General features: G+C 66.4%; 348 protein-coding genes, 2 pseudogenes and 1 riboswitch (1 of these 351 only partly in view). Of the genes and pseudogenes, 184 read left to right on the plus strand and 166 right to left on the minus strand.

The features are described 5' to 3' along the window. Positions 1-837: the 5' portion of an MFS transporter gene (locus BLR29_RS10940; RefSeq protein ID WP_092136991.1), read on the minus strand. Its footprint begins 381 nt before the window's first position; the window shows 837 of its 1,218 coding nt (coding positions 1-837); it begins with the start codon at positions 835-837; its stop codon lies beyond the left edge, outside the window. 129 nt (positions 838-966) lie between these two features. On the opposite strand from BLR29_RS10940, the gene BLR29_RS10945 reads away from it, so the two are divergent. Both BLR29_RS10945 and BLR29_RS10950 read left to right on the plus strand, forming a co-directional pair. After that, positions 967-1,872 carry a LysR family transcriptional regulator gene (locus BLR29_RS10945; protein ID WP_092136992.1) on the plus strand — a complete coding sequence of 302 codons (906 nt, stop codon included), beginning with the start codon at positions 967-969 and terminating at the stop codon, positions 1,870-1,872. 46 nt (positions 1,873-1,918) lie between these two features. After that, complete coding sequence (locus BLR29_RS10950) at positions 1,919-2,839, plus strand: serine/threonine dehydratase family protein (RefSeq protein ID WP_092136993.1); 921 nt, start codon at positions 1,919-1,921, stop codon at positions 2,837-2,839. Between the two features lie 41 nt (positions 2,840-2,880). Here the strand turns inward: BLR29_RS10950 and BLR29_RS10955 are convergent, their stop codons facing one another. Then, entirely contained in the window at positions 2,881-3,993 is a 1,113-nt protein-coding gene (locus BLR29_RS10955; RefSeq protein ID WP_369804581.1) for a D-cysteine desulfhydrase family protein, read from the minus strand. 488 nt (positions 3,994-4,481) lie between these two features. On the opposite strand from BLR29_RS10955, the gene BLR29_RS10960 reads away from it, so the two are divergent. The 3 genes from BLR29_RS10960 to BLR29_RS10970 are packed head-to-tail and all read left to right on the plus strand — an operon-like array spanning position 4,482 to position 8,061. Next, on the plus strand, positions 4,482-5,123 hold the full coding sequence (locus BLR29_RS10960; protein ID WP_092136994.1) for a cysteine hydrolase family protein: 642 nt from the start codon (positions 4,482-4,484) through the stop codon (positions 5,121-5,123). Next, positions 5,120-6,697, plus strand: a complete 1,578-nt coding sequence (locus tag BLR29_RS10965; protein ID WP_092136995.1) for an aldehyde dehydrogenase (NADP(+)) — start codon at positions 5,120-5,122, stop codon at positions 6,695-6,697. Before BLR29_RS10960 ends, BLR29_RS10965 begins: the two co-directional genes overlap by 4 nt. A gap of 44 nt (positions 6,698-6,741) precedes the next feature. After that, positions 6,742-8,061, plus strand: a complete 1,320-nt coding sequence (locus BLR29_RS10970; protein ID WP_092136996.1) for an epoxide hydrolase family protein — start codon at positions 6,742-6,744, stop codon at positions 8,059-8,061. 28 nt (positions 8,062-8,089) lie between these two features. Here the strand turns inward: BLR29_RS10970 and BLR29_RS10975 are convergent, their stop codons facing one another. Continuing rightward, positions 8,090-9,007, minus strand: coding sequence for a LysR family transcriptional regulator (locus tag BLR29_RS10975; protein WP_092136997.1), 918 nt, complete (start codon positions 9,005-9,007; stop codon positions 8,090-8,092). 91 nt (positions 9,008-9,098) lie between these two features. Here BLR29_RS10975 and BLR29_RS10980 point away from each other — a divergent pair, with 91 nt between their 5' ends. From BLR29_RS10980 to BLR29_RS10995, 4 genes are all read left to right on the plus strand, one after another. Beyond that, a complete protein-coding gene (locus BLR29_RS10980; RefSeq protein ID WP_092136998.1) occupies positions 9,099-10,076 on the plus strand; it encodes a Bug family tripartite tricarboxylate transporter substrate binding protein in 978 nt (325 codons plus the stop codon). A 14-nt stretch (positions 10,077-10,090) separates the two neighbouring features. Beyond that, positions 10,091-11,062 (plus strand): hydroxyacid dehydrogenase, encoded by a 972-nt coding sequence (locus BLR29_RS10985; RefSeq protein WP_092136999.1) that lies wholly within the window; start codon positions 10,091-10,093, stop codon positions 11,060-11,062. 46 nt (positions 11,063-11,108) lie between these two features. Continuing rightward, on the plus strand, positions 11,109-11,816 hold the full coding sequence (locus BLR29_RS10990; protein ID WP_092137000.1) for an RraA family protein: 708 nt from the start codon (positions 11,109-11,111) through the stop codon (positions 11,814-11,816). Positions 11,817-12,618: 802 nt separating this feature from the next. Further along, the gene (locus tag BLR29_RS10995) at positions 12,619-13,476 is read left to right on the plus strand and encodes a toll/interleukin-1 receptor domain-containing protein (RefSeq protein ID WP_092137001.1); all 858 of its coding nucleotides are present in this window, start codon (positions 12,619-12,621) and stop codon (positions 13,474-13,476) included. Between the two features lie 121 nt (positions 13,477-13,597). On the opposite strand, the gene BLR29_RS11000 is transcribed toward BLR29_RS10995, so the two are convergent. From BLR29_RS11000 to BLR29_RS11015, 4 genes are all read right to left on the minus strand, one after another. Then, positions 13,598-14,266, minus strand: a complete 669-nt coding sequence (locus tag BLR29_RS11000; protein WP_092137002.1) for a hypothetical protein — start codon at positions 14,264-14,266, stop codon at positions 13,598-13,600. Positions 14,267-14,461: 195 nt separating this feature from the next. Continuing rightward, entirely contained in the window at positions 14,462-15,799 is a 1,338-nt protein-coding gene (locus BLR29_RS11005) for a GGDEF domain-containing protein (RefSeq protein WP_176860923.1), read from the minus strand. A gap of 72 nt (positions 15,800-15,871) precedes the next feature. Next, complete coding sequence (locus BLR29_RS11010) at positions 15,872-16,582, minus strand: type 2 periplasmic-binding domain-containing protein (RefSeq protein ID WP_143018444.1); 711 nt, start codon at positions 16,580-16,582, stop codon at positions 15,872-15,874. A 297-nt stretch (positions 16,583-16,879) separates the two neighbouring features. After that, positions 16,880-17,326 carry an Ohr family peroxiredoxin gene (locus tag BLR29_RS11015; protein ID WP_092137005.1) on the minus strand — a complete coding sequence of 149 codons (447 nt, stop codon included), beginning with the start codon at positions 17,324-17,326 and terminating at the stop codon, positions 16,880-16,882. A 277-nt stretch (positions 17,327-17,603) separates the two neighbouring features. Between BLR29_RS11015 and BLR29_RS11020 the strand changes: the two genes are divergently transcribed. The 11 genes from BLR29_RS11020 to gcvA all read left to right on the plus strand — a co-directional run bounded on the left by BLR29_RS11020 (position 17,604) and on the right by gcvA (position 27,597). After that, positions 17,604-18,026, plus strand: a complete 423-nt coding sequence (locus BLR29_RS11020; protein ID WP_092137006.1) for an Lrp/AsnC family transcriptional regulator — start codon at positions 17,604-17,606, stop codon at positions 18,024-18,026. 392 nt (positions 18,027-18,418) lie between these two features. After that, a complete protein-coding gene (locus BLR29_RS11025; protein ID WP_092137007.1) occupies positions 18,419-19,390 on the plus strand; it encodes a Bug family tripartite tricarboxylate transporter substrate binding protein in 972 nt (323 codons plus the stop codon). A gap of 51 nt (positions 19,391-19,441) precedes the next feature. Further along, positions 19,442-20,812, plus strand: coding sequence for an MmgE/PrpD family protein (locus BLR29_RS11030; RefSeq protein WP_092137008.1), 1,371 nt, complete (start codon positions 19,442-19,444; stop codon positions 20,810-20,812). Between the two features lie 2 nt (positions 20,813-20,814). Next, the gene (locus tag BLR29_RS11035) at positions 20,815-21,792 is read left to right on the plus strand and encodes a D-2-hydroxyacid dehydrogenase family protein (protein ID WP_092137009.1); all 978 of its coding nucleotides are present in this window, start codon (positions 20,815-20,817) and stop codon (positions 21,790-21,792) included. A gap of 23 nt (positions 21,793-21,815) precedes the next feature. Further along, positions 21,816-23,318, plus strand: a complete 1,503-nt coding sequence (locus BLR29_RS11040) for an MmgE/PrpD family protein (RefSeq protein WP_092137010.1) — start codon at positions 21,816-21,818, stop codon at positions 23,316-23,318. A 165-nt stretch (positions 23,319-23,483) separates the two neighbouring features. Next, entirely contained in the window at positions 23,484-24,359 is an 876-nt protein-coding gene (locus BLR29_RS11045) for a metal-dependent hydrolase (protein ID WP_092137011.1), read from the plus strand. Next, entirely contained in the window at positions 24,359-25,186 is an 828-nt protein-coding gene (locus BLR29_RS11050) for an ABC transporter substrate-binding protein (RefSeq protein ID WP_092137012.1), read from the plus strand. The genes BLR29_RS11045 and BLR29_RS11050 overlap by 1 nt, the downstream gene beginning before the upstream one ends. Positions 25,187-25,617: 431 nt before the next feature. After that, entirely contained in the window at positions 25,618-25,890 is a 273-nt protein-coding gene (locus BLR29_RS11055; RefSeq protein WP_092137013.1) for an isochorismatase, read from the plus strand. Beyond that, positions 25,883-26,104: a translation initiation factor IF-1 gene (gene infA / locus BLR29_RS11060; RefSeq protein WP_092137014.1), complete on the plus strand. Its 222-nt coding sequence runs from the start codon at positions 25,883-25,885 to the stop codon at positions 26,102-26,104. The genes BLR29_RS11055 and infA overlap by 8 nt, the downstream gene beginning before the upstream one ends. A gap of 101 nt (positions 26,105-26,205) precedes the next feature. After that, positions 26,206-26,460 (plus strand): translation initiation factor 1, encoded by a 255-nt coding sequence (locus tag BLR29_RS11065; RefSeq protein WP_092137015.1) that lies wholly within the window; start codon positions 26,206-26,208, stop codon positions 26,458-26,460. A 249-nt stretch (positions 26,461-26,709) separates the two neighbouring features. Continuing rightward, positions 26,710-27,597, plus strand: a complete 888-nt coding sequence (gcvA, locus tag BLR29_RS11070; protein WP_092137016.1) for a transcriptional regulator GcvA — start codon at positions 26,710-26,712, stop codon at positions 27,595-27,597. Here gcvA and BLR29_RS11075 read toward each other — a convergent pair. From BLR29_RS11075 to BLR29_RS11110, 8 genes are all read right to left on the minus strand, one after another. After that, entirely contained in the window at positions 27,594-28,334 is a 741-nt protein-coding gene (locus BLR29_RS11075) for a nitroreductase (protein WP_092137017.1), read from the minus strand. The genes gcvA and BLR29_RS11075 overlap by 4 nt on opposite strands. Next, positions 28,331-29,575 carry a CaiB/BaiF CoA transferase family protein gene (locus BLR29_RS11080; RefSeq protein WP_092137018.1) on the minus strand — a complete coding sequence of 415 codons (1,245 nt, stop codon included), beginning with the start codon at positions 29,573-29,575 and terminating at the stop codon, positions 28,331-28,333. Before BLR29_RS11080 ends, BLR29_RS11075 begins: the two co-directional genes overlap by 4 nt. A gap of 2 nt (positions 29,576-29,577) precedes the next feature. Next, positions 29,578-29,976 (minus strand): PaaI family thioesterase, encoded by a 399-nt coding sequence (locus BLR29_RS11085; RefSeq protein WP_092137019.1) that lies wholly within the window; start codon positions 29,974-29,976, stop codon positions 29,578-29,580. Further along, positions 29,973-30,965, minus strand: coding sequence for a Bug family tripartite tricarboxylate transporter substrate binding protein (locus tag BLR29_RS11090; protein ID WP_092137020.1), 993 nt, complete (start codon positions 30,963-30,965; stop codon positions 29,973-29,975). Before BLR29_RS11090 ends, BLR29_RS11085 begins: the two co-directional genes overlap by 4 nt. A gap of 64 nt (positions 30,966-31,029) precedes the next feature. Next, positions 31,030-31,833: an enoyl-CoA hydratase/isomerase family protein gene (locus tag BLR29_RS11095; RefSeq protein WP_092137021.1), complete on the minus strand. Its 804-nt coding sequence runs from the start codon at positions 31,831-31,833 to the stop codon at positions 31,030-31,032. A gap of 9 nt (positions 31,834-31,842) precedes the next feature. Continuing rightward, positions 31,843-32,640 (minus strand): SDR family NAD(P)-dependent oxidoreductase, encoded by a 798-nt coding sequence (locus tag BLR29_RS11100; protein ID WP_092137022.1) that lies wholly within the window; start codon positions 32,638-32,640, stop codon positions 31,843-31,845. Position 32,641: 1 nt separating this feature from the next. Continuing rightward, on the minus strand, positions 32,642-33,787 hold the full coding sequence (locus BLR29_RS11105; protein ID WP_092137023.1) for a thiolase family protein: 1,146 nt from the start codon (positions 33,785-33,787) through the stop codon (positions 32,642-32,644). A 12-nt stretch (positions 33,788-33,799) separates the two neighbouring features. Next, the gene (locus BLR29_RS11110; protein WP_092137024.1) at positions 33,800-34,147 is read right to left on the minus strand and encodes a Zn-ribbon domain-containing OB-fold protein; all 348 of its coding nucleotides are present in this window, start codon (positions 34,145-34,147) and stop codon (positions 33,800-33,802) included. A 229-nt stretch (positions 34,148-34,376) separates the two neighbouring features. Between BLR29_RS11110 and BLR29_RS11115 the strand changes: the two genes are divergently transcribed. After that, positions 34,377-36,101 (plus strand): FAD-dependent oxidoreductase, encoded by a 1,725-nt coding sequence (locus tag BLR29_RS11115; RefSeq protein WP_092137025.1) that lies wholly within the window; start codon positions 34,377-34,379, stop codon positions 36,099-36,101. 43 nt (positions 36,102-36,144) lie between these two features. Here BLR29_RS11115 and BLR29_RS11120 read toward each other — a convergent pair whose 3' ends face one another. Both BLR29_RS11120 and BLR29_RS11125 read right to left on the minus strand, forming a co-directional pair. Beyond that, positions 36,145-36,651: a DUF2938 domain-containing protein gene (locus BLR29_RS11120; protein WP_092137026.1), complete on the minus strand. Its 507-nt coding sequence runs from the start codon at positions 36,649-36,651 to the stop codon at positions 36,145-36,147. Next, the gene (locus BLR29_RS11125) at positions 36,644-37,522 is read right to left on the minus strand and encodes a class I SAM-dependent methyltransferase (RefSeq protein ID WP_092137027.1); all 879 of its coding nucleotides are present in this window, start codon (positions 37,520-37,522) and stop codon (positions 36,644-36,646) included. The genes BLR29_RS11120 and BLR29_RS11125 overlap by 8 nt, the downstream gene beginning before the upstream one ends. An 82-nt stretch (positions 37,523-37,604) precedes the next feature. On the opposite strand from BLR29_RS11125, the gene BLR29_RS11130 reads away from it, so the two are divergent. Continuing rightward, the gene (locus BLR29_RS11130) at positions 37,605-38,042 is read left to right on the plus strand and encodes a helix-turn-helix domain-containing protein (RefSeq protein WP_092137304.1); all 438 of its coding nucleotides are present in this window, start codon (positions 37,605-37,607) and stop codon (positions 38,040-38,042) included. Positions 38,043-38,067: 25 nt separating this feature from the next. Here BLR29_RS11130 and BLR29_RS11135 read toward each other — a convergent pair whose 3' ends face one another. Together BLR29_RS11135 and BLR29_RS11140 are read right to left on the minus strand one after the other, a co-directional pair. Beyond that, positions 38,068-38,463 carry a nuclear transport factor 2 family protein gene (locus BLR29_RS11135; protein WP_092137028.1) on the minus strand — a complete coding sequence of 132 codons (396 nt, stop codon included), beginning with the start codon at positions 38,461-38,463 and terminating at the stop codon, positions 38,068-38,070. Positions 38,464-38,561: 98 nt separating this feature from the next. Next, positions 38,562-39,212, minus strand: a complete 651-nt coding sequence (locus BLR29_RS11140) for a DsbA family protein (protein WP_092137029.1) — start codon at positions 39,210-39,212, stop codon at positions 38,562-38,564. Between the two features lie 152 nt (positions 39,213-39,364). On the opposite strand from BLR29_RS11140, the gene BLR29_RS11145 reads away from it, so the two are divergent. After that, the gene (locus tag BLR29_RS11145) at positions 39,365-40,276 is read left to right on the plus strand and encodes a LysR family transcriptional regulator (protein ID WP_092137030.1); all 912 of its coding nucleotides are present in this window, start codon (positions 39,365-39,367) and stop codon (positions 40,274-40,276) included. 1 nt (position 40,277) lies between these two features. On the opposite strand, the gene BLR29_RS11150 is transcribed toward BLR29_RS11145, so the two are convergent. Next, complete coding sequence (locus BLR29_RS11150; RefSeq protein WP_218132683.1) at positions 40,278-40,793, minus strand: cupin domain-containing protein; 516 nt, start codon at positions 40,791-40,793, stop codon at positions 40,278-40,280. Positions 40,794-40,822: 29 nt separating this feature from the next. Next, the gene (locus tag BLR29_RS11155) at positions 40,823-41,314 is read right to left on the minus strand and encodes a RidA family protein (protein WP_092137031.1); all 492 of its coding nucleotides are present in this window, start codon (positions 41,312-41,314) and stop codon (positions 40,823-40,825) included. Positions 41,315-41,610: 296 nt separating this feature from the next. Between BLR29_RS11155 and BLR29_RS11160 the strand changes: the two genes are divergently transcribed. The 3 genes from BLR29_RS11160 (at position 41,611) to BLR29_RS11170 (ending at position 45,761) form a co-directional block, all read left to right on the plus strand. Further along, on the plus strand, positions 41,611-42,714 hold the full coding sequence (locus BLR29_RS11160; RefSeq protein ID WP_092137032.1) for a mandelate racemase/muconate lactonizing enzyme family protein: 1,104 nt from the start codon (positions 41,611-41,613) through the stop codon (positions 42,712-42,714). A 113-nt stretch (positions 42,715-42,827) separates the two neighbouring features. Next, entirely contained in the window at positions 42,828-43,850 is a 1,023-nt protein-coding gene (locus BLR29_RS11165; protein ID WP_369804582.1) for a TRAP transporter substrate-binding protein, read from the plus strand. Positions 43,851-43,883: 33 nt separating this feature from the next. Continuing rightward, on the plus strand, positions 43,884-45,761 hold the full coding sequence (locus BLR29_RS11170; protein WP_092137033.1) for a TRAP transporter large permease: 1,878 nt from the start codon (positions 43,884-43,886) through the stop codon (positions 45,759-45,761). A gap of 48 nt (positions 45,762-45,809) precedes the next feature. Here BLR29_RS11170 and BLR29_RS11175 read toward each other — a convergent pair whose 3' ends face one another. Further along, positions 45,810-46,283 carry a MarR family winged helix-turn-helix transcriptional regulator gene (locus tag BLR29_RS11175; protein WP_092137034.1) on the minus strand — a complete coding sequence of 158 codons (474 nt, stop codon included), beginning with the start codon at positions 46,281-46,283 and terminating at the stop codon, positions 45,810-45,812. A 232-nt stretch (positions 46,284-46,515) separates the two neighbouring features. On the opposite strand from BLR29_RS11175, the gene BLR29_RS11180 reads away from it, so the two are divergent. From BLR29_RS11180 to BLR29_RS11215, 8 genes are all read left to right on the plus strand, one after another. Continuing rightward, positions 46,516-46,791: a BufA1 family periplasmic bufferin-type metallophore gene (locus BLR29_RS11180; RefSeq protein ID WP_092137307.1), complete on the plus strand. Its 276-nt coding sequence runs from the start codon at positions 46,516-46,518 to the stop codon at positions 46,789-46,791. Between the two features lie 89 nt (positions 46,792-46,880). Further along, positions 46,881-47,270, plus strand: a complete 390-nt coding sequence (locus BLR29_RS11185; RefSeq protein WP_092137308.1) for a DoxX family protein — start codon at positions 46,881-46,883, stop codon at positions 47,268-47,270. Between the two features lie 94 nt (positions 47,271-47,364). Then, positions 47,365-48,126 carry an alpha/beta fold hydrolase gene (locus BLR29_RS11190; protein ID WP_092137035.1) on the plus strand — a complete coding sequence of 254 codons (762 nt, stop codon included), beginning with the start codon at positions 47,365-47,367 and terminating at the stop codon, positions 48,124-48,126. An 82-nt stretch (positions 48,127-48,208) separates the two neighbouring features. Beyond that, positions 48,209-48,478: a BufA2 family periplasmic bufferin-type metallophore gene (locus BLR29_RS11195; protein ID WP_092137036.1), complete on the plus strand. Its 270-nt coding sequence runs from the start codon at positions 48,209-48,211 to the stop codon at positions 48,476-48,478. Positions 48,479-48,561: 83 nt separating this feature from the next. Beyond that, on the plus strand, positions 48,562-49,422 hold the full coding sequence (locus BLR29_RS11200; RefSeq protein ID WP_092137037.1) for an MNIO family bufferin maturase: 861 nt from the start codon (positions 48,562-48,564) through the stop codon (positions 49,420-49,422). Next, entirely contained in the window at positions 49,419-50,171 is a 753-nt protein-coding gene (locus tag BLR29_RS11205; protein ID WP_092137038.1) for an HvfC/BufC family peptide modification chaperone, read from the plus strand. The genes BLR29_RS11200 and BLR29_RS11205 overlap by 4 nt, the downstream gene beginning before the upstream one ends. Positions 50,172-50,267: 96 nt before the next feature. Beyond that, positions 50,268-51,302 carry an alpha/beta fold hydrolase gene (locus BLR29_RS11210; protein ID WP_369804595.1) on the plus strand — a complete coding sequence of 345 codons (1,035 nt, stop codon included), beginning with the start codon at positions 50,268-50,270 and terminating at the stop codon, positions 51,300-51,302. A 132-nt stretch (positions 51,303-51,434) separates the two neighbouring features. Next, a complete protein-coding gene (locus tag BLR29_RS11215) occupies positions 51,435-52,769 on the plus strand; it encodes an acetamidase/formamidase family protein (protein ID WP_092137040.1) in 1,335 nt (444 codons plus the stop codon). Between the two features lie 64 nt (positions 52,770-52,833). Here BLR29_RS11215 and BLR29_RS11220 read toward each other — a convergent pair whose 3' ends face one another. Beyond that, the gene (locus BLR29_RS11220; RefSeq protein WP_092137041.1) at positions 52,834-53,721 is read right to left on the minus strand and encodes a LysR family transcriptional regulator; all 888 of its coding nucleotides are present in this window, start codon (positions 53,719-53,721) and stop codon (positions 52,834-52,836) included. Between the two features lie 577 nt (positions 53,722-54,298). Beyond that, positions 54,299-55,009, minus strand: a complete 711-nt coding sequence (locus BLR29_RS11225; protein WP_092137042.1) for an SDR family NAD(P)-dependent oxidoreductase — start codon at positions 55,007-55,009, stop codon at positions 54,299-54,301. A 316-nt stretch (positions 55,010-55,325) separates the two neighbouring features. Between BLR29_RS11225 and BLR29_RS32810 the strand changes: the two genes are divergently transcribed. The 8 genes from BLR29_RS32810 to BLR29_RS11260 all read left to right on the plus strand — a co-directional run bounded on the left by BLR29_RS32810 (position 55,326) and on the right by BLR29_RS11260 (position 61,243). Further along, positions 55,326-56,021, plus strand: coding sequence for an MmgE/PrpD family protein (locus BLR29_RS32810; RefSeq protein ID WP_255371182.1), 696 nt, complete (start codon positions 55,326-55,328; stop codon positions 56,019-56,021). After that, positions 56,008-56,736, plus strand: coding sequence for an MmgE/PrpD family protein (locus BLR29_RS32815; RefSeq protein ID WP_255371183.1), 729 nt, complete (start codon positions 56,008-56,010; stop codon positions 56,734-56,736). The genes BLR29_RS32810 and BLR29_RS32815 overlap by 14 nt, the downstream gene beginning before the upstream one ends. A gap of 25 nt (positions 56,737-56,761) precedes the next feature. Further along, positions 56,762-56,992, plus strand: coding sequence for a tautomerase family protein (locus tag BLR29_RS11235; protein WP_092137043.1), 231 nt, complete (start codon positions 56,762-56,764; stop codon positions 56,990-56,992). 30 nt (positions 56,993-57,022) lie between these two features. Continuing rightward, the gene (locus tag BLR29_RS11240; protein WP_092137044.1) at positions 57,023-57,223 is read left to right on the plus strand and encodes a tautomerase family protein; all 201 of its coding nucleotides are present in this window, start codon (positions 57,023-57,025) and stop codon (positions 57,221-57,223) included. Between the two features lie 476 nt (positions 57,224-57,699). Beyond that, positions 57,700-58,014 carry a DUF485 domain-containing protein gene (locus BLR29_RS11245; protein WP_092137045.1) on the plus strand — a complete coding sequence of 105 codons (315 nt, stop codon included), beginning with the start codon at positions 57,700-57,702 and terminating at the stop codon, positions 58,012-58,014. After that, the gene (gene actP / locus BLR29_RS11250) at positions 58,011-59,684 is read left to right on the plus strand and encodes a cation/acetate symporter ActP (RefSeq protein ID WP_092137046.1); all 1,674 of its coding nucleotides are present in this window, start codon (positions 58,011-58,013) and stop codon (positions 59,682-59,684) included. The genes BLR29_RS11245 and actP overlap by 4 nt, the downstream gene beginning before the upstream one ends. Positions 59,685-59,712: 28 nt before the next feature. Beyond that, positions 59,713-60,264 (plus strand): cytochrome b, encoded by a 552-nt coding sequence (locus tag BLR29_RS11255; protein WP_092137047.1) that lies wholly within the window; start codon positions 59,713-59,715, stop codon positions 60,262-60,264. A gap of 4 nt (positions 60,265-60,268) precedes the next feature. After that, the gene (locus BLR29_RS11260) at positions 60,269-61,243 is read left to right on the plus strand and encodes an NAD(P)H-dependent flavin oxidoreductase (RefSeq protein WP_092137048.1); all 975 of its coding nucleotides are present in this window, start codon (positions 60,269-60,271) and stop codon (positions 61,241-61,243) included. A 94-nt stretch (positions 61,244-61,337) separates the two neighbouring features. Here BLR29_RS11260 and BLR29_RS11265 read toward each other — a convergent pair whose 3' ends face one another. After that, on the minus strand, positions 61,338-62,231 hold the full coding sequence (locus BLR29_RS11265; RefSeq protein ID WP_092137049.1) for a LysR family transcriptional regulator: 894 nt from the start codon (positions 62,229-62,231) through the stop codon (positions 61,338-61,340). 161 nt (positions 62,232-62,392) lie between these two features. Between BLR29_RS11265 and BLR29_RS11270 the strand changes: the two genes are divergently transcribed. Beyond that, a complete protein-coding gene (locus BLR29_RS11270) occupies positions 62,393-63,076 on the plus strand; it encodes an MOSC domain-containing protein (protein WP_092137050.1) in 684 nt (227 codons plus the stop codon). Positions 63,077-63,213: 137 nt separating this feature from the next. Here BLR29_RS11270 and BLR29_RS11275 read toward each other — a convergent pair whose 3' ends face one another. Then, the gene (locus BLR29_RS11275) at positions 63,214-64,725 is read right to left on the minus strand and encodes a CoA-acylating methylmalonate-semialdehyde dehydrogenase (protein WP_092137051.1); all 1,512 of its coding nucleotides are present in this window, start codon (positions 64,723-64,725) and stop codon (positions 63,214-63,216) included. 111 nt (positions 64,726-64,836) lie between these two features. Between BLR29_RS11275 and BLR29_RS11280 the strand changes: the two genes are divergently transcribed. From BLR29_RS11280 to BLR29_RS11290, 3 genes are all read left to right on the plus strand, one after another. After that, positions 64,837-65,790: a LysR family transcriptional regulator gene (locus BLR29_RS11280; RefSeq protein WP_092137052.1), complete on the plus strand. Its 954-nt coding sequence runs from the start codon at positions 64,837-64,839 to the stop codon at positions 65,788-65,790. Between the two features lie 421 nt (positions 65,791-66,211). Beyond that, positions 66,212-67,189, plus strand: a complete 978-nt coding sequence (locus tag BLR29_RS11285; RefSeq protein ID WP_092137053.1) for an LLM class oxidoreductase — start codon at positions 66,212-66,214, stop codon at positions 67,187-67,189. A gap of 24 nt (positions 67,190-67,213) precedes the next feature. Further along, positions 67,214-68,383 (plus strand): YbfB/YjiJ family MFS transporter, encoded by a 1,170-nt coding sequence (locus tag BLR29_RS11290; protein ID WP_255371184.1) that lies wholly within the window; start codon positions 67,214-67,216, stop codon positions 68,381-68,383. Positions 68,384-68,476: 93 nt separating this feature from the next. Here the strand turns inward: BLR29_RS11290 and BLR29_RS11295 are convergent, their stop codons facing one another. From BLR29_RS11295 to BLR29_RS11320, 5 genes are all read right to left on the minus strand, one after another. After that, positions 68,477-69,097, minus strand: a complete 621-nt coding sequence (locus BLR29_RS11295; protein ID WP_092137055.1) for a flavodoxin family protein — start codon at positions 69,095-69,097, stop codon at positions 68,477-68,479. 502 nt (positions 69,098-69,599) lie between these two features. After that, positions 69,600-69,914 (minus strand): non-heme iron oxygenase ferredoxin subunit, encoded by a 315-nt coding sequence (locus BLR29_RS11305; RefSeq protein ID WP_092137057.1) that lies wholly within the window; start codon positions 69,912-69,914, stop codon positions 69,600-69,602. 8 nt (positions 69,915-69,922) lie between these two features. Continuing rightward, positions 69,923-70,417, minus strand: coding sequence for an aromatic-ring-hydroxylating dioxygenase subunit beta (locus tag BLR29_RS11310; RefSeq protein ID WP_092137058.1), 495 nt, complete (start codon positions 70,415-70,417; stop codon positions 69,923-69,925). Position 70,418: 1 nt separating this feature from the next. Then, positions 70,419-71,675: an aromatic ring-hydroxylating dioxygenase subunit alpha gene (locus BLR29_RS11315; RefSeq protein WP_092137059.1), complete on the minus strand. Its 1,257-nt coding sequence runs from the start codon at positions 71,673-71,675 to the stop codon at positions 70,419-70,421. Positions 71,676-71,711: 36 nt separating this feature from the next. After that, positions 71,712-72,725, minus strand: coding sequence for a 2Fe-2S iron-sulfur cluster-binding protein (locus tag BLR29_RS11320; RefSeq protein ID WP_092137060.1), 1,014 nt, complete (start codon positions 72,723-72,725; stop codon positions 71,712-71,714). 166 nt (positions 72,726-72,891) lie between these two features. Between BLR29_RS11320 and BLR29_RS11325 the strand changes: the two genes are divergently transcribed. The 7 genes from BLR29_RS11325 to BLR29_RS11355 all read left to right on the plus strand — a co-directional run bounded on the left by BLR29_RS11325 (position 72,892) and on the right by BLR29_RS11355 (position 80,288). Then, positions 72,892-73,794: a LysR family transcriptional regulator gene (locus BLR29_RS11325; protein WP_092137061.1), complete on the plus strand. Its 903-nt coding sequence runs from the start codon at positions 72,892-72,894 to the stop codon at positions 73,792-73,794. A 364-nt stretch (positions 73,795-74,158) separates the two neighbouring features. Beyond that, positions 74,159-75,571 (plus strand): extracellular catalytic domain type 1 short-chain-length polyhydroxyalkanoate depolymerase, encoded by a 1,413-nt coding sequence (locus BLR29_RS11330; RefSeq protein ID WP_255371214.1) that lies wholly within the window; start codon positions 74,159-74,161, stop codon positions 75,569-75,571. A gap of 198 nt (positions 75,572-75,769) precedes the next feature. Next, positions 75,770-76,738 carry a Bug family tripartite tricarboxylate transporter substrate binding protein gene (locus BLR29_RS11335; protein ID WP_092137063.1) on the plus strand — a complete coding sequence of 323 codons (969 nt, stop codon included), beginning with the start codon at positions 75,770-75,772 and terminating at the stop codon, positions 76,736-76,738. Further along, entirely contained in the window at positions 76,735-78,009 is a 1,275-nt protein-coding gene (locus BLR29_RS11340) for a 3-isopropylmalate dehydratase large subunit (protein WP_092137064.1), read from the plus strand. The genes BLR29_RS11335 and BLR29_RS11340 overlap by 4 nt, the downstream gene beginning before the upstream one ends. After that, positions 78,006-78,527 (plus strand): LeuD/DmdB family oxidoreductase small subunit, encoded by a 522-nt coding sequence (locus BLR29_RS11345; RefSeq protein ID WP_092137065.1) that lies wholly within the window; start codon positions 78,006-78,008, stop codon positions 78,525-78,527. Before BLR29_RS11340 ends, BLR29_RS11345 begins: the two co-directional genes overlap by 4 nt. After that, entirely contained in the window at positions 78,524-79,378 is an 855-nt protein-coding gene (locus BLR29_RS11350; protein ID WP_092137066.1) for an isocitrate lyase/PEP mutase family protein, read from the plus strand. The genes BLR29_RS11345 and BLR29_RS11350 overlap by 4 nt, the downstream gene beginning before the upstream one ends. Positions 79,379-79,487: 109 nt before the next feature. After that, positions 79,488-80,288: a GntR family transcriptional regulator gene (locus BLR29_RS11355; RefSeq protein ID WP_092137067.1), complete on the plus strand. Its 801-nt coding sequence runs from the start codon at positions 79,488-79,490 to the stop codon at positions 80,286-80,288. A 75-nt stretch (positions 80,289-80,363) separates the two neighbouring features. On the opposite strand, the gene fetB is transcribed toward BLR29_RS11355, so the two are convergent. Together fetB and BLR29_RS11365 are read right to left on the minus strand one after the other, a co-directional pair. Continuing rightward, complete coding sequence (gene fetB / locus BLR29_RS11360; RefSeq protein WP_092137068.1) at positions 80,364-81,161, minus strand: ABC transporter permease; 798 nt, start codon at positions 81,159-81,161, stop codon at positions 80,364-80,366. Beyond that, positions 81,158-81,763, minus strand: coding sequence for an ABC transporter ATP-binding protein (locus BLR29_RS11365; RefSeq protein ID WP_092137069.1), 606 nt, complete (start codon positions 81,761-81,763; stop codon positions 81,158-81,160). The genes fetB and BLR29_RS11365 overlap by 4 nt, the downstream gene beginning before the upstream one ends. Positions 81,764-82,111: 348 nt before the next feature. Between BLR29_RS11365 and BLR29_RS11370 the strand changes: the two genes are divergently transcribed. Together BLR29_RS11370 and BLR29_RS11375 are read left to right on the plus strand one after the other, a co-directional pair. Continuing rightward, complete coding sequence (locus tag BLR29_RS11370; protein ID WP_092137070.1) at positions 82,112-82,297, plus strand: CsbD family protein; 186 nt, start codon at positions 82,112-82,114, stop codon at positions 82,295-82,297. Positions 82,298-82,478: 181 nt separating this feature from the next. Next, complete coding sequence (locus tag BLR29_RS11375) at positions 82,479-83,681, plus strand: MFS transporter (protein ID WP_255371185.1); 1,203 nt, start codon at positions 82,479-82,481, stop codon at positions 83,679-83,681. Between the two features lie 141 nt (positions 83,682-83,822). Here BLR29_RS11375 and BLR29_RS11380 read toward each other — a convergent pair whose 3' ends face one another. The 5 genes from BLR29_RS11380 to BLR29_RS11400 are packed head-to-tail and all read right to left on the minus strand — an operon-like array spanning position 83,823 to position 90,231. Continuing rightward, positions 83,823-85,268 (minus strand): FAD-binding oxidoreductase, encoded by a 1,446-nt coding sequence (locus tag BLR29_RS11380; protein WP_092137071.1) that lies wholly within the window; start codon positions 85,266-85,268, stop codon positions 83,823-83,825. Positions 85,269-85,277: 9 nt separating this feature from the next. Next, a complete protein-coding gene (gene hpaI, locus BLR29_RS11385) occupies positions 85,278-86,096 on the minus strand; it encodes a 4-hydroxy-2-oxoheptanedioate aldolase (protein ID WP_092137072.1) in 819 nt (272 codons plus the stop codon). 53 nt (positions 86,097-86,149) lie between these two features. After that, complete coding sequence (locus BLR29_RS11390; protein ID WP_092137073.1) at positions 86,150-87,625, minus strand: NAD-dependent succinate-semialdehyde dehydrogenase; 1,476 nt, start codon at positions 87,623-87,625, stop codon at positions 86,150-86,152. 37 nt (positions 87,626-87,662) lie between these two features. After that, positions 87,663-89,186 (minus strand): UxaA family hydrolase, encoded by a 1,524-nt coding sequence (locus BLR29_RS11395; protein ID WP_092137074.1) that lies wholly within the window; start codon positions 89,184-89,186, stop codon positions 87,663-87,665. Between the two features lie 19 nt (positions 89,187-89,205). Beyond that, entirely contained in the window at positions 89,206-90,231 is a 1,026-nt protein-coding gene (locus BLR29_RS11400; protein ID WP_092137075.1) for a tripartite tricarboxylate transporter substrate binding protein, read from the minus strand. A gap of 137 nt (positions 90,232-90,368) precedes the next feature. Here BLR29_RS11400 and BLR29_RS11405 point away from each other — a divergent pair, with 137 nt between their 5' ends. Beyond that, entirely contained in the window at positions 90,369-91,340 is a 972-nt protein-coding gene (locus tag BLR29_RS11405; RefSeq protein ID WP_092137076.1) for a LysR substrate-binding domain-containing protein, read from the plus strand. A gap of 64 nt (positions 91,341-91,404) precedes the next feature. Next, entirely contained in the window at positions 91,405-91,947 is a 543-nt protein-coding gene (locus tag BLR29_RS11410) for a GNAT family N-acetyltransferase (protein ID WP_092137077.1), read from the plus strand. Here the strand turns inward: BLR29_RS11410 and BLR29_RS31920 are convergent. From BLR29_RS31920 to BLR29_RS11425, 4 genes are all read right to left on the minus strand, one after another. Further along, positions 91,936-92,091, minus strand: coding sequence for a hypothetical protein (locus tag BLR29_RS31920; protein ID WP_369804583.1), 156 nt, complete (start codon positions 92,089-92,091; stop codon positions 91,936-91,938). The genes BLR29_RS11410 and BLR29_RS31920 overlap by 12 nt on opposite strands. An 18-nt stretch (positions 92,092-92,109) precedes the next feature. Beyond that, the gene (locus BLR29_RS11415) at positions 92,110-92,895 is read right to left on the minus strand and encodes an anti-sigma factor family protein (protein WP_092137078.1); all 786 of its coding nucleotides are present in this window, start codon (positions 92,893-92,895) and stop codon (positions 92,110-92,112) included. Then, on the minus strand, positions 92,895-93,434 hold the full coding sequence (locus BLR29_RS11420; protein WP_092137079.1) for a sigma-70 family RNA polymerase sigma factor: 540 nt from the start codon (positions 93,432-93,434) through the stop codon (positions 92,895-92,897). Before BLR29_RS11420 ends, BLR29_RS11415 begins: the two co-directional genes overlap by 1 nt. A gap of 190 nt (positions 93,435-93,624) precedes the next feature. Continuing rightward, entirely contained in the window at positions 93,625-93,969 is a 345-nt protein-coding gene (locus BLR29_RS11425; protein ID WP_255371186.1) for a DUF4148 domain-containing protein, read from the minus strand. 350 nt (positions 93,970-94,319) lie between these two features. Here BLR29_RS11425 and BLR29_RS11430 point away from each other — a divergent pair, with 350 nt between their 5' ends. Beyond that, positions 94,320-94,547, plus strand: a complete 228-nt coding sequence (locus tag BLR29_RS11430; RefSeq protein WP_092137081.1) for a hypothetical protein — start codon at positions 94,320-94,322, stop codon at positions 94,545-94,547. 226 nt (positions 94,548-94,773) lie between these two features. Further along, positions 94,774-96,471 (plus strand): adenylate/guanylate cyclase domain-containing protein, encoded by a 1,698-nt coding sequence (locus BLR29_RS11435; protein ID WP_255371187.1) that lies wholly within the window; start codon positions 94,774-94,776, stop codon positions 96,469-96,471. Between the two features lie 265 nt (positions 96,472-96,736). Here BLR29_RS11435 and BLR29_RS11440 read toward each other — a convergent pair whose 3' ends face one another. Both BLR29_RS11440 and BLR29_RS11445 read right to left on the minus strand, forming a co-directional pair. After that, positions 96,737-98,263, minus strand: a complete 1,527-nt coding sequence (locus tag BLR29_RS11440) for an amidase (RefSeq protein WP_092137082.1) — start codon at positions 98,261-98,263, stop codon at positions 96,737-96,739. 18 nt (positions 98,264-98,281) lie between these two features. Next, the gene (locus tag BLR29_RS11445) at positions 98,282-99,289 is read right to left on the minus strand and encodes a Bug family tripartite tricarboxylate transporter substrate binding protein (RefSeq protein WP_092137083.1); all 1,008 of its coding nucleotides are present in this window, start codon (positions 99,287-99,289) and stop codon (positions 98,282-98,284) included. 217 nt (positions 99,290-99,506) lie between these two features. Here BLR29_RS11445 and BLR29_RS11450 point away from each other — a divergent pair, with 217 nt between their 5' ends. The 4 genes from BLR29_RS11450 to BLR29_RS11465 all read left to right on the plus strand — a co-directional run bounded on the left by BLR29_RS11450 (position 99,507) and on the right by BLR29_RS11465 (position 103,752). Beyond that, positions 99,507-100,430 (plus strand): LysR family transcriptional regulator, encoded by a 924-nt coding sequence (locus BLR29_RS11450; RefSeq protein WP_092137084.1) that lies wholly within the window; start codon positions 99,507-99,509, stop codon positions 100,428-100,430. A 130-nt stretch (positions 100,431-100,560) separates the two neighbouring features. Next, positions 100,561-101,832, plus strand: coding sequence for an NAD(P)/FAD-dependent oxidoreductase (locus BLR29_RS11455; protein WP_092137085.1), 1,272 nt, complete (start codon positions 100,561-100,563; stop codon positions 101,830-101,832). 250 nt (positions 101,833-102,082) lie between these two features. Next, entirely contained in the window at positions 102,083-102,994 is a 912-nt protein-coding gene (locus tag BLR29_RS11460) for a sensor histidine kinase (protein ID WP_255371188.1), read from the plus strand. After that, positions 102,991-103,752, plus strand: coding sequence for a LytR/AlgR family response regulator transcription factor (locus tag BLR29_RS11465; RefSeq protein ID WP_092137086.1), 762 nt, complete (start codon positions 102,991-102,993; stop codon positions 103,750-103,752). Before BLR29_RS11460 ends, BLR29_RS11465 begins: the two co-directional genes overlap by 4 nt. Positions 103,753-103,766: 14 nt before the next feature. On the opposite strand, the gene BLR29_RS11470 is transcribed toward BLR29_RS11465, so the two are convergent. The 8 genes from BLR29_RS11470 to BLR29_RS11505 all read right to left on the minus strand — a co-directional run bounded on the left by BLR29_RS11470 (position 103,767) and on the right by BLR29_RS11505 (position 113,436). Beyond that, positions 103,767-104,102: a 2TM domain-containing protein gene (locus BLR29_RS11470; protein WP_092137087.1), complete on the minus strand. Its 336-nt coding sequence runs from the start codon at positions 104,100-104,102 to the stop codon at positions 103,767-103,769. A gap of 195 nt (positions 104,103-104,297) precedes the next feature. After that, complete coding sequence (locus BLR29_RS11475; protein ID WP_092137088.1) at positions 104,298-106,547, minus strand: molybdopterin-dependent oxidoreductase; 2,250 nt, start codon at positions 106,545-106,547, stop codon at positions 104,298-104,300. Between the two features lie 3 nt (positions 106,548-106,550). Next, positions 106,551-107,540, minus strand: coding sequence for a Bug family tripartite tricarboxylate transporter substrate binding protein (locus BLR29_RS11480; RefSeq protein WP_092137089.1), 990 nt, complete (start codon positions 107,538-107,540; stop codon positions 106,551-106,553). A 46-nt stretch (positions 107,541-107,586) separates the two neighbouring features. Then, complete coding sequence (locus tag BLR29_RS11485) at positions 107,587-108,603, minus strand: M14 family metallopeptidase (RefSeq protein ID WP_092137090.1); 1,017 nt, start codon at positions 108,601-108,603, stop codon at positions 107,587-107,589. Continuing rightward, positions 108,587-109,801, minus strand: coding sequence for a cystathionine beta-lyase (metC, locus tag BLR29_RS11490; protein ID WP_092137091.1), 1,215 nt, complete (start codon positions 109,799-109,801; stop codon positions 108,587-108,589). Before metC ends, BLR29_RS11485 begins: the two co-directional genes overlap by 17 nt. Positions 109,802-110,080: 279 nt before the next feature. Then, positions 110,081-111,079: a Bug family tripartite tricarboxylate transporter substrate binding protein gene (locus BLR29_RS11495; RefSeq protein WP_092137092.1), complete on the minus strand. Its 999-nt coding sequence runs from the start codon at positions 111,077-111,079 to the stop codon at positions 110,081-110,083. Between the two features lie 54 nt (positions 111,080-111,133). Beyond that, entirely contained in the window at positions 111,134-112,747 is a 1,614-nt protein-coding gene (locus tag BLR29_RS11500; RefSeq protein ID WP_092137093.1) for a rhodanese-like domain-containing protein, read from the minus strand. A gap of 101 nt (positions 112,748-112,848) precedes the next feature. Continuing rightward, complete coding sequence (locus tag BLR29_RS11505; RefSeq protein ID WP_092137094.1) at positions 112,849-113,436, minus strand: cysteine dioxygenase family protein; 588 nt, start codon at positions 113,434-113,436, stop codon at positions 112,849-112,851. 125 nt (positions 113,437-113,561) lie between these two features. Here BLR29_RS11505 and BLR29_RS11510 point away from each other — a divergent pair, with 125 nt between their 5' ends. The 6 genes from BLR29_RS11510 to surE all read left to right on the plus strand — a co-directional run bounded on the left by BLR29_RS11510 (position 113,562) and on the right by surE (position 119,932). Next, positions 113,562-114,428: a LysR substrate-binding domain-containing protein gene (locus BLR29_RS11510; RefSeq protein WP_092137095.1), complete on the plus strand. Its 867-nt coding sequence runs from the start codon at positions 113,562-113,564 to the stop codon at positions 114,426-114,428. 242 nt (positions 114,429-114,670) lie between these two features. Next, positions 114,671-115,690: a cytochrome-c peroxidase gene (locus BLR29_RS11515; RefSeq protein WP_092137096.1), complete on the plus strand. Its 1,020-nt coding sequence runs from the start codon at positions 114,671-114,673 to the stop codon at positions 115,688-115,690. 138 nt (positions 115,691-115,828) lie between these two features. Beyond that, positions 115,829-117,253, plus strand: a complete 1,425-nt coding sequence (locus BLR29_RS11520; RefSeq protein WP_092137097.1) for an amidase — start codon at positions 115,829-115,831, stop codon at positions 117,251-117,253. Between the two features lie 133 nt (positions 117,254-117,386). Then, positions 117,387-118,304 carry a Bug family tripartite tricarboxylate transporter substrate binding protein gene (locus tag BLR29_RS11525; protein ID WP_255371216.1) on the plus strand — a complete coding sequence of 306 codons (918 nt, stop codon included), beginning with the start codon at positions 117,387-117,389 and terminating at the stop codon, positions 118,302-118,304. Between the two features lie 257 nt (positions 118,305-118,561). Next, positions 118,562-118,963 (plus strand): hypothetical protein, encoded by a 402-nt coding sequence (locus BLR29_RS11530; protein WP_092137099.1) that lies wholly within the window; start codon positions 118,562-118,564, stop codon positions 118,961-118,963. Between the two features lie 189 nt (positions 118,964-119,152). Continuing rightward, positions 119,153-119,932, plus strand: coding sequence for a 5'/3'-nucleotidase SurE (surE, locus tag BLR29_RS11535; RefSeq protein WP_092137100.1), 780 nt, complete (start codon positions 119,153-119,155; stop codon positions 119,930-119,932). A 9-nt stretch (positions 119,933-119,941) separates the two neighbouring features. Here surE and BLR29_RS11540 read toward each other — a convergent pair whose 3' ends face one another. From BLR29_RS11540 to BLR29_RS11555, 4 genes are all read right to left on the minus strand, one after another. Next, complete coding sequence (locus tag BLR29_RS11540) at positions 119,942-120,679, minus strand: hypothetical protein (protein WP_369804596.1); 738 nt, start codon at positions 120,677-120,679, stop codon at positions 119,942-119,944. 15 nt (positions 120,680-120,694) lie between these two features. Then, positions 120,695-123,184, minus strand: a complete 2,490-nt coding sequence (locus tag BLR29_RS11545) for a TonB-dependent siderophore receptor (protein ID WP_092137102.1) — start codon at positions 123,182-123,184, stop codon at positions 120,695-120,697. A gap of 90 nt (positions 123,185-123,274) precedes the next feature. Next, the gene (locus tag BLR29_RS11550; protein WP_092137103.1) at positions 123,275-124,255 is read right to left on the minus strand and encodes a FecR domain-containing protein; all 981 of its coding nucleotides are present in this window, start codon (positions 124,253-124,255) and stop codon (positions 123,275-123,277) included. After that, on the minus strand, positions 124,252-124,761 hold the full coding sequence (locus BLR29_RS11555; protein ID WP_092137104.1) for a sigma-70 family RNA polymerase sigma factor: 510 nt from the start codon (positions 124,759-124,761) through the stop codon (positions 124,252-124,254). Before BLR29_RS11555 ends, BLR29_RS11550 begins: the two co-directional genes overlap by 4 nt. Before the next feature lie 367 nt (positions 124,762-125,128). On the opposite strand from BLR29_RS11555, the gene BLR29_RS11560 reads away from it, so the two are divergent. The 8 genes from BLR29_RS11560 to BLR29_RS11595 all read left to right on the plus strand — a co-directional run bounded on the left by BLR29_RS11560 (position 125,129) and on the right by BLR29_RS11595 (position 132,623). Next, complete coding sequence (locus tag BLR29_RS11560) at positions 125,129-125,965, plus strand: universal stress protein (RefSeq protein ID WP_092137105.1); 837 nt, start codon at positions 125,129-125,131, stop codon at positions 125,963-125,965. A 34-nt stretch (positions 125,966-125,999) separates the two neighbouring features. Further along, positions 126,000-126,836, plus strand: a complete 837-nt coding sequence (locus BLR29_RS11565; protein ID WP_092137106.1) for a universal stress protein — start codon at positions 126,000-126,002, stop codon at positions 126,834-126,836. A 64-nt stretch (positions 126,837-126,900) separates the two neighbouring features. Beyond that, complete coding sequence (locus tag BLR29_RS11570) at positions 126,901-127,737, plus strand: universal stress protein (protein ID WP_143018446.1); 837 nt, start codon at positions 126,901-126,903, stop codon at positions 127,735-127,737. 239 nt (positions 127,738-127,976) lie between these two features. Then, positions 127,977-128,282, plus strand: a complete 306-nt coding sequence (locus BLR29_RS11575; RefSeq protein ID WP_092137108.1) for a DUF485 domain-containing protein — start codon at positions 127,977-127,979, stop codon at positions 128,280-128,282. Then, positions 128,279-129,940, plus strand: coding sequence for a cation acetate symporter (locus tag BLR29_RS11580; RefSeq protein ID WP_092137109.1), 1,662 nt, complete (start codon positions 128,279-128,281; stop codon positions 129,938-129,940). The genes BLR29_RS11575 and BLR29_RS11580 overlap by 4 nt, the downstream gene beginning before the upstream one ends. A 194-nt stretch (positions 129,941-130,134) precedes the next feature. After that, positions 130,135-130,749, plus strand: a complete 615-nt coding sequence (locus BLR29_RS11585; RefSeq protein ID WP_092137110.1) for a glutathione S-transferase family protein — start codon at positions 130,135-130,137, stop codon at positions 130,747-130,749. Positions 130,750-131,081: 332 nt separating this feature from the next. Then, positions 131,082-131,654 (plus strand): TetR/AcrR family transcriptional regulator, encoded by a 573-nt coding sequence (locus BLR29_RS11590; protein ID WP_092137111.1) that lies wholly within the window; start codon positions 131,082-131,084, stop codon positions 131,652-131,654. A gap of 87 nt (positions 131,655-131,741) precedes the next feature. Beyond that, entirely contained in the window at positions 131,742-132,623 is an 882-nt protein-coding gene (locus BLR29_RS11595) for an NmrA family NAD(P)-binding protein (protein WP_092137112.1), read from the plus strand. A 75-nt stretch (positions 132,624-132,698) separates the two neighbouring features. On the opposite strand, the gene BLR29_RS11600 is transcribed toward BLR29_RS11595, so the two are convergent. Both BLR29_RS11600 and BLR29_RS11605 read right to left on the minus strand, forming a co-directional pair. After that, positions 132,699-133,340 carry an HD domain-containing protein gene (locus BLR29_RS11600; protein ID WP_092137113.1) on the minus strand — a complete coding sequence of 214 codons (642 nt, stop codon included), beginning with the start codon at positions 133,338-133,340 and terminating at the stop codon, positions 132,699-132,701. Positions 133,341-133,553: 213 nt separating this feature from the next. After that, positions 133,554-134,552, minus strand: coding sequence for a GlxA family transcriptional regulator (locus BLR29_RS11605; protein WP_092137114.1), 999 nt, complete (start codon positions 134,550-134,552; stop codon positions 133,554-133,556). Between the two features lie 396 nt (positions 134,553-134,948). Between BLR29_RS11605 and BLR29_RS11610 the strand changes: the two genes are divergently transcribed. From BLR29_RS11610 to BLR29_RS11625, 4 genes are all read left to right on the plus strand, one after another. Further along, a complete protein-coding gene (locus BLR29_RS11610) occupies positions 134,949-135,620 on the plus strand; it encodes a DUF1326 domain-containing protein (RefSeq protein ID WP_218132684.1) in 672 nt (223 codons plus the stop codon). Continuing rightward, entirely contained in the window at positions 135,617-136,447 is an 831-nt protein-coding gene (locus BLR29_RS11615) for a DUF2182 domain-containing protein (protein ID WP_176860924.1), read from the plus strand. Before BLR29_RS11610 ends, BLR29_RS11615 begins: the two co-directional genes overlap by 4 nt. A gap of 154 nt (positions 136,448-136,601) precedes the next feature. Beyond that, a complete protein-coding gene (locus tag BLR29_RS11620) occupies positions 136,602-137,582 on the plus strand; it encodes a GlxA family transcriptional regulator (protein WP_092137115.1) in 981 nt (326 codons plus the stop codon). 155 nt (positions 137,583-137,737) lie between these two features. Continuing rightward, positions 137,738-138,334, plus strand: a complete 597-nt coding sequence (locus BLR29_RS11625) for a carbonic anhydrase (RefSeq protein WP_092137116.1) — start codon at positions 137,738-137,740, stop codon at positions 138,332-138,334. 92 nt (positions 138,335-138,426) lie between these two features. Here the strand turns inward: BLR29_RS11625 and BLR29_RS11630 are convergent, their stop codons facing one another. Together BLR29_RS11630 and purB are read right to left on the minus strand one after the other, a co-directional pair. Continuing rightward, the gene (locus BLR29_RS11630; protein WP_092137117.1) at positions 138,427-139,431 is read right to left on the minus strand and encodes a Bug family tripartite tricarboxylate transporter substrate binding protein; all 1,005 of its coding nucleotides are present in this window, start codon (positions 139,429-139,431) and stop codon (positions 138,427-138,429) included. A gap of 39 nt (positions 139,432-139,470) precedes the next feature. Further along, positions 139,471-140,835, minus strand: a complete 1,365-nt coding sequence (purB, locus tag BLR29_RS11635) for an adenylosuccinate lyase (RefSeq protein ID WP_092137118.1) — start codon at positions 140,833-140,835, stop codon at positions 139,471-139,473. A 106-nt stretch (positions 140,836-140,941) separates the two neighbouring features. Between purB and BLR29_RS11640 the strand changes: the two genes are divergently transcribed. Together BLR29_RS11640 and BLR29_RS11645 are read left to right on the plus strand one after the other, a co-directional pair. Then, positions 140,942-141,847: a LysR substrate-binding domain-containing protein gene (locus tag BLR29_RS11640; RefSeq protein ID WP_092137119.1), complete on the plus strand. Its 906-nt coding sequence runs from the start codon at positions 140,942-140,944 to the stop codon at positions 141,845-141,847. 114 nt (positions 141,848-141,961) lie between these two features. Continuing rightward, positions 141,962-142,429, plus strand: coding sequence for an MEKHLA domain-containing protein (locus BLR29_RS11645; RefSeq protein WP_092137120.1), 468 nt, complete (start codon positions 141,962-141,964; stop codon positions 142,427-142,429). A gap of 27 nt (positions 142,430-142,456) precedes the next feature. Here the strand turns inward: BLR29_RS11645 and BLR29_RS11650 are convergent, their stop codons facing one another. Further along, entirely contained in the window at positions 142,457-143,305 is an 849-nt protein-coding gene (locus BLR29_RS11650; protein ID WP_092137121.1) for a LysR substrate-binding domain-containing protein, read from the minus strand. Between the two features lie 103 nt (positions 143,306-143,408). Here BLR29_RS11650 and BLR29_RS11655 point away from each other — a divergent pair, with 103 nt between their 5' ends. After that, positions 143,409-144,056, plus strand: coding sequence for a LysE family translocator (locus BLR29_RS11655; RefSeq protein ID WP_092137122.1), 648 nt, complete (start codon positions 143,409-143,411; stop codon positions 144,054-144,056). A gap of 75 nt (positions 144,057-144,131) precedes the next feature. On the opposite strand, the gene BLR29_RS11660 is transcribed toward BLR29_RS11655, so the two are convergent. After that, positions 144,132-144,884, minus strand: coding sequence for a MetQ/NlpA family ABC transporter substrate-binding protein (locus BLR29_RS11660; RefSeq protein ID WP_255371217.1), 753 nt, complete (start codon positions 144,882-144,884; stop codon positions 144,132-144,134). Positions 144,885-144,970: 86 nt separating this feature from the next. After that, positions 144,971-145,783, minus strand: coding sequence for a MetQ/NlpA family ABC transporter substrate-binding protein (locus tag BLR29_RS11665; protein WP_092137124.1), 813 nt, complete (start codon positions 145,781-145,783; stop codon positions 144,971-144,973). A 269-nt stretch (positions 145,784-146,052) separates the two neighbouring features. Between BLR29_RS11665 and BLR29_RS11670 the strand changes: the two genes are divergently transcribed. From BLR29_RS11670 to BLR29_RS11695, 6 genes are all read left to right on the plus strand, one after another. Beyond that, positions 146,053-147,042 (plus strand): fatty acid desaturase, encoded by a 990-nt coding sequence (locus BLR29_RS11670; RefSeq protein WP_092137125.1) that lies wholly within the window; start codon positions 146,053-146,055, stop codon positions 147,040-147,042. Beyond that, positions 147,029-147,856 carry a phosphate/phosphite/phosphonate ABC transporter substrate-binding protein gene (locus tag BLR29_RS11675; RefSeq protein WP_255371189.1) on the plus strand — a complete coding sequence of 276 codons (828 nt, stop codon included), beginning with the start codon at positions 147,029-147,031 and terminating at the stop codon, positions 147,854-147,856. Before BLR29_RS11670 ends, BLR29_RS11675 begins: the two co-directional genes overlap by 14 nt. 120 nt (positions 147,857-147,976) lie before the next feature. Beyond that, the gene (locus BLR29_RS11680; protein ID WP_092137314.1) at positions 147,977-149,071 is read left to right on the plus strand and encodes an ABC transporter substrate-binding protein; all 1,095 of its coding nucleotides are present in this window, start codon (positions 147,977-147,979) and stop codon (positions 149,069-149,071) included. A 7-nt stretch (positions 149,072-149,078) separates the two neighbouring features. Continuing rightward, the gene (locus BLR29_RS11685; protein WP_092137127.1) at positions 149,079-149,954 is read left to right on the plus strand and encodes an ABC transporter ATP-binding protein; all 876 of its coding nucleotides are present in this window, start codon (positions 149,079-149,081) and stop codon (positions 149,952-149,954) included. Continuing rightward, positions 149,951-150,724 carry an ABC transporter permease gene (locus BLR29_RS11690; RefSeq protein WP_092137128.1) on the plus strand — a complete coding sequence of 258 codons (774 nt, stop codon included), beginning with the start codon at positions 149,951-149,953 and terminating at the stop codon, positions 150,722-150,724. Before BLR29_RS11685 ends, BLR29_RS11690 begins: the two co-directional genes overlap by 4 nt. Next, positions 150,717-151,700 (plus strand): type 2 periplasmic-binding domain-containing protein, encoded by a 984-nt coding sequence (locus BLR29_RS11695; RefSeq protein WP_092137129.1) that lies wholly within the window; start codon positions 150,717-150,719, stop codon positions 151,698-151,700. Before BLR29_RS11690 ends, BLR29_RS11695 begins: the two co-directional genes overlap by 8 nt. On the opposite strand, the gene BLR29_RS32820 is transcribed toward BLR29_RS11695, so the two are convergent. Further along, positions 151,691-151,819, minus strand: coding sequence for a hypothetical protein (locus tag BLR29_RS32820; RefSeq protein WP_255371190.1), 129 nt, complete (start codon positions 151,817-151,819; stop codon positions 151,691-151,693). The two genes, BLR29_RS11695 and BLR29_RS32820, sit on opposite strands and share 10 nt — an antisense overlap. Before the next feature lie 173 nt (positions 151,820-151,992). On the opposite strand from BLR29_RS32820, the gene BLR29_RS11700 reads away from it, so the two are divergent. The 6 genes from BLR29_RS11700 to BLR29_RS11725 are packed head-to-tail and all read left to right on the plus strand — an operon-like array spanning position 151,993 to position 158,476. After that, the gene (locus BLR29_RS11700; protein ID WP_092137315.1) at positions 151,993-153,234 is read left to right on the plus strand and encodes an SfnB family sulfur acquisition oxidoreductase; all 1,242 of its coding nucleotides are present in this window, start codon (positions 151,993-151,995) and stop codon (positions 153,232-153,234) included. Position 153,235: 1 nt separating this feature from the next. After that, positions 153,236-154,495, plus strand: a complete 1,260-nt coding sequence (locus BLR29_RS11705; RefSeq protein ID WP_092137130.1) for an SfnB family sulfur acquisition oxidoreductase — start codon at positions 153,236-153,238, stop codon at positions 154,493-154,495. Further along, positions 154,495-155,850, plus strand: a complete 1,356-nt coding sequence (locus BLR29_RS11710) for an LLM class flavin-dependent oxidoreductase (protein WP_092137131.1) — start codon at positions 154,495-154,497, stop codon at positions 155,848-155,850. The genes BLR29_RS11705 and BLR29_RS11710 overlap by 1 nt, the downstream gene beginning before the upstream one ends. Positions 155,851-155,872: 22 nt before the next feature. Next, positions 155,873-156,682 carry a MetQ/NlpA family ABC transporter substrate-binding protein gene (locus tag BLR29_RS11715; RefSeq protein ID WP_092137316.1) on the plus strand — a complete coding sequence of 270 codons (810 nt, stop codon included), beginning with the start codon at positions 155,873-155,875 and terminating at the stop codon, positions 156,680-156,682. Further along, positions 156,667-157,842, plus strand: a complete 1,176-nt coding sequence (locus BLR29_RS11720) for a methionine ABC transporter ATP-binding protein (protein WP_255371191.1) — start codon at positions 156,667-156,669, stop codon at positions 157,840-157,842. The genes BLR29_RS11715 and BLR29_RS11720 overlap by 16 nt, the downstream gene beginning before the upstream one ends. Continuing rightward, complete coding sequence (locus BLR29_RS11725) at positions 157,823-158,476, plus strand: methionine ABC transporter permease (protein ID WP_092137133.1); 654 nt, start codon at positions 157,823-157,825, stop codon at positions 158,474-158,476. Before BLR29_RS11720 ends, BLR29_RS11725 begins: the two co-directional genes overlap by 20 nt. 90 nt (positions 158,477-158,566) lie before the next feature. Here the strand turns inward: BLR29_RS11725 and BLR29_RS11730 are convergent, their stop codons facing one another. From BLR29_RS11730 to BLR29_RS11740, 3 genes are all read right to left on the minus strand, one after another. Further along, entirely contained in the window at positions 158,567-158,851 is a 285-nt protein-coding gene (locus BLR29_RS11730; protein ID WP_092137134.1) for a hypothetical protein, read from the minus strand. A gap of 164 nt (positions 158,852-159,015) precedes the next feature. After that, the gene (locus BLR29_RS11735; RefSeq protein ID WP_092137135.1) at positions 159,016-159,906 is read right to left on the minus strand and encodes a LysR family transcriptional regulator; all 891 of its coding nucleotides are present in this window, start codon (positions 159,904-159,906) and stop codon (positions 159,016-159,018) included. Between the two features lie 76 nt (positions 159,907-159,982). After that, positions 159,983-160,441, minus strand: coding sequence for a MarR family winged helix-turn-helix transcriptional regulator (locus BLR29_RS11740; protein ID WP_255371192.1), 459 nt, complete (start codon positions 160,439-160,441; stop codon positions 159,983-159,985). Positions 160,442-160,599: 158 nt separating this feature from the next. On the opposite strand from BLR29_RS11740, the gene BLR29_RS11745 reads away from it, so the two are divergent. Continuing rightward, complete coding sequence (locus tag BLR29_RS11745; RefSeq protein ID WP_092137136.1) at positions 160,600-162,117, plus strand: patatin-like phospholipase family protein; 1,518 nt, start codon at positions 160,600-160,602, stop codon at positions 162,115-162,117. A gap of 39 nt (positions 162,118-162,156) precedes the next feature. Here the strand turns inward: BLR29_RS11745 and BLR29_RS11750 are convergent, their stop codons facing one another. From BLR29_RS11750 to BLR29_RS11760, 3 genes are all read right to left on the minus strand, one after another. Continuing rightward, positions 162,157-162,792: an MliC family protein gene (locus BLR29_RS11750; RefSeq protein ID WP_092137137.1), complete on the minus strand. Its 636-nt coding sequence runs from the start codon at positions 162,790-162,792 to the stop codon at positions 162,157-162,159. A gap of 23 nt (positions 162,793-162,815) precedes the next feature. After that, positions 162,816-163,199 (minus strand): cupin domain-containing protein, encoded by a 384-nt coding sequence (locus BLR29_RS11755; RefSeq protein ID WP_255371193.1) that lies wholly within the window; start codon positions 163,197-163,199, stop codon positions 162,816-162,818. 100 nt (positions 163,200-163,299) lie between these two features. Further along, positions 163,300-163,557 (minus strand): high-potential iron-sulfur protein, encoded by a 258-nt coding sequence (locus tag BLR29_RS11760; protein WP_369804597.1) that lies wholly within the window; start codon positions 163,555-163,557, stop codon positions 163,300-163,302. Between the two features lie 285 nt (positions 163,558-163,842). Between BLR29_RS11760 and BLR29_RS11765 the strand changes: the two genes are divergently transcribed. Continuing rightward, a complete protein-coding gene (locus tag BLR29_RS11765) occupies positions 163,843-164,613 on the plus strand; it encodes an AraC family transcriptional regulator (protein ID WP_092137319.1) in 771 nt (256 codons plus the stop codon). Positions 164,614-164,645: 32 nt separating this feature from the next. Here the strand turns inward: BLR29_RS11765 and BLR29_RS11770 are convergent, their stop codons facing one another. The 8 genes from BLR29_RS11770 to BLR29_RS11805 all read right to left on the minus strand — a co-directional run bounded on the left by BLR29_RS11770 (position 164,646) and on the right by BLR29_RS11805 (position 173,397). Continuing rightward, positions 164,646-165,131 (minus strand): RidA family protein, encoded by a 486-nt coding sequence (locus BLR29_RS11770; RefSeq protein WP_092137139.1) that lies wholly within the window; start codon positions 165,129-165,131, stop codon positions 164,646-164,648. Beyond that, positions 165,128-166,006: a PhzF family phenazine biosynthesis protein gene (locus BLR29_RS11775; RefSeq protein WP_092137320.1), complete on the minus strand. Its 879-nt coding sequence runs from the start codon at positions 166,004-166,006 to the stop codon at positions 165,128-165,130. Before BLR29_RS11775 ends, BLR29_RS11770 begins: the two co-directional genes overlap by 4 nt. Positions 166,007-166,058: 52 nt before the next feature. Next, positions 166,059-167,048, minus strand: a complete 990-nt coding sequence (locus tag BLR29_RS11780; RefSeq protein WP_092137140.1) for a Bug family tripartite tricarboxylate transporter substrate binding protein — start codon at positions 167,046-167,048, stop codon at positions 166,059-166,061. 163 nt (positions 167,049-167,211) lie between these two features. Then, on the minus strand, positions 167,212-167,442 hold the full coding sequence (locus BLR29_RS11785; protein WP_092137141.1) for a FitA-like ribbon-helix-helix domain-containing protein: 231 nt from the start codon (positions 167,440-167,442) through the stop codon (positions 167,212-167,214). Positions 167,443-167,966: 524 nt separating this feature from the next. Further along, positions 167,967-169,748 (minus strand): alpha,alpha-trehalase TreF, encoded by a 1,782-nt coding sequence (treF, locus tag BLR29_RS11790; protein WP_218132685.1) that lies wholly within the window; start codon positions 169,746-169,748, stop codon positions 167,967-167,969. Positions 169,749-170,050: 302 nt separating this feature from the next. After that, a complete protein-coding gene (locus BLR29_RS11795; protein WP_092137322.1) occupies positions 170,051-170,557 on the minus strand; it encodes a shikimate kinase in 507 nt (168 codons plus the stop codon). A 193-nt stretch (positions 170,558-170,750) separates the two neighbouring features. Further along, positions 170,751-172,154: an MFS transporter gene (locus tag BLR29_RS11800; protein WP_092137142.1), complete on the minus strand. Its 1,404-nt coding sequence runs from the start codon at positions 172,152-172,154 to the stop codon at positions 170,751-170,753. 277 nt (positions 172,155-172,431) lie between these two features. Further along, positions 172,432-173,397: a LysR substrate-binding domain-containing protein gene (locus tag BLR29_RS11805; RefSeq protein WP_255371195.1), complete on the minus strand. Its 966-nt coding sequence runs from the start codon at positions 173,395-173,397 to the stop codon at positions 172,432-172,434. Between the two features lie 100 nt (positions 173,398-173,497). Between BLR29_RS11805 and pcaH the strand changes: the two genes are divergently transcribed. The 4 genes from pcaH to pcaD all read left to right on the plus strand — a co-directional run bounded on the left by pcaH (position 173,498) and on the right by pcaD (position 177,640). Continuing rightward, the gene (gene pcaH, locus BLR29_RS11810; protein WP_092137143.1) at positions 173,498-174,211 is read left to right on the plus strand and encodes a protocatechuate 3,4-dioxygenase subunit beta; all 714 of its coding nucleotides are present in this window, start codon (positions 173,498-173,500) and stop codon (positions 174,209-174,211) included. A 4-nt stretch (positions 174,212-174,215) separates the two neighbouring features. Beyond that, complete coding sequence (gene pcaG, locus BLR29_RS11815; RefSeq protein WP_092137144.1) at positions 174,216-174,785, plus strand: protocatechuate 3,4-dioxygenase subunit alpha; 570 nt, start codon at positions 174,216-174,218, stop codon at positions 174,783-174,785. A 114-nt stretch (positions 174,786-174,899) separates the two neighbouring features. Beyond that, a complete protein-coding gene (locus BLR29_RS11820; RefSeq protein ID WP_092137145.1) occupies positions 174,900-176,312 on the plus strand; it encodes a 3-carboxy-cis,cis-muconate cycloisomerase in 1,413 nt (470 codons plus the stop codon). Positions 176,313-176,461: 149 nt separating this feature from the next. After that, positions 176,462-177,640 carry a bifunctional 3-oxoadipate enol-lactonase/4-carboxymuconolactone decarboxylase PcaDC gene (gene pcaD, locus BLR29_RS11825; RefSeq protein ID WP_092137146.1) on the plus strand — a complete coding sequence of 393 codons (1,179 nt, stop codon included), beginning with the start codon at positions 176,462-176,464 and terminating at the stop codon, positions 177,638-177,640. 21 nt (positions 177,641-177,661) lie between these two features. Here pcaD and BLR29_RS11830 read toward each other — a convergent pair whose 3' ends face one another. Beyond that, positions 177,662-178,555, minus strand: coding sequence for a helix-turn-helix domain-containing protein (locus BLR29_RS11830; protein ID WP_092137324.1), 894 nt, complete (start codon positions 178,553-178,555; stop codon positions 177,662-177,664). Between the two features lie 137 nt (positions 178,556-178,692). On the opposite strand from BLR29_RS11830, the gene pobA reads away from it, so the two are divergent. The 3 genes from pobA to BLR29_RS11845 all read left to right on the plus strand — a co-directional run bounded on the left by pobA (position 178,693) and on the right by BLR29_RS11845 (position 183,524). Further along, complete coding sequence (gene pobA, locus BLR29_RS11835) at positions 178,693-179,892, plus strand: 4-hydroxybenzoate 3-monooxygenase (RefSeq protein WP_092137147.1); 1,200 nt, start codon at positions 178,693-178,695, stop codon at positions 179,890-179,892. 141 nt (positions 179,893-180,033) lie between these two features. Next, entirely contained in the window at positions 180,034-180,708 is a 675-nt protein-coding gene (locus BLR29_RS11840) for a lipocalin family protein (RefSeq protein WP_092137148.1), read from the plus strand. Positions 180,709-180,848: 140 nt separating this feature from the next. Beyond that, a complete protein-coding gene (locus tag BLR29_RS11845) occupies positions 180,849-183,524 on the plus strand; it encodes a tannase/feruloyl esterase family alpha/beta hydrolase (protein WP_255371196.1) in 2,676 nt (891 codons plus the stop codon). A gap of 72 nt (positions 183,525-183,596) precedes the next feature. Here the strand turns inward: BLR29_RS11845 and BLR29_RS11850 are convergent, their stop codons facing one another. After that, positions 183,597-184,544, minus strand: a complete 948-nt coding sequence (locus BLR29_RS11850; RefSeq protein ID WP_092137149.1) for a LysR family transcriptional regulator — start codon at positions 184,542-184,544, stop codon at positions 183,597-183,599. 198 nt (positions 184,545-184,742) lie between these two features. Between BLR29_RS11850 and BLR29_RS11855 the strand changes: the two genes are divergently transcribed. The 5 genes from BLR29_RS11855 (at position 184,743) to pstS (ending at position 190,514) form a co-directional block, all read left to right on the plus strand. Continuing rightward, the gene (locus tag BLR29_RS11855) at positions 184,743-185,807 is read left to right on the plus strand and encodes an alpha/beta fold hydrolase (protein WP_369804598.1); all 1,065 of its coding nucleotides are present in this window, start codon (positions 184,743-184,745) and stop codon (positions 185,805-185,807) included. A gap of 119 nt (positions 185,808-185,926) precedes the next feature. Beyond that, on the plus strand, positions 185,927-187,111 hold the full coding sequence (locus BLR29_RS11860; RefSeq protein WP_092137151.1) for a Bug family tripartite tricarboxylate transporter substrate binding protein: 1,185 nt from the start codon (positions 185,927-185,929) through the stop codon (positions 187,109-187,111). A gap of 168 nt (positions 187,112-187,279) precedes the next feature. Further along, positions 187,280-187,993 carry a hypothetical protein gene (locus BLR29_RS11865; protein WP_143018447.1) on the plus strand — a complete coding sequence of 238 codons (714 nt, stop codon included), beginning with the start codon at positions 187,280-187,282 and terminating at the stop codon, positions 187,991-187,993. 85 nt (positions 187,994-188,078) lie between these two features. Continuing rightward, complete coding sequence (locus BLR29_RS11870; RefSeq protein ID WP_092137153.1) at positions 188,079-189,269, plus strand: MFS transporter; 1,191 nt, start codon at positions 188,079-188,081, stop codon at positions 189,267-189,269. Between the two features lie 213 nt (positions 189,270-189,482). Beyond that, complete coding sequence (gene pstS / locus BLR29_RS11875; protein WP_092137154.1) at positions 189,483-190,514, plus strand: phosphate ABC transporter substrate-binding protein PstS; 1,032 nt, start codon at positions 189,483-189,485, stop codon at positions 190,512-190,514. A 295-nt stretch (positions 190,515-190,809) separates the two neighbouring features. Here the strand turns inward: pstS and BLR29_RS32410 are convergent, their stop codons facing one another. Both BLR29_RS32410 and BLR29_RS11885 read right to left on the minus strand, forming a co-directional pair. After that, positions 190,810-191,058 (minus strand): hypothetical protein, encoded by a 249-nt coding sequence (locus tag BLR29_RS32410; RefSeq protein ID WP_176860925.1) that lies wholly within the window; start codon positions 191,056-191,058, stop codon positions 190,810-190,812. Positions 191,059-191,339: 281 nt separating this feature from the next. Continuing rightward, complete coding sequence (locus BLR29_RS11885; protein WP_092137155.1) at positions 191,340-192,263, minus strand: LysR family transcriptional regulator; 924 nt, start codon at positions 192,261-192,263, stop codon at positions 191,340-191,342. Between the two features lie 276 nt (positions 192,264-192,539). Here BLR29_RS11885 and BLR29_RS11890 point away from each other — a divergent pair, with 276 nt between their 5' ends. The 6 genes from BLR29_RS11890 (at position 192,540) to BLR29_RS11915 (ending at position 198,419) form a co-directional block, all read left to right on the plus strand. Beyond that, positions 192,540-193,484, plus strand: coding sequence for a Bug family tripartite tricarboxylate transporter substrate binding protein (locus tag BLR29_RS11890; protein WP_092137326.1), 945 nt, complete (start codon positions 192,540-192,542; stop codon positions 193,482-193,484). Positions 193,485-193,536: 52 nt separating this feature from the next. Then, the gene (locus BLR29_RS11895; RefSeq protein WP_092137156.1) at positions 193,537-194,589 is read left to right on the plus strand and encodes an Ldh family oxidoreductase; all 1,053 of its coding nucleotides are present in this window, start codon (positions 193,537-193,539) and stop codon (positions 194,587-194,589) included. A 37-nt stretch (positions 194,590-194,626) separates the two neighbouring features. After that, positions 194,627-195,601 carry a Bug family tripartite tricarboxylate transporter substrate binding protein gene (locus tag BLR29_RS11900; protein ID WP_092137157.1) on the plus strand — a complete coding sequence of 325 codons (975 nt, stop codon included), beginning with the start codon at positions 194,627-194,629 and terminating at the stop codon, positions 195,599-195,601. 3 nt (positions 195,602-195,604) lie between these two features. Then, positions 195,605-196,360, plus strand: a complete 756-nt coding sequence (locus tag BLR29_RS11905; RefSeq protein ID WP_092137158.1) for an MBL fold metallo-hydrolase — start codon at positions 195,605-195,607, stop codon at positions 196,358-196,360. A gap of 25 nt (positions 196,361-196,385) precedes the next feature. Beyond that, complete coding sequence (locus tag BLR29_RS11910) at positions 196,386-197,144, plus strand: ABC transporter substrate-binding protein (RefSeq protein ID WP_092137159.1); 759 nt, start codon at positions 196,386-196,388, stop codon at positions 197,142-197,144. Between the two features lie 213 nt (positions 197,145-197,357). Next, positions 197,358-198,419: a porin gene (locus BLR29_RS11915; RefSeq protein ID WP_092137160.1), complete on the plus strand. Its 1,062-nt coding sequence runs from the start codon at positions 197,358-197,360 to the stop codon at positions 198,417-198,419. Positions 198,420-198,574: 155 nt separating this feature from the next. Here BLR29_RS11915 and BLR29_RS11920 read toward each other — a convergent pair whose 3' ends face one another. Genes BLR29_RS11920 through BLR29_RS11935 form a run of 4 tightly spaced genes read right to left on the minus strand, consistent with a single transcriptional unit; the run spans position 198,575 to position 202,650 of the window. Continuing rightward, the gene (locus BLR29_RS11920) at positions 198,575-199,483 is read right to left on the minus strand and encodes an amidohydrolase family protein (protein WP_255371197.1); all 909 of its coding nucleotides are present in this window, start codon (positions 199,481-199,483) and stop codon (positions 198,575-198,577) included. 4 nt (positions 199,484-199,487) lie between these two features. Beyond that, positions 199,488-200,552 carry an isocitrate/isopropylmalate dehydrogenase family protein gene (locus BLR29_RS11925; protein ID WP_092137161.1) on the minus strand — a complete coding sequence of 355 codons (1,065 nt, stop codon included), beginning with the start codon at positions 200,550-200,552 and terminating at the stop codon, positions 199,488-199,490. A gap of 33 nt (positions 200,553-200,585) precedes the next feature. Further along, the gene (locus BLR29_RS11930) at positions 200,586-201,626 is read right to left on the minus strand and encodes a Bug family tripartite tricarboxylate transporter substrate binding protein (protein WP_255371198.1); all 1,041 of its coding nucleotides are present in this window, start codon (positions 201,624-201,626) and stop codon (positions 200,586-200,588) included. A gap of 58 nt (positions 201,627-201,684) precedes the next feature. Further along, positions 201,685-202,650 carry a tripartite tricarboxylate transporter substrate binding protein gene (locus BLR29_RS11935; RefSeq protein WP_092137162.1) on the minus strand — a complete coding sequence of 322 codons (966 nt, stop codon included), beginning with the start codon at positions 202,648-202,650 and terminating at the stop codon, positions 201,685-201,687. Between the two features lie 139 nt (positions 202,651-202,789). On the opposite strand from BLR29_RS11935, the gene BLR29_RS11940 reads away from it, so the two are divergent. After that, the gene (locus BLR29_RS11940) at positions 202,790-203,722 is read left to right on the plus strand and encodes a LysR family transcriptional regulator (RefSeq protein ID WP_092137163.1); all 933 of its coding nucleotides are present in this window, start codon (positions 202,790-202,792) and stop codon (positions 203,720-203,722) included. Between the two features lie 338 nt (positions 203,723-204,060). Here the strand turns inward: BLR29_RS11940 and BLR29_RS11945 are convergent, their stop codons facing one another. From BLR29_RS11945 to BLR29_RS11980, 9 genes are all read right to left on the minus strand, one after another. After that, on the minus strand, positions 204,061-206,097 hold the full coding sequence (locus tag BLR29_RS11945; RefSeq protein ID WP_092137164.1) for a hybrid sensor histidine kinase/response regulator: 2,037 nt from the start codon (positions 206,095-206,097) through the stop codon (positions 204,061-204,063). Further along, a complete protein-coding gene (locus BLR29_RS32830; RefSeq protein WP_255371199.1) occupies positions 206,094-206,225 on the minus strand; it encodes a hypothetical protein in 132 nt (43 codons plus the stop codon). The genes BLR29_RS11945 and BLR29_RS32830 overlap by 4 nt, the downstream gene beginning before the upstream one ends. Positions 206,226-206,489: 264 nt before the next feature. Beyond that, positions 206,490-206,747, minus strand: a complete 258-nt coding sequence (locus tag BLR29_RS32835) for a non-homologous end-joining DNA ligase LigD (protein ID WP_369804599.1) — start codon at positions 206,745-206,747, stop codon at positions 206,490-206,492. Positions 206,748-206,805: 58 nt separating this feature from the next. Continuing rightward, positions 206,806-207,411, minus strand: coding sequence for a PPC domain-containing DNA-binding protein (locus tag BLR29_RS11955; protein ID WP_255371200.1), 606 nt, complete (start codon positions 207,409-207,411; stop codon positions 206,806-206,808). A gap of 43 nt (positions 207,412-207,454) precedes the next feature. After that, a complete protein-coding gene (locus BLR29_RS11960; RefSeq protein WP_092137165.1) occupies positions 207,455-208,732 on the minus strand; it encodes a TRAP transporter large permease in 1,278 nt (425 codons plus the stop codon). An 18-nt stretch (positions 208,733-208,750) separates the two neighbouring features. Further along, entirely contained in the window at positions 208,751-209,251 is a 501-nt protein-coding gene (locus BLR29_RS11965) for a TRAP transporter small permease (protein ID WP_092137166.1), read from the minus strand. After that, positions 209,248-210,234 carry an amidohydrolase family protein gene (locus BLR29_RS11970; RefSeq protein ID WP_092137167.1) on the minus strand — a complete coding sequence of 329 codons (987 nt, stop codon included), beginning with the start codon at positions 210,232-210,234 and terminating at the stop codon, positions 209,248-209,250. The genes BLR29_RS11965 and BLR29_RS11970 overlap by 4 nt, the downstream gene beginning before the upstream one ends. Positions 210,235-210,263: 29 nt before the next feature. Further along, positions 210,264-211,250: a DctP family TRAP transporter solute-binding subunit gene (locus BLR29_RS11975; RefSeq protein WP_092137168.1), complete on the minus strand. Its 987-nt coding sequence runs from the start codon at positions 211,248-211,250 to the stop codon at positions 210,264-210,266. A gap of 80 nt (positions 211,251-211,330) precedes the next feature. Next, complete coding sequence (locus tag BLR29_RS11980; RefSeq protein WP_092137169.1) at positions 211,331-212,470, minus strand: iron-containing alcohol dehydrogenase; 1,140 nt, start codon at positions 212,468-212,470, stop codon at positions 211,331-211,333. 277 nt (positions 212,471-212,747) lie between these two features. On the opposite strand from BLR29_RS11980, the gene BLR29_RS11985 reads away from it, so the two are divergent. From BLR29_RS11985 to BLR29_RS12005, 5 genes are all read left to right on the plus strand, one after another. Continuing rightward, positions 212,748-213,527, plus strand: coding sequence for an enoyl-CoA hydratase/isomerase family protein (locus BLR29_RS11985; RefSeq protein ID WP_092137170.1), 780 nt, complete (start codon positions 212,748-212,750; stop codon positions 213,525-213,527). A 69-nt stretch (positions 213,528-213,596) separates the two neighbouring features. Next, a complete protein-coding gene (locus tag BLR29_RS11990; RefSeq protein WP_092137171.1) occupies positions 213,597-214,829 on the plus strand; it encodes a CaiB/BaiF CoA transferase family protein in 1,233 nt (410 codons plus the stop codon). A gap of 54 nt (positions 214,830-214,883) precedes the next feature. Then, positions 214,884-215,870, plus strand: a complete 987-nt coding sequence (locus tag BLR29_RS11995; RefSeq protein WP_092137172.1) for a tripartite tricarboxylate transporter substrate binding protein — start codon at positions 214,884-214,886, stop codon at positions 215,868-215,870. Then, positions 215,867-216,787: an amidohydrolase family protein gene (locus BLR29_RS12000; protein WP_092137173.1), complete on the plus strand. Its 921-nt coding sequence runs from the start codon at positions 215,867-215,869 to the stop codon at positions 216,785-216,787. The genes BLR29_RS11995 and BLR29_RS12000 overlap by 4 nt, the downstream gene beginning before the upstream one ends. 17 nt (positions 216,788-216,804) lie before the next feature. After that, positions 216,805-217,233 (plus strand): thioesterase family protein, encoded by a 429-nt coding sequence (locus BLR29_RS12005; RefSeq protein ID WP_092137174.1) that lies wholly within the window; start codon positions 216,805-216,807, stop codon positions 217,231-217,233. Here the strand turns inward: BLR29_RS12005 and BLR29_RS12010 are convergent. Together BLR29_RS12010 and BLR29_RS12015 are read right to left on the minus strand one after the other, a co-directional pair. Further along, the gene (locus tag BLR29_RS12010; RefSeq protein ID WP_255371201.1) at positions 217,205-218,155 is read right to left on the minus strand and encodes a transcriptional regulator GcvA; all 951 of its coding nucleotides are present in this window, start codon (positions 218,153-218,155) and stop codon (positions 217,205-217,207) included. The genes BLR29_RS12005 and BLR29_RS12010 overlap by 29 nt on opposite strands. Positions 218,156-218,395: 240 nt before the next feature. Beyond that, entirely contained in the window at positions 218,396-219,766 is a 1,371-nt protein-coding gene (locus BLR29_RS12015) for an MFS transporter (protein WP_092137175.1), read from the minus strand. 247 nt (positions 219,767-220,013) lie between these two features. Here BLR29_RS12015 and BLR29_RS12020 point away from each other — a divergent pair, with 247 nt between their 5' ends. Continuing rightward, complete coding sequence (locus BLR29_RS12020; RefSeq protein WP_092137176.1) at positions 220,014-221,189, plus strand: iron-containing alcohol dehydrogenase; 1,176 nt, start codon at positions 220,014-220,016, stop codon at positions 221,187-221,189. Positions 221,190-221,269: 80 nt separating this feature from the next. After that, complete coding sequence (locus BLR29_RS12025) at positions 221,270-221,584, plus strand: NIPSNAP family protein (protein ID WP_092137177.1); 315 nt, start codon at positions 221,270-221,272, stop codon at positions 221,582-221,584. A gap of 19 nt (positions 221,585-221,603) precedes the next feature. Here BLR29_RS12025 and BLR29_RS12030 read toward each other — a convergent pair whose 3' ends face one another. Beyond that, positions 221,604-222,590 carry a LysR family transcriptional regulator gene (locus BLR29_RS12030; RefSeq protein WP_092137178.1) on the minus strand — a complete coding sequence of 329 codons (987 nt, stop codon included), beginning with the start codon at positions 222,588-222,590 and terminating at the stop codon, positions 221,604-221,606. Between the two features lie 171 nt (positions 222,591-222,761). Here BLR29_RS12030 and BLR29_RS12035 point away from each other — a divergent pair, with 171 nt between their 5' ends. From BLR29_RS12035 to BLR29_RS12060, 7 genes are all read left to right on the plus strand, one after another. Continuing rightward, positions 222,762-224,351, plus strand: a complete 1,590-nt coding sequence (locus BLR29_RS12035; protein ID WP_218132686.1) for an aldehyde dehydrogenase (NADP(+)) — start codon at positions 222,762-222,764, stop codon at positions 224,349-224,351. Positions 224,352-224,506: 155 nt separating this feature from the next. Continuing rightward, complete coding sequence (gene dkgB / locus BLR29_RS12040; RefSeq protein ID WP_092137179.1) at positions 224,507-225,310, plus strand: 2,5-didehydrogluconate reductase DkgB; 804 nt, start codon at positions 224,507-224,509, stop codon at positions 225,308-225,310. 12 nt (positions 225,311-225,322) lie between these two features. Then, positions 225,323-226,456, plus strand: coding sequence for an alkene reductase (locus BLR29_RS12045; RefSeq protein ID WP_369804584.1), 1,134 nt, complete (start codon positions 225,323-225,325; stop codon positions 226,454-226,456). A gap of 21 nt (positions 226,457-226,477) precedes the next feature. Then, positions 226,478-226,600 carry a hypothetical protein gene (locus tag BLR29_RS31930; protein WP_255371202.1) on the plus strand — a complete coding sequence of 41 codons (123 nt, stop codon included), beginning with the start codon at positions 226,478-226,480 and terminating at the stop codon, positions 226,598-226,600. A gap of 8 nt (positions 226,601-226,608) precedes the next feature. Beyond that, positions 226,609-226,944: a MoaF-related domain-containing protein gene (locus tag BLR29_RS12050; RefSeq protein WP_092137180.1), complete on the plus strand. Its 336-nt coding sequence runs from the start codon at positions 226,609-226,611 to the stop codon at positions 226,942-226,944. Positions 226,945-226,989: 45 nt separating this feature from the next. Then, a complete protein-coding gene (ligD, locus tag BLR29_RS12055; protein WP_092137181.1) occupies positions 226,990-229,473 on the plus strand; it encodes a DNA ligase D in 2,484 nt (827 codons plus the stop codon). A gap of 354 nt (positions 229,474-229,827) precedes the next feature. Beyond that, positions 229,828-230,832, plus strand: a complete 1,005-nt coding sequence (locus tag BLR29_RS12060; RefSeq protein ID WP_092137182.1) for an SDR family oxidoreductase — start codon at positions 229,828-229,830, stop codon at positions 230,830-230,832. A gap of 57 nt (positions 230,833-230,889) precedes the next feature. Here the strand turns inward: BLR29_RS12060 and treY are convergent, their stop codons facing one another. The 3 genes and pseudogenes from treY to BLR29_RS12075 form a co-directional block, all read right to left on the minus strand. Further along, entirely contained in the window at positions 230,890-233,481 is a 2,592-nt protein-coding gene (gene treY / locus BLR29_RS12065; protein WP_092137183.1) for a malto-oligosyltrehalose synthase, read from the minus strand. Then, positions 233,478-235,445, minus strand: a complete 1,968-nt coding sequence (gene treZ / locus BLR29_RS12070) for a malto-oligosyltrehalose trehalohydrolase (protein ID WP_092137184.1) — start codon at positions 235,443-235,445, stop codon at positions 233,478-233,480. Before treZ ends, treY begins: the two co-directional genes overlap by 4 nt. Before the next feature lie 413 nt (positions 235,446-235,858). Further along, positions 235,859-235,984, minus strand: a pseudogene (locus BLR29_RS12075) (glycogen/starch/alpha-glucan phosphorylase); the annotation flags it as partial. A gap of 88 nt (positions 235,985-236,072) precedes the next feature. Here BLR29_RS12075 and BLR29_RS32415 point away from each other — a divergent pair. The 4 genes from BLR29_RS32415 to BLR29_RS12090 all read left to right on the plus strand — a co-directional run bounded on the left by BLR29_RS32415 (position 236,073) and on the right by BLR29_RS12090 (position 240,237). Next, positions 236,073-236,225 carry a hypothetical protein gene (locus tag BLR29_RS32415; RefSeq protein WP_176860926.1) on the plus strand — a complete coding sequence of 51 codons (153 nt, stop codon included), beginning with the start codon at positions 236,073-236,075 and terminating at the stop codon, positions 236,223-236,225. A 401-nt stretch (positions 236,226-236,626) separates the two neighbouring features. Further along, on the plus strand, positions 236,627-238,474 hold the full coding sequence (locus BLR29_RS12080; RefSeq protein WP_255371203.1) for a PAS domain-containing hybrid sensor histidine kinase/response regulator: 1,848 nt from the start codon (positions 236,627-236,629) through the stop codon (positions 238,472-238,474). Positions 238,475-238,822: 348 nt separating this feature from the next. Then, entirely contained in the window at positions 238,823-239,425 is a 603-nt protein-coding gene (locus BLR29_RS12085; protein WP_092137186.1) for a DUF1326 domain-containing protein, read from the plus strand. Beyond that, positions 239,422-240,237 (plus strand): DUF2182 domain-containing protein, encoded by an 816-nt coding sequence (locus tag BLR29_RS12090; protein WP_092137187.1) that lies wholly within the window; start codon positions 239,422-239,424, stop codon positions 240,235-240,237. Before BLR29_RS12085 ends, BLR29_RS12090 begins: the two co-directional genes overlap by 4 nt. Here BLR29_RS12090 and BLR29_RS12095 read toward each other — a convergent pair whose 3' ends face one another. Continuing rightward, positions 240,238-241,218 (minus strand): sigma-54 interaction domain-containing protein, encoded by a 981-nt coding sequence (locus BLR29_RS12095; RefSeq protein ID WP_092137188.1) that lies wholly within the window; start codon positions 241,216-241,218, stop codon positions 240,238-240,240. 443 nt (positions 241,219-241,661) lie between these two features. Between BLR29_RS12095 and BLR29_RS12100 the strand changes: the two genes are divergently transcribed. The 4 genes from BLR29_RS12100 (at position 241,662) to BLR29_RS12115 (ending at position 245,582) form a co-directional block, all read left to right on the plus strand. Next, positions 241,662-243,065: a sigma-54-dependent transcriptional regulator gene (locus BLR29_RS12100; RefSeq protein ID WP_092137189.1), complete on the plus strand. Its 1,404-nt coding sequence runs from the start codon at positions 241,662-241,664 to the stop codon at positions 243,063-243,065. Positions 243,066-243,206: 141 nt separating this feature from the next. Then, positions 243,207-244,013, plus strand: coding sequence for a sensor histidine kinase (locus tag BLR29_RS12105; protein ID WP_255371204.1), 807 nt, complete (start codon positions 243,207-243,209; stop codon positions 244,011-244,013). Positions 244,014-244,309: 296 nt separating this feature from the next. Beyond that, the gene (locus BLR29_RS32840) at positions 244,310-244,675 is read left to right on the plus strand and encodes a hypothetical protein (protein ID WP_255371205.1); all 366 of its coding nucleotides are present in this window, start codon (positions 244,310-244,312) and stop codon (positions 244,673-244,675) included. Positions 244,676-245,108: 433 nt separating this feature from the next. Next, positions 245,109-245,582, plus strand: coding sequence for a PRC-barrel domain-containing protein (locus BLR29_RS12115; RefSeq protein WP_092137190.1), 474 nt, complete (start codon positions 245,109-245,111; stop codon positions 245,580-245,582). A 462-nt stretch (positions 245,583-246,044) separates the two neighbouring features. Here the strand turns inward: BLR29_RS12115 and BLR29_RS12130 are convergent, their stop codons facing one another. Next, positions 246,045-246,395, minus strand: coding sequence for a BON domain-containing protein (locus BLR29_RS12130; protein ID WP_092137192.1), 351 nt, complete (start codon positions 246,393-246,395; stop codon positions 246,045-246,047). Between the two features lie 197 nt (positions 246,396-246,592). Between BLR29_RS12130 and BLR29_RS12135 the strand changes: the two genes are divergently transcribed. Continuing rightward, positions 246,593-247,171 (plus strand): low affinity iron permease family protein, encoded by a 579-nt coding sequence (locus BLR29_RS12135; RefSeq protein ID WP_092137193.1) that lies wholly within the window; start codon positions 246,593-246,595, stop codon positions 247,169-247,171. A 465-nt stretch (positions 247,172-247,636) separates the two neighbouring features. Then, positions 247,637-248,080 (plus strand): hypothetical protein, encoded by a 444-nt coding sequence (locus BLR29_RS12140; protein ID WP_143018448.1) that lies wholly within the window; start codon positions 247,637-247,639, stop codon positions 248,078-248,080. Between the two features lie 23 nt (positions 248,081-248,103). Here the strand turns inward: BLR29_RS12140 and BLR29_RS12145 are convergent, their stop codons facing one another. After that, a complete protein-coding gene (locus BLR29_RS12145) occupies positions 248,104-248,760 on the minus strand; it encodes a ParB-like protein (RefSeq protein WP_092137195.1) in 657 nt (218 codons plus the stop codon). Between the two features lie 502 nt (positions 248,761-249,262). On the opposite strand from BLR29_RS12145, the gene BLR29_RS12150 reads away from it, so the two are divergent. Continuing rightward, on the plus strand, positions 249,263-249,739 hold the full coding sequence (locus BLR29_RS12150; RefSeq protein WP_092137334.1) for a hypothetical protein: 477 nt from the start codon (positions 249,263-249,265) through the stop codon (positions 249,737-249,739). Between the two features lie 50 nt (positions 249,740-249,789). Continuing rightward, a complete protein-coding gene (locus tag BLR29_RS12155) occupies positions 249,790-250,419 on the plus strand; it encodes a ParB-like protein (protein WP_092137196.1) in 630 nt (209 codons plus the stop codon). A 46-nt stretch (positions 250,420-250,465) separates the two neighbouring features. Here BLR29_RS12155 and BLR29_RS12160 read toward each other — a convergent pair whose 3' ends face one another. From BLR29_RS12160 to BLR29_RS12175, 4 genes are all read right to left on the minus strand, one after another. Further along, positions 250,466-250,654 (minus strand): DUF3008 family protein, encoded by a 189-nt coding sequence (locus BLR29_RS12160; RefSeq protein ID WP_092137197.1) that lies wholly within the window; start codon positions 250,652-250,654, stop codon positions 250,466-250,468. Positions 250,655-250,689: 35 nt separating this feature from the next. Beyond that, complete coding sequence (locus tag BLR29_RS12165; RefSeq protein ID WP_092137198.1) at positions 250,690-250,848, minus strand: DUF3309 family protein; 159 nt, start codon at positions 250,846-250,848, stop codon at positions 250,690-250,692. A gap of 329 nt (positions 250,849-251,177) precedes the next feature. Continuing rightward, on the minus strand, positions 251,178-252,335 hold the full coding sequence (locus BLR29_RS12170) for an iron-containing alcohol dehydrogenase (RefSeq protein WP_092137199.1): 1,158 nt from the start codon (positions 252,333-252,335) through the stop codon (positions 251,178-251,180). A gap of 123 nt (positions 252,336-252,458) precedes the next feature. Next, a complete protein-coding gene (locus BLR29_RS12175) occupies positions 252,459-253,907 on the minus strand; it encodes an NAD-dependent succinate-semialdehyde dehydrogenase (RefSeq protein ID WP_092137200.1) in 1,449 nt (482 codons plus the stop codon). Positions 253,908-254,138: 231 nt separating this feature from the next. Between BLR29_RS12175 and BLR29_RS12180 the strand changes: the two genes are divergently transcribed. Next, positions 254,139-254,948 (plus strand): IclR family transcriptional regulator, encoded by an 810-nt coding sequence (locus BLR29_RS12180; RefSeq protein WP_092137201.1) that lies wholly within the window; start codon positions 254,139-254,141, stop codon positions 254,946-254,948. Between the two features lie 29 nt (positions 254,949-254,977). Here the strand turns inward: BLR29_RS12180 and BLR29_RS12185 are convergent, their stop codons facing one another. Together BLR29_RS12185 and BLR29_RS12190 are read right to left on the minus strand one after the other, a co-directional pair. Continuing rightward, on the minus strand, positions 254,978-255,634 hold the full coding sequence (locus tag BLR29_RS12185; RefSeq protein ID WP_092137202.1) for a response regulator: 657 nt from the start codon (positions 255,632-255,634) through the stop codon (positions 254,978-254,980). Beyond that, positions 255,631-257,640 (minus strand): type IV pili methyl-accepting chemotaxis transducer N-terminal domain-containing protein, encoded by a 2,010-nt coding sequence (locus BLR29_RS12190; protein ID WP_092137203.1) that lies wholly within the window; start codon positions 257,638-257,640, stop codon positions 255,631-255,633. Before BLR29_RS12190 ends, BLR29_RS12185 begins: the two co-directional genes overlap by 4 nt. A gap of 417 nt (positions 257,641-258,057) precedes the next feature. Here BLR29_RS12190 and BLR29_RS12195 point away from each other — a divergent pair, with 417 nt between their 5' ends. Beyond that, positions 258,058-259,371: a hypothetical protein gene (locus tag BLR29_RS12195; RefSeq protein WP_092137204.1), complete on the plus strand. Its 1,314-nt coding sequence runs from the start codon at positions 258,058-258,060 to the stop codon at positions 259,369-259,371. Between the two features lie 125 nt (positions 259,372-259,496). On the opposite strand, the gene BLR29_RS12200 is transcribed toward BLR29_RS12195, so the two are convergent. Further along, positions 259,497-260,678, minus strand: coding sequence for an NAD(P)H-dependent flavin oxidoreductase (locus tag BLR29_RS12200; protein ID WP_092137335.1), 1,182 nt, complete (start codon positions 260,676-260,678; stop codon positions 259,497-259,499). Between the two features lie 333 nt (positions 260,679-261,011). On the opposite strand from BLR29_RS12200, the gene BLR29_RS12205 reads away from it, so the two are divergent. The 3 genes from BLR29_RS12205 to BLR29_RS12215 are packed head-to-tail and all read left to right on the plus strand — an operon-like array spanning position 261,012 to position 263,414. Beyond that, positions 261,012-261,965, plus strand: a complete 954-nt coding sequence (locus BLR29_RS12205) for a ubiquinone anaerobic biosynthesis protein UbiU (RefSeq protein ID WP_092137205.1) — start codon at positions 261,012-261,014, stop codon at positions 261,963-261,965. A gap of 40 nt (positions 261,966-262,005) precedes the next feature. Beyond that, positions 262,006-262,962 (plus strand): U32 family peptidase, encoded by a 957-nt coding sequence (locus tag BLR29_RS12210; protein ID WP_092137206.1) that lies wholly within the window; start codon positions 262,006-262,008, stop codon positions 262,960-262,962. After that, positions 262,959-263,414, plus strand: a complete 456-nt coding sequence (locus BLR29_RS12215) for a ubiquinone anaerobic biosynthesis accessory factor UbiT (protein ID WP_092137207.1) — start codon at positions 262,959-262,961, stop codon at positions 263,412-263,414. The genes BLR29_RS12210 and BLR29_RS12215 overlap by 4 nt, the downstream gene beginning before the upstream one ends. A gap of 55 nt (positions 263,415-263,469) precedes the next feature. On the opposite strand, the gene norR is transcribed toward BLR29_RS12215, so the two are convergent. Next, positions 263,470-265,032 carry a nitric oxide reductase transcriptional regulator NorR gene (norR, locus tag BLR29_RS12220; RefSeq protein ID WP_092137208.1) on the minus strand — a complete coding sequence of 521 codons (1,563 nt, stop codon included), beginning with the start codon at positions 265,030-265,032 and terminating at the stop codon, positions 263,470-263,472. A gap of 176 nt (positions 265,033-265,208) precedes the next feature. Between norR and BLR29_RS12225 the strand changes: the two are divergent. Continuing rightward, a pseudogene (locus BLR29_RS12225) lies at positions 265,209-265,673 on the plus strand (hemerythrin domain-containing protein); the annotation flags it as partial. Positions 265,674-265,715: 42 nt separating this feature from the next. Beyond that, entirely contained in the window at positions 265,716-268,007 is a 2,292-nt protein-coding gene (locus BLR29_RS12230) for a nitric-oxide reductase large subunit (protein WP_092137210.1), read from the plus strand. Between the two features lie 159 nt (positions 268,008-268,166). On the opposite strand, the gene cobA is transcribed toward BLR29_RS12230, so the two are convergent. The 21 genes from cobA to BLR29_RS12335 form a co-directional block, all read right to left on the minus strand. Further along, a complete protein-coding gene (gene cobA, locus BLR29_RS12235) occupies positions 268,167-268,913 on the minus strand; it encodes a uroporphyrinogen-III C-methyltransferase (protein WP_092137211.1) in 747 nt (248 codons plus the stop codon). A 16-nt stretch (positions 268,914-268,929) separates the two neighbouring features. Continuing rightward, positions 268,930-270,456, minus strand: coding sequence for a cytochrome D1 domain-containing protein (locus BLR29_RS12240; RefSeq protein WP_092137212.1), 1,527 nt, complete (start codon positions 270,454-270,456; stop codon positions 268,930-268,932). Beyond that, the gene (gene nirJ / locus BLR29_RS12245; RefSeq protein WP_092137213.1) at positions 270,444-271,625 is read right to left on the minus strand and encodes a heme d1 biosynthesis radical SAM protein NirJ; all 1,182 of its coding nucleotides are present in this window, start codon (positions 271,623-271,625) and stop codon (positions 270,444-270,446) included. Before nirJ ends, BLR29_RS12240 begins: the two co-directional genes overlap by 13 nt. A gap of 3 nt (positions 271,626-271,628) precedes the next feature. Then, positions 271,629-272,102, minus strand: coding sequence for a siroheme decarboxylase subunit beta (locus BLR29_RS12250; protein ID WP_092137336.1), 474 nt, complete (start codon positions 272,100-272,102; stop codon positions 271,629-271,631). Between the two features lie 89 nt (positions 272,103-272,191). Continuing rightward, positions 272,192-272,692, minus strand: a complete 501-nt coding sequence (locus tag BLR29_RS12255) for an Lrp/AsnC family transcriptional regulator (protein ID WP_092137214.1) — start codon at positions 272,690-272,692, stop codon at positions 272,192-272,194. Next, positions 272,689-273,684 (minus strand): siroheme decarboxylase subunit beta, encoded by a 996-nt coding sequence (locus BLR29_RS12260; protein ID WP_092137215.1) that lies wholly within the window; start codon positions 273,682-273,684, stop codon positions 272,689-272,691. The genes BLR29_RS12255 and BLR29_RS12260 overlap by 4 nt, the downstream gene beginning before the upstream one ends. 4 nt (positions 273,685-273,688) lie before the next feature. Beyond that, positions 273,689-274,984, minus strand: a complete 1,296-nt coding sequence (locus BLR29_RS12265; RefSeq protein WP_369804585.1) for a cytochrome D1 domain-containing protein — start codon at positions 274,982-274,984, stop codon at positions 273,689-273,691. Beyond that, positions 274,918-275,274: a c-type cytochrome gene (locus BLR29_RS12270; protein ID WP_092137217.1), complete on the minus strand. Its 357-nt coding sequence runs from the start codon at positions 275,272-275,274 to the stop codon at positions 274,918-274,920. Before BLR29_RS12270 ends, BLR29_RS12265 begins: the two co-directional genes overlap by 67 nt. A gap of 74 nt (positions 275,275-275,348) precedes the next feature. Continuing rightward, positions 275,349-275,675 carry a c-type cytochrome gene (locus BLR29_RS12275; protein WP_369804586.1) on the minus strand — a complete coding sequence of 109 codons (327 nt, stop codon included), beginning with the start codon at positions 275,673-275,675 and terminating at the stop codon, positions 275,349-275,351. Positions 275,676-275,686: 11 nt separating this feature from the next. Beyond that, positions 275,687-277,363 (minus strand): nitrite reductase, encoded by a 1,677-nt coding sequence (locus tag BLR29_RS12280; RefSeq protein ID WP_092137218.1) that lies wholly within the window; start codon positions 277,361-277,363, stop codon positions 275,687-275,689. 174 nt (positions 277,364-277,537) lie between these two features. Continuing rightward, positions 277,538-277,936: a putative zinc-binding protein gene (locus BLR29_RS12285; protein ID WP_092137219.1), complete on the minus strand. Its 399-nt coding sequence runs from the start codon at positions 277,934-277,936 to the stop codon at positions 277,538-277,540. Beyond that, positions 277,933-278,454, minus strand: a complete 522-nt coding sequence (gene mobB / locus BLR29_RS12290) for a molybdopterin-guanine dinucleotide biosynthesis protein B (RefSeq protein ID WP_092137220.1) — start codon at positions 278,452-278,454, stop codon at positions 277,933-277,935. The genes BLR29_RS12285 and mobB overlap by 4 nt, the downstream gene beginning before the upstream one ends. Positions 278,455-278,465: 11 nt before the next feature. Continuing rightward, entirely contained in the window at positions 278,466-279,131 is a 666-nt protein-coding gene (locus tag BLR29_RS12295; RefSeq protein WP_092137221.1) for a carbonic anhydrase, read from the minus strand. A gap of 19 nt (positions 279,132-279,150) precedes the next feature. Then, positions 279,151-279,912, minus strand: a complete 762-nt coding sequence (locus BLR29_RS12300; protein ID WP_092137222.1) for a peptidylprolyl isomerase — start codon at positions 279,910-279,912, stop codon at positions 279,151-279,153. Between the two features lie 17 nt (positions 279,913-279,929). Beyond that, a complete protein-coding gene (gene narI / locus BLR29_RS12305) occupies positions 279,930-280,613 on the minus strand; it encodes a respiratory nitrate reductase subunit gamma (protein WP_092137223.1) in 684 nt (227 codons plus the stop codon). A 13-nt stretch (positions 280,614-280,626) separates the two neighbouring features. Further along, entirely contained in the window at positions 280,627-281,286 is a 660-nt protein-coding gene (gene narJ, locus BLR29_RS12310) for a nitrate reductase molybdenum cofactor assembly chaperone (protein ID WP_092137224.1), read from the minus strand. Positions 281,287-281,309: 23 nt separating this feature from the next. Then, positions 281,310-282,866: a nitrate reductase subunit beta gene (gene narH / locus BLR29_RS12315; protein WP_092137225.1), complete on the minus strand. Its 1,557-nt coding sequence runs from the start codon at positions 282,864-282,866 to the stop codon at positions 281,310-281,312. Next, positions 282,863-286,603, minus strand: coding sequence for a nitrate reductase subunit alpha (locus BLR29_RS12320; protein ID WP_092137226.1), 3,741 nt, complete (start codon positions 286,601-286,603; stop codon positions 282,863-282,865). Before BLR29_RS12320 ends, narH begins: the two co-directional genes overlap by 4 nt. Positions 286,604-286,793: 190 nt before the next feature. After that, entirely contained in the window at positions 286,794-288,182 is a 1,389-nt protein-coding gene (locus BLR29_RS12325; RefSeq protein WP_092137227.1) for a NarK family nitrate/nitrite MFS transporter, read from the minus strand. Between the two features lie 70 nt (positions 288,183-288,252). Continuing rightward, a complete protein-coding gene (locus BLR29_RS12330; RefSeq protein ID WP_369804587.1) occupies positions 288,253-289,542 on the minus strand; it encodes an MFS transporter in 1,290 nt (429 codons plus the stop codon). A 129-nt stretch (positions 289,543-289,671) separates the two neighbouring features. Next, positions 289,672-290,907 carry an MFS transporter gene (locus BLR29_RS12335; RefSeq protein WP_092137229.1) on the minus strand — a complete coding sequence of 412 codons (1,236 nt, stop codon included), beginning with the start codon at positions 290,905-290,907 and terminating at the stop codon, positions 289,672-289,674. Between the two features lie 110 nt (positions 290,908-291,017). Here BLR29_RS12335 and BLR29_RS12340 point away from each other — a divergent pair, with 110 nt between their 5' ends. Together BLR29_RS12340 and BLR29_RS12345 are read left to right on the plus strand one after the other, a co-directional pair. Continuing rightward, on the plus strand, positions 291,018-291,959 hold the full coding sequence (locus tag BLR29_RS12340) for a LysR family transcriptional regulator (protein ID WP_092137230.1): 942 nt from the start codon (positions 291,018-291,020) through the stop codon (positions 291,957-291,959). Positions 291,960-292,198: 239 nt separating this feature from the next. Continuing rightward, positions 292,199-292,765 carry a hypothetical protein gene (locus BLR29_RS12345; protein WP_092137231.1) on the plus strand — a complete coding sequence of 189 codons (567 nt, stop codon included), beginning with the start codon at positions 292,199-292,201 and terminating at the stop codon, positions 292,763-292,765. Positions 292,766-292,843: 78 nt separating this feature from the next. On the opposite strand, the gene BLR29_RS12350 is transcribed toward BLR29_RS12345, so the two are convergent. Next, positions 292,844-293,161, minus strand: a complete 318-nt coding sequence (locus BLR29_RS12350) for an H-NS histone family protein (protein ID WP_092137232.1) — start codon at positions 293,159-293,161, stop codon at positions 292,844-292,846. Between the two features lie 802 nt (positions 293,162-293,963). Further along, complete coding sequence (locus BLR29_RS12355; protein ID WP_092137233.1) at positions 293,964-295,346, minus strand: NCS2 family permease; 1,383 nt, start codon at positions 295,344-295,346, stop codon at positions 293,964-293,966. Between the two features lie 466 nt (positions 295,347-295,812). On the opposite strand from BLR29_RS12355, the gene BLR29_RS12360 reads away from it, so the two are divergent. After that, on the plus strand, positions 295,813-296,775 hold the full coding sequence (locus BLR29_RS12360; protein ID WP_092137234.1) for a chemotaxis protein: 963 nt from the start codon (positions 295,813-295,815) through the stop codon (positions 296,773-296,775). A 495-nt stretch (positions 296,776-297,270) separates the two neighbouring features. On the opposite strand, the gene BLR29_RS12365 is transcribed toward BLR29_RS12360, so the two are convergent. The 5 genes from BLR29_RS12365 to BLR29_RS12385 all read right to left on the minus strand — a co-directional run bounded on the left by BLR29_RS12365 (position 297,271) and on the right by BLR29_RS12385 (position 302,623). Then, a complete protein-coding gene (locus BLR29_RS12365; RefSeq protein WP_092137235.1) occupies positions 297,271-297,924 on the minus strand; it encodes a peroxiredoxin in 654 nt (217 codons plus the stop codon). Between the two features lie 274 nt (positions 297,925-298,198). Next, on the minus strand, positions 298,199-299,326 hold the full coding sequence (locus BLR29_RS12370) for a dihydrolipoamide acetyltransferase family protein (RefSeq protein ID WP_092137236.1): 1,128 nt from the start codon (positions 299,324-299,326) through the stop codon (positions 298,199-298,201). 68 nt (positions 299,327-299,394) lie between these two features. Beyond that, the gene (locus BLR29_RS12375) at positions 299,395-300,372 is read right to left on the minus strand and encodes an alpha-ketoacid dehydrogenase subunit beta (protein ID WP_092137237.1); all 978 of its coding nucleotides are present in this window, start codon (positions 300,370-300,372) and stop codon (positions 299,395-299,397) included. A 31-nt stretch (positions 300,373-300,403) separates the two neighbouring features. Continuing rightward, positions 300,404-301,483, minus strand: coding sequence for a pyruvate dehydrogenase (acetyl-transferring) E1 component subunit alpha (pdhA, locus tag BLR29_RS12380; RefSeq protein WP_092137238.1), 1,080 nt, complete (start codon positions 301,481-301,483; stop codon positions 300,404-300,406). 147 nt (positions 301,484-301,630) lie between these two features. Beyond that, entirely contained in the window at positions 301,631-302,623 is a 993-nt protein-coding gene (locus tag BLR29_RS12385; protein ID WP_092137239.1) for an aliphatic sulfonate ABC transporter substrate-binding protein, read from the minus strand. 284 nt (positions 302,624-302,907) lie between these two features. Between BLR29_RS12385 and BLR29_RS12390 the strand changes: the two genes are divergently transcribed. The 5 genes from BLR29_RS12390 to BLR29_RS12410 all read left to right on the plus strand — a co-directional run bounded on the left by BLR29_RS12390 (position 302,908) and on the right by BLR29_RS12410 (position 307,813). After that, entirely contained in the window at positions 302,908-303,837 is a 930-nt protein-coding gene (locus BLR29_RS12390) for a TauD/TfdA dioxygenase family protein (protein ID WP_092137240.1), read from the plus strand. A 42-nt stretch (positions 303,838-303,879) separates the two neighbouring features. After that, a complete protein-coding gene (locus BLR29_RS12395) occupies positions 303,880-304,905 on the plus strand; it encodes an ABC transporter substrate-binding protein (RefSeq protein ID WP_092137241.1) in 1,026 nt (341 codons plus the stop codon). Between the two features lies 1 nt (position 304,906). Next, positions 304,907-305,764 carry an ABC transporter ATP-binding protein gene (locus BLR29_RS12400; RefSeq protein ID WP_092137242.1) on the plus strand — a complete coding sequence of 286 codons (858 nt, stop codon included), beginning with the start codon at positions 304,907-304,909 and terminating at the stop codon, positions 305,762-305,764. Positions 305,765-305,785: 21 nt separating this feature from the next. Continuing rightward, the gene (locus BLR29_RS12405) at positions 305,786-306,655 is read left to right on the plus strand and encodes an ABC transporter permease (protein WP_092137243.1); all 870 of its coding nucleotides are present in this window, start codon (positions 305,786-305,788) and stop codon (positions 306,653-306,655) included. Positions 306,656-307,042: 387 nt separating this feature from the next. Further along, positions 307,043-307,813, plus strand: a complete 771-nt coding sequence (locus BLR29_RS12410; protein ID WP_092137244.1) for a class I SAM-dependent methyltransferase — start codon at positions 307,043-307,045, stop codon at positions 307,811-307,813. 30 nt (positions 307,814-307,843) lie between these two features. Here BLR29_RS12410 and BLR29_RS12415 read toward each other — a convergent pair whose 3' ends face one another. After that, the gene (locus BLR29_RS12415; protein ID WP_092137245.1) at positions 307,844-309,070 is read right to left on the minus strand and encodes an MFS transporter; all 1,227 of its coding nucleotides are present in this window, start codon (positions 309,068-309,070) and stop codon (positions 307,844-307,846) included. A gap of 406 nt (positions 309,071-309,476) precedes the next feature. Between BLR29_RS12415 and BLR29_RS12425 the strand changes: the two genes are divergently transcribed. Further along, on the plus strand, positions 309,477-310,256 hold the full coding sequence (locus BLR29_RS12425) for an IclR family transcriptional regulator (protein ID WP_092137247.1): 780 nt from the start codon (positions 309,477-309,479) through the stop codon (positions 310,254-310,256). Positions 310,257-310,471: 215 nt separating this feature from the next. Next, positions 310,472-311,713 carry a GGDEF domain-containing protein gene (locus tag BLR29_RS12430; RefSeq protein WP_092137338.1) on the plus strand — a complete coding sequence of 414 codons (1,242 nt, stop codon included), beginning with the start codon at positions 310,472-310,474 and terminating at the stop codon, positions 311,711-311,713. 158 nt (positions 311,714-311,871) lie between these two features. Here the strand turns inward: BLR29_RS12430 and hutC are convergent, their stop codons facing one another. Next, positions 311,872-312,594: a histidine utilization repressor gene (hutC, locus tag BLR29_RS12435; RefSeq protein ID WP_092137248.1), complete on the minus strand. Its 723-nt coding sequence runs from the start codon at positions 312,592-312,594 to the stop codon at positions 311,872-311,874. Between the two features lie 304 nt (positions 312,595-312,898). On the opposite strand from hutC, the gene BLR29_RS12440 reads away from it, so the two are divergent. From BLR29_RS12440 to BLR29_RS12450, 3 genes are all read left to right on the plus strand, one after another. Further along, positions 312,899-313,888: a Bug family tripartite tricarboxylate transporter substrate binding protein gene (locus BLR29_RS12440; protein WP_255371206.1), complete on the plus strand. Its 990-nt coding sequence runs from the start codon at positions 312,899-312,901 to the stop codon at positions 313,886-313,888. Between the two features lie 112 nt (positions 313,889-314,000). After that, complete coding sequence (locus BLR29_RS12445; protein ID WP_369804588.1) at positions 314,001-315,038, plus strand: ornithine cyclodeaminase family protein; 1,038 nt, start codon at positions 314,001-314,003, stop codon at positions 315,036-315,038. A 12-nt stretch (positions 315,039-315,050) separates the two neighbouring features. Continuing rightward, positions 315,051-315,857, plus strand: coding sequence for a phosphate/phosphite/phosphonate ABC transporter substrate-binding protein (locus BLR29_RS12450; protein WP_092137251.1), 807 nt, complete (start codon positions 315,051-315,053; stop codon positions 315,855-315,857). Here the strand turns inward: BLR29_RS12450 and BLR29_RS12455 are convergent, their stop codons facing one another. The 3 genes from BLR29_RS12455 to BLR29_RS12465 all read right to left on the minus strand — a co-directional run bounded on the left by BLR29_RS12455 (position 315,858) and on the right by BLR29_RS12465 (position 319,003). Then, the gene (locus BLR29_RS12455) at positions 315,858-316,694 is read right to left on the minus strand and encodes a citryl-CoA lyase (protein WP_092137252.1); all 837 of its coding nucleotides are present in this window, start codon (positions 316,692-316,694) and stop codon (positions 315,858-315,860) included. Next, positions 316,691-317,890 (minus strand): CaiB/BaiF CoA transferase family protein, encoded by a 1,200-nt coding sequence (locus tag BLR29_RS12460; protein WP_092137253.1) that lies wholly within the window; start codon positions 317,888-317,890, stop codon positions 316,691-316,693. Before BLR29_RS12460 ends, BLR29_RS12455 begins: the two co-directional genes overlap by 4 nt. A 75-nt stretch (positions 317,891-317,965) precedes the next feature. After that, positions 317,966-319,003: a Bug family tripartite tricarboxylate transporter substrate binding protein gene (locus BLR29_RS12465; protein WP_092137254.1), complete on the minus strand. Its 1,038-nt coding sequence runs from the start codon at positions 319,001-319,003 to the stop codon at positions 317,966-317,968. A gap of 252 nt (positions 319,004-319,255) precedes the next feature. On the opposite strand from BLR29_RS12465, the gene BLR29_RS12470 reads away from it, so the two are divergent. After that, complete coding sequence (locus BLR29_RS12470) at positions 319,256-320,506, plus strand: Hsp70 family protein (RefSeq protein WP_092137339.1); 1,251 nt, start codon at positions 319,256-319,258, stop codon at positions 320,504-320,506. A gap of 156 nt (positions 320,507-320,662) precedes the next feature. Here the strand turns inward: BLR29_RS12470 and BLR29_RS12475 are convergent, their stop codons facing one another. The 5 genes from BLR29_RS12475 to BLR29_RS12495 all read right to left on the minus strand — a co-directional run bounded on the left by BLR29_RS12475 (position 320,663) and on the right by BLR29_RS12495 (position 325,309). Next, positions 320,663-321,337 carry a phosphorylase gene (locus tag BLR29_RS12475; protein WP_092137255.1) on the minus strand — a complete coding sequence of 225 codons (675 nt, stop codon included), beginning with the start codon at positions 321,335-321,337 and terminating at the stop codon, positions 320,663-320,665. Between the two features lie 17 nt (positions 321,338-321,354). Further along, positions 321,355-323,364 carry a squalene--hopene cyclase gene (gene shc / locus BLR29_RS12480; protein WP_092137256.1) on the minus strand — a complete coding sequence of 670 codons (2,010 nt, stop codon included), beginning with the start codon at positions 323,362-323,364 and terminating at the stop codon, positions 321,355-321,357. Positions 323,365-323,431: 67 nt separating this feature from the next. Beyond that, the gene (gene hpnD, locus BLR29_RS12485; RefSeq protein WP_092137257.1) at positions 323,432-324,280 is read right to left on the minus strand and encodes a presqualene diphosphate synthase HpnD; all 849 of its coding nucleotides are present in this window, start codon (positions 324,278-324,280) and stop codon (positions 323,432-323,434) included. Between the two features lie 130 nt (positions 324,281-324,410). Then, positions 324,411-324,941 (minus strand): BON domain-containing protein, encoded by a 531-nt coding sequence (locus tag BLR29_RS12490; protein ID WP_369804589.1) that lies wholly within the window; start codon positions 324,939-324,941, stop codon positions 324,411-324,413. 164 nt (positions 324,942-325,105) lie between these two features. Beyond that, positions 325,106-325,309 carry a cold-shock protein gene (locus tag BLR29_RS12495; protein WP_039009350.1) on the minus strand — a complete coding sequence of 68 codons (204 nt, stop codon included), beginning with the start codon at positions 325,307-325,309 and terminating at the stop codon, positions 325,106-325,108. A 943-nt stretch (positions 325,310-326,252) separates the two neighbouring features. Here BLR29_RS12495 and BLR29_RS12500 point away from each other — a divergent pair. From BLR29_RS12500 to BLR29_RS12545, 10 genes are all read left to right on the plus strand, one after another. Continuing rightward, the gene (locus tag BLR29_RS12500; RefSeq protein WP_369804590.1) at positions 326,253-329,141 is read left to right on the plus strand and encodes a bifunctional glycoside hydrolase 114/ polysaccharide deacetylase family protein; all 2,889 of its coding nucleotides are present in this window, start codon (positions 326,253-326,255) and stop codon (positions 329,139-329,141) included. After that, positions 329,104-333,315, plus strand: coding sequence for a tetratricopeptide repeat protein (locus tag BLR29_RS12505; protein ID WP_092137258.1), 4,212 nt, complete (start codon positions 329,104-329,106; stop codon positions 333,313-333,315). The genes BLR29_RS12500 and BLR29_RS12505 overlap by 38 nt, the downstream gene beginning before the upstream one ends. Positions 333,316-333,348: 33 nt before the next feature. Continuing rightward, a complete protein-coding gene (locus tag BLR29_RS12510) occupies positions 333,349-333,897 on the plus strand; it encodes a penicillin-binding protein activator LpoB (protein ID WP_092137259.1) in 549 nt (182 codons plus the stop codon). Positions 333,898-333,920: 23 nt separating this feature from the next. Beyond that, positions 333,921-335,399 (plus strand): PelD GGDEF domain-containing protein, encoded by a 1,479-nt coding sequence (locus BLR29_RS12515; protein ID WP_092137260.1) that lies wholly within the window; start codon positions 333,921-333,923, stop codon positions 335,397-335,399. Between the two features lie 3 nt (positions 335,400-335,402). Then, positions 335,403-336,392 (plus strand): tetratricopeptide repeat protein, encoded by a 990-nt coding sequence (locus tag BLR29_RS12520; RefSeq protein WP_092137261.1) that lies wholly within the window; start codon positions 335,403-335,405, stop codon positions 336,390-336,392. Continuing rightward, entirely contained in the window at positions 336,389-337,978 is a 1,590-nt protein-coding gene (gene pelF / locus BLR29_RS12525; RefSeq protein WP_092137262.1) for a GT4 family glycosyltransferase PelF, read from the plus strand. The genes BLR29_RS12520 and pelF overlap by 4 nt, the downstream gene beginning before the upstream one ends. A gap of 1 nt (position 337,979) precedes the next feature. Then, complete coding sequence (gene pelG / locus BLR29_RS12530; protein WP_092137263.1) at positions 337,980-339,350, plus strand: exopolysaccharide Pel transporter PelG; 1,371 nt, start codon at positions 337,980-337,982, stop codon at positions 339,348-339,350. Between the two features lie 228 nt (positions 339,351-339,578). Beyond that, positions 339,579-340,301, plus strand: coding sequence for a response regulator transcription factor (locus tag BLR29_RS12535; protein WP_092137264.1), 723 nt, complete (start codon positions 339,579-339,581; stop codon positions 340,299-340,301). Further along, positions 340,294-341,997: a FecR domain-containing protein gene (locus BLR29_RS12540; RefSeq protein ID WP_092137265.1), complete on the plus strand. Its 1,704-nt coding sequence runs from the start codon at positions 340,294-340,296 to the stop codon at positions 341,995-341,997. The genes BLR29_RS12535 and BLR29_RS12540 overlap by 8 nt, the downstream gene beginning before the upstream one ends. Then, entirely contained in the window at positions 341,972-344,395 is a 2,424-nt protein-coding gene (locus BLR29_RS12545; protein WP_092137266.1) for a CHASE2 domain-containing protein, read from the plus strand. Before BLR29_RS12540 ends, BLR29_RS12545 begins: the two co-directional genes overlap by 26 nt. A gap of 313 nt (positions 344,396-344,708) precedes the next feature. On the opposite strand, the gene BLR29_RS12550 is transcribed toward BLR29_RS12545, so the two are convergent. Continuing rightward, positions 344,709-345,656 (minus strand): MlaA family lipoprotein, encoded by a 948-nt coding sequence (locus tag BLR29_RS12550; protein WP_092137267.1) that lies wholly within the window; start codon positions 345,654-345,656, stop codon positions 344,709-344,711. A 96-nt stretch (positions 345,657-345,752) separates the two neighbouring features. Continuing rightward, complete coding sequence (locus BLR29_RS12555) at positions 345,753-348,479, minus strand: hopanoid transporter HpnN (protein ID WP_092137268.1); 2,727 nt, start codon at positions 348,477-348,479, stop codon at positions 345,753-345,755. 169 nt (positions 348,480-348,648) lie between these two features. Between BLR29_RS12555 and BLR29_RS12560 the strand changes: the two genes are divergently transcribed. After that, entirely contained in the window at positions 348,649-349,272 is a 624-nt protein-coding gene (locus BLR29_RS12560; RefSeq protein ID WP_092137269.1) for an MlaC/ttg2D family ABC transporter substrate-binding protein, read from the plus strand. Between the two features lie 198 nt (positions 349,273-349,470). Here BLR29_RS12560 and hpnH read toward each other — a convergent pair whose 3' ends face one another. Both hpnH and ispH read right to left on the minus strand, forming a co-directional pair. Further along, entirely contained in the window at positions 349,471-350,637 is a 1,167-nt protein-coding gene (gene hpnH / locus BLR29_RS12565; RefSeq protein WP_092137270.1) for an adenosyl-hopene transferase HpnH, read from the minus strand. 33 nt (positions 350,638-350,670) lie between these two features. Then, on the minus strand, positions 350,671-351,669 hold the full coding sequence (gene ispH / locus BLR29_RS12570) for a 4-hydroxy-3-methylbut-2-enyl diphosphate reductase (RefSeq protein WP_092137271.1): 999 nt from the start codon (positions 351,667-351,669) through the stop codon (positions 350,671-350,673). 150 nt (positions 351,670-351,819) lie between these two features. On the opposite strand from ispH, the gene hpnA reads away from it, so the two are divergent. Beyond that, positions 351,820-352,872, plus strand: coding sequence for a hopanoid-associated sugar epimerase (gene hpnA, locus BLR29_RS12575; RefSeq protein ID WP_255371219.1), 1,053 nt, complete (start codon positions 351,820-351,822; stop codon positions 352,870-352,872). Between the two features lie 66 nt (positions 352,873-352,938). Here hpnA and BLR29_RS12580 read toward each other — a convergent pair whose 3' ends face one another. The 4 genes from BLR29_RS12580 to BLR29_RS12595 all read right to left on the minus strand — a co-directional run bounded on the left by BLR29_RS12580 (position 352,939) and on the right by BLR29_RS12595 (position 356,189). Further along, a complete protein-coding gene (locus tag BLR29_RS12580; RefSeq protein WP_092137272.1) occupies positions 352,939-354,081 on the minus strand; it encodes a glycosyltransferase in 1,143 nt (380 codons plus the stop codon). 18 nt (positions 354,082-354,099) lie between these two features. After that, entirely contained in the window at positions 354,100-354,960 is an 861-nt protein-coding gene (locus tag BLR29_RS12585) for a ferritin-like domain-containing protein (RefSeq protein WP_176860936.1), read from the minus strand. A 432-nt stretch (positions 354,961-355,392) separates the two neighbouring features. Next, the gene (locus BLR29_RS12590) at positions 355,393-355,680 is read right to left on the minus strand and encodes a hypothetical protein (protein WP_092137274.1); all 288 of its coding nucleotides are present in this window, start codon (positions 355,678-355,680) and stop codon (positions 355,393-355,395) included. 248 nt (positions 355,681-355,928) lie between these two features. Further along, positions 355,929-356,189: a hypothetical protein gene (locus BLR29_RS12595; RefSeq protein WP_092137275.1), complete on the minus strand. Its 261-nt coding sequence runs from the start codon at positions 356,187-356,189 to the stop codon at positions 355,929-355,931. Positions 356,190-356,395: 206 nt separating this feature from the next. Here BLR29_RS12595 and BLR29_RS12600 point away from each other — a divergent pair, with 206 nt between their 5' ends. Further along, positions 356,396-357,511: an AGE family epimerase/isomerase gene (locus BLR29_RS12600; RefSeq protein ID WP_176860929.1), complete on the plus strand. Its 1,116-nt coding sequence runs from the start codon at positions 356,396-356,398 to the stop codon at positions 357,509-357,511. 12 nt (positions 357,512-357,523) lie between these two features. Here the strand turns inward: BLR29_RS12600 and BLR29_RS12605 are convergent, their stop codons facing one another. Next, positions 357,524-358,381 carry a LysR family transcriptional regulator gene (locus BLR29_RS12605; RefSeq protein WP_092137276.1) on the minus strand — a complete coding sequence of 286 codons (858 nt, stop codon included), beginning with the start codon at positions 358,379-358,381 and terminating at the stop codon, positions 357,524-357,526. 126 nt (positions 358,382-358,507) lie between these two features. On the opposite strand from BLR29_RS12605, the gene mdtD reads away from it, so the two are divergent. Beyond that, on the plus strand, positions 358,508-359,923 hold the full coding sequence (gene mdtD, locus BLR29_RS12610) for a multidrug transporter subunit MdtD (RefSeq protein ID WP_092137277.1): 1,416 nt from the start codon (positions 358,508-358,510) through the stop codon (positions 359,921-359,923). 40 nt (positions 359,924-359,963) lie between these two features. On the opposite strand, the gene BLR29_RS12615 is transcribed toward mdtD, so the two are convergent. From BLR29_RS12615 to BLR29_RS12625, 3 genes are all read right to left on the minus strand, one after another. Next, positions 359,964-360,341, minus strand: coding sequence for a hypothetical protein (locus BLR29_RS12615; RefSeq protein ID WP_092137278.1), 378 nt, complete (start codon positions 360,339-360,341; stop codon positions 359,964-359,966). 121 nt (positions 360,342-360,462) lie between these two features. Continuing rightward, on the minus strand, positions 360,463-361,155 hold the full coding sequence (locus tag BLR29_RS12620; protein WP_092137279.1) for an alpha/beta hydrolase: 693 nt from the start codon (positions 361,153-361,155) through the stop codon (positions 360,463-360,465). A gap of 141 nt (positions 361,156-361,296) precedes the next feature. Beyond that, complete coding sequence (locus BLR29_RS12625; RefSeq protein WP_092137280.1) at positions 361,297-361,602, minus strand: hypothetical protein; 306 nt, start codon at positions 361,600-361,602, stop codon at positions 361,297-361,299. A 527-nt stretch (positions 361,603-362,129) separates the two neighbouring features. Between BLR29_RS12625 and BLR29_RS12630 the strand changes: the two genes are divergently transcribed. From BLR29_RS12630 to BLR29_RS12650, 5 genes are all read left to right on the plus strand, one after another. Then, complete coding sequence (locus tag BLR29_RS12630) at positions 362,130-366,314, plus strand: cobaltochelatase subunit CobN (protein ID WP_176860930.1); 4,185 nt, start codon at positions 362,130-362,132, stop codon at positions 366,312-366,314. A 189-nt stretch (positions 366,315-366,503) separates the two neighbouring features. Beyond that, positions 366,504-367,574 (plus strand): cobalamin biosynthesis protein CobW, encoded by a 1,071-nt coding sequence (cobW, locus tag BLR29_RS12635; protein ID WP_092137282.1) that lies wholly within the window; start codon positions 366,504-366,506, stop codon positions 367,572-367,574. A gap of 3 nt (positions 367,575-367,577) precedes the next feature. After that, the gene (gene cobN / locus BLR29_RS12640) at positions 367,578-371,426 is read left to right on the plus strand and encodes a cobaltochelatase subunit CobN (protein WP_092137283.1); all 3,849 of its coding nucleotides are present in this window, start codon (positions 367,578-367,580) and stop codon (positions 371,424-371,426) included. Continuing rightward, a complete protein-coding gene (locus tag BLR29_RS12645) occupies positions 371,423-372,526 on the plus strand; it encodes an ATP-binding protein (RefSeq protein WP_092137284.1) in 1,104 nt (367 codons plus the stop codon). Before cobN ends, BLR29_RS12645 begins: the two co-directional genes overlap by 4 nt. Positions 372,527-372,543: 17 nt before the next feature. Then, positions 372,544-373,218 carry a vWA domain-containing protein gene (locus BLR29_RS12650; protein WP_369804591.1) on the plus strand — a complete coding sequence of 225 codons (675 nt, stop codon included), beginning with the start codon at positions 372,544-372,546 and terminating at the stop codon, positions 373,216-373,218. Here the strand turns inward: BLR29_RS12650 and BLR29_RS12655 are convergent. Further along, on the minus strand, positions 373,215-374,285 hold the full coding sequence (locus tag BLR29_RS12655; protein WP_092137345.1) for a HoxN/HupN/NixA family nickel/cobalt transporter: 1,071 nt from the start codon (positions 374,283-374,285) through the stop codon (positions 373,215-373,217). The two genes, BLR29_RS12650 and BLR29_RS12655, sit on opposite strands and share 4 nt — an antisense overlap. Before the next feature lie 101 nt (positions 374,286-374,386). Further along, positions 374,387-374,640: riboswitch (cobalamin riboswitch) on the minus strand. Positions 374,641-374,842: 202 nt separating this feature from the next. Between BLR29_RS12655 and BLR29_RS12660 the strand changes: the two genes are divergently transcribed. Next, positions 374,843-376,054 carry a methyl-accepting chemotaxis protein gene (locus BLR29_RS12660; RefSeq protein WP_255371207.1) on the plus strand — a complete coding sequence of 404 codons (1,212 nt, stop codon included), beginning with the start codon at positions 374,843-374,845 and terminating at the stop codon, positions 376,052-376,054. Here the strand turns inward: BLR29_RS12660 and BLR29_RS12665 are convergent. The 3 genes from BLR29_RS12665 to BLR29_RS32690 all read right to left on the minus strand — a co-directional run. Next, a complete protein-coding gene (locus BLR29_RS12665; protein WP_092137285.1) occupies positions 376,029-377,003 on the minus strand; it encodes an alpha/beta fold hydrolase in 975 nt (324 codons plus the stop codon). The two genes, BLR29_RS12660 and BLR29_RS12665, sit on opposite strands and share 26 nt — an antisense overlap. A 156-nt stretch (positions 377,004-377,159) precedes the next feature. Continuing rightward, positions 377,160-378,035 carry an alpha/beta hydrolase gene (locus BLR29_RS12670; protein WP_092137286.1) on the minus strand — a complete coding sequence of 292 codons (876 nt, stop codon included), beginning with the start codon at positions 378,033-378,035 and terminating at the stop codon, positions 377,160-377,162. A gap of 223 nt (positions 378,036-378,258) precedes the next feature. After that, positions 378,259-378,598: hypothetical protein (locus BLR29_RS32690; protein WP_218132688.1), on the minus strand; the 340-nt coding region annotated here is incomplete at its 5' end.

Raw genomic sequence — 378,598 nt, forward strand, 5'->3', positions numbered from 1 at the left:
GGCGCGGCCGCCGAGTGAAGCGGCAAGCGCGCCGGCCGCGCCGATGATGCCGAAGCCGCCGGCCCAGGCGCTGCTGAGGTGCAACGGCCCGTCCGCCAGGAGCGCGGCCAGGTTGACCCAGAACGCATTGAAGCAGGCCCACAACAGCGCCTGGACAATCATCGATTGCCGAATCGGGGCATTGTCTCGGGCCAGTGGCCAGAGTGAAGCGAGCAAGCGCCCGTAGGAAAGGTTCGTGCTCGGCAACCCGCGGGGGAGCAGCGCAGCGGCCGCGATCCAGACCGGGATCATGAAGATCGCCGCCAGGCCGTAGACCGCGCGCCAGCCATAAGCCGTGCCGACCACACCGCTGATCGTGCGGCCAAGCAGGATACCCACCATGATGCCGCTGACAACCGTCCCGACCGAACGCCCGCGCTCGCTCGGCAACGACATCACGGCCGCAAAGGGCACCAGCTGCTGCGGCACGCAACTGACGACGCCAAGGCCAAAGGAAGCAATGATCAGCGGCCAGATGCTGGGTGCGAGTGCCGCCGCCACGGCGAAGCAAAAGGCGAGCGCGATCTGGGCGAGCACCAGCTTGCGCCGGTCGAAACGGTCGCCAAGTGGCAGCAGGAATGCCAGCCCGGTCGAGAAGCCGAGCAGCGCCGCGCCGGCGACGAGATCGACCGTCGTCAGGTCAACCTTCAGCTCGGCACCGATCAACGGCAGGATCGGCTGGGTGCTATAGATGTTGGTGATCACTGCGCCGGCAATGATCGCCATCATGACGATCTTGCTGCGGGAAGCCACCACCGGCGCACTTGCACTCGTGGATGTGTTGGGCAGGGCGCTCATGGGAATCTCCAGTACTGAAATGCGAAGGAAGCTGCGGCTCCGGGTCTGGTTTCGGAGACTACGCCCTTGCATCTGCAAAGAGAATCCCGGAATATCGGGAATCATCCTTCCATTTTTTGATAGGTTCCGATGAATCGGCTTGAATCCATGTCCATCCTCGTTGCGGTGGTCGAGGCGGGCAGTCTGTCGGCTGCGGCGCGGCGCCTTGGCATGCCGTTGGCAACGGTCAGTCGCAAGGTTGGGGATCTGGAATCGCATCTGAAGACGCGCCTGCTGCATCGCACGACACGACAGCTTTCGTTGACCGAAGCCGGGGCCTCTTACGTAGCCGCCTGCCGCCGCATTCTCGAAGACGTTGGAGAGGCCGAGCGCGCTGCGACGGGCGAATACGCCGCGCCAAAGGGTGATCTCGTGATCACGGCGCCACTGGTTTTCGGGCGCTTGCACGTCATGCCGGTGATTGCGGAGTTTCTCGCGCACTATCCGGAGATCAATGTCAGCCTCGAACTCACGGATCGCGTCGTGCATCTGATGGACGAGCACGCCGACATCGCCGTCCGGATTGGCGAACTTCCCGATAGCGCACTCATGGCGACCCGGGTTGGTGCGGTCCGCCGGGTCGTATGTGCGAGTCCAGCCTATCTGGCAGCGCATGGCGTGCCGGCCAGGCCGCGGGATCTCACCGCACATGAGTGCATCACCTTCGAGGTCCTCGCATCCGCGCGCGCCTGGGTTTTCGGGGCCGGCAAGTCAGAACTATCCGTGCCCGTCCATTCACGGCTTGCCGTCAATACTGCGGAGACGGCGATCTCGGCCGCGAAGCTTGGTGTTGGATTGATTCGCGTGCTGTACTACCAGGTCGCGGATGCGGTGCGAGACAATGCGCTTCGCGTCGTGCTCGACACCTTCGAATCGGCGCCGTTGCCAATCAGTCTGGTGCATCTGGGGCAAGCGCCCGTGCCACTGAAGGTGCGGGCTTTCCTTGATTTCGCGACACCGCGCCTGCGGACCCGCATCGCGGAAGCACTTGCTTGAGTCATGGCGCATCGCTGCTCCACAGGTAACCCAAACACTACTCAAAATGCCCTTGCATATCGAAACGCCGCTGTTCGAATCGCCATCCCTGAGCAAGTCCGCACACCGGCAGATCTGGCTCAAGCTGGATGCCTTGCAGCCTTCCGGGTCGTTCAAGCTGCGCGGCATCGGTGCGGCGTGCGAAGCCTATGCGCAACGGGGCAAGCGCCGGTTTATCTCCTCATCCGGCGGCAATGCGGGAATCGCCGTGGCCTACGCCGGCCATCACCTCGGGATTCCGGTCACGGTGGTCGTGCCGGCATCCACGACGCATCGCGCCAAAGAACTGATCCGCGAGCAGGGCGGAGAGGTCATCGTCCATGGCGCAACGTGGGACGAAGCCAACGCGCTGGCCATGTCGATGATTGGGGAGGACGCGGCCTTCCTGCACCCATTCGATGATCCGCTGCTTTGGAATGGCCACGCCACGCTGGTCGACGAAGTGGCGCGTGCGGGATTCAAGCCTGATGCCGTGGTCTTGTCCGTGGGCGGCGGCGGGCTCATGTCCGGGGTCGTGGAAGGCTTGCGGCGCAACCAGTGGGCCGATATACCGGTCATCGCGGTGGAAACGATCGGCGCCGATTCGCTTGCGCAGTCGATACAGGCTGGCCAACGCGTCACGCTGCCGTCGATTACGAGCGTGGCCACGTCGCTCGGTGCCAGACAGGTATGCGCGCAGGCGTTTGCACTCGCGCAGTCTCATGACGTGCGCAGCGTGGTCGTCCCAGACCGCGCCGCGCTGGCTGCATGCGAGCGTTTCCTGGATCAGCACCGGCTTCTTGTCGAGCCCGCGTGCGGAGCCAGCCTGGCGTTGGCCTATGAGGATGCCGCCGAACTGCACGGCTTCGACAAGGTACTGGTGGTGGTTTGCGGTGGCGCTACCGCCAGCATCGACGACGTGCGGAAATGGGCGGCGTCCGCTGGCTGACTCGACTTGACCGGCAAGCGCCGGACACTAGGAACGGCGCCCTAACTTGCCGGAAGCTCGAACTCGTTTCGATACGCATACAGCCCGGGTGTGCCGCCGGTCATGACCAGCAGCACGTTTTGCCCCCGCTTGTACCGGCCGCTTGCAACGTCGGCGAGAAGGCCGGCGAAAGCCTTGCCCGAGTACACCGGATCCAGAAGCAAGGCCTCTTCGGCGGCCAGTAGACGGACGGCAGCTTTCATGGCGTCAGTCGGCATCCCATATGCCGAGCCCCGTTGCGATCCATCGACATCCAGGTCGTCAACAGTCAGCGTCTCGGGCTGGCCAAGGAGCCCGAGTGCCGCATTGGTGAGCTCAAGCGTGCGCTTGCGGGTGGGTTCGCAATCGGCGAGAACCGAAAAGGAGCGAACGGTTCGACTTCCGCGCCCCATCGCATGAAACCCCGCCGCAAGGCCGGCGTGGGTGGCAGAGCTTCCATTCGGAACGAACACACGATCAAACTGAAGCTGGAGTTCGCGCTCTTGCTCGGCGATCTCCAGCGCGCATCGTACGTACCCAAGGCTGCCGAGCGGTGTCGAACCGCCGGAAGGGATGACGCATACACGCGTCTTCTCCGTTCTCAGTTGATCGGCGCGGGCCGATGCGGCGGCGAGTGTATCGACGCCTCCCGCCAACACGTGAACCGTCGCGCCAAAGAGCGTATCCAGCAGGACATTGCCGCTGCGCTCGTATTCTTCATCGTATCGCGCGACGGCCTTGCCGAGGAACAGCTCGCACTGCAGACCCAGCCTTGCACAGGCAGCGGCGGTCAAGCGAGCGTGATTGGATTGCAGTCCGCCAACGGTCAGGACAGTACGTTCGTCATTGGCGAGCGCCGAACCCAGCAGGAATTCAAGTTTGCGGAGCTTGTTGCCACCGCCGCCCAGTTCGGCAAAGTCATCTCGCTTGACGTAGATGCCTACGCCGTGGTCTGGGCCGATTGCCGTCTCAATCCTGCTCAGGCGCCGAATCGTAGTCGGCTTGTCCATGAGCGCCACCGTTGGGAAGACGTCCAGCGCGTCGCGAATGTTCTGGTGCATGTTGATCGTGGCCTCGATGAGGCTCGTGAAGGTCAGCTTGCGTTTCGGTGCGCCGCTCCCTTGTGCCAGGTGCAACCATCGACCGCATGCCGCATGGCCTCGAGCACGAGTTCGTCGTGTGAAGCGTCCGAGCCGTTATTTATGATCGTCGTCATTATAAAGAGATGTCGCACGTCTGGCTGATCGGCGGTATCTGGCTACGCAGCCATGGCTGACGGACTTCCCCCGCATGTGACGGATGAGGATTGGCTTCCTGTCATGCGCGAGCTTCTACCTCTTCCATTTCGGATCGCCTAGACTCGATGGATTCATTCGGCGGGGCAGGCGCAATGCGGCGCCGTGCATGCGGGGCCGGCGCACCGAATGAGCGAGCGCAGTAGCGCGGGAGCACTGTAGTGCCGAAGGCTGGCAAGAACGCGACCTGCCAGAGTCCATGCCAGCAGAGTTCATTCGAGCCCGGCACAGTGACGCGCTACGGAATGGTTCGCGCGAGTCGTCCGATGGACGGCCCGCTCATTGCGCACGTCTCAATCACGGTGCTTTGCCTGCCATGGAGAACCGAGATGCCCAATCCTGTTTATCGCGCCGATCGTACTGGCCTGCTGCTGGTCGATCCGTACAACGACTTTCTGTCGGAGGGCGGCAAGGTCTTTCCGATGATCCAGGAAATCGCCGCCGAAGTCGGCCTGCTGGACAACCTGCGCGCGACGGTCGCCGCCGTGCGCAATGCCGGCATCCAGGTGTTTTACGTGCCACATCGTCGCTGGGAACCCGGCGACTATGACAACTGGGATCATCCCAATCCGACGCAACGCCTGGTTCAGGAGCGCCACACATTCGAGAAGGGGACGTGGGGCGGCGAATGGCATCCCGATTTCATCCCTCAGGCGAACGACATCATCATCAAGGAGCACTGGGCCCAAAGCGGGTTCGCCAACACCGATCTCGATTTCCAGTTGAAACAGCAGGGCGTCACGCATGTCGTCGTCATCGGCCTGCTGGCGAATACGTGCATCGAATCGACAAGCCGCTTTGCCATGGAGCTGGGCTATCACGTCACGCTGGTGCGCGATGCCACGGCGGCCTTCAGCAAGGAAATGATGCACGCGGCGCATGAACTCAATGGCCCCACCTTCGCCCATGCGATCCTGACGACCGCCGAGCTGACGGCTGCGCTGTCCGACGTCAAGGGGAAGCGGTCATGAAACTCACGGGTCATCTCCTCATTGGTGCCGAGGAAGTCGCCGCAAGTGCGGGCTCGATGAAGGCCCTGAATCCGGCAACGAACTCCGAAATCGAGCCGCCGTTCGCATTGGGCGGCATCGCGGAAGTGGACCGCGCGGCAAAGCTGGCCGACGACGCTTTCGATAGCTATCACGACACGAGTCTCGCAGAGCGGGCCGCGTTCCTCGATCGCATTGCGGCTGGCATCGACGCCATCGCCCAGGAGCTGGCGCAACGCACGTCGCTCGAGACGGGATTGCCGGTCGCCCAGCTAGAGGGAGAAGCCGCCAAGGCCGCCACCCAATTCCGCCAGTTCGCAGCTGTCGTGCGCCAGGGACGCTTCCGCCAGGCGACGATCGATTCCGCGCAGCCGGAGCGTCAGCCGCGTGCGCGCATGGATCATCGCATGCAGAAGATCGCCATCGGTCCGGTGGCCATCTTTGGCGCGAGCAACTTTCCGATTTCCTATTCGGTCGCGGGAGGCGATACGGCCTCGGCGCTGGCCGCCGGTTGTCCGGTTATTCTGAAAGCGCACAACGCGCACCCCGGCGCGTCTGAAATGCAGGGGCGCGTGATCCGGCAGGCGGTGAAGGACTCGGGGCTGCATGAAGGTGTGTTTTCTCTCGTGCGTGGCGGCGGCAATGACATTGGCGAGGCGCTTGTCGATCATCCTCTTGTCAAGGGCGTCACCTTCACGGGCTCCGAAGTCGGTGGCATGGCGCTGTTCCGGCGCGCGCAGCAACGTCCTGATCCGATTCCCGTCTTCACCGAAATGACGAGTGTCAATCCGACCTTTGTCCTGCCGGCGGCACTCGCCTCGCGAGGGGGCGAGATTGGCGATGGCTTCGCGGAGCGCATGCTGGTCACCGTCGGACAGGCCTGCCTCAAACCAGCCATCCTGCTGGCCATTCACGGTCAGGGCTACGAAGAGATGAAGCAGGCAATGCGCGCGCGTGTACAAGCCATGCATGCGCGCACGATGCTGACGCCGGGTATCAACACCGCGTATCGCAGGAACCTTGAACGGCTATCCAACGCCGGGGCCGAGCGAATCGCGGCTGGCGGCGATCCTCAAGGCGTCTGGGACGGTCAGGCGATGCTCTTCGAAGTCGACGGCGCGCGCGTCCTGGAATCGCCCTCATTGTCGGAAGAAGTCTTCGGGCCCGCCGCGTTGATCATCCGGGTGAAGGACGAAGCGCAACTCCTCGCCATTGCGAAGCAGTTCGGAGGCCAGCTTTCCGCGACGATGCAGATCGATCCGGATGACTATGCGATGGCTGCCCGGCTGCTGCCGATTCTGGAGCGTCGGACCGGACGAATCGTCATCAACGCGTTCTCGCATCCGCAGGAGGTGTCGTACGCGTCAATCCACGGTGGGCCGTTTCCCGCGACGTCCGACAGCCGCTTCACCTCGGTCGGCATGAGCGCCATCGAGCGATTCCTGCGCCCGGTCTGCTATCAGGGCTTCCCCGATAAATTGCTGCCTGAAGCGCTGAAGCACGAGAATCCTGCCGGTATCTGGCGTCTCACCGACGAGGAACCGTCGACGGCCTGATCCACGCCGGCCATCGCCTCGCCTTTCGTTCCCAGAGGTTGTTTATGGATACCGATCTCCTTCCCGAACGCTCGCCACGTCGCCGCTTTTTTGGCATGTCAGCGGCTGCCATTGCGGCAACCTCGTTGAGCCGGTACGTTCTGGCCGATGTCTCCATCGTTAGTGTTGCCCGGCCAGCCGGTGGCGACAAGAAAGCGATTCGTCCACTTCGCGTCCGCGTTCCGGAGTCGCAGCTCGTCGAGTTGCGCAGGCGGGTCAAGGAGACCCGGTGGCCCACGCGTGAGACGGTGACGGATGCAACGCAGGGCGTACAACTTGCGACGACGCAGAACCTGGCGCGCTACTGGGCGACCAGCTACGACTGGCGGCGGATCGAGCGAAGGCTGAACACGTTCCCGCAATTCGTGACCGAGATCGACGGGCTCGACATTCACTTCATTCACGTTCGATCGAAACAGAAGGATGCGCTGCCGATCATCGTCACGCATGGATGGCCCGGCTCGATCATCGAACAGTTGAAGATCATCGAGCCGCTTACCGATCCGATGGCCCATGGTGGCACGGCGGCCGACGCCTTCGATATCGTGATTCCATCGCTGCCGGGTTATGGATTCTCGGGGAAGCCGACAACGACAGGCTGGGATCCTGGCCGTATCGCGCGCGCATGGGTGGCCTTGATGAAAAGGCTTGGCTATACACGCTATGTGGCTCAGGGGGGCGATTGGGGAAATGCCGTCACGGAGCAGATGGCGCTGCTGAAGCCGCCTGAGCTGCTTGGCATTCACACCAACATGCCTGCCACGGTGCCTGACAACGTCGCCAAGGCGCTCAAGTTCGGGGAGCCCGCCCCAGCCGGCCTTTCCGCCGACGAGAAGCATGCGTACGATCAACTCGACTTCTTCTACAAGCACGGTCTGGGGTACGCGCTGGAAATGGCAAACCGCCCGCAGACCCTCTACGCGATCGAGGATTCACCCGTCGGCCTTGCCGCGTGGATGATCGACCACGACGCGGCCAGCCAGGCGCTGATCTCGCGCGTGTTCAATGGCGGGTCCGAAGGCCTGAACCGTGACGATATTCTCGACAACATCACGTTGTACTGGCTGACGACCACGGGAATCTCGTCTGCCCGACTGTATTGGGAGAACAAGCTCAACTTCTTCGAGCCGAAGCACGTTGCCATTCCCGTGGCGGTCAGCGTATTTCCCGACGAGATCTACGCCGCCCCACGGAGCTGGGTGGAAAAGGCTTACCCCAAGCTGATCCATTTCAATCGCCTGCCCAAAGGCGGCCATTTCGCTGCATGGGAACAGCCACAAGCGTTCTCGGAGGAAATTCGCACGAGCTTCCGGTCGCTGCGTTGAGGGAAGGACTGTGGGTGCCGACCCACCGCTATTCGTCGCCCGACGCGGCACTGAACAGCGCTTCGCCGCGCTCCTGGAGCAGGGCCATGAGCCGCAGCGCCGCGGGCGACAGGTAGCCCTGGCGCCTGTACGTGACACCAAGCCTGCGGCGCAGCGTGGCTTCCTTCAGCGGCACTTCGCGCAGCGCATGCTTGTGCTCGTCGAGGGTATGCCTGGAAAGGAAGCTCAATAGCTCGGTCTTTGCGATCAGCCGGGGCAGCAGTGGAATGGAGTTCGCGTCTATCTGCGTGACTGGCCTGGGCAGGCCGTGCGACTGAAATGCGGCGTCGAGCCATTGCCGGCTGGGAATCGATGCAGCTGGCAAAACCCAGTGCCATGACAGCAGGGACTTGAGCGTAACGCGCGGTAGCTTGAATACCGGGTGGGTAAGGCTGGCAACGACGACCACCACGTCTTCCACAATCGCATGACTGACCAGCAAGTCGTCATGCTCCGGCATCAATCCAATCAGCAAGTCGAGGGCGCCTTCCTTCAGGCGTTCGCGCAGCACCAGGCTCGGCGCCACGGTGATGTCGATCGTCGTGGCGGGGGCTTCTTCCAGCAAGAGATTGCAGATCTCCGGCAAGACGCGCTCGGCGGCGATCGGGCCGCTGCCGATCCGCACGTGCCCGGCGTTGCCCTTCGCGAAATCGCCGACCTCCCGCAGCGCCTCGTCCGTGGCGCCCCGCAGCATGCGGGCTCGCGCCAGCAACACTTCGCCGACGGGCGTCAGCCTGATGCCGCGCCCCTTGCGCTCGAACAGTTTGCTGTCGAATGCCTCTTCCAGGCGCTGCACGGCCTTGGTCAGGGCCGGCTGCGTGCGGCCCAGCTTCTCGGCGGCGGCCCCAACGTGGCCGAGCTCGGCCACGACCTCGAAGTACCTCAGGTCCCTGAGCTGGATGTCCATTGATAACTCTGAGGAATCGAAACATGAACATTATCAAATAGACGGAATGCTTTTGCACGACAAGAATGCGGCTACAAACCAAGGAGACACGATGCTGAATCTTCGACTTCTGGCTGGCGCCGCCGTGCTGGCTCTTTGCAGCGGCGCCGCGAGCGCCGACACCTGGCCCGCCAAGCCGATCCGTCTTGTGGTGCCGTTTCCTCCCGGCGGCGGCACGGACGCGGTAGCGCGCCTGGTCGCCGAGAAGATGTCGGCACAAGCCCACTGGACCGTGGTGGTCGAGAACCGGCCCGGAGCAGGTGGCAACGTCGGCCTCGATGTTGTGGCGAAGGCGCCTGCGGATGGCTACACGATCGGACTTGGGCAGACCGCGAATCTGGCGATCAATCCCGCGCTGTACCCGAAGATGCCTTTCGATCCGCTGAAGGACTTCGCGCCCATTTCCACGGTGGCGTCGCAACCCGTGGTTCTGCTCGTCAACGCCGCCTCGCCGTTCAAGACGCTCAAGGACGTGGTCGTCGCAGCCAAGGCCAAGCCCGAGTCCCTGCGGATGGGTACGCCGGGCAATGGCACCGTGGCACACCTGGCTGGCGAACTGCTGGAGCGGCAGGCGGGCTTCAGGATGCTCAACGTGCCGTACAAGGGCGCCAGCCCGGCAATGATGGATCTGCTGGGCAACCAGGTGGAATTCAACTTCGCCAACACCGCCGCTGCCATTCCGCAACTGATGAACCAGAAGGTCCGCGCACTGGCCGTCAGTTCCGCGCAGCGCATCCGCAACGTGCCGCAACTGGCCAACGTGCCGACGGTAGCGGAGGCCGGATATCCCGGTTTCGATGCCATCACGTGGACCGGCCTGGTGGCGCCGGCACGCACGCCCCAGGCGTTGATCGATCGCATCAATGCGGAAGTGCGCAAGGCGCTCAAGACGCAGGATGTGCTGGACAAACTGGCTGCGGAGGGCAGCACGCCGATGGGCAGCACGCCGCAGCAGTTCGGCGACTACCTGCGCGCCGAGCACCAGAAATGGGGCGCATTGATCCGTGACGCCAATATCAAGCTCGACTGAAACCTGAGATTCCCATGCACACAATTCTTGTCACCGCGCCCAGGCTTGCCCCAGCCGGCGTGGATCTGCTGAACCGGGCCGGTGCTCGCGTGATCTACCTGTCCTCGCCCGACGATGGCGGGGAGGTCGAGCACATCATGGTCACGGAGCCCGTGGACGCGGTGATCTCGCGCACGGTAACGCTGTCCGCGCAGGCGATTGCATCCTGCCCGACGCTCAGGGTCATTTCGAAGCATGGCGTCGGCGTCGGCAATATCGACGTGGAAGCCGCCACGCGGCGCGGCATACCGGTCTATGTCACGCCGGGTGCGAACGCCCAGTCCGTTGCCGAGATGACCCTGGGCCTGATGTTCTCGGCATCCCGGCGCATCGGCTGGATGGATGCCGAGCTGCACGGCGGCCGCTGGTCGCGTGCCCAGGATGGCGTTGAATTGCACGGCAAGACCATCGGGCTGGTCGGATTCGGACAAATCGGCCAGCGTGTGGCGAAGGTATGCCTGGCGCTGGGCATGAAGGTGGTGGCCTTCGATCCGGCCGCGAGCGGCGGCCCCAGCCCAGTCGACGGCGCCGTGCTCGTTGCGTCGATGGCGGAGCTGTTGCCGCAAGCCGATGTGCTGAGCCTTCACGTTCCGCTCAACAAACACACGCGCAACATGCTTGGCGACGAGCAACTCAACCAACTGCCGAAGGGCGCCATCCTGATCAACACGGCGCGCGGTGAGGTGGTGGACGAATCCGCGCTGGTGGCCGCGCTTCAGGATGGCCGGCTCTTTGCCGCAGGCCTTGACACCATGGCTGTCGAGCCGTTGCCCGCCGATAGCCCGCTGACGACGCTGAAGAACGTCGTGCTGACGCCCCATGTCGGAGGATCGACGCCGGCGGCCCTGGCTGCCATGGCAGGCGCCGCCGCGCGGAACGTGCTCGGCTGGCTCGGCGGGAATCCGGTGGACCGCGCCGCCTGTGTCAATCCCCAGGTGTTTGCCTGATTTCACCCTTTCCCTGCTTCCCGCTTTTTCTCTCCTGGAGACCGTCATGAGCCAATTCGAATCCTCCGCCACGGTGCAGTGGCCGGCCGGCTATCGCATCAACCCGCGTGCGGAAGGCCCCGCCGCTGCCATCGTGGCAGCGTTTCGCGAAATTCCCGTCGCCGCGATCGGCGATTCGATGAGCCGCAATATCGGCACGGTCGGCCTGCGCCAATACCATCGCCGGCTGGAGGCCGTGCTGTGCGGCCCCGCGGTGACGGTACGCGTCCGGCCGGGCGACAACCTGATGATCCACAAGGCGCTGATGATGGTGCACCCCGGCGATGTGCTGGTCATCGATGGCGGGGGCGATGTTACACAGGCGCTCGTCGGTGGCCTGATGCGCACCACGTGCGTGACAAAGAAGCTCGGTGGACTGGTCATCGACGGCGCGGTTCGCGACCTGTGCGAATGGGCCGAAGACGGCATGCCCATCTTCGCGAAGGGCCACACGCACCGGGGCCCGAGCAAGGACGGCCCCGGCGAGATCAACGTGCCGGTCTCCTGCGCCGGGCTTGCGGTCCTGCCCGGCGACCTGATCGTCGGGGATGCGGATGGCGTCATTGCCGTTCCGGCTGCCGAGGCCGCATATGTGCTGGAACAGTGCCGCGCGCACCTGGCCAAGGAAGCGAAGATCCGCGCGCAGAACGCCGCAGGCACATCGGACCCCGAGCGGTTTGACGCCGCCCTTCGCGCCAAGGGCCTGCCTGTTTAAGCCTGGAAGATGAAAAGACGGCAACCTCTATATGTCGGCGGCCCAGATCGAATACCCGGTGAAGATCTACCGCATGGCCATCCAGGCCCAGCCATCGCCGATTGATCACAGGTAGGCGACAAGGGTTTGAGTGTTCCGGGCGGACGGTTGTCCCTACGAGGCCAATCGTCCGCGTGGCTGCAGTCACCTGCCTCATCCCGGCGAGGCACTGAAAGCGAGTCGGGAGCGGTCGATCGGCACATGGTTTGGTGCACGGCCGCTTCAGGGCCGACTTTGGTCATTCTTCTGCTCGGAAATACGGCGCCGCGTAAAGCTTGCGTGTGCGACGACAACTGCACTTCAAACGCGTGCTCGCGCTGGTGCAGCCTGTGCCAGCCGGCCGGCTGCACGGTGACCCGCCCGGTGAGCGTGCCGGTTAACTCGGCGGCAGCCCGGGCTTTCCTCGCACAGGACTCGCAAGTCCCCGACTTTGCGTGCAGATAAGGAACGCCAGATTCTCCGATAGAGATCTGGATCACACCCTAATCGGCCAATAGCAAATCACGACCCTCCATGTAAGAGGACTTGAGCTGCAATAAGCCCGCCTTCATTGCGCTTTGTCGACCGCTGGAAGATTTTGCGTTACCAAGCGCGTCTTCCTTTGCTGTCTGAAAGAGGGCATATATCTTAGAGTTAGAACGGGAGAGCGAGGCGCGACGCGCGGGGAAATCCGTGTGACGATATCTCACACACACATCCGCCCGGGATTCGGAAAATACCGTGTTTTCATTGCCCCAGCCGACAACTAGACTGAGTAATCGACATGGCCGACGTCTTCATCAGTTACGCACGAGAAGACCATGAACGCGCCCGGCAGCTTGCCTCGGCGCTGGATGCACAGGAATACTCTGTCTGGTGGGATCGCGAGCTTATAACGGGAGAACGCTATGACATTGCCATTGAACGCGAGCTTGACGCTGCGAAAAGCGTGGTCGTACTTTGGTCAAAAGATTCGATTGGCTCTGAATGGGTCAGGAATGAGGCGGCTGCGGCCGCAGAGCGAGAAGTACTAATTCCTGCCCTGCTTGACACCGTGAAACCGCCGCTGGAATTTCGCCGAAGGCACACGGTGGATTTGGCTGGTTGGCGTGGAGATCCCGGCGACATCAATTTCCAGACGGTGTGCCGAGCAGTTTCGGTGAACGTCGGCCGACCACCGGTTTCTCCGATTTCACCTCCAAAACCCATCAGCCTTGTTGAGCGGTTTGCCCGGCGACTAAGTAAGATCAAGCCCGCACCAATCATCATGCTCGCGGCCGTCATCGTCGCAGTTACTCTTTCCATTCGAGCTCCGACGAGCATCCGTGGTCAGCAAAAAGCTGGCGTTTCGGACACTCCGATCGTTTCAAATGTCTACACTCATCCTGCTGGCAGCTTCGAAAGACAGGGCGAGATTTGGGTAGAGTATCCTCCGTATTCGCCGGGCAGAAACTTCCAGTTCAAGGAGGCGAGGCGGGACGGCGAGTTTATTTATCTTTTTGATGAGACTCGGCACAAGGCGGGCGATCCTTTGCGGATCATGTATTTGCGATTGCCCATCGCTGGTGGGATGGCGCAATGGTCTTATCCCAATCCATTCATTTGGCAGGACCTTTACCCTGTGACGCCTAAACAGCAATAGCGACTCACTAGCGGATTCAAGACCTGCGTCCCGAATGTTGCCCTGATGGAGGCTAGCTCTCACGCCGATGCCTCAGAACTCTGTGAAATCCACGGCGAATACCGCGCCGACGCGTGTATCGTTACTCGACCACCAGTTCGTACTCGATATCCTGAATCATGCGGCCGTAGGCGCTCGACTGCTGGTTGTATCGACCGCCGAACTTGAGGGTGTAGCGCCCGCGTTGAAGGGGCTTCAGCAAGACCCAGTATCCATCTGACGCGGACGGATATGCCGTGTAGGGGCGCTGCTCGGGCTGCACACGCTCGAAAATATCAAAGCATTTGTCGGTTGCGACGCGATACTTCTTCACGTCCTCGAGCGCAGCCCCGTTCAACTCCACGAACAGATCCATTGCGGAATCATTGTTGAGCGCGGCTGACGCCTTGGCTTGTCCGCATGTGTAGGCGTCATTCCCCCTGGCGGGGTAATACACCATATTGACCACCGGAAAGAACAAGGACTTGTTGGCCGGAACGACGCAAGTCCGCTTGATTTTCGAGGAGCCAAAGCCGCCAGCAAGGAACCACACCGCGCCCTGCTGGGCAGTGCCACAGTTCGCACCTGTCGGATCGCGGACCGGATTGACTTCCGCCGGTATCGACATCGCCCACTGCCACCAGTCCGTCGACAGTTGAGCAACCGTGCGGCCCGCAATGGAGGTACCCGCCGGGAGCGCGTAGTCCGCGGCAATTGCGGGGAGAGGAATGACAATCGCTGCGACCGTTGAAGCGATTCTATGGCGAAGCATGCAATCTCCGATCAGATGCCAATGATTGTGGAAAATCTATGCACGCAGTGTCGTGCGACGTCCGGATTATCCACACTGGTGCAGCAGGCAATGCGGTGTCGAAGAGGGGTGTCGCAGCGGTGCAACAGCGCCGGGTCAAGCCGCCGACGCGGGACGCCGCGGACGCTGTCTCAAGGCAAGGACTTGCCCGGAAGATCAACGCATGCGTGGTTCGCCATCGGGCATCGTTGCGATACCGTCGGCCGCGTATTCGACGCGATTTCGCCCAAGCTCCTTGCTTCGATACAGGGCTTCGTCGGCGCGCGAGATCATGCCGTGAATGGTGTCGCCCTCCTGCACGCAAGCCACGCCGAGGCTCGCGGTCATCCGCCCCGTTACGTAGAAGTCGCGCTCCGAGACCGCGTTGCGCAGCCTTTGGGCGAACCGCACGGCGTCCTGCAGGCCGGTATCGGCGCAGATCAGCAGGAATTCTTCGCCGCCCCAGCGACCGACGGTATCCGTCGCCCGCTTGGCGTCGAGGATGCGGCCGGCCATTTCTACCAGCACCCGGTCGCCAACCTGGTGACCGTGGGTGTCGTTGACGGATTTGAAGCGGTCCACGTCGATCAGGATGATCGAGAACAGGCTGCCGTCGCGTCGGGTGCGCTCCAGCGCGCGGGTGAGCACGTCGTTCAGGTGCCGGCGGTTGAATACGCCCGTGAGCTGGTCGGTCTTGGAAAGCGCTTCGAGCTGCCGGTTCTTCTCGACCAGTTCCGCCTGGGTAGCCTGGATTTGCGCGAAGGCTTCGTTGCTGGTCTGCGTGGCCGCTCGCGCGGCCATTTCGGCTTCCGTGCGCTGTGCAATGATCAGCTTGAGCCGGCGCAGGACCAGGTTGAAGGCGTCGATGACGCTGTCGAACTCCGTACGGCCCAGCCTGGCAAGCTCGTCGAGATGGTCGCCATGGGTCGAGGCAAGCTCGAGCAGGGCTCCCCGCAGATGTTCGATGGGCCGGAAAACCATCCGCAGCCCGAAGGTCAGCAGCAGTATCAGCGCCACGTCGATGGCGGCTACCTCGGTGACGCCCTGGACCATCGCCGCGCGCAGGGTCTCGTGCATGTTGTCGCGGGTGAGGCGGATGACGGCCGTGCCGATCGCCTGATTCCTGCGCTCCGGATCGATGTTGTCCGGAGGGTAGAGCGTTATCTCGGCCAGGACGTCACGCCCGTTGGCCGCCGCGCAGGGTAACGCGCCGGGCGAGGGGGGGCGGCCCGCGGCCACCGTGCGGCGGACGTCGGCATAGACCTCCTGCCGGTCGGGCGAAAAAACGCAGGCTTCGGTGACTTCGGGATGGATCAGGGTTGACTCGAGCCGGGTCCGCAGGATCCCCACGTTCAGTGCCCAGGCCGGTGCCGCCAGGCTTTCCTTGAGTCCTTCCAGGACTTCCGCGCGTGTCCGCTCGAAACGCTGCTCGAGATCCTGCTGCAACTGCCATTGCCGATGCGCACCAAAGGCGCCCAACGTTGTCGTCGTGGCGACGATAAACAGCACGATCATCCGGTTCCGGATCGATTGAACCGGTGGTAGCAGTGGCATGAATGCGCGATCTCGGGTTGTCAGGGGAGCATTCTATTCATCTGCCGCCTTGTCGAACAGCATCCGGAACCTGGCGAGTTCCGGATGCGATTCCTCATACTTCTTGCTGAATCCGATATGGACGGTTTCGCTCTTGATGGCCATGACCCGCCTGGACTTGTAGCGCATGCGCTCCGGAAGGCCCTGGGCTTCCAGCGTGATCAACGCCTCGTTGATGACAACACTGGGGTTAACCACGCAGTCGATCTCCTGCACCAGCATCTTCTTGACGAGATCCTGGAATTCATGTCCCTCGACCAGTTCGATCTTGCCCTCGCTGACGAGCTGGAAAAAGTGCTTGCCGGGCGCCAGGTAGCGACGCTGGTTGCCGAACTTCAGGCCGACGAAATCGTCCGGATAGGTATTGAAGGTGCGGCCTTCAATCGAATCCCGGTTGCAATGCACCGCGACATCTTCGGTGTAGAACGGCTTGGAGTGATTCAGGAACGGCCGCTCCTTGGGGCGGTAATACACGCCGAGCACGCCGGCGCTGTTGCCGATCTTGGCTTCTTCCACCGCGCGAGCCCACGACGAAAACCGAATCTGCACCTTGTATTCGGGAATCCTTTTGAGGACTCGCTGCAGGTTTTCGATATACGCCCCTTTGGGCATGCCGTTTTCTTCGTAGGACTGGGGGCGCTGGCCGGCCTCCGAGTACAGCACGATGGGTGTTTGCGCCACGGCAAGCGGGGCTACCCAAAACAAGCAAGCTGCGCAGATGATCCGGCAAGAGCGGAAGAGTTGCATGGCGTCAGGTGCGGCAGAGGAGGATACGATGCCCGATCCCTGCGCGCCCGCGAGTGGTCCCGCGAGCTGGCACAGTGTGAGCCCCTGCGACACATAACGGCAATCTCGCCGAATGGTTTACCTCTTTTAAGGTTTACCCCTTCAAGGGGGGGCAGGCACGCCGCCGTGGGGGCGATACGTTGTGAAACGGCGGAAACTGGCCGACTTTGGGCGCTGGTCAGCCAGCTTCCGCGCTGCACACGTTGCCCTGCCGGATCACGCCGTGATGACGTTGAGGGCGACCTCGATATTTCCGCGCACGGCCTTCGAGTACGGGCAGATTTGATGCGCCGAGTGCGCGATCGCCTCGGCGACGTCCTGTGCCAGGCCCGGCACGCGGACGGTGAACTGGGCGCCGAGGAACCAGGCGGGGCCAGTCTGGCCCACATCCACCTGGATATCCACGGAATAGTCGGGTGGCAGCGTGACCTTCTTCAGCGAGGCGGCGATCCCGAACGCAGTGATGTAACAGGCCGACCAGGCGCCTGCAAACAACTGCTCGGCGCTCGGATGCGGTTCGACGGCGACAAACGTGTGATCTTCACCGCCGGGCGCCGACAGCTTGATGTCGACGACGCCGTGCTCGCCACGCTGGGCGCCGGGGTCCCGGTTGATCGTGGTGTGGGTCTTGCCTGTGAACAGGACAGTATCAATCTTGGGCATGATGGATTCCTTGATGGACAAGCGGTGTCGGGCGGACCGCCTGATACATGTAGTCGTCACCGTGGAGCAGGAAGCCGGGTACACAGCACTTTGCCCGCCCGGCAACCATCGCCCATTGAGTCTATTTCATGGTGTCGAGATGAGAAGCGCTGCTTGAACGTTGCGCGCGACAGGAAGAATTGTCGCGACAAGGCACGTCAGTTTGAATCATGCGGATTGGCAAAAGCATCCTTGCGTCATACACTTTGCTATCCACATAAAGCAATCTGCCATCTTCATGGACGACACCGACCGACAGCTCATTGCACTGCTGCGCGACAACGCCCGCATGCCGGTTGTATTGCTGGCAAAGAAGCTGCGCGTGGCGCGTGCCACTGTGCAGAATCGCCTGGCGAAGCTGGAAAACGAAGGCATCATCGTTGGCTACACCGTCCGGCTGCGTCCCGAGGTCGAGGCATTCCGTATCCGCGCCATCATGAGCATCGAGGTGGGCGGCGACCGTAGCGAGGAAGTCCGGCGCGCACTGCGTGGTCACCCTAACGTGGTGGCACTGCATACCACCAACGGGCGCTGGGATTTGATGGCCGAACTGCGCGCCGACAACCTCGAATCCTTCGACCGGATTCTCAGTGCCATCCGCCTCGTTCCTGGCATCACCAACACCGAAACGAGCATCCTGCTCTCGACGCTCAAGCTGTAGGGCGCCAGCGCGCGCTGTAAGCGAGGCCGTCGGCGTCGCCCTCCCTTCGCCCCCCTTCGCCCCCTTCGCCCGCCTCCCCCTTCCCCGCGTTCGTCCCGATATCACCCACCACACGTCAAACGTGGGCACTGTCACGCTCCCGCGTTGCCGGGATCAGGCCGATCCCGGCCGTCCGGTGCCGCGCGTGCGCCGGCATGACTCCAGCGAGACTTCAACCAGACTCCAGCCAGATTTCCCATTGATGTTCAGCTTGCATCAATCGCACGGAAATTTGCAATTCACAACGATCGCGTGGGGCGCGATGATTCTCCCTGCCATCCGGCTCGTGCAGGGCCGGGAGCCATTCCAAGAAAACAGCGCCCAAGCGACTCAATGGTGCGCCCGGAGGAGACATGAATTCCACACGCCGGACCCTGATCAAGGCCAGCGCGATGCTGCTGGCCGTCCCTGGCCTTGCGGACGCGCAAGACACGTTTCCCAACAAGCCGCTGCGCTATGTCGTACCGGTTGCCGCCGGCGGCGGCTCTGACCTGATCGGCCGAACGGTCGCCGATCGCTGGGGCCGCGTGCTCGGCCAGTCGATGGTGGTCGAGAACCAGGCCGGTGGTGGCGGCGTGATCGCCTGCCAGATGACGGCCAAGGCCAGCCCGGACGGCTACAGCCTGATGCAGGGGTATGTGGCCACGCACGGCACCAACCCCGCCACGCGCAAGGTGCCCTACGACCCCGTCAAGGATTTCACGCCGATCGGCATGATCGGCGGCACGCCCAATGTGCTGGTGGTCAACAGCGCGTTGCCGGTGGCCAATCTGAAGGAATTCATCGAGTACGCACGCAAGCAGCCGGTGGCCTATGGCTCGGCTGGGCCGGGATCGCTGACGCACCTGACGATGGAATTGCTGGCCCAGCAACTCGACCTGAAGATGACCCACGCGGCTTATCGCGGCATCGCTCCGGCTTTCAACGACCTCATCGGCGGCCAGACGCAGGCGATGTTCCCGGGCCTGTCGGCAGCGTTGCCCCATATCCGCTCCGGCCGCGCGAGGGCGCTGGCCGTGACGGGCCACGCCCGCCATCCGCTGCTGAAGAACACGCCCACGCTCGAGGAAACCGGGCTCAAGGGCTTCGACGCCATGCAGTGGTATGGCGTGGTGGGCCCCGCCGGCATGCCCGCGGACGTGGTGGCGCGCCTGAACAGTTCGCTGAACACCGTGCTCAAGAGCCCGGACCTTGCCGACAAGCTGTCGTCGGAGGCGTTGCAGCCCACGCCGATGACGCCCGACCAGTTTCGCCGCTACATCGCCGATGAGGTCAATCGCTGGCGCCAGCTTGCCCGCGATCGCGGCATCCGGCTCGATACCTGATCGACAAACCGATTTCACGTCTCTGCAGTCTCACTGAACAAGGAATTTTTCATGGCCCGCAACACCCACGTCGCCGCCGATCACAACGCCCCGGCCGTCACCCGCATCCTGGGCAACTTTGTCGCGACCCATCCGTCCCAGGGCTGGAGCCCGGAGGTCGACCACGAAGCCCATCGCACGTTCATGAACTGGCTGGGCTGCGCCGTGGGCGCGGCCGGGCACGAATCCGCACAGGCCGCGCTGGCCGCCGTGGCCGAGCTGCAACCCGCCGCGCAGGCGACGGTGCTGGGCCGGCGCGAGAAGGTGGACATGGCCAGTGCCGCGCTGGTCAACGGCATCACCTCGCATACGTTCGACTTCGATGACACGCATCTGAAGACGATCATCCATCCGGCCGGGCCGGTGGCCTCGGCGGTGCTGGCGCTGGCCGAGCATACGGGCGCCAGCGGCCGCGCGGTCACCGATGCGATCGTGCTGGGCATCGACGTGGCCTGCCGCGTCGGCAACGCGATGTATCCCGATCACTACGACCGTGGCTGGCATATCACCGGGTCCACCGGCATGCTCGGCGCCGCCGCCGCGTGCTCGCGCCTGCTGGGGCTCGACGCCGACAAGACCACCATGGCGCTGGGCATCGCCGCCTCGCAGCCGGTGGGCCTGCGCGAGCAGTTCGGCACCATGACCAAGCCGTTCCATCCGGGCGGCGCCGCCCGCGCCGGGCTGATGTCGGCGCTGATGGCGCGTCACGGCTACACCTCGAGCGCCAAGGCGCTGGAAGCCCCGCGCGGCTTCATGCAGGTGATCTCCGCCAAGACGGACTGGAACGAGATCACTGACGAACTCGGCAGCCGCTTCGAGATCTCGTTCAACACCTACAAGCCGTTTGCGTGCGGCATCGTCATCCACCCGAGCATCGACGCCTGCGTGCAGCTGCGCGAGCAGGGCGTGAGGCCGGAGGATGTGGAGCGCATCGACCTGCGCGTGCACCCGCTGGTGCTGGAGTTGACCGGCAAGAAGGAGCCGACCGACGGGCTGCTCGCCAAGTTCAGCGTCTACCACGGCTGCGCGGCGGGCCTGATTTTCGGGCGCGCGGCGGAGGAGGAGTTCTCGGACCACATTGTCACGCGCGACGACGTGGTGGCGCTGCGCCGCAAGGTGATGGCGACGGCCGATGCCAACGTCGACGAAGCCGCATCGATCGTCAAGGCGGTGCTCAAGGATGGCCGCGAAGTGAACGTGACGGTGGAGCACGCCATCGGGTCCCTGCAGCGGCCGATGCGCGATGCGGACCTGAACGCCAAGTTCCACGCGCTGGCCGATCCGGTGCTGGGCGCCGGCCAGGTGGGCAAGCTGATCGATGCCTGCTGGAAACTGGGCCAGACCGCGAACGTCGGCACCATCACTGCGCTGGCACGCCCGTAACCATGACGCGTGCCCGCATTTCGGTACTCGGCGACTACGAGCGCGCCCTCACGCGGCTGGCGGACTGGTCGGCAATCGAGGCCCAGGCGCACGTCTCGTTCCATCACGCGCCGCTGGCAAAGGATGCACTCGCGGCGGTCTTGCGCGATACGGACGTGCTGGTGCTCGTACGCGACCGCACGCCGCTCGATGCGGCCACGCTGCGCCTGGCGGAGCGACTGAAACTGGTCGTGTTCACGGGCACCCGCAACACCACGCTCGACGTGGAAGCCCTGCGCGAGCGTGGCATCCCCGTCGCGAACACCGAGTGGGGGCCGTCGAAGGAGAGCACCTGCGAGATGACGTGGGCGCTGATTCTTGCCGCTACGCGTCAACTGGAGGCCCAGATGGCGACGATGCGCGCCGGCGGCTGGCGTCCGGCCGAGAGCGCGCCGCTGCCTGGGGTGCTCCACGGCGAGCGCCTTGGCCTGGTTGGCCTTGGCGAGATCGGCAAGCGCGTGGCGCGCGTCGGCAAGGCGTTCGGCATGGACGTCGTGACGTGGAGCCCACGCATGACGCCCGAGCGCGCGGCGGTGGAAGGCGTCACCGCAGTCAGCCTGGACACCTTGCTGGCGACGTCCCGCGTCGTCAGTCTTCATCTGGTGCCCACGCCGGAGACGCGCAAGCTGATCAATGCCGACCGCATGGCGTTGATGCGCCCGGACGCCATCCTCGTCAATACCTCGCGATCGGCGCTGGTGGACATGGATGCGCTGCCCGCCGCGCTGGACCGGGGGCGGCCGGGGCTTGCCGCCATCGACGTCTTCGACGTGGAGCCGGTCCCTGCGGACGATGCACTGCGGAAGCGCCACGATCTCGTGGTGACGCCGCACATGGGCTTCGTCAGCGAGCCCGTGTTCGCGATGTTTGCGCGAGGCGTGGTGGACGCGTTGACGTCGTGGCTGGAAGGGCAGGGTCCGGTGGAAGCATCGCGAGCCTGATAACAATTCGAACGGGAGGGGACATGTCCGATCATCACAGGCTGGTACGCCGCCGCGTGCTCCAGTCCGCCGGTGCGCTCGCCGCGTTGGCGGCATCGCCGATCCGGGCCGCAGACCTGGCGGCGGAGGGCGTTGCAAATGGCGTTGCGAACGGTGCCGCAAATGCCGCCGTGAAAGCCGATGTCACCGCCAGGCTGGCGCGCTATATGGTCGCCGCGCGCGACACGGCGCTGCCTGAGGCGGTTGAACTCGCCTGCAAGCACCGCATCCTCGATACGTTGGGTGCGATGGTGTCGGGGTCGCGCATGACGCCGGGCGAGATGGCGGTGAAGTATGTGCGCACGCTTGGTGGCCAGCCGCAGGCCTCGGTGGTGGGTGCGTCGTTTCGTACGACTACCGTCAATGCTGCGCTGGCGAATGCGATGTGCGCGCACGCCGACGAGACCGACGATTTCGAGCCGGTCACCAAGGCCCATCCCGGCAGCGCCGTCGTTCCGGCCGCGCTGGCGGTGGGAGAAAAGGAGGGGCGCAACGGCACCGAACTCATGCGCGCCGTCGCGCTCGGCTATGACCTGTGCTGTCGCCTGTTGATGGCGCTGGGGCCCGATCTGGTGCGCGGCTCGCATCGGAGTGCCGAAGGCACGTCCTCGACCTTTGGCGCGCTGGGTGCCGCGGCGTCGCTCGCACGGCTGGATGAAACCGGCATGCGATACGCGCTCTCGTATTCCGCGCAGCAGGTGTCCGGGCTGTGGAGCTGGGTGAAAGACAAGGACCATATCGAGAAGGCGTTCGACTTCGCCGGCATGGGCGCGCGCAATGGCGTCACGGCGGTCGGCATGGTGCAGGCCGGGCTGACGGGCGTGTCTGACGTACTCGATGGCACGCACAACCTGTTCATTGCGCTTTCGACGTCGCCAAAGCCGGAAGCCATGCTCGATCAGCTCGGCAAACGGTTCTATGTGACCGAGACCGCGATCAAGACGTTTTCCGTCGGATACCCCATCCAGTCGCCGCTGGATGCGCTGCTGACATTGCGCAAGGAACACGGGCTGACGCCTGACAATGTCCGCAGCATCCTCGTCAAGCTGCCGACCGATGCGGTCGGCATTGTCGGGGAAAGCGCCATGCCGGATGTGAACTGCCAGCATCTGGTGGCGGTCGCGCTGGTCAAGGGTGCGGTGTCGTTTGTCGACAGCCACGATGTGGCGCTGATGCGCGATCCGCGCATTGCCGCGCAGCGCGCCAAGGTCACGGTGGTGCCGGATCAGGCGTTGATGGACCCCGCCGCGCCGCGCGGTGCCATCGTCGAGGTGACGATGACCGACGGCCGCAAGGTCAATCATTTCACCCGGTTTCCGCCTGGTACCAAGGAGAATCCGCTGAGCACCGAGGCGGTCAATGCCAAGGCTCGCGATCTGATCGCGCCGGTGCTTGGCGCCAGCAAGACCGAGAAATTGATCGAACGGATCAACCACCTCGAGAAGGTGAACGACATTCGTCAGCTCCGCGCGCTCCTGACGGTGTGAGCCCGCCGCTCGCGGCGGTGCATGCCCCGATTGACAGGCCGGAGTGGGTTGCAAATACTGCACAGCGCTCCCCAGGCCTGCCGCGCGTATTCCGCCGAAGTCGTGCAGCCACCGGAGGCGTGGAATGATTTTGAGATGTCACTACAACCGATGCAGGAGACAACCATGATCAGATGCCGCATGCTTTTTCTCGCCGCCGCCGTTGCCGTGCTCGCCGGCTGCGCTTCCTCCGTCACGACGTCGACGGCGGGCGCCCAGCAGCCAAAGCCGCCGGGGCAGATTGCCGCTGGCAAGGCCGAGGTGCTCTGGCTCGGGCAAGCCGCCACGCGGATTACCACGCCGGGTGGCAAAGTCATCGTCATCGACCCGTGGCTGACCACGAACCCGAAGACGCCGGCCGATTTCAAGCAGCTTGCCGCGCTGGGCAAGGTCGACCTGATCCTGGTGACACACGCCCATGGCGACCATCTTGGCGATGCGCCTGCGCTGGCCAAGCTGAACAACGCGCCCATCTATACCGGCGGCGGCATGGGGCAGACGCTCGTCAGTCTGGGCATGGTTCCGGCCGCGTTGTCGCAGCGGTTTGGCAAGAGCGGCACGATCGCGCCGTTCGGTGCGGGCGGACCCAAGATCACGGCGGTGCGCGCCGAACACTCGTCCGAACTGGTCTGGAAGAACCCGACCACGGACAAGGATGAAACCCACTACGCCGGAGAACCCGTGGGCTACATCATCGAACTCGAGAATGGCTTCAAGATCTGGCATATGGGCGATACGGGCCTGTTCGGCGACATGGAGTTGATCGGCGAGCGCTACAAGCCCGACCTCGTGCTCATTCCGATTGGCGGCCACTTCACGATGGGCCCGCAGGATGCGGCGATTGCGGTGCGCGACATGATCAAGCCCCGCTACGCGATTCCGATCCACTACCAGACCACGCCGCAGCTGCGCGGTACGCCGGCGGAATTCTCTGCGGCGCTCGGCGCTTCCGCCAGGACGAGCGTGCTCGTTCCCGAACCCGGTCAAAAGGTGGACTTCTGATGGACCGGACGCGACGAACGATATGCGCCACCGGGCCGCTTGCCGCCGCACTCGCGCTGGTGGGTTGCGCCACCTCGGGCAGCTCGGGGACCGTCGGTTCCCGTGAAGCCGCGATCGCGGAGCTGGGCGGCACCGGCAAGCTGCGTGCGGCCATCAACCTTGGCAATCCGATTCTGGCGAGCCGCGCCGCGAATGGCGATCTCCAGGGCGTTTCTGTGGACCTCGCGCGCGAGGCGGCGCGGCGCCTCGCGCTGACACCGGAACTGGTGCCCTTTACATCGGCGGGAAGCGTGGTCGAAGCGGTCAAGGGCCGGCAGGTGGACCTCGCGTTCGTGGCGATCGATCCAGTGCGCGCGGCGGACATGGAGTACACGGCACCGTATGTGATCATCGAAGGGGCCTATCTCGTGCGTCATGATTCGGCTCTGCAGCGCAACGAGGAGGTCGACCGTACGGGCACGCGCGTCGTGGTCGGCCGTGGCAGTGCATACGATCTGTTCCTGACGCGCGAGCTGCGTGCGGCCACGCTGGTACGCGCACCGACTTCGCCGGCTGTCACCGACATGTTCCTGGCGGAACGCCTGGATGTTGCGGCAGGCGTCAGGCAGCAGCTCGAAGCCGACGCGCGGCGCGTTGGCGGCGTGCGGCTGCTGCCCGGGCGCTTCATGGTGATCGAGCAGGCCATGGGCGTGCCAAAAGGGCGCGGTGCCGCGCGCACCTGGCTGAGTGGCTTTATCGAGGAGATGAAGGCCTCGGGTTTTGTGGCCGATGCGCTGCGACGCCACGGTATCGAAGGCGCCGGCGTCGCCCCGCCTATGCGGACCTAAGGCGGGCGCGATTGCAAGGCACAAGGCACTTTCGGGTGCCTTGCGTCACATCGGGCCCCGCTTTCGGCAGTCAACGCGCGAAGCTGTTATAGTGCGGGACCTTGCCCGCGTTCAAAGCGACCGCGGCCGGGTGCCGGCCTCAAGACAATTACTCACCACCGGCGCCCTTCGGGCGTACACCCGAATCGATCCGGGCCACATGGCCCGTCACCTACCTGACCCGCGGCCTGGTCCGCTCCGTACCCGGCACGCCCCGTACCAGCGCACCGGCCTACGCAAGCACGGTCACTTCCGCGTCAATCGCGGCGACATGCATACGTGTCGCGGGTATTGACCCCATTCAATCGCGGCGAATCCTTCCGGCTGGCAGTGGCGCACATCGGTGCCCTCGCTCCCGCACGCGTGATCGCGCGAACAGAAATATGAGAACAATGAACGCTATTCCATCTCCGTACACGGTAGCCGTGTATCCCATCGAGCAGCAACCCGGCGTCTGGTTTGCCGCGTACCTCATCAGCGAATACAAGGACGGCACGGAACGCGTGCTGGCCAACGTCGCCATGCGTCACGACACGCATCGCTCGGCAGCCAAGGCCAAGCAAGCGGCCCGTAGCGCCGGCGAACGCGCCATCGCGCGACTGGCAACCCGTCCCCATCACCCGGGCGTATCCGCCCACGCCTATCAGGGAGCCCGTCATGGCTAAGGAAGAACTCGTCGAATTTGGTGGCCACGTTTCCGAAGTGCTGCCCGATAACCGCTTTCGCGTCATCCTGGAGAATGGATTCCAGGTATGGGCGTACTCGTCGGGCCGCATGAAGAAAAACCGCATCCGGATCCTTGCCGGCGATCGGGTCACGCTGGAGATGTCTCCCTACGACCTGACCAAGGGCCGCATCAACTACCGTCACAAGAATTGAGCAACGCACCGCAACCGCCGGAATTCGCGTGCCGGCCACCCAGTACCGCGTCACGCTCGCGTCGTCCTCTGCCTTGCCTGACTGATAACCAAGGAGCCGCCATGTCCGTTTGCGACGAATGGGAAATCATGCACCTGACGCCCAATGGCTGGAAGGATGGAAGCTATCGCCACGAGCCGGGCGACGCCGTCGAGATCGCGCCGCCTGCCGATGACGTGCTGACGGTGCGCCGCCATGTGAGTGCGACCTATGGCGGCGCGTCGCGCGTGACCGAGGATCGCACGCCGCGCACGGAAGACATGGCGCTGCTCGAGCAATTGCTGTCGAAGTTCGGCGACCCGGGATTCGGCGTCTGAAACCGGCCGCCGCCATCAGGCCGCGGCCATTAGCTCATCATGTAGCCGGCTTGCCCGGCAGATCCATCAGCGTCTCCACGTGCCACGCGCAGGTGCGAGATGCCGGGGTCCCAGCACCCCATTACCCCGTTGCATTCTTCAAGCACTGTCTGGCGCGTCCGCCGGCATCGATGTCGTGTGACATTCCGGAGTCGGCGACGTCCGTTCGGATGATTGAGAAAACCTCAATCGTGTGCCAGAATTTTTGCCATGGATCGCCTGCCTCCCCTCAATGCACTCCGGGCCTTTGAAGCCGTCGCGCGACGCCTGAGCATCACGATTGCAGCGGAAGAGCTGCACGTCACGCCCGGTGCGGTCAGCCGCCAGATTCGGACGCTCGAAGACACCCTCGGTATTCAGCTGCTGGTGCGCGGGCATCGGCAGATCTCGCTCACGCGCGCTGGCGAGGACTACTACCGTGCGGTCACGAAGTCGATGGACGGACTGCGCGAGGCGACCGTCCGCCTGACCCGGCGCACCAAGCGGACACAGCTCAAGGTGCGTGCCTATACGACGTTTGCCATGCGCTGGCTGATCCCGCGGCTGTCGAGCTTTCATACGGCCAACAGCGGTATCGAGGTGCTGCTCACGGCCTCGCTCGATCCGGTGGACTTCCGCAGGGAGGACATCGACGGCGCGATCCGGCTTGGTGACGGCAAGTGGAGCGGCACCAACGCCTATCGTCTCGTCTCGAACATACTGGTGCCGGTCTGCAGCCCCGATCTGGGCAAAAAGGTCCGCAAGCCGGCGGATCTGGATCGCCAGGTTCTGCTGCACTCGATTGCGCGGCCCGATGACTGGGCATGCTGGCTGGCCGCAGCCAAGGCCGAGAAGCTGGTCGACGCGCGCAGCGGCATGACCTACCAGAGTTCGGCGATGGCCTACGCGGCGGCGCTGGAAGGGCAGGGCTTCGCCATTGCCCAGCGCTTCCTGGTGGAAGATGACCTGGCCGCTGGCAAGCTGGTGGCACCGTTCCGCCAGGCCGTGGACATGGGCGACTTCACGTACTACCTGCTCACGCCTGCCGACCGGAACGAGAGCGCCAGCATGGCGACCTTCCGCAAGTGGCTGCTGGCGCAGTTCGAAACCACCGCCTAGCGCGCGATACCGCTATCGCCCGACCCCGTAAAGCCGGCAAACCGTGCAAAGCCGTCCACCGGTTCGCGGCGGGTTTCCAGTTGGTTGGCCGCTGCCGCAGGATCCGGGTAGCCGAGCGACATGCCGCACACCACGATCTCCGCCTCCGGGATGGCAAGCCGCGCGCGGATCAGGCGGTGATACCGCGCAAACGCCTGCTGTGCACACGTACCGAGTCCATGGGCGACCGCCGCCAGCATCACGGCATGCAGGAACATGCCGAGGTCCAGCCACGCTGCCTGCGCCTGGTCGCGCTCGATGGTGAAGAACAAGCCCACCGGCGCGCCGAAGAAATCGAAGTTCCGCGCGTACTGGCGTGTCATCGCGCCAGTGTCGCCCTTGGGGATTCCCAGCAGGCCGTAGAGTGCCTTGCCGACGGCCTGCCGCCGCGACAGGTAGGGCGCGCGCCAGGTCGCCGGATAGTAGGCGTATTCCTCCGCGTGACCGGGGCCGCCAGCGAGATGCAGCGCCACGAGTTCCGCACTGAGCTGGTCGCGCACGGCGCCGGCGCAGACGTGGACGCGCCACGGTTGGGTGTTCGACGCACTGGGGCTCCGCGAAGCGACGGCAAGGATGGCCTCGACGGTTTGCTGCGATACCGGCGTATCAAGAAAGCCGCGCACGCTCTTCCTGGCATGGAGCGTGGCGACGACGTCCATGCCGTTGCCGGGGGAGCTGGGGGCGTGGCCCGCGGTCATGGCGCGACAGCGAGAGAAGCGTGGCGCGCCGTCGGCAGGCTGGATTCGGCGCAGTGGATGGCGCGACATTCGCGCAGCCGTGCGATGTCGGCCTCCGCATACCCCAACTCGCGCAGCACGGCGTCCGTATCCTGGCCGCACGCCGGGGCAGGGCGCATCGGCTGTGCATTGCAGTCGACGCTATTGATCGGGAAGCCCGGCATCCGGATGGCGCCCAGCGTGTCGTGGTGGACTTCCGCGAGCATGTGGTTGGCGTGGACTTGCGGATGCTGCGCTACATCGGCATACGTGGCCACGCGCGCGCAGAGAATGTCAGCCTGCCGCAGGACTGGCAGCCATGCGTCCGTGGTGCGCGTGACAAACACCTGCGTCAACGCCTGCACCATTTGCGCGCGATTGGCCACGCGCAGCGGCGATGTGGCAAAGCGCGGGTCGTCGGCCAGCGCCGACAGGCCGAGCGTCTCGCATAGCCTGCGCCAGCGGTCCGGCATGTAGGCCGCCACCATGATCCAGCCGTCGGCGGTCTGGAAGGCCTGATTCGGCGCGGAGTACGGCGCGGCGCTGCCGGCGCGCACCGGCAGTTCGCCATCGGCCAGATAGCTCGCGAGCGAGGATTGCTGCAAGGCGAGCGCCGCGTTCAGCAGGTTGACGTCGAGATGGCCGCCCTGGCCATCCTTGGCACGCTGGGCCAGCCTGGCCAGGATACCGACCACGGCCACATATCCGGTCATCACGTCGACCACGGGGGCCTGCACCTTGCACGGCTCGCCGCCCTCCACCCCGATCAGGCTCATGAGGCCGGAATCCGCCTGCACGATACCGTCCACGCCGGCGCGGTCTGCGTAGGGGCCGCGCTGCCCGTAGGCGGAGATCGAGCAATAGATCAGCGCGGGATGGTCCTGGGCGAGTTGCGCATAGCCGAGCCCGAGCCGTTCCATCACGCCGGGGCGCATGCTTTCCACGACGATATCAGCTTCGGCAATCAGGCGGCGCGCCACGGTGACGCCCTCCGGGGACTTGAGATCCAGCGCGACGCCGAGCTTGTTGCGGTTGAACGCGTGGAACAGGGCGCTGTCGTCGCCGATCCAGCCGGGGCCGAGGCCCCGTCCCAGTTCGCCGCCCGGCGGCTCCACCTTGATCACGCGCGCGCCCATGTCGGCCATCAGCATGGTGGAGGTAGGGCCCGCGCCAATCTGGGTGAAATCGATGACGGTCAGCCCATCGAGTGCATTGCGCAACATGATCATGACTCCCTGGAATTGCGGGACCGCTTGAATGTGCCCTGGGCCGTGGCGATCCGCTCGCCCGTATCGGTGACCAGTTCGGCCGATGAGAAGTAGATGCTGCGGCCCGCGCGGGTCACCATCGCCACGGCGCGCACGCGGCCCGTGCTGACTTTGCCGAGATAGCTGATCGTCAGCATCAGCGTGACGGCATTGCCCATGGCGCCATCCTGATCCTGCAGCCCGGCGTAGCCGCAAGCCGCGTCGAGCAGCGTGGCGCTGACGCCGCCCTGCAGGGTGCCCTGGCGGTTCAGGTGCCGGGGCTCGATATCGAGCGTGAAGGTGCACTCGCCCCGGCCAACGTTTGTCAGCCGGATGCCGAGGTCGTCGAGCAGGGGATTGTCGGTGGATGGGTTCACATCGCCACCTTGATATTGTTCTCGGTGATCACGCGCTGCCAGCGCGCCAACTCCCGGCCGATGTAGGCCTTGAGCTCATCGGGCGTGGAGCCCTTGGCCTCGAAGCCTTGCTTCGCGAACTGTTCCTTTACGTCGGGCGACTTCAATGCGGCCAGCAGCGCGCCATTCACCTTGTCCACCACGGCACGCGGCGTCTTGGCCGGCGCCAGCAGGCTGTACCAGAGCTCGGCGTCGTAGCCCTTCAGGCCGGCCTCGGCAAAGGATGGCAGCTCGGGCATCAACGACGTCCGGCTCTTGCCGGCGATGCCGAGCGCGCGCAGCTTGCCGGTGCGCACGTACTGGATGACGGAGGCGAAGGTGGCAAAGGAGATCTGCACCTGCCCGCCCATCAGGTCCGTGATCGACGGGCCGGTGCCGCGATAGGGCACGTGCAGGAGCTCGGTCTTGTTCATCTTGGCAAAGACCTCGCCGGCCAGATGCTGCGGCGTGCCGGGGCCCGGGCTGCTGTAGCTGAGCTTGCCGGGGTGGGCCTTGCTGTAGTCGATGAACTCCTTGAGGGTCTTGAACGGCTGGTCGAGGTTGGCCACCAGCATGAGCGGCACCGAGGCGATCAGTCCCACGGGTTCGAAATCGCGCTCGATCCGGAACGGCACCTTCATGTCGAGGTACGGGTTCATGGTGACCTGGCTCGAGGCGATGACCAGCGTGTAGCCGTCAGCCGGCGCATGGGCGACGAAGTCGGCACCAAGGTTGCCGCCAGCGCCGGGCTTGTTCTCGATCACGATGGTCTGGCCTAGCTGCTGGCTCATCTTCGGGGCAATCAGGCGCGCGAGAATGTCGTTGCCGCCGCCGGGGGCAAACGGCACCACCAGGGTGATGGGTTTGGTCGGAAATGCGGACTGCGCATTGACCGGTGCGGTGGTGCCAGCGGCCAGCACGGTGCCGATGCAGAGCAGGATCGCGCGTGCGGCGCGGGATACGGAAATCATGGTTGTCTCCTGAAGGTGGGATGTCGTTATGTGGTGATGTCGTTACTGTCGGTGTGGCGTGTTCTCAGCGGCCCGCGAAGTGCGGTGGCCGCTTTTCGGCAAACGCCTTGCGGCCCTCGATGCGGTCCGCCGTGTCCCGCAGCACGCCCCAGTAGAGTTCGGTGATGTCCTGCGCGTCGGCTTCGCCCAGATGGGCGGTCTGGCGTGACAGCTTCTTGATGGCTTGCACGGCCAGCGGCGCATTGCCGGCCACCTTGTGCGCCAGCGACAGCGCGCGGTCGAGCAGGCGGTCCGGCTCCACGGCTTCGGTGACCAGCCCGATGCGTTGCGCGTCGGCGGCGCCGATGCGCTCACCCGTCATCACCATCTGCATGGCGTACGCGGACGGCACGGCCTTGAGCAGGCGATGCAGGCCGGATACCGCGGGGATCGAGCCGACGGCTGCCTCGGGCAAGCCAAAGGTGGCATGGGTGGATGCCAGGCGCATATCGCACTGCAAGGCGATCTCGAGTCCGGCCCCCAGGCAGTGCCCGTTGATGGCCGCGATCATTGGCTTCCAGAGCGAGAGACCGGACAGGTCCATCAGCCGGATGTAGAGGCCGAGGTCGGCGGCGTGTTCCGGCTTACGGAACAAGGCCTCCGGATAGCTTGCCGGCGATGTTTGCGTGCCCTTGAGGTCGGCGCCGGCACAGAACGCGCGCGTGCCGGTGCCGGTGAGGATAGCCACGCGCACATCGTCACGGTCCCGGATCTCGCCGAGATGCTGGCGCAATGCGCGCAAGGCGTCCACGTTCAGCGCATTCAGTGCCTCGGGCCGGTCGATCGTCAGCACGGCCACGGGCCCGTCGATGTTCAGGTGTACGGTCATGGCGGCTCCTTACACGCTGGGCGACGACAGGCTGCGGCCGCCGCACACATAGAGCGTCTGCCCCGTGACATACGCCGCGCGCGGGTCAAGGAAGAAGCCCACTGCATTGGCGATATCCTCGGCCGTGCCGATGCGCTGCGCCGGCACGGACTTCTGGAGCCGGGCCTGCACCTCGGGCGCGAAGTTGCGGAACAACGGCGTGTCGACGATGCCCGGCGCGACGGCGTTCACCGTGATGCCCTTGGCCGCGAATTCGATGGCGAGCGATCGCGTCAGGCTGACCACGCCACCCTTGGCGGCCGAGTAGTTGGCCTGGCCAAAGCCGCCCAGCCACGCACGGGAGGAAATATTGACGATGCGGCCGTAGCCGCGCTCGACCATGCCCGGCAAGGCGGCACGGCAGCACAGGAACTGCGAGCGCAGGTTGGTGTTGATGACGAGGTCCCAGTCGTCGTCCGTCATCTTCAGGAAGCGCATGTCGCGCACGGCGCCGGCATTGTTCACGAGGCAATCGATGTGGCCCATCGACGCCGTCACGTGCTCGAAGGCTGCATTGACCGCCGTGGCATCAGTCAGGTCGACGGTAACGCCCATCGCCCGATGGCCCGCGTGGACCAGCCCGCCCACGGCATCCGCCAGCGCCGTGGCATCGCGGTCGAAGAGCGCCACGCGCATGCCCTGTTCGGCCAGGCGGGTGGCGATGCCAAGACCGATGCCGCGTGCGGCGCCGGTAATCACCGCCACTTGCGGTGAATCTTGCGTGTCCTGCGGCGAGCCTTGCGGCGAGTGGATGGCAGGTGCGTTCATGTCAGACTCCCAGCAGATGAACGGATGAAGCCGCGTGGTCGACGCCTGCGATGCCGCCACCCGTGCATTGGGTCAGGCCGACCCGTGCGCCGGCCACCTGGCGGCTGCCGGCCCGGTCTTGCAGGTGCCACATGATTTCCACCATCTGTGCAACGCCGGTGGCGCCCAGCGGATGGCCCTTTGCCAGCAGGCCGCCGCTCGGATTCACCGGCACGCGGCCGCCGAGGCGCGTGGCGCCGGAGCGCAGCAGCGGCACCGCTTCCCCGACGGGTGCCAGGCCAAGCGCTTCGTAGTAGAGCAACTCGGCGATCGTGAACGCGTCGTGCAGTTCCACCACGTTGACGTCTTGCGGCCCCAGGCCCGCTTGCTCGTAGGCCTGGCGCGCCGCGCGGGCCGTGATTTCCGCATCCAGGATGTCGTCATCGGCCTGCTCGCGGATGCCCGACACCACCACCGAGGACAGCACCTTCACCGGCTTTGCCTGCGCGGGGCGCCGCGTGCTCAGGATCACGGCCGCGGCGCCATCCACCTGCGAAGGGCAGCACTGCAGCAGCGTCAGCGGATCGGCAATCATGCGCGAGGCCAGCACCTCCTCCACGGTGGTTTCCGTGCGCTGTTGCGCGAACTCGTTCAGCGTGCCGTTGTAGCGGTTCTTGACCGCGATGCTCGCCAGGTCCTCGGACGTGGCATCGCGCTCATGCAGGAAGCGCGTGCCGCGCATGGCATAGACCGCTGGCAGCACCATGCCGGCCTTCGCGTAGAGATCCGTCTTGTGATCGTTGCGTTGCAGCGGGATCGTGCCGCCACCGAGCGCGGTCAGCTGTTCGATGCCGAACACCAGCACGGTGTCGTACTGCTGTGCCAGCAGCGCGTGCCGCGCCAGATGCACGCCGGTGGCGCCGCTCGCGCAGGCGTTCTCCACGTTGTAGACCGGAATGCCGCGCAGGCCGAGATCGCGCACGATCAGCTGGCCCAGGATCATGCCGCCCAGCACGTTGGCGCAGTAGACGGCCTGGATGTCATCGAGGGAAATGCTCGCGTCGTCGACGGCCTTCAGGATGGCTTGCTGCGCCAGTTCCGGCGCCAGCACGCCCGGGTGACGGCCGAAGGGGGTCATCGCGCCGCCGGAGATGTAGATGTCTTGCATGGCGTACCTTGATTAGTCGTGAAGAGCGTGGAACACGTAGCCGAAGGTCTCGTCCGGCTGCGGCAGGTAGCGGTCCCCGATGGTGGGGCGGTCGTTGCCGAGCAAGCGGCCGAAGATGCGCACCGGGCCGGCGAAGTCCACGTAGCCCAGCGCGTAAGGCGGCTGGCCGGTCTTTGGCGCGGGGTGGATCACGGTGAAGCTGTAGACCGTGCCGACACCCGTCACTGGCACGGTGTCATGGCGCGACGCCAGCGGCGAATTCGCGGGCACGACGGGGAACACCTGTTCGCCGGTGTATTGGTCACGGGACGCCAGCAGGGCCGGGGATGCGTCGGCGCTCCAGAGCGTGTAGGGCTGCATTGACACGGGTGTCTCCTTTGTCGATGGATGGGTATGGCCAGGGGATGACTGGATAGTCGTACCTGGACCGCGCCGCGACAAACGAGATTTCCGGGCGAGTCGCTTGAGTTTTTCTCAATCGAAATGAGGTAAGCCGAGCGTTCGCCGGGATCGCAAGAATCCTTGGGTGGCCGCGACATGTCGATTACTCTTGCCTTGGCAAGCGGCAGCCGCTGGAGGAGATTCCGCGATGAGCAACGAATCAGTGCCGGGAGGCGATACGCGCACCTCCGAGCCAGCGGAGGACGCAAGCCGCATTGGCGACGACCGGATGGTCGAAGACCCGAGTGTGCGCGACCATCCGCGTTACCAGCAGATGTTTCCGGTTCTCACGGATGCGGAAGTCGAGAGGTTGCGTCGCTTCGGAAACCCGTGCCACTACGCCCAGGGCGACTATCTCTATCGCGCCGGGAGCATCTGCCCGGGGGTATTCCTCCTGCTGTCGGGCAAGATCCGGATCGTTGGCCGCGATGGCCTGGGCCATGAGCGGACGATCCACACCTATACCCAGCGCGGCGAGTTCACCTCGGACGTCACGCAGCTATCGAGAAAGCCGGCCGTCGTGGACGCCCATGTCGTCGAGGACGTCGAGGCGGTCTTGCTGCGGCCGGACGAACTGAGCGCCATGATGGTCATGGAGGCCGATCTTGGCGAAAAGATCATACGGGCGCTGATCCTGAGGCGTGTGCTGGTGATCGAGCGCGGGCAGGGCGTCGTTCTGGTCGGTGCACCCGGCAACGCGCGACTCCTTGCGCTGCAAAATTTCCTGCGCCGCAATGCCTTTCCGAACATGGCGCTGGATGCGGATCAGGACGCCGACGCCATTGCCTTGCTTGCGCGGCTGACGCCGCAAGCCGACGACTTTCCGCTTGTCGTCTGTCCGGACGGCACGGTGCTGCGAAACCCCGACGAGGGGCAGCTTGCTTCTTGCCTGGGGCTGATTCCGGAGTTCGATCCGACGCATGTCTACGACGTGGCCATCGTAGGCGCCGGCCCGGCCGGACTGGCCACGGCGGTCTACGCGGCGTCCGAAGGGCTGTCGGTCGCGGTGCTCGACTGCCGTGCACCCGGTGGCCAGGCGGGGACGAGTGCGCGTATCGAGAACTACCTGGGTTTTCCCACCGGCATCACCGGACAAGCCCTCGCTGGCCGCGCGTTCGTGCAGGCGCAAAAATTCGGCGCGCATATCGGCATTCCATGCGAGGTCAAGGCCTTGCATTGCGGCAAGCATCCGCTGTTCGTGGAGCTTGCCGATGCGCGCCGCATCGCCGCGCGCACCGTGGTCATCGCCAGCGGTGCGGAGTATCGGCGTCCCGTCGTCGAAGGCCTCGAGCGATTCGAGCGCTGCGGCGTCTACTACTGGGCCACTCCACTGGAGGCCCGGTTATGCCGCAAGGAGCCGGTGCTGCTGGTCGGCGGTGGCAACTCGGCGGGGCAGGCGGCGGTTTTCCTGGCATCGCATGCCGAGCATGTGCACATGCTGATTCGCGGCACGAGCCTTGGAAACACCATGTCGCACTACCTGATGGAACGCGTCGGGGCGCTGCCGAACGTGACACTGCATACGCGTGTGGAGCTGAGTGCGCTGGAAGGGGAGACGCGCCTCGAACGCGTGTACTACCGTGGCCCCGGCGGCGTCGAAGGCAGCATGACGACGCATCACCTGTTCGTGTTCATCGGCGCCGTGCCGAATACAAGCTGGCTCAATGCCTGCGGCGTGTCTCTCGACAGCAAGGGGTTCGTACTGACCGGCCCCGACGTTGCCGAAGCCGCGCTGCAGGCGCTGCCGTTGCAGACGAGCATCGAAGGCGTGTTCGCGATCGGCGACGTTCGCTCGGGGTCCACCAAGCGTGTCGCGTCGGCGGTGGGCGAAGGCGCGGCCGTGGTGGCACAGATTCATCGCTTCTTGTCCTAGGCGCGATGAACGCACCCGTCCGCTCGAACCGAAGCCGTGACGCTCAGGCTGTCACGGCCCATAGGCGTGTCACCCAGCCGGCTGCATAGAGGCCGAGGCCGAATATCGCGTGAGTGACGATGCTCTGGACGCGGGCGGCGGCGGGACGCGGCGTGCGGCTGGCGGCGACGCCCGCGCCCATGCCCGGCTGCATCACAAGGAAAGGTGCCGCGACACTGCCGATGCCGACGATCAGCGCGGGGCCGATCGTCGGACCACGGGCCCAGTCGAGGCCCCAGATGGCGAGCAGCGTGGCCGCGAACACAATGCCGGTCCCATAGTGGACGATCCACCCGACCAGCCGCTCGGATTGCACGGGCGGCGAGGCGGAAATGGGATCGTGGCGAAAGCGTCCGCGCGGCAGGTAGGCGATCCAGCGGCCGACCAGCGCATAGTTCGGCGGCGGAATGCCGAGCAGCCGTTGCCGGACGGCCATCCAGACATCCATGACCACCGTCGCGCCCGCGCCGATCAGCAGCGCGCAGAGCATGAAGCGCCCGATCTCAGACATGTTCATCCTCCTTCCGCGCGCCCGATGCCGACGGCGCCTGCGCCCCGATCATCCAGCAGGCGGCGGTAAAGCGTACTTCGGCCCCGTGCACATAGGGATCGAAGGCGGCGCGAACGGTTTCGATGACTTTCGCGCGCGTCTGGTCGTCCGCTTCCTGCAGGGCCAGGCCGACGGGACCGAGCCGCGTCACGTATTCAACCAACCCTTGCTCCGGCAGGATGCAGGCTACGTCGATCGGCCGGATCTCGATTTCCAGCCAGCCGCTTTGTTCCAGGATGCCGCGAACGCGGTCCGGATCGGCGAAGGCAAATTGCCCCGGGGCGTTCGGCCGGCGGGCGGGGAGGTCGGGCAGGAGCGGCGCGGCCGCACGCTCGGCCGTCGTCATGAACGGATTCTCCGCCGCGCTGCGCCAGGCGATGCACCGGAGCCCGGCGCCCTGACTGGCCGCGTGCCGCAGGTTTGCAAAGGCTTGAACCGGGTCGTCGAAGAACATCACGCCGAAGCGCGAAATGATCATGTCGAAGCTTGCGGGCGCGAACACGTGTGTTTGCGCATTGGCCTGAATGAAGCTTGCCGGCGTGCCCTCCCGCTCGGCGCTCGCGCGGGCGGCGGCGATCATCGGCCCTGAAATGTCGATGCCGACGCAGCGGCTGGCGGCACCGTGCCGCCGGGCAACGGCGAGCGTGGTGGCGCCCGTGCCGCAGCCGACGTCGAGCACCCCGCGTCCGGCGGAGGACGCGGCGTTGACCAGCAGGTCTTCGAATGGCTGGAACATCGCGTCGAGCCACGCCTGTGCGTCAACCCAGGCGCGTCCGGAGGGGCCATTCCAAAGTCTCGCCTGTTCGTCGGCGGTCTGATGCGTCACATCCATGGTCGTTCCCTTTGCCTTCCGGCTTGCCTTCATGAAGCGGAATCTGCACTATACAAATTCAAGTCGACTTGAGGTCAAGAGGGTGGAAAACCTGGATATCTCCGAGGTGGCGCGGCAGTCCGGCGTGCCGGCTTCGACGCTGCGCTTCTATGAGGAAAAGGGGCTGATTGCCTCGACCGGCAGGCGGGGGCTGCGTCGTCTGTTCGATACGGGCGTGCTCGACCGGCTGGCACTGATCGCGCTGGGGCGCGCCGCCGGATTCTCGCTAGAAGAGATCGCGCTCATGTTCGCGCCGGGCGATCGCCCGCACATCGACCGGCAGATGCTCGCGGACAAGGCGGAGGAGCTGGACAGGACGATCCGCAAGCTGAGCGCCATGCGCGACGGCCTGCGGCACGCCGCGGCCTGCCCCAAGCCGACTCACATGGAATGCCCCACGTTCCAGCGCTTCCTGCGGGCGGCGGCGTCCGGGGCGATTGGCGGGCGCGGGAAGCGGAACTTGCTGCCGCCCCGGGACTGACGCTCCGGCGCGCCGTGAGCCGTGTCTAGTCGTCGATGTGGGTATAGAGCTTGTTGACGATGACCCATTCGCAGCCGACCTTCAACAGCGAAAGGAAGTTCTGATAGCGGAAGCCGCCCATGTGGACGCGCACCTTGGCCGAAGCGATCTTGCCGACGACCTCCACGGACAATACCGACATGCCGTAGGCCTCGTTGAGCGAGGCCGGACTCTTGCGCGACGCCACGCCTTGCAGATAGACGTCGAGCGATTTCTGGACGATCTCCCCGCGCACTTCGGCAAAGAGCTGTGCAGCGGGATGAAAGGTAGGCCGCAGTGCGTCGACGTCTCCGTCATAGAGTGCGTCGAGATAGACCTGCAGTTGCTGCAGGATCTGCTGATGGGCCTTGTCGACAGGTCCCTGGGTGAGTGAAGCCGACATTTCGGTTTCTCCTGATGCATGCAGACCGCGCCCAACGGTCGGATGCTATCGCGCCGCTAGCGGTTGCATGACGGCGCGATGGCGACTGGGTGGATGCGTCAGGCGGCGGCGCTGGTGGCTTGCAGCACATGCTCGAGTTGTTGCGCGATATCGGCAACCGGCGCGTAGCCGGCCGATACGCGATAGAGCTTGCCTGCGTGGCCCAGCACCAGGGCCGGGAAGCTGGAAATGCCCCAGCTACGGGCCGTGCGGAAGTCGTCGACGGTGGCCGTCCTGGCGGCTTCGCTGGCCCACGTTGCCAGGAACGTCTCCACGGCGATGTCATGGCCTTGCCGGGTCAGCGCCTGCGTGGCGACTTCCGCCAGCGTCTTGCCGTCGGTGGTATCGCGCGCGTCGACGTAGAACGCGTGCTGCAGCGCCCGGAAGATCGCCAGCAGATCGGCTTGCGGGGCGAGCTGGCGCGCCGCTACCACGGCACGGCAGATGGGCTCCGTATCGTAGACAAAGTTCTCGCGGGCCACGAAGCCTTCGCGATTGAACGGCAGGCCGCTGGCGGCCTCGACCCGGCTCCAGTGCTGCAGGCGAAACTGCTTGCCGGCATCGTCCAGGATATCGGTGGCGCCCGCGCGGATGCCGCCCACGACGATGCGAAGCGGCAGTTCCGGGAAACGTTCGCGGAGCGCCGTCATTTCCTTGCCGAATCCATAGCACCACGAGCACATCGGATCGCCAACATAGATCAGTTCCATTTTCTTGCCTTTGCTTGCTAGGTCTCCTCGCGGCTGCGTCGTCGAGGAGACGGGATTAGAATGACTTGCTTCGACAAAACCAATGTACTGGCGTTGGGGGTCGTGATGAACGACGTCGAAGCAACAACAGTCATTACACGGTGTCATAGACCATGAAGCGCCAATTCGACGATTTGCAACTGGGCAGCATCGAACTCTTCTGTCTTGCGGCGGAGCTTGGCAGCTTCACCGCCGCGGCCGTCGCCGCAGGCGTCACGCCCGCAGCGGTCAGCCGTAGTGTTTCGCGGCTGGAAGAACGTCTTGGCGCGCGGCTGTTCGTGCGGACGACGCGGCAGATTCGTCTGACCGATGAAGGCCGGACCTACTTCGAGCAGTGCCGCACCGCGCTGGCGGATCTCGTGGACGCCGAGCGGCAGATCAGCCGCCAGCACGCCACGCCCGCCGGGCGCTTGCGCATCAGCCTGCCGACGCCATACGCCCACTATCGGGTGCTGCCGGTATTGCCCGCCTTCAGGGAGCGCTATCCCGATGTCGACGTCGACGTGCATATCAGCAACCGCAACGTCGACTTCGCCGACGATGGCTTCGATCTGTCGGTGCGCGGGCGGGCACCGGAGGACTCCACGCTGATCGCGCGCAAGCTCGAGGACGCCGAAATGGTGGTCGTCGCGACGCCGGCCTACCTCAAGCGACACGGCGTGCCGAAGACGCTGGACGATCTGCTGACGCACGAATGCATCCAGTTCGAACGCCCGAGCAGCGGACGCAGGATTCCCTGGACATTCCAGCAAGAGGGGGAAGAGATCGACATGGTGACCACCGGCTCCTACTCGACCTCCGAGGACGCCCTGGGCGGCGCGACGCTGGCCCGCGCCGGCGCGGGCCTGTTCCAGACTTACCGCTTTGTCGTGGAGCAGGACCTGCGCGACGGCACTCTCGTCGAGGTCCTGCAGGCATATGGCGGCAGCACCCGCCCATTCGTCCTGCTGTATCCCCACGCACGCCACGTCTCGCGCCGCGTACGCGCGTTCGTGGATTTCCTGGTGGAGAAGTTCGAGCCCTAGCCTAGTGGACGTGCGCCTTTTGCCGTGGGTCGTCTTCGGCGTTGACGTAGTCGATCCCCAGCGGGCCATTGCCGCTCACCTGCGTGACGTAGCCACCGGAGCGAGCCCAGTGGAAATGCGGCGTGCCTCCGGGCAGCACGATGACGCTGCCGGGCGGATAGGCGACCAGCCGCTGCGGATTGAATTCGTCGCCGATGCCGATATAGAAGACACCCGAGATCACCGTGTAGATGCGATCTTCCGGATGCACGTGCGGCATCAGCTTCACGCCTGCCGGCACGCTGACGCGCACCACGTAGGGCCCTGCGGCCGACGGGTCCCCGACCAGCACCGATAGTTGCGCGCGTTGCGGAAACGCCGGGAAGGACGACCACTTGATGTCTTCCTGCAGGATGGCGCCGTTGGCCTTGGGCGACAGGCCGGCGGCCGAGGCCGATCCGGCGCCGAGCGCGGCGGCAAGTGCCATTCCGAGGCCCATTCCCAGGCTCAATCCAATTCGTCGGGCAACAGATGCCATGAGATTCTCCGGAAGGTCGGGATGCGCGGTCACGCGCCCTTGATTTGGGCGATGACGACAAGGATGACCGCCGCATTGCCGGGCTGCTGGGTTTGCGAGTACGCCGCGCGTGCGTGGCCGGCCTTGTCCCCGAGCAGGTCGGCGAACAGGTTCGATGCGCCGTCGAGCACCGCCGGCTGGTCCAGGAAACCCGGAGCGCTGGTGACGTAGCCCTCCAGCCTGACGATATGATCGAGGCGCTCGAATCCGCCGCCCAGGTACTTGTCGATCTGGGCCAGCACGTTCAGCGCGGCCAGTTCGGCGGCCTGCTTGCCTTCCTCGACGGTCAGGTCCTTGCCGACCTGTCCTTGCCAGACCACCTTGCCGTCGCGCAGCGGCAGCTGACCGGAAATGAACAGCAGATCGCCGGCACGGCTGACGGCCGTATAGCGGCCCAGTGGCTGCGGCGGCGCGGGCAGGGTCAGCGTCCGGGCGGGGGTCCCGCCGGTAGCGCCGGTGGTCGCAGTCGTCTTGTCGGACATCTCGGTTCTCCTGATGGCTAGGTCGGTCAGATTGAGGTGCCTGCGGCATTTGCTGCGACTGCCGTGGCCTGCCTTGCGTCGAACTATAGGTGCGCCGTTGGCCCCGATAAAGCCGCACGGAAGAACATGAATTGATACACGGCGGAACAAGTCCGCGCCGGCCGTCCGCCATCTGTCAAACAGATAGGGGGTATCCGGAAAAATCGCTACTGGCTCGTCCGGAGCCCTCACTAGAATTCGCCGACACGCATCGTGATGGACACGGAGCGCAATATCGAGATGCAGAAGGTGTAGTGATGAAGATTGCAGCCGTCGAGGCGATTGTTCTGCGTGTGCCGTTCACCGTGGGTGGCAAGTCTGCCGCCGGTGTGTGGGGCAAGGGCGACTTGCAGGCAGCGGACTCGCTCCTGGTAAAAGTGACGTCGGATACCGGCCTGGTGGGCTGGGGCGAGTCTTTCGGCTTTACGGCCATTCCCGCGGTGAAGGCGGTCATCGAGACGATGATCGGGCCCGCATGCATTGGCCTGGATGCGGGCGCGATCGAGTCGATCTCGCAGGACCTGCAACGGCGCTTTCACATCTTTGGCCGCAGTGGTGCCGTGACGTTCGCGCTGTCGGCACTCGACATCGCACTGTGGGACCTGGCCGGCAAGGCGGCGGGCAAGCCGGTGCATGCGCTGCTCGGCGGTGCGCGCCGCACCAGCCTGCCGGCCTATGCGAGCCTGATTCGCTACGCGGATAGTGACGCGATCACGGCGAATATCCACCGCGCGATTGACGAGGGCTACCGCTCGCTCAAGCTCCACGAAGTCGATCTCGCGGTCATTGAAGCGGCCCGCAAGGCGGCCGGTCCCGACGTCGAGATCACCCTCGATGTGAACTGCCCGTGGTCGCTGCGCGAGGCGATTGATATCTCCGCGAAGCTGGAGCCCTTCGGGCTGCGATGGCTGGAAGAGCCGATCTGGCCGCCGGAGAACTATCACGGGCTGGCGGCACTGCGCCGCGCGTCACGCATTCCGGTCGCTGCAGGCGAGAACGCGTCCACGCTGATCGAATTCCAGCAGATGCTCTCGGCCGGCGCGGTCGACTTCGTCCAGCCGAGTCCGGCAAAGATGGGCGGCATCACCGAACTGCGCAAGGTCATGGCACTCGCGGATGCGCACAACGTGGCGGTCATGGTGCATACGTTCTATGACGGTCCGGGGTTGCTCGCCAGCATCCATGCCACCGCTGCACTGGGCGATGCCGGGTCGATGATCGAGTGGCGCTACTTCGATATGGCCGCCGACCTGTATGGCGGCGCCCTGCGCCCACGTGACGGGCACATTGACGTTCCCCAGGGGCCGGGCCTTGGCTTCGACCCCGATCCCGCAGTCATCGAACGCTACCGCGTCGACTGACATTCCTGACGCACGCACGCGTCCCTTTCCAAGAAAAAGAACAACACACGCTGCATCCCCCGCGCTAGCGCGCGGCGGGGTGCTATCGCCATGAAATCCAAAGGAGAACCAAATTGATAGACATTAAGCGTCGACGCATCATCCAGGGTGCCGCGGCCATCGCGGTGGCACCCGCGGCCGCCATCCTGCCGGGACAAGCGCGGGCAGCCGCCGAATTCACGTTCAAGTGCGGCCATGACCTGCCGGTGACGCATGCCATGCACGTCCGGTTGCTCGAAGCTTCCGCGCGCATCAAGACGGAGTCGGGTGGCCGCTTCGACCTCCAGGTGTTCGGCAACAACCAACTGGGCGGGGATACCGATATGCTCGCGCAGACGCGGTCTGGCGGCATGGAGATGGTGCTGATGCCCGAGATCATCCTCGGCACGCTGGTGCCACTGGCTGCGCTCAACGCGGTCGGCTTCGCCTTTGACTCGGAGGAGCGGGCGCATGCCGCGATGGACGGCCAGCTCGGTGCCTTCGTTCGCGGCAAGATCGCTGGCGCGGGACTCGTTGCGTTCGACAACATCTGGGAGAACGGCTTCCGCCAGATCACGAGCAACGCCAAACCAGTGAAGGGGCCTGACGATCTGAAGGGATTCAAGATCCGGGTACCGGTAGCGCCCCTCTGGGTGTCGATGTACAAGGCGTTCGGCGCGGGCCCGACCGCACTGAACCTGAGCGAGCTCTATTCCGCGCTGCAGACCAAGATCGTCGAAGGCCAGGAGAACCCGCTGTCGACGATCTATACCTCCAAGTTCTACGAGGTGCAGAAGTACTGCTCCCTGACCAACCATGTGTGGAACGGCTATTGGCCGGTGATGAACAAGCGGGCCTGGGCGACGGTGCCGCAACCGCTGCAGGAGATCGTGACCCGTCATGTCAACCGCTCTGCAATGGATCTGCGCGCGGACGTGGCCAGGCTGAATGCCAGCCTCGAAACCACGCTTGCGCAAAAGGGGATGACGGTCAATCGCACCGACCCGAAGCCATTCCGCGAAGCGCTGCGCAAGGCGGGTTTCTACGACGAGTGGAAGAAGAAGTTCGGTTCGCAAGCCTGGGATGTGCTTCTGCAGTACGCGCCGGGTCTCGCCTGAGATCGTCGGTCCACTATCGGAAGGAACTACCCCATGGAATCGTCGCTGTCTGACCGCGCCCTTTACGCGAGTCACAACACCGCGCTGTCGCGCGCGAGCCTGAAAGTGGAGCAGTGGATCGGCTGGCTGACCGAATGGCCCGCCGCGTTGCTGATCGTCGCCGAGGTCTTGCTGCTGCTCGCCAATGTCTTCTATCGCTACGTCGTGAGGGACCCGCTGCTTTGGGGCGACGAACTCGCGTCGCTGCTGTTCATCTGGCTGGCGATGCTGGGCGCCACCATTGCCATCCGCCGCGGACAGCATATGCGGCTGACCAGCTTTATCGGGCGACTATCGCCGCGCGCCAGGGCATTCGTCGACACGTTTGGCGATGTGGTGGTGGCGGTGTTCATGATCGCCATGATGCTGCCGGCGTGGGAATACGCGCGTGAGGAATGGGAGATCACGACGCCCGCGCTGGAAATACCGCATACGATTCGCGTCGCGGCGTTGGGGGTGTCGTTCACGCTGATGCTGGTGCTGGTCGTGCTGCGCCTCGTGCGGACGGCCAGGCTGGCGGATCTGACGATTTCCGTGGCGCTGGCTGGCCTTGTCGCGGCGGCCGTCCTCGGCAACACGGCGATGTTCCAGTCCCTGGGCACGCTGAACCTCGTGCTCTTCTTCCTCGTCGGCGTCGGGTTGATGGTCACCGTCGGCGTGCCGATCATGACGGCCTTCGGGCTTTCCACCGTGGCGTACCTGCTCGCGTCAACCCATACGCCGCTGATCGTGGCCGTCGGGCGCGTCGATGAAGGCATGTCCGGGGCGGTGTTGCTATCGGTGCCGCTGTTCGTCTTCCTGGGGGCCCTGATCGAGGCCATGGGACTCGCGGAGGCGATGATCCGGGTGTTGGCCGGCTTGATCGGGCACCTGCGCGGTGGCCTCTCCTATGTGTTGATCGGGGCAATGTATCTGGTGTCCGGCATCTCCGGGTCCAAGGCGGCTGACATGGCCGCGGTGGCGCCCGCGCTCTTTCCGGAGATGAAGCGGCGCAACGAGCATGAAGGCGAGCTTGTCTCCATGCTCAGCGCGTCAGGGGCAATGTCGGAGACGATTCCGCCGAGCCTGGTGCTGATCACGATCGGATCGGTGACCAGCATCTCCATTGCCGCGCTCTTCACGGGTGGCTTCATGCCGGCGATTGTGGGTGCCGTTGCGCTGGCCATCGTGGTCTGGTGGAAGAACCGCAAGCGAGACGTCGCGCAGGCTGCGCGTGCATCGGCGTCCGATGTCATGAAAGCCCTGGTGCACGCGGCGCCGGCCATCGCATTGCCGTTCCTGATCCGTGCGGCCGTGGTGGAGGGTGTTGCCACCGCAACGGAAGTGGCGACCATTGGCGTTGCCTATACCCTGATCGTCGGAGCGATCGTCTACCGGCGCATCGGATGGTCGCGGCTCTACCCGATTCTTGTCGATACCGCGTCGTTGTCAGGCGCGATCCTGTTGATCATCGGCTGCGCGACGGCAATGGCCTGGGCGCTGACCCAGTCGGGATTCTCGACGTTGCTGACCACATGGATGCAGGCCATCCCGGGTGGTGCAGCGGGATTCATGGTGGTGTCGGCGATCGCGTTTGTGGTGCTGGGCAGCTTTCTGGAGGGGATTCCCGCCATCGTGCTCTTCGGCCCGCTGCTGTTTCCTATCGCCAAGTCTGTTGGCGTGCACGAGGTGCATTTCGCCATGGTGGTGGTCTTCGCCATGGGGTTGGGCCTGTTTGCACCGCCGTTCGGCGTGGGATTCTATGCGGCTTGTGCCATCGGCAAGGTCAGCCCCGATCAGGCGATGCGGCGGATCTGGCCGTATCTGGGCGCGCTATTCATCGCGCTCCTGCTGATCGCCACGGTGCCGTGGATCTCGACGGGATTCCTGTAGACGATGGCGCGGCCGATGGAGCCAATAAGGCCAAAGGCCGCGCCATGGCTATGACTTGTCGGACATGGACCGGATCAGGTTGTCGCGCAGCGCGGCGACGGACTGTTGCGTGGTCTGGAATTCGTTTGGCGTCAGGCCGCAGGCGTCCACGAGGTTCATGCTCAGCGCCTTCTCGCGCAGGCGTCGTCCCGCATCGGTCAGGCTCACAACGACCTGTCGCTCATCCGACGGGTCGCGTTGCCGGTCGATGTAGCCCATCGCTTCGAGCTTCTTGAGGATGGGCGTCAGCGTGTTGGATTCCAGGAAGAGCTTCTCGCCCAGGCCGCTCACGGTCTGATGATTCTCCTCCCACAGCGCGATGATGGTGATGTATTGCGTATAGGTCAGGCCGAGCGCCTTCAGGATCGGCTGGTAAGCCTTGCCGAAGGCAAGGTTTGCCGAATAGACGGCAAAGCAGAGGAAATCCGCAAGCCGCGGATTGTCAGCGGCGCTCTTTTTGGCGGCGGCGTTGGTGCGTTTCATAGGGTCGTGAATGGGTAATTGCTGTCTGTATCAGTCTGTATCCGGGACACATTATAACTACATCGCATCCGATTTAATCGATAGGGTTGACATCCGTTTTTCCTCGCGTATTATCCATCGCATCCGATGCAATCGAATGCGATTTCAAAACGAATTCGAACCCATTTTCTTCAGCACCGTTCAGGCACCGGATCTGTTTTCTGACTCTCGACGTTTGACCAAGGAAATCACCATGAAGCGTTCCCATGCAGCCCTCGCGGCCACCCTCGCTATTTCCCTCAACGCCCTCGCGGGCATGGCGCATGCCGCGGAGCCGGCCAAGGCCACGGAAAAGTGCTACGGCGTGGCGCTGGCGGGAAAGAATGATTGTTCGGCCGGTGCGGGCACGTCCTGCGCGGGCACGTCCAAGAAGGACTACCAGGGCAATGCCTGGGTGATGGTGGAGAAGGGCACTTGCACGCAGATCAAGACGCCCAAGGGTCACGGCTCGCTGAAGGCCATCCAGTGACGACTCGCACAGGCCACGGTGCGGGCATCTCCGCACCACAGCGTGCCGAGGCAGGGATCGGACCGGCGACCGCCGCGCTGCAGCGCCTGATGCCGCAAGCCTTGTTGCTGCTGGTTGCGCGACTCGGCATCGCCTCGGTGTTCTTCCTGTCGGGGCGGACGAAGGTGGATGGACTGCTGGCGATCAAGGCGTCGACCTACGAACTGTTTGCCTCCGAGTACGCGTTGCCGCTGATCCCGAGCGAACTCGCCGCGCAACTGGCGACGTGGTCCGAGCATCTGTTTCCGATCCTGCTTGTGCTCGGGCTGGCCACGCGTCCCGCAGCCGCCGCGCTGTTGGGCATGACGGCGGTGATCGAGATCTTCGTTTACCCCGACGCCTGGCCAACGCATCTCAGCTGGGCCGGCCTGCTGCTGCCCCTGATTGCCTACGGCGGCGGGGCCTGGTCGCTGGATCACGTTCTGGGGCGCCGCCGTTAGCACGCCGATGCGTGCCCGGTAGCGCCACGGATTCCCGCGACAAACCGATTTCTTTCGTAAAACAAGGGCCTCTGCGGCCCGATGGAGAAACAAAGTGCGATTTACCTCCACGCTAGCCATCGCCATGGCGCTGGCAATACCCACGTTCGCTTCGGCGGCAGAGCCGGCCGCGCCGCCGGGGGCCAAGAACATCGTCCTGGTGCACGGGGCGTTTGTCGACGGTTCGGGTTGGCGCGTCGTGCACGACATCCTGATCCACAAGGGCTACAAGGTCAGCGTCGTGCAGCTCCCGCATACGACGCTGAGCGAAGACGTTGCCGCCGCGCGCGATCTGGTCGATGAGCAGGACGGCCCGGTGGTGCTGGTCGGCCACAGCTACGGCGGCTCCGTGATTACGATGGCCGGCGCACGCGGCAAGGTGAAGGCGCTCGTCTACGTGGCCGGCCTGCAGCCGGACGTTGGCGAGAGCGTCGCGCAGCTTGCCGCTTCCATGCCGGCGGCCAGCGACGATGTCCGTACCACCCGCGATGGGCATCTCTACTTCGATCGCGCCAAGTTCGGCGCGGACTTTGCCGGCGACCTGACGACCAATCGCACGGACTTCATGGCCGCCTCCCAGGTGCCGGTGACGTCCGCGGCGTTTGCCGCCGGCGCATGGACCGCCGCGTGGCACGACAAGCCCAGCTACGGCATCGTCGCCACAGAAGATCGCGCCCTGAATCCCGACCTGCAACGCTGGATGTACAAGCGCGCCGGTGCCAAGGTCACCGAAATCAAGGCCAGCCATGCCGTCTACATCTCGCAGCCCGAAGCCGTCGCACAGGTGATCGAGGAAGCGGCACGCAACGTGAAGTAACCGGAAGATCGGACGGGCGCCTCGCTCTTCCGTACTTCCTGCCATCCGGCACCCCCCACTGATTCAATCCAGGAGAAATTTCATGTCCATGATCAAGAAATCCAGCGCCAGCATCGCCGCCGCCGCCGCTCTCATCGCCATGGCGTCGATCTCGATCGCCAGCCCGGCGCAAGCCGCCGGCAAGGAAGAACCGGGCCGCTGCTACGGCGTCAACAGCTGCAAGGGCACCAGCCTCTGCGCCACCGCCAAGAACGATTGCAAGGGCCTGAACGAATGCAAAGGCAAGGGCGTGCTGGTCAAGCCCAAGTCGGAATGCCTGAAGGCCGGCGGCACGCTGACCGAGCCGAAGTAAGAAGCCTCCGTCCCGGCGCGGTGGTTCACCGCGTCGGGCCGGCCATGCATTGACGCTTATTGACGTTTTTCCGAGTACGAACCATGCCCGCTCACAGTCTGCCTTTCGCCGGCTACGGCCTCGGCCTGCGCAAGGAACACTACCGTGACTTCCTGGAGACTGACGTTCCCGTCGATTTCGTGGAAGTCATCTCCGAGAACTTCATGGTCAGCGGGGGCCGGCCTCGCCATGTGTTGCGCGAAGTCCGCAGCCGCTATCCGGTGGTGCTGCATGGTGTCTCGATGTCGGTGGGCTCGTCCGACGGGCTCGACCGTGATTACCTGAAGCGCCTGAAAGCCCTCGTCGACGAGATCGAGCCGCTCTACGTATCCGATCACCTGAGCTGGTCCCGCGTCGGCGGCTTCAACTCGCATGACCTGTTACCGCTGCCGTACACGGAAGAAGCCCTCGATATCGTCTGCGCCAACATCGGGATGGCGCAGGACGCGCTGGGCCGCACCATGCTGTTCGAGAATCCGTCGAGCTATCTCAGCTTCGATGACAGCGACATGAGCGAGTGGGAGTTCATCGCCGCCATGTGCAGGCGCACCGGCTGCAACCTGCTGCTGGACGTCAACAATGTCTATGTGAGCGCGACGAACAACGGATTCGACGCGCACGCCTATCTGGCCGGCATCCCCGCTGCGCACGTGCGCCAGATTCACCTTGCCGGCCATAGCCATGGCCGCGACCTGCTGATCGATACCCACGACAGCGCGGTCTGCGACGCGGTGTGGAAGCTCTACGCCGAGGCGAGAGCCCGCGTTGGCAACGTGGCGACGATGATCGAGCGCGACGACGATATCCCGCCGCTTGCCGACTTGCTGGCCGAACTGTCGACGGCACGTGCCATCGGCGCCCGCGGCTACGACGCCGCGCCCGCCCTTGCCGTGGAGGCGTCATGAGTCTGGCCGCACTTCAACAGGATTTTCAGGCGTGGCTGACGCGGTCATCGCCGGTGGCGGCACGCCGTCTGCGTTCCGGCGCCGCGCCGGGCCTTGCCGTCTACCAGAACAACTATCGCGCCCAGTTGGTGGGCTGCCTCGAGTCCTCGTATCCGGTGGTGCGCGAATGGCTGGGCGACGAGACGTTCCTGGCTGCCGCCATCGCCCATATCAACAGTCATCCGCCGTACGCCTGGACGCTCGATGCCTATGCCGATGACTTTGGCGAGACGCTGGTGGCGCAGTACCCCGACAACCCGGATCTGCATGAACTCGCGTGGATCGAGCTGGCGTTATCGCAGGCGTTCGTCGCGGCCGACGCGGTGCCGATCTCCACGCAGGACCTTGCGGATCTCGACTGGGACGCCGCGCGGCTGCGCCTGACGCCCTCGCTGATGATGCGGACGGCGACGACCAATGCCGAACAGATCTGGACCGCGATGCGCGACGGCGCGCCGACGCCCGAGGGCGAGATGCTGGAAGCCCCGGGCGGCCTGATCGTCTGGCGCCGCGAGTTTTCCTGCTTTCTGCGGCATGTCGACGCGGTGGAGCGCGACGCGCTCCTGCATCTGCAGCAGAACGGCAGCTTCTCCGAGCTTTGCGATCACCTGGTCCAGCAACTCGGCGATGTGGATGGCATCGCCAGGGCCGGAGCGCTGCTTGCCGACTGGGTGAGCAACGGGCTCATCACCGGCGTGACATTGGATTGAGTGTTTGGGATGGAACGTTCGGGATCGATCGTTTGCTCCCGACTAACCTTGAGGAATGACATCGTGTCCGAGAAAAACCTTTCCCGTCGCCGGTTCTTGCTGACTGGTGCAGCCGGCGTGGCCGGCGCCACGCTGGCCGCCAGCGCGCCGGCCTTCGCCGCCAAGGCGGCCCAGGGCGTGACGGACGCCGCCGCCGCCGCCGTCACGGGCGGCGCGTTGCGCCATCTGTCCGTCCGCCAGGTGCGGACGGAATTGCTCGATATCGGCTATCACGAGGCGGGGCCCGAGAACGGCCGGCCGGTGATCCTGCTGCATGGCTTCCCGTATGACATCCACAGCTATGTGGATGTGGCCCCGATGCTCGCCGCGCGCGGCTATCGCGTGATCGTCCCGCATTTGCGCGGACACGGCACCACGCGCTTCCTCAGCGCGTCGACGCCGCGCTCGGGCCAGCAGGCGGCGATTGGCGAGGACGTGATCGCGCTGATGGACGCGCTCCATATTCCGGAAGCGGTGCTCGCCGGCTACGACTGGGGTGGGCGCGCGGCGTGTGTGGTCGCCGCGCTGCGGCCATCGCGCTGCGTCGGGCTGGTTTCCGTGAATAGCTATCTGATCCAGGACATCGCGCGCGCGACGCAGCCCCTGCCGCCGCAGGTCGAATGGGGCCTCTGGTATCAGTTCTACTTCCAGACTGAACGCGGCCGCAAAGGGCTGGAGGCGAGTCGCAACGATATCGCCCGCATTCTCTGGAAGAACAACTCGCCGACCTGGCAGTTCGATGACGCCACGTTCGTGCGCGCGGCCGAAGCGTTCAACAACCCCGACTACGTCGAGATCGTGATCCATTCCTACCGGCATCGACTAGGTCTGGCGCCCGGCTATCCGCTGTATGAAGACGCGGAGAGAAAGCTGGCGAAGTTGCCGGCGATCACGGTGCCCAGCATCACGCTGGATGGGATGGCTGACGGCGTGGTGCCGGCGACGGACGGCAAGGGGCAGGCCGCCCGTTTCGCGGGCCCCCGCATCCATCGCCAGATCCCCGGCGTTGGCCATAACCTGCCGCAGGAAGCGCCCCAGGCCTTTGTCGATGCGGTGAGCGAGTTGGTGGCCGGCGGCAAATGGCGCACGTGATTCGGTGTATGTGATTGGCGCAGGAAGCAAGACGTCCTGCGGCACGAACTCCTGCAGGCGATGCGCCGGCATCGCCGCGCCCCCCATTCCGGCCGGTGATTCGCACCTGGCCCCACTCCAAGGAGACACGTTATGACAACGAATTCCCTCAACGCCTTGAGCGACCAGTCCCCCACAAACTGGCTGCGCGTCACCCGCTACACCCAGGGCGTGATCGGTCCGAGCCAGAAGATGCTGGGGCCGCTTGCCAACGGCGGCACGCTGGTCACGGGCACGCCGCCCGGCTGCTGGGGCCCGATGATCACGCCATCCTTCCAGGGCGGGCACGAGGTCACGCAACCCGTTGCCATTGAGGGCGCCGAGATCGGCGACGCCGTTGCGTTGAAGATCCAGCGCATGACGGTGACGTCGTTCGCTACCTCGTCAGGCGTGATGAAGTTCGTCGAAGGCCGCTATACCGGCGATCCGTTCGTCCATAAGTTCTGCGCCGAATGTGGCACCGAGCATCCCGCGAGCCATGTCGAGGGCATTGGCGAGATGGCGATCCGCTGCAATCACTGCGGCGCGGAAGTCAATGCATTCCGCTTCGGCCACGGCTACGTCATCGTGCTGGATCACGAGAATCAAGTCAGCCTGACCGTCAATCAGGACGTCGCGAACCGGCTGGCCGGCAACGCGTCCGAGATGTCCGCCTTGCCCGAACTGGCCGCGCAGCACTCGATCCTGTCGCTGGCGCGCGCCGACATGCCCGGCGTGGCATCGCGCATGCGCCCGTTCCTGGGCAACATCGGCACCACGCCGTCGCGCGACCTTCCGGATTCCCATAACTGCGCGGATTTCGGTCAATACCTGATCGACGCGCCGCATCGCTATGGCATGAGTGAAGCCGATCTGCACGCGGCCAAGACCGATGGCCATATGGATACCAATGCGGTGCGCGAAGGCTGCATCCTGATCTGCCCGGTCAAGGTGCCCGGCGCCGGCGTTTACATGGGCGACATGCATGCGCAGCAGGGCAATGGCGAAATCGCCGGCCATGCGACGGATGTATCCGGCGAGACGGAACTGACCGTGGAGGTGATCAAGGGCCTGACGATCGATGGCCCGATCCTCCTGCAGAACCTGGAAGACCTGCCGCCGCTGGCCCGGCCGATGTCAGCGCTGGAGACCCAGAAGGTGCGCGAACTGGGTGCGCGCTGGGGTCAGCGCGACATCGAGGAATCTGGTCCGATTACCTTTATCGGCAGCGGGCCGGATCTCAACGCGGCGACCAAGAATGGCCTCCAGCGTGCCGCCGACGTGACCGGTCTGCCCTATGACGAGGTCCTCAATCGCGCGACGATTACGGGGTCGATCGATATCAGCAGGCTGCCCGGCACGGTCCGCGTGACCTTCCTCTGTCCGCTGAACGTGCTTGACCGCATCGGCATCGGTCATCTGGTGCGGGAGAAGTATCAGCTGGGCTGATACGCGATGCGTCCGTTGTGCCGCCGAAGCTGGTGGCACAACGGACGGGCGTGAGCGAAGTGGCTTATGCAGCCGCCATCAATGTAGAGAACTGAGAGCGCGCCGCGTTGACGAATGCCGTCATCGCGGTCGAGACGTAGGCGTCGCGGCGCCTTACGAGAAGCGTCTCGACGTGAGCCTTGTCAGGCGATAGTTCGTGAAGCGAAACCAGACCCTGCTGCGCGGCGGCTGCCACCACGCCACGCGGGAGCAGCGTGATGCCGATCCCCCCTGCAACGCAGGCGATGATCGCATCGAGCGAGCCAAACTCGAGCGGCGTGCTCACCAGGATGCCCATTTCCGCCAGCAGGACTTCCAGCCGCTGGCGGTAAGAGCATCCCAGCCGGAACACGATGACGCGGAGATCCTGCACTGACGGCAGGGCATCCAGCGAGGCGATGGTCCGTGGTGTCACCAGGACGAGTTCCTCCTGGTAGATCGCTTCGCTGCAAAGATCGGGATGGTCGACGGGGCCGGCGATGAATGCGGCGTCGAGGCGACACTCGACGACATCCGCCGCCAGGCTGCAGGTCGTTCCGGTGGTCAGGGACAGCCTCACTTGCGGATATCGGCGGGCGAAATTGCTGAGCATGGGAGAAAGGCGCAGCGCCGCCGTCGTCTCCAGCGTCCCCAGCACCAGCGAACCGCTGGGCGGGCCGTCATCCATGGCGGCCTGTCGGGCGTCCGATACCAGCTTGGCGATCCGGGCCGCATACGGGAGCATGCGCTGTCCGGCCGGCGTCAGGCTCACGCCGCGCACATGGCGCTGGAACAGCGCGACGCCCACCTCTCTTTCCAGCGCCCGGATCCGGGCGGTGACATTGGACTGTACGGTGTGCAGCGCCGTCGCCGCCCGATTCATGCTGCCGTGGCGGGCAACTGCTTCAAAGAACCTGAGGTCGGCTACATCCATGTTCTTTCCCTCTGTCAGCTACATCCATCTTGCGCAGCACGTCGTTCAGGGATGCTCGTCGCTGAACGCATCGGCATGCGTTGACGCGGAAGATCGCCGGGCGAGTGTACGGCATCGTTTGCGTGTCTGCTGTGGGCACCTGTCGGCGATTCACCGGCAATGTGCGCGTGCGGGCATCGTTGAGCCAGATACCCAACACCGCATCCCTCACGCGTTCTCGGCGCCATACGCGGGAGAACGCCGGTAATCCGGCGCTTTTCGCGGCAAGTTGGCAACCATGAAGCGCTTGCAGGGCGACGTCCGCCCACGCGCTGGTATCTGGTTTCCAGATACCTCCTATCGCCACAAATCGTCGGCGCCGGGCAGTTGGGTGCCAGAGAATTGGCGCCAGCCTACCCGCACATCACGCGCATCTGCATGATGTGCTCGCTCTGCCGGGAGACTGGGCAGGGGCATTGGGTAGGAGCTTGCTTCAAAATGAAGCGAAGCGGTCCTGGCTAGGCGCGCGGCCGCAGACAGTACAAGTGGTACGGCCAGGCCGCGCAACGACGCCAGGATCTTTTTGAAGCGAGCTCTATCAGTGACCGGCGCTTTGGCCGCCGTCGACGTGCAGGATTTCTCCGGTCACGAAGGGCGCGGAATCCAGATACAGGACCGCGTCGACGATATCGCTCATCTCGCCCATGTGGCCGACCGGGTGCAGGGCGCCCAATGCCTCGTGCGTTTCCGGCGCGTGCATCGGAGACTTGATGATGCCGGGAGATACGGCGTTGGCGCGGATGCCGGTCTTGGCATACTCGATCGCCAGCGACTTGGTGGCGGCGTTCAGGCCACCCTTGGTGAGCGACGCGAGCACCGACGGCACGCCGCTGATGGCGTGATCGACCAGGCTGGTGGTGATGCTGACCACGTGGCCGCTCTTGTTCTTCTCCATCTCGGCGATGGCAAGTTGCGTGATATGGAAGAAGCCCGACAGGTTGATGCCCGTTACCGCCGCGTAGTCTTCGGCCGTGTAGCTGGTGAACGGCTTGGCCACGAAGATGCCGGCGTTGTTGACGAGCGTGTCGACGCGGCCGAACTTGGCCACGGCTTCAGCGATGACGCGGCGCGCCGTCGCGGGATCGGCAAGATCCCCGGCTACCGTCAGCAGGTTCGGATTGTCCGACGGCTTGATGCTGCGTGCGGTGGCCACGACACGATAGTTGCGCTTCAGGAAAGCGCTGACGATCTCAGCGCCGATGCCTTGCGATGCGCCCGTAACAACGACGACTTTCTGTGCTGCACTCATTGCAAACCTCCAGGGGTAATGGGTTTCGGCGGGATGCCGATCGGGCCAGTCGGCCCCGATGAGTCCTAATTTAGGCGCATCGGCTTCAATTTCTAATACCCAGGTCGGACAAACACTTTTGCGTGGCGAGAACAAGTCCCCCGCTGCCAGAAGTGCTGTTGTCGGGGGCGCGCCATCTCCCTGCCAGATAGCCCTATGCCATCAATTCGTTTGGGATCCGGGTCGGCGTCTGCCACCGTTAAGGCAGCCTCGACCGCGGGAACGCGCCGCTTCCTGGCGGTGGCAGAGGTGAATCGATCAAGAGGGGACTTGAGAAATGAGTTCAGCTACAACCGTCCAGCGCATCGCCCGGTTTGCGTACGATGCCAGCCCGGACGATCTGACGCCCGAGGCAAGACGGCTCTTCAAGCGCAATATCCTGGACAGCCTGGGTTGTGCCATCGCCGCGCTGCCGGGGCCGCCGTTCCAGGCGTTGCGCGCACAGTTTGACGAGTACCGGTCGGCGGGGACTTGCTCGCTGATCGGCGGCGGGACCACTTCGCCGGATCAGGCGGCGCTCTACAACGCCGGGCTGGTGCGCTATGTGGATTTGCTGGACAGCTATATGTCGCCGGGCGGGCTTTGCCATCCGAGCGATAACTTCGGCGCCGTGCTGGCCGCGGCGGAGCATGCCTCGGCGAGTGGCGAGGCCTTCATGCTGGCGCTCGCGGTGGCCTACGAAATCCAGTGCCGGATCACGGCCATCGTCCCGGTCATGGCCAAGGGCTTCAATCACGCCATCCAGCTGGCGATTTCCGCGGCGGCCGGCTCCGGCAAGCTGCTGGGCCTCGGCGCGGGGCAAATCGCCAATGCCATCGCCATCGCGACCGTCGACAACATTTCCCTGACCTGTGTGCATTCCGAGCCCGTATCGCAATGGAAGGGTTTCTCCCCGGGGGATGACGGGGATGCGGGCCGTCTATTCGGCATCGCTGGCCAAACGGGGATTCACCGGGCCCATGCGGCTGTTTGAAGGCCCCAATGGCCTGGTTCGGATGTTCGACCAGCCCATCGATGTCGACTGGGATGATGCGACGCTCGGCGTGATCCACCAGACCGTCATGAAGAAATATTGCTCGCTGATTCACGGCCAGCCGGTACTGGAAGTCACGCTGGATCTCAAGCGGCGACATGGCCTGACCGGCGATGACATCGAAGCCGTGACATGCGACATCTTCCAGACCGGATTCGATATCGCGGGCGGCGGCGGTTTTGGTGCCAAAGACCATCCGCAGACCAAGGAACAGGCCGACTACAACCTCAAATACCTGATCGCCGCCGCATTGCTTGATAACCAGGTGGGCCCCGCACAGCTGGAACCGGAGCGTGTTCAGGCGGCCGATGCGCAATCGTTGCTCCGGCGGGTCGTGATCCGACCGGACAGCGTGTTCACCGCGCAATATCCCCACGCATTGAATACGCGCGTCACGATCCGCTGCAAGGACGGGCGCGAATTCTCGAAGGAACACGTCGGGTTCGAGGGCGGCCTGGAAAACCCGCTCACATGGGACCGGACGGTGGAGAAATTCCACTGGCTCAGCGAGCCGTACGCCGATAGCCAGCTTCGACATCGGATTATCGAGATGGTCGAAGACCTGGAGCAACACTCGGTCGCCGAGCTAATGGCGCTCATGACAGCGGTTCATCCGCGGGCGACATATCCAGCTCGCCACGCGGGAATTCAGTAAATGGCAATTCACTCAGGAGATAAACATGGCCTTGATTTCATGTGACATGCGTTTTGGCAGGACCGATGAACAGAAACGGAAACTCGCTGCCGGCTTGATCCGGGTGGTCAGTGAGGCGACCGGTGAAACGCGCAATGACATTTTCTTTGTCATTCGGGAAGGGCGCGGCATCAACTTCGTGGAGCACGGCGAGCATCTTCCGGATTATGTCGACGGGGGCGCCGGCGACAAGGAACTCCTCAGCCGGCTCAAGTAAGTCACATCAGAAATAAACAAGGAGACAACCATGCCTTTCATCGAGTGCCACATTTCCGCCGGCCTGACCACGGAGCGGCGTCACAAGCTGATCAGGGATATCGTGCAGATCACCCACGAGGCGATCGGCTCGGACCCCAAGATCATCAATGTGGTGTTGCATGAGCACCCAGCGGGCAATCTCAGCGTATCGAGCCGGATCGAGGGCGAGACCAGCAGCGGTCGATCTTGATCGTCCGGCGCCCATAACGTCACACGACCATATTTGGCGGCCGTCGGGGTTTGCCCTGACGCGCCGCCAGAGTCTGGCAAGCGCCGCCCACGAATCCCGCCGGGCCAGTGGCGGCAAATACACTGGCAAATTCCCTTGCTACCCCGGATGAGACCGCCTTTTCACAGTGAACGGGTGGCGATTCCACACGCCCGCACGCGTCCGACGAATCATCAACAGTGATGCATGGCATCACTAATTATCGTTGTACATGATTTCTGTGCCCACCTATCGTCCAGTCACGGAGGTGAGATTGACGGGCTCAACGGTTCCCACTTTCCGCGAGCCCGATGCAGCAAGACGACCTGCGGCGAATGCCATCCACAACAGGTTGGAGATCCGGATGTAATCGCGCCGTGAATGGTCCTGGCAGCAAGCTGGCTACGTCAGCACCCAGCCCGGCACCCGGCGTATCAGACCTACAAAAAGGAGGAGACATGCAGGGACCCGCTTCTTATTCCGCTGTTCAACATAACCCGTCGTTTTGTGAGTTCGTGAAGCGCAGAAAGCAATTCACGGCGCTGCTCTCCCTGGCGATCGTGGTGCCGTATTGCGCCTTCATTCTGGTTGCCGCCTTGACGCCGCATGTGCTGGTCATGCGGATCTCCGAAGCCAGCCATATCACGATTGGCTGGCCGATTGGTCTCGCACTGATTTTCGTGTCGTGGCTGCTGACTGGCTGGTACGTGCTTCGCTCGAACGGAGAATTCACGCAACGCCTCGATGCCATTGTTCTGGAGTTGAAGAAATGAGGTTTCTGGCCACGCTCTCGATTTCCGCGATGCTTTCAGCATCCGCTTCTGCCGTCCATGCCGCGCCGGCACTTTCGGCAACTGCCCAGACGCAGCCCATTAACGTTATCGCGATCGCGATGTTTCTGGTGTTCGTGGTGGCCACGCTCGGGGTCACCTACTGGGCGGCATCGAAAACCAAGTCGCTTGACGCCTTCTACAACTGCGGCGGCGGCATTTCCGGTTTCCAGAATGGCCTTGCGCTGGCTGGCGACTACATGTCCGCCGCGGCCTTGCTGGGGGTCACCAGCATGATTTACTACAGCGGCTACGACGGCTTCATTTACTCGATCAGCTTTTTCGTCGCCTGGCCCCTGCTCCTGTTTCTGTTCGCGGAAAAGATTCGCAACCTCGGACGGATCACGATCTCCGATATCGCCGCTTACCGGTTGGACCAGGACAAGGTCCGCACGATGATGGCATTCGGCTCGCTGACGGTCGTCTGCTTCTATCTGGTGGTGCAGATGGTCGGGGCCGGGCAACTGATTCAACTGCTGTTTGGCCTGGACTACAACTACGCGGTGATCTGCGTCGGTCTGCTGATGATTGTCTACGTCACCTTCGGCGGCATGGTCGCCACGACATGGGTGCAGATTATCAAGGCCGCATTGCTGCTGGTCGGCGGAACGTTGCTGGCATGCCTCGCGCTCGCCAAGTTTGGTTTTTCATTCGACACGCTGGCCGGCAAGGCCGCGAGCGCCCACAAGAATGGCTTGAAGATCATGGCACCCGGGCCGCTTGCCGCCGATCCGGTCTCGATGTTTTCACTCGCCATGGGACTCGTGTTTGGCACTGCCGGCCTGCCGCATATTCTGATGCGCTTCTTTACGGTCCCCAATGCGCAGGAAGCCCGTAAATCGGTGTTCGTCGCCACCGGGTTTATCGGCTTCTTCTTCGTGGTGGTGGCCATTCTGGGTTTGTCGGCCATCGTGATCGTCGGTCAGGACCCCGCCTTTTTCGAAGGCGGGCTTATTGGCGGCAAGCTGATCGGTGGTAGCAACATGCCTGTGATGCACCTTGCGAAAGCCCTGGGTGGCGATATCTTCCTCGGCTTCCTGTCCGCCGTCGCCTTCGCCACGATTCTGGCGGTCGTCGCGGGATTGACGATGGCCGGCACCTCCGCCATTTCACACGACTTGTATGCGCATGTCATCCGGAAAGGCCGCGCGACGCCAGCGCAGGAAATGCGTGTATCGCGTATCGCTTCCGTCTGCATCGGCATCGTCGCGGTGGTTCTTGGCATGGTGTTCAAGGACCAGAATATCGCCTTCCTTGTGGCGTTGACGTTCGGCGTGGCGGCATCCGTCAATTTTCCGATTCTGGTGCTCTCCATTTACTGGAAGGGGCTCACGACACGCGGAGCGATCCTCGGTGGTGTGACAGGGCTGGTGTGTTCGGTCACGCTCGTGATTCTCTCGCCGGCGGTCTGGGTGAAGGTTCTGGGCCACCAGAGTGCGATCTTCCCGCTCGATTACCCCGCGATCATCTCGATGAATGTGGCGCTAGTGGTGACGTGGCTGGGTTCGATCACGGATCGCAGCAGTCGGGCCAATCAGGAGCGCAACGATTTCGGCGATCAGTTCGTCCGTGCTCAGACTGGTATCGGCGCCGCACAGGCCGTCTCCCATTAAGCGCATCCGTCGAATACGAGGAGTCACCATGAAACTTCGTGATACCGGGTTGGGATTTTCTCCCATCACCATTTTGATTCATTGGATCGTGGCAGGCCTTGCAGCATGGATGATCTGGTCCGGGCTTTCCGCCACTTATGGAGACGCAGGCGGCAAGGCCGGCATGGTCTACCTCCACAGCATTGCGGGCGTGGTCATTTTCATTATCTCGACCTACCGTCTGTGGGCCCGCTTGTCGTCCTATCATCCGCTGCCGATCGGGTCGCCCAATCCCATCGAGGTGATGGTCAGTCGCTCGGTGGCCGTCGGACTGGCGCTTGCGCCCGTGCTGTTGCCATTGGACGGCTGGCTGATGATGTCGGCTGCGGGCAAGGCGATCACGCTGCCCGGCGGCATCGTGCTCCCCGCGCTGATCCGCCCCAACGTGGAGGTTGAACAAGTCGCGCGGCTGCTTCACAAGATCGGCGCGTATGCATTTATGGCCGGGCTGGCGCTGCATATCTTTGGCGCCGTCAAACACCATTTTGTGCTGAAGAACGATACGGTGCGGCGCATGCTGGGCAAACGGGTGGAGCTTTGATGCCATGAAACACGAGAGACAACTGACGATGCCTAGAAACCTCGCGACCGAGCTGTGTGGAATTCAATATCCTGTCTTTCAGGCGGGCATGGCAGGAATATCCGGTCCGCGGCTTACCGCGGCCGTTTCCGAGGCTGGTGGGTTGGGACACCTTGGCGGGCTGCGCCTGCCGCCGCTGGCATTGCGCAGGTGGATTCGCGAAACTCGGGAACTGACGGACAAGCCGTTTGGCGTGAATATCGTCCCGTCGTTTGGCGGCCCGGAGGTATTCGAGGCCCAGTTCCGCGTCATCCTGGAAGAGAAGCCCAAAGTCGTCTCGCTGTTTTATGGCGATTTCAAGGAGATGATTCCCCGGGCGAAAGACGCGGGAATTGTCGTGGTCGTGCAAGTTGGCTCGGTCAAGCTCGCCAGGGAGGCCATCGAACAGGGCGCCGACATGATCGTCGCCCAGGGCGCGGAAGGGGGCGGACACCTGAATCAAGGAACCATCGGCGTGTTATCGCTGGTGCCCGCACTGGTTGCTGTGTCCCGGGGGCGCCCGGTGCTGGCCGCGGGAGGCATTACCAACAGGGCCGATGTGCGTGCGGCGGTCGAGGTCGGTGCTTCCGGTGTGTGGGTCGGCACCGCATTCGTTGCCAGCGACGAATCGCTGGCGCACGACCTCTACAAGAAGAAGATTGTCGAGGCGACGACCGACGATACCGAATATCGAACGGGTTACTCCTTCGGCTGGAAATTCGGCACGCCGCACCGGGTCATCCCGAATCGGCGAAAGTGGAATCTGATTCGATTTGTCGGTGGTGGCGCCCGGGTCATCGATAAACCGGAAATGGCGGAAAAGCTGTCCCTCTATGCCGGGCAGGGTGTCGGCAAGATCGACAGTGTCGTTCCGGCACGTGAGCGGGTGGCGGAACTCGCCGAGGGTTTCACGCCCTGGTTGCCGGCCCGCCGCGAGGAAGCCGAAACGGTATTGTCCTGACGATTTCCGGTCCCCGGGCATTTCACGCGGGACCGGACATCGAACCGTATTTCGGATGCACGCCCCGGATACCGGGGCGTTTTTGTCTGGTGCGTTAGCCGGCAGTGCCCGCGCCGGTCATGAACTGCGCATGCGCCATGCCGACGAGGGCCCGCAGCGCGGACGTCTCGAAGGCGTCCTTTCTTCGGACAAAAACGGTGGCAACGTTCGCGAATTCGGGAGGCAGCTTGTGGCAGCTGATCAATGCCTGGGCGCTCAGGTTTTCCACCACGGTTTTCGGCAGGATGGTGACGCCCATGCCGGCCGCAACGCAGGAGAGGATGCCGTCAAGGGTGCCCAACTCCAGGATCTGGCCCGGAATCAGGCCCGCATGGTAAAGCCATTGCTCCAGCGTCGACCGATAGAAACAGCCGGTCCTGAATACCAGGATGGTCTGCTGTGCCATGTCGTCGGCGAGGCGATCAAAGGTCTGGTACTTGTTGCTGCTGACCAGCACCAGTTCCTCGTCGATGATTTTCTCCTGATGGAGCAGGGGATTCTGATGGAACCCACCGACAAAGGCGCCATCGATGCGGTGGCTTTCAACGGCCTTGATCAGCTCGACCGTCGTGCCCGTCGTCAGCGAGAGTTGGACCTGGGGAAATTCTTCCCGATATCGCGTGAGCACCTTTGGCAGCCGTACTGCCGCAGTGGTTTCCATGGAGCCCAATTGCAGGGTTCCGGTGGGCGTCTCGGTGTCCAGCAGTGCGCTCCGGCTCTCATCGGTGAGTTGGAGGATCTTCTGGGCATAGCCCAGGAACGTCTTGCCGGCGGAGGTCAGGGTGGTGCCGCTTTTATGACGGATAAACAAGGGCTGCTTCAGCTCGGACTCAAGCTCTTTCACGCGCATCGTGACGTTCGACTGCACGCAATGCACCTTCTCGGCGGCTGCGGTGAAGCTGCCTTGCTCGGCCACCGCACAGAACATCCGTAGCTGACGCAGTTCCATGTCTCACCCTTCCCAAGTATTCCACCTGATGATGGATCTTATGATTATAAATAATCATGGGTGATGGTAAATCAGGGAGTACACTAGGTCGGCAATGATTCATGCCGGTTTTTCCAATCATTTTTTCAGATACGGTGTGACTGATATACCCCGGAGTATTCATGGCAAATGTGGAGTTGAAATCGACGGTCACGGCTATTTTTGCCGGAGGCACTGGCATTCTCGGCGAGGAAGGTCAGCGCAGCGGGATATTCAAGAACCGGTCACATGTGCCGGTAGCGGTGTCCGCTCAGGGTATCGCCGGGGACGTACAGGTCGACCGACGAGTTCACGGCGGCCCCGAGAAAGCCATTCATCACTTTGCTGCCGAGAGTTATAAGAGACTGGCGCAGCATTTTCCCGATTGCGAGGCGGAATTGATTCCCGGCGCGATTGGCGAAAATCTCTCCACCGATGGGCTGACCGAATGGAATGTCCATATTGGCGACGTATTCAGGATTGGCACTGCAACGGTTCAGGTATCCCAGCCACGCAGTCCCTGCTGGAAAATCAATCATCGCTTCAATATCGACGACATGTCCCTGGTCGTCGCGAAGGAGCGCATCACCGGCTGGTATTACCGGGTGCTGGGCGAAGGTGTCATCGCACCCGGTGACGTGATCGAACTGACGGACCGGACGACGGACCGGTTTTCCATCGACGCGTTCTGGCGCTTGCAACTCACCCATCGGCCCGATCTGGAAGATCTGGAGGCCCTGATCGCGGTGCCCGGATTGGCCGACGGCTGGAAGCTCCGGCTGACTGAACGCCTTGGCTGGCTCCGCAGACGCCACGCCACCGCGTGAAACCTGAAGAGTGGGCAGGAGAGCGCGCGCCAGAGCGCCACGCCATGAAACAACAAGCCGCCAGGCCCCGAAGGGATCTGGCGGCTGGCATGGCTGGCCGATGCCAGCGCGGGCCATGCGGCCCGGCGCGATGAGGATTACTTGGCGGTCGGCATCGCGAATTCCGCACCCTTTTCCGTGCTTTCGGGCCAGCGTTGCATGATGGACTTCTGCTTGGTGTAGAAGCGGACGCCCTCTTCGCCGTAGGCGTGCATATCGCCGAACAGGCTGTTCTTCCAGCCGCCGAAGCCATGCCATGCCATCGGCACGGGGATCGGCACATTGATGCCAACCATGCCGACCTGAATCCTGCGGCCGAACTCGCGGGCGATATGGCCATCGCGGGTGTAGCACGCGACCCCGTTGCCGAATTCGTGCGCGTTGACCAGGTCGACGGCTTCGCTGAAGTCCTCCACGCGCACGCACGCCAGCACCGGCCCGAAGATCTCTTCCTTGTAGATGCGCATCTCGGGCGTCACGTGGTCAAACAGCGTGCCGCCGGTAAAGAAGCCTTCCTCGTGACCGTCGACGACAAACTTCCGTCCATCGACAACCAGCTTCGCGCCTTCTTCCACGCCCAGGCCGATATATCCTTCGATGCGCTCCAGTGCTTCCTTCGCGACAATCGGGCCCATTTCCGATGCCGGGTTCATGCCGTTGCCGACCACGAGGTTGCGTGCGCGCTCGGCCAGTTTGTCGACGATCTTGTCCGCGACATCACCGACCAGCACGGCGACCGAGATCGCCATGCAGCGTTCGCCCGCGGAGCCGTAGCCGGCACCCACCAGCGCATCCACCGCCTGGTCGATGTCCGCATCCGGCATGACGACCATGTGGTTCTTCGCGCCGCCCAGCGCCTGCACACGCTTGCCGTAGTGCGCGCCGGTCTCGTAGATGTAGCGGGCGATCGGCGTGGAACCGACGAAGCTCACCGCGCGCACTTCCGGGTGCTGCAGCAGCGCGTCGACCACTTCCTTGTCGCCCTGGACCACGTTGAATACGCCGTCCGGCAGCCCGGCTTCCTTGAGCAGCTCGGCCATGAGCAGCGAGGCCGACGGGTCGCGCTCGCTGGGCTTCAGGATGAACGTGTTGCCGGCGGCGATGGCCACCGGGAACATCCAGCAGGGCACCATGCACGGGAAGTTGAACGGCGTGATGCCGGCCACGACGCCCAGCGCCTGACGCACGGTCCAGTTGTCCATGCCGGTGGAAACCTGCTCCGTGTAGTCGCCCTTGAGCAACTGCGGAATGCCGCAGGCAAACTCGATGACGTCGATGCCGCGAGACACTTCGCCCTGCGCGTCGGAGAACACCTTGCCGTGCTCGGCGGTGATGATCGCCGCCAGTTCGTCGCGATGACGGTTCATCAGCTCCAGGAACTTCAGCATGATCCGCGCGCGGCGAATGGGCGGGGTGTTGCTCCATGCGGGGAAGGCCTGGCTGGCGCTGCGCACGGCGGTGTCGACATCGGCGACGTTGCCCAGCAGCAGCTGGCGTGCCGGCTTGCCGGTGGCCGGGTTGAACACCGGCCGGCTGCGCGTGCCGGAACCCGCCGTACGCTTGCCGTGGATGAAGTGGTCGACATCGCGCGCGTCTTCGTAGCTTCTCATGACTTGCCTCCGTTGCTGTGCTGTAGGAATGGATGCAGTCTAGGGAGATACCGTGTGGAGCGGAAGGCGGTATGATTTAACTCATTGTTTTGATACGTGAACGATCACCGTATGGATCAGCGAAAAATAGAAGGGTTGTGGACGCACCTTCACTGGCTCGTCGTCCTTGCCGAGAACGGCAGCTATACACAGGCGGCAGCGCGCCTGGGCGTCAGCAAGGCCGCGATGAGCCAGCGCATTGCGGAGTTGGAGCGCATCGCGGGCATTCCGCTGGTGAGCAGGACCACGCGCAGCGTCAGGCTGACCGAGGCGGGCCTGCGCCTCGTGGAGGGCACGCGGCAGCACTATGACGAGATTGCGCTGAGCTTTGCCTCCATCCGCGACCAGGCCGGTGCCGCGCGCGGACTGGTGCGCGTGACGGCGCCCGTCGCCTTCGCCCGGCAGCAGCTGATTCAGAAGTTGCCGGCGTTCCTGGCGGAGAATCCCGAGATCCGCGTGGAGATCGACTTGTCGGACCGCATCGCGTCGCTGGCCACGGAGGGCTTCGATCTGGCGATCCGGCATAGCGCCGGTGCGCCGGATACCCACGTGGCCATCAAGCTGTGCGAATCGCGGTCGGTCGTGGTGGCCACGCGCGACTATCTGCGCCGACGGGGCACGCCGCAGTCGCCGGCGGATCTCTCCGATCACGAGTGCCTCTACTACCCGCGGCTCGGCGGCGAGGCGACATGGTCGTTCGAGCGGCGCGCGCGCAAGGCGGGGCAGGACCGGTTTTCCCTCAAGGTGTCCGGCCCCTTCGCGGCCAACAACAGCGAGGCGCTGCGCGACGCCGCGCTGGCGGGGCTCGGCATCGCGCTCCTGCCCGATTTCACGGCCCAGGCGGCCATTGTGTCCGGCAAGCTGGTGCCGATCCTGCAGGACTGGCACGCCATGGGGGCCTTCGCCGACCAGCTCTATCTCGTGCGCCCTTACACCCCCCACGTACCGCGCGCGGTGGGCCAGTTCGTCACATACCTCCGCGCGCAGTTCGCCGACGGCTTTCCGTTCCAGGCGAAACGGGCCTGAGTCGCCACAGGCGCGGCACGCCGCGTGATGCGCGCAGGTGCGGGATCGGGCCTGCGCGCAGACATGCCGGCGCTTGCCGAAAGTCCCACCCTATACACGGTGGAACAAATCAATTTCGCCTCACCACGATGATCTTCTGGCGTCGACCGACCAGAATGGGTTCAACGCACCGCCCTTGAGCGCAAGCAGATTGCAGTCCCGGGGGCACGAGTTTCCATTCACGTTGTCACTCGATCATCATGGACCACTACGGAAATCACTCGGGGCCGACGCTTTCCATCAGCGCGGATCCCTCTGCCAGCCACTGGGCCGATGAACTGCCCGCATCATGGCGACCGGACGTCGCCGCATTGGACGAAGTCCCCTACACCTTCGTGCGCGGCAATGCCTTGGCCTGCGCGATGGCCGATTGGGGGTCGTCATGCTGACCCCTTCCACCGCACTCGAGCCGCAGTCGGGCAATGGCTTCTCACGTATGTTCAAGCCGGGGCGGCTGACGCTCGGCGTGTTGTTCGCGATCGAGTCATACGCGGGCGACGCACCGACCATGCGCAACCAGATTGCGCTGGCGAAGCGTGCCGAGCAGGCCGGATTCGCGGCACTGGGGGTGCGCGACGTTCCGCTCCGCGATCCCGGCTTCGGCGATCTCGGACAGATCTACGATCCCTGGACGTGGCTCGGCTACGCGGCCGCGCACACCGAATCGATTGCGCTCTTTACCGCCGCGATCGTGCTGCCGCTCAGGCATCCGCTGCACACCGCGAAGGCGGCCGCAAGTGTCGATCGACTGACGGATGGGCGCCTCGTGCTCGGCATCGCATCGGGAGACCGTGAGGTCGAGTTCCCCGCGTTCGGCGTTTCCCGCGAGCAACGCGGAGAACTGTTCCGCGAGCAGGTTGGTTACCTGAAGACTGCCTGGGGCGAGAGTTTTCCCGAGATCGCCGGCAGCTATGGCGTGCTGAGCGGTGCGGACCCGGTGCCGAAGCCGGTGGCCAGGCGGGTCCCGCTGATCGTGACCGGCAACAGCCAGCAGTCGATCGAGTGGATCGCCAGCGAGGCCGATGGCTGGATCACCTATCCGCGACGCTACGACGTGCAGGCGGACCTGATCCGGAGCTGGCATCAGGCCGTGGAAGTGGCCGCGCCGGGCGCATTCAAGCCGTTTGCGCAGCCCTACCATATCGACCTGGTGGAGAACCCCAATGAAATGCCCACGCCCATTCACGGCGGACATCGGCTCGGCCGGAACTGGCTGTTGAAGCATCTGGAGTTTCTCGAGCACGTCGGGGCCAACCACGTCCTGTTCAACCTGAAGTACGGCAGCCGTCCGGCGGGCGAGGTGCTGGAAGAACTGGCCGAATACGTCGTGCCGCGCTTTCCAGCCCATTCTGCAGACTAAAGGCTTTCCTTCGCGAGTTGCATCGTGTCCAGATCAGAATCCACCGCGCCGGCGTCGACCGTCGGCCATGTCCCTGCGGGCTTGTCGATGGCCACCGTTTCCGCCGCGCTGGTGCTGGCGGTCGCCATGGGTTTCGGCCGGTTCGCGTTCACCGCCATCTATCCGCTGATGGTCCGCGACCACGTGCTGAGCGTGACGGCGGGATCGCTGGCGGCATCCGCGAACTATGCCGGCTATCTGGCTGGCGCGCTGCTCGCCAGTCGCGTTCCCGAAACCCGGGCCGCCCAGCTGTGTCGCCTGGCGCTGGCGGGGACGGTGGTTGCGATGCTGGCGCTCGCCATACCGATGCCGCCGTCGGCCATCATCGCCATCCGGTTCGTGGCGGGCGTACTGAGCGCGTTCTCGATGGTGTCCGCCTCGGTGTGGCTCTTCGGCGTGATGGGCAGCTCTCGCGGCGCGCCATTGCTGTTTGCCGGCGTGGGCGCGGGCATCACGGTATCGGCCGAATTGATCGCCAGGGGCAATGTCGCTGGCCTGTCCAGTGGGGGAATGTGGATACTGCTTGCGGTGGCGGCGGCGCTGCCGATGGTTCTCGCGTGGCCGGTGCTCGGGCGGTTCCTGCCATCGCCCGTTGCCACGCCCGGATCGGGTCATGGCGAGGTCTCCGGCCTGCCTCAGCCCTGGACGCTCACCATGGCTTACGGGCTGGCCGGGTTCGGCTACATCATCACGGCCACCTATCTGCCGCTGTTCGTCCGGGATGCATTCGGATCTGTCGATCCCGTTCACGTCTGGGCGGTCTTCGGTCTCTGCGCGGCACCGTCCTGCTATCTGTGGCATGTCGTGCAGAAGCGGGTCGGCACAAAGCGTGCGCTGGCGTTCAATCTGATGGTGCAGGCGTTCGGCGTGATCCTGCCCGTGCTCCTGCCATCGCGGGCAGGGTACCTGGGCAGCGCGCTGCTGGTGGGTGGGACCTTCATGGGAACGGTGACGATCGTGATGTCGGCGGCGAAGCATCTGGCGCCGCGCGTTCGCCACAACCTGGTGGCGGTGCTGACGGCGGCCTATGGCATCGGACAGATCGCCGGGCCGATTGCCGCAAGCGTGCTGGTGCGTCCCGGCCATGCATTCGCCGCGCCGCTGGCGGCCGCGACGGCATCGCTCGTCGCCGCGACGGTGGCCAGCGTGCTCTGATGGGCGATGGCCCGTCGCAAGTCCGCGCCCGAGACGCCCGGGAGGGCGCCTGGGGCGCGGGAGGTCAGATGGGATCTGAGGGATGTGAGGGGATCAGGCGGCCTTTTTCAGCGTGGCCAGTGCCTCGCGGCCGGCGGCCAGTTGCTGGGCCACTTGCGCGACGCGTGCGCCCAGGTGTTCGGCGGTGCGCAGGTCGGCCGGCGGCGGGGCCACTTCGGCGCTGACGTCGGCGTCCGATTGGGCTGCCGCGCCCAGGAAGAAGCCGTGGCGATTCAGGGAGTCCTCGGTGGACTGGGAGTTGTTGTGTCCGGGAGGCAGGCCCAGGTTGACCCAGTGCATGCCGTGCTGCGCGGCGAAGATCGACATCTGTTGCAGCGTGTTGAGCTTGTCGCCAGACCGCGACGCCGCGTTGGTAAAGCCCGCCGCCAGCTTGTTGGCCCACTTGCCGCCCTTGGCAAACACATTCCGGGACGTGGCATCCATGAAGCCCTTGAACTGCGCGGACGCACTGCCCATGTAGGTCGGCGCGCCGAAGATGATGGCATCCACGCCTTCCAGCGTGTCCCAATGCTGGTCGATCTCGTCGACGCTGATCAGCAGGCTTTCCGCGCCGGGCACACCGGCTGCGCCGCGGGCGACGGCCTGGGCTTGCCGGGCGGTGTGGCCGTAGCCGCTGTGGTAGACGATGGCGATCTGCGTGGTGGGAGCGGTCATGATGTCTTTGCCTCAAAACGATTGAATGATTCGATCGGGATGGCCTGGCGCCGCTGGGGTTGCTAGGTGTTGCGGTGCCGAAGCCGATGGACAAAGTCTAGGCGCCGCCGTCCGCTGCTGGCGTCACGATACGCAATCAGTCGGTGAAATTTATTGAATCTACGCGGATGTGACGGATGCGCCGGGTTTGAGGAGGCGGGCCCCGCGCCGGCGCGGCGCAAATGGGCGCATCGTGACGGCGAGCCTAGGCGTCGGCGGAGGGATCGTAGGGGATGACTTGCTCGTGCTCGTCGGGCCAGCGATATGGCCTGCAAACCGGGTCCGGAGGGGTGCAGAGACGCCCGCATCCGGCTGCATCGAATCTTACGCCGATCGTGAGCGGCGGCGCGGGCAAGGACAACGAGAAGGCCTGGGCCTCCTCGTCTGGCGCAACCGGCCCATCCGGCCCCTCCGCCCCCTCCGCCCCCTCCGCCCCCTCCGCCCCCTCCGCCCCCTCCGGTATCTAACCCAGATCCACAAACACCTTCCCGCCCTCGATCCGGACCGGATACGAGCGGATATTCTCGGTCAGGGGCGCGCACAACGCCGCCCCGTTACGCACATCGAACTTGCCCTGATGCAGCGGGCATTCGATCTCGTGGCCGTCCAGAAAGCCGTCGCACAATCGCGCGTGGCCGTGCGTGCAGATGTTGTCGGTGGCGTAGATCTCGCCGTCCACGCTGTACAGGGCGATATCCCTGCCTTGCACCGCGAATGCCGCCACGTCGTCGGCAGGCACGTTGTCCACCGAAGTGGCTTCCATCCATGTTTCACTCATCGCTGGCCTCAGATTGGGTAGATCAGGGAGTTCGGGATCACTTCGCTGTCGAACACGCAGTGCCGGGACTGGAAGCGCAGGCCATCCGCCGTGCGCCGTACCACGTCGATGTAGCGGCCGGTGTTCAGCACGTCGGTCAACTGGTCCGGCTTCGTGCGCAGCACCACGTAGTTGGCCTCGGCGTGGATGCAACCGTCTTCAATGCGGCGGATCACCGGCGCGCCGACGATATGCCGCTGATAGTAGGGATCGTGGAACAGCGTCTCGCGAATGCCGAAGACGCGGTCGCGCAGCATGCGCTGGCTTTCGAAGGACAGCGTGGCAAGGGGAAAGCCCCGGTCGTAGTTCTCGCGTGGCTGCAGCTTGTAGACGCAGTCGTCGACGAAGAAATCGGGCCAGCGGTCCCAGTCGCCGCTGTCGAGTGCGCTGGCGTAGTCGGCGTTGAGGGACAGCAGGTCGAAGTAGTCGGAGAAATGAGCAGAGATGCAAGTTGAGAGCTCCATGTCAGACCTCCATGACCTTGCGCCAGTAGGCGTACATGCCGCGAATCAGCGTCTCGGTCACCATATGGTCGGTGTTCTCCGCCGTCTTGCCGCCCAGCTCCGCGATCACGCGATGCCACGGCTTCTGGGCAAAACCTTGCTGCGAGCATTCGATGACTTCGCCATCGTCGGCGGAGACAAAGCCGGCGGGGCCGAACAGATTGGCTTGCCGCAGACGGCGCCGCGTCATCGCATCGTCGTCGTCCTCGAAGCCGAAATGGGTCCAGACGAAGTCGAAGGCGTCCGGCCCGCTGGGCTGGATATGCCGCGTGGAGACCGAATTGACCTGCTGCTGGAAGATGACGCTCGGGAAGATGGTCATCATGACCGCCGTAGGCTCTCCCCACCACGGTTCGTGGACGATATCGAGCAGGCGGTCGTCCTGCAGCGCCATCTGCTCCTTGAAGCTGGACACGCCGGACGTGACGTCGCCGCGTCCGCCCTGGCCACGCGTGGATACCATCGCCGCGTGCCGATACTCCGCATCCATCACCAGCCGGGACTTGTTATCGGCGCGCCATAGGCCGAACGTCACGAACCACGTATGCAGCAGGCCGGGGTGGTAGGGGTCCTTGATGTTCTCCTGCATCAGCTTCCAGTTGCCGGGGATGCGCTGCTTGTTGTAGCCGAGCACCTTGAGCTTGCGGCCGTTGAACAGGCGACCGAAGTAGCCGAGGATCTCCGGGCCGAGGAATTCCTCCAGCGGCGCGACGTCATGATCGAACGAGGCAAACACAACGCCGCCGCGCGTGGCCACCTTGAGCCGCGTGAGGCCGTGATCCTGCGTCTTGAAATCCGCCGGCATGCCGCCGTTGACCTTGCCGTCCTGCTTGACGCCACGGCGGAACGGCACACCCTGCAGGTTTCCCTTCAGGTCGTAGTTCCACTGGTGATACGGGCAATGGAAGTCCTTGCGATTGCCGGACTTTTCGCGGCAGAAGGTCATGCCGCGATGCGCGCAGACATTCTCGATGACGTTGATGTCGCCGTCCTGGTCGCGCACCAGGATGACGGAGCGTTCGCCGATGACCGTGCGCTTGAAATCGCCGGGATTCGGGATTTCGGCCTCCAGCCCGACGTAATTCCAGTGCGCGGTGTAGAAGCAGCGCTCCAGCTCGCGTCGGTAGAGGTCCTGGTCCGTATAGACCCGGAACGGCATGCGGCTGATGTCGTCCGCAGGCCAGATGTTCCCGGCGTCGCCGGTATCGTCCGTGCGCATGGTTGTCTCCTTGTGGATATTGGAATGCCTGGGGGATCAGGTGCCGGATGCGTAGAACGCATCCGCATAGATGTGTTCCGGCTTGACGCCTTTCTGCCGCAGCAGTCGCGTGGCGGCTTCCACCATCGGCGGCGCGCCGCACAGATAGGAGCGCCAGCCGCTCAGGTCGGCAAAGTCCTTGCCGACGGCTTCGGTGACCAGTCCGGTGCGCAGTTCGGCGCGCATGTTGGAGTGCATGTCGTTGTGCTCGCCGGGCAGGCTCGCCACCACCTCGGTCTTCAGGTTCGGATACTGGTCTGACAATTGCCGCAGCCAGTCGAGTCCATACGCATCGCGCGGAGACCGGACACCGAAATAGAGATGGATCGGATTGCGCATGTCGGCCTCGATGGCGCCACGGATGATCGACAACACCGGAGCCAGGCCCGTGCCGCCGGCCACGCAGAGAATGGGGTCCGCATTGCGTGTGCGCAGGTAGGACGTTCCCAGCGGACCGCTGACGCGGACGGCGTCGCCAACTTTCAGGACGTCGCGGACGTAGCTGGTCACGCGCCCATCGGGCACCAGTCGCACGTGGAATTCCATCTCGTTGTCGGAGGCGATCCGGGCCATCGAGTACGGACGGATGTGGTCGGGCGTGAACTGCAACGTGGCGTATTGCCCTGGTGAAAACGCCAGCGGCTTTGATGGCTTCAGGCGGATCATCCGGATGTCGTGCGTCAGGTTCTCGATCGCGGTGACCGTGGCCTTGACGATCCTGGCGGTATGGATCACGACCTCGTCCGGCTCGGGGATCTCGATCACGCAGGGGCCGGTGACCACCGACTGGCAGGCCAGCACGTGCCGCTCCGGCTGATGGTCGCCGTGGTGGAAAGCGTAGCCGCCGTGCTCGTGGATATCGCCTTCCACCACCTTGCAACGGCAGGTGCCGCAGCGCCCGGACAGGCAGCTGTACGAGATCGGCACCTGACTGGCTTGCAGCGCGGCCAGCAGGTTCTCGCCAGGGCGGACGTCGAGTCGCTGGCCAAGGGGCTGGACAAGTATTTCCATGTCGTCTCCGTGGGGCTGTCGTTGTTTTGCCGAATCATGGTGTGCGGAGCGACATAAGCCAATAGAATCCGGCTTATAAGCGCTATTCACATCAGTGATAAGGCACGCGACGGCGCCGCGAATAGCGGCGTCAGGAAGCGGAAACAGACAGCGGAGAGAGGCAGCGATGGATGTGCAGGATGTGGACCTGAACCTGCTGGTGGTGTTCGAGCATTTGCTGCGGCTGCGAACGGTATCGGGCACGGCGAAAGCGCTCAAGGTCAGCCAGCCGGCGGTGAGCAATGCGCTGGCGCGCCTGCGCCGGACCTTCGGGGACGAGCTGTTTGTGCGCAGCGCAAAAGGCATGCTGCCCACGCCGTTTGCGCAGGAACTGGCGGAGCCGGTGGCCTATGCGCTGGACGCCCTGCAGTCGGCGCTCAATCGCAAGGTATCGTTCGATCCGCTCACGAGCGCGCGATCGTTCCAGCTGGCGATGTCCGATATCGGCGAGGTGCACTTCATCCCGAAACTGATGAGCGTGCTGCGCGAGCGCGCGCCGAAGGTATCCGTGGGCACCGTACGCAATGCGGCGGTCGACCTGGCGGAGGAAATGAGCCAGGGCAAGATCGACCTGGCCGTGGGGCACTTTCCCGAACTGACTTCCGAGTTTTTCCAGCGCCGGCTGTTCCGGCAGCGCTATGTGTGCATGTTCCGGTCCGGGCACGCGTTGGACAAACGCACGGTGCGACTCAAGGACTTCGAGCAGGCCGACCATGTGGTGGTGACCGCCGCCGGCACCGGCCATGCCAGGGTGGACGAGATCCTGGCGAAGCGTGGTGTGCAGCGCAACATCCGGCTGAGGGTGCCGCACTTCGTTGCGCTGGCGGATATCGTGCAGAGCACCGATCTGGTCGCCACGGTGACGGAGAAGTTCGCGCAGCGCAGCGCCGCGAGCTTCGGCCTGAAGTACATCCGCCATCCCGTGGAACTGCCCGATATCCAGATCAACCTGTTCTGGCATTCGCGCTATCACCGCGACCCCGCCAGCCAATGGCTGCGCAGCCTGATCTTCGAGCTGTTCTCCGAATAGCGAGCGCCTTGGTCCGCGACGCCTCTGCCGCTAGGGGTAAGCCACTAGTTGACATACGACTGTCCGGCTTTCTACGATGAAATATGAATCACGTCTCATGTTTGCGGGCCGATCCAATCCCGTGATGCGATGCTCCGCGTCGTCCCGCAACGGCCAGCTCGCAGCCTCTTAGCCGTCCCCCGTTCCGAATTGCAGTGTTCAGTGGTGTTGCCTGACGATACCCGCTGCGTTGCTGTCCGCGTGTCCCGTTGGTTGCACCGTGCCGTACCCGGTAGTCATACAACAACAACGAGGAGATCTGGGAATCATGCAATCGATCAGAACACGTCTATGGCTGGGAACGCTGGCAACGCTGTTGTCGGGGATGCTGTCGGTGTTCGCCGCCCATGCGGCGACGGCCGGGCCCGGCACGTGGAGCGGTCAGCAGACCTGGGCCGCGGATACCGTCAACGGTGGCAGCCTCACCGGCTATTTCTACTGGCCGTCCAGCCAGCCCACCACGCCCAACGGCAAGCGCGCGCTGGTGCTGGTGCTGCACGGGTGCCAGCAAACCGCATCGGGCGATGTCATCAACGGCGCCAGCGGCGGCGGCTTCAACTGGAAGACTATCGCCGACCAGTACGGCGCCGTGATTCTGGCGCCCAATGCCACCGGCAACGTGTACAGCAATCACTGCTGGGACTACGCCAATACGGCACCGAGCCGCACCACGGGGCATGTCGGCGTGCTGCTCGACGCGATCAACCGCTTCGTCTCCAACGCGCAGTACGAGATCGATCCGAACCAGGTCTACGTCGCGGGCCTGTCGTCGGGCGGCGGCATGACGATGGTGCTGGGTTGCGTCGCACCGGACATCTTTGCCGGCGTGGGCATCAATGCGGGCCCCGCGCCTGGCACCACCACGGCGCAGATTGCCTTCGTGCCGTCCGGTGTCACGGCCACGACGGCGGCCAACAAGTGCAAGGCGTGGGCGGGATCGAACGTGGGCAAGTTCTCGACGCAGGTCGCGGGCGCGGTGTGGGGCACGTCGGACTACACGGTGGCGCAGGCCTACGGGCCGCTCGATGTGGCCGCGATGCGCCAGGTCTACGGCGGAACGTTCACGCAGGGCAGCCCGGTGTCGGTGGCCGGCGGCGGCACCAACGTGCCCTACACGGACAGCAACGGCAAGGTGCGCACGCACGAGATCACAGTGTCGGGCATGTCCCACGCATGGCCGGCGGGCACGGGCGGCAACAACACGAACTACGTGGATGCCACCCACATCAACTATCCGGCCTTCGTGATGGACTTCTGGGTCCGGAACAACCTGCGCGCGGGCAGTGGCCCCGTGCAGTCCGGCACGCCGCCGACCGGGCTGGCCGTGACGGGCACCACGACGACGTCCGTCTCGCTCTCCTGGGGCGCCGTGACCGGGGCGACGAGCTACAACGTCTATCGCAATGGCTCGCAGGTGGGTTCCTCGACCACCACGACCTACACCGATACGGGCCTGATCGCCGGCACGACCTACAGCTACGCCGTGACGGAAGTCGACCCGAGCCTGGGGGAGAGCGCGAAGTCGACGTCGATCAACGCCACCACGCAGTCCGGATTCACGTGCTCCGCCACCACGGCGAGCAACTATGCGCACGTGCAGGCCGGGCGCGCCCATGATACGGGCGGCATTGCGTATGCGAACGGCTCCAACCAGAGCATGGGCCTCGACAACCTGTTCTACACGAGCACGCTGGCCCAGACGGCGGCCGGGTACTACATCGTGGGCAACTGCCCTTGAGGGAAGCAGGGGCGCTGGCAGCCTTTGACCGAGGCGGCCCGCGCCTGGCGGGCCGCCCGGGACCCGGGGGATGTGCACCATGCACCATCCTCCGCAAATGTCGAGACAACCGGTCCTGCCGATAGGACCAGCTGGTTCCATTGAACCCCCATCCGCTGTCTCTTACAGTCGGTCGCACAAGATCAGGCGGAGACAGCAATGCCCCTCACGAGAAGACATTTTGCGGCCGGCATGGCGCTGGCCATGCTGGCGGCGATGAGCCCCGCGCCCTGTGCGGCGCAGGACAAGCCCATGACGATCATCGTCGGCAGCCCCGCCGGCGGCACCACGGATGCGCTGGCACGGCTGATCGCACGATCGATGTCGCAGACCCTGCATCGCACGGTCGTCGTCGATAACCGGCCCGGTGCCGGCGGCAATATCGCGGCCCAGTACGTCGCCCGGAGCGTGCCCGACGGCAGCACGCTGCTGATGAGCTTCACCGCCCACACCATCAACGCGTCGCTCTACAAGAACCTGCCGTTCGATGCCGTGCGCGATTTCACGCCGATCACGATGGTCGCGCGCGTGCCCAGCGTGCTGGTGGCGCGCAAGAACGCACCATTCGACACCACGGCAGGGCTGATCGAATACGCGAAGCGCAATCCCGGCAAGCTGAGTTTCGCCATCGGCGCACAGGGCTCCTCGCTGCATCTGGCCAGCGAGCAATTCAAGCTCCAGACCGGCACCGACATCCTGAACATCCCCTACAAGGGCACCGGCCCCGCGATGACCGACCTGCTGGGCGGCACGGTGGACCTGATGTTCGCCAGCACGGTGAACGTGCTGCCGCACGCCCATGGCGGCAGCCTCAAGATCCTCGGCGTCAGCAGCAAGGACCCGCTGCCGCAGTTTGCCGGCGTGCCGACGATCGCCGCCACGGTCAAGGGCTTCGAGTCGTCCGCGTGGTTCGGGCTGTTCGGCCCCGCAAAGCTGCCGCAGGCCGTGACGGACCAGCTCTATCGCGCGGTGAAGATTGCCGTGGAAGACCCCGCGTACCAGCGGCGCATGGAAACGGAGGCCGCCATCGCGGTCAGCATGACGCCGCAGGCCTTCGGGCAGTTTGTCCGCAACGATATCCAGCATTGGGCGAAGGTAATCCAGTCGTCCGGCACCAAGGTGGAATGATGGCGCAGACACTGGCGCAGAAGCTGCTTGCACGCGCGTCCGGAGTGGCCGCGGTCACGCCGGGGGAGATCGTCACCTGCCGCGTGGACCTGGCGATGATGCACGATTCCGGCGGCCCGCGTCGCGTCAAGCCGATGCTGGAGCGTCTGGGCGCCCGGGTCTGGAATCCGGACAAGGTGGTGGTCGTGACCGATCACTACGTGCCGGCCCACGACGCCGACAGCCGCGCCATCGTGCAGCTCGCACGGGACTGGGTGAAGGAGGCCGGTGTCTCGCGCTTCCATGACATGGAGGGCATCTGCCACGTGGTGGTGCCGGAGAAAGGCTATCTGCGCCCGGGGATGTTCGCCGTGGGCGGCGACAGCCATTCCTGCACGGGCGGCGCGTTCGGCGCGTATATGTTCGGGATCGGCGCGACGGAGATGCTGGGCGTGCTGGTCACCGGCGAGATCTGGGTGCGCGTGCCGGAGACGATCCGCATGCACTGGCACGGCCGCCTGCGGCCGGGCGTGTCCGCCAAGGACATGATGCTGCGCATGTGCACGCGCTTCGGCATGGATGGCGGGCAGTACCAGGCGGTGGAATACACGGGCGATGCCGTGGCGGCGCTGCCGATGCAGGAACGGATGACGCTCTCCAACATGACGGCGGAGCTGGGCGCGCAGGTCGGGCTGATTGCGCCGGACGCGGTCACGCGGGACTGGCTTGCCGCCGTTGGCGTGGCGGATGCGGAAATCGACCTGCAGTCCTGGCAGTCCGACGCCGACGCGGCATGTCTGGCCACGCATCGATTCGATGCCAGCGCGCTGGCCCCGCAGGTTTCGCGGCCCCATACGCCGGCGGGCGCGGAGGACGTCGACGCGTTTCACGGCGTGGCGGTGGACGTCGCCTATATCGGCGCCTGCACGGGCGCGAAACTGGAAGACCTGCGCATGGCCGCGCAAGTACTGCGCGGCAACCGCGTGGCCAGCGGCACGCGTCTGCTGGTGGCGCCCGCCAGTGCGGCCGACCAGGCCCGCGCGCAGAAAGAGGGCACGCTGGGCGTGCTGGTGGATGCCGGCGCGGAACTGCTGCCCAACGCATGCGGCGCCTGCGCTGGCTACGGCGCGCATCGGTTTGGCGAGGACAGCGTGGTGATCAGCGCCACGGCGCGCAATTTCAAGGGGCGCATGGGTGCCGCGTCGTCGCAGGTCTACCTGGGATCGCCGTACACCGTTGCCGCTTCCGCCATTGCGGGGCGCATTGCCGACCCGCGGGAGATGCTGGCATGACAGCCACCACGGGACGTGCGTGGGTATTCGGCGATGACGTCAATACCGATTTGCTGGCGCCGGGCGCCTATATGAAATTCGGCATCGAGGAGATCGCGAAGCACTGCCTGGAGTCGCTGGACCCGACGTTCGCCGGCTCGGTGAGGGCCGGTGATGTGGTGTTTGGTGGCCGCAACTTCGGCGCGGGATCGTCGCGCGAGCAGGCGGTGGAAGTCTTGCGTCATCTGGGCGTGGTGGCGGTGATCGCGCCGTCGTTCGCGGGGCTGTTCTACCGGAACGGCTTCAACCTGGGCCTGCCGTTGCTGATCTGCCCGCAGGCGGCATCGGTGCGCGCCGGCCAGCGCGTGCATTGCGATATCGAGGCGGCGCAGGTATCGATCGCGGGCGCGGCGGTGCCACTACAATGCGAGCCCATTCCGCCACACCTGATCGCCATGGTCCGCGATGGCGGACTGGTGCCCCACCTGGCGCGCAAGCTCGCGGCCGGCCAGCCATTCAAGACGGAGAATCCGCAATGACACTGAAGCAACGCCTGCAAGCCCCCGGCATCGTGACCGCGCCTGGCGTCTACGACGCCTTTTCCGCCCTGCTGGTGGAGCAGGCAGGCTTCGAGGCCGCCTACCTGTCCGGCGCCAGCATCGCCTATACGCGCTTTGGCCGGCCCGATATCGGCTTCCTGTCGCTCGACGATGTGGCGGCGGTCACCCGCAATATCCGCGAGCGTGTGGCGTTGCCGCTGGTGGTCGATGCGGACACCGGCTTCGGCAATGCACTCAATGTCATGCAGACGGTGCGGGTGCTGGAGCGCGCTGGGGCCTCGGCCATCCAGCTCGAGGATCAGGCATCGCCCAAGCGCTGCGGCCACCTGGATGGCAAGAGCGTGATCCCGGCCGCCGAGATGGCCGGCAAGATTCGCGCGGCCTGCGACGCGCGGCGCGATGCCGATACGCTGATCATCGCGCGTACGGACGCCGTGGCGGTGGAGGGCATGGCGGCGGCGCTGGAGCGCGCCGAGCAGTATGCGGAGGCCGGCGCGGACATGCTGTTTGTCGAGGCGCTGCGCAGCCGCGAGGACATGGCCGTGGCGATCGACCGGCTGTCGGGCCGCGCGCCATTGATGGCCAATATGGTGGAAGGCGGCAAGACGCCGGTGCTGCCGGCCGCGACGCTGCAGGAGATTGGCTTCCGGCTGGTGATCTTCCCCGGCGGCACGGTGCGCGCACTGAGCTTTGCGTTGCGCGACTACCTGCAAAACCTGTCCGCGCACGGCACCACCACGCCGTATCTGGACCGGATGCTGTCGTTCTCGGAGCTGAACGACGTCATCGGCACGCCCGAGATGCTGGCGCTGGGCAAGCGCTACGAGTAGCCGACCATAGGCCGGCGACAGGCCGACGACAGGTCGATCACAGCCAGCGCTTGCGGCCCATGCCGGGGACGCGTACCGTGGCGGCATTGCCCCCCCCTCACGCCGATTCATGCCGCCCGATGTCGATACGACGCTGCCCCGATTCCAACAGGTCCGCCTGATCCTGCGCGAGCGGATCCGTGGCGGGTACTACGAGAATGGCAATCCGCTGCCGGGCGAGCGGCAACTGGCGGAGGAATTCGGCGTGGCGCGCGTGACCGTGCGCTCGGCGCTGGCACGCTTGCAGGAAGAGGGGCTGATTTCGCGCCTGCGCGGCAAGGGCACCGTGCCGACGGGCCGCAATGCCTCCCCGGCGCAGGCCGGGCTGCGCGGCGGACTGCTCGACAACATCGTCAGCATGGGCCTGCGCACGCGCGTGTCGGTGCTGGAATGGCGGCTGATGCCGGCGCCGCCGGCCGTAAGCGCCGCGCTGAGCCTGCCACCGGGCGCGCAGACCCTGAAGGTGGTGCGCGTGCGCAAGTTCAACGCCCAGCCAATCGCCTACACCGAGGTCTTCCTGCCCGCCGACCTGGCGGGCGCCATCGATCGCCACACGCTGCAGGACACACCGATGCTGGTTGCGCTGGAGCAGCACGGCATCAAGGTCGTATCCGCCGAGCAGACGCTGGGGGCCGCCACCGCGGACCTCGACGTCGCCCGCATCCTGCGCATCGCACCCGGCGTGCCGTTGCTGCGCGTCTCGCGCGTGGCCATCGACAGCACGGGGCGGCCCGTGCAGTTCCTGGTCGGCCTCTACCATCCGGAGCGCTACACGTACCAGATGCGCCTGTCCCGCGTGGGCGGCGCCACCAAGGTCTGGATCGACGCCGACCAGCACAAGCGCCGCCCCAAGGCGGACGGCGAGCCTTGACGGTGCGCTGCGTGCGGCCGACAAGCGAGTGTGGCTAACCCGGCCACGACGCCAGAATCATTTTGATAGTGCCTCCTAGCGAGCGACTAGCCGGTCCAGCCGCAGTCGATGACGTTCGTCGGTCATGCGCGAGACGGCCAGGTATGCCGCCACGATGACTCCCAGCACACTGCCGCCGGTCAGCAGGAACATCAGCAGGATCTGGTAGCGCGCCGCCGCGATCGGGTCCATGCCGGCCAGGATCTGGCCGGTCATGATGCCGGGCATCGTGATGATGCCCGCGGCTGCCATGGTGTTCATGGTCGGCATCAGGCCGCTGCGTATCGCGTGGCGCACGATCGGGCGCAGTGCGGTGTGACGGTCTTCCCCCAGCGCCAGCCGTGCGTCAATCGCGCCGCGCTGGAGCCATGCCATGGAAAAGGCGGCATGCAGTGCCAGGCTGGCGGCATTCATGGCATTGCCGAGCACGATGCCCGCGAGCGGGATGGCGTGGCGCGCGTCGTACCAGGGGGAAGGGCGCAGCGCGGTGGTCAACGCGAGTACCGTGATCACGAGCGTCGGCAGGCTCACGGCGGCGGCGCCGGTGATGGCCTGCCAGGGGCCTTGCAGGCGGCGCTCCTGCCGGCTGCTGACTTCATGGGCGGCGGCCGCGACCATCGCCAGCACGACGCCGAGCGTGAGCCACGGCGACGACAACGCGAAGACCGCGCGCAGTGTGAGCCCCACCAGCAGCAGTTGCACGACCATGCGGCAGGCCGTCCAGAGCAGGGTGCGATGGATGTTCAGCGACAGCGCCACGGACAGGCCGGCGCCCGCGAGGATCAGCAGGCTGGCCAGGAGCAGGTCGGCGGCGGTCAGGTCGATCGGAGTCATATCGGCAGGCTTTCCAGGCCGTCCTGGCGCAGATGGAATTGCGCGTGGCGCAGGCGGGCGGCCTGTGCCGTGTTGTGGGATACCACCAGCAGGCCGATGCCTTCGGCCATCACATCGCGCAGCAAGGCTTCGACGGCCATCGTGGTGTCGGCGTCCAGTCCGGACGTGGGTTCGTCCAGCAACAGGAATCGCGGGCGGCGCACCAGCGCGCGGATCAGGGCTAGGCGCTGGCGCTCGCCCGTGGAGAGATGGCTGACCGCTGCCGACAGGATGTCCGGACGCAGGAGCAGCCGGCCGAGCAGGCGTTCCGCCGCAGCCGGGTCGGTGAAATGCGACCGGACGTCGTCCGCCCACCAGCCCGATTCGGCCGCCACGTAGGTCACTTCGCGCCGCCAGGCGGGGCCCGTCATCGCATCGCGCGGCGTCTTGCCGATGCGGACTTCGCCCTCGTTGGGGTCGAGGTCGGCAATCATGCGCAACAAGAGGCTCTTGCCGGTGCCCGACGCGCCGGACAACACGGTGCAGCGTCCCGGCGCGACGACGAGCGTGAAGGGGCCGCGGCCGTGGCCCGTGAGATGGCGTATGTAGAGATTGGCGTCCATGGCGCAGGGTTCCGACGCACCGGGCGATGGGGTCGCGATGCGCACGAAGCGTAACACCCGCGCATTAAGCGGGAATTAAGCGGAAATCAAGCTGCAATCTAGCGCGCATCGAGCGCGCATCCGGTTAGGGAAAGCGTACCTGAGCACGCGTCCCGGCGGCGTCCGACACCATGTCGGGGCTTCGTCCTACAGGGCTGGCGCCACGGGATTTCCTACACTGTCCATTGCGTACCGCACCATCTCCCGGGCCTGCCGGCATGCGCTGTCGCAACAGTGACGGTGTCAGCGAGCGGCAATCCGGGTGACCGGAGAGCGGACTGTTCCACCCCGACCAATGGAGGCATCACCATGAACAAGGATCAAGTGAAGGGCCGCATGGAACAAGCCAAGGGCAAGGCCAAGGAAATCGCTGGCAAGGTCACCGGCAAGACCTCGATGGAAATCAAGGGCAAGGGCCAGCAAGTGGCCGGCAAGACGCAGGCGGCCTACGGCGATGCGAAGGAAAACATGAAGGACATGAAGAAGCCGCGCTGAGCGGGATCTGACGTCCGAGGAAGGCGGGGCCTGGCCCCGCCTTTTTTCGTCCGCCTTCAGCGTTTGGTGGCCGCCCCCGGTGGCCACCCCCGGTGGTCGCCAGCCAGGTGGCGATGCCGGCGGCCAGCTCCCATGATGTCTGTCCTATGCTGGAATCGACCTGGACGGACAGACGACGGCAATGGCGATGCGTCCCCTGATCTTCTGCGCGGTGCAGTGCCTGCTTGCAGTCACTTGGACGATCTACACCGCGTTCCTGCCGCAACTGGCGGCGCAGGCCGGCATCCCCCGCCCGCATGTCGCATGGATTCTGCTGATGGACCAGGCGGTCTTTGTCGTCATGGACTGCGCAATGGGTGTGGCCGCCGACCGCATGGCCTCCGCGATGCAGCGCCTCGGCACGTGGATACTGGTCATTGCGGTGCTGTCGGGTGCGGCGTTCGTGCTGCTGCCCCAGTCCACGTCACCGGCGCTGCTGCTCGGGCTGACCGCTTTGTGGGCGGGGACGTCGTCAGCCTTGCGGGCGCCGCCGATGGTCATCATCGCCCGGGGCATGCAGCGATCGGCGCCGATGCTGGTGTCGTGGTCCGTCCTGGGGATCGGCATCGCCGGGGCGCTGGGCCCGTTGCTGACTGCCGGGTTGCGGAACGTGTCGCCTGCCTTGCCGTTCGCGCTGGCCAGCGCTGGCCTGATCGTGGCCGTGGCGGCGCTGCGCTGGGTGGACCAGGCGCCGCACGCGGAGGCCCGCGCGGCGGCCGGTCCGGATCGCGCGCGCATCCGCATGCTGTGGCTGTTCTTCGCCGCCGCATTGACCCTTGCCTTCGGCTTCCAGGTTCACACCACGATCAACTCCGCGCCGGCATACCTGAAGTTCGTGTCCAGCGCCGATCTGGTGCGCTACATGCCCGCGTTCTGGCTGGGCTTCGTGGCCTGCGTGCTGCTGCCCGATACGACGGTGTTCCGGAGGGCGCCCGCGCATGGCCTGCTGCTGGTGGCGGTGGCCCTCGGGGTGATCGCCTTCGCGGGGTTTGCGATGTCGGCCACGCTGGCCGGCGTGCTGGTGGCCCAGTGTGCGGCCGGCGGGGTCTGGGGCGTGGTGTTCGGCGCGGTGACGCATGCCGCGCTGCGCGCGGGGCACGTCGGCAGGGAGGGCCTGCTGACTGGAATGGTCTTCGCGGTGTCCGCGCTGGCGGCGTTTGCCCGGATCGCGATCATGCTGTCCGGCATCCACCAGCGCGCGGACATGGCGGACCTGCTGCGCTGGCTGCCCGTTGTTTCATGGGCGATTGCCGCCGTGCTGCTGGCTGCCTTCATCGCGCGCAATGCGGCGTATCTGCGCGAGGGAATGCTGGCCTCCGGCCCCACCGCACTGCCGGGCGGATAGGTCTGCCGCTTAGCTGCCGTGGGCTGCGTGGGCTGCCGTGGCCGGGATGCCCGGCGCGATCCGGCCGCTGGTCGCTATCGCGCTATCCCACGATCGCGCTGCCGCGCGGGCGCGATGGCCCGCGCGGCGCGTGAGCCGTCTTTACTTGTCTTCCAGTTGTGGCAGAACCCGGCCTGGGTTCATCAGGTTCTTCGGGTCGAGTGCGCGCTTGACCTGCCACATCAGTTGCAGCTCCACCGGCGACTTGTAACGGTTCAGGTCGTCGCGCTTGGCCACGCCGATGCCGTGCTCGGCGGAGATCGAACCGTTCTCCGCATGGGCCAGCCCGTCGACCAGGTCGGACACCGGCTTGTACCACTGGGCCAGGAAGTCCTTGGCGCTGCGGTCCTTGGGGCGCAGCGGGTTGAAGTGCACGTTGCCGTCGCCCATATGGCCGTAGATGACCATGCGGGTGGCGGGCTCCAGCGCCAGCACCTCGGCGGAGGCCTTGCCGATGAAGCCGGCGATGCGCGAGACGGGCACCGAGATATCGCACTTGATGCTGCCGCCGGTGCGTGTCTGCGCGTCCGAGATTTCCTCGCGGATGCGCCAGAACGTCTGCGCGTCGGAGAGGCTCGACGCCACGGCGGCATCGACCACCCAGCCATTGCCGAGCCCGGCCTCCAGGATTTCCATCAGCGTGGCGTTCAGGCTGTCTTCATCGGCACCCGACGTCAGCTCGATCAGCACCATCCAGTCGTGGCGGTCCGCCAGCGGCGACGGCGCATTGCCGAGGTATTCCAGCACCAGCTCCAGCGCCGGCGCGGAAATCAGCTCGAATGCCGTGACGGCCTGGCCGGATACCTGGCGGGCCTCGCCGAGCAGCTTCACGGCGGCCTCGGGGCTTTCCACGGCGACGAAGGCGACGGCCGACGCGCGCGGCTGCGGCATCAGCTTCAGCACCGCGCCGGTAATGATGCCCAGCGTGCCTTCCGCGCCGACGAACAGGTGCTTGAGGTCGTAACCCGTGTTGTCCTTGCGCAGGCCGCGCAGCGAGGAAAAGATCCGGCCATCGGGCAGCACGACTTCGATGCCAAGCACCAGGTCGCGCATATTGCCGTAGCGCAGCACGGCGGTGCCGCCCGCGTTGGTCGACAGGTTGCCGCCGATCTGGCAGGAGCCCTCGGAGCCGATGCGCAGCGGGAACAACCGCTTGCTGTCCTCCGCCGCCGCGCGCGCCGCCGAGAGCGTGACGCCGGCCTGCACGGTCATGGTGTCGTTGACCGGGTCGATGGCCATCACGCGGTTCATCTTGCCGAGGTTGATGACCACGGCGGTGCCGGAATCGTCGGGCACCGCGCCGCCCATCAGCGAGGTGTTGCCGCCCTGCGGCACCACGGGCACGCCGTGTTCATAGCACCACGCCATGACCTGGCTGACCTGTTCGGTCGATGACGGCATGACCACCACCGGCGACTTGCCGTGATAGATCTTGCGGTAGTCGGTCACGTAGGGTTCGGTGTCGGCATCGGCGGTCAGGCAGCCATTGGCGCCGACAATCGCCTGCATGGCGTTCAGGAGGATCTCGGGGGAGGGCAGGGCGGTCATGAGTCTGAATCAGTAGGCGGCGCCGGGACGCGATGATGCCGCGTCATTGGATGCATTAGCGCGATCGGGCAGGAATTCCGCGGCCAGCTTGCGCGCCGCGCCCGCGAACAGTAGCACGTCCACGCCGGTGGCAACGAAGGTGCAGCCGATCTCCAGATAGCGGCGGGCGAGCGTGGGGTCGGAGGTCAGCGTGCCGGCCGCCTTGCCGCTGGCGATGATCGTGCGCATCGCCCGCTCGATCTCGGCCTGCACCTCGGGATGGCCCGGCTTGCCGCGATGGCCCATCGACGCCGCCAGGTCGGCCGGGCCGATGAACACGCCGTCCACGCCGTCCACGGCGCAGATGGCTTCGAGGTTCTGCATGGCCCTGACGGTCTCGGCCTGCACCAGCAGGCAGACTTCGTCGTCGGCGACATCGAGGTAGTCCGTGCGCGCGCTCCATTGCGACACGCGGCCCACCGCGCTACCCACGCCGCGCACGCCATGCGGCGGGTAACGCGTGGCGCGGACGAGGGCCGCGGCTTGTTCGGCGGTGTCGACCATCGGCACCAGCAGCGTCTTCGCGCCGATATCGAGCAACTGCTTGATCAGCGCGGTCTCGCCGGCCACGGCCCGCACCACGGGTTGCGAGCGGTAGGGCGCGACGGCCTGCAGCGTCTGCAGGATGGTGCGCACGTCGTTGGGCGCGTGTTCGCCGTCGATCAGCAGCCAGTCGAAGCCGGCCGTCGCGCTGACTTCGGCCAGGTAGGGCGTGGCGGCGGACATCCAGAGGCCGATCTGCGTCTGGCGCGCGGCCAGCGCGGTCTTGAATGGGTTGTTTGCGGGCATGCGTGGGGTCCGATGTATGGATTGCCGTCAGGGGGTGCCGTCGGGGGTTGCCGTCAGGCCAGCTGGCCCTGGCACAGGTATTTGGTGTGCATGTAGTCATCCAGGCCGTGGCGCGATCCCTCGCGGCCATAGCCGGATTCCTTGACGCCGCCGAACGGTGCCGCCTCGGAAGCAATCGCGCCTTCGTTGATGCCGACGATGCCGGTCTCCAGCGCCTGCGCCACGCGCCAGATGCGGCGCACGTCGTTGGAATAGAAGTACGCGGCCAGCCCGAACGGCGTGTCGTTGGCGTGGCGGATGACTTCATCCTCATGCCGGAAGCGGAAGACCGGTGCCACCGGGCCGAAGGTTTCCTCGTCGGCCAGGGCCATCGCGGGCGTGGCGTCGACCAGCACCGTGGGGGCGTAGTAGTGCGGGCCGTCGCTGGTCCGCACGCGCTCGCCGCCCGCGACGATGCGCGCGCCCTTGGCGACGGCATCCTGTACGTGGCGATCGATCTTTTCCACGGCGCGCGCATTGATCATCGGGCCGATCCGCGATGCGGGTTCGGTGGCCGGGCCCACGTGCAAGGCCTTGACGCGCGCGGCCAACCGCTCGACGAAGGCGTCGTGCACGCCGTCCTGCACATACACGCGGTTGGGGCAGACGCAGGTCTGGCCGCCGTTGCGGAACTTCGAGGCCATCAGGCCTTCGACGGCCGCATCGAGGTCGGCATCGTCAAAGACGATGAACGGCGCGTTGCCACCCAGTTCGAGCGACAGTTTCTTGAGCGTGCCCGCCGATTCGCGCGCCAGGTGCTTGCCGACAGGCGTCGATCCGGTGAAGGTGATCTTGCGCACGCGCGGGTCCGCCAGCCACGCATCGACCACGGCCGGCGTGTTGGTGCGCGATGCCGTGACGATATTGATCACGCCGGGCGGCAGGCCGGCCTCTTCGGCCAGATACACCAGCGCCAGCGCGGTCAGCGGCGTGTCCTCGGCCGGCTTGGCCACCACGGTGCAGCCTGCGGCGAGCGCGGGGGCGATCTTGCGCGCGATCATCGCCAGCGGGAAATTCCACGGCGTGATGGCGGCCACCACGCCCACGGCTTCCTTCAGCACGAACATCTTGCGGCCCGGCGCCGATTCGGCCACCACGTCGCCGCAGATACGCGTGGCTTCTTCCGCGAACCATTCCACGTACGACGCGCCGTAGCGCACCTCGCCCACGCTCTCGTGCATCGGCTTGCCCTGCTCGGCGGAGATGATGCGCGCCAGGTCGTCCTGGTGCGACAGGATCAGCGCGTGCCAGCGCTTGATGATCTGGGCGCGGTCGCGCGCGGTGCGGCGGCTCCAGTCCGGGAATGCGGCGGCCGCGGCGTCGGCGGCGCGGATGGCGTCGGTGGCGTCGCTGTCCGGCACGCGGGCAATCTCGTCGCCGGTGGCGGGGTCAAACACCGGCAGCGTCTGGCCGGGCCGGGCATCGCACCATTGCTGGCCGATGTAGTTCTGAGACCGCAACAGGTCCGGATGCGCAAGGGAAGCAAGCATGGTGCGAAGGATGCGAAGGCGAAGAATGAAAGGGGAGTCAGCTGACGATGCCGAGATGCCAGGGCACGAATTCGTGGTCGCCCAGGCCGAGCAATTCGCTCTTGGTCGCCTCACCGGACGCGGCGCGCAGGATGTGGGCGAAGATCCGTTCCCCCATCTGCGCGACGCTCAGTTCGCCGTCGAGCACGAGGCCGCAGTTGATGTCCATGTCTTCCTCGAGCCGGCGGAACATGGGCGAATTCGACGCCAGCTTGATCGTCGGCGCGGGCTTGGAGCCGAACATCGACCCCCGGCCCGTGGTGAAGCAGATCAGGTTGGCGCCACTGGCGATCTGGCCGGTGGCGGCCACGGGGTCGTATCCGGGGGAATCCATGAAGACGAAGCCCGCCTTGTCGATCGGCTCGGCATATTCGTACACGGCCTGCAGCGGCGTGGTGCCGCCTTTCATCGCGGAGCCGAGCGACTTCTCGAAGATATTGGCCAGGCCGCCCTGCTGGTTGCCGTGGCCGACCACGCCATTGAATTGCGCGTTCTGGCCGGCGGTATAGCGCTCCCACCAGGCCAGTCGGTCCAGCAGCTTCTGGCCGACCTCCGGCGTGATCGCGCGGCGCGTCAGCATGTATTCGACGCCGTGGATCTCGGGCGTCTCCGACAGGATCGCCGTGCCGCCATGCCGCACGAGGATGTCCATCGCGGCGCCGAGCGCCGGGTTGGCGGTGATGCCGGAAAAGCCATCCGATCCGCCGCACTCGAGCCCGATCTTCAGGTGGCTGGCGGGCACGGGCTGGCGCGTGGCCGTATTGGCCGCGGGCAGCATTTCCTCGATGGCGCGGATGCCGGCGGCGATGGTCTCGCGCGTGCCACCGGTGTCCTGCATGACCAGCGTGCGCAGGTTTACGCCGGGCACCAGCCCTTGCGATTCCACCAGCGATGCCACCTGGTTGCGCTCGCAGCCCAGGCCGACGATCAGCACGCCGGCCAGGTTCGGGTGGCGCGCATAACCGGCCAGCGTGCGGCGCAGCAGGTCGAAATGCTCGCTCGGCGACGACATGCCGCAGCCGCTGCTTTGCGCAAAGGCGGCCACGCCATCGACATTGGGATACGCCGCCATCCGCTCCGGCGTGAAATGCGCCGCGATGTGCTTGATAACGGTGGCCGAGCAGTTCACCGACGACAGGATGCCGATGAAGTTGCGCGTGCCGACGCGGCCATCGGGCCGCACGAAGCCCATGAAGGTGGCACGCTCGGCTTCGGGCACGTAGTCCACGGGGCGCACATCGCGGCAGAACGCGGGGTCGCGGTAGAAATCGACCAGTTCCAGGTTGTGGCTGTGCACGTGATCGCCAGCGGCGATATCGCGGTTGGCCACGCCGATCACGGTGTCGTACTTGCGGACCTGCTCGCCACGCGCAATGGCGCGGGCGGCGATCTTGTGGCCGGCCGGCACCTGCGCGCGCATGCGCACGCCGGGATCGGCCAATTGCTGGCCCAGCGTCAGGTCGCTGCGGGCGATCAGCACATTGTCGTTGGGGTGCAGCCGGATGACGGGGTTCGGGTTCACGATGCGAGGTGTGTTGCGGTCAGCTCTGCTGGAGCAGTTCCTTGAGCTTCAGGCGCTGGATCAGCTGGGTTTCCTGGTCATAGACGGTGGTGACGTACTTCTTGTACTCGGGGCCGTCGAGGTACATCACCGGGGCATCGATGCGCGCAGCCACCGCCTTGAACTCGGCGCTGGCCACGGCGGCGCGGAAGGCGTCGCGCAGCGTCTTTTCCACGGCGGGCGGCAGGCCCTTGGGCGCGCCGATGCCGTTGGGCGCTTCCACCACCACGTTGTAGCCCAGCTCACGCAGCGTCGGCGTGTCCTTGAAGCGCGGCGTGCGTTGCTCGCCCCAGGTGGCCAGCAGGCGCAGCTTGCCAGCTTCCACATGCGGCGCCCAGGAGCTGGAATCGGCCAGCAGGTCCACCTGGCCGGCCAGCACGTCCTGCAATGCGGCGGCGCCGCCCTTGTAGGCGATGGCGTTGAAGCGGATGTTGGCCGCCAGCGCGAACTGCTCCATGCCGACGTGCGTGGCGCCGCCGATGCCCGCGTGGGCGTAGGTGATGCGGCCCGGGCTGGCCTTGGCGGCCGCGATCACGTCTTCCAGCGTCTTGAAGCGCGAATTCGCCGGCACGGCGATGCCGAAGGTCTGGCCCGAGGTGCGGGCCAGGTAGGTCAGTTCGGTGCGCGGGTCCAGTTGCAGCATGCCGAGCTGCGAGAAGCGCGTGACCGAGATCGGGATCTGGCCGATCGTGTAGCCATCCGGATTGGCGCGCGCCAGAGCCTTGGTGCCGATCATGCCGGACGCGCCGGCGCGGTTTTCCACCACTACGGACTGCTTGAGGATGCCCGACGCCACCTGGCACAGGGCCCGCATCGACTGGTCGGCCGTGCCGCCCACGGGCCACGGGCAGATAAAGGTGATGGGACGTTCGGGATACACGGCGGCGGCCCGGGCGGAGCGCGGCAGGATCAGGCCGGCAGTACCGGTGGCGGCTGCGGCGGTGGCTGCGGCACTGCCCAGCAGCAGTCGGCGGCGCGTGAGGTTGGTGGGGATGCCTTGCGTCATGATGTCTCCGGTCTTTTGTGTCGCGGAACTGGTGCTTTGCCATCCGCCATGCTCGCCATTGTGCGCAGGCGACTCATAACAATCCAATCAAAAAATGGCATTGCTTCATAACCTTAAGGTTAGATAGACTTTGCGCCATGGCCCATATCGACCGCGCGCTGCGCTCCAATATCAAGCTACGCCACTTGCAGTTGCTGGTGGCGCTGGACGAATTCCGCCACCTGGGACGGACCGCTGAGTTCCTGGCCGTCAGCCAGCCGGCGGTATCCAAGGTGCTGGCGGAGGTGGAGAAGATGTTCGGCATGACGCTGTTTTCGCGCTCCACGCGCGGCACGGAGCCAACGCCGGCCGGCGAGTCGCTGGTGCGTTTTGCGCGGTCCGTGCTGGCCCAGTTCGACATGACGCGCGACGAGATCGAGGCCGTGGCCAGCGGCGCGGCGGGCCGGGTGCGCGTGGGGTCGATGGGTGCGGCGCTGCCGGTGCTGCTGGCGCGGGCGGTCTCGCGGCTCAAGGCGCAGTCGACGCGCGCGACCGTGCTGATCGAGGAGGGCGACCTGACCCATCTGCTGCCGCGCCTGCGGTTGAGCGAGCTGGATGTGATCATCGGCCGTCTTGAGCCCGCATACGCAGCGCCCGACCTGGTGACGGAGCCGCTCTACGAGGAGCCCATGGTGGCGATCGTCTCGGCGGATCATGCGCTTGCGCGCAAGACGCGCCCCGCCTGGTCGGATCTCGCGGCGATGCCCTGCGTGCTGCCGCCGCCGTGGGCGTCGCTGCGGGTCAAGATCGAGCAGACGTTCTTCCGGGCCGGCCAGCATCCGCCCGCCGATGTGGTGGAATCGTCGTCGTACATGGCGGTGACCACATTCGTCGCGCAACGCCAGGCCGTGGGATTTGTCGCGAGGTCGGTGGGGCAGCAACTGGAAGCGGAAGGGCGCTTCAAGGTGCTGGCGATGGCGATCGATGTGGAACTGCCGCCCATCGGATTGATCACGCTGCGCGAACGGCGGCTGGCGCCGAGCGTGACGCAGCTCATCGGCTGCCTGCGCACGGAAGCGGAAGCCATCGCCGGCGCAACCGCGCGCCGTCAACCGAAACGCCGGAAATGAAGCGCCGGAAATGAAGCGCCGGGCCTGAAGCACCGGCCCTGAAGCGCCAGACCTGAGGATACGCATGACCAACATCACCTTCCGCACCGCGCAGTTCGACGACTTGCCCGCGATTGTCGGCCTGCTCGCGGACGATCCGCTGGGCCGCCTGCGCGAGACCGTGAGCGACCCGGTGGACCCGCGCTACGTGGCGGCGTTCCGCGCCATCGAGGCCGACGCCAACCAGCGGCTGGTGGTCGCGGTGGAGCGCGCCACGGCGGACGATACGCAGGGCCGCATGCAGGGCGACATGCAGGGCGACATGCAGGACGCCGTGCAAGGCGAGCGGATCGTCGGCACGTTCCAGCTGTCGTTCCTGCCGGGCATTGCCAGGCACGGCGCCTGGCGCGGACAGATCGAGGCCGTGCGCATTGCCGCCAGCCATCGCAGCGGCGGCATCGGCCAGCAGATGTTCGAATGGGCGATTGCCGAATGCCGCGCGTGGGGCTGCCAGCTGGTCCAGCTCACGACGGACAAGGGCCGCCCCGACGCGCATCGGTTCTACGAAAAGCTCGGCTTCGTGGCCAGCCACGAAGGCTACAAGCTCGCCCTGGACTCAAACCGCTGACACCGCCTGCGATGCGGCGCCCTTGCCGTCGATGGCCGGTGGCGCCGTGACGATCGAGCGGAACGCGGGTTCGGCGGGGCGCAATGCGGCCAGGTCCGGCACCGGGCGCCGCGGCGCGGGCGACGCCGCGAACTCGCGTTCCATCGCATCGCGCCGCGGTGGCTAGGAAGCAGGATGCGCACGCAGGTCCGTGATGAAGCCGTTCAGTTCCGCTTCGCCGGCATTGGTGATCGCCCAGTAATTCATCCCTGCGGCACTCCAGTGGGCGAGGTGATAGCCCCGCTGCGCGTATAGGCGAGGCGCGGCGCCCGCGTCGTTGCCCGGCCATACATAAAGATTGATCGGATGCAGCTTGTAGTGATAGACCATCACGGCTACCGGCCGCCCGTTCAGGTAATCCAGTCGCCCGCCGACCAGCGGATACCCTTGCTGCGCAAGATCGACCACAGGCGGCGCAAAGTCCAGCTTGCCCTCGAACCACGGCTTGACCGTGTGCCGGTCGGTTGAAATCACGTCGGAGAGGTGATTGACCTGCAACGAGCGAATGTGGTTATCCACGAGTTCCTGAGTCAGGCGCGTCTCGCTCGATGGCACCGCGAGGTACAACCCCGCGCTCCAGGTCAACGCGACCAGACTCATCACCATCGCGCCAGCCGGCGCCCAGGTCAACGACCCACCGCCGCCCCACCGACCGACTCGCTCGCTCAGCCGCTGCCAGAGCGGGCGGCGCCTCGGCAGCGCAGCCTTGACGCGTTTCACCAGTTCCCGCGGCGCCGCTACGCGCAAATCCGCCTGACGGAGCTGCGCACTCACCCGGCAGTGTTGTGCATAGACCTGCTGGCACTGCTCGCAGTCAGCAAGATGGCGCTCGAATTCGAGCGCTTCAGACAGGCTCAGCTCCTGGTCGAGGTAGCCTGGCAACAACTCGAACGCACGTTGGTGATCCATCACGACTCCTGATCCGCCGGGGCGAGCAGGGCGGCGAGTTGCTGGCGGCCGCGGCCCAGGCGAGACATCACCGTGCCTATCGGGATGCCGACGATGGTGGCGATTTCCTTGTACGACAGGTCTTCCAGCTCCCGCAGCACGACAACCTCCCGGTATTCCAGCCGCAAAGCCTGCAACGCCTTGTGCACCCGCTTCTGGCTCTCGCTACGTATGAGCATGGCTTCAGGACTGTCGTCATGCCCATCGGCACTCGTCTCAAGGCTATGCATCTCCTCCTCGAACATCGTGGTATCCGCTGCATGCCCCCGATTTTGCTGGTACCAGGTGCAGAAGGTGTTGCGCACAATGCTCAAGAGCCAGGCACGTGCATCCTCGCCGCGGAATCCGCCAAAAAAGCGGAATGCGCGCAGGTACGCCTCCTGCACCACGTCCTGGGCATCCTGGTCGTTGTGCGTCAACCATCGCGCAACATTGAAGGCGGAGTTCATATGAGGCAATACGAGCGTTTCGAAGCGCTGCGCGGTGACGGGATCGGCCATTGTGAAGTTTCTGCTGTAACCGCAATCCGTTACCGACAGTGGATAACAACGAGACCACCGGCATGCCATTTTTATTCCCGGAATCGTCGCCTGAATGCGATCCCGCGTTGCTTCGGCATGGCAGTGCACCGGCCGTGTGACCGGTGCGCCTCCCATGTTCATCGTCTTCGCGGGCACTCCGCGTTGAAGATCAAGGGGAAGGAAGCACGGGCGTGGTCTGTGCGCTCCGGATTTCACCGGTCTTGTTTCCATCCATCAGCGCATTCCTCTCCGCTTGATGTTTGGCTTCCAGCTTTTGTTCCGCCGCCTGAAGGTTGGCGGGGTAGTCACCATTGTCGCCAAGCGAAGGGTTGTAGCCGACCGACTCCAACTCCTCGAGTTCATGCAGCACTTCTGCACGCGTGACTTGATGTGTGCCAGGTTCCAGCGAGGTTTGCGCGTATGCGCAAGCTGAAGTTGCCATCAACACAGCGCTCGCGATGAGCGAACCGCGCGTGGGCAGGACGAGAAGCCAGTTCAGCGAATTCGATTTCATGTCGACACTCCTTGGTTGTTCGAGCAAGTGATGCCCGCAGTCGACTTGACTCCGAAGCATGACGCTCTGCATGGATGAACCGCGGAACAGGTCTTCTTATTCCCCGATGCTGTCAAAAAAATGCGTCCGTGACATCGGCAACAAGAGGACATGGGGGTACGGGGACACGCCATGCGGCACAGGACTTCTTCCTGGCGGGCACCCGGGTCGATAGCGAGAGCGAGAGCGGGAATAAATCTGGTGGCCGGGAGGTTCTACAGATGCACGACGCGGAAGTGAGTTGAGTGCCCAGGCGTAGCCTTCACGGGGATGCGCCTTGGAAGCTATCCCTACTGTATTTGGAGATCGTCATGAAAATTCTGATTTCGGCCGCTGTCGCGGCATTGGCATCGTTCGCAGCCCTGGCCCATGCATCCAACCTCCCTGCCGATGTCGCAACCCCAGACAGTCTGACCCACGCCAACGGGCCGCGCGATCCCTACACCGATGGCGCGAAGGCAGGCAAATTCGATGTCTATTCGGACGGCGCAAGGGTTACGGATCGGCGCGATCCTTTCACCGACGGCGCGCACAGCTAAGACGCTGCCAGAGCAGCAGGCGGGGCTCGGCCCCGCTCGTCTTGCGGACCCCTTCTTCACAGTCAGCGCATACCCGGCCCGCGCTACGGGAGCCAGTAAGATACGAATTCGGCTGCGTCCTCACGCTGGTGGGCGCGCAAGTCGCTACGTGCATTGCAGAAGGTCGCTCGGCATGCAAGCGCCCGGTGGGCAAGTGCGGGTACGCCGGGAGCGTGGAGAGTAGAGCATGGCACTCTTTCCCTATCTTCAAAGGTTGCGGCCTGCGGGTGTGCGATCGATCCGGCTGACCACCGGACTGGTGCTGTTCACCTACGTAGGCACGCACCTCCTGAATCACTCGCTGGGGAATATCTCGCTCGCATGGCTGGAGCGCGATCTGCTTGTGCAGAAGTTCATCTGGCAGGGATGGCTCGGAACGGCCGTTCTATACAGTGCGCTGGTGACGCACTTCTTCCTGGGTCTTTGGGCGCTGTACGAACGGCGCTCGTTGCATTGGACGCCGGGCGAGGTGGCGCAACTCGTCCTCGGCTTGTGCATACCGCCGCTGCTCGCCAACCATATTGCGAATACGCGGGTCGCTTTTGCTGAATTCGGCCTGGACAAGGGCTACGCGCAGTTGCTGTATTCGTTCTGGATCGCTTCACCGTTCTTCGGCCGTGTTCAACTGACGCTGTTGGTGGTTGCCTGGCTGCACGGGTGCTACGGCATCTGGTTCTGGTTGCGATTGAAACCGTGGTTTGGTGCGTGGCGGAGCGTGCTACTGAGCGTCGCCGTGCTGCTCCCGGTGCTCGCGCTGCTAGGTTTCTTGCAGGGCGGACGGGAAGTGATCGCGCTCGCGCAGGATCCCGTCTGGCGTGCCGCGGCGACCCGGCCGACGATCATTGGCACAGATCAGCAAAATCTCTGGCTCGCCACGCTACGCAACGACTTTCTGCTCTTCGATGGGGGTGCGCTGCTGCTGGTGCTCGCAGCGCGGTTGGTGCGCATGGTGCGGGAGCGCCGGGTCGGGCGGATCTGCGTTCTATATCCAGATGGGCGAAAGATTCTCGCGCCCCTCGGATTTTCGGTGCTCGAGGCCAGTCGCATGGCCGGCGTTCCCCATGCCAGCACCTGCGGTGGCCGCGCCCGATGCACGTTGTGCCGGGTGCGCGTGCTCAGCGACGTACCGCTGCCCGCACCGGCCGAGGCGGAGCGGCGCGTTCTGGAGCGACTGCGCGCCGACTCGCAAACGGTGCGGCTCGCCTGCCAGTTGCGGCCGACTCATGATCTCTCCATATGGCCACTGGTGCCGCCGGCAGCATCCGCGGCTTTCCTGCAACGGCGCCAACGGGACGTCATGCCGCAAGAGCGATTTGCGGCGTTCATGTTCGTGGATATGCGGGATTCCACAAAATTTGCGGCGGCACAATTGCCGTTCGACAGCCTGTTCGTGGTCAGTCGCTTCCTGAATTCGGTCTGCGCGGCGGTAGTCCAGGCGGGCGGTTTGCCAAACCAGTTTCTGGGGGACGCAGTGCTCGCGATCTTTGGTCTGAGCAGCCCGCCGTCCGTCGCTTGTCGTCAGGCGCTCAGCGCGGTGCCGCTGGTGGCCGCCAATATCGAGGCACTCAACGCCGCGCTCAAGCAGCAGCTGCAATCGAAAATCCGGTTTGGCATCGGATTGCATTGCGGCCGCGCGGTAATGGGTGAGATTGGCTTCCGCGAGCACGTCACGTTCACGGCGATTGGTGATCCGTTGAACGTGGCCTCGAGACTTGAGCAGTTGACAAAGGAGATCGCTTGCGAGGCGATCGTTTCAGAAGACGTCTTCCAGCATGCCGGTGTTTCAGCCGCAGGCCTGCCGCAGCTTGATGCGCGCCTGCGGGGCCGCACTGACCCGGTGCCCGTCCGTGTGCTGTCGAAGGCGGCGCTGATGCCCGTGGCCTGACTACGCCCTCCGCGCCACGGTCATCGCTTCTACGAAGGCTACAAGTTCACCCTGGACTTAGAGGCGCTATCAAAATGAAGCGACAGCGGTTCTGGCTAGGGCGGAGCAGGGGTTTAGGATCGCACGCGATCCGCCTGCGCAGCGGCATGCGCCTACCGGCGCATGCGCGCCCTGCAAGGGCGCGGCCGCAGACACCATACAAGTGGTACGGCAAGCGAATGTGGCTAACCCCGCAACGACGCCAGAATCATTTTTATAGTGCCTCTCAAACCGCTGACACCGCCTGCGATGCGGCGCCTGTGCCGTCAATGCCCGGTGGCGCCGTGACGATCGAGCGCAACGCGGGTTCGGCGGGGCGCAATGCGGCCAGATCCGGCACCGGGCGCCGCAGCGCGGGCGACGCCGCGAACGCGCGTTCCATCGCATGGGCCACGCCGAGCGTTTCCCGGTCGGCACGGAATCGTCCTGTGACCTGCAGGCCGAACGGCATGCCCGCATGGTCCGTGCCGCAAGGCAGGGAGATGGACGGATGCGTGGTCAGCGTGACGACATACGTGAGCGCCAGCCAGCGGTAGTAGTTCTCCTGCTGCTCGCCGTTGATGGTCTCCGCATACAGGTTCGTCCACGGGAACGGCGATATCGGCGTGGTCGGTGACAGGATCACGTCGTAGTCGCGGTAAGCCTGCTGGAATCGCTGCAGGATGCGGGTCTGCTCGGCCTGTGCCCAGGCACTGTCCACCAGCGACATCTTCGCGCCCATCTCGTAGTTGGCGCGCGTATTGGGCCCCAGGCTCGCCGGATCGCGCTGATAGGCGTCCTGCAGCCCGGCGACGAAGCTCTCGGCGCGCAGCACATCGAAGCAGCGGTGCACGTCGCCCAGCTCCACATCGATCTCGTCGCAGCGACGGAACATGGACTTCATGGCGGCGATCTTTGCGCGGAAGACGCGGCGGATGTCGTCATCCACGGCGCAGCTGCCGAAATCCTCGGTCCAGGCAACGCGCAGCGTCGACAGGTCGACCGGCGCGGGGACGAGGAATGCGGCCGGATCGCTCTCGAAGCTCAGAGGGTCGGATACGGACATGCCGGCGGACGCGGCCAGCTGCAGGCAGGCATCGGCCACCGTGCGGCCCATCGGGCCGACCACGGAGATCGGCGTCCATCCCAGCAGCTTGCGCGAGCTGGGGACCAGCCCCGGTGAAGGCCGGAAGCCCACCACGCCGCATTTCGCGGCGGGGATGCGCAGCGATCCGCCCGTATCGGAACCCGTGCAGACCGGCAGGAAATCCGCGGCCAGCGCTGCGGCGGACCCGCCCGAAGAGCCGCCCGCATTGAGGTTGGGGTTGAACGGATTGCCGGTGGCGCCCCACACCGTGTTGCGGGAATTGGCGCCGGCGCCCATCTCGGGCACGTTGGTCTTGGCAGCGACGATGGCGCCGGCGGCCCGCAGGCGCGCGACCAGCACGTTGTCCTCGGCGGGTACGTTGTTGCGATAGAGCGGAGACCCGTACGTGGTCAGCAGGCCCGCCGTGGCCTCCAGGTCCTTGACCCCCAGCGGCAGCCCGTGCAGCAGGCCAAGCGGTTCGCCGCGCATGACGGCGCGCTCGGCCGCGCGGGCTTCCTCGCGCGCCCGGTCGAAACAGGTGGCGGTGATGGCGTTGATCGTCGGGTTATAGGCTTCGATGCGGGCGATGCAGGCTTCCAGCAGCGCCACGGGCGAGATTTCCTTGCTGCCAATCAGGCGCCGCAGTTCCACGGCGGAGGTCTGGGTCAGGCTGTCTTGCAAAGGCATGAAACGGTGTCTCCTGGATCAGTCCAGCTTGATGTTGGCGTTGCGCGCGATGGCGCGCATCTGCGGCGCTTCCTTCGCGATGGTGGCGGTTACCTGGGCGCCGTTGGCGAAGGCCGCATCGAAGCCCGCCTCGGCCAGCTTCTGGCGCATGGCCGGATCCGCGACGACCTCGGCCAGGGTCTTTTCCAGTTTGGCCTTCACCTCAGGCGGCAGCCCCTTGGGCGCGACGATTGCCAGCCAGGTGCCGGCGTCCATGCCCGGATAGCCGGACTCCGCCACGGTGGGCACGTCCGGCAGCAAGGCGGACCGTTTTGCCGTGGTGACGGCGATCGCCTTGATCTTGCCGGACTTCAACTGCGGGATGGCGGCCGTCACGGTGTCCACGCTGAATGGCACCTGTCCGCCGATAAGGTCGGTCATCGCCGGTGCGCTGCCCTTGTAAGGCACGTGCAGCAGCTTGGTGCCGGTCAGGGTTTGCAGCGCCTCGCCGGCGAAATGCGCGGTGGTGCCGGTGCCGAAGGACGCGTACGAATACTTGCCGGGTGCCGCCTTGGCCGCCGCCACGAATTCCTTGAGGTTGTTGACGGGTACGTCGCGGTTTGCCAGCAGGACCAGGCTGGTCGAGCCGATCTGGCCGATCGGCTCGAAGTTCTTCGCGGGGTCGTAAGGCAGATGCGGATAGACGGCGGGATTTACCGTGAACGTGGTGCCCGAGGTGGCCAGCAGCGTGTAGCCGTCCGGGGCCGCCTTGGCGACGAAACTCGCGCCGACGATGGTGCCGGCGCCGGGCCGGTTATCCACCACGACGGTCTGGCCGAGCCGCTCGCTCATCTTTTGCCCGACCAGGCGCCCGATCACATCGGTCGATCCGCCCGGCGGGAACGGAATCACCAGCTGGATCGGCTTGGTGGGATAGCCGCCCTGCGCGGCTGCCGGGGCACTTGCCCACCCGCATCCGATGGCGATGCAGCAGGCCAGGGTGGCAATCGGGGCGCGAAACGTGGCGCGGGGGGCTGGGACATGCATGAACGGGCTCCGGCAGTCGAGGGGTGCGACACGGTATCGACGGGTATCGGCGTGTCCTGATAACCATGCTATGCGCTGGGATGAATGCGTTGGGAGCAATCTTTCGAATATTGGATTGCCATATTGGCAATCGGCGGTAGACTTGGCCTGCATGACGCCGCCCCCCGCGCACATGCGCCCTGCGCTCACACACTTTCGCCCCGCCCCCGGAGTTCCCATGTCCTACCGCATCCTGCAGGAGACCGCCGTCCGCTACTTCCTGGAAGTCGTGCGCACCGGGTCCGTCAAAGACGCAGCGGTCAAGCTGAATGTGGCGCCGTCGGCGGTCAGCCGGCAGGTGGCCAGGCTGGAGGGGGAGCTCAACACCCTGCTGTTCGACCGGCGCGCACGCGGGCTGGTCCCCAATGCGGCAGGCGAGTTGCTGGCGGCCTACGCCAAGCGCACGCAGCAGGACATCGAGCGTGTGACGGGCGAAATCCAGGCGCTGCGCGGTCTGCGTGCCGGGCGGGTCCGCGTGGCCAGTGTGGCGGGGCTGGCACATGAGTTCCTGCCGTCGCTGGCGGCCGGATTCCGGGGCGCGCACGAAGGCATCCGCTTTGACCTGGACGTCTGCCCGCAAGGCGATATCGCGCGCCGCATCCGGGATGGGGAGGCGGATATCGGCGTGACGCTCGCCGGGTTGCCGGAGCCGAACATCGAGGTGGAGCTGCGCCATCCCGCGCCGGTGCTCGCCATCATGGCGCCGGACCACCCGCTGGCCGGGCAGCGCCAGATTTCGCTGTCGCAGGTCACGGCCTATCCGCTGGCGCTGGCGCCGGCGGACAGTTCGCTGCGGCAGTTGCTGGATACCAGCTGCAGCCGGCAGGGCCTGCGCTACCAGACCGTGTTTTCGAGCAACTACCTGGACTCGCTGGTTTCCTTCGCGGCGGCGGGCGCCGGAGTCATCACGTTTTACGGCGAGCTGTCGGTGCGCAGCCGGCTGCTGGCCGGGACAATCGCCGCCATACCGCTGCGCGACCGGGAGATGAACGAGCGCTATATCGAGATCCAGACGCTCGCCAAGCGCAACCTGCCCGAGGCGGCCCGCGCGTTCGTCGAGCAACTGACGCACGCCATCACCAGCGTCAGCCGCCGCGCATGAGCATGATTGCCGTATCCGCAATCGTTGGTTCGATTCATTGCACGCGATGCATGTTTCCCCCGCGCGCTGCCCACGGCAGAATCGAAGCGTTGCCGTCTGACTCGCCGCCATCCACTCTCCGACCGACCGTATGAGCCACCCATCCTCGTCCCATACCCAGCCTTCCGCCGATGTCATCGTCCTCGGGGCCGGCATCGTCGGCGTCAGCACCGCGCTGGCGTTGCAGCAGCGCGGCCATGCGGTGTGCCTGGTGGATCGGCAGGCACCCGGGTGCGAGACCTCGTACGGCAATGCCGGCATCATCCAGCGCGAAGCCGTGCAGCCCTATGCGTTCCCGCGCGCCTGGCAGGCGATCCTGCGCGTGGTGGCGCGGCAAGGCAACGATGTCCACTATCACCTGCGCGCGCTGCCGGCCCTGGCGCCGGCGCTGGCGCGCTACTGGCACGCGTCCGCGCCCGGGCGATATGCCGACACGGTGACCGCCTACAGCGCGCTGATCCGCCATTGCATTGCCGAGCACGAACGGCTGATCGTGATGGCCGGGGCGCAGGACCTCGTGCGCAAGACGGGCTGGCTGGAGGCGTACCGGGGCGGCGCGGCCTTCGAGCGCGCGGGGCGGGCCGCCACCGCGGTGGCCAGCGACCATGAACTCGACTGCGTGCTGCTCGACAGTGCGGGCCTGGCGGCCGCGGAGCCTGCGCTGCGCGGCGGGCTGGCCGGTGCGATCCACTGGCGCGACCCCTGGACGGTGACGCACCCGGGCGAGCTGGTGCGCCGCTATGCCGCGCTGTTCGAGCAGGCGGGCGGCACCCTCTGCCGTGGCGATGCCACCACGCTGCAGGCGTCGGGCGCCGGCTGGCGTGTGTCGACCGCTGACGGCCCCGTGGAGGCCGCGCAGGCCGTGATCGCGCTCGGGCCGTGGGCGCCGGCGCTGACCCGGCCGCTGGGCTACCGGCTGCCATTGTTCGTCAAGCGCGGCTACCACCGACACTATGCGGCCGAGGCGATGCCGACGATGCCGTTGCTCGATGCGGAGAACGGGGTTCTGCTGGCGCCCATGCAGCAGGGCCTGCGCCTGACCACGGGGGCCGAGTTCGCGCATCACGACGCGCCGCCGACGCCGGTCCAGTCCGTCCGCGCGGAACGGCTGGCAGGCGAACTCGTCCGCCTTGGGGCGCCGGTCGAACCCACGCCCTGGATGGGTGCGCGCCCCTGCGTGGCCGACATGCGGCCGGTGGTGGGGCGGGCGCCGCGCCATGCCAACCTGTGGTTCCACTTCGGCCACGGCCACCAGGGCCTCACGCTTGGCCCGGCGACGGCGCGGCTGCTGGGCGAGTTGTTCGACGGCGAGGCCCCTTACGTCGACCCGACGCCGTACGACCCGCGCCGCTTCGGAGGCTGAAAGGGCTGAGGGGGCAGAGAGCGCCGAGGGGCGGGGCGCATCCGCGGCGCCGGCATGCCACTGGCGCCGGGCGGCTGTCGATCCGGCGCAGGGTCGCCCCCGCGCGCGGGGCCCGGTGGTAATCTCGCAGCGTCTCCAGCCCCGATCGCGCCCCGTGCCCCGCTTCCGTTCCTCCTCCAGTTCCTCTTATTCGCAGGACTCGCAGGATTCACACGATTCGCGGGACGCCCGGCATCCCCCGGACGCCCGCTTGTGGCGGACCGCCGCCGACCAGCGCGCCTACGACGATGCGCGCCGCCGCGTGCGCGCGCTGCGTGGTTTTTACATGCACGCCATGCTCTATGTGGCGGTCAATGCCATCCTGATCACCATCAACCTGCTGACGTCGCCGCACCGCCCGTGGTCCAGCGCGCCGCTGGCCGGCTGGGGCGTGGGGCTGGCCGCCCACGGCATCCTGGTCTGGAGCCGCGTCGGCCTGCTCGGGCGCCGCTGGGAGGAGCGCAAGATCGCCGAGTACATGGCCCGCGACCAGGTGCGTACGCTGTCCACGGAAAAGCAGCTCGTGGAAGCGCAGATGCGCCTGCTGCAGGCCCAGATCGAACCGCACTTCCTGTTCAACACGCTGGCCAACGTGGTCAGCCTGATCGAGCCGGCGCCGCGCAAGGCCACGCTGATGCTGGAGCACTTCATCGCCTACCTGCGCGCCACGCTGGCAGCCAGCCGCGCCACGCAGGGCACCGTCGCGCAGGAGGCCACGCTGCTGCGCGACTACCTGGCGCTGATCGAGATCCGCATGGGCGACCGGCTCCGCTACACCATCGAGGTCGATCCGACGCTGAACGATGCCCCGCTGGCGCCGATGCTGCTGCAGCCGGTGGTGGAAAACGCCATCAAGCACGGGCTGGAGCCGAAGGTCGAAGGCGGCCGGCTGATGGTGAAGCTGGAGCATCGCGGCCCGCGCATGCTGGTCACGATCGAAGACGACGGCATGGGCTTCCGGCCCACGGCCGGTGCCGGGGTGGGGCTGTCCAACCTGCGTGACCGGCTGGCCGTGCTGTACGACGGCGATGCCCATGTGCGGATCGAGGAGAGATCGCCAGGCACCGCCGTGCTGATCGAAATTCCCCTGCCACGTTCATTCCGCCCCGGAGCCCCGGCATGACGCCCACCGCCCTGATCGCCGACGACGAAGAACATCTGCGCGCGCACTTGCGGACCAAGCTGGCGCGCCTGTGGCCCGAGCTGCGGATCGTCGCCGAGGCCACGAATGGCCTGGAAGCCGCCGAAGCCATCGCCCGGCTGGCACCCGACGTCGCGTTCCTCGACATCAAGATGCCCGGCCTGTCCGGACTGGAAGTGGCGCAGGGCATCGAGGCCGATACCCGCGTGGTGTTCGTCACGGCCTATGACCAGTACGCGCTGGATGCCTTCGAACGCGAGGCGGTGGACTATCTGGTCAAGCCCGTGAACGACGAGCGGCTCGCCCGGTCGGTGGAGCGGCTGCGCAAGGCCATGCAGGAATCGGCACCGCCGCCGGAGCTGGCACGCCTGTTGAGCCAGCTGACGCGCGGCCAGGCCAGGCCGGAGGGCGCGACGCCGCTGCGCTGGGTGCGCGCAAGCCGTGGCAATACCACGAGCCATGTGCCGATCCAGGACGTGCTGTATTTCCAGAGCGACGACAAGTACGTGGTGGTCCATTCCCGCGACGGCGAGCATCTGATCCGCACGCCGCTGGCGGAGCTGGTGGACGGGCTGGACCCGGAGATCTTCTGGCAGGTCCACCGCTCGACCATCGTCAACATGGAATACGTGGCGGGCACGCGGCGCGACGACACCGGCCGCCTGTTCGTGCGGCTGCGGGACAGCGAGACCGAACTGCCAGTGTCGCGCGCGTACGTACATCGATTCCGCCAGATGTAGCCAGAAACGGCCTCTTACTGGCGGTTCATGAATTCCTGGATTTTCCTCGATTCCCAGTCGCGTCCCCAGCGGGACAGCCTGGCCCAGACCAGCAGGCCGTGCACGCCGAGTATGAGCCCCCAGAGAAGCGTCGTGTGCATCGGCCACGGCCAGCCTTCGATCATGCGGTGGGACCAGGCTGGCGCGGGCAGGTAGAAATACCGGAACCACAGCCAGCCGTTGACCACCGCGTAGATCAGCAGATGGATGTACCAGCGCCGCAGCGCACGCATCATGCGGCGCGCGCGCCAGTAGGCCATGGCGTTGTCGTCGGTGGGCGGGACGGGGGGATGCATCGATTCCCAGGGCATGGATGACCTCATCTGTCGGCAATCTCGTTGGCGTAGTGTCTGCGGCCGGGATGGCGCATTGGTGTGAGGTATACGCCCCAACGGACGCCCATGCCAGGGGCATGGGCCGAATCGACAGATCGGCATCGCCAGCGACGGACAGCCGGCGCGAATGACGGTCAGCCAGTGACGGTCAGTTGGCGGCCGCCTCCGGCGTCATGGCTCGCGTGACACCTCGACGAGGCAGCTCATGGCATTGGGGCCCTGCGTCAGGTCCGACGTGCCGATATCGAGCGTCAGCGTGTTGGCCGCGCCCGCGCGGTCGACGCCGTCGGCATCGGGGTCGTACCACGCGCCGGTGGCCATGACCGCCACGCCGCGCGCGATGCCATCGCTGATGGCCAGTCCGGCCGCAAGGGCCCCCCGGCCGTTATGGACGCGCACCCGCATGCCGGCGTGCAGGCCACGCGCGGCCGCGTCGGCCGGATGGAGCGTAATCCGCTCGGTGCCGGCGACCTTGCCGGCTTGCGCCAGCGGGGCGGGGTCGAGCTGGCTGTGCAGCCGGTCGGCAGGCTGCACCGAGACCAGGTGCAGCGGATGGCGTGCGGCTTCTGCCGCGCCGAGCCATTCGACGGGCGGCCGCCAGTGCGGATGCGTGCCGCAGTCCTCGGACAGCGCGCCCAGCGTGGGACTTGCCAGTTCGATGCGGCCGCTCGGCGTGCGCAGCGGATGTGCCACCGGATCGGCACGAAAATCGTCGAACAGCACGAAGTCCTCGTCGGGCGGCGGCAGCGCCACGTGGCCCGCGCGCCAGAACGCGTCGAACGATGGCAATTCGATGCCGGCTTGCGCCTGCGCATCGCGGCAGCGCGCGTAGATCGCGGCGATCCATGCGCGTTCGTCGCGGCCTTCGGTGAACGTCGCTTCATCGCCCAGCCGCGCGGCCAGCGCGGTGAAGATCTCGAAGTCACTGCGTGCCTGATGCAGTGGCGCAATCGCCTGATGCATGGCCAGGATAAAGCGGTCGCGCGAGGAACCGCCGATGTCGTTGCGTTCCAGCGCGGTCGTCACGGGCAGCACGATATCCGCGTGGCGGGCGGTGGCGGTCCAGCAGATGTCCTGCACGATCACGGTTTGCGGCCGCGCCCAGGCCTCGCGCAGACGCGACAGCTGCTGGTGATGGTGGAACGGATTGCCGCCGGCCCAGTGCACTAGTTTCACATCGGGATAGTGGCGCGTCTCGCCTCGGAAGCGATAGGGCGTGCCGGGGTTCAGCAGCATGTCCGCGATGCGGGCCGCCGGGATATCGAGCCCGGCCGGATTGCGCCCCACCGGCATCTCCGGCCCCGGCGTGGCGACGCGCGGGTTGCCGACGCCGTTCATGGAGCCGTGGCCGAAGCCGAATCCTCCACCAGGCAGGCCGATCTGGCCGAGCATGGCCGCCAGCGCAATGGCCATCCAGTACGGCTGTTCGCCCCGGTGCGCACGCTGCACGGCGAAGCTGCAGGTGATGTAGCTGCGCTTGCCGGCCAGCAGCGCGGCAAGCTGCTCGATGCGCGCCGCCGGAATGCCGGTGATTTCCGCCGCCCACGCGGGCGTCTTCGGCGTGCCGTCGACGGTGCCGAGCAGGTACGCCTCGAGCGCCGGCCAGCCGCTGCAGTGCGAGGCGAGGAATGCCGCGTCGTGCGCGTTGGCGCGACGCAATGTGTAGCCCAGCGCCAGCATCAGCGCGACGTCGGTGTTCGGCCGGATCGGCTCCCACTGCGCGTTCAGGAAGGCGGGGCAGTCGTCGCGTGTCGGACTGATATTGATGACCGTCGCACCGCTGGCCGCCAGCTGGCGCAGCCAGCCTTCCTGCGTGTGTTCCGCCGCGCCGCCGGACGACACCTGGCCGTTCTTGAGCGCCAGGCCACCAAAGGCGAGGAACACCTCGGTATGGGCGATCAGGCTCGGCCACGCGGTGACGCGGCCGGTCAGCGGCCGGTCGGTGCCGATCACATGCGGCAGCAGGAACTGGGCAGTGCCCCAGCTGTAGTTGCCGACCTGATCGACGCAGCCGCCCGCGCCGAAATGGAAGCGCCGGATGAGCGATCGCGCGTGGTGCAGGCGTCCCGCGGAAGACCAGCCGTAGGAGCCGCCGAAGATGCCCGCGGGGCCGTGGGCATCGCGCACGCGCCGGATTTCGCCGGCCACGAGGTCGAGCGCCATGTCCCACGAGACCTCGACGAAATCGTCGCGGCCTCGCGCGTGCCCGTCGGCAGCCTCGCGCTTGTCCAGCCACCCCCGGCGCACCATCGGCGCGCGGATGCGCATCGGCGAATACACCGTCGGCACGATGGCATCGAGCAGCGGCGAGGGATTGGGATCGGCGGCGAACGGTTCGCACCGGACCAGCCGGCCGTCTTCCACGACGGCGGTGAAGGCGCCCCAGTGCGCCAACTGCGGAAAACGGCGGACGGTCGTCACGGTTCAGTCGCCCTGGATGCCGGCCTTGCGGATCAGGTCGCCCCACCGGGCGCGTTCTGTCGCCATCAATTTGGCGAACTGCGTGGGGGTGTCCGAGGTGGCATCCATGCCCGATTGCGCCAGGCGCTGGCGGATCTCGGGTTCCGCCATGACTTTGACCAGCGCCTTGTTGAGTTGCGCGATGACGTCGGCGGGCGTGCCGGCCGGCGCGACCAGGCCGTACCAGTTGGTGACGTCGTAACCCGGCACGCCGGCTTCCGCCACAGTCGGCACGTCCGGGAACTGCGCCGAGCGCGTGGCCGTGGTCACGGCCAGCACGCGCAGCTTGCCGGAAGCGATCAGCGGTTTGGCCGACGGATCGGAGAACGTGACCGGCACGATGCCGGCCATCACGTCCGTCAACGCCGGCGTGGTGCCCTTGTAAGGCACATGCTGCATCTGCAGGCCGGTCATCATCTTGAACTGCTCGGCGGCGATCTGGCCGATGGTGCCGTTGCCGCCGGAGGCGTAGGCAAACTTGCCGCCCGCGCTGCGAACCGCGGCCAGCATGCCAGGCAGGTCCTTGTACGGTGCGTTGGCGCCCGTCACCAGCACGTTCGGCATCGTCACCAGCACGCTGACCGGCGCGAAGTCCTTCTGCGGGTCATACGGCAGCTTGCGCAGATTGGGCCAGATCGTGAACGACCCCGGCGTGGCCACGTAGAGCGTGTAGCCGTCCGGTGCGGACTTGGCCACCATGTCCGTGGCAATCAGGCCGCCCGCGCCGGGACGGTTGTCGATGATGACGTTGGTCTTGAGTTGCTCCGACAGCGCCGGGGCAATCGCGCGTGCCAGCGCATCGGCGCCGCCGCCCGCCGGAAAGCCGACGACGACGCGGATCGGCTTCGTCGGATCGGGCCATGCCGCGTGCGCCGGGGCTGCAAGGCACAGCGCCAGCGAGGTGGTCAACAGGAATCGGGAGAGCAAGGGGCGCAGGGGGCGCGGGGCAGACATGGCGGGAACTCCGGCAGACAGCATTGGTAAATACGGGTTTGATCGTTCAATCCACGCTGACGGTGTCCCACTCCCACGCCACGAACGCCAGGCGTTCGCCGGTATGGACGACGGGGTCGCTGCGCAAGCCGATCAGCACGCCATCACGCGCTAGCGGCGCGATGGGCGTGAGCGATGCATCGAGCCTGAGCGTGTCGCCGATGGATGCGCCCGCGCGGACCAGATCGCCGGCGCGCGTGGCGGGCACGAACAGGCCGCCTTCGTCGGCGGTGATCCAGCCGCGCCGCGTGACGCGGCGCAGCGTTCGCGCGGCGGGCCGGACGGGGTCGCCGTCGAGAATCCCCATCTGCACGGCCAGGCCATGAAAGCCGGTCTCGGCCACGGCGATGTTGTCCGGCTCGTAGCGGCTGCCGCTGCCCAGCTCCAGCATGAAGGCGCAGATGCCGGATGCCAGGCACTGGTAGTCGAGCGCGCCTGAGATGTTGCCGGGCAGCTCGCCCTTGCCGCCCACGTCCTGCTGGCAGGCCACATGGGGGTGGAAGGGCGCCATGGCTGCCATTACCTCGGCTTCCGTCACGCGGCTGCCGGGATGCACCTTGTAGACCGTGTACGGGCGAGCGTCGAACAGCGGGTTCATCGTGTGCAGGTTGATCAGCACATCGGCCACGCCGCGAATCTCGGTCATCAGCGCGTGGGCCAGCCGCTCCGACACCAGCCCGCCGGCATTGCCGGGATAGGTCTGGTCGAGATCCAGTTCGTCATAGGGATTGCGCTTGCGGCGCGCATCCAGCGCGTGGGGGTTGCCGGTCGGCGTGACCACCACATTGCCCTGCATGGTCTCCGGATTCAGGCCGCGCGCGAAGCGCAGCGCGGCCACCATGCCGTTGATCTCGTCGCCATGCACCTGTCCGTGGAGCCACAGCGTGCGGCCCGGCCGCGCACCGCGCACCGCGACATAGGGCAGCGTCACCGCCATGCCGGAGGCCATCGACCCCACCGGCAACTGCCCGCTCGTGCGGGCCGGGCCCTCGTTCCTGCTCAGCCAGTCACCGATGATGGGCATGATCCTGCTCCGGTTGTATCGAGGCGATGTTGTCGATGGCGGCGAATGCCTGCTCCAGGTCGGCCAGCAGGTCGGCAACGCCTTCCAGTCCGATATGGAGCCGGATGACCTGACCGTGGGCGGACCAGTCGGTGACGCTGCGCGCGCGGCGCATGTCGGCCAGCACGGCCAGGCTTTCGAAGCCACCCCACGAGGCGCCGATGCCAAACAGCCGGAGGCTGTCGACAAAGCGTTCGGCGGCAACCGGTGCCTGCGCGCGCAGCGTGAACGACAGCAGGCCATTGGTGCCGTGGCAATCGCGCCGCCAGAGCGCGTGATGGGGATCGTCGGGCAACGCGGGGCAGAACACGTGCGCCACTTCCGGGCGTTCGCGCAGCCAGGTGGCGACGGCCATGGCGCCCTCCTGATGCTGCGCGAGGCGTGCGCCCAGCGACCGGATGCCGCGCTGGACGAGGTAGGCATCGTCCGGGCTCACCGTCATGCCGAAGGCGTCGGCCACCGTGGCAAGCTCCTGCCACGCGGCCTCCGTGGTGCACACCGTGCCCATCATCACGTCCGAATGGCCGCCGAGGTACTTGGTGGCGGCCATCAGCGAAATGTCCGCGCCCAGTTCGAGCGGGCGATACAGCAGGCCCGATCCCCACGTGTTATCCGCCGCCACCAGCGCACCATGCGCGTGCGCCAGTGCCGCAAGCGCGGGGAGGTCGCACATCTCGTAGACCAGGGACCCCGGCGCTTCCACATAGACGAGGCGCGTCTCGGGGCGCAGGCGCGCGGCGAGGTCCGAGCCATCGGCCGCGTAGAAGTCCGCGGTGATGCCGTGCTGACGCAGGAAGCCGTTGGCCAGGTTGCGCACCGGCTCATACACGCAATCGGGCAGCAGCACATGCTGGCCGGGGCGCACGTAGGCAAGAATCGTCATCGCCGCCGCGGACAGGCCCGAAGGAAACAGCCGCGTGCGGTAGCCCCCCTCCAGCATCGTCACCATGTCTTCCAGTGCGAAGTTGGTGGGGTTGCCGCGCGCGCCATAGGTGAACAGGCGCTCGTTGTCGCGGCGGGCGCGCATCTCGCGTTGTTGTGCGACGGATTCGAACAGGACGGTGCTGGCACGCACCACCGGCGGGTTGACCGGCTGGCCGCCGGGCACGCTGGCGGTGCGGCCGGCGTGCGCCAGCCGGGTGGGGAGCGAATGGGTCATATCTGGCCTGTTGGGGGCGGGGTGATCGTCGCGAGGGTCGTCGCAAGGATCGTGCCGTACTTATTCGGTGTTGGAGGCGCTATCAAAATAAAGCGCCAGCGGTTCTGGCTAGGGCGAAGCAGGGGTTTCGGATCGCACGCGATCCGCCTGCGTAGCGGCATGCGCCTGCCGGCGCATGCGCGCCCTGCAAGGGCGCGGCCGCAGACACCATACAAGTGGTACGGCAAGCGAATGTGGCAAAACCCGGCAACGACGCCAGAATCATTTTGATAGTGCGTCCTAGTCGACGTGCGCGCCTGAGAGCTTCACGATCTGGGACCAGCGCGTGATGTCCTGCTTCAGCTGCGCGGCGAAGGCATCGGGGCTGCTGGCCACCACATCGCTGCCGCCCTCATTGATCAGCTTCACCACGTCGGGCATCTGCAGCACCTGCACCATCGCACGGTTCAGCAGGGCCACGCGCTCCGGCGCGGTGCCGGCCGGCACGAAGAAGCCATACCAGTCCTCGAAGCGCGCATTACGGTAGCCGAGTTCTTCCAGCGTGGGCACCTTGCTGAATACCCCTAGCCGGCGCGGGCTCGTGACCGCCAGCGCACGCATGCGGCCGGACTGGATGAAGCCCGCCACCGAGGACGTCGACGTGATCAGCACATCCACCTGCCCGCCGAGCAGGTCGTTGATGGCCGGCCCCGCGCCCTTGTACGGCACGTGCTGGAGCGAGACGCTGCTGTCCTTGTCCAGCACGACACCCACCAGATGCGACAGCGTGCCGTTGCCCGGTGTGGCGTAGGTGATCTTCTGCGGCTGCGCCTTGGCCTGCGTCGCCAGGTCGGCAAAGGTCTTCAACGGCGATTCGGCCGAGACCACGATGGCCAGCGGCGCGGCGTTGATCTGCGTGACCGGCACGAACTGCTTGACGGGATCGAAGCCCGGGGCGCGATACAGCGTCGGGTTGACCGCCATCACCGAGACCTGCGACGTCAGCACTGTGTAGCCATCGGCCTTGGCCTCCGCCACGAAGCGCGTGCCGATATTGCCGCCGGCGCCGCCGCGGTTGTCCGTCACCGCGCTCTGGCCCAGCACCTGCGACAGGCGCGTTGCCACGATCCGTGTGACGGCATCGTTGCCGCCGCCGGCCGGAAACGGCGACACGATGCGCAGCGGTTGCGACGGAAATCCGCCGACCGGTGCCAGCGGTTGTTGTGCGACGGCGGCGGGGACCGCGCCGAGCGCGGCAAGGGAAAGCACTGCGGCCAGATACTGCGACATGCGTGACATGGGGGCGACCTCGTTCTTGTGTGGGGGCAGAGTCAGTCAGTGGGGAAAAGCATTTCAGGCGGCGGACGGGAAGTGGAAGGTCGCCAGCTCCTGGGCGTCGAGCTGGTCGATCAGGTTGGTTTCCCAGGCCAGGTACTGCCGTGCCGCCGCCTTGTTGCCGTCGTGGCGGTCGTGCACGAAGAACAGGAAATCGATGCAACGCGCGTCGGCCAGCGTGTCGGCGCCTTCGGCCACGGCGTGGCCTTCGGCTTGCCACGCCGCCAGCCCGCCGTGCAGGCGGCGCACGTCGCGGAAGCCGAGCGCGCGCAGGTCCGCGACGGCAAGGTCGGCCGGATCGTCGGCATCGCTGTCGCTGACCAGCACGAGCGTGGTGTCGTGCGGCACGCCTGCCAGGTCGCGCGCCAGTTGCGGGCGGATCGACCAGCGGCTGCCGGCGATATGGCCCGCGCGGAACGCCATGCTGCCGCGCAGGTCGAGCGCCAGCATCGACCGGTCCCGGAGGCCGGCGGCCAGTTCCGCCGTGGTCACGGTGGCAGGGGCGGTGACTTCGGGATTGGGGCCTTGCACTGCGGTCACGCCCGCGGAGAGGCCCGCCTGCAGCCCGCCTTCGAGCACCACGGCGTCGTGGCCCATCTGCCGCAGCCAGCTGGCGACCACGGGGGCGCGCACGCCGTCGGCGTCGAACAGCACGATCCGTGCGCGGCGAACGCCCACATACTGGTCCGTGGCCTGCATCAGTTGCCCGCCTGGCGCATGTTGCGCGCCGGGCAGGGTCTGCGCGGCATGCTCTTCCGCGGTCCGGACGTCGCACAGGAACGTGGTGCGGGTGCGGTCGGCCAGCCATGCGGCGGCTTGCGCCGGGGCGATGTGCGGCACCTTGAAACGCTGGATCAGCGTCCGCGCGGCGTCGCGTGCGGCATCGAGTCCGCGCGGCGAAGCGTTGTCCGGGTAGCGTGCGGTGCCGCCGTGCTCGAGCCGGAAGTCGTTCAGGTACCAGCCCTGTGTGCCGTTTTCCAGCGCGTAGACGGGATTGGTCACGCCGAAATTGATCAGCGACTGCGCGCCGATGATGCTGCGCGTGCGGCCCGCGCAGTTGATCACGACGGGCGTGTGGGCATCCGGCACCAGGTCGCGCAAGCGGTAGGCCAGTTCGCCGTTCGGGCAGCAGATCGCGCCCGGGATGTTCATCTTGCGGAATTCGCTCGCGGGCCGGCCATCCAGCACGATCGGTGCGCGCGGGCTGGCCTGCATCGCGGCCAGCTCGCCTGCGGAGATGCGCGGCGTGTTGTAGTGATGTTCGGCCAGTTCGCCAAACGTCTTCGATGGCACGTTGACGCCGGCAAACAGCGTGTAGCCGGCGGCCTGCCATGCGGGCATGCCGCCGTCGAGCACGAACAGCCGCACGTAGCCCATGCGGGCCAGCGCGGCCGCGGCGGCCTGCGCCACGCCGTCGCCGTCGTCGGCCAGCACGATGCGTGCGTCGGTGCGCGGTGCCAGGCGGCCGGCATCGAGTTCCAGCCTGCTGAACGGCAGCGGCACGGCGTAGAACGGATGGCCTTCGCCGTACTGGCCATGCTCGCGGACGTCGAACAGTGCGATTTCGTCGGCATCGTGCAGCCAGCCTTTGAGCGTGACGGCGTCGACGGCGGTGAAGGAAGGGATCGTCATGGAAATTCCGGGCAAAAGGGGGCCGTCCTCCCCACGCGGGGAGGCAAGCGGTATCGACTTGTCAGGGGAGGGCGGCGCGGGCCGCCCGGTTCAGGCGAGGATCAGCGTCGCGTCTGCACGCCCACGCTCATGACCTGGCAACGCCCGGTCTCCAGGTCGAAGGTCAGGCGATCGGTCAGCGTTTCCAGCGACCGGCCGTACATATGGAGGTGGCGGATGACGTCTTCGCCACGGATTTCCACGGCATGGATGTCGTCGGGCAGCAGCGCGATGCCGCTGCGCGGCCCCACTTCCACGGTCTTCACATGGGCCAGCGTGCCCACGCCGGGCTGGCTGCCATCGTCGGTGCGCGCGTAGACGTCGTTGAATTCGATCCCGCTCACGCCCGCGACGCAGGCCCAGGTGGTGTGGTTGTGCGGCGGAATGCGCTTGCCGGGGCGCATGACGTTCAGATACAGCGCGTAGGTCTGGTCGGCGTCCTCGGCAATCAGGTAGCGGGCCTGGCGCTCGCCGGGCTCCGGCGGCGGGTAATCCGCCGCGTTCCACAGGTCGGCATGGGCCGCCAGGTCTTCCACGCGGGTCAGGACTTCGGCCAGGGCGTCACGCGTGACCCCCTCTTTGGCTACGATTTCCCTAATGGATTCGATGGCGTCTCCTACGGCGGCCTGGCGTTGCTTTGCGATGGACATGGTGCGGGTGATCCTTGCAATCTCTGTTTTTGAGGGGTAGAACGATGCTTCTGGTTTCACTTTAATGAACACCTGCCCTGAAAACCACTTAATGCCTGACGAAATCTCATTAGCAGATCTAATGAATGCGTAACCTCGACCTGGACCTCCTCCGCACCCTGGTGGCCATTGCGGATCACGATACCTTCGGCGCGGCCGCCGATACCGTGCAGCGCACCCAGTCGGCGGTCACGCAGCAGATGCAGCGGCTGGAAGAGCAGCTCGGACTGACCCTGTTCGAGCGCCACGGCCGTGGCAAGCAGCTCACCCGGCACGGCAAGAAGCTCGTCGAATACGCGCGGCAGCTGCTGACGCTCAACGACGAAGCACTGCGCGTGCTGCGCGAAGGCGACCTGACCGGATCGGTGCGGATTGGCGCGCCGCATGATGTGGCGGACACCATCCTGCCCGTGCTGCTGTCGCATATCGCGCGGACGTCGCCGGCACTGCGGCTGGAGATCCACGTGGGGCGCAGCCCGTTCCTGATGGAGTCCCTGCGGCGCGGCGAGATCGACCTGACGGTCTCCACGCGCGAGGACACTTCGCTGGAAGGCATCGTGCTGCGCACCACGCCGACAATCTGGGTCTGCTCGGCGGATTTTGTCTATGAGCGCGGCACTCCGGTGCCACTGATCCTGGCTGACGAGCCGAGCCTGTTCCGCAAGCTGTCGCTGGAAGCGCTGACGCAGGCCGGCGTGCCGTGGCGCATCGCCTATCTGGCCCCGAGCCTGATCGGCATCAAGGCGGCGCTGCGCGGCGGGCTGGGCATCACGGCACGCAGCATCGACCTGCTGGCCGCCGACATGCGCATCCTGGGCGAGAACGATGGCCTGCCCCGGTTGCCGGACGTGACGTACTACCTCTGGGCTCGGCCCAATGCGGTCAATCCGGTTGCGCGACATGTCTTCTCGATGCTCAAAACTGCCCTGCAGCGCGGGCTGGTCAGTGCCTGAGCCAGCCGCGAAACGTCAGACGAAGGCCACATCGTAGGCGGCCATGTGCCGCGTGCAAACGAATAAATCCGCGCATGCATATGTGTCGATTACCTTCTGGCAACTTTGCCCGCAAGGCCGGTTGACACCCATCAACGCTCCGGTTCTGTCATGGGAATCCAATTGGTGTTTGTGCTGTCCCGCGAAGCGGGACAGGCCCACAAGCAACACACAAATTCCCAATCGAAAAGAACGGAGTCCTCATGAAACCGCGATATCCCGCTGCCCTGCGTCGGGGCGTACTGTGTCTGGCGCTCGGCTGGCTGGCCGGAGCCGCCCAGGCCGCGCCAACCACGCCGGCCGAGCCGGTCCAGCCCATTTCCCCTGCCAAGGTCACGCACCCGGAGCGGGTGGCGCTGGGCCAGAAACTGTGGTTCGATCCCCGGCTGTCGCGGTCGGGATTCATCTCCTGCAACTCCTGCCACAACCTGAGCATGGGTGGGTCGGACAACCTCAAGTCCTCGATCGGCGACAAATGGCAGCGCGGTGGCATCAACTCCCCGACGGTGCTCAACTCCAGCCTGAACCTGGCGCAGTTCTGGGATGGCCGCGCCAAGGACCTGCAGGAACAGGCGGCCGGGCCGATTGCCAATCCCGCCGAGATGGCATTCACGCACGATCTGGCCGTGGACACGCTCAAGTCCATTCCTGAATATGTTTCCGAGTTCCGCAAGGTCTTCAAGTCCGACAAGCTGACGATTGCCGAGATCACGCTGGCCATCGCCGCGTTCGAGGAAACCCTGGTCACGCCGAACGCGCGCTTCGACAAATGGCTGAAGGGCGACAAGAAGGCGATCGATGCACAGGAGTTGCGCGGCTACCAGCTGTTCAAGAGCGCGGGCTGCGTGGCCTGCCACAATGGTCCCAACCTCGGCGGCAACTCGTTCCAGAAGATGGGTATCGTGGCGCCGTACAAGACGTCCAATCCGTCCGAGGGGCGCGTGGCGGTGACCGGCAAGGATGCTGACCGCTTCAGCTTCAAGGTGCCCACGCTGCGCAATGTCGCGCTGACCTACCCGTACTTCCACGATGGCGCGGCGGACACGCTCACCCAGGCCGTGGATACGATGGGCCGGCTGCAACTGGGCCGCAAGTTCACCAAGGAAGAGAACGCCGATATCGTGGCCTTCCTGAAGACCCTCACCGGCGACCAGCCGAGGATGACGCTGCCAATACTGCCGCCGTCGAGCGATACGACGCGCCGGCCGATGCCGTTCGAATAACGGCCCGGGGCACCGCCCGGTATCGTGATGCACGATGCCGGGCACAAAGTGCTCGTGTTGCGGCGCGGACGGGGCTAAGATTGCCCGACACGGGATACCCAAGCCCGGAAGCGACACACCCCGAGACAACCCCGCGTCATGCCCCACGAACTCTGTTTTCTTTCCGCCGCCGAGCTGCGCGCGCGGATCCAGCGCAAGACGCTGTCCCCAGTCGAACTTACCCAGGCGGTGCTTGACCGTGCCGCACGCCTCCAGCCCACGCTTAACTGTTTCATCACGCTGTGCGCCGACGAAGCCATGGATGCGGCCCGTCAGGCGGAGCGCGATGTGATGGCCGGCAAGCCGCTCGGCTTGCTGCACGGCATTCCGTTTACCGTCAAGGACATCGTCAACACGGCGGGCGTGCGCACGACGTTCGGCGCCGCGCCCATGCGCGACAACGTGCCCGAGCAGGATGCCGTCGCCGTGGCGCGCCTGCGTGCGCAGGGTGCGATCCTGATCGGCAAGACCACCACGCCCGAGTTCGGATCGAAGTGCCTGACCGATTCGCCGCTGTTTGGCCAGACCCGCAACGCGTGGCATGCCGAACGGACCAGCGGGGGATCCAGCGGCGGCGCGGCTGTGGCGGTGGCCAGCGGCATCGCGCCGCTCGCGGTGGCCACAGACGGGGGCGGCTCCACGCGCATCCCTGCGGCGTGCAACGGCGTGGTCGGCATCAAGCAGAGCAACGGCGTGATTCCGCACAGCCAGGCGCAGGACCTGTTCGGCAACCAGACGTACGTCACGCCCACCACGCGTACCGTGGCCGATACCGGCCTGATGATGCAGGCGATGGCTGGCGAGCACCCCTGCGATCCGTGGTCGGTCGGCGTGCCGGTGCCGGACTACATCGATGCCGCGCGCGCCGAAGGCGACCTGCGCGGCAAGCGCATCCTCTATTGTCTGGCGCCGCCGGAGCGCAGCGTGTCGGGCGATGTCGCGCGAGCCTTCGAGGCAAGCCTTGGCAAGCTGGCCGCGCTCGGTGCGGAGCTGGTGCCGTTCGACGGCGAGGGCTTCAACGTGGAAGCCATGTGGCGGGCGATCAACCATACGGTATGGCGCTCGCGTTTTGTCGACATCGTGGCGAAGCATGGCGACGCGCTCAGCGCGACCTTCGTCCGGCAGATCCAGTCCGCCGCGGAAGTCAGCGGCGTGCAGTACCAGCAGGCGATGTTCGATCGCTCGCGGCTGTTCCTGCGTGTGCAGGGCTTGCTGGCGCAGGGCGACCTGCTCGCCATGCCGACGCTGACGCGCACCGCATTGCCGATCGATCAGGACCTGTTCGGCACCATCGACATCGACGGCGAGGCCTGCGAGAACGTGCGGGGATCGTGGTTCCCGTGGACGATGCCGTTCAACATGACCGGACATCCCGCCATCAGTCTGCCGTGCGGCTTTGGCGAGGATGGGCTGCCGATTGGCCTGCAACTGGTCGGCCGCTTCCGAGGCGATGCCGATCTGCTGCGTGCCGCCGCGCTGTTCGAATCCGCGTATCCGTTCACCGATCGCTGGCCTGCGCTCTGAACTGGCTTTCCGCCCCGGCTTTGCTGTATCGCCTTTCATTTCTTCACCAGGAATCGCCCCCATGACCGACGTTTCCCGCTTTTCCCGCCGGCAACTGCTGCGCGCCGCCTGCCTGCTCGCCAGCCTTGCCGCCATGCCGGCGATGGCCGCCGATGACAACCCGATGCACATCATCGTGGGCTATGCGCCCGGCGGGGCTGCAGACAGCCTGGCGCGGCTCTACGCCGAACAGTTGCGGCAGGACGGCCACGGTACCGTGATCGTGGAGAACCGGCCCGGGGCGTCGGCGCGGCTGGCGCTGGACTACGTGAAGCGGTCGAAGCCCGATGGCAAGACGATATTCATCGGCCCGTCGCCGCTGTTTACGATTTTTCCGCTGACGTACAAGAAGCTGGGCTATGACGCGGACAAGGACCTCGTGCCCGCCGCAGTGCTGACCGATGTGCCGACCGTGGTCGCGGCCGGCGTGCAGCAACCGTACAAGACCATGAAGGACTACCTGGCGTGGGCGAAGCAGAATCCCGACAAGGCCAGCCTGGGTCTGGCGACCATCGGCAGCGCGGGGCACCTCGGGACGGTGGCATTGGGCAAGGCGACCGGGATCGCGATTACGCCGGCGGCCTATCGCGGGGCCTCGCCGATGCTGGTGGATGTGATCAGCGGCAACGTATCGATTGGCTGGGACGCGGTGGCCAGCATGATGCCGCTCTACAAGGGCGGCAAGCTGCAGTTCCTGGGCGTCAGCGGCACGCGCCGCGCCAAGGCACTGCCCGAGGTGCCGACCATGAAGGAGCAGGGCATCAGCCAGTATGAATACGCGACGAGCTGGTACGGCGCGTTCGTGCCGGCGGGCACGCCGCCGGACGTGCTGGCGCAGGTCGAGAAGATGTTCATTGCCGCGTCCGGCAATGCGGCCACGGCGGCCAAGCTGGAAGCGCTGGGACTCGAGGTGGTCGGCAAGCCGGGGCAGGACGCGCGCCGCCGCATCCAGGTGGAACGCGCGGCGTGGAAGCCGATTGTCGAGTCGACGGGGTTTGTCGCCGAAGACTGAGCACCGGGGCTTCAACGCAGTCACGCACGAACGCAGTCACGCGAGCGCTCTAACGCAGTCGCGCTGTAAGGCAATTGAAAGATCCGCGGCCCTGCTGGCGCCGCGGAATCCGCCGATGGGCCTGATAGGCATCGTCAAAGATGCCGATTGGATGCCGATTGCGGAACGGTGTGTTTCCGATTGCGTGCCTTGCAAAGGGTCGGTGCGCTCCTTATGTTTGAGCTTCCACTGTTCAGGTTCGATCAGGAGGTAATGCCATGAACACGTCGCTCGAAGCCATTCTCCCGCACCACCGTACCTCGGCTGACGATACTGTCACAGCCATCAACCATCAGGACATCGTCGTCGCCTTCTCGGCGCTGCTGTCATCGCAGCGCGTGGCCGTGCTGCATATGCTCTATCCGCGCACCGACGCGCGCACGCACCGCAGCCTCGATCATCTGGTCAGCGCACTGCATGGGCACGGCCTGCATCAGGTGGCCACGCTGGTCGGGCAAGAGGCGCATTACCTCGTCTTCCAGGACCCCACCGAAGCCTGGCGCGCATTGCACGAGATCCGCCACGACTCGCTGGCCATCGGCGTGCACCTGTACTACAAGGGACTTTCCGGCGATGCGGCCGAGGCGTCGCTCGACGCGGACGCACACCGGGTGCATTGACTCGGGTGACCTGAGCACGCAACTGAGCGTGCGCGGCCGGCGTCCACGTCCGGCGCACACGATTGGTGTCCGCCACCGTCGATCGACGTTCTTGCCGCTGATTGGGCTACAGTAAGGGCCGCTCCGCGCGCCTCCGGGCCGCGCGGGTTTCCGGTTGTCTTAGACACCGTGCAACCAAAGGCCTTATTCATGTCCGAACCTATTGTCGACCGCGTGCTCCTGACCAACGATGACGGCATCGACGCGCCGGGGCTCGCCGTGCTGGAGCGCGTGGCCGCCACGCTGGCACGCGAAGTCTGGGTGGTCGCCCCCGAGCATGACCAGAGCGGCACGTCACATTCGATCAGCCTTCACGCGCCGCTACGCATCTCCGAGCGCGGCGCGCGCCGGTTCGGTATCACCGGCACGCCCGGCGATTGCGTGGTGATGGCCGCACGGCACCTGATGCGCGACACGCCGCCGGACCTGGTGCTGTCTGGCATCAACCGGGGCGGCAACCTCGGCCTTGAGACGGTGTTTTCGGGGACTGTCGGGGCGGCGATGACGGGGATGCTGCTCGGCATCCGCTCGATCGCGCTGAGCCAGGTGTTCACCGACCGCAACGCGGTGAAATGGGATACCGCACGTGCGCTGGCGCCCGGCGTGATCCGCAAGCTGCTATCCGCGGGATGGAGCGATGGCGCCTGTCTGAATGTCAATTTTCCGGATGTGGCGGCGGATGCCGCCGGACCGCTGACCGTGACCCGGCAGGGCGTGGGGCTGGTGAAGGCCATCGACGTGCGCCCGCATGTGGACCCGCGCGGCATCGCCTATCACTGGCTCCAGTTTTCGCGGGGCGAGCGTCCCGATGTGGATGACGCCGAGGCCATGGTGGTGGCGCGCGGCGGCATCTCGGTGACGCCGTTGCGGTTCGAGCGGACCGACGACGAGGCGGCCGCCGGGCTGGCGGCGGCGCTGGGGCGCGCGTGAACCGGAGCCTCAGTGACCGGCGATGGCCCAGTCCACGGCCGCGTCGAACAGGCGCAGACCTGGCGCCGACAGGTTCGTGAAGGTGTCGTTGGCCAGGCAGAACATCACGCGCCGCGCGGGCGCCAGCGACTCATAGTCCATCGTCGCGCCCTTCTCATAGACGAAGATCGCCGCCTTTTCCGGCTGGCCATATAGCGTGGCGATGATGCTCGCGCCCAGGCCGGGCTTGCCCCAGCTCATCGCGGCCTGCTTCTGGTAGACATTGGCCGCACCGGCCGGCATGCCCGCCGACACCGGGTGCGGTGCATTGACCAGCCACAGGTAGCGCTCTCGCGGAGCCTCGCCATAGTCCACGTCGTGACGCTTGCCCGTCATCGCCAGGTCGTCGAGCAGATCGTTTTCCCATGTCAGCAGCGGTACGGCCAACTGGCGCCAGCCCTCGCCGACCGACTTGGCGGCGATGGTCGATGACAGGATGACCAACCGGGCGTTGCCGATGCGCGATGCCGGCACATCCTGGTTCAGCACGTTGACGAGGAACCCGCGCGACTCCAGATGTTCCCGGATTTTCTGGTCTGTCGGCGCATTCGGTCCGTCGGTTTGCATCACGAGCGCAACGGTGCCGCGCGAACCCGATTCGCGGACGGAGGAAGCCGGGGCGGCGGGGGTGGCGGATACAGCGGCGGAGCCGAGTCCGGTGGCAGCGAGCAGGGCGCCGGTCAGCAGCGCGCGGCGGCGTTGGAGCATCGACATGGTAGGTCCTCAGAATTCGAACGTGGTCAGCAACGACACCTGCCGCGCGTCGCCCACGGCGACAAAGTAGCGATTGGCGCTGGAGGGGTAGTACACGCGGTTGAACAGGTTCTTCACATTGAGCTGGAAGCGCACCTTCTGCGCGCCGACGCGCGTCTCGTAGGTGGCGAACGCATCGAACACCGTATAGGCAGGCAACGTAAAGCTGTTGGCCGAGTCGCCTGGACGGTTGCCGACGTAGTGCGCGCCGCCGCCCAGCCGGAAGCGGTCGCCGCCGAAGATCTGGCCGAAGTCGTACGTGGCGAACAGCGACGCCGTGTGCTGCGCCACGTTCCAGAGACGGTTGCCGGCGTAGAGCGGGTCTTCGGTGGTCTTGGCGTCGATGTAGGCGTAGCTGGCGATGACGTTCCAGTGATTGCCAATCTGTCCGGCCACGTCGAGCTCGACGCCGCGCGACCGCGCGCGGCCGGACGTGCGCCAGTCCGTGAGCTTGGTCACATCGTTGTACTGGGACACCAGCACGTTCTTCTTGTCGATATTGAACAGCGCCAGCGTGCCGGTCAGGCCGCCCGCAAAGTCAACCTTGGTGCCCAGTTCCCAGGACTTCGCTTCTTCCGGTGCCACCGACGAGTCGATCACCACGCCGGAGGCCAGCGGTGCAATCGTCGACGTGGGCTTCAGGGATTCGGTATAGCTGCCGTAGACCGAGACCGCCGGCGTCCACTTGTAGACGATGCCCGCACGCGGCAGCCACTTGTTGCCGGAGATGTCGGTGTTGGCCGTGAAGGGCCGGCCCCGGCCCGCCACCTGGCTCCAGGTCATGTAGCGCGCGCCGCCCACCAGGATCCACTTGTCGGTCAGGTAGAGGCTGTCCTGCAGGAACACCGAGGTGCTGTGCAGGGCGTCGGTCTGGTCGCTGTCGCTGGCGGAGACGGTGCTCGATGGAGACTCCAGGCCATAGACCGGATTCTGGTAATTGAAGCGGCTGGTCGTGGCCTGCCTCAGCAGGTCGGCGCGATAGAAGCGCCGGTATTCGCTGTCCATGCCGATCTGCAGGTTGTTGCGCATGCCGGCCACCTGGAAGTTGCCGTCGACGTAGGCCACGCCATAGCTGTCCGTGGAGAGCGATCCGTGCGTGGCGTCGTTGCTGCGCGTGAGCACGCCGGTGGTGGTGTTCACGCCCGTCACGCGCAGCTGGCCCGCGTCGTAGACCTCGCGGTTGTAGCTGTAGCCGAAGTGTCCCTTCCAGTCCGCGTTGAACTGATGGTCCACGGCTAGCTGGGCCAGGTGCGATTCGCCGTCCATCTCGTTGAACGGCTCATCGAGCCGGCGTCGGCTGGGAATCGGCAGGGGTTCGTTGGTGCGCGGGTCCAGCGCGGTGCCGCGGTCGAACGGATAGAGGAACTTGCGGTACTCGTACGACAGCACGACCTGCGTATCGCGCCCGTACCAGGCCAGCGACGGCGCCACCAGCGTCTCGCGGTGCACGCCGAAGTTGCGCCAGTACTGCTCGTCCACGTAGTCCGCGACCAGCCGGTACGCCAGGCCCGATGTGCCGATCGGCCCGGTGGTGTCGATCGTGCCGCCCGCGCCGTTCTTGCCGTGGCCGTAGGTCGTGCCCAGCACCGAGATGGCGTTGTACTGCTGGAGCGATGGCCGCTTGCTGACGATGTTGATCACGCCGCCCGGGTCCATGATGCCGTAGAGCAGGGACGCCGGCCCCTTGAGCACTTCCACGCTGTCCGCCGCCGCGTTCATGCCGCGACCCTGCACCAGCGGCATGCCGTTGTGCATGATCGAGCCATCGCGGTTGCCGCCGAAGCCGCGCTTCATCAGCGTGTCCTGCGTGCCTGCCAGCGTGTTGCCCTGGGTGATGCCGCTGATGTTGTTCACGGCGTCGTCGAGATTGCGCGGCCGCTGGTCGCGCAATGCCTGGGCAGGGAGGATATTGACGGCCTGCGGGGTGTCCAGCAGCGGCAGGTCGGAGCGCAGCACGTTGGTGACCGGTGGCGGGCGGTAGCTCTCCGCCGTGGCGCTCACGGTGACGAGCGGCAACGCCGCCACGCCATCGCCGGGTGCCGGTGGTGCATCGGCTTGCGTCGTGCGCTGGCGTACCAGGATGAAGCTGCCGTCCGCCTGCGGTGCGGCGGCCAGCTCGGAGCCATGCAGGATGGCCGCCAACCCGGCGGATACGCTGTATTGGCCGCGCAGCCCCGCGCTCTGGCGGTTCGCGGTCTGCTCGGGCGTGAAGGCCAGCAGGATGCCGGCCTCGCGGCCAAAGCGGTTCAGCGTGGCCTGCAGCGGGCCGGCGGGAATGTCGTAGGCGCGGGTCGGGCCAGCGGTCTGGGTGGCACTGGATGGGGCCGTGGACTGGGCGGCGGTCTGGGCGAAGCTGGCGCCCGACAGCAGGCCGGCGCCTTGCAGGCAGGCCAGGAGGACGGCGTGTTTGAGGATAAAGCGGCTGCGGTGGCGTGCGGGCGCCTGGGGCTGTGACGGCATGACGGATTCGACAACGAGAGGTTCGGAGAAGAGAGGCTCATCTCCTATGTCACGCGAGAATCCAAAACAGACCACCCCGGGAGAAAAAAATCATGCAGGCAGGACGGTGGTCCAGAAACGGGTCACGAAATGGATGCGCACGGGCAGGGCGGTGCGCAGGGCGTCGAGGATGCGGTCGGTATCGGCCAGCGGGAAGGTGCCGGAAACGCGCAGCGCTGCCACGGCCGGGTCACAACGCAGGTGGCCGGGCCGGTAGCGGTCGACTTCGGCAAGAAAGTCCGCCAGTCGCATGTCGGCCGCCACCAGCATGCCGTCGATCCACGCGGTATCGGCGTCGGCCAGCGGACGCGGCGCATCGATGTCGTTCGCCGTGAACCGCAGTTGCTGGCCGGCGGCGACCACGCGCGTGAAGCCCGCGTTCGCGCGCGGCCGCACGGCGACGGCGCCTTCCACGACGCTGATCCAGCCGGCCTCGTCCATCTGGCGTACGGCAAAACGGGTGCCCAGCGGCTGCAGGGTGCCGTCGCGCGTCGCCACCACGAATGGGCGTGGCACGGTGGCGCGGTCCCTGGCCGTGACGATGAAGATCTCGCCGCGCCGGAGCGTGATGCGTCGCTCGGTCGCGGTCAGGTGGATGTCGATGGCGGTGTCGGTGTTGAGCCGGACCTGCGTGCCGTCGGCCAGCGTGAGGTCGCGCCGTTCGCCGACGCCGGTGTGGGCATCGGCCAGCCAGCCCTGCAGCGGTGCATGGTCACGGAGCATCCACGCGGCGCCACCACCGGCGAACAACGTGGCCAGCGCGCGAATGGCGTGGCGGCGGCCGGCGGAGCGTGGCGGCGTCAGCGCGGCCCGCGCAACCGCCGTCGCCAGCGGTGACGCCACACCGCGCAGCCGTGTGTTGACGGCCTCGATGTGGGCCCAGGCGCGTGCGTGATCGGGATGCCGGGCCAGCCATCGCCGCCATGCCGCGCGCGTGTCGTCGTCGACGTCGTCGCCCTGGAGCGTCACGAGCCATTCGACAGCGGCGTGGGCAATGTCCGGCGCGATGGCCGGTGGCGGTGGTGTGTTCATGCCGCCGGCATCGCGAAATAGCACTGCGTGCCCGCGCGCACCAGGTAGCGCTTGACGGTGGTCACCGAGATCCGCAGTGCCGACGCGATCTCCGGCTGCGTCAGGCCCTCGAGTTGTGCCATCAGGAAAGCTCGCTTGACCGGGACGGGCAGGCCGTCGAGCAGGTTGGCGATCTCTTGCAGGGTTTCCAGCAGGATGGCGCGCTCCTCGGCGGAGGGCGCGAGGGCCGGCGACTGGTGCGCCAGCGCTTCAAGATAGGCTTGTTCGAGTTTGTCGCGCCGCCACTGGTTGGCCAGCACGCGCTGCGCCACGGTGGTCAGGAACGCACGCGGCTCCAGGATCGACAGCGATTCCTCGCGGGCCAGCAGTCGCATGAAGGTGTCATGGGCGAGATCGGCGGAGCGATGCCAGCAGCCGACCTTGCGATGGAGCCAGCCCAGCAACCACCGATGGTGGCCGTTATACAGCGCGTGAATGTCCTGATGGGGACCAACGTCGGCGGCCATCATGAGGTTCCTTGTTGCCGCGACGGGTTGCAGGCATTTGAATCTAAATGAGAATCGTTATTATATGAATGGATGAGGTGCCGTGCAATGCCAGCGTCGCGCGGGCGCCACGGCGGGGGCCATGCCGTGGGCGTCGAAACGGACACATTTCCTGCGACAGATTTCTCGCTCTGGTGGAGCGTGGTGTTTCGTAGCCACCGCATGAATCGTGCTCAGGGGGCCGCCGCAACTGGATCCCACTCGCTTTGGCAGGGTTTCCTTGATTTGCCGCAATCGGCCAATGCCGCTTCGACCTAGATTGAAATTCATCAGGCCGCCGCGCAAAGGCGAATCGTCCTGCTTACCGTTCCCCCTGTGAGGATTAGCGATGGATTTCAAGACGATTCTCGTGGACCTCGGCGACGATGCGGCCCGCGACGCACGTATCGCAGCGGCGGCCGTGCTGGCCGCCAACTCGGACGGCGTGGTGGTGGGGCTGACCGCGCTGGGCGCCCGGATGCAGCCGTTTGCGGGCGCCGGCGCCGAGGCGGGTCACTACGCCGTGCTTCAGGACGAAGGATTGAAGCGACTGGCGGCGCGCGATGCAGACGCCATGCGCAGCGTGCTCGAACGCATCGCGCCGGGCGTGCGTAGCGCACAAGTGGTGGTGGAGGCGGAAGCCGGCTGGGCGCTGACGACGCACGGCCGCGCTGCGGACATCGTGCTTCCCGCGCCGCCGTCGGCAGACGAAACCGCGCCGGCACCCATGGCCAAGGCGGCCGAGTATGCGCTGCTGCATGCTGGCAGGCCGATGCTGCTGGTGCCGCCGCAAACGCCATTGAAAACGCCATTGAGTCTGGATGGCCACGCCGTCGTGGCGTGGAACGGCCGGCGCGAGGCCTCGCGCGCGCTTGCCGATGCCTTGCCACTGCTCGCGCTGGCCTCTCGCGTCACGATCCTTGTTCTCGTTACCGACGGCGGGATGGGCGACGAGGGCGCGAGCGACCTTGTGCCCTGGCTGGCGCGGCACGGCCTCGACGCAACGATTCGCGTCGAGGCGTGCGCCGCTGCCGATGACGCGTTGCTCAGGATCGTCAGCGACGTGCAACCGGCGCTGCTTGTCGCCGGCGGGTACGGACATTCCCGGCTGGGCGAACTGATCGTCGGCGGCACCACGCGCACGCTGCTGCGCAGATGCACGGTGCCGTTGTTCATGTCGCACTGACGTCTGACGCACGCATCCGCACCTGGAGACACTCATGGCATACCACACCATATTCGTGCATCTCGACACCAGCGCTCGTGCGCTTCACCGTTTCAAGCTTGGCACGCAACTGGCACACACGCACCGCAGCCGCCTGGTTGGGCTGTTTGCCGGCTTCGCGCCGGAAACCACGTGGCTGTATCTGATGAAGGAGGCCGCCCAGTATCTCAAGGAGGACCATGCTCGACGGGAGGCCCGCCGCGACGCGGTTCGCCAGCGCTTTGAGCAGGAGATGTCGGACCAGTCCATCGAATGGGAATGGCGGAACGTCGAGGGCGATCCCGTGACGGCAGTATTGCGCGAGGCGCGGGAAGCGAGTCTTTTGATCGCGGGCCAGTTCGATGCCAACGATCCTCACAGTTTTGTCGCGCCCAAGTTTGTCGAATCACTGGTGCTGGAGTCAGGCCGTCCGGTACTCGTGGTGCCGAGCGCGGGCGAGTTCCAGCACGTGGGGCAGCGCGCGCTGGTGGCCTGGGATGGCGGGCGCGAAGCCGCGCGTGCGCTGCACGACGCGCTGCCGCTGCTGGCGGGTTCCGCGGTCAAGCTGTTCTGCGCGAACACCGCGGCTCAGGCGCTCAGGGCGGACGCCGCGCCGGTAAGCCATGCGGCCCGATTGCTCGAGCGCCAGGGCGCAACCGTGTCCATCCATCACAGCCCGGCTGGCGCAGACATGGTGATCGGCGAGCGGATGCTTTCTTGCGCGGCGGACTTCGATGCCGATCTGATCGTCATGGGTGCCTACGGTCATGGCCGGTTTCGCGAGCTGGCACTTGGCGGCGTAACCCGAACCCTGCTGGCCTCGATGACAGTGCCCGTCTTGATGGCGCATTGACGCATGGTGGCGCTGGTCAGTTCATTTGCACTGGCCCTTGTTTTGTGGACGAAAGGAACGCAGCGTGACCTACAAGACCATTCTCGTTGAAGTGGGGGCCGATCCCGGCTGCCGTGACCGCCTGCGCGCCGCCGCAGCGCTTGCTGCCAGGTTCGGCGCGCACCTCGCCGGGCTCACCCCGACGGGCATCCGGCTCGGCGCCGTACGCGGTGGCAATGATGATGCGACGCATCTGGCGGAACTGGAGCGCGACCGGTTGCGCAGCCAGGCCTTTGCCTTCGGCGGCATGATGCGCGACATGGTTGCCGAGGCTGGCGCCGACATCGCGTTTTCGCATGACGTCATCGAGGAGGAGGCCGGCAGGGCCTTCGTGCTTCAAGGCAAGTCAGCAGACCTGGTGGTGATGGCGCAGCGCTCCCCGGCGGGTGTCGTGCCCTCGCTTGTCACGGACCTGCCGGAGCAGGTGCTGCTTGGCACCGGGCGGCCGGTGATCATCGTTCCGCAACTCCCGCCGCCGTTGCACGGTGGGCATCTCCTCATTGCGTGGGACGGTGGTCGCGAGGCGGCGCGCGCCGTGGCCGATGCACTGCCGCTGCTGTCGCACGCCCGGCACGTCACGGTTGTCGTTGCCGGCGGCGCGTCAACGGCACACGGTGACGGTGCGAGCCTCGGGTTGCTGCATACCTGGTTGCAGCGGCACGGCATCGTGGCAGGCCACCATGCCGTGCCGCGTGGCCACGAGCCTCCTGCGGATGCGATTCTTGCGGCGGCCGAGGCAGTGCGGGCGGACATGCTGGTGGCCGGTTGCTATGGCCATTCGCGAGTGCGGGAACTCGTCATGGGTGGCACCACGCGCTCGCTACTGCATCGTGCACCGTGGCCGGTCATGATGTCTCACTGAGTCAGCATTCCGTGCCTCATCCATAACCCGGAATCCACCGGCTACTCGTTTACCCCACGGCAATCCGCGGTCCTATGTAAGAAGCGGGTAAGGAGCATGCCTTACCTTATCTCGCGTGGACCCTGGATGGCTTCAGAGTCAGTGCGCGTATCCATGCATCAGGCTGGCGTGCGGTATCAGGTCCACGGCTGCAGCGGCAGCACCTGGTAACGCAACGACGTAAATAGCAGGAGACATGGATGCATGAAGATCTGGTCGGAAGACTGAAAGCAAGTCCTCGATATCAGGAGCTTGTCCGCAGGCGAACGAAGCTCGGATGGGCGTTGACCACCGTCATGCTCGTCATCTATTTCGGATACATCCTGCTGATTGCCTTCGACAAGGAAGTCCTTGCCGCGAAGATCGGCGATGGCGTGATGACGTGGGGCATGCCAATTGGTCTGTTTGTGATCGCTTTTACCGTGGCCATCACCGGGTTCTACGTGCGTCATGCCAATCGCGTCTATGACGATCTCACCGACCAGATCAAGCGGGAGGTCGCATGAAAGCCAATCACGCAACCCTTGCCTGCGGCGCGCTGCTTCTGCCATTGGCCGCGATGGCAGCGGGTGGAGACCTTGGGCAGGCGGTCCGGCAGCCCACCAACTGGACGGCCATCGGCATGTTCATCGTGTTTGTCATTGGCACGTTGTTCATTACGAAGTGGGCGGCATCGAAGACAAAATCGGCTGCGGCGTTCTATACGGGCGGCGGAGGCATAACCGGCTTCCAGAATGGCCTGGCGATCGCCGGAGACTTCATGTCGGCGGCATCGTTTCTCGGGATTTCCGCCGCGGTCTACGCCAATGGCTATGACGGCCTGATCTATTCCATCGGCTTCCTCGTGGGCTGGCCGATCATCACCTTCCTGATGGCGGAGCGGCTGCGTAATCTTGGCCGGTTCACCTTCGCCGACGTTGCGGCGTATCGCTTCAAGCAGGCGCCGATTCGCGCGTTCGCTGCGTCGGGCACGCTGGTGGTCGTGGCGTTCTACCTGATCGCGCAGATGGTAGGCGCCGGCCAGCTGATCAAGTTGCTGTTCGGCCTGGAATACTGGGTCGCGGTGGTCATCGTGGGTGCGCTCATGATGGTCTATGTCCTGTTCGGTGGGATGACGGCGACGACGTGGGTTCAGATCATCAAGGCCTGCCTGCTGCTTGGCGGTGCTTCCTTCATGGCCTTCATGGTGCTGGCGCAGTATCACTTCAGCCCCGAGGCCCTGTTTGCGAAAGCCGTGGAGGTCCACGCCAAGAAGGATTCGATCATGGGGCCGGGCAATTTCATCAAGGATCCCATCTCGGCAATCTCGTTTGGCATTGCGCTGATGTTCGGCACGGCCGGCCTGCCGCACATCCTGATGCGGTTCTTCACCGTGCCCAATGCCAAGGAGGCGCGCAAATCGGTCTTCTGGGCGACCACCTGGATCGGCTACTTCTATATCCTGACCTTCATCATCGGCTTTGGCGCCATCGTGCTGGTAGGAACGAATGCGAGCTTCCAGGACGGGAGCGGCAAGCTGCTTGGCGGCGTCAACATGGCGGCCGTGCACCTTGCCAGCGCCGTCGGCGGAAACGTCTTCCTCGGCTTTATTTCCGCAGTGGCGTTTGCCACGATCCTGGCGGTCGTGGCCGGACTGACGCTAGCTGGCGCATCGGCCGTTTCGCACGATCTCTATGCAACGGTATTCAAGCATGGCAACGCCACCAGCCGCGATGAACTGCGTGTCTCGCGTATCACCACGGTCATCCTTGGCATCGTCGCGGTGATCCTTGGCATTGTCTTCGAGAAGCAGAACATTGCGTTCATGGTCTCGCTGGCCTTTGCCGTGGCGGCATCGGCCAACTTCCCGGTGCTGTTCATGTCGGTGCTGTGGAGGGGCTGCACCACACGTGGCGCGACGGTGGGCGGATTCCTGGGGCTGCTGTCTGCGGTGGTCCTTACCATCCTGTCGCAGGCCGTCTGGGTCGACGTGCTCCACTACAAGACCGCGCCGTTCCCCTACACGTCCCCGGCATTGTTCTCGATGACGATCGGCTTCCTCGGCATCTGGTTCTTCTCGATCACCGACAAGTCGGCCAGGGCGCGCATGGACAAGGCTGGCTTCGAAGCCCAGGAGCTTCGCTCGGAGACCGGCATCGGTGCAGTGGAGGCGGCAGGGCATTGAACTGGAGGCCGCGGTTTATCGCGGTTCGATTTCGGGTTGCCTGCTCGACCCGGCCATTCACCAGCGCTGCGGTGAATGGCCGGGTTTGTGCCGCCCTGCGCTATGCTTGGAGTGCGGCGTGTTCCATCGCCGTGAGCGCGAACTCGTTGCATGAGGGCCGCTGAGAATCCGCGTATCGAGAGGGGGGTGCCTACATGCAGAATGCACTGGAGTTGTACGGAGCCCTGACCGGGAATTGCATTCGAGCTGCCATCGCGTTGGAAGAAGCTGGTATTGCTTACACCGCAAGAGCCGTCAACCTGGCAGCCGGAGAGCACCAAGGGCAGGCGCTCCGCTCCCTGAACCCCTTCGGCAAGGTGCCGGTCCTCGTCCGGCGTGGCCCCGGTGCCGAGTTTGTCCTCGCGCAGTCAAACGCCATCATGCTGTTCGCGGCGGAGTCCGCGCCGACGACTTTGCTTCCAACCGATCCGGTCGCGCGCGCCAGGGCATACGAGCGGTTCTTCTACTTCTTGACCGACGTTATTGCGGTGAGCCATGGAGCATTCAGGCTCCAGCAGATCGGAGCATCCGATCAGGCGAAGGCCATCAACGAATTCGCCGTAGCCGCACTGCGTGAAAGTGGCGGGTTCCTGGCGTCTTCCCCATTCATGGCAGGCGAGGCGTTTTCCATTGCCGACATCGCGGCATTCACCATTGCTCGCGCATTGCAAGACGCCATTGAATGGGATGAGCATGCCGAACTTGCCCGTTGGTATGGCGAGATCGAGCGTAGGCCTGCCGTGCAACGCGGCCTGAAGGCATTCGCGTAACGCGACGCTCGTCTTCAAGCAGGGCGCGCATCTCAGGCGTTGCCCAATCCGGTCCTCGCGAAGTCCGGATACCTAGGTCACATTCCTTCGCCCGCAGGACAACCCCTCCCAGCCTGCATTTCAGCGTCCGCGACGGAAGTCCATCGTGGCCGACATTCTGTCTGCATCCGCGGCAGGGCGACCTCACAAAATGCCTCGAACAATACTCCGGCTCTGGTTTCGCTGCGGAATTCCTGCGCTGCTTGCCCCTGGTCGCAGATCGTCCTTGACTTCCAATTAGATGGTGACTACCATCCAAATTAGATTTTGACTAACATCTAAATGGAGTGGGCATGAGGAAATCCAAGGTTGAGGCGGCCGAGACGCGCCGGCGAATCATCGAGGTGGCGGCCCGCGAATTCCGGCTCAAGGGCATCCACGCCACAGGACTCACCGATGTGATGGCCCAGGCGGGACTGACACAAGGTGGCTTCTATCGACACTTCGAGTCCAAGGATCAATTGGTCGCCGAAGCATGTGCCGAGGCGACCAGGGATGTCGTAGGTGCGCTTGAAACCGCGGCCAGTCAAAGCGACGGCAAAGAGGGTTTCAAAGCGATCGTTGAGGCTTACGTCTCAGCCGCTCACCGGGACACCGCGGCAGGCGGTTGCCCACTGGCGGCCCTGGGCAGTGAGTTGGCGCGCGCCGATGAGCAGACCCGGGCGGCAGCGTCGCAAACTTTCAACGAGCTGGTCGACGTGCTGGCAAAGCGTGCTGGCCGCCGGCAGCAAGAGGCAGCCAGATCCGATGCCGTCTTTGCGCTAGCCGCCATGGTGGGCGCCGTCACGCTTTCAAGAATCATTGACGATCCTGGCGCTTCATTGACCGTCCTGCAGGATGTCAAGCAACACCTCGGCGCGATGTAAGCGATGCCGAAAGAGCGATGACCAGTTCGGCCATCGCAATCCTTTGCATTCGCGACGAATGCGTATATCCATCAGTGGAGATTCAAGATGCAACAACGCAAATACCTGATCACTGGCGCCACCGGCAAGACTGGCGTCCATACGATTCGCGAGCTTCTCAACAAAGGCCATGCTGTCCGGGCTTTCGTACATCAAGAGGATGAACGCAGCGAAGCGCTTCGCAACGAAGGTGCTGAAATCGTCGTCGGCGATCTTCTGGAGCACGATGACATCATCCGTGCGATGGAAGGTGTAAATGGCGCGTACCTCTGCTACCCGGTTCGCCCGGGCTTTATCCAGGCCACCTCGTATTTCGCCGACGCTGCTCGGCGTGCTGGCGTCGAAGTCGTCGTCGAAATGTCGCAAATTTCCGCCCGGGATGATTCGGAGAGCCACGCGGCGCGCGATCATTGGATCGCCGAGCGCGTGCTCGATTGGTCGGGCGTGCCGACCGTCCACATTCGCCCGACGTACTTTTCCGAATGGCTGACGTTCCCGTGGGTGAGGGATCCGATCGCCAAGGAAGGCAAGATCACACTACCGTACGGTGCCGGACGGCACGCTCCGATTGCAGCCGAGGATCAGGCGCGCCTGATTGCCACGATCCTCACGCAACCGGCCGGTCATATCGGGAAGACCTACCCGCTTTACGGTCCTGTTGAACTGAGCCAGGAAGAAATTGCGGACGAACTGAGCAAGGTCCTCGGCCGAAAGATCACCTACGCGCCTTCGACCCTCGAGGAGTACCGCGAGCACCTCGAGAAATACGATCTGCCGGAGTTCGTGATCCAGCATTTCCTTGCAACGGCTGTCGATTATCAGAACGGAATCTTCTCTGGTGCTGATGGCGTTATCAGCCAAATTACCGGGAAGGCACCTCAAACCGTTGCCGACTTCGTGAAGGCCAATCGAGAGGCATTCGTTCAGTAACGCTCATCGCCTCATGCGGATCGATGACGATCCGCATGAGGCGGAAGAGTAGACCCCGATGGTCTCGGAGCACGCTCAGCTTTCGAAGGGGGCCCCGAGCAGAAGGTCGCAGACATTGGGGATCTCTAGACCAGGTACCAGGCGGCGCCCAACGTCGGCCAGCCCCGTTCCGATGGCGGTGTGCGGCTTCTTCCTGGCGACCTCGGCCAATGCCTCCGTGAACGCCTTCTTGAAGCCGAGGCGCGGGTAGAGCGCGAGCGTATCGTCGATCAGTTGGGGCGAGATTTCGTCCATCCTGAGTCCCATGACGTCGACATGGGCACCGAAGTGGACGAGCGCGACTTCCGGCTCCCTGCGATCGGCGATGTCAGCGGACGAATGAAGCGCAATGGCATCCCAGACGATGTCGATTTTCGTCTTCGGATAGTCGTGGGCGTGCAGGAACTTGCTCGCGGCGTCGGCGCCATCGACTTCGAAGCGCTTGTCGGCAGCGTGATCCTTCGTAAGGCCCAGATCGTGAAGCAGTGACGCCAGATAAACCAACTCGCGGTCGTATTTCATCCCCCGCTTCTTGCCGATGAACTCCGCAAACCACCATGTCCGGTGGACGTGATTGAGGAGCGACTTCGAATGGACTTGCTCGGCAAGCATGGCGGCTTTACGGGCAAGGTCCGAGTCCGGCGCGATGATGCCGCCAATGGTGACAGGGATGTTCATGGGTGTTCCTCGAATGCTTGATTCATTCAGATCGTTCTCGTCCTGAGAATAGATTCCCCTGTGTTTGGCAGCAATGACAAACGGTCCTCGTTATTGGCCGTTCGATTTCGCAGGCACTTTCGGGTCGATTGGGGGCAGCTATCAGAAGAAGATCGGCGTAATGCCTCGGCGATAGTTTTCGCCACCGGGAAGCAATCTCTGGCGCAATGCGCGTCAAGCCTGCGAATGCCCGAAGCGGCGACGATAATCCTGCGGAGACACACCATAGGTCTTCACGAATGCACGGCGCATGCGTTCGTCGTCGCCAAAACCGGTCCGACGCGCGACCACCTGGATCGCATCATGCGCCGATTCGAGAAGGCGTCGTGCCGCCTCCGTGCGCAGCTTCTCAACCGCCCGTGCAGGGCTTTCCCCCATCTCGCGAAGATAGACGCGAGCGAAGTTGCGCGGGCTCATCCGAGCCGCTTCCGCCAGTGCCGGGACCGACAAGTCCGCTTCGAGATTGGCCCGGATCCAGTCATGAAGGTCGTCGAACCGACCGCGCGCGTCACGCATTTGCTGGCGCAGCTCGACGCTGAACTGCGACTGGCCACCTGGCCGCTTGAGAAACAGAACCATCCCGCGCGCCACAGTGAGCGCCGCCAAATGGTCCAGATCGTCCTCGATCATTGCCAGCGCCATGTCGATTCCGGCTGAGACGCCGGCCGATGTCCAGATATGGCCAGAGGTGACGAAAATCGCGTCGGGCTTGATGTTTATGGTCGGATGCTGGCGCTCGAGCCGGCTGCAGGCGGACCAGTGTGTCGTTGCCTCGCGGCCATCGAGGACGCCGAGTTGGGCGAGGACGAATGCTCCGGTGCAGATGGAGCCGAGCCGACGCGGCCGGTCGAGATAGTCCACCAGCCTGGCTCGCAGCGATGCGGTCGCGGCGGCGGGCATGATGAGGTCGCCACCCGCAACGAGCAGTGTGTCGACGGAAGCGATCACCGCCTCATCGAGGCGCACGGTTTCCAGTTTCACGCCAGTATCGGTGGAAACGGAGCCGCCGAACTCGGAGGCCAGAATGACCTGATAGGCAGGGCGACCATCCTCGAAGCAAGCGTCGCTGAAGGCCTGCAGCGGACCGGATATGTCCATCAGCTTGGCACCGTCGTAAGCGACGATGACAACCTTGCGCGGCGCTTGCCCGCCCGATCTGGCGGTTTTAGACATCGTTGACATGGCTCCCGGTGTGCAGTGGCGCCGCCAGCGCTGCTATCGCGCCTGGGAGTGGCGGCGGGCAGGCACCACGACGAAACGGCCCGGAGCGACTGGCTGGCGGGCTTTACCCGAAGCTTATGAGTTGTCGCCGCATGGCCGCAATGACAATGGCACCTCGTTTTCTGCCAATCTCCAGCGTCAATGCTTGACGACAGGGCTCGTGCTCCTCGATCACGCTGAATCGATGGCGGTCCCGTGTGGCGAAAGGAATACTGCCTGGCCGGCCTGCCAGAACACAATGTCGGAATCGCCACTGATTATGTCGATATCGCCAGTTGGCGGGCGGTCGCTCGTGCCGGATGATGCCTGCGCAATTTCGAGATCTGTCCAAAGCGTATGGAGTATCCAATGACCGAGCAAACCGCCATGGAAAGTGGCATCCCTGACTGGCATATCGCGGGCGAGTGGTTCGACGTCTGTTCGTGCAACTCACCCTGTCCATGCACCTTCGCCCAGGCGCCTACGAACAATCATTGCGAAGTGCTCTGGGCCTACCGGATCAACGCGGGCCACTACGGCGGTACGCCGATGACGGGTCTCTACGTTGTTCTGCTCGCCGGTTTTGACGGCAATCTTTGGGGTGAAGCGAAACTCGACTGCGGATTCTTCTTCGATGCCAGGGCGGATGATGTCCAGCGGGAGGCGTTGATCAACATCTTCACCGGCAAGGCTGGAAGTTGGATGGCCCAGTTCGTGCCGGCGCGCGTCCGCCAGGTCAACGGCATGGAGTTCGCGGATATTTCGGTTGAAATCGACAGCGATCTGGAGCGTTGGAGCGTGAAGGTCGACGACCGTGTCGACGCAAGCGGGACGCCAATGTACGGGCCAACGTCCGATAAATCGAAGCTTCTGCAGAGCTTCAATCCCCCGGGTAGCGAGGTGGGTCCGACCACCGCGCCGGTGACTTGGGGCAAAGGCACGGGTGGACGCTGGACGGCGTTCGGCTTCGAGCAGAACATCCCGGCCGGCCAGGCGAGCAAGCATATTCCGTTCGACTGGCACGGGCCCGAACAATCATGAGAGCCGTCCTCGCCGCTTCGCGCTCGGCGATCATTTCGCTCGGGCGCGGTTCGGCGGCGCCGGGCTGGACGATCGCCATCGTCGGGCTCAGCGCCGCCGCCTGGCTCGCCATGCTGTTCTGGATGGGCGGGATGGACCATGGGCCGGGAACGCCGCTGCATGATCTGCCGATATTCCTGATCGGCTGGATCATCATGCTTACCGCCATGATGCTGCCGTCGGAGCTTAACTATGTCGCGGCGTTCGGCATTCTGCTCAAGGGTCGCGGCAAGACCGCTGGCGAGCGCCAGCGCCGGATCCAGTCCTTTATCGCCGGCTATGGCATCGCCTGGATTGCTTATGGGATGCTTGCCTATGCGCTGGACTCGGCCGTTCGCTCGGCCGGTCTGGATTGGGTCTCCTGGAGCCGGGCGGGACCGTATCTGGCCGGATCGACACTGGTGCTTGCGGGTCTCTACCAGTTCTCGACGCTCAAGCACGCTTGCCTCACTGGCTGCCGTTCCCCGCTCTCCTTCTTCTCGCGCTACTGGAGGGAGGGCAATGGCGGGGCGGTAGTCATGGGCTTCCGGCATGGGCTGGTCTGCGTTGGATGCTGTTGGGCCCTGATGACGGTGATGTTCGCCGTCGGCGTCATGAGCTTCTCATGGATGGCATTGCTGACCGTCTTCATGTTCGCGGAGAAAATGCTGCCGCAAGGCAAAAGGCTGGCGACCGCAATCGCGATCTTCCTGGTGGTGATGGGGATCTGGATCGCGGTGGCGCCCAACACGGCGCCCCTCCTCAAGCATCAGTTCCTCTACCGCGCTCCGATCTGCCATGGGCACTAGCCCGTGGCAGGATTTACGGTGGTAAGTGTCATTTCCACTGGCCACTCGGCGCGTTAGAGTTTCGCCGTCATCAGGCAGCCTATCGCGGGGTACAAGCCATCGCGGCGCGAGCTGTCCCCGTCTTTCAGAGCACAAGCGCGCAGTTGATCAAGCCATGCCACCGCAGCGAACAATCGAGATCGGTATCGTCCTGTTTCCAGGCGCGCAGCTCGCCGCTGTGTACGGCCTGATCGATCTGTTCGCCGTCGCCAATGGCATTGCCGCGCGTCGGGGAGGGCAAGATGCCGTTACCCTGGATATCACCCAGTGGCGGCAATGCGAGCTACAGGGGATACCCGTTCGGGACACCCATGTTGCCAGCAATCGGGATGGCTCTCCCGCGGTCCTGCTCTTGCCACCCTGCCTGGGCGATCCCTTGCCGCCCGAGGAGGCAGCACCCTTTATTGGGTGGCTGACGGGCCACCATCGTGCGGGGACAACGCTCGCCTCCGTATGCGGGGGCGCATTCCTTCTCGGAGAAACCGGGTTGCTGACAGGCCGCGCCGTTACCACCCACTGGGCGCTCGCTGGCGACTTCCGCCTGCGATTCCCCGGAGCACTGCTCGATGTCGACCGCTTGCTCATCGATGACGGCGACATCATGAGCGCCGGCGGAATGATGGCCTGGACGGATCTCGGCCTGAAGCTTGTGGATCGCTTCCTCGGCCCCACGGTGATGTGTGATACCGCCCGCTTTTTCCTCGTCGATCCGCCGGGCCGCGAGCAGCGCTACTACAGCGTCTTTTTCCCCAATCTGACGCATGGTGATCCTGCGGTGCTAAAGGTCCAGCACTGGCTACAGGCGACCGGCGCGAAGGATATGTCGCTTGCCTCGCTGGCCTTGCGCGCGGGGTTGGAGGAACGAACCCTGCTACGTCGCTTCCGGAAGGCAACGGGCCTGACGCCGATCGATTATTGCCAGCGAGTGCGGGTGGGCAGGGCGTGCGAGATGCTGCAGTTCGGAAATCTGGCGATTGATGCGCTCGCGTGGGAAGTTGGCTACGGCGATCCGAGCGCTTTCCGAAAGGTCTTCCACAGAGTCACCGGCCTGACGCCGGGCGAGTATCGTCGCCGGTTCACCGTTGGGCAGCGATAGGCATCGATACTGCCCTGTGTCGCTGGCTTCCTGGCAGAAATCGAGGACGCATTGTCATTTGCGCCATCACTCGTCGAACTTACACTCGGTAGTGAATGCAGCGCCCGGAAACGCCGCCTTCAACCAGTCAAACACCGAACAAGTGGAGCAAGGAAATGACGAAGTACAGCGAATTCGAATTCAGGGCACAACCTTGGTTTGAACCGGCCTGGTTCGATCGGTCCAACTTCCAGGGATTCAGTCAGTTCATCCCGATGAAGACCATCGTGATTCACTGCTTCGACCCTCGGGCGTCCGAGATCCCGCAGGCTGTTGCTGACTATTTCGGGGATGAGGTCTACCCGGGCGAGAACATTCTCGACGAAGCCGGCAACCGGATCGGCAATACGCGGACACTGTTTGCCGTGTCGAACGCAGGCGGCCGTGCCCTTTCGGCTCTGCAATCGGTTGCGACCATGGACTATCTGTTCAAAGTTCAGAACGTCGTTGTGGTGCATCACTCATTCTGTGGCGCGACGGCTTTCGCATCCGAGACCCTCATCGACGAGTTCCATGATCATCATCACGCCGACATCTCGACGATGTTCGACCACGATAGCCTCTCCATCTCGCATTTCGAGGAATCGATCAAACACGACGTCAAACTGCTTCGCGCCAGCCCGGCTGTGCCAAAGAACGTCAAGCTCTATGGCTTCTTCTACGAGATCAATTCCGGCAAGCTGACCGAGGTGGCGCGGGACATTCCTGCATAGCTCGTGGTCGTGCGCCGATGTGCTGCCGGGGTCTGGCGCTGCCGTTCAAGCCACGGCAGCACCAAACGCAATCCGCGGTGCTTGCCTTCAGATCAGTCGATCGTTGCGCCCGACTGCTTCACGACGGCGTCCCACTTGGTGCTCTCCGACTTGATATAGGCGCCGAGTTCCTCCGGTGTCGAACCCACCGGCACGATGCCGTCGGTAAGAAAGCGCTGGCGCAGATCCGAACTCTTGACCAGGGTGGCAATCTCGCTGCTCAGGCGCGCAACGATCGGTTTCGGCGTGCCCCGAGGCGCCAGCAGCGCGTACCACACATTGGAGTCGTAGCCGGGCACGCCGGATTCGGCGACAGTGGGCACGTCAGGCATCGACACTGCGCGATTGGCGGTCGATACGGCCAACACCCGCAGCTTGCCTGCCTTGATCTGCTGGGAAGCGAGCCCGTAGCTGGCAAACATGGCGCTCACCTGCCCGGCCAGCAGCGCGGGCATGGCCGGCCCGGCGCCCTTGAAGGGAACGTGCACAAGGTCGATGCCGGCCTTCGATTTCAGCAATTCCATCGACAGATGCGGACCACTGCCATTCCCCGACGATCCATACGTGTACTTGCCCGGATTGGCCTTGGCCAGCTTGATGAACTCAGCCAGATTGCGCGCCGGCACCGATGGGTGCACCACCAGGAAGTAAGGCGCCGAAGCCAGCAGGGACACGGGCTCGAAATCCTTGACCGGGTCGTAGGGCAGGTTGCGATACAGGCTCTGGTTGACGGCGAGTTGCGCCGTCAGCGCCAGTACCAGGGTGTAGCCATCGTTGGGCGCCTTCGCCACCATGTCCATGCCGATATTGCCGTTGGCGCCGCCGTGGTTATCCATGATGAAACGCTGCCCGGTGCGCTGTGAAAGATACTGAGCCAGCGGCCGCCCGACGATATCCCCGCCACCGCCCACGGCATACGGCACGATCACGCGAACAGGCTTGTTTGGATAGGTGTCGGCTTGCGCACCATGCGCCCCCACGGCAGCTGCGCAGAGCAGCGTCATGGCGAAAAGTCTTCCCAGTTGCTTCGCGGCTTGAATTTTGGTGGCTTGGAACATTGCATGGTCTCCGTCTATTTATGGTTGAGGATGTTGCGCTCAGTCGAGCCAGCCGCTTGCGCGAATTCTGTCGAGGACTGCTTCGACGATGGCTGGCGCCATTCCGACATACGTGGACGGGTCCAGGAGCTGCCTGAGCGATGAGGGGTCCAGTGCGTCGCGGACCGCGGGGTCGCGCAACAGCGCCTGCTCGAAGGTGATGCCAGCCTCCATGCCTTGCATGGCTGCGGCGTAGACCAGCTCATGCGCACTTTGCTTGCCGACTTTCTCGGCGAGCGCGAACATCACCCGCTCCGACATCAGGAAGCCACCGAGCAAGTCCAGGTTGGCCCGCATCCTGCCAGTGTTCACCGTCAGGCCGGACAGCGCCTGATGCATCATTTCCAGCATGGCTGCCGTCATCATGCAGGCCTCGGGAACCGCTTTCCACTCCATCCGTACAGCGGCCACATCGCGCTCGTGCTCGGCCATCTGGGCATCGTGCATCATCGCCACGCTGTAGCGGATGGCGCGACTCAGCGTGACGACCGTCTCCACCACCGCGGGGTTCCGCTTGTGGGGCATGGTGGACGAGCCCACCTTGCCTTCGCTGAAGGGCTCGGCCACTTCACCGACCTCGTCGGACTCCAGGTTCATGATCTCGTTGGCGATCTTGCCGAGCGTCGCACCAAGCAGCCCCAGCACCCCGACATACTCGCCAAGCCGGTCCCGCGCGGGCTGCCAGCTGATCTCCGCCACATTCAATCCCAGGCGCGCCATGACCCGATTTTCCAGCGCAATGGCGTGCGGGCCGAACGACGCCTTGGTGCCAACGGCTCCAACCATCTGGCCGACAAAGGTGCGCGCCTCCAGCGCCAGCAATCGTTCATTGTGGCGGCCAAGTTCCGCCAGCCAGATCGCGCATTTATGGCCAAAGGTGATGGGCAAGGCCTGTACCGAGTGGGTGCGGCCGGCCATCGGGGTGTGCTTGTGCGCGTCGGCCAGCCGATACAGCACCCGCGCCACTGCAGCCAGGTCTCGCGTCAGGATGCGGTGCGCTTCCCGGACCTGCAACATCATGCCGGTGTCGTACACGTCCTGGGACGTCGGGCCGAAATGCACGAACTCCCCGGCTTCGTCGCCACACTGGCGCTGCAGGGCGCGCACCGCCGGCACCAGCGGGTGTTTGACGCGGCGAACCTCGATGGCAAGCTGGGCCAGGTCGAAGTGCGCGACCCGCGCCCGCGCGGCAATTTCCTGTGCGGCGGCCCTTGGGATGATCTCCAGTTCGCCCTGTTCCAGCGCCAGCGCCGCCTCGAAGTCCAGCCACTTCTGCACCCGGTTCTCTTCGGAGAACACGGCGCGCATCTCGTCCGTGCTCCACATGTGCTGCTGGAGGGACTGGTCGAACACACTGCTTGTCATGGCGGATGCCTTCTATCGTCGAAAGGGGATAGCAGTCATTCTGGGTCGGCCCAACCATTCTGTAAAATGACATGTTCGGAGACAATCATTACCAGAATGGCATGATATGACGCTACAACAATTACGCTGCCTGCAAGCCGTGATCGACAGCAAGCTGAGCGTTTCCGGCGCGGCGGAAGCCCTGCACACGACGCAGCCTGCGGTCAGCAAGCTGATTCGTGCGCTCGAGAACGAGATCGGTATCGAGTTGTTCGTGCGTCGCGGCAACCGGCTGGTGGGCCTGACCGATGCAGGACAGGAAGCGGCGGCGCTGGGCAGGCGCGTCCTGAACGACGCGCGCGCGTTGGCAAGCCTCGCGCGTACGACCCAGACGGTGAACAGTGGAACGCTGCGCATCGGCACCACGCACATCCATGCCCGGTATGCGCTGCTCGACGTCATCAAGCGGTTTCGGAGTGCCTTTCCGGAGGTCGATCTGGAACTGGCGCAGGGCACGCCCACGGAAATCCTGCGATGGGTCAGCGAGGGCGCCGTGGACCTTGGCATTTCCACGCTGCCGGAAAGCCCGCCCGAGGGCATCGTCACACTCGATGCCTATCCGATCCGCCGCTGCCTGATCGTTCCACGCGGTCATCCGCTGTTGCGGCTGAAGAAGGTCACGCTCAAGGACATCGCGCAATATCCGTTGGTGGCGTATGACGAGCGCTTCAATTCAGGCTGGGTGGTGCTGCGCGAGTTCGAGCGTCATGGACTCTCCCCGCGCGTGGTGGTCAGGGCCACCGATGCCAACGTCATCAAGGCCTATGTTGCGGCTGGCCTGGGCGTTGCCGTTCTCCAGCAGATGGCGCTGGAGCCCGACCGGGACATCGACCTGGCGACGATCGAGACCGACAGCATCTTCCCGCAATCAATGGCGGTCATCAGCCTGCGTGCCGACCAGTTCGTGCGGGGCTATATGCAAGCCCTGATCGACATGCTTTCGCCGGGCGGTGCGACCCGAGCCAATGGTTAGTTGCTTGACCTGATCCATCCCCAGCCTCTTGTCGCGGCGGGACGCCAGGATCCGGCCGCGGATGTTGTATCGTGTGCGCCTCCGCCCTCGCATATACCCACGATTTCGCTCCAGATGTCTCAAACAATCCCGCTCCACCGCGATCCGGCTTTCTACCAGCTTCTTGCCGACAGCTACGCCCGGTTGCTGGGTCGCCCGCTTGTGCCGCAGGCCATGTCCGTCGCCGAAGCTACCGAATGGCTCTATGAAAGCGCCCCGTTCGCGGTACTCGCGCATAACACCGATGCCGACCCGGTCTTTATTTACGGCAACAAGGCGGCCCAGCGCCGCTTTGGATACAGCTGGGATGAAATCACCCGATTGCCGTCGCGGCTCTCGGCCGAGGCGCCGAACCGCGAGGAGCGGCAGCAGTTCCTCGCGCGCGTACAGCGGCTCGGCTACGAGGCGGGCTACAAGGGCGTGCGTATCACCAAGTCAGGCCAGCGTTTCATGATCGACGAAGCCACGCTGTGGCAAATGCTCGACGCGGACGGCAAACTGCACGGCCAGGCCGTCGTCATCCCGCGCACGCGCGACATCTGATCGATACGCGGCTATCGGACGACGGGTCTACGCCCGCATTTCAGCCAGGATCTGCTCGGCGAGGAAGTCGCAAGGCGGCCGACCGGACCGGGCACTGCGGGCAAGGACGACCTCGAGTTGATCCAGGGGCGGCAACCCTTCGTTCTCGGATATCTGCACAAGGTGCGCAGGTACGCTGCATCTCGCGAGGGGCGCTATGGCGAGCCCGGCTTCGACCATACTGACAAGGCCCATCAGACTCGGGCTTTCGTAGGACATCCGATACTTGATATTTTCCCGCTGCAGCGCACTGATGGCATGGGCACGTGCTGTACTGCCCTGTGCGAAAACGGCGATGGGAAGCGGGCGATCCTTCCACACTTTTCTTGCGGCCGACCCGGCCCACACCATCGGCTCATACCGGATGAATTCGCTCGCAACGCCCCTGGTTTTCGTGATGCACGCCAGGTCGAGCGTGTTGTCCTTGAGCAATGGAACGAGCGCGCTGCTGGGCAGGCCGATCACCCGGATTTCCACACGCGGATGCGCAACCGCGAACTTCCCCAGCACCTGTGGCAGCAACGATGACGCGTAGTCGTCAGGAACGCCGATGGTGACGCGGCCCTTTATCTCCGGGCGAACCACCGACGCCCATGCTTCCTCCCGCAGCGCGAGCATCTGACGGCCATAGTCCAACAGCGTCTTGCCTTCCGCGGTAATCGCTACGTGACGGGTGTTTCGCACAAAGAGCGGTTTTCCCAGTGCGTCCTCAAGCGCCTTGATCTGCATGCTCACCGCCGACGGCGACCGATGCACGGACTCCGCGCCCCGGGCGAACGACCCTGTATCGGCGACGGCCACCACCATCTCAAGCACATCCAGATCGAGCTTCTTCATGTTGGTCAGAAAAGCTGAGTAATGAATTCAGTTTAATCCGTTTTACCTGAGTATTCATCGATCCGATACTTGCAGCCGATGACCACGGCGGGGAGCTCGCGAAATGCAAGGGACGGTATCGATCTACGGATTTCTGGCGGTTGGCGGAATGCTTGCGATTACGCCGGGACCGAACATGGTCTACGTGATGTCGCGCTCGATTGCGCAAGGACGAACAGCCGGGCTGATATCGCTTGCAGGCGTCATGCTCGGCTACCTCTTCTACATGTTGGGGGCAGCATTCGGCATCACGGCGTTTTTCCTGAGCGTGCCTTATGCCGGCAGCGTGCTGGGAGCGGCGGGGGCCATCTATCTGTTCTATCTGGCCTGGCAGGTTGCGAGGCCTGGTGGCCGTTCTCCCCTGGAGGTGCGCGATCTGCCCCGCGAACGGCCGCGCCGGCTCTTCGCCATGGGCGCGGCGACCAGTCTGTTGAATCCCAAGCTCGCGATGATCTTTCTGTCACTCCTGCCGCAGTTCATCAACTACCAAGATGGCAGTGTTTTCAAGCAGTCGCTCACGCTCGGTTCATCGTTGATTGTCGCGTTCGCCTCGGTCAATGCATTCGTGGCGGTATGTTCCGGCAGCATGGCGACGTTCCTCTCCAGTCGCCCGGGATTCCTGCTGATTCAGCGCTGGATCATGGGCGCCGTTCTGGTTGTCCTCGGCGCACACATGACCATCGATACATTGAAGGCGGCAGGGATGCATTGAGTCGGGCTCCGGGCTTCCATCAACACGCCGCGGAGGCCGACACCGCCCGAAGGGCGTAGCAGAGAACCTATGCGCTCAGAATGCCGGCAAGATCGATCCCTTGAACTGCCTGGCAAGGAAATCGCGGACTTCCTGCGATTGATAGGACGCCACCAGGTCCTTGACCCACGGCTTGTTGCGGTCCTGCTCGCGCACGGCGATCAGGTTGGCGTAGGGGCCCTTGAGGTCTTCGATGGCAATCGCGTCGTGGGTCGGTTGCAGGCCGGCCTTGACCGCGTAGTCCGTGTTGATCGACGCGGCGGCCAGGTCGTCCAGCGAGCGCGGCAGGATGGCGGAGTCGAGTTCCACGATCTTGAGCTTCTTCGGGTTCGACGCGATATCGAGTGGCGTGGCGTTCTTGCCGTTCACGCCCGCGCCGGGCTTCAGCGTGAGCACGCCCTGTGTCTGCAGCAGGCGCAGCGCACGATTGCCGTTCGACGGATCGTTCTGTATGCCGACCTTGGCGCCTTCCGGCAGGTCCTTCAGCGATTTCAGCTTGCGTGAGTAGAAGCCCATCGGCGCCACATAGGTCAGGCCGACGTTGGCGATCTTGTAGTGACGCGCCTCGATCTGGCTGTCGAGGAACGGCTGGTGCTGGAACCCGTTGGCATCGAGGTCGCCCGCGTCGAGCGCCGCGTTAGGCTGGGCATAGTCGTTGAACTCGACGATCTTGATGTCGAGGCCCTTGCGTTTGGCCACACCCTTCACCACTTCCCATATCTGCGCGTCCGGGCCACTCATGGTGCCCAGCCGGATGGTCTGGTCCGCGGCGCTGGCGGATGGGGCCATGCCAGCGCCCAGCGCGGCAAACGTGGCGGCGGCAATCAGCCGCATGAGGTTGCGTCGTTGCATGGATGCTTCCTGTCTTATTGTGATCAGCGTTGATAGGCGGGCGGAACGAAGCCGGAAAAGCGTTGCTGCGCGACGGATTTGAACGCGGTGGAACGGTAGGCGTCGCGGATGTCGGTGACGAACGGCTTGTTCAGGTCGTCGGTGCGCACGGCGACCAGGTTCATGTAGTAATCGGGGATCTTCTCGAGCGCCAGCGCCGACGTGAGCTTCAGCCCCGCGGCCAGCGCGAAGTTGCCGTTGACGAACGCGTAGTCCACGTCGTCCAGCGAACGCGGCAGCTGCGCGGCTTCCAGCTGGATCAGCTTGAGCTTGTGCGGATTGCCGTCGATATCGCGCTCAGATGCACGCACGGCATCTGTGCCAGGCTTGAGCGTGATCCAGCCAATCTGCTGCAGGATGGCGATGGCCCGCGCGAGGTTGGTCGGATCGTTCGGCAGCGACACCGTGGCGTCCTGCTTCACTTCGGTCAGCGCCTTGTGCCTGCGGCTGTAGATGCCGATCGGCGCAGTGGGCACCTGGACCAGTTCGGACAGCTGCAGCTTGCGGTCAGCCGAGAACTTCTTGAGGTACACCACATGCTGGAACGCGTTGGCGTCGATGGCGCCATCCGCCAGCGCGAGGTTCGGCTGCACATAGTCGCTGAACTCGATGATGGTCACCTTGTAGCCGCGCTGCTCCAGGATCGGCTTGATGCCATAGCGCACCTGGTCGGCGTATGGGCCGGCCGTGGCGCCGAAGCGGATTTCCTTCTTGTCCGCGTCGACCGCTCCGGCTGCGTGCACGACGCCGAGCGCCAGCAGTGCCGCCAGCAGTTTGACCCCTTTCCTGATGTTCATCGGTCTTCCCTTTATCTTGTCCGTGAATGGTGCAGTGGAGGCTGCGTCCGGCCATTGTATGGACGCGGTTGACGCGGGCGAAGCGGCAAATCCTCATGCGCATATGCCGTCATCGCATATGCCCCGGTGTGTCGCTGACTGCCGGTGTTTCGGTGCGCCAGGTGCAGCGTAAGCGGGGTGGCGCATAACGTTATCGACAATCGTTCGTTCCCGCGCACGTCACGTCGCCCGTATGCTGCGGCTTCGTTTTCACAGCATCGACGGCGCCGATGGCAACTTATCTCGATGACCGACAACGCGCGGAACTGGCGCGTACCGCCCGTCACTGGCTGTGGCGAACCGAATTTCCCACGTGGCTGCTGATCGTCTCCGTCTATGCGGCGTGGTTTGGCGTGGCGGCCAACGCCACGCGTCTCGGCCTGCCGCTGGCTTGCGTGCTTCTCACGCTCTGCACCACGTGGTACCTGTCGCTGCAACATGAACTGCTGCATGGGCATCCGACGCGCCTGCCGTGGCTCAATGCACTGCTGGGCACCGCACCGCTCGGCTTCTGGCTGCCATACAGCTTGTACCGCCGCGCGCATCTGCAACATCACGCCGCCGAATTGACGGACCCCGGCGCGGACCCCGAGAGCTACTTCCTCTATGCCCGGGACTGGCACGCGGCCAGCCCCGCGCTGCGGTGGCTCTACGCCGCGCGCAACACGATGGCGGGGCGAGTCCTGCTGCAGCCGGCATTCTCGGTCCATGCGATCACAGCCGATGCGGTGGGCAGGATACGCGCCGGCGACTGGCGCGACGTGCCCGCATGGCTCGCGCACCTGAGCGCTCTGGGATGCCTGCTGGCGTGGCTGCAGACGTCGTGCGGCATGCCGGTGTGGCTGGTGCTGGCCGGTGTCGGCTATCCGGCGCTGTCGCTGGCTTCAATCCGCTCGTTCCACGAACATCGCGCCAGCGATTCCCACGCGGCGCGCAGCGTCATCAACGATGCGGGCCTGGGATGGCGTCTGCTGTTCCTGAACAACAACTATCACCTCGTCCATCATGACTTGCCGTCGGTGCCGTGGTTTGCGCTGGCCTGGGTCTACCGGCGCCGCGCGCACGACTATCTGGCGCGCAACGACGGCTTCTTCGTGCGTGGCTACGGGGAATGGCTGATCCGGTACACATGGCGCGCCGTGGCACCCGTTGTGCATCCGCTGTTCCACAAGCCGTCCGCGCGGCGTTCAGAGGTGACACATCCCTATGGCGAAGCCTGAACGGTGGGTAGCCGCGCTACCCATGTACAACGTGTCGGCGTCATTGCGCGACGACTGGCTTGCGCTGATCGACCGGGTTGGCCAGGCGCTGGCGCGCGAGCGCGAATCGGTCATCCTGAGCGCCGTGGACCCGGGCGATGGCCCCGATGCGCTCCATGCGTTCTGGCGGCGTGACGATATGCTGCTGTCGCAAACCTGCGGCTATCCGCTGGTGAACGGCCTCGCGCAGCATGTCCGGTTGATCGGTACGCCCCGGTTCACCGTGCCGGGATGTCACCGCAAGACCTACCGCAGCGCCATCGTGGTGCGCGCGTCCGACGGCCCCGGCACGCTGGAGGCCTGTCGTGGCGCCCGCGCGGCATGCAACGGCCCCGATTCGCACAGCGGCATGAATGCGCTGCGCCATGCGGTGGCGCCGTTGGCTGCTGGCGGGCGGTTCTTTGCGGATATCGTCAGCACGGGCTCGCATCTGGGTTCACTGGCCGCGGTGGAAAGCGGCGAGGCCGACGTGGCGGCCATCGATTGCGTCACGCTGGCGTTTGCGGCCGAGTCTTACCCTCATCTGGTGGCCGGCCTGCGGCAGATCGGCTTCACGCGTGCGGTGCCCGGGCTGCCGTTCGTCGCGTCACGGCGCGCCGGCTCGCCGCTGGTGGGGCAGGTCAGGGAGTGCTTGCGCGAAGTGCTGCGCGAAGACCCCGGCCTGCGCTCGCGGCTGCGCATGGAGGCTGTCGTGCGCTCCACGGCCGCGGACTATTTCCCGATCGTCGCCATGGCGCAGGAGGCACGGTTGCGCGGCTACGGCGAACTGGCGTGAAGCGCCCGCACATCGCGGCGTGGTGCGGTGCGTATCGATAGTCGAAAGACTTCGTTGTGCGCGGCGCGTCCCTTTCTGATACTGGCAGTCGAACCGCAATCCATTCAGATAGGGATCATCATGTCTTCGTCGCCCCGCGTGCCCCATGCGCTCAATGCACCCAGTGCATCCAATTCGCGCCGCATTGCCCTCAAACAACTCGCTTCGCTGGCCGTAGCCGGTGGCGCGGGCTCGCTGCTGGCCGCGTGCTCGCGCGACGACAAGCCCGCCACCCCCAAGGCCGCTGCCGGGGCCCCGGCTGTCATCAGCAAGGCAGGCGACAAGGTCAGCTTCCGCTATCCGGACAATCCCACGTTCGACCTCGTCTACCTGGCCGACCAGCTCGGGTACTTCGAGGGCACCAACACGCGGCCCAACTACATCGGCAAGGTGGCAGCGCCGCAGATCATTCCGCTGGTGGGGACCGGCGAGATCGATTTCGGCTCGCGCATGGTGCCGCTGGTGATCTCCGCCGTGGCGAGCGGCTCCGATATCAAGGTGGTGGCCGCCGGCAACAAGACGCTCGAAAACGCGCCGCACATGAAGTACTTCGTGCGCAAGGCCTCGGGCATCCAGGCGCCGAAGGACCTCGAGGGAAAGACCATCGGCATCAACAGCTTCGGCGCCTGCGCGGAGTTCGTCACCAAGACCTTCCTGCGCCAGAATGGCGTCGACGTCAACAAGATCAACTTCGTCGTGATTCCGGACGACCAGGCCGAGCAGACCCTGGCCACCGGCAACACCGACATGGCCATCATCCATGCCCCGTTCTCGGGGCGCGCCGACCATGCCGACAAGCTCGTGCGGCTGTGGAGCGACTTCGACCTCGACGGTGGCCTCGGCGGCATGCAGCCCTATAGCGCCCACGGCAAGTTCATCCGCGAGCATCCGGAATCGGTGCGCGACGTGGTGACGGCGCTGGCCAAGGCCGCCAACTGGGTCAATGCGAATCCCGAGGACGCGCGCCAGTTGGTGTCCAGGCGCATCAACCTGCAGCTCGAATTCGTGGACCGTTACGCGTATGTCGACAACCTCGTGGTCACCGAGCCGCCGATCCAGTACTACATCGACGTGCTGGAAGCCGAGGGCAAGCTGGCCAAGGGCAAGGTCGCGGCGAAGGATATCTACACCAACGCCTTCAATCCGTACGCCGGGCAAGCGCCCGCAAAGGCGTGACCCCATCATGAGGCACAAGATCGATGCCCGTGGCGTGCGCATGGACTACGCCGTGCGCAACGAGGCGGGGCGCAGCGAGAACGTTGCGGTGCTCAAGGACTTCGACCTGCAGATCCGCGACGGCGAATTCATCTCCATCCTCGGGCCTTCAGGCTGCGGAAAATCGACGTTCCTGAGCATCCTTGCCGGCCTGACGGCGCGTACCGGTGGCGACATCGCCATCGATGGCAAGCCGCTGCAGGGCATCAATCCGGCACAGGGCGTGGTGTTCCAGGGCTATGCGCTGTTCCCCTGGCGCACGGTGCTCGAGAACATCGAGGTCGGGCTCGAGATCCGTGGCGTGGGGCGCGCCGAGCGCCGCCGCATTGCCGGCGAATACCTTGAACTGGTGGGCCTCGAAGGCTTCGGCCAGCGGTTCCCGCATGAGATCTCGGGTGGCATGAAGCAGCGCGTGGCGATTGCGCGCTCGCTGGCGTACAAGCCGGAAGTGCTGCTGATGGATGAGCCGTTCGCCGCGCTGGATGCACAGACGCGCGAGATCCTGCAGGGCGAGCTGCTGCGTATCTGGGAGCAGACGCGCAAGACCATCGTCTTCATCACGCACAGCATCGACGAGGCGATCTTCCTGTCAGACCGGATCGCCGTCATGACGCGCCGGCCGGGTACGGTCAAGGCCATCCTCGACGTGCCGCTGGCGCGTCCGCGTGCGGCCGAGTTGCGCAACGCCGAGGCGTTCGTCAGGCTGCGCCAGAAGGCGTGGGACGTGCTCAAGGACGAAGTGCAATTCACTAATCCAGTCACGGTGCCGCGCCCGCTTGGCGCCACCGCCAATCCCGGCGAACGTGCCACGGCCGAACCCGCCATCGCCAGGGTTGCATCATGAACGGCAAGACGACGGAACGCGCGCTCGGCGTACTGGGCATCATCGGTTTTTTGTTGCTATGGGAGCTTGTGCCACGGCTTGGCATCGTCAGCGAAGCCTATCTGAGCCCGCCATCGCAGGTGCTGGCGACGATCTGGCAGCTGGTGAGCAGCGGGGCGCTATGGAAGCACCTGGCCGCGAGCTTGCAGCGCTCGCTATGGGGATTGCTGTCGGCCATTGCGCTGGGTGTGGTGCTGGGCCTGTTGATGGGCTGGTTCAGCCGGTTCGAGGCCATCGTCGATCCGATCCTGCAGTTGTTCCGGCAGACGTCCGCGTTCGCGCTGTTCCCGGTGTTCATCCTGTTCCTGGGCATCGGCGAGATGTCGAAGGTGGCGATCATCTTCTGGGCGTCGTTCTGGCCGGTGCTGCTGAGCACCATCGGTGGCGTCAAGCAGGTGGATCGTCTGCTGATCGATTCGGCACGCTCGATGGGGGCGTCGCGCCTGTTCGTGTTCCGCAAGGTGGTGCTGCCGGCGGCGTCGCCGTCGATCTTCACTGGAGTGCGGCTGGCAGGCACGTATTGCATCACGGCGCTGGTGGCGGCCGAAATGATCGGCGCGCACTCGGGGCTCGGCTTCCTGACGCTCAACGCCCAGGAGGTGTTCCAGATTCCGACGATGTACGCGGGCATCCTGCTTCTGGCACTGCTGGGGTTGGTCCTCAATTATGGTCTGGCGATGGTTGAGCGGCGGCTGACGCGGTGGCGCAAGGGGTTGACGCTCAATGGCTGAGGTCGCGCCCGACTTGCCGCTGGCGCCCGCGCGCGCGGCGGTGCGCCCGGTTCATGGCTTCTGGCTGGCGGCCTGGCTCGTGCTGGCGGCTGTTCTGCTGGTGGCCGTGACCGCGCCGCGCTGGCTCGAGCGCATGCCGCACGTGCCCGAGCGCTTGCCCCCCGCAGTGCAAGACTGGTTGCGGCATCTGCAGCGCGATCCCGACTGGGCAGCCATGCCGCGCGGGCCCTTGCTCGATGCCGTGAAGCGGAACGGCGAGCTGGTGGTCGTCGTGCGGCAGTACGCGCGTCCATCGCCGCCGAACCGGCCCACGCCGCCGGAACCCGATGCGTTCGACGTATCGCTTGGGCGCTACATCGCCGACCGGCTGCAGGTGCGCCTGCGTGTTGTGGCGACGTCAATGGCGACCTCGGTGGCATCCCCAGTCGCGCCCGGTGGCGGCTTGCCCGGCGTGGATATGGGGGTGGCCGGCGCGTTGGAGGCCGGCGCGCCGACTGTTCAGACCGCATATACCGGAGGCGCCGGCGCGTTGCTCGTGCTGCAAGGCAGCGCCTACCGTCATCCGAACGACCTGAATCGGCGCGAAGTCTGCGTGGGGCAGGGCAGCCCATATGCCCATACGCTGACGCACAGCGTCGGCGCGATATCCAGGGTCTACCCATCGTCGATCCGTGCCATCGCCGCGTTCATGGCGGGCGAATGCCAGGCGCTGGCGGAAGACCAACTGGTGGTGTCGAGGCTTCTGGGCTTGCCGGAATGGCGCTTCTATCGAAAGCTCGATGCGCAAGTGGCACCGGATAACGACCGCGCGCAGTTGGCGATTCGCCTCGACGATCCGCAATCGGCCGCATGGATCGATCGCGCGGTGCGCCATTGGAAGCTGGATGGTGCCTTCGCCGCCGCACGCGAGCGGCGTGCAGGAGATATCGCCTACGAGGCGAGCCAGCTGGGCGATGGTCTGGTCTGTCACTCCTGACGGTCGCATTCGCAGCGGCCGCCGCTCGCATCGCGCGGCGGGTAGAGCGGATAGCGTAGTGCCGCGTAGACCAGCAAGACCACGCCGATGGCGGTGATCCAGTCGAGAAGATCCTTCATGGGCATTCTCCGTGTGGGTCACGCCGATAGTAGGGATTGGTGGCCGCGCGGGGAATGAAGGAGATCGGCTATCGATATATGGTCGCCGCTGCCTAAGCATCTACGGAAAAATTCGTCGTGAAGGCCACGGGCGCCATGCTCCAATGGATTTTTGATTTCCATTGCGCTTCGCCATGACGAACCTCTCAGAACTGCACGCGCTGCAGCGCCCGACGCGTGGCACACCGGTGCGGCGTATCCGTGATGATGCCGAGGCCATCGCCGTTGCTCATGCACTGGCTGCCGATTTTGCGGAAGGCGCCGCGCGGCGCGACCGCGAACGCATCCTGCCGTGGGATGAGCTCGACCGCTGGTCCGCCAGCGGGCTCGGTGCCATTACCGTGCCGCATGAATTTGGCGGGCCCGACGTCTCCTACGCCACGCTGGCCGAGGTCTTCGCGATCCTCTGCGCCGCCGATTCCTCGCTCGGTCAGATTCCGCAAAATCACTTTGGTCTGCTTGGCGTCTTGCGCGAGATCGGAACCCTGGCCCAGAAACGGCGCTACTACGCCGAGGTACTGGCCGGCCAGCGGCTCGGCAACGCGGGGCCGGAGCGCCGGTCGGCGACCAGCCAGACGGTCCTGCAATCGGGTACGCGGCTGCGGCAAACAGATCAGGGCTTGCGCCTGAACGGCAAGCGCTTTTATTCCACCGGTGCGCTGTTTGCGCATCGCGTGCCGGTACGCGCGCTGGACGACCACGATCGCGCCGTGCAGGTCTGGGTGCCGCGCGATGCGGCGGGCCTGACCGTGAACGACGACTGGTCCGCATTCGGGCAACGCACCACGGCGAGCGGCACGGTGGTTTTCGACCACGTCGCGGTTTCCGAGGACGACGTGTTGCCAGTCTGGCAACTGGCGGAGCGGCCGGGTCTCTTCGGGCCGACGTCGCAGCTGATCCAGGCCGCCATCGACCAAGGCATCGCACAGGCCGCGTTCGACGATGCGATCGCCTTCGTGCGTGCCTACGCACGGCCGTGGATCGATGCCAAGGTCGAGCACGCCACAGACGACCCCTATCTGATCGGCGATGTTGGCCGGCTCGCCGTCGACCTCCATGCCGCGCGGGAAGTGCTGCTGGAGGCCGGCCGCACGCTCGACCATATTGCGGCGCAAACGGTGACTGCCGAACTCAGTGCGCAGGCATCCGTCGCCGTCGCCGAGGTGAAGGTGCTGACCACGGAGGTCGCGCTCGCCGCCAGCGAGAAGTTGTTCGAACTGGCGGGCTCCTCGGCCACGCGTGCCAGGCACAACCTCGACCGCCACTGGCGCAATGCCCGCACGCACACCCTGCATGATCCGGTGCGCTGGAAGCTTCACCTGATTGGCAATTACCACCTTAACGGCGTACTGCCCGCACGGCATTCCTGGAACTGACATGACCTTGTTGCAGACCCCTCCGCCCGCCCCAGACCATCCCGACAGCCGTCCCGGGCCGGCCGCGCCGCCACCGCGCGCGCACCGCATTCGCGACGATGCCGAGGCCATTGCCGCCGCACAATTGCTGGCGGAACGCTTTGCGCCCGAGGCGGCGCTGCGCGACCGCGAACGGCGCCTGCCGTGGAGCGAGCTTGACGCGTTGAGCGCAAGCGGACTGCTGGGCATCACCGTGCCGCGCGAGTTTGGCGGCGCGGGCGTGTCCAGCGGCACGCTGGCGGAAGTGATCGCGATCCTGGCCGCGGCGGACGGATCGCTCGGGCAGATCCCGCAGAACCACTACTACGCGCTGGAGGTGTTGCGCGTTGGTGGCGTCGCGGCGCAGCAGCGTGCGTTCTACGATCTGGCACTTGCCGGCGAGCGCTTCGGCAATGCGCTGGCCGAGATCGGCCACAAGGATTTCAAGCGCCGTACGCGGCTGACGCCTGACGGCGATGGCTTCCGCCTCGACGGCAACAAGTTCTACTGCACGGGCGCCATCTTCGCGCACCGTATTCCGACGCTCGTGGTCGCGGAGGAAGACGGGCGCGAGGTGACCTACATCGCCATCGTGCCGCGCGACGCGGAGGGCATCACGATCACTGACGACTGGGACGGATTCGGCCAGCGCGTCACGGGCAGCGGGTCCGTCACGTTCACCGATGTGCGCGTGAAGGCGGAATGGGTGATTCCATTCTCGGCGTCGTTCGAGACGCCGACCACGATTGGCCCGGTGGCGCAGCTGATGCACGCGGCCATCGACCTAGGCATCGGGCGCGGCGCGCTGGCGGCAACGCTGCCGTTTATCCGCGATCATGCGCGGCCGTGGGTGGACGCGAAGGTCGAGCGCGCGAGCGACGATCCGCTGACCGTCCACCACATCGGCGACGTCAAGGTACGGCTGCGCGCCGCGGAAGCGCTGGTGCGCCGTGCGGGACGCATTGTCGATGCAGCCCAGCTTCAGCCGGACGCACAGACCGTGGCGGCCGCATCGATCGCCGTGGCCGAAGCCCGCGCGGCGACGACCACCGCCTCGCTGCTGGCCGGCACGCGGCTGTTCGAACTGGGCGGCACCGCCTCCACGCTCGACGGCCTTGGCCTAGACCGCTTCTGGCGCAACGCGCGCACGCATACGCTGCACGACCCGGTGCGCTGGAAGTATCACGCGATCGGCAATTACTACCTGAACGACAAGCTGCCGGCCCGGCACGGAGCACTCTGATGGCGCGCAAGCAGATCCTGCTCAACGCATTCAACATGAACTGCGTCGGGCATATCAACCACGGACTGTGGACGCATCCGCGCGATCAGTCCACGCAATACAACACGCTCGAATACTGGGTCAGCCAGGCGCGCACACTGGAGCGCGGGCTGTTCGATGGACTGTTTATCGCCGACATCGTCGGGGTCTACGACATCTATCGTGGCGATGTCGATGTCACGCTGCGCGAGTCGATCCAGCTGCCCGTCAACGATCCGCTGCTGCTGGTGCCGGCGATGGCTGCCGCCACCACGCATCTCGGATTCGGCGTCACCGTCAACCTGACCTACGACGCGCCGTATCTGCTCGCACGCCGCTTTTCCACGCTCGACCACCTCACGCGCGGCCGCGTGGGCTGGAACATCGTGACCGGCTACCTGGACAGCGCCGCGCGGGCGATGGGGCTGGACAAGCAGATTGCGCATGACGAGCGCTACGAACGCGCCGACGAATACCTCGATGTGCTCTACAAACTCTGGGAAGGAAACTGGGAGGAGGGCGCCGTGCTGCGCGACAAGGCCGCGCGCACATTCGCCGATCCGGCCCGGGTCCACAAGGTGGTGCATCACGGCCGCTATTACGACGTCGAGGGCTATCACCTGGCGGAGCCTTCGGCGCAACGCACGCCGGTGCTGTTCCAGGCCGGCAGCTCGGGGCGTGGTCAGCGCTTTGCCGCGCGCCACGCCGAGTGCGTGTTTATCTCGCCACCCGGCAAGGAGGCCGCCCGCAAGACCGTCAGCGCATTGCGGGAGCAACTGGTGGCAGCGGGCCGCAAGCCGGATGACGTCAAGGTGTTTGCCGGTGCGGCGGTGGTCACGGGGCGGACGGAGGCCGAAGCCCGCGCCCGGCACGCCGAATATCGCGACTATGCGAGCCGCGAGGCGGGGCTGGCGCACTTTGCCGCGAGCACCGGGGTGGACTTTGCGCGCTACGGGCTGGATGAACCGGTCGACTACGGTGGCGGCAATGCCATCGAATCCGCGCAGCGCACCGCCGCACAGCACGGCTGGACGCGGCGCAAGCTGCTGGACCTGTTCGAGCTCGGCGGACGCTATCCCGCCATCGTTGGCGACCCGGCGCAGGTGGCCGACGAACTCGAATCCTGGATCGACGAGACCGGTATTGATGGCTTCAACCTCAGCCGCACCGTGATTCCGGAGAGCTACGAGGATTTCGTCGACCTGATCGTTCCCGAGTTACAGAATCGCGGCCGCTACAAGACCGCCTACGCGGACGGATCGCTGCGCCACAAGCTGTTTGGCGAAGGCGACCGATTGCCGGATCGCCACGCCGCCGCACAGTTCCGCCGTCCTTGATCTTCATTTCCTGCCAATCATCATGCTGAAATCTTCGCTGTTGCTTCCGCTTTTCGCCTCGTTCGTCATCGCCGCCCAGGCGCATGCGGTGCCCCTTACCATCGGTGTCACGCCGGGTTCGCTGGCCGACTCCGTCGAGGTGGCCGCCACCGAGGCCCGCAAGCAGGGCCTCGACGTCAAGGTAATCGAGTTCACCGACTGGACCACGCCCAACGTGGCGCTGGCCGCCGGCGATCTCGATCTCAACTACTTCCAGCATCAGGCGTTCCTCGACAATGCCATCAAGGAGCGCGGCTACAAGTTCCGCAGCGTGGCGCTGGGCGTGCTGCCGAACATCGGCCTCTACTCGACGCACATCAAGCGGTTCGAGGATCTCAAGGACGGCGCGCGCGTTGGCGTGGCCAACGATCCGGTCAACCAGGGGCGCGGGCTGCTGCTGTTGCAGAAGGCGGGCCTGATCAAGCTGCGCGATGGCGTGGGCGCGAAAGGCAGCATCAACGATATCGCCGCCAATCCGCGAAAGCTCAAATGGGTGGAGGTGGAGGGGCCGCAGCTGGTGCGCGCCCTCGATGACGTGGACCTCGCGCAGGGCTACCCGGCGCATTTCGTCAACGCGGGCAAGCCGCAGGTGGCGGGCGCGGGGCTGCTGTATTCGGGGGTCGATGACACCTACTTCGCGATTCGCTTCGTCACGCGCGAGGACAACGCCAACGACGCTAGGGTCGCCCGCTTCGTGAAGATCTATCAGGAGTCGCCGGCGGTGCGCAAGCAGCTCGGCACTTCCTTCGCCAACAATGACAAGCTCTACAGCCTGCCATGGCTGAAGCGCTGACCCGGGAGTCGCCAGACATGGCCGCCAGCTTTCCGCTGTGGCGCCGGGGTTTCCAGGCGCCCACGTCGTCGGAGGCGCCCGCGTCGCCGCTGCTGCATCAGGAAAGCGTCGGCACGCCCGATGCGGGCGCCATCCGCTTCGACCAGGTGAGCAAGACGTACCACGCGGCCAACGGGTCGGTGCAGGCGTTGCGCGAGATCGATCTGGAGATTCCCGCTGGCGGCATTTTCGGCATCATCGGCCGAAGTGGCGCGGGCAAGTCCAGCTTGCTGCGCACGATCAACGGGCTCGAGACGCCGACTGGCGGTCGTGTCCGCGTGGACGGCGTCGATGTGGCCACGCTGGGCCACCGCGAGCTGGTGGCCTTGCGCCGCCGCATCGGCATGATCTTCCAGCATTTCAACCTGATCTCCGCGAAGACGGTAGCCGAGAACGTGGGATTGCCGCTCAAGGTGGCCGGGGTGCCGCGCGCCGAGGTACGGGAGCGCGTGGCGTCACTGCTCGCGCTGGTCGGACTGGAGGGCAAGGCCGATGCGTATCCCGGACGGCTGTCGGGCGGGCAGAAGCAGCGCGTCGGGATTGCGCGCGCGCTGGTGCATCGGCCCGACATCCTGCTCTGCGACGAGGCCACGTCCGCGTTGGACCCCGAGACGACGCAGTCGATACTGGCGCTGCTGCGCGATATCAATGCGCGGCTCGGCATCACCATCGTCCTGATCACGCACGAGATGCGCGTCATCCGCGCGATCTGCGACCGGGTACTGGTGCTGGAGGGCGGTGCGATTGCGGAGGCCGGGCCCGTCTGGCAGGTGTTCGGCAATCCGACGCATGATGCCACGCGCGCGCTGCTGGCACCGCTGGCCACGCGCGTGCCGGAGGATATTGCGCGGCGTCTGCGTGACCGGCCCGATGGCCATGGCGCGTGGCAACGGGTGATCGAGTTGCGCTATAGCGGCGGCGAGGCTCCCGACCTGTCGCAGCTTGCAGCCACGCTCGGCGGCGGCGTGCGTCTGTTGCACGGCAGTCTGGACCGGATACAGGGCCACACGCAGGGCACCTTGCTCCTGGCCGTGCCCGCACATGGCCCGGCCGATCCGGCGCCGAACGCTCATCTTGCCCATCACGTCACCACGCTAGGTTATGTCTCCGATTCTCGTTGATCGTCTCTGGAATGCGTTGCTCGATACCCTGACCATGGTCAGCGCATCCGCGTTGATCGCGGCGCTCGCCGGGCTGCCGCTGGCGTTGCTGCTGGTGGTGACCGCACCGAACGGCATGCGGCCGTCGCCGCGCTTTCACCGGCTGGCAGGCGCGGTCGTCAACGGCTTCCGCGCCACACCGTTCATTGTGCTGCTGGTGGCGCTGCTGCCGTTCACGCGCCTGGTGGTGGGCGTGACGATCGGTGTGTGGGCTGCCGTGGTCCCGCTGGCCATCAGCGCCACGCCGTTCTTCGCGCGCATCGCCGAGGTCAGTCTGCGCGAGGTGGAGCACGGGCTGATCGAGGCCGCACAGGCGATGGGCTGCGAGCGCCGCCATATTGTCTGGCATGTGCTGTTGCCCGAGGCGCTGCCGGGCATCCTCGGCGGATTCACGATCACGGTGGTGTCGCTGATCGGTGCGTCCGCGATTGCCGGCGCAGTGGGAGCGGGCGGGCTCGGCGATCTGGCCATCCGCTATGGCTACCAGCGCTTCGACACGGTCGTGATGATGGTGGTGATTGCGGTGCTGATCGTGCTGGTGACCGCGGTGCAGGCGCTGGGGGACTTTGGCGTCAGGCGCTTGCGGGCGCGGTAGCGTGGAACGCGCCAGATCGAGGTTGTCGTGGACGCAGACAGCGGACGGCGATGCGTCCGTGGTGCGTCCGTGAGTGCTGGCGTGAAGTGATCAGGCGCCGTCGGTGAATACGTCGCGCGGCTCATGCACGCTGCGCGCGCCGTCGGTGAACACGTCGCGCGGTTCGTGGACGCTGCGCGCGCCGCCGGCGTACACGTCGCGCTGGACGATGCCGGCGCCGTCGGTGAAGGCGTCGACCTTGCGGCCGACACTACCGTCCAGGCGGACGAGTTCGGACGCTGGCGTGGTGGCGTTTGCCGCGCCGGCCGCCAGTGAAAGGCCGATGGCGCAAAGCAGGGCGGCGGCGAGGTGGGTGGTGCGTGCGAGGCGGTTCATGCTGCGTTGTCTCCGGGTGGGTGGAAGCGATGGACCCACTCTAGATCAGCCGGCAGACCGGAAAAAGCGCTTGCCATCGCCAGGCTGTTCACGAGCCTGGACAATCGCTGGCAGCATTCTTGCCCGATCTCGGGAAACGCCTGGTCAGCCTCGGCAGGGCGCTGCTATTCACTGACGCTGCCGATGGCGTCGAGCAAGGCGCGTACCTTGGCCGGCATCAGCCGGCGCGCCGGGGTGAGCGCATAGATCCTGGATGGCGACGAATGGTATGCGGGCAAGACCCGCACAAGCTCGCCGCGCTTGAGGTATTCGTCGACATAGCGCGACGCGAGGCGCGCCACGCCCAATCCGTCGATGGCCGCGCGCACGCGCATCTCCGCATTGGAAGTCCGGACGCGTGCCTGCATGGGCACGCGCGCCAGCTCTTTCCCGTGCTGGCAGAACTCCCAGTGCTTGTCGCCGGGCTCCAGGATCGCGGGCCATCCTTCAAGCTCCTGTGGCGCGCCGGGAAGCCCCCGCTTCCTGGACAGCGAAGGGGATGCATAGAAGGCCCGCTCCATCGCCACCACGCGCCGGCTCACCATCGAGCTACCTGGCAGCTCCGTGGTGGTCCTGACAAAGGCGACGTCATATCCTTGCTCGACCAGATCGGGTACTGCTCGCGACTCATCGATCTCGACGCGCAGGTCGGGATACGCCTTGAGGAGCGTTGCGAGTGCCGGCGACAAATGCAGCCATCCGCTCTCGTAGGGTGCGGTCACCCGCAGTGTTCCCCGGACTTCGTGCGTTGCCGATTTCGCGTCGGCCGCGATATCCCGCAGGGCGGCAAGCAGTGGCGCCGAGCGCGCATAGAGCACATCGCCGGCTTCGGTGGCGCGCACGCGGCGGGTGGTTCGCTCCAGCAACCGCATGCCAAGCTGGCTTTCGAGCCGCGCCACGGAGGCGCTGACCGAGGATTTTGGCAGCCCGGCCCGGGCACCCGCGGCTGTGAATCCGCCGGCCTCCACGACCCTGCAGAAGTTTTCCCAGTCGCGCCAGTCAAGGAGGTCGTCCATCACATCAGCAGTCATGTTCAGTGGATCTGTCTCTGCTGAATATGCCCAGGCAGATAGTTGTTGAAAAAAAGCCGGGTCAGGTTTCGCTCGCGTTGACGAGGATGCGTTGCAGCATGTCACGCAACAGCGTTGCGTCATCCTCCGAGAAGCCGGCAAGCAGGCCGCCTAGCGCCCGTTGCGTGCCGGCGCGCGCCTGCGGAAAAATGGCGGTGCCTGCGTCTGTCAGTTCAACCAGGTAGCTGCGCCGGTCCGAGGGATTCTCCACACGTCGGATGAAGCCCTTGCTTTCGATACGGTCAAGCAGCCGCGTCATGGCGCCGGAGTCATAGCCAATCAGCTTGCAGAACTCACTTAGCGTGCGGCCCCGGCCATTGATGAGAATGTTGAGGACGACAAACTGGGCAGCTGTCAATTGGAGCGGTGCCAATTCCCGCTCGATGCTGGCCAGGACCTGATTGCGGACTTGCGTGACCAGGTAACCGAGGTCGCCGGAGCTCAATTGCGTCAAAACGGGGCGCTTGGCCGATTGCATCATGGTCCCCGGTGATGATGGTCGCGTGGAATCTATCTGCCTGAGCAGGCATTGTCAAGGTTGGCAGCGGCGAGGTCCAAAGCGGCTTTTCAGACTATGCTGAATGACATTGGCAGTTTGATCGTGACAGCGAGGCCGCCATTGCCCGACCGGGAGGATCCATGAGTCGATCGTCGACATCTGCATGGCTGATACTTGCGTTGTTGCTGCTGCTTGGGGGCTGTGCCAGCCGGCCGGTCAATCCGCCTATCGCCCATGCCGATCCCGATACCGGTTATCGGTTCTTCACGCGCCCGCAGTATTCGTCGGACAACGAGAACCTGGTCATTCTTGCTTTCTCGGGCGGCGGCACGCGCGCCGCCGCGTTCTCGTATGGCGTCCTTGAATTCTTGCGGAATACCGTAGCGGTCGGGCCAAAGGGCAACAAGTCTCGCCTGCTCGACCATGTCGGCGTCATCACCGGTGTGTCGGGTGGAAGCTTTACGGCGCTCGCCTATGGCCTCTACGGCGACAAGCTCTTCGATGACTACGAACAAAACTTCCTCAAGCGGGACGTCCAGGGCACGATTACATTCCGCACGCTTAATCCGGTCTACTGGCCGTCGCTATGGTCGAGCGGCTGGGGTCGATCGGAGTTGGCGGCGGACCTGTATGACGAGATCCTGTTCCACGGCGCCACGTTCGGCGACCTCAATCGCGGACACGGACCGTTTATCGTCGCGTCGGCGACGGACATCTCCACCGGCGCCCGCCTGCCCTTTACGCAGTCCACGTTCGACGTGCTCTGCTCGGACCTGAACGCGTTGCGGCTTTCCCGCGCAGCGGCCGCGTCATCGGCCGTGCCCGTGGTGCTGACACCCATTACCCTCAACAACTACGGCGGCACCTGCGGCTACACGACGCCAGCCTGGATCAAGCCGTTCATCGAGAGCGCCGAACCGCCCCGTCCCGCCGCGCGCGCGACTCGGCATCTGCGGGAAGAGGCGGAATTCGGCGACAGCATCAACCGCCCCTATATTCATGTCGTGGATGGGGGCGTGTCGGACAATCTCGGGATGCGCAGCGTGCTGGATGCCCTCGAGCTGATGGAGGCGCTGCACCTGATTGGCGTACCTTCGCCGCTCGACCATACGCGCAGGATCGTTGTGTTTGTCGTCAATTCCCTGTCCGTACCCAGGACGGCATGGGACAAGTCGGAATCTCCACCGGGAACCCTGGAGATACTGGTCAAGGCCACGGGCGTTCCGATCGACCACTACTCCTACGAGGCGACGGAATTGTTGAGGGATACGCAGGCGCGGTGGCGTTCCATGCGCGGCGTCCGGGCGTCCTCCGCGTTTTCGGCGAACAAGGATGCCGCGGTGACCACGGCGTTACGCACGCCGGACGCGACCATCTATGCCATTGATGTGTCGTTCGACAAGTTGACGGACAAGGAGGAACTGGCTTACCTGAACGAGCTGCCGACCTCGTTCTATCTTCCGGCCGAGGCAGTGGATCGCCTGCGCGCCGCCGCGGGGAAGATCATCATGGCCTCGCCCGATTTCCAGCGGCTCCTGCGCGATGTCGGCGCCAGGATCGTGGTGGATCCGACGCGATCAGGAGAAGCACCCACAGCACCCACAGCACCCACGGCACCCACGGCACCCACAGCACCCACAGCACCCGCGGGAAAGTAGGGCGCACCACCTGCCGAAACTCCACACCTGGCCCGGCATCTAGCCCGGCATCTCCACGCGGCAGTTCATCTCGGGCTTGCCGGGCAGCGTGAACAGCGCGTCCGGACCCTTGTCCCAGAACATGGCTTCGCCCGCGTCGGCCTTGGCGGTGTAGCGGGCGCCGGAAGCCGATCGCGTCTGCTGGAGCAGCCACTGCTGGTCCAGCCACGTCAGGTAGGCATAGCCCGGGTCGGTCTGGACGAATGTGCCGGCGATGGCGGCATCCACGCCCGGGCACCGGATCGTGAACGGCCCGGTGCTGATGCCCTTGTCATCGCGCGTACGCGCGCCGGCATAGTTCTGCCGCAGCGTGTAGATGCGGTTCACATAGCTCGTGGTTGTGCAGGCGCGCGGGTCGTTCGCCTTCCAGCAATCGTTGCGGCCCTTGATCCAGCCGCGTTGTTCGGCGATCAGCGTCTTCTTGCTGGCCGTGCCGAGGGAGCGCGCATCGAGCGCCAGCCCGTACAGCCGGGTCGTTTCCTTGTCCAGCCGCGCCAGCGTGTTGTCCTTGCAGACGAGTTGCTCGATCTCGCCGTCCGCTTTCTTGCAGTCGAAGCTGGGGCTCGCGGCTTGCGATGTGCCGGCGAGCCATGGCAGGAGTAGCGCTGCGGTCACGATGCAGGGACGTCTGGACATGGCGCGGCCTCCTCCGGGCGTGGTCAGCCCGTGTTGCGATCCAATACGACGAAGTGCTTGCGCACTGGTTCGATGACTTCGAATACCCCTTCAAAACCGGCCGGAATGACGCAGGCGTCGCCGGGACCGAACTCGCGCGCCTCGCCGGCGTGACTTGTAATGCGCAGCCGGCCACTGATCACGTGGAAGAACTCCTCCTTGCCGGCCGGAAAGGCGATGCGCCAGGCACCCGGTTCGCACGCCCAGATCCCGCAATCGAAGTCGCCTTGCGCGGCACTGTAGTGCGTCCAGGTGGTGCGGTCGGGGTTGCCCTGCACGAGCCGGTCCGGACGTGGACGGTCGTGCGCCGGGGCCGGATCGGCACGGAAATTGGTCAGGGCGGGGAGGGTAGCGAGAGGCGTGGACACGGCTGCGTGCAGGATGCGGAATGTCGAAGCCGTAAGTGTAGTCCCGCTGTTCCGGATCGCAATGTTCCGGGCCAGCAGCAGGACGGATGCGGCGCCCGCGTCAGCCTTGCTCCCAGGCGGTGCACCATCCCTTGGCCGCCACTTCCTTGCTGCCGAAGAGCACGCATCCGCCCGTGGCGCTGGTGCTGTCCCCCTGGTAGAGCTGGCAGTTGGCGCAGGTCTGGCTGGGTTTGTGCTTCGGAAATTTCTGAGCGTCCACCTTGGTGGTGTCGGCCTTGTAGCCAAGTTTCACGGCCTGGGGGTCCTGCTCGTCGAGCACCGCCGCCTGGGCGGACGTACTGGTGACCGATGCCGTCATGGCAAATCCGGTGGCGATGACGACGGGAATGGCTTGAAGAAACTGGCGACGGCGCGGCATGGGGAGTCCTGTTGTGTGAGCCTGTTTGTCGCGCAGCTTACTGGAGTTTTCCAGGCGGCGTCTTGATCCCGCGCCTCCGGAGAGGCCTCGTCGAATGTGGCATGGCAACCGCCGCGCCGCCGGAGGGGAACCTGGGCGGCCGCTCCGGTGCATGAGGCGTATGATCGACGGCCATGGGGCATTGCCCGGACGCACGGCGCCGGGGTGCCCGCCGCCGATCCCATCATGGCCGACATCCCCCGCCTGTCTCCCAAGCTCCACCTGACCGCCGATCTCGGCTACGCGCTGCATTACAGCCGGCAGCCCGATTTCCGGCGTGAATGGCACACGCACGATTGCGGCATGCTGCTGTGGCCGCGCATGGGAAGTCTCAGGACCGCATGGGATGACCGCGCGGGCGAAGGCGATGTGCCTCACACCGCCACGCTGGCGCGTGGCACGGCCGTGCTGCTGCCGACGGCCACCACCCACCTCACCGTTTCCCAGCCGGGCCGCCAGCAGCATGGCGAACTCTACCTGCCGCCCGAGCGCCTGCGTGGCTGCCGACAGTTCGGGGCGATCCATCTGGACGCGGCGACCCTCGCCATGCTGGAGGCGCTGCTCACGCCGACGCTCGCCGCTTCCAGCGGGGCGCTCCTCGTCCGCGCGATCGTCGAACAGATTCTGGCGGGCGCACCGTTGGCCTTGCCGGAAGAGCCCGCATCGGTGGCGCTGCGCATGGTGCGCCGCTTCGTGGCCGCGCTGGAGCGTGACGCGCCGCTGCCTTCGATCGATGGCGTCGCGAGCGAACTCGGCGTGTCGATCCGTCAATTGCAACGTGCCTGCCAGCTCGAGTTTGGCGCGAGCCCGGTAGCCGTGCGGCGGCGCGTGCTGGCGACGCACGCGCGGACGCTGATAAACGAAGGACGCACGCTTGCCAGCGTCAGCGTCCAGTTGGGGTTTGCCAGCAGCGGCCACCTGGGGCGCCTGTTGCGCGAGGTCGCGCCGGACCGGTGACCGTTCGTCAGGAGCCGCTCGTCGCGGACCTTTCAGGCCGATGCCACGAGCGCGTCGATCTCGATCTCGATCCAGGTCTGGTCCGGCAGGCTGGACACGCCCAGCGCACTGCGCGCCGGCAGGGGTTGTGTCGGAAACGCGGTCCGCAGCACCGCCGACGCGGCATCGAGCACGGCCGCATGACGCGTGAACTCGGGCGCGGCGCGAATAAAGCCGCGTAAGCGGACGATCTGCGCGACACGGTCCAAATGCCCGCCACAGGCCGCCTGCAATGCCGCCAGCGCGTTGCGCATGGCCACCTCGGCAGCGCGGCTGGCTGGCGCGATGTCGTCGTCGGTCCGGCACTGCCCCGACATCGGCACACCATCCTGCCGGCTCACTTGCCCGGCCACGGACACCCACTGCAACCCACCGGGCGTGATCGCACAGTACGGCGCATAGTTGCCGCGCGGCGTCGGGGCGGGCGGCAGCGCGAACTGTGCCGCCGCCAGTCGTTGCTCCGGAGTTTCCTTCGTCATGGTTGACTCCATTCCACATTGCCACTGAGCCAGCATCCGGCCGGCTGCCCGCCGTCATCGTGCCGGGGGGCGACGAAAATCTCAGACGGGCTGCCCATGGTATCGCCCTGGCGCACGGCGATGGAAGGGGGCGCCTCGCCGGGCCGGGCCAGCGGGCCGATGCCCGTCAGGTATCCCCACAGTGCCGCCGCGGCAATGCCGGTGGCCGCGTCTTCCGGATAGCCGGAAGACTTCGGGAACTGTCGTGCGTGGATCACCGGCTGGCCGCCAACGGCCACGGCTCCGTGGGCAAACGGGTACAAGCCGGTCGAACCGATCGATTCGCACAGCGCTTCGATGCGGCCGAAGTCCGGCTGCAGGCTGTCCAGCATGTCGACCGACGGCAGCGCGACCAGCGTCTTCACGCGGCTGGTTGACGCGTTGTGCATGGCATACCGGGCCGCCTCCGCAGGAAGACCAAGCACTTCCGCGACGCGTTGGCAATCATGTGCGCCCAACGTCTGGACGCTGGCGGCCGGCTGCGAGATCCAGACGCGCTGCGCCGCATCGTCCCAGCGTGCCAGGACGATGCCGCTGAGCGTCTCGATGCGCGCCACGTCGCTGGTCCAGCGGCCCCACTGGCGTAGCGCCCAAAGCGTGCCGACGGTGGCATGCCCGCACATTTCCATCTCGTGCTGGGGCACGAAGAAGCGCAGGCGCCAGTCGCAACCCGGGGTGTCCGGTGGCAGCACGAAGGCGGATTCGTGGCCGTGCCGGGCCGCCACGGCCTGCATGGCTGCCGCCGTCATGCCTGTGGCATCGGCCACGAGCGGCACCGGATTGCCGCCACCGGCGCCGCGCACGAACACGCGAATCAGCGTCACGTCATCGGGAATATCGCCGGGAGTGCCACCGGCAACACTGATGGGCCCATTGTCGGGTGTCGTCTTATTCAAGGGTCGCTCCCACGGATTTCGCGATCGTGCCCCAGTAGGGGATGTCTTTCTGCACGGCGGACTGCAGCGCGGCCGGGGTGCCTGGTTGGGCGGTGACACCCTTGCCGGCGAGGTCGGCGGCCACGGCCTTGTCCGACAGCACCTTGTTGAGCGCCGCGTTGAACTTGTCGACGATGGCCGCCGGCGTGCCCTTGGGGAAGGCCACGCCATACCAGAGTTGCTGGTCGAAGTGGTCGATGCCCTGGCTGGCGAACGTCGGCACGTCGGCCAGCAGGGGCGTTGGCGCCGTGGTCGCAATCGCCACGACCTTCTGCGCCTTGATGTACGGGGCCAGCCCGACGGGGTTGTCGAACATCAGCTGCACCTGGCCGCCGATCAGGTCGGTATAGGCCGGCGCCGCGCCACGATATGGCACGTGGGTCAGCGGCACGCTCGCCAGCTTCTGGAACTGTTCCCCGATCAGGTGGGAAACGGTGCCCACGCCGACCGAGCCAAAGCTGTACTGGCTCTTGCCGGCCCCAGCCTTGAGCCGGGCGATCAGCGCGCGGGTGTCGCGCGACGCGAGGTCGCGGTTGACCGCCAGCACATAGGGCGAAGTGCCGATGAAGCCCGCATAGGCAAAGTCCTTCGCCGGGTTGTAGGGCAGGCGCGGATACACGCTCACGCTGACCGCGTGCGTGCTGGTGGTGACGACCCCCACCGTATAGCCATCGGCTGCCGCGCGGGCGACAAAGGTGGAGCCGATGGTGCCACCGGCACCGCTGCGGTTGTCGATGACGACGGGCTGCCCGAGCTCGCGCTGGAGCTGCGGCTGGAGGCTGCGCACGACGAGGTCCGTGCCGCCGCCGGCGGGGAAGGGCACGACGAGCGTGACGGGTTTGACCGGCCAGGGATCGGCGAGCGCCGGATGGATGTTGACGATGGCAAGCGTGGCAAAAGCCGTTGGCGGCAGCTTGCGAAACCAGTGCGACGAGGATGGCATGGGTGTTCTCCGTGGATCGACGCACCGAGTCTAGGAGCGCGTCCTTCGCCGGCCAAACCGGAAGGCGACACGGTGCGATCCGATTGGCGACACTCTCCGTTGTCGTCCGTCCGGGAGCCGATGCGCGACGCGTTGACACCGTAGGCCTGCGCGAGACGTGGCCCTACTGAGGAGGCCGTGCGACATCGCTCTTGTCGCTCTCGTCTCTCTCGTTGCGCGCCTCGCCGGGGGCATCCACGACGAATGCCACCAGCGATTTGCGCGGCGTGCCCCGCAGCGCCTGCGCCAGGATCGCGCGATGTTCGGCTTCCGCGCTGCGGCCGTTCATGACGGCCTGCTGGCGGAGCCGGTTCACGATGTCGTCGTCCAGGTTTCGAACGGTGAGAGTTGGCATGATGGGTTTTCCTGAAGTGCAAGAACCGGCCGTCATCATGCCTCTGCAAGCGCCCGAAATTCTTGTCCACCTGTGACGAGCGGGTTGATCCTGGGCAAGCGTCGGCATCGCGCCGATGCGCGGAGAATGCGCGGAGCGTGCGAGCGGCGTGCGATGGATGTTCGATGGGGGAGGCAGCGTGCGGCGTGCGGCGTGCCTGCAAGCACGTCGTGGCCAGTCGCGCCTGAGGGGCGCTGCAGAAAAACGGCCCGCAAAAGAAATTACCCCGACGCGCGGGATCGTCGGGGTATTAAGAGTTGCCAAGTCGTTTTGGACCGTGTCGAGTGGCCCTGCGAGAAGTGTGACTTCCCCGGCGCCAGGCGCCAATAACTCACATGAGTTAATGGCCGATGGAGGTCGAAGCCGGGAAAAGCAGGTTCCGCGTCGCCTCGATTCTGAACAAAGGAATGCGATTCCGATAAAGGCGGGCCGCTCCGCCCGCCAGCCATTGTGTAGCCTCGGCGGAGCGGTTTCCCATGCGGCCGCTACATATTGGCATCGGACTTGCCAGCCTCGCAGCGGGTGGCGGGGTGGTCCGGGTATTCCATCAGTAGTGCGCTCACCACACCGTTGGTCCAGCCAAAGCCATCCTGCAGCGGGTATTCCCCACCTCCCCCGCCCACCGCCCCGTCGTCGGGCGCCCGTTGTAGCCGGTACTTCTCCACCAGCTTGTATTCGCGGGTGTAGAGGCTGGCCACGGTGGCCAGCCAGCGGTGCGCGATGTCGTCGGCCAGCGCGTGGCATCCGTAGTGGCGCAGTCCGTGAATGGCGATCCATTGCAGCGGCGCCCAGCCGTTGGGCCGGTCCCATTGCTGCCCGGAGTCGCTCTCGGTGGTCGCCAGTCCGCCTTCCTCGACCAGCCGGGCCGCCACCGCATCCGCGACGCGCGTAGCCTGTTCGGGCGTGGCCATGCGCAGGTACAGCGGCATCAGCGTGGCCGCGGTCAGCTGCGTGCGCAACGTTCCGCGGTGCCAGTCGAAGTCGAAGAACGCGCCGGCGCGGTCGTCCCACATGGTCGCGGCGATGGCGTCGCGCCGGCGGTCCGCCGCGTCACGGTATCCCGCCGCCGCCGCGGTGTCGCCCGCCGCGTCGGACAGTGCGGCCAGCCGGCATTCGGTCTGCCAGAGCAGGGCATTGAGATCGACCGGCAGGATCGCGGTCGTGCGAATCGTCGCGAGGTCGCTGGCCGGCGTTGTCGACGTGCCCGGCGCCGCCGCCTCGCACCAGCGCGAACTGAAATCCCAGCCCGATTCCGCCGCCGCGCGCAGATCGCGGTAGACCAGGTGGGCCGGCCGGCCACTCCGCTGCGCCGTTGCCACGTCCTCCAGGTACGCTTCCTCGCGCGGGTGGGCACGGTCGTCCCAGTAGCGGTTCAGCAGCGTGCCATCGGGCAACCGCACCACGCGCCGGTGCGCCGCGCCCGGCGGCAGGTGCCCGGCGCCATCCATCCAGAAGGCATATTCCTGTTTCAGCTGGGGCAGGTAGACCAGCGCGGCGTCGATGCCCTGTCGCTCGAACAGGCTGGTCATCAGCGCGAAGACCGGCGGCTGCGAGCGGCTCAGGTAGTAGGTGCGCGTGGCGTTGGGCACCAGGCCGTAGGTGTCGATCAGGTAGGCGAAGTTGTCGGCCATCGCGCGCAGCAGATCGTAGCGCCCGCTGGCCGACAGCCCCAGCATCGTGAAATAGGAATCCCAGTAGTACAGCTCGCGGAAGCGCCCGCCCGGCACGACGTAGGGGCGCGGCAGCGGCAGCAGCGAACAAAGCGGCGGATGCTCGCCGGGCTCCCGCGTCAGCACCGGCCACAGCCCGTCGATGTGGTCGCGCAACGAACTGCGCGGGTCGGAGATGTAGTGGTCGTCGGGAATCGTCTCGCGCGCAAAGTGGGCCTGCACGAAGGCGTCGAGGGAGAAGTCCGGCGCATCGCGCTGCGCCCGGTAGCGCGCGAGGATGGTGTCCGGGTCTACCAGCGGCATGCAATCGGGAAACGTCTTGCTGTCGGCGAACAAGCCGCTGGCCTGCACGTCGACGAACAGTTCGGCATAGCGCTCGGCGGGCGACACCGCGTCCGCGGCGGCGCAGCCCGGCAGCGTGCAAGGACCGGGGCAGGGCAGGTGCGTGATCGTCGGCGCGTGCGCGTGGCAATGAGACGGATGCGCCGTGCCGGCGGGCGTTGCCGCGCGCGCGCTCGCATCGGCCTTTGCCGGCCGCACATGCGGCGGAACATGCGGGACCCCGCCCGGGGGGCTGGCGTCACTGCTTCGCATCATTCCAGAGCAGCCCGCCGTCGATGACCAGCGCTATCCTGTCTTGCAGCCGCATGAGGAGGCCTCCCACGTGGGTCGTGTCACCGTGAGATTCGGTGCCACCGGGCATGGTTCAAGTGGCTCCGGCGATGGCCGGGGCGCGGGTTTCGTGACGCTCGTGGCTCTTGTGGCTCTCGTGGCTCTTGTCGCTTCTGAAGGTTGTTTCAAAATGAAGCGAAGCGGTCCTGGCTAGACGCGCGGCCGCAGGCAGTACAAGTGGTACGACCAGGCCGCGCAACGACGCCAGGATCTTTTTTAAACAACCTTCAGTCGTGGGCCGTGACGTCCATCGCCGGCAGGCCAAGTTGAGCTAGTACGGCGGACGCGGCCTGCGCGACGCTGCCGCAGTGCGCCGGCATGATGATGTCGGCGATCTCGCGATAGATCGGGTCGCGCTCGCGGAACAGCGCTTCCAGGCGCGCGCGCGGGTTGTCGGCCTGCAGCAGCGGGCGGTTCCGGTTGCGGCGCGTGCGTCGCCACAACTCGGGCAGCGAGGCATCCAGGTAGATCACGCGGCCCCGCATGCGCAGCATGTCGCGGTTCTCGGGCCGCAGGACCGCGCCGCCGCCGGTGGCCAGCACAATGCCGCTGCGGCGCGTCAGTTCATCGATGATGCGGGTTTCGCGCTGGCGGAATCCTTCCTCGCCTTCCAGCTCGAAGATGGTGGCGATGCGCACGCCGCAGCGCGCTTCGATCTCGTGATCGGAATCGAAGAAGGGCCGGCCCAGATGCCGGGCGACGGTCCGCCCGATCGTGGTCTTGCCCGCGCCCATGAAGCCGATGAAGAAGAGGTTGTGCTGGTCCAAGATCGTGCGCCGCCCGGCCTCCGGGCGGCGTTTTGTGCGCTCCTGTGAACGGTAGCACGATCGGTGCGTGAATCAAGGCCCGTCAGGCGCCGGGGGCGCTTCAACGCACGCTTCCATGCGCGCTTCCCTACACAGGCTTCCCTACACACGTTCAACAGCTTCAATGCCCCGACACGGCCTCGTGCGCGCGCCCTGCGCCTTCGGGCTGGGCCGCGCCGCGTCCGCCCAGATGCTTCACGACGAGTGCGCCGGCGGCCAGGAAGGCCGGAATCGCCAGCAGCGTGAAGATCGCATCGAAGCCCAGGTGCATGCGCAGCAGTTCGGCGCCAAGCAGCGCGCCCGTGATGCCGCCAAAGCGCCCGATGCCAAGCATCCACGCCACGCCCGTTGCCCGGCCTTGCGTCGGATAGAAGCCCGCCGCCAGCGAAGGCATCGACGATTGCGCGCCGTTCATGGCGGTGCCGGCCAGGAAGATCAGCGCGCCCAGCATGAACTGGTTGCCCGTGCCCTGGCCCACTGCGTAGATCAGCACGCCGGTCAGCGCATAGGTGATGGCGATGACCTTGTTCGGGTTGAAGCGATCCATGAACCAGCCCGCGGCGATGGTGCCGATGCCGCCGCCAAGCGGGAACAGCGCGGTCAGGAACGAGGCGCGCTGCAGCGTGAAGCCCGCATCCTTCATCAGCGTGGGCATCCAGCTGGTCAGCAGGTAGAAGATCACCAGACCCATGAAATACGTGAGCCACAGCATGGCCGAACCCAGCCGGTAGCGCGGCGCCAGCACCGTGCCAATGGCCGATCGTGCCGCGGGCGCGGCTTCATGGATGGTGAAGTTCGTCGCGCCTTCCACGCCGGCACTCTTGGCGCCAGCGAGGCCAATCACGCGGGTCAGCACCTTGCGGATCTGCGCCGCCGGATACTGGCGCACCACCATGTAGCGGATCGATTCGGGCAGCGCGCCCACGAGCACGACGGCCAGCACCAGCGGTACGACGCCCCCGAACACCAGCACGCTGTGCCAGCCAAGGTGCGGAATGATCGCCGCCGCGAAGAAGCCGCCGGCCGCGGAGCCGAGCGGGAAGCCGCAGAACATGGTGTTGACGAGCACCGCGCGGCGTCGGGCCGGCGCGTACTCGGACATCAGCGTGACCGCGTTGGGCATGGCGGCGCCCAGCCCCAGGCCGGTCAGGAAGCGCAGCGCGGTCAGCCACCCGAGCGTCGGCGCGAAGGCCGTCGCCAGGCTGCATGCGCCGAAGAAAAACACGGACGCCACCAGCACCTTCTTGCGACCCACGCGGTCGGCCATCGGGCCGGCGAACAGCGCGCCAAATGCCAGGCCGAAGAGCGCCGCGCTCATCACCGGGCCAAGTGACGATTTATCGATTCCCCAGTCTTGCACCAGGGCTGGTGCCACGTAGCCCATGGCGGCCGTGTCGAAGCCATCAATGGCGACGATCAGGAAACATAGCGCCAGGATGAGCCATTGATACGCGGAGAAGCGTTGGCCATCGATGAGTGACTGGACGTCGAGCGTGCCGGTCGCGGGGCGTGGGGGCTGGGACATGTTTGTCTCCGGTTTCGGATGGTTGGCGACCGTTCCGGCACCCTTGGGCGGGCTGTCGGAAGGCCGTTTTTGCTGTTTTTGTTCTAATAGCGAACTGATGTTCTCAGTAGGAACGGATCATACGCAGCGTTTTTATCGCGGAAACATCGGCGTAAACCCGGAAGGGGCAGGCGGTCTGGCGGGGGCGTCGCCGGCGCGAAGGCGCGACGCGACAAGGCGCGCGGGGGCCGGCGAGGGGGTGCCGGCGCGCAGGAAAAAAAATTCGGGAAGCGGCGGATCAGCGGCTTGCGGCGATCGACCGGATGCCTTCGGCGAAGGCCTCGGCCACCGGTTCCAGCGTGCGATCGCTGCGCCGGAGCAGCCCGATCGGCTCCTCCGTGCCCTGCGTGTCGATGGGCAGCAGCACCATCTCGCCGGCGGCCACGGCGCGGCGTGTGGCGGAAAGCGGCGCGGCCCAGACGCTGTCGCTTTGCTGCGTGACCAGCCGGCTCAGGTACGCGTCGGCGGTTTCCAGGCAGCCCTCGGGCAGCCCGAAGCCGTGCCGCGCCAGCAGGCTTTCGGTGCTGTGGCGCGGGATGGAGCCCAGCGCGGGAATCACCATCGGCCAGGCCAGCACCTCGCGCATCGTCGGCCTGGCGTTGTCCGCCAGCGGATGCCCGGCGCGCACCGCCAGCACCAGTGGCTCGGGGCCGAGCGATTCGAACCACAGGCCTTCCATCGCGGCGGGGTCGTCCATGCGGCCGATGACGAGGTCGAGCACGTCGGCCTTGAGCAGGTCGATCAGCGTCCGGTTCATCCCGCTCTGCACGGCCAGCCCGACTTCGGGATGCAGGGCGCGAAAGTGCGACACCGCGTCGAGCAGCAGCGCGGGCACGATGCTCGGCAACGCGCCGAGGCGGATGCGTTCGTGGCGCGGCGCGTCGGCGCCGATCAGGCTGTCGGCCGCGGCATCGACGTCCTCGAGGATGCGCAGCGCATGCCGCAGGAAGCGCATGCCCGCGGCGGTCAGGTCGGTGCCCGCGCGCTGGCGCACCAGCAGCCGGGTGCCGACCAGCTCCTCCAGCTCGGTCAGCGTCTTGGACACCGCCGGCTGCGTCAGGCCCAGGCGCTCGCCGGCCCGGCCCAGGTGCTGAGTTTGCGCCACGGCGACGAAGCAGTGCAGGTGGCGCAACCGGATGCGGCTGCGAAAGGTGCCGAGGGAGGTGTCGAGGGTGGCGTCCGGCGAGGGCATCTTGCGTTGCATAACAGAAATTCATCGAAATAACGCTAAATCTCAATTTACATGACTTCTGGCGCTGCATACAGTCAATCCCATTCCTACCGACAACAACGGAGACAGCGCAATGGCCCCCCGTTCCGCCCGCCCCGCCCAGTACCGCCGTCCGTACTGGGACACCCAGCCCGAATACCGCTTCGACCCCTATGCCTCGACGCAACTGCGCTCGCCGAATCAGCCGCTGATCGCGCTGCCGCAGTCGCTGTCCGAAGTCACCGGCCCGGGGTTTGGCCCCGAGTTCGTCCGCGCCGGCGATAACGACCTGACCGTGGGCAACGGCGGCGAGCCGATCGGCGAGCGCATCCTGGTGACCGGCCGGGTGCTCGACGAGAATGGCCGCCCGGTGCCCAACGCGCTGATCGAAGTCTGGCAGGCCAATGCCGCCGGCCGCTACACGCACAAGCGCGACCAGCACGACGCACCGCTCGACCCGCATTTTTCGGGCGAGGGCCGCACCATCACCGACGCCGGCGGCCACTACCAGTTCAAGACGATCAAGCCGGGCGCCTATCCCTGGCGCAATCACCACAACGCCTGGCGTCCCCAGCACATCCACTTTTCGCTGTTCGGCAATGCCTATGCCACGCGACTGGTGACGCAGATGTACTTCCCCGGCGACCCGCTGCTGGCGTTCGACCCGATCTTCAACTGCGTGCCCGACGAAAAGGCGCGCGACCGGTTGATCGCCACGTTCGACTGGGAAACCACGGCGCCCGAGTACGCACTGGGCTACCGTTTCGATATCGTCCTGCGCGGCCGCGATGCCACGCCGATGGAGTAAGGCCATGCTGTACGCCACCGCATCCCAGACCGTAGGTCCCTACCTCCATATCGGCCTGACGGGCCTGAACTGCGCCGACCTCACGGCCGACGCCCCTGACCTCGCCGGCCAGCGCATCGTGATCGAGGGCCGCGTTGTCGATGGCCGCGGCGAAGCCGTGCCCGATGGCATGGTCGAGATCTGGCAGGCCAATCCCGCCGGCCGCTATCGCCATGCCGAGGACGCGCGCGACCTGCCGCTCGTGCCGGGCTTCACCGGATTTGGCCGCGTGCCGACCGAAGCCGACGGATCGTTCCGCTTCACCACGGTCAAGCCGGGCGCCGTGCCAGATGGGGAAGGCCGCCCGCAGGCGCCGCACATCCTGGTCTCCGTGTTCACGCGCGGCCTGGTCAAGCATGTGGCCTCGCGGATGTACTTCCCGGAGGAGTCCGCCGCCAATGCCGCCGACGGCGTGCTGGCACTGGTGCCGGCCGACCGCCGCGCCACGCTGATCGCCGAGCCCGCCGGCCCGAACACGTACCGCTGGAACGTGGTGCTGCAGGGTCCGGACGAGACCGTCTTCTTCGATATCTGAAACGCCGAGTCTCTGAGCTGCTGAAACGCAGGCGCGCGGCGCGGGGGGAAATCCCACGCGCCGCGCGCTTTGCCTGACAATCGGAGCATTTCCACCGGTCCGCCCCCGCCGACGATGCCCACCTTTTCCCGCCTGACCGATCCCATGTTCGGCAGTCCCGCCGTGCTGGACATCTTTTCCGATGCCGGCACGGTGCGTCGCATGCTCGATGTCGAGGCCGCGCTGGCCCGCGCCGAAGCGCGTTGCGGCGTGATCCCCGCAAAGGCCGCCGCCGTCATCACCGAGGTCTGCGCGCGTCCCGATGCCATCGCGCTGATCGACCTTGACGCGCTGGCCGAGGCCGCCGTGGCCGCCGGCAATCTCGCCATTCCCTTCGTCAGGCAACTGACAGCCGTGGTCACGCAGCACGATGCCGAGGCCGGGCGCTTCGTGCATTGGGGCGCCACCAGCCAGGACATCATCGACACCGCACTGGTATTGCAGACTGGCGACGCACTGGCCGCGCTCGATGCCGGCCTGCTGCAGCTTGGCGACGCCTGCGCCGCGCTGGCCCTGACGCACCGCACCACGCCGATGGTGGCGCGCACCTGGCTCCAGCATGCGTTGCCGATGACGTTCGGCCTGAAGGCCGCCGGCTGGCTCGATGCCTTGCGGCGCGATCTCGGCCGGCTCGGTCATGCCCGCGCCCAGGCCCGCGCGTTGCAGTTCGGCGGCGCGGCCGGCACGCTGGCCAGCCTTGGCGACCACGCGCCGGACGTCGCCGCGCAACTCGCGCAGGAACTCGTCCTCGACCTGCCCACGCTGCCGTGGCACGCCCACCGCGACCGTCTGGTCGAGGCGGCCGCCACGCTGGGCATGCTGACGGGCACGCTCGGCAAGATGGCGCGCGATGTTTCGCTGATGATGCAGACGGAAGTGGCCGAGGTGGCGGAGCCCAGTGGGCCGGGCCGCGGGGGTTCCAGCACGATGCCGCACAAGCGCAATCCGGTGGGTTGTGCCGCCGTGCTGACCGCTGCCGTGCGGGTGCCGCCGCTGGTCGCCACGATGCTGGCTGGCATGGTGCAGGACCACGAGCGCGCGCTGGGTGGCTGGCAGGCGGAATGGGACACGCTGCCGCAGATCGTGGCGCTGGCCGCCGGCGCGCTGCGCCAGATGGGCGAGGTCGTGGCCGGACTGGAGGTCGATGCTGCCCGCATGCGCGCGAATCTCGATCTCACGCACGGCTTGATTCTTGGCGAGGCGGCGATGCTCGAAATCGGCGGAAAAATCGGCCGCCTGCCGGCCCATCATCTGGTCGAGCAGGCCTCGCGCCGCGCGGCGCGCGAGGGCGTCACGCTGCGCGAGGCGCTATCCCGCACGCTGGCCGAAGATCCCGCGCATGCGGGCCTGCTCGATGACGCCACGCTGGACCGCGTGAGCGACCCCGCGCATTACGCGGGACAATCGACACGCTTTGCCGACGCCGCCGTCGCAGCCTGGCGCGCGGCAACGGCTGAACGACTTGCAGGCCAACAGACTGACCAATAGACCACGGCGCGCGGCGCCCAAGAGGTTGTTTCAAAATGAAGCGAAGCGGTCCTGGCTAGGCGCGCGGCCGCAGGCAGTACAAGTGGTACGACAAGGCCGCGCAACGACGCCAGGATCTTTTTGAAACGACCTCTAACTGGAGACTTGCTTTGCCCTATATCGATCACGCCGGTGCCCGGCTCTTTTACACCGTCGACGGTCCCGCTGATGCGCCGGTCATCGTCTTCTCCAACTCGCTTGGCACGGACCACACGATGTGGAAGCCGCAGGCGGACGCGCTGGCGGGCCGTTTCCGCGTGGTGCGCTACGACGTGCGCGGCCACGGCCGCTCCACCGCGCCGGACGCCGCCTTCACCGTCGCAGACCTGGGGCGCGATGTCGTCGCGCTGCTCGATGCGCTGCAGATCGACAAGGCGGTGTTCTGCGGCCTGTCGATGGGCGGCCTGACGGGCATGTGGCTCGGCGCTTATGCGCCCGAACGCTTCTCGAAGATCGTGCTGGCCAACACGGCGCCGAAGATCGGCACGGCCGAGGCCTGGAATACGCGCATCGACACCGTGTTGCGCGATGGCATGGGCAGCCTGACCGAGGCATCGATCCAGCGTTGGTTCACGCCGGATTTCGTGGCGACCTCCGGCCGTGCGCTGGACGACCTGCGCGCGGTGCTGGCCGGGCTCGACCCGCGCGGCTACGCGGGGAGCTGTGCCGCCGTGCGCGATGCGGACCTGCGCGAGGCGGTCAGGACGATCCCGGTGCCGGTGCTGGTGATTGCGGGCAGCGACGACCCGTCGACCACGGCGGAAGAGGGCCGCGCGCTGGCGGCGGCGATTCCGGGGGCACTCTATATAGAACTGCATGCCGCGCATCTCTCCAACCGTGAGCAGCCGGGCCGCTTTACCGCCGCGCTGCTGGATTTCATCAACGGGCGCCGCCCGGTCACCGATGAGCCCGCGCGCTATGAGGCCGGCCTGTCGGTGCGCCGCGATGTGCTCGGCAGTGCGCATGTGGACCGTTCGCTCCAGCGCCTGACGCCGTTGAACGAGGAGTTCCAGAACCTGATCACGCGCTATGCCTGGGGCGAGATCTGGACGCGCGAGGGATTGCCGCGCCATACGCGCAGCCTGCTGACCATCGCGATGATGGTGGCGCTCAACCGCTCGGAGGAACTGAAGCTGCACCTGCGCGCCGCGGCCAACAACGGCGTGACGCGCGACGAAATCAAGGAAGTCCTGCTCCAGACCGCGATCTACTGCGGCGTGCCGGCGGCCAACTCGGCATTCCATATGGCCGAGGAAGTCTTCGCCGAGATCGATCAGGCGCGCGGCTGAACGTGCCGCCCGGTCAGGCGTTCAGGCGTCCCGGGTCGCGAAGGCCGGCAGGCGGGCGCGGCCGGACTCCCGGAACGCCGTGGGCGTCTGGCCCGCCAGCCGCGCGAAGAAGCGCGAGAAATAGCCGGCGTCCGCGAAGCCCAGCGTCATGGCGATCTGCTTGATATCCAGGTCGCTGAACAGCAAGTCCCGTTGCGCCTCGGCCAGCAGGCGCGCATGGATCATCTGCAGCGGCGAGGCGCCGGCGAGCTGCCGGCAGATGCGGTTGAGCTGCGTCGAGGTGACGCCGATCGCATCGGCGTAATACGTGATTTCCTTCTGCGCGCGGTAATCGGATTCCAGCAACTGCTGGAACTGCTGGAAATGCCGCGCGGGGCGGCTGCTGGCCTGCGCCGTGGCCGACCCCGACGCTTCCGCCAGCCGCGCGATGCCCACCAGCAGCAGCGTGAGCAGCGCCGAGGCCGCCGCGCCGCGCCATGCGGATACCCCCTCCATCTCCATCCTGAACAGCGCCAGCGTGCTGGCCAGCGCGTGCCGCCGGCCCACGCGGTCATGGCGCGGGTGCTCGAACAGCTTCGGCGTGCCGGGCACGCCCGCCAGCAGCGTGCGCAGGTAGCTCTCGGTCATCGTCACGATGATGCCGTCGGTATCGGGCGAGAACACGAAGCCATGCACGTGGTGCGGCGGCATCGTGATCAGCGACCCGCCCGACAGGCGCTCGCGCCGGCCATCCAGCAACGCCTCGCCGCTACCCGTGTGGATGTACAGAATTTGAAGGAAGCGCTCGTGCCGGTGCGGCTTGATCTCCCAGGCGTATAGCTGGCTGCGCGAGGCGATCGACTCGAAATGCAGCTGATCCAGCAAGGGTTCGGACGAATTGACGCCGTAGAGCGAGTAGGTGGGGACGGTCTTCATGGGGGCGCACTGCGTCAGGCCGGCAATGTACGGATTTTCCTGTTGTTGGTTCGATCTGTCCATTCCGGCCGGGGGGCGGAACCTCTATCGTTAGGTCCAACAGATCCATAAAACGACATCACACCAGGAGACACGCCATGGCCCCCAATGGCTCCCATATCGCCCATTCCACGCGCGTCGCCATCGTCGGCGCCGGCCCCGCCGGCCTGTTGCTCGGCCAGTTGCTGACCGTCGCGGGCATCGACAACATCGTCATCGAACAGCGTGGCCCCGACTATGTGCTCGGCCGCATCCGTGCCGGCATCCTGGAATCCGTGACGGTCGATGCGCTGACGCGCGCGGGCGTCGATGCGCGGCTGCATGCCGAGGGATTGGTGCACCACGGCATCGAGCTTTCATACAACGGATCGCGCCATCACATCGACTTCCAGGCGCTGATTGGCCGCAGCGTCACCGTGTATGGCCAGACGGAAGTCACGCGCGACCTGATGGCGGCGCGGCAGGCTTCCGGCATGCCAATCGTGTACGAGGCGCATGACGTCTCGCTGCACGACTTCGACACCGCGCGGCCGAAGGTGCGCTATCGCAAGGACGGCGTCACGCACGAGGTGGCCTGCGACTACATCGCCGGGTGCGACGGTTTTCACGGCGTCAGCCGCGCCAGCGTGCCGGAGACGTCGAAACGCATCTTCGAGCGCATCTATCCGTTCGGCTGGCTGGGTATCCTGTCGGAGACACCGCCCGTTGCCGACGAACTGATCTATGCCAGCCACGAACGCGGCTTTGCGCTCTGCAGCATGCGCTCCAAAACGCGCAGCCGCTACTACGTGCAGGTGCCGTCGTGCGAGAAGGTGGAGGACTGGTCCGACGCGCGCTTCTGGGACGAACTGCGCAGCCGGCTTGACCCTGAAGCGGCGGAAGCGCTGGTCACGGGCGCGAGCATCGAAAAGAGCATCGCGCCGCTGCGCAGCTTTGTCTGCGAGCCGATGCGGTTCGGCCGGTTGTTCCTGGCCGGCGACGCGGCGCACATCGTGCCACCCACGGGGGCCAAGGGGCTGAACCTTGCCGCCAGCGACGTGCTGTACCTCGCCGATGGCCTGATCGGCCTCTACCAGAACGACGACGCGCGCGAGCTCGATGCCTATTCGGAGAAATGCCTGCGCCGCGTGTGGAAGGCGGAGCGATTCTCGTGGTGGATGACGTCGCTGTTGCACCGCTTTCCCGATGCGGATGACTTCGCGCATCGCATCCAGCAGGCGGAGCTTGATTACCTCGTCGGCTCCGAAGCCGCGTGCAAGTCGCTGGCGGAGAACTACGTCGGCTTGCCCTGCGAGTAGACCCCGCGCGGCACCCAGGCGCGTAGGACGACGCCGATGCCGGCATCAGCCCCGCGCCGACAGCGCAGGGCGCAGCCGTTCATGGACAATGCCGATGTTGCCTGACGGCCCTGCGGGCCGGGGCGCCAGGGGAAAGCCGGCATGAAAAGACAGGGCCTCCGCAGACGGGACATCGACCGGGACTTCAGCCGGGACTTCAGCCGGGACACCAACCGGCAGGGCGCGAATGGCCGGGGCGAGCGACGATCGGCATTCGCGTGGCTGCCGCTGGCGCTGGCCTTCGTCACGTCCGCGCTCGCCACGCCGGCCAGCGCGGATACGGTGGCTGCCGACCCGCAGCCGCAGCCGTTGGCCACCATCGAAAAACTCGACGTGTCGCGCTATATGGGCACGTGGTACGAGATCGCCCGGTTCGGCAACCGCTTCCAGCGCCAGTGCGTGGGGCACGTCACCGCACAGTACACGGCCAGGCCAAACGGCACCGTCGCGGTCGTCAACCGCTGCCGCAAGCAGGATGGCACCACCGACGAGGCCGATGGCGTGGCCCGGTCAGTCGGATCTCCCGACTCGCCCAAACTGGAAGTGCGCTTCGTGCCGGTGTGGCTGTCGTTCATCCCGATGGTCTGGGGCGACTACTGGGTGATCGACCTCGATCCGGATTACAAGCTTGCCGCGGTCAGCGAGCCGGGCCGCAAGTATCTGTGGATCCTGTCCCGGACGCCGCACGTGGAGCGTGAGGCGTATCAGGCGCTGCTCGGCAGGCTGGCGCAGAGCGGCTTTGACCTCACACGACTAGAAACGACCCCGCAAGACTGAAGGTGTTTCGCATCGCCAATTCCATATTTTCTGCATATGAATAGCAGATGAGACATATATTTTACGTGGCCACCCCCCGGTGATACCGTCTCGCTCCAGCAATCCGGCACAAGTACCGGATGCGCCTGGAGGAGACCCGAATGAAATCCGGAAACACCGGCTGGCGGCGCGGCGCGCTGCTGGCGGCCGCGTTGGCGGCCACTGCGTTGATGACCGCCTGCGGCGGTGGCGAAGACGCGCCCGCGGCCTCGACGTCGAACAGCCCCACGGGACCCGGGCAGGATGCCCCCGGTAGCGCAGGCCCCGTGCTGAGCGCGCAGGCGGCCTGCACGGCGCTCAATGGCGTGAGCCTGCCGGCATCGAGCCTGACGCTCGCGTCGGGCGGCGTCACCGTCACCGCGGCCACGCTGATTGCCGCCGACGCCGCCGGCAACACGCTGGGCGAGTACTGCCAGGTGCGCGGGGCCATCGCGCCCGTGGATGCGTCGGCGTCCAACATCAACTTCGCGGTGAACCTGCCCTCGCAGTGGAACGGCAAGGGCATCCAGTTTGGCGGTGGCGGGTTTGATGGCGCGCTGATCGACGGCACCGAGACTGTGCGCTTTGCGTTGCCCGACGATCCCGCGCCGCTCGCGCGCGGCTACGTCACCTGGGGCGATGATTCCGGCCACCAGAGCACCAGCATCACCGATGGCCGATTCGCGACCAACGACGAAGCGCTGGCCAACTATGGTGGCGACACCCTCAAGAAGACCCATGACGTCGCCATCGCGCTGATCAAGCAGCGTTATGGCAAGGCTCCCACGCGCGCCTACTTCCTGGGGACATCCACCGGCGGCCGCGACGCGCTCTCCTACATCCAGCGCTGGCCCGCCGACTACGACGGCGTGATCGCCAACGAGCCGGCGCTCAACTACACGGGCACGCGGCTGTCCAACGTGGCCGTCGGCCGGGCGCTGTACCTGAACGGCGGCGCCGGCTGGCTCAACATCAACAAGACACTGCTGGTGCAAAACGCCGCGATGACCGCCTGCGACGCGCTCGATGGCGTGGCCGACAAGGTGGTGAGCAACGTGGAAGGCTGCCGCGTCGGCGCGATGACAGTGCTGGCCAGCCTGCGCTGCCCGGGTGGCACGGATGCGGGCGATACCTGCCTGTCCGACGCGCAGATCGCGACCGTCAAGGCCATCGAACAGCCGTTGCAGCTGACCTATCCGCTGGCCAATGGCGTCACCGTGGCCGGTGGCTACAACCTGATGGAAGGCGCGCTGGTGGCGGGCCCGTTCACAACGCGTGACCTCGGCACGCGCGCGGTGCCCGGCAATCCGGCCACGACAGCCGATGCCAACATGTACGTGACGGGCGACCAGTGGGTGAAATTCTTCATCACCCGCAACGCCACATTCGATGCGCTGACGTTCGACCCCGCCAGCCCGGGCAGCTGGACGTCCCGCGTGCAGGCCGTCTCCGCGCTGACCGATGCCACCAATCCCGACTTGTCCGCGTTTCTCGGCAAGGGTGGCCGCCTGATCCTCCTGCACGGCCTGGCCGATGAAGTCATCAGCCCGAATTCCACCATCGCCTGGTTCAAGGCCGTGGCGGCGCGCGTGGGGCAGGCGGCCGTCGACACCGGCATCCGCTTCTATACGGTGCCCGGCATGGGCCACGGCACGGGCAGCTTCCTGCCGGCGTGGAATTCGCTGACTGCGCTGGAAAACTGGGTGGAAATGGGCGTGGCGCCCGGCACGCGCACGGTCATGGACACCAACGCGGGGACCTATGGCCGCACGCGCCCACTGTGCCAGTATCCGTCGTGGCCGAAGTTCAAGGGATCGGGCAGCGCGGATGCCGCGATCAACTACACGTGCGAAGGGGCGACGGGCGTCGTGCAGTCGTGCCTGAACATGCCATCGGCGGTGACGACGTGGAAGGGCGGCAATACCAGCGGGGAAGAGCTGACGGTGCAGATCGACCCGGCCACGCTCCAGTACACCGTCAAGATCGATGCCAGCCTGCAGCGGACGGCCGGGACCACGCGGTCCGGCCAGCTCGTCTCGCAGGGGGGCTGCACTTATGCCAGCGACGAGAATGGGGCGCGCTTTACCTTGACCGGCGGCGGGGTGCTGGCGGGCGGGGTCAAACCGGTCTCGGGCGCTGGCTTCCTGCCACTGGTGGCGTTCCGGAATGTCTCGGCGGACTTCAAGGCCGTCGCCGATATCTATAACGTCAACGGCATCCAGACGGCCGTGGCCGACGGATCGGTGACGGTGCGCACGGGCTCGGCGCGGCTGCGGTCATCGGCGGCGACGTGGCAGACCTGCGCGGCCACGGCCACGGGTGGTTTCATCCTGTATGACGCGGCTTGCGCCAATACGACCAAGGGCTACATCGTCTGGAATGCGGCGCGCAATGCGTTCGACTATTTCGTGGGCGGGACGATTGCCGCCGGCGATGGCGTGCTGAGCGGGTCGCTGATCAGCGGCATGGTCAACGGGGTGCCGGTGCCTGTGATCCTGACGCGGTCGGCCACGGCCTACGGCATGAACGTCTATGCGACACAGCCGCCCACGCTGCCGCTGGCGACGGGCGCGGCCGATGGCTCGTATCGCGTGATGGCGACCGATGGCAGCCAGATCAGCGCCGACCTGAACGGCACCAGCCTCGTACGCAACGGCGTGTCGGGCACGCTGACCTACAACCAGCCGGTGCTGGGCGTGATCGGTGCGTCGGGCGGTGTGGTGGGATCGTACCTGGTCAACAGCGGGCTGCTGATCGGGACGTCGGCGGGGCGGTTCGAACTCGGGTTGCTGAACTGAGTACTGCACTGCGTTGCCTTCCGTAACGGAAGGGGGGCGGGCGCCGGCAAAAAAAGCCGGCGCCCGGCGGCGTCACAGGTCGTCGTCGCCCTTGCGACGGTGCCGCGCCGCGATCCGGTGCGTCAGCGCCACCAGCGCCGCAAGTGCCGGATCGGTATTGGCCTCGCGATAACCAAGCGTCAGCGGCGCGCGCAGGCGGTCGGCCTCCACCATGCGGCAGTACGCCACGCCGTGGCGATTCAGGCCCGCCATCGATGCCGGCACCACGCTGACTCCGGCCCCGGCGGCCACCAGGTTCAGGTTGGTCAGCATGCGCTCCACTTCCGCGCCCACGTGCGGCGTGAAACCCAGCGCCTCGCACTCGCGCAGCAGATCCCCATACATCCCCGGCGCACCGGGGCGGCGCACCAGGATGAAGGGGTCCGCCTGCAGCGCGCGCAGCGATACCGGCGTGCCGGCGGCGATGCCCTCCGCCGCGCGCTCGCGCAGCAGCGGGTGATCCAGCGGCAGCGCGATCACCATCTCTTCCTCCAGCAGCAAGTCAAAGCGCACACCGTCCGGATGCTGGACGGGCGCGCGCAGCAGCGCCGCGCTCAGGGTGCCGTCGGCCAGTTGCTCGATGGCTTCGGCGGCATTGCGTTCCGTCAGCGACAGCGCCACGCGCGGGAATTGCCGGCGGCAGGCGCGCAGCACCTCGGGCGTGAGCTTGTGGGCCGCGGCGGAGCTGGTGAAGCCGATGGCAAGCGCGCCTTCGTCGCCGCGCGCCATCCGCTGCATGCGCGCGCGCATCTGCTCGATCCTGGCAAACAGGTCGGTCGCATCGGCGTGCAAGGCCGTGCCCGCGGCCGTCAGCGCCACGCCGCGCGGCTGACGATCGAACAGCGTCACGCCCAGTTCGGTTTCCAGCGCCTTGAGTTGCTGGGAGAGCGGGGGCTGCTGGATGCCGAGCTGTTCGGCGGCGCGTGTGACGGAACCGCTCTCCGCCACGGCAAGGAAGTAACGCAGGTGTCTCAGTTCCATGGCGGTATCAATATGTAGAAAGTATGGGTAGACAGTAATGCATATATTTTACTTGCGCACCAGTCGGGCCTAGTATTGGCGTTTTGCCCGATGCGACGGGACCGACATCAAGGAATCAGGAGACACACCATGCCCCACGCTCGTCCGCGTGCCACCGCTGCCACGCTGCTGGCCGCCACCGTGACCGCGATGACCGCCATGACGGTTGTCGCGGTCGTCGCGGGATGCGCCAGCACGCCCCCGGCCCCGGCCACCCAGGCAAAGGCCGCCAAGCCGCAATGGCAGCGCGTTCATCTTGGTGCCGGCGCCGGTTACGACTTCCCCGTCTACGCCAACCATCCGTTCAGCGGCGATATGAGCCGGATTCGCGAAGTGGTGTTCGTCCAGCATGGCCTGCAGCGCAATGGCGACGACTACTACGCGGCCGGGGCGGAATTGCTGAAGGCCAGCGGCCGCAATCCTGACGAGGTCCTGCTGATCGCGCCCAACTTCCCCGGCACGCCCGACGCCGCCAAGCATTTCGACAACATGCCGGTGTGGACCACGCAGGGCTGGATCGGCGGTGAAGACGCGGTGTCCGGGCCCGGCGCCGGTGTGAGCTCGCTGCAGGTGCTGGACGACCTGGTGGCCTACGTCACGGACAAGGGCCGGTTCCCGGCGGTCACCAAGGTCACCGTGGCCGGCCATTCCGGCGGCGCGCAGATCGTGCACCGTTACGCGGTCCTCAACAACGTGGACGAAAAGGTCCGCGCGCGCGGCATCGACCTGCGCTACGTGGTGGCCAACCCGTCGTCTTATCTCTACTTCACGCCGGATCGGCCGGTGGCCCCGGAATACAAGCGCTTCGCGCCCTACAGCACTGCCACCTGCGCGGACTACAACAAGTACCGCTACGGCATGCAGGACATGGTCGCCTATGCGCGCGGCGCCGACGGTATGGCGCTCTACCAGCGCTATATGCAGCGTCAGGTGACCTATATGGTGGGGGCCGAGGACAACGATCCCAATCATCGCGTGCTGGACAAGGCGTGCGGCGCGGAAGCCGAGGGCCCGACGCGCCTGCAGCGCGCACGCGGCTACCTGCGCTACGAGCAGTTCCTGGCCAAGCCGGGGCAGGCGAGCACGCGGCAGGCGTTCGAAGTGGTGGGCGTGGGCCACGACCAGGCGCGCATGTTCGGGTCCCAGTGCGGCGCGCGCGCCGTGTTCGGCCTGGACCCGGCCGCCAATCCTTCCGGCGCCACCTGCCGCGCGCCGCAACTCTGAAGCGCTTCCCGGGCGCATCGCGAACGCATCCGGATGCGCCCCGGACCGGGTTTGTCCGGGCGGCGGCCGCGTTGGGGCGGTGCTAGGATGCCGGCCATCCGATTCGCGGTCTCCCATCCATGTTCTCGCCCGGGCGGTCCGGCCGGCGCGCACGCCGCGCGCATGGCGGGGCGCAAGCCATCCTGCCGGCTCTCCTGATTTTCAGCGGACCTTCCAGCACGCCCGTCCGCGCATTTCCGCGCGTGGATGACGCCGCGCACGCCCACACGCACGCTCACACGCACGTCCACACGCCTGCTATCGCGCCTGCCATTGCGCCCGACCTCTCCCGCCGTCGCCTGCTGTGCGGGCTGGCGCTGTGGCCGCTTGCCGCGCCGTGGCGGCACGCCGTCGCGACGGACGCGGTCATGCACCTGCTGGTGGGCTATGCCGCCGGCGGCGGCGCGGATCATATCGCCCGCCTGCTGGCCGACAGCCTGAGCGCGGACGGCGCCATCACCATCGTCGAAAACCGGCCGGGCGCCGCCGGCCAGGTGGCGCTGCATGAAGCCGCGCGGGCCGCCGCCGATCGGCAGACGCTGCTGTTGGGCACCGTCGGGTCGGTCAGCATCAGTCCACTGATCGCGGCCGCACCGGAACCTCCCGCCGCACCGCTCCAGCCGATCGCCATCGTCGCGAGCACGCCCCATGTCCTGCTGATGGCAGGCGATGGCAGGCGGCTGCGGGAGGCGGATGCCCGCGCCGCATTGCAGGCGCGGCTGGCCGAGGCGCGCCGCCGGCCGGGCGAACTGGTCTACGCCTCCCTGGGCGTCCATTCCAGCGCGCATCTCGTGGGGGAGCTGATGTGCCATCAGGCCGGCGTTTCGATGACGCACGTGCCCTATCCGGGGAGTGCCCGTGCGCTGGTGGACCTGCAGGGCGGCCATGTGGCGATGCTCGTCAGCACGCTGCAGGCTGCGCTGCCGTTGATGCGCCAGGGCAGGGTGCGCGCGCTGGCCGTGACCGGTGCCGTGCGCAGCCCGCTGGCGCCCTCGGTGCCGACCTTTGCCGAAGTGGGCGTGGATGGCATGCGTCAGGACGCGTGGTATGGCGTGCTGGCCGCGCCCAGCGTATCGGCGGCCCAGTGCGCGGCGTTGTCGCGGCGATTCGCGCGATTGCTGCAAGATCCGGCGTTGCGACGCCGCCTCGGCCAGGACGGCGCGGAGCCGCTCGGCCTGACCGGCCAGCAGGCCGTCGACTATCTGGCCCGCCAGCGCGAGGTATGGCGCCAGGCCATCCTCAAGGTATCCGACCGGCTGGCTTGAGTGCGTTGCCCGAATGGGGCTCACTGGAGTGGGGTGCCCCACGATGCGCTCCACCACGAACCGCCTATCCCCTCTACAATCGCTGGAAACCCCGCCCGCGCCGCCCGCCTGATGCCAGGCTTCGATACTCCGGATGGTCACGGCGCAGAACAATCGCGAGAATTCATCATGTGGGTCACCCGCCGCCGCGTCTTGCCCAGCCTGGCCGCCGTGCCGGCTGCCGTGCTCGCTGTTCTGGTCATCGTCGTCATGCCGGGCAATCCGGCCCGGGCCGCCACCCTGATGCCGGCGCCGCACGACCCGGGGTCCGCCAGCGCCCCCGCCGCGCCCTCCGACAACGCTGCCGGTAGTTCTGCCGCCAAGCCTGCCGATGCCGACCTCAATGCTTCGCTGACCCGGCTGATCCGGGCGATGAACTTCGCGCGGCTGATGACCATTGGCATGGACCGTGCGTTTGCCAGGATGCCGGACAGGATCGGCTCGATTCCCAAGGAAAAGCTCAAGGCCTGCACCTACGCGCGCCTGTCGCCCGAGGTCCTGGAGCAGGTCGTGCGTCCCGCGTTTGCGATGACCTTTACCGACCCCGCGCTGATGGACCAGCTGGCGACGGTGTTCGAATCGAGCTTCGGCATGAAGCTGATCGAACTGGTGATCGAGAACAAGCCGATGGACCCCAGCTATTTCACGCAGGCCGAAATCGAGGAGGCCAACCGGTTCGGGAAAGCGCCCCAGATCGCGGCCTTCCTGAACGGCAATGGGTTCGGCGCGCTGATGAAGTCGATCTATCCCTATGTGATGACGGCCGGCGTCCAGGCGCGCGAAGCCTGCATGCGCGAACTGCTGCCGCGCCAGGTGCCGATACAGAACCCGCGCCCGACCTGATCCGCCACCGTGACGCATTGCCTCGTCTGACTTGTCCACCTGAACCGCCTGGCCTGGAGCCAGGCCCGCCACACCTGCCCGACCTGTGACTGCTCCCGCGCCAACACCCACCATCCCGGCCCGCCGCCCCGTGGCCGCGTTTTACCTCTACTACGTGGCGCTCTACGCGCCGGTCGCCATCATCATCAGCTTCTTTCCGCTGTGGATTCGCGCGCAAGGGCTGACCGACCGGCAGACCGGACTGGTGCTGGCGCTGGGCAGCGCGCTGGCCGTGGTGGTCAACCCGCTGGTTGGCGCGATGGCGGATCAGGCGCGCAGCCGCAAGACCATCCTGCTGGTGCTGGTGGCCGGCTCCGTGGCCAGCGCGGGGCTGCTGTTCGCGGTGGACGGGTTCGTGGGCGTGCTGCTGGTCTTCCTGGCCATGCGCGCGTGTGCGACCAGCCTGTCGTTGAGCGAATCCATCGCGCTGGGCAGTGTGTCGCGCTACGGATTCAACTTCGGGCGGTTGCGCAGCGCCGGGTCGATGTCCGTGGTGGCGATGTCGGTCATCCTGGGCTGGCTGATCGATCGTGCCGGCGCAGGCGTCATTGCGTGGGTGCTCCTCGTCGCCTACATCGCGCAAGGGCTGTTTGCCATGACGTTGCCGGGCGACAGCGTGCGCGTGGGCCAGCGCGTCAGGGGCCCGGTGATGCAGGTGCTGCGGCTGCCGGGGTTTGCGCTGCTGCTGGGCAGCGCGGCGGTGTCGCAGGCATGCCACGGTTTTTTCTATAGCTACAGCGTGCTGTTCTGGAAAAGCGTGGGGTTTCCGGCCTCGGTGATCGGCTACCTGTGGGCGTTGGGCGTGGTCGCGGAAATCGTGGTGTTCAGCGTGAGCGGCCGCATCGTCGCGCGCGTCGCGGCGCCCGGGCTTATCGCGCTGGCCTGCATGGCCGGCGTATTGCGATGGACGCTTATCGGCCTGGCGCCACGGGTGGACGTGGCGATCGTCGCCCAGTTGCTGCAGGGGGCCACGCTGGCGCTGACCCAGCTTGGTGCCGCGGAGTACATCCGTACGCGCGTCCCGGCAGCGGTGCTGTCCAGTGGCACCGGCGTCTACGCCGCATGTGGGGGATTGTTCACGGCCTTCTGCGTCTACCTTGGCAGCTTCCTGTTTCCCAGCGTGGGCGGGCGGGCCTTCCTGCTGAGTTCGGCCCTTTGTACGCTGGGGGCGATCCTGGCGCTGATCCTGCGCGCCCGCGAACGGCGCGCAACAGTGTCCGCGCCGCGCATCGTCTGACCCGGCCTCCGGTTTGTGCGCGCATCGCCGCCGGCACGGCGCAGTTGTCTTCCCTTCCCAACACAGTTCCGGCCGTCGTTCAAATTAGTTCGGCAAGCGTCGGGGCCGTGAATCTATTCTGGAGAATTCACGCGCGGCGACGCTCGTCGTCCGTGCGAATGCCTTGACGCGGTCCGGCACGCCGCGTGGGGGGGCGACGGCAGGGAGGGGACGATGAACGGTAACCGGATTGGCGGGGGCGTGTGGCGTCGCCTGTGTATCGGCGGTCTGATCGCGGTCACGGCCTTCGCGGCCCGCGCCGGCGAAGTGACCGGCGCCGGCTCGACCTTCGTCTACCCCATGCTCGCCAAATGGGCGGCCACGTACTACGTCAAGACGGGCCAGCAGGTGAACTATCAAGCGACCGGGTCGGGCAACGGCATCAAGCAGATCAAGGCAGGGAACGTCGACTTCGGCGCCTCGGACATGCCGCTCAAGCCAGAGGAGCTGCGCGCCGCCGGCCTGGCCCAGTTTCCACTGGTCATCGGTGGCGTGGTGCCCGTGGTCAATCTGGACGGTATCGCACCGGGGCAGGTGCGGCTGACCGGCCCGCTACTCGCGGATATCTTCCTCGGCAAGATCAATGACTGGAGCGACCCGGCCATCGCCGCGATCAATCCCGGCATCCGTTTTCCGGCGCAAAAGATCGTCGTGGTCCATCGGAGCGACAGCTCGGGCACCACATTCAACTGGGCGGACTACCTGTCCAAGGTCAGCACTGAATGGAAGAACGGCGTCGGCGCCGGCACCACGGTCAAATGGCCCGTGGGCATCGGGGCGAACGGCAATGACGGCGTGGCCATCTACCTGAAGAACGTCAAGGGGTCGATCGGTTACGTCGAACTGTCCTACGCGTTGCAGCGCCGCTTGTCTTACGCGTCCGTGCAGAATCGCGGCGGCAACTATGTGACACCCACGCGCGAATCGTTCAGCGATGCGGTGGCGTCGGCCGCATGGCAGAAGAGCGCGGACTTTTACCAGGTGGCAACGGATGCGCCTGGCGCCAATGCGTGGCCGATTGCCGGGGTCGTCTTCGTGATCATGCCCCGGACGGCCAGGAATCCCGCGGCGACGCGGAGTGCGCTGGCTTTCTTCCGATGGGCGCTCAACGACGGGCAGGCCGACACGCGCGTGGAGAACTACGTGTCGCTGCCGCCCGATCTGGTCAGGCAGGTCGAGTCCTACTGGGACGAGAATATCCGGTGAAGGATCGATGAAGGATTGATGACGGTTCGGTGATGATTCGGTGACGGTTCGGTGAAAGGCGAGAGGGCAGTGAGAGGCTGAGCGAATTCAGCCGTGCGAATGCGTGGCCGGAAAGCGTGGCCGGAAAGACTGGCCGGAAAGACTGGCCGGAATGCAGGCGCCGGAACACCCTTCTTGGATGCTCCGGCGGGGCCCGTGTCAGAAAGCACGCCGTTGACCTGCGGCGTGCCGCGACAACCGTGGAGATGTCGCCACGAGACCGAAAGGTGCCGGACCCGGCCGTCGGTTACGTCAGTTACTGCTGACGGCTCTTGTCCTGCTGTTGCTTGTTGCCTTGCTGGCCTTGCTGTCCTTGCTGTCCTTGCTGACGGCCGGTGTCTTGCTGGGGTTGGCCGGAGCGTTGATCCTGGTTGCCCATCTGGCCGCCTTGCTGACGTTGCTGATCCTGCTGGCCGCCTTGCTGGTTACCGCGTTGGCCGGGTTGCTGCTGCTCATGCTGCTTTTGGCCCGGTTGGGATTGGTTACCTTGCTGCTGCTGTCCCATTGCTGTCTCCTGCTGTCTGCTGCTGTCTGCATTACGCGGCGAGGCTGCCGCACCGCTATCCGTGCAAGCCGCGTGCCACAGCCGGAATGTGTGCGGTATGGCATCTCCCGGCCGGGCAGGTAACGCATGCACGTCACCTCCCGTCATCTCCCTTGTGCCGATTTACAACCGTGCGGTGTTTTTACATGCCGCGCGACGGTGGTGACGGCATCACAAGCGGATTTGCCGTTGCAGGGCTTGTCTCGCGGACGGGTCCCCTCGCTGGAATGCCTCCAGCCTGTTCACGCCACATCCCGTCGAGCCTTTCCCTTCTTGAGTCCCCCCTTCGACGCCACCAGCAAGTCATAAAGCAGTTTTGCCGCCGCCGGCAGCGCGCGTCCGCGTCTCGAAATCAATCCCAGCGTCCGTGTCACCCGTGGATCCGACAGTGGAATCGCCGCCAGTGCCTTGTGGCCATCCGGCGGCAGCGCCATCCGGGGGACCACGCCGATGCCAATCCCCGCCTGCACCAGGCTCACCAGCGCGGGCACGTGCTGGACCTCGCAGAACCAGCGGGGCCGTTCCGGTAGCCGGGCCAGGGCCTGGTCGATCAGGAAGCGGTTGCCGCTGCCCTGGGCAAGCGTGATGTAGTCGTGCTCGCCGAGCTCCGACCAGTTCAGTTTCTTGCGGCTGGCCAGCGGGTGGTCGCTCTTGCAGGCCACGACGAAGGTCTCCTCCATCAGTGCCAGGAATTCGATGTCGGCTTCCTGCGTGCCGATGTAGGTAAGGCCGAAGTCGGCATCGCCGCGCGTGACCGCCAACAGGACATCGGCCGATGCGACATCCATCACGCGCAGGCGGATGCGGGGGTAGCGCCGGTGGTATTCCTCGACGACCGAGGGCAGGAAATAGCCGACGGCCGAGGGCACGCACGCGAAGGTGACCTCGCCGGAGAGGCGTTCGGCCACGTCGCGGATGCCGAGCATGGCGCCTTCCAGTTCGTTCAGCACATTGCGTGCCTTGTGGACGAACGCGCGGCCCACCGTGGTCAGCTCGACCTTGCGCGTGGTGCGGGTAAACAGCTCCACGCCCAGCGCTTCCTCCAGCTTGTCCACGCGGCGTGACAGCGCGGACTGGGAGAGGAAAAGCACTTCCGATGCGGCACGGAAACTGCCAAGGTCCGCCACCGACAGGAAGGCACGCAAATCCGCGAGGTCAAAATTCATGTGTCAAACGCAAGAATCAATCGGATTTTTGCACTTTACACGGAAACAATGCGATCCGATCATTGCGCATCGAAAAACGGCGAGGCACGGAGACAGCGCCCACGGGCACCCGGGATGACCTCGCATCCATCTTGAAAGATGATCGACATGCAAATCGAGCGCGTTCAACGCCGTCTCAATATCCTGCCTTCCCTGCGACAGCACTGCCTGAGCGGACTGTCGTCGCCGCAACGCCGCCGCAACCTCCTGTCGAGCCTGCTGACGGCCGTCGCATGGATGGCGCTGCCCGCCACGGCGCAGCCCCAGGGACCGCTTCAGGCCTGGGCGCCCGCCAAGCCGATCCGCCTGATCGTGCCCTATGGCCCGGGCGGCAGTTCCGACGTGATCGCGCGTTCCATCGCAGCCGAGATGTCCAGGGGACTCGGCCAGCAGGTCATCGTCGACAACAAGGGCGGCGGGCAGGGCTTGATTGCGATGCAGGACGCCGCGCGGTCGGCGCCGGACGGCTACACGATGGTGCTCGGCCACGTGGGCACGCTGGCGGTCAATCCGGCCATGATGCCGAAGCTGCCATACGACCCGTTGAAGGATTTCATGCCGGTGACGCTGCTGGCCAAGGTGCCGATGGTGTTTGCCGTCGGCCCGAATGTCCGCGCCGGCTCGTTGCCCGCATTCCTCTCGCTGGCGAAGGCGAAACCCGGCGTGCTGACCTACGGATCGGCGGGTAACGGCAGCGCCGGCCATCTGGCCTTCGAGATGCTGAAGGTCACCGCGCACGCGGACCTGGTCCACGTGCCCTACAAGGGCACCGGCGCCCAGATGACCGACCTGCTGGCCGGTAATATCGATGCCGCCTCCGCTGGCTTGCCCGGCTTCCTGCCCCATGTGAAGGCCGGCAAGCTGCACATCCTTGCGGTGGGATCGGCCGAGCGTCTGCCGGCGATTCCCGATGTGCCCACCGTGGCGGAGCAGGGCTATCCGGGCTTCGAGAGTTCCCAGTGGTTCGGCCTGATGGTGCCCGCCAATACACCGGCCCCGGTGATCGAGCGCCTGCACGCGGAAGCGCTCAAGGCGCTCGGCAGCCCGGCGGTGCGGCAGCGGCTGGCGGAGGACTCCAGCACGGCCGTCGGGCAGGGGCCCGAGGCCTTCGCCAGGTTCATTCGGACCGAACAGAAGCGCTGGGGCGACGTGGTGCGCAGTGCCCACGTGAAGGCCAACTAGACGCTTCGCTTTGTCCCTCTCAAGTCTTCTTTCTATCAATCTGGATAGCACTATGAATGCACGTACCGACAACCGGATCACCATGCCGGAAGCAGCGCTCCGCGAACTGGGCCGCCAGGCGTTCCAGGGCCTCGGGCTGACTGCGGCGGATGCCGGGGATGTGGTCGACATCCTTGTGATGGCCGACCTGTTTGGCCTGAGCACGCACGGCCTGAGCCGCGTGGAATCCTATGGCGAGCGCCTGGATGTCGGCGGCATTGCCGCGCGTCCCGAGATCAAGGTCGACCGCGTGGCCCCCGCGCTGGTCAAGGTGGATGGTGGCAACGGCGTCGGCCCCCTGGTCGGCATGCACGCGCTGCGCGCGGCCATGGAAGTGGCGGCGGAATGCGGCATCGGCATGGCGCTCGCGCGCGGCAGCAACCATTTCGGGCCGATCTCGCCGTACAGCCATATGGCCGCCGAGGCGGGTTTTGCCAGCATGATCGGCAGCAACGCCACCACCACCATCGCGCCGTGGGGCGGCAGCGACGCGCGCCTGGGCAACAGCCCGCTGGGCTTCGGCGTGCCGGGCTCCAATGGTGCGCACTTCATGCTGGACATGGCGATGAGCGTGGTGGCACGCGCCAAGATCCGCAACGCGCTGAAGGCTGGCGAGCCCATTCCGGATACCTGGGCCACGGACAAGGATGGCCGCCGGACCACGGATGCCCGCGCCGCGCTGGATGGCTTCCTGCTGCCCATCGGCGGCCACAAGGGCTATGGCCTGGCGCTGCTGGTGGACCTGTTCGCGGGCCTGCTGTCCAACGCGGCCTACCTGACACACGTGAAGTCGTGGGTGGACGCACCGGACGAGCCGCAGAACCTCGGCCACTTCTTCATCCTGATCGATACGCGCCGCCTGGGCTCCACGGAATGGCTGGCCGACCGCATGAAGGACTTCGCCGCCATCCTGCACGCAAGCCCCGCCGCGGAGGCCGGCAAGCCGGTGATCGTGCCCGGCGAAATCGAGCTGTCCAACATGGCGCGCCAGCGTGCCGAGGGCATCGCGCTGGACCCCGCCGTCATCGCGCTGCTGAAGCACCACGCCGGCCGCGTCATGGCCTGATCCACAACACTCGCTAAAAGAAGATCCGGAGACATCGATGAAGAAAGCGGCCATTCTGGCGCTGCTGGGCGGCGCCGTCCTGAGCGGTGCCGTCGAGGCACAACCGCAGGCCTATCCCAACAAGCCGATCCGTATGGTGGTGCCATACGCGGCTGGTGGCGCGGCGGACATTACCGCGCGCGTGGTCGGGCAGAAGATGGCGGAGACGCTGGGTGTGCCTGTGGTCGTGGAAAACCGTGGCGGGGCCAACGGCAACATCGGCACCGACGCGGTGGCCAAGGCCGCGCCGGATGGCTACACCTTGTTGCTGGTGGCCAGCGGCCCGATCGTGGTCAACCCATCGCTGTACGCCAAGGTCCCGTACGACCCCATCAAGGACCTGGCCCCGGTCAGCCAGATCACCACCTATCAGTACGCGCTGGTGGTGGCAAAGAATTCGCCGATCCGGAATGTGCAGGATCTGATCCGCATGGCCAAGGCCAGCCCCGGCAAGCTGAGCTACGGTTCCACCGGTATCGGCGGCGGCGGCCACCTGGCCGGCGAGCTGTTCGGCACGATGACCGGTACCCAGCTCACGCACGTACCGTACAAGGGCAGCGCGCCGGCGCTGGCGGATCTGCTGGGCGGTCAGCTGTCGTTCACGTTCGATACCGTGGTCACCACGGTGCCGCAGATCGCCGGCGGCAAGTTGCGCGCGTTCGCGGTGTCGGGCACCCGGCGCGCGGCCGGGCTGCCCGAGGTGCCGACGATGAGCGAGATCGGCTACAAGGGCTTCGATATCACGCAGTTCCAGGGCCTGATGGTGCCCGCCAGGACCGACCCCGCCATTATCGAACGCCTGCACCAGGCTGTGGTGCAGGCCCTCAAGTCCCCGGATGTGATCCGGCGGCTGGTGACCGAGGGCGGCAATGAACTGGTCGGCAGCTCGCCGGCGGAGTTCGCTAAGGTCATCCGGTCCGAATCGGCGATGTACGCAAAGCTGATCAAGGACGCCAACATCAAAGCGGACTAAGCCATGTACCAAATCGATGTGTTGATCCAGGGCTTTCCCGGCAAGGCTGTCTGCCACGGCGGCCTGGGCTGGAGCACGGTGACGCTGCTGCGCGGCCACGGCCGCACCATCCTGCTCGACGTCGGTGCGTTCGGCGTGCGCCGCGAGCTGGGCAAACAGCTGAAGGCACACGGCGTCGCCCCGGAGGCTGTCACGGACGTGGTGCTGACCCACGCGCACTACGACCACGCGGTGAACTTCACGTTGTTCCCGCAGGCCACCGTGTGGATCGGCGCCGACGAGCTGCACTGGGCCGCCAGCCAGCCGCCGGGGTTCAATCCGCTGCCGGAGCTGTACGTGAAGGAGCTGGCCAGCGCCAGCCGCGTCACGCGCATCCACGGAGACGAGGAATTCCTGCCCGGGCTGCGGGCCATCGACGCGCCCGGCCATACCCCGGGCCACATGGTCTTCCACCTGACGGCCAACGAGATTCCCGTGCTGTTTACCGGCGATGCCGCCAAGAACCGCGCGGAGCTGCTGTCGGGCCACGTGGACGCCAGCGGGGACCATGCGGTCAGCGAGCAGTCGCTGCAGACCATCTGGCGCCACTGGAAGCAGGTGCCGGGCACGGTGCTGATTCCCGGCCACGACCTGAGCATGCGGCTCGATGAGAACGGGCGGCCGGAATATATCGGCGAGCGGCGCGCGGCCATCGCTGCCTGGTTCTCCGAAAGCCTTGAGCAAACCACGTTAATCGATCTGTGCTGCGCGCCGCACTAGAGATCTCCACCACTGCGGTCAAGTCATGACTACCTTGAATTCAAGTTTCCCGGGCACTGTCGCCCCTGACGTCGTTACCGAGCTGGCACCCGGCGGCATCCTGCGCGCGTCCATCAACGTCGGCAATCCCATCCTGGCCAACCTCGATGCCGCAGGCCAGCCGTTCGGCGTCTCGATCGACCTGGCACGCGAGTTCGCGCGCCGGCTCGGCGTGCCCGTCGCGCTGGAGGTGTTCGACTCGGCCGGCAAGTCCGTCGACGCGGTCACCAACGAGCAGGCCGATTTCGGGTTCTTCGCCATCGACCCCGTGCGCGGCGCGGGCATTGCCTTTACCGCGCCGTATGTGCTGATCGAGGGCGCCTACCTGGTCCGCAACGAATCACCGCTGCGCGACAACGCGGAGGTGGACCAGCCGGGCCGGCGCGTCACGGTCGGAAAGGGCAGTGCGTATGACCTGTATCTCACGCGTGAACTGAAGCACGCCGAGATCGTGCGCGCGCCCACGTCGCCGACCGTGGTCGACACCTTTGTTTCCCAGCAACTCGATGTCGCGGCCGGCGTGCGCCAGCAGCTGGAGGCCGATGCCGCGCGCATTCCCGGCCTGCGCCTGCTGCCGGGTCGCTTCATGGTCATCCAGCAAGCCATGGGCTTGCCCAAGGCGCGCAGCGAAGCTGCCGTCGCGGTACTGCGCCAGTTCGTGGAAGACATGAAGGCCAGCGGCTTCGTCGCGGATGCCCTCAGGCGCCACGACATCCACGGCGCATCGGTGGCGCCCGCGCAGTAGAACTTCTCCGCGCCGCACGCCGCGCGCGCCCCGGGTGGCGCGCCGCCAGCCGATGCCTGTGAGCCAGCAGGCATCGCCGCCGCGGCGGTGGCACCCACCTTACACACGTCTTGCTGCCAACACGCCTGCCCATGGCGTGCGGGCGGCCTTTTGTCCGGAGAAAGCCGGCATCACGTCCGCAAGGACGCCAAATCAAGAAAGGGAAGGGTTCATATGAAGGTACGCTTTACCTGTCCGGGGCCGCTGGTGCCGCTGGTCATCGCCGGTGTTACCACCTGCTTCAGCGGCGCGGTGCACGCGCAATCCAACGTCTCGCTCTGGGGCATATTGGACGCCGGCGTCCGATATGCCACCAACGCCAATGCTGCCAGGAACGGCAAGCTCGAATTGTCGGAAGGTCCGGTCTTCGGCTCGCGCTTCGGCATGCGGGGCACCGAAGACCTGGGTGGCGGCACCAGCGCGTTCTTCGAGCTCGAAGCCGGCATGGACATGGGCACCGGCAACTCGCTGCAGAGCAGCGCCAGCGCCGGCTACACGCAGGTCTCGACCAACGGGCAGGGCCGGCTGTTCGGCCGGCAGGCATTCGTGGGGATGGATAGCCGCTATGGCGCGCTGTCGCTTGGCCGCCAGTACTCGGTGGCCTACCAGGCTATGGCCAACGCGCAGATATTTGGCAACCCGAACCTGGACACGCTGATCATCGCCGCCAACTACACCGGCAACCGCCAGGACAACGCGGTCAAGTACGAGAAAAGCTTCGGCGGCTTCCGGCTGGGCGCCGACTACGCGTTTGGCGAGACCGCCGGCAACTCGCGCGCCAATTCGGGCGGTGGCGTGGCGCTGTCCTACGAGGGTGGGGGTGCCAAGGTGGCGGGCACGTTCGCCAGCCTGAACAGCGCCGACGGCAAGGAAACGCGCAACGTATGGGGGCTCGGCGGCGGGTATGGCTTCGGACCGTTCAAGGCAACGCTCGGCTACATGGGTGTTCGCTACCGCACGGCCGATGTACGCAACGATGTCGCCATCGCGGGCTTCAGCTATAGCCCCAATGCCGCCTGGCGCGTCGGCGTCGGCGGCTTCCGCGACTGGCAGCGCGACCCCGGCGGCAGCCGTTCCACCGCCTACGGCATCATCGACTACTACTTCTCCAAGCGGACCACGGCCTACCTGGAAGTGGACTACAACCGCATCGCCGGCGCCTACACGCTGCTGAAGTCGCAGGGCGTGGTCGGTGGCAAGATCGGCAGCACGCTGGGCTTGCGGCACAACTTCTGATCGATAAAAGAAAGGAGGGCCGGCAAGTCTTGCCAGCCCTCCTTTCAAGCGATGTGGCCCGGTCAGGGCACGCATGGATCGATCAGTCGTCTGGCGTCATGCCAGTCGCTCCAGTCGCTCCAGTCGTTCAGCTCGCGGCAGTCGCGCCGTGCCGCTCAGAAACCGTAGAGGCGCGCGGGATTGTCCGCCAGTACCTGCTGCCGCAGTGCCGGCGTGGGAAACCAGTCGGCAATCGTGCGGGCCAGCATGCCGTCTGGCAGCACGCGGTAGCGGCTGACCTCGTGCGCGGCCTTGCCGGGATCGCGCCCCGTATGGGGCCAGTCGCTGGCCCACAGCACGCGCGCCGGCGCCACCCGCAGGAAGGCCCCCGCCCAGGCGGCGATAGCCTGGCTGGCGGCATCGCCCACCAGGCTATCGATGTCCAGCCGATAGGGCGCCGACAGCTTGATATAGGCATTGCCCGATCGCAGCAATGCCAGCAAGGCCACGGCCCGCGGATCGTCATGGGGCATCGTGGCCGGCACCATCGAAAAATGGTCGATCACCACCGGTACTGGCAACTGCACGAGCCGCTCGGCCAGCGCCGCGACGACGTCGAGCGCCGCGTACAACTGCAGGTGCCAGCCGAACGGTGCGACGCGGTTGGCCCAGCGCTCGAGCATGGCATACGTGGCATCCGCGTTGCGCAGGCCCGCGCTCTCCATATTGATGCGCAGGCCGCGCACGCCACGCCGATGCATGTCGCGCATCGCGCTGACGTCGATACTGTCGTCCACCACGGCGACACCTCGGCCGGCGCCCACCAGGCGGTCGAGACTCTCCAGCATGCAGCGGTTGTCCGTGCCGTAGACGCTCGGTTGCACGATCACCACGCGCTGCAGTCCCTGGCGGGACAGGTGGGCCAGCAGGTCCTCGTGCGAGGCCGGGCCCGGCGTGTAGTGCCGGTCCTCGACCATCGGGTACGCGGCGCGCGGGCCGATCACATGCGTATGGCAGTCGCACGCGCCCGGCGGCATCCCCATGCCGGCCATGACGCCGGCACCGTTCGTGATGTCCCCGACCATGGTGTCAGGCCTTCAGCAACCGTTGCGCAAAGGCCCGGCCCGTGGCCGCCGTGCCCAGATTGCCGCCAACATCGCGCGTGACCTCGCCGGCCTGTACCGCGGCGACCAGCGCCTCGTCCATCGCGTGCGCCGCCGCCAGGAAGGCCGGCTGGTTCTTGCGCTGGCCGTGCCAGCCAAGCAACTGGGCAGCGGACAGGATCAGGGAGAACGGGTTGGCAATGTCCTGGCCGGCAATGTCCGGGGCGGACCCATGGGCGGCCTGGCCCATCGCGTGCTCGCGTCCGGCGTTCAGCGACCCGCCCAGGCCCAGGCTGCCGGACAGTTCGGCGGTCAGGTCGGACAGGATGTCGCCAAACATGTTGGTGGTGACAATCACGTCGAAGCGCTGCGGCGCGCGCACCACGTGCGCCATCATCGCGTCCACGATGAAGTCGTCGACCTGGACCTCCGGAAACTCCTTCGCCACCTGGTGGCACATGTCGATGAACATGCCATCGCCAATCTTCAGCACGTTGGCCTTGTGCACGATGCTGACGTGTTTCTTGCGCGTCATGGCCAGCTCGAAGGCGGACCGCGCAATGCGCTCGCAGCACAGGCGCGTGATGCGGCGCAGGGACACCACTACGTCCGGCGTAATCAGCATCTCGCTGCCGCCCGACTCGATATTGCGGTCGGCGTAGAACCCCTCGGTGTTCTCGCGCACCACCACCAGGTCGAAGTCCGACGCCGCGCGATGCGTCAGGCCCTTGTAGGTGCGCGACGGGCGGATGTTGGCGTACAGGTCCAGTTCCTTGCGGAAGAACTTGGACGGGTTGATCTCGCCCTTGGCTTCGTCCTTGAAGTCATAGGTGGCCATCGGGCCGAGCATCAGGCCGTCGGCCGCCTTGACCTTCTCCAGCAGTGCCGGCGTGACGGTGGCGCCGTGGCGCTGCAGGCTGTCGTGGCCGGCCACGTCGTGGTCATATTCCAGCCCCAGGTTGAAGCGCGCCGACGCGGCATCAAGAACCTCGAGCGTGGCGGCCATGGTCTCGGGGCCGATGCCGTCGCCGGGAAGAACTACGATTTTCATGTTGGATTCCTGGATAAGAGTGAGCGTTGCGTGCTATTCGATATGCGCACCCGTCTGCTTGACGAGCTGCGCGAATTTCTGGATCTCGGCGCGGACGAACGCATCGAAGCGAGCCGGCGACAGCGGCTCCACGGCGCTGCCGTCCGCCTCGAAACGCGCGCGGACCTGTGGCTCGGCGATGATCTTGTTGATCTCGGTATTGAGCCGGGTCACCACGGCGTCCGGTGTCCCGTGCGGCGCGAAGTAGCCGCCCCACAGGCTGAATGCAAAGCCGGGCATGACCGTCTCCGCCACCGTGGGCACCTGCGGCAGCGCGGCCATGCGCTTTGGTGTGGCCACGGCCAGCGGCTTGATCTTGCCGCCCTTGAGGTGGGGCATGATCGCGGAGGCGCTGGAGAAGAAGAACTGCACCTGGCCGCCCATCAGGTCGGTGATCGCCTGGCCCGCGCCCTTGTACGGCACGTGGATCATCTCGGTCTTCGTGCCGATGGCCAGCGCGGCCGCCGCCAGGTGGCCCGGCGTCGCGGTGCCCGAGGATGCGTAGGAGATGCTGCCCGGTTTGGCGCGCGCGGCCTGCAGCAGTTCGCCAATGCTGTTGAACGGTGCGCTCGCGGGCGCCACCATGATCAGCGGCGCATTGCCGGCCAGCGCGACGGGGCGGAAGTCCTTCAGCGTGTCGTAGCCCGGCGTCTTCATCGCGGAGCCATTGACGGCGATCTCGCCGGTCTGGCCGAGCAGCAGGGTGTAGCCGTCGGCGCTGGCGCGCGCCACCATGCGTGTGCCCAGCGCGCCGCTCGCGCCCGGACGGTTGTCCACGATCACCGGCTGCCCGATCACGCGGGACAGGCGCTCGCCGATCAGGCGCGCAAACACGTCGCCCTGCCCACCGGGCGCATAAGGGACGACCACGGTAATGGGCTTGGCTGGGTAGTCGGCGGCCCACGCATTGCCGAGCACGCCAGAGGCCAGCGCGGCCGTGCCGGCGCGCAGGAAGCCGCGACGGTCAATGGCGCCGGCGGACCCGGAAAGCAGCCCGGCAAGGGATCCCGAAGCGTGGGGGGTAGTGTCGTTCAATCGATGTCTCCTCAATTGCTGTAAATCCGTAGATCCTGAAACCACGCGGGGCCAGCCTTCACTTCAACTGCATGCCAGGGTTGCTGGCCACGCCACGCCAGAGCGCGAGTTCCTTGTTCAGTTCCCGGCCGAAGGCGGCCGGCGTCAACCGCACCGCGTCGGCGCCTTCCTGCACCAGTCGCGCCTTGACCGGTTCCGCGGCGGCGGCGTCGTTGACCGCGCGGTTCAGCGCGTCGACGATCTGCGCGGGGGTATTGGCGGGCGCCAGCACGCCCCACCACGTCGTGATGTCCAGGCCGGGCACGCCAGCTTCCGCCATCGTCGGCACATTGGGGAACAGCGCGGAGCGCCGGGCGCTCGTCACCGCCAGCACCGGCACCTTGCCGGCGTGCACATAGGACAGGATGGTCGGCACGGTGGCAAAGAACACATCGATGCGGCCGGCCAGCAGTTCCACGGTGGCCGGGCCGCTGCCCTTGAACGGCACGTGCGTCATGTTCAGGCCCACCTTCTGGCGGAACATCTCGCCGGCCAGGTGGTTGATGCTGCCATTGCCCGCCGAGCAAAAGTTCAGGCCCTCGGGCCGTGCCTTGGCCGCGGCGATCAACTGGCTCACATTCTTTACGCCGAGTTCTTTCGACGTCACCACGAGCAGCGGACCGCGACCGATCATCGCCACGGGACTGAAGTCCTTGACCGGGTTATAAGGCAGCCTGGCCTCGATCGCCGCGTTGGTCGCAAAGGTGGAGGTGGCGAACAGCAGCGTGTAGCCGTCCGGCTTCGCCTTCGCCACCATGTCCGCGCCCAGCGCGCCACCGGCGCCGCCACGGTTGTCGATGACCACCGGCTGGTGCAGGCGGTCCGCCATGTTCTTGGCGATGTCCCGCGCGATGCTGTCGGTGCCGCCACCCGCGGCAAACGGCACGATCAGCGTGATCGGGCGGGCAGGGTAGTTGGGTTGCGCCGTGGCCAGCAGCGGCAATGCGGCCAACGCGGCCAGCGTGCCGCGAAGCAGGGTGAGCATGGATGTCTCCGATTTCTTGTTGTCCTGCCGACAAGGCATTGATGCGTTGACGCCTCGCTGGCTTCCGGCTTGCGCAATGATCCGCCAGGACCAATTTGCTGTAAATTGCAAATATCCTATTAATTGATGCCGAAAGTGAATGAATTTCGATCTCGCTGACCTCCGCGCGTTTGTCGCGGTTGCGGACCTGGGGAGCTTCCGGGCGGCCTCGGTGGCGCTCCATATCTCCCAGCCCGCGCTGTCCCGCCGCGTGGACAAGCTGGAGCAGGCGCTGGGCTTCCGCCTGTTCGAGCGCACCACGCGCAAGGTGGAGTTGAATGCCATGGGGCGCAGCTTCATCCCCAAGGCACGTCACGTGATGAACGAACTGGAGAGCGCGCTACTCGGGATGATGGACTTGTCGGACCGGCTGTACGGGCAGGTGTCGGTCGCCTGCATCCCGTCAGCAGTGGGCAATTTCCTGGCGGACGTGGTTCGGGAGTTCCATCGCCAGTACCCGCGTATCCACGTGCGCCTGATCGACGAGACCGCGGCCGAGATCCTGCTGGCGGTAGCGCGCTCGGAGGCAGACTTCGGTGTCAGCTACCTCGGCACCCACGAACCGGACCTGGAGTTCGAGCCGCTGATCGAGGAGACCTTCGTGCTGGCCTGCCGTCCGGACCATCCGCTGGCGCGGCGGCGCAAAGTCACGTGGACGGAGCTGGCGGAGCATGAGTGCGTGACGCTGGCGCCGGGCAGCGGTAACCGCATGCTGATCGACCAGGCGTTGTCGACCGTGACGGCCCGGCCCAGCTGGACGTGCGAGGTACGGCACGTGCCCGCGCTGGTCAGCCTGATCGAAAAGGGCATCGGCGTGGGCGCCGTGCCGCGCTTCGCGGTGCCGGAGCACGCGCAGGCAAGCCTGGTCAGCATTCCGCTGGTCGAACCCGAGATTGCGCGGACCATTGGCGTGACCCGCCGCCGCGGCCGGCCACTGACCCCTGCGGCGCAGGCGTTTCATGACCTGCTGGTGGCGTCCTATGCCGGCGATGCGCGGCGGAAAGGCCGTGGCAAGGTGAACAACGGTCGATGACGCAATGTGCTCACCGGCGCCATGTCCCGATTGCCCGGCAGGTCCAGGTCGAGCACGTTGGCGCACGTCGAAGGCTTGAGCAGCACGGGGAGGTAGACCAGGCCGAAGCTGATGGCGCCCTTCCGGATAACGCGCGGCACGGGGCTTTTCTCACGCCCGTTGTGGCGGAGGCGGGGGCATGTCGCCCGGCGGGGGATCGCTGATCGGTTCCGGCGCGCCCGGCGGCGGCTCGGGCGGCGGGGACTCCGGCTTCGGCGGGATGATGTCGGGTTCGGGTGTGATGTGCATGGGTAGGCGGGTCCGGAAGTGCGTATCCGTTTCGGGTTCAGGTGCCGGGTTCAGGCGTCGAGTTCATCCAGCAGGCGCGTCAGCGCGTCCAGGTCGGCCGGCTTGACCAGATGCAGGTCGAAGCCGGCCGCCTGGGTGCGCCGCCGGTCGTCGGGCTGGCCGAATCCGGTCAGGGCCACCAGCCGCGCGTGGCGTAGCTCGGGAATTTCGCGCAGCCGGCGCGCGGTTTCAAAGCCGTCCATGGCGGGCATGCCCAGATCCAGCAGGACCACATCCGGCCGAACGCTCGCCGCGCGCGCCACGGCACTCTGTCCGTCCGGCGCGGTGACGACCTTGTGGCCCAGCGTCTCCAGCGTCATGGTCATGGCTTCCAGCGCATCGACGTTATCGTCGACCAGCATGATCGTGTGAGGCGTGCCGGCCTGCGGCCGCGCCTTGCTGGTGGGCGGATGCCAGTTCTGCCAGGGTTCCACCGGCAGTTCCACGATGAAGGTGCTGCCCAGGTTGCGGCCCGGGCTCTCGGCGCTGACGCGGCCGCCATGCAGCCCGACCAGTTTCTGGACGAGGGTCAGGCCAATGCCCGCGCCTTCGCGCGCGGAGGCGTTGTCGGGGTCCGTGACCGCATCGGCCGGAGGGGCCGGCGCGGCATCGCGGTCGTCATGTTCCGCCCCGGCATACTGACTGGCGCCCGGCTGCGTGGCCGGATCGCTGCCAATGTCGGGCGGCGCCAGCGGATCGAAAAGCTGCCGGCGCAATGCCGGTGACAAGCCCGTGCCGTTGTCGCTGACCCGGACGATGACCTTGCCGTCGCTGGCCGTGGCCTCGACCGCCAGCGTTCCGCCTTCGGGGGTGTACTTGGCCGCGTTGTGCAGCAGGTTCGCAAAGATCTGGGTCAGCCGGATCATGTCGCCGCGAATCGGCAACGGTTGTTCGGGCAGCGACAGCCGCAGCGTGTGATGGCGTGCTTCCAGCAATGGCCGCACGGTTTCCACGGCCGTGTTGAGCGCGCCGCGCAATTCCACGAGGTCCCGTCGCAGCGTGATCTTTCCCTGGTTGAAGCGCGATACGTCCAGCAAATCATCCATCAGGCGCGTCATGTGATGAAGCTGCCGGCTGATGATGTCGCGCGCACGGAACATCTCCTCCCGCGTGGGGGAACACTGCTGCAGCAGGTCCACGGCGCTGCGCATCGGTGCCAGCGGGTTGCGCAGCTCGTGAGCGAGCATCGCCAGGAACTCGTCCTTGCGCTGTCCCTCGTTTTGCAGCGTGCGCTCCGCGCGGTTGTGGTGCGTCACGTCCTGGCAGATGCCGGCTACGCGCAGGCATCGCCCGTCCGCGCCGCGCACGGGGAAGGCGCGCATGTGGACTTCGCGGATCTCGCCGTTGGGCCGCTCGATCTGGAATGCCGTATCGAGCTTGCCGTCGCGCAGCATGCTCTGCCATCCGGCGCTCATGCGCGCGCGCTCTTCCGGCAGCACCCAGTCCAGCCAGCGCAGCGGGTCTTGCAGTACCCCTTCCACGGCCCGGCCCCAGAGCGACGCGAACGACGGGCTGACGAACAGGAAGCGATGGGTGGCCGGGTCCAGGATCCAGACGACGTCGGCCAGCGCCTCAGCCAACTGGCGGAACAGGTCTTCATTCTCGTGCAAGGCCTGCGAGGTCCGGCGATTGGCGTCCTCCGCACCGCGCATGCGCAACAGCGCGTTGATGCTCGACACCAGTTCCTCGGGCTCCGCCGGTTCCATCATGAAGGCGTCGGCGCCGCCGTTGAGCGCCTGCACGCGGCGGTGCGAATCCGCCACCCCCGGGGAGGTCAGCAGGACCAATGTGCCGGCGGTCTGTGGGTCCGCCTTGATCAGGCGGCAGACTTCCAGTCCGTCGATGTCCGGCAGCCGCATGCCCAGCAGCACCAGATCCGGCGCATGCTGCCGGATCAGCGACAACGCGGTCTGGCCGTTCGACGCCTCCAGGACCGAGAAACTGGCGCGCTGCAGGATCCGGCCCTTGACGTAGCGCGGACCCTCGCGATCCTCCACATTGAGGATGAGCGGGCGCCGGGATGAAGGATTGGCGGACGAGGCGTTCATGGCTGGCAGGCGGCATCGGCGGCCGCGATAGGGATGGCGTGGGACACGGCGCAACCGGCGGCGCAATCGGCGACGTAATTGGCGACGTAATTGGCGGCGATGGGGTCGCGATGCGTCACCTGGCGCATCGACAGGCACCGGGTGCGTGGCGAAATCGCCGCGTGGCGAGCTCTTTCGACGCGTTGCGTTGTAGAAATTACCTGCATATCGCCCGTCTCCTGTGTAGTTATGACACGGAAAACCCCGCTCGACGTGGGCGGGTCAGCGCCTCGGCCTGCCGCCTGGCTTCCGCGGCTTTTCGTGACCAGAGCAGTGGCAAGAAGCGTGCCGCACGCGGCAGTGGCGCTGACAGACGGACGCCGACATCGCGCCGGCCCGTCGGCGGCTTGCGGTCACCACGTCCCCGATAGCAGTTTGTTCGTGCGTGTCAGCGTCTGGTGGACCGAGTCGTGAGCGGCGCACGGATCGCGCCGCGCCACTTCCGCGCGCCGTGCTTCCACATCGGCGACGGTCCAGTGGGCGGCCGATGTCAGGCCGGCCAGTTCGTCCCACGCCACCGGCATGGACACGCCCAGCCCGGCGCGGGCGCGTGCGGAGAGCGCCGCCGCCGTGGTAGCGCCGACACCATTGCGCAGGTAATCGATGAAAATCTTGCCAGCCCGGTTGCGCGGGGCGCTCCGGGCTTTTCGTTTTACCCTTTACCTCGACTTACTCATGAGAAAGCTGAAGCACGTTGGCACCGATCAACGGATCGATCGCGCGCTCAAGGTGCTGACCGTGCACGGCGATGGTCACTTCGAGCGATCCGGTGCCCACTTCCATCGCCAGGATATGCCCACCGTAGGTATCGAACTTGCCATCGCCCGCCACGCCATGAATATGCACCGATGGCTTGCCTTCCTTCCACGCCAGGCTGCCGACCACGCTGGCCATTTCCACATCCCGATAGGTCTTGGGATTGAACTGCTGCTTCCCGGCATCCCAGAAGCCGAACGTCACGTTGGCGAAGCCGATGGCGGACAGGCTCGCGCTCGGTATCTTCTCGCATTCGGCGAAGGCGGCGAGCCGGTCCAGGACGTTGTCTCCCATGCGTAGCACCAGCAGGTAGCCCGTGGGCGTCTTGATATAGCGTCTGACGTCCGGATAGTTCTTGTTCTCGGGCTGGACGCGCAGCATGCCGTTGCAGCTGCCCGGCGTCGATGACTGCGCCTGTGCTGGCTGAACGGTGGCCATGGCTGCGGTGGCGAGCGTGGCTGCCGCCAGCAGTTGCGCCAGTCGGCTCGTTTTCTGTGCAAGGGCAGGGGTGGTGGTCATGTCGATCTCCTCGTTTCGGTGGTTTTTGAGAGTGATGGGGACTTCAATGCAGCCATGCGGCGGGTACCAGGATCAACTGCGGAAACAGCACGAACAGGAACATCAGCGCGGTCAGGCTCAGCAGGAATGGCCATACGCCGCCGATCACACTGTCGAGGCTGCAGTGCGAGGTGCCAGCCACGACGTTGAGCACGGTGCCGACTGGTGGTGTCAGTAGTCCGATGGCGTTGTTGAGAACGAACATCACGCCGAAATAGACGGGATCGATGCCCGCCTTGGTGATCACAGGCATCAGGATCGGCGTCATGATGAGCACCGTCGGCATCAGGTCCAGCGCCGTGCCGACCACGATCACCAGCACCATGATGATGAACATCAGCAGGATCTTGTTGCCGATGAACGGTTCCAGCAGCGCGGTCACCTGGGCGGGGATATCGGCGATCGTGATGAGCCACGCGGAAACCAGCGCGCACGCCACCAGGAACAGCACCGTGCTCGATGTCTTGGCGGCCGTGACAATCAGTTCCGGCACCTTGCGGAACTGGAGTTCGCCGTAGACCAGGCGCCCCACTGCCATCGCATACACCACGGCCACCACGGCGGCCTCGGTGGGCGTGAAGGCACCGATCTTCATGCCGCCGATGATGACAACCGGCAGGACCAGCGCCCAGATGCCTTCGCGCAGCGCGCGCAGCAGGCGTCCGGCCGAGAACGGTTGCACGGGGGCCAGGTCTTCCTTGCGGGCGCAGAAGTACCACGTGGCGGCCAGCGTCAGGGCCATCATTGCCCCGGGAGCGATGCCCGCCAGGAACAGCTTGGTGATGGAAATCTGCGCCACCACGCCAAACACCACGATGGCGATCGACGGCGGAATCACGGGCGCGATGATGCCGCCTGCGGCGATCAGGCCGGCCGCGCGCGGCACGTTGTACCCGGCATTGCGCATCATCGGAATCAGCAGGGCGGCCACGGCGGCCGTATCGGCCACCGCCGACCCGGAGATGCTCGCCACCACGGTAGCCGCGATGATCGCGACGTAGCCAAGGCCGCCGCGCACATGGCCCACCGCGGCATCGGCCACGCGAACGATGCGGCGGGACAGGCCGCCGGCATTCATCAGCTCTCCCGCCAGCATGAAGAACGGCACGGCCATCAGCGGATAGTTGTTGACGCCCTCGAGCATCGTCTGGGCCAGGATCTGCGTGTCGAAGTTGCCCAGGTGCAGCATCAAGGCGACGCCAGAGGCCAGCAATGCAAAAGCGATCGGCATCCCCAGCGCCATGGCGCCCAGCAGCGAGCCGACAAAGACAAAGATGGTCATGATGCGTACTCCGTCCCGTTATTCACCGCTCGCGCCCGACTGCGGCACGAGCTCGCCCAGTGCCATGCGGCCGCTGACGAGCCGCCAGAGCGACCACGCCAGCATCGCCGCCATGCCCCCGCTGCAGACCAGCAGGCATGCATAGACAAGGCCGAGCGGGACGCCGGTGACAGGTGCGCGGTCGTCCATGCCGATCTCCACGATCTGCCAGGCGCCATGGGTCAGCAGCACGCAGCAAGCCAGTGCCCCGGTATCGGCCATCAGACGGCACAGTCGCTGGCCGCCGGCGCCAAGGCGCGCCACGACGGTAGTCATCCCGAGGTGCGCGCGGTCAGCCATGACCAGCAGCGCGCCAACGAGCGTGAGCCACATGAACAGGAAGCGCGAGGCTTCCTCCGAGAAGGCAATGCCGGTGTTGAACACATAGCGCAGCACCACGTTGCCAAAGACGAGCCCAATCATGGCGACCATCATGGCGACCATGGCGCCATGGGCAATACGAAGCGTGAAGCGATTCATGATGCGTGGGCTCCTGTCGAGGCGGTCGAAGCGTGGCCATCGCGTCCGAGATGCGCCGGCGCGTCGCCGAGCGCGATGCGATAGAACATCAGGGCGTTGTCGCGCCAGATGGCGCGCGCCTGCCCGGCGTCGAGGCCTTCCATGGCCTGCGCCATGGTGTCGACCAGCTCGCCGACGTTGGTGCGCAGTCCCGATACGGGCAGGTTGCTGGCGAACATGCAGCGTTCCGCCCCGAAGATATCGATGGCAAGGCGGATGACCCGTACGTTGTCGGCGCGGTTCCATGCCGCGTGAGGCAGTCCGAATTCGGACAGCTTCACGTGAACGCCGGGCAGGCTGGCCAATGCACGCATGCCCTGCTGCCATTTGGACAGGCCGGCCTCGGAGCGGTCCCACGGCAGTCCGGCATGCTCGACAGCGACCCTGAGGCCTGGCACGGTGGCGATGAGATCGGCGGCTTCTTCGAGGTGCCAGTAGGGCACGCGCAGATCCCACGACAGTCCGTTCGCGGCCAGTGCGTGAAGCCCGGCCCGCCAGCGCGGATCCTGCAGCGTGCCGGGCTCGCGCCGCACATCCTGCATGGCATCTGCCGCGATGCGCGGCTTGCATCGCACGCCACGCACCAGCGGATAGCGCAACTGCGCGTGCAGATGGTCGGCCCGGTCATCGTGCAGCAGATCGACGTAGGCCACGACAGCGTTGGGAAACCCGTGACGCGCGTGTTGTTCGTGCAGCCAGGCCGTTTCGGCCAGCGATTCCGCGCGATCACGCTCGGCTTCCACGTGGATGGTGCCGTCCACGCGAATCCCTTGCCAGCGCGCCAGGTAATCGTCCGCGGCGAAATCGCGGCGCAGCGTGGCGTAGTCGCCAAGGAAGAACGCGCGCGGGTCATAGCGATCCTGCAGCCACGGGTAGTGATGGCCGGCGTCGAGCCGCCAGATGTGATGATGGGCATCGACGATGGCGTCGGGAAGATGGGTCATGGTGCCAGTCCTTTCTTCTGTGCCGCGCATCAGCGCTGGGTCTCGATCGCGCGGAGGATCGCGCCGCCGGCGTCGCCGTTCTTCTGGACAAAGAGCTGGCGCGTTTCCTCGCGCACCACCTTGCGGATACTGTCGTTGTCGGGATGCTCGTTGACCTGTACCCCCTTCGCGCGCAACTGGGCAATCGCCGCGCGTTCGTTGTCGGCGTTGAGCTTGCGCTGGTAGGTGGCTGCGGCGGCGGCCTCCTCGAGCAGGATCTTCTGGTACTCGGGCTTGAGCGAATCAAACTTCGCCTTGTTCATCAACACCACCAGCGCCGTATAGGCGTGGCGCGTCAGCGAGACGTACTTTTGCACCTCGTAGAGCTTTGCCGAGACCATCAACGTCGGCGGATTCTCCTGGCCATCGACGGCACCTGATTCGAGCGCACCAAACACCTCGGCGAATGGCATCGGCTGGGGGCTGGCGCCCAGCAGCTGGAATGCCTTGATATGGGAGGGGTTTGGCGTGGTGCGGATCTTCAGGCCGCGAATGTCCTCGGCGCGCTGGATCGGGCGCTTGTTATTGCCCAGGCTGCGGAAGCCGATTTCCCAGAAGGCGAGGCCCTTGATGCGATGCGCGCCCAGTTCGTCGAGCAAGGAACGGCCGACGGCACCGTCCAGCACGCGATAGGCGCCCGGTCCGTCCTCGAACTGATAGGGCAGGTCCAGCACATTGAGCCGGGGCGCGAGCCCGGTGACGAAGGGGTTGCCGGTGGCGCCGATATCGATGGTGCCGCTGCGCACGCCGGTCACGAGCGACGTGTCGTTGCCGAGCTGGCTGTTCGCGAACACCTGGATCTCGACGCCGCCGCCGGTGCGTGCCTTGACCTTCTCGCTGAACGACAACGCGGCAAGGTGCTGGGAATCGGATTCGGGCACGGTATGCGCGAACCGCAGTTTGACGGTTTGTGCGCCGGCTGCGCTGGCGATCGACAAAAGCGCGGCCAGCACGATATGCGAGATAGCGTGTTTCATGGTGGTTGTCTCCTGGGGTGATGAATGGCGCCGCCACATCGGTTGGATGCATGTGGTGGTGGCGGTCGCCGTGAGGGCCGTCAGAGCGATTCGTTCAGCATCGCCATGTAGTCGCTTTCGCTGGCAATCCGCGGGTTGGTCTTGTGGCAGTGATCGGCCAACGCATAGGCAATCACGCGCGGGAACAACGCGGGGTCGACGCCCATCTGCGCAAGGCCGGAAGGCAGGCTGAGCCGGCGGTTTTTCTCGGCGATGGCGGCATCGATCTCATCGGCGCCGCCGATACCCATCGCCTGCGCCATTCGTGCGAGCCGGTCTTCCTCGCGCACCGATGGCGCCTGCGCGTTGAAGCGGATGACGGCGGGCAGCAGCACCGCGTTGAGCGTGCCATGGTGGAGGTTCGGCATCAGGCCACCCAGTGCATGGCTGAGGCTGTGCACGCATCCGAGCCCTTTCTGGAAGGCCAGGGCGCCCTGCATGGATGCGCTCATCATCGCGAGCCGTGCGGCGCGGTTCTGCGGCTCGCGTTGGGCCAGTTCGATATGCTGCCAGCCGCGGCGCAGGCCATCGAGCGCGATGCCATCGGCCGGCGGGTTGAAGGCTGGCGCCATGAAGGTTTCCATGCAATGCGCGATGGCGTCCATGCCCGTCGCCGCCGTCAAGCCGGGTGGCAGGCCCAGCGTCAGCTCGGGATCGCAGATCGCCACGCGCGGCACGATATGCGGAGACAGCACGCCGACCTTGCGGCCATCGTCGAGAATCAGCACGGCGCCGCGGCCAACTTCGCTGCCGGTGCCGGCCGTGGTGGGAATGGCAATGACGGGCGCCGTGGCGGCGGTAATGCGAGCCACGCCGCCTTCCACGGCCGCGAACTGGCGCAGCGGGCCCTCGTGCGTCGCGCAGATGGCCACGCCCTTGGCGAGGTCGATCGGCGAGCCGCCGCCGATGGCGATGATCCCGTCGCAGCGGTAGTCGCGATACAGCACCACGGCCTCGCGCATGGCCCGTTCGGTCGGGTTGGACGGCGTGCCGTCGTAGATCACCGCTTCCATGCCTGGCGGCAACTGCTCCAGCACACGTTGGGCGATGCCGGCTGCCTTGACGCCCGCATCGGTGACCACCAGCGGCCGCGTGATGCCGATGCGCTCGCACTCCTGCGGCAGCAGCTTGACGGCGCCGAAATCGATCTGGATCTGGGTGATGTACTGAATCAGCGGCATGGCGTCTCCTGATGGATGCGCGCCCCATGGTGCGGTGCGGCAATCCCTGTTTTCGAATTGGGGCTGGAATGGTGTCGAAGTCTAGGAACAAGGCTGCGGGGCGACAACGTGGATTTACTTGAAGCGCCTCCAAGAAAAACTCACAAGACGAGCGGCCTAGATTTTCTTGAAAGCCGCTCGAGTTTTTCTCGTTTTGCCGCGCGCGGCGCCGCCCCTAGACTGCAAGACAGCACGCCAGGCCATGGCTTGCCGGACACCATCACACCAACGAGAAACCATGAGACAGCCGATCCTGATCGAACGCGATGGCCAGATCGCCACCGTCACGCTCAATAACCCCGAAAAGCTCAACGCCCTGGATCTGTCGATGTGGCGGGGCCTGACCGATGCCATGGTCACGCTGTCCGCCGACGACACCGTGCGCTGCGTCGTCCTGCGCGGCGCGGGGGACAAGGCGTTTGCCGCGGGCGCCGATATCGAGGAATTCCGCACGCAGCGCTTCACGTCGGCACAGGCGCGCGAGTACGGCGGGATCACGCACGCCACGATGCGCGCCATCGCCGAATGCCGGCACCCGACCGTCGCGCTGATCCAGGGCGCATGCGTGGGCGGAGGCCTGGAGATCGCGTCGATGTGCGACCTGCGGATCTGCGGCCAGTCGAGCCGCTTCGGCGTACCCGTCAACCGGCTCGGGCTGGTCATGTCGTATGGCGAACTGGGCGGGCTGATGGCACTGGCCGGCCCGGCGGCCGCACTCGAGATCGTTCTGGAGGGGCGTGTGTTCGGCGCCGCCGAGGCGCGCGAGATGCGACTCGTGAACCGTGTCGTCGCCGATGCGGATGTGCCCGAGGAAGCCTTCGCGACTGCACGACGCATTGCCCAGGGTGCACCGCTGGTGGCACGCTGGCACAAGCAGTTCGTACGCCGGCTGCAGGACCCGGCGCCGCTGCGCGCCGCAGAGGAGGACGAAGCCTACGCATGCTTCGACACCGAGGATTTCCGCATCGGCTTTGACGCCTTCGTGTCGAAGTCGCGCCCGCAGTTTCGTGGGCGCTAGACGTTTTCTTGCCGCTCATTTGCCGCGCGCATCCGCGTGCTACGTATTTCCCTCCGCAAGGTGTATCTCATGAATTTGCCGTTGTCGAAAATCAAGGTCCTGGACGTCAGCCAGATCATGGCTGGCCCCTTCTGCTGCATGCTGCTTGGCGACATGGGCGCCGACGTCATCAAGGTGGAAACACCGGGCGTGGGCGACCAGACCCGCAAGGCCATGGGCTTCCGGCTCAAAGGCGATGACAGTGGAGGCTTTCTGGCGCTGAACCGCAACAAGCGCAGCGTCGAGATCGATCTCAAGAACCCCGCCGGCCTGGAGGCGTTCCACGAACTGGTGCGCGGCGCCGATGTGCTGGTCGAGAACAATCGGCCCGGCGTGGCGGCGCGGCTCAAGATCGACTACGCCACGCTGAGCGCGATCAATCCACGGCTGGTCTACGCAAGTATTTCGGGATTCGGGCAGACCGGACCGTGGTCCGCCCGCCCGGGACTCGACCTGATCGCGCAGGCGATGTCGGGGGTCATGAGCGTGATGGGGCATCCCGATGCGCCGCCCGTGAAGGCCAGCGTGCCGATCGCCGACCTTGGCGCGGGCCTTTTCACCGCATATGGAGTCCTCAGTGCGCTGATGGGCCGCGAGCATACCGGCAAGGGGCAATACGTCGACGCGTCGCTGTTCGAAACGGCCCTGGGGTTGTCTGTCTGGGAATCCGCCGAATACTGGGGCACCGGGCAGGTGCCGGTGCCGATCGGTAGCGCGAACCGGATGAGCGCACCGTACCAGGCCGTGCGTGCCGCCGACCGCCATTTCGTGATCGGCGCCGCGAATCCGAAGTTGTGGAAGGCCCTGTGCGATGTGATCGGGCGTCCCGAACTGGTCGACGATCCGCGTTTTGTCGACAACGCAGCGCGGATCCGGCACCGCGACAGCCTGATCCGCGAGATCGAAACCGAGTTTGCGCGCCGCCCCGCCAGCGAGTGGGTGGACGCGCTGCTGGCGGCAGGCGTGCCGGCCGCGCCGATTGCCACGTACGATGAGGCGCTGGCGAGCGAACAGGCGGTGGCGCGTAACATGGTGCTCGAGATCGACCACCCTGTGGAGGGCGCAACCAAGGCGTTGGGCTTCCCGGTGAAACTGTGGGGCACGCCGCAACAGGTGCGCTATCCGGCGCCGCTGCTTGGGCAGCATACCGACGAGGTACTGTCGGAGTTCGGCCTCGATGCCGCCGCCGTGGCGCGACTGCGCGCCCAGGGCGCATTCGGCGGGCAGGACGCGGCGCAGCCACCGGTGCGCAAGACAGCTTGACCCCCGAGCGGGCGAAAGACCCGCCAGAACGAACATGACCATCAGGAGACAGGGATGACCCCCTTACATGCTTCACGCCGGCACCTCGTGCTCGGTGCTCTCGCGCTCGCCGCATTTGGCTTCAGTCTGCCCGCGACGGCGGAGAGCTATCCAACCCGCCGCATTGAACTGATCGTGCCGTGGCAGGCCGGTGGCGGTGCCGATGTGGTGGCCCGCGCGCTGGCCGCCGCCGCGGCCAAGCACCTGCCGCAGCCGATTGTCGTCATCAACAAGCCCGGTGCCACGGGCGCGGTTGGCCTCGGCGAAGTGGTCAATGCCAGGCCGGACGGATACAAGCTCGTGCTGTCGTCCAGCGAGCTGACGTTCCTGAACCACCTGGGGCTGGCCAAGTTTACGTACCAGGATCTGGTGCCGATCGCCCGGCTCAATGCCGATCCGGCGGCGGTGGTGGTGCGCGCCGATGCGCCGTGGGCCACGCTGGAGCAATTCCTGGCCGATGCCCGCAAGCCCGGTGCCAATATCCGGGTAGGTACCGCCGGGCAGGGCTCGGCGTGGCACATGGCCTCGGCGGCGCTGGCGGAGAAGACCGGCGCGCGGTTCAACGACATTCCGTATGCCGGCGGCGCCCCGGCCACGCTGGCGCTGCTCGGCGGCCATATCGACGCGGTCACGGTGAGCACGGCTGAAGTGGCCGCCCATGTGGAAGCTGGCAAGCTCAAGGTGCTTGCGGTGATGGCAGACCGCCGGGTGGCCGGTTTCGAGAACGTGCCCACGCTCAAGGAGCGCAATATCGATCTGTCGATGGGTATCTGGCGCGGCATTTCGGCGCCGAAGGGGACGCCGCCCGAGGTATTGGCCGTGCTGAAGGCGGCTATCGCGAAGTCCGTCCAGGAGCCCATCATGCGCCAGACGCTCGAGAAGCTCCACTTCAGCACCGATACCTATGCCGACGACGTTACCCTGCAGGCCGAGATGGCCAGGGAGTCGGTCCAGTTCCGGCCGCTCGCACAGCGTATCGCCGCCCAGCAGAGCGCACGATGACCGCACCGTTTGTCTTCGATACGCCGTTCATCGATGCCCACCAGCATTTCTGGGATCTGGATCGTCATCGCTATCCCTGGTTGCAGGAGGAAACGGTGCCCAATTTCCGGTACGGCGACTACAGCGCACTGCGGCGCAATTATCTGCCGGCCGACTATGCACGCGACACGGCGGGATTCGCGCCCGTGAAGACCGTGCATGTCGAGGCGGAATGGGCGCGCGAGAGCCCGGTCGGGGAGACGGCCTGGCTCGACGCGCTGTCCGGCGCCCACGGCCGGCCCACGGCGATCGTCGGGCATGCCCAGCTCGACCGCGGGGACGTCGACGAGGTGCTGGCCGGCCATGCCGCCTGTGCCAGGATGCGCGGCATCCGCAACAAGCCGGCCACGGCGGCGCGCCGCGAGGATGCGCGCCGTGGGCAGCCGGGTTCGATGGACGATATGCGGTGGCGGCGCGGCTACGGGCTGCTGGGTCGCCACGGCATGTCCTTCGACCTGCAGGCGCCGTGGTGGCATCTGGACCAGGCGGCGGACCTTGCGCGCGATTTTCCGCAGACCCAGCTGGTGCTGAACCATACGGGCCTGCCGGCGGACCGCAGCGAGGCGGGGCTCGACGGCTGGCGCCGCGCCATGGAACACCTGGCGCGCGAACCCAACGTCGCGGTGAAGATCTCGGGGCTCGGGCTGCCCGGGCGGCCCTGGACGCAGGAGGACAACGTGCCCGTCATCCGCGACACCATCGCGATCTTCGGCGCGGACCGCTGCATGTTCGCCAGCAACTACCCGGTGGACAGTCTCGTGGCGCCCTACGCAACGATCCTGGCCGGCTTCGTCGCGGCCATCTCGAACCTTCCACAAGCGCAGCAGCGCGCGCTGTTGCACGACAATGCCGCGCGCATCTACCGGCTGCACGACTGACCGAATCAGGAACGGATATGGAAAATGACATCAAGGTGGGTGCGACGTGCACCCGCACGCTGGTGGTCGATCGTGCGCGCACGATCGACTTTCTGGGCGAGGACCTGCGCATCTATGCGACACCGGAACTGGTGCGCGACATCGAGCAGGTTTGCCTCGACTTCCTGCAGGATCACGTGACGCCGGGGCAGAGCTCGGTGGGGACGGAGGTGTCGGTCGAGCATGCAGGCGCGACGCCGCTCGGTGGCGAAGTGAGGATCGAAGCCGAGGTGACGGCCGCCGATGGCCGCAGCGTGACGTTCCGCGTGGCCGCGCGCGACGCGGTCGAGACCGTGTGCACCGGCATTCATCGCCGCTTCGTCGTCGATGTCGAGCGGCTCAAGTCGCGCGTGCGCAAGAAGGTGGAGGCGGCTGCGACTACCGCGGCGTCCCCGGCACTTCGCTGACGGACGCGGCGGGCTGGCGCAGCGCCGCGGTTTCGCCGCAGATCCAGTCGACGAAGCTGCGGATCCGCGGATCGTCGAGCCGCTCCTGCGGAAAGACGATGAAATACGAGAACTCGACAGGCAGCCGGATCGATTCGAACAGCCTGACGAGGCGGCCTTCCGCGAGGTCCTGCTCGATCCAGTTCTTCTTGATCAGCGCCACGCCCAGCCCGCTGATGGCGGCGTTGATGACCAGGTGGCTGGGCCAGAACGACGGGCCCCGACTGGCATCGACGTCGGTGACGCCCGCATGTTCGAGCCACATCGCCCAGTCGGGATTGCTGACGTCGGTATAGGTGCTGTCGTCGTGCAGCAGCGTGTGGTGCTTCAGGTCGGAAGGCTGGTTCAGCGGGGCGGGGCCCTGCAGCAGCGCGGGGCTGCACACGGGGATCACCTCCACGGGCAGGCACAGGCGCGAATAGAGGCCGGGATAGTCACCACGGCCGTAGCGGATGGCCAGGTCGAAATCGTCGCGCTCGAAGTCGATGCGATGGTTCGACGTGGACACCTTGAGGTCGATCTCCGGGTGAGCCTGCATGAAGCGATCCATGCGCGGAATCAGCCATTTGACCGCGAAGGTGGGCGGCATGTTGACCTTCAGCGCGGGCCGGTCCTTGCTATGGAGGCGGTGCGTCGCATCGGCCAGTTGCTTGAAGGCCAGTTGAACGGCCGGCAGGTATGCCGTGCCGGCCGGCGTCAGCACCAGTGCCTTGGCGTCGCGGATGAAGAGCTGCACGCCGAGGTTTTCTTCGAGCGTCTTGACCTGGTGGCTGACTGCCGAGGGCGTGACGAACAGTTCCTCGGCGGCTCTGGTGAAGCTGAGGTGCCGCGCGGCTACCTCGAAGGCCCGAAGCGGATTCAGGGGAGGGATCGATCTGGACATGGTCTCGCGTTCGTGCCGGGTACCAACACACCTGCGTCACTCGCCAGCCGTCACCCGGGGACTTGTCGTGCCATCCGGCCGGGCTGGACGAGACAACATAGCATCCGCGGCGGGGCAGGAACATAGGTGCCTTCCCGTGTCGCCCGCGCGCCGGCGCTGGAAGGCCGGCGCGGCGTGTGCCGGGACGGGCACCAGTCCCCCCCGGCGGCGCACCCGGCCAGCCCTGGCGAGATGGCCAGCCTAGTGGGTTTGGTGGGCCTGGTGGGCCTGGGCGGCTTGTTCGCGCGGGCGGTAGTCGATCAGGCTGGAGAACACCGCGATACCAACGGCCATGGCCACGAAGAACAGCAGCGCCAGGAAGTAGGATCCGGTCCACTGCACGATCACGCCGATCAGCACCGGCACCACCACGCCCGCCATGTTCCCGCAGAAGTTCATGGTCCCGGCCAGCACCCCGGTGCGGTCCGGGCCGCCGATCACGGCTGGCAGGCTCCAGTACATGCCACAGAAGCGGATGAAGAACAGCGCCACGCAGAGCAGGGCGACCACCGCCGTGGAGTTGGAGATATACGCGGCGGCCAGGATGCAACCGGCGGCCACCAGCGACGAGCCGCTGAACATCGTACGCATCACCAGGTTTGGCGAAGCTCCGGACGCCTTCCATTTGTCGCCCAGATAGCCGCCGATCAGTTCGCCGACAAAACCGGACATGAAGATCAGGAACGTCGCGCCGCCCATCGCCGCGATATTGAAGCCGTGGGCCTTGTGCAGGTAGCTCGGCATCCAGGTCAGCAGGCCGTAGAAGACCGCGAGGATGCAACTGTAGCCGGCGAACATCGCCAGCACCGAACGGTCGCGGATCAGTTCGCGGAACGGCACCGTGGCGCCGGCCGTGGCGATGACCGGGGCATTGCCGCGCGTGATGTGTTCGAGTTCCGCCGCGTTGACGTCAGGGTGCTCGGACGGATGGTTGCGGATATAGCGCCAGGCCAGCAACCCCGCCAGCATGGTGCCCACGCCCGCGATCACGAACGCGATGCGCCAGGAACCCAGCCACGAGATCAGTCCGGCGATGAGGATGGCGCCGAATGCGCTGCCCAGCGGCGCGCCGCCATCCACGAGCACGGCACCGCGGCCGCGTTCATGCGGTGTCAGCCATGAGCCGATCAGCTTGGCGCCCGACGGCATGATGGGCGACTCGGAGACGCCCAGGCCCATGCGTGTCAGCAGCAGCACGATCCAGTTGTGCGAGGCGGCGGCCAGCGCCTGGAACGCCCCCCACGCAATCGTGGCCGTGGCGATGATGCCGCGCGTGTGATAGCGATCGAGCAGCATGCCGGCCGGAATCTGCATCAGCGCGTACGACCAGAAGAATGCGCTCAGCATCAGGCCCTCGATGGCCGGCGTCAGGTTGAACTCGGGCGCGATCAGCGGCAAGGCCACCGACAGCGATGCGCGATCGATGTAGTTGATCGCGGTCAGCAGCAGCATGATCAGGAAGATCCGCCAGCGCACGCTGGTGGGGCGTATCGCGGCCGCCGGTGAAAGGGCGTCGGGACTCACTGAAGGCGCGGCGGACGCCGGGGTGGCGGAAGGATGCAGAGATGGCATGGTTGTCTCGTCGTTGTGGTTGTCGGGGCGAGCAAATAGCCCCCGGCACTGTATGAGCGCCGTCCCGCATTGCCTAATGACGCGTTGTGATCGTGTGATAACCGCTGGTGAGAGGCGAACCCTCAGGTCCGCGCCGAATGCGGTCCGATGCGGCGCCGTTATCGGGCCATCACGCTTTTTCATTAGGCAGGGGGCAACGCGCTTTGTAACGTTCCGGCTGGAGACAACGTACCGAACCGGAATCCTCATGCATCCCTTCTCATACCATTTCCCCACCACGCTCAGGTTTGGCAACGGCCTGGCCGCACAGGCGGGTGAGCTGATCCGCCCTCATGTCGGCGGAAAGCTGCTTGTCGTCACGGACGAGGGCCTCATGCGCAGCCGCGTGCTGGATGACTTCTTCCAGTCCCTGCGCGATGCCGGCGTGGCCTACGAGACCTTTGACGGGGTCGCGCCGAATCCGGATACCTCGGTGCTGGAGCGAGCCGTGTCATTCCTGAAGGAACATGGCTGCACCGCCGTGGCGGGCGTTGGCGGCGGCAGCAGTATCGATACGGCCAAGGGCGTGGCCGCGATGGCGACGAATCCGGGATCGATCCTCGACTACGAGGGCTACGACCGTATCCCGAACGATCCGCTGCCGATCCTGGCGCTGCCGACCACCTCCGGCACGGGGAGTGAATGCACGGCATCGACGGTGTTTACCAACAAGGAAACGCTGTTCAAGACCGTCATCATCAGCCCGAAGCTGTTCCCGAAGCTGGCGATCCTCGATCCGGCGCTGACGCTGCGCCTGCCGCCCGCGATCACCGCAGCCACCGGCATGGACGCGCTGACCCATGCCATCGAGTCGTACGTGTCGAAGCAGGCCAACCCGATCAGTCAGGCGCTGGCGCTGCACGCGATCCGCATGATCGGGGGCAGCCTGCGCACGGCCTTCTATGTGGGCGCGGACCTGCAGGCGCGCGCGGACATGCTGATGGGGTCGTTCCTGGCGGGCGTGGCGTTCTCGCAGTCGAAGCTCGGCAACGTCCACGCGATCTCCCACACGATGGGCGGCGTGTTCGACATCGCGCACGGCATCGCCAACGCTGCGTTGCTGCCCTATGTGGTGGCCTTCAACGTGCCCGCATGCCCCGGGCGCTTCCGGGATATCGCCGAGGCACTGGGCAGCGATGTATCGGGCCTCACGGATCTGGCCGCGGCCGAACGGGTGGTCACGCTGATCCGCGACCTGAATCGCGCGCTCGGTATCCCGTCCAATATTCGCGAGCTTGGCGTGGATCTGGCGCATCTGCCGCAGATGGTGAAGGACTCCATGCGCAGCGGCAATGTCCTGGTCAACCCACGGCTGACCAATGCGGCCGACATCGAGCGCATCATCGTCGCCGCCCATCGCGGCAATCTCGAAGAGGTGGCTTGAGGTACCGCCCGGCAACCACCCCGCACCACCCGGGCGCGGCCGATGGCCCGTCCTCGCATCACACACACATCAGGAACACCATGTATTACGAAATGCGGACCTATACGGTCCAGATCGGCAAGATGAAGGAATACCTGCGCCATTTCGAGCAGGAGGGCTTGCCCGTGATTTCCCGCTACGCGAAGCTGGTCGGCTGGTGGTACACGGAGATCGGAGAGCTGAATCAGGTCGTGCACATCTGGGCTTACGAAAGCCTCGACGACCGGATCGCGCGGCGCAATGCCCTCTATGAGGATCGCGACTGGCTGGAGAAGTTCGTGCCGGTTGCCTTTCCGATGCTGGTCAGGATGGAGTCCAAGTTGCTGCGTCCCGCGGATTTCTCGCCGATTCGCTGAGTACCATCCACGCTGGCGGTCACGGGCGCGCGTCTTGCGTGCCGTCCTGCATGTCGTCCGGTGGCGGTTCTTCGCAATGTGCCTTCAGCGATTCGATCAGCAAGCGCGCACCGGGCGACAGGTGCGCGCCGGATCGGGTAATGACGCCATAGGGGTCGTCGAGCGCGCGCATCGGCACGGACAAGCGTGCCAGCATGCCGAATTGTTCGCCGAACTCCGCCACGGCGCGCGGCACCACCGCCACCAGATCCGGGGTTTCGTGCAGCATCGTCAGCGTGGCGAAGGCCGATGCCGTTTCCAGTGGGTAGCGCGGCACGTCGATGCCCGCGTCGCCGAGTTCGCGCTCCAGCGCGCGGCGCATCGGCGTGTTGACCGGATACGCCATCCACGGCAGGCCGGCCAGGTCGGCCAGCGTCAGCCCGGTGGTATTCGCCAGTGGGTGCGAGCGCGCGGCCACCACCGCGAGCGGCTCCATTTCCAGCGCCATGCAATCGTAGGCGCCGGGCCTGCGGCTCACCCCACACCGGCACAGGGCCAGGTCGATGCGGCCCTCGTCGAGCAGCGGCAGCAGCGCGGCACTCGTGTTTTCGATGATTTCCACGGACAGATGCGGTTGCTGCTTGCGCAATGCGGTCAATGCGCGCGTCAGCAGCGGAATCGCACCCATGATCACGCCCACCGCGAGATGACCGCCATGCCCGTGCGCGATCGCGGTGATCTCGGCATGAAGGTGTTCGAGGTCGCTGTAGATCAGGCGTGCGTAGCGGGTCACGCACTGGCCCAGTTCATTGGCGACGAGCCCTTTGGGCTGGCGCTCGAACAGCGACATGCCCAGGATGTCCTCGATTTCGCGCAGGGCCTTGGTGGCGCCGGGCTGCGAGATGGCAATCTCGTCCGCAGCCTTGTGCAGCGAGCCGTGATGGTCGAGCGCGATCAGCAGACGCAGTTGCTTCAGGCGCAGTCTTGACGCAATGGTGGCGAGCGAGGGAAGTGCCGTGGGGCGCATGGCGGAGCTTGCAAAAATCGACACTATAGCGCCTTCGACTGATCGCGGCACGGCGCACGGATAACCGCCGTTTATCGGGAAATCAGGCCTTTTCATTGGCGCGCGACGGCGCCGGCGCATAGAGTCGTCCGACACTCGCGGCCACGCCGCATCCATTTCCAGGAGACTCCCATGTCGATGCAACCTTCCGGTCAACAATATATTGGCGGCGCGCGGTGCGCGGCCGGTTCCACCGTGCTGCACAGTGTCGATGCACGCACGGGCGAGCGGCTGCCTTACGCGTTCCATGAGGCCACGGTCGACGAAGTCGACGCCGCGGCCCGCGCCGCCGCGGCCGCCTATCCTGCATTCCGCGCGCTGGCGCCCGAGCAGCGGGCCCGCTTCCTGGACGCCGCGGCGGATGGCATCGACGCACTCGGCGAGGATTTCATCGGGCTGGTCTGCCGCGAGACGGGGCTGCCCAGTGCGCGCATCGCGGGGGAGCGCGCACGTACCAGTCATCAGTTGCGGCTGTTCGCGGCAGTGCTGCGGCGCGGCGATTTTCTGGGCGCGCGCATCGATCTCGCGATGCCGCAACGGTCGCCGCTACCGCGTGCCGACCTGCGGCAGTACCGCATTGGCGTCGGTCCGGTAGCCGTGTTCGGCGCCAGCAACTTTCCGCTTGCATTCTCGACGGCCGGCGGCGACACCGCGTCTGCGCTCGCCGCCGGCTGTCCGGTGGTGTTCAAGGCCCACACGGGGCACATGGCGACGGCATCGGTCATCGCCGACGTCATGGTGCGTGCCGCGGAGGCCACGGGCATGCCGCGCGGAGTCTTCAACATGATCTTCGGCGACCGCGTCGGCGAGCATCTGGTCAGGCATGCCGAGATCCGCGCAGTGGGATTCACCGGCTCGCTGCGCGGCGGCCGAGCGCTCTGCGACATGGCCGCCGCACGGCCGCATCCGATTCCCGTCTTTGCCGAGATGAGCAGCGTCAATCCGGTGATCCTGATGCCGCACGCGCTGGCGCGCCGCAGGGCGGCGATCGCGGCGGAGCTTGCCGCATCGGTGACGTTGGGTGCCGGCCAGTTTTGCACGAATCCGGGTCTCATCCTCGGCATCCGCTCGTCCGCGCTGGACGTATTTGTCGAGCACTTCAAGGCGAGCATCTCCGCCGCACCCGCGCAGACGATGCTCAATGCCGCGGGCCTGCAACACTATGAGGCAGGCGTGCGGAGGTTTGCCGATACGCCCGGCATGGCCTTGCTGGCCGCCGCGCCGTCGCAACCCGGGCAGGCGTCCGCCGAACTGTGGCAAGCCGATGCGGCATTGCTGTTCCAGCCGGAGGGACGTTTGCAGCAGGAGGTGTTCGGGCCCTGCACCGTCCTGGTGGAACTTGATGACGCTGCCCAGCTTCAGCGTGCGATTGACGCCTTGCAGGGGCAACTCACGGCCACGCTGATCGCGGAGCCGGAGGACCTGGCCGATGCCGCGCCGCTGGTTGCAGCGCTTGAACACAAGGCGGGACGGCTGCTCGTCAACAGCTATCCGACCGGTGTCGAGGTGTGCGACGCGATGGTGCACGGTGGTCCCTATCCTGCGACGTCCGATGCACGTGGGACCTCGGTGGGAACGCTGGCGATCGATCGCTTTTTGCGGCCGGTCTGCTTCCAGAACCTGGATGACGCGTTGCTGCCGGCTGCACTCCAGAATGCCAATCCGCTTGGCATCGACCGGCTGGTGAACGGCGCGCGCACGCGCGGCCCGATCGTCGGCTAGGCGCGCTGCGCCCGCGCCATGGCGGCGGGCGGTGCCATTATTGACTCGGCGTCAAATATATTTCGCCGATATGCGGCTTAATCCGCAAGAGTGAACGAGGCAGACTCCAACCATTCCCAATGTTCCCAATTGGCCCCATACACAGGAGTTTTCCCATGAGCATCCCTTCATTTGGCGTTGGCACCTTCCGCCTGACCGGCCAGGCCGCCGTGGATTCGGTGCGTAACGCGCTGGAACTCGGCTATCGTGCGATCGATACCGCGCAGATCTATGGCAATGAGGCCGACGTCGGGCAGGGCATCGCGGAGGCCGGTGTGAAGCGCGACGGGCTGTTCGTGACCACCAAGATCTGGACCGAGCACTACGCCGCCGACAAGCTCGTTCCGAGCCTGCGCGACAGCCTGAACAAGCTGCGCACCGACTATGTCGACCTGACGCTGATTCACTGGCCGGCGCCGGGCAACGGCGTGGCACTGTCCGAAACCATGAAGGCGCTCGCCGAAGCCAGGGCGCTGGGCCTGACGCGGCAGATCGGCATCTCCAACTTCAATATCGAACTGACCCGGCAGGCGATCGAAGTGGTCGGCAAGGGTGAAATCGCCACCAACCAGATCGAGCTGAGCCCCTACCTGCAGAGCCGCAAGCTGACCGCGTTCCTGAAGGAACAGGGCATTGCCGTGACGTCGTATATGACGCTGGCCTACGGCAAGGTGCTGCAGGACCCGGTGCTGGCGCGGATTGCCGCCCGGCACGAGGCCACCGTGGCCCAGGTGGCGCTGGCGTGGGCGCTGCAACTCGGTTACGCGGTGATCCCGTCGTCGACGAAACGAGAGAACCTGGCGAGCAACCTGCTGGCGCGCGAACTGAGGCTTGATGCGGATGACATGGCGGCAATTGCCCGGCTGGAACGCAATGGCCGCGAGGTGAGCCCCGAGGGTCTGGCTCCGGATTGGGATTGAGAGGAAGCCACGATGTCCGTATCCACGATGTCCGAAGCACGCACGCCGCTGTTCGAGCCGTATGGGCTCGGCGGCCTCGAACTCCCCAACCGTATCGTCATGCCGCCGATGACGCGCTCGCGCGCGAGCCAGCCCGGTGACGTACCGAATGCGTTGATGGCCGAGTACTACGCGCAACGCGCCAGCGCCGGCCTGATCGTCAGTGAAGGCACCTGGATTTCGCCACTCGGCAAGGGCTATGCATGGACGCCCGGCATCCACACGCCGGAGCAGGTGGCAGGCTGGCGCCAGGTCACCAGTGCCGTGCACGCCGCTGGCGGGCGCATTTTTGCCCAGCTCTGGCACGTTGGGCGCCTGAGTCATATCAGCCTGCTCGACGGCCACGCACCGGTGTCGTCGTCGGCCATCCAGGCGCAAGGCGTCAACGTGTTCATCGCCGAACGCGATGGTACGCCCAGCTTCGTGCAGGCGTCCCAACCGCGCGCGCTCAGTGTCGAAGACATCCACGCGATCGTCGACGACTTCCGTCAGGCTGCACGCAATGCCATGGCGGCCGGCTTCGACGGTGTGGAACTGCACGCGGCCAACGGCTATCTGGTGAACCAGTTCATCGACTCCGAAGCCAATGACCGCACCGACGAATACGGCGGTGCGCTCGACAATCGCCTGCGCTTCCTGGGCGAGGTGGCGCAGGCGCTGGTCGAGGGGACGGGCAGCAAGGACCGCGTCGGTATCCGCCTGGCACCGCTGACGACACTCAATGGCTGCGTCGATGCCGACCCCGAGACGACCTATACCGCCGCGGCGAAGCGGCTCGGCGAGATCGGCGTGGGCTACATCCATATCGCCGAGGCCGACTGGGATGACGCCCCGCATATGCCCACCGCATTCAAGCAGCGGTTGCGCGAGGTCTATCGGGGCACGCTGATCTACGCCGGCAAGTACACGGTGGAGCGCGCAAACGCCGCGTTGCGCGAAGGCTGGGCCGACCTGATCGCCTTCGGGCGTCCGTTCGTGGCCAACCCGGACCTTCCAGAGCGCCTGCGCAAGGGCGCCGCCCTTAATCCACATGATCGGGACACGCTGTTCGGTGGCGGTGCGCCCGGTCTGACCGACTATCCGGCACTCGCCGCCAAGGCAGCCTGAGCGGAACGAAGGAAATCCACGATGAAAACACTGACAAGACTCGCCCCGGTGCGCGACAAGGCGTGGGCGTTCCAGTTCGTGCGCGGCCAGCCGCAGTACGTGGGCTCCACGCAAATCAACATCAACCCGGTGACCATCCGATGAGCAATCCAATGACTTCCGACCGACCGCCGTTCGCGGGCCGCGGCTTTCGCGTCGACTACGACGGCCTCTCGGCGCACAACCTCTACGCCGAGGATGGGCGATCGATCCGCTACGCCATTGTTTCAGGCCCCTACGCAGGCGCGAGCGGGGAGGCGCCCTGCGAATGGCGGCAAATTGCGGAGGGCGTCTACGCAATCTCGTGGCAGGAAGCCGATGGCGCGACCGTGGTGCACGTCGACGACTTCGCCAACGGCCGGTCCATGGCGTTCTTCACCGCCGCTGACCGGACGTTCTACCGGATGCAGGGACCCCTGACCGCACTGGCCGACATGAATGGCGCGTAAGGCGCCCCACACGGAAACCGTCTGGCGAGCGTATATGCTGTTTGCATGGCACATCACGACCTTGACCGGTACAGCGGAAAGCGTGATTTCCGCATCACCACGGAACCCTCCGCGACGGGGCGCGGGAAGCGTGGGAAATCGCACCAGCTTCGCTTCGTAGTTCAGAAGCACTGGGCCAGGCGACTGCACTACGACTTTCGACTCGAGCTTGACGGCGTATTGGTGAGTTGGGCTGTCCCCAAGGGGCCAAGCTTCGACCCGACAGAGAAGCGGATGGCGATCCACGTGGAAGACCATCCGCTCGACTATGCAAACTTCGAGGGCACGATCCCACCGAAGCAGTATGGCGCGGGTACCGTCATCGTCTGGGACCACGGGACATGGGAGCCCGTTGGCGATCCACATGCCGGCATGGAAGCCGGGAAGCTGGAGTTCCTGCTGCACGGCCAGAAGCTTGCGGGTCGTTGGGAACTCGTGCGCATCTCCAGGTCCGATGGCGCGCACGACCAATGGATCTTGTTCAAGAAGCGCGACCAATGGGCGCGATCGCTGGCCCAGTTCGATGTCATCAGCACCTTCCCTGACAGCGTCATAGCGCATCCGCTTGGCGCGCTCGAAGCGCCGAAAATCGTCGCGAATGGGGCTGCGGCCGCAGGAGCCTCTCTGGTCAATGCAAAGCGGTCAAAAACGCCGGCGCATCTTTCCCCACAACTCGCAGTGCCCACGACGTCTTTGCCGAGTGGAGGCAACTGGATCATCGAAGCAAAATTTGATGGATACAGAGTTCTGGCCAGAATCATCGATTCCAGGGTGACCTTGTTGACGCGTGGAGGCGAGGACTGGACGAACAAACTGAAAGGCGTCGAATCAGAGATCGAGAAGCTAGGTGTCTCCGAGGGGTGGATAGACGGCGAGATCGTTGTTCTGCGCGACGGCGTGCCAGACTTCAATGCCTTGCAGAATGCGATCAAGGGCGAGGGCAATAACGACATCGTCTACTTTGTCTTCGACATTCCCTACTGGGAAGGGAAGGACCTGAGGCGTACGCCGCTGAGCATGCGGCGTGCCCATCTGGCGCAACTGGTCGAAGGAAAAGCTGACCGGGTGCGTTTCAGCGAGAGCTTTGAAGCGCCGCCCGCGCAAGTTTTCAAGTCCGCATGCGAGCTTGGCCTGGAAGGCCTGGTGCTCAAGCGTGCCGATTCTGCTTATACATCGACGCGAAGTCCCGACTGGATAAAGGCCAAGTGCAAATTGAGACAGGAATTCGTTATCTGTGGCTTTGGCGATCGGGCAGGGTCACGAGCTGAGGTGGGTCGGCTTCTGCTTGGTGTCTACGATCAAGGCAAACTTCGATTTGCCGGTAGTGTTGGTACCGGCTGGACCGGCAAGACGGCTACCGAACTGCGGGAGAAGCTCGAAAAGCTGCAAGTCAGCAAGGCGGCTTTCGATGCGTCGGAAATGACGGGCACGCGCTGGGCGCAGGGCAATGCTGCTGCGACGCATTGGGTGAGGCAAAAATTGGTTGCGGAGGTGGAGTTCTCCGCGTGGACACGAGATGGCCGCGTTCGTCATGCCTCATTCAAAGGTTTGCGCAGTGACAAGTCGCCGAAGGATATCCGTCAGGAAGCGGTTCAAGTCGATACCAACGTGTCTCGCAGCGCGGTGAACGTGACGCATCCCGAACGAGTGATCGACTCCGCAAGTGGCATCAGGAAGCTCGATCTGGTTCGATACTATGAAAGCGTGGCGGAGTGGATGCTCCCCCATCTTGCTGCGCGTCCAGTCGCATTCTTGCGCGCACCGGACGGTATCGGGAAGGAGGTCTTCTTCCAGAAACACCTCGAATCGAGCCGGCTGTCAGGGTTGACCGCGCATCCGAAATCATTGTGGCCTGGACATGGCGCCTTGCTGACGGTCGATTCAGCGGATGCCCTCGCCGCTGCTGCGCAGCTTAACGCGGTCGAATTTCACACGTGGAACTCGACGGTTGCCGCGCTTCGTTATCCAGACCGCATTGTCTTCGACCTTGATCCGGGCGAAGGTGTGTCGTGGCGGCACGTCCTGGAGGCGGCGCAGCTGGTGCAAGGCTTCCTGACCGAGCTGGCGTTGAAAGCATGGCTCAAGACCAGCGGGGGGAAAGGCCTGCACGTTGTCGTCCCACTGGCTCCGGAGTTGGATTACCCAACGGTCAAGGGCTTTTCACACGCTGTGGTGTGCCATCTGGCAAAGGTGCTTCCCGAGCGCTTTGTCGCCAAATCGGGAGCCGCCAACCGCAAAGGCAAGGTGTTCGTGGACTACCTTCGCAATGGCCTCGGGCAAACGACAGTCGCCGCATTTTCGGCCCGGGCCCGCCCCGGCATGGGGGTATCGATGCCCATCTCGTGGCGCCAACTCTCTGACCTGAAGGGCCCGGACGATTGGAACGTGCGTAATGCGCGCGAGTATCTGAGCTTCCAGCGCACCGATCCCTGGCGCGATTACTGGAAGACGGCTCAGACGCTGACGGTTGCGATGGAACGCTTGGGCTGAACGAGGCGCCGCCCTCAGTCGCCACTCCAGCCACTCCAGCTTATGCAGCGCACGCCGCGCGCGGAATCGAGAGTCATCCTGCATGGTCGTCGTCTTTACCGCCTTTGTAATTCCTGACCGCCCCTGAATAAAGCGATTGCCAGCCATTGTTGCGCCGCACACGCACGCACACCGGGTGCCGGGCGATTTCCACACGGGAAACCCTTCACGCGCGCCACCGGGAACGGGATTTGCGACATCCCACGAGGAGACTCACACCCTCGCACCGCGTCACATCGCGCGGGAGGCAGCGAGTCCCGGAGGCCGCGGCGCGACATTCCCGTCCGTTCCGGGCGCAAACAGGAAGACACGGCGATGAAATCCCTGAAAAGCATTGGTTCGCAGGTCATCGTGCTGACGGGCGCCACCAGCGGGGTGGGCCTGATCACGGCGCGCAAGGCGGCGGCGTTGGGCGCCAGGCTGGTACTGGTGGCCCGCAGCGAGGATTCCCTGCAACGGCTGGCGGAAGAACTGCGCGAGTCGGGCACGGAAGTCATTATCGTCAAGGCCGACGTGGGCAACCATGAGGACGTGGCACGCGTGTCGCAGGCGGCCATCGAGCGCTTTGGCGGATTCGATACCTGGATCAACAACGCCGGGGTGACGATCTTCGGCCGGCATGACGATGTGCCGCTGGAGGACCAGCGCCGGCTGTTCGACACCAACTACTGGGGCGTGGTCCACGGATCGCTGGCCGCTGCGGCGCATCTGAGGCAGAGCGGTGGCGCGATCATCAACATCGGCAGCGAGGCCTCCGATGGGCCGCTGCCGTTGCAGGGCGCCTACGCGGCATCCCAGCACGCGATCAAGGGCTTTACCGATACGCTGCGGCTCGAACTCGAGCAGGAGCGGGTGCCGATCTCGGTCACGCTGATCAAGCCGGCCGGCCTCGATACGCCCATCGTCACGCACGCCAAGAACTTCCTGCACGTGGAACCTCGCCTGCCGCCGCCGCTTTACGACCCCGCGCTGGCTGCGGACGCCATCCTGTTTGCCGCCGCGCATCCGCGCCGCGACATGTTCGTGGGGGCATCCGCCAAGGCCTTTTCCGCCGCCGCCTATCACGCGCCGCACACGTTCGACCGATTGATGCGCCGGTTCATGGGACGCGCGCAGCAGACGCGCGATCCCGCAGGCCCGCGCGAGGACAATGCGCTGTACGACGCCGGCAACGGCCTGAGAGAACGCACGGGCAGCCGGCGGGCGCTGCAGTCGTGTGCCTATACGACGACGGCAAGGCATCCGCTGCTGACCACCGCGCTGGTGGTGGGTGCATCGGCGGCGATGGCGTGCATGATGCAGCTGCGGAGTCGGCGTTAGCGTCGATAGCGACAGTAGCGCCGATAGCGCCGATGGAACCAGCGCAGACCGCACCGCTCACGCGCGGACTAGCACCGCCACGGGCAACCCCACCAGCACGTCCTTCATCCACAGGCAGCCCGCATGGGCGCTGACCGCGTGCCCGGTCAGGACGTCCACCCAGTTGCCTTCGACGTGCAGGCCGGTATCGCCCCAGCACTGCGGCGGAATGCGCGGCAACGCCGGGTCCGCATGCCGCGCCGCCAGCCGCGTGGCGATGACGATGGCCTCGGACGTGCCGCAGCGGCGCGCGAACGCCAGCACTTGTGGCGCCAGCTTGCCATCGGCCGCCAGCCCTTCATAGGTGCCTTCCGCAAACAGCGCCGGCTGTTGGTGTCGCAGCTTCAATACCGCGCGAATCACCTGCTGCTTGATGCGGCCGTCGCGCCAGTGCTGCAACCAGTGCGACCAGCCTCCGCGACATTCCAGCTGCGACTGCAGCCGCGCGAAGTCCGGCGCGCGCCGGTTGTCGGGATCGACCAGGCTGAAGTCCCAGCCTTCGTTGCCCTGGTAGCGGTCCGGGACGCCAGGTGCTGTCAGCTGGATCAGGGTCTGGGACAGGCTGTTGATCGCCGCCGCCGGGCCGATGTGGTCGGCAAACTGGCCGATGCGCTCCAGCACGCTGTCCGGTTCGCCGCTGGCGAGCGCCGCGAGGAAGGCCTCGCTGGCGGACTCGTAGGCGGTATCCGGATGCGTCCAGCTGCCGTGCCGCTTGGCCTCGCGGATCGATTTCCGCTGCCAGGCCAGGATGCGGTCGACGAACGCGCGCTGGGCGTCCTCGGCCTGCAATGCGCGCGGATCGGCGGGCCATGCGCCCAGCAAGGTCTGGTAGAGCATGATCCGGTCCGCTCCGTCCGGCCCTCTGGGCGAAGCCACCAGCAACGGCGCCAGACGGGCTTCCCAGTCCGCGATCGCATCGGCCCATTCGCCGGCCAGTTCGCTCAGCACGGCCAGCCGCATGCGAGCGTCCTCGCCGCGCTTGTGATCATGCGTGGCCACGGCCAGCATTGAGTGCGGATAGCTGTCGCGCCGCGCCGCCATGCGCGCGTGAAAGCGTTCGGGCGCCAGCGCCAGCGTGCCCGGGGAACTGCCCACCTCGTTGCGGGACAGCAGCCGGCCGTAGCGGTAGAAGGCGGTGTCCTCCGTCGACCTGGCCGCCAGCGCCGGCATGATCTGCTGGAGCTTCGTGCGTAGCTGCGCCGCGCGCGTATCGGGCCGGGCGTCGCCGCGCAATTGGTCCAGGATGAAGTCGAGGGCGGCGGCTTCATCGGGCGCCAGATGCGTGCGGGCGGTGTCCGCGGCGGCGGGCACCGTCGCCGTGTCGTACGCGCTGTCGCGTACGGCTTCGTTCGACGTCGCGAAGTAAGTGCGATAGACCGGAAACGCCACAAGGAATGATGTCAGCGCATGGCGCAGCGCGTGATACGGGAGGTCTCGCGTGGTGGGCGCCTCGCGGGCCAGTTCGTGCAGGCGCGCGCAGACGGCGTCGAGTTCGGTGACGAGTTGGCGCGCCAGCACGCGGTGCCGGCAGGCGCCCACATAGTCCGCAAACGGACGGTTGTCCCCGCTGATGCGCATCCAGAGCGAGGTGAGCGGCGCCTCGCCGGCGGCGTCATGGAGCACCGCGCTCACGTCGTTCATGAAGTCGTAGCCTGTGGTGCCATCCATGCGCCAGTCGGCGGGCAGCGGCTCATCCTCGGCGAGGATTTTTTCCACCACCAGCCACGGATGCGCCAGCGCGCGCGCGGCGGGTCGGCCGGGGCGCAACGTATCGAGTCGCTCGCGCACGCGCCGGCAGTAGCCGGCCGGGTCCGCCAGCGCGTCCACATGGTCGATGCGCAGGCCATCGATCCAGCCCTCGCGATACAGGCGGAATATCAGCGCGTGCACGGCTTCGAACACGTCGTCGCATTCCTCGCGCACGCCCACGAGGTCGTTGATTTCGAAGAAGCGGCGCCAGTTCAGCTCGGTTGCGGCGGTCCGCCACCATGCCAGCCGGTAGTGCTGCCGTTCGAGCAGCGCATGCATGGCGTCCGGGCCCGACGGGATTGCCATGTCGAGCGTGGGCTCGGCCAGCGGCAGGTCGTGATCGCCATAGCGCAGTGTGACCTGCCCGTCGCCGGTGCGCACCAGCGCGATGCCGCCGGCGGTCAGGGTCTGCCAGTAGGCGTCGGCCAGGATCGGCAGCAGCACCTTGCCGTGCAATGCCGGATCGCGCGATTGCCAGTCGATATCGAAGTCGCGCGCGTGGCTGCTGTCCGCGCCGCGCGCCAGCACGTCGCGCCACCAGCCGTTGTGCGTGGCGCTGGCCGCCATATGGTTCGGCACGATGTCCACCACGATGCCGAGGCCCGCCTCCTGGGTCTGGCGGGCCAGTGCGAGGAAGCCGGCTTCGCCGCCCAGTTCCGGGTTGATCGCCGTAAAGTCGGTGACGTCATAGCCGTGCGTGGAGCCGGGCCGCGCCGTGGTGATCGGGGAGAGATAGAGATGGCTGACGCCGAGCCCCGCGTAGTAGGGCACCAGTGCCGCGGCGTCCGCGAAGGTGAATCCCGCGTGCAGTTGTAGCCGTGCCGTGGCGCGCGGAATGCCGGTGGGGTCGAGTTCGGTCATGGCGCTTGCAGGCAGGTCACGCAGCAATGTTCCATCAGCGTGCCGGCGCGCAACGTGGCGATGGCGCCGGGCTGGCTGGCATGCAGCATTTCCCCGGCATCGCCATCGCCATCCTGGCTGACGACGATGGGCTCCTCGCTGAAGTTGAGCCAGATCGCCAGCAGGCTGCCGTCGCCGAGCCGCCAGCGCGCCACCAGCGCCTTGTCGGCGAGGATCGTCACGCCGGCGGACTGGGCGCCGCGCAGGCGTGGCACGATTTCGTGCCGGCGGATCGACAGGAGTTCGCTGTAGTAGTGGTTCCACGCGCGGCAATAGCCATCGGTGTCGTCGCAGATCGGCCGCGACGCCTCGAACGTTTCCGGCGCGTTCGGATCGGCGATCTTCGCGGCCCGGTCGTTATCGCGAAATGCCGCAGTTGCGGAAAATTCCCGGCGGCGCCCGTCGCGCACGGCACTGGCCAGAGCGGGCGGGTGGTCGGTGAAATACAGGAACGGCGTGCGTGCGCCATGCTCCTCGCCCATGAACACCAGCGGGATCTGCGGGCAAAGCAGTTGCAGCGCCACCGCCGCACGCAGCGCATCCGGCTCCGCCAGCGTGGCCAGCCGTTCGCCAAACGCGCGATTGCCGGTCTGGTCGTGGTTCTGCAGGAACATCACGAACGCCGTGGACGGCAACCGGGCGCTGGGCTGGCCGCGCCGGATCTCGCGATCATGGGGGCCGCCATGGGAGCTGTCATGGGATCGATACGGTGACATCTCCCCCTGCCAGGCAAATCCCTCGGCCAGCACGCGCGCCAGATGGCGCAGCGGCGGCGTGCCGGGTGCTGCCGTCACGGCACCGGGCAGGTCGGCGTTGTACTCCTGGTAGTAGCCATCGTGCTCGCCGGTCAGCAGCACATGCAGCGCGTGATGGGCGTCGTCGTTCCACTGGGCGTCGTAGCCGGCGTGCAGCAGCGCCACGTCGTTGTGGTCGTTCTCGAGCACCAGATGCAGCTGGCGGCCGGGCAGGCAGTGGCGAAGCTGGCCCGCAAGCTCCGGCAGCCAGCCTTCGTCCCCGATGGCGTGCACGGCATCGAGCCGCAGCCCGTCGAAACGGAAGGACTCCAGCCAGTAGCGCGCGTTCTCGCTGAAGAATTGGCGGACTTCGGGCTGGCGGAAATCGATGGCCGGACCCCACGGCGTCTGGCGGTCCGCGCGGAAGAACGGGCTGGCGTAGCGGTGCAGGTAGTTGCCCTCGGGCCCGAAGTGGCTGTACACGACGTCGAGCAGCACCATCATGCCCAGCCCGTGAGCGGTATCGACCAGCGCGCGCAGTTCGTCAGGCGTGCCATAGCTGCGCTCCGGCGCGAACGGCAGCACGCCGTCGTAGCCCCAGTTGCGCGCGCCGGGAAACTCGGCCAGCGGCATCAGTTCGACGGCGGTGAAGCCCAGCGTCGACAGCCGATGCAGTTGCGCGGTGGCACCCGCGTAGCCGCCGCACAGTCCGACATGCAGTTCGTGGATCACCGCCTCGTGCCACGGGCGGCCGTGCCATGCCGCGTGTTGCCACGCAAAGCCCTGCTCCGGCGATGGCAGGCAAAGCACGCTGGCGCCATGCACGTCGTCGGCCTGCAGGCGCGAGGCCGGGTCCGGCACGATCGTGCCGTCGTCCAGCCGAAACCAGTAGCGCGCGTTGTCGCAGCAGGCCGTGACGGCATCGAACCAGCCCGCTTCCGCTTCCACTTGCGCCATCAGCATTGGCGACATGCCGGCGACCTCCAGCCGGACGGGTTGCCCCTGCGCGGCGGCATCGGGTGCCCAGAGCCGGAAGCGTATGCGGCCATCGGCCAGCCGGACCGGGCCGAACCGGTAGGCGTCAGCCCCCTCGCCGGCGCACGGCTGCTCCCGCGCGGCGGTGCCGAGCGTCTGCCAGTGCAGGGCGGGCTGGGTTTCCTTGCCGGGTGTCGCGGGGATCGCATGCATCATGGCGGGCTACCTTCAGGCTATCTTCAGGCGGACGTGGCCGCGCACCGGGTCAACGCGGGGGGCGATGCCACCTGTCGCTGGCATGGCTTGCGCCGCAACAAGAAGGATGTTCGCGTTCAAGATGAGCCTCCCGCTGCCCGTTTTCGATTGGGGGCGAACGCGCGTGCGACAGCCGTCGCTGCGCGGATGCGCCCGTCCTCGTGTTGTTGTCTTGCCCAACCCAACACGCCGGAACTGCGTTGCGAACACCATGCCAGACCTGCGGCCCGGACCCGCGCAGCGATCTGTCGCGGCTGCTGGCCAGGTGCATGTATAAGCTGCCAGCCACCATTGTAGAAACTGCGCGCGCGTGTGCGCATCGGAAAAATGGACATCCCCGCCTGTGCGCCAGCCAGCATCATGTCGGCATGGGTTCCTTGGCGCAGCCACGTGTCGGTGGATTCCACCTGCATGCCGTCGGCGATGCTCTGGTGAAAGATGCCATACTCGTAGCGGATGCCGTATCCCAGCGCGGGAGTCTCCAGCGTTGCCAGCGAGTCCCCACTACGCGCGCGACACTGGTATGAAACCTGCTGGGAGATGGGAGAGATGGACTCCCTGTCTCCGCTCACTGTTCCGAGGCCCATCATGACGAACCCTATCCCCCAAGAGCCCGTCCGCCGCCCGGACCATCGACCCGACCAGAGCCCCGACCACAACAAGGAAAAAGGGGACCAGCCGGCGCGCAACCTGCCCGACAAGCATCCGGTGCCACCGTCGGCCAGCGGACACGCCGGCTAGGCGAGGGCGCGGGCCCCCGGGCCCTGCCGGGCCGGCCGGGCGCGCAGCGCCATCGCGGCGTGCGGTCTTGTATCCTTTTCACGTAATCTCTGGCGTTCGTGCCGGCGGCGGAGGCCGTTGCCGGCACAACGAGCGCTATGATGAAAGCGGCGTGCCATGCCGGCGGGATGTTGCCGCCCCAGGCCCCCGGTGACTGCGCGGGGCGGGCGTCGGCAATGCCAACACCAGCGGCGGCGGGATGGCCGCAATACCCCAGGCTTCCAGGAAAAGCAGCGCTTACGCCATAAGAGAGAGTTTCCATGCCGGATCCGTGGACGTCGGACCTTGCACCGTCCCGCGATGGTGCGGGCACCGATGCGGTCGCACAAACTGACGGGGAACGGGCTGCGCGAGCGTACGCCATGCTCGACGCCGTGGACGACACCGCCATCTTCGCGTTGTCGCCGGATGGCCGCGTGCGCGAATGGACCGCGGCCGCGCGGCGCGCGTTGCTCTATACGGCGGACGACATCGCCGGACAGCATTTCTCGTGCTTGCATACGCCCGAATCCATCGCCCAGGGCGAGCCCGGCCGCTGGTTCGAAGCGGCCCGCGCCACCGGCCGGGCCGAGGACAAGGGCTGGCGTGTGCGGCGCGACGGGAGCGTGTTCTACGCCAGCGCGGTGATGACGGCCATCACCGGCCCCGACGGCCAGCCGGACGGCTTCGCGGTGGTCTGCCGCGACATCACCATCCAGTATGCGGCCGAGGAAAACGCCAGGCTGGCCGAGGCGCGACGGCTGCTGCTGGCGGACACGCTGCACGACCACGCGATCTGCGAACTGAGCACCGAGGGCGAGATCCGCGAATGGAGCCGCGGCGCGGCCGGCATCTTCGGCTACTCCCGGCAGGAGGCGGTTGGCCAGCCGTTGTCGATGCTGTACGCGCGGCCGGACGTCGCCGCCGGCAATGACCTGGCCGTGCTGAACGACGTGCGCGCCACCGGCCAGTGGGAGGGCGAAGATCGTTTGCAGCGGCAGGACGGATCGCTCGTCCGCTGTCTGATCCGGGCGGTGTTGTTGCGCGATGCGGCATCCTGTCCGACCGGCATCCTGTGGGCCGCGCGGGATATTTCCGATGCAGCGCGGCTGGAGGAACTGGAAGGGGCCAGCCGGCGCGTGCAGTCCTTCCTGGCCATCCTGGCGCACGAACTGCGCAATCCGCTGGCGCCGATCCGCAATGCCGTGGATGTCATCCGCCTGACACCTGCGCTGGATGGCCGCATCCACCGTTGCGCGGAAATCATCGGCCGCCAGATCCAGTTGCTGACCCGGCTGGTGACCGACCTGATGGACGTGGGCCGCGTCACCGCTGGAAAACTCAGGGTGCAGCCGGTGCCCACCTTGTACAACGAGATCGTGACGGCCGCCGTCGAGGCCATTCGCCCGGTGCTGGACGCGGCGGGCCATAGCCTGACGGTGACGCTGCCGCGCGACCCGCTCTTCGTCAATGCTGATGCGGCCCGTCTGGGACAGGTGCTGGCCAACCTGCTGAGCAACGCCACCAAGTACACCCCGCGCGGCGGTGCGATATCGGTGCATGTGAGCGCCGAGGACGGCAACGTCATCACCGCTGTTGGCGATACGGGCCAGGGCATTGCGCCGGATGCGCTTGACCGCATCTTCAACCTGTTTTCGCAGGAAGGGGAGGACGGCAGCGCGCGCGGCGGCCTCGGCATCGGCCTGGCGCTGGCGCGTGCCGTCGTGGAAGCGCATGGCGGCGCCATTCAGGCCCGCAGCGCCGGCGAAGGGCAAGGCAGCACCTTCACGGTGATGCTGCCGGAGGTGGAGATGGACGGCGCCAGCGTAACGCGCGCGGTCTCGGCGGATTGCACCGGCCAGCGCATCCTCATCGTGGACGACAGTCCGGATTCCGCGGACAGCATGGCGGCGCTGCTGACCGTGCTGGGGCACGAGGCGCGGCCCGCCTACAACGGCATGGAAGCGCTGGCGCTGGCGCGCAGCTTTGCGCCCGACGTGGTGCTACTGGACCTGGAAATGCCGGACATGAGCGGCTTCGAGGTGCTGGCGGCGCTGCGCGCGGACGACACCGCGGCGGCGTCGGCCAGACTGCGCGTGTTCGCGCTCACCGGCCGGGGCACGGCGGAGGATCGCCGCAGGACCAAGGCGGCGGGCTTCGACGATCATTTGGTCAAGCCGCTGACGATCGACGCGCTGTGCCAGGCTCTCGCGGGCGAGAGTCACAACTAAGCCGCTGGCTGCGCGGCCGTCGTCGCACGCCATCCAGTCTGGTTGCGTTGCGGCAAGGGATGGCGACGGATACCTGCCTGATGAATTCCCTGACGAATCAGCCAAGTCAGAACGACACGATGCAGTGCGCGGGCGCGGCAGGAATGCACTGCGTCACACCCCATGCGGCAGATGGCAGCGCTCGCCCCGGCGGCGCCGGTCGAACATGAAACTCGCGACTTCACACGACCGTTTGGCTTGCCGTGATCACCTTGACTGCCTTTACTTCACAACACGGGGGAATGATTCCTTGTCGCCGCAGACTTGCGGCAGCAAGCCGGTGTTCTTGTGACTTCAACGGAGGTCCAAATGAGCTATCACCTGGAAGGTCGCCTGCTCGAGGTTTGCAATTGCAATGTCCTGTGCCCGTGCTGGATTGGCGAAGACCCGGACAATGGCACCTGCGACACCATCGTCGCGTGGCGGATAGACAAGGGAACGGTCGATGGCGTCGACGTCGGCGGCAATACCATCGCGGCGGTGGCGCACGTGCCGGGCAACATCCTGCAAGGCAACTGGACTGCCGCGATCTTCGTGGATGACAAGGCCTCCAAGGCGCAGGAAGAAGCACTCCTGAAGGTGTACACCGGGCAGGCCGGCGGGCCGGTGGCGGACCTCGCCAAGCTCATCGGCACGGTGGTGTCCGTGGAGCGGGCGCCGATCACCTTCACGGTGGTGGCGGGCAAGGGCACACTCGAGATCGGCAAGGACTACTACGCCGAGCTTGAACCCTACCTCGGCGCCACCGGCGGGCAGACCACGCTATCGGATACCGTGTTCTCGACGGTGCCGGGGGCGCCGGTCTTTGTCGGCAAGGCCCCGACCTATCGCTCGAAGAACGCCGCGATCGGCATCGACCTCGACATCAAGAACCACAACGCCCTGCAAAGCACGTTCGTCTTCGACGCATGAACCCGACGGCAGGCCCGGCGCCGTCCGGCGCCGCGCGCCATCATCGCGTGTTCCTGCCGATCCTGGTGGCACTGATCGCGCTGGCGTGGGCGACGTTGTGGGCGTGGACGCGCAGTCCGTACGGGCGCTATCTGGAACACGGTGACTGGACCGCGTCCGGGCCGGCGGCGTTCCTGTGCCGTGTGGTTCCCGCCGGCGATGTGGTGGTGCCGCTGGTGCTGTACGCCGCCGCGTGGATTCTGATGACGGCGGCCATGATGCTGCCGACGACCTTGCCGTTGTTCAACGCCTTCGACCGGTTGACGGCCCAGCGCCCGGACCACGCGCGGCTGCTCATGTTGCTCGCCCTCGGCTACATCACGGTGTGGGGCGCCTTCGGGCTGCTGGCGCACGCCGCGCACAGTGCGGTGCTGTCGCTGTTCGCCAGCGTGCCCGCGCTGGCCTGGCATGGCTGGCTGATCGGCGCCGCGATCATTGCACTGGCCGGCGCATTCCAGTTCAGCCGGCTCAAGTACCAGTGCCTGGAAAAGTGCCGCACGCCGTTGAGCTTCGTCATCGAGCACTGGCGCGGGCAGGCGCAAGCGTGGCACGCGTTTGCGCTGGGCACGCTGCACGGCCTGTTCTGCGTCGGGTGCTGCTGGGCACTGATGCTGTTGATGTTCACGCTCGGCACCGGCAGCCTCGGCTGGATGCTCTTGCTCGCGGCCGCCATGGCGATCGAAAAGAACGTGCGCTGGGGCCGGCGGCTTAGCGCACCGCTCGGTGTCGCCCTGTTGTCGTGGGCAGTCGTCCTGGTGACGACTCATGCGTGACTATCCGGCGCGATAGACATCCAGCCGGTTATAGAGCGTCTTCAGGCTGATGCCGAGCGCGTGGGCGGCCTGCCGCTTGTCGCCATTGAACCGGGCCAGCGTGGCGAGGATGATCTCGCGCTGGGTGTCCGCCAGCGTCGTGCCCACGCGCACGCTCACCACGCCGTCGACCGTGGTGGGCCGTGGCGGCTGGTTGGCCAGGGTGGGATTGCCGATCTCCACCTGCTGATCGGCCAGGATGTAGGCGCGATAGACCGCATTCTTGAGCTCGCGCACGTTGCCCGGCCAGTCGTAGCGCGTCAGCCGCTCCAGCGACCCCGCCGAGAACGATTTGTCCGTTTGCTCCATGGCGTTGAACTCCGCCAGGAAATGACGGGCCAGCGGAACGATGTCCTCGGTGCGTTCGCGCAGCGGCGGGATATGCAGCGGGAAGACGGCCAGCCGGTAGAGCAAGTCCTCGCGCAACTGGCCGTTTCGCACGGCCTCCATCGGGTCCCGGTTGGTGGCCGCCAGGATGCGCACGTCGCTGACTAGCTGGGCGTCGCCGCCCACGCGATGAAACGTCCGGGACTCCAGCACGCGCAGCAGCTTGATCTGCATTTCCAGCGGCATTTCCGTGACTTCATCGAGGAACAGCGTGCCGCCCTGTGCCTGCTCGAAATACCCCGCCTTCTGTTCCAGCGCACCGGTAAAGCCACCTTTCTCGTGGCCGAAGAGCTCGGATTCGATCAGCGTCGGCGCGATGGCGCCGCAATTGACCGCCACGAACGGACCGGTGCTGCGGCTGCTGCGCTCGTGCACGGCACGGGCGACCACTTCCTTGCCGCTGCCGCTTTCGCCCACGGCGAGCATCGTCACGTCCGTTGCCGCCACGCGGTTGAGCTGGGCGATCAGGCGCTGCATGGCGGGCGAGGTGCTCTCCCATAGCAGGGATACCTGGGCGGGCGCGGCGCGGCGCCCCGGCACGCGAGGTGGCGGCATGGCCCGTCCGGGGAGTAGCGTGGCGGTGGAGGACACGAGGTTTTCGCTTGGGCCGGCACGTGCATCTCCCGCTTCGGGAGGGGGCGTGCAGGCGCGTCGCATGGGTGGAAGATGGTTACCATGCTATCTGCTCGGGGCGAGGGTGGCTACCGCCCGGGCCGCTGTCGCGGCAAGGTCCGACACCTGTGTCAGACGAACACTGGCATAACGGCCCTGGCGGCGTCGCTAGACTTCAGCATGACTTTCCGTACAGTTGGGGAACAGTTGCCCGTGTTCCGGGCGCGTAGTGTTGTGCGTGGCGTGGAGGACGCAACCGAGGACGCAACCGAGGTTGCAACAAGCGCCTGCAGCGACATGACCATGACTATCAGAACCATCAGACTCCGGACTCCGGATCGACATTCCACTGGACTCACGGGGACAAACGGACGCCGACGGACCCTATGCCACACATCCTGATCGTTGATGACGACGAAAACGCCTGTGCTGCGCTGGCGGAGATTGTCGCGATCGAAGGATTTTCCTCCGCGACGGCCGGCAGTCTGCGCGAAGCCCGCCTGCAGATCGGCTGGCGCATGCCCGATGCCGTACTCGCCGACTTGCGGTTGCCCGACGGCAACGGCATGGAACTGTTCGAGGAAGTGGGCTCGGCCGGCGTCGAAGTGATCCTGACGACCGGCTACGCCAGCGTGGAAAGTGCCGTGGAGGCGCTGCGCCTGGGTGCCACCGATTACCTGGTCAAGCCGATCAACGTGACGCGCCTGCAAACGGTGCTCAAGCGGATTGCCACCACCGGCGAACTCAAAGCCGAGATTCATTCGCTGCGCGGCGAACTGCGCCGCTATGGCCGCTTTGGCCGCCTGCTGGGCGGGTCCGAGGCCATGCAGGCGGTCTACGACCAGTTGAGCAAGGTGGGGCCGACCGAGGCCACCGTGCTGCTAACAGGCGAAAGCGGCACCGGCAAGGAACTCGCTGCCCAGACCGTGCACGAATTGTCGGCGCGCCGGCGCCAGCCGTTCCTGGCGGTGAACTGTGGCGCGATCTCGCCGACGCTGATCGAAACCGAGATGTTCGGCCACGAGCGCGGCAGCTTTACCGGCGCGGACCGCCAGCACAAGGGCTATTTCGAGCGGGCCGACGGCGGCACGCTGTTCCTCGATGAAATCACCGAGATGCCGCTCGAATTGCAGGTCAAGTTGCTGCGCGTGCTGGAGACCGGCACCTTTATGCGCGTGGGCACCAATCGCGAATCGCATGCCGATGTGCGCGTGCTGGCGGCGACCAACCGCAACCCCGAGGAGGCGGTGGCGGAAGGCAAGCTGCGCGCCGATCTCTATCACCGCCTCAACGTGTTCCCGATCGAGCTGCCGCCGCTGCGCGCGCGTGGCGACGACGTCGTGCAGATCGCCAATACGATGCTGGAGCAGCTCAATGCGGAGCAGGGCACGCAGCGGCGCTTTTCCGGCAGCGTGCTGGAAAGCCTGCGTATGCACGCGTGGCCCGGCAACGTCCGCGAACTGCGCAACTTTGTGCAGCGCGCCTACATCATGGCCGACCACGATGTGATTGCCGAGGTACAGATCCCGTTGCAGGTGGCGGCGGCGCCGTCCGCCGCCACGGCGGTGGTGTCGGTGCCGGTGGGGATGTCCCTGGCGGAGGCCGATCGCCAGCTCATCTTTGCCACGCTCGAGCAATGCGCGGGGGTAAAGAAGCATGCGGCGGAAATTCTGGGCATCAGTTTGAAGACTTTGTACAACCGGCTGGAGGACTATGCGGCCAAGGGCGAGTTGCCGGAATGGCTGCGCGCCTCGCGAAACGGTGACGCCAGCCCGCCTGCCGCCTCGTGAGCGGCGGCGCTGATGGGGGGCGTGACACGGAATCCGCCGCGCGGCGGCCTGCGGTGCACGATTCTTGCGTGGCATCCATAACATGAGCGGTTCCAGGCGAGTTCCGTTTGTGACAACTGGCTGGTTTGCGGATCACTAAACATGGCCGACGCACCGAGCTCTTCCTCCTACTCTCCGCCGGACGGCGCCCAGGCAGACGCGGAGCTGCCGCTTGTGCGCAGCATTGCCGAGGTGGCGGCCCTGATCGAGCAGGCCGCGCACGACTTGCGCTCGTCGCTGAACGCCATTCAGAGCTGGGGCTACGTGCTGGACCGCTCGATCGATTCGCTGGCGGCACCTGCGCAGCGTGCGCTGGACGGCATCCGCTCTGGCATGCAGCAGCAACTGGCCCTGATCGAGGAAATGGAAGAGGCGGTGCGGTTGCTGGCCGACGAGCGCGCCCCGGCGTGGCAGGGCACGGACTTGCGTGCCGCCGCCGAACAGGCGATTGCCGACAAGCGTGGCGCCGCCGAGGCGCGCGGCGTCATCCTGGGGACGCTGGAATGCAAGAGTGCGGATGGCGCGGACTTCCGCGTCGATAGCGACGCGCTGCGTCTGGCGCCGCTCATGCGTCATTTGCTGATTCACTGCATCTGGCGGGCGCAGGCGGGCGGTTCCGTGAAGGCCTATCTGACGGCCGAGGCCGATTTCGTGAAGTTCCGGATCACCGAAAGTCCGCCCATCGAACGTGCCAGGGGCGCCTCGCGCCTGGCCGCGCTGACCGATTTCTTCGGGCGCCGCGCGCCCGAGGATGGCACGCATTCTCCCCGGCAAAGCACGGCACTGCTGCTGACGCGGCGCATGGTGGAACTCCACGGCGCCATGCTTACCGCCGAGAACGACAACTGCGATGCCGACAATGTCACCGTGTGTATTGCCGTGCGATTTCCGCGCAAATCGGCCGCCTGAGATGACGTGTGTTGGCGACGCCGCCAGTCAAGGCTGCACGCCGTCATGCCACGCCATCGGGCGATCGGCAATTTTTACCATCGCGCGCACGATCTGCAACGGCAGGGGCCGCGCCCGTGTGCGCCCGCTTGTACAGCAGTCCGTGCTGTGCGCCACGGCCGGTCTTACGCGCCTGCGCCTCGTGCAGGAAGTCTGGTGTCCGGGTCTGGCTGGCCCACGGCTTGCATGAGTTGGCATCGGAGCCCGCTTGGCTGGGCCCGGATTCGATATCGCGAAATCGCAAAAGGAGAGATGCCATGTCAAAAGCCCACGCCTCCAAGGCCTCGCACAAGCCATCGGCTCGTCCTCATGGCAAGACCTCCGAGAAGGCCGCCGCGGGCAAATCGGTCGACAAGTCCGCCGACAAGTCCGCCGACAAGCGCAAGAGGACCTATCAGGCCGCCGTGGACGAGTCGCTCGACATGACGTTCCCGGCCAGCGATCCGATTTCCCCGAGTGCGGCCATGCATGCCGAGAAGAAGACCCAGACCAAGCGCGACGATGTCGACTGGACCCTCAAGCGCGGCAGCGAACATCAGCCCGCTGGCGCGAAGGCCGCGGCCGATAGAAAGGGTGCCACCGACAAGGGCGCGGGAAAGGCTGGCGGAAAGCATGGCAAGTAGTGTCGCGGCACGCGGGTGATTGTGCGGTTGAATACGCAGGTGATTACGAGGGTGATTGCGCGGTTGATTGCGGATAGCACCTGCCGCCACATTGCGGCATCGGCCACCTCCATGCAGTCACCCCGGGGCCAGCCAGGTGCCGCCAAGTGCATTTGCATGTACGTCCCCCAACCGATGCACCGCATCACGCCTTGAACAGAGCTTCAGGATGACTACGATCATCGCAGGACGATTCGATACGTTTTCCCGGGCCGAGACCGCCGCGAGGCGTTAGCGGGCCAGGGGCGTCAGGCAAGGCCGGTGGCGCGATGGCCACTGGGAAGGTTTCGATCCGCGGGCGCCGCTGGTACCCGCGGAACCGATGGAAGGGGAGGACGCCGCCCGCTGGCGTCAGTAAATGGCTCGCAACCGCTCGTTCACAGGAGGAGCTCCCATGAATCGCATTGACCCGCAAACGCCGCCGGGCTCGTCACCGGAAGCGCCACCGCGCGGTGCCGCCATCATCGGCGGCGTCGAGCAGAACACGGCGGGTCCGGGCCCGTTCGTGATGGCCTCGGACACGCTGGAAGGCAACAAGGTCATCGATCCTTCCGGCGAGGAGATCGGCACCATCGACCACATCATGCTGGATGTGCTGGGCGGGCGGATCGCCTACGCCGTGATGGCGATGGGCGGCTTCCTCGGCATCGGCGAGAAACTCCATGCGGTGCCGTGGTCCGCGCTGACGCTCGATACGCGCCGCAAGTGCTTCGTGCTGGGGGTGGAGAAGGATCGCATCAAGGCCGCGCCCGGCTTTGACAAGGAACACTGGCCCACCATGGCCAATTCGCAGTGGGCCACCAGCATCCACGAGTACTACGGCATCTCGCCGTACTGGGAGAAGGATCGCTACGACCCTTGGGCCTAGGAGGTCGTTTAAAAAAGATCCTGGCGTCGTTGCCGGGTTTGCCACATTCGCTTGCCGTACCAGTTGTACTGTCTGCGGCCGCGCCCTTGCAGGGCGCGCATGCGCCAGCAGGCGCATGCCGCTACGCAGGCGGATCGCGTGCGATCCGAAACCCCTGCTTCGCCCTAGCCAGGACCGCTTCGCTTCATTTTTAAACAACCTCCAAGAGGTCGTCTCGAAACAGATCCCGGCGTCGTTGCCGGGTTTGCCACATTCGCTTGCCGTACCAGTTGTACTGTCTGCGGCCGCGCCCTTGCAGGGCGCGCATGCGCCAGCAGGCGCATGCCGCTACGCAGGCGGATCGCGTGCGATCCGAAACCCCTGCTTCGCCCTAGCCAGGACCGCTTCGCTTCATTTTTAAACAACCTCCAAGGCGTAACCGCGCGCGAGACGCGCGGCGCGCCGGATCTCATGCTGCCCCGGTCAAACCTTGTGGTTGACCTGCCCGGGTGGCCGCTTGGCGGGGTCCGCCTGCATGCCGCTGGCCGGGGGCTGGCCGGGTGGCTCCACGGGCGGCGGCACGCGCGTGGTCAGCTGATTCGACACGCCGAGGATGCCCGGCGGCGTCGCGGCGGCTTTCTCGATGCGTTGGGCGAGGTCCACGTCCTCCACGCGGCCCGTGATGGTGACGCGCCGGTTCACCACATGCACGGCCACGCCGTCTGGCATGTCGCCGCCGCACGCTTCGGCAATGCAGGTGCCGATGCGTTCCCGCAGCAGTTCGTCGTCTTCATCTGGGCTGGCTTGTGGCGCGCCCTGGTCTTCGGTCTGCATGACGGTTCCTCTCGATGGTGTCCGCCCCCGGGTGCGACGCAATCGTCTTGCCCGCGGGATGTCCGCGCCCCCGGCTGGTCCCTTGTAAAAAGGACACGTCAGCGCGTCGCGCGCCGCCCTTGTAGGACGCCGCCGACTGAAATTGCAACGGGACGCTCCCTACAATTTAGACAGTTTGATGCGCCGAGGAGCGCCCTATGAACAAGCCTGCGCAGCGACGGCAATCGCCGCAACCCCCGCAACGGGATTCCAACGGGGGCGGGGCCGGCGGCGACAGCAGCGACGATGGCGATGCGCCGCCTAGGCGACATCGCCTGATGCATCTGTTCGACCGCTTCGCAGGTGCCGCCACCCGGCGGGCGGGATCCCCGGCGGCGTTCGTGCTGGCCATGGGCGTCGTCCTGGCGTGGGCCGTGACGGGGCCGGTCTTCGATTACTCGGAGACCTGGCAACTGGTGATCAACACGGGTACCACGATCATCACTTTCCTGATGGTGTTCCTGATCCAGCAAAGCCAGAACAAGGACGCCGTAGCCGTGCACCTGAAGCTTAACGAACTGCTGGCTTCGCATAAGGAAGCCAGCAACCACCTGGTGGCCATCGAGGACCTCGACGAGGAGGAGTTGCGCCAGCTGGTCAAGTTCTACCGCCATCTGGCAAGGCTGGCCGACCAGGAGGGCGGGGTGAAATGCAGCCATTCGATTGACGAGGCCAACGAGAACCATGCGGCCAAGACGCGCGCGCGGCGCCATCGCGAGGCCGCTCCGGCTGCCTGACTGGCATGGATTGCTGGCGGCCTGAAGGCCTGAATGGTGCACGGCTGTCGCCAGCGATGGACGCCAACGGCACTCGGCCGCCTACTTGCCCACTAACTTGCCCACTGACTTGGCATCCACGCAGATCCGGCACGGCAATTGCATCGTTACGCCTACCAACAATCAACAAGCAGAACACGCGCAGTTAGCGAGGCCATTGTGGAACATGCAGTCATCAGTTGTCTTGAGGCGGATAGCAGCGGCCCGACAACGATTCATTCGGAAGCCGCTCATGCGCTTCCCGCTGCCAGGGTGCCGTCTTGCCCATCATCCCCGTCTTCCCCATCATCCGATCTATCCGATATGTTCGGCGGTTGCGATCCGCGCAATCCATGCGATGCGACCGATCCTTCCTCCATCCCGGCATCGTTACGAACCGACAGCGTACGCACCGCGCCGGCCCCGCTGGGGCGACTGGCGGCTGCCGTGGCGACGGTTGCACGTCGCGGCACGCGCGGCACCGTGCGCGCATTGCGCGGCCCTGACTTGCGGCAGACGCATGTGCTGATGAAAGCGTTGTGCGAGATGCGCGTCGAACTGGGAGCGAGCCAGGGCGGATGGTCGCGCGCGACATTCTCCAGCCGCCGCACGGCGACGATGGCGCTCTGGCACAACCGGCAGCGTGAGCTGTTTACGCAACCGGAGATCGAGCGCGGTATCGAGGATCGACTGGATGCCGCTTTCCGTCACGCAGACACTGGCTTGTCGCGCGAAGCGGCCGGCGAGTTGAAGCGCGCCTACCTGCTGCTGTGCTGCGTGTTGACGCTCGCGCGGGACGAAGCGCGGCGCGCCGGTGCGCCGCAGCGGCAGGAGACACCGCAGCCCGCGCGCCCGCCGCGTCCCGACGCACCGTTGGATCGCGGCGCCTGAGAGGTCGTTTAAATCGTGATGGCTCAGGCCCTCCGCGCCGCCCGCTTGCCCTTGCACTTGCGGCACGGGCCGATGTAGCCGGGCAGGCCGCGTGCCTTGGTGCTGTGGGCAAGTTGCACGGCGCGCGCCAGCGCTGCCGCGAACGTGTGGTGGCTGTCCAGCGGACCGTCGATATGCTCGCGGAAGAAGTCTGCCCAGCGAAAGTCCGGATACGCCGCCTTGACCTTGCGATAGCCGCCGGATAGCTGCACGAAGGCCTCCAGGCTCCGGAACGGATCGTCGCGCATGGCGTGGATGTCCGGTGGCAGGTCCTTCAGTGGTCGCCGCTTTCCGTGCTCGTCGTAGGGATGGACCATGTGGTTGTCCAGCATGAACTTCCGGAATTTCCGCACGGAGAGATGGCTGAGGTCGAGCCGGACGAGTACCGGAACCATCGCCATGCCCATCTCGTGCCATGCGCGGACCCAGTGATGATGATCGACCACGAACAGGCTGTGTTCGGGCCCGATCACTACGTGCACGCGATGGCGGTCCAGGAACGCGGGCAGGTCGGCGTGCGACAGCCGGCGGGTGACGTGGATCTTCTGGGCGACGTGGTAGCCGCCGATCGTGATCTGGGTCGGACGCAGGTGGTCGATGGGCACCATGAGCTTGGCGCCCTCGCGCAGGCGCTTTGTCATCGGCACCGTCCTCAGCGCTCGCGCCGGCTGGAGACCGACTCGGGCGCTTCACGGCTGGCCCGGCTTGCTCTGCGGCTTCCTCGGGAACTGAACATGTCTTGCTCCTCTCGGGTTCGGTGCTGCCCGTATGCCGCAATTTCCATGCCGCGCGAGCTGGAAATGTGGCGCTTGCGATAAGCGGCTCGCAGCGCTGTGGTGGCTTTGTGATGACTCTGTGGAGGCCCTGTTGTGTCCGGCCAGGTAAAGCGCTGGCTCGCGCTGCGGGGTGGAATCCTTGCCACGCCTTGTAACCGTTACGTGCGATCCGCCTGCGGGAGGGCCCAGGTACGCCGCGTTCGGCGCGGCATGGAATTTGCGCGATGACCTGCAATTCCGCACCAATGTCTTTGCCATGTTCCATGTCACGCGCGGGGCGTTGCCGCCTATGCACAAGGGCGCGACTATCCTGAATACAGGCGTGCAGATGCATGCGACCTTGCATGCCACAGGAGGGAGCAAGATCATGTCATCCATCGTAGCGGGGCGCTTCGCGTCTATCCCCGAGGCCGAAGAAGTGGCGCGCAAGCTCTACGCGCGCGGGTTCTCGGTCTGGGATGTTTCGGTCATGTCCGTCAACCCGGGTGGTGCCCGTCCGCCGGGCGTGTTGCTGGCGGCCCATGCCAAGCGGGACCGGCGCGAAGAGGTTGCCGACGTGCTGCGGGAAGGTGGCGCGCTCGATCTGGAAAAGGCGAGCGGCAAGTGGGATGGCGGCCAATGGACCGACTTCGATCCGCATCGGCCGCCCGCGCTGATCGACGAAGAACCAGCGGGCGAATGCTGGCCGGCGCCGGTATCGGCGCGGCATGACGACAGCGCATCGCGCCCCCCGCACGCGGGGCCGGTAGCTGCGGAAGCCGTGGCGATGGAAAGCACCGGCAACGAAGATCCGGGCAGCGAGCTGGAGCACTACGTCGACAAGCAGATCGGCAGCCATGGTTGACTCGCGGGGCTTCGCGATCCGCCGCCTGATCCTCATTATTCAGGAGCGCCATGTCTCGCAAGGCGATGGCGGAGCTTGACACGCTGCGTCCGACACAACTCACGCTGGGGATCTACCAGGTCCGCCAGAAGATGGATATCAGCGCGAGGCCGCGCAATGCGGCCGCATTGCGCAGGTTCCTGCGCGGGCATCGCATCCGGACGATTGCGGGGCCGGGCGGGGCGCTCTACATCACCGATCATCACCATTGGGCACGCGCGTGGCTGGAGCTGGGCTGGCGCCGCGCGCCGGTGCGTATCGCCGCCGATCTCAGCGACCTTTCGCCGGGGCAGTTCTGGAAGCGCATGCGCGCGCTCGGCCATCTGCATCCTTACGACGAGCGCGGCAAGCGGCTCGATGCCGGCGCGTTGCCGGCCACGGTCATGGGCATGCGTGACGACCCCTATCGCAGCCTGGCGGCGTTCACGCGCGATGCGGGCGCGTACCGCAAGCCGGGCAATGCGTATGGCGATTTCAGCTGGGCCGGCTTCTTCCGGCGGCACGTGGAGGAGGACATGCACAGCATCGCCGGTTTTGCGCGCGCGATGACCGTGGCGATTCCGCTGGCACGCAGCGGCAAGGCGCGCAGGCTGCCAGGTTTTATCGGGCCGTGCGTGGCGGCGTCGAAGCGAAAGGCTTAGGGGGTGGCGAGGGCCGCCAGCATGCGCTGCAGCCTCTCGAACGACATCAGCGCTTGGACTTGTGGGCCGGCTTGCCCTTTTGGCTGGTGGCGGCCATGTCGTGCAGTTCCTTCTCGCTCATGGACTTGTACATCGATCTGGAAGCGCCCTTGAGCGCGCTGGCCTTCTGATCCCCGCGCTTGGCGGACAGGGCCGCGCCGGCGGCCATTTGCTGAGCCTTCGACTTGGCTGGCATGTCAGTCTCCTTCGTCTTTTTGAAACGACCTCTATTTATATTCGGCCGAGGACGACAAGGAGCACGACAATCAGGACGACGAGGCCCAGCCCGCCGCTTGGCCAGTAGCCCCAACCGGTACTGTATGGCCATGCCGGCAGTGCGCCGACCAGCAGCAGGATAAGAAGGATCAGAAGAATTGTGCCGATACCCATGGCGTGCTCCTTTTCTTGTGGTCGGGGCAGTGCGGAGATGAGTGCGACGATCACCACCCGACCAAGACTGCATACGCAGGAGACTGCGTGAATCCGGCGATTCTCGCGTCGGGCGGTTTCCCGCACCTCTCTGTCCTTTCAGGTTAGGACAGGGCAGGTGGCAACCAAGGCGGGCTGGGGCTGATATCGGTGTAGGAATCGGACGACGCATTGCCGACGGATCGCCGACAGATCGCCGGATGCATCGCGCCAAAGCAAAACGGCGGCACAGTGGCCGCCGTTGCTGTCCGCCGGACAATCTGCCGGACGGTCGGATCGGAATGCCGGCGTCAGAATGCCGCGCTGTAGATCGCGAACGCGTCGGCTTCCTTCACCTCGCGCGGATTGTTGACCAGCAAGCGCGTCTGCAGCATCGCATCGCTGGCCAGCCTGCCGAGATCGCCTTCCTTGACGCCCACCTCGCGCAGTGTGCGCGGGATGCCGGTGGCCAGAACCAGGCCTTCGATATGCGCGATCAGCGCGGCCGCCTTGGTCTCGCAGCTACCCGTGGTGCCGGGCAGAACCGCGTCGGCAAGTTCCGAGTAACGCTGGCTGGCCGCCGGGGCATTGAACTTCATCACGTGTGGCAGCACCAGCGCGTTGGACAGCCCGTGCGCCACGTGGAAGATGCCCCCGATCGGATAGGCCAGCGCATGCACGGCGGCCACCGGGGAATTGGCGAAGGCCTGGCCGGCGAACATCGCGCCCAGCAGCATGGCCTCGCGTGCGACGCGGTCATGGCCGTTGTCGCAGGCGAGCATGAGGTTTTGCGACAGCAGCTCCAGCGCGCGTATCGCCAGCATGTCGGAAATCGGATTCTTCAGGTGCGCGCTGGTGTAGGCCTCGATCGCATGCACCATCGCGTCAATGCCGGTGGCGGCCGTGGCGGCGCGCGGCAGGCCCAGCGTCAGTTCGGCGTCCAGGATCGCCACGTCGGCGAACAGCTGGGGCGCGACGACGCCCATCTTGGTGGTCTCGCCAGTGGTGACGATGGACACCGCGGTCACCTCCGACCCCGTGCCCGCCGTCGTCGGCATTTGCACCAGCGGCAGCCGCGAACCCGTGACCTTTTTCACGCCATACATGTCTTTCAGCGGCTGCGTGGCCGGCAGCAGCACGGCGATCAGCTTGGCCACATCCATCGACGATCCGCCGCCCAGGCCCAGCACGACTTCCGCATCGGCCTGGCGCGCGCGTTCGGTGGCTTCCAGCACGACGTGTTCGGGAGGATCGGCGATGACGTCGTCGATCACGGTGACCTGCCAGCCATGCTTGCCGAGATCGTCGAGAGCGGGGGCCAGCAGGCCGCTCTTCGCCAGGAATCCATCGGTCACGACGCACAGGCGCTGCGCCTGCGGAAAGGACTCGCGCAGCAGTGCGCCCAGCCGGCGCGCGGCGCCGAATTCGACGATGACCGTCGGCACGGTCTGGAAGCGGAACGGGTTCATGGTGTCTCCGGAGTGTCCTGGCGCGGGGTGATCGGGGTCGCCCTCGGCGGTACGGCCGGCACAGTATGCACCGGCCGGCCAACCGGCGTGGCTTCGCGTGTCACGGCGCCACGCCGTATCCCATTACATCTGCAGGCAGAGGTACTTGATTTCGAGGTATTCGTCGATGCCGTGCCGCGAGCCCTCGCGGCCGACGCCCGACTGCTTGATGCCGCCAAACGGCGCCACCTCGTTGGAGATCAGGCCGGTGTTCAGGCCGACCATGCCGTACTCCAGCGCCTCGGCCGTGCGCCACGCGCGAGAGATATCGCGCGTGTAGAGGTAAGCGGCCAGGCCATATTCGGTGGCGTTGGCGGCGGCGATCGCTTCCTCGTCCTTGTGGAACCGGAACAGCGGCGCTACCGGCCCGAAGATTTCCTCGCGTGCCATGCGCATCTCGGCGGTGGCATCGGCGATGACGGTGGGCGCGTAGAACGTGCCGCCAAGCGCGTGCGGGGCACCGCCGGTCAGTACGCGGCCGCCCTTTGCCCGGGCGTCATCGACCAGCGTGGCTACCTTGTCCAGCGCCGCGTCCTCGATCAGCGGGCCGATCAGCACGCCGTCTTCCAGACCGTTGCCAACGCGCAGCTTGCCGGCCCGCTCCGCGAACCTGGCGGCGAACGCATCGTAGATGCCGTCCTGGACGTAGAAGCGGTTGACGCAGACGCAGGTCTGGCCGCCGTTGCGGTACTTGGCGGCCAGCGCGCCTTCCACGGCGGCGTCCACGTCGGCATCATCGAAGACGATGAACGGTGCGTTGCCACCGAGTTCCAGCGACAGCCGCTTGATGGTCGGCGCGGACTGCGCCATCAGGATGCGGCCGACTTCCGTCGAGCCGGTGAACGACAGCTTGCGCACCACCGGGCTGGCGGTCAGCACGCCGCCGATGGTCCTGGCATCGCCAGTGATGACCTGCAGTACGCCGCCGGGAATGCCGGCGCGGTGGGCCAGTTCGGCCAGCGCGAAGGCAGACAGCGGCGTCAGTTCGGCCGGCTTGATGACGATGGCGCAGCCGGCGGCGAGCGCGGGTGCCGCCTTGCGCGTGATCATCGCGGCCGGGAAATTCCACGGCGTGATGGCGGCGCAGACGCCCACTGGCTGACGCAGCGTGACCAGACGCTTGTCGGCGGCCGGCGTGGCCAGCACCTCGCCGTCCACGCGCTTGGCTTCCTCCGCAAACCACTCGATGAAGCTGGCGGCGTAGGCAATCTCGCCCCTGGCCTCGGCCAGCGGCTTGCCTTGCTCGCGCGTCATCAGGTAGGCCAGATCGTCCGTGTTGGCCAGCATCAGGTCGAACCAGCGTCGCAGGATCGTGGCGCGCTCCTTGCCGGTCTTGGCCGCCCAGCTCTTCTGGGCAGCTTCCGCGGCGACGATGGCGCGTTCGGTTTCGGCTGCACCGAGGTCCGCGACCTTGGCGAGCACCTCGCCGGTGGCCGGATCAGTCACATCGAACGTGGCGCCGTTGTCGGCGCCAATCCATTGGCCATCGACGTAGGCCAGCTGTTTCAGGAGCGACGGGTCTTTGAGTTGCATGGCGAGTTTCCGGATATGGGTACGGGGACGGTTTCCCGGGGTGGGTCAGGTGCATTGCGCTGGCAGCACGTCAGTCGCAATCGTTCAATAGATTGAATATAATTCGATATGTGGAACGATTATGCGATGATACGCCCATGAACGGGAGACCGCCAGTGGGAACGGCGCGTTCCGCGCAGCCAGTACAATCGCGCCCATCCCGGATGCTTCCCGCCCAATACTCCCTGACCGATGCCCAAGTCCGCTTACGCCACGCCTGCCGATGATGCCTCGCCGCCGATGAAGTCCACCTCGCCAGCGGTCGTGCGCGCCGTGCAGGTCATGGATGCGATGGCTGCCGCCACGGAGCCGCTGACGCTGGCGGAGCTGACGCGGCTGACCGGCGCGCCGAAGAGCTCCCTGCACGGGCTGTGCGACACGCTGGTCCAGCTTCGGCTGATCAAGCGGCTGCCCAACGGGGCAATGATGGTTGGGCCGCATGTGATGGGCTGGGCCAATGCGTTTCTGTCGCAGACGCAGATCACCGAGGAATTTCGTGCGCTATGGGATGCCACGGATGCGTTCCATGACGCCACGGTCACGTTGTCGATGCTGGACGGTATCGACGTGGTGTACCTGGCCTGCCAGAACGGGGACCGGCCGCTGGGGGTGACGTTCCGGATCGGCATGCGGCTGCCGGCGCCCTATACCGCGACCGGCAAGGCGATGATGAGCACGTTGTCGCCGGCGGAGGTGCGGCACTTGTTCGCCGGGGGCATGCCGGCGCCGCTGACACGCGCCAGCGTGGCGTCGCCCGAGGCGCTGGCCGCGGAACTGGAACAGGTCAGGGTGGCGGGCTATTCGACCGACAACGGCCAGATGCGCGACGGCATGACATGCTTCGGCGCGCCGGTGTTCGACGCCACCGGGCCGCGCGCGGTGGGGGCGATCGCGGTCAGCTACCTGACCAATGAAATCGATGTGACGACCGGGGAGCGCATCGGCCGCGAGGTGAGGGCGCTGGCGGACCGGCTTTCGGCGCGGCTGGGCGCGCCGGCCTGAGATGGCCCGGTCCGTCCATGTTTGACGGCTCAGTCCGTCAGTCCATGCTCGACGGCGTAGACAGCCACCTGCACGCGGCTGGCCAGGTTGAGCTTCTTCAGAATGTTCTGCACGTGGATCTTGACGGTGCTCTCCGCCACGCCGAGATCCCGCGCGATCTCCTTGTTGCTCTCGCCTCGCCGCAGGCCGCGCACGATATCGCGCTCGCGCGCGGTGAGCCTGGCGCCGTCCTCCGCCGATGGCTGCGCGGGTGCCGTGGGTACCGGGGAGCGGAACTGTGCCACGAGCTTGGCGGTCATCCCGTCCGAGAACACCGGCTCGCCCGCGACAGCGCGGCGGATGGCGGAGGCCAGGAAATCGGCTTCGATATTCTTCAGCAGGTAACCGCGCGCGCCGCCACGCAGTGCTGCCGCGAGTTCCTCGGCTTCTTCCGATACGGTCAGCACGAGCACAGCGGTGTTCGGCAGGTCCTGTGCCAGCAGTTGCAGCGTTTCCAGGCCTGACAGGCCCGGCATGTTGAGGTCCAGCAGGATCACGTCCGGCCGATGCTGCTTGGCGCGCTTGATGCCTTCCACGCCATCGGCGGCTTCGTCGACGACTTCGAAGTCGGACTGGCGTTGCAGCAGGACACGAATGCCTGAGCGGAACAGGGTGTGATCGTCGATCAGCAGGATGCGGGTGGTCATGGCAGGGGCGCCGGTTGGTTTGTGGCAGAAGTTGCCGGGGAAGGGGAGGCGGCCGTGCCGCGCGGGAGCAGCAACGCCACGCGCGTGCCCTGGCCGGGCCGGGATTCGATGGTGAGTTGCGCGTTCAGGCGTGTCGCACGTTCGCGCATGATGTGCAGGCCGACATGGGCGTCGCCGCGTGTGGCCAGCTCCGCCGAGTCGAAGCCTTCGCCGTCATCCTGCACGGTGAGCCGGAAGTCGCGGCCATTATGCAGGCGCACGCTGACGTGCGCGGCTTGCGCGTGCTTGCGAACGTTGGACAGGGCCTCCTGCAATACAAAAAGCACCTGGAGTTGCTCGTCCGGTTGAAGCGGCCGGCCGTCGTTGTCGTCGATATCCAGCTGGGCCTCGGTCCGGCACTGGCGGCGGAAGCGTGCCACCGTATCTTCCACCGCGCGGCGCAGTTCGCCTTGCGTCAGCCGCGAGCGGAAGTTCAGCAGCAGCTCGCGCACGTCCTGATAGCTCTCTTCCACGCCAAAGCGCAGCAAGGGCACGATATCGCCGATCTCCTGCAGATTGCCGCGCGCGGTGGCGTCATCCAGCAATTGCACCTGCAGGTTAAGAAAGTTCAGACCCTGGGCGATGCTGTCATGCAGGCCCTGGGCCACAAGATTGCGTTCCTCGACCACCGCCAGTTGCCTGGCCGTGGCCGCCAGGCGCAGATGCTCCAGCGCCACGCCGAGATGCTGGGCCAGTGTTTCGAGCAACTGCCGGTCCGAGGCGTTCAGCACGTGGGGCGTGCGGAAATGAAGCCCGAACATGCCCAGCACGCCGCGCGGCGTATCGATGCGGAATGCGGCCAGGCCGGCGAAGCCGCAATCCCCGCAGCGCAAAGTCTCGCTCTCGGCGGGATCGGCACCCGTGTCGGCATGGGTATCCGGTACGCGCAGGCGCGAGCGCAAGTCGGCAACCGTCACGATGCGGTCGCGCGTGGCGGTGCCGCAGTGACAGGCATCCGTGGCCATCCAGTGCTCATCCTCCACGAGATCCGCGGGCAGTCCCTCGGAAACCAGCATATGGAGTTTGCCGGGCACGGCGTCCACCACGCGGACGCTGCCGCCGTCGGCATCGAACCGTTGCATGAGTCGCGTCAGGAAGCCGCGGCACAGTGCCTCGGCCTCGTTGGGCTCGCTCAGGAAGGCGGCCACGTCGTAGAGCGTTTCCAGGTCGCGGTTGCGGCGCGCCAGTTCGGCGGTCTTCTGCGCCACGCGCGCCTCCAGGCCTCGGTAGAGGCTCTGCAGCTCGGCCGCCATGCGGTTGAAGCCTTCGCTCAGGGTGCCGAATTCATCGCGGCTTTCCACCGGCAGGCGCAGCGAGAACTCGCGTTCGGCCATGCGCCGCAGCCCGTCCTGAAGTCTCAGCACGGGGAGGATGATCCAGAGGTAGAGCAGGTAGATGACGGCGACGGTGCCCATGCAGGCGATGGCGGCCAGTGCGGCCTGCGACATGCGCAGCAAGTCCGTCATGCGCGCGTTGTCGGCCTCGATCATCCCAACCAGCTGGTCGGCCTGATGGACAAAAGCGGGCAAGGCGGCCACGTAGCCGAGCGGCACACCACCCGCCTGGGCAAGGTCCCTGGCCACCTGGGGCTTCATCTGGTCGCTCCAGGCCAGGGCCACGCGATCGAACTGGGCATGGATGGCGGGCTCAGTCGGCAGGAAGAGCGGGCGTTGCGGATTGCCACGACGCAACTGGGCGAGCGTGTGGTCCATGCGCGACATCTGGGCTTCCAGCAACGAGGGCTCGCCGTTGCGCGCCTTGGCCAGTTCGATGGCGACCGCATTGGCGCGCATTCGTATGCTGCCAGCGTCATTGATGGCGGCGCCGGCGCCTTCCAGGTTCCAGGACAGCCACAGGGTGCCCCCGATCATCGTCAGGACAACCAGCAAGGCGATCAGGGACAGTGAGATGATGCGGGTGGATAGCCGGTGGCGCAGACCCGGCAGCGCCACGGGGGTCGAGGGCATGGAGGGCGTGGCCGAAGCCAGGTTGGGGGCCGGGGCGAAGGACGGATGGGAAAACGGATGGGTGGCCGGCTTGTGGGCCGATCTGGTGGCCGATTTGTGGGCCGCGCTGTGAGCCGCACTGTGAGACGCATTGTGGGGCAGGTCGCGGGCCAGGTTGGGAGCCACGTCGGGAGCCAGGGCACCGTCGAAGGCTGAGGGGATGACTGAAGGGGCTAGGGGGGCTGAGGGCGCTGTCATGGTCGGTGGCTCCGTCGGATTGCCGCCCGCGTCGGATGGCGTTGGGCACGTGCGGAGTTGCGGAGATTCTTGCGCGCGCCCGCGCGCGCGAATCTGTGCCAGATCAACTCGCCCCGCATTTCTTCCGGGCATGCTGCCCCGGGCTCGCAAATCGACCCCCAACAGAGGAAAAAACAACACATGAAGCCTGCGGACCTGGACTACGCGCGCGCGCCGCGTCCGGCTGTGATATTCGGCTGCCTGATGCCCGCGCCATGGCTGGGGGCGGCTGCCGGCTTGCTGCTGGCGTTGGGCCCATCGGCCGGGCTACCGGACCGCTACGCGCCGCTCGCGCTCGCGGTGGCCCACGTTCTGGCGCTGGGTATGCTGCTGCCAGTGATGATCGGAGCACTTTTCCAGATGATGCCCGTCATCGCACGCGTGGATGTGCGAGGGATGCCGTGGGTGGCGCCGCTGGTGGCACTGGCGGGGGCGGGCACCGCGCTGGCGCTGGGCCTGGGGTTTGTCGACGGCGTTCGCGCGGGGTTCCGCATTGCGGCTTTGGCCGGCGCCCCCTTCTTTGCTATCGCCGGATGTCTGCTATGGCTTTCCGGCCGGCGGGTCCGGCGAATCGATGCGACGACGCGCACGCTGGCCGGCATCGGCGGGGCGTTGCTGGCGACGGTGCTGTGCGGCGGGGCGCTGGCTGCACTGTTTGGCGGATTACTGGGAGGGCTGGGGCAGGTGTCGCCCTCCACATTGCTGGCGATCCACGTGTCGTGGGGCCTGGGCGGATGGCTGGCCGCGCTGGTGGCTGGCGTGGCCACCACCGTGCTGCCCATGTTCTGGCAGACGCCGCGGCCGCCCGGCCGACTGGAGCGATGCCTGCCGGCGGTCCTATGGGTGCTGTTGATCGTCGATGGCGCGACGCGCCTCGGCATGCCGGATCTGGCGCCCATTGCGGCGGTGCCATGGCTGCTCGTCGTCGTGGTGATCGCGGGATGCGGGCTGGTCGGCGTGCTGCGCGCCCGGCGCCGGCACGACCCGTCCTGGATACTCTGGCCCGTCGCCTGGGCCAGCGGGTTGCTGGCGGCGCTGCTGGCCGCGCTCACGCCATGGCTGGATGCGACGTGGCCGCTGGCATGGTGGATCGGCACGCTGGCGCTGGTTGGTGGTGGTGTGTTGCCGGTGACCGCGATGCTCGGCAAGATCGTGCCGTTCCTGGTATGGCTGCATCTGCGCCGGCTGTTGCCGCCGCGTGCGCGGGTGCCGGTAATGCAGCAGGTCATTGTGCCGTCGCGGCAGCGACTGCAGGCGCTAGTATTGCTGGCCGCCTATGTGCAATGCCTGGCCCTGCCATGGGCGCCGGCGTGGTTGGCGATCTCGGGCGGCATCACGTTCGCCGTCGCCAATGCGTGGTTGGGTGTGCAGTTGCTGGCGGCCCTGCGCTGCTTGCGGACAGTGCTGAAGCAGGGCGGGTTGCCGCCACGCGCCGATATGGCCGGTTCTGTCTGATTGGTCGCGGCTGAAGGGGCTGTAGTGGCCGGTTGCAGCGGCGGGTTGGTGCGGTGGGTTGGTGCGGTGGATTGGAGTGGCGGGCTTCGGTTGAACGGTCCGATCGCCCGCCACAGGGGTGGTCTTCAGGCCAGTGCGCTGGCGTCTATCTCGCTGCGCGAAAGCTCCGTGGGCTTCTCCCCGGTCATCAGGTAGTGGATCAGGTCGGCCACGGGGCGGACCGCATCGCCAAACGGCAGCGAGCCCTTGCCGCGGAAGAACAGGCCGCGCTCCACGTCGCCGCGCAACGCCTGTGCCAGTTTCAGATCGATGCAGAACTGACCGATGCGGGCCACTCCGTCACGCAGTCCACAGGCTTGCAGGCAATCGAATCCTTCCAGACATTCCCGGACCTTGGCGCGAGCCTGCAACGCGGTCTCGCGCGACAGATAGCGCTTGAGCCAGGGCGTCAGCACGGCGCGCGCGGGCAGGCCGGCAACGCTGGTGAACTCGCTCAACTGCTCCACCGGCGCGGTGGCCAGGACCTGCTTGAACGCGGGATGGGCGTCGCACTCCTCCGTGACTGCAAAGGCGGTGCCCACCTGCACGGCGGCGGCGCCTTCATTCAGCCAGTGCCGGATCTTGCCGTGATGGCCAAGCCCGCCGGCCAGGATGAGCGGCACCGAGTCCCATGCAATGCCCAGCGTGGCAAATATCTCGCGACATTCGGTCAACACGCGGCCGAATGAGAAGCGATCGTCGCCCAGGTCCTCCATGCGTGCCGCGCCAAGGTGGCCACCCGCATAGGCCGGATGTTCGATCACGATGGCGTCCGGAAGGCGGCCTTTCTTCATCCATTTGCGTAGTACCAGCCCCACGCCGCGCGAGTCCGACAGGATCGGGATCAGCGCCACCTTGGGGTGGTTGGCGGTCAGGTCGGGCAGGTCCAGCGGCAGGCCGGCGCCCATCACGATCGCGTCCGCGCCGCTCTCGCAAGCCTGGCGCACGAGTGCCGCATGGGCGCTGACGGCCTTCATGACATTCACGGCCACCATGCCGCGGCCACCCGACAATGCCTGCGCGGCACGGATTTCACGATCGAGCGCGGTGAGATTGGCGGCTTCCAGCGCGGCCTTGTCACGCTTGCCGGCGGTGGCGGCCAGAAGGTCCGGATGATGATGGCGCAGGTCGATGCTGGCGATCGTGCCCACGGCGTTGTGGCTGGCCACGGTGCCGGCCAGCCGATGCGCGGAGATACCCACGCCCATGCCGCCTTGAACGATCGGCAGCAGCTTGCGGCCGGCGAGGTTGAGCCATCGTGATTGCATGATCGGAATGGGTACCTGTTGCATTGCGGAAGCGCAAAGGCTCTCACGCGCGCGCGGGTGCCAGCTTGTGTCAGATCAAAATCTCGGGATGGCCCGTCCGGTAGGCCTAGTTCGGATGGAGAAGACGGCCCGGATCGGGCCGTGCCGGACAGCCGACATGTCCGCCGATTTGCGCCTGGTCAAAGGTGTCAGGTCCGTGCATGGCTAGCATCCGGTGGCTGCCAACCTGACGCCATTCACATGACCTCCACCATGCCTGCCGCGGCTCATGCATCCTCCGGCGCCCGCCAACCCCAACTGGTCGCACCTGCCGGATCACTGGCGGCTTTGCGCATGGCGCTGCAACACGGCGCCGACGCGGTTTACCTGGGCCTGCGCGACGCCACCAACGCGCGTAACTTCGGTGGCCTCAATTTCTCCGAGGACGACATCCGCACCGGCGTGGCGGAAGCACATGCGCGCGGCGCGGAGGTGCTGTTCGCGATCAATACGTTTGCGCAGATGGGCGAGGTGACGCGCTGGCATCGCGCCGTGGATGCGGCCGCCGCGCTGGGGGCGGACGCGGTGATCATGGCCGATCCCGGCCTGATGGCCTACGCGGCCAGGCGTCATCCCTCGCTGCGGCTGCACCTGTCCGTACAGGGATCGGCCACACATGCCGACGCCATCGAGCTGATGCGCGAGCGTTTCGGTATCCGCCGCGTGGTACTGCCGCGCGTGCTCACGATGGCCCAGATCGCCAAGCTGGCGCGCCAGACCGACGTCGAGCTCGAAGTATTCGGTTTCGGCAGCCTCTGCGTGATGGCCGAGGGCCGCTGCCTGTTGTCTTCCTATGCCACCGGCGATTCTCCCAACAACAAGGGCGTTTGTTCGCCGGCCCATGCGGTGCGCTGGGATGAGGCGGACGGCACCATGCATGCGCGGCTCTCCGGCATCCTGATCGACAGCTACGCGCCGGGCGAGCCAGCGGGCTATCCCACGCTGTGCAAGGGCCGCTTCACGGTGGAGGGCGAGCGCGGCTACGTGCTCGAAGAGCCTACCAGCCTGAACGCGGTGTCACTGCTGCCGGCGCTGATCGACATCGGCATCGCCGCCATCAAGATCGAGGGCCGCCAACGCAGCCCGCGCTATGTGGCCGATGTGGTGGGCGTACTGCGCGCGGCCATCGACGATGCCTGCCGCGATCCCAAGCGATTCGTGCCGCGCCAGGACTGGCAGGCCGCGCTTGGCCGCCACGCCGAGGGCGACCAGGTGACCCAGGGCGCCTACGATCGCCCGTGGCGCTAGGCGTCTGCCTCCACCGAACATCTTCCCGTCAGAGCTTTCCATGACTGTCCGATATCCCGATTCCGTCCCAGATTCCGTTCCCGCTGCCGTTCCGTTCCGCATCACGCTGGGTCCCCTGTTGTACTACTGGCCCCGCACCACGGTGTTCCAGTTCTATGCCGCCGTGGCCGACGCGCCTGTGGACCGCGTGCATCTGGGCGAGACTGTCTGCACGCGCCGGCACGAGTTGCGTCATGCAGACTGGATGGAGATCGGGGAAATGCTGCGCCAGGCGGGCAAGGAGGTCGTGCTGTCCACGCCGGTGCTGGTGGAATCGGACAGTGACATCGCTGTGATGCGCCGGGTGTGCGAGCAGGAAGATTTCCTGGTCGAGGCCAATGACCTTGGCGCCGTGCGCTGCATGGGCGGGCGCCCGTTCCTGGGCGGCCCTCACCTGAATGTCTATCACGCCGACATGTTCGCCTGGCTGGTCGAGCTGGGCGGGCGCGGTTGCGCGATGCCGGTGGAAATGGACCGGACGACGCTGGCCGCCCTGGCGGCGGCCCGGCCCGGCGGTACGTCGATCGAGGTGATGGTGTGGGGCCGCATGCCACTGGCGTTTTCGGCGCGTTGTTTTACCGCCCGCCACCACCGGTTGCGCAAGGACGCCTGCGAGTTCCGTTGCCTCGACTACCCGGACGGACTGGTCGCGGACACTGGCGAGGGCCAGGCGTTCTTCACGCTGAACGGCATCCAGGTGCAGTCGGCCACCTGCCTTGACCTGTGTGCGGAAGTGCCGGCCATGGCGGAAATGGGCGTCGATTCGGTTCGTGTCAGCCCTCACGCCAGTGGCACGCTGGAGGTGGTGGCCATGCTTGACGCGTGGCGCAAAGGCGATAGGAACGCGATGCGCAGCGGCATCATGCCCGCCGGTGCGCTGCCAAGTAACGGCTACTGGACGGGGCAGGCCGGCATTCGCTGGCAGCAGGTCGAAGACGATGCTGGAGTGACGGCATGATGGCGCTGACACAACTGATGGCTGGCGTGCATCGCCGCATGCCGGCGCGCGCCCGGGCGCTGCCGTTGGTGCTGGCACTGGAAGGCGCGCGCCGTGCGGGCTGGCTGCAGCCGCCTGCAGCGCTCGACGGGCATGCGTTCCTGCTGACCGTCGAGGATCTTGGGCTTGATATCCGTTTTCGCTGCGCGGGTGGGCGCTTCCTTGGCGGCCCGTTCGATGGTCAGGCACCTGCGCTGACTCTGCGCGCCCGGGCCGCGGATTACCTGCAACTGTTGGGCGGCGAGGCCGATACCGACACGTTGTTTTTTCAGCGGCGGCTGTCGATCAGTGGCGATACGGCACTGGGGTTGGAGGTCAAATATTGGCTCGACGCCGCACCGCGCCCCGGATGGGTAGAGCCCATGGTGGCGAGGCTGTCGGTGCTGTTCCCGCCGTCACCGCGCACGGCTTGACGGGTATCTCCAAGACCGAAAAACAGAAGAGCGGAGGGGTGACGGGTGAGGTTGGCTAGCGGCCGCGCGTTGGCTTGATGCCGAGCCGCCTGGCCAGTTTGTGGAGATTGCTGCTGTCCACGCCAAGCTGGCGTGCGGCGCGCGCCCAGTTGCCGTCCTGCATGGCAAGCGCTTGTTCGATGCACTGCCGCTGGCAGGCATCCATGGCGTCGCGCAGCGTGCCGTTGAACATCGTGGCCGGCCCTTGCTCGGGGCGACCTGCCGCGGCGCTCCCCTTGCAATCCGCAGCGGGCTCGATGCCATCGAGGTCCAGCCATGGCGTATCAAGTGTAACGATCTCATGTCGGCCGACGCCGTGGCTGACTGCGCGGAGCGCTGCACGGCTGATCACATGTTCCAGTTCCCGCACATTGCCCGGCCACCGGTAACGCCGCAGCGCGTCCTGCGCGCCCGGCGACAGCCGCAGGCTGCGAAGGCCTAGCCGTGCACGATTGAGTTCCAGGAAATTGCCGGCCAGCACCAGCACGTCATCCCCGCGTTCGCGCAACGGAGGGATCGGGATGGGATAGACCGACAAGCGGTGGTACAGGTCGGCCCGGAACGTGCCGTCGCGTACAAGCTGTTGCAGGTTGCGGTTGGTCGCGGCGATCACACGCACGTCCACACGCCGGGGGCGGTCCGATCCGAGCCGCTGGATCTCGCCGTTTTGCAATGTCCGGAGGAGCTTGGCCTGGGTCGATAGTGGCAATTCCCCCACTTCGTCCAGGAATACCGTGCCGCCGTCCGCGGCTTCAAACCGCCCCGGTCGCTCGCCCGTTGCACCGGAAAAGGCGCCCCGTGCGTGGCCGAACAGTTCGCTTTCCGCGAGGGAGTCTGGCAGTGCGGCACAGTTGACGTGAACAAGTGGCTTCTGGCTGCGGCGCGATTGCTGGTGCAGCCGGTGGGCAAACAGCTCCTTGCCGACGCCCGTTTCCCCAAGCAACAGCACCGGCAGTTCCGAATCCGCCACGACGGCCAGTTCATGCAGCAACCGTGTGATGGGTTCGCTTTCGCCAAGAATGTCTCCTGCGCCTGACGCGGGCAAGGACTCGCTGCCGGGCATATCGCTGCGGATACGGCGCAGCGCGCGCAGGGCCGCTTCCAGACGAGTCACACGCACTGTGGCTTCCACTGCTGACTTCAGCCGCTGCAGCTCCAGCTGCGCAGCGGCATCAAACGTGCCGACCGCAAGGGCGTCGAGAGTCAGCACGCCCCATGTGCGGCCTTCCACCTCCAGCCGCGTACCCATGCAGTCGTGCACGGGCAGCGGTTCCCCCACATGGGAGTCGATCAGGCCGTCATACGGGTCAGGCAGCGTGCTGTCATGGGGAAAAACAATCGGCCCGGAATGGGCCAGGATCGCCGCCAGGCGCGGATGCAAGGCCACGGCAAAGCTGCGGCCCAACGCGTCCGGGACCACCCCGTCCACCGCCATAGGCCGTAGATGATCGCCTTCCAGTTGCAGCAAGGCCACCGCGCCGCATCGAAAGTGCGCCCTTAGTGCGCCGACCAGCCGTTGCATGCGTATCGGTTGGGTGAGATCGGCGGTCAGGTCCGCCAGCAGCAGATTTTCCATCATGGTGTTTTCAACCCGACTGGGTTGGATGTACCGCACATTCTAGGGTCGCATTTACCGGGATGCATCGTAACCCCTTGATTTTCTGAAGTCTTGAGGCAGGCATGAGATTCGCACAAGTCTTATCGGTGCAATTTGAGAAGGAGCAATCCATGAGCATGCAGACAGCAGCAATGCAGGACTGGCGCGAACAATCGCCGGGGGCGCTTATCGACCACATCCTGGTGCGGTACCACGCCCGCCACCGGGAGCAATTGCCGGAATTGATCCGGATGGCGCGGCGCGTGGAGGAGGTTCATGCCACCAGCGGCGACTGCCCGCACGGGCTGGCGGCCCATCTGCTGGCCATGGAGCAGGAACTGGTCAGCCACATGCAGAAGGAGGAGCAGATTCTGTTTCCGATGCTGTCGCGCGGCATGGCAGCCATGGCAGGCGGGCCGATTTCCGTCATGCGCATGGAGCACGACACGCACGATGAGGCGCTTCGCCAACTCGACGCGCTGACGCACGATCAGACGCCGCCGGCGTCGGCCTGCAATACGTGGCGCACGCTCTACGCCGCGTTGCGCGAATTCCGCGACGACCTGCGCGATCACATCGAACTTGAGAACAACGTGTTGTTCGATCACCCGGCGCGTGCCTGAGCGCGTCGCCAATCCCCTCGTAAAACAAAATCCGAACCCATCATGGGCCAATATCGCAAACTATGGTTTCTGTTGATCGCCGTACTGGCGGTCACATTTTCGCTGCTCGGATACTACGGCGCGGAGGTTTACCGCCAGGCGCCACCGATGCCAACGCAGGTGGTCACGACCGATGGCCACAAGCTTTTCACGGGTGACGAAATCCTCGACGGCCAGACCGCCTGGCAATCCGTTGGCGGCATGCAGCTCGGCTCCATCTGGGGCCACGGCGCGTACCAGGCGCCGGACTGGACGGCCGACTGGCTGCACCGGGAACTGACGGCGTGGCTCGATATCGCCGCGCATGACGAGTACCAGCTCGCCTACGCGGATCTCGACGGACCCCGGCAGGCGGCGCTGCGTGAGGCGCTGCGCCTGGAATACCGTGGCAACCGCACCGATCCCGCCACTGGCGTGCTGACCGTGACCCAGCGCCGGGCGCAAGCCGTGGCGCAGACGGCCAGCTACTACGACAAGCTGTTTTCGGACGCACCCGCGTTGCAAAAATCGCGCGAGTCTTTTGCGATGAAGGAAAACACGCTGCCCAGTGCGGAACGTCGCGCGCAGTTGACGCACTTCTTCTTCTGGACCGCCTGGGCTGCCGCCACCGAGCGGCCCGGCAAGGTGGCGACCTATACCAATAACTGGCCGCACGAGCCGCTGATCGGTAACAAGCCCACCAGCGAGAACATTGCCTGGTCGATCGCCAGCGTGGTGTTCCTGCTGGCGGGTGTCGGCTTCCTGATCTGGGCCTGGTCGTTCCTGCGCGGTCAAGAGGAGTTGCCGCCGGCCCCGGCGCAGCGCGATCCGCTGACGACCTTCGCGCTTACGCCGTCGCAGCGCGCCTTGGGCAAATACCTGTTCCTGGTCGTGGCGCTGTTGGCGTTCCAGGTGTTGCTGGGCGGCTTTACAGCGCACTACACCGTGGAAGGGCAGAAGTTCTACGGTTTCGACGTGTCGCAGTGGTTCCCGTACTCGCTTACGCGAACCTGGCATATCCAGAGCGCACTGTTCTGGATTGCCACCGGCTTCCTGGCGGCGGGTTTGTTCCTGGCGCCGCTGATCCATGGCGGCAAGGACCCGAAGTATCAGAAGCTTGGCGTTGACATCCTGTTCTGGGCGCTGGTGGCAGTGGTGGTGGGCTCCTTCACGGGCAACTACCTGGCGATCGCCCAGATCATGCCGGCCGAACTGAATTTCTGGCTCGGCCATCAGGGTTACGAGTACGTGGACCTGGGCCGTCTCTGGCAGATCGGCAAGTTTGTCGGCATCCTGCTCTGGCTGGTCCTGATGCTGCGGGGGATGGTGCCCGCGCTCCGTGCGCGCAACACCGACAAGAACCTGCTGGCACTGCTGACCGCGTCGGTGGTGGCCATTGGCCTGTTCTATGGCGCCGGCCTGTTCTACGGCGAGCGCACCAGCCTGACCATCATGGAATACTGGCGCTGGTGGGTCGTGCACCTTTGGGTGGAAGGCTTCTTCGAGGTTTTCGCTACCACGGCACTGGCGTTCATCTTCTCGACTCTGGGACTCGTGTCGCGCCGCATGGCCACCACGGCCAGCCTGGCGTCGGCGTCGCTGTTCATGCTTGGCGGCTTGCCTGGCACTTTCCACCACCTGTACTTTGCTGGCACCACCACGCCGGTGATGGCCATGGGGGCCAGTTTCAGCGCGCTGGAAGTGGTGCCGCTGATCGTGCTGGGTCACGAGGCCTGGGAGAACTGGAGCCTGAAGGACCGGGCGCCGTGGATGGCGCATGTGAAGTGGCCGCTGATGTGCTTTGTGGCCGTGGCATTCTGGAACATGCTCGGCGCAGGTGTGTTCGGCTTCATGATCAACCCGCCGATTTCGCTGTACTACTCGCAGGGGCTGAATACCACGCCGGTGCACGCTCACGCGGCATTGTTCGGGGTCTATGGCTTCCTGGCGCTGGGCTTCACGCTGCTGGTGCTGCGCTACATCCGCCCGCATTTCGAGTTGAGCCCGTCGCTGATGAAGATCGCCTTTTGGGGGCTGAATGGCGGCCTGGTCCTCATGATCGCCACCAGCCTGTTGCCGATCGGCATCATCCAGTTCCTCGCCAGCGCGAGCGAAGGGTTGTGGTATGCGCGCAGCGAAGCCTTCCTGCAGCAGCCGCTGCTGCAGACCCTGCGGTGGGTGCGGACGTTTGGCGACGTGGTGTTCCTCGTAGCCGCACTGACCTTTGCGTTGCAGGTGGTGATTGGCCTGCTAAGCGGTCGACCAGTGCAACCGGCACCCGAAAGGGAGTTGCAAGCCAGCCGGTCGCGTTCGTGACAGGTGATTGAATGAAGACGGCCCCGCAAGGGGCCGTCGGCGTTTTAGAGGTCGTTTCAAAAAGATCCTGGCGTCGTTGCCGGGTTTGCCACATTGGCTTGCCGTATGACTTGTACTGCCAGCGGCCTCACCCTTGCAGGGCGCGCATACGCCGGCAGACTACCGCTCGCAGACGTCGCTGGTGATCTCCGAGACCACGTGGCCGATCAGAATGACCGCCGGGCTGGCCAGTCCGGCTGACAGCGCCGCGTCCAGTGTCTGCAGTGTGCCGGTCCAGCAGCGTTGCGCGGGACCACTCGCGTGCATGACCACGGCTGCGGGCATGTCGGGTGCCATGCCCGCGGCCAGCAGCGCGGCCTGGATCTCGCCGATCCTGCCCATTCCCATGTAGATGGCCAGCGTTGTCTCGCTCGATGCCAGCGCCCGCCAGTCGGGTCCGCCATCGCCGCGTGTATGCGCGGTCACGAAGGTCACGCCATGACAATGAGCACGGTGCGTCAGGGCGATGCCCAGCGCCTGCGCGGCCGCGGCAGCGCTGCTGATGCCGTTGATCACCTCCACTTCGACGCCATGCGCGCGCAGGAACGCCGCCTCTTCGCCGCCACGTCCGAACAGCAGCGGGTCGCCGCCCTTGACGCGGGCAACGCTACGCCCCGCCAGCGCATGGGCCAGTGTCAGTGCATCGATCTGTGCCTGGCTGACGGAGCAGCGGCCACCCCGCTTGCCCACTGAAGCGATGTGTGTGCCGGTACTGGCGTACTGTGCGATGTCCGGAGAGACAAGGTCGTCCACGAGCCAGACGTCTGTCGCGCCGAGTATGCGGGCTGCCTTGACGGTCAGCAGTTCGGGGTCGCCGGGGCCCGCGCCCACCAGCCAGACCTTGCCTGCCTTGGGATGCCGGTTCATGTCGTGATCCTGTTGGTCAATGGCTGGTGCCGGACGAACGAGTCGTCTTGTTGAACACGTTGTATTTGCCGATGGGTTTGTCCATCGGGATGCGCTTGACTTCGCGCAGTGTGGTGGCGTCATAGACGACGATCGCGCCATCGCGCTCCATCAGGCTCACCAGTGCATAGCGCCCGTCGCGCGTGAACTCCACATGAGCGGCCGTATGCCCCGGGGCCGGTGTGACGCTGCCCACCACACGCAGGCTTTGCTTGTCGATGACCTGCAGCGTGTCCCGGTGCGGGCTCATCATCGCGTCGGTCCAGGCGTAAGGGGTTTGCTCATGACTGCGCAGGAAGAAGCCGGGTCCGGCAGTCGGAATCGTGGCCACTGTGTGCCAGTCGCCCATGTCGATCACGCTGATGGCCGCCTGCTTCAGGTCCGGTGAGGCCATGACCGACTGGCCATTGCGCTCCCAGGTGATGCCGCTGCCCAGATGCGGCATGCCCTGTAGCGCCAGTGTGGCCACCTTGTGGCCGGCATCGAGGTCGATGACCTGCCCGCCGCCCGTGCGCGAAGCGCCGAGAATATGGCGATAGGGCGGGTCGAAGAAGAAGTCGTCGAGCACCGCATCGAGCCGGATCTTTCTTGGCGCTAGCGCGTCCGGCACATTGCCATAGGGGATCTCCCAGACTTCCGGAATGTCCCGCAGCGCCGCGATGAAACTGCCGCGAGGCGCCGCATCGTAGACGGCCGAGACACGCGATGGCGTGCCGTCCGCATCCTGCACGGGATAGACGCGCGCGAGCGCGAGGTCCCGCGCATCGAGTAACACCATGCTGGCCGGCAGGGTGTTTCCGGCCAGCACCCACTTGCCGTCGTCGCTGACGGCCACATTGCGCGTGTTCAGTCCGACCCGGATCTCGGCGACGAGGCTGAGGTTCCAGAGGTCGAACTTGCTGATCCACCCGTCCCGGCTGGCAACGAACACATAGCGGCCGTCGCGGCTGAACTTGGGGCCGCCGTGCAGCGCAAAGCGCGTGGCAAAGCGATGAATCGGCTCCAGTCGATCGCCGTCCAGCACGCTCAAGTGGTGGCTGCCGGCCTCCACCACCAGGAACAGGTTGGCGGGATCGGCGCGGAAAGCCGGCTTCGCCGGCAGGGTGCCATCGGCGTGGAGAACCACGCGGGAGGCGCGGATATCGTCGGCGGTCCAGTGGGGCGACTTCGTGGGCTCGGTCCGCAGCCAGCGGGCCAACTGCTCAAGCGCCACAGCCGGGATCTGCGTGCCGAACCCCGGCATCTGCGTCGCCACGCGGCCCTGACGCAGGACCTCATCCAGTTCCTTTGCCTTGAGTCTTTCCAGGCTTTGCGGCAGCAAGGCCGGCCCCATGCCGCCCAGGCGGTCGGTGCCGTGACAGGCCGCGCAGTGTTGCTGGTACAGGGCGCCCGGCGCAAGCGCCGTGCTGTCAGGCTGTGCCCGGGCGGACAGGCAGACGGCCAGCACGCCAAGGCCCACCGTGGCGATGCGCACCATGCGCAGTGTCGCGGTTATTGCACGCATGCGAAGGTCTCCGTCTGGTCGATGCCGCCCGGCGCCCTGAGCTCGGTGTCTGTCAGATAGCAGCCCGGATCCTCGGCCCACGGATTGCCGCTGACCGCCCAGGCGCGTACGCGGGTATTGCCATTGCAGATGTCGCGATGCAGGCAGGCCGCGCAGCGGCCCTCCAGCGGACGCGGACTTGCCTTCAGTCCTGCCATGAGCGGATCCGTGCGGTCGGCCCAGATCTCGCCGAACGGGCGCTCGCGCACGTTGCCGATCGTCACGTGCCACCACATCGTGTCCGGATGCACGTTGCCGAGATTGTCGATGTTGGCCACGCCGACGCCGGTGGCGTTGCCGCCCCAGGCCGTCAGCCGGGCGCGCATGTCAGCCACGCGCTCCGGATAGCGCTGCGAAATCCACTGGAGCAGGTAGACGCCGTCAGCGTCGTTATTGCCGGTAACGAAATCGCCGGCGTGTCCTGCCTGCGCGCGGGACCAGACGTGGTCGATCAGCCAGTCCAGCGCCGCACGGGTCCTCGCATGCCGGGCATCGTCGGCGCGATAGCCCTTGCCGCGCCCCGCGTAGTTGAAATGGGACAGGTAGAACTTGTCGATACCCTCGGCCTCGGTCAGGGCCACCACATCCGCCAGTTGCGCTGCGTTGGCCTCCGTCAGCGTCATCCGGACCCCGACGCGAAGGCCGGCTGCACGTGCCGTACGCAGGCCGGCCAGGGCCCGGTCGAACGCGCCGTCGCTACGCCGGAAGCGGTCGTGGGTCGGCGCCAGCCCGTCCAGACTTACGCCGACGTAGTCGAAGCCGGTTGCAGCCAGCCGTGCGGCGTGGCCCGCATCCAGCAGCGTGCCGTTGGACGATAGCGACAGATGAAAGCCAAGTTCCCGCGCCCGGGTGGCGATCACGTAAAGGTCCTGCCGCATCAGCGGCTCGCCGCCGGACAGGATCAGGGCCGGTACGCCCGTCGCTTTGAGCTGATCGAGCACGGCAAGTGCCTCGTCGGTTTCTAGCTCGCCTCGAAAGTCGACGTCCGCCGACGTGGCGTAGCAGTGGCGGCAGTTCAGGTTGCAGCGGCGCACCAGGTTCCAGATAACGACCGGGCCGGCGGGCTTGCGCGCGGAAGGCACCGGGCCACCGTCACGCAAGGCTTCGAGAAAGCGGGAGAGACGAAACATGGCTCAGGGGGTCTTGTCGGAAGGCGTCGTGCCGGGCCAACGCAGCCCGGTCTTCTTGAGGATCCGCGTGGACCAGAGCACGTCGTGGCCACGGCAGGCGTCGCCCAGCCGCGCACGGATCGCATCGATCAATGGCAAGGCGTCTTCATGCGTGCGTGCATGGACCATGGCGAACAGGTTGTATCGCCACGACGGCAGGTGACGCGGCCGGCGATAGCAGTGGCTGACGAACGGCAGCGCTCCGATCCGCAGACCAAGCGCATCGACGACGTCGTCGTCGACGTCCCAGACCGTCATCCCGTTGGCACGCCATCCCAGTGCGTAGTGATTCGGCACCGCGCCGATGCGGCGGATGACGCCGCGCTCCTGCATGGCCTGCAGCCGGTCGATGACTTCCTGCTCGCCGATTCCCAGCGTGGCACCCAGGGTTGCATAAGGTGCCGGTACAAGCGGCAGGCCGGATTGCGTGGCAAGCATCAGCGCACGGTCCGTGAGGTCGAGCGTGGAAAAGCCGGGCGGGGAGGGGGCGGGCGGCGAGGGGTCGAGAGGGAAAGGGGCGGGCATGATCATGCAGGCAGGTAAAGGCGGACGAAGTACTCGCGTTCCTTGGGGAAGGCGAACACATTGACGCCGGCGGCCGCCTCGATCGCTGCAAGCGTGGGCGTCACGGCGCCTGGGTCAGATACCGCGAGCACGAACCAGAGATTCAGATGATGGGTCCGCGCGTAGTGGTGGGCGACCTCCGGCCGGGCGTTGATGGCCTCGATGATCTCCTCCAGCCGCGCCTCCGGTGCATGGCAGGCGCAAAGGACGAAACGACCACCGGCGCGCTCCGCCTCGAACAGCGGGCCGAAACGCGTCAGCACGCCCTGATGGAGCAGCGCCCGCAGACGGGCCAGCAATGTGGCTTCATCGAGGCCAAGCGCAGCGGCGGCATCGGCGTACGGCCGGGGCGTCAGTGGAAAGCCGTGCTGGAGCGCGTTGACGATCCGCCGGTCGATGTCAGTCAAGGCGGCGGTGGTGGTGACGTCGGCGACCGCGGGGCGATGGCAATCGGGCGCGTTCATGCGGCGGCCAGTGTGCAGCTGTAACGCGTGCCGCGCTGCTTGAAGCAGCGGCTGGCCGGCAGGACGGCGCGCGGCACGGCGGCCAGGCCGCCGACCGCATTGAAGCGCGCGAGCGTCGCCTGCAGTTCGGCCTGGCTGCGCGCGTGCACCATCGCGAACAGGTTGTACGGCCAGTCCGGCAGGCGGCGGGGCCGCCGATAGCACAGCGTGACATGTGGCACGTGCGCCAGCCGCATGCCGATGGCGTCCACCCGCGCATCCGGTACGTTCCAGACGCACATCGCATTGTGGGCATAGCCAAACTTGCGGTGATGCAGGATCGCGCCGAAGCGTCGGATGATGCCTGTGTTGCGCCACTGCGCCAGGCGACAAAGAATCTCCGTCGGCGAGATGCCGCAACGGCGCGCCAGGGCGTGGTAAGGAAACGGCGTCAGGGGCAGCCCGGCTTCCAGCGCTGCGATCAGCCGCCAGTCCGCGTGGCTCAGCGCCTGCGCAGGCTGCGTACAGGTCTCGCGCGGCCCCCGCGCCTCCCTAGCGCCATGCCTGCCCCTGGAAAGGGGAAATCCCAGGTCGATGTGGTATTCGCGCTCCAGCGGGAGATCCAGCGGAGCCTGCCCGACGTCGTAGGCGATGTCATCCAGGACGGCGTCGAGTTGCGGGCGATCCCGGGCCCCCGCGACAAACCAGAGGTTGTAGTGATGGCCATCGCGCGCGTAGTTGTGGCTGACGGCGGGATCGGCGCTGACCCGTCCCGCCACGCGGTCCATCCGCGCGGAAGGCACGGCCAGCGCGGCCAGCGTGCTGACACCAATGGTGTTGGGCGCAAAGACGGCGCCGATGCGGCTGATCCGGCCGGCGCCAAGGTCGCGCGCCAGCAAACTCAGCACCATCCGCTCCGACATGCCCAACGCTTCGGCCGCACAGAAGTAAGGTCGTAGCTCCAGCGGGAAGTCTCGCTGGATGTGGTTGTAGAACTGGAGTTCGTCGAACATGTGGCTACATTCCGAAACGATGGGCCCGCGCCGTAAAGAAAATGCCGCTGGGCTGATCGGCCGGCAGCGTGGCCAGTCGGGCAAAGGTCTGGGTGTCGTAGACCTCCACGCGGTTGTCGTCGCGGCAGGACAGCCAGACCGATTCCCCCTTGGGCGCGAACTCCATGTGCAGCACGCCCCGGCATGGGCGCAGCGTGTGCACTACCTGCCGCGTGGCGGTGTCGATCACCTGCACGATGCCGTTGTCGGGGAAGGCAAAGTTGACCCAGACCTGGCGGCCGTCTGGCCGGGCCATGACGAACACGGGTTGCCCCGCCATGGCGACGCGACCGGCCTCGCGCCAGTCCGCCGCGGGATCGGCCACAAGCACCTCGTGCCGGCCGACGGCCGGTAGCCAGGCCTTGCCTTGCGCCATCGCCCAGCCGCGCAGGTGTGGCATCTTGTAGACGGGCAACCGTGTTTCGCCGCGGCCGTAGCCGTCCAGCACCTTGCGTGTCGCGACCGGCGTTTGCCAGAGGTCGACCAGTGCCAGTCCGTCCTCGCCGAACAGGCCGGCGATATACCAGCGGCCGTCAGGCGTGACCAGCCCGTCATAGGGTTCGCGGCCCGCCTTGAGTTTGGTGATGACTGGCTGACGCGGGTCGGCGACATCGAGGATCCAGACTTCGCCGGCCTCGAACAGGCTGGCGGCCAGGCGCCGCCCGGGCAGGTCCGCCAGGCCGACGACCTTGCTGCGCCGCCCGTCGGCACCTATCGCCGGAATATCGGCGAGCGGCGCCAGCGTCCTGGCGTCGAACAACCGGATGCCGCCCGGTGCGTAGTTCTGTGCGGCGACCACGCTGCCGTCCTGCAGGATCGCGCCGCCGATGCTGTTGCCGGCCTGCATGGTCCTGTGCGTGATTTGCGCGGTGAGCAGGTCGACCCGCGAGAGTGCCCCATCGCGACCGAACACGAAGGCGTAGCGGCCGTCGCGCGAGAACACCACGCTGGCATGGGAGAGGTCCCCCAAACCGGAGACGGTGGCCAGCCGCGTCATGCCGGTGGTTTCCACGATCTGGATCCTGCCGGCCGCACGCTCGACGACGACACCAAGGTCACCGGTGCCCCGCAGTGCATGCTCGTTCGGTGTCGCGCAGCCCAGCAGCGCCGCCGCACACAGCCAGGCGGCCGCATGCTTCAGGGCGCGTGCGCCGGGCATCGACTTCGGGAGCGCGAATGTCCGGGGAGCGAGGATCAGGGAACGCCGCCTGCCGATGTCACGGTGGGAGGCGTCCCGCGTTGCAGTTGTTCGATCAGCCATTGGGCTTCGTCCTGCGTCATGAAAGGCTGCCAGGGCGGCATCGCCGTACCCGGGCGGCCGTGGAGCACGGTGGCCACCAGACTGTCGCGTGGCTTGCCGGCCAGTGCGTCAGCAGTGAGCGGCGATCCCAGCCCGCCACGCAGCGTCATGCCGTGGCAGGCACCGCAGTCGTCGCGCAGCCAGTGCGCCAGTTGCGCCTCCCGGGCGGGGTCGGGCGCCGAGGTGCCAGGTTGGGTCGTGTCCGGCGCAGCGGCACCGGGCGCGGCTACAAACACCAGCAGCCACGCCATCGCAGCCCAGACAGCCGCCGGCCGGGGCCGGCGGCGCCACGCTTCGCCCCTCACACGGGCGCCCGGCGCGACACTCAGAGGCTCAGGATCCACGTCGCCAGCTGGTTGGCCTCCGCTTCCGATACCGCGTTGGGCGGCATCGGAATGGCGCCCCATTTGCCGCTGCTGCCTTTCTGGATCGACGTGGCAATCGCAACCGCCGCCTTCTTGTCAGCCTTGTATTTCGCGGCGACATCCTTGAAGGCCGGGCCGAGAACCTTCTTGTCCGTGCTATGGCAGGCCAGGCAGTTCTTCGACTGCGCCAGCGCGGGGCTGGCGTGGGCGGGACGGCCGGCCAGCGTCAGTGCACCGATGGCGGCCAGCGTGATGCCAGCCATCCACAGCTTGTGTCGGATACTCATCTCGATGCTCCTTAGTAGACGTCGTGCTGGGTGTTGTAGGCGTTGAACTTGCCGGTGGGCGTGACCAGCCGGGGGTCGCGAATCACGGTCTTGAGCGCGCGGGTCTTGTCGTCGACGACCACGATGGCGGACTCGCCATCCTTCGTGCCCCAGACGGAGAACCACACCTCGTCGCCCGCCTTGTTGTATTCCGCCTGCACCACGCGCTTGGCACCAGTGCCCTTGAGCTCCGCCCAGTCAGCGATCGGCAGTACCTTGAAGCCGGCGCCGAGATTGCGTGTGTCGAACACCGCCACGGACTGATTGAGCTTCGGGTCCGGGTTCAGCGGCGTATCGACCCACAGGTTGCTCGATTTCGGATGGGTCTTGATGAACAGCGACCCGCCGCCCTGGCCCTTGACGGTCTGCACCACCTTCCAGGCCTGGGCCTTGTGGCCGACCGGATCGGTGCCGATGAGGCTGATGGTCTCGTCGCCAAGGTGACTGGTCGCCCAGACCGGACCGAACTTCGGATGGACGAGGTTGGCGCCGCGCCCGGGGTGCGGGGTCTTGCCCACGTTGACCAGCGCGGCGAGCTTGTCGTCCTTGGTGTCCACCACGGCGATCTTGTCGGACGCGTTGGCAGCGACCATGAAGTAGCGGCCCGTCGCGTCGAAGCCGCCGTCATGCAGGAACTTGGCGGTGTCGATCGTGGTGGTCTTGAGGTTGTTCAGGTCCGCGTAGTTGACCATCAGAACCTTGCCCGTCTCCTTGGCCGTGATGACGAACTCGGGATGGAAGTGGCTGGCCACGATCGATGCGACACGCGGCTCGGGGTGATAGGCGTTGTCAACGGTCATGCCGCGCGTGGAGACCACCTTCAGCGGCTTGAGCGTGTCGCCTTCCATGATCACGTACTGTGGCGGCCAGTAGGACCCGGCGACGGCGTACTTATCCTCGTAGTCCTTGTACTTGGAGGTTTCCACCGAGCGTGCTTCCAGCCCGATGCGGACTTCCGCGACGATGGCCGGCGTGGGTAGCCAGAGGTCGATCAGGTCCAGGCGCGCGTCACGTCCGATCACATACAGGTAGCGGCCGGACGCGGACATGCGCGAAATATGCACCGCGTAGCCGGTCTTGACGATGTTGATGATCTTCTTGCTGTCGCCGTCGATCAGCGCGACCTCGCCTGCATCCCGCAACGTGACCGAGAACAGGTTGTCGAGGTTGTACGCATTCATCTTGCGCGTGGGGCGCTGCGCCACCGGCACGATGTCCTTGCGCGTGGCCTCGATGTCGGCCAGCGAGAATTCAGGCGGCGTGGGAGGGTCCAGCTGGACGTATCGCGCCATCAGGTCGATGTCGGCGGCGGGCAGCTCGTTGGATGTGCCGAAGTTCGGCATGCCGGCCGGGCTGCCATAAGTAATGAAGGTCTTCAGGTATTCGGTGCCGCGGCTGCGCGTGATGTCAGGTGTCAGCGGCTTGCCCGTCGCGCCTTTGCGCAGTACGCCGTGGCAGCCGGCGCAGCGCTGGAAGTAGATCTCGCGGGCGTGGTCGAATTCGGCCGAGGTGAGTGTGGGCGCCGGGGCTGCCTGCGCGGGAGGTGCTGTGCCGTCCTGTGTTGCAGCCGCGGATGGGCCGGCGTGGATCAGTATGGACAGGAGCGGCAGGGCCGCCAGCACGGGAGACAACCGACGTTTCGCTTTCATGGCTCTCTTTCAGCGAGGTGGGGAAAAAGCCTTTGTTGGATGCCCGACGGAAGTGCGATGAACCTGTGGTCGCGCATGTGTCATGCAAGCATCATCGAGAAGTTCCCCTCGCATATCGTTGACTGCCATCAAGCGCGCACGACATCGCATGACGATGTCGTGCGGCTGCGAAAATCATCGTCCCTCCGAGGGCTCCGAGAGCTCGTCGAGTGCCGCCGATACAGCGGCCCACGCGACAGTGGCTTCGGCGGTCGTGCATTCGCCGTGCTGGCGCTTGGTGGCACCCAGGCGGTTCAGCACGAGATGGCGCGAAGGCTGCACGCCGGTGTTTTCCAGGCACGCTTTCACGCACGCGAGGGGGCACCCGTCGAGCGCGAGGATCGGCCGGCCCGAGTGTGCCACACGCGTCAGCGCGGGCACGCCCCCGCCGACGCCGCTGATGCAGGACATCTCCGCGCGGCCGGCGCGGTCCAGTCGCACGGCGAAGCTGTTGGCCAGCTGCGCGACGCTCGAACATCCTGAGCAGGCGTAGACAAGGGGCAGGTGGGAGGCGGCGCGGGACACGTCGTTCATGACAGGGCTCCGGTTGGGGAATCGATCCGCAGCAGGTTGAGGATGAATCGCGCGATCTGGTCCGGCTGGTTCAGCGGCAGGCAGGGCAGTGCGATGTCGAGCGGTTCGTCCGTGGCCACGGCGACCACGGAGTCGTCAGCGGGGAAGTACGGCGCCTCGCCGCGCGACGGCCGGTAGACCTCGATGCGTGGCAGGTGCTCCTGGCGAAAGCCTTCGACCAGCGTCAGGTGCGCCGGCGACAGGCGCGCCAGATGATCGTGCAGGCAGGGCTCGGGCGCGTTGCCGATCTCGCGCATGATGGCGTAGCGATATGGGGAAGCGACCAGCACCTCGCCGGCTTCCGCCCGGCGGAAGCGCGCGCTGTCCTTGTTGTCGGGTTCCAGCGTGATGGCCTTGTGCGAATGCTTGATGACGTTGACGGTGTACTCGCGTTGTCGGTACCAGCGCAGCAGCGCGGCAATCAGCGTGGTCTTGCCGCTGCCGGACGTGCCGGTGATGCCGAGGACAAGGGCGGACATGGGGAAAAATTTCAGAGCGTGGTTTCCAGCGGACATACGAGGGGGAGAAAACCGTCGGCGCGCTCGGAGTACGCAAGCAGCGCGCCGGCCTGGAGGTCGAAATACCAGCCGTGCAGCGACAACCGACCCTGCGACATGGCCTCCCGCACGGCCGGGAAGGTTTCCAGGTTGCGCAGGGAGACGAGGATCGCCGCTTGTTCGCATGCATGCTGGCGTTGTGCGGCGCTGGCATGCCGCAGCGCTTCGTCGACCTGATGGCGCGCCGATGCCGCGATGCGCACCCATGGGGCGATGAAATCGCCGGGCGCGGGAGGCTCGTCGGGGTCCATTGCCATCAGTGCGCGGATGCCGCCGCAGCCGGCGTGTCCCATGACGATGATGCGGGCGACCTGCAACTGCGTGACGGCGAACTGGATGGCCGCGGATACGCCGTGAAGGGTGTCCTCCGCGTCGTGACGGCAGGGCGGGACCAGGTTGGCGATATTGCGTACGGTAAAGAGGTCGCCAGGATCGCAGCCGAGCAGCATGCCGGGGTCCACGCGCGAGTCGCTGCAGCCGATCAGCAGCGTGGGTGGATGCTGGCCTCGCCGCAAGGTGTCGAACAAGGCCGGCTCGGCGTCGAAGTAGCGTTGCTGGAAGCGTTCGAATCCCTTCAGCAGCCGTTCGATCTCGTGCATGGCTGACTCACAAATTCGGCTACTGGACGAGCGGGCTGTCGGCGCCGTCGAGTTCGATGCCCTCGATGCGTGACTTGCCGATCAATACCGTGGCGTACTGCTTCCACGCGCGATCGCGTGCGGCGGCGGCAAGCGCCCGGGCGATATCGGCGTGCACGGTCTCGAAGGGCATCCGCTCGCCCGCATGGCGGTCCAGGACCTTGACCACGTGCAGGCCGTGGCGACTTTCGACGATAGCGGGCAGGACACCGGTGCCGCGCATCTCGAACAGCGCGCGTTCGAACTCCGGCGTGGTTTCGCCGCGAAACAGCCGCCCAAGGCGTCCGCCCCCGCCACCGCTCGGGCAGTTGGAGCGGGTGCGGGCCAGCTCGGCGAAGCGCGACGGCCGGGCACGTACCTCGTCCAGGGTCCGCTCCGCCAGCGCGCGCAGTGCGTCGAGCCGTGCGTAGGGCGTGACCTGGAAGAGGATATGTTCGGCCTCCACCCAGGCACCCACGTGGAAATGTTCGGGGTGGCCTTCGTAGTGGCGCCGGCAGCTGGCCTCGTCGGGCGTGGGCACCGTGGCCTCATGGTCCAGCAGCGCGGTGGTCAGCGCTTCGTCGGGGTCGGCGTGGCCGTCCGGCGCGGCCAGCCCCAGACGTGCGGCTTCTTCCCGTACCAGACGGCGGAGGATGGCCGCCACGGTGGCCTCGCGAGCCGGGTTGCGTGTGCCTTCATACAGCGGCAACTCGCGTTCGATGTCGGCATCCTGCAGTTCGGCGCCGTTGACAATGACAGGCATGTTGGTCTCCGATGCGGTCAGCGGCCGCGTACGAGCTGCCAGGCGCGGCCCAGATAGGTGACCGATCCGAAGCCGCTCCACACATGCACCAGCCGCGTGAACGGGAAGATGGCAAACAGCGTGATGCCCATGAACAGGTGCGCGCGGAACAGGATCGGCGCATCGGCAACGTAGCCGGCGGCGTCGCCACGCAGCGTGACGATATGCTGGGCCCACGTCATCAGCTGCACCATCATGTGGCCGTCCATGTGGCCGGCGGACACGCCGATCGTGGACAGGCCAAGGAGCAGCGTCACCAGCAGCCAGACGAGCAAGACCTTGTCGCCGGTGCGCGTCACGGCGGATACGCGCGGGTTGGTCAGGCGGCGGTGCAGCAGGATCAGCAGGCCGGCCAGGCACATCGTGCCCATCACGCCGCCGGCCGCCATGGCCACGCCTTGCTTGAAGCCGTGCGAGACGCCAAGCGCATCCCAGACGGCCACGGGCGTCAGCAGCCCGACCAGGTGGCCGAAGAACAGCCCGAGGATGCCGACGTGGAACAGGATATTGCCCAGCCGCAGATTGCCGCGATAGAGCAACTGGGAGCTGTCGGTCTTCCAGCTGTACTGTTCGCGTTCAAAGCGTGCCAGGCTGCCGAACAGGAACAGCGCGGCGGCGATGTACGGATAGATGCCGTAGAGGAATTGGTTCAGTAGATCCATGATGGCTCCGCGGTCAGTGGGCGGGTTGGGGCTGGCGCGTGTGGAAGCGGACCACCTGTTCGGCGGCCGGCCGGATCGCCAGCAGCGGCTCGACGCCATCGGCGCCGGGGCCGAACACTTCCATCGCTTCGTCCATGTCGCGGACGGGCGGGTCCTGTCGCGCCTCGGGCTGGACGTCGGTCAGCGTTTGCAGTACCCGGAACACGCCGGCATACGGGCTGTCGTGCCGGGCCAGGCGGTCGCCGATGGCGGCCAGCACGTGGATCGCATCGCCCAGCAATTGCTCGGCGTGCGCTTCCTTGTCCTCGCCGGCCAGTGCCCCCAGGAATTCCAGGAACAGAGGCACGTAGTCGGGCAGCTCCGAGCCGATCGGCTCGAAGCCTTCGCGCCGGTATTCGTCGATCAGGTCGACCATGGCCTGGCCCCGGTCGCGGGACTCTCCGTGGACATGCTCGAACAGGTGCAGCGAATGCGCGGGATTGCGGTCGAACGTGGCGACGTAGTTCTCCTGCAGCGCGATAAGCGGTGTGTCGCGCAGCAGCGCTGTCAGCGGCGCCAGTATCTCGCACGCCTGCGGCCAGACGGCCACTTCGCGCTCGATTTCCGGCATGGCATCGACGAGCGCCGATTCGGGGTAGCCCAGCAGGGCGCTGAGCACGGGGTAGAGGGTCATGATGAATCCTTGGGTGACGCGGCTCAGACGGTGGTCTCGGGCTTCTGCTTGCGGGACTTGGGCATGTCCGCGAAGACCACGCTGCCCTGCGGCTTCTTGCCGAACAGCGATCCGGACGTGGTGCCGCCAGAGCAGCCGTTGCCGAAGCTGAAGCCACAGCTCGCCTTGTCGTTGAAGCTGTCCTCGACCATTTCCTTGTGCGACGACGGAATCACGAAGCGATCCTCGTAGTTGGCGATGGCCATGGTCTGGTACATGTCTTCCACCTGCGCGGGCGTGAGGCCCACCTGTTCCAGCACGCCCAGGTCCTGTACGCCGTCGACGACCTCGGATCGCTTGAACGCGCGCATCGCCAGCATGCGATCCAGCGCGGACAGCACGGGAATGACATCGCCGGCGGTCAGCAGGTTGGCCAGGTATTTCACCGGGATGCGCAGGCTCTTCACGTCCGGGATCACGCCATTCATGCCCATGTGGCCGGCCTGCGCCGCGGTCTGGATCGGGGAGAGCGGCGGGACATACCAGACCATCGGCAGCGTGCGGTATTCCGGATGCAGCGGGAAGGCGATCTTCCACTCGCAGGCCATCTTGTAGACGGGCGACTTGCTTGCGGCGTCGACCCAGCTTTGCGGAATGCCCTGGCGCAGCGCCTCGGCCTGCACGGCCGGGTCATTCGGGTCCAGGAAGATGTCGAGCTGCGACTGGTACAGGTCGCGCGTGTCTTCCACGGCCGCCGCCGATTCGATGCGGTCCGCGTCATACAACATCACGCCGAGATAGCGGATGCGGCCAACGCAGGTTTCGGCGCAGACGGTCGGCTGGCCGGCCTCGATGCGTGGATAGCAGAACAGGCACTTCTCGGCCTTGCCGCTCTGCCAGTTGAAGTAGATCTTCTTGTACGGGCAGCCGGAGATGCACATCCGCCAGCCACGGCACTTGTCCTGGTCCACCAGCACGATGCCGTCGTCCTCGCGCTTGTAGATCGAGCCGCTGGGGCAGGATGCCACGCACGCCGGGTTCAGGCAGTGCTCGCACAGCCGGGGCAGGTACATCATGAAGGTGTTCTCGAACGTGGAGTACATCTCCTTCTGCACGTCGTCAAACAGCTTGTCGCGGCTGCGGGAAGCAAATTCGCCGCCCAGGTCGTCCTCCCAGTTCGGGCCCCATTCGATCTTGTCCATCTTCTTGCCCGTCAGCACGGAAACAGGACGTGCCGTCGGCGGGGTCTGCACCAGCGGGGCGCGCTGCAGATGCTCGTAGTCGTAGGTGAACGGCTCGTAGTAGTCGTCGATCTGCGGCAGGTTGGGGTTGGCGAACAGGTTGGCGAGGATGCGCAACCGGCCGCCCTGGCGGGGCGTCAGGGTGCCGTCCGGATGACGCTGCCAGCCGCCTTGCCACTTCTCCTGGTTCTCCCATTCCTTGGGATAGCCAATGCCGGGCTTGGTTTCGACGTTGTTGAACCACGCGTATTCCACGCCGTCGCGGCTGGTCCACACGTTCTTGCAGGTCACGGAGCAGGTATGGCAGCCGATGCATTTGTCGAGGTTCAGCACCATGGCCACCTGGGCACGGATCTTCATTGCGCGGCTCCTTCCTTTTCCGATTGTTCGACCAGCGGGCCTTCCAGCCAGTCGACCTTGTTCATCTTGCGCAGGATGATGAATTCATCCCGGTTGCTGCCCACGGTGCCGTAGTAGTTGAACCCGTAGGCCAGTTGTGCGTAGCCGCCGATCATGTGCGTGGGCTTGGTCACCGCGCGTGTCACGGAGTTGTGGATGCCGCCGCGCATGCCGCTGGTTTCCGCGCCGGGCACGTTCACGATCTTCTCCTGGGCGTGGTACATCAGGCACATGCCCTTCGGAACACGCTGGGACACCACCACGCGGGCGGTGAGGGTGCCGTTGACGTTGAACACCTCGACCCAGTCGTTGTCGCGGATGCCGTTGGCCTGGGCCTCGGTCTCCGAGATCCATACGTGCGGCCCGCCACGCGACAGCGTGAGCATGCGCAGGTTGTCCGAGTAGGTGGAGTGGATGCCCCACTTCTGGTGCGGCGTGATCCAGTTCAGCACCAGCTCCGGATTGCCGTTCGGCTTGCGGTTGAGCATCGGCGCCACGGTCTTGGTGTCGATGGCCGGCTTGTAGACGCATGCGCCTTCGCCGAAATCGAGCATCCAGCGGTGATCCTGGTAGAACTGCTGGCGGCCGGTCAGCGTGCGCCATGGAATCAGCTCGTGGACGTTGGTGTAGCCGGCGTTGTAGCTGACTTCCTCCGATTCCAGGCCGGACCACGTCGGTGCCGAGATGATCTTGCGCGGCTGCACCTGTACGTCGCGGAAGCGGATCTTGTCGTGCTCGCGGCCAACGGCCAGGTGCGCATGTTCGCGGCCGGTGATCTTCGACAGCGCTTCCCACGCCTTGACGGCGACGTGGCCATTGGTTTCGGGCGCGAAGGTCAGGATCATCTCCGCGGCATCGATCGCCGATTCCAGGCGCGGGCGGCCCTGGCTGACGCCGGGTTCGGTGACGGTGTTGCTCAGCCGGCCGATTTCCGCGACTTCATGCTGCGTGTTCCAGTTGATGCCCTTGCCGCCGTTGCCCAGCTTGTCCAGCAACGGGCCGATCGACGTGAACTTCTTGTAGATGTCGGCGTAGTTGCGTTCCACGACGGTCATGGATGGCGCGGTCTTGCCGGGGATCAGGTCGCATTCGCCATGCTTCCAGTCCTTCGGGTCGAAGGGCTGGCCGAGTTCCCCCGGGGTGTCATGCATCAGCGGCGTGCAGACCAGGTCGCGGCGGGTACCAAGGTAGGCGCCGCCAATCTCGCTGAACTTCTTCGCGATGGCCTTGTAGATTTCCCAGTCGGTCTTGCTTTCCCACAGCGGCTGGACGGCCTCCGACAGCGGGTGGATGAACGGGTGCATGTCCGACGTGTTGAGGTCGTCCTTCTCGTACCACGTGGCCGTCGGCAGCACGATGTCGCCGTACAGGCAGGTCGTGCTCATGCGGAAATCCAGCACGGTCAGCAGGTCCAGCTTGCCTTCCGCGGCCGGGCGCACATTCACTTCACCGGGGGTGATCGCGTCGGCTTCATCGCCGAACACGGCGTTCTGCGTGCCCAGCAGGTACTTGAGGAAGTACTCGTGGCCCTTGCCCGAGCTTCCCAGGATGTTGGACCGCCACACGAACATGTTGCGCGGGAAGTTGGCGGGATTGTCGGGATCGTCGCAGGCAAACTCCAGCGCGCCGGACTTGAGCTGGTCGACCGTGTAGGCCACCGGGTCCTGGCCGGCACGCTCGGCGGCATCCACCACGTCGAGCGGGTTGGTGTTCAGTTGCGGCGCGGACGGCAGCCAGCCCATGCGTTCGGCGCGGGCATTCAGGTCGAGCAGCGAGAGGCCGTCATAGCGCGCGCGGTCGGCGGTTGGCGCCAGGATTTCGTCCACGGCCAGCTTTTCGTGGCGCCACTGGCTGGTGTGGCTGTAGAAGAACGAGGTGCCGTTCATCTGGCGCGGCGGACGCGCCCAGTCCAGCGCGAAGGCCAGCGGGGCCCAGCCGAACTGCGGACGCAGCTTTTCCTGGCCGACATAGTGCGCCCAGCCACCACCACTCTTGCCCACGCAGCCGCACATCATCAGCAGGTTGATGATGCCCCGGTAGATCATGTCGTTGTGGTACCAGTGGTTCAGCGCGGCACCCACGATCACCATGCTCTTGCCTTCGGTGCGGTTGGCGTTCTCGGCGAATTCGCGTGCCACCTGGATCACCAGGTGACGCGGCACCGTGGTGTGCTTTTCCTGCCAGGCGGGCGTGTAGGGCACGTCGTCGTCGTAGCTCGCGGCCACATTGGGGCCGCCCAGGCCCTGGTCGACGCCGTAGTTGGCCATCTGCAGGTCGTACACGGTGGCGACCAGCGCCGAGGTGCCGTCCGCCAGCGTGATGCGGCGGGCCGGTACACGGCGGCGCAGCAGCGCGTCGTGCTCGCCGCCGAAGTAGTTGAATCCCACTTCGACGACTTCGTGTTCGCGGTCCAGCATCGACAGCGCGGGGTCGATCTCGCGGCCGGAGTTGCCGTCGCGTGCTTCCAGGTTCCAGCGGCCCACCTTGGCGCCATCGTCGTGCGCGGCTTCGCCCCAGCGGAAGCCGATGGTGCCATTGGGCACCACCAGCTCGCCGGTCTTGCTGTCGATCAGCAGGGTCTTCCAGTCCGGGTGGTTGGCTTCGCCGTGATTGCCGGCCAGGTGCGAGGCGCGCAGGAAGTGATCGGGCACCAGCGTGCCGTCCTGTTCGCGCAGCATCACCAGCATCGGCATGTCGGTGTAGCGCTTGATGTAGTCGCGGAAGTAGGCGGACCTGGCGTTGGCGTGGAATTCCTTGAGCACCACGTGGCCCATGGCCATTGCCAGCGCGGCGTCGGTGCCTTGCTTCGGTGCCAGCCAGATGTCGCCGAACTTGACCATTTCGCCGAAGTCGGACGACACCGCCACGGTCTTGGTGCCCTTGTAGCGGACCTCGGTGTAGAAGTGGGCGTCCGGCGTGCGCGTCTGCGGCACGTTGGAGCCCCACACCATCAGGTAGGTGGAGTTGTACCAGTCGGCCGATTCCGGCACGTCGGTCTGTTCGCCCCAGACCTGCGGGCTGGCCGGCGGCAGGTCGCAGTACCAGTCGTAGAACGACAGGCAGGCGCCGCCCAGCAGGCTCAGGTAGCGCGCGCCGGCCGCGTAGGACACCATCGACATCGCGGGAATTGGCGAGAAGCCGACCACGCGGTCCGGGCCGAATTGCTTGACCGTGTAGGCGTTGGCTGCGGCGATGATCTCGGTGGTGGTGTCCCAGTCCGCGCGCACGAAGCCGCCCTGGCCGCGTACCGACTTGTAGCGCTTCGCTTTCTCGGGGTCCTGGCTGATGGATGCCCAGGCGGCAATGGGGTCCATGGTCTTGCGGGCCTCGCGCCACATCTCCATCAGGCGGCCACGGATCATCGGATACTTGACCCGCTGCGCCGAATACACGTACCAGCTGTAGGACGCGCCGCGCGGGCAGCCGCGCGGTTCATGGTTGGGCAGGTCAGGCCGGGTGCGCGGGTAGTCGGTCTGCTGGGTTTCCCAGGTGATCAGGCCGTTCTTGACGTAGACCTTCCATGAGCACGAACCCGTGCAGTTGACGCCGTGGGTGGAGCGCACGATCTTGTCGTGCTGCCAGCGGCTGCGATAGCCGTCTTCCCACCGGCGGTCCTCGTCCACGACGGCGCCGTGGCCGTCCGCATAGGTGGACTTCACGCGCGACATGAACTTCAGTCGATCCAGAAAATGACTCATTGTTATGCTCCGCAGAATGCTGTCTGCCGGGACGGCCGGGTGGCCGCTGCAGGGACGCTTTCACTTTACGGAGCGAGTGCCGCGGCGGCCATTCGCTAGTGGAAGAGGCGCGGCGATGCGATCGGGCTAGAAACGCGCCGGCGGCATAGTTCGTTGGAACTATGCCGCCGGAAGGGATTGACAGGCGGGGTCAGCAGGGCATGGTGGCGTTGCGGCGCGCGTAGAACCACCACGTCACCAGCACGCAGCTGACATAGAACAAGATGAAGGCGTACAGCGCGGCGTCAGGCGATCCGGTCAGCTCCAGCGCGGTGCCGAAGCTCTTGGGGATGAAGAAGCCGCCATAGGCACCGATGGCACCGGAAAAGCCCAGCACGGCGGCCGATTCCTTGCCGGCGTCCTGCAGCGCCTGGCGTTGCGCGGCGGCGTCCTGGCCGGCGGCGGCGCGCTGGCGCTCGGTCAGGAAGATCACGGGAATCATGCGGAAGGTGGAGCCGTTGCCGATGCCCGTCAGCGCGAACAGCGCGATGAACGCCGCCAGGAAGCCCGTGAAGTTGCCGCCGGTGCCACCGTGGGGCAGCGCCATCAGCACCGCCCAGACGGCGGCGATCATGCCCACGAACGTCCACAGCGTCACGCGTGCGCCGCCAAGCTTGTCCGACATCCAGCCACCAACCGGACGCGTCAGCGCGCCGACCAGCGGGCCCAGGAAGGCGTACGCGGTGGGGTTCACGTCGGGGAACTGCGACTTGGTCAGCAGCGCAAGGCCCGCCGAGAAGCCGATGAAGGAACCGAAGGTGCCCACATAGAGCCAGCACATCAGCCAGTTGTGGGCGCGCCGGAAGATCACGGCTTGCTCGGCGAACGATGCGCGCGCGTCGGCGATGTCGTGCATGCCGAACCACGCGGCCAGCGCCGACACCGCGATGAACGGCACCCAGACAAAGCCGGCGTTCTGCAGCCACAGGTTCAGCGTCGCGCCGTTGGCGGCCTGGTAGCTCTGCGAATCGCCGCCCAGCGTGCCGAACACGGACAGCGACACCACCAGCGGCGTGACGAACTGCACCACGGACACGCCAAGGTTGCCGATGCCGGCGTTCAGTCCCGTGGCCAGGCCCTTCTTGGCCTTGGGAAAGAAGAAGCTGATGTTGGCCATCGACGAGCTGAAGTTGGCCCCGCCCAGCCCGCATAGCAGCGCCAGCACCAGCAGCGTCGGATAGCCGGTGGACGGGTCGCGCAGTGCAAAGCCCATGCCCAGCGCCGGGATCAGCAGCAGCGCGGTGGAGATGGCGGTAAAGCGCCGGCCGCCGAAGATCGGCACCAGGAACGAATAGAAGATGCGCAGCGTGGCGCCGGACAGCGCGGGCAGCGCGGTCAGCCAGAACAGCTGGTTCTTGGTGAACTGGAAGCCGGCGCGGTCGAGGTTGACGGCCACCACGCTCCAGAGCATCCAGACCACGAACGCCAGCATCAGCGCGGGGATGGAGATCCAGAGATTGCGATAGGCGATGCGCTCGCCCTTGGATTGCCAGAAGGCCTTGTCTTCAGGCTCCCAGCGGGTCAGTACGGATGTGCTCATGACGGGAACTCCCGATGGAGATGCAATGGGCTGCCGCGCGCCCAGTGGGCACGCGGCGGCGGAAAGGGGATCAGGCGGGCTGCGCGGCGAGGCGGCGGGAATCGTCGCGCTGGCTGTAGTGCATCCACACCAGGCTCACGCAGACCGTGGCGTACATCAGCATGAAGCAGCTGCTGCGCACGCCGGTCAGGTCCGCCAGCGCGCCGAACAGGATTGGCAGCAGGAAGCCGCCCAGGCCGCCGGCCAGGCCCACCACACCGGAGACGGCGCCGATGTTGTGCGAGAAGTCATTGGCGATGAACTTGAACACCGAGGCCTTGCCGATCGCGAAGGCGATGCCCACGACGAACAGCAGCACCGTGAACAGCGTCGGCGACAGGCCGATGTGCAGCGACAGCGGGCCGCTGGTGGTCTGGATGGTGAGGTCGGTCTGCGGGTAGCTCAGCAGGAAGAAGCCGACCCAGCTGATCCACATCACCCACCACGTGGTGCGATGCGCGCCGTACTTGTCGGAGATCCAGCCCCCGATGGCGCGCAGCACGCCGCCTGGCAGCGAGAAGCAGGCGGCCAGGAACGCGGCGATCTTGATGTCGAAGCCGTATTCGCCGATGTAGTACTTGGTCATCCACAGCGACAGGCCCACATAGCCGCCGAACACCACGGAGTAGTACTGCGAATAGCGCCATACGCGCGGGTCGCGCAGCATGGCGAGCTGGGCGCGCCAGCCGCCATCGGTGGATGCCACGCGGTGCGCCGGGTTGCTGGCCGAGAACAGCCAGAACACGGCGGCCGTGATCAGCATGGCGACCGAATAGACCTTCGGCACGATGGTCCACGTGCCGGCCGCGGCGATCAGCGCGGGCGCGACGAACTTGGTCAGCGCGGCGCCCGAATTGCCGGCGCCGAAGACGCCCATCGCCAGGCCCTTGCGGCTGGGGGGAAACCAGCGCGCCACGTAGGGCGTGCCCACCGAGAACGAGCCGCCCGCCAGGCCCAGCAGCAGGCCCAGCGCCAGCAGTTGCCACAGCGTCGTGGCATACGCGATCAGCCAGATCGGAATGACCGTGGCCAGCATCAGCAGGAAGAACACGATGCGGCCGCCGTAGCGGTCGGTCCAGATGCCGAGCGGCACGCGGATCAGCGATCCGCTGAGCACCGGCATGGCGGCCAGCAGGCCGAATTCGGTGTCGTTCAGGCCCAGTTGCTTCTTGAGGGGAATGCCCAGCACCGCGAACACCATCCATACGGCAAAGCAGATGGTGAACGCGAACGTACTGGAAGTGAGAACACTGTAGGCGCCACGCGGGACCGCGTGCGCCGGAGCCGCGGCGATCGTGCCGGGTGCGGAGGGTGAGGCCATGACCATGCTCCTGGGTCGACAATAAGAATTGCTTCCCAGCGTAGGCACGCGCACATGGTCTGCCTATTCGCCGTGCGCACAGCGGGGGCGCGCGCGGCCCCCGTCGATGGAGCTAGTCCGGTTGGCAGGTCACGACGCCTCGGGTGCCAGGCCGACGGCGTCTCCGGCCTGCTCCATGCGCACGGCCAGCAGGGCGACGACCAGCGCCACCAGCGGCGCCAGGGCCGCCACCCACGGCAACGCGGTCAGGCCCGGGCCGTGATCGACGACCACGCCGCCGAGCCAGGCACCGATGCCGTTGCCCAGATTGAACGCGGCGATATTGAAGCTGGAGGCGAGGTTCTGGCCCGCACCGCTGGCGTGGCGCAGCACACGCAACTGCAGCGGCGACACGGTGGAAAACGCTGCAACGCCCAGCACGCCGACGAACACCACCACCGCCACGTGGTGATGGAGCGAGAACGTCATCGCGGCCAGCACCACCGTCAATGCACCGAGCGCGCCCAGCAGGGCGCCGGTCGGCTTGCGGTCCGCCATGCGGCCACCGAGGATGTTGCCGATGATCATGCCGCCGCCGAACAGCAGCAGGATCGGGGAGACCGCGGCCTCGCCGTAGCCCGTGACCTTCGTCAACAGCGGCTGCACATAGGTGATCACCGCGAAGATGCCGATGGACTGCAAGACCGTCATCAGCAGGCCCAGCAGCACTTGCGGGCGCGCGATGGTCTTCAGTTCGTCGACCAGCCGCGCCGGGGCGCTGTCATCGCGGCTCTTCTGCACCAGCAGCGCGATGACCGCCAGCGAGACCAGTCCGATCAGGGTCATCGCCCAGAACGTGGCGCGCCAGCCGAAGTGCAGGCCCAGCCAGGCGCCGGCGGGCATGCCCAGCAGCGTGGCCAGGGTCAGGCCCGAGAACATGACCGAGATGGCCGATGCGCGACGATTGGCGGGCACCAGGCCGGTCGCCACCACGGCGCCGACACCAAAGAACGTACCGTGCGTGAGCGACGTGATCACGCGGGCGATCATCAGCGTGGTGTAGTCGGGCGCCAGCGCGCAGGCGGCATTGCCGATGGTGTAGATCACCATCAGCGCCATCAGCACCGCCTTGCGCGGCATGCGGCGCGTCGCCAGGGTCAGCAACGGCGCGCCGGCAAAGACACCCAGCGCGTAGCCGGACACCAGCATGCCGGCGGCCGCGATGGTCACGCCGAGGTCGGCGGAGACCTGCAGCAGCAGGCCCATGATGACGAATTCCGCACAGCCGATGCCGAACGAGCCGGCGGTGAGTGCATAAAGCGCCACTGGTAGCCGTTCGCGCGGGCCGGTGGAAGCGGGGGAAGGGGGAGCCAGGGGCGCGGCCATGAGGCGTCTCTCCATGAATGGATGGCAATGAAGGTCCGCAGTCTGGGCCTATCCGGCTTATCCAAAAACGGGCAAGATCCAGAATCAGCTTCAACGGAATCTTGAGAATCATGGACCGTATCGGCGATATCGGCCTGTTCCTGCGGGTGCTGGACCTGGGATCGATCAGCGCGGCCGCGCGTAGCCTGGACTTGTCCGTGGCGGTGGCCAGCCAGCGCCTGCAACGGCTGGAGCGCGACCTGGGCGTCCGGCTGCTGCACCGGACCACGCGCCGCCTGCATGCCACGCCCGAAGGGGCCGTGCTGGCCGAGCAGGGCCGCGTCTTGGTGGAGGACCTCGAGGCCTTGTCGGGATCGTTGCGCCAGGCCGGCACCGGCATCACCGGGACGCTGCGGGTGACGACGTCGGCGTCGTTCGGGCGGCAGTATGTCTCGCCGCTGCTGCCGGACTTTCTGCGTGCGCACCCCGGGGTCAATCTGAGCATCAACCTGAACGACCATGTCCTCGACCTGGTCAGCAGCGGCTTCGACCTGGCCATCCGCATCGGCTCGCTGGCGGATTCCACGCTGGTCGCGCGCAAGCTCGCGGACAACCGTCGATTGTTGTGCGCCTCGCCCGAATACCTGCGGCAGCATGGCTGGCCGGAGACCCCGCACGACCTGGCTCGCCACCAATGCCTGGTGCTGGTCGGCAGCCAGGGGCGAGCCGATGTCTGGCGCCTCGGCGATGGCGCAGGCGGGGAGATCGCCGTGCGCGTGCGTGGGCGTGTGGAGGCCAACACGGGCGAGCTGCTGACGGATGCGGCCATCGCCGGCTTCGGCATTGCCATGCATTCGGTCTGGCACGTTGGCGAGGATCTGCGCGCGGGTCGGCTGGTGCGGGTGTTGCCCGACTATCCGATCGCGGACAGCGGCATCTACGCCGTCATGCCACAGCGCCGGCTGGTGCCGCCGCGCGTGCGCGCATTCGTCGATTTCCTGGCCGAGCGCTGGGGCGAAGATCCGCCGTGGGCCGCGTGGCCGGATGCGGACTTGGGTGCCGCACGATCCTGACCTACAGTAGCTATTCCATGCGGCAGGCGGGCGAAGGTCCGTCGGAATGATCTGACCGGTTGCTTAATTCTTGTGCAGTCCGGTGCGTTACCGCACAGACTGGGGCCTGGCGGTTCGACACGGCAGGATATCCACAGAACCTGTGGATATCCTCAACGTGGTCCACCCCACCCCGGACGGTGACCGGCACCGGTATGCTGTGTCATCAACCTCGTCCAACGGTCTGCTTCGTGCTTCCTATGCGCAAGATCCGGCTTGTCGCGGTACCGCTTGTCCTGATGTGTGTCGCGGGCCTGTCCGGTTGCGTGGCGCGGTACCGCGTCCCCAGCGACGCGCCCTATGCCAGCGTGCGGCTGATGACCACGACGGACGACAACACGACGTTCAGCGTCGTGGACCCCGCCGCGTGTCCGACGCCTCCGCGCTCCCTCGTCCTGGCCGGGATGGGCAAGCACCTGGCGGCGATGGGACGGGACACCCAGCTGGCCATGGCCGGCAGCTCGCCGGAGCCTGCGTCGCGGACGCGCGAGCGCAAGGTGGGCATCGGCAAGCGGCTTTATGTCGCGGTGACCTCGACGGCCGCGCCCCCGGCGGAGGAGTTGCGTTGCGCGGCGGGCGTGTCGTTCATCCCGCAGGCGGGCGGACAGTACGAGATCCGCTATACGCGCAATGAGTCGGCCAGCCAGTGCTCGGCGCGCGTGCTGCGGCTGCAACCGCAGCCGGACGGCGGGGCCGCTGTCGTGCAGGAACCCAGCCAGCAGGGCTTTCGGGCATTGCGCAAGGAATATGTCTGCGAGGCGCTCTGAACGGCGGGTTCAGCGCATTGGGGCAGAGGGTGTTGGGCCAGTCAGGACGACTGGCCCGGGCAGGCAGGTCGGCGGGAATTACTCGGGCTGGATCAGGAAGCGCTCGGGGCGCTTGCCGAGCCAGGCCGGTGCGCGGCCACGGCCAGACCACGTCTTGCCGGACTTCGGATCCATGTATTTCGGGGGCAGCGACGAAGTCTTGCGCGCCGCGGCGACACTGCTGCCGGCGGGGCGGCCCCGGCGGCGTTTCGGTGCGATATCGTCGACAGTCAGATCGTAGTCAGCCATCAACTGGCGAATTTGATCGATCACGCCGGCCACTTCATTGGCGCGGACTTCGCTGAGCTTGGCTTCCAGTGCTTCTTTTTCAGCCAGCAGTTGCTTGTAAGTCGGCATTTTGAATCCCCGTTCAGTGTTTGTTTGCAGCATGTTACAAGACCACGCAACGCGTCTGCATAAGAAAAATATTACAAAAAATCACCGGAAATGCACGATTTAAACGCGAACCGGCATGCATTCCGTTCGATGGCTATCGGGTTGCACACAGCCTTGTTCTAAACGTCATCGCTTTTGCCCGGGTGGCCATCGGGATACCGCCGATCCGAATCCTATCCAAAAGGAGGCAATATAGCCACTCAGTTTTTTGTAAATCCGCCTGCGCGCAATCGGCGGATTCCTGGAATTTTCTCGATGGCATCTCCGCGCGGCTGGCAGTCGCCTGCGTCCGCCTATTCACGAATGCGAATGCGGCGCGCATATTTTGTCAGCGATGATATTTTTGTCATGTTGCCGGCCCGGTCCGGAGCCGGGGTCTTTACCGGGGTGAAATCGGTAATGTGCGGAATTTACCGGGCTGTAGCCGTAGTGAAAAACCGCCAATACGAGGATTGGGGATTCCGGGATTCGGGGTGCGGGAATTCGGAGGGCGGGGATTCGGGCGCGGGAATTCGAGGGGATATGCTGGCGCGCGAATCGCTGGCAGGCGGCGGCAATATCGATAAGACGGCCCCGGACTCGCCGTGGATATCGGGGCAAGGATTTCAAGACCTTATTGCCCTGTCGGGAGCGCATCCACGGATGCAGCGGTTAGCGGCGCGGCCATGACTGGCATCCGGCGGAAAATAAAAAAAGCCCCCGGGGGGAAAGTCCCCGGGGGCTGAGAAATCCACCGGTGTCCCAGGTGGAGGAGACAGCGTCGTCAGATGGCCCAGCCACCTGCATAGAAGGCGGCCAGTGCCACGGCGATGGCCACGGTGCCGACATTGAGCTTGCGCCATTCGCCGGAGACTATGCGACCGATGACCAGCGTGCAGAAGCCCAGCATGATCCCGGTGACGATATTGCAGGTCAGCACGATGAACACCGCGCAGACCAGGCCGGCCATTGCATCGACGAGGTCGTCCATGTGCAGGCGGCTCACGCTCGACAACATCAGCAGGCCCACGTACATCAGCGCGGGGGCGGTGGCATACGACGGCACCAGTCCCGCCAGCGGCGAGAAGAACATCACGGCGAGGAACAGCAGGCCAACGGTGACGGCAGCGAGGCCGGTACGCGCGCCGGCGGCCACGCCCACCGTCGATTCGATATAGGCGGCAGCCGGGGCACCACCGAACACGGCGGAGAAGATCGAGCTGACCGAGTCCGCCGTCAGCGCGCGGCCACCGTTATGGATGCGGCCGGTGGCGTCAAGCTGGTTGGCCTGCCCGGCGACAGCGCGGATGGTGCCGGTGGCGTCGAACACGGCGGTCATCACCAGCGCCAGCACGCTGGGCAGCACGGCGGCGGAGAGCGCGCCGCGGATATCCATGGCGCCGATCAGCGAGGCGTGCCCCGGTGTGGACAGCGACGGCAGCGCGAACACGCCAGTGAATTTCACGGCGGGGTCGAAGGCCAGGCCCAGCGCGGAGATGGCGATGATCACCAGCAGGATGCCGCCCGGCACGCGGCGCCGTTCCAGGCCGAAGATCGCGGCCAGGCCCAGGATCGACATCAGCACCGGGAATGCGGTGATCTTGCCCAGCGCAACGGGCAGTCCGGCGCCGGGGTTCTTGACCACCAGGCCGACTTCGTTCGATGCGATGAGCAACAGGAACAGGCCGATGCCGATACCGGCGCCGTGCGCCACGCCGGCGGGCAGGTTGCGCAGGATCCAGGAGCGCACGCCGGTGACCGAGATGGCCGTAAACACAATGCCCATCAGGAAGACGGCGCCAAGTGCCACCGCGGGGGTCAGGTGCTGGCCGAGCACGAGGCCGAAGGCCATGAACGCGGTCAGCGAGATCGCGCAGCCGATGGCGATCGGCAGCTTGGCCCACAGGCCCATGAGCAGCGACCCGAAGGCCGTGGTCAGGCAGACGGCCACGAAGACGGCGCTGGTGTCAAAGCCCGCCTTGCCGAGCATGCCCGGAACGACGAACACGGCGTAGACCATCGCCATGAAGGTGGTGATGCCGGCCAATACTTCGCGACGCTGCGTGCTGCCGCGCGCGCTGATCTGAAAGTACTGGTCGATTTTGCCGTCGCTGCCGGCGCTTGCGGTCTCGACGTCCGTCACGGACGGATACGGCTGTTCGATCATGATGGTCTGCCTCCATGCAGGGGCGCCGCGCACGTCCGCGTACGGATCGGGCGTCAGCTTGTCTCTCTTTGGTTCTGGGTGCGAGGGCAGAGGTCCCGGGGGCATCGGGTCTGGGCAGCGGGTGTCTCGTTCCTCGGTGTCCGGCTCGGTGGCCGGGGCCGGTCGGCCACCTCTGGCGGGTGGGATCCGGCGAGGCTCAAAGGTAGGGGACTCGCGCACGCACTTCATCATGGCGTCCGCATGCGGAATATGCCGTTGCCCGAATAACCACGGGTTTGCGGTGCGCCGCAAGGCTCAGGGATTTCCCTCGGTGGCGCTGCGGGCGGCGGACGCGCCGCATGGCTTGCGGTGCGAAGGCGGGTATCGGTCACTCCGGGCCCGGCAGGCTAAAGGTCGCGGCCGGGGCGCCGATAGACCTTTGGCAACACCTGTACACATCAACCACAGCCAGCCAGCGGAGCACAGCATGACCAGCGCGATGAGGGATATCGACGAGCGCACCAACCTTACCAACAACAACCAGTTCGAGCTGTTGTTGTTCCGACTTGGCGACGCGGCAAACAGCGGACAGTCCGAGCTGTTCGGCATCAACGTATTCAAGGTCCGGGAAATCCTGGTCATGCCGTCGGTGACGACGGTGGTGGGCGCGGGGTTGTCCATCCTGGGCATGGCCGACATTCGCGGCCAGGTGATTCCCGTCATCGACCTGCCGCGCCTGCTGGAATGCAAGCCCACGTCCGGGCTGAACATCATGCTGGTCACGGAATATGCGCGGTCCACACAGGGCTTCGCGGTGGAAGCGGTGGAAGAGATCGTGCGCCTGGACTGGAGCCAGGTGATCTCCGCCGAGACCAGCGTCAAGGGCGGGCTGGTGACCAGCATCGCCAAGCTTGACGTCGGCGGCGACAATCCGCGCCTGGTGCAGGTGCTGGATGTGGAGCAGATCCTGCGCGACGTGCTGCCCACGCGCCAGCCGGATGTCGACCCGGCTACCGTGGGTCCGGCGCTGAACCTCCGCCCCGGCACCAAGGTGCTGGCCGCCGACGATTCCGCGCTGGCGCGTGGCCTGATCGAAAACGGCCTGAAGGCGATGGGCGTGCAGGTGGTCATGACCAAGACCGGGCAGGAGGCCTGGGAGATGCTCGGCAGCATCGCCGACCAGGCGGCCAGCCACGGCAAGACCGTGCGCGACGAAATCGCGCTGGTGCTGACCGACCTGGAAATGCCCGAGATGGATGGCTTCACGCTGACGCGCAAGATCAAGGCGGATGCGCGGCTGAAGTCGCTGCCCGTGGTCATTCACTCGTCGCTGTCGGGCGAGGCGAGCGAGGAGCACGTGCGCAAGGTCGGTGCCGATGCGTATGTGTCGAAGTTCCTCGCCAAGGACCTGGCGGAGACGATCCGCGGGGTGCTGGCGCGACATCCGTAAACCGCCGCCGCCAGCCGCCGCTAGTCGTCACTAGTTGCCGTCACGAGGCGCTCGCGACGGCATCCTCCTCACGCAAGCGTGTCTACACCCTGGCCCGACGGCCGGGGTGTCGTCGCTGCAATGCAAATGCGCGCGGCAGCGTGTCGCCGCTACCTCAAATGCAGTAGCCCGATGCGGTCCCGCCGCACGCACAGATCGCTTGCCGACGCAAGCAAAGCCCCGTCCGCGCAGGTTGCCCAAAATTCGGGCAGTCCAGCTCCTGCCAATACCGGCGCGGGATGGCGGGTTGTCAAGAGGGGGATTATCCACTGAGTCTGTGGATAGTTCATGCGGCAGCGCGGGCATGCATCGAGATGTCTGCCCGCGCTTCGCTTCCGGTGTGTGGCTGGCGCGTATTGGCCCCGGTTCGTTCCTCGTGAGGATGGCCTGATCGCGGCGGACCCCGGCCGACACCGGCCGACACCGGCCGACGTCGGCCAATGCAAACGAGCGTGGCTACTTCGGCTGCGCCACCGTGCGCAGGTAGGGCTTCAGCGTGTTGAATCCTTGCGGATACTTCTTCTTTGCGTCGTCGTCCGACACCGAGGTTGGGATGATCACGTCGTCGCCGGGTTTCCAGTTAACCGGCGTGGCCACGGTGTGCTTCGCGTTGAGCTGCAGGGAATCCAGCAGGCGCAGCACCTCGTCGAAGTTCCGGCCGGCGCTCATCGGATAGACCAGCATCGCCTTGACCTTCTTGTCCGGGCCGATCATGAACACGGAGCGGATCGTGGCGTTGTCGACCGCCGTGCGCGGACCGCCGCTGGCCTCGGGGTGGATCATGTCGTAAAGCTTGGCCACCTTCAGGTCGGCGTCGCCGATCATCGGATAGTTGACCGCGGTGCCCTGGGTTTCCTCGATGTCCTTGGCCCAACGCTTGTGATCGTCGACGGGGTCGATCGACAGGCCGATGATCTTGGTGTTTCGTTTGTCGAACTCGGGCTTCAGCTTGGCCATGTAGCCAAGTTCGGTCGTGCAGACCGGCGTGAAGTCCTTCGGGTGAGAGAACAGAATCGCCCAGCTGTTGCCGATCCATTCGTGAAACTGGATCTTCCCTTCGGTGGTATCAGCGGTGAAGTCCGGTGCTTCTTCGCCGAGTCGAATTGCCATGGTCGGGCTCCTTTCTCGTGGTGGTGGTCAGTGGATTTCCGGGTCGTCGCGTGGATGGCTTTCGACGGCTGAGTGGTTTGGCTGCCGGCGTGCCCGGGCGAGATCAGTATAGGAAGCGGCGAACAAAAAAGCCGCCCCCCTTTCAGTTGCCACCCCAGCCGCCACCGCCAGCCGCCACCCCAGCCTCCTTTTTTGCCGTCTCCCTTGCGGCCCGTCTGTGCGCTCGCACGCGTTGCGACGGCGCGCCGGTGTCGCGCGCGTCACTCGGCACTTGTCAGGCCGGGCGCTCCAGGTCCGCGATCACGGCACGCAGGAATCGCGCGGCCTCGCCACCCGTCACCACCCGGTGATCGAATGTCAGTGACAGCGGCATGACGCGATGCACCGCCGGCACGCCGCCCGCGGCCACCACTTCGTCGCGGATGCGTCCGGCGCCGAGGATCGCCACCGTGGGTGGCACCACGATGGGGGCGGCGTAGCGCCCCGCGATCATGCCGAAGTTGGACAGCGTGATCGTGTTGCCGCGCATTTCCTCCGGCGCGATGGTGCGCGCGATGATGTCGGCGCGCATGCGGTCCAGGCCCGCGCGCAGATCCGCCGCGACGCGCTTGCCCACGTTGCGCAGCACCGGCACGAACAGCCCTTCGGGCAGGTCCGCCGCAATGCCCACATCGATCCGCTCCAGTACGTGCCGCCGGCCGGTCTGGCCTTCGTACCAAGCGTTGAGCCCCGGTTCCGCATGAACCCCGGCGACCAGCGCGCGCACGAGCCGGATCGTGATGTCCGTGGCGATGCCGGATTCGCCGGTCGATTGCCACGCATGGAGGTCCGCGTCATCCATCACCGTGGCGGCGGCCACTTCGCTCTGCGCGCGGGCCATGTTCTGGGCCATCGCCCGTCGTACGCCGCGCACCACCTCGGCAGGCCCGATCTCGGCCAGCGTGGTGGCCACGCGCTGCACATCCGTGGCGGTGATGAGGCCATCGGTGCCGGATGGCGTCACCATCGCCAGGTCGACGGACAGCTTGCGCGCCAGGGCCCGTACCGCCGGCGTGGCCTTGATGCCGTGTGCGCCGCCGGGACCCACCGGTGCCGCGGCTTCCGCCACCACCTGCGTGCCGACCTTGACCGCGCCCACCACGGTGCCCGCATCGTCGGACGTGCTGCCGGCGCCTTCAAAGCCGACAAGCGGCGCCCCCAGGTGGACGATATCGCCCGGCTGGGCAAACAGCTTTGCCACCTGGCCGCCGAACGGCGAGGGGATCTCGACGATCGCCTTCGCGGTTTCCACCGACAGCAGCGGCTGATCCGCCGCCACGGTGTCTCCGGCCTTGACGTGCCAGGTCACGATTTCGGCTTCCTGCAGGCCTTCGCCCAGGTCGGGCAGCTTGAAGATCCTCATCGTTGTCTCCTCGTGGTATCGGCGGGTGTCGGCGAGTGATGTGCCTGCGCGGTGACGCGGCCGTGCGGCTACGTGGCCAGCGCACGCCGCGCGGCATCGACGATGCGCGCCACCGATGGCAGGTAGCAATGTTCCAGCCGTGCCAGCGGCACCACGGTGTCGAAGCCGGTCACGCGCTGCACGGGGGCGCTGAGCGAATAGAGCCCCGCGTCGGCCAGGTTGGCCGCGATTTCCGCACCCAGCCCGGCGGTGCGTGGCGCCTCATGCACGATCACGCAGCGGCCCGTCTGGGCCACGGATTCGATGATGGTCTCCATGTCCAGCGGCTTGAGCGTGGCCACGTCGATCACCGCGGCGGCCACGCCTTCCTCCGCCAGCTGGTCGGCGGCGGCCAGTGTTTCCTGCAGCATCGCGCCCCAGCTGACCAGCGTGATATCGGCGCCGTCGCGCAGCATGAAGCACGCGTCGAGCGGCAGGGCCTCGCCGTCGTCGGGTACCTCCTGCCGGAACAGCCGGTATAGCCGCGTTGGTTCCAGGAAGATCACCGGGTCCGGATCGCGGATCGCGGCCAGCAGCAGTCCGTAGGCGCGCGCGGGGGAGGACGGCATCACCACGCGGATGCCGGGGATGTGCGCGAGCATCGCTTCCGGGCTCTCCGAATGGTGCTCTGGCGCGTGAATGCCGGCGCCGCTGGGCGCGCGCACCACCATCGGACAGCCCAGCCGCCCGCGCGTGCGATGCCGCATATGACCGGCATGGTTGAGGATGTTGTCGATGGCGGGATGGATAAAGCCGGCGAACTGGATTTCCGCCACGGGCTTCAGGCCCATCGCCGCCATGCCGATGGCCGCGCCGACGATGCCGCCCTCGGCCAGCGGCGTATCGATGACGCGCGCCTCGCCAAAGCGCGCCTGCAGCCCGACGGTGGCGCGGAACACGCCGCCGTTGACGCCGATGTCCTCGCCCAGCAGGACCACGTCGGGATCGTTGGCCAGTGCGTGGGCCAGCGCCTGGTTGACGGCTTCGACCAGATGGAGTTCAGCCATGATGCGCTCCGCGATTCAGGTGGGGACGATGTCAGGCATTCGGCGTGTTGTAGCGCCGCGCGGTGTCGAGCTGGTCCGCCATCGCGGCGGGCAGGGTCTCGAACAGGCAGTCGAACATGGCGGACGGTTCTGGCGGCGGCAATGCGAGATAGGCTTCCACGGCGGCCGACACGGCTTGATGGCATTCCTTGATCAGCGCTTCCTCGTGTGCCGCGTCCCATGCGCCGAGGCTGGCCAGGTAGTCGCGCAGGCGCGCGATGGGTTCATGCCGCCACGCTTCCTTGACGATGGCCTCGTCGCGGTAGCGCGACGCATCGTCGGCCGTGGTGTGATCGCCCAGGCGATAGGTCACCGCTTCGATCAGCGCGGGGCCCTCGCCCGCGCGGGCGCGCTCGATGGCCTCGCCGACGCGATGCCGCACTGCCACGATGTCGTTGCCGTCGACCTGCTCGCCGGGAATGCCGGCGGCAATGGCCTTTTGCGCCAGCGTCTGCGCCGCGGTCTGCTTGCCGCGCGGCATGGAGATGGCCCACTGGTTGTTGTTGATGACGATGACCAGCGGCACGTGCCACGCGCCGGCCATGTTCATGCCCTCGTAGAAATCGCCCGTGGAGGTGCCGCCATCGCCCAGGATGCTGACGGCCACGCGAGGCTGCCCGCGCAGCTTGAACGCATAGGCCACGCCGGCCGCATGGCCCACCTGGGTGCCGATCGGCACGCAATTGCCGAAGTCTTGCGGCACCGCGGCAAATCCGCTGCCGCGTTCGTCGCCGCCCCAGTACAGCAGGCTTTCCGTCATCGTGACGCCGCGCACAAACTGCGCGGCGTGGTCCCGGTAGGAGGGGACGAGCACGTCATCGACGTGCATCGCACTCGCCACGCCCACGCCGATCGCTTCCTGCCCGAGCGCGGACGCGAACGTGCCGATCTGACCGGTGCGCTGCATCGCGATGGCCTTGAGATCGAACTGGCGGGTCAGCACCATGGCGCGATACAGCGGCAGCAGGGCGGCCGGGTCGCGGGCAAAGGCGGGGAGGTCGGGGCAGGCAGGCGTACCCTGCGGAGAGAGATATTGCGTAAAGCCGATTTCAAAGCGCGCAACAGTGCCCATGTGGATGTCCCCTTGTGGTTCGCTGTGTCCTGTGCGGCGCAGCATCTTGTGGACGCTGCTGTGTTCGAGTGTAGGGCACGGATCAGGGGAATGGGCGTGCGCTGGCGCACGGGTGGCCCTCCCGCTCGCGGGGAGGGCCGGGGGTGTTCAGGCTGGCTTCCAGACCGGTGACGACGCCACCGTCACCTTTTTCGGCAGGATGCCCTGGCCGGTGAATGCATCGGCAATGCGCTGCTGCTCGCCGATGGACGCCGCATCCACCGCCTGCACCTGGTACGTACGGCGCGTGTTGGCGGCTTCGACGGTTGCCGCATCGAGCCCGATCAGCGGCGCATGCCACGCCGCGGCCGGCCCCGGGTTCTGCTTGATCCAGTCACCCGCGCGGCGCAGTTCCTCGTAGACCAGCGCCAGCACATCGGGCCGGCGCTTCGCATACGGCGTGGCGGCCAGATAGAAGCGCCGGTAGCTGGCCAGCTTCGTGCCGTCGCGCAGGATGCGCGCATTGGCCTGGCGTTGCACGGCCGCGAGGAACGGGTCCCAGATCACCCATGCCGCCACGCTGCCGCGCTCGAATGCGGCGCGCGCATCCGCCGGCGTCAGGTAGGCCGGCTCGATATCGCGCATCGACAAGCCGGCCTCGGCCAGCGCTTCCAGCAGCAGGTAGTGCGCGCCCGCGCCCTTGGCAAACGCCACGCGCTGCCCCTTGAGCTGGGCCACGCCGCGGATCGGTGAATCCTGCCGGACCACGATGGCCTGCGCGGTCGGCGACGGGGTCTCGATGGCGTAGTACGTCAGGTTGGCGCCGGCGGCCAGCGCGAACGGCGGCACCGCGTCAGCCACATCGGCGGTCAGGTCGAGGTTGCCCACGTTGAGCGATTCGAGCAGCGGCAGCCCGGAGGTGAACTCGTGCCATTGCACGTTGACCGCGAGCGGTGCCAGCGCTTTTTCCAGCGTCTGGCGCGATTTCAGCCAGATCATCAGCGTCGACGATTTCTGATAGCCGATCCGCAGCGTCTCGGGCGTATCGGAAGCCTGGGCGGCGCGGGCAAGGGTCGGCAAGGCGCCAGCGCCGATGCTGGCGAGCCCGGCAAGGCCGGCCACCACGGCGCGGCGCCGGCTGGGATCAGTCAGGGACGACATGGGCGTTTCCTTCGTTCGGAGCAGTCCGCCAGCGTAGGCGAAGGCCGCCGCCGGGGGGAACGAAGGAAGTCGCGTTTGCTTATGCGGAAATCCGGCGGGAATCCCAGGTGCCCGTGCCACGACCATGTTCCATGTGCACGGATGCCGGATATGCGCTGAACGTATAACGGACGACGATTTCATTCGTTGTCGCACCACGGCGGCCTCTCTACAGTGCAAGGCTTGTGCTCGCGGCGAGCACTGCCTTGCCGCCGCGGGACTCCCCCACAAGCCGAGACCTTGCCATGACGATTGCCACCCGGGCGGCCAGCGCCGCCAGCGCGCCTCCGCTCGCCGCGTTTCCTTCCGACCCTTCCGACGCGCAGACTTTCGATATCCGTCCGCTCGATGCCGCGCTGGGCGCGGAGGTCATCGGCCTGGACCTCGGCAAGCCGCTCTCAGCCGACGATTTCCAGCGCATCCATCGCGCGCACCTCGACTATCACGTGGTGGTATTCCGCGACCAGCGCATCACGCCCGACCAGCAGGTCGCATTCAGCCGCCGCTTTGGCCCGCTGCAAATCCACGTGCTGCACCAGTTCCAGCTGGCCGGTCATCCCGAGATACTGATCGTCTCCAACGTGCTGGAGGATGGCAAGCCGATTGGCCTTGGCGACGCCGGCCATTTCTGGCATTCGGATCTCTCGTACAAGGAAAAGCCGAGCCTCGGCTCGCTGCTCCATGCGCGCGAGTTGCCAGCCGAAGGCGGCGACACGCTGTTCGCCAACATGCACACCGCGTGGGACACATTGCCTGCCGGCTTGCAACGCCGGGTGGAGGGCCTCCAGGCCGAGCACACCTACCTGGCCAGGTATGCCGAGCTGCAGCGCCGCAGCCCGTGGCGCCCAAATCTGACGGCCGAACAGATCGCGCAGGTGCGGCCGGTGTTGCAACCGGTCGTGCGCACGCACCCGGAGACGGGCCGCAAGGCGCTGTTCGTGAGCGAGCATTTCACGACGCGCATCGTCGGCATTCCCGAAGACGAAAGCCGCGACCTGCTGGCGGAACTCTTTGCGCACAGCGTCAAGCCGGCGCACGTCTATCGTCACCAGTGGCAGCCGCACGACCTCGTGTTCTGGGATAACCGCTCGCTGTTGCATCTGGCGGGCGGCACGCCCGACCACCTGCGCCGCGTGATGTATCGCACGACCATTGAAGGCGACGCGCCATTCTGAGCCGCATCGCCGTACCTGACATCCCAATTCCGGAGCCACCGCATGTCCTTGTTTTCGTCCTCATCGACCTTCGCTCGTCGCGCCGCCGTGGCGCTGCTGACCGCTGGCCTTGCACTGACTGGCACGGCCCATGCGGAAGGCCGGCTGCGCATCGCCGAGCAATTCGGCGTGGTCTATCTGCTGCTGAACGTGGCGCGTGACCAGCAGCTGATCGAAAAGCACGGCAAGCAGCAGGGCGTCGACATCAAGGTGGAATGGACGCAATTGTCCGGCGGCTCCGCCGTCAACGATGCGTTGTTGTCGGGATCGATCGATATCGCCGGTGCCGGCGTGGGCCCGCTGCTGACGCTGTGGGATCGCACCCACGGCCGCCAGAACGTGAAGGGCGTGGCGTCGCTCGGCAACTTCCCGTACTACCTGGTCAGCAACAATCCCAATGTGAAGACCATTGCCGACTTCACCGACAAGGATCGCATCGCGCTGCCTGCCGTCGGCGTTTCCGTGCAGTCGCGCGTGCTGCAACTGGCTGCCGCGAAGCAATGGGGCGACAAGGAGTTCAATCGCCTGGACAAGTGGACCGTGGCGGTGCCGCACCCGGACGCCGCCGCCGCCATCATCGCCGGCGGCACCGAAATCACGGGCCACTTCGGCAATCCGCCGTTCCAGGAGCAGGAACTGGCCGGCAACGCCAACGCGCGCATCGTGCTGAATTCGTATGACGTGCTGGGCGGACCCAGCTCCGCCACGGTGCTTTACGCAACCGAGAAATTCCGGAACGAAAACCCCAGGACGTATCGCGCCTTCGTCGATGCGCTGGCGGAGGCCGCGGCGTTTGCCACGGCGAATCCGGAAGCGGCGGCGGACCTCTACATCCGCGTGAACAAGGCCCGGATCGACCGCGCGCTGCTGGTCAAGGTGCTGAAGAATCCGCAGGTGCAGTTCAAGGTGACGCCGCAGAACACCTACCCGCTGGCGACGTTCATGCATCGCGTGGGTGCCATCAAGAACCAGCCGAAGTCCTGGCAGGACTACTTCTTCCAGGACCCCGCCACCGCGCAGGGGAGCTGACATGGCCGACGCCCTCCACAACAGCGCGCACCTGCGCGTCGTATCCGATCGCGGTGCCAGCCGTGGGCCGCTGCTGCAGGTGGACGGCGTCTCGCTGGAGTACCGCACGCCCGCACGCGTGGTGCGCGCCACGCATCGCGTGAGTTTCGACGTGCACGCGGGGGACCGCTTCGTGCTGCTGGGACCTTCCGGTTGCGGCAAGTCCACGCTGCTCAAGGCGGTGGCCGGCTTCGTGCCGCCGGCCGAGGGGGTGATCCGGCTCGATGGCCAGCGCGTGCAGGCGCCGGGGCCGGACCGCATCGTCGTGTTCCAGGAATTCGACCAGTTGCCGCCGTGGAAGACGGTCAGGCAGAACGTCATGTTCCCGCTGCAACGGTCGCGCGGCATGTCGCGCGCGGAAGCGTCCGATGCGGCGATGGATAGCCTCGCCAAAGTGGGACTGTCGGCGTTCGCGGACGCGTATCCGCATACGCTGTCGGGTGGCATGAAGCAGCGCGTGGCGATTGCGCGCGCGCTGGCGATGCGGCCCAAGGTGCTGCTGATGGATGAACCGTTTGCCGCGCTGGATGCGCTGACGCGCCGGCGCATGCAGGAGGAATTGCTGGCGCTGTGGGACGACGCGGCGTTCACGCTGCTGTTTGTCACGCATTCGATTGAAGAGGCCTTGGTGGTGGGCAGCCGCATCCTGCTGTTGTCGCCGCATCCGGGCCGCGTGCGCGCGGAGCTCAACAGCCATCAGTTCAGCCTGGCGAGCCAGGGCAGTGCCGATTTTCAGGCCGCCGCGCAGCGGATCCACCAGATGCTGTTCGACGAACCCGAGGCGCGAACCGCGGCGCACGGCAAGGTGGTCCATGCCTAGCGCGCCAACGAGAGACCATTCATGACCACGCTGGACACCCCCATCCGCCCCGAATACGAGCTGGCGCTCGAACCGTTCACCGCCGTCCCGCTGTCCCGGCCGCTGCCGTGGCATCGCCGGCTATGGCAGCAGGGCTGGTTGCGCAAGACCGTGATCCTGCTGGCGCTGGCGGTGATCTGGGAAGTCGTTGCGCGCATCCAGGATAACGACCTGCTGCTGCCGACGTTTCTGGCCACCGCGCGGGCTTTCGCGGAGGGCGTCGCCAGCGGCGAGCTGCCGGGCAAGGCCGCGGTGTCGCTGTCGATCCTGCTGCAGGGCTATCTGGCCGGCATTGCGCTGGCATTCGCGCTGACCACGCTGGCGGTGTCCACGCGCATCGGGCGCGATGTGCTGGATACGCTCACCGCCATGTTCAACCCGCTGCCGGCCATCGCGTTGTTGCCGCTGGCGCTGCTGTGGTTCGGCCTGGGCAGCAAGAGCCTGATTTTCGTGCTAATCCATTCGGTGCTGTGGCCGCTGGCCCTCAACGCCTATGCCGGCTTCCGGGGCGTGCCGGAGACCCTGCGCATGGCGGGCCGCAACTACGGGCTGCGTGGGCTGCGTTTTGTGGTGCTGATCCTGGTGCCCGCCGCGCTGCCCGCGATCCTGTCCGGGCTCAAGATCGGCTGGGCCTTTGCATGGCGCACGCTGATCGCAGCCGAGCTGGTGTTCGGCGCATCGTCGGGCAAGGGGGGACTCGGCTGGTACATCTTCCAGAATCGCAATGAGCTCTACACCGACCGCGTCTTCGCCGGGCTGGCCACCGTGATCCTGATCGGACTGGCGGTGGAGGGGCTGGTGTTTTCCACGCTGGAGCGTTTGACGGTACGCCGCTGGGGCATGCAACACTGAGAGGCACTATAAAAATGATTCTGGCGTCGTTGCCGGGTTTTGCCACACTCGCTTGCCGTACCACTTGTATGGTGTCTGCGGCCGCGCCCTTGCAGGGCGCGCATGCGCCAGCAGGCGCATGCCGCTACGCAGGCGGATCGCGTGCGATCCGAAACCCCTGCTTCGCCCTAGCCAGAACCGCTGGCGCTTCATTTTTATAGCGCCTCTAAGCGATACGATCAAAGCGATTCATCCTGCGGCAAGTACGCGGCTTGCCCGAGCACCGGGGGCGGAGTAAGGTACGTCTCCGGCATCGCAGCGCACGGCCGGGAAACGTCTGGACAAACACGGCACGGCCTGCCTGGCCGCCATTTCGTTTGCGTCCCCAACCATTCCCGACTCGCGCCCATGACCGCCATCCACCACGCCGCCGCCCAGGGCTTCTCCGCCCAGGCCGATGCCTACGCCCGCGGGCGTCCCGACTATCCTGCCGGACTTGCCGACTGGCTCCGCGACACGCTGGGGCTCGCGCCCGGCAAGACCGTTGTCGACCTCGGCGCCGGCACCGGCAAGTTCACCCCGTTACTGCTGCCTTCGGGCGCCACGGTCATCGCCGTCGAGCCCGTCGCGCAGATGCGCGCGCAGCTTACGTCGAAACTGCCGACCGTGACGGCGCTGGAAGGCAGCGCGGAGTCGATGCCGCTGCCCGATGGCAGCGTCGACGCCGTGGTGTGCGCACAGGCCTTTCACTGGTTTGCCAACACGGCCGCCATGCGCGAGATCCGTCGCGTGCTGCGCCCCGGCGGCAAGCTCGGGCTGGTGTGGAATGTCCGCGACGAGTCGGTCGGCTGGGTGGCGAAGCTCACGCAGATCATGACCCCGTTCGAGGGCGATGCCCCGCGTTTCTACCGGGGTGACTGGAAGAAGGTGTTTCCCGCGGAAGGCTTTGGTCCGCTCGGCCTGACGCGCATGCCCTACACGCACAGCGGCCCGCCGGAGCAGGTGGTGGTGGACCGCGTGATGTCGGTGAGTTTTATCGCGTCGTTGCCGGCGGCGAAGCAGGACGCCGTGCGTGCGCAGTTGCGCGAGGTGATCGCCACCGATCCGGCGCTGCAGGGGCGGGATGAGGTGGCGTTCCCGTACAGCACCGAAGCGTACTGCTGCGAACGGCGCGCCTGAGGCGAACGACGCGAACGACGCGACTGACGCCTAGCGGGCCGGCACCAGTTGCTGCCGGTAGCGCGCGGCCAGCCACTGGCTGAAGCCGAGCGCAAGCAGCGCCGCCACGGCGGCGCACAGGAACACCGACGCATAGCCGGCCTGCTTGGCCACCAGACCGGCCAGCGGACCGGTCAGGCCGAGCGCCACGTCGAGGAACAGCGCGTAGGCGCCGAGCGCGGAGCCGCGATTGGTCAGCGGCACGCGCTTGACGGCCTCCATGCCGAGCGCCGGGAATACCAGCGCGAAGCCAAAGCCCACCACGCCCGCGCCCACCAGCGCCTGCCACGGTGCCTGCGCCAGCCACAGGATCGCCAGGCCGGCCGCTTCCACCGCGAATGACACCAGGGCCACCGGATAGCCACCAAAGCGGCCGATGCTGTCGGCCATGACCAGCCGCGCCAGCACAAAGCAAGTGCCGAGCGCCGTCAGCGCCAGCGCCGCATGGTCCCAGCCATGGCTGCCGTAGTAGAGCGTGATAAATGCCGTGATGACGCCGAAGCCGACCGAACCCAGCGCCAGGCACAGACCGAATGGCATCACCGCGCGGAATACGCGGCGGAAGGGCAGGCGTTCGCCCTTGAGGATCGGCACGGGCGCCTTGCGACGCGCCAGCAGCAGCGCGACGCAGGCCGTCACCATCGTCACCACGCCGATCGATGCCAGACCGCCGTGCCGGGCCAGCACCACGCCCACCGGTGCGCCGAGCGCCAGCGCACCATAGGTGGTGATGCCGTTCCACGAAATCACCTTGGCCGTGTGGCGCGCACCCGCGCTGCCGATGCCCCACGCGATGGTGCCGGTGGTGACCAGGCTCTCGCCGGCGCCCAGCATCAGGCGCGCCGCCAGCAGCCAGCCCAGCCCTAGCCAGTCGGTGCCCGCGAACAGCGCGGCCACCAGCGTCAGCACGCCGCTACCCGTGCACAGCGCCAGCCCGGTCAGCACGGACCGCTTGGGCCCCTGCGTGTCGCAGAGCGTGCCCGCCCACGGGCGGCTCATCAGCGTGGCCAGGTACTGGATGCTGACCGCCAGCCCGGCGACGACGGCGCTGTAGCCCAGGTCGCCGTGGACGAAGCCCGGTACGACGGCGATCGGCAAGCCCACCGCCAGATAGGCGATGAAGTTGAAGAAGACGACGGAAAGGATGCGGCGGTTCAGTGTGCCGGGGGCGGAATCGCCATGCGGCGGCATATCCAGGGCGGAAGTCGGGGCGGTCATGCGGGGCGGTCGTTCGGATTGGGGCGTCAGGCCCGGGTCTGGTGCAGAGGTTGCTTAAAAATGATCCTGGCGTCGTTGCGCGGCCTGGTCGTACCACTTGTACTGCCTGCGGCCGCGCCCTTGCAGGGCGCGCATGCGCTGGCAGGCGCATGCCGCTACGCAGGCGGATCGCGTGCGATCCGAAACCCCTGCTTCGCCCTAGCCAGGACCGCTTCGCTTCATTTTGAAGCAACCTCTTAGGGAAAACCCGGAAGCAGGGATCATACCGGGATTGCGTCGATCTCGCCGCTGACGTGCCGGACGCGCCCGCGAGACCGCTTTTGGCCGATTGACAAGCCATGTGGCGTTCTATACGGTGGACGCCCGTTCCGACCAGCCCTCCACGGCGGGGGCCACCCCTCTCCCTATGCCACGCAAAGCCGCCCAACTTTCCGAAGCCGACAAGCATTCCGCCGAGGGCGGCGCCGTGGCCGTGGATCGGGCGCTGTACGTGCTGTCGGCGTTCCGCGAGGGCGACGCCACGCTGAGCCTGGCCGAGCTGGCGCAACGCAGCGGGCTCTACAAGAGCACCTTGCTGCGCTTGCTGGCATCGCTGGAGCATGCGCGGCTGGTGCAGCGGCTGGCCGATGGCCGTTACGGGCTGGGGTCCGAGGTGGCACGCCTGAATGCGGTCTATGCCGCATCGTTCTCGCTGGAGCAGGTGGTGATGCCGGCGCTGCGCGAGCTGGTGCGCGTCACGCGGGAATCCGCGGCGTTCCACGTCGAGCAGGGCGAACACCGGCTCTGCCTGTATCGCGTGGATTCCCCGCAGCCCGTGCGCGACCACATCCGCGCGGGCGATCTGCTGCCGCGTCATCGCGGATCGGGCGGGCGCGTGCTGCGGGCATTCTCGGGGGCGCGCGGCGAGATCTACCAGCGCATTCGCGACGAGGGCGTGATCGCGCTGGTCGGCGATCGCAGCCCCGATATCGCGGGGGTCTCTTCGCCGGTGTTCGGCCCGGCCGGGGAATTGAAGGGCGCCTTGACGCTGACGTGCCCCACGCCGCGGTTCTCGGAAGCCTTCCGCGATCAGGTGCTCGATGCGGCCAGGGCGCTGACGCGCGCGCTGGGCGGCACATTCCCGGACGTGGTGCCGGCGGGCACGTCGTCCCCGGGCAGCCAGATGGCGGAGCCTGAGGAGGACTGAACCGGCCGGGATTCTCCCGATTCGGGCCAGCCAGTTTTCGCCGCAAATTCAGAGCGTTGTGCCCACGCTAACCCGGCTTGTCGGGGGTGCCCCGGCGTAGAAGGCGCGGGCTATCATGCGGCTTTCTTGCCGCATATTCCCGGCATCCAGACCCGTTAAGGGTTAACCGCAATAACGGTAGCCGCCCCCGGTCACTTGAGAGGATTTTGATTCCCTTGCACCTGGCCCCGCAGACCATTCTGGTCGTCATGATGGTGGTGTTCTCCAGCACGCTGGTCATGGCGGCGGGGCTTGTGCTCGCGCTTCGCAGGAGCGAGGCCGGGCGGCTGTGGGCATCGGGGCACGTCATCGCCTCCGGCGCGGGGCTGGTGGTGGCGGCCAGCGCGGGTGCCGACTCCCTGCCACTGATCGCGCTGGGCGCCGGCGCCTATGTCATCGGCCGCCTGGCCATCTACCGTGGCGTGCGGGTCTACTACGGCTTGCCGGAGTACGCCGCGACACTGCGCGGCATCGGCCTGCTGGTGCTGGCGCTGCTCTTGCTCATGACCGGCCTGTCCAATGGTCGTCAGCTCATTTCCGCCGTGGCGTACAGCGTGCTGGCCGTGGCGTCGCTCAGCACCATCGTCACGATGTTGCGCGGCGTGCGTGGGCGTACCAGCATCGGTGGTCCGCTGGTGCTGGCCTCGCACCTCGTGCTGCTGGCCTCGCAGGTGGTGACGCTGACCTATGTGGCAACGCCGAAAGGGATACCCGGCGTGCCGGTGTTCGTGCAGGCCAGTGGCTCGGTCTGGCCGCTGGCGCCGCTGATTGCCGTGCTGCTGGGTTTGTTCGGTTTCAGCCTGATGGCGATGGAGCAGATCATCGCCCGCAACGAGAGCGGGGCGCGCCTGGATGCGCTGACCGGCCTGCTCAACCGCGGGGCGCTGGACATGACCGCCGTCGGCATGGTGGCCCGCTGGCAACGCGACGGCGAAGCGCTGTCCTGCCTGGTCATCGACGTCGATCACTTCAAGCTTGTCAACGATACCCACGGCCATCATGCGGGGGACAACGTGTTGCGGGAGATCGCCACCGCGCTGGACAATTCGCGTCGCGCCTCGGATATCGCCGCACGCTACGGCGGCGAGGAATTCTGCATCCTGTGTCCCCACACGGACGAGCATCAGGCCACGGCGCTGGCCAACCGGATCCTGCGCAAGGTGCGCGCCATCGAACTGCCGGGCAACGGCGGCTACGCCAGCGTGAGCATCGGCGTGGCGCAACTACGCGGCGCGCCCACCAGTCGTGAAGGCCTGTGGCGCAATCTGTTTGCCGATGCCGATCGCGCGCTCTATACCGCCAAGCAGCGCGGCCGGGATCAATACGTGCTGGGCTCCAGCATGTTGCCCGTGGTGGCGGAGGACGCCGCATCGGAGGCGCCGGCGCAGGCGGACCTGGACTGCGCGACGCCGGCTTGATGGCCGCAATGTTGAAACGTCCAGCGCCAACCGGCGGGCGCGCCTTGGAGGTTGTTTCAAAATGAAGCGAAGCGGTCCTGGCTAGGCGTGCGGCCGCAGACAGTACAAGTGGTACGGCCAGGCCGCGCAACGACGCCAGGATCTTTTTGAAACGACCTCTAGCCCAGTGCTCCCCCGAACCTGTATCGCTTGCCCGGATGCCATAGCACCACGAGGGAAGCCACCGCGTCGCGGGAGAACGTGCGCCGGCGCAGCACCAGCGCGGGCTCTTCCTCGCCGATGCCAAGCATCTCGGCCACCTCGGCCGTCGGCAGTTGTGCCTCGATCTGGTACTCCACGCGCTGCAGCGGCGCCACGCGCATCAGGTGTTCATTCGGCGTGACCGCGCCGAAATCCAGCTCCATATAGCCCGGCGCCAGCGCCGGGTTGACCCAGCGGTCTTCCACCTGGATCGGCGTGTCGTTCTCGTAGTGCAGGATCAGCGAATGGAACAGGGTGCTGCGCTCGGTCACGTCGAACTGCGTGGCCAGCAGCCGCGTGGCGCGCTGGCGTTCCAGCCGGAACAACGCGCTGCGATGCCGATGGCCGCGCGCGCGAATCTCTTCCGCGATGCTGCGGATTTCCACCACCGTGGCCTGGTAGCGTTGCTGCGCCACGAACGTCCCCGCGCCCTTGCGCCGCACGAGCACCTGCTCGGCCTCCAGCTCATTCAGGGCGCGATTCACCGTCATGCGCGACACGCCGAACTCGGCCGCCAGCCTGAGTTCCGGCGGAATCGCATCGCCTTCCTGCCAAGTGCCGGCCTCGATCTGTCCCTGCACATAGTTCTTGATGCGCTGGAACGCAGGCGTCGGATCGGGCGACGGTTGGGCTGAGGGCATGCAGGCTCCTGGCGGGCGGATCGTCAGTGTCGATGGGAAAAATGCGAAGGGCGTACGCGGGCCGCTTCGGTGCAATGCGATCCACGCCTCGCACGGCAGGGCACCCGTGTGGTGCTGCGCCGCACCATCCGCGTGCGGCTCCGCATCTTATGCGGAAATCGCTTTTCCATCTGCGAAAAGTTGTCTATACAGTAACAGGCGGCGTCGCTAAGATCAGTCTATACAAGCCAGCCGTGAAGACAAGTGCGCAATGCCGGTCGCGTGGCTGGCATCCAGATCCAGGCATCAAACCGGGGAGCCCGAAGTGAGTCGTCTCGTCTGCAAGCTGGCGTCGGCGTTGCTGTTGCCGCTAGCCGCCCTGTCATGGTCCGCGCGCGTTGCCGCGCAGTCGGACGCCTATCCCAACAAGCCGGTGCGGATCATCGTGCCGTTTGCCGCTGGCGGTGTGGCCGATGCGCTGCCGCGACTCGTGGGCCAGAAGCTGTCGGAGAAGTGGGGCAGGTCGGTCGTGGTCGACAACAAGCCCGGCGCGGCCGGCAACATCGGCATGGAGGCCGTCGCCCGCTCGGCCCCGGACGGCTACACGCTGGGCCTGGCGCCGGCCGGCAACCTGACCGTCAACCCGATCCTGTTTCCCAAACTCAACTACGACACGCGCGATTTCGTGCCCGTGACGATGCTGGCCGCATCGCCGAATGTGCTGGTGGTGAATCCCGCGGTGCGTGCGCACTCCCTGAAGGAACTGGTGGCCTACGCCAAGGGGCATCCCGGCGAGCTGAATTTCGCGTCGCCCGGCAATGGCAGTGGCGCCCATCTGGCGGGTGAACTGCTGAACCTGGAGGCCGGCATCAAGACCGTGCACGTGCCTTACAACGGCATGGCCACGGCGTTGAACGATGTGCTGGCCGGCCAGGTGCAGATGATGTTCGGCGGCATTTCCACGGTGCTGCAGCACATCCGCACCGGCAAGCTGGTGCCGCTGGCCGTGGCGGGCCCGCGCCGGCTGCCGCAGTTGCCGAACGTGCCGACGGTGGCGGAATCCGGCTATCCCGGCTTTGACGTGACGTCGTGGTACGGGCTGGTGGCGCCAAAGGGCACGCCAGACGCCATCGTGCAGAAGTGGCAGGCCGACGTGGCCACGGTGTTGCGGCAGCCGGACGTGCGCGAAAAGCTCGACGGCCTGGGCCTCGAGCCCGTGGGCAACAGCGCGCAGGCCTTCGGCGCGACGATCGCCAGCGAAACCACCAAATGGCGCGCGATCGTGCACCGCGCCAACATCCCCCCGCTGCAGTGAGAGGGGCCGCTTAAAAAAAGATCCTGGCGTCGTTGCCGCATTTGCCACACTCGCTGGTCGTACCACTTGTACTGTCTGCGGCCACGCGTCTAGCCAGAACCGCTGGCGCTTCATGTTGATAGCGCCTCTAAGGAAGGAGACCCCCGTGAAAGAGTTGTACCTGACCTACCTGAATGGCCCCGATGTCGCGGCGCTGGCGTTGACCGATGCCGAGATTCTCGCGGCCGTGGAACAGGCGCTGGCCGCGCAGGGCCGCCGCGAGACCGTGATCGAGCCGCGCGTGCACCTGGTGCCGGAATCGTCGGACAAGGGCCATTTCAACGTGCTGCGCGGGTTCATCAAGCCGCTGCACGTGGCCGGCGTGAAGGTGGTCTCCGATTACGTCGACAACTACAAGCAGGGCCTGCCTTCCGAGATGGCGCTGCTGAACCTGTTCGATCCCGACAACGGCGTGCCGCTGGCCGTGATCGATGCCACCGCGATCACCGACATGCGCACGGGCGCGGTCACCGCGCTCGGCGCGAAGCATCTGGCGCGCAAGGGCAGCAAGATCCTCGGGCACGTGGGCGCGCGCGGCACCTCGTACTGGAATGTGCGGCTGCTGGATTCGCTGTTCGATTTCGACGAGATCCGCGTGCATTCGCGCCGGCCCGAGAGCCGCGACGCCTTTGCCGCACGGCTGACGCGCGACCTGGGCAAGCCGGTAATCGTCACCGACGACTGGGAATCGTGCGTGCGGGGCGCGGATATCGTCGTGGAGGCGTCGCGCCTGCCCAAGCCCACGCCGATGCTGCTGACCGAGTGGATCAAGCCGGGCGCGCTGGTGATTCCCTACGGGACGATGAGCGCCGTGGAACTGTCGCTCACGGACATCATGAGCAAGATGGTGGTGGATGACTGGGGCCAGTGCCGCAAGGGCCTGCCGTTTGGCGCGCTGCGCCAGCATGTGGACAGCGGGCGGCTGAACGAAGAGAACCTGCACGCGGAACTCGGCCAGATCGTGGCGGGCAGCAAGCCGGGGCGCGAGCGCGATGACGAGACGATCCTGTTCTGGCACCGTGGCTTGTCGACCACCGACATCGCCCTGGGCCATGCCATGCTGACCAAGGCGCGCGCGATGGGCCTGGGCCAGACCTTGCGTTTCGCCTGAGCGGGGCTGCGCATGGTTGCCGGCATTGCCTCGTTCCGCATGTACAACGCCACGCCGGCGGTGGCCGCCGCGTGGCGACGGCTGTTCGTCCAGGTCTTTGCCGACCTGGACTGGCCGGTGCAGGTGGTGCCGCACGCGTGGCCGGCGTCGCTGACGGTGCTCTGGCAGCGGCGCGACCTGGTCTGCGGCTTCATGTGCGGACTGCCTTTCGCGCAGGGGGGGGCACCCGTGGTGCCGCTAGTGGCGCCGGTGCCCGCGCCGGCGGTGTACGAGGGCCTCGCGCGCTATCGCAGCGAACTGCTGGTGCGCAGCGAATGCGGATGGCGCACGCTGGAAGAGACCTTCGGCCATCGCTTTGGCTGGATGGTGCCGCATTCGCAATCGGGCTATCAATCCGCCCGGCTGCTGCTTGCCGATCATGCAAAGGATGGGCGGGCGCTGTTCTCGGCGTCCGTGGGACCGCTCGATACGCCGATGCGCGTGCTGACGGCGCTGCAGGAGCGGCAGATCGATGTCACGGCGCTCGACAGCTATTTCCTCGATCTGGTGCGGCGCCACGAGCCGGTGATGCTGGCGGGGCTGGAGACGATCGCCACCACACCGTGGACACCAATTCCGTTGCTGGTGGCATCGGATGGCTTGCCGGAGGCAGATCTTGCGCGCCTGCGCGACAAGCTGTGCGGCTTGCATGATGACCCACGCTACGCGCCGTGGCTGGATGCCGTGCTGGTCAGCCGCTTTGCGGTGCCGGATGTACGCGCCTATGACACCCTGCCGCCCGCGGCTGCAGGGGCAGGGCACTATCCGGAAATCCGCTGATCAGTCCTGCGGCGGCACGTCCCGTTGCGGCTGGCCGTCGTACGTCCAGATGTACTGGCGCGGGATCGGCCCCTTGTTGCGGCCGCCTTGCTGCGTTTGCTCCCAGGCATGGGACAGGATCCCGACCGAGCGCGACAGGCAGAACAGGCCGCGTGCCAGCGGTGCCGGGAAACCCAGCTCGGCGTAGATGACGGCCGTGGCGCCGTCGATATTCATCGGAATCGGCTTGGCGCGGCCTGCGCCCAGCGCCTGCTCCACGGCGCGGGCGATGTTCGCGTAGCGCCCCGATACCACGCCATCGGCAGCCGCCTGGTCCACCAGCGCCAGCAGGCGCGGCGCGCGCGGATCGAGCGGATGGAAGCGATGCCCGAAGCCCGAGACAAACTTGCCGTGCAGGTCGCGATAGTCGCGCAGCGCGGCGTCCACGGCATCGGCCTGCGTTGCGCCCGCATCGATGCGGCGTGCGATGTCCTGATACAGCTCCACCGCCTGCTCGCCCGCGCCACCGTGCACGTCGCCGAGCACGTTGACGGCGGACGCCATCGCATTGTTCAGGCCCACGCCGCACGTCGCCGCCATGCGGGCGATGGCGATGCTAGGCGCTTGCGGGCCGTGGTCCACCGCGGCCATCAGCGCCGCATCCAGCAACTCGCCTTCGCGCTTCGCGGGTAGCTCGCCGCGCAGCATCAGCCAGATCATCTGCGCAAAGGACACGTTGCCGATCAGTTGCTCGATCGGATAGCCGCGATACCGGATCTCGCCCGGCTTCATATCGATGATCTCGGTGCGCCACCAGTCCTGGGAGGCCTGCTGGCCGGCGTCAATGGCTTCGCTCATAGTGCGCGCTCCTGTTTCATGGTCTCGATGTCGGCCGCGCCGTAACCCAGCTCGGCAAGGATCTCGTTGGTGTGCTGGCCTAGTTCGGGCGGCGGCGTATCGACCGACGGCGCTTCATGGTTGACCTTGAAGCCCGTGCGCACCAGCCGGATGTCGCGGCCCACGCCGGGCACGTTGGCAAAGTGGCCGATCATGCCGCGGTCGCGCACCTGCGGATGCGCGAGCGTATCCGGCACGTTCAGGACCGGACCCGCCGGCACGCCGGCCTCGTTCAGCAGTTGCCACCATTCGGTGGCGGATTTCGTGGCCAGCTCGGCTTCCAGCGCGGCCGTCAGCGCGGCCCGGTTGGCCAGCCGCGCCTGGCGATCCGCGAAGCGCGGGTCGGTGGCCAGCTCCGGACGGCCCACCACGCGGCACACGGCCTCGAACTGCTCCTGCTTGTTGGCCGCGATGTTCAGCGGGCCATCGCCCGTGCGGAACGTGCCGGAGGGGCTCGCGGTCATGTTCTCGTTGCCCATGGGGCTCGGCGCCTTGCCCGCGATCAGGTGGTTGGAGACTACCCATCCCATCGTGGCCAGCGTGGCCTCCAGCATCGAGACGTCGAGGAAATAGCCTTCGGTGCGTTCGGTGTCGGCCAGCGACGCGGCAATCGCGAACGCCGCCGTGATGCCGCCGATCGTGTCCGATACCGGATAGCCCACGCGATACGGCGCGGTTTCCGCATCGCCGGTGATGCTCATCACGCCGGACATGCCCTGGATGATCTGGTCATACGCCGGCAGGTCGGAGAGCGGACCGTCCTGCCCGAAACCCGAGATCGCGCAGTAGATCAGGCGTGGATTGACCTGCTTCAGTTCTTCGTAGCCCAGCCCGAGTCGCGTCATCACGCCGGGGCGGAAGTTTTCCACCACCACGTCGGCGCTCTGCACGAGCTTGCGGAAGACTTCCTTGCCGCGCGCATGCTTGAAGTTGATCGTGATCGACCGCTTGCCCGGGTTCTGGGCCAGGAACGAGACCCCCATCAGGCGCTTGTTCAGGTCGGCATCGGCGCCAAGCTGGCGGGCCAGGTCGCCGGTGCCGGGGGTTTCCACCTTGATGACCTCGGCGCCCATATGCGCCAGCTGGTGGCAGCAGAAGGGGCCGGCCAGCACGTTGGTGAGATCGAGCACGCGGATATTGCGTAGCGGCTTTTGCATGAGGGTCCTGCCTTGATGCGGATGTGGGGCTGACCCGGCGCCTGGTCTGGCGCCGGTCTCGCGCTGCGCTGCCAATTACTCGGCCTTGGCGCCGGATTCGCGCACGATGGCACCCCAGCGCGTGTTCTCGCTCTTGATGAACGCCGCCAGGTCCGTCGGCGAGCCGCCGCGCGCCTCGCTGCCTTCCTCGCGCAGCTTGGTCACGGTGTCCGGTTGCGCCAGCGCCTTGTTGACCTCCGCGTTGAGGCGCTTGATCACATCGGCCGGGGTGCCGGCCGGCGCCACCAGCGCCTTCCAGTCCTCGGCCTGGAAGCCAGCATAGCCCTGTTCCGCCACGGTCGGCACGTTGGGCAGCAGCGCCAGGCGCTTGGCCGACGTCACCGCCAGCGCGCGCAGCTTGCCGGCCTTGAGCATCGGCATGGCGATGGGCGGCGTGGCGAAGTAGAAGTCGGTCTGGCCGCCCATCAGGTCGGTCAGCGCGGGCGATGCGCCCTTGTAAGGCACGTGCAGCGCCTTGATGCCGGCGCGGCGCTGGAACATCTCGCCGGTCAGGTGGCCCACGGTGCCGGTGCCGGCCGATGCCATCGACAGTTGCTTGGCCTTGCCGGCAGCCACCAGCTCGGCCAGCGTCTTGAACGGCGAATCCTGGCGCACGATCACCACAACAGGCTGGGCGGACACCAGCACCACCGGCGTGAAGTCCTTCACGGCGTCATAGGGCATCTTGGGATAGAGCGACGGGTTGATCGCCAGGTTGGCGGTCTGGCCCATGCCGATCGTGTAGCCATCCGCACGCGCCTTGGCCACGCTGTCCAGCCCGATGTTGCCGCCGGCACCGGCGCGGTTTTCCACGACGATGGTCCAGTGCGTGGCCGCGCCCACCTTGTTGAAGACCAGCCGCGACAACACGTCCGTGCCACCCGCCGGCGGGAACGGCACCACCAGCCGCACGGGCTGGCTCGGGTAGGCGTCGGCGGCCAGCACCGGCGCGGCGCCCAGCAGGGCCGGGATGGCGGCCAGCGCGATCAGGACGCTCCGGGCGCTGACGGCATTGACAGGGCTTGCGGCCTTGAGGCCGGTGCGACGGATGGGCGAGGACAGCAGGCGGGTCATGGGGTCTCCAGGGGATTGCCGATCGTTCTTGGTATGTTCTGTAAGATGGAACAACGGTCTTAAAGAAGGAACACGAGAAGAATAGGAGCGGATGCCGGGGGATGTCAAGTCGATGGGAGGGGAGCGACGTGGCGGCAACATGGCGGCAGGCGGGCAAGGCGGTTGCATCGGTCTGCCGTGCGGCTCCACTACAATGGCGGCCCCGGATGGCCGCAAGGGCCGTTTCCCCCAGACAGAAAAGTGATCAAGAACATGTCCCAGGCGTGCGGCCTCGACTTCGGAACCTCCAACTCCACCATGGGCTGGCTGCGCCCCGGCCACCCCGTGCTGTTACCGCTGGAAGACGACAAGGTGACCCTGCCGTCGGTCATCTTCTTCCACGCGGAAGACCCGCTGGTCAGCTACGGCCGCGCGGCGCTGGGCGACTACCTGGCCGGCTACGAGGGCCGTCTGATGCGGTCGCTCAAGAGCCTGCTCGGCACGTCGATGATGGACGACAGCACGGAAGTCATGGGCCAGGCCATGCCGTTCCGCCAGTTGCTTGCGCACTTCATCGGCGAGCTCAAGCGCCGGGGAGAACAGGCGGCGGGCATCCCGTTCACGAAAGCCGTGCTGGGCCGGCCGGTGTTCTTCATCGACGAAGACCCGAAGGCGGACCAGCTTGCCGAAGACACGCTCGGCGAGATCGCGCGCGCCGCGGGCTTCGAGCACATCGACTTCCAGTACGAGCCGATTGCCGCCGCATTCGACTACGAGGCGGGAATCTCGGGCGAAGAGCTGGTGATGGTGGCCGATATCGGTGGCGGCACGTCGGACTTTTCGCTGGTGCGGCTGTCGCCCGAGCGCGCGAAGCGCCTCGACCGCAAGGCGGACATCCTCGCCAATGGCGGCGTGCATATCGGCGGGACCGATTTCGACCGCGCGCTGAGCCTGGCCAGCGCGATGCCGCTGCTCGGCCTGGGCAGCCAGTTGCGCAATGGCAAGGAGATGCCGTCGAGCCAGTACTTCGACCTGGCCAGCTGGCACACGATCAACCTGCTGTACACGCGCAAGGCATGGTCGCTGGTGATGGACAACTACCGCGATGCGGCCGAGACCGAAAAGCTGGATCGGCTGATCCGCCTGATCAAGGACCGCGCGGGCCACTGGCTGGCGATCCAGGTGGAAGGCGCCAAGATCGCGCTGTCCGACGACGACAAGACGTGGGTGGACCTGCATCGCATCGCGCCGGACACCCAGCTGCTGATTACGCGCGATGACTTCGACGGGGCCATCGCCAAGCTGGTGACGAAGACGGAGAACACGGTGCGCCACATGCTGTCCACCGCGGGCGTGGCGGCTGACAAGGTCGACACCATCCTGTTCACGGGCGGATCGAGTAGCGTGCCGATGCTGCGTCAGCGGCTGTCGGAGTTGCTGCCGTCGGCGCGGCGTGTGGAAGGCGATCTGTTTGGCGGGATCGGGTCCGGACTCGCGCGCGACGCGGCGCGCAAGTTCGGCTGAACCGGCACGGCCCCGGGGACGGGGTCAGTGCGCAGGGAATCGGCCATCAGAGGTCGGACGTAAGAGGTCAGACCAGACAGGCGGCAGCGATGAGGGGATGAGAGTGAGCCCGGGAAGATGAGCGCGGGCCGGGAAGATGAGAGTGAGCCCGAGGGCTCAGGCGAGGGCGGTCGCCGGCTGGGCGAGTCCTTCGCCCAGCGCCTTGCGCGCGGATACGAGAGCGGCTTTTGCCGCCGACGCGTCGCGGCCCAGGCGCAGCAGGCCGCCCAGATGGTGAGGTGCCTTCGCCAGGCCGATCAGGATCGCGCCGATATCGGTGCTGCCATCGGCAGCCATGCCCGCCACGGCCAGCGGCGGCACGGGCCGGTCCGCGGGGTCCACGACCACGCGCAGTGCCACGAACGGCACGCCGTGCGCACGCGCAACGCGGGCGGCGATATGCGATTCCATGTCCACCGCCAACGCGCCATGCGCTTCGTGCAGCGCGGCCTTGTCGGCCACGGCGGTGACGGCGGTATCGGACCCTGCCAGCAGCCCGCAGATCGCATTGGGCATCGCGCGGCGTAGTGCGGCCGTCCAGAACGGATCGGTGGAAAACGATTCGGCGCCGGCACGCACGCCGGTCGCCACGATGACGGTGCCCGGCGGCAGCGTCGGATCGAGTCCGCCGGCCACGCCGAAGCTGATCACGCCCGCATAGTCCCGCGCCAGTCGGGCTTCCAGCGCACGGGCCAGCGCGGCATCGCGATAGCCGTGCAGTGTCTCCACCCCCGGTCCGGCGGCAATGCGGGATTCGAACGACATACCGCTGACCGCCAATACCGTACGCATCGCAGGACTCCCGGGGCTCACAGGGCCCAGGTCACGGCATGGTTGCCGTCACGCCGCAGGTTGCGGAAACGCGCCAGCGCCCACAGCGGGAAGAAGCGCGAATAACCGTGGTAGCGCAGGTAGAACACGCGCGGGAAGCCCACGGCGGTGAAGTAGGGCTCGTCCCAGAAGCCATGGCTGGCCTGGGTGCGCAGCAGGTACTCGACGCCGCGCGCCACGGCCGGATGGTCGCCCACGCCGGCCGCCATCAGGCCCAGCATCGCCCATGCGGTTTGCGACGCCGTACTCGGTGCGCGCTCGTAGCCGCGGTACTCCAGCTTGTAGCTGTCGCCCGATTCACCCCAGCCACCGTCCTTGTTCTGGATGGAAAGCAGCCACGCGGCCGCACGCTTCATCTCGGGCGCATCGGCGCCGATGTCGGCGGCGTTCAGGCCGCAGAGCGCGCTCCACGTCCCATAGATATAGTTGGTGCCCCAGCGGCCAAACCAGCTGCCGTCGGCTTCCTGCTCGTCCAGCAGGTAACGCAGCGCGCGTGCGGCCGGTTCGCTGTTGGCGGGCATCTGGCCGATCTGGCAGAGCATGGCCAGGCAGCGTGCGGAGACATCCGACGTGGGCGGGTCCAGCAGCGCGCCGTGATCGGCAAACGGAATGTTGTTCAGGTAGAGGTGGGTGTTCTCGGGCTCGAACGCGCCCCAGCCGCCATTGCCGCTCTGCATGCCGACGACCCATTCGCAGGCGCGCGATACGGCTTCGTCGTAGCGGTGGGAGCGGTCGCCGCGATCGGCGCGGTCCATGGCCGCGACCACCACGGCGGTGTCGTCCACGTCAGGGTAGTGCGGGTTGGCATACTGGAACGCCCAGCCGCCGGGACGCACATTGGGACGGCGCACGATCCAGTCGCCGCGGACGTTCAGTTCCTGCAGCGGCACCAGCCAGTCCAGGCCGCGGGCGGCGGCGGCAATGGCGCGCGGCTCGCCCACTTCCAGCAGTGCGTGGCTGGCCAGCGAGGTGTCCCACACGGGCGACAGGCACGGCTGGCAGTAGGCCTCGTCGTCCCGGACGACCAGCAGCTTGTCGATCGAGCGGCGGGCGATGGCGCGCGCCGGGTCCGATTCCGGCACGCCGAGCACATCGAACATCAGCACCGAATTGACCATGGCGGGGAAGATCGCGCCCAGGCCGTCTTCGCCATTCAGGCGCTCCACGGTGAATTCGCGCGCGCGCTCGATGGCGCGGCGGCGCAGGCCGCGCGGAAACAGCGGCTCGGCCACGCGGACCACGGCGTCCAGCGCACGGAACACGCCGACCCACAGCGGGCTCTGGTGCGGCGCCCGGCGCGGCAGGCGCGTGGCCTGGCAGGGGCGCACGAACAGTTCGTCGATGCCGATCTTGCGCGGATTGCGCGCCTGCGGACGCAGGCTGTTGAGCACCAGCAGAGGCACGATCACCGTGCGGGCCCAGTACGAAACCTTCGACAGATGGAACGGGAACCACTGCGGCAGCAGCATGATTTCCACGGGCATCATCGGCACGGCCTGCCACGGCATCACGCCGTACAGCGCCAGCAGCGTGCGCGTGAAGACATTGCTGGCTTCGGCGCCGCCCATCGCATGAATGGCGGTGCGGGCGCGGCGCATATGTTCGGCCTCGGGATCGTCCCCGGCCATCTTGAGCGCGAAGTAGCCCTTCACGCTGGCGCTGATATCGGATGCACCCGCATGGAACAGCGGCCAGCCGCCGTCGGCGTTCTGGATGCGGCGCAGGTAATTGGCGATCTTGCCCTCGAGCACCAGGTCGGGTGTTTCACCGAGGTAGTGCACCATCAGGATGTATTCGGCCGGGATGGTGGCGTCGGCTTCCAGCTCGTAGACCCAGTGGCCATCGGCTTGCTGTTGGGACAGCAGGGTGTCCACGGCATGCGCGATGCCGGCGTCGAGCGGATCGGGCAGGGCGGGCTGGGCGATGCGGTTCACGCTGGCAGCCAGCGCGTCGTCTTGAGTGCGGGTGATTGTTGCGGCCTGGTTCATCAATTCGGGGGCACTTCTCTTTCTGGCGATGCGAGCGGCCGGGACCCCTCGCATCGGCGATGACATATCAGGCAATGGAGTGCCGGAGCAGGATCCACACCAGCTTTGCCTTGGGCACGCGCACGCGTGCGCGCGGGGCCTGCCAGCCACGGGCCAGCAGACGGGTCAGGATGCCGTGATAGACATCCGACATGATGCGCGGCGAGCGCACGACGCGCGCCGGGCAGCGCGCCATGATGGCAGCCGAGGCGTCGTAGTGCGCCTGGGCCTCGCGCGCCAGCGCTTTGCACACCTCGCCAATGGCGGGGTGGCGAATGACTTCGTCCGGCGTACCGACCGGGATGCCGGCGGCGGCCAGGGCCTCCGCGGGCAGGTAGAGCCGGCCGATGCCGGCGTCCTCGTCGATATCGCGCACGATATTGGTGAGCTGCAGCGCGCGGCCCAGATGGTGGGCCAGCGCGATGCCGGGCGCCTCTTCCAGGCCAAACACGCGTACGGCCAGCCGGCCGACGGCGCTGGCCACGCGGTCGCAGTAAACATCCAGCGTGGCCGCGTCCGGCGCGACGATGGTCGCCACGACGTCCATGATCATGCCGTCGATGACATCGGAAAAATCCTGCTGACGGAGATCGAACGCCTTGATCTGTTCGTCGAGCGATCGCAACGCGGCCGGCGCCATGCCGGCATAGCACGCCGCGATGTCCGCGCGCCATTGCTCCAGCGCGGCCAGACGGTCGGCGTGCTGGGTGTCGCCATCGGCGATGTCGTCCACGGCGCGGCAGAACGCGTAGATCTCGAACATGGCCTGCCGTTGTGAGGCAGGCAGGATCCGCATTGCCGCATGGAACGAACTTCCAGATGACACGGCAGGTCCGGCAAGCGGGCTGCCTGGCGTTGCGATTTCAGTTCCGGCCACGGGTTTCCTCGGCACGCTGGGGTCTCGCCGTCCTGGGCGCCGCCCGCCGGATGGCTTGGCGGGCCGGGCGGACAGTGCCGCAAGAACGGCGTGGCTTGGGGGTTTTCAGAGTCGGGCGATTATAACAACTTCAACGCGACGGGGCATTTGTGGCGGGAAGTGCATACCGCGTGTACGGAACGCCACGTGCGGGCGTCGCCGTGGTCTGGTCGATCACGCGTTCCACGTCGGCCACTTCCTTCAAGGCGGCCAGGAACGGCGCGCGGTCAAAACCGGGTGCCACGCATCCCTGGACCGTCAGCCAGCGCCCCCGCACCATGATCCACAGGGAACTGTTCTGCCAGCCCGGGAGCGTCCGGCGCAAGGTGTCCAGCCGGCGCTGCACCGCCTCCGCAATATCCTTGTCATAGCGATAGGCGTTGGCCAGGCGACAGCGGCCTTCCACATAGCAATGGTTGCCTTCCTCGATGCGGTGATGGGCGTCGCGCTTCCATTCATCTTCCGAAATGCGTGGGCCTGCCGGCTCCGGGCAATCGGAAATGGCCTGCGAGACCTGCAAGAACGGATCGTCGCCGAAGTTGCGCAGGGTCTGGGCCAGGACGATATTCGTCGCGCCGGTCATGGCGGCAAACAGGGCCGGTGCCAGGAGTCGTGAAGTCATCCGACGAGTCATCCGACGAGCCGGCCGGAAAATCTTCCGGCGCGCAGTCGGGCAGGTCCGTGAAACGTCAGCAACGCCATACATTATTGGCCTCGCACAAAGCAGAAAGCCCCGCCGGAGCGGGGCTTCCCAGGCAAGATATTGCCGGGCTATTCAGGCGGCGATCAGACTGCCTGGATCTTCGTGGCTTGTTCGCCCTTCTGGCCCATTGCCTTGACGTAGCGGACCTTCTGGCCTTCCTTCAGCGACTTGAAGCCATTGCCTTCAATCGCCGAGAAATGCGCGAACAGGTCATTGCCGCCTGCGTCCGGGGTGATGAAGCCGAAGCCCTTGGCGTCGTTGAACCACTTAACGGTACCGGTTTCCATATCTCTTTCCAACCTTGAATATCAAATGGGCGTAATTGCCCGACCTAGCATGCTGCCCACAACGAACCGGAGCAAAAACGCTTCAGGCCGGTGCACATGCGAGGACCCATTCTGCCGGTTTTTTTTCGTGTGTCAATCCGCCTATGCCCTAACGGTGTTTCGGCATGCAAACAGCAGATATTAGAGAAATCTACATCGAATCCGGATTTGTCTGACATCAGAACGGGTTACAGGCTGTTAAGAGGCGAGGCATGGCAACGAAAGTATCGATAGCCGGTACAAAAATGAATCGACGCGCCGCGTGCATACCAATCCCCGCGCAGCCGGTGGACTCATCCTCCTGTAGTCCATATGGACTATGGCTTTCGGCGGACGATGCCGGGAGAGCGCCGGCCAGCCGCAGGAGGCCTGACGGCGATGCGCGAACCCGGCGCGCGGATGTTGGCGCGACATTCCGGCTCGACATTCCAGTGCGACATTCCGTCAAGCGTTTCTGCCGCCAAGGGTTTCTCTCCATTGTCTGGACAATCGACCCGCACTCCCATTCCCGCGTCCTTTCCCGACCCGTCCCGACCCGCCTGAACGCGCGCCTGTGCATTCCAGGCGCCGGCATTGTGGCGCACGGTAGTGACTGGTATATGTCAAGCCGCGGCCGGCACAATTATTGACAATCTGTTTCAAACGAATGGCCTAGCATCCTGCCTGCTTGCCAATTGGGAAAAATCCTATAACCGGCGGCAAGGACGGCATAATGCGGGGCAGCGGGCACATGGCGGATGCGACGAGTCGCGAAGCGGTTGCGCGCCGTGGCATAACAAGAGCAGCGGAAAACAGGCCAGTGAAGCAAGTGCAACGATCAATCCGGGGACGTTTCCTTGATGCCGGCCATGTGCCGTCATTATCTGTGGCGCGTGCATGCCGATGGGCGGCAACCATTGCCGCCGTGTTCGCGTCGATCGCCGGCGTGGTGCTGGCCACGCTGACACCATCGACCGCCGCCGTGGCCCAGGTGACCGCGCCCGCATCGCCCAGCGTCGCCTTCCACTATGGCAGCACGCCGCCGGTGGACATGCTCCAGGCTTTCGATATCGCCGTGGTGGAGCCCGACAGCGGCTTCGACCCGCGCCGCGCCAATACCCCCCATACCGCCTGGTTCGCCTACGTCAGCGTGGGCGAGGTGCTGCCCGCGCGCCCCTACTTCAAGGACATCCCCAAGGCCTGGCTCACCGGCAGCAATGACGCCTGGAACGCCCGCGTGGTGGACCAGGCCGCCGACGGCTGGCCCGCATTCTATGTAGACAAGGTCATCACGCCGCTGTGGGAGCGCGGCTATCGCGGCTTCTTCCTCGATACGCTCGATTCGTACCAGCTGGTGGCCAAGACCGATGCGGACCGTGCGCGCCAGGAAGCGGGCATGGTTCGCGTGATCCGGGCGATCAAGGCCCGCTACCCGGACGCGAAGCTGCTGTTCAACCGTGGCTTCGAGATTCTTCCGCAGGTCCATGCGCTGGCCCATGGCGTGGTATTCGAGTCGCTGTTTCGTGGCTGGAACCAGAGCCAGAGCCGCTACACGGAAGTCAGCCAGCAAGACCGCGACTGGCTGCTGAACCAGGCCCGGATCATTCGCGACCAATACCGGCTGCCGGTGATCTCGATCGACTACTGTCCGCCCAGGGATCGTCGTTGCGCGCGAGAGACCGCGCGACGCATCCGGGCCCTGGGCATCACGCCCTATGTGACCGACTCCGGCCTGCAGACCGTGGGCGTGGGGCCGCTCGAAGTGCTGCCACGCCGCGTACTGATCGTGCAGGAGACCGAGCCGGGCGTGGTCATCGACAACACCGAAGGCGTGCGCTTCGTGTCGATGCCGATCAACTACCTGGGCTATCGCGTCGACTTTGCCGAGACCCGCGACCCGCTGCCGGACATCGGCCCCGACCGCTACGCCGGCGTGGTGGTGTGGTCCAACGGCAGTTTCACGCAGCAGCCGGGGCGCCTCTATGCATGGATCGAAAAGCGGATCGGGCAGGGCGTGCCGGTGGTCTTCATGAACGGGTTTGGCGCGCCGGTGACTGGTGCGCTTGCGCGTACGCTGGGCCTGAAGACCGTCAAGGGCCGGACGTCCGGGCCGGTGCAGATCCTGTCGAAGGACCCGATGATGGGCTTCGAGATGCCCGTGGCGCCGGATCGCAGCGATGCCGTGCCGGTGCAGGTGCAGGACGGCGCCGCCGATACGCGGTCGCTGATGCGCATGAGATCGGGCACGCTGACGTTCGATGCTGCCGCCATCACGCCATGGGGCGGCTATGTGACGGGCCCCTACGCGGTGCGCCAGAACACCGCCAACGCCCAGGACCGCTGGGTGGTGCAGCCGCTGGCTTTCCTGCGCGAGGCGCTGCGCCTGCCGCAAATGCCCGTGCCGGACACCACCACGGAAAGCGGCCGACGCCTGCTGACGATCCATATCGATGGCGACGGCTTTGCGTCCAGGGCCGAGATTCCCGGTGGCGGCTACTCGGGCGACGTCCTGCTTCGCGAGATCTTCGACAAATACCGCCTGCCGATGACCATGTCGGTGATCGAGGGCGAAGTCGGCAAGTCCGGCATGTATCCGAAGCTCACGCCGGAGCTCGAACCCATCGCCCGCAAGATCTTTGCGCAGCCCTATGTGGAGGTGGCCAGCCACACGTACTCGCACCCGTTCCAATGGGCGCGCACGGTGCCCGGACACGAGCATGACGCCAGGATCCAGGAGGGCGACGAGGACTTCCACCTGGCGATTCCCGGCTACAAGATGGACCTGAACCGCGAGATCGGCGGCTCCATCGACTACATCAACAAGGTGCTGGCGCCCGCGGACAAGCCGGTGAAAATGCTGCTGTGGCCCGGCGATTGCCAGGCCCCGCCGGAAGCGCTCAAGCTCACCGATCGTGCCGGCGTGCTGAACATGAACGGCGGGGACACGCTGATCACGCGCAGCAATCCCACCTGGACGGCGATTGCGCCGCTGGGCATCCACAAGGCCGACAACACCTTCCAGGTGTTCGCGACCAACCAGAACGAGAACGTCTACACCAACCTCTGGCACGGGCCGTACTACGGCTTCGAGCGCGTGATCGAGACTTACGAGCTCACGGAGAAGCCGTACCGTTTCAAGGCCGTCAACATCTACTACCACAGCTATTCGGGCACCAAGGTGGCGTCGCTGAAGGCGCTGCGCAAGGTCTACGACTACGTGGTGTCGCAGCCGCTGCTGCCGATGCATTCGACGGACTACGTGCTCAAGGTTCTCGACTGGCAAGGCATGGCCGTGGCGCGCGACCTGGGCGATGGCGCCTCGGCGGCCGGTGGTGCCGGTGGTGCCGTGGGTGCCGATGGCATCAGTGACGCGCCGGCCAGCGGTCCCTGGGTGGTGCGCGGGGACGGTAACCTGCGCAACCTGCGCTGGACCGGCGCCGGCGTGCCTGACGTGGCCACCGCGCGCGGCGTGACGGGGTCTTCCCCGGCGCCGGGCGGCGGCGTGTACGTGCACCTGGATGGCGGTGACGCGCGGTTCTCGGTGGTGCCGGCCGCCTCCCGCGCCGTGCCGGAACTGCCCGAGGCCAACGGCCTGGTCCGCGACTGGCGTCGCGATGGCAATACCACGCGTTTCGCCTTCAGTGGCTACTACAAGCCCTTCTTCCGCCTGGCCAACGCCGGCCAGTGCAGCGTGACGGTTGACGGCAAGCCCGTGGCCGGCGTGCGCGAGCGTAATACGCTGCGCATCGATATCCCCGCGGTGAATGATCCGATCCATGTCCAGCAACAAATCGAAGTCCGCTGCGCCGGCTGAGCGCGAGCGGCTGTTGCCGCCGGCGCTGGTTCTGACCTTTACCGCGATGGTGGGAGTCGGGCTGGCGCTGATGTTCCCGCGCGAGACCCTGCGCGAGCGCCTGCTCGGCCAGGGCCGCACCGTCGACGGCCTGACGGTGGCGTACCTGGAGGCGTGGTCGCGGGTGGCCCCCGACGACACGAGCTTCATGGGCGTGCTGGCGGAGCAATACGCGCGCAGCGGCCGGCTGGACGACGCCGAGGCGATGCTCGCCCGCATGCAGGCCGTGCAGGGCGCGGACCTGACCGGCCCGATCCTGCGCACGCGCATCGAGATCACGCAGCAGCGCGCCTACGCCGCGTTGCCGGACACGCCCGAGCGGGCGCAGCGCCTGGCGCTGATGTCGGAGCTGCTGAAGGAGGCCTCTGCGCCGGCCGCGCTGCGCAAGTGGTCGCTCGGCGACCTGCAGGCGCTGGCCACGCAGTCGCGCCAGATCGGCGACGCCAGTGCCGCCGGCAAGCTCTACCGCGAGCTGGCCGTGCGGGACCCGGCGCATGCCGATTTCTACAACCAGCAACTGGCTGGCATCGCGCTGTCCGGTGGCAACTATCGCGATGCCGCCCGCGCGCTGTTCGAGGCGCAGGCACGCTCCAAGAACCTGTATGAACAGCGCACGCTGTTCCTGCAGGCGTTGCAGACGCTGCAAGCGGGCAATCTGCTCGACGAGGCGCTCATGGAAGCGGAGCGGCGTGGCGGCAAGTTGCTGGACGACCCCGACGTCCTGCGTTTTCTCACCAGGCTGGCGCTGGCCGCCAACAAGCCGGACGTGGCGGCGAAGTATGTCGAGCGGCTGCTGAAGCTGTCGGCCATCAAGCCGATGGACGCGACGCGGCTGGCGCAGGCGCATTTGCGGCGGGTTTCCGATACAGAGCCGTGGCTGGCGCGTGGCCATGTCTTCCTCGATGGCCCGCGCGGCCAGGCGATGCGCCAGAAGCTGGCCGATGCCGGCGAGTTCGGCGTGCGCCACGTCGCAGCCACCACCGCATCCGCACCCGCATCAGCACCCGTCGCCACTGCCACAGCCACTGCCAGGGCGCCCGCCGCCCCCAAGGCCGACAGCAGGAATGTCACGCAGTCCGAGGCGCAGGCGGCCGCCAAAACGGAGGTTGCGCAGGCCGCCGCCGAGGGCCGGCCGTTCAACGCCGACGACTACGATCTGGCGTATCGCGTGTTCCTGGCCGCGGGCAAGCTCGATCAGGCGCAGCGTGTGGCCCAGACGGCCGTGCAGAAGCTGCCGAACGAGCCCGTCTGGCGCGAGCGCCTGGCGCAGGTCTCCGAATGGAATCGCCAGCCGATGGTCGCGCTGCAAAGCTGGCTGGAGTACGCGCAGGCGACCAACGACGAGCGCGCGTGGAACAACGTCATGCGCCTGGCCCCCGGGCTGAACGATGACCGCGCCTACCTGGCCGCGCTGCGCCATCGCGCCGCCGGCGGCGACCTGAAAACCGTGGACGAAGTGGTGGCCGCCTACGAGCGGCTGGGTGAGCCCGAGGCTGGCATGGCCTTCCTCGACGGCATCGCCCACGGGCCGCACGGCCGCGAGATCATGGAGCGCAACGCCGCACTGGCCGAGCGCGCCGGCCGCGACGCCCGCGCCTTCGAACTCTATGGCCAGCTGCAGCGGCGCTATGGGCCGCGCCCGCAGTACGCGCTCAAGCGGGCCAACATGCTCTACGTCGACGGCCGCCTGACGGACGCGATGGACGCGATGCTTCCGGCGCGTGGCAGCGCGGGGCCGAAGGACTTGCTGTACTGGCGCACGTACACGGAACTGGCTCGCCTGACGCAGCGCGACGACCTGCTCAAGGATGGCTACCGGCAGATGATGATCGCCGTGGCGCAGACGCAGGACGAGCACTGCATGACGATGCCGCCGGGCGCCGCACGCAACGACTGCCTGTCCGAGCTTCGCGATGCGGAAGACCGCGATTTCTCGAACCTGATCGACTACTACAACAGGTCGCCAATCGACGCGGGCCGCATCGCCGAAGCCAGCTGGCGGAAGCACGGCAAGCGCGAACAGCTGGAACTGGCCGTGTACTACTACACGCGCGCCCACGCCTATGTGCGCATCGAACGCTTGCTCGCCAGCCTGACGCCCGAGCAGAAGCGCGAGGCCGAGTCGTCGGCCGCGTTCATGATGCGCCGTGCCGAATTCTGGCGCCTGACGGGTGATCGCGAGCGTGCGCTGGCCGACCTGCGCCACGCCGCCAGCCTGCCGGACGCCGACAGCGAGACCTATGCCGCGCTGCTGTGGGCGCTGATCGACATGGGCACCGACAGCGAAGTGCGCGCAGTCATGCGGCGCCTGCACAACGAGGCCGAGGACGATCCGGGCCTGTGGGGTGCCTACGCGGCGGGCGCCATGCGCTTCCAGGACGGTCGCACCGCGCTGCACTACCTGCGCAAGATGCAGCAAGGCAAGAGCGCGGACCCCCTGTGGCTGGGCCTGATCGCGGACGCCTATGAGGCGATCGGCGAGACGTCGATGGCGTGGCGCATCCGCAAGCAGGCGTGGATCGACCTGCATCACGCATGGTCGACGTCGGGCCTGCGGGGTGCGGAAGCGCGCCACACCGGCGAAGACGAGGAAGATGCCCAGCCTGACGACGAGGAAGGCGAGCAGGGCGCTCCCGCGCGCACCGACTTGCGCCGACAGGTGGTGGCGCTGGGGCAGGTGTTCGCATCGGGCGACGTGTCGCGCCAGTTGGTGATCGAGATGCTGCGCCGCGACCGCGCGGAAGTGGCGGCGCGGCGCCTGACGCCGCCCGACCCGAATGCGGCCTCGCAACTGGGCGAAGTGCCGGGCCTGCCGCCGCTGGTGGTGCCTCCGCAGGCCGAGCTGAGCGAGCGCGAACGCCGCCGCCAGCGCCAGATTTCGGCGGCCAGCCGCGAGGTGGCGCTGGCCTGGGCGATGTCGTCGGAATCGAACGAACTCGCGCGCGCCTGGCTGGCGCGCCAGTATGTGCGCACGCTGCAGCGCCCCGCGTACGCCGAGATCTCGATCGCGCTCGACAACAACGATCTCGAGGCACTGGACCGCATCATGGAGCGCCAGGCGGGCCGCGTGCCCGTGACGAGCCAGATCGAGGCCAACCGGCAACTTGACCGGCTGGCCGCGGCGCAGACGCAGGCCTTCGAGACGCAGGAGATGGCCCGCACCGACGACGCCCTGCAGGAGACGCTGCAGGATGCGCTGCTGACGGATGCGCAGGCCATCGAGCCGCGCGTGACGATGCAGCACCAGAAGCCGCTGGAGTACTTCGAATACAGCCTGGCCGGCGGCGCGCGCCTGTGGGACGGCTACGCGCTGAATCTGCGCGGCGTGTTCCGCGACCAGCGCACCACGGACCGCGCGCAGCTGGACAATGTGCCGGCATCGGACCGGCGCGCGGAACTGGCGCTGAGCTACCGCGATTCGCAGAAGCGCTGGGCGCTCGGCGTGGGCCGCCGCGATGGCCTGGAGTCCTTCACCACCGCGCGCCTGCAGGGCGAGTGGAACCGGGAAGGCCGGGTGTCGTTCACGACGCTGGCCGGCTATAACCAGCCGGCGGAAGAGTCATCGCAGCTGCGCGTGGGCGGCATGAAGGATGTGCTGGGGCTGGGCGCGATGTGGCGCATCGGCCTGCGCGAGTTCGTCAGCGGGCGGGTGGAGTACAGCCACTTCTACGGGCAGGATCGCAGCGCGCTGGGCCACGGCATGGTGTATGACGTAGAGGCGGGCTATCGTATCCGCACGGCGTACCCGGACTACACGGTGCGCATCGTGGGCACGCACGCCAACTACAGCACCAATGCCGGCACGCTGACGCCGCGCATGCAGCGCCTGCTGCCCGCCGATGACGATGAAGCCACGCCGGGGTTCTACATGCCGCAGGGCTTTACGCAGGCCGGCGTGCTGTTCGGCTTCGGCACCGACCTGATTGACGACTACACGCGCAAGTGGCGCCCGTTTGCTGAAGTGGGCGCGTTGCGCGACACGCGGGCGGGCCACAACTTCCGTGCCCAGCTGGGCGTGGCCGGATCGGTATTGGGCAACGACCACCTGTCGCTGTATGTCTTGCATGAAACCGCGGCCCGCAATGGCGGCACACCGCTCACCGAACTGGGCCTGCGCTATCGCTGGCTGTACTGACGACTGGATTTCAAGGTAACGAGGGGGATCGACATGAACGGGAAGACAACACGCATGGGACGGGTGGTGGCATGGTGCGGCGCGATGGGCGCGGCGCTGTGGCTGGCCGGTTGCGCGGTGACGGACGTGGGCCGCGCACCGCAGATGTCGCCGGGCGACACGGTGGCCGTGCTGCCGATCGTGAACTACACGGAGACGCCGCAGGCCGGCCTGCGTGCGGAAGCCATCGCCGAATCCCTGCTCAAGACCGGGGGCGTGGCCAACCTGAAACGCTATCCGGCGGCCCTGAACCCGGAAACGCTGTTCGAGCCGGCCGAGCGCGAGTCCGTGGGCCGCGCGCTGGAATGGGCCCGTGGCGAACGCGCCCGCTATGCGCTGACCGGCGCCGTGCAGGAATGGCGTTACAAGGTCGGCGTGGATGGCGAGCCGGCGGTTGGCATCTCGCTGCAACTGATCGACGTGGCCAGCGGCCAGGTGGTGTGGTCCGCCACGGGCAGCAACAGCGGCTGGAGCCGTGAATCGCTGTCCGGCACGGCACAGAAGCTGCTGCGCCGCCTGCTGGCGCCGCTGATGCAAGGTTGAGCGCAAAAGGACGGGTGATACGCGTGGCCAATTCCGTGGAAAAGACGCGCCAGGGGCAGGGAATCGGCCTTGGCGGGCGCTATGCGCGCTGGCTGGCGCCCGCGGTGAGCGGGCCGGCGGCCGTGCTGGAGCTGATCGTCACCATGGTGGTGGCGATGGGGCTCGCGTACCTGGTGCTGCCGCAGAATCCGCTGCTGCTGGGCATGGGCTTTCCCTGGGCCTGGCTGCTGCCGGTCATCCTGGCGCTGCGCTACGGCACGCTGATCGGCGTGGGCGCCGTGCTGATGCTGCTGGGTGGCTGGTTCTTCTTCGAGAGCGTGGGTGCCTACAGCGGAGCGTTCCCGCGCATGTTCTTCCTCGGCGGACTGCTGCTGGTGCTGGTGGCCGGCCAGTTCGGCGACGTCTGGGGCACGCGCCTGGCGCGCGCGCGCGCCGTGAACCGCTACCTGGACGAGCGGCTGGCCGCGCTGACCAAGAACCACTACCTGCTGCGCATTTCCCACGCGCGGCTGGAAAACGATCTGCTGGCCCGTCCGACCACATTGCGCGACACGCTGTCGCAACTGCGTGGCGTGGCGCTGGAGGATGCGGCGCGCGGCCAGATCGCTGGCAACACGGCAGCCGGCCATCTGGCTGGCGCGCAACCGATGCTCCAGGTGGTGGCACAGGCCTGCCAGGTCGAGGCGGCCGCGCTGTATCCGTGCGATGGCGACCACTTGTCCACCGAGGCCGTGGCCAGCATCGGACGATCCTTTTCGCTGGATGTAAACGATCCGCTGGTGAGGCATTGCCTGGATACGCGCACGCTGGCCCATCTGCGCTCCACGGGCCTGCAGCAGGATGCGCAGACCCGCTACGTGGCCGTGGCGCCGGTGCTGGCCGGATCGGACCGCCTGATCGGGGTGCTGGTGGTGGAGCGCATGCCGTTCCTGTCGCTGACCTATGAAAACCTGCAGCTGCTGATGGTGCTGATGGGCTACTACGCCGACGGCGTGGAGCACGCGCACGCCACGCATGGCATCCAGTCGCTGGCGCCGGCCATTCCGTATGCGTTTGCGCTGGACTATGCGCGGCTGTCGCGGCTGCGTCGCGAGACCGGTATCGAAAGCTCGGTGGTGGCACTGGTATTCGATCTCGACGAGGCGCGCGATGCGTTGTTCGAACAGGTGGTGCGCAGCCGTCGCGCGCTGGATGTGGCATGGCCCGCGCGCAGCCAGCGCCAGCGCGCCATGCTGACGCTGATGCCGTTGTCGGACAGCCAGGCCGTATCGGCCTATCTGGTGCGGATCGAGGACATGCTGCGCGCCCAGTTCGGCACCGATTTCGCCACCGCGCATATCGGCGTGTACACGCTGGCGGTGCCGGCCACCGGGGCGGAGGACGCCCTGGTGCGGCTGCTGCAGCGCTGCCAGATCGATGGCGGCAACGGCACGGCGGCCACGGCTGACGCGGCGCCAGGCACCGGCCCGGCGCCGGTTGCCGGCCAGACCCGGGCAAGCTGACGCATGGGCAAGCTGACCATCGGTGGCACCGCCGCCCAGATCGCCGCGCTCACGCTGCTGCTGCGCAGTGGCGGCACGGGGCTGCCGCTGCTGTTGTCGTTCCTGGGGCTGCAGGCCACGGCGGCCGCGCTGCTCGGGCTGGCGCTATGGCGCCTGCTGCCACGGCGCTTCCGCGTGCCGTTTTTCTGGAGCTACCTCTACCTGGCCGCGTTCTGTTTCTTCGTGCCGCTGGGTGGCACGCTGGTGTGCCTGGGCAGCCTGCTGTTCTCCAAACTGTTCCCGGGCAAGCGGGATGCCACCGGCATCGCCTCGGTGGCGCTGCCGGAGTTCGTGACGCACCTGATCCAGCGCGTCACGCACGGCGGCGGCGCGCGGTTGCGCGCCCAGCTCGGCAATACGCGCGCGCCGCTGCCGGAGCGCATGACGGCGCTGGTGGCCATGCAGTCGATGCCCACGCGCACGGCCAGCCCGGTGCTCCGCGAACTGCTGGCGGACAGCACGGACGATATCCGGCTGCTGGCCTACGGCATGCTCGACGGCGCCGAGAAGCAGTTGACGCAGCAGATCCTGGCGGAGCTGCCACGGCTGGAGGCCGCGGACACGCCGCAGGCGCGCGGCGAGATCAACAAACGGCTGGCGGACCTGTACTGGGAGCTGATCTATCAGAACCTGGTGCAGGGCGACGTCTACCGCTACACCGCGAGCCAGGTGGAACGCTACGCCAGCGCGGCACTGGAGATCGACGACAGCAATGCCGCGCTCTGGTATATGCGCGGGCGCCTGGCGCTGGCGCGCAACGCGCCGGGCGAGGCCCGCGAATGGCTCGTGCGCGCCGAGTCGCTCGGCTTCGCGCGCGAGCGCGTGCTGCCGCTGCTGGCGGAAGCCGCCTACCTGGAACGCGACTATGCCGCCGTGCGCAAGCTCATGGCGGCCTTCGACAGTCCTTCGCCGCTCCCGCTGGTGCGGCCCCTCCTGCGGTACTGGCAATCATGAGCGAGATATTGGTCAAGGGCACGTCCGCCGACGTCATGCTGCTGCTGGAGGGCACGTTCCCCTATGTGAGCGGTGGCGTGTCGAGCTGGGTCAACCAGATGATCCGGGCGTTCCCGGAGATCCGCTTCGGCATCGTCTTCATCGGCAGCCGCCGCCAGGACTATGGCGAGATGGTGTACGCGCTGCCCGAGAACGTGGTGCATCTGGAATCCCATTTCCTGTACGACTTTCCACCGCCGCCGATGGTCCATGGCAGCGCCGGCGACGCGAAGGCCTTCGCGAAATCGGACGAACTGCACGAGATCCTGCGCGAGCCGGGCCACGAAGCGCGCGCCGGCGAGCTGATCCGCGAACTGATGCCGCTGCTGCGCGAGGGCGGGGCGTTGTCCAAGGATGCCTTCCTCTACAGCAAGCGCGCCTGGCAGACCATTACGGAGCAATACCGCCAGTTCTGCACGGACCCGTCGTTCACGGACTATTTCTGGACCGTCCGCATCATGCACAAGCCACTCTGGCAACTGGTGCGGATTGCGGAAGGGTTGATCCCGGCCCGCGTCTACCACACCGTGTCCACGGGCTATGCCGGCTTTCTGGGAGCGATGCTGCGCTATCGCAACGCGCGCCCCCTGCTGGTGTCGGAGCACGGCATCTATACCAAGGAACGCAAGATCGACCTGTTCCAGAGCCAGTGGATCCGCGACAACCGCAACGTGTTCGAGCGCGACATCTCCCAGATCAGCTACTTCCGCGAGCTCTGGGTGCGCTTCTTCGAAACGCTGGGCCGCGTCTGCTACGACGCCGGCGACGAGATCGTGGCGCTGTACGAAGGCAATCGCCGCCGCCAGGTGGCGGATGGCGCGCCGGCCGGGCGCACGCGCAACATCCCGAACGGCATCAACCTGCCCCGGCTGGCCGCGCTGCGCGAAAAGCGCGCGCCGGGTGTGCCGCCGGTGCTGTGCCTGATCGGCCGGGTGGTGCCCATCAAGGACATCAAGACATTTATCCGCGCGATGCTGACCGTGGTGCGCGAGTGCCCGGATGCCGAGGGCTGGATCGCCGGACCGGAGGACGAGGATCCGGAATACGCGCGCGAATGCCGCAGCCTGGCGGAAAGCCTGGGCCTGGGCGACAAGGTGAAATTCCTGGGCTTCCAGAAGATCGACGAACTGCTGCCGAAGGTGGGCGTGCTGGTGCTGAGTTCGATTTCCGAGGCGCTGCCGCTGGTGGTGCTGGAGGGCTTTGCGGCCGGCGTGCCATGCGTGACGACGGACGTGGGGTCCTGCCGCGAGCTGATCTTCGGCCTGCCCGGCGAGGATGCGGACCTGGGCGCGGCGGGCGGCGTGGTGCGCATTGCCGACCCGGCCGCGCTGGCCGGCGCGGCGCTGGCGCTGCTGACGGACCCCGCACGCTGGCGGGCGGCGCAGGCCAGCGGCATCGCGCGCGTGGAACGCTACTACACACAGGACCAGATGGTGGGCAGCTATCGCACGCTGTACGAGTCCCTGACGGCATTGCCTGACCACGCGCGGCAGGACGGCGCCGCAGGCGGCAATCCGGCACGGTGCCCGGTCCACGGAGGACGCTGACATGGCAGGCATCGGTTTCGAATTGCGCAAGATGCTCCGGCGGGACAGCCTGTCGGGCATGCTGGGCGCCTATGCCTACGCCGGCGTGATCAGCTCGGGCCCGTGGGTGCTGTCGATCCTCGGCATCCTGCTGATCGGCCTGCTTTCCATCGGGTTCGTGGTGCCCGGCCTGCTGATCACGCAGTTCCAGGTTTCCGTGACCTACCTGATCGCCTGCAGCCTGATCCTGACCGGGCCGATGCAGCTCTCGTTCACGCGCTTCACGTCGGACCGCCTGTTCGAGCGCCGCGATCACCTGGTGCTGTCGAACTACCACGCGGTGGCGCTGCTTTCCACGGCGCTGGCGGGGACGATCGGCCTGGCCTGCGCGGTGTGGGCCTTCCCGGAGCAGTCCGTGCTGTACCGGCTGCTGATGATCGCGGGCTTCGTGATCATGAGCAATATCTGGATCGCCGCGATCTTCCTGTCCGGGATGAAGCAGTACAAGGCCATCGTGTGGACGTTCTTCGTCGGCTACACCATCACGGTGCTGGCCGCGCTGGGGCTGCGCGGCCACGGCCTGGAAGGGCTGCTGGCCGGCTTCGTGGCGGGGCAGCTTTGCCTGCTGGTGGGCATGATCACGCTGATCTACCGCAACTACACCAGCCAGCGCTTCATCTCGTTCGAAGTCTTCCAGAAGCGCCATGCGTACCCGAGCCTGGTGGTGATCGGCCTGTTCTACAACCTGGGGATCTGGCTGGACAAGTTCATGTTCTGGTACGCGCCGTCCACGGGCCAGCAGGTGATCGGCCCGCTGCATGCGTCCATCATCTACGACATCCCGGTCTTCCTGGCCTACCTGGCGATCATCCCCGGCATGGCCGTGTTCCTGGTGCGGATCGAGACGGACTTCGTCGAGTACTACGACGCGTTCTACAACGCGGTGCGCGGCGGCAGCTCGCTGGAGCATATCGAGGACATGCGCAACACGATGGTCCAGACCATCCGCCTGGGGCTGTACGAGATCGTGAAGGTACAGGCCATCGCCGCGCTGCTGCTGTTCGTGGTGGGGCGCTGGGTCCTGGGCCTGCTGGGGATCTCCGAGCTCTACCTGCCCCTGCTCTATGTGGACGTGATCGGCGCCAGCCTGCAGGTGGTGCTGCTGGGCGTGCTGAACATCTATTTCTACCTGGATCGCCGCCGCGAGGTGCTGCTGCTGACCGGTACGTTCGTCGTGCTGAACTTCGTGCTGACGCGGCTGACGCTGGCGCTGGGGCCGGCGTGGTATGGCTACGGTTTCGCGGTGTCGCTGCTGATCGTGGTGGCGCTGTCCCTGTACCTGCTGGACCGCAAGCTGGACCGGCTGGAATACGAAACCTACATGCTGCAATAGGGGGAATCATCGCCGGGTCGCCGCGCCCGGGGCGGTGGGGTGGCGGTGGGGCGGCTCCGTCACGTTTTTCGTCTGTCAAGGATCGCTTACGCCCGCAAGGGCACGGCATCGCGGCACGGTTGCAACACCTGCGGCGACCCCCTCTAATGTAGCCTCGACGCAGCGTGCCGCGTTTGGGTAACATGGCGCCGCCGAGCCCGACCCAGGCCGCAGTCAACAGAGGGAAGTATGAGAATTGCCTCCGTGGAGGACGACGTCAGCCAGGCCGAACAGATTGTCCAGTTGCTCGATGAGGCCGGTTTTACCTGTGCGAGCTTTGCCACCGGGTCCGCGTTCCTGCGCGCGTTGCGCGACCAGGCGTTCGACCTGCTGATCATGGACTGGCAACTGCCGGATGTGAGCGGCTACGAGGTGGTCAGCTGGGTCCGCCAGCATTCCGGCCGCCTGCCGCCCATCCTGTTCCTGACCAGCCGCATGGAGGAGGCCGATATCGTCGCGGGCCTCGCCATCGGCGCCGACGACTACCTGGCCAAGCCCATCCGTCCGGGCGAATTCATTGCGCGCGTCCGGGCGCTGTTGCGCCGCGCGTATCCCGACGCCGCGCATGACGACCAGCTGATCCGCCAGGGCGACTACGTCATCGACGTGCGCCGGCGCGTCATCATGCTGTCGGGACTCAATATCGAACTGTCCCCGCGCGAATTCGACCTCGCGCTGTTCCTGTTCCGCAATATCGGCCGCCTGCTGTCGCGCGATGTGATCGAGCAGGCCGTCTGGGGCCGCGCCATGGAGGCCGGGTCCCGCACCCTCGACACCCATATCTCGCGGCTGCGTATCAAGCTGGCGCTGCGGCCGGACCACGGCGTGCGGCTGATGTCGGTGTATTCGCACGGCTACCGTTTTGAAGAGGTTGCTGCCGCGCCCGTCATGATCGGACGTGCCAATGCGTAGCGCGCGGCGGTGGCTCGCCCGCGCGCTGCTGTGCGGGGCGATGGCCGGCGCCAGCCTGCCGGGTGGAGTGCTCGCCGGCCCGGCTGGCGCGCAAGGCGACGACTTCATCTACGAGGTGGAGCCCGGCGACACCCTGATCGGGCTGGCCGCGCGCTACATGGCCGGCCCCGATGGCTGGCGCCTGCTGCAATCGGTCAATCGCGTGCCCGATCCGTACCGGCTGGTGCCGGGGTCCCGCATCCGCATTCCGCTGTCACAGATTCCCGTCACCCCGGCCACCGCACGCGTGTCGTTCGTGCGCGGACAGGTGCGTGCCGACGGTGCGCCGCTGCGGGCCGGTGCCATGCTGGCGGAATCGGCGCGGATCGAGACCGGCGCCGACGGCACCGCCACGCTGGAATTGCCGGATGGCAGCCGCGTGGTCCTGCCGCCGTCGACCACCGCGCAGGTGCGGCGTTTGCGCAAGTTCTCGCGCAGCGGGCTTACCGATACCGTGATCGGCGTCGAGCGCGGTGCGGCGGAATCGCGCGTGGCGCCAAACGGTGGCGGCGTGGGCCGCTACGAGATGCGTACACCGCTGATGGTGACGGGCGTGCGCGGCACGCGCTATCGCGTGACGGCGGACGCGGAGGGTAGCCGCAGCGAGGTCCTGGAAGGCAAGGTGGGCGTGGGCGCGGGCCGCCAGCCGGACAATACGGTGGCCGTGGCGGCCGGGTATGGCGTGGGCGTGTCGCCGGCCGGCCGGGTTTCCAGTCCGGCCGCGCTGTTGCCCGCACCGGTGGTGGCGCCCGTGCCGATGCCGGTGCTCGGTGCCAGCCTGACGGTGCGATGGTCGCCGGTGAAGGGCGCCGTCGCCTACCGCGTGGGCGTGACGCGCGATGCCGCGCTGACGGAATGGATCTCCTCGGGCCAGGTGGACGCGCCCGAGGCCATGCTCTCCGGGTTGCCGGAAGGCCCGCTGTACCTGGTCGTCAACGCCATCGCGCAGGACCAGTTGACGGGGCTGCCCGGCGTGAGACCTTTCACGGTTCGCCTCAGTCCGCCGCCGCCGTTCACGCTGGCGCCGCAACCGGACGGCACGCAGCATGGCGGTCCGGTGACCTTCCGCTGGGCTGGGGTGGACGCCGCCGCCGGCTATGAACTGGCGGTGGCGGCAGACAAGGCATTCACGCAGCACGCCGATATTTCGCGCATGGACGTTGTGGAAGCCCGCCATACGCTGCCCATCGGCCAGTGGTGGTGGCGCGTGCGGTCGATCGACGCGCAGGGCCAGCCGGGTCCGTGGGGCGAGTCGCTGGCCATCGCGGTGGCGCCCGCGCCCCCGGTGCCGGCTCCGGAGGACGATGGCCGGACGTTGCGCGTCCGCTGGCCCGCTGGTGCGGCGGGCGCGGCGGCGCAGGATGGCCCGGCCACCAGCACCGGCGCCACGGGATACGTGGTGCAGATGTCCGCCGACGCAGGCTTCGCGTCCGACGTCGTCACGCGGCGCACGGCAAGCAATGACGTGACGCTGCCGCGTCCGGCGCCCGGCACCTACTACGTTCGCGTGGCGCGCGATGCCGGCCGGCCCGTGCCGCCCACGGAGGCGTTTTCGGCGGCGCAACGTATCGACATCCTTCAGGTCCTGCGCGATGCGCGGGGCAGCGCCATCGTCATGGGTGGCGAGGGCCATGGTGTTCGCCTCGGTGTTCAGTAGACCCGGGGCGGTGCGATTCCGCCGCCGTACCCTGGTCGAATGGGCGCTGCTCCTGGCCGCGGTGATGGTGGTGACCGCCGTGGTCGCGCGCTACGAGTGGTTCGCGCGGGCGGACCTGGCGGTACTGGACCTGGCCGTGGCCAGCCAGGCGCATCCGGCGCGCGACGACATCGTGATCGTCGCCGTGGACGATGCCAGCATCAATGCGCTGGGCCGCTGGCCGTGGCGACGGTCGGTGCTGGCCGCGCTGATCGACCGCATCGCCGCCGACAAGCCGCAAGTCATCGGCATGGACGTGATCCTGTCCGAAGCCGATACGCGCTACCCGACCGACGACGCCGCACTGGCGCGCAGCCTGGCGCGCGCCGGCAACGTGATCCTGCCCGTGGTGGCGGAATCCGGCCCGGACGGCCCGACCATGCGCGGGCCGATGGACGGATTCGGTGCGGGGATGGGGCATATCAACCTGGTGGTCGATGCGGACGGGCTGGCGCGGCAGGTCTATCTGCGCGAAGGCGACGACGATGCGCGGCCGGTCTGGCACTTCGCGGCGGCCATGGCGGCGTTCGGGCACGCTTCGCCAGCGACGCTGGATTCCTGGCGTCACGAACCCGCCCGGCGCGTGGACGCCGCCGGCTGGATCAGTCACGACCGCCTGCGGATTCCGTTTGCCGGGCCGCCGGGAACATTCACGCGCGTGTCGGTGCTGGACGTCCTGACGGGCCAGGTCGGGGCAGGGTACTTCCGTGGCAAGTCCGTGATCGTCGGGGCGATGGCCACGGGGCTGGGCGACGTGTTCCCGACGCCGGTGTCGCGCGACGGGCGCGGCATGAGCGGCGTGGAGATCCTGGCCAACACGCTGCAGGCGCTGGTGGACGGCGATGGCATCGTCGCGGTGCCGCCCGCCGTGTTCTGGACCGGCACGATGCTGCCTGTGCTGCTGGCTGCGTGGGCGGCGTTGCTGCTGACCCCGCGCGATGCGCTGCTCGCGACCGGCCTGCTGGTGATGGCGCTGGTGGGCGGCAGCCTGTTGCTGGTGGGGCAGGCGCACCTGTGGTTCGCGCCCTCGGCCGGCGTGCTCGGATGCCTGCTGGTCTATCCGCTCTGGAGCTGGCGCCGGCAGGAGGCAGCCTTGCGTTTCCTGTCGGAGGAACTGGGGCGGCTGGCGCTGGAACCCGGGCTGTTGCCGTTGCGGACGCGTCCCGACCATTCGCTCGATGGCCGCATGCTGGCTGTCTACGGCATGACCGCGCGCCTGCGGGACATGCGCCGCTTCCTGTCGGACGGCCTGGAAAGCCTGCCCGAGGCCACGGTGATCTGCAATCTGGATGGCGGCATCCTGGTGGCCAACCGGCGCGCGGTGGCGCTGGCGCCCGCGGTGCTGAGCGGTATCAACGGACTGCCGCAGGACGGCGCGGGCGACGGCCCCGGTGCCCATGCCGATGCCTATGGCGGACTGGATCGGCCGGGCCTGCCGGACATCATCGAGTCATTGTTCCCGGTGCCGGGCCCGGGGCTCGTCTACTGGGATGCGCTGTGCGCGGTGATGGAGTCCGACGCGCCGGTCATGTCTTCCGCCGATTCGCACGGCGTGGAGCTGGCCACGGAGGACGATCGCCGCTACCTGCTGCACGGTGCGCCGCTGCACGGCGAGGCGGGCCGGCCGGCCGGCGTGATCGTCAGCCTGATCGATATCACCGCGGTGCGCCGCGCCGAGCGCCAGCGCGAGCAGACCTTGCACTTCCTCTCGCACGACATGCGTTCGCCACAGGCTTCCATCCTGGCGCTGATCGACCTGCAATCGCGTCCGGAGCGGGCCCTGCCGCAGGACCAGCTGCTCGGCCGGATCGGCGAGCACGCGCACCGCACGCTGGCGCTGGCGGACGACTTCATCCGGCTGGCGCAGGCGGAATCCCAGAATCTGGTGTTTGCCGAAGTCGACCTGGCCACGCTGGTGATGGATGCCACCGATGAACTTTGGGCGCTGGCCAAGGCGCGCGGCATCGAATTGCAACTGGACATGGATGCCGACTGTGCGCCGCTGCGCGCGGCGCCGGTGCTGCTGGTGCGCGCTATCGCCAACCTGGTCAGCAATGCGATCAAGTTCGGCCCGCCCGGCCAATCCGTGGTGGTGCGGTTGCGGCGCGTGGGGCCGTACATGGCCATCGACGTGGAGGACAAGGGGCCGGGGATTCCGCGCGAGGCGCAGTCCCGGCTGTTCCGGCCGTTCAGCCGCGTTCACCATGCCGGTGCCGATGCGCCCGGGGGCAGCGGATTGGGGCTGGTGTTCGTGAAGACGGTGGCGGAGCGTCATGGCGGCCGCGTCACCGTGGCCAGCGAGGCGGGCGCCGGCGCGACATTCACCATCCTGTTGCCGCGTCGTAGCCGTATCAGCTAGAGCGCGGATCGTTTCGCGCAGCCGGTTGCCGACACAATTGTTGGCAGTTGGTTTTGCAAAAATTGCCTACGATCTGCGGGTCGCGGACACCGCATCCGCGATTTTGTGTCCGCGTCGGTCTACGGCGCGGACACAGCTTTTTCTGTCGACCCTGGCAAGGCGCACTCGGCAGACTCCCCTCGGCAGACCCCCTTCGGTGACCCCTTCGGTGACCCCTTCGGTGGCCCCTTCGGAAGACCCCCATGCGGGGCGGCCTTGTATCCCCCGTGTCAGCGACTCGGCACTTCCCTCGGCGCTTCCCTCGGTACCTCCGTTACTTGGCTGGCTCCGGTGCAGGTGTGGCGGCCGGCGCAGGTGCGGCCGGTTCCGCTGCGGTGCCGGAGGCTTCCGGCTTGCCCGGTGCGTCCGGCGTGGAGGGTGTTGAGGGCTTTGCGGGCGCGGTCGGTGTGGAGGGCGTAGACGGCGTGGCGGGGGTAGACGGCGACGGCGTGCCCGGAGTCGCACCCGTGTCTTCATCTTCCTCGTACGACGGCAACTGATTGCTGCCCTCGCCCAGCAGGTACCGACGGCGTTGCAGGTAGCCGTCGCGCACGAAGGCGTACTTGTCCAGCGCGGCCTGCGAGAGCAGGTCCGTGGCGCCGAGCAGGTTGGTCCGTACGTTGATCACGTTGACCCCGAACAGCGAATTGCGCCACGCGGGGTCGAGGTAGTGGGCCGGATCGAGGTAGAACTGGCCTGCCAGCCCGATGCCATCACGGATCGAGCTGGGGCCGAACAGCGGCAGGACCAGGTACGGACCGGACGGGAAACCCCATGTGCCCAGCGTCAGCCCGAGATCCTGCGAGTGGCGTTGCAGGCCGGCCGGCGTGGCGATGTCGATCAGGCCGCCGATGCCGAGCACCGAGTTGATCGCCACCCGCATCAGGCTTTCCGCCGCGTCCGTGCCCTTGCCTTGCAGCACGTTGTTGGCGAAGTTGCCCACGTCCGACAGGTTCGCGAAGAAATTTGTCACCGCGATGCGTACGGGCTCCGGTGTGACCGCCTTGTAGCCCTTGGCGAGCGGCACGGCCACGTACTCATCCGCCTTGTCGTTGACCGTGAACACCACGCGGTTCATCGGCTCCAGCGGATCGTCCGGATTGGCTTGCGGGCCGGTGGCGCAGCCGGTGGAGATCACGGCGAGCGCGGCAACGGCCAGCGCATTGGCAAACGGGGCGGGGCGCGCCGGCACGGCGCGCTTCTGTGAGAAACGGGAGAGCATGGTGAGACGGATGTTCTTTTGGTGACTTGTTATGGGGCCAGCCGCCGTGACTTCAAGCGTCAGATTCGGACGGTAACGATACCGGATTGCCGGGACTTACCGCCTGGTATTTCCGTTGTCTGGTCCACCATGGTTATCGGCGGAATTTCCCATGGTCGTAGCCACCGTCAAGGGGGGCAGCGACGGGCCGAGCGGATCGACCCGCCCGGTGGAGAGTCTGCGTGGACGCCCCATCAGGATCGGCTGGAAGAACACCGCGCCCGCCAGCGTGCAGAACAGCGCCAGCGCCAGCAGCTTGCCCATGCTGGCCGTGCCAGGGTGGTGGGATAGCCAGAGGCTGCCGAAGGCCGTGGCCGTGGTGGCCGCGCTGTAGAGCACGGCATGCGTCAGGCTCGATTGCAGCAGCTTGGTCTTGCCGTGGCGCCAGGCAATCACGTAGTAGATCTTGAAGGCGACGCCAATCCCCAGCAGCAGTGGCAGCGCAATCACGTTGGCGAAGTTCAGGGCGATGCCGAACACCACGCAGAGCTCCAGCGTGACGATGGCCGAGACCAGCAGCGGGATCAGCGTGCGCAGCACATCGCTGATGCGGCGCAGTGTGATCCAGAGCAGTACCGCGATCGACAGCACGGCCCACAGCCCGGCATGGCCGAACGCGGTCATGATGGTGTCCGCCGAGCCCTTGATGGCGATGGGGCCGCCGGTGGCATCGGGCTGGACGCGGGCCATCACCTCCAGGAATCGGTTGAGCGCGATCTGCCGGGCATCGTCATTCTTCGCGCCCGGCGGCGGCAGCCTGGGGCTGACGCTGACCAGCGCGCGTCCGTCGGGCGCCAGCCAGTCGCGCACCAGATCGGGCGGCAGCGTTTGCAGCGTGATGGGCTCCGGCTGCAGTGCGCGTTGCAGCTTGGCCAGCGCCAGCCGCAGTGGCAGGGCGATGGCCCGTTCCGCGCGGTCGCGCGTGGCGGCGTCGGCGTCGGCCAGCTTCTTGAGCCCCCGGGACAGGTGCTCGGCGGCGGCGGCGCCCGGACCGGGGTGGTCCTCGGCGGCCAGGGCCAGCTGCCGCGACGCATTGCGCAGCGAGGCGACACGCCGCGCGTCGTCGGCCGGCTCGGACGGCGTCTGCGTGAGGGACGGCATCAGCGTCTTGGCCATGCCCGCGATGGCGGCCAGCTTGGCTGGCTGATCGTCCGGGGTGAACGTTTGCAGCGTGACCACGCGCTCGACTTCGGGCAGGGCGCGCAGTCTGGCATCGATCTGCCCGGCTGCGGCCAGCGACGGCGCGAGAACCTTGACGTCATCGGTGCCGGCCTGCGGCGCATCCTTCAGCGCGAGCAGCGTCGACATCGACTCGGAGTGCGGGTCCTTCAGGTGCAGCGGGTCGAAGTCAAAGCGCAGATGGGGCAGCAGCGGGGCACCCGCCAGAATCGTGCCGAGCACGCCTACCAGCACGCCCTTGCGGTGGCGCTCGAAGAACGTGTCGGCGGACGCCAGCCAGGCAAAACCGGGGGCCTCGTTTTCGCCCGGCGGGGCGAGCACGCGAATCAGGGCCGGCAGCAGCGTGAACGTGGTGCCAAACGCGATGAACATGCCGACGCCGGCGATCTTGCCAAGCTCGGCCACGCCCCGGTAGTCGGTGGGCAGGAAGCAGAAGAATGCCGCCGCCGTGGCCGCCGCCGCCAGCGTGAGCGGCGTGCCCACGTCTCGCGCGGTCAGCGTGAGCGCGGTGACGAGGTCGTCGTGCTCGTGCCGCTCGGCCCGATAGCGCACGCCAAACTGGATGCCGAAGTCCACCCCCAGGCCGACGAACAGCACCGCGAACGCGACCGAGATCATGTTCAGCGCGCCGACCATCATCAGGCCCAGCGCCGCCGTCATCAGCAGGCCGGAAATCAGGCTGGCCAGCACGGCCAGGATCAGGCGGCCCGAGCGCAGCGCCATCCACAGGATGCCGATGACCACGACCAGCGTCAGCACGCCGTTGAGCACCGCGCCATCGCTGACGGACGCGAACTCGTCATCGGCCAGCGGCTGCGGGCCGGTCAGGCGCACCACGGCGCCGTAGCGTTCCTCGAGCTTGAGGCTGGCGGCGGCGGCGCGGATGGTGTCGCTGGCGCCGGCGCCGGCCTGCAGGTCGCTGAAGTCGAGCACCGGCGAGAGCGTGACAAAGCTGAAGGCGCGTCCGTCGGCATTGGGTTTGAGGCCGTCATCGACCAGGCCGAGCCAGGACAGCGCCACGGGCTTCTTCGCCAGCACGCCGTCGACGGTGGTGGCGCTGGCCGCGAGCAGCTTTTCCATGTCCCCCAGCTTGACCTGGCCGAGCTGCAGCGGCAGGGTCAGCGTGGTCGTCAGCAGGTCGGCCAGGCCGCGCAGGGTGGGGTCATGGGCCAGGCTGTTGATGAGCGGGCGGGCCTGCGTCAGCTTCTCCGCCATGTCGTTGACCGTGGCGGTGTCGGCAAACAGCAGGCCATTGCGTTCGAAGAACGGGCCGGAGCCGGGCTGGCCTACGGCACGAAACCGCTTGGTCTGCTGGCGCAGCGCATCGGCCAGCTCATTGGCGGCGGCATCGGCCAGTTCCTTGGCGGGCGCCTGCACGACGGCCAGGATCATCTTGTCCCGTTGGGGGAAGGCCTCGCTGATGGCGGCGTCGTTCCTGGCCCACGGCGCGTCCGATTCCAGCAGGCGGCTGATATCGGTGTTGATGGCGAAATTGCGGGCCACGTAGATGCCACTGCCGACGGTCAGCAACAAGGCAATACCGATCACGGTCCAGGCGCGGACGGTGGCGAATTTGACGGTACGGGTCAGCAGCGATCTGATCATGTGCGTTGAGTCATCAGCGCCGGGCAAGGGCCGGGCGCAGGGGGCAGCAGCCCGGAGTATAGCGGTTGGCGGGCAGGGTGCCGCGTGCGTCATGCGGCCGGCCCGGTTGCGATCCGCTATATACTGGGCCGACTGGCCGATTGGTCGACACCTATAGCATCAGATCGTTATGAACCGACACGGATTCCTTACCGCTGCCGTCATCGCTCCCATCGCCGCCGTGATGGTGGTGTCCACCGCCCATGCACAGACCAGCGCGTCACCTGACAAGCTCGTGCAATCGGCCGTGGAGGGCGTGATCACCAAGATCAAGTCAGATCCGGAGACGCGCAGCGGAGACCTTGCAAAAATTACCGCCGTGGTCCAGCGCGAGTTCCTGCCCTACACCGACTTTGGCCGCACCACGCGGCTGGCGCTGGGCAACACCTGGAAGCAGGCTACCCCAGAGCAGCAAAAAAAGCTCCAGGAGCAATTCACTGCACTCCTGGTCCGCAGCTACGCGGTGTCGCTGTCCCAACTGCGCGACCAGAGCCCCAAGTTCACCTATAAACCGGCCGCCGCCGGCAGCAATGCCAATGACGCGGTCGTCGCCACGCGCGTGCTTAACAACGGCGACGAGATGCTGATCGACTACCGGCTGCAGCGTGGCGCCAATGGCTGGAAGATCTACGACATCAACATGATGGGCGCCTGGCTGATCGAGGTGTATCGCAAGCAATTCGCGGACATCGTGGCACGCGACGGCGTGGACGGCCTGGTGGCGTACCTGACCAAACACAACGCGCGGCCCTAAGTCCCCCACATCCGCCGGCTGTTGCAGAGATTGCCGGCCGGAAAAACATGAAGCCGTCCTGACGACAAACGTAGTCAGGACGGCTTCATGCCATTTGTGGCGGGAGCGGCACGTGATTCGGGCGGGGGCACCCTGGAAATGGAAACGGGCCGCACGAGACACGTGGTCTCGTGCGGCCCGCTATCGCTACCCGTTTTCTTAATGAGTGGCTTGGGCTTGGGCCGCTTCCGCGCGGCTACCCTGGGCTTTCTTCAGGTTGCCGATCTCGGACAGCTTGATCTCGACGTGGCGCGAGAACACGTAGTCCGCGGGGCGCTGCTTGTCGAGCGAAATGTCCGGCGCCATCGGGCCCTCGGTCCGCACGCCGCGCAGGCTCACGCCGAGCGCCTTCAGCGGATGCGAGAAGGTGTCGGCCACGGCCGTGGCTTCGAAGCCGCTGTGCACCATGCAATCGGCGCACTTTTCGTAGTGGCCGACGCCGTAGGCGTCCCAGTCGGTCTCTTCCATCAGTTCCTTGAAGGTCTTCACATAACCTTCGCCCACCAGGTAGCACGGACGCTGCCAGCCGAACACGGTGCGGGCCGGGTTGCCCCACGGCGTGCACTTGTAGGTCTGGTTGCCGGCCAGGAAGTCCAGGAACATCGTGGACTGGCTGAACGCCCAGTTCTTGCCGGCGCGGCCGCGCGACAGAATGTCGCGGAAGAGTTGCTTGGTCTTGTTGCGGTTCAGGAAGTGCTGCTGGTCCGGGGCGCGCTCGTATGCGTAGCCCGGGGAGACGGTGATGCCGTCCACGCCCATTGCCTTCACGGAGTCGAAGAACTTCGCCACGCGGTCCGGCTTGGCGTCGTTGAACAGCGTGCAGTTGATGTTCACGCGGAAGCCACGTTCCTTGGCCAGACGGATCGCCTCGACGCAGCGGTCGTAGACGCCTTCCTGGTTCACGGAATGGTCGTGCATCTCACGGTCGCCATCCAGGTGGATGGACCAGACGAAATACGGGCTGGGCTTGTACTGGTCGATCTTCTTTTCCAGCAGCAGCGCGTTGGTGCACAGGTAGACAAAGCGCTTGCGCGCGATGATGCCGCGCACGATCTCGGGCATGTCCTTGTGCAGCAGCGGCTCGCCGCCGGCGATCGACACCACGGGGGCGCCGCATTCGTCCACGGCCTCCAGGCATTCCTGCACCGACAGGCGCTGGTTGAGGATGGGGTCCGGATAATCGATCTTGCCGCAGCCCGAGCAGGCCAGGTTGCAGCGGAACAGGGGCTCAAGCATCAGGGCGAGCGGGTAGCGCTTTTGCCCGGACAGGTGCTTGCGTGCGATGTAGGTGCCTACGCGGGCAACCTGCAGAAACGGAATGGCCAAGGGGTGCTTCCTGTGAGGGTTCAGCGTTGCGATTCAGCCTGCCGCCGTCTGGTCGGCAAGGCGCGTATCGCTCTTTTCGGTTGTCTTTCTGGCCGGCGCGGCCAGGCTAGCGTCGGCCAGTTCGGCCGGCAGGCGGAATTCGGCATGTTCCTCGATGCCTTCCATGGTCGATACATCGACCGGACCGAGGCGGCGCAATGCCGCGATGACGTCTTCCACCATTTCCTCGGGCGCCGAGGCTCCCGCGGTAATGCCGACGACGTTCGCGTCCCGCACCCAGGCGGGATCGAGTTCGCTGCCGTCGGCGATCAGGTAACTCGGCACACCGCTTTCCGTGCCGATTTCACGCAGCCGGTTGGAATTGGAGCTGTTCGTGGCGCCAATCACGAGAATGACGTCCACATGGGCGGACAATTCGCGCACCGCGGTCTGGCGGTTCTGCGTGGCGTAGCAGATATCGCGCGTATTCGGGCCTACCAGGTTGGTAAAGCGCCGGCCAAGCGCCGCAATGATATTACGGGTGTCGTCAACCGACAACGTAGTTTGCGTGATATAGGCTGCTGGCGCGTCGGTCGGCAGCTCCAGTCTTTCCACGTCGGCTTCGTTCTGGACCAGGATGACCTTGCCAGGAATCTGGCCCATCGTGCCTTCCACTTCCGGGTGCCCCGCGTGACCGATCAGTATCACGTGGCGGCCGGCGGCGGCGTACTGGCGGCCTTGGGTATGGACCTTGATGACGAGGGGGCAGGTGGCGTCGATGGCGTGCAGCTCGCGGCGCTGGGCATCCGCCACCACTTCGCGCGACACCCCGTGGGCACTGAAAATGGTGACTGCGCCACTGGGGACTTCTTCCAGTTCCTCGACGAACCGGGCGCCCTTTTGCCTGAGGCCTTCGACGACGTGCTTGTTGTGTACGATCTCGTGTCGCACGTAAACGGGGGCGTGGTGCTTCACGAGGGCGCGGTCGACGATTTCAATCGCGCGGACCACGCCTGCACAGAAGCCCCGAGGCTGGGCAAGAATCACCTGCATAGAGACGGCCCCCCGACCCTTTTACAAATATTGAACATCTGAAATTGGTATTCCGGCATCACTTTTGCGGCTCACGGTGGTTACTATATACCGGTGCCGATTTTCTTGTCTGGCGCGTTGGCCGTGGCCAACACCGTTTTTTCGGCCCGAATGGGCCGTTATGGCAACATCAACGGCCAGAAACCGCTAATAGAAGACAGGGGATTTGAAATTAACAATTGCATTTTGGTGACCGGTGCGTCGGGCTTCCTGGGTTCGTCTGTGATGCGACAGGCACTCGACCGGGGCTTCCAGGTCCGGGTGCTGGTGCGCGCCACCAGCCCGCGCGCCAACCTGACGGGCCTGCCAGTGGAGGTGGTCGAGGGCGATATGCGCGACGCGGCGTCCATGGCCCGCGCGATGGATGGCGTGCGCTACCTGTTCCACGTGGCGGCCGATTACCGTCTCTGGGCGCCAGATCCCGAGGAAATCGTGCGATCGAACGTCGACGGCACGGTGACCGTGATGACGGCGGCACGCCAGGCCGGAGTGGAGCGCATTGTCTATACCAGCAGCGTCGCGACCCTTCGCGTGGCCGGTGCCACGGCGCCCGTGGACGAGACGGCGGCGATGGCTGGCCACGAGGCCATTGGCGCCTACAAACGCAGCAAGGTGCTGGCGGAGCGGGAGGTCGAGCGCATGGTGGCCGAGGGGCTGCCGGCCGTGATCGTGAATCCGTCGACGCCGATCGGCCCGCGAGATGTGCGGCCCACGCCGACCGGCCGGATCATCGTCGAGGCGGCCACCGGCAAGATCCCGGCCTTCGTGGATACGGGACTGAACCTGGCGCACGTGGATGACGTGGCAACCGGCCACTTCCTGGCGCTGGATCGCGGCAAGGTAGGCGAGCGCTACATCCTTGGCGGGCAGGACGTGACGCTTCAGCAGATGCTGCATGACATCGCGCAAATGACGGGCCGCAAGGCGCCGACCATTCAACTGCCGCGCTGGCCGCTGTATCCGCTGGCCCGCGCGGCCGAAACCGTGGCGCGCTTTACCGGCAAGGAGCCGTTCGTGACCGTTGACGGCCTGAAGATGTCGCAATACCGGATGTTCTTCACCTCGGCCAAGGCCCAGCGCGAACTCGGCTACGCGCCCCGGCCCTATCAGCAAGGCCTGCGCGACGCACTCGACTGGTTCCGCCAGGCGGGTTATCTCAAATAAGAGGTCGCCTCGAAAAGAGCCTCCAAGGCGGCGGTCGCGCGGACAGGGGAATGCGGGCGGTCCGGATCAGGACCGCATCGGTGCCTGGGAGCGTCCCTTCCACTGTCCGCCGCGCCGCAGCCAGTAGCGGCGGGCGGAATCGAGGGTTGCGCCGAGGTAGAACAGCGCCGTTACGGGCAGGAGCGGCGCCATCCATGCCGGCTGGCGGTATTCGCGCAGCATCGGCCGGTAACTTGCCGCCATCAGGATCCAGGCCAGCCATGCCGGCCACAGCGCCGCGCCACCGGCCAGCGCCAGCACGGGCGGCGCGAAGTAGGTGAGGATCATGCCCAGCGTGGCCCCCGCCAGCATCAGCGGCGAGTAATGCAACTGGGTGTAGGCGCTGCGGGCGATCATGTTCCACAGGCTCTGCCAGTCGTCATAGGGGCGCAGCGAAATGCTGTCGTCCGCCAGATCCAGTCGGATCGAGCCCCCGGCCTTGATTTGCGCCGCCAGGCTGCAATCGTCGATCAGTTCGCCCCGAATGGCGGCGAATCCGCCGATCCGTGCCAGCGCGGAGCGGCGCGCCAGCATGCACCCGCCAGCGGCGGCCGCGACACGGCTGCGCGGATCTGCCACGCGGGAGAATGGATAGAGTTTGGCGAAATAGAACACAAAAGCCGGCACGATCATGCGCTCCCATGCGGAGTCGCAGCGCAGGCGCACCATCAGGGAGACCAGGTCACGCTTCTCGTCCTCGGCGCGGGCCACCAGTTCGGTCAGGGTCTGCGGGCCGTGCCAGATGTCGGCGTCGGTCAGCCACGTGAATGCAGCGTCCGGCACCTGAATATCCGCTTCCGCCAGGCCTTCCGACTGCGCCCAGACCTTGCCGCTCCAGCCGGCCGGCAATTCGCGGGCGGTCACCACGGTCAGGGCATCGGCCTTGCCGATCGCCAGGGCGGCGGCGCGCGCGATATCGGCGGTCCCGTCGGTACTGTGATCGTCGACCACCACCAGGTGCAGGCGGCCTGCATAGTGCTGGCCCAGCACCCCGGTGACGGCGCGGCCGATAACATCGGCCTCGTTGCGCGCCGGGATCACCGTGACCACTGCGGGCCATGCGGCGGGACGGGGAGACGGCGCCGGCTTGCGCACACGCCAGAAACCGGCGCGGGCAAACACCAGCACGCACCAGACCACGAGGGTCAGCAAAGACAATCCAAACGCCATGACGTGCGTCGTTCCTGATTAGTGGATGAAGCGTCGGGCCAGCCGGGCCAGCCAGGGCACGGTGGTCGGACGCACAAGGCGCGCATCATACCCCGCCATGCGCCGTTCGTTCTCGGCCAGGCAGAGATCGATCATGGCGCCGGCGGACAGCGTCTGGCCCAGCGACCCGGCCGCGTTCATCGGGAAGTTGGCATCCTGCGCCGCGCCCTCGACATCCACGTCGATGCCCCGGGCGATGCCGATGCGTTCCCGGATCAGGAAGAACCAGACCCGGCAGACCTTGAAGGCGAATGCCGGGCGGCGCCACCATGGCAGGCTGGCACGATACCAGGCGACCCAGTTCGCAAAAAACAGGATATGCCGGCCTTCCTCCTGGATCACGGGCTCAAATGTCTCCACCAGTTCTGCCGGGAAGTAGCCCGAATCCCTGGCTGCGGCAAACAGCCCGAACGCGGCGAAACTGTCGATGCATTCGCTGTAGCCGGTCACCAGCCAGCCCCATTCCCGGTCGGCGGGCGGCAGGTATTCGGGCTCCGGCGCCAGCGCGATGCCATAGGCTTCCACCAGCTTCGACAGCACGACCTTGTGGCGCGCCTCCTCGTCGGCGTCCATTTCCAGGGCGCTGCGCAGCAACGGATCGCGGACAGTGCTGGCGTAGCTTCGCACGCGCACGGACGCGCGGCCTTCGGTCTGCACGGCGATGTCCCAGATTGGCAGCGACGTCACACGCTTCAGCGCGTCAGGCGACAGCGCCGGCCAGTCGATGACCGCGGGCTTATAGGGGTTGTGGGTTTGCAGCAGCATGTTGCAGAACATGCGCAGGTGTTCGGCCGACCCGATGCGGAGCGGCCCCGGGGTGGGATCCGACCAGTTGCGCATCGCATGGTCGGCCTGGTCGACCGCCGCGCGGGCAATGGTGGCGGCCACCGCGGCGGCCCGTGCTTCGGCGCTGGCTGCTGGCAGGTCAGCCACGACGCCATCCATGTCGAATTCTTTTTTCATTGGCTCTCCGGGCAGGGGATTGCGGAGCCATTGTATCCAGCGCGTGACGATATCGCACTGCCGCGCGTGAGGCGGCCGGCGGGGCAATCACCGCGCGATGGGGATGGCCGGATGGCCAGAGGGAATCACATGGAGGATGCCAGGCGCGACACGAGTCGGCGGCTGTCCGGTGCGCGTGCCAGCCGCCAGTCTGTCTGGCTGGTTTGCCTGGTTTGGCTGACGGCGGCGTGAGGGCCGAACGGAGCCCGGCGGGACTGGGCCCGCCGGCAAGAGGCTAAGAAGAAGGTAAGAGGGGTCAGATACGCCCGGTTAGCGGTGGGATCGCGACGCCGTCTGCGAGTGGGATTCCATGCCGGGATGCCGGTGCCATTCCTGTGGGATATCCGGGAAGACATCGCATTCGCCGCGAACGATGTTCTCGATCGTGGCGCAAATCCCTTCGGTGCCGCGCGGTCCTACGCAAACCAGGCTGCGCGGGTGTTCCGAATGGGGCGGTATGGCGTAGACGTGCATCCCTTCCCGATAAAGGGGGTGTTTACAGAGCCGCTCATTCATTAGTTCGACAAAGCGGCGGGGGCTTACGGTCGGCTTGTCCATCGCTTCTCTCCCTGGGTCCGGCCGGCGGGCTTCTTGTTCACCCTTGGTCCGGCGCCTGCGGGCGGGACCCGGAATCGTCAGGCGGGTGGCCGCGGCTGCCCTTCCTGTCGCGCGGCCGGGAGCGGCCCCGGCAGGCGCGTGCGGAAACGGAAAAAACGGGCCAAATGGGTCCCGTCTCGCGTGCCACCACATTTCCAGCCTAGGCGATGGATGGCACGGATCAAGTGTCGGATAGTGGTGACGAGTGCCTAATGCGGCATTCGTGTGCCGGTGGATTCGCTTGCGGCGCGGGGGCCGTCGAGCATGCCATTCCCGGCTGCCCAGCACGCCGCTTCCGCTTCGGCATGGGATGGATAATCGGACGCGGCCTCGATCATGCTGTCGCAGTCGGCACCGCCGCATTTCTCTTCCACGACGATCCGCCACGTATAACGCCCGGGTGGGTCTTCCAGCACATGCATCACGAGCGTGCGGCGATGATCAGTCAGGGTCATCGGATGTGTGGACATGGCATCTCTCCCGTGCGGCAAGGGTCAGCGACCGATAGACTTTCAACATAGACACCGCGGCGCGGCATTGCCACCCCGATATACGGCTGCGTGCTGCGGTGCGGCGCCGGCGCCCTTTGGCTCCTTTCGCGGCCCCGACATTTACAGTATCTTCTGTCGCTTGGCGCCGGGGACCGACCCGTGCGGCGCCCGCAACTGATTCCACCATGCACGTTTCGCCGACCCTCTCCGAACGGATTTCCTCGCTGATCGCGCACTTCGACGCAGCCATTCTGCCGGCCTGGACCGGTGTCGGCTGGAACCCCGCCATGCGCCTGGCGCATGAGGCGCTGGCCGGTGCCACGGGCCAGCCCTTGCCAGACAAGCGCTATCGGGCGATGGCGTGCGCGCGCCAGCTCTACGTGTTTTCGGCGGTGGGCCACCTCGCCCACGCGGACACGTTGTTTGCGTCGCTGCAGCAGTATTTTGGCGACGGCATGGGCGGCTGGATCTACAGCGTGGATGCGGACGGCAAGCCGCAAGACACCACGCGCGACCTTTATACCCACGCTTTTGTCGTCTTCGCCTGCGCGCACTACCACCGGGCGGGAGGCAATCCCGATGCGCTCGCGGTGCTCCGGCGTACCGTGGATGTCATCGAGCAGCGTTTTGCCGATGGCAATGGCCTGTATCAGGCGGCATTGGCGGCCAACTTCACCGCCAATGGCAGCGGCGTCCTCCAGAACCCCGTCATGCACCTGACGGAGGCATATCTGGCCGCGCTGGAGGCCACCGGCGACCCCTGGTTCGCCAGCCGTCTGCAGGCGCTGGCCGGTGCCGTGTACGCCGGTTTTGTCGCGCCCGCCAATGGCTGCGTGGCGGAACTGCCGCAGGGGACGCCCGGCAATCGGATCGAACCGGGCCATCAGTTCGAGTGGTACTCGCTGGTCATGATGGCGCCGGCACTGTTCGCCACCACGCCGCTCGCCGCAAGTCTGGGTCAGGCATTCGACTTCGCGCGCCGCCACGGTGTGGCGGATGGAACGCTGGGGGTTTGCGCGGCGCTGGACGGGGAGGGCGCCGTGCAGGATGGCACGCAGCGCATCTGGGCGCAGACCGAGTTTGCGCGCGCGCTGGCCGTCAAGGGCCGCGCCGACCAGGACCCCGTAATGCTGGCCGAGCTGGAAACCTGGATCGAGTGCTTCCGGGGCCGCTTTCTCCACGCCGATGGCTGGCACGAATGCGTGGCACCCGATGGCGAGATCGTGCGTGCGGAAATGCCTTCCACCACGCCCTATCACCTGCTGACCGCCTACCAGGCGCTGGCTACGCTGGTCAGGTAATCCCCGCTGCGCCTAGTCGACCCGTGCGGCGCGTAAGTCGCTCTTCTGGATCAGCCGCAGCAGCGTCTCGGCGGGCTTGGACAGTCGCCGCGCCGCCAGCGTGATGAAATCCACCTCGGGCAGCACCGGCAACGCGTCGACATTCACGGGCGGCACCAGGCCACCGCCGGACAGGTTCTGCGCGCGTACCGTAATGCCCAGTCCGCCGCGTGCGGCGGCAATGCAGCCGGAATGGCTGCTGCTGGTGCAGACCATGCGCCAGCGCCAGCCGCCCTTGGCCAGCGTGTCGAGCACGATGGAGCGCGTCACGCTCGGCTCGTTCACCAGGATCAGGGGCAACGGCTGGCGCACATCGATGACCGTCCCGGGCCGCGCCAGCCATGCCAGTTGGCCCCGGAACAGCGGCACGCCGCGCCGGTCGCTCTCGCGGCGCTTGCCTACCATCAGGTCCAGCGTGCCGGCCTCGATCAGCTCGTAGAGCTTGCCCGTCATGCCGATCGTGATTTCCAGCTCCACATCGGGGTGCGTGGCCCGGAATGCTGCCAGCATGTTGGGTAGCGGGCCCTGGGCCAGGTCCTCCGACGTGCCCAGTCGCACACGCCCCTGCAGCCGCGGCGCGCTGAACTGGGATTCGGCACGCGCCAGCGACTCCAGGATCAGCCGGGCGTGAACCAGCAAGGCCTCGCCGTCCGGCGTGAGCGACAGCGAGTGCGTATCGCGGATGAACAGCCGTCGGCCGACGCTTTGCTCCAGCCGGCGAATGTGATCGCTGACCGAGGACTGCGACAGGCCGAGCTGCCGTCCGGCGTCCGTGAAGCTGCGCGCCGTGGCTACCGTGGCGAAGGTCTGGATCCAGGTGGGATTGAGCATGGCGGGATTGTGATCGGCATTTCCGATTGCAGTCAACAACACCAGAGGGGTTCCCGATGGGGTGCGCGCTGATTACCATTGGCACTGATTCCCGGATATTCCGGGATATCGCCCCCAAGAGCCCCAATGCATACCGCTTCATCCTCCGCCGCCAGCCAGGCCTTTTCCCAGAAGGCCATGTTGTGGATCGTCTTCACTGGCTTCTTCATGCAGACCCTGGACACCACCATCGTCAACACCGCGTTGCCGTCGATGGCGCACAGCCTGGGTGAGAAACCGCTCGACCTCAAGCCCGTGGTGGTGGCGTACACGCTGACCATGGCGATGCTGACGCCGGCCTCGGGGTGGCTCGCGGACAAGTTCGGCACGCGGCGCGTCTACTTCAGCGCAATCCTGATCTTCGTGCTGGGGTCGATGTTCTGCGCCACGGCGCACACGCTGACGCAACTGGTCATCGCGCGCGTGCTGCAGGGCGTGGGTGGATCGATGCTGCTGCCGATCGGACGGCTGGCCGTGCTGCGCAATATTCCGGGCGAGCAGTACATCGCCGCGCTGGCGTTCGTATCGATCGCGGGGCAGGTGGGGCCGATCTTCGGCCCGGTGCTGGGTGGCTGGCTGGTGCAAAGCGCATCGTGGCACTGGATCTTCCTGATCAACCTGCCGGTGGGACTGGTTGGCCTGCTGGCCGTGCGCCGCTACCTGCCGGCCGGCGAGGCTGGCGAGGCACCGCCCTTCGACTGGATTGGCTGCGGACTCCTCTCGCTCTGCATGGTGGCGTTCTCGCTGGCGCTGGAAAACGGGGCGGAAAATGGCCGCTGGAGCGCCGCACTGGCGGCCACGAGCGTTGCCGCCGCGCTGCTCTATATTCCCCATGCGCGCCGGCATCGCACGCCGCTGTTCCGGCTGGCCCTGTTCCGCGAGCCCAATTTCAGCGTCGGCCTGATCGGTAACCTGGTGTGCCGCATCGGCTCGGGCGCGGTGCCGTTCCTGCTGCCGCTGCTGTTCCAGCTCCAGCTCGGCTATTCGCCATTCCATTCGGGCCTGATGCTGCTGCCGGTGGCCATCGCCGGCACGATTTCCAAGCGCTGGATCGTGCCGCTGGTGAACCGCTATGGTTACGACAACTTCCTGCTGATCAACACGCTGATCGTGGGCGCGTCGATTGCCTCGTTCGCGGCGATGTCGCCGGGCTGGCCGCTGGCGATGTCGATCGTGCAGCTAGCGGTCTTCGGCGCCGCCAATTCGATGCAGTTCGCGGCGATGAACAGCGTCACGCTGAAGGGGCTGTCGCGCGAGGACGCGGGCAGCGGCAACAGCCTGTTTTCGATGGTGCAGATGCTGGCGATCGGGCTGGGCGTGACCATCGGCGGCGGGCTGGTCAGCCTGTTCTCGGTCAAGCTGGGGGTGGCCGCGCCGGCCTATCGGCTGGCCTTCCTGAGCGTGGGCGTCATCACCCTGCTGTCGGCGCTGGTGTTCCGGCGGCTCGATGCCGACGCGCTGAATCCCGTACGTCGTCCGGCCGAGGCGCCGCCTGCGCGATAGCCCGGGCCGGCACGCGATCCTGTGCTATCCGGGCGCCGGTTCAGTCCGATTCGGTGACGCCGTTTTCGCGCAGCAGCCGATCGCATTCGTCGAGCATGTCGTGCGCGAACGCCGACTGGTAGTTCGGGTCCAGCGCTTCCATCATCTCGTGCGCGGCATAGAGGCCGGCCTCGCGGGACAGTGACGCCGCCAGCTGGCGTGCAAACTGGTCGCTCAGTTCAGAGAGCAGCCGCCGTTCCGATAACGCCAGTTGCAGTTTGGATCGCGACAGCCACAAGCCGGCCAGCGTGGCCCCTTGCGCATCCGTCATCCAGGTGCGGTGCTCATAGAACGCGGACAGCCGTTCGGCCGTCAGCGCAAACATCAGCGCCTTGCGGGTGTTGAAGTCGATACGGGGCAGGGGCGTGGCGGGAATCATTCGATTGAAGGAGGTTGTTTCAAAAAGATCCTGGCGTCGTTGCGCGGCCTTGCCGTACCAGTTGTACTGTCTGCGGCCGCGCGTCTAGCCAGGACCGCTTCGCTTCATTTTGAAACAACCTCTATGCGGAGCCCGGCGCCGCGCCGTCAAGACGCGCGTGCAGCCAGGCGCCGATCTCGGCGATCTCTTCCAGGCAGACGGAATGGGGCATCGGATAGGTATGCCATGTCACCGGCTGCTCGCGGGCGATCAGGAAGTCGCGGGCGCGTGCGCCCAGGGCGAGCGGCACCACGTCGTCCTGGGTGCCATGCGCGGCGAACACCGGCGTTGCGGCGTTGGCTTGCGTGGCCTCGGCTGCGATCAGATCCGTCGATGGCATATACGTGGAGAGCGCCACCACGCCGGCCAGCGTTTCCGGATGGGTCAGCGCCGTGGTGTACGCGATGGCGCCGCCTTGCGAGAATCCCGCCAGCACGATGTGGTCCGTGGGCACGCCGCGCGCGTTTTCGCGGGCGATCAGCGCGCGGATGGCGTCGCGCGAGGCACGGATGCCGGCTTCATCCGCGCGGCGGCCCGCTTCGTCGAGCGAGTAGATGTCGTACCACGCCGGCATGACGTAGCCGTTGTTGCAGGTGACCGGAATCGCGGGCGCGTGCGGAAAGATAAAGCGGACCGCGGGTGCATCGGGCAAGCCGAGTTCGGGTACCACGGGCACGAAGTCGCTGCCATCGGCACCCAGGCCGTGCATCCAGATGACGGAAAACGCCGGGTTCGGCGCGGTTTCAATTTCGATCGCGGGCAGCAGTTCGCTCATGGGCCGTTTCCTGAAGGGGACGTGCGCATGCCGCCCCTGGCTGAGGCGGCATGGCGTAGACCCGGGCGAGTATCGCACAGGCCGGTGTGCCGGCCTGCGCGTTGGCCCGGTTGGCCCATGCGGTGGTGCGCGTGGCAGCCCTCAGGCTGCCGACGGAACGATCGGTACGGTGGTGAGGCCGGGGGCCGAGCGCGTCGGCTGCGGCAGCGCCGCCGTCGGTGCATCGACCGAGGCCGCGGCGGCATGACGCTTGTCGGCGACGCCTTCCACACCGGTCGCGCCCACTTCCTCCAGGAACGCGATCATGTTGCGGTAGTAGTCGACTTGCATCTGCGCTTCAAGCAGGCGGCGTTCTGCCTGGAAAAGCGTCAGCCTCATGTCTTGCAGTTCCTTTTCGGCGATCTTCTCGGGCGTCGGCGGACTGAACAAGTTTGCAAGCGAACGCATGGCAGATACCTCCAGGGCTGTCTACGGCTGGGTGAGTCGGATGTGCGCGCCATGTCGACCAATATAGACGATTCGGCGCAAGGTACACGATGGGTCACCATGGCTGATGTGGGGTCCCCCACAAGAATGATTGCCGCCGCTACTTGACGGGAGTAGATTGACCGCCCATCGGCCTCCCGTCAGCCTTCCATCGGCCGCCCATCGGGCATGGCGCATCGCCAGGCCGGTTCGCACGTGCGCTCGGCGCCGCTGCGCGTTGACCATTTTTTCTTTTTTGCCGACAACCCCGCGACGTTTATTGCCAATTCTGGTGAAACTTGCCAGGGGGTCCGCGTGTCGCCGCATGATTCCGGTGCGTAAAAAAACAACACGCCTGACGCCGTCCGTCGGCGCGCCACAACAGTTCATGACGCAGGGATGAACTGCGGTTGTACGACCACCGCCGATGGCGCGCGGGTAGAATGCACGGCCGGCAGCGCCGGCATCGTGCGTCTGCAAATCCGCGAACCTCCCAAGCGTCCTCCGAAGTGTCCACCGTGTTCCCCGAGTCCACCGTGTCTCCGCGCCTGTTGCGCCGGCTCTGGCTGCTATGCCTGATGTTGTTGCCACTGGCGGCATTGGCCGCACCGGTACGCGTGCTGGTGGTCACCACGAATCCCCATCTCTTGCCCGCCGCGCAGGCGGCGTTTCGTGCCGCGCATGGCGATGGCGTGGCTGAACTCGCGTTCACGACACAGGCGCCGGATGCCGCCAGCCTGGCGCGCGCGGACGTCATCTACACATGGTTCGCGCCCAGTGCCGTGCTGCGCGAGATGGCGCCCGGCGTGCGTCGGGCCCGTGCGCGTGGGGCGCTGATTCTCGGTGCGCCCGCACAGAGCGTGGATGCGGCGTGGGGCTTCTCGACCGACGCGGTGCAGAACGCCATCGCGCAGCCCTACTGGGAAGCGGGCGGCGCCGACAATCTCGCGGGTTTCCTCGCCTTTGCCGTGGCCGCAAGCCAGCGCGCGCAGGGCGTTGTGCCGATTGCCGTGCCGCCGGTTCGGCCCGCGCCTGCAGCGGGCATCTATCATCCTCGCGCGCCGCAGCCTTTCGCATCGCTCGCGGATTACTTGCGCTGGTATCGGCAGGCGGGCGGTCTGCGCGCCGATGCGCCGCTGGTCGGCATCAGTTTCTATGCCACCAGCTATCGCCAGCGAGACCTGGCCCATGTCGATGCGCTGATCGCCGCGCTCGAACATCAGGGCATCGGCGCCGTGCCGGTGTTCGGCTGGCCGCTGTCAGGGCTCGATGCCATGCTGACAGAGTCGGGCGGCCTGCACGCCGATACGCCGCTGCGTGTGCTGCTGGCGCTGAACCTGACCATTCCCCGCGCCGAGGACAAGGACTGGCTGGCCCGCCATGGCCTGCACACGATCAACCTGCTTGCCACCCGCGACAGCCAGTCCGCGTGGCGCGCCGACGTGCGCGGCATTGCCGGAGAACGGCTGCCGTTGTTGCTGACGGCGCCGGAGCGCAGCGGGGCGACCGAGCCCATCCTGTTTGCGACGCAGGAAGATGCCGATGGCGCCAAGGCCAGCATCGCGGTGCCCGAGCGCGTGGAGGCCGTGGTGGCGCGCGTGCGGCGCTGGATCGCGCTGCAGGACAAGCCCGCGGCTGACAAGCACGTGGCCATCCTCTACTACAACAACCCGCCGGGGCGCGGCAATATCGGCGCCAGCTACCTGGCCACGCTGCCCTCGCTGACGCGGATCCTGCAGCGCCTGCACGAAGCGGGCTATCGCACCGACGATTCGCGATCGGGCGACAAGTCACCCTCACAGTTACCCGCTCAGTTGCCCGACGCTGCCACACTGACCGCGCTGCTCGAGGCCAACGGCCGCAATATCGAAACCTGGTCTCCCGGCGAACTGGACCGCATGGTGCGCGGCGGCCACGTCACGCTCTTGCCCGTGGCGCAGTACCGGCGCTGGTTCGACGCGCTGCCCGCCTCGTTCCGCGCGGCCGTCACGCAAGCGTGGGGGCCGCCCGAGCGCAACCCGCTGATGCTGACGCGCGATGCACACGGCGCGCCGGCGTTCGCGATTCCAGGTTTGCGCTTCGGCAACGTGTTCGTCGGCCCGCAACCACTGCGCTCGACATTCGCGCGCGCGATGGACACCTCGCACGACACCATCACGCCACCTCCGCATTCGTTTATCGCCGCATATCTCTGGTATCGCCACACGTTTGGCGCGGACGCCGTCGTGCACGTTGGCCGTCACGGCACGCTGGAGTGGCTGCCGGGCAAGCAGGTTGGCCAGGCTGGCGATGACAGCTCGGAGGTGCTGCTGGGCGACCTGCCCAACGCCTACGTCTACATCCAGGATGGTGGCGGCGAGGCGATCCAGGCCAAGCGGCGCAGCGCGGCGGTGCTGGTGAGCCATCTGTCACCATTGCTGGCCAACGCCGGACAGCCGCCCGCGCTGGCCGCGCTCGACGAAGCAATCGAGCAGGAGGCGGCAACGCGCGATGCATCGCCCGAGCTGGCGGCGCAATACCGCGCACAGGCCATCGCGCAGGTGCGCGCGCTGAAGCTCGATCAGCAGCTGGGGCTCGATGCGGGCGCGCCGTGGGCGTCGATCGAGCCCACGATCCACGCTTTCCTGCACAAGGTGGAGGCGGAACCGATGCCGCTGGGCATCCACGCGCTGGGCGACATGCCGCCCGCATCGGATCAGGTGGACGCGCTGGTGACGATGCTGGCCGCGCAATTGCGCGGTGACGCCGCGAAGGCCGTGGGCACCACGCGCCTGCGCCGATGGGCCGGCGAGCTGGTGGGCGCTCAGTTGGACAATCAGGTGGTGAACGATCAGTTGGGGAAAGCGGCGGCCGCACGCGATCCGTCCACGGACGACCTGCCCGAGTCGCTGCGCGGCCCCGCGTGCGATGCCATCGCCGCTGGCCGGCAATGGCTGGCGGACTTGCGCGCGTCGCCACGGCAGGAGCTCGACGGGCTGGTCACCGTGCTGTCGGGCCGCTATCTGCCGTCGGGACCGTTGGGCGATCCCGTGCGCACGCCGGACAGCCTGCCCACAGGGCGCAACCTCCACGCCTTTGACGGCGCAAGGATTCCCACGCAGGCGGCATGGCAGCTCGGCAAGGCGATGGCTGACCAGACGCTGGCGCGGTTCCGCGAGGAAACGGGCCGTGTGCCGGAATCGGTGTCGATGGTGCTCTGGTATGGCGAAACGGAGCGCCATCAGGGAGCGATGGAGGCCGAGGCGCTGTACCTGATGGGCGTGGAGCCGGTCTGGAACGCGCGAGGCGGCGTGGAAGATGTCCGGCTGATTCCCGATAGCGCGCTCGGGCGGCCCCGCGTGAACGTGCTGCTGACGATCTCGGGCATCTATCGCGATGGCTTTGGCGACAAGGTGGCGCTGCTCGACAAGGCCGCGCGGTTGGCCGCCGCAGCCGGCGACAACGCGGTAAGCCGCCACGACCGTGCCGTGGCGGCGGCGCTGACTGCCAGCGGTGTCGATCCCGCGCAGGCCGGGCGGCTGGCCCGCGCACGCGTGTTTGCGGCGAAACCCGGCAACTATGCGATCGGCGTGCAGCAGATGGTCGAACAGAGCCGCGATGCGCAGGGCGCGCCGGACGCGCTGGCGCGACAGTATCTGCGCTACATGAACTTTGCCTACTCGGCGGAAGGCTGGGGCGAGAGCGCGCCGGCGGCGCTGGCCAGCCACCTCCAATCCAATCAGGCAGTGCTGTTCTCGCGCGCCAGCACCTTGTATGGCGCGCTGGACAACGACGATACCTACCAGTACGCGGGCGGGCTGACGGCGGCCACGCGCGCCGTCAGCGGCCAGGCTCCGCGTTTCTGGCTGCACAACCTGCGCCGCGTCGGGGATGCGGAAACGGTGGACGCCCGCACCTGGCTGGCCACGGAACTGAACGCGCGCCAGTGGAACCCGAAGTGGGTCGGCGCGATGCAGCGTTCGGGCTACGCCGGCGCGCGCGAGATGTTCAAGGAAATCGAGCACCTGTATGGCTTCCAGGCCACGGTGCCCGAGCAGATGTCCGGCGAATTCTGGCAGCGCACCTACGACGTCTACGTGGCGGACAAGCTCGGCCTCGGCATGGACGATTTCTTCCGCAAGGCGAATCCGCATGCGCAGCAGGGCATCCTGGCGCGCCTGCTGGAAGTGGACCGGCAGGGCAGCTACCGGTTTTCCGAGGCGGAGCGCGCGGAACTCCTGCGGCGCTACGCGGCCTCGGTCGGCCGCGACGGGCTGTCGTGCACCGCCAATACCTGCGGCAATCCGGTGCTGATGGCACATATCGCGCGGGCGGGCCGGGATGCGCAGGTGAACCCGGACGCGCTGCGTGCTCTGGGCCGCCAGCTGGCCGATGCCATGGTGGCGCCCGGGCCGCTGGCGAAGCCGGCCGACGTCGAGCCACCGCGCGCCAGCAAGGCATCCGCGCCCACCCCGGCACCCGCTACGCCATCATCGCCGACGGCATCGACGATGTCCGTCCCGATGCCGCCGAGGTCCGCCGACGGTCCGGCGCAGCCCGTCACCGGCCAGCGGCTGGAGATGCGTGCATCACCGGCGGCCGCCCCGGCGGCGACCCACGCCAGCCACGCGATGGCGGCACTCGCACTGGCGCTGCTGGCCGTCGCCACGGGGGCGTTCGTGGAATGGCGGCGCGCGCGGGCGAGGGCGCGATGATCCGCCGTGGATATGCTTTCCGCCGCCAATGGACAGCGCCAGCCGATCTCATTATGCTGGGCGCCTCGTCGCGTTCCGCTCCGCCCTGATGGCGTCCGACGCTGTCGGCATCCATCCAGTTTTCCGCGACCTCATCACGTCACACGGCGCCAGACCCTGCCGCGCCAAGAACCCTACCGGAACCCTCGCATGCAAACGTCCAAGATCCCGGCCACCATCGTCACCGGCTTCCTCGGCAGCGGCAAGACCACCTTGCTGCGTCATATCCTCGACAACGCCAACGGCCGCCGCATCGCGGTCATCGTCAACGAGTTTGGTGAACTGGGCATCGACGGCGAGATCCTGAAGGGCTGCGGCATCGGTTGCGACGACGCGGGCGAGCCCACGGGCCAGCTCTATGAACTGGCCAACGGCTGCCTGTGCTGCACGGTGCAGGAAGAGTTCTTCCCGGTCATGGAGCAATTGCTGGAGCGGCGCGACCAGATCGATCACGTGCTGATCGAAACCTCCGGGCTGGCGCTGCCCAAGCCGCTGGTGCAGGCCTTCCACTGGCCCAGCATCCGCAACGCGTTTACCGTGGACGCCGTGGTCACGGTGGTCGATGGCCCCGCCGCCGCGGCCGGGCAATTCGCCGCCAATCCCGTGGCGGTGGATGCGCAACGCCGCGCCGACCCCAACCTCGATCACGAGTCGCCGCTGCACGAGCTGTTCGCAGACCAGCTTGCCAGCGCCGACCTCGTGATCCTCAACAAGACCGACCTGATGGACGCCGCGCAGATCGCCGGCGTGGAAGCGCTGGTGCGCCCGGAGATTCCGGCGGAGGTCAAGATCGTGCCGTCGCAGGCCGGCAAGCTGGACGTGGCGATGCTGCTTGGCCTGAAGCGCGCATCGGAAGAGACGATTCATCTGCGCGTGGATCACCACGGCAACGCAGACGATCCCGATCACGCCGACCATCATCACGACGAATTCGACTCCGTGGTGGTGGAGGCCGGCACGGTCGATCGCGAACATTTGCTCGGCGCGCTGCAGCAGCTCGTCGCCGGCCATACGATCTATCGCATCAAGGGTTTCGCGGCGCTGCCGGGCAAGGCCATGCGGCTGGTGCTGCATGGCGTGGGCCAGCGGTTCGACAGCTATTTCGACCGCGCCTGGCGCGCCGGCGAGCCGCAGGGTACGCGCGTAGTGCTGATCGGGCAGGACCTTGACGGCGCGGCGCTGCAATCCGCGCTCGATACCGCGCTGGCCGCCGCGCGCTGATCCATGCACCTGCTGTCCACCCGGCCCGGTGGCTTTGTCGAAGACAGCGCCGTCGTCCTGCGCATCACGCAGACGCCGGGCGACATTGTCATCCTGAGCGCGGCGGATACCACGCTGTCGCTGCTGGCCGAGGCCGTGCCGAAACTCGGCGCGGGCTACCCGAGCGTGCGGCTGGCCAACCAGATGTACCTGCGCCAGCCGGCGTCGCTCGATCTCTACATCGATGACGTCCTGCAGCACGCCCGCGTGGTGGTGGTGGACCATCTCGGCGGCGAGAGCGACTGGGCGTACGGGCTGGAACGCCTGCCCGAACTGGCGCGCGCGCGCGGACAGTTGCTGGTGATGTTCTCCGGCGATCTGGCCGAGGACGACAACCTCGCGCGGCGCGGCAATGCGCCGGCCGCACTGTCGCACCAGCTATGGCGCTACTTGCGCGAAGGCGGCGCAGGCAACGCCGCGCAGTTTTTCCATTGCCTCGGGCAGCACGCGTTTGGCTGGGGAGAGCCCGCGCTGCCGCCGCGAGTCTTGCCGCAGGCCGCGATCTACCACCCCGCGCACGGGGTGGCCACGGCAGACGACTGGACGCGCGACTGGGCCGCGCGTGGCGTGGCCGGTGGCCCGGTCGTGGCGCTGCTGTTCTATCGTTCGCATCTGCAGGCCGGCAATACGTTGGTGTTCGACGCGATGATCGACGCGCTCTACGCGGCGGGCCTGTGCCCGCTGCCGCTGGCCGTCAGCTCGCTGAAGGAGCCGTTGTGCCGCGAAGTGCTGCAGCGTCTGTGCGACGCGCACGGTGTGGCGCTGGTGCTCAACACCACGGCATTTTCCGTGGCATCGCTCGACCAGGCGGACAAGACAGGCGAGGCGGGCGAGGCCGGCGACCGGGATGCCCCGCTGGCCAACGACGCACCGGTGCTGCAAGTGATCCTGAGCGGCGGCAATCGCGAGGACTGGCTGCAGGACAGCCAGGGGCTCAGCACGCGCGATGTGGCGATGCATATCGCGATGCCCGAGGTCGATGGCCGCATCATCACGCGCGCTGTCAGCTTCAAGGGCCTGGCTTATCGTTGCGCGCAGACGGAAGTGGATGTGGTGCGCTACCAGCCCGATGCGGAGCGCGTGCGCTTTGTGGCGGAGCTTGCGCGCCGCTGGTGCCGGTTGCGCACGTTGCCGAATGCGGACAAGACGCTGGCGCTGATCCTTGCCAACTATCCGGCCAGTGAAGGGCGCATCGGCAATGGCGTGGGGCTCGACACGCCGGCATCGGTCGTGCAGATCCTGTCGATGCTGGCGGCGCAGGGGTATGCCGTGGGCCCGCTGCCCGCCGACGGCGATGCGCTGATGCAGGGTCTGACGCGCGGGGTCACCAACGATCTGGCGCAGCACGCGCTGCGGCCCGCTTTCCAGAGTGTGGCGGTGGCCGACTATCGTCGCTGGCTTGCCGAACTGCCCGTCGCCAGCCAGGAAGCGATTGCCGCGCGATGGGGAGCGCCGGAGGCGGACCCGATGGTGCGCGACGGCCGCTTCATGATCGCGGGCATCCGCACGGGCAAGGTGTTCGTCGGCATCCAGCCGGCGCGCGCGTATGGCGTGGATGACTACGCGAGCTACCACGATGCCGAGCTGGTGCCGCCGCATGGCTATCTGGCGTTCTACTTCTGGCTGCGGCACGTCTTTGGCATCGATGCCGTCGTGCACGTCGGCAAGCACGGCAACCTGGAGTGGCTGCCGGGCAAGAGCGTGGCGCTGTCCGAGGCCTGCTGGCCCGACGCGATCCTCGGGCCGCTGCCGCACCTCTACCCGTTTATCGTCAACGACCCCGGCGAGGGCGCACAGGCCAAGCGCCGCGCGCAGGCCGTGATCATCGATCACCTGATGCCGCCGCTGACCCGCGCGGAGAATTACGGTCCCTTGCAGGACCTGGAACGTCAGGTCGATGAGTACTACGAGGCCCTGACCGTCGATCCGCGCCGCGCGCGGCTGCTGCGCAAGGAAATCCTGGCGTCGATCGTCGGCCAGCAGCTGCATCGCGAACTCGGGCTGGAGGCGCCGAGCGGTGGCGAGGAAGAGGATGCGCTGCTGAACCGGACCGATGCCTGGCTGTGCGAGCTCAAGGAGTCCCAGATCCGCGATGGCCTGCACGTGTTCGGCCAGTCGCCGACGGGCCAGCAACGGCGCGACACGCTGGCCGCGCTCGGGCGTTTTCCGGTCGGCAATGGCAAGGACGCGAGCGCGGGGCTGCTCACCGCGCTGGCCGCGGATCTTGCGCTTGGCGATGGTTTCGATCCGCTCGATGCCGACTGGGCCGCACCGTGGACGGGCCCGCGCCCCGCGCTGCTGGCGGCCGTCGATGCCGGACCGTGGCGGCACTACGGCGATACGCGCGAGCGGCTGGAAGCGGTAGCGCTGCAATGCCTGGAGGAGATGGCGGGCGACATGTCATCGCCGTTGTCGCCGTCGTTGCCATTGCAGATGCCCCGCACGGCGGCGGTGCTGGCGCGATTGCGCGACGTCGTCCTGCCGAGCCTCGACGCTTGCGGACCACAGGAGCTCACGCAACTGGCGCGCGGCCTGGAAGGGCGCTTCGTGCCGCCGGGGCCCAGTGGCGCCCCGTCGCGAGGCCGGCCGGATGTGCTGCCGACAGGGCGCAATTTCTACTCGGTCGATACGCGCGCGGTGCCCACGCGCACCGCGTGGACGCTGGGCCTGCGTTCCGCGTCGCAGCTGATCGAGCGTCATTTGCAGGAGCATGGCGAATACCCGCGCGCAGTCGGGCTGTCGGTGTGGGGCACGGCCACGATGCGGACCGGTGGCGACGACATCGCCCAGGCCATGGCGTTGCTGGGCGTGCGGCCCAAATGGGCGCAGGGCAGCCACCGCGTGGTGGACTTCGAGATCCTGCCGATGACGATCTTCGACCGTCCGCGCGTCGACGTCACGTTGCGGGTCTCGGGCTTCTTCCGGGACGCGTTTGCGAACCTCGTCGCGCTGTTTGACGCCGCTGTGCGCGCGGTGGCCGAGCTCGACGAACCCGACGACGTCAACCCGATCCGCGCGCGCATGCTGGCGGAGCGTGCGCGGCTGGAAGGCGAGGGCGTGCCGGCCGACGCCGCCCGCGAGCGCGCCGGCTGGCGCATCTTCGGCGCGCGGCCCGGCGATTACGGCACCGGCCTGCAGGCATTGATCGATGGCCGCCGCTGGCAGGACGACGCGGACCTGGCCCACGCCTACCTGCACGCGGGCGGCTATGCCTATGGCCAGCGCGCGGACGGCATCGAGGCGCGCGAGACGTTCGCGACGCGGCTGGCCGCGCTCGACGCCGTGGTGCAGAACCAGGACAACCGCGAGCACGACATCCTGGACGCCAACGACTACTACCAGTTCCAGGGCGGCATGGTCGCCGCCGTGCGCCATCTTGGCGGCAGCCAGCCCGCGATCTACCACGGCGACCACGCCAACCCGGCCGCGCCACGCGTGCGCACGCTGGGCGAGGAAATCGCCCGCGTGATTCGCACGCGGGTGGTGAATCCCAAGTGGATCGACGGCATGAAGCGCCACGGCTACAAGGGCGCGTTCGAGATGGCGGCCACCGTGGACTACCTGTTCGGTTACGATGCCACGGCGCGCGTGGTGGCCGACCACCAGTACGCGCTGGTGGCGGATGCCTATGTCAACGACGCCGCCACGCGCGAATTTCTCGCGCGCCACAATCCGCGCGCGCTGCAGGGCATCTGCGAGCGGCTGCTGGAAGCGATGGCACGCGGACTGTGGCAGGCGCCGGGCGATCAGCGCGAGCGGATCGAGGCGCATTTGCTCGACAACGAGCAGCGGCTGGAAGGAACCCAATCATGAACACCGCGGTACGACCTGTTTTTCCCTTCGGCGCACTGGTCGGACAGGACCGGTTGCAGCTGGCGCTGCTGCTGGCGGCTGTCGACCCCGGCATTGGCGGCGTGCTGGTGACGGGCCCGCGCGGCACGGCCAAGTCCACGGCCGCCCGCGCGCTGGCCGAACTGCTGCCGCACGGCCACTTCGTGACGCTGCCGCTGGGCGCCAGCGAGGAACAGCTGACCGGCACGCTGGACCTGGGCCACGTGCTGCAGGAAGGGCAGGTGCGATTTGCCCCCGGCCTGCTGGCCCGCGCGCACGATGGCGTGTTGTATGTGGACGAAGTCAACCTGCTGCCCGACCCGCTGGTCGACCAGTTGCTCGACGTGGCCGCCAGTGGCGTGAACGTGGTGGAGCGCGATGGCGTCTCGCATCAGCACGCCGCGCGCTTTGTGCTGGTGGGCACCATGAATCCGGAGGAAGGCGAGTTGCGCCCGCAACTGCTGGATCGCTTTGGCCTGGCGCTGGCGCTGGCCAACTACGACGATCCCGCCACGCGGCAGGCCATCGTGCGCGCACGGCTGGCGTTCGATGCGGACCCCGAAGGCTTCCGCGCGGCCGTGGCCACGCCGCAGCGCGAACTGGCGGATCGCGTCGTGCGGGCGCGTGCGGCGCTGCTCGGGTTGACGTTCTCCGATGCGGTGCATGCGCAGGTCAGCGCGCTGTGCCTGGCGGCCGCCGTCGACGGAGTACGTGCCGACCTGGTGATGCTGCGCGCCGCCCGTGCGCTGGCTGCGTGGGAGGGCGCCGATGCCATCGCGGCGGCCCATGTCGACCACGTGGCGGAATTCGTTCTTCACCATCGCCGTCATGCTGGCGCGCCGCAAACGCCCGGCGCGGATCGACCGGCGGGGCGGGATGCCGGGGAGCCGTCGTCAGCATCGTCGGCTTCGTCTTCAGCTTCGTCTTCAACATCGTCTTCGGACTCGGCGTCTTCGGCGTCGGCGTCATCCGCTGCGGATCGCGACAATCCCTGGGGCGCCATGCCGCCCCCGGCATCGGCTGGCATTGCCGACGTGAAGCCGCTGAAGCCCTTCCGGGGGCCCCCGGCAAAAAAAGCCTGAGCCACCGGCAGGCGGCCGTGCCCATCGGGCGAGGCGGCCACCGGTGGCTGGCGCCGCGACAAGTTCCGCGATCCGTCGCTCCACGCGGAGATTCGACGGGCACGCGCATCCACTGGCCGCGCACGCTCGCGGCCAAGCGGCAGGCGCCGCTCTCCATCGAACATGTGCGCCACCGCCGGGTAGATGCGCGCGCCGGCGTGCTGCATTGCGTGGCGCTCGACTGCTCGGGATCGATGGCGCATGGCGAACCGCTGGCGCTGGCCAAGGGCGTGCTGTTGCGTGTGCTGGAGCGCGCCTATCAGTCGCGTGCGGACGCCGCGCTGGTCTGCTTTGCCGCAGGACGCGCCGAGGTGCGCCTGCCGCCCTCGCGCGCGCGGTTGTGGAACGAAGACTGGATCCGTCCGATTGGCGGTGGTGGCGGCACGCCGCTGGCGCTGGGCGTGGCGCGTGCCGATCAGCTGCTGGCGCGCAGTGCGCGGCGGCGCCCGGCGCAGCAACGCTGGCTGTGGCTGCTGACCGATGGCCGCAGCAGCGAGCTGCCGCCCCGGCCAGCCTGGGCCGATCACGTGGTCATCGTCGATGTGGAGCGGCATGCGATGCCGCTCGGTCGCTGCCGGCGGATTGCGGAGGCGTGGGGCGCCGCATACCGGGACGCTGGGGACGCCGGCGACGTCGCCGACCTGGTGAGCTAACCGAGCCGGACCTCGATCTTGTCGTAGCCGCGCAGCCGGTAGACCGCCAGCGACACCAGCCAGCTCACCACGAACACGCCGATGATCACGTAGCCCAGCATGCCGAAGTGGTCGTTGAGCGCGCCGATCACGTCCCACAGGCCGCCTTCCAGCCCGAGCTTGTCCGCGATCAGCCCCAGCGACTCGATGCCGCCGATGACCACGGCGACGACCACCGAGACCAGCGTGATCGTCATGTTGTAGTAGAGCTTGCGGATGGGCTTGGTGAACGCCCAGCCGTAGGCGCCCAGCATCAGCACGCCGTCGGTGGTGTCCACCAGCGACATGCCCGCCGTGAACAGCGCGGGAAACACCATGATGGTCCAGAACGGCACGCCTCGGGCGGCCTCTGCCGCAGAGATGCCGAACAGCGCCACCTCCGTCGCGGTGTCGAAGCCGAGCCCGAACAGGAAGCCCATCGGGAACAGGTGCCAGCTGCGGCTGGCCAGCCGGAACAGCGGACGGAACAGCCGGGCCATCACGCCGTGCTCGGACAGCAGAAGGTCCAGGTCCTGCGCGCGCAGGGTTTCACCGCGCTTCACCGCCCGGAACGCGCGCCACACGGACAGCAGGATCAGCAGGTTGAAGAACGCCAGCAGGAACAGGAAGAGGGCGGACATGCTGGTGCTGATCATGCTGCCGACGCTCTTCATCTCGGCAAAGCGCGATTGCAGGGCGGCGGCCGCCAGCGCGATCCCGATCGACATCAGCGTGACCACGGCGGAGTGGCCGAGCGAAAAGAAGAAGCCCACTGCCACCGGGCGCTTGCCTTCCTGCATCAGCTTGCGCGTGACGTTGTCGATGGCGGCGATATGGTCCGCGTCCACCGCGTGCCGTAGGCCCAGCGTGTAGGCCAGCACGGCGGAGGCCAGCAGCATCGGGTAGTCGCGGAAGGCGGTCAGCGCCCAGAGCCATGCGCCGATATTGGCGGCGATCAGCAGGCCGTAGAGGGCAATGGTCTTGCGGCGGACGTCGGCGTCCTCGTCATTGAAGACGCTGCGCAGGAAGCGAAGGGTGTCGAGCAACATGTATGCGCCTGGTTCGATCTCGGGGCCGATGCCCGGGCGCACGCGTGGGTGAAGAGCGGCCGCGTTGGCCGTCATGTCCCCGCACGCCGCCCGTCCGCGACATCGGTGATGGGATCGGAGGCCGGTATCCGGGCTTGCAGGCGGTGCGCGGCGCATGCCGCGTACCAGGGATCCGCCTTCCCGCGCCAGGGCGCAGTGGCTGCCGGCCATGCCGGCGTGGAGCCTTGAAACCTGCCGACCGTTGCGGGGGCAGCACAGGCCTTGCCACCCGGTCATCCTTGGGGCGGCGCACCTGTTTCCCGTTTAACCCTGTCGGCCTGCGGCCGATTCGGGCACCTTCAATCGGATGCCATTTCTGGCGACGGCCATTGTAGACGCGCCGGTTGTCCGGAGTAGAACTTTTTCGAGGGTCGCCGCAATCCGCACTTTCCCGCCATCCTTTGGTGGGGCTAAAGTCCCGCGGGGGTCCTGCCGTTAGCCCACCGATAGCCCCATAGAGCGACGAGTCGGGGTACAACGAGGAGCGGAAAGGCATCATGGCTTGGGATAACTTGAGTATGCGGACTCGGCTGGGTGCCGCACTTGGCGTGGTCGTGCTGTTGGTGGCGGTCATGATGACGATTGCGCTGGGGCGGATCGGCGACCTGGAAAAACGCGCGGGCGCGGGGGCCGACAAGCCGGCCGTCACCGCGCAAGCCGTTGCGGCGGACGACGACAATACGCGCGGCTGGGTCCTCGGCCTCGGCGGCGCGGTGCTGATCTTCAGCGTGGTCTGCTGGTTCCGGCTGGTGCGCGCCATCGAGGAGCCGCTCAAGGAGGCCGAATTCATCGCCGAAACGGTGGCGGCGGGCGACCTCAGCAAGGAGTTCGAGACCGAGCGCGGTGGCGACTTCGGCCGCCTGCTGGGCGGGCTGGGCGAGATGGAAGACATGCTGACGGACCTGGTCACGCGCATCAAGTCGGCCAGCGATTCGATCTCGTCGGCCTCGCACCAGATCGCTGCCGGCAACACCGACCTGTCGCAGCGCACGGAGGAACAGGCTGCGACGCTGGAGGAAACCGCGTCGAGCATGGGTGAGCTGACGTCGATGGTGAAGCAGAACACCGAACGTGCCCGCACGGCCAACGGGCTGGCGGAGTCTGCGTCGGGCATTGCCGAGCGCGGCGGCGCGATCGTCGGCAATGTGGTGGAGACCATGCAGGCGATCAGCGCGAGCTCGCGCAAGGTGACGGACATCATCGCCGTGATCGAGGGCATCGCCTTCCAGACCAATATCCTGGCCCTGAACGCCGCGGTGGAAGCCGCGCGCGCGGGCGAGCAGGGGCGCGGCTTTGCCGTGGTGGCCGGCGAGGTCCGCACGCTGGCCCAGCGCAGCGCGGCGGCCGCCAAGGAAATCAATGTGCTGATCAGCGATTCGGCCAAGCAGGTGGATAGCGGCTCGACGCTGGTTGGCCAGGCGGGCCAGACCATGGCGGAGATCGTGCAGGCGGTGCGTCGCGTGACGCAGATCCTGGGCGAGATTGCGCTGGCATCCGAGCATCAGAGCAGCGGCATCGCGCAGGTCAACGAGGCCGTGATGCAGATGGACGACGTGACGCAGCAGAACGCCGCGCTGGTGGAGCAAGCGGCCGCGGCGTCGTCGGCGCTGGCCGAACAGGCGCAGCAACTGCAGAAGGTGGTGGGCGAATTCAAGCTGGAGCCGGACGAGCCTGCCCGCCCGGCATCGCGCACGGCCCTGGGGTTCAGCGGGCAGCCGGCAAGAATCTGACGAGCGCGTCGGTCACGGCGGCCGGTTGTTCCTCGGCCACCCAGTGACCGGCACCGTCGATGCTGACGGCCTGCACGTTGGTGGCCACGTTGCGCAGGTGGTCGCCGATGATCGGGCCGAAGCTGCCGGCGCCGCCCACGCCCAGCACGGGCATGGTCAGCTTGTGCTGGGCAAACTGCTGGTTCTGCTTTGCATCCTGCGGGAAGGCCCGGTAGTACTCGAATCCGGCGCGCAAGGCGCCGGGTATGGCGTACGCCCGCGCGTACGTGTCTTCCGCTTCCGGCGTGAACGCCCGCGCATTCACGGCTTCCGAGTTGTGGAACCACTTCAGGTATTGCAATTCCCGCCCGGCGATCAGCATCTCGGGCACGTCCTGCACCTGATAGAAGCGGAAGTGCCACGTGCGCGGGCTCTGCACCAGCTGATCCCACGGCGCAATGCCTGGCAGCGGTACGTCCATGATCGACAGCGTACGCACCGCGTCCGGATGTTGCGCGGCATAGGCGTAGGCCACCATCCCGCCGAGGTCATGACCCACGACGTTGACCACGGGGCCGAGTTGCAGCGTCTGCACCAGTACGTGGATGTCTTCCGCGACGCTGGCCTTGTCATAGCCGGTGGCCGGCTTGGTCGTATCGCCCAGCCCGCGCAGATCCGGCGCCAGCACCGTGTAGCCGCGCGCCACCAGCTGCGGCATCACGAAGCGCCACATGTATGACGTGGAGGCCCAGCCGTGCAGCAGCACGACGGTCTGGCTGCCGCCGCGTGCCAGCAGGTAGTGGTAGCGCACGCCGTTGACGTCGGCCTTGCCGTCCTGGATTTTCGCGGTGGCTTCCGCGATCCGCGCGGCCGGAATGGTTGTGTCCGCGGCGTGGGCCTGGCGTTGCCAGGACGCGCCGCCAAGCGCCAGCGCCGTGGCCAGCATCGCGGAGATCAGAGTGGTACGCATGGTCGGTTCCTTCGAATCCGGAAATCAAGTGAGCGGAAGGTGAGATGGGGACTACGCGTACAAGCGTACGGAGGCGGGCCCGGCAAGACATGCCGTGGCTGCGGTGGAAACGTTCGAAATGATTGGACGAGCTGGCGCTGGACGATCGACGAGGGCTCAGGTCAGGCGATCCGTGCGGAGGTAGGCGATTACCGGCGCCCAGAATGCGGGGATGTGCGGCGGGTCGATCGCGGCGTTGTGGGGCAGGTCCTCGAATATCTCCAGCCGGCTTGGACCCCGCGCCATGCGGGCGAGATGCTCGCCGTGGCTGAACGGAATGGTGGCGTCCGCCCGGCTGTGGATCAGCAGCACCGGCAGACTCAGCTTGCGGATGCGCGCGGCGTTGTTCCAGGGGTCCGGCAGCATCCATGCAAGCCAGCGTGGTACGCGCCCCGTGGCCACCGCGGCGGCGCGGGCCGAGCGAAAGCCGGCGCCGATGATCGCGCCGTCAGGCGGGGGCTGCAGGCGGCCGGCGATATCTAGCAGGATGCCGCTGCCGAGCGAGAAACCCATCACGTGGTGCCGGCAAGCGTCCGGCGTGGCGGCGACGAACTGCGTGTAGGCCGCGAGCGCATCCTGCTGCAGGTTGCGCACGCTGGGACGGCCGGTGCTGGCGCCATAGCCGCTGTAGTCGAACACGAAGGATGTGATGCCAGCGGCATGGAGCATGGCCTGGACGGGGGCCCAGTCGGACAGGCATTCCTGGTCGCCATGAAAGACCGCCAGCGCAGGGGCGTGGGGATCGGGTGCGGCTACGAAGCAGGCATGGAGTTCGCGGTCGCCGCTTGCAAAGGTGTATTGGCGCGACGGCACGCCCAGGGCCTCGGCGGTCAGTTCGCCGAGCGGGCAGGTGACAAAGGCGTCGCGCTCCATCGCGCGGAAGATCAGCATCCGCCCGAAGCCAGCCGCCAGCGCCAGTCCGGCCACCCCGGCGGCGCCGGCCAGCCAGCGGGTGCCGCTGCGGGAAGTGACGGGTGAGGGAGTCGACGGCATCGCGCGTCATCGGGGTGGGGGACGGATGTGATAACCCTAGCACTTGCGCGGACAAATAACAGGGTGAAGCGCGACGGGTCGCCACGGGAAGGCAGGGGGCCGGCGCTTGTCGCTGCGATATTTTCCGCAAGAAATCAAGGGTTTGAGGCGGACATTGCGAATAGCTATCGGACCGATTGGAAACTTTTTGCGCCACTTCGCAAATTCGTCCTTGCTTATCTATCTAGTAGTAGATAATATTCGAGCCATGGACAGCGCTGCACCACCCCGGAAACAGCAACACCCCCCCGGCAAGCAGCTCCGCTCCACGCAACACCAGCAGTTTGTCAGTACCGGGAGGCGGTCTTTTTTTTAGCCCTTGCTCTCTACCTAGCAGTAGATAGCAGCAGCGGAAGACGAAAACAAAGACCCCTGAAAACGCAGCAAACACCGGCCGTGCGATCCACACACAACGAGATCGCCAGCCCACCGCAAGGAGCACCATCATGAACGCCAAGACCATCCTGACCGCCGCCGCCCTCGCCGCCGCCTTCGTGACCGGCGCCGCCCAAGCCGCAACCGGC

Origin of the sequence: Cupriavidus sp. YR651, from assembly GCF_900101625.1 — a bacterium.
Lineage (GTDB): Bacteria > Pseudomonadota > Gammaproteobacteria > Burkholderiales > Burkholderiaceae > Cupriavidus.

What these genes read in the sequence shown, in the direction of transcription:
- BLR29_RS10945 (WP_092136992.1), top strand. Translation starts at nt 967, where the DNA reads ATGAATCGGCTTGAATCCATGTCCATCCTCGTTGCGGTGGTCGAGGCG.
- BLR29_RS10950 (WP_092136993.1), top strand. Translation starts at nt 1,919, where the DNA reads ATGCCCTTGCATATCGAAACGCCGCTGTTCGAATCGCCATCCCTGAGC.
- BLR29_RS10960 (WP_092136994.1), top strand. Translation starts at nt 4,482, where the DNA reads ATGCCCAATCCTGTTTATCGCGCCGATCGTACTGGCCTGCTGCTGGTC.
- BLR29_RS10965 (WP_092136995.1), top strand. Translation starts at nt 5,120, where the DNA reads ATGAAACTCACGGGTCATCTCCTCATTGGTGCCGAGGAAGTCGCCGCA.
- BLR29_RS10970 (WP_092136996.1), top strand. Translation starts at nt 6,742, where the DNA reads ATGGATACCGATCTCCTTCCCGAACGCTCGCCACGTCGCCGCTTTTTT.
- BLR29_RS10975 (WP_092136997.1), bottom strand. Translation starts at nt 9,007, where the DNA reads ATGGACATCCAGCTCAGGGACCTGAGGTACTTCGAGGTCGTGGCCGAG.
- BLR29_RS10980 (WP_092136998.1), top strand. Translation starts at nt 9,099, where the DNA reads ATGCTGAATCTTCGACTTCTGGCTGGCGCCGCCGTGCTGGCTCTTTGC.
- BLR29_RS10985 (WP_092136999.1), top strand. Translation starts at nt 10,091, where the DNA reads ATGCACACAATTCTTGTCACCGCGCCCAGGCTTGCCCCAGCCGGCGTG.
- BLR29_RS10990 (WP_092137000.1), top strand. Translation starts at nt 11,109, where the DNA reads ATGAGCCAATTCGAATCCTCCGCCACGGTGCAGTGGCCGGCCGGCTAT.
- BLR29_RS10995 (WP_092137001.1), top strand. Translation starts at nt 12,619, where the DNA reads ATGGCCGACGTCTTCATCAGTTACGCACGAGAAGACCATGAACGCGCC.
- BLR29_RS11000 (WP_092137002.1), bottom strand. Translation starts at nt 14,266, where the DNA reads ATGCTTCGCCATAGAATCGCTTCAACGGTCGCAGCGATTGTCATTCCT.
- BLR29_RS11005 (WP_176860923.1), bottom strand. Translation starts at nt 15,799, where the DNA reads ATGATCGTGCTGTTTATCGTCGCCACGACGACAACGTTGGGCGCCTTT.
- BLR29_RS11015 (WP_092137005.1), bottom strand. Translation starts at nt 17,326, where the DNA reads ATGCCCAAGATTGATACTGTCCTGTTCACAGGCAAGACCCACACCACG.
- BLR29_RS11020 (WP_092137006.1), top strand. Translation starts at nt 17,604, where the DNA reads ATGGACGACACCGACCGACAGCTCATTGCACTGCTGCGCGACAACGCC.
- BLR29_RS11025 (WP_092137007.1), top strand. Translation starts at nt 18,419, where the DNA reads ATGAATTCCACACGCCGGACCCTGATCAAGGCCAGCGCGATGCTGCTG.
- BLR29_RS11030 (WP_092137008.1), top strand. Translation starts at nt 19,442, where the DNA reads ATGGCCCGCAACACCCACGTCGCCGCCGATCACAACGCCCCGGCCGTC.
- BLR29_RS11035 (WP_092137009.1), top strand. Translation starts at nt 20,815, where the DNA reads ATGACGCGTGCCCGCATTTCGGTACTCGGCGACTACGAGCGCGCCCTC.
- BLR29_RS11040 (WP_092137010.1), top strand. Translation starts at nt 21,816, where the DNA reads ATGTCCGATCATCACAGGCTGGTACGCCGCCGCGTGCTCCAGTCCGCC.
- BLR29_RS11045 (WP_092137011.1), top strand. Translation starts at nt 23,484, where the DNA reads ATGATCAGATGCCGCATGCTTTTTCTCGCCGCCGCCGTTGCCGTGCTC.
- BLR29_RS11050 (WP_092137012.1), top strand. Translation starts at nt 24,359, where the DNA reads ATGGACCGGACGCGACGAACGATATGCGCCACCGGGCCGCTTGCCGCC.
- BLR29_RS11055 (WP_092137013.1), top strand. Translation starts at nt 25,618, where the DNA reads ATGAACGCTATTCCATCTCCGTACACGGTAGCCGTGTATCCCATCGAG.
- infA (WP_092137014.1), top strand. Translation starts at nt 25,883, where the DNA reads ATGGCTAAGGAAGAACTCGTCGAATTTGGTGGCCACGTTTCCGAAGTG.
- BLR29_RS11065 (WP_092137015.1), top strand. Translation starts at nt 26,206, where the DNA reads ATGTCCGTTTGCGACGAATGGGAAATCATGCACCTGACGCCCAATGGC.
- gcvA (WP_092137016.1), top strand. Translation starts at nt 26,710, where the DNA reads ATGGATCGCCTGCCTCCCCTCAATGCACTCCGGGCCTTTGAAGCCGTC.
- BLR29_RS11075 (WP_092137017.1), bottom strand. Translation starts at nt 28,334, where the DNA reads ATGACCGCGGGCCACGCCCCCAGCTCCCCCGGCAACGGCATGGACGTC.
- BLR29_RS11080 (WP_092137018.1), bottom strand. Translation starts at nt 29,575, where the DNA reads ATGTTGCGCAATGCACTCGATGGGCTGACCGTCATCGATTTCACCCAG.
- BLR29_RS11090 (WP_092137020.1), bottom strand. Translation starts at nt 30,965, where the DNA reads ATGATTTCCGTATCCCGCGCCGCACGCGCGATCCTGCTCTGCATCGGC.
- BLR29_RS11095 (WP_092137021.1), bottom strand. Translation starts at nt 31,833, where the DNA reads ATGACCGTACACCTGAACATCGACGGGCCCGTGGCCGTGCTGACGATC.
- BLR29_RS11100 (WP_092137022.1), bottom strand. Translation starts at nt 32,640, where the DNA reads ATGAACGCACCTGCCATCCACTCGCCGCAAGGCTCGCCGCAGGACACG.
- BLR29_RS11105 (WP_092137023.1), bottom strand. Translation starts at nt 33,787, where the DNA reads ATGCAAGACATCTACATCTCCGGCGGCGCGATGACCCCCTTCGGCCGT.
- BLR29_RS11110 (WP_092137024.1), bottom strand. Translation starts at nt 34,147, where the DNA reads ATGCAGCCCTACACGCTCTGGAGCGCCGACGCATCCCCGGCCCTGCTG.
- BLR29_RS11115 (WP_092137025.1), top strand. Translation starts at nt 34,377, where the DNA reads ATGAGCAACGAATCAGTGCCGGGAGGCGATACGCGCACCTCCGAGCCA.
- BLR29_RS11120 (WP_092137026.1), bottom strand. Translation starts at nt 36,651, where the DNA reads ATGTCTGAGATCGGGCGCTTCATGCTCTGCGCGCTGCTGATCGGCGCG.
- BLR29_RS11125 (WP_092137027.1), bottom strand. Translation starts at nt 37,522, where the DNA reads ATGGATGTGACGCATCAGACCGCCGACGAACAGGCGAGACTTTGGAAT.
- BLR29_RS11135 (WP_092137028.1), bottom strand. Translation starts at nt 38,463, where the DNA reads ATGTCGGCTTCACTCACCCAGGGACCTGTCGACAAGGCCCATCAGCAG.
- BLR29_RS11140 (WP_092137029.1), bottom strand. Translation starts at nt 39,212, where the DNA reads ATGGAACTGATCTATGTTGGCGATCCGATGTGCTCGTGGTGCTATGGA.
- BLR29_RS11145 (WP_092137030.1), top strand. Translation starts at nt 39,365, where the DNA reads ATGAAGCGCCAATTCGACGATTTGCAACTGGGCAGCATCGAACTCTTC.
- BLR29_RS11150 (WP_218132683.1), bottom strand. Translation starts at nt 40,793, where the DNA reads ATGGCATCTGTTGCCCGACGAATTGGATTGAGCCTGGGAATGGGCCTC.
- BLR29_RS11155 (WP_092137031.1), bottom strand. Translation starts at nt 41,314, where the DNA reads ATGTCCGACAAGACGACTGCGACCACCGGCGCTACCGGCGGGACCCCC.
- BLR29_RS11160 (WP_092137032.1), top strand. Translation starts at nt 41,611, where the DNA reads ATGAAGATTGCAGCCGTCGAGGCGATTGTTCTGCGTGTGCCGTTCACC.
- BLR29_RS11170 (WP_092137033.1), top strand. Translation starts at nt 43,884, where the DNA reads ATGGAATCGTCGCTGTCTGACCGCGCCCTTTACGCGAGTCACAACACC.
- BLR29_RS11175 (WP_092137034.1), bottom strand. Translation starts at nt 46,283, where the DNA reads ATGAAACGCACCAACGCCGCCGCCAAAAAGAGCGCCGCTGACAATCCG.
- BLR29_RS11180 (WP_092137307.1), top strand. Translation starts at nt 46,516, where the DNA reads ATGAAGCGTTCCCATGCAGCCCTCGCGGCCACCCTCGCTATTTCCCTC.
- BLR29_RS11185 (WP_092137308.1), top strand. Translation starts at nt 46,881, where the DNA reads ATGCCGCAAGCCTTGTTGCTGCTGGTTGCGCGACTCGGCATCGCCTCG.
- BLR29_RS11195 (WP_092137036.1), top strand. Translation starts at nt 48,209, where the DNA reads ATGTCCATGATCAAGAAATCCAGCGCCAGCATCGCCGCCGCCGCCGCT.
- BLR29_RS11200 (WP_092137037.1), top strand. Translation starts at nt 48,562, where the DNA reads ATGCCCGCTCACAGTCTGCCTTTCGCCGGCTACGGCCTCGGCCTGCGC.
- BLR29_RS11205 (WP_092137038.1), top strand. Translation starts at nt 49,419, where the DNA reads ATGAGTCTGGCCGCACTTCAACAGGATTTTCAGGCGTGGCTGACGCGG.
- BLR29_RS11215 (WP_092137040.1), top strand. Translation starts at nt 51,435, where the DNA reads ATGACAACGAATTCCCTCAACGCCTTGAGCGACCAGTCCCCCACAAAC.
- BLR29_RS11220 (WP_092137041.1), bottom strand. Translation starts at nt 53,721, where the DNA reads ATGGATGTAGCCGACCTCAGGTTCTTTGAAGCAGTTGCCCGCCACGGC.
- BLR29_RS11225 (WP_092137042.1), bottom strand. Translation starts at nt 55,009, where the DNA reads ATGAGTGCAGCACAGAAAGTCGTCGTTGTTACGGGCGCATCGCAAGGC.
- BLR29_RS32810 (WP_255371182.1), top strand. Translation starts at nt 55,326, where the DNA reads ATGAGTTCAGCTACAACCGTCCAGCGCATCGCCCGGTTTGCGTACGAT.
- BLR29_RS32815 (WP_255371183.1), top strand. Translation starts at nt 56,008, where the DNA reads ATGCGGCTGTTTGAAGGCCCCAATGGCCTGGTTCGGATGTTCGACCAG.
- BLR29_RS11235 (WP_092137043.1), top strand. Translation starts at nt 56,762, where the DNA reads ATGGCCTTGATTTCATGTGACATGCGTTTTGGCAGGACCGATGAACAG.
- BLR29_RS11240 (WP_092137044.1), top strand. Translation starts at nt 57,023, where the DNA reads ATGCCTTTCATCGAGTGCCACATTTCCGCCGGCCTGACCACGGAGCGG.
- BLR29_RS11245 (WP_092137045.1), top strand. Translation starts at nt 57,700, where the DNA reads ATGCAGGGACCCGCTTCTTATTCCGCTGTTCAACATAACCCGTCGTTT.
- actP (WP_092137046.1), top strand. Translation starts at nt 58,011, where the DNA reads ATGAGGTTTCTGGCCACGCTCTCGATTTCCGCGATGCTTTCAGCATCC.
- BLR29_RS11255 (WP_092137047.1), top strand. Translation starts at nt 59,713, where the DNA reads ATGAAACTTCGTGATACCGGGTTGGGATTTTCTCCCATCACCATTTTG.
- BLR29_RS11260 (WP_092137048.1), top strand. Translation starts at nt 60,269, where the DNA reads ATGAAACACGAGAGACAACTGACGATGCCTAGAAACCTCGCGACCGAG.
- BLR29_RS11265 (WP_092137049.1), bottom strand. Translation starts at nt 62,231, where the DNA reads ATGGAACTGCGTCAGCTACGGATGTTCTGTGCGGTGGCCGAGCAAGGC.
- BLR29_RS11270 (WP_092137050.1), top strand. Translation starts at nt 62,393, where the DNA reads ATGGCAAATGTGGAGTTGAAATCGACGGTCACGGCTATTTTTGCCGGA.
- BLR29_RS11275 (WP_092137051.1), bottom strand. Translation starts at nt 64,725, where the DNA reads ATGAGAAGCTACGAAGACGCGCGCGATGTCGACCACTTCATCCACGGC.
- BLR29_RS11280 (WP_092137052.1), top strand. Translation starts at nt 64,837, where the DNA reads ATGGATCAGCGAAAAATAGAAGGGTTGTGGACGCACCTTCACTGGCTC.
- BLR29_RS11285 (WP_092137053.1), top strand. Translation starts at nt 66,212, where the DNA reads ATGCTGACCCCTTCCACCGCACTCGAGCCGCAGTCGGGCAATGGCTTC.
- BLR29_RS11295 (WP_092137055.1), bottom strand. Translation starts at nt 69,097, where the DNA reads ATGACCGCTCCCACCACGCAGATCGCCATCGTCTACCACAGCGGCTAC.
- BLR29_RS11305 (WP_092137057.1), bottom strand. Translation starts at nt 69,914, where the DNA reads ATGAGTGAAACATGGATGGAAGCCACTTCGGTGGACAACGTGCCTGCC.
- BLR29_RS11310 (WP_092137058.1), bottom strand. Translation starts at nt 70,417, where the DNA reads ATGGAGCTCTCAACTTGCATCTCTGCTCATTTCTCCGACTACTTCGAC.
- BLR29_RS11315 (WP_092137059.1), bottom strand. Translation starts at nt 71,675, where the DNA reads ATGCGCACGGACGATACCGGCGACGCCGGGAACATCTGGCCTGCGGAC.
- BLR29_RS11320 (WP_092137060.1), bottom strand. Translation starts at nt 72,725, where the DNA reads ATGGAAATACTTGTCCAGCCCCTTGGCCAGCGACTCGACGTCCGCCCT.
- BLR29_RS11325 (WP_092137061.1), top strand. Translation starts at nt 72,892, where the DNA reads ATGGATGTGCAGGATGTGGACCTGAACCTGCTGGTGGTGTTCGAGCAT.
- BLR29_RS11330 (WP_255371214.1), top strand. Translation starts at nt 74,159, where the DNA reads ATGCTGTCGGTGTTCGCCGCCCATGCGGCGACGGCCGGGCCCGGCACG.
- BLR29_RS11335 (WP_092137063.1), top strand. Translation starts at nt 75,770, where the DNA reads ATGCCCCTCACGAGAAGACATTTTGCGGCCGGCATGGCGCTGGCCATG.
- BLR29_RS11340 (WP_092137064.1), top strand. Translation starts at nt 76,735, where the DNA reads ATGATGGCGCAGACACTGGCGCAGAAGCTGCTTGCACGCGCGTCCGGA.
- BLR29_RS11345 (WP_092137065.1), top strand. Translation starts at nt 78,006, where the DNA reads ATGACAGCCACCACGGGACGTGCGTGGGTATTCGGCGATGACGTCAAT.
- BLR29_RS11350 (WP_092137066.1), top strand. Translation starts at nt 78,524, where the DNA reads ATGACACTGAAGCAACGCCTGCAAGCCCCCGGCATCGTGACCGCGCCT.
- BLR29_RS11355 (WP_092137067.1), top strand. Translation starts at nt 79,488, where the DNA reads ATGCCGCCCGATGTCGATACGACGCTGCCCCGATTCCAACAGGTCCGC.
- fetB (WP_092137068.1), bottom strand. Translation starts at nt 81,161, where the DNA reads ATGACTCCGATCGACCTGACCGCCGCCGACCTGCTCCTGGCCAGCCTG.
- BLR29_RS11365 (WP_092137069.1), bottom strand. Translation starts at nt 81,763, where the DNA reads ATGGACGCCAATCTCTACATACGCCATCTCACGGGCCACGGCCGCGGC.
- BLR29_RS11370 (WP_092137070.1), top strand. Translation starts at nt 82,112, where the DNA reads ATGAACAAGGATCAAGTGAAGGGCCGCATGGAACAAGCCAAGGGCAAG.
- BLR29_RS11375 (WP_255371185.1), top strand. Translation starts at nt 82,479, where the DNA reads ATGGCGATGCGTCCCCTGATCTTCTGCGCGGTGCAGTGCCTGCTTGCA.
- BLR29_RS11380 (WP_092137071.1), bottom strand. Translation starts at nt 85,268, where the DNA reads ATGACCGCCCTGCCCTCCCCCGAGATCCTCCTGAACGCCATGCAGGCG.
- hpaI (WP_092137072.1), bottom strand. Translation starts at nt 86,096, where the DNA reads ATGCCCGCAAACAACCCATTCAAGACCGCGCTGGCCGCGCGCCAGACG.
- BLR29_RS11390 (WP_092137073.1), bottom strand. Translation starts at nt 87,625, where the DNA reads ATGCTTGCTTCCCTTGCGCATCCGGACCTGTTGCGGTCTCAGAACTAC.
- BLR29_RS11400 (WP_092137075.1), bottom strand. Translation starts at nt 90,231, where the DNA reads ATGACGCAAGGCATCCCCACCAACCTCACGCGCCGCCGACTGCTGCTG.
- BLR29_RS11405 (WP_092137076.1), top strand. Translation starts at nt 90,369, where the DNA reads ATGGCCCATATCGACCGCGCGCTGCGCTCCAATATCAAGCTACGCCAC.
- BLR29_RS11410 (WP_092137077.1), top strand. Translation starts at nt 91,405, where the DNA reads ATGACCAACATCACCTTCCGCACCGCGCAGTTCGACGACTTGCCCGCG.
- BLR29_RS31920 (WP_369804583.1), bottom strand. Translation starts at nt 92,091, where the DNA reads ATGGAACGCGAGTTCGCGGCGTCGCCCGCGCCGCGGCGCCCGGTGCCG.
- BLR29_RS11415 (WP_092137078.1), bottom strand. Translation starts at nt 92,895, where the DNA reads ATGGATCACCAACGTGCGTTCGAGTTGTTGCCAGGCTACCTCGACCAG.
- BLR29_RS11420 (WP_092137079.1), bottom strand. Translation starts at nt 93,434, where the DNA reads ATGGCCGATCCCGTCACCGCGCAGCGCTTCGAAACGCTCGTATTGCCT.
- BLR29_RS11425 (WP_255371186.1), bottom strand. Translation starts at nt 93,969, where the DNA reads ATGAAATCGAATTCGCTGAACTGGCTTCTCGTCCTGCCCACGCGCGGT.
- BLR29_RS11430 (WP_092137081.1), top strand. Translation starts at nt 94,320, where the DNA reads ATGAAAATTCTGATTTCGGCCGCTGTCGCGGCATTGGCATCGTTCGCA.
- BLR29_RS11435 (WP_255371187.1), top strand. Translation starts at nt 94,774, where the DNA reads ATGGCACTCTTTCCCTATCTTCAAAGGTTGCGGCCTGCGGGTGTGCGA.
- BLR29_RS11440 (WP_092137082.1), bottom strand. Translation starts at nt 98,263, where the DNA reads ATGCCTTTGCAAGACAGCCTGACCCAGACCTCCGCCGTGGAACTGCGG.
- BLR29_RS11445 (WP_092137083.1), bottom strand. Translation starts at nt 99,289, where the DNA reads ATGCATGTCCCAGCCCCCCGCGCCACGTTTCGCGCCCCGATTGCCACC.
- BLR29_RS11450 (WP_092137084.1), top strand. Translation starts at nt 99,507, where the DNA reads ATGTCCTACCGCATCCTGCAGGAGACCGCCGTCCGCTACTTCCTGGAA.
- BLR29_RS11455 (WP_092137085.1), top strand. Translation starts at nt 100,561, where the DNA reads ATGAGCCACCCATCCTCGTCCCATACCCAGCCTTCCGCCGATGTCATC.
- BLR29_RS11465 (WP_092137086.1), top strand. Translation starts at nt 102,991, where the DNA reads ATGACGCCCACCGCCCTGATCGCCGACGACGAAGAACATCTGCGCGCG.
- BLR29_RS11470 (WP_092137087.1), bottom strand. Translation starts at nt 104,102, where the DNA reads ATGCCCTGGGAATCGATGCATCCCCCCGTCCCGCCCACCGACGACAAC.
- BLR29_RS11480 (WP_092137089.1), bottom strand. Translation starts at nt 107,540, where the DNA reads ATGTCTGCCCCGCGCCCCCTGCGCCCCTTGCTCTCCCGATTCCTGTTG.
- BLR29_RS11485 (WP_092137090.1), bottom strand. Translation starts at nt 108,603, where the DNA reads ATGCCCATCATCGGTGACTGGCTGAGCAGGAACGAGGGCCCGGCCCGC.
- metC (WP_092137091.1), bottom strand. Translation starts at nt 109,801, where the DNA reads ATGACCCATTCGCTCCCCACCCGGCTGGCGCACGCCGGCCGCACCGCC.
- BLR29_RS11495 (WP_092137092.1), bottom strand. Translation starts at nt 111,079, where the DNA reads ATGTCACGCATGTCGCAGTATCTGGCCGCAGTGCTTTCCCTTGCCGCG.
- BLR29_RS11500 (WP_092137093.1), bottom strand. Translation starts at nt 112,747, where the DNA reads ATGACGATCCCTTCCTTCACCGCCGTCGACGCCGTCACGCTCAAAGGC.
- BLR29_RS11505 (WP_092137094.1), bottom strand. Translation starts at nt 113,436, where the DNA reads ATGTCCATCGCAAAGCAACGCCAGGCCGCCGTAGGAGACGCCATCGAA.
- BLR29_RS11510 (WP_092137095.1), top strand. Translation starts at nt 113,562, where the DNA reads ATGCGTAACCTCGACCTGGACCTCCTCCGCACCCTGGTGGCCATTGCG.
- BLR29_RS11515 (WP_092137096.1), top strand. Translation starts at nt 114,671, where the DNA reads ATGAAACCGCGATATCCCGCTGCCCTGCGTCGGGGCGTACTGTGTCTG.
- BLR29_RS11520 (WP_092137097.1), top strand. Translation starts at nt 115,829, where the DNA reads ATGCCCCACGAACTCTGTTTTCTTTCCGCCGCCGAGCTGCGCGCGCGG.
- BLR29_RS11525 (WP_255371216.1), top strand. Translation starts at nt 117,387, where the DNA reads ATGCCGGCGATGGCCGCCGATGACAACCCGATGCACATCATCGTGGGC.
- BLR29_RS11530 (WP_092137099.1), top strand. Translation starts at nt 118,562, where the DNA reads ATGAACACGTCGCTCGAAGCCATTCTCCCGCACCACCGTACCTCGGCT.
- surE (WP_092137100.1), top strand. Translation starts at nt 119,153, where the DNA reads ATGTCCGAACCTATTGTCGACCGCGTGCTCCTGACCAACGATGACGGC.
- BLR29_RS11540 (WP_369804596.1), bottom strand. Translation starts at nt 120,679, where the DNA reads ATGCTCCAACGCCGCCGCGCGCTGCTGACCGGCGCCCTGCTCGCTGCC.
- BLR29_RS11545 (WP_092137102.1), bottom strand. Translation starts at nt 123,184, where the DNA reads ATGCCGTCACAGCCCCAGGCGCCCGCACGCCACCGCAGCCGCTTTATC.
- BLR29_RS11550 (WP_092137103.1), bottom strand. Translation starts at nt 124,255, where the DNA reads ATGAACACACCACCGCCACCGGCCATCGCGCCGGACATTGCCCACGCC.
- BLR29_RS11555 (WP_092137104.1), bottom strand. Translation starts at nt 124,761, where the DNA reads ATGGCCGCCGACGTTGGTCCCCATCAGGACATTCACGCGCTGTATAAC.
- BLR29_RS11560 (WP_092137105.1), top strand. Translation starts at nt 125,129, where the DNA reads ATGGATTTCAAGACGATTCTCGTGGACCTCGGCGACGATGCGGCCCGC.
- BLR29_RS11565 (WP_092137106.1), top strand. Translation starts at nt 126,000, where the DNA reads ATGGCATACCACACCATATTCGTGCATCTCGACACCAGCGCTCGTGCG.
- BLR29_RS11575 (WP_092137108.1), top strand. Translation starts at nt 127,977, where the DNA reads ATGCATGAAGATCTGGTCGGAAGACTGAAAGCAAGTCCTCGATATCAG.
- BLR29_RS11580 (WP_092137109.1), top strand. Translation starts at nt 128,279, where the DNA reads ATGAAAGCCAATCACGCAACCCTTGCCTGCGGCGCGCTGCTTCTGCCA.
- BLR29_RS11585 (WP_092137110.1), top strand. Translation starts at nt 130,135, where the DNA reads ATGCAGAATGCACTGGAGTTGTACGGAGCCCTGACCGGGAATTGCATT.
- BLR29_RS11590 (WP_092137111.1), top strand. Translation starts at nt 131,082, where the DNA reads ATGAGGAAATCCAAGGTTGAGGCGGCCGAGACGCGCCGGCGAATCATC.
- BLR29_RS11595 (WP_092137112.1), top strand. Translation starts at nt 131,742, where the DNA reads ATGCAACAACGCAAATACCTGATCACTGGCGCCACCGGCAAGACTGGC.
- BLR29_RS11600 (WP_092137113.1), bottom strand. Translation starts at nt 133,340, where the DNA reads ATGAACATCCCTGTCACCATTGGCGGCATCATCGCGCCGGACTCGGAC.
- BLR29_RS11605 (WP_092137114.1), bottom strand. Translation starts at nt 134,552, where the DNA reads ATGTCTAAAACCGCCAGATCGGGCGGGCAAGCGCCGCGCAAGGTTGTC.
- BLR29_RS11610 (WP_218132684.1), top strand. Translation starts at nt 134,949, where the DNA reads ATGACCGAGCAAACCGCCATGGAAAGTGGCATCCCTGACTGGCATATC.
- BLR29_RS11615 (WP_176860924.1), top strand. Translation starts at nt 135,617, where the DNA reads ATGAGAGCCGTCCTCGCCGCTTCGCGCTCGGCGATCATTTCGCTCGGG.
- BLR29_RS11620 (WP_092137115.1), top strand. Translation starts at nt 136,602, where the DNA reads ATGCCACCGCAGCGAACAATCGAGATCGGTATCGTCCTGTTTCCAGGC.
- BLR29_RS11625 (WP_092137116.1), top strand. Translation starts at nt 137,738, where the DNA reads ATGACGAAGTACAGCGAATTCGAATTCAGGGCACAACCTTGGTTTGAA.
- BLR29_RS11630 (WP_092137117.1), bottom strand. Translation starts at nt 139,431, where the DNA reads ATGTTCCAAGCCACCAAAATTCAAGCCGCGAAGCAACTGGGAAGACTT.
- purB (WP_092137118.1), bottom strand. Translation starts at nt 140,835, where the DNA reads ATGACAAGCAGTGTGTTCGACCAGTCCCTCCAGCAGCACATGTGGAGC.
- BLR29_RS11640 (WP_092137119.1), top strand. Translation starts at nt 140,942, where the DNA reads ATGACGCTACAACAATTACGCTGCCTGCAAGCCGTGATCGACAGCAAG.
- BLR29_RS11645 (WP_092137120.1), top strand. Translation starts at nt 141,962, where the DNA reads ATGTCTCAAACAATCCCGCTCCACCGCGATCCGGCTTTCTACCAGCTT.
- BLR29_RS11650 (WP_092137121.1), bottom strand. Translation starts at nt 143,305, where the DNA reads ATGAAGAAGCTCGATCTGGATGTGCTTGAGATGGTGGTGGCCGTCGCC.
- BLR29_RS11655 (WP_092137122.1), top strand. Translation starts at nt 143,409, where the DNA reads ATGCAAGGGACGGTATCGATCTACGGATTTCTGGCGGTTGGCGGAATG.
- BLR29_RS11660 (WP_255371217.1), bottom strand. Translation starts at nt 144,884, where the DNA reads ATGGCCCCATCCGCCAGCGCCGCGGACCAGACCATCCGGCTGGGCACC.
- BLR29_RS11665 (WP_092137124.1), bottom strand. Translation starts at nt 145,783, where the DNA reads ATGAACATCAGGAAAGGGGTCAAACTGCTGGCGGCACTGCTGGCGCTC.
- BLR29_RS11670 (WP_092137125.1), top strand. Translation starts at nt 146,053, where the DNA reads ATGGCAACTTATCTCGATGACCGACAACGCGCGGAACTGGCGCGTACC.
- BLR29_RS11675 (WP_255371189.1), top strand. Translation starts at nt 147,029, where the DNA reads ATGGCGAAGCCTGAACGGTGGGTAGCCGCGCTACCCATGTACAACGTG.
- BLR29_RS11680 (WP_092137314.1), top strand. Translation starts at nt 147,977, where the DNA reads ATGTCTTCGTCGCCCCGCGTGCCCCATGCGCTCAATGCACCCAGTGCA.
- BLR29_RS11685 (WP_092137127.1), top strand. Translation starts at nt 149,079, where the DNA reads ATGAGGCACAAGATCGATGCCCGTGGCGTGCGCATGGACTACGCCGTG.
- BLR29_RS11690 (WP_092137128.1), top strand. Translation starts at nt 149,951, where the DNA reads ATGAACGGCAAGACGACGGAACGCGCGCTCGGCGTACTGGGCATCATC.
- BLR29_RS11695 (WP_092137129.1), top strand. Translation starts at nt 150,717, where the DNA reads ATGGCTGAGGTCGCGCCCGACTTGCCGCTGGCGCCCGCGCGCGCGGCG.
- BLR29_RS32820 (WP_255371190.1), bottom strand. Translation starts at nt 151,819, where the DNA reads ATGAAGGATCTTCTCGACTGGATCACCGCCATCGGCGTGGTCTTGCTG.
- BLR29_RS11700 (WP_092137315.1), top strand. Translation starts at nt 151,993, where the DNA reads ATGACGAACCTCTCAGAACTGCACGCGCTGCAGCGCCCGACGCGTGGC.
- BLR29_RS11705 (WP_092137130.1), top strand. Translation starts at nt 153,236, where the DNA reads ATGACCTTGTTGCAGACCCCTCCGCCCGCCCCAGACCATCCCGACAGC.
- BLR29_RS11710 (WP_092137131.1), top strand. Translation starts at nt 154,495, where the DNA reads ATGGCGCGCAAGCAGATCCTGCTCAACGCATTCAACATGAACTGCGTC.
- BLR29_RS11715 (WP_092137316.1), top strand. Translation starts at nt 155,873, where the DNA reads ATGCTGAAATCTTCGCTGTTGCTTCCGCTTTTCGCCTCGTTCGTCATC.
- BLR29_RS11720 (WP_255371191.1), top strand. Translation starts at nt 156,667, where the DNA reads ATGGCTGAAGCGCTGACCCGGGAGTCGCCAGACATGGCCGCCAGCTTT.
- BLR29_RS11725 (WP_092137133.1), top strand. Translation starts at nt 157,823, where the DNA reads ATGTCTCCGATTCTCGTTGATCGTCTCTGGAATGCGTTGCTCGATACC.
- BLR29_RS11730 (WP_092137134.1), bottom strand. Translation starts at nt 158,851, where the DNA reads ATGAACCGCCTCGCACGCACCACCCACCTCGCCGCCGCCCTGCTTTGC.
- BLR29_RS11735 (WP_092137135.1), bottom strand. Translation starts at nt 159,906, where the DNA reads ATGGACGACCTCCTTGACTGGCGCGACTGGGAAAACTTCTGCAGGGTC.
- BLR29_RS11740 (WP_255371192.1), bottom strand. Translation starts at nt 160,441, where the DNA reads ATGATGCAATCGGCCAAGCGCCCCGTTTTGACGCAATTGAGCTCCGGC.
- BLR29_RS11745 (WP_092137136.1), top strand. Translation starts at nt 160,600, where the DNA reads ATGAGTCGATCGTCGACATCTGCATGGCTGATACTTGCGTTGTTGCTG.
- BLR29_RS11750 (WP_092137137.1), bottom strand. Translation starts at nt 162,792, where the DNA reads ATGTCCAGACGTCCCTGCATCGTGACCGCAGCGCTACTCCTGCCATGG.
- BLR29_RS11760 (WP_369804597.1), bottom strand. Translation starts at nt 163,557, where the DNA reads ATGACGGCATCGGTCACCAGTACGTCCGCCCAGGCGGCGGTGCTCGAC.
- BLR29_RS11765 (WP_092137319.1), top strand. Translation starts at nt 163,843, where the DNA reads ATGGCCGACATCCCCCGCCTGTCTCCCAAGCTCCACCTGACCGCCGAT.
- BLR29_RS11770 (WP_092137139.1), bottom strand. Translation starts at nt 165,131, where the DNA reads ATGACGAAGGAAACTCCGGAGCAACGACTGGCGGCGGCACAGTTCGCG.
- BLR29_RS11780 (WP_092137140.1), bottom strand. Translation starts at nt 167,048, where the DNA reads ATGCCATCCTCGTCGCACTGGTTTCGCAAGCTGCCGCCAACGGCTTTT.
- BLR29_RS11785 (WP_092137141.1), bottom strand. Translation starts at nt 167,442, where the DNA reads ATGCCAACTCTCACCGTTCGAAACCTGGACGACGACATCGTGAACCGG.
- treF (WP_218132685.1), bottom strand. Translation starts at nt 169,748, where the DNA reads ATGATGCGAAGCAGTGACGCCAGCCCCCCGGGCGGGGTCCCGCATGTT.
- BLR29_RS11795 (WP_092137322.1), bottom strand. Translation starts at nt 170,557, where the DNA reads ATGGGCGCGGGCAAGACCACGATCGGGCGGACCGTCGCCCGGCATCTG.
- BLR29_RS11800 (WP_092137142.1), bottom strand. Translation starts at nt 172,154, where the DNA reads ATGTCCCAGCCCCCACGCCCCGCGACCGGCACGCTCGACGTCCAGTCA.
- BLR29_RS11805 (WP_255371195.1), bottom strand. Translation starts at nt 173,397, where the DNA reads ATGCAACGCAAGATGCCCTCGCCGGACGCCACCCTCGACACCTCCCTC.
- pcaH (WP_092137143.1), top strand. Translation starts at nt 173,498, where the DNA reads ATGGCCCCCCGTTCCGCCCGCCCCGCCCAGTACCGCCGTCCGTACTGG.
- pcaG (WP_092137144.1), top strand. Translation starts at nt 174,216, where the DNA reads ATGCTGTACGCCACCGCATCCCAGACCGTAGGTCCCTACCTCCATATC.
- BLR29_RS11820 (WP_092137145.1), top strand. Translation starts at nt 174,900, where the DNA reads ATGCCCACCTTTTCCCGCCTGACCGATCCCATGTTCGGCAGTCCCGCC.
- BLR29_RS11830 (WP_092137324.1), bottom strand. Translation starts at nt 178,555, where the DNA reads ATGAAGACCGTCCCCACCTACTCGCTCTACGGCGTCAATTCGTCCGAA.
- pobA (WP_092137147.1), top strand. Translation starts at nt 178,693, where the DNA reads ATGGCCCCCAATGGCTCCCATATCGCCCATTCCACGCGCGTCGCCATC.
- BLR29_RS11840 (WP_092137148.1), top strand. Translation starts at nt 180,034, where the DNA reads ATGAAAAGACAGGGCCTCCGCAGACGGGACATCGACCGGGACTTCAGC.
- BLR29_RS11845 (WP_255371196.1), top strand. Translation starts at nt 180,849, where the DNA reads ATGAAATCCGGAAACACCGGCTGGCGGCGCGGCGCGCTGCTGGCGGCC.
- BLR29_RS11850 (WP_092137149.1), bottom strand. Translation starts at nt 184,544, where the DNA reads ATGGAACTGAGACACCTGCGTTACTTCCTTGCCGTGGCGGAGAGCGGT.
- BLR29_RS11855 (WP_369804598.1), top strand. Translation starts at nt 184,743, where the DNA reads ATGACGGTTGTCGCGGTCGTCGCGGGATGCGCCAGCACGCCCCCGGCC.
- BLR29_RS11860 (WP_092137151.1), top strand. Translation starts at nt 185,927, where the DNA reads ATGTTCTCGCCCGGGCGGTCCGGCCGGCGCGCACGCCGCGCGCATGGC.
- BLR29_RS11865 (WP_143018447.1), top strand. Translation starts at nt 187,280, where the DNA reads ATGTGGGTCACCCGCCGCCGCGTCTTGCCCAGCCTGGCCGCCGTGCCG.
- pstS (WP_092137154.1), top strand. Translation starts at nt 189,483, where the DNA reads ATGAACGGTAACCGGATTGGCGGGGGCGTGTGGCGTCGCCTGTGTATC.
- BLR29_RS32410 (WP_176860925.1), bottom strand. Translation starts at nt 191,058, where the DNA reads ATGGGACAGCAGCAGCAAGGTAACCAATCCCAACCGGGCCAAAAGCAG.
- BLR29_RS11885 (WP_092137155.1), bottom strand. Translation starts at nt 192,263, where the DNA reads ATGAATTTTGACCTCGCGGATTTGCGTGCCTTCCTGTCGGTGGCGGAC.
- BLR29_RS11890 (WP_092137326.1), top strand. Translation starts at nt 192,540, where the DNA reads ATGGCGCTGCCCGCCACGGCGCAGCCCCAGGGACCGCTTCAGGCCTGG.
- BLR29_RS11895 (WP_092137156.1), top strand. Translation starts at nt 193,537, where the DNA reads ATGAATGCACGTACCGACAACCGGATCACCATGCCGGAAGCAGCGCTC.
- BLR29_RS11900 (WP_092137157.1), top strand. Translation starts at nt 194,627, where the DNA reads ATGAAGAAAGCGGCCATTCTGGCGCTGCTGGGCGGCGCCGTCCTGAGC.
- BLR29_RS11905 (WP_092137158.1), top strand. Translation starts at nt 195,605, where the DNA reads ATGTACCAAATCGATGTGTTGATCCAGGGCTTTCCCGGCAAGGCTGTC.
- BLR29_RS11910 (WP_092137159.1), top strand. Translation starts at nt 196,386, where the DNA reads ATGACTACCTTGAATTCAAGTTTCCCGGGCACTGTCGCCCCTGACGTC.
- BLR29_RS11915 (WP_092137160.1), top strand. Translation starts at nt 197,358, where the DNA reads ATGAAGGTACGCTTTACCTGTCCGGGGCCGCTGGTGCCGCTGGTCATC.
- BLR29_RS11920 (WP_255371197.1), bottom strand. Translation starts at nt 199,483, where the DNA reads ATGGTCGGGGACATCACGAACGGTGCCGGCGTCATGGCCGGCATGGGG.
- BLR29_RS11925 (WP_092137161.1), bottom strand. Translation starts at nt 200,552, where the DNA reads ATGAAAATCGTAGTTCTTCCCGGCGACGGCATCGGCCCCGAGACCATG.
- BLR29_RS11935 (WP_092137162.1), bottom strand. Translation starts at nt 202,650, where the DNA reads ATGCTCACCCTGCTTCGCGGCACGCTGGCCGCGTTGGCCGCATTGCCG.
- BLR29_RS11940 (WP_092137163.1), top strand. Translation starts at nt 202,790, where the DNA reads ATGAATTTCGATCTCGCTGACCTCCGCGCGTTTGTCGCGGTTGCGGAC.
- BLR29_RS11945 (WP_092137164.1), bottom strand. Translation starts at nt 206,097, where the DNA reads ATGAACGCCTCGTCCGCCAATCCTTCATCCCGGCGCCCGCTCATCCTC.
- BLR29_RS32830 (WP_255371199.1), bottom strand. Translation starts at nt 206,225, where the DNA reads ATGCGCCAGGTGACGCATCGCGACCCCATCGCCGCCAATTACGTCGCC.
- BLR29_RS11955 (WP_255371200.1), bottom strand. Translation starts at nt 207,411, where the DNA reads ATGACCACCACCCCTGCCCTTGCACAGAAAACGAGCCGACTGGCGCAA.
- BLR29_RS11960 (WP_092137165.1), bottom strand. Translation starts at nt 208,732, where the DNA reads ATGACCATCTTTGTCTTTGTCGGCTCGCTGCTGGGCGCCATGGCGCTG.
- BLR29_RS11965 (WP_092137166.1), bottom strand. Translation starts at nt 209,251, where the DNA reads ATGAATCGCTTCACGCTTCGTATTGCCCATGGCGCCATGGTCGCCATG.
- BLR29_RS11970 (WP_092137167.1), bottom strand. Translation starts at nt 210,234, where the DNA reads ATGACCCATCTTCCCGACGCCATCGTCGATGCCCATCATCACATCTGG.
- BLR29_RS11975 (WP_092137168.1), bottom strand. Translation starts at nt 211,250, where the DNA reads ATGAAACACGCTATCTCGCATATCGTGCTGGCCGCGCTTTTGTCGATC.
- BLR29_RS11980 (WP_092137169.1), bottom strand. Translation starts at nt 212,470, where the DNA reads ATGCCGCTGATTCAGTACATCACCCAGATCCAGATCGATTTCGGCGCC.
- BLR29_RS11985 (WP_092137170.1), top strand. Translation starts at nt 212,748, where the DNA reads ATGAGACAGCCGATCCTGATCGAACGCGATGGCCAGATCGCCACCGTC.
- BLR29_RS11990 (WP_092137171.1), top strand. Translation starts at nt 213,597, where the DNA reads ATGAATTTGCCGTTGTCGAAAATCAAGGTCCTGGACGTCAGCCAGATC.
- BLR29_RS11995 (WP_092137172.1), top strand. Translation starts at nt 214,884, where the DNA reads ATGACCCCCTTACATGCTTCACGCCGGCACCTCGTGCTCGGTGCTCTC.
- BLR29_RS12000 (WP_092137173.1), top strand. Translation starts at nt 215,867, where the DNA reads ATGACCGCACCGTTTGTCTTCGATACGCCGTTCATCGATGCCCACCAG.
- BLR29_RS12005 (WP_092137174.1), top strand. Translation starts at nt 216,805, where the DNA reads ATGGAAAATGACATCAAGGTGGGTGCGACGTGCACCCGCACGCTGGTG.
- BLR29_RS12010 (WP_255371201.1), bottom strand. Translation starts at nt 218,155, where the DNA reads ATGTCCAGATCGATCCCTCCCCTGAATCCGCTTCGGGCCTTCGAGGTA.
- BLR29_RS12015 (WP_092137175.1), bottom strand. Translation starts at nt 219,766, where the DNA reads ATGCCATCTCTGCATCCTTCCGCCACCCCGGCGTCCGCCGCGCCTTCA.
- BLR29_RS12020 (WP_092137176.1), top strand. Translation starts at nt 220,014, where the DNA reads ATGCATCCCTTCTCATACCATTTCCCCACCACGCTCAGGTTTGGCAAC.
- BLR29_RS12025 (WP_092137177.1), top strand. Translation starts at nt 221,270, where the DNA reads ATGTATTACGAAATGCGGACCTATACGGTCCAGATCGGCAAGATGAAG.
- BLR29_RS12030 (WP_092137178.1), bottom strand. Translation starts at nt 222,590, where the DNA reads ATGCGCCCCACGGCACTTCCCTCGCTCGCCACCATTGCGTCAAGACTG.
- BLR29_RS12035 (WP_218132686.1), top strand. Translation starts at nt 222,762, where the DNA reads ATGTCGATGCAACCTTCCGGTCAACAATATATTGGCGGCGCGCGGTGC.
- dkgB (WP_092137179.1), top strand. Translation starts at nt 224,507, where the DNA reads ATGAGCATCCCTTCATTTGGCGTTGGCACCTTCCGCCTGACCGGCCAG.
- BLR29_RS12045 (WP_369804584.1), top strand. Translation starts at nt 225,323, where the DNA reads ATGTCCGTATCCACGATGTCCGAAGCACGCACGCCGCTGTTCGAGCCG.
- BLR29_RS31930 (WP_255371202.1), top strand. Translation starts at nt 226,478, where the DNA reads ATGAAAACACTGACAAGACTCGCCCCGGTGCGCGACAAGGCGTGGGCG.
- BLR29_RS12050 (WP_092137180.1), top strand. Translation starts at nt 226,609, where the DNA reads ATGACTTCCGACCGACCGCCGTTCGCGGGCCGCGGCTTTCGCGTCGAC.
- ligD (WP_092137181.1), top strand. Translation starts at nt 226,990, where the DNA reads ATGGCACATCACGACCTTGACCGGTACAGCGGAAAGCGTGATTTCCGC.
- BLR29_RS12060 (WP_092137182.1), top strand. Translation starts at nt 229,828, where the DNA reads ATGAAATCCCTGAAAAGCATTGGTTCGCAGGTCATCGTGCTGACGGGC.
- treY (WP_092137183.1), bottom strand. Translation starts at nt 233,481, where the DNA reads ATGACCGAACTCGACCCCACCGGCATTCCGCGCGCCACGGCACGGCTA.
- treZ (WP_092137184.1), bottom strand. Translation starts at nt 235,445, where the DNA reads ATGATGCATGCGATCCCCGCGACACCCGGCAAGGAAACCCAGCCCGCC.
- BLR29_RS32415 (WP_176860926.1), top strand. Translation starts at nt 236,073, where the DNA reads ATGACGAACCCTATCCCCCAAGAGCCCGTCCGCCGCCCGGACCATCGA.
- BLR29_RS12080 (WP_255371203.1), top strand. Translation starts at nt 236,627, where the DNA reads ATGCTCGACGCCGTGGACGACACCGCCATCTTCGCGTTGTCGCCGGAT.
- BLR29_RS12085 (WP_092137186.1), top strand. Translation starts at nt 238,823, where the DNA reads ATGAGCTATCACCTGGAAGGTCGCCTGCTCGAGGTTTGCAATTGCAAT.
- BLR29_RS12090 (WP_092137187.1), top strand. Translation starts at nt 239,422, where the DNA reads ATGAACCCGACGGCAGGCCCGGCGCCGTCCGGCGCCGCGCGCCATCAT.
- BLR29_RS12095 (WP_092137188.1), bottom strand. Translation starts at nt 241,218, where the DNA reads ATGCCGCCACCTCGCGTGCCGGGGCGCCGCGCCGCGCCCGCCCAGGTA.
- BLR29_RS12100 (WP_092137189.1), top strand. Translation starts at nt 241,662, where the DNA reads ATGCCACACATCCTGATCGTTGATGACGACGAAAACGCCTGTGCTGCG.
- BLR29_RS12105 (WP_255371204.1), top strand. Translation starts at nt 243,207, where the DNA reads ATGGCCGACGCACCGAGCTCTTCCTCCTACTCTCCGCCGGACGGCGCC.
- BLR29_RS32840 (WP_255371205.1), top strand. Translation starts at nt 244,310, where the DNA reads ATGTCAAAAGCCCACGCCTCCAAGGCCTCGCACAAGCCATCGGCTCGT.
- BLR29_RS12115 (WP_092137190.1), top strand. Translation starts at nt 245,109, where the DNA reads ATGAATCGCATTGACCCGCAAACGCCGCCGGGCTCGTCACCGGAAGCG.
- BLR29_RS12130 (WP_092137192.1), bottom strand. Translation starts at nt 246,395, where the DNA reads ATGCAGACCGAAGACCAGGGCGCGCCACAAGCCAGCCCAGATGAAGAC.
- BLR29_RS12135 (WP_092137193.1), top strand. Translation starts at nt 246,593, where the DNA reads ATGAACAAGCCTGCGCAGCGACGGCAATCGCCGCAACCCCCGCAACGG.
- BLR29_RS12145 (WP_092137195.1), bottom strand. Translation starts at nt 248,760, where the DNA reads ATGACAAAGCGCCTGCGCGAGGGCGCCAAGCTCATGGTGCCCATCGAC.
- BLR29_RS12150 (WP_092137334.1), top strand. Translation starts at nt 249,263, where the DNA reads ATGTCATCCATCGTAGCGGGGCGCTTCGCGTCTATCCCCGAGGCCGAA.
- BLR29_RS12155 (WP_092137196.1), top strand. Translation starts at nt 249,790, where the DNA reads ATGTCTCGCAAGGCGATGGCGGAGCTTGACACGCTGCGTCCGACACAA.
- BLR29_RS12160 (WP_092137197.1), bottom strand. Translation starts at nt 250,654, where the DNA reads ATGCCAGCCAAGTCGAAGGCTCAGCAAATGGCCGCCGGCGCGGCCCTG.
- BLR29_RS12165 (WP_092137198.1), bottom strand. Translation starts at nt 250,848, where the DNA reads ATGGGTATCGGCACAATTCTTCTGATCCTTCTTATCCTGCTGCTGGTC.
- BLR29_RS12170 (WP_092137199.1), bottom strand. Translation starts at nt 252,335, where the DNA reads ATGAACCCGTTCCGCTTCCAGACCGTGCCGACGGTCATCGTCGAATTC.
- BLR29_RS12175 (WP_092137200.1), bottom strand. Translation starts at nt 253,907, where the DNA reads ATGCAACTCAAAGACCCGTCGCTCCTGAAACAGCTGGCCTACGTCGAT.
- BLR29_RS12180 (WP_092137201.1), top strand. Translation starts at nt 254,139, where the DNA reads ATGCCCAAGTCCGCTTACGCCACGCCTGCCGATGATGCCTCGCCGCCG.
- BLR29_RS12185 (WP_092137202.1), bottom strand. Translation starts at nt 255,634, where the DNA reads ATGACCACCCGCATCCTGCTGATCGACGATCACACCCTGTTCCGCTCA.
- BLR29_RS12190 (WP_092137203.1), bottom strand. Translation starts at nt 257,640, where the DNA reads ATGCCCTCGACCCCCGTGGCGCTGCCGGGTCTGCGCCACCGGCTATCC.
- BLR29_RS12195 (WP_092137204.1), top strand. Translation starts at nt 258,058, where the DNA reads ATGAAGCCTGCGGACCTGGACTACGCGCGCGCGCCGCGTCCGGCTGTG.
- BLR29_RS12200 (WP_092137335.1), bottom strand. Translation starts at nt 260,678, where the DNA reads ATGCAATCACGATGGCTCAACCTCGCCGGCCGCAAGCTGCTGCCGATC.
- BLR29_RS12205 (WP_092137205.1), top strand. Translation starts at nt 261,012, where the DNA reads ATGGCGCTGCAACACGGCGCCGACGCGGTTTACCTGGGCCTGCGCGAC.
- BLR29_RS12210 (WP_092137206.1), top strand. Translation starts at nt 262,006, where the DNA reads ATGACTGTCCGATATCCCGATTCCGTCCCAGATTCCGTTCCCGCTGCC.
- BLR29_RS12215 (WP_092137207.1), top strand. Translation starts at nt 262,959, where the DNA reads ATGATGGCGCTGACACAACTGATGGCTGGCGTGCATCGCCGCATGCCG.
- norR (WP_092137208.1), bottom strand. Translation starts at nt 265,032, where the DNA reads ATGATGGAAAATCTGCTGCTGGCGGACCTGACCGCCGATCTCACCCAA.
- BLR29_RS12230 (WP_092137210.1), top strand. Translation starts at nt 265,716, where the DNA reads ATGGGCCAATATCGCAAACTATGGTTTCTGTTGATCGCCGTACTGGCG.
- cobA (WP_092137211.1), bottom strand. Translation starts at nt 268,913, where the DNA reads ATGAACCGGCATCCCAAGGCAGGCAAGGTCTGGCTGGTGGGCGCGGGC.
- BLR29_RS12240 (WP_092137212.1), bottom strand. Translation starts at nt 270,456, where the DNA reads ATGCGTGCAATAACCGCGACACTGCGCATGGTGCGCATCGCCACGGTG.
- nirJ (WP_092137213.1), bottom strand. Translation starts at nt 271,625, where the DNA reads ATGTTTCGTCTCTCCCGCTTTCTCGAAGCCTTGCGTGACGGTGGCCCG.
- BLR29_RS12250 (WP_092137336.1), bottom strand. Translation starts at nt 272,102, where the DNA reads ATGCTTGCCACGCAATCCGGCCTGCCGCTTGTACCGGCACCTTATGCA.
- BLR29_RS12255 (WP_092137214.1), bottom strand. Translation starts at nt 272,692, where the DNA reads ATGAACGCGCCCGATTGCCATCGCCCCGCGGTCGCCGACGTCACCACC.
- BLR29_RS12260 (WP_092137215.1), bottom strand. Translation starts at nt 273,684, where the DNA reads ATGTTCGACGAACTCCAGTTCTACAACCACATCCAGCGAGACTTCCCG.
- BLR29_RS12265 (WP_369804585.1), bottom strand. Translation starts at nt 274,984, where the DNA reads ATGGCTGATCGAACAACTGCAACGCGGGACGCCTCCCACCGTGACATC.
- BLR29_RS12270 (WP_092137217.1), bottom strand. Translation starts at nt 275,274, where the DNA reads ATGGCGTGGCTGCTGGTGTTTGTAGCCGCGCCCGGTGCCGCTGCGCCG.
- BLR29_RS12275 (WP_369804586.1), bottom strand. Translation starts at nt 275,675, where the DNA reads ATGAGTATCCGACACAAGCTGTGGATGGCTGGCATCACGCTGGCCGCC.
- BLR29_RS12280 (WP_092137218.1), bottom strand. Translation starts at nt 277,363, where the DNA reads ATGAAAGCGAAACGTCGGTTGTCTCCCGTGCTGGCGGCCCTGCCGCTC.
- BLR29_RS12285 (WP_092137219.1), bottom strand. Translation starts at nt 277,936, where the DNA reads ATGAACGACGTGTCCCGCGCCGCCTCCCACCTGCCCCTTGTCTACGCC.
- mobB (WP_092137220.1), bottom strand. Translation starts at nt 278,454, where the DNA reads ATGTCCGCCCTTGTCCTCGGCATCACCGGCACGTCCGGCAGCGGCAAG.
- BLR29_RS12295 (WP_092137221.1), bottom strand. Translation starts at nt 279,131, where the DNA reads ATGCACGAGATCGAACGGCTGCTGAAGGGATTCGAACGCTTCCAGCAA.
- BLR29_RS12300 (WP_092137222.1), bottom strand. Translation starts at nt 279,912, where the DNA reads ATGCCTGTCATTGTCAACGGCGCCGAACTGCAGGATGCCGACATCGAA.
- narI (WP_092137223.1), bottom strand. Translation starts at nt 280,613, where the DNA reads ATGGATCTACTGAACCAATTCCTCTACGGCATCTATCCGTACATCGCC.
- narJ (WP_092137224.1), bottom strand. Translation starts at nt 281,286, where the DNA reads ATGACCCTCTACCCCGTGCTCAGCGCCCTGCTGGGCTACCCCGAATCG.
- narH (WP_092137225.1), bottom strand. Translation starts at nt 282,866, where the DNA reads ATGAAGATCCGTGCCCAGGTGGCCATGGTGCTGAACCTCGACAAATGC.
- BLR29_RS12320 (WP_092137226.1), bottom strand. Translation starts at nt 286,603, where the DNA reads ATGAGTCATTTTCTGGATCGACTGAAGTTCATGTCGCGCGTGAAGTCC.
- BLR29_RS12325 (WP_092137227.1), bottom strand. Translation starts at nt 288,182, where the DNA reads ATGAGCACATCCGTACTGACCCGCTGGGAGCCTGAAGACAAGGCCTTC.
- BLR29_RS12330 (WP_369804587.1), bottom strand. Translation starts at nt 289,542, where the DNA reads ATGGCCTCACCCTCCGCACCCGGCACGATCGCCGCGGCTCCGGCGCAC.
- BLR29_RS12335 (WP_092137229.1), bottom strand. Translation starts at nt 290,907, where the DNA reads ATGGCCGCGCCCCTGGCTCCCCCTTCCCCCGCTTCCACCGGCCCGCGC.
- BLR29_RS12340 (WP_092137230.1), top strand. Translation starts at nt 291,018, where the DNA reads ATGGACCGTATCGGCGATATCGGCCTGTTCCTGCGGGTGCTGGACCTG.
- BLR29_RS12345 (WP_092137231.1), top strand. Translation starts at nt 292,199, where the DNA reads ATGCGCAAGATCCGGCTTGTCGCGGTACCGCTTGTCCTGATGTGTGTC.
- BLR29_RS12350 (WP_092137232.1), bottom strand. Translation starts at nt 293,161, where the DNA reads ATGCCGACTTACAAGCAACTGCTGGCTGAAAAAGAAGCACTGGAAGCC.
- BLR29_RS12355 (WP_092137233.1), bottom strand. Translation starts at nt 295,346, where the DNA reads ATGATCGAACAGCCGTATCCGTCCGTGACGGACGTCGAGACCGCAAGC.
- BLR29_RS12360 (WP_092137234.1), top strand. Translation starts at nt 295,813, where the DNA reads ATGACCAGCGCGATGAGGGATATCGACGAGCGCACCAACCTTACCAAC.
- BLR29_RS12365 (WP_092137235.1), bottom strand. Translation starts at nt 297,924, where the DNA reads ATGGCAATTCGACTCGGCGAAGAAGCACCGGACTTCACCGCTGATACC.
- BLR29_RS12370 (WP_092137236.1), bottom strand. Translation starts at nt 299,326, where the DNA reads ATGAGGATCTTCAAGCTGCCCGACCTGGGCGAAGGCCTGCAGGAAGCC.
- BLR29_RS12375 (WP_092137237.1), bottom strand. Translation starts at nt 300,372, where the DNA reads ATGGCTGAACTCCATCTGGTCGAAGCCGTCAACCAGGCGCTGGCCCAC.
- pdhA (WP_092137238.1), bottom strand. Translation starts at nt 301,483, where the DNA reads ATGGGCACTGTTGCGCGCTTTGAAATCGGCTTTACGCAATATCTCTCT.
- BLR29_RS12385 (WP_092137239.1), bottom strand. Translation starts at nt 302,623, where the DNA reads ATGTCGTCCCTGACTGATCCCAGCCGGCGCCGCGCCGTGGTGGCCGGC.
- BLR29_RS12390 (WP_092137240.1), top strand. Translation starts at nt 302,908, where the DNA reads ATGACGATTGCCACCCGGGCGGCCAGCGCCGCCAGCGCGCCTCCGCTC.
- BLR29_RS12395 (WP_092137241.1), top strand. Translation starts at nt 303,880, where the DNA reads ATGTCCTTGTTTTCGTCCTCATCGACCTTCGCTCGTCGCGCCGCCGTG.
- BLR29_RS12400 (WP_092137242.1), top strand. Translation starts at nt 304,907, where the DNA reads ATGGCCGACGCCCTCCACAACAGCGCGCACCTGCGCGTCGTATCCGAT.
- BLR29_RS12405 (WP_092137243.1), top strand. Translation starts at nt 305,786, where the DNA reads ATGACCACGCTGGACACCCCCATCCGCCCCGAATACGAGCTGGCGCTC.
- BLR29_RS12410 (WP_092137244.1), top strand. Translation starts at nt 307,043, where the DNA reads ATGACCGCCATCCACCACGCCGCCGCCCAGGGCTTCTCCGCCCAGGCC.
- BLR29_RS12415 (WP_092137245.1), bottom strand. Translation starts at nt 309,070, where the DNA reads ATGACCGCCCCGACTTCCGCCCTGGATATGCCGCCGCATGGCGATTCC.
- BLR29_RS12425 (WP_092137247.1), top strand. Translation starts at nt 309,477, where the DNA reads ATGCCACGCAAAGCCGCCCAACTTTCCGAAGCCGACAAGCATTCCGCC.
- hutC (WP_092137248.1), bottom strand. Translation starts at nt 312,594, where the DNA reads ATGCCCTCAGCCCAACCGTCGCCCGATCCGACGCCTGCGTTCCAGCGC.
- BLR29_RS12445 (WP_369804588.1), top strand. Translation starts at nt 314,001, where the DNA reads ATGTTGATAGCGCCTCTAAGGAAGGAGACCCCCGTGAAAGAGTTGTAC.
- BLR29_RS12450 (WP_092137251.1), top strand. Translation starts at nt 315,051, where the DNA reads ATGGTTGCCGGCATTGCCTCGTTCCGCATGTACAACGCCACGCCGGCG.
- BLR29_RS12455 (WP_092137252.1), bottom strand. Translation starts at nt 316,694, where the DNA reads ATGAGCGAAGCCATTGACGCCGGCCAGCAGGCCTCCCAGGACTGGTGG.
- BLR29_RS12460 (WP_092137253.1), bottom strand. Translation starts at nt 317,890, where the DNA reads ATGCAAAAGCCGCTACGCAATATCCGCGTGCTCGATCTCACCAACGTG.
- BLR29_RS12465 (WP_092137254.1), bottom strand. Translation starts at nt 319,003, where the DNA reads ATGACCCGCCTGCTGTCCTCGCCCATCCGTCGCACCGGCCTCAAGGCC.
- BLR29_RS12470 (WP_092137339.1), top strand. Translation starts at nt 319,256, where the DNA reads ATGTCCCAGGCGTGCGGCCTCGACTTCGGAACCTCCAACTCCACCATG.
- BLR29_RS12475 (WP_092137255.1), bottom strand. Translation starts at nt 321,337, where the DNA reads ATGCGTACGGTATTGGCGGTCAGCGGTATGTCGTTCGAATCCCGCATT.
- shc (WP_092137256.1), bottom strand. Translation starts at nt 323,364, where the DNA reads ATGAACCAGGCCGCAACAATCACCCGCACTCAAGACGACGCGCTGGCT.
- BLR29_RS12490 (WP_369804589.1), bottom strand. Translation starts at nt 324,941, where the DNA reads ATGACTTCACGACTCCTGGCACCGGCCCTGTTTGCCGCCATGACCGGC.
- BLR29_RS12495 (WP_039009350.1), bottom strand. Translation starts at nt 325,309, where the DNA reads ATGGAAACCGGTACCGTTAAGTGGTTCAACGACGCCAAGGGCTTCGGC.
- BLR29_RS12505 (WP_092137258.1), top strand. Translation starts at nt 329,104, where the DNA reads ATGTCCAGCAACAAATCGAAGTCCGCTGCGCCGGCTGAGCGCGAGCGG.
- BLR29_RS12510 (WP_092137259.1), top strand. Translation starts at nt 333,349, where the DNA reads ATGAACGGGAAGACAACACGCATGGGACGGGTGGTGGCATGGTGCGGC.
- BLR29_RS12520 (WP_092137261.1), top strand. Translation starts at nt 335,403, where the DNA reads ATGGGCAAGCTGACCATCGGTGGCACCGCCGCCCAGATCGCCGCGCTC.
- pelF (WP_092137262.1), top strand. Translation starts at nt 336,389, where the DNA reads ATGAGCGAGATATTGGTCAAGGGCACGTCCGCCGACGTCATGCTGCTG.
- pelG (WP_092137263.1), top strand. Translation starts at nt 337,980, where the DNA reads ATGGCAGGCATCGGTTTCGAATTGCGCAAGATGCTCCGGCGGGACAGC.
- BLR29_RS12535 (WP_092137264.1), top strand. Translation starts at nt 339,579, where the DNA reads ATGAGAATTGCCTCCGTGGAGGACGACGTCAGCCAGGCCGAACAGATT.
- BLR29_RS12540 (WP_092137265.1), top strand. Translation starts at nt 340,294, where the DNA reads ATGCGTAGCGCGCGGCGGTGGCTCGCCCGCGCGCTGCTGTGCGGGGCG.
- BLR29_RS12545 (WP_092137266.1), top strand. Translation starts at nt 341,972, where the DNA reads ATGGTGTTCGCCTCGGTGTTCAGTAGACCCGGGGCGGTGCGATTCCGC.
- BLR29_RS12550 (WP_092137267.1), bottom strand. Translation starts at nt 345,656, where the DNA reads ATGCTCTCCCGTTTCTCACAGAAGCGCGCCGTGCCGGCGCGCCCCGCC.
- BLR29_RS12555 (WP_092137268.1), bottom strand. Translation starts at nt 348,479, where the DNA reads ATGATCAGATCGCTGCTGACCCGTACCGTCAAATTCGCCACCGTCCGC.
- BLR29_RS12560 (WP_092137269.1), top strand. Translation starts at nt 348,649, where the DNA reads ATGAACCGACACGGATTCCTTACCGCTGCCGTCATCGCTCCCATCGCC.
- ispH (WP_092137271.1), bottom strand. Translation starts at nt 351,669, where the DNA reads ATGCAGGTGATTCTTGCCCAGCCTCGGGGCTTCTGTGCAGGCGTGGTC.
- hpnA (WP_255371219.1), top strand. Translation starts at nt 351,820, where the DNA reads ATGGGCCGTTATGGCAACATCAACGGCCAGAAACCGCTAATAGAAGAC.
- BLR29_RS12580 (WP_092137272.1), bottom strand. Translation starts at nt 354,081, where the DNA reads ATGGCGTTTGGATTGTCTTTGCTGACCCTCGTGGTCTGGTGCGTGCTG.
- BLR29_RS12585 (WP_176860936.1), bottom strand. Translation starts at nt 354,960, where the DNA reads ATGCGCAACTGGTCGGATCCCACCCCGGGGCCGCTCCGCATCGGGTCG.
- BLR29_RS12590 (WP_092137274.1), bottom strand. Translation starts at nt 355,680, where the DNA reads ATGGACAAGCCGACCGTAAGCCCCCGCCGCTTTGTCGAACTAATGAAT.
- BLR29_RS12595 (WP_092137275.1), bottom strand. Translation starts at nt 356,189, where the DNA reads ATGTCCACACATCCGATGACCCTGACTGATCATCGCCGCACGCTCGTG.
- BLR29_RS12600 (WP_176860929.1), top strand. Translation starts at nt 356,396, where the DNA reads ATGCACGTTTCGCCGACCCTCTCCGAACGGATTTCCTCGCTGATCGCG.
- BLR29_RS12605 (WP_092137276.1), bottom strand. Translation starts at nt 358,381, where the DNA reads ATGCTCAATCCCACCTGGATCCAGACCTTCGCCACGGTAGCCACGGCG.
- mdtD (WP_092137277.1), top strand. Translation starts at nt 358,508, where the DNA reads ATGCATACCGCTTCATCCTCCGCCGCCAGCCAGGCCTTTTCCCAGAAG.
- BLR29_RS12615 (WP_092137278.1), bottom strand. Translation starts at nt 360,341, where the DNA reads ATGATTCCCGCCACGCCCCTGCCCCGTATCGACTTCAACACCCGCAAG.
- BLR29_RS12620 (WP_092137279.1), bottom strand. Translation starts at nt 361,155, where the DNA reads ATGAGCGAACTGCTGCCCGCGATCGAAATTGAAACCGCGCCGAACCCG.
- BLR29_RS12625 (WP_092137280.1), bottom strand. Translation starts at nt 361,602, where the DNA reads ATGCGTTCGCTTGCAAACTTGTTCAGTCCGCCGACGCCCGAGAAGATC.
- cobW (WP_092137282.1), top strand. Translation starts at nt 366,504, where the DNA reads ATGCAAACGTCCAAGATCCCGGCCACCATCGTCACCGGCTTCCTCGGC.
- cobN (WP_092137283.1), top strand. Translation starts at nt 367,578, where the DNA reads ATGCACCTGCTGTCCACCCGGCCCGGTGGCTTTGTCGAAGACAGCGCC.
- BLR29_RS12645 (WP_092137284.1), top strand. Translation starts at nt 371,423, where the DNA reads ATGAACACCGCGGTACGACCTGTTTTTCCCTTCGGCGCACTGGTCGGA.
- BLR29_RS12655 (WP_092137345.1), bottom strand. Translation starts at nt 374,285, where the DNA reads ATGTTGCTCGACACCCTTCGCTTCCTGCGCAGCGTCTTCAATGACGAG.
- BLR29_RS12660 (WP_255371207.1), top strand. Translation starts at nt 374,843, where the DNA reads ATGCGGACTCGGCTGGGTGCCGCACTTGGCGTGGTCGTGCTGTTGGTG.
- BLR29_RS12665 (WP_092137285.1), bottom strand. Translation starts at nt 377,003, where the DNA reads ATGCGTACCACTCTGATCTCCGCGATGCTGGCCACGGCGCTGGCGCTT.
- BLR29_RS12670 (WP_092137286.1), bottom strand. Translation starts at nt 378,035, where the DNA reads ATGCCGTCGACTCCCTCACCCGTCACTTCCCGCAGCGGCACCCGCTGG.